Annotated in this window: 413 protein-coding genes, 3 tRNA genes and 1 riboswitch (2 of these 417 running past the window's edge); of the genes, 166 read left to right on the forward strand and 250 right to left on the reverse strand. The window is 68.7% G+C overall.

Going from position 1 to position 453,099, the window contains the following annotated elements:
• Positions 1-2,074: the 5' portion of an MFS transporter gene (locus I6I07_RS03540; protein ID WP_198485663.1), read on the reverse strand. Its footprint begins 395 nt before the window's first position; only the first 2,074 of its 2,469 coding nucleotides appear in the window; its start codon is at positions 2,072-2,074; the stop codon falls past the left edge of the window.
• 109 nt (positions 2,075-2,183) lie between these two features.
• On the opposite strand from I6I07_RS03540, the gene I6I07_RS03545 reads away from it, so the two are divergent.
• From I6I07_RS03545 to I6I07_RS03560, 4 genes are all read left to right on the forward strand, one after another.
• On the forward strand, positions 2,184-4,187 hold the full coding sequence (locus I6I07_RS03545; RefSeq protein WP_198485664.1) for a SpoIIE family protein phosphatase: 2,004 nt from the start codon (positions 2,184-2,186) through the stop codon (positions 4,185-4,187).
• On the forward strand, positions 4,184-5,371 hold the full coding sequence (locus tag I6I07_RS03550) for an ABC transporter substrate-binding protein (protein ID WP_198485665.1): 1,188 nt from the start codon (positions 4,184-4,186) through the stop codon (positions 5,369-5,371). Before I6I07_RS03545 ends, I6I07_RS03550 begins: the two co-directional genes overlap by 4 nt.
• 158 nt (positions 5,372-5,529) lie before the next feature.
• Positions 5,530-6,102 (forward strand): hypothetical protein, encoded by a 573-nt coding sequence (locus I6I07_RS03555; protein ID WP_198485666.1) that lies wholly within the window; start codon positions 5,530-5,532, stop codon positions 6,100-6,102.
• Positions 6,103-6,373: 271 nt separating this feature from the next.
• Entirely contained in the window at positions 6,374-6,937 is a 564-nt protein-coding gene (locus I6I07_RS03560) for an RNA polymerase sigma factor (protein WP_006392854.1), read from the forward strand.
• A gap of 11 nt (positions 6,938-6,948) precedes the next feature.
• Here the strand turns inward: I6I07_RS03560 and sctC are convergent, their stop codons facing one another.
• From sctC to I6I07_RS03675, 23 genes are all read right to left on the reverse strand, one after another.
• On the reverse strand, positions 6,949-8,832 hold the full coding sequence (gene sctC / locus I6I07_RS03565) for a type III secretion system outer membrane ring subunit SctC (protein WP_198487415.1): 1,884 nt from the start codon (positions 8,830-8,832) through the stop codon (positions 6,949-6,951).
• 47 nt (positions 8,833-8,879) lie between these two features.
• Entirely contained in the window at positions 8,880-9,278 is a 399-nt protein-coding gene (locus I6I07_RS03570; RefSeq protein ID WP_198485667.1) for a CesT family type III secretion system chaperone, read from the reverse strand.
• Positions 9,275-10,333 (reverse strand): type III secretion system export apparatus subunit SctU, encoded by a 1,059-nt coding sequence (gene sctU, locus I6I07_RS03575; RefSeq protein ID WP_198485668.1) that lies wholly within the window; start codon positions 10,331-10,333, stop codon positions 9,275-9,277. The genes I6I07_RS03570 and sctU overlap by 4 nt, the downstream gene beginning before the upstream one ends.
• Positions 10,330-11,130, reverse strand: coding sequence for a type III secretion system export apparatus subunit SctT (sctT, locus tag I6I07_RS03580; protein ID WP_198485669.1), 801 nt, complete (start codon positions 11,128-11,130; stop codon positions 10,330-10,332). Before sctT ends, sctU begins: the two co-directional genes overlap by 4 nt.
• A 15-nt stretch (positions 11,131-11,145) precedes the next feature.
• Positions 11,146-11,412 (reverse strand): type III secretion system export apparatus subunit SctS, encoded by a 267-nt coding sequence (sctS, locus tag I6I07_RS03585; protein WP_006392849.1) that lies wholly within the window; start codon positions 11,410-11,412, stop codon positions 11,146-11,148.
• Between the two features lie 7 nt (positions 11,413-11,419).
• Positions 11,420-12,088 (reverse strand): type III secretion system export apparatus subunit SctR, encoded by a 669-nt coding sequence (sctR, locus tag I6I07_RS03590; protein WP_116520498.1) that lies wholly within the window; start codon positions 12,086-12,088, stop codon positions 11,420-11,422.
• Positions 12,085-13,164 carry a type III secretion system cytoplasmic ring protein SctQ gene (gene sctQ / locus I6I07_RS03595; RefSeq protein WP_232625890.1) on the reverse strand — a complete coding sequence of 360 codons (1,080 nt, stop codon included), beginning with the start codon at positions 13,162-13,164 and terminating at the stop codon, positions 12,085-12,087. The genes sctR and sctQ overlap by 4 nt, the downstream gene beginning before the upstream one ends.
• A 12-nt stretch (positions 13,165-13,176) precedes the next feature.
• On the reverse strand, positions 13,177-13,737 hold the full coding sequence (locus I6I07_RS03600) for a hypothetical protein (protein WP_198485670.1): 561 nt from the start codon (positions 13,735-13,737) through the stop codon (positions 13,177-13,179).
• Positions 13,734-14,240, reverse strand: a complete 507-nt coding sequence (locus tag I6I07_RS03605) for a type III secretion protein (RefSeq protein WP_198485671.1) — start codon at positions 14,238-14,240, stop codon at positions 13,734-13,736. Before I6I07_RS03605 ends, I6I07_RS03600 begins: the two co-directional genes overlap by 4 nt.
• Positions 14,237-15,568: a type III secretion system ATPase SctN gene (gene sctN / locus I6I07_RS03610; RefSeq protein WP_198485672.1), complete on the reverse strand. Its 1,332-nt coding sequence runs from the start codon at positions 15,566-15,568 to the stop codon at positions 14,237-14,239. Before sctN ends, I6I07_RS03605 begins: the two co-directional genes overlap by 4 nt.
• 2 nt (positions 15,569-15,570) lie before the next feature.
• On the reverse strand, positions 15,571-16,209 hold the full coding sequence (locus I6I07_RS03615; RefSeq protein WP_198485673.1) for an HrpE/YscL family type III secretion apparatus protein: 639 nt from the start codon (positions 16,207-16,209) through the stop codon (positions 15,571-15,573).
• A complete protein-coding gene (locus I6I07_RS03620; protein ID WP_198485674.1) occupies positions 16,179-16,835 on the reverse strand; it encodes a SctK family type III secretion system sorting platform protein in 657 nt (218 codons plus the stop codon). The genes I6I07_RS03615 and I6I07_RS03620 overlap by 31 nt, the downstream gene beginning before the upstream one ends.
• Positions 16,836-16,837: 2 nt before the next feature.
• Entirely contained in the window at positions 16,838-17,683 is an 846-nt protein-coding gene (gene sctJ, locus I6I07_RS03625) for a type III secretion system inner membrane ring lipoprotein SctJ (RefSeq protein WP_116520502.1), read from the reverse strand.
• Positions 17,683-18,099 carry a type III secretion system inner rod subunit SctI gene (gene sctI / locus I6I07_RS03630; protein ID WP_006392840.1) on the reverse strand — a complete coding sequence of 139 codons (417 nt, stop codon included), beginning with the start codon at positions 18,097-18,099 and terminating at the stop codon, positions 17,683-17,685. The genes sctJ and sctI overlap by 1 nt, the downstream gene beginning before the upstream one ends.
• Before the next feature lie 7 nt (positions 18,100-18,106).
• Positions 18,107-18,556: a tetratricopeptide repeat protein gene (locus I6I07_RS03635; RefSeq protein ID WP_035359971.1), complete on the reverse strand. Its 450-nt coding sequence runs from the start codon at positions 18,554-18,556 to the stop codon at positions 18,107-18,109.
• A 12-nt stretch (positions 18,557-18,568) separates the two neighbouring features.
• The gene (locus tag I6I07_RS03640) at positions 18,569-19,048 is read right to left on the reverse strand and encodes a SycD/LcrH family type III secretion system chaperone (RefSeq protein ID WP_050813120.1); all 480 of its coding nucleotides are present in this window, start codon (positions 19,046-19,048) and stop codon (positions 18,569-18,571) included.
• Between the two features lie 27 nt (positions 19,049-19,075).
• Positions 19,076-20,359, reverse strand: coding sequence for a type III secretion system translocon subunit SctE (gene sctE / locus I6I07_RS03645; protein ID WP_006392837.1), 1,284 nt, complete (start codon positions 20,357-20,359; stop codon positions 19,076-19,078).
• Between the two features lie 22 nt (positions 20,360-20,381).
• Complete coding sequence (sctB, locus tag I6I07_RS03650; RefSeq protein ID WP_198485675.1) at positions 20,382-21,203, reverse strand: type III secretion system translocon subunit SctB; 822 nt, start codon at positions 21,201-21,203, stop codon at positions 20,382-20,384.
• A gap of 1 nt (position 21,204) precedes the next feature.
• A complete protein-coding gene (locus I6I07_RS03655) occupies positions 21,205-21,708 on the reverse strand; it encodes a SycD/LcrH family type III secretion system chaperone (RefSeq protein WP_006392835.1) in 504 nt (167 codons plus the stop codon).
• 23 nt (positions 21,709-21,731) lie between these two features.
• A complete protein-coding gene (locus I6I07_RS03660) occupies positions 21,732-22,043 on the reverse strand; it encodes a hypothetical protein (protein ID WP_006392834.1) in 312 nt (103 codons plus the stop codon).
• 41 nt (positions 22,044-22,084) lie between these two features.
• Complete coding sequence (locus I6I07_RS03665; RefSeq protein ID WP_232626098.1) at positions 22,085-22,675, reverse strand: hypothetical protein; 591 nt, start codon at positions 22,673-22,675, stop codon at positions 22,085-22,087.
• 88 nt (positions 22,676-22,763) lie between these two features.
• On the reverse strand, positions 22,764-23,567 hold the full coding sequence (locus I6I07_RS03670; protein WP_198485677.1) for a hypothetical protein: 804 nt from the start codon (positions 23,565-23,567) through the stop codon (positions 22,764-22,766).
• A 21-nt stretch (positions 23,568-23,588) separates the two neighbouring features.
• Positions 23,589-24,314, reverse strand: a complete 726-nt coding sequence (locus I6I07_RS03675; RefSeq protein ID WP_232625891.1) for a hypothetical protein — start codon at positions 24,312-24,314, stop codon at positions 23,589-23,591.
• Between the two features lie 227 nt (positions 24,315-24,541).
• On the opposite strand from I6I07_RS03675, the gene sctW reads away from it, so the two are divergent.
• The 8 genes from sctW to I6I07_RS03715 are packed head-to-tail and all read left to right on the forward strand — an operon-like array spanning position 24,542 to position 30,863.
• Positions 24,542-25,642, forward strand: coding sequence for a type III secretion system gatekeeper subunit SctW (gene sctW, locus I6I07_RS03680; protein WP_198485678.1), 1,101 nt, complete (start codon positions 24,542-24,544; stop codon positions 25,640-25,642).
• Complete coding sequence (locus I6I07_RS03685) at positions 25,639-26,019, forward strand: hypothetical protein (protein ID WP_198485679.1); 381 nt, start codon at positions 25,639-25,641, stop codon at positions 26,017-26,019. Before sctW ends, I6I07_RS03685 begins: the two co-directional genes overlap by 4 nt.
• Before the next feature lie 22 nt (positions 26,020-26,041).
• Positions 26,042-26,449 carry a hypothetical protein gene (locus tag I6I07_RS03690; RefSeq protein WP_006392828.1) on the forward strand — a complete coding sequence of 136 codons (408 nt, stop codon included), beginning with the start codon at positions 26,042-26,044 and terminating at the stop codon, positions 26,447-26,449.
• An 8-nt stretch (positions 26,450-26,457) separates the two neighbouring features.
• On the forward strand, positions 26,458-26,817 hold the full coding sequence (locus I6I07_RS03695; RefSeq protein ID WP_198485680.1) for a tetratricopeptide repeat protein: 360 nt from the start codon (positions 26,458-26,460) through the stop codon (positions 26,815-26,817).
• Between the two features lie 8 nt (positions 26,818-26,825).
• The gene (gene sctV, locus I6I07_RS03700) at positions 26,826-28,919 is read left to right on the forward strand and encodes a type III secretion system export apparatus subunit SctV (RefSeq protein ID WP_198485681.1); all 2,094 of its coding nucleotides are present in this window, start codon (positions 26,826-26,828) and stop codon (positions 28,917-28,919) included.
• Between the two features lie 25 nt (positions 28,920-28,944).
• Complete coding sequence (gene sctD / locus I6I07_RS03705) at positions 28,945-30,291, forward strand: type III secretion system inner membrane ring subunit SctD (protein WP_198485682.1); 1,347 nt, start codon at positions 28,945-28,947, stop codon at positions 30,289-30,291.
• A 22-nt stretch (positions 30,292-30,313) separates the two neighbouring features.
• Complete coding sequence (locus I6I07_RS03710; RefSeq protein ID WP_198485683.1) at positions 30,314-30,586, forward strand: EscE/YscE/SsaE family type III secretion system needle protein co-chaperone; 273 nt, start codon at positions 30,314-30,316, stop codon at positions 30,584-30,586.
• A 10-nt stretch (positions 30,587-30,596) separates the two neighbouring features.
• Positions 30,597-30,863, forward strand: coding sequence for an EscF/YscF/HrpA family type III secretion system needle major subunit (locus tag I6I07_RS03715; RefSeq protein ID WP_006392823.1), 267 nt, complete (start codon positions 30,597-30,599; stop codon positions 30,861-30,863).
• Between the two features lie 27 nt (positions 30,864-30,890).
• Here the strand turns inward: I6I07_RS03715 and I6I07_RS03720 are convergent, their stop codons facing one another.
• The 3 genes from I6I07_RS03720 to I6I07_RS03730 form a co-directional block, all read right to left on the reverse strand.
• The gene (locus I6I07_RS03720; protein ID WP_198485684.1) at positions 30,891-31,334 is read right to left on the reverse strand and encodes a CesT family type III secretion system chaperone; all 444 of its coding nucleotides are present in this window, start codon (positions 31,332-31,334) and stop codon (positions 30,891-30,893) included.
• A gap of 172 nt (positions 31,335-31,506) precedes the next feature.
• Complete coding sequence (locus tag I6I07_RS03725; RefSeq protein ID WP_198485685.1) at positions 31,507-32,985, reverse strand: glutamate-cysteine ligase family protein; 1,479 nt, start codon at positions 32,983-32,985, stop codon at positions 31,507-31,509.
• 158 nt (positions 32,986-33,143) lie between these two features.
• Positions 33,144-34,049 carry a LysR substrate-binding domain-containing protein gene (locus I6I07_RS03730; protein WP_198485686.1) on the reverse strand — a complete coding sequence of 302 codons (906 nt, stop codon included), beginning with the start codon at positions 34,047-34,049 and terminating at the stop codon, positions 33,144-33,146.
• Between the two features lie 143 nt (positions 34,050-34,192).
• Here I6I07_RS03730 and I6I07_RS03735 point away from each other — a divergent pair, with 143 nt between their 5' ends.
• Positions 34,193-35,185: a Bug family tripartite tricarboxylate transporter substrate binding protein gene (locus I6I07_RS03735; RefSeq protein ID WP_116520512.1), complete on the forward strand. Its 993-nt coding sequence runs from the start codon at positions 34,193-34,195 to the stop codon at positions 35,183-35,185.
• 28 nt (positions 35,186-35,213) lie between these two features.
• Positions 35,214-36,479 carry a hypothetical protein gene (locus tag I6I07_RS03740; protein ID WP_420094541.1) on the forward strand — a complete coding sequence of 422 codons (1,266 nt, stop codon included), beginning with the start codon at positions 35,214-35,216 and terminating at the stop codon, positions 36,477-36,479.
• A 6-nt stretch (positions 36,480-36,485) separates the two neighbouring features.
• Here I6I07_RS03740 and I6I07_RS03745 read toward each other — a convergent pair whose 3' ends face one another.
• From I6I07_RS03745 to I6I07_RS03755, 3 genes are all read right to left on the reverse strand, one after another.
• Positions 36,486-37,142: a DsbA family oxidoreductase gene (locus tag I6I07_RS03745; RefSeq protein WP_198485688.1), complete on the reverse strand. Its 657-nt coding sequence runs from the start codon at positions 37,140-37,142 to the stop codon at positions 36,486-36,488.
• An 85-nt stretch (positions 37,143-37,227) separates the two neighbouring features.
• Positions 37,228-38,004, reverse strand: coding sequence for a putative nucleotide-diphospho-sugar transferase (locus I6I07_RS03750; protein ID WP_232625892.1), 777 nt, complete (start codon positions 38,002-38,004; stop codon positions 37,228-37,230).
• A gap of 345 nt (positions 38,005-38,349) precedes the next feature.
• Positions 38,350-38,730: a tautomerase family protein gene (locus tag I6I07_RS03755; RefSeq protein WP_061072492.1), complete on the reverse strand. Its 381-nt coding sequence runs from the start codon at positions 38,728-38,730 to the stop codon at positions 38,350-38,352.
• An 84-nt stretch (positions 38,731-38,814) separates the two neighbouring features.
• Between I6I07_RS03755 and I6I07_RS03760 the strand changes: the two genes are divergently transcribed.
• A complete protein-coding gene (locus tag I6I07_RS03760) occupies positions 38,815-39,672 on the forward strand; it encodes a LysR substrate-binding domain-containing protein (RefSeq protein WP_198485689.1) in 858 nt (285 codons plus the stop codon).
• A gap of 163 nt (positions 39,673-39,835) precedes the next feature.
• On the opposite strand, the gene I6I07_RS03765 is transcribed toward I6I07_RS03760, so the two are convergent.
• The 4 genes from I6I07_RS03765 to I6I07_RS03780 all read right to left on the reverse strand — a co-directional run bounded on the left by I6I07_RS03765 (position 39,836) and on the right by I6I07_RS03780 (position 44,826).
• Positions 39,836-39,926 (reverse strand) — tRNA-Ser (locus I6I07_RS03765).
• Positions 39,927-40,090: 164 nt separating this feature from the next.
• A complete protein-coding gene (locus I6I07_RS03770; protein WP_198485690.1) occupies positions 40,091-41,641 on the reverse strand; it encodes a SpoVR family protein in 1,551 nt (516 codons plus the stop codon).
• Positions 41,638-42,897: a YeaH/YhbH family protein gene (locus tag I6I07_RS03775; RefSeq protein WP_198485691.1), complete on the reverse strand. Its 1,260-nt coding sequence runs from the start codon at positions 42,895-42,897 to the stop codon at positions 41,638-41,640. The genes I6I07_RS03770 and I6I07_RS03775 overlap by 4 nt, the downstream gene beginning before the upstream one ends.
• 12 nt (positions 42,898-42,909) lie before the next feature.
• Positions 42,910-44,826: a PrkA family serine protein kinase gene (locus tag I6I07_RS03780; protein ID WP_420094580.1), complete on the reverse strand. Its 1,917-nt coding sequence runs from the start codon at positions 44,824-44,826 to the stop codon at positions 42,910-42,912.
• A gap of 874 nt (positions 44,827-45,700) precedes the next feature.
• On the opposite strand from I6I07_RS03780, the gene I6I07_RS03785 reads away from it, so the two are divergent.
• Together I6I07_RS03785 and I6I07_RS03790 are read left to right on the forward strand one after the other, a co-directional pair.
• Positions 45,701-46,894, forward strand: coding sequence for a DUF3142 domain-containing protein (locus I6I07_RS03785; protein ID WP_198485692.1), 1,194 nt, complete (start codon positions 45,701-45,703; stop codon positions 46,892-46,894).
• A complete protein-coding gene (locus I6I07_RS03790) occupies positions 46,881-49,379 on the forward strand; it encodes a hypothetical protein (protein ID WP_198485693.1) in 2,499 nt (832 codons plus the stop codon). Before I6I07_RS03785 ends, I6I07_RS03790 begins: the two co-directional genes overlap by 14 nt.
• 20 nt (positions 49,380-49,399) lie before the next feature.
• On the opposite strand, the gene ribD is transcribed toward I6I07_RS03790, so the two are convergent.
• Entirely contained in the window at positions 49,400-50,569 is a 1,170-nt protein-coding gene (ribD, locus tag I6I07_RS03795) for a bifunctional diaminohydroxyphosphoribosylaminopyrimidine deaminase/5-amino-6-(5-phosphoribosylamino)uracil reductase RibD (RefSeq protein WP_198487419.1), read from the reverse strand.
• Between the two features lie 192 nt (positions 50,570-50,761).
• On the opposite strand from ribD, the gene I6I07_RS03800 reads away from it, so the two are divergent.
• Positions 50,762-51,331, forward strand: coding sequence for a cysteine hydrolase family protein (locus I6I07_RS03800; protein WP_198485694.1), 570 nt, complete (start codon positions 50,762-50,764; stop codon positions 51,329-51,331).
• Between the two features lie 11 nt (positions 51,332-51,342).
• A complete protein-coding gene (locus I6I07_RS03805) occupies positions 51,343-52,302 on the forward strand; it encodes a GlxA family transcriptional regulator (RefSeq protein ID WP_198485695.1) in 960 nt (319 codons plus the stop codon).
• Positions 52,303-52,324: 22 nt separating this feature from the next.
• Here I6I07_RS03805 and nrdR read toward each other — a convergent pair whose 3' ends face one another.
• The 3 genes from nrdR to glyA form a co-directional block, all read right to left on the reverse strand.
• Positions 52,325-52,804: a transcriptional regulator NrdR gene (nrdR, locus tag I6I07_RS03810; protein WP_006392798.1), complete on the reverse strand. Its 480-nt coding sequence runs from the start codon at positions 52,802-52,804 to the stop codon at positions 52,325-52,327.
• Positions 52,805-52,954: 150 nt separating this feature from the next.
• Positions 52,955-54,097, reverse strand: a complete 1,143-nt coding sequence (locus I6I07_RS03815; protein ID WP_198485696.1) for a hypothetical protein — start codon at positions 54,095-54,097, stop codon at positions 52,955-52,957.
• Between the two features lie 392 nt (positions 54,098-54,489).
• Entirely contained in the window at positions 54,490-55,740 is a 1,251-nt protein-coding gene (glyA, locus tag I6I07_RS03820; protein ID WP_006392797.1) for a serine hydroxymethyltransferase, read from the reverse strand.
• Positions 55,741-55,945: 205 nt separating this feature from the next.
• On the opposite strand from glyA, the gene I6I07_RS03825 reads away from it, so the two are divergent.
• A complete protein-coding gene (locus tag I6I07_RS03825; protein WP_198485697.1) occupies positions 55,946-56,584 on the forward strand; it encodes a LysE family translocator in 639 nt (212 codons plus the stop codon).
• A gap of 78 nt (positions 56,585-56,662) precedes the next feature.
• Here I6I07_RS03825 and I6I07_RS03830 read toward each other — a convergent pair whose 3' ends face one another.
• Both I6I07_RS03830 and tyrS read right to left on the reverse strand, forming a co-directional pair.
• Positions 56,663-57,319 (reverse strand): YbhB/YbcL family Raf kinase inhibitor-like protein, encoded by a 657-nt coding sequence (locus I6I07_RS03830; protein ID WP_198485698.1) that lies wholly within the window; start codon positions 57,317-57,319, stop codon positions 56,663-56,665.
• Between the two features lie 72 nt (positions 57,320-57,391).
• The gene (gene tyrS, locus I6I07_RS03835) at positions 57,392-58,621 is read right to left on the reverse strand and encodes a tyrosine--tRNA ligase (RefSeq protein ID WP_198485699.1); all 1,230 of its coding nucleotides are present in this window, start codon (positions 58,619-58,621) and stop codon (positions 57,392-57,394) included.
• Positions 58,622-58,876: 255 nt separating this feature from the next.
• Here tyrS and I6I07_RS03840 point away from each other — a divergent pair, with 255 nt between their 5' ends.
• Together I6I07_RS03840 and I6I07_RS03845 are read left to right on the forward strand one after the other, a co-directional pair.
• On the forward strand, positions 58,877-60,286 hold the full coding sequence (locus I6I07_RS03840; protein ID WP_198485700.1) for a M23 family metallopeptidase: 1,410 nt from the start codon (positions 58,877-58,879) through the stop codon (positions 60,284-60,286).
• Between the two features lie 79 nt (positions 60,287-60,365).
• On the forward strand, positions 60,366-61,475 hold the full coding sequence (locus I6I07_RS03845) for an anhydro-N-acetylmuramic acid kinase (RefSeq protein WP_198485701.1): 1,110 nt from the start codon (positions 60,366-60,368) through the stop codon (positions 61,473-61,475).
• A gap of 107 nt (positions 61,476-61,582) precedes the next feature.
• On the opposite strand, the gene erpA is transcribed toward I6I07_RS03845, so the two are convergent.
• From erpA to pmbA, 12 genes are all read right to left on the reverse strand, one after another.
• Positions 61,583-61,954 carry an iron-sulfur cluster insertion protein ErpA gene (erpA, locus tag I6I07_RS03850; protein ID WP_006388644.1) on the reverse strand — a complete coding sequence of 124 codons (372 nt, stop codon included), beginning with the start codon at positions 61,952-61,954 and terminating at the stop codon, positions 61,583-61,585.
• Positions 61,955-62,040: 86 nt separating this feature from the next.
• Positions 62,041-62,787: a DUF6776 family protein gene (locus I6I07_RS03855; RefSeq protein ID WP_198485702.1), complete on the reverse strand. Its 747-nt coding sequence runs from the start codon at positions 62,785-62,787 to the stop codon at positions 62,041-62,043.
• Between the two features lie 41 nt (positions 62,788-62,828).
• Positions 62,829-63,893, reverse strand: coding sequence for an N-acetyl-gamma-glutamyl-phosphate reductase (gene argC / locus I6I07_RS03860; protein WP_198485703.1), 1,065 nt, complete (start codon positions 63,891-63,893; stop codon positions 62,829-62,831).
• A gap of 189 nt (positions 63,894-64,082) precedes the next feature.
• Positions 64,083-64,475: a 30S ribosomal protein S9 gene (gene rpsI / locus I6I07_RS03865; RefSeq protein WP_006388641.1), complete on the reverse strand. Its 393-nt coding sequence runs from the start codon at positions 64,473-64,475 to the stop codon at positions 64,083-64,085.
• Positions 64,476-64,484: 9 nt separating this feature from the next.
• Positions 64,485-64,913, reverse strand: coding sequence for a 50S ribosomal protein L13 (gene rplM / locus I6I07_RS03870; RefSeq protein ID WP_006217309.1), 429 nt, complete (start codon positions 64,911-64,913; stop codon positions 64,485-64,487).
• A 377-nt stretch (positions 64,914-65,290) separates the two neighbouring features.
• A complete protein-coding gene (locus I6I07_RS03875; RefSeq protein WP_006392789.1) occupies positions 65,291-66,001 on the reverse strand; it encodes an ABC transporter ATP-binding protein in 711 nt (236 codons plus the stop codon).
• Positions 65,998-66,786 carry an ABC transporter ATP-binding protein gene (locus I6I07_RS03880; RefSeq protein WP_006392788.1) on the reverse strand — a complete coding sequence of 263 codons (789 nt, stop codon included), beginning with the start codon at positions 66,784-66,786 and terminating at the stop codon, positions 65,998-66,000. The genes I6I07_RS03875 and I6I07_RS03880 overlap by 4 nt, the downstream gene beginning before the upstream one ends.
• Positions 66,779-67,645: a branched-chain amino acid ABC transporter permease gene (locus I6I07_RS03885; RefSeq protein ID WP_006392787.1), complete on the reverse strand. Its 867-nt coding sequence runs from the start codon at positions 67,643-67,645 to the stop codon at positions 66,779-66,781. Before I6I07_RS03885 ends, I6I07_RS03880 begins: the two co-directional genes overlap by 8 nt.
• 2 nt (positions 67,646-67,647) lie before the next feature.
• Positions 67,648-68,529 (reverse strand): branched-chain amino acid ABC transporter permease, encoded by an 882-nt coding sequence (locus I6I07_RS03890; RefSeq protein ID WP_006388637.1) that lies wholly within the window; start codon positions 68,527-68,529, stop codon positions 67,648-67,650.
• 249 nt (positions 68,530-68,778) lie between these two features.
• Positions 68,779-69,933 carry an ABC transporter substrate-binding protein gene (locus I6I07_RS03895; RefSeq protein WP_198485704.1) on the reverse strand — a complete coding sequence of 385 codons (1,155 nt, stop codon included), beginning with the start codon at positions 69,931-69,933 and terminating at the stop codon, positions 68,779-68,781.
• 257 nt (positions 69,934-70,190) lie between these two features.
• Positions 70,191-71,459 carry a TRAP transporter substrate-binding protein gene (locus I6I07_RS03900; RefSeq protein WP_198485705.1) on the reverse strand — a complete coding sequence of 423 codons (1,269 nt, stop codon included), beginning with the start codon at positions 71,457-71,459 and terminating at the stop codon, positions 70,191-70,193.
• A gap of 186 nt (positions 71,460-71,645) precedes the next feature.
• The gene (pmbA, locus tag I6I07_RS03905) at positions 71,646-73,010 is read right to left on the reverse strand and encodes a metalloprotease PmbA (protein WP_006392784.1); all 1,365 of its coding nucleotides are present in this window, start codon (positions 73,008-73,010) and stop codon (positions 71,646-71,648) included.
• A gap of 58 nt (positions 73,011-73,068) precedes the next feature.
• Here pmbA and yjgA point away from each other — a divergent pair, with 58 nt between their 5' ends.
• The 6 genes from yjgA (at position 73,069) to I6I07_RS03935 (ending at position 77,990) form a co-directional block, all read left to right on the forward strand.
• Entirely contained in the window at positions 73,069-73,617 is a 549-nt protein-coding gene (gene yjgA / locus I6I07_RS03910; RefSeq protein WP_061072504.1) for a ribosome biogenesis factor YjgA, read from the forward strand.
• 15 nt (positions 73,618-73,632) lie between these two features.
• The gene (locus I6I07_RS03915; protein ID WP_198485706.1) at positions 73,633-74,310 is read left to right on the forward strand and encodes an alpha/beta hydrolase; all 678 of its coding nucleotides are present in this window, start codon (positions 73,633-73,635) and stop codon (positions 74,308-74,310) included.
• A 312-nt stretch (positions 74,311-74,622) separates the two neighbouring features.
• A complete protein-coding gene (locus I6I07_RS03920) occupies positions 74,623-75,636 on the forward strand; it encodes an ABC transporter substrate-binding protein (RefSeq protein WP_198485707.1) in 1,014 nt (337 codons plus the stop codon).
• Entirely contained in the window at positions 75,636-76,448 is an 813-nt protein-coding gene (locus tag I6I07_RS03925) for an ABC transporter ATP-binding protein (protein ID WP_006388630.1), read from the forward strand. The genes I6I07_RS03920 and I6I07_RS03925 overlap by 1 nt, the downstream gene beginning before the upstream one ends.
• Positions 76,449-76,451: 3 nt before the next feature.
• Positions 76,452-77,288 carry an ABC transporter permease gene (locus I6I07_RS03930; RefSeq protein WP_198485708.1) on the forward strand — a complete coding sequence of 279 codons (837 nt, stop codon included), beginning with the start codon at positions 76,452-76,454 and terminating at the stop codon, positions 77,286-77,288.
• 9 nt (positions 77,289-77,297) lie between these two features.
• On the forward strand, positions 77,298-77,990 hold the full coding sequence (locus tag I6I07_RS03935; RefSeq protein ID WP_198485709.1) for an isochorismatase family cysteine hydrolase: 693 nt from the start codon (positions 77,298-77,300) through the stop codon (positions 77,988-77,990).
• A gap of 42 nt (positions 77,991-78,032) precedes the next feature.
• Here I6I07_RS03935 and I6I07_RS03940 read toward each other — a convergent pair whose 3' ends face one another.
• Entirely contained in the window at positions 78,033-80,474 is a 2,442-nt protein-coding gene (locus I6I07_RS03940) for a GNAT family N-acetyltransferase (protein WP_198485710.1), read from the reverse strand.
• A 120-nt stretch (positions 80,475-80,594) separates the two neighbouring features.
• Between I6I07_RS03940 and gltX the strand changes: the two genes are divergently transcribed.
• Entirely contained in the window at positions 80,595-82,001 is a 1,407-nt protein-coding gene (gene gltX / locus I6I07_RS03945; protein WP_054478336.1) for a glutamate--tRNA ligase, read from the forward strand.
• A 105-nt stretch (positions 82,002-82,106) separates the two neighbouring features.
• Here gltX and I6I07_RS03950 read toward each other — a convergent pair whose 3' ends face one another.
• The 3 genes from I6I07_RS03950 to I6I07_RS03960 all read right to left on the reverse strand — a co-directional run bounded on the left by I6I07_RS03950 (position 82,107) and on the right by I6I07_RS03960 (position 85,020).
• Positions 82,107-83,300 carry an MFS transporter gene (locus I6I07_RS03950; protein ID WP_198485711.1) on the reverse strand — a complete coding sequence of 398 codons (1,194 nt, stop codon included), beginning with the start codon at positions 83,298-83,300 and terminating at the stop codon, positions 82,107-82,109.
• A 124-nt stretch (positions 83,301-83,424) separates the two neighbouring features.
• Positions 83,425-83,931, reverse strand: a complete 507-nt coding sequence (locus I6I07_RS03955; protein ID WP_198485712.1) for a hypothetical protein — start codon at positions 83,929-83,931, stop codon at positions 83,425-83,427.
• 189 nt (positions 83,932-84,120) lie between these two features.
• Positions 84,121-85,020, reverse strand: coding sequence for a LysR family transcriptional regulator (locus tag I6I07_RS03960; RefSeq protein WP_054432830.1), 900 nt, complete (start codon positions 85,018-85,020; stop codon positions 84,121-84,123).
• A gap of 74 nt (positions 85,021-85,094) precedes the next feature.
• Between I6I07_RS03960 and I6I07_RS03965 the strand changes: the two genes are divergently transcribed.
• Entirely contained in the window at positions 85,095-85,946 is an 852-nt protein-coding gene (locus tag I6I07_RS03965; RefSeq protein ID WP_198485713.1) for an alpha/beta hydrolase, read from the forward strand.
• A 153-nt stretch (positions 85,947-86,099) separates the two neighbouring features.
• Complete coding sequence (locus I6I07_RS03970; RefSeq protein ID WP_054432832.1) at positions 86,100-87,080, forward strand: Bug family tripartite tricarboxylate transporter substrate binding protein; 981 nt, start codon at positions 86,100-86,102, stop codon at positions 87,078-87,080.
• A 264-nt stretch (positions 87,081-87,344) separates the two neighbouring features.
• On the opposite strand, the gene I6I07_RS03975 is transcribed toward I6I07_RS03970, so the two are convergent.
• Entirely contained in the window at positions 87,345-87,794 is a 450-nt protein-coding gene (locus tag I6I07_RS03975) for an Lrp/AsnC family transcriptional regulator (protein ID WP_006388620.1), read from the reverse strand.
• A 138-nt stretch (positions 87,795-87,932) separates the two neighbouring features.
• Between I6I07_RS03975 and I6I07_RS03980 the strand changes: the two genes are divergently transcribed.
• The 5 genes from I6I07_RS03980 to I6I07_RS04000 all read left to right on the forward strand — a co-directional run bounded on the left by I6I07_RS03980 (position 87,933) and on the right by I6I07_RS04000 (position 97,621).
• Positions 87,933-91,439, forward strand: a complete 3,507-nt coding sequence (locus tag I6I07_RS03980) for an indolepyruvate ferredoxin oxidoreductase family protein (protein WP_198487420.1) — start codon at positions 87,933-87,935, stop codon at positions 91,437-91,439.
• Between the two features lie 303 nt (positions 91,440-91,742).
• Positions 91,743-94,673: a ribonucleoside-diphosphate reductase subunit alpha gene (locus I6I07_RS03985; RefSeq protein WP_198485714.1), complete on the forward strand. Its 2,931-nt coding sequence runs from the start codon at positions 91,743-91,745 to the stop codon at positions 94,671-94,673.
• A 21-nt stretch (positions 94,674-94,694) separates the two neighbouring features.
• On the forward strand, positions 94,695-95,894 hold the full coding sequence (locus tag I6I07_RS03990) for a ribonucleotide-diphosphate reductase subunit beta (protein WP_054432834.1): 1,200 nt from the start codon (positions 94,695-94,697) through the stop codon (positions 95,892-95,894).
• Positions 95,895-96,239: 345 nt separating this feature from the next.
• Positions 96,240-96,893 carry a histone H1-like DNA-binding protein gene (locus tag I6I07_RS03995; RefSeq protein ID WP_198485715.1) on the forward strand — a complete coding sequence of 218 codons (654 nt, stop codon included), beginning with the start codon at positions 96,240-96,242 and terminating at the stop codon, positions 96,891-96,893.
• A gap of 167 nt (positions 96,894-97,060) precedes the next feature.
• Positions 97,061-97,621: a YggT family protein gene (locus tag I6I07_RS04000; RefSeq protein WP_006392766.1), complete on the forward strand. Its 561-nt coding sequence runs from the start codon at positions 97,061-97,063 to the stop codon at positions 97,619-97,621.
• A 59-nt stretch (positions 97,622-97,680) separates the two neighbouring features.
• Here the strand turns inward: I6I07_RS04000 and I6I07_RS04005 are convergent, their stop codons facing one another.
• The 13 genes from I6I07_RS04005 to I6I07_RS04065 all read right to left on the reverse strand — a co-directional run bounded on the left by I6I07_RS04005 (position 97,681) and on the right by I6I07_RS04065 (position 109,592).
• Positions 97,681-99,129, reverse strand: coding sequence for a D-alanine--poly(phosphoribitol) ligase (locus I6I07_RS04005; protein ID WP_198485716.1), 1,449 nt, complete (start codon positions 99,127-99,129; stop codon positions 97,681-97,683).
• A gap of 16 nt (positions 99,130-99,145) precedes the next feature.
• Positions 99,146-100,273: an MBOAT family O-acyltransferase gene (locus I6I07_RS04010; protein WP_198485717.1), complete on the reverse strand. Its 1,128-nt coding sequence runs from the start codon at positions 100,271-100,273 to the stop codon at positions 99,146-99,148.
• A 7-nt stretch (positions 100,274-100,280) separates the two neighbouring features.
• Positions 100,281-100,487: a hypothetical protein gene (locus I6I07_RS04015; protein ID WP_198487734.1), complete on the reverse strand. Its 207-nt coding sequence runs from the start codon at positions 100,485-100,487 to the stop codon at positions 100,281-100,283.
• The gene (locus I6I07_RS04020) at positions 100,484-101,662 is read right to left on the reverse strand and encodes a D-alanyl-lipoteichoic acid biosynthesis protein DltD (protein ID WP_198485718.1); all 1,179 of its coding nucleotides are present in this window, start codon (positions 101,660-101,662) and stop codon (positions 100,484-100,486) included. Before I6I07_RS04020 ends, I6I07_RS04015 begins: the two co-directional genes overlap by 4 nt.
• A complete protein-coding gene (locus tag I6I07_RS04025; protein WP_006392761.1) occupies positions 101,643-101,879 on the reverse strand; it encodes an acyl carrier protein in 237 nt (78 codons plus the stop codon). Before I6I07_RS04025 ends, I6I07_RS04020 begins: the two co-directional genes overlap by 20 nt.
• Before the next feature lie 435 nt (positions 101,880-102,314).
• On the reverse strand, positions 102,315-102,818 hold the full coding sequence (locus I6I07_RS04030) for a glycine zipper 2TM domain-containing protein (protein ID WP_150101730.1): 504 nt from the start codon (positions 102,816-102,818) through the stop codon (positions 102,315-102,317).
• 218 nt (positions 102,819-103,036) lie between these two features.
• On the reverse strand, positions 103,037-103,978 hold the full coding sequence (locus I6I07_RS04035) for a carbohydrate kinase family protein (RefSeq protein ID WP_198485719.1): 942 nt from the start codon (positions 103,976-103,978) through the stop codon (positions 103,037-103,039).
• A gap of 12 nt (positions 103,979-103,990) precedes the next feature.
• A complete protein-coding gene (locus I6I07_RS04040; protein ID WP_198485720.1) occupies positions 103,991-105,586 on the reverse strand; it encodes a DUF3426 domain-containing protein in 1,596 nt (531 codons plus the stop codon).
• A 23-nt stretch (positions 105,587-105,609) separates the two neighbouring features.
• Positions 105,610-106,536 carry a 50S ribosomal protein L11 methyltransferase gene (gene prmA, locus I6I07_RS04045; RefSeq protein ID WP_198485721.1) on the reverse strand — a complete coding sequence of 309 codons (927 nt, stop codon included), beginning with the start codon at positions 106,534-106,536 and terminating at the stop codon, positions 105,610-105,612.
• A gap of 98 nt (positions 106,537-106,634) precedes the next feature.
• A complete protein-coding gene (accC, locus tag I6I07_RS04050; protein WP_198485722.1) occupies positions 106,635-107,981 on the reverse strand; it encodes an acetyl-CoA carboxylase biotin carboxylase subunit in 1,347 nt (448 codons plus the stop codon).
• A 9-nt stretch (positions 107,982-107,990) separates the two neighbouring features.
• Positions 107,991-108,443 (reverse strand): acetyl-CoA carboxylase biotin carboxyl carrier protein, encoded by a 453-nt coding sequence (gene accB, locus I6I07_RS04055; RefSeq protein ID WP_198485723.1) that lies wholly within the window; start codon positions 108,441-108,443, stop codon positions 107,991-107,993.
• Between the two features lie 88 nt (positions 108,444-108,531).
• Positions 108,532-108,966 carry a type II 3-dehydroquinate dehydratase gene (gene aroQ, locus I6I07_RS04060; protein WP_006392754.1) on the reverse strand — a complete coding sequence of 145 codons (435 nt, stop codon included), beginning with the start codon at positions 108,964-108,966 and terminating at the stop codon, positions 108,532-108,534.
• Positions 108,967-109,055: 89 nt separating this feature from the next.
• Positions 109,056-109,592: a TlpA family protein disulfide reductase gene (locus I6I07_RS04065; RefSeq protein WP_198487421.1), complete on the reverse strand. Its 537-nt coding sequence runs from the start codon at positions 109,590-109,592 to the stop codon at positions 109,056-109,058.
• Positions 109,593-109,690: 98 nt separating this feature from the next.
• On the opposite strand from I6I07_RS04065, the gene mpl reads away from it, so the two are divergent.
• The 13 genes from mpl (at position 109,691) to I6I07_RS04130 (ending at position 126,721) form a co-directional block, all read left to right on the forward strand.
• A complete protein-coding gene (gene mpl / locus I6I07_RS04070; protein WP_198485724.1) occupies positions 109,691-111,061 on the forward strand; it encodes a UDP-N-acetylmuramate:L-alanyl-gamma-D-glutamyl-meso-diaminopimelate ligase in 1,371 nt (456 codons plus the stop codon).
• Between the two features lie 47 nt (positions 111,062-111,108).
• Positions 111,109-111,711 carry a YqiA/YcfP family alpha/beta fold hydrolase gene (locus I6I07_RS04075; RefSeq protein ID WP_198485725.1) on the forward strand — a complete coding sequence of 201 codons (603 nt, stop codon included), beginning with the start codon at positions 111,109-111,111 and terminating at the stop codon, positions 111,709-111,711.
• A gap of 66 nt (positions 111,712-111,777) precedes the next feature.
• Complete coding sequence (locus I6I07_RS04080) at positions 111,778-113,685, forward strand: ribonuclease catalytic domain-containing protein (RefSeq protein WP_198485726.1); 1,908 nt, start codon at positions 111,778-111,780, stop codon at positions 113,683-113,685.
• Between the two features lie 956 nt (positions 113,686-114,641).
• Positions 114,642-115,313, forward strand: coding sequence for a response regulator transcription factor (locus tag I6I07_RS04085; protein ID WP_198485727.1), 672 nt, complete (start codon positions 114,642-114,644; stop codon positions 115,311-115,313).
• Positions 115,300-117,786: an extracellular solute-binding protein gene (locus tag I6I07_RS04090; RefSeq protein WP_198485728.1), complete on the forward strand. Its 2,487-nt coding sequence runs from the start codon at positions 115,300-115,302 to the stop codon at positions 117,784-117,786. The genes I6I07_RS04085 and I6I07_RS04090 overlap by 14 nt, the downstream gene beginning before the upstream one ends.
• Before the next feature lie 185 nt (positions 117,787-117,971).
• Positions 117,972-119,069, forward strand: coding sequence for an ABC transporter substrate-binding protein (locus tag I6I07_RS04095; protein WP_198485729.1), 1,098 nt, complete (start codon positions 117,972-117,974; stop codon positions 119,067-119,069).
• A gap of 148 nt (positions 119,070-119,217) precedes the next feature.
• A complete protein-coding gene (locus tag I6I07_RS04100; protein ID WP_006392746.1) occupies positions 119,218-120,996 on the forward strand; it encodes an ABC transporter permease in 1,779 nt (592 codons plus the stop codon).
• Positions 120,989-122,077 carry an ABC transporter ATP-binding protein gene (locus tag I6I07_RS04105; protein WP_198485730.1) on the forward strand — a complete coding sequence of 363 codons (1,089 nt, stop codon included), beginning with the start codon at positions 120,989-120,991 and terminating at the stop codon, positions 122,075-122,077. Before I6I07_RS04100 ends, I6I07_RS04105 begins: the two co-directional genes overlap by 8 nt.
• 38 nt (positions 122,078-122,115) lie before the next feature.
• Positions 122,116-123,015 (forward strand): TonB family protein, encoded by a 900-nt coding sequence (locus tag I6I07_RS04110; RefSeq protein WP_198485731.1) that lies wholly within the window; start codon positions 122,116-122,118, stop codon positions 123,013-123,015.
• Positions 123,012-123,875, forward strand: a complete 864-nt coding sequence (aroE, locus tag I6I07_RS04115; RefSeq protein WP_198485732.1) for a shikimate dehydrogenase — start codon at positions 123,012-123,014, stop codon at positions 123,873-123,875. Before I6I07_RS04110 ends, aroE begins: the two co-directional genes overlap by 4 nt.
• A gap of 4 nt (positions 123,876-123,879) precedes the next feature.
• Positions 123,880-124,614, forward strand: a complete 735-nt coding sequence (gene mtgA, locus I6I07_RS04120; RefSeq protein WP_006392742.1) for a monofunctional biosynthetic peptidoglycan transglycosylase — start codon at positions 123,880-123,882, stop codon at positions 124,612-124,614.
• Positions 124,615-124,712: 98 nt separating this feature from the next.
• Positions 124,713-125,891, forward strand: a complete 1,179-nt coding sequence (lptG, locus tag I6I07_RS04125; RefSeq protein ID WP_035359956.1) for an LPS export ABC transporter permease LptG — start codon at positions 124,713-124,715, stop codon at positions 125,889-125,891.
• On the forward strand, positions 125,888-126,721 hold the full coding sequence (locus tag I6I07_RS04130; RefSeq protein WP_198485733.1) for a symmetrical bis(5'-nucleosyl)-tetraphosphatase: 834 nt from the start codon (positions 125,888-125,890) through the stop codon (positions 126,719-126,721). The genes lptG and I6I07_RS04130 overlap by 4 nt, the downstream gene beginning before the upstream one ends.
• A gap of 728 nt (positions 126,722-127,449) precedes the next feature.
• Here I6I07_RS04130 and I6I07_RS04135 read toward each other — a convergent pair.
• The 6 genes from I6I07_RS04135 to I6I07_RS04160 all read right to left on the reverse strand — a co-directional run bounded on the left by I6I07_RS04135 (position 127,450) and on the right by I6I07_RS04160 (position 132,401).
• On the reverse strand, positions 127,450-128,175 hold the full coding sequence (locus I6I07_RS04135) for an amino acid ABC transporter ATP-binding protein (protein ID WP_198485734.1): 726 nt from the start codon (positions 128,173-128,175) through the stop codon (positions 127,450-127,452).
• Complete coding sequence (locus I6I07_RS04140) at positions 128,172-128,888, reverse strand: amino acid ABC transporter permease (protein WP_198485735.1); 717 nt, start codon at positions 128,886-128,888, stop codon at positions 128,172-128,174. Before I6I07_RS04140 ends, I6I07_RS04135 begins: the two co-directional genes overlap by 4 nt.
• A complete protein-coding gene (locus I6I07_RS04145) occupies positions 128,889-129,590 on the reverse strand; it encodes an amino acid ABC transporter permease (RefSeq protein WP_198485736.1) in 702 nt (233 codons plus the stop codon). It lies immediately after the preceding gene.
• A gap of 26 nt (positions 129,591-129,616) precedes the next feature.
• The gene (locus I6I07_RS04150; RefSeq protein WP_198485737.1) at positions 129,617-130,444 is read right to left on the reverse strand and encodes an ABC transporter substrate-binding protein; all 828 of its coding nucleotides are present in this window, start codon (positions 130,442-130,444) and stop codon (positions 129,617-129,619) included.
• Positions 130,445-130,512: 68 nt separating this feature from the next.
• Complete coding sequence (locus tag I6I07_RS04155) at positions 130,513-131,730, reverse strand: aminotransferase class I/II-fold pyridoxal phosphate-dependent enzyme (RefSeq protein ID WP_198485738.1); 1,218 nt, start codon at positions 131,728-131,730, stop codon at positions 130,513-130,515.
• Positions 131,727-132,401 carry an RraA family protein gene (locus I6I07_RS04160; RefSeq protein WP_198485739.1) on the reverse strand — a complete coding sequence of 225 codons (675 nt, stop codon included), beginning with the start codon at positions 132,399-132,401 and terminating at the stop codon, positions 131,727-131,729. Before I6I07_RS04160 ends, I6I07_RS04155 begins: the two co-directional genes overlap by 4 nt.
• 166 nt (positions 132,402-132,567) lie before the next feature.
• On the opposite strand from I6I07_RS04160, the gene I6I07_RS04165 reads away from it, so the two are divergent.
• A complete protein-coding gene (locus I6I07_RS04165) occupies positions 132,568-133,464 on the forward strand; it encodes a LysR family transcriptional regulator (RefSeq protein ID WP_006392732.1) in 897 nt (298 codons plus the stop codon).
• Between the two features lie 743 nt (positions 133,465-134,207).
• On the opposite strand, the gene I6I07_RS04170 is transcribed toward I6I07_RS04165, so the two are convergent.
• From I6I07_RS04170 to I6I07_RS04195, 6 genes are all read right to left on the reverse strand, one after another.
• Entirely contained in the window at positions 134,208-134,948 is a 741-nt protein-coding gene (locus tag I6I07_RS04170; RefSeq protein WP_006396228.1) for a lysophospholipid acyltransferase family protein, read from the reverse strand.
• A complete protein-coding gene (locus tag I6I07_RS04175; protein ID WP_198485740.1) occupies positions 134,945-136,249 on the reverse strand; it encodes a dihydroorotase in 1,305 nt (434 codons plus the stop codon). Before I6I07_RS04175 ends, I6I07_RS04170 begins: the two co-directional genes overlap by 4 nt.
• Entirely contained in the window at positions 136,246-137,232 is a 987-nt protein-coding gene (locus I6I07_RS04180; protein WP_198485741.1) for an aspartate carbamoyltransferase, read from the reverse strand. Before I6I07_RS04180 ends, I6I07_RS04175 begins: the two co-directional genes overlap by 4 nt.
• Positions 137,233-137,251: 19 nt before the next feature.
• On the reverse strand, positions 137,252-137,653 hold the full coding sequence (ruvX, locus tag I6I07_RS04185) for a Holliday junction resolvase RuvX (protein ID WP_198485742.1): 402 nt from the start codon (positions 137,651-137,653) through the stop codon (positions 137,252-137,254).
• The gene (locus I6I07_RS04190; RefSeq protein WP_198485743.1) at positions 137,646-138,236 is read right to left on the reverse strand and encodes a YqgE/AlgH family protein; all 591 of its coding nucleotides are present in this window, start codon (positions 138,234-138,236) and stop codon (positions 137,646-137,648) included. Before I6I07_RS04190 ends, ruvX begins: the two co-directional genes overlap by 8 nt.
• A 61-nt stretch (positions 138,237-138,297) precedes the next feature.
• The gene (locus I6I07_RS04195) at positions 138,298-138,462 is read right to left on the reverse strand and encodes a rubredoxin (RefSeq protein WP_003814980.1); all 165 of its coding nucleotides are present in this window, start codon (positions 138,460-138,462) and stop codon (positions 138,298-138,300) included.
• A 155-nt stretch (positions 138,463-138,617) separates the two neighbouring features.
• On the opposite strand from I6I07_RS04195, the gene I6I07_RS04200 reads away from it, so the two are divergent.
• The 3 genes from I6I07_RS04200 to hemL are packed head-to-tail and all read left to right on the forward strand — an operon-like array spanning position 138,618 to position 141,372.
• Positions 138,618-139,427, forward strand: a complete 810-nt coding sequence (locus tag I6I07_RS04200; protein ID WP_100509616.1) for a bifunctional hydroxymethylpyrimidine kinase/phosphomethylpyrimidine kinase — start codon at positions 138,618-138,620, stop codon at positions 139,425-139,427.
• Positions 139,424-140,089 (forward strand): thiamine phosphate synthase, encoded by a 666-nt coding sequence (gene thiE / locus I6I07_RS04205; RefSeq protein WP_198485744.1) that lies wholly within the window; start codon positions 139,424-139,426, stop codon positions 140,087-140,089. Before I6I07_RS04200 ends, thiE begins: the two co-directional genes overlap by 4 nt.
• A 5-nt stretch (positions 140,090-140,094) precedes the next feature.
• Entirely contained in the window at positions 140,095-141,372 is a 1,278-nt protein-coding gene (gene hemL / locus I6I07_RS04210) for a glutamate-1-semialdehyde 2,1-aminomutase (protein ID WP_198485745.1), read from the forward strand.
• Between the two features lie 98 nt (positions 141,373-141,470).
• Here the strand turns inward: hemL and I6I07_RS04215 are convergent, their stop codons facing one another.
• On the reverse strand, positions 141,471-142,211 hold the full coding sequence (locus I6I07_RS04215) for a lytic transglycosylase domain-containing protein (RefSeq protein ID WP_198485746.1): 741 nt from the start codon (positions 142,209-142,211) through the stop codon (positions 141,471-141,473).
• Between the two features lie 315 nt (positions 142,212-142,526).
• Between I6I07_RS04215 and I6I07_RS04220 the strand changes: the two genes are divergently transcribed.
• Positions 142,527-144,275, forward strand: coding sequence for a DUF342 domain-containing protein (locus tag I6I07_RS04220; protein ID WP_198485747.1), 1,749 nt, complete (start codon positions 142,527-142,529; stop codon positions 144,273-144,275).
• 31 nt (positions 144,276-144,306) lie between these two features.
• Here the strand turns inward: I6I07_RS04220 and I6I07_RS04225 are convergent, their stop codons facing one another.
• The 6 genes from I6I07_RS04225 to I6I07_RS04250 are packed head-to-tail and all read right to left on the reverse strand — an operon-like array spanning position 144,307 to position 150,075.
• Complete coding sequence (locus I6I07_RS04225) at positions 144,307-145,113, reverse strand: SDR family oxidoreductase (protein WP_198485748.1); 807 nt, start codon at positions 145,111-145,113, stop codon at positions 144,307-144,309.
• Between the two features lie 13 nt (positions 145,114-145,126).
• A complete protein-coding gene (locus tag I6I07_RS04230; protein ID WP_198485749.1) occupies positions 145,127-145,738 on the reverse strand; it encodes a cysteine hydrolase family protein in 612 nt (203 codons plus the stop codon).
• The gene (locus tag I6I07_RS04235) at positions 145,735-146,268 is read right to left on the reverse strand and encodes an aromatic-ring-hydroxylating dioxygenase subunit beta (RefSeq protein ID WP_006392721.1); all 534 of its coding nucleotides are present in this window, start codon (positions 146,266-146,268) and stop codon (positions 145,735-145,737) included. The genes I6I07_RS04230 and I6I07_RS04235 overlap by 4 nt, the downstream gene beginning before the upstream one ends.
• Entirely contained in the window at positions 146,259-147,602 is a 1,344-nt protein-coding gene (locus tag I6I07_RS04240) for an aromatic ring-hydroxylating dioxygenase subunit alpha (RefSeq protein WP_006392720.1), read from the reverse strand. Before I6I07_RS04240 ends, I6I07_RS04235 begins: the two co-directional genes overlap by 10 nt.
• A 9-nt stretch (positions 147,603-147,611) precedes the next feature.
• Complete coding sequence (locus I6I07_RS04245) at positions 147,612-148,856, reverse strand: dienelactone hydrolase family protein (RefSeq protein WP_198485750.1); 1,245 nt, start codon at positions 148,854-148,856, stop codon at positions 147,612-147,614.
• 31 nt (positions 148,857-148,887) lie between these two features.
• The gene (locus I6I07_RS04250; RefSeq protein ID WP_198485751.1) at positions 148,888-150,075 is read right to left on the reverse strand and encodes an ABC transporter substrate-binding protein; all 1,188 of its coding nucleotides are present in this window, start codon (positions 150,073-150,075) and stop codon (positions 148,888-148,890) included.
• A gap of 263 nt (positions 150,076-150,338) precedes the next feature.
• Between I6I07_RS04250 and I6I07_RS04255 the strand changes: the two genes are divergently transcribed.
• On the forward strand, positions 150,339-151,325 hold the full coding sequence (locus tag I6I07_RS04255) for an AraC family transcriptional regulator (protein WP_198485752.1): 987 nt from the start codon (positions 150,339-150,341) through the stop codon (positions 151,323-151,325).
• Between the two features lie 474 nt (positions 151,326-151,799).
• Here the strand turns inward: I6I07_RS04255 and I6I07_RS04260 are convergent, their stop codons facing one another.
• The 17 genes from I6I07_RS04260 to I6I07_RS04340 form a co-directional block, all read right to left on the reverse strand.
• The gene (locus I6I07_RS04260) at positions 151,800-152,204 is read right to left on the reverse strand and encodes a RidA family protein (RefSeq protein WP_006388562.1); all 405 of its coding nucleotides are present in this window, start codon (positions 152,202-152,204) and stop codon (positions 151,800-151,802) included.
• Between the two features lie 52 nt (positions 152,205-152,256).
• The gene (locus I6I07_RS04265; RefSeq protein WP_006392716.1) at positions 152,257-152,682 is read right to left on the reverse strand and encodes an acyl-CoA thioesterase; all 426 of its coding nucleotides are present in this window, start codon (positions 152,680-152,682) and stop codon (positions 152,257-152,259) included.
• 20 nt (positions 152,683-152,702) lie between these two features.
• Positions 152,703-154,343: an AMP-binding protein gene (locus I6I07_RS04270; protein WP_198485753.1), complete on the reverse strand. Its 1,641-nt coding sequence runs from the start codon at positions 154,341-154,343 to the stop codon at positions 152,703-152,705.
• Between the two features lie 62 nt (positions 154,344-154,405).
• Entirely contained in the window at positions 154,406-155,575 is a 1,170-nt protein-coding gene (locus I6I07_RS04275) for an acyl-CoA dehydrogenase family protein (protein ID WP_198487422.1), read from the reverse strand.
• A gap of 2 nt (positions 155,576-155,577) precedes the next feature.
• Complete coding sequence (locus I6I07_RS04280; protein ID WP_061072536.1) at positions 155,578-156,435, reverse strand: enoyl-CoA hydratase family protein; 858 nt, start codon at positions 156,433-156,435, stop codon at positions 155,578-155,580.
• Positions 156,436-156,471: 36 nt separating this feature from the next.
• Positions 156,472-157,263: an SDR family NAD(P)-dependent oxidoreductase gene (locus I6I07_RS04285; protein WP_198485754.1), complete on the reverse strand. Its 792-nt coding sequence runs from the start codon at positions 157,261-157,263 to the stop codon at positions 156,472-156,474.
• Positions 157,260-159,611, reverse strand: a complete 2,352-nt coding sequence (locus I6I07_RS04290; protein ID WP_198485755.1) for a bifunctional salicylyl-CoA 5-hydroxylase/oxidoreductase — start codon at positions 159,609-159,611, stop codon at positions 157,260-157,262. Before I6I07_RS04290 ends, I6I07_RS04285 begins: the two co-directional genes overlap by 4 nt.
• A 1,461-nt stretch (positions 159,612-161,072) precedes the next feature.
• Positions 161,073-163,649 (reverse strand): EAL and GGDEF domain-containing protein, encoded by a 2,577-nt coding sequence (locus I6I07_RS04295; protein WP_198485756.1) that lies wholly within the window; start codon positions 163,647-163,649, stop codon positions 161,073-161,075.
• A 41-nt stretch (positions 163,650-163,690) separates the two neighbouring features.
• Complete coding sequence (gene siaD / locus I6I07_RS04300) at positions 163,691-164,488, reverse strand: biofilm regulation diguanylate cyclase SiaD (protein ID WP_232625894.1); 798 nt, start codon at positions 164,486-164,488, stop codon at positions 163,691-163,693.
• Positions 164,485-164,862: a biofilm regulation phosphoprotein SiaC gene (gene siaC / locus I6I07_RS04305; RefSeq protein ID WP_006392708.1), complete on the reverse strand. Its 378-nt coding sequence runs from the start codon at positions 164,860-164,862 to the stop codon at positions 164,485-164,487. Before siaC ends, siaD begins: the two co-directional genes overlap by 4 nt.
• A 39-nt stretch (positions 164,863-164,901) precedes the next feature.
• Positions 164,902-165,441: a biofilm regulation protein kinase SiaB gene (gene siaB / locus I6I07_RS04310; protein ID WP_054477862.1), complete on the reverse strand. Its 540-nt coding sequence runs from the start codon at positions 165,439-165,441 to the stop codon at positions 164,902-164,904.
• Between the two features lie 23 nt (positions 165,442-165,464).
• Positions 165,465-167,456 (reverse strand): biofilm regulation protein phosphatase SiaA, encoded by a 1,992-nt coding sequence (gene siaA, locus I6I07_RS04315; protein WP_198485757.1) that lies wholly within the window; start codon positions 167,454-167,456, stop codon positions 165,465-165,467.
• A 217-nt stretch (positions 167,457-167,673) separates the two neighbouring features.
• Positions 167,674-168,378: an ABC transporter ATP-binding protein gene (locus tag I6I07_RS04320; protein WP_006392705.1), complete on the reverse strand. Its 705-nt coding sequence runs from the start codon at positions 168,376-168,378 to the stop codon at positions 167,674-167,676.
• Complete coding sequence (locus I6I07_RS04325) at positions 168,378-169,178, reverse strand: ABC transporter ATP-binding protein (protein ID WP_198485758.1); 801 nt, start codon at positions 169,176-169,178, stop codon at positions 168,378-168,380. Before I6I07_RS04325 ends, I6I07_RS04320 begins: the two co-directional genes overlap by 1 nt.
• Positions 169,175-170,143 (reverse strand): branched-chain amino acid ABC transporter permease, encoded by a 969-nt coding sequence (locus tag I6I07_RS04330; RefSeq protein ID WP_198485759.1) that lies wholly within the window; start codon positions 170,141-170,143, stop codon positions 169,175-169,177. Before I6I07_RS04330 ends, I6I07_RS04325 begins: the two co-directional genes overlap by 4 nt.
• A gap of 2 nt (positions 170,144-170,145) precedes the next feature.
• Positions 170,146-171,066: a branched-chain amino acid ABC transporter permease gene (locus I6I07_RS04335; protein ID WP_006392702.1), complete on the reverse strand. Its 921-nt coding sequence runs from the start codon at positions 171,064-171,066 to the stop codon at positions 170,146-170,148.
• Positions 171,067-171,218: 152 nt separating this feature from the next.
• Positions 171,219-172,382, reverse strand: coding sequence for an ABC transporter substrate-binding protein (locus I6I07_RS04340; protein ID WP_198485760.1), 1,164 nt, complete (start codon positions 172,380-172,382; stop codon positions 171,219-171,221).
• Positions 172,383-172,692: 310 nt separating this feature from the next.
• Here I6I07_RS04340 and I6I07_RS04345 point away from each other — a divergent pair, with 310 nt between their 5' ends.
• The 8 genes from I6I07_RS04345 (at position 172,693) to I6I07_RS04380 (ending at position 181,628) form a co-directional block, all read left to right on the forward strand.
• The gene (locus I6I07_RS04345; protein WP_198485761.1) at positions 172,693-173,187 is read left to right on the forward strand and encodes a MarR family winged helix-turn-helix transcriptional regulator; all 495 of its coding nucleotides are present in this window, start codon (positions 172,693-172,695) and stop codon (positions 173,185-173,187) included.
• 117 nt (positions 173,188-173,304) lie between these two features.
• Positions 173,305-174,345: a hypothetical protein gene (locus tag I6I07_RS04350; protein WP_198485762.1), complete on the forward strand. Its 1,041-nt coding sequence runs from the start codon at positions 173,305-173,307 to the stop codon at positions 174,343-174,345.
• A gap of 121 nt (positions 174,346-174,466) precedes the next feature.
• The gene (argJ, locus tag I6I07_RS04355; RefSeq protein ID WP_198485763.1) at positions 174,467-175,693 is read left to right on the forward strand and encodes a bifunctional glutamate N-acetyltransferase/amino-acid acetyltransferase ArgJ; all 1,227 of its coding nucleotides are present in this window, start codon (positions 174,467-174,469) and stop codon (positions 175,691-175,693) included.
• Positions 175,694-175,993: 300 nt separating this feature from the next.
• Entirely contained in the window at positions 175,994-176,860 is an 867-nt protein-coding gene (locus I6I07_RS04360; RefSeq protein WP_198485764.1) for an ATP-binding protein, read from the forward strand.
• Complete coding sequence (locus I6I07_RS04365) at positions 176,853-177,815, forward strand: Nudix family hydrolase (RefSeq protein ID WP_198485765.1); 963 nt, start codon at positions 176,853-176,855, stop codon at positions 177,813-177,815. Before I6I07_RS04360 ends, I6I07_RS04365 begins: the two co-directional genes overlap by 8 nt.
• 332 nt (positions 177,816-178,147) lie before the next feature.
• The gene (locus tag I6I07_RS04370) at positions 178,148-178,813 is read left to right on the forward strand and encodes a TetR/AcrR family transcriptional regulator (RefSeq protein ID WP_198485766.1); all 666 of its coding nucleotides are present in this window, start codon (positions 178,148-178,150) and stop codon (positions 178,811-178,813) included.
• 9 nt (positions 178,814-178,822) lie between these two features.
• A complete protein-coding gene (locus I6I07_RS04375) occupies positions 178,823-180,322 on the forward strand; it encodes an N-acyl-D-amino-acid deacylase family protein (RefSeq protein WP_198485767.1) in 1,500 nt (499 codons plus the stop codon).
• A 52-nt stretch (positions 180,323-180,374) separates the two neighbouring features.
• Positions 180,375-181,628 carry a D-amino acid dehydrogenase gene (locus tag I6I07_RS04380; protein WP_116522054.1) on the forward strand — a complete coding sequence of 418 codons (1,254 nt, stop codon included), beginning with the start codon at positions 180,375-180,377 and terminating at the stop codon, positions 181,626-181,628.
• Positions 181,629-181,686: 58 nt separating this feature from the next.
• Here I6I07_RS04380 and I6I07_RS04385 read toward each other — a convergent pair whose 3' ends face one another.
• From I6I07_RS04385 to I6I07_RS04420, 8 genes are all read right to left on the reverse strand, one after another.
• Entirely contained in the window at positions 181,687-182,685 is a 999-nt protein-coding gene (locus I6I07_RS04385) for a Bug family tripartite tricarboxylate transporter substrate binding protein (RefSeq protein WP_198485768.1), read from the reverse strand.
• Between the two features lie 205 nt (positions 182,686-182,890).
• Positions 182,891-184,462: an efflux transporter outer membrane subunit gene (locus I6I07_RS04390; RefSeq protein WP_198485769.1), complete on the reverse strand. Its 1,572-nt coding sequence runs from the start codon at positions 184,460-184,462 to the stop codon at positions 182,891-182,893.
• Entirely contained in the window at positions 184,459-187,569 is a 3,111-nt protein-coding gene (locus I6I07_RS04395; protein WP_198485770.1) for a multidrug efflux RND transporter permease subunit, read from the reverse strand. The genes I6I07_RS04390 and I6I07_RS04395 overlap by 4 nt, the downstream gene beginning before the upstream one ends.
• Positions 187,566-190,664, reverse strand: coding sequence for an MdtB/MuxB family multidrug efflux RND transporter permease subunit (locus I6I07_RS04400; RefSeq protein ID WP_198485771.1), 3,099 nt, complete (start codon positions 190,662-190,664; stop codon positions 187,566-187,568). The genes I6I07_RS04395 and I6I07_RS04400 overlap by 4 nt, the downstream gene beginning before the upstream one ends.
• Before the next feature lie 15 nt (positions 190,665-190,679).
• Positions 190,680-191,957 carry an MdtA/MuxA family multidrug efflux RND transporter periplasmic adaptor subunit gene (locus tag I6I07_RS04405; RefSeq protein WP_035359951.1) on the reverse strand — a complete coding sequence of 426 codons (1,278 nt, stop codon included), beginning with the start codon at positions 191,955-191,957 and terminating at the stop codon, positions 190,680-190,682.
• Positions 191,958-192,092: 135 nt separating this feature from the next.
• Positions 192,093-192,845 (reverse strand): cell division protein ZapD, encoded by a 753-nt coding sequence (zapD, locus tag I6I07_RS04410; RefSeq protein WP_035361200.1) that lies wholly within the window; start codon positions 192,843-192,845, stop codon positions 192,093-192,095.
• A gap of 42 nt (positions 192,846-192,887) precedes the next feature.
• On the reverse strand, positions 192,888-193,535 hold the full coding sequence (gene coaE / locus I6I07_RS04415; RefSeq protein ID WP_198485773.1) for a dephospho-CoA kinase: 648 nt from the start codon (positions 193,533-193,535) through the stop codon (positions 192,888-192,890).
• Between the two features lie 89 nt (positions 193,536-193,624).
• Positions 193,625-194,479, reverse strand: a complete 855-nt coding sequence (locus tag I6I07_RS04420) for a prepilin peptidase (protein WP_061072549.1) — start codon at positions 194,477-194,479, stop codon at positions 193,625-193,627.
• Between the two features lie 193 nt (positions 194,480-194,672).
• Here I6I07_RS04420 and I6I07_RS04425 point away from each other — a divergent pair, with 193 nt between their 5' ends.
• On the forward strand, positions 194,673-195,446 hold the full coding sequence (locus I6I07_RS04425) for a copper resistance protein NlpE N-terminal domain-containing protein (protein WP_006392684.1): 774 nt from the start codon (positions 194,673-194,675) through the stop codon (positions 195,444-195,446).
• A gap of 144 nt (positions 195,447-195,590) precedes the next feature.
• Here I6I07_RS04425 and I6I07_RS04430 read toward each other — a convergent pair whose 3' ends face one another.
• The 4 genes from I6I07_RS04430 to I6I07_RS04445 form a co-directional block, all read right to left on the reverse strand.
• Positions 195,591-196,016, reverse strand: a complete 426-nt coding sequence (locus tag I6I07_RS04430) for a response regulator transcription factor (protein WP_198485774.1) — start codon at positions 196,014-196,016, stop codon at positions 195,591-195,593.
• Between the two features lie 118 nt (positions 196,017-196,134).
• Positions 196,135-196,989 (reverse strand): pantoate--beta-alanine ligase, encoded by an 855-nt coding sequence (panC, locus tag I6I07_RS04435; RefSeq protein WP_006392682.1) that lies wholly within the window; start codon positions 196,987-196,989, stop codon positions 196,135-196,137.
• A gap of 43 nt (positions 196,990-197,032) precedes the next feature.
• Positions 197,033-197,923, reverse strand: a complete 891-nt coding sequence (locus tag I6I07_RS04440) for a segregation and condensation protein A (protein WP_116522061.1) — start codon at positions 197,921-197,923, stop codon at positions 197,033-197,035.
• Between the two features lie 16 nt (positions 197,924-197,939).
• Positions 197,940-198,128, reverse strand: a complete 189-nt coding sequence (locus I6I07_RS04445; RefSeq protein WP_006392680.1) for a DUF3460 family protein — start codon at positions 198,126-198,128, stop codon at positions 197,940-197,942.
• Between the two features lie 98 nt (positions 198,129-198,226).
• Here I6I07_RS04445 and I6I07_RS04450 point away from each other — a divergent pair, with 98 nt between their 5' ends.
• Both I6I07_RS04450 and glpK read left to right on the forward strand, forming a co-directional pair.
• A complete protein-coding gene (locus I6I07_RS04450; RefSeq protein WP_198485775.1) occupies positions 198,227-199,681 on the forward strand; it encodes a DHA2 family efflux MFS transporter permease subunit in 1,455 nt (484 codons plus the stop codon).
• Positions 199,668-201,191 carry a glycerol kinase GlpK gene (gene glpK / locus I6I07_RS04455; RefSeq protein ID WP_061072552.1) on the forward strand — a complete coding sequence of 508 codons (1,524 nt, stop codon included), beginning with the start codon at positions 199,668-199,670 and terminating at the stop codon, positions 201,189-201,191. The genes I6I07_RS04450 and glpK overlap by 14 nt, the downstream gene beginning before the upstream one ends.
• Positions 201,192-201,239: 48 nt before the next feature.
• Here glpK and I6I07_RS04460 read toward each other — a convergent pair whose 3' ends face one another.
• Positions 201,240-201,797 carry a hypothetical protein gene (locus I6I07_RS04460; protein ID WP_198485776.1) on the reverse strand — a complete coding sequence of 186 codons (558 nt, stop codon included), beginning with the start codon at positions 201,795-201,797 and terminating at the stop codon, positions 201,240-201,242.
• Positions 201,797-202,732 (reverse strand): LysR family transcriptional regulator, encoded by a 936-nt coding sequence (locus tag I6I07_RS04465; RefSeq protein WP_035359946.1) that lies wholly within the window; start codon positions 202,730-202,732, stop codon positions 201,797-201,799. Before I6I07_RS04465 ends, I6I07_RS04460 begins: the two co-directional genes overlap by 1 nt.
• 168 nt (positions 202,733-202,900) lie before the next feature.
• Here I6I07_RS04465 and gtdA point away from each other — a divergent pair, with 168 nt between their 5' ends.
• The 9 genes from gtdA (at position 202,901) to I6I07_RS04510 (ending at position 211,034) form a co-directional block, all read left to right on the forward strand.
• Positions 202,901-203,953 (forward strand): gentisate 1,2-dioxygenase, encoded by a 1,053-nt coding sequence (gene gtdA, locus I6I07_RS04470; protein WP_198485777.1) that lies wholly within the window; start codon positions 202,901-202,903, stop codon positions 203,951-203,953.
• A 59-nt stretch (positions 203,954-204,012) separates the two neighbouring features.
• Entirely contained in the window at positions 204,013-204,711 is a 699-nt protein-coding gene (locus tag I6I07_RS04475) for a fumarylacetoacetate hydrolase family protein (RefSeq protein WP_198485778.1), read from the forward strand.
• A gap of 12 nt (positions 204,712-204,723) precedes the next feature.
• Complete coding sequence (maiA, locus tag I6I07_RS04480; protein ID WP_198485779.1) at positions 204,724-205,362, forward strand: maleylacetoacetate isomerase; 639 nt, start codon at positions 204,724-204,726, stop codon at positions 205,360-205,362.
• Positions 205,359-205,757: a chorismate mutase gene (locus I6I07_RS04485; protein ID WP_006392672.1), complete on the forward strand. Its 399-nt coding sequence runs from the start codon at positions 205,359-205,361 to the stop codon at positions 205,755-205,757. Before maiA ends, I6I07_RS04485 begins: the two co-directional genes overlap by 4 nt.
• A complete protein-coding gene (locus tag I6I07_RS04490; RefSeq protein WP_198485780.1) occupies positions 205,750-206,754 on the forward strand; it encodes a Bug family tripartite tricarboxylate transporter substrate binding protein in 1,005 nt (334 codons plus the stop codon). The genes I6I07_RS04485 and I6I07_RS04490 overlap by 8 nt, the downstream gene beginning before the upstream one ends.
• A gap of 80 nt (positions 206,755-206,834) precedes the next feature.
• The gene (locus I6I07_RS04495; RefSeq protein WP_198485781.1) at positions 206,835-208,187 is read left to right on the forward strand and encodes an FAD-dependent oxidoreductase; all 1,353 of its coding nucleotides are present in this window, start codon (positions 206,835-206,837) and stop codon (positions 208,185-208,187) included.
• A 19-nt stretch (positions 208,188-208,206) separates the two neighbouring features.
• Positions 208,207-209,430, forward strand: coding sequence for a 3-hydroxybenzoate 6-monooxygenase (locus tag I6I07_RS04500; protein ID WP_116522067.1), 1,224 nt, complete (start codon positions 208,207-208,209; stop codon positions 209,428-209,430).
• Positions 209,431-209,457: 27 nt separating this feature from the next.
• Positions 209,458-210,633 carry an ABC transporter substrate-binding protein gene (locus I6I07_RS04505; protein WP_198485782.1) on the forward strand — a complete coding sequence of 392 codons (1,176 nt, stop codon included), beginning with the start codon at positions 209,458-209,460 and terminating at the stop codon, positions 210,631-210,633.
• Positions 210,634-210,674: 41 nt separating this feature from the next.
• Entirely contained in the window at positions 210,675-211,034 is a 360-nt protein-coding gene (locus I6I07_RS04510) for a hypothetical protein (RefSeq protein ID WP_198485783.1), read from the forward strand.
• Between the two features lie 167 nt (positions 211,035-211,201).
• Here I6I07_RS04510 and I6I07_RS04515 read toward each other — a convergent pair whose 3' ends face one another.
• The 5 genes from I6I07_RS04515 to I6I07_RS04535 all read right to left on the reverse strand — a co-directional run bounded on the left by I6I07_RS04515 (position 211,202) and on the right by I6I07_RS04535 (position 216,727).
• Positions 211,202-212,218, reverse strand: a complete 1,017-nt coding sequence (locus I6I07_RS04515) for a Bug family tripartite tricarboxylate transporter substrate binding protein (RefSeq protein ID WP_198485784.1) — start codon at positions 212,216-212,218, stop codon at positions 211,202-211,204.
• A gap of 269 nt (positions 212,219-212,487) precedes the next feature.
• On the reverse strand, positions 212,488-213,228 hold the full coding sequence (locus tag I6I07_RS04520; protein WP_006386910.1) for an amino acid ABC transporter ATP-binding protein: 741 nt from the start codon (positions 213,226-213,228) through the stop codon (positions 212,488-212,490).
• Positions 213,229-213,288: 60 nt separating this feature from the next.
• Entirely contained in the window at positions 213,289-214,392 is a 1,104-nt protein-coding gene (locus I6I07_RS04525) for an amino acid ABC transporter permease (protein WP_198485785.1), read from the reverse strand.
• A gap of 1 nt (position 214,393) precedes the next feature.
• Positions 214,394-215,584 (reverse strand): amino acid ABC transporter permease, encoded by a 1,191-nt coding sequence (locus tag I6I07_RS04530; protein WP_198485786.1) that lies wholly within the window; start codon positions 215,582-215,584, stop codon positions 214,394-214,396.
• Positions 215,585-215,710: 126 nt separating this feature from the next.
• Entirely contained in the window at positions 215,711-216,727 is a 1,017-nt protein-coding gene (locus tag I6I07_RS04535) for an amino acid ABC transporter substrate-binding protein (protein WP_116522070.1), read from the reverse strand.
• A 316-nt stretch (positions 216,728-217,043) separates the two neighbouring features.
• On the opposite strand from I6I07_RS04535, the gene I6I07_RS04540 reads away from it, so the two are divergent.
• The 3 genes from I6I07_RS04540 to cheD all read left to right on the forward strand — a co-directional run bounded on the left by I6I07_RS04540 (position 217,044) and on the right by cheD (position 219,829).
• A complete protein-coding gene (locus I6I07_RS04540) occupies positions 217,044-217,757 on the forward strand; it encodes a cell division ATP-binding protein FtsE (protein ID WP_198485787.1) in 714 nt (237 codons plus the stop codon).
• Positions 217,754-218,662, forward strand: a complete 909-nt coding sequence (locus tag I6I07_RS04545; RefSeq protein WP_198485788.1) for a cell division protein FtsX — start codon at positions 217,754-217,756, stop codon at positions 218,660-218,662. Before I6I07_RS04540 ends, I6I07_RS04545 begins: the two co-directional genes overlap by 4 nt.
• A 366-nt stretch (positions 218,663-219,028) precedes the next feature.
• A complete protein-coding gene (gene cheD / locus I6I07_RS04550) occupies positions 219,029-219,829 on the forward strand; it encodes a chemoreceptor glutamine deamidase CheD (RefSeq protein ID WP_198485789.1) in 801 nt (266 codons plus the stop codon).
• Positions 219,830-219,842: 13 nt separating this feature from the next.
• Here the strand turns inward: cheD and I6I07_RS04555 are convergent, their stop codons facing one another.
• Complete coding sequence (locus I6I07_RS04555; RefSeq protein WP_198485790.1) at positions 219,843-220,799, reverse strand: GlxA family transcriptional regulator; 957 nt, start codon at positions 220,797-220,799, stop codon at positions 219,843-219,845.
• A 305-nt stretch (positions 220,800-221,104) separates the two neighbouring features.
• On the opposite strand from I6I07_RS04555, the gene I6I07_RS04560 reads away from it, so the two are divergent.
• Positions 221,105-221,794 carry a M24 family metallopeptidase gene (locus tag I6I07_RS04560; protein ID WP_198485791.1) on the forward strand — a complete coding sequence of 230 codons (690 nt, stop codon included), beginning with the start codon at positions 221,105-221,107 and terminating at the stop codon, positions 221,792-221,794.
• Positions 221,795-221,869: 75 nt separating this feature from the next.
• On the opposite strand, the gene I6I07_RS04565 is transcribed toward I6I07_RS04560, so the two are convergent.
• A complete protein-coding gene (locus tag I6I07_RS04565) occupies positions 221,870-225,481 on the reverse strand; it encodes an indolepyruvate ferredoxin oxidoreductase family protein (RefSeq protein WP_198485792.1) in 3,612 nt (1,203 codons plus the stop codon).
• 170 nt (positions 225,482-225,651) lie between these two features.
• Here I6I07_RS04565 and mutY point away from each other — a divergent pair, with 170 nt between their 5' ends.
• A complete protein-coding gene (gene mutY / locus I6I07_RS04570; protein WP_198485793.1) occupies positions 225,652-226,719 on the forward strand; it encodes an A/G-specific adenine glycosylase in 1,068 nt (355 codons plus the stop codon).
• A gap of 64 nt (positions 226,720-226,783) precedes the next feature.
• Here the strand turns inward: mutY and I6I07_RS04575 are convergent, their stop codons facing one another.
• Positions 226,784-227,506, reverse strand: coding sequence for a TetR/AcrR family transcriptional regulator (locus I6I07_RS04575; protein WP_198485794.1), 723 nt, complete (start codon positions 227,504-227,506; stop codon positions 226,784-226,786).
• 213 nt (positions 227,507-227,719) lie between these two features.
• Here I6I07_RS04575 and I6I07_RS04580 point away from each other — a divergent pair, with 213 nt between their 5' ends.
• The 6 genes from I6I07_RS04580 to I6I07_RS04605 are packed head-to-tail and all read left to right on the forward strand — an operon-like array spanning position 227,720 to position 234,216.
• Positions 227,720-228,979, forward strand: coding sequence for an alpha/beta hydrolase (locus tag I6I07_RS04580; protein ID WP_198485795.1), 1,260 nt, complete (start codon positions 227,720-227,722; stop codon positions 228,977-228,979).
• A 23-nt stretch (positions 228,980-229,002) separates the two neighbouring features.
• Positions 229,003-229,896 carry a VOC family protein gene (locus tag I6I07_RS04585; protein WP_198485796.1) on the forward strand — a complete coding sequence of 298 codons (894 nt, stop codon included), beginning with the start codon at positions 229,003-229,005 and terminating at the stop codon, positions 229,894-229,896.
• Between the two features lie 23 nt (positions 229,897-229,919).
• Positions 229,920-231,599, forward strand: coding sequence for an AMP-binding protein (locus I6I07_RS04590; RefSeq protein WP_198485797.1), 1,680 nt, complete (start codon positions 229,920-229,922; stop codon positions 231,597-231,599).
• Positions 231,596-232,069 carry an acyl-CoA thioesterase gene (locus tag I6I07_RS04595; protein WP_198485798.1) on the forward strand — a complete coding sequence of 158 codons (474 nt, stop codon included), beginning with the start codon at positions 231,596-231,598 and terminating at the stop codon, positions 232,067-232,069. Before I6I07_RS04590 ends, I6I07_RS04595 begins: the two co-directional genes overlap by 4 nt.
• Positions 232,066-233,205, forward strand: coding sequence for an FAD-dependent monooxygenase (locus I6I07_RS04600; RefSeq protein ID WP_104021634.1), 1,140 nt, complete (start codon positions 232,066-232,068; stop codon positions 233,203-233,205). The genes I6I07_RS04595 and I6I07_RS04600 overlap by 4 nt, the downstream gene beginning before the upstream one ends.
• Before the next feature lie 24 nt (positions 233,206-233,229).
• Positions 233,230-234,216 (forward strand): Bug family tripartite tricarboxylate transporter substrate binding protein, encoded by a 987-nt coding sequence (locus tag I6I07_RS04605; RefSeq protein ID WP_198485799.1) that lies wholly within the window; start codon positions 233,230-233,232, stop codon positions 234,214-234,216.
• Positions 234,217-234,243: 27 nt separating this feature from the next.
• Here the strand turns inward: I6I07_RS04605 and I6I07_RS04610 are convergent, their stop codons facing one another.
• The gene (locus I6I07_RS04610) at positions 234,244-235,071 is read right to left on the reverse strand and encodes a helix-turn-helix transcriptional regulator (protein WP_198485800.1); all 828 of its coding nucleotides are present in this window, start codon (positions 235,069-235,071) and stop codon (positions 234,244-234,246) included.
• A 210-nt stretch (positions 235,072-235,281) separates the two neighbouring features.
• Here I6I07_RS04610 and iaaH point away from each other — a divergent pair, with 210 nt between their 5' ends.
• Entirely contained in the window at positions 235,282-236,730 is a 1,449-nt protein-coding gene (iaaH, locus tag I6I07_RS04615) for an indoleacetamide hydrolase (RefSeq protein WP_198485801.1), read from the forward strand.
• Positions 236,731-236,737: 7 nt separating this feature from the next.
• On the opposite strand, the gene I6I07_RS04620 is transcribed toward iaaH, so the two are convergent.
• The 10 genes from I6I07_RS04620 to metH form a co-directional block, all read right to left on the reverse strand.
• Positions 236,738-238,300 carry a mannitol dehydrogenase family protein gene (locus I6I07_RS04620; protein WP_198485802.1) on the reverse strand — a complete coding sequence of 521 codons (1,563 nt, stop codon included), beginning with the start codon at positions 238,298-238,300 and terminating at the stop codon, positions 236,738-236,740.
• Positions 238,288-239,499, reverse strand: coding sequence for a D-mannonate dehydratase ManD (gene manD, locus I6I07_RS04625; protein ID WP_006392650.1), 1,212 nt, complete (start codon positions 239,497-239,499; stop codon positions 238,288-238,290). The genes I6I07_RS04620 and manD overlap by 13 nt, the downstream gene beginning before the upstream one ends.
• 28 nt (positions 239,500-239,527) lie before the next feature.
• The gene (locus I6I07_RS04630) at positions 239,528-240,295 is read right to left on the reverse strand and encodes an amino acid ABC transporter ATP-binding protein (RefSeq protein ID WP_085943731.1); all 768 of its coding nucleotides are present in this window, start codon (positions 240,293-240,295) and stop codon (positions 239,528-239,530) included.
• 104 nt (positions 240,296-240,399) lie between these two features.
• Positions 240,400-241,059: an amino acid ABC transporter permease gene (locus I6I07_RS04635; RefSeq protein WP_006392648.1), complete on the reverse strand. Its 660-nt coding sequence runs from the start codon at positions 241,057-241,059 to the stop codon at positions 240,400-240,402.
• Positions 241,056-241,721, reverse strand: coding sequence for an amino acid ABC transporter permease (locus I6I07_RS04640; RefSeq protein ID WP_006392647.1), 666 nt, complete (start codon positions 241,719-241,721; stop codon positions 241,056-241,058). The genes I6I07_RS04635 and I6I07_RS04640 overlap by 4 nt, the downstream gene beginning before the upstream one ends.
• Before the next feature lie 33 nt (positions 241,722-241,754).
• Entirely contained in the window at positions 241,755-242,792 is a 1,038-nt protein-coding gene (locus I6I07_RS04645; protein WP_198485803.1) for an L-idonate 5-dehydrogenase, read from the reverse strand.
• Between the two features lie 12 nt (positions 242,793-242,804).
• On the reverse strand, positions 242,805-243,638 hold the full coding sequence (locus tag I6I07_RS04650; RefSeq protein WP_198485804.1) for a substrate-binding periplasmic protein: 834 nt from the start codon (positions 243,636-243,638) through the stop codon (positions 242,805-242,807).
• A gap of 130 nt (positions 243,639-243,768) precedes the next feature.
• On the reverse strand, positions 243,769-244,635 hold the full coding sequence (locus I6I07_RS04655; protein WP_198485805.1) for a substrate-binding periplasmic protein: 867 nt from the start codon (positions 244,633-244,635) through the stop codon (positions 243,769-243,771).
• An 83-nt stretch (positions 244,636-244,718) separates the two neighbouring features.
• A complete protein-coding gene (locus I6I07_RS04660; protein WP_180188498.1) occupies positions 244,719-245,447 on the reverse strand; it encodes a FadR/GntR family transcriptional regulator in 729 nt (242 codons plus the stop codon).
• 190 nt (positions 245,448-245,637) lie between these two features.
• Positions 245,638-249,411, reverse strand: a complete 3,774-nt coding sequence (gene metH, locus I6I07_RS04665; RefSeq protein WP_198485806.1) for a methionine synthase — start codon at positions 249,409-249,411, stop codon at positions 245,638-245,640.
• Positions 249,412-249,858: 447 nt separating this feature from the next.
• Here metH and I6I07_RS04670 point away from each other — a divergent pair, with 447 nt between their 5' ends.
• From I6I07_RS04670 to I6I07_RS04695, 6 genes are all read left to right on the forward strand, one after another.
• Positions 249,859-251,895: a TonB-dependent receptor gene (locus tag I6I07_RS04670; RefSeq protein WP_198485807.1), complete on the forward strand. Its 2,037-nt coding sequence runs from the start codon at positions 249,859-249,861 to the stop codon at positions 251,893-251,895.
• A 54-nt stretch (positions 251,896-251,949) separates the two neighbouring features.
• On the forward strand, positions 251,950-252,882 hold the full coding sequence (locus tag I6I07_RS04675; RefSeq protein ID WP_198485808.1) for a cobalamin-binding protein: 933 nt from the start codon (positions 251,950-251,952) through the stop codon (positions 252,880-252,882).
• A gap of 254 nt (positions 252,883-253,136) precedes the next feature.
• Positions 253,137-253,937 carry a thiazole synthase gene (locus tag I6I07_RS04680; protein WP_198485809.1) on the forward strand — a complete coding sequence of 267 codons (801 nt, stop codon included), beginning with the start codon at positions 253,137-253,139 and terminating at the stop codon, positions 253,935-253,937.
• Positions 253,934-254,776, forward strand: a complete 843-nt coding sequence (gene thiD, locus I6I07_RS04685; protein WP_198485810.1) for a bifunctional hydroxymethylpyrimidine kinase/phosphomethylpyrimidine kinase — start codon at positions 253,934-253,936, stop codon at positions 254,774-254,776. Before I6I07_RS04680 ends, thiD begins: the two co-directional genes overlap by 4 nt.
• Positions 254,777-254,893: 117 nt before the next feature.
• Entirely contained in the window at positions 254,894-255,574 is a 681-nt protein-coding gene (locus I6I07_RS04690; protein WP_006386870.1) for a protein-L-isoaspartate O-methyltransferase family protein, read from the forward strand.
• Positions 255,575-255,678: 104 nt separating this feature from the next.
• A complete protein-coding gene (locus tag I6I07_RS04695; RefSeq protein WP_198485811.1) occupies positions 255,679-257,010 on the forward strand; it encodes a TolC family outer membrane protein in 1,332 nt (443 codons plus the stop codon).
• Between the two features lie 12 nt (positions 257,011-257,022).
• Here the strand turns inward: I6I07_RS04695 and I6I07_RS04700 are convergent, their stop codons facing one another.
• From I6I07_RS04700 to ubiE, 6 genes are all read right to left on the reverse strand, one after another.
• Positions 257,023-257,511 carry an adenylyltransferase/cytidyltransferase family protein gene (locus tag I6I07_RS04700; protein ID WP_006392635.1) on the reverse strand — a complete coding sequence of 163 codons (489 nt, stop codon included), beginning with the start codon at positions 257,509-257,511 and terminating at the stop codon, positions 257,023-257,025.
• 89 nt (positions 257,512-257,600) lie between these two features.
• Entirely contained in the window at positions 257,601-258,479 is an 879-nt protein-coding gene (locus I6I07_RS04705; RefSeq protein WP_198485812.1) for a ferritin-like domain-containing protein, read from the reverse strand.
• A 182-nt stretch (positions 258,480-258,661) separates the two neighbouring features.
• On the reverse strand, positions 258,662-260,215 hold the full coding sequence (ubiB, locus tag I6I07_RS04710) for a ubiquinone biosynthesis regulatory protein kinase UbiB (RefSeq protein ID WP_198485813.1): 1,554 nt from the start codon (positions 260,213-260,215) through the stop codon (positions 258,662-258,664).
• A 3-nt stretch (positions 260,216-260,218) separates the two neighbouring features.
• A complete protein-coding gene (locus tag I6I07_RS04715; RefSeq protein WP_198485814.1) occupies positions 260,219-260,857 on the reverse strand; it encodes a ubiquinone biosynthesis accessory factor UbiJ in 639 nt (212 codons plus the stop codon).
• Between the two features lie 195 nt (positions 260,858-261,052).
• Positions 261,053-262,048 (reverse strand): Tim44 domain-containing protein, encoded by a 996-nt coding sequence (locus I6I07_RS04720; protein ID WP_198485815.1) that lies wholly within the window; start codon positions 262,046-262,048, stop codon positions 261,053-261,055.
• Positions 262,049-262,228: 180 nt separating this feature from the next.
• Entirely contained in the window at positions 262,229-263,005 is a 777-nt protein-coding gene (gene ubiE / locus I6I07_RS04725; RefSeq protein ID WP_006392629.1) for a bifunctional demethylmenaquinone methyltransferase/2-methoxy-6-polyprenyl-1,4-benzoquinol methylase UbiE, read from the reverse strand.
• Between the two features lie 161 nt (positions 263,006-263,166).
• Here ubiE and phoB point away from each other — a divergent pair, with 161 nt between their 5' ends.
• The 13 genes from phoB to I6I07_RS04790 all read left to right on the forward strand — a co-directional run bounded on the left by phoB (position 263,167) and on the right by I6I07_RS04790 (position 277,949).
• A complete protein-coding gene (gene phoB, locus I6I07_RS04730; RefSeq protein WP_006386862.1) occupies positions 263,167-263,865 on the forward strand; it encodes a phosphate regulon transcriptional regulator PhoB in 699 nt (232 codons plus the stop codon).
• A 12-nt stretch (positions 263,866-263,877) separates the two neighbouring features.
• A complete protein-coding gene (gene phoR / locus I6I07_RS04735; RefSeq protein ID WP_006392628.1) occupies positions 263,878-265,185 on the forward strand; it encodes a phosphate regulon sensor histidine kinase PhoR in 1,308 nt (435 codons plus the stop codon).
• A 57-nt stretch (positions 265,186-265,242) separates the two neighbouring features.
• A complete protein-coding gene (locus tag I6I07_RS04740; RefSeq protein ID WP_006392627.1) occupies positions 265,243-265,929 on the forward strand; it encodes a heavy metal response regulator transcription factor in 687 nt (228 codons plus the stop codon).
• Positions 265,926-267,326, forward strand: coding sequence for a heavy metal sensor histidine kinase (locus I6I07_RS04745; RefSeq protein ID WP_198485816.1), 1,401 nt, complete (start codon positions 265,926-265,928; stop codon positions 267,324-267,326). Before I6I07_RS04740 ends, I6I07_RS04745 begins: the two co-directional genes overlap by 4 nt.
• Before the next feature lie 73 nt (positions 267,327-267,399).
• Positions 267,400-267,894 carry a cupredoxin domain-containing protein gene (locus tag I6I07_RS04750; RefSeq protein WP_198485817.1) on the forward strand — a complete coding sequence of 165 codons (495 nt, stop codon included), beginning with the start codon at positions 267,400-267,402 and terminating at the stop codon, positions 267,892-267,894.
• Between the two features lie 18 nt (positions 267,895-267,912).
• A complete protein-coding gene (locus tag I6I07_RS04755) occupies positions 267,913-269,727 on the forward strand; it encodes a copper resistance system multicopper oxidase (protein ID WP_198485818.1) in 1,815 nt (604 codons plus the stop codon).
• Positions 269,728-269,745: 18 nt separating this feature from the next.
• Positions 269,746-270,597 carry a copper resistance protein B gene (locus I6I07_RS04760; protein ID WP_198485819.1) on the forward strand — a complete coding sequence of 284 codons (852 nt, stop codon included), beginning with the start codon at positions 269,746-269,748 and terminating at the stop codon, positions 270,595-270,597.
• An 18-nt stretch (positions 270,598-270,615) separates the two neighbouring features.
• The gene (locus I6I07_RS04765; protein ID WP_198485820.1) at positions 270,616-271,089 is read left to right on the forward strand and encodes a DUF411 domain-containing protein; all 474 of its coding nucleotides are present in this window, start codon (positions 270,616-270,618) and stop codon (positions 271,087-271,089) included.
• Positions 271,090-271,225: 136 nt separating this feature from the next.
• Positions 271,226-272,425: a phosphoglycerate dehydrogenase gene (gene serA, locus I6I07_RS04770; RefSeq protein ID WP_198485821.1), complete on the forward strand. Its 1,200-nt coding sequence runs from the start codon at positions 271,226-271,228 to the stop codon at positions 272,423-272,425.
• A 178-nt stretch (positions 272,426-272,603) separates the two neighbouring features.
• Entirely contained in the window at positions 272,604-273,128 is a 525-nt protein-coding gene (locus I6I07_RS04775; RefSeq protein ID WP_198485822.1) for a sigma-70 family RNA polymerase sigma factor, read from the forward strand.
• Between the two features lie 2 nt (positions 273,129-273,130).
• On the forward strand, positions 273,131-274,135 hold the full coding sequence (locus tag I6I07_RS04780; RefSeq protein ID WP_198485823.1) for a FecR domain-containing protein: 1,005 nt from the start codon (positions 273,131-273,133) through the stop codon (positions 274,133-274,135).
• Positions 274,136-274,389: 254 nt separating this feature from the next.
• Positions 274,390-276,774 (forward strand): TonB-dependent receptor, encoded by a 2,385-nt coding sequence (locus I6I07_RS04785; RefSeq protein WP_198485824.1) that lies wholly within the window; start codon positions 274,390-274,392, stop codon positions 276,772-276,774.
• Positions 276,774-277,949, forward strand: a complete 1,176-nt coding sequence (locus I6I07_RS04790; protein WP_198485825.1) for a PepSY-associated TM helix domain-containing protein — start codon at positions 276,774-276,776, stop codon at positions 277,947-277,949. The genes I6I07_RS04785 and I6I07_RS04790 overlap by 1 nt, the downstream gene beginning before the upstream one ends.
• A 31-nt stretch (positions 277,950-277,980) precedes the next feature.
• On the opposite strand, the gene I6I07_RS04795 is transcribed toward I6I07_RS04790, so the two are convergent.
• Positions 277,981-278,577: an HD domain-containing protein gene (locus tag I6I07_RS04795; RefSeq protein ID WP_198485826.1), complete on the reverse strand. Its 597-nt coding sequence runs from the start codon at positions 278,575-278,577 to the stop codon at positions 277,981-277,983.
• A gap of 88 nt (positions 278,578-278,665) precedes the next feature.
• Positions 278,666-279,541: a LysR substrate-binding domain-containing protein gene (locus tag I6I07_RS04800; RefSeq protein ID WP_198485827.1), complete on the reverse strand. Its 876-nt coding sequence runs from the start codon at positions 279,539-279,541 to the stop codon at positions 278,666-278,668.
• A gap of 141 nt (positions 279,542-279,682) precedes the next feature.
• On the opposite strand from I6I07_RS04800, the gene I6I07_RS04805 reads away from it, so the two are divergent.
• Genes I6I07_RS04805 through I6I07_RS04820 form a run of 4 tightly spaced genes read left to right on the forward strand, consistent with a single transcriptional unit; the run spans position 279,683 to position 282,644 of the window.
• Positions 279,683-280,114 carry a VOC family protein gene (locus I6I07_RS04805; RefSeq protein ID WP_006392614.1) on the forward strand — a complete coding sequence of 144 codons (432 nt, stop codon included), beginning with the start codon at positions 279,683-279,685 and terminating at the stop codon, positions 280,112-280,114.
• 24 nt (positions 280,115-280,138) lie between these two features.
• Positions 280,139-280,873 carry a 5-oxoprolinase subunit PxpB gene (gene pxpB / locus I6I07_RS04810; RefSeq protein WP_198485828.1) on the forward strand — a complete coding sequence of 245 codons (735 nt, stop codon included), beginning with the start codon at positions 280,139-280,141 and terminating at the stop codon, positions 280,871-280,873.
• Positions 280,870-281,877 (forward strand): biotin-dependent carboxyltransferase family protein, encoded by a 1,008-nt coding sequence (locus I6I07_RS04815; RefSeq protein ID WP_198485829.1) that lies wholly within the window; start codon positions 280,870-280,872, stop codon positions 281,875-281,877. Before pxpB ends, I6I07_RS04815 begins: the two co-directional genes overlap by 4 nt.
• Entirely contained in the window at positions 281,874-282,644 is a 771-nt protein-coding gene (locus I6I07_RS04820) for a LamB/YcsF family protein (protein ID WP_198485830.1), read from the forward strand. The genes I6I07_RS04815 and I6I07_RS04820 overlap by 4 nt, the downstream gene beginning before the upstream one ends.
• Positions 282,645-282,655: 11 nt before the next feature.
• On the opposite strand, the gene I6I07_RS04825 is transcribed toward I6I07_RS04820, so the two are convergent.
• Both I6I07_RS04825 and I6I07_RS04830 read right to left on the reverse strand, forming a co-directional pair.
• Complete coding sequence (locus I6I07_RS04825; RefSeq protein WP_198485831.1) at positions 282,656-283,357, reverse strand: GntR family transcriptional regulator; 702 nt, start codon at positions 283,355-283,357, stop codon at positions 282,656-282,658.
• A gap of 113 nt (positions 283,358-283,470) precedes the next feature.
• On the reverse strand, positions 283,471-284,109 hold the full coding sequence (locus tag I6I07_RS04830; RefSeq protein ID WP_054433137.1) for a trimeric intracellular cation channel family protein: 639 nt from the start codon (positions 284,107-284,109) through the stop codon (positions 283,471-283,473).
• A 268-nt stretch (positions 284,110-284,377) separates the two neighbouring features.
• Here I6I07_RS04830 and I6I07_RS04835 point away from each other — a divergent pair, with 268 nt between their 5' ends.
• Complete coding sequence (locus I6I07_RS04835) at positions 284,378-285,247, forward strand: universal stress protein (RefSeq protein ID WP_198485832.1); 870 nt, start codon at positions 284,378-284,380, stop codon at positions 285,245-285,247.
• A 37-nt stretch (positions 285,248-285,284) separates the two neighbouring features.
• Here I6I07_RS04835 and I6I07_RS04840 read toward each other — a convergent pair whose 3' ends face one another.
• The 4 genes from I6I07_RS04840 to I6I07_RS04855 all read right to left on the reverse strand — a co-directional run bounded on the left by I6I07_RS04840 (position 285,285) and on the right by I6I07_RS04855 (position 289,435).
• A complete protein-coding gene (locus I6I07_RS04840) occupies positions 285,285-286,565 on the reverse strand; it encodes a muropeptide transporter (protein WP_232626101.1) in 1,281 nt (426 codons plus the stop codon).
• Between the two features lie 69 nt (positions 286,566-286,634).
• Entirely contained in the window at positions 286,635-287,249 is a 615-nt protein-coding gene (metW, locus tag I6I07_RS04845; protein ID WP_006392606.1) for a methionine biosynthesis protein MetW, read from the reverse strand.
• Positions 287,246-288,517 carry a homoserine O-succinyltransferase MetX gene (gene metX / locus I6I07_RS04850; RefSeq protein WP_198485833.1) on the reverse strand — a complete coding sequence of 424 codons (1,272 nt, stop codon included), beginning with the start codon at positions 288,515-288,517 and terminating at the stop codon, positions 287,246-287,248. The genes metW and metX overlap by 4 nt, the downstream gene beginning before the upstream one ends.
• Positions 288,507-288,588, reverse strand: a riboswitch (SAM riboswitch). Its footprint overlaps the gene before it by 11 nt.
• A 91-nt stretch (positions 288,589-288,679) precedes the next feature.
• A complete protein-coding gene (locus I6I07_RS04855) occupies positions 288,680-289,435 on the reverse strand; it encodes a GntR family transcriptional regulator (protein WP_054433133.1) in 756 nt (251 codons plus the stop codon).
• A gap of 181 nt (positions 289,436-289,616) precedes the next feature.
• Between I6I07_RS04855 and I6I07_RS04860 the strand changes: the two genes are divergently transcribed.
• The 6 genes from I6I07_RS04860 (at position 289,617) to I6I07_RS04885 (ending at position 294,919) form a co-directional block, all read left to right on the forward strand.
• A complete protein-coding gene (locus I6I07_RS04860; protein WP_054433132.1) occupies positions 289,617-289,898 on the forward strand; it encodes a UxaA family hydrolase in 282 nt (93 codons plus the stop codon).
• A 32-nt stretch (positions 289,899-289,930) separates the two neighbouring features.
• A complete protein-coding gene (locus I6I07_RS04865; protein WP_054433131.1) occupies positions 289,931-291,106 on the forward strand; it encodes a UxaA family hydrolase in 1,176 nt (391 codons plus the stop codon).
• A gap of 152 nt (positions 291,107-291,258) precedes the next feature.
• Complete coding sequence (locus I6I07_RS04870) at positions 291,259-292,272, forward strand: Bug family tripartite tricarboxylate transporter substrate binding protein (RefSeq protein ID WP_198485834.1); 1,014 nt, start codon at positions 291,259-291,261, stop codon at positions 292,270-292,272.
• Positions 292,273-292,285: 13 nt separating this feature from the next.
• Positions 292,286-293,221, forward strand: coding sequence for a hydroxyacid dehydrogenase (locus I6I07_RS04875; protein ID WP_198485835.1), 936 nt, complete (start codon positions 292,286-292,288; stop codon positions 293,219-293,221).
• 30 nt (positions 293,222-293,251) lie between these two features.
• Entirely contained in the window at positions 293,252-294,259 is a 1,008-nt protein-coding gene (locus I6I07_RS04880; RefSeq protein ID WP_198485836.1) for an Ldh family oxidoreductase, read from the forward strand.
• Positions 294,260-294,313: 54 nt separating this feature from the next.
• Positions 294,314-294,919 (forward strand): hypothetical protein, encoded by a 606-nt coding sequence (locus tag I6I07_RS04885; RefSeq protein ID WP_198485837.1) that lies wholly within the window; start codon positions 294,314-294,316, stop codon positions 294,917-294,919.
• 42 nt (positions 294,920-294,961) lie between these two features.
• On the opposite strand, the gene I6I07_RS04890 is transcribed toward I6I07_RS04885, so the two are convergent.
• Positions 294,962-295,861 carry an AEC family transporter gene (locus I6I07_RS04890; protein ID WP_198485838.1) on the reverse strand — a complete coding sequence of 300 codons (900 nt, stop codon included), beginning with the start codon at positions 295,859-295,861 and terminating at the stop codon, positions 294,962-294,964.
• A gap of 117 nt (positions 295,862-295,978) precedes the next feature.
• Between I6I07_RS04890 and I6I07_RS04895 the strand changes: the two genes are divergently transcribed.
• Positions 295,979-296,230, forward strand: coding sequence for a helix-turn-helix domain-containing protein (locus I6I07_RS04895; RefSeq protein ID WP_006392596.1), 252 nt, complete (start codon positions 295,979-295,981; stop codon positions 296,228-296,230).
• On the opposite strand, the gene I6I07_RS04900 is transcribed toward I6I07_RS04895, so the two are convergent.
• Complete coding sequence (locus I6I07_RS04900; protein WP_198485839.1) at positions 296,220-296,759, reverse strand: hypothetical protein; 540 nt, start codon at positions 296,757-296,759, stop codon at positions 296,220-296,222. The genes I6I07_RS04895 and I6I07_RS04900 overlap by 11 nt on opposite strands.
• Positions 296,760-296,820: 61 nt before the next feature.
• Here I6I07_RS04900 and I6I07_RS04905 point away from each other — a divergent pair, with 61 nt between their 5' ends.
• From I6I07_RS04905 to I6I07_RS04915, 3 genes are read left to right on the forward strand one after another with little or no spacing between them, the layout of a single operon-like run.
• The gene (locus tag I6I07_RS04905) at positions 296,821-297,714 is read left to right on the forward strand and encodes an alpha/beta hydrolase (protein WP_198485840.1); all 894 of its coding nucleotides are present in this window, start codon (positions 296,821-296,823) and stop codon (positions 297,712-297,714) included.
• A 32-nt stretch (positions 297,715-297,746) separates the two neighbouring features.
• Positions 297,747-299,318, forward strand: a complete 1,572-nt coding sequence (gene gshA / locus I6I07_RS04910; protein ID WP_198485841.1) for a glutamate--cysteine ligase — start codon at positions 297,747-297,749, stop codon at positions 299,316-299,318.
• 38 nt (positions 299,319-299,356) lie between these two features.
• Positions 299,357-299,878, forward strand: coding sequence for a lipocalin family protein (locus tag I6I07_RS04915; RefSeq protein ID WP_198485842.1), 522 nt, complete (start codon positions 299,357-299,359; stop codon positions 299,876-299,878).
• 134 nt (positions 299,879-300,012) lie between these two features.
• On the opposite strand, the gene I6I07_RS04920 is transcribed toward I6I07_RS04915, so the two are convergent.
• The 13 genes from I6I07_RS04920 to I6I07_RS04980 all read right to left on the reverse strand — a co-directional run bounded on the left by I6I07_RS04920 (position 300,013) and on the right by I6I07_RS04980 (position 312,627).
• A complete protein-coding gene (locus I6I07_RS04920) occupies positions 300,013-300,957 on the reverse strand; it encodes a succinylglutamate desuccinylase/aspartoacylase domain-containing protein (protein ID WP_198485843.1) in 945 nt (314 codons plus the stop codon).
• Positions 300,958-300,959: 2 nt separating this feature from the next.
• A complete protein-coding gene (locus I6I07_RS04925) occupies positions 300,960-301,949 on the reverse strand; it encodes a Bug family tripartite tricarboxylate transporter substrate binding protein (protein ID WP_198485844.1) in 990 nt (329 codons plus the stop codon).
• 159 nt (positions 301,950-302,108) lie between these two features.
• Positions 302,109-303,023, reverse strand: a complete 915-nt coding sequence (locus I6I07_RS04930) for a LysR family transcriptional regulator (protein ID WP_006392589.1) — start codon at positions 303,021-303,023, stop codon at positions 302,109-302,111.
• 25 nt (positions 303,024-303,048) lie between these two features.
• A complete protein-coding gene (locus tag I6I07_RS04935; RefSeq protein ID WP_006392588.1) occupies positions 303,049-303,933 on the reverse strand; it encodes an alpha/beta hydrolase in 885 nt (294 codons plus the stop codon).
• Complete coding sequence (locus tag I6I07_RS04940) at positions 303,926-304,687, reverse strand: GntR family transcriptional regulator (RefSeq protein ID WP_006392587.1); 762 nt, start codon at positions 304,685-304,687, stop codon at positions 303,926-303,928. The genes I6I07_RS04935 and I6I07_RS04940 overlap by 8 nt, the downstream gene beginning before the upstream one ends.
• Before the next feature lie 88 nt (positions 304,688-304,775).
• Positions 304,776-305,813: a carbon-nitrogen hydrolase family protein gene (locus I6I07_RS04945; protein ID WP_198485845.1), complete on the reverse strand. Its 1,038-nt coding sequence runs from the start codon at positions 305,811-305,813 to the stop codon at positions 304,776-304,778.
• 20 nt (positions 305,814-305,833) lie between these two features.
• Positions 305,834-306,526 (reverse strand): ABC transporter ATP-binding protein, encoded by a 693-nt coding sequence (locus tag I6I07_RS04950; protein ID WP_198485846.1) that lies wholly within the window; start codon positions 306,524-306,526, stop codon positions 305,834-305,836.
• A complete protein-coding gene (locus tag I6I07_RS04955; RefSeq protein WP_198485847.1) occupies positions 306,513-307,268 on the reverse strand; it encodes an ABC transporter ATP-binding protein in 756 nt (251 codons plus the stop codon). The genes I6I07_RS04950 and I6I07_RS04955 overlap by 14 nt, the downstream gene beginning before the upstream one ends.
• A gap of 109 nt (positions 307,269-307,377) precedes the next feature.
• Complete coding sequence (locus I6I07_RS04960; RefSeq protein WP_198485848.1) at positions 307,378-308,364, reverse strand: branched-chain amino acid ABC transporter permease; 987 nt, start codon at positions 308,362-308,364, stop codon at positions 307,378-307,380.
• Positions 308,361-309,275 (reverse strand): branched-chain amino acid ABC transporter permease, encoded by a 915-nt coding sequence (locus I6I07_RS04965; protein ID WP_006392582.1) that lies wholly within the window; start codon positions 309,273-309,275, stop codon positions 308,361-308,363. The genes I6I07_RS04960 and I6I07_RS04965 overlap by 4 nt, the downstream gene beginning before the upstream one ends.
• On the reverse strand, positions 309,272-310,441 hold the full coding sequence (locus I6I07_RS04970; protein ID WP_198485849.1) for an ABC transporter substrate-binding protein: 1,170 nt from the start codon (positions 310,439-310,441) through the stop codon (positions 309,272-309,274). Before I6I07_RS04970 ends, I6I07_RS04965 begins: the two co-directional genes overlap by 4 nt.
• A gap of 58 nt (positions 310,442-310,499) precedes the next feature.
• Positions 310,500-311,411 carry a fumarylacetoacetate hydrolase family protein gene (locus I6I07_RS04975; RefSeq protein WP_020925409.1) on the reverse strand — a complete coding sequence of 304 codons (912 nt, stop codon included), beginning with the start codon at positions 311,409-311,411 and terminating at the stop codon, positions 310,500-310,502.
• Between the two features lie 91 nt (positions 311,412-311,502).
• Entirely contained in the window at positions 311,503-312,627 is a 1,125-nt protein-coding gene (locus tag I6I07_RS04980) for a cupin domain-containing protein (RefSeq protein WP_198485850.1), read from the reverse strand.
• Positions 312,628-312,834: 207 nt separating this feature from the next.
• Between I6I07_RS04980 and I6I07_RS04985 the strand changes: the two genes are divergently transcribed.
• Positions 312,835-313,095, forward strand: a complete 261-nt coding sequence (locus I6I07_RS04985; protein ID WP_198485851.1) for a hypothetical protein — start codon at positions 312,835-312,837, stop codon at positions 313,093-313,095.
• 229 nt (positions 313,096-313,324) lie between these two features.
• Here I6I07_RS04985 and I6I07_RS04990 read toward each other — a convergent pair whose 3' ends face one another.
• Positions 313,325-314,482, reverse strand: coding sequence for a porin (locus I6I07_RS04990; RefSeq protein WP_198485852.1), 1,158 nt, complete (start codon positions 314,480-314,482; stop codon positions 313,325-313,327).
• A gap of 502 nt (positions 314,483-314,984) precedes the next feature.
• Positions 314,985-316,142, reverse strand: a complete 1,158-nt coding sequence (locus I6I07_RS04995; protein ID WP_198485853.1) for a porin — start codon at positions 316,140-316,142, stop codon at positions 314,985-314,987.
• 461 nt (positions 316,143-316,603) lie between these two features.
• Here I6I07_RS04995 and I6I07_RS05000 point away from each other — a divergent pair, with 461 nt between their 5' ends.
• Complete coding sequence (locus tag I6I07_RS05000) at positions 316,604-318,085, forward strand: MFS transporter (protein WP_232625897.1); 1,482 nt, start codon at positions 316,604-316,606, stop codon at positions 318,083-318,085.
• Between the two features lie 131 nt (positions 318,086-318,216).
• Positions 318,217-319,098 carry a LysR substrate-binding domain-containing protein gene (locus I6I07_RS05005; protein WP_198485854.1) on the forward strand — a complete coding sequence of 294 codons (882 nt, stop codon included), beginning with the start codon at positions 318,217-318,219 and terminating at the stop codon, positions 319,096-319,098.
• Positions 319,099-319,327: 229 nt separating this feature from the next.
• Here the strand turns inward: I6I07_RS05005 and I6I07_RS05010 are convergent.
• Positions 319,328-319,402: transfer RNA gene (locus I6I07_RS05010), tRNA-Arg, on the reverse strand.
• Between the two features lie 230 nt (positions 319,403-319,632).
• Here I6I07_RS05010 and I6I07_RS05015 point away from each other — a divergent pair.
• Positions 319,633-320,574 carry a c-type cytochrome gene (locus tag I6I07_RS05015; protein ID WP_198485855.1) on the forward strand — a complete coding sequence of 314 codons (942 nt, stop codon included), beginning with the start codon at positions 319,633-319,635 and terminating at the stop codon, positions 320,572-320,574.
• Positions 320,575-320,663: 89 nt separating this feature from the next.
• Here I6I07_RS05015 and I6I07_RS05020 read toward each other — a convergent pair whose 3' ends face one another.
• From I6I07_RS05020 to I6I07_RS05035, 4 genes are all read right to left on the reverse strand, one after another.
• A complete protein-coding gene (locus I6I07_RS05020; protein ID WP_198485856.1) occupies positions 320,664-322,190 on the reverse strand; it encodes a 3-hydroxyacyl-CoA dehydrogenase in 1,527 nt (508 codons plus the stop codon).
• Positions 322,191-322,262: 72 nt separating this feature from the next.
• On the reverse strand, positions 322,263-323,492 hold the full coding sequence (locus I6I07_RS05025; RefSeq protein ID WP_104021639.1) for a CaiB/BaiF CoA transferase family protein: 1,230 nt from the start codon (positions 323,490-323,492) through the stop codon (positions 322,263-322,265).
• Positions 323,493-323,971: 479 nt separating this feature from the next.
• Entirely contained in the window at positions 323,972-325,120 is a 1,149-nt protein-coding gene (locus I6I07_RS05030) for an acyl-CoA dehydrogenase family protein (protein WP_198485857.1), read from the reverse strand.
• A gap of 34 nt (positions 325,121-325,154) precedes the next feature.
• Positions 325,155-325,778 carry a TetR/AcrR family transcriptional regulator gene (locus I6I07_RS05035; RefSeq protein WP_198485858.1) on the reverse strand — a complete coding sequence of 208 codons (624 nt, stop codon included), beginning with the start codon at positions 325,776-325,778 and terminating at the stop codon, positions 325,155-325,157.
• Between the two features lie 200 nt (positions 325,779-325,978).
• On the opposite strand from I6I07_RS05035, the gene I6I07_RS05040 reads away from it, so the two are divergent.
• Together I6I07_RS05040 and I6I07_RS05045 are read left to right on the forward strand one after the other, a co-directional pair.
• Positions 325,979-326,950, forward strand: coding sequence for an NAD(P)H-dependent flavin oxidoreductase (locus tag I6I07_RS05040; RefSeq protein WP_198485859.1), 972 nt, complete (start codon positions 325,979-325,981; stop codon positions 326,948-326,950).
• Positions 326,947-327,687: an enoyl-CoA hydratase-related protein gene (locus I6I07_RS05045; RefSeq protein ID WP_198485860.1), complete on the forward strand. Its 741-nt coding sequence runs from the start codon at positions 326,947-326,949 to the stop codon at positions 327,685-327,687. Before I6I07_RS05040 ends, I6I07_RS05045 begins: the two co-directional genes overlap by 4 nt.
• A gap of 114 nt (positions 327,688-327,801) precedes the next feature.
• On the opposite strand, the gene I6I07_RS05050 is transcribed toward I6I07_RS05045, so the two are convergent.
• Positions 327,802-328,635: an enoyl-CoA hydratase/isomerase family protein gene (locus tag I6I07_RS05050; RefSeq protein WP_006392559.1), complete on the reverse strand. Its 834-nt coding sequence runs from the start codon at positions 328,633-328,635 to the stop codon at positions 327,802-327,804.
• A gap of 99 nt (positions 328,636-328,734) precedes the next feature.
• Here I6I07_RS05050 and I6I07_RS05055 point away from each other — a divergent pair, with 99 nt between their 5' ends.
• The 3 genes from I6I07_RS05055 (at position 328,735) to I6I07_RS05065 (ending at position 332,066) form a co-directional block, all read left to right on the forward strand.
• On the forward strand, positions 328,735-329,604 hold the full coding sequence (locus tag I6I07_RS05055; RefSeq protein ID WP_198485861.1) for an NAD(P)H-hydrate dehydratase: 870 nt from the start codon (positions 328,735-328,737) through the stop codon (positions 329,602-329,604).
• 120 nt (positions 329,605-329,724) lie between these two features.
• On the forward strand, positions 329,725-329,958 hold the full coding sequence (locus tag I6I07_RS05060) for a hypothetical protein (protein WP_006392557.1): 234 nt from the start codon (positions 329,725-329,727) through the stop codon (positions 329,956-329,958).
• Positions 329,959-330,452: 494 nt separating this feature from the next.
• On the forward strand, positions 330,453-332,066 hold the full coding sequence (locus I6I07_RS05065) for an ABC transporter substrate-binding protein (protein ID WP_198485862.1): 1,614 nt from the start codon (positions 330,453-330,455) through the stop codon (positions 332,064-332,066).
• A 97-nt stretch (positions 332,067-332,163) separates the two neighbouring features.
• Here I6I07_RS05065 and I6I07_RS05070 read toward each other — a convergent pair whose 3' ends face one another.
• Positions 332,164-333,078, reverse strand: coding sequence for a LysR family transcriptional regulator (locus tag I6I07_RS05070; protein WP_198485863.1), 915 nt, complete (start codon positions 333,076-333,078; stop codon positions 332,164-332,166).
• 164 nt (positions 333,079-333,242) lie between these two features.
• Between I6I07_RS05070 and I6I07_RS05075 the strand changes: the two genes are divergently transcribed.
• The 10 genes from I6I07_RS05075 (at position 333,243) to dapD (ending at position 345,445) form a co-directional block, all read left to right on the forward strand.
• Entirely contained in the window at positions 333,243-334,679 is a 1,437-nt protein-coding gene (locus tag I6I07_RS05075) for a M20 family metallopeptidase (protein ID WP_198485864.1), read from the forward strand.
• 53 nt (positions 334,680-334,732) lie between these two features.
• Complete coding sequence (locus I6I07_RS05080) at positions 334,733-335,704, forward strand: succinylglutamate desuccinylase/aspartoacylase domain-containing protein (protein WP_198485865.1); 972 nt, start codon at positions 334,733-334,735, stop codon at positions 335,702-335,704.
• 67 nt (positions 335,705-335,771) lie between these two features.
• A complete protein-coding gene (locus I6I07_RS05085; protein WP_198485866.1) occupies positions 335,772-337,415 on the forward strand; it encodes an ABC transporter substrate-binding protein in 1,644 nt (547 codons plus the stop codon).
• A 48-nt stretch (positions 337,416-337,463) separates the two neighbouring features.
• Positions 337,464-338,441 (forward strand): ABC transporter permease, encoded by a 978-nt coding sequence (locus I6I07_RS05090; RefSeq protein WP_006392551.1) that lies wholly within the window; start codon positions 337,464-337,466, stop codon positions 338,439-338,441.
• 5 nt (positions 338,442-338,446) lie between these two features.
• Positions 338,447-339,364, forward strand: coding sequence for an ABC transporter permease (locus I6I07_RS05095; RefSeq protein ID WP_198485867.1), 918 nt, complete (start codon positions 338,447-338,449; stop codon positions 339,362-339,364).
• A 130-nt stretch (positions 339,365-339,494) separates the two neighbouring features.
• Positions 339,495-340,478 carry an ABC transporter ATP-binding protein gene (locus I6I07_RS05100; RefSeq protein WP_198485868.1) on the forward strand — a complete coding sequence of 328 codons (984 nt, stop codon included), beginning with the start codon at positions 339,495-339,497 and terminating at the stop codon, positions 340,476-340,478.
• Positions 340,475-341,485 carry an ABC transporter ATP-binding protein gene (locus I6I07_RS05105; protein WP_006392548.1) on the forward strand — a complete coding sequence of 337 codons (1,011 nt, stop codon included), beginning with the start codon at positions 340,475-340,477 and terminating at the stop codon, positions 341,483-341,485. The genes I6I07_RS05100 and I6I07_RS05105 overlap by 4 nt, the downstream gene beginning before the upstream one ends.
• A 5-nt stretch (positions 341,486-341,490) precedes the next feature.
• Entirely contained in the window at positions 341,491-342,396 is a 906-nt protein-coding gene (locus I6I07_RS05110) for a prolyl oligopeptidase family serine peptidase (RefSeq protein ID WP_006392547.1), read from the forward strand.
• Between the two features lie 33 nt (positions 342,397-342,429).
• Complete coding sequence (locus I6I07_RS05115) at positions 342,430-343,557, forward strand: M20 family metallopeptidase (protein WP_198485869.1); 1,128 nt, start codon at positions 342,430-342,432, stop codon at positions 343,555-343,557.
• A 907-nt stretch (positions 343,558-344,464) separates the two neighbouring features.
• Positions 344,465-345,445 carry a 2,3,4,5-tetrahydropyridine-2,6-dicarboxylate N-succinyltransferase gene (dapD, locus tag I6I07_RS05120; RefSeq protein ID WP_198485870.1) on the forward strand — a complete coding sequence of 327 codons (981 nt, stop codon included), beginning with the start codon at positions 344,465-344,467 and terminating at the stop codon, positions 345,443-345,445.
• Between the two features lie 51 nt (positions 345,446-345,496).
• On the opposite strand, the gene I6I07_RS05125 is transcribed toward dapD, so the two are convergent.
• Positions 345,497-346,429, reverse strand: a complete 933-nt coding sequence (locus I6I07_RS05125) for a GlxA family transcriptional regulator (protein ID WP_198485871.1) — start codon at positions 346,427-346,429, stop codon at positions 345,497-345,499.
• A gap of 126 nt (positions 346,430-346,555) precedes the next feature.
• On the opposite strand from I6I07_RS05125, the gene I6I07_RS05130 reads away from it, so the two are divergent.
• Positions 346,556-347,392: an SDR family NAD(P)-dependent oxidoreductase gene (locus I6I07_RS05130; protein ID WP_198485872.1), complete on the forward strand. Its 837-nt coding sequence runs from the start codon at positions 346,556-346,558 to the stop codon at positions 347,390-347,392.
• Here the strand turns inward: I6I07_RS05130 and I6I07_RS05135 are convergent.
• Positions 347,359-348,198, reverse strand: coding sequence for a class II glutamine amidotransferase (locus I6I07_RS05135; RefSeq protein ID WP_054479485.1), 840 nt, complete (start codon positions 348,196-348,198; stop codon positions 347,359-347,361). The genes I6I07_RS05130 and I6I07_RS05135 overlap by 34 nt on opposite strands.
• A gap of 139 nt (positions 348,199-348,337) precedes the next feature.
• On the opposite strand from I6I07_RS05135, the gene I6I07_RS05140 reads away from it, so the two are divergent.
• Entirely contained in the window at positions 348,338-349,396 is a 1,059-nt protein-coding gene (locus I6I07_RS05140; protein WP_198485873.1) for a threonine aldolase family protein, read from the forward strand.
• A gap of 31 nt (positions 349,397-349,427) precedes the next feature.
• Here the strand turns inward: I6I07_RS05140 and I6I07_RS05145 are convergent, their stop codons facing one another.
• From I6I07_RS05145 to I6I07_RS05220, 16 genes are all read right to left on the reverse strand, one after another.
• On the reverse strand, positions 349,428-350,255 hold the full coding sequence (locus tag I6I07_RS05145) for an AraC family transcriptional regulator (RefSeq protein ID WP_198485874.1): 828 nt from the start codon (positions 350,253-350,255) through the stop codon (positions 349,428-349,430).
• A gap of 71 nt (positions 350,256-350,326) precedes the next feature.
• A complete protein-coding gene (locus I6I07_RS05150) occupies positions 350,327-352,390 on the reverse strand; it encodes a UvrD-helicase domain-containing protein (protein ID WP_054490224.1) in 2,064 nt (687 codons plus the stop codon).
• A 55-nt stretch (positions 352,391-352,445) separates the two neighbouring features.
• Positions 352,446-354,551, reverse strand: coding sequence for a primosomal protein N' (locus I6I07_RS05155; RefSeq protein ID WP_198485875.1), 2,106 nt, complete (start codon positions 354,549-354,551; stop codon positions 352,446-352,448).
• Positions 354,552-354,923: 372 nt separating this feature from the next.
• On the reverse strand, positions 354,924-355,997 hold the full coding sequence (gene hemE / locus I6I07_RS05160; RefSeq protein ID WP_198485876.1) for a uroporphyrinogen decarboxylase: 1,074 nt from the start codon (positions 355,995-355,997) through the stop codon (positions 354,924-354,926).
• A 100-nt stretch (positions 355,998-356,097) separates the two neighbouring features.
• The gene (locus I6I07_RS05165) at positions 356,098-356,895 is read right to left on the reverse strand and encodes a hypothetical protein (RefSeq protein WP_198485877.1); all 798 of its coding nucleotides are present in this window, start codon (positions 356,893-356,895) and stop codon (positions 356,098-356,100) included.
• Between the two features lie 194 nt (positions 356,896-357,089).
• On the reverse strand, positions 357,090-357,515 hold the full coding sequence (locus I6I07_RS05170; RefSeq protein ID WP_006392535.1) for a F0F1 ATP synthase subunit epsilon: 426 nt from the start codon (positions 357,513-357,515) through the stop codon (positions 357,090-357,092).
• Between the two features lie 9 nt (positions 357,516-357,524).
• Positions 357,525-358,925: a F0F1 ATP synthase subunit beta gene (gene atpD / locus I6I07_RS05175; protein ID WP_198485878.1), complete on the reverse strand. Its 1,401-nt coding sequence runs from the start codon at positions 358,923-358,925 to the stop codon at positions 357,525-357,527.
• 43 nt (positions 358,926-358,968) lie between these two features.
• Positions 358,969-359,874, reverse strand: coding sequence for a F0F1 ATP synthase subunit gamma (gene atpG, locus I6I07_RS05180; RefSeq protein WP_198485879.1), 906 nt, complete (start codon positions 359,872-359,874; stop codon positions 358,969-358,971).
• 99 nt (positions 359,875-359,973) lie between these two features.
• A complete protein-coding gene (gene atpA, locus I6I07_RS05185) occupies positions 359,974-361,515 on the reverse strand; it encodes a F0F1 ATP synthase subunit alpha (protein WP_006392532.1) in 1,542 nt (513 codons plus the stop codon).
• A 31-nt stretch (positions 361,516-361,546) separates the two neighbouring features.
• On the reverse strand, positions 361,547-362,086 hold the full coding sequence (locus tag I6I07_RS05190; protein ID WP_006392531.1) for a F0F1 ATP synthase subunit delta: 540 nt from the start codon (positions 362,084-362,086) through the stop codon (positions 361,547-361,549).
• A gap of 12 nt (positions 362,087-362,098) precedes the next feature.
• Positions 362,099-362,569: a F0F1 ATP synthase subunit B gene (locus I6I07_RS05195; RefSeq protein WP_006227275.1), complete on the reverse strand. Its 471-nt coding sequence runs from the start codon at positions 362,567-362,569 to the stop codon at positions 362,099-362,101.
• Positions 362,570-362,711: 142 nt separating this feature from the next.
• The gene (gene atpE / locus I6I07_RS05200) at positions 362,712-362,954 is read right to left on the reverse strand and encodes a F0F1 ATP synthase subunit C (protein ID WP_003815363.1); all 243 of its coding nucleotides are present in this window, start codon (positions 362,952-362,954) and stop codon (positions 362,712-362,714) included.
• Positions 362,955-363,075: 121 nt separating this feature from the next.
• Positions 363,076-363,957 carry a F0F1 ATP synthase subunit A gene (gene atpB / locus I6I07_RS05205; RefSeq protein ID WP_006392530.1) on the reverse strand — a complete coding sequence of 294 codons (882 nt, stop codon included), beginning with the start codon at positions 363,955-363,957 and terminating at the stop codon, positions 363,076-363,078.
• An 87-nt stretch (positions 363,958-364,044) separates the two neighbouring features.
• Entirely contained in the window at positions 364,045-364,458 is a 414-nt protein-coding gene (locus tag I6I07_RS05210; protein ID WP_006392529.1) for an ATP synthase subunit I, read from the reverse strand.
• Positions 364,459-364,914: 456 nt separating this feature from the next.
• The gene (locus I6I07_RS05215; protein ID WP_061072626.1) at positions 364,915-366,477 is read right to left on the reverse strand and encodes a DUF1254 domain-containing protein; all 1,563 of its coding nucleotides are present in this window, start codon (positions 366,475-366,477) and stop codon (positions 364,915-364,917) included.
• Positions 366,478-366,738: 261 nt separating this feature from the next.
• Entirely contained in the window at positions 366,739-367,515 is a 777-nt protein-coding gene (locus I6I07_RS05220; RefSeq protein WP_006392527.1) for an enoyl-CoA hydratase, read from the reverse strand.
• A gap of 39 nt (positions 367,516-367,554) precedes the next feature.
• Between I6I07_RS05220 and I6I07_RS05225 the strand changes: the two genes are divergently transcribed.
• Positions 367,555-369,342, forward strand: coding sequence for a M61 family metallopeptidase (locus tag I6I07_RS05225; protein ID WP_198485880.1), 1,788 nt, complete (start codon positions 367,555-367,557; stop codon positions 369,340-369,342).
• A 517-nt stretch (positions 369,343-369,859) separates the two neighbouring features.
• On the opposite strand, the gene I6I07_RS05230 is transcribed toward I6I07_RS05225, so the two are convergent.
• The 5 genes from I6I07_RS05230 to I6I07_RS05250 form a co-directional block, all read right to left on the reverse strand.
• Complete coding sequence (locus I6I07_RS05230) at positions 369,860-370,852, reverse strand: Bug family tripartite tricarboxylate transporter substrate binding protein (RefSeq protein WP_198485881.1); 993 nt, start codon at positions 370,850-370,852, stop codon at positions 369,860-369,862.
• Between the two features lie 132 nt (positions 370,853-370,984).
• Positions 370,985-371,689: a 3-oxoacid CoA-transferase subunit B gene (locus I6I07_RS05235; protein ID WP_198485882.1), complete on the reverse strand. Its 705-nt coding sequence runs from the start codon at positions 371,687-371,689 to the stop codon at positions 370,985-370,987.
• Position 371,690: 1 nt separating this feature from the next.
• On the reverse strand, positions 371,691-372,356 hold the full coding sequence (locus tag I6I07_RS05240; protein ID WP_198485883.1) for a 3-oxoacid CoA-transferase subunit A: 666 nt from the start codon (positions 372,354-372,356) through the stop codon (positions 371,691-371,693).
• The gene (locus I6I07_RS05245; protein WP_198485884.1) at positions 372,357-373,325 is read right to left on the reverse strand and encodes a Bug family tripartite tricarboxylate transporter substrate binding protein; all 969 of its coding nucleotides are present in this window, start codon (positions 373,323-373,325) and stop codon (positions 372,357-372,359) included. It lies immediately after the preceding gene.
• Between the two features lie 133 nt (positions 373,326-373,458).
• Positions 373,459-374,340: a LysR substrate-binding domain-containing protein gene (locus I6I07_RS05250; protein WP_198485885.1), complete on the reverse strand. Its 882-nt coding sequence runs from the start codon at positions 374,338-374,340 to the stop codon at positions 373,459-373,461.
• 123 nt (positions 374,341-374,463) lie between these two features.
• Between I6I07_RS05250 and I6I07_RS05255 the strand changes: the two genes are divergently transcribed.
• Positions 374,464-375,225, forward strand: coding sequence for an aspartate/glutamate racemase family protein (locus tag I6I07_RS05255; protein WP_006392519.1), 762 nt, complete (start codon positions 374,464-374,466; stop codon positions 375,223-375,225).
• 3 nt (positions 375,226-375,228) lie between these two features.
• Here I6I07_RS05255 and I6I07_RS05260 read toward each other — a convergent pair whose 3' ends face one another.
• The 13 genes from I6I07_RS05260 to I6I07_RS05320 form a co-directional block, all read right to left on the reverse strand.
• The gene (locus I6I07_RS05260) at positions 375,229-375,828 is read right to left on the reverse strand and encodes an ANTAR domain-containing response regulator (protein ID WP_081105252.1); all 600 of its coding nucleotides are present in this window, start codon (positions 375,826-375,828) and stop codon (positions 375,229-375,231) included.
• 29 nt (positions 375,829-375,857) lie between these two features.
• Positions 375,858-377,012: a transporter substrate-binding domain-containing protein gene (locus I6I07_RS05265; RefSeq protein ID WP_061072634.1), complete on the reverse strand. Its 1,155-nt coding sequence runs from the start codon at positions 377,010-377,012 to the stop codon at positions 375,858-375,860.
• Positions 377,013-377,103: 91 nt separating this feature from the next.
• A complete protein-coding gene (locus I6I07_RS05270; protein WP_232625899.1) occupies positions 377,104-378,864 on the reverse strand; it encodes a nitric oxide reductase activation protein NorD in 1,761 nt (586 codons plus the stop codon).
• A 2-nt stretch (positions 378,865-378,866) separates the two neighbouring features.
• Positions 378,867-379,673, reverse strand: a complete 807-nt coding sequence (locus I6I07_RS05275; RefSeq protein ID WP_198485887.1) for a CbbQ/NirQ/NorQ/GpvN family protein — start codon at positions 379,671-379,673, stop codon at positions 378,867-378,869.
• A gap of 61 nt (positions 379,674-379,734) precedes the next feature.
• Complete coding sequence (locus tag I6I07_RS05280; RefSeq protein ID WP_061072635.1) at positions 379,735-380,772, reverse strand: aliphatic amidase; 1,038 nt, start codon at positions 380,770-380,772, stop codon at positions 379,735-379,737.
• Between the two features lie 25 nt (positions 380,773-380,797).
• Entirely contained in the window at positions 380,798-381,487 is a 690-nt protein-coding gene (gene urtE / locus I6I07_RS05285) for an urea ABC transporter ATP-binding subunit UrtE (protein WP_198485888.1), read from the reverse strand.
• A 14-nt stretch (positions 381,488-381,501) separates the two neighbouring features.
• Positions 381,502-382,281, reverse strand: a complete 780-nt coding sequence (urtD, locus tag I6I07_RS05290; RefSeq protein ID WP_081105253.1) for an urea ABC transporter ATP-binding protein UrtD — start codon at positions 382,279-382,281, stop codon at positions 381,502-381,504.
• 14 nt (positions 382,282-382,295) lie between these two features.
• Positions 382,296-383,342: an urea ABC transporter permease subunit UrtC gene (gene urtC, locus I6I07_RS05295; protein WP_198485889.1), complete on the reverse strand. Its 1,047-nt coding sequence runs from the start codon at positions 383,340-383,342 to the stop codon at positions 382,296-382,298.
• Positions 383,343-383,346: 4 nt separating this feature from the next.
• Positions 383,347-384,249, reverse strand: coding sequence for an urea ABC transporter permease subunit UrtB (gene urtB, locus I6I07_RS05300; RefSeq protein ID WP_198485890.1), 903 nt, complete (start codon positions 384,247-384,249; stop codon positions 383,347-383,349).
• 64 nt (positions 384,250-384,313) lie between these two features.
• A complete protein-coding gene (urtA, locus tag I6I07_RS05305; RefSeq protein ID WP_198485891.1) occupies positions 384,314-385,510 on the reverse strand; it encodes an urea ABC transporter substrate-binding protein in 1,197 nt (398 codons plus the stop codon).
• Between the two features lie 358 nt (positions 385,511-385,868).
• Complete coding sequence (locus tag I6I07_RS05310) at positions 385,869-386,414, reverse strand: hypothetical protein (protein WP_198485892.1); 546 nt, start codon at positions 386,412-386,414, stop codon at positions 385,869-385,871.
• Between the two features lie 59 nt (positions 386,415-386,473).
• Positions 386,474-388,681, reverse strand: a complete 2,208-nt coding sequence (locus tag I6I07_RS05315) for a TonB-dependent siderophore receptor (RefSeq protein WP_198485893.1) — start codon at positions 388,679-388,681, stop codon at positions 386,474-386,476.
• Between the two features lie 88 nt (positions 388,682-388,769).
• A complete protein-coding gene (locus I6I07_RS05320) occupies positions 388,770-389,696 on the reverse strand; it encodes a LysR family transcriptional regulator (protein WP_198485894.1) in 927 nt (308 codons plus the stop codon).
• 160 nt (positions 389,697-389,856) lie between these two features.
• Here I6I07_RS05320 and pcaD point away from each other — a divergent pair, with 160 nt between their 5' ends.
• Positions 389,857-390,657 (forward strand): 3-oxoadipate enol-lactonase, encoded by an 801-nt coding sequence (pcaD, locus tag I6I07_RS05325; RefSeq protein ID WP_198485895.1) that lies wholly within the window; start codon positions 389,857-389,859, stop codon positions 390,655-390,657.
• 38 nt (positions 390,658-390,695) lie between these two features.
• Here the strand turns inward: pcaD and I6I07_RS05330 are convergent, their stop codons facing one another.
• Entirely contained in the window at positions 390,696-391,592 is an 897-nt protein-coding gene (locus tag I6I07_RS05330) for a helix-turn-helix transcriptional regulator (RefSeq protein WP_198485896.1), read from the reverse strand.
• A 109-nt stretch (positions 391,593-391,701) separates the two neighbouring features.
• Positions 391,702-392,604, reverse strand: coding sequence for an NAD(P)/FAD-dependent oxidoreductase (locus I6I07_RS05335; RefSeq protein WP_198485897.1), 903 nt, complete (start codon positions 392,602-392,604; stop codon positions 391,702-391,704).
• Positions 392,605-392,726: 122 nt separating this feature from the next.
• Here I6I07_RS05335 and folB point away from each other — a divergent pair, with 122 nt between their 5' ends.
• Complete coding sequence (gene folB, locus I6I07_RS05340; RefSeq protein ID WP_006392515.1) at positions 392,727-393,086, forward strand: dihydroneopterin aldolase; 360 nt, start codon at positions 392,727-392,729, stop codon at positions 393,084-393,086.
• Positions 393,087-393,142: 56 nt separating this feature from the next.
• On the forward strand, positions 393,143-394,144 hold the full coding sequence (ttcA, locus tag I6I07_RS05345) for a tRNA 2-thiocytidine(32) synthetase TtcA (protein ID WP_420094581.1): 1,002 nt from the start codon (positions 393,143-393,145) through the stop codon (positions 394,142-394,144).
• A gap of 111 nt (positions 394,145-394,255) precedes the next feature.
• Here ttcA and I6I07_RS05350 read toward each other — a convergent pair whose 3' ends face one another.
• From I6I07_RS05350 to apaG, 5 genes are all read right to left on the reverse strand, one after another.
• Positions 394,256-395,212 carry a D-2-hydroxyacid dehydrogenase family protein gene (locus tag I6I07_RS05350; RefSeq protein WP_198485898.1) on the reverse strand — a complete coding sequence of 319 codons (957 nt, stop codon included), beginning with the start codon at positions 395,210-395,212 and terminating at the stop codon, positions 394,256-394,258.
• Positions 395,213-395,275: 63 nt separating this feature from the next.
• Positions 395,276-396,079 (reverse strand): DsbC family protein, encoded by an 804-nt coding sequence (locus I6I07_RS05355; protein WP_198485899.1) that lies wholly within the window; start codon positions 396,077-396,079, stop codon positions 395,276-395,278.
• Between the two features lie 129 nt (positions 396,080-396,208).
• On the reverse strand, positions 396,209-397,378 hold the full coding sequence (locus I6I07_RS05360; RefSeq protein ID WP_198485900.1) for a UbiH/UbiF family hydroxylase: 1,170 nt from the start codon (positions 397,376-397,378) through the stop codon (positions 396,209-396,211).
• The gene (locus I6I07_RS05365; protein WP_198485901.1) at positions 397,375-398,676 is read right to left on the reverse strand and encodes a murein transglycosylase A; all 1,302 of its coding nucleotides are present in this window, start codon (positions 398,674-398,676) and stop codon (positions 397,375-397,377) included. Before I6I07_RS05365 ends, I6I07_RS05360 begins: the two co-directional genes overlap by 4 nt.
• Positions 398,677-398,717: 41 nt before the next feature.
• Complete coding sequence (gene apaG, locus I6I07_RS05370) at positions 398,718-399,092, reverse strand: Co2+/Mg2+ efflux protein ApaG (protein WP_198485902.1); 375 nt, start codon at positions 399,090-399,092, stop codon at positions 398,718-398,720.
• A 45-nt stretch (positions 399,093-399,137) separates the two neighbouring features.
• On the opposite strand from apaG, the gene rpe reads away from it, so the two are divergent.
• From rpe to trpC, 6 genes are all read left to right on the forward strand, one after another.
• Positions 399,138-399,857 (forward strand): ribulose-phosphate 3-epimerase, encoded by a 720-nt coding sequence (rpe, locus tag I6I07_RS05375; protein ID WP_198485903.1) that lies wholly within the window; start codon positions 399,138-399,140, stop codon positions 399,855-399,857.
• A gap of 11 nt (positions 399,858-399,868) precedes the next feature.
• Entirely contained in the window at positions 399,869-400,576 is a 708-nt protein-coding gene (locus I6I07_RS05380) for a phosphoglycolate phosphatase (protein ID WP_006392507.1), read from the forward strand.
• 276 nt (positions 400,577-400,852) lie between these two features.
• Positions 400,853-402,373 carry an anthranilate synthase component I gene (gene trpE / locus I6I07_RS05385; RefSeq protein ID WP_024067527.1) on the forward strand — a complete coding sequence of 507 codons (1,521 nt, stop codon included), beginning with the start codon at positions 400,853-400,855 and terminating at the stop codon, positions 402,371-402,373.
• 59 nt (positions 402,374-402,432) lie between these two features.
• The gene (locus I6I07_RS05390) at positions 402,433-402,999 is read left to right on the forward strand and encodes an aminodeoxychorismate/anthranilate synthase component II (protein ID WP_049077392.1); all 567 of its coding nucleotides are present in this window, start codon (positions 402,433-402,435) and stop codon (positions 402,997-402,999) included.
• 12 nt (positions 403,000-403,011) lie between these two features.
• Positions 403,012-404,043: an anthranilate phosphoribosyltransferase gene (gene trpD, locus I6I07_RS05395; RefSeq protein ID WP_198485904.1), complete on the forward strand. Its 1,032-nt coding sequence runs from the start codon at positions 403,012-403,014 to the stop codon at positions 404,041-404,043.
• A complete protein-coding gene (trpC, locus tag I6I07_RS05400) occupies positions 404,040-404,828 on the forward strand; it encodes an indole-3-glycerol phosphate synthase TrpC (protein WP_006392503.1) in 789 nt (262 codons plus the stop codon). The genes trpD and trpC overlap by 4 nt, the downstream gene beginning before the upstream one ends.
• 53 nt (positions 404,829-404,881) lie before the next feature.
• Here trpC and I6I07_RS05405 read toward each other — a convergent pair whose 3' ends face one another.
• Positions 404,882-406,771, reverse strand: coding sequence for a sigma-54-dependent Fis family transcriptional regulator (locus I6I07_RS05405; protein ID WP_198485905.1), 1,890 nt, complete (start codon positions 406,769-406,771; stop codon positions 404,882-404,884).
• A gap of 228 nt (positions 406,772-406,999) precedes the next feature.
• Here I6I07_RS05405 and adh point away from each other — a divergent pair, with 228 nt between their 5' ends.
• Positions 407,000-408,529: an aldehyde dehydrogenase gene (adh, locus tag I6I07_RS05410; protein WP_198485906.1), complete on the forward strand. Its 1,530-nt coding sequence runs from the start codon at positions 407,000-407,002 to the stop codon at positions 408,527-408,529.
• Between the two features lie 84 nt (positions 408,530-408,613).
• Positions 408,614-408,991 carry a DUF779 domain-containing protein gene (locus tag I6I07_RS05415; protein ID WP_035359900.1) on the forward strand — a complete coding sequence of 126 codons (378 nt, stop codon included), beginning with the start codon at positions 408,614-408,616 and terminating at the stop codon, positions 408,989-408,991.
• Positions 408,992-409,337: 346 nt separating this feature from the next.
• Here the strand turns inward: I6I07_RS05415 and I6I07_RS05420 are convergent, their stop codons facing one another.
• Positions 409,338-409,982: a 2-hydroxychromene-2-carboxylate isomerase gene (locus I6I07_RS05420; RefSeq protein ID WP_198485907.1), complete on the reverse strand. Its 645-nt coding sequence runs from the start codon at positions 409,980-409,982 to the stop codon at positions 409,338-409,340.
• Positions 409,979-410,218 carry a DUF2917 domain-containing protein gene (locus I6I07_RS05425; RefSeq protein WP_232625903.1) on the reverse strand — a complete coding sequence of 80 codons (240 nt, stop codon included), beginning with the start codon at positions 410,216-410,218 and terminating at the stop codon, positions 409,979-409,981. Before I6I07_RS05425 ends, I6I07_RS05420 begins: the two co-directional genes overlap by 4 nt.
• Before the next feature lie 171 nt (positions 410,219-410,389).
• Between I6I07_RS05425 and I6I07_RS05430 the strand changes: the two genes are divergently transcribed.
• Together I6I07_RS05430 and I6I07_RS05435 are read left to right on the forward strand one after the other, a co-directional pair.
• Positions 410,390-411,319, forward strand: coding sequence for a LysR substrate-binding domain-containing protein (locus I6I07_RS05430; RefSeq protein WP_006392496.1), 930 nt, complete (start codon positions 410,390-410,392; stop codon positions 411,317-411,319).
• Positions 411,320-411,571: 252 nt separating this feature from the next.
• The gene (locus I6I07_RS05435) at positions 411,572-413,635 is read left to right on the forward strand and encodes an LTA synthase family protein (RefSeq protein ID WP_198485909.1); all 2,064 of its coding nucleotides are present in this window, start codon (positions 411,572-411,574) and stop codon (positions 413,633-413,635) included.
• A 39-nt stretch (positions 413,636-413,674) separates the two neighbouring features.
• Here I6I07_RS05435 and selD read toward each other — a convergent pair whose 3' ends face one another.
• Positions 413,675-414,736, reverse strand: coding sequence for a selenide, water dikinase SelD (gene selD, locus I6I07_RS05440; protein WP_198485910.1), 1,062 nt, complete (start codon positions 414,734-414,736; stop codon positions 413,675-413,677).
• A 142-nt stretch (positions 414,737-414,878) separates the two neighbouring features.
• Between selD and I6I07_RS05445 the strand changes: the two genes are divergently transcribed.
• Entirely contained in the window at positions 414,879-415,976 is a 1,098-nt protein-coding gene (locus tag I6I07_RS05445) for a transglutaminase-like domain-containing protein (protein ID WP_198485911.1), read from the forward strand.
• A gap of 14 nt (positions 415,977-415,990) precedes the next feature.
• On the forward strand, positions 415,991-416,533 hold the full coding sequence (locus I6I07_RS05450) for a TlpA disulfide reductase family protein (protein WP_198485912.1): 543 nt from the start codon (positions 415,991-415,993) through the stop codon (positions 416,531-416,533).
• A gap of 250 nt (positions 416,534-416,783) precedes the next feature.
• Here I6I07_RS05450 and I6I07_RS05455 read toward each other — a convergent pair.
• The 7 genes from I6I07_RS05455 to fdnG all read right to left on the reverse strand — a co-directional run bounded on the left by I6I07_RS05455 (position 416,784) and on the right by fdnG (position 425,939).
• Positions 416,784-416,876, reverse strand: a tRNA-Sec gene (locus I6I07_RS05455).
• Positions 416,877-416,888: 12 nt separating this feature from the next.
• Positions 416,889-418,826 carry a selenocysteine-specific translation elongation factor gene (gene selB / locus I6I07_RS05460; protein ID WP_198485913.1) on the reverse strand — a complete coding sequence of 646 codons (1,938 nt, stop codon included), beginning with the start codon at positions 418,824-418,826 and terminating at the stop codon, positions 416,889-416,891.
• Positions 418,823-420,256 (reverse strand): L-seryl-tRNA(Sec) selenium transferase, encoded by a 1,434-nt coding sequence (gene selA / locus I6I07_RS05465; protein WP_198485914.1) that lies wholly within the window; start codon positions 420,254-420,256, stop codon positions 418,823-418,825. The genes selB and selA overlap by 4 nt, the downstream gene beginning before the upstream one ends.
• Positions 420,257-420,258: 2 nt before the next feature.
• Complete coding sequence (gene fdhE, locus I6I07_RS05470) at positions 420,259-421,194, reverse strand: formate dehydrogenase accessory protein FdhE (protein ID WP_198485915.1); 936 nt, start codon at positions 421,192-421,194, stop codon at positions 420,259-420,261.
• A gap of 126 nt (positions 421,195-421,320) precedes the next feature.
• Positions 421,321-421,968 carry a formate dehydrogenase subunit gamma gene (locus I6I07_RS05475; protein ID WP_006392487.1) on the reverse strand — a complete coding sequence of 216 codons (648 nt, stop codon included), beginning with the start codon at positions 421,966-421,968 and terminating at the stop codon, positions 421,321-421,323.
• A complete protein-coding gene (fdxH, locus tag I6I07_RS05480) occupies positions 421,961-422,860 on the reverse strand; it encodes a formate dehydrogenase subunit beta (RefSeq protein ID WP_198485916.1) in 900 nt (299 codons plus the stop codon). Before fdxH ends, I6I07_RS05475 begins: the two co-directional genes overlap by 8 nt.
• A 10-nt stretch (positions 422,861-422,870) precedes the next feature.
• The gene (gene fdnG / locus I6I07_RS05485; RefSeq protein WP_198485917.1) at positions 422,871-425,939 is read right to left on the reverse strand and encodes a formate dehydrogenase-N subunit alpha; all 3,069 of its coding nucleotides are present in this window, start codon (positions 425,937-425,939) and stop codon (positions 422,871-422,873) included.
• Between the two features lie 270 nt (positions 425,940-426,209).
• Here fdnG and I6I07_RS05490 point away from each other — a divergent pair, with 270 nt between their 5' ends.
• Both I6I07_RS05490 and I6I07_RS05495 read left to right on the forward strand, forming a co-directional pair.
• Positions 426,210-427,718, forward strand: coding sequence for a DUF1254 domain-containing protein (locus I6I07_RS05490; RefSeq protein ID WP_198485918.1), 1,509 nt, complete (start codon positions 426,210-426,212; stop codon positions 427,716-427,718).
• A gap of 78 nt (positions 427,719-427,796) precedes the next feature.
• Positions 427,797-428,294, forward strand: coding sequence for an acyl-CoA thioesterase (locus I6I07_RS05495; RefSeq protein ID WP_006392482.1), 498 nt, complete (start codon positions 427,797-427,799; stop codon positions 428,292-428,294).
• A gap of 178 nt (positions 428,295-428,472) precedes the next feature.
• On the opposite strand, the gene I6I07_RS05500 is transcribed toward I6I07_RS05495, so the two are convergent.
• From I6I07_RS05500 to I6I07_RS05590, 19 genes are all read right to left on the reverse strand, one after another.
• A complete protein-coding gene (locus I6I07_RS05500; protein ID WP_198485919.1) occupies positions 428,473-429,486 on the reverse strand; it encodes a sterol desaturase family protein in 1,014 nt (337 codons plus the stop codon).
• Positions 429,487-429,488: 2 nt separating this feature from the next.
• The gene (locus tag I6I07_RS05505) at positions 429,489-430,280 is read right to left on the reverse strand and encodes a polysaccharide deacetylase family protein (RefSeq protein ID WP_006392480.1); all 792 of its coding nucleotides are present in this window, start codon (positions 430,278-430,280) and stop codon (positions 429,489-429,491) included.
• Positions 430,264-431,208: a beta-propeller fold lactonase family protein gene (locus I6I07_RS05510; RefSeq protein WP_006392479.1), complete on the reverse strand. Its 945-nt coding sequence runs from the start codon at positions 431,206-431,208 to the stop codon at positions 430,264-430,266. Before I6I07_RS05510 ends, I6I07_RS05505 begins: the two co-directional genes overlap by 17 nt.
• 210 nt (positions 431,209-431,418) lie before the next feature.
• The gene (locus tag I6I07_RS05515) at positions 431,419-432,315 is read right to left on the reverse strand and encodes a DUF2950 family protein (protein WP_232625905.1); all 897 of its coding nucleotides are present in this window, start codon (positions 432,313-432,315) and stop codon (positions 431,419-431,421) included.
• 5 nt (positions 432,316-432,320) lie between these two features.
• Positions 432,321-433,643 carry a DUF3300 domain-containing protein gene (locus I6I07_RS05520; protein ID WP_198485920.1) on the reverse strand — a complete coding sequence of 441 codons (1,323 nt, stop codon included), beginning with the start codon at positions 433,641-433,643 and terminating at the stop codon, positions 432,321-432,323.
• A 125-nt stretch (positions 433,644-433,768) separates the two neighbouring features.
• Positions 433,769-433,984: a TOBE domain-containing protein gene (locus tag I6I07_RS05525; protein WP_006227327.1), complete on the reverse strand. Its 216-nt coding sequence runs from the start codon at positions 433,982-433,984 to the stop codon at positions 433,769-433,771.
• Positions 433,985-434,070: 86 nt separating this feature from the next.
• Positions 434,071-434,976 carry an ATP-binding cassette domain-containing protein gene (locus I6I07_RS05530; RefSeq protein WP_198485921.1) on the reverse strand — a complete coding sequence of 302 codons (906 nt, stop codon included), beginning with the start codon at positions 434,974-434,976 and terminating at the stop codon, positions 434,071-434,073.
• 26 nt (positions 434,977-435,002) lie between these two features.
• Positions 435,003-435,836 carry a MetQ/NlpA family ABC transporter substrate-binding protein gene (locus I6I07_RS05535; protein ID WP_006392475.1) on the reverse strand — a complete coding sequence of 278 codons (834 nt, stop codon included), beginning with the start codon at positions 435,834-435,836 and terminating at the stop codon, positions 435,003-435,005.
• A 16-nt stretch (positions 435,837-435,852) separates the two neighbouring features.
• Complete coding sequence (locus I6I07_RS05540; protein WP_054434994.1) at positions 435,853-436,515, reverse strand: methionine ABC transporter permease; 663 nt, start codon at positions 436,513-436,515, stop codon at positions 435,853-435,855.
• Positions 436,515-437,324, reverse strand: a complete 810-nt coding sequence (locus I6I07_RS05545) for a methionine ABC transporter ATP-binding protein (RefSeq protein ID WP_198485922.1) — start codon at positions 437,322-437,324, stop codon at positions 436,515-436,517. Before I6I07_RS05545 ends, I6I07_RS05540 begins: the two co-directional genes overlap by 1 nt.
• A 28-nt stretch (positions 437,325-437,352) precedes the next feature.
• Positions 437,353-438,582, reverse strand: coding sequence for an acyl-CoA dehydrogenase family protein (locus tag I6I07_RS05550; protein WP_198485923.1), 1,230 nt, complete (start codon positions 438,580-438,582; stop codon positions 437,353-437,355).
• 25 nt (positions 438,583-438,607) lie between these two features.
• Positions 438,608-439,393: an aliphatic sulfonate ABC transporter permease SsuC gene (ssuC, locus tag I6I07_RS05555; RefSeq protein ID WP_006392472.1), complete on the reverse strand. Its 786-nt coding sequence runs from the start codon at positions 439,391-439,393 to the stop codon at positions 438,608-438,610.
• Positions 439,393-440,565, reverse strand: a complete 1,173-nt coding sequence (ssuD, locus tag I6I07_RS05560; RefSeq protein ID WP_054490989.1) for an FMNH2-dependent alkanesulfonate monooxygenase — start codon at positions 440,563-440,565, stop codon at positions 439,393-439,395. The genes ssuC and ssuD overlap by 1 nt, the downstream gene beginning before the upstream one ends.
• Positions 440,566-440,582: 17 nt before the next feature.
• Positions 440,583-441,548, reverse strand: a complete 966-nt coding sequence (locus I6I07_RS05565; RefSeq protein WP_198485924.1) for a sulfonate ABC transporter substrate-binding protein — start codon at positions 441,546-441,548, stop codon at positions 440,583-440,585.
• A gap of 19 nt (positions 441,549-441,567) precedes the next feature.
• Positions 441,568-442,161 (reverse strand): NADPH-dependent FMN reductase, encoded by a 594-nt coding sequence (gene ssuE / locus I6I07_RS05570; protein ID WP_198485925.1) that lies wholly within the window; start codon positions 442,159-442,161, stop codon positions 441,568-441,570.
• 50 nt (positions 442,162-442,211) lie between these two features.
• Entirely contained in the window at positions 442,212-443,018 is an 807-nt protein-coding gene (locus I6I07_RS05575) for a MetQ/NlpA family ABC transporter substrate-binding protein (protein WP_198485926.1), read from the reverse strand.
• Between the two features lie 1,015 nt (positions 443,019-444,033).
• Positions 444,034-445,404, reverse strand: coding sequence for an LLM class flavin-dependent oxidoreductase (locus I6I07_RS05580; RefSeq protein WP_198485927.1), 1,371 nt, complete (start codon positions 445,402-445,404; stop codon positions 444,034-444,036).
• 20 nt (positions 445,405-445,424) lie between these two features.
• Positions 445,425-446,642: an SfnB family sulfur acquisition oxidoreductase gene (locus I6I07_RS05585; RefSeq protein WP_198485928.1), complete on the reverse strand. Its 1,218-nt coding sequence runs from the start codon at positions 446,640-446,642 to the stop codon at positions 445,425-445,427.
• 4 nt (positions 446,643-446,646) lie between these two features.
• Entirely contained in the window at positions 446,647-447,888 is a 1,242-nt protein-coding gene (locus I6I07_RS05590; RefSeq protein ID WP_198485929.1) for an SfnB family sulfur acquisition oxidoreductase, read from the reverse strand.
• A 286-nt stretch (positions 447,889-448,174) separates the two neighbouring features.
• Here I6I07_RS05590 and I6I07_RS05595 point away from each other — a divergent pair, with 286 nt between their 5' ends.
• The 5 genes in view from I6I07_RS05595 to I6I07_RS05615 are tightly spaced (at most 37 nt apart) and all read left to right on the forward strand, a layout consistent with a single transcriptional unit that may run on beyond the window.
• Positions 448,175-449,002, forward strand: a complete 828-nt coding sequence (locus I6I07_RS05595) for a hypothetical protein (RefSeq protein WP_198485930.1) — start codon at positions 448,175-448,177, stop codon at positions 449,000-449,002.
• A gap of 37 nt (positions 449,003-449,039) precedes the next feature.
• On the forward strand, positions 449,040-450,728 hold the full coding sequence (locus tag I6I07_RS05600; RefSeq protein ID WP_198485931.1) for an ABC transporter substrate-binding protein: 1,689 nt from the start codon (positions 449,040-449,042) through the stop codon (positions 450,726-450,728).
• 12 nt (positions 450,729-450,740) lie between these two features.
• A complete protein-coding gene (locus I6I07_RS05605; protein WP_198485932.1) occupies positions 450,741-451,718 on the forward strand; it encodes an ABC transporter permease in 978 nt (325 codons plus the stop codon).
• Positions 451,715-452,599: an ABC transporter permease gene (locus I6I07_RS05610; protein ID WP_198485933.1), complete on the forward strand. Its 885-nt coding sequence runs from the start codon at positions 451,715-451,717 to the stop codon at positions 452,597-452,599. Before I6I07_RS05605 ends, I6I07_RS05610 begins: the two co-directional genes overlap by 4 nt.
• Positions 452,596-453,099: the 5' portion of an ABC transporter ATP-binding protein gene (locus I6I07_RS05615; protein ID WP_198485934.1), read on the forward strand. Its footprint extends 1,206 nt past the window's final position; 504 of the gene's 1,710 nt are visible here — the first part of the coding sequence; the start codon lies at positions 452,596-452,598; its stop codon lies beyond the right edge, outside the window. Before I6I07_RS05610 ends, I6I07_RS05615 begins: the two co-directional genes overlap by 4 nt.

The raw sequence follows: 453,099 nt of genomic DNA on the forward strand, positions 1-453,099 counted from the left end.
GGCCCATCAGCGGCCCGACGTAGATGACGCACAGGCCGTAGATCATCAGCACCCGGCCGATGCTGGACGCGGCCACGCCCTCGGCCTCCAGGTACAGCGGCAGCGCGAACGACAGCAGGCCGACCTGCGCGATCGAGAACGGAATCACGCTGCCCACCAGCAACAGGCCGAAGTCGCGGGTGAACAGCAGCTTCAAGGTGTCCGACAGATGCGCGCGGGCGCGCCCGGCGGCCTGCGCGGCCAGCTGGCGGCCGCGATCCATGTAGGGGCGCATCAGGATCAGCACGCCGGCCAGCGGCATCACCAGCATCACGGCGCCCACGGCGAACACCGCGCGGAAACCGACCTGCTCCATCAGCATCGCGCCCACCGCGGCGCCGGACAGGTGGCCGGCGAACAGGCCGGCGATCACGCCGGTCATGTTGCGGCCGCGATATTGCGCCGGGCTGCGCGTGACGATGAAGCCCTGCAGGCCCATCCAGGTCAGGCCGTAGCCCAGGCCCACCAGGCCGCGCGCGGCGCTGAACATCAGCAGATTGGAAGCGGCCGCGCACGCCAGCATGCCGGCGGCGGACACGCCCAGGCCGGCCAGCACCGGCACCTGCCAGCCCTTGCGGTCGGTCAGGCGGCCGGCCAGCAGCGAAGTCAGCAGGCCGCAGCCCATTTCCACGGAGATCGGCAACGCCAGCAGCAGATTGGCCGGCAGCTCGAGCCCGCCCGCGGACAGGCTGCGCGCATACAGTGGCAGGAAGCCCAGCGGCAAGGCCCACGCGAACAGGAAGCCGAACATCACCGGCCGCGCGATGCGGCCCACCTCGGAAGCGTCGTCCGGGCCAACGCGGCTGCCATCGGGCAGCGTGGCGCGCGCGGCGAAGGCGCGGTTCATCAGCAGCGCCAGCAGCAACAGCATCTCGATCGCGGCCACCAGCGCCACCGCCACCACGGTGACGGCATCGAGCGCGCGGCTGCGCACGCCCGCCGCGATGACGTCGCTCGACAGGCGCAGCACCAGGTCGCCGTGCGCCTTGGGATCGGCCAGCGCCGCGCCCAGCGGCAGCACCAGCGTCAGGTCATCGGCCTGCGGCCGGGTCGCCGGCAACGCCGACACGTCGAGCGCGCCGCGCGCGTCGGCGCCATACAGCACGCGGCCGTCGCGATCGGCCAGTTCGATCTGCGCGACCGCCGGGAACGTGCCGGCCAGGCGCGTGAACGGCGCTTCCACGCCGCGCAGCCGGTCCACCTCGAGGCCGTAGCCGAGCACCCGGTTCAGGTCGCGCTGCAGGCCCTCGGCCAGCAGCCCGACGTTGTTGCGCGTGACTTCCACCCAGCCGCTGCGGAACGTGGAAATGGTGTAGGCGGCGTACACGCCCTGCGCCAGCACCAGCGCCAGCAACGGCACCACGAAGCGCGCGCGGCCGCCCGCGGCCAGCGAGGTCAGCGGCACGATGTACTTGAAGACGGCGGCCAGGCCCAGCCCGACCAGCACCGTGACGGCCAGCAGCACCTGCAGGTTGTCGATGATGAGCCGGCGGCTGGCCTCGCCGTCCTTGGCGGCCGACAGCACCACGGCGCCGACGCTCTTGCCGCCGGCGGCGGCCAGCGGCACGGCCACCGTCACGCGGTCGTCGTGCACCGCGACCAGCGCGCCGGAGCCGCGGCGCGCCAGGCCCGCGACCAACGGCCCGCCCGCGTCGAGCGTGCGCGCCAGTTCCGCGGCGTCCTCGGGCAGCTCGCCCTCGGTGGCCACGGCCTGGCCGTCGGCCATCAGCACCGCCGCGCCCTGCACGCCGCGCGAGCGCGCGACGCCGTCATGCAAGGTGTCGCGCAGGCCGAAATACTGTTCCAGCGGCTTGCCCAGGCGCAGGCCGTTCTCGATATTGCCGGCGACGCGACGCGCCACCACTTCGACGCGGTCGGCGGTGGTGTCCACCACCAGCCGGTTCAACGCCGACAGGCTGAGCGCGCCGATAAGCGCCTGCGCCAGCAGCAGCACGGCCAGACAGGCCAGAGTGACTTCCAGTACCGGGCGACGACGCAACCCATCGAGCACTACTTGTATTGGTTCGCTACGCATGGGGCCACGCCGTCGCAAAGTATTTACACACGGGCACTAATGGTATTTACAATTAATGCAAATTGCATCCTATTTCACGCCTTCACCTCATCCGCCGCCTATCGCCCCCATGTCGTTGCGCTCGCTCCGTAGCAAGATTTTTCTACTGGTCGTAGCGCTGCTCCTGGCGGTCGCGGCATTCGTGATGCTGACCTCGCAGCGCAACGTCACCCGCACGGTGATGAACAGCGAGCGCCACGCCGTCAGCAACGTCATGGAACTGGTGCTGCGCGACGCCGAGGCCCGCTGGGGCGCGCTGCTGGCCGACAAGATCTCCACGGTGCGCAGCGGCCGGCGCCAGCTGATGCAGAGCGGCACCGTGGTGGCCGCGGCGCTCGGCGCCTATGCCGACCTGGCCGAGCGCGGCATCATGACGCCCGGCGCCGCCAAGGGCATGGCGCGCGCCTGGATCAACCACCTCAAGCTCGACGACCGCCGCTACGCCTTCGTCTACGACGCCGACTTCCAGGTGCTGGCCAGCGGCAATCCCGACATGATCGACCGCGACCTGTCGTCGCTGTCCGACTTCAAGAACCGGCCGCTGGCGCAGGCGCTGCTGGAAGAGAGCCGCACGTCCGGCTACGGTTTCGCGATCTACCGCTGGCCGCCGTCGGCGCAGCGCGGCGACGGCGAGACGCGCTACGCCTACTTCGGCTATTTCCGCCCGTGGAACTGGGTGTTCGCCATTTCCGACAGCGCCCAGGACGTGATCGAGCAGATCGAGACGCGCCGCGAGCAGCTGGAAAATTCGGTGCGCGACACGCTGTCGAAACTGACCCTGGCGCAGTCCGGCTTCATCTTCATCGCCGCCGACGACGGCCGCATGATCGTGCCGCCGCCCGAGGCCCGCGCCGGCCTGCTGGACGCCAAGGACGGCGGCGGCGAGACGCTGCGCGCGCTGCTGGCGCGCCAGGATGGCGGCGGCAAGCTGCAGAGCCTGCGCTTCGAGGGCGGCGACGGCCCCTGGCAGATCGAAAGCGCGCGCTTCGCGCCGCTGGGCTGGACCGTGGTGGCGGTGGTGCCCGAAAGCGACCTGACCGCGCCGGCGCGCGAGCTGCTCAACCGCCAGGCGCTGATCTTCGTCGGCATGATGCTGGTGGCGCTGGTGTGCGCCTGGCTGGTGGCCGCGCGCATCGTGCGGCCGCTGGAAACGCTGACCCACTACGCCCGCCTGCTGCCCGAACAGGACCTGACCGCGGAATCGGCCGTGCCCGCCCACATCGCCGCCCTGCCCGACAGGCACAAGGACGAAGTGGGCCGGCTGGCGGCGTCGTTCCTGTTCATGGACCGCAAGCTGCGCGAGAACGTCGCCCGCCTGATGCGCGAGACCACCGCGCGCGAACGCTTCGAGAGCGAACTGAACATCGCCCGCGCGATCCAGCTCGGCCTGCTGCCGGTGCCGCTGTCGCCCATCACGCGCGAGCAGATCGACCTGAACGCGGTGATGCTGCCGGCCAAGGAAGTGGGCGGCGACCTCTACGACTATTTCACGCTGCCCGACGGCCGACTGTGCCTGGCCATCGGCGACGTGTCGGACAAGGGCGTACCGGCGGCGCTGTTCATGGCGGTCACGCGCACCCTGATCCGCGCCACCGCCGAGGACGAGACCGACCCGGCGTTGATCATGCAGAAGATCAACAACCGCCTGTCCGAGAACAACCCGAACATGATGTTCGTCACGCTGCTGATCGGCGTGCTGCACATGACCACGGGCGAACTGAAGTGGGCCAACGCCGGCCACCTGCCGCCCGCGGTGGTGGGCGCGGATGGCGTGGTGCGGCTGCTGGAAGGCCGCAGCGGCCCGGCCTGCGGCGTGCAGGAAGACCTGACCTACCGCTGCCTGTCGACGGTGCTGGCGCCGGGCGAAATGCTGGTGGGCTATACCGACGGCATCACCGAGGCCGTCAATCCGCAGAATGCGCAGTATGGCGATCCACGCCTGCTGGCCGTGCTGTCCAACCCTCCCGTGCCGGCGGCCAACCTGGCCAAGCGTCTGCTGGAAGACGTGCAGGCCTTTGCCGACGGCGCGGAACAATCCGATGACATCACATTGATCGTGATCCGCCGCCCATGAAGACCTCGTTGCCCACCCTATTGCTGAGCCTGGCCCTGCTGGCGCCCGCCGCATGCCTGGCCCAGGCGGCGTCGCCCGCGGCCGGCGCCCCCACGGCGACGGCCGCCGCCGCGCCCCAGGTCTTTCCCACCAAGCCGGTGCCGCGCCCCGACGGCAAGAAATGGCGCATCGGTTATTTCGAGAGCGGCGACTACAGCGAATACCCGCGCACGCTGCGCGTCACCGTGGACGGCCTGCAGAAGCTGGGCTGGATCACCGTGCCGACCATTCCCGACGGCCTGAACGGCAAGCAGATGTGGGAATACCTGGCCGAAAACGCGCGCAGCGACACGCTCGAATTCGTGCGCGACGCCTGGTGGCAGCCCGGCAACTTCGACGCCGCGCAGCGGCCGGCGGTGCGCGCCGCGATCAAGCAGCGGCTGGAGGAAAAGAAGGACATCGACCTGATCATTGCCATGGGCACCTGGGCCGGCCAGGACATGGCGGGCATGGGCGCGCCGGTCCCGACCATCGTCGCCTCGACCAGCGACGCCGTCGGCGCCCGCATCACCCGCTCGGCGCAGGACAGCGGCCTGGACAACCTGCACGCCCGCGTGCAGCCCGAACGCTATCAGCGACAGGTCCGCCTGTTCCACGAAATCGTGCCGTTCAAGCGGCTCGGCCTGGTCTACGAAGACAGCCCCGAAGGCCGCACCTACAGCGCGGTCGACGCGGTCGAGCAGGTGGCGCGCGAGCAGGGCTTCGAGGTGCTGACCTGCAACGCGCCGTCCAACGGCATCGCGCCCGAGGCCGCGACCCGCAACGCGCTCGAATGCTATGCCAAGCTGGCGCCGAAGATCGACGCGGCCTATGTCACGGTGCACCGCGGCGTGACGCCGGTGTCGATCGACACGGTGGCCGAGATCCTGCGGCAGGCGCGCGTGCCCAGTTTCTCGATGCTGGGCTCGGAAGAGGTCAAGCACGGACTGCTGCTGAGCCTGGCCCAGGCGGACTATTCGTACGTCGGCCTGTTCTACGCCGAGACCATGGCGCGCATCTTCAACGGCGCCAAGGCCCGCGAGCTGAGCCAGGTCTGGATCGACCCGGCCAAGATCGCGCTGAACCTGCAGACCGCGCGCGTCATCGGCTTCGATCCGCCCGTGGATATCCTGCTGGCGGCCGACGAAGTCTACGAGGCCCGGTAACCCCCTGTTTCCATGGCGCGGCCCGAAATTTCGCAATGGCATAAAATCGGCACACGTGTCATGGCGATGGAACTAAAGCGCCAACCGGGTTACTCAATCACAGGGGCTGTTGAATCTCCTATGGGCCCGATCTCGGACACGCCGGATTTATTGGCTGCATGACAATTTCATCGGTTACCCCTTCATCGCCGTTCGTCTCTCTCGAAGCCTTCGCCAAGGCGGCGGAGAGCGGGCAGGACGTCTATGTCGACGTCGCGGGCGAAAAACTGCAGGTCCTGGGCATGGGCACCACGCCCGGCGGCCGCAGCGTGGCGTGGGTGGCGCCCAATGTCGACACGACCGAAATGTTCGCGCAGGCGCTGGCCCGCAGTTATGGCCAGGGCATCGCCAGCGCCGTGTCGCGCGAACTCGGCCTGGAACCCAACCCCGGCAAGCCGCTGTCCGCGCGCACCGTCGCGCAGGCGCTCGACATGGCGCAGACCTCGCGCGACGCGCTTTCCGGCGTCGACTTCCTGACGCGCCTGGCGCTGTCCGCCACCAACGGCGCGCCCGCCTTCCAGCAAGCCTGTAGCGATGCCGGCGTGGCGCCCGCCAGCCTCGATGCCGCCCGCCGCGGCGCGCTGGATCAGGCCATGCAGGCCCGCTTCGACCAGGCCGCCCAGTCCGGCCAGAGCCCGGTCTCTCTGGGCACCGCCGCCGCCTGGCTGCGCGACCTGCTCAAGGCCGGTTGAGGCCGGCCAAGGTCGGCTGGGCCCGGCGCCCAGGCCGCCGCCGATGGATTCCGGTCCGCGGAATCACGCCTCCAACGGTTTACTTGTTTTTACATTTCTGACGCTGAAAACGTGATTTTTGCCTCAATATTTCGATTTTCGAAATATTGTGACACGTGTAAGCTGCGATAATTCGCGGCATGCCGGTAGTAACTTGTAGCTTCATACACGTTTCTTTTCGCCTCCCATGACCAACCCCAGCGATTGCACAGCCGCTTCCCAGGAAGCGGATTTGCCGCCCATTCGCGCTGACGAAGGGCAGGGCTGGGACACGGGCGAGGAATACCTGCTGCGCGACCTGGTGCGGGAGCACTCCACCCGGCTGCAGCGCTTCATCATCAAGCACATCGGCAACACCACCGAGGCCGAAGACCTGGCCCAGCAGGCCTTTGTCGAAGCGGCCCGCTCGTACCGCAGCTTTCGCGGCGAATCGCAACTGTCCTCCTGGCTCTACGGCATCGCGCTCAACCTGGTGCGCAACTACCTGTCGCGCGCGCCGGAACGGCGCCACGATTTCGTCAGTGACAGCGTGCTGGCCGAACACGCCAGCGGCGACCTGTCCCCCGATCGAGCGCTCGAGCAGCGCCAGACCTTGACGCTGCTGCAGGAATCGCTGGACGAGCTGCCCGAGAACATGCGCGACATCCTGCTCATGGTCGGCATCGACGAAATCTCGTACGAAGACGCCGCCGCCCTGCTGACGGTGCCGGTCGGCACCGTGCGCAGCCGCCTGTCGCGGGCGCGCGCGGCGCTGCGCGACAAGCTGGCCCAGAAGGGCCTGCGGCTCGACGACTGAGCCGCCCGCCACTACGGCGCCCTGCCCGTTCCCGGCGCCGCCACCGGCTCGACCTGGATCACCGGCCCCTGCTGCGCGTTCGACTTGCCTTCCAGCACCGGCGCGGCCGTCGGCGTGCCATCCAGCCATTCCGAGGCGCGCACCGGTCCGCTGCTGCGGCGCAATTCCACGTTCGGCCCGAACACGATGCGGGTGCGCTGGCTCTGCGCCAGGTCGAGGTATTGGCCCGCCGTCATGCGGTCGCCGCCCCAGGTGGCGTTGAGCATCGGGCCGGTGCCGGCCGCGCCGGGCGTGGCCACCACTTCGCCGTTGATCGCGACCACCTTGGGCCGGATCAGGAACAGGCGCTCGCGCCGCTGCACGGTCTTGGACTTGTTGGAGAACAGCAGCCCCAGCCCTGGGATGTCGCCCAGGATCGGCACCTTGTCGACCTGCTCGGAATTCTGGCTGCTGTTGTAGCCGCCGATCAGCAGCGTCTGGTCGTTGCCGACGATGGCCAGCGTGCTGATGTTGCTCTTGCGCACCGTGGGCAGGTTGTCGATCTGGCGCTCTTCCTGGATGCGGCCGTCCTCGATGTCCACCGTCAGTTCGACTCGCGCGCCGTTCTTCGATTCGATATGGCGCGGCGTCACGCGCAGCGAGGTGCCGACGGTCACCGGCGTCACGGTGGCCACGCGCTCGCCGCGCGTCTGGATGTAGAACGTGTCGGACAGGTCGATCATGGCGCCCAGGTTGTCGGCCGTCAGGATCGACGGCTGCGACAGGATGTTCGCCTGGCCCTTGGTCTGCAACGCGCGCAGGCGCGCCGCCAGCGTGTTGCCGATACTCACGCCGATGGTGCCCGGCGACAGCGCGGCGCCGCTTTCCAGCGGCAGGCCGCCACTGGGGCCCAGGCCCAGGTTGCCGTAGCCGAAGGTGGTGGAGCCGGCGCGCGCGCCCCAGGTCACGCCCAGTTCGCTGACCAGGTCGGAGTTGACGTCCACGATCATCGCCTCGATCTCGACCAGCGTGCTGGGCAGGTCGAGCTGTTCGATCAGGCTGCGGTAGATGGGGATGCGGTCCGGGATGTCCTGCACGATGATGGCATTCAGGCGCGCATCGGCCTGCACCGTGGGTTCGCGCAGCCGCAGGCCGGACTTGCCGGCAACGGGCGCCGGCGCCTGGCCGCCGCCCTGCCCCGCGGCCGCGCCGGCCTCGCCGCCACCTTGCGGAAAGGCCGGCGGGTTGTCGCGCAGCGGCGCCGCGATGGCCGCCAGCGTTTCGTTGTTGGCCCCGCCGCCGCCACCCGTGATCAGGTTGCGCAGCACCGTGGACAGGCCCGGCGTCACTACCTTCTGGTCGCGGTAGCTGATGGTGCGGTCGTTGACCGAGGCGTGCTTGAGCCGGAACACCGCCACCTGCTGGCCGCCGGCGCCCATCGGCAAGGCCGCCACGGTACGCTCCACCAGGTCGACGTAGCCGGGCGGCCCCGACACCAGCGCGATGCCCTGGTCCGGCAGCTCGCCCCAGCCGAAGCGCGGATCCAGCACGCCCAGCTGCTGCAGCGCCTGGCGCAGCGCGCTGATGGAGCTGCCCATGGCGCTGACCGAACGCGTCTTCATGTCGTTGGTGCGGCTGACGAACAGCGTGCCGGCGTACACGAACCAGTTGAAGCCGTAAACGCCGCCCAGCCGGTCCATGAACTCGGTCGGCGTGTTGGCATTGAACTTGCCGTTGACCGTGCCCGAGACGTTGGGCCCGAGCTGCAATGACAGGCTGAAGCCGCCGGCGAATTCGCGCAGCAGCGTCTGCAGGTTCTCGTCGCGGGCATAGTAGCTGTAGGGCACGTTCGGCCAGTTCGGCGCGGCTTGCACGCCGGCCGCCAGGCCCAGCGACAACGCGGTCGCCAGAATCATCCGCTTCAACACTCTCTCTCCTCGGGCGACATGCCCGTCACGCGTATTCATGCCAGCCGCCGCACGGCGCCGGCCCAAAAAGACAGCGCATTGGTGAACGCGCCCATGGCTTCGTCCAGCGCAAGTTCGCCGCTGCCGGGCTGCAGCGATTGCTGCAGCCACAGCGCGCGGTCCTGCGGATCGACCACGCAGGTGGCCGCGTGCCGCGCCAGCATGCCCGCGGCCAGCTTGCCGATTTCCGTCACCAGCCGGTCGCGGTCGGCGTCGTTGGCCGGCAGCGCGCACAGGCGCGCGCTCATCGCCAGCCAGCCGTCGCGCGCCGGCTGCAGATGCACGCGGTAGGTCTGGTCGACCACCACGGTAAGGCGGCCATCCGCGCGGGTCGATGGCGGCAGGCCATGCCGCGCCGCATAGGCGGAAATCAGGGGATGCTGGGGTGCGTTCATGTCGGATCGTCCGGGGTGCCGGCCAGTTTCCTGACGAGCCGCAGGACTTCGGCGACGGGTTCGATCAGTTCGCTGGGGATGTATTGGTCGGGCTGCGCGGACGCCATCAGCGCTCGCGCCAGGGGAATGTTCTGCATCACCGGCACGCCGGCCTCGCGCGCCGCCGCCATCATCTGCTCGGCCAGCGCGCCCTCGCCCTTGGCCAGCACCACCGGCAGCGGCGTCTCGTCGGGCTCGTAATAGATCGCCACCGCCAGGTGGGTCGGGTTGGTCACCAGCACCGACGCCTTGCGCGTGCTGGCGACCGCGCCGTGCATCACCATTTCCTGGTGCAGGTGCTTGCGCTTGTGCTTGATGTGGGGGTCGCCCTCCATCTCCTTGAATTCCTGCTTGATGTCTTCCTTGCTCATCATCAGCCCCTTGCGGTACTGCATGCGCTGCCAGACAAAGTCGGCCAGGGAAATCACCACGTAGGCCACCGCGATGTTCACGATCAGCGTGCGCATCATGCCGCCCACGCCCGCCTCCAGGCCGGCCAGGCCGCTGTGCGGCACCGCCATCAGTTCGGGCAGCGCGTCGCGCACCACCAGCGTCACCAGCGCCGACAGGAAGGCGATCTTGATGACGGACTTGAGCAGCTCGACCAGGTTCTTCTTCGAGAAGATATTCTTCAGGTTGCTCATGACGTCGAGCTTCTTGGCCGAGGGCTTGAGCTTCTCGAACGCCAGCACCACGCCCACCTGCAGGAATTCGGCGAACATGCCCACGATCAGCACGATCAGCACGAACGGCAGCACCAGGTAGACGGCTTCGCGCAGCGCCGCGTCCAGCGCCACCGGCAGCGCCTGCTCGAACGGCTGCCCCACCAGCGTCGACGGGATCAGCACCAGCCGCCCCAGCGACTCGATGATGCCGTGGGCGTTGCCCAGCATGTAGCCGAACAGCGCCAGCACCAGCAGCGTCTGCGTGAAGTCCTTGCTGTGCGCGACGTCGCCCTTCTGGCGCGCGTCGCGCAGCTTCTTGTGGGTTGGCTGTTCGGTCTTTTCGCCGCTCATGGCGCCCGCCACTGGTTGTCGAGGAAGGGCAAGGCCGAGCTGATCTGTCCCGTGGCCTCGGCCGCGTACTCGAACAGCGTGTTCATGTAGAGCACCATCACCAGCAGCGCCAGCGCGCTCTTGATCGGCATCGCCAGGAAGAACACCTGCAATTGCGGCGCGAAGCGGCTCACCAGCGCCAGTCCGACCTCGGCCAGGAACATCGAGATGATGGCGGGCGCGGCGAACAGCAGCGTCAGCCGCAGGAAGCGGCCCAGCTGGTCCAGCATCAGCGGCACGCTTTCATGGCGCAGCGTCGGCGTCCAGTCCCACAGGTCCCACAGCCGGAAGCTGTCGTACAGCATGGTCAGCATCAGCATGAAGCCGCCACCCACCAGGAAGAACACCATGAAGGCCTGATTGAACAGGATGCCGAGCGGCGACGAGTCGTTGCCGGTGGCCGGATTGATGGTCGCGCCCAGGCTGGCGCCGCGCTGGTTGTCGACCACGAAGCCCACCGCCTCGAAGATCCAGAACGGGATCGCCACCAGGAAACCCATCACCAGGCCGATGAAGACTTCCTTGGCCACCAGCAGCACCAGTTCGATCGCGCCCAGGTCGATCACGGCATAGCGCGGCGCCAGCGCCGGCACCAGCACCAGGCCGATGGCGGCGCAGATGGCATAGCGCAGCATGCCGGGCAGCAGCTGGCGGTTGAACAGGGGCAGCATCGCGCACAGCGCCAGGATCCGCGGCTGCGTCAGCGCCAGCGTGCCCAGGAAGACTTTCGCTTCGATATAGGTGATGCCCGAGATCATGGTGGCCGGCCGCTCCTAGTGGATCTTGTAGAAGAGGTCGAACACGGAGATCGTGAAGTTGTACAGCTCGGCGCTGAGCCAGCGCGCCGTCAGCAGGATCGTGGCGAACACCGCGATCAGCTTGACGGCGAACGACAGCGTCTGCTCCTGGATCTGCGTCAGCGCCTGGAACAGCGAAAACAGCGTGCCCACGATCGCGGCGACGGCGATCGGCGGCAGCGACAGCCACAGCACCAGGTAGAGCGCCTGGGTCATGTAGGAGACGAGGTCGACGGTTCCCATGGCGGCCTCAGGTGTAGGACAGCACCAGGCCCTGGATCAGCCGCGTCCAGCCGTCGACCATGACGAACAGGAACAGCTTCAGGGGCATGGAGATCGTGACCGGCGACACCATCATCATGCCCATCGCCAGCAGGATGTTGGAGACGATCAGGTCGATGATGACGAACGGCAGGTACAGCAGGAAGCCGATCTGGAACGCGGCGGTCAGTTCCGACAGCAGGAACGACGGGATCAGCACCAGCAGGTCGTCTTCCTTGAGGTTGCGGGCCTGCTGCTCGCCCCACAACCCGCGCGCGGTGCGCAGGAAGAAATCGCGCTGCTCGGGGCGGCTGTTCTTGAGCATGAAGCCGCGCATCGGCTCGGCGCCGCGCGCGACCGCGTCGAGGATGCCTTCGAGCCGGTCCGGCTGCGGCGCGCCCGGCGCCACCACCGCGGGCGGCGCGCGCAGTTCGTCGCCGATCTGCATCACCACCGGCCCCATGACGTAGGCGGACAGGATCAGCGCCAGCCCGTACAACGCCATGTTGGGCGGCACCTGCTGCACGCCCAGGGCATTGCGAACCAGCGTCAGCACCACCGCGATCTTCAGGAACGAGGTGGTCATGACGGCGGCCAGCGGCACCAGCGCCAAGAGCGCCAGGACCACCGCCAGGCTGATCGGATCCGCGCCGTTCATGCGCCCGCCTTGCCCAGCCGGTGCAGCGTCACCCCGATGCGGCCGTCGATCTCGACCAGCTCGCCGCTGCCCACCAGCGCGCCGTTGGCGCGCACCAGCACCGGGCCGTCGGCCAGCGGCCGCTCCAGGTCGAAGGTCTCGCCGGGTTGCAGCTGCCGCAGCTCGCCCAGCGTGATCTGGCGCTCGCCCAGCTCGAAGGTCAGTCGGACGGGGATGGCGTCGATATCGAGCGGCGTCTGGGCGCCCGCTTCGGCATCCAACGGCGGTTGCGGCGTCTCGGTCATGAGGGAAGTCCAGCCTTGGGTAACGAGGTATGAGGAGCCCTGGCGGCGCACGCGCAGCCCCTGGCCGTCGGCGCCCAGCCACAGTTCGCCGTCGGGAGAGACCAGGCAGTGGTCCAGGAAAAGGGTGTCGCGCGGCGCCATGCCGCGCAGTTCGGCCGCGGCCAGGTGGGTCCAGCCCAGGCAGGCGCGGATGCGCACCGGCACGGCATCGAGGTCGATCTCGTTGGCCGCCGGCGCGGCGCGGCCGACCAGGCCGGCCAGCAGCATCAGGCCGAGGCCATCGGTATCCAGCGTGGCGTAGATCGAGGCGCCGTTGACGGGATGGCGCGCCGCGACGGTCCAGCCGTGCGCCAGGGCCGGCGCCGGGCCATCGCGGCCGACCACGCGCAGGGGACCGCCCGGCGATACCTCGGCCAGGCCCGCCACCACCTCGGCCAACAACGTCTCAATGGCGGTCGACACCAGCGCCGGCGGCACCGCGCCGGCATCGACATCGGGCAGGCGCGCGGCCAGCCAGGCGTCGGCCGCGCTGGCCGGCAGGCCCAGCCGCAAGCGCGCGCCGGCCCATTCCAGGTCGGCCGACAGCGTGGCCGACTGGCGCAGGGCCTCGGCCACGCCGGGCGTGAAACCCAGGCGCCATTGCGCGGGCTCGGCGTCGGCGCCGGCCAGCGGCGCGAGCGTGACCGCCAGGTCGGCGCCGTGGCGCGCGATCAGCGTGCGGGCGCGGGCCTCGTTGCCGGACAGGCGCGGCAACGGCGGCGGGGAAGAGGAAAGAAGCGTACTGGCTGTCATGGGTTCCAGGGATCAACGGACCGGCGCGTCGGCGTCGGTTTCCGTCAGGCAGGGGTCTTCCGGGTCATCGGTGCCGACACGCACGCGCGTCGGCCGCGCCAGGCTGTCGGCCAATTGTTCGGCCAGCGGCCGCGCCATGGCGGCCAGGCGTTCACGCGACGTTTCGTTGGCGCAGACGAAGTCGGCGATGACGCGACCGCCATCTTCATAGACCGACACGCTGACGCCGGGCAGCACGTCGTCCTTCAATTCGACCCGCACCTGGCGCCGGCCCTGGCTGCCATCGGCCACCAGCAACTGTTCGGCGCTGCCTTGCAGCGCCTGCGCCAGGGCCTGCGATGTCGCGTCGGCTGGCGCGGGCGCATCGGCCCGGGCCGCGCCGAACAGCGAGAACGGCGAGGGCGCGGCCGGCGGCGCGACGGGCGGCTCGTCCTTGCCGCGCGCCATGGCCTGCTCGAAGGCGTGCTTGTCGGCGTCGCTGGCCTGGCGGCCGGACGTCTGCGCATCCGATTGGGCCAGGCCCGAACCCTGGGCGATCGCGGTATCCAGGCCGATGCGGCGGTCGATGCTCATGCCGGCTCGAACTCCTCGTGCTGTTCCCAGTCTTCGCGGTCGCGCGACAGCGAGGCGGCCTCTTCCATTTCCATGTCTTCCTTGTGCTCCAGCGCCTTCAGGTGCTCGGCCAGGTGGATGCTGGCCAGTTCCACGAACTTGCCGGTCAGGCGCACCGCCTGCTGGTGCTGGGCGCGGCGGTCGGCCAGCGCCTGGTTTTCCTCGCGCAGGCGCTCGGCCGCCTGTTCCACGACCTGCTCGCGCTGGCGTTCGCCTTCGCGCAGGCCGGCCACGCCCTGCAGCACGTCCTCGATCTCGCGCACCCGCACCACGCGGCTGCACAGGTCGCTGTACATGGCCCGTTCGCGCCGCTCGGACTCATCGCGGAAGTCCGCCAGCGCCCGCTCGGAGGCCACGCGCGCGGCGTCGGCCTCGGCGTGGCGCAGCCGCTGGCGCGATACCGCGATCTCGGCCTGGCCTTCGCGAAAGCGCTTGATGGCGAGCAGTTCGTCAAAGACGCTCATGCCGTCCCCACAATGGCGGTCATCTGCGCCAGGGCATCGGGCAGCGTGGCGCGCTCGTCCGTGCGCTGGCGCAGGAACTGGTTGATCGCCGCGATCTTGTCGATGGCCTCGTCGGTGACCGCGTCGCCGCCGCGCTTGTATTCGCCGATCTTCACCAGCAGCTCGACTTCCTGATACTTGGCCATCAGCTCGCGCAGGCGGCCCGCGGCGCGCTTGTGTTCGGGCGTGATGACCGCGTTCATGACGCGGCTGGCCGAGGCCAGCACGTCGATGGCCGGATAGTGGTTGGCCGCGCCGAGCTTGCGCGACAGCACGATGTGGCCGTCGAGGATGGAGCGGGTCTCGTCGGCGATGGGCTCGGTCATGTCGTCGCCCTCCACCAGCACCGTGTACAACGCGGTGATGGAACCGTGCTCGTTCATGCCGGCGCGCTCCATCAGCTTGGGCAGCGTGGCGAACACCGACGGCGGGTAGCCGCGGCGGGTCGGCGGCTCGCCCGCGGCCAGGCCGATCTCGCGCTGGGCGCGGGCAAAGCGCGTCACCGAGTCCATCAGGAACAGCACGCGCTTGCCCTGGTCGCGGAAGTATTCAGCGATGGCCGTGGCCACATAGGCGGCCTTGGCGCGTTCCATCGACGACTTGTCGCTGGTGGCGCAGACGATCACGCTCTTGCGGCGGCCCTCGCGACCCAGTTCGTGCTCCAGGAATTCGCGCACCTCGCGGCCGCGTTCGCCGATCAGCGCCACCACCGTCACGTCCACCGCCGCGCCCTTGACCAGCATGCCCATCAGGGTCGACTTGCCGCCGCCCGCGGCGGCGAAGATGCCCATGCGCTGGCCTTCGCCGCAGGTCAGCACGCTGTCCAGCGCGCGCACGCCCAGCTCCAGCGGCTGCGAGATGATGCGGCGCTTGAGCGGGTCCGGCGCCTCGGCGAACACGGGGTAGAACTTGCTGGCCTCCAGCGGGCCCAGCTCGGCCTCGTCCAGCGGCCGGCCCAGGCCGTCCAGCACCCGGCCCAGCAGCCCCGGGCCCACGGGCACCATGTGGGCGCGGCCGGTGGGAATGACCTCGGTGGCGGTGGAGATGCCGTACATGTCGCCGATCGGCGTGAGCAGCGCGGCGTCGCGCGCGAAGCCCACCACCTCGCCCTTCATCTCGAAGTTCTCGCCCGGGTTGCGCAGGATGCAGACCTCGCCCACCTTCACCGACGGCACCACCGCCTTGATGATGGTGCCGATCACCTGGATCACGCGGCCCTTGATGCGCAGCGTCGGCGTGTCCTGCAGCGCCAGCTCCATCATTTCGGAGATGTAGTCGAACTGGCGCATGGCTAGACGCGGCTGCCCAGCGTGCGCTGGAAGGCCTGGCGCAGCGCCTGGATCTGCCCTTCCAGGCTGGCCTCGACCATGCCGATCTCGCTTTCGAGGATGCAGGCGCCGCGCGCCAGCCGGCCATCGGCCAGGATGTCGAGGTAGCCCACGCCGGGATAGGCCGCCAGCAGGTCGTTGATCTGTTCGCGCACCGTGTCGACCTCGGCCGGATTCAGCCGCAAGGTCATCTGCTTCTGGTTGCGCACCACCGCCAGGGCGTTGCGCACCACCACCATGACCTTCTCGCGGTCGTCGAAGCCATCGACCACCTTGCGCACGGCCGACATCACCAGTTCGACCATTTCGTTCTCGACGCCGGCGAAGTACTCGACCGTGCGGCCGACGGTCTCGATCATCTTCTCGGCCTGGTCCAGCAACGCCGCCTCGCGGCCCTCTTCGTAGCCGCGCTGGCGTTCGGCCTCGAACGCCGCCTGGGCGCCGCCGATGATTTCGTCGGCCCGCGCCCGCGCTTGCGCCAGCAGCTGCTCGGCATCGGCCCATGCCGCCAGCTCGGCGCCGCGCAACACGCGCGCGGCGGGGTCGATGCGGCCGGCCGCGGCGCGCGGCGTCAGCGGATCGCGGGGAATGAGGAAAGCCATGCGGGCTCCGTTTTCTTCAGTAGCGACAGGCCCAGCGCCAGCGCCTGCGGCGCGGGCAGGGGCGCCGGCGGCGCGGGCAGGTCGGGCAGTTTCAGTTCGGCGCGTTGCGCCAGCTCGGGGCCGGCGCCGCTCAGGGCCGCGCGCAACGCGCCCAGGCCCAGCGTGTCCACCGCGGCGGTGGTCTCGGCCAGGGTCCAGGCGGCGCTGTCGGCCAGGCCGTCATGCAGCCCCGCGGCCGTGCGCCGGGTGAAATCCAGCAGGTCCGCGCCCAGGTGCGCGATCAGCGCCCGCACCTCGTCGCCGGCGATGGCGCGGCGCAAGCGCGGCCCGCACAGCACCGCGCCCAGCCGGCGGGCGCACTGCGCCAACGAGTCCGGCGCCAGCAGCGCCAGCGCCAGTTCGGGGCGGGCGGGATCGGTCACGGGGCGTTGCCACAAGCCCAGCGCGTCCAGGATCTCGCGCGACCAATGCCGGTGCCACGCCGGCGCCAGTCCGGGCGCGGCGGCAATCGCCGCCAGCGCGGCCGGCGGCGCGTAGGCCGCGTGGCGGCTCGGGTGCAGCGTGCGGCTGGGCAGCTGGTTGAATTCAACCAGCCTGCGGTCCAGCGCCGCCGATGCGGGCATCATCGTCAGCGGGCCTCGGACACGGGTTCGCGGCGCTCGGGCCGGGCGCGGCCCGGCACGCCGTAGCGCCACAGCACGTAGGCCAGCGCGCCGGCCAGGGCCAGTACCAGCAGGATCAGCAGCGCCAGCCACGCCAGCAGCGTGACCGACGAGCCCTCGCCCACCTCGATGCCCAGCACCTGGCGCGTGGCGTGGCCGGCGGCCGAGGCCGCGGCGGCGGGCTGCGCCGACACCAGCGCGATCGACACGCGGTCTTCGGTCAGCCCGGGAATCGCGTGCGTGACCAGCTTGCGGATCTGCGGCTGCAACGCGTCCAGGTTGTAGCCCGCCTGGTGCTTGATGAACACCGCCGCGGTCGACGGCGTGGTGTTCTCGCCCACGCCGCCGCGCTCGGGCAGCACCACGTGCACCCGCGCGGCCAGCACGCCATCCATCTGCGACAGGGTGTTGGTGAGCTCCTGCGACAGCGCGTAGATATACCGGGCGCGCTCTTCCAGCGGCGACGACACCAGGCCTTCCTTGCGGAAGATCTGCCCCATGCCGTCGAAGCGCTCGCGCGGCAGGCCGCGGGCGCGCAGGATGTCGAGCGCGCGCGCCACCTGCTGGCCGTCCACCGACACGGCCACGCCGGTCTTGGTGGTGGCCTTCTGCGCGGAGATGCCGGCGTCCAGCAGCACCGACAGCACCTCGTTGGCCTCGCTCTCGTTAGCGGCCGAGAACAGCTCCACGCGCGATCCGCAGGCCGCCAGCAGCAACGCCAGGCCCAGCACCAGCCAGCGCAGCCGCAGCAGCGCCGAGGCCGGGCCGCGGCCGGACGCGACAGGGAAAGACAGGGATGAAACGGCTTGCATTAGGACATCCTGACGAGCGAATCGATGTTCTGCGTGGTGCGCGAGACGGCCTTGCCGACCAGCTCGTACTGCACCGACACCTGCACCAGGTCGGCCTGCAGCCGCAGCATGTCGGCGATGGCGGGCTGTGAAGACATGGCGTCCAGGCGGCCCGAGATGTTCTGCCACTTCTCCGAGTATTCGGTGGTGGTGTTGCGCAGGCTGGCCAGGATCTGGTTGCCGAGCGTGGCCGGCGCCGCGTCGGTGGCGGGCGTGAAGGCCGATTGCAGCGCGGCCTGCAGGCCGGTCAGCGCGGGCGCGTCGGCCTGCGGCGCGGCCATCAACTGCGCGAAGCGTTCGGTGACCAGCTCGGACGGCGCGGCCTTTGCCGTTTCCAGCACGGGCGCCAAGGCGGCGGAAAGTGCGGTGATCTCCATGATTCCCCTAGGGCGTGTCGCCCTTCGTTTCGGTTTCCAATCCCAGCAGCGAGCGCGCCAGCGCGACGCCTTCGTCACCCTCGCGGCCTTGCGCGCAGGTCTGCAGCAGGCGCGTGCTCTCGGCGTTGCGGCCGGCCAGTTGCAGGGCCAGCCCGCGCCAGGGCGCCAGCACGCCGCGTTCGGCGGCCGCGCTGGCCTCGCCCTGCTCCAGCAGCCGCACGGCCTCGTCGGCGCGGCCCGCGTTCAGGCGGGCCACCGCCAACCCCAGCCAGGGATAGGCCCGCCCCGGACGCAAGGCGCGCAGCGCCTGGAAGATGGCGTCGGCATGGGCCACGTCGCCGCGGCCGGCCGCCAGGAATCCCACCTCGGCGAGGATGCGCGCGTCGTCCGCATCAAGTACAAAAGCCGTCTCACCCGAGACGGCTGTTGCCGAGCCTGCATCGACCCTATCGATCATGGCGTTTCCAGTTCACGAATGGCCCTCTTTTGCCGTCAGCGCCAGCAGGCTCGCGGCGCGCGCGCCCAACGGGGCGTAGGCGCTGTCGGCCTCGGCCGCGGCCACCACCAACCGCAACGATTCGCGCGCCGCCTCGGGCTGCGCCAGGGCCAGCTGGCATTCGGCCACGCGCAGCGTGGCTTCCGGCGCCAACGGATACAGCACGCCGATCAGCGACTGGATCCGGATCGCCTCTTCGTAGCGCGCCTGCATCTGCAGGCACAAGGCCAGCCCGGCCAGGTAATGCTTGCGCGTGGGTCCGTATTGCGACAGGAAGGCGAACAGCGGCAACGCCTGGGCGTACTGGGCTTGCGCCACATGGGCGTACGCCATGGCATAGATCACCTCGAGCTGGTCGGCGGTGAGCCGCTGGCTGCCCGGCAACGCCGCCAGGCCGTCATACAGTTGCTGCCCGAAGGCGCTGCGCGGGGTCGCGGATGGGGATAGGGACACTTTGGTTCGCTCCGATATTGATGCCAGTCAGACCATGGCGCGCTTGCCGATGTTGGCGGTGACCTGGCTCATGCTTTCGGCCGTCGCATTGATCATCTTGCTGACCATCTGCATCGACTCGTCCATGGCCTGCATCACGCTCTTGATCTTTTCGCGGTCTTCTTCCATCGAGGCCTGCAGCTTGACCAGCAGGGCCTCGAGCGCCTTCTTGTCGGCCAGCACCTTGTCGGCCGCCTCCTGCGCCTGCGCCGACTTGATGGTTTCGGCCCCGGTGATGACCTGGCCCGCGCCCTTGGCCACCGCGGCCGCGCCCGACGCCACCTGGCCGGCCGTCTTGGCGGTATCGGCCACCGTGCGCGCGGTCTGCGAGCCGACATTGGCCGCCGCATTGGCCCCCGCGGACACGGCGCCCGCGCCAAACGAGGCCACCGCCATCACCACCCCCACCGTGATGGTCGCGGCCAGTCCGACCGCCATCGCGATGTAGCCGGCGGTCTGCGGGTCGGCGCCCGCCACCACCGCGATGGCGCCGGCCATCTTGCCCAGCGCGCCCGGCTCGATGAGGACGGCGCCGGTCATCAACATGGCCGCGCCGGCGACGATATTGCCGATCTTCTCGGCCAGCTCCGGTTCCACCCCGAAGGCCTGCAGCAACTTGCTCACGGCCTGGGTGATGAGATTGCTGATGCTGATTTCAGGGCCGCCGCACTCGGCGGATATCTGGTTCGCCAGCAGGCTGACCGCGCCGGCCACCGCGATGGCCGCCAGCGTCACCATGACCGGCCCGGCCGCGCCGCCCGTCACGGCCGTGGCCGCCACGGCGGCCACCACCATCAGGGCCGCCGCGATCGCCGCCACGATGGCGCCGATCCAGCCGAAGATCTTGCCCAGGATGCCGCCCTTGTCGGCCTCCTTGCTCTTCTGGATCCACTCATCGACCTTGCGCGCCTGCTCTTCGTTGTTCTTGGCCTGTTCGATGCGGTTGTTCTCGATGTTTTCCTTGGCGGAGCGCAGTTGCGCGTCCTGCGTCTTGCCCTGCAGGGCGCGCAGCAGGTCCACCATCTCGGATGCCGAGAATTCACGGGCGGGCGGGGCGATGGCGGGCTTGCCATTGGCGTTGGTGACGCCATCGCCGCCACTGTTGCGCGCCTGCGCCACGCTCGATGCCCATTGCGAGGCCAGCGCGGCCAGGTCCAGGCCGCTGGCGGCGCGCAGGGCGGCCTCGGCCGCCGCGCCCGTGGCGGCGCCGGCGCCGGACGGATCCAGCGCGGGCGTCAGCCCGGCATTGCCGGTCGAAGGGCGGATATCCATGATCGTGGCTCCCCTGGCGGACTCAGAGATTGCGGGCGATGCCGCGGTTGGTTTCGCTGCGGCTCTGCTCGATCGCACCAAGCTTGTCGCGCACGTCGCGGATGACGTCCATCATCTGCTGCATCACGTCATTGGCCTGCTGCGCGCCCGACTCGAACACCTTGGCATCGGCTTCCAGCCGCGCGCGGTCGGCGTCGGCCGCGCCGGCCTTGCGGTCATAGGCGGCCTGCACGATGCCGCCGACGCCGCCCGCCATGCCGCTCAGGCCCTGGCCGATGCCGGAGGCATTGTTGGCGAAGCCGTCGAGCCTGGCCTGCGTCACGGTCTGCTGCGCGGTCAGCGGGCTGGACGTGGTGGTCATGCGGGCCGAGGCTCCCATCGCCGCCACGCCGCCAGCGCCGACGCCGGCCTGGATGACGCCGCCGACGATCTGGCTGATGCCCTGCGCCAGCGCCCCCTTGAAGCGCTCTTCGGCGGCTTCCTTGATCTTGTCGGCCGCCCCCATCAAGGCCTGCGTCTGCGCATCCATCGACGCCGCGCGGTCGGCGCGGGCGGCGTTGCGCTGCTCCTGCGAGATCTTCTGCAACAGCGCCATCACCGCGTACATGTCGGTATCGGCGCTCGCCATCAGCTTGTTCAGCGCTTCGGCCACCCCGGCGGCATCGCCTTTCGGAGGCGGCGGCAGGCCCAGGGCCGCCAGCTTGTCGGCCGCGCCGCCCTTGCCCACGAACTGCGTGGCGTCCAGCTGGGTGAAACCGGGCGGGGTCGCCGGCGCGGCGTCGGCGCCGGCCAGAGGATCGAGCAGCGCCGGATTGATGGCGCCCGGGTTGTTGATGTTGATCATCTCAATTCTCCTTGGCGCCACGCGCCGCCAGCAGGTCGCGCAGTCCCTGCGCGCGTTCGGCCAGCACGGCGTGGCGATCCGGTTTGCACATGGCCAGCGCCAGCTCGCACGACTGCAGGGCGGCCGCCGGCTGGCCCATTTCCAGCAGGCATTGGGCGGCATGGAACACCGGCGCCGGCTCCAGCGGGTCGAGCAGCGCGGCGGCCATGTACTGCTGCAGCGCGTCGGCGTGCTTGCCCATGGCCTGGGCGGTGGCGCCCAGGGCCACCAGGTAGCGATGCTCGGTGTGATCCAGGGTCACCAGGTAGGCCAGCACCTTGAGCGCGTCGGCATAGCGCCCTTTTTCATACAGGCCGTAACCCAGGCCATAGAGCGCCTCGCACTCGTCGGCGGTCACGCCCTTGAGCTGGCCCAGGCTGCCGCCCCTGGCCATCTGCTCGACGATCTGGTCATGCAGCGCTGCGTATTCCGCGCCGGTCATCGGCGCCTGGGCGGTGGTGGTCATGGCGGGCTCCAGGATCGGCAGGGTCAGACCATCGTGCGCGGACGCTTGACCGGGGCGCCCGCGGCGCGCGGCGTGCTGCGCTGGCGGGCATAGGCCGCTTCCTGCTCGACTTCGCGGTCGACCGCCTCCATGTCCTGGCGGAACAGGGCCTCGGCCTCCTCGCGCTGGCGCTCGTCCATCGGCTGCGCCTGCAGCGTGGCACGGACCTTGTCCGGGTCCAGGCCGAGCTTGCGCAGGTTGTCGTCGGACGCTTCGATGGACTGGCGGGCATCGCGCACGGCGGCTTCGGCGCGCTCGATGATGTCCTGGATGTTCTGGTCTTGGGTGTCGGCCATTGCCGGTCTCCGGATTGCGGGCGGGAAGGAAGGGGTGGGGATCAGCGCATGTTGCCGATGATCGACGAGCGGCTGTCCTGCATTTTCTTGATGAAGTTGGTCATCGTGTCGAAGGCCTCGTTACGCTTGTTCGACAGGCTCTGCAGGCGCAGCATGTCCATCTGCTGGCTGTTGCTGGCGGCGTCGAGCTTGCTCTTGATGTCGGGAATGGCCTTTTCCAGGCCCTCGCGGGTGGGCATGCCGGTCACGTTGGCGCCGATGACGTTGCCGGCGGCATCCTTGATCGGCGTGGCCTTGACCGGCGCCGGGTCCATGCCCAGCTTGAACGCCTGCGTGGCGTAGTCCGTGGCCAGCGCCTTGTTGGTCGGCGTGCCGGCGCCTTCCTTGACCTGGTCGCCCGGCTTGGCGTCCTTGGAGTCCAGCGTGCCCTTCATGCCGTTGAGCTTGGCCTGCATGTCGTTCAGGGCGCCGGTCACTTCGTTGCGCTTCTGCACTTCCTCGATCTGGCTCTTGAGCTGGCTGTCCAGCAGCTTGGTGCGCTCGGACTGGACCATCATCAAGGCGGTCTCGATGTCCATGCCGGAGATGTTGCTCAGGTTGATGCCGTTGACGCCGGCGTTGCTCACGTTCATGTTCAAGATAAGCTCCTGGTCCGGGCGGATCGCCTGGCTTCGATGTTTCGGTTGACCGACTATGCAGCTTGAGTAACGGAACCCGGCGTCAGGTTCCACGAATCTTCTCGGAAATCGCCATCTTGCTGTCCTGCATCTTCCTGACGTAGTTGGTCAGCATGTCCGCCGACTCATTGCGGCGGTTCATCAGGGCCTGCAGGCGCAGCATCTGGTCCTGTTGCAGGTTGGAGGCCTCGTCGATGGCGCCCTGCACCCGGGTCACCGCCTTGCGCAGTTCGCCGTATTCCGAGTCGTAGCGAATGCCGCCGGGGCAGCGATTAAGGGTTTGCCCGGGGTAGTCGGGCGTCATGAAGCCTTCACTGCCGGCCATTTTCTTGACCAGGTCCACGGCCAGGAAATGGCCGCGCAGATCGCCTTTGTCGCGCCACTGGGCCAGCAGCTCGGCCTGCCCGGGCGGCAGGTAGGCGCGAGCGAATTCCTTCATGTCGCCCATGTGGCCGAACAGGCGCCAGGTATTGCCATCGGAAGAGAATCCCAGGTTGATGCCGGCCTCGGCCGCCGCCCGGTTGATGCTGTCGGCCTGGCGGAAACTCCAGCCGCCATGGGCGTCGTCCCATTCCTTGTCGTACTTGGCCCCGGCATTGAACTGCGCCTGCACCGCTTTCAGGCCGGCCTGGACCGTGTTGAGCAGCTCCAGGCGCCGGTTGAGCGCGCGCAACTCCTGGATCTGGGTCTCGATCTGCTTATCCAGCAGGCGCCCGCGCTCGCCCTGCACGCTGAGCATCGCGGTTTCCTGGTCCGCGCCCACCAGGTCGGCGCCGCGCACGCCGCTGGAGCTCTCCAGGCCCACCCCGCCCAGGCTGGGCTGGTTGCCATTGACTGGTCCGACCATCGCTTGCCCCCGTTTGTCCGGTCAACGCATGTTGCCGATGATCGACGACCGGCTTTCCTGCATCTTCTTGATGAAGTTGGTCATCACGTCGAACGCCTCGTTGCGCTTGCCGGTCAGGCCCTGCAACCGCAGCATTTCCATCTGCTGGGTATTGCCGAGGTTGTCGAGCGAGCTCTTGATCTCGTTGACCGCCTGGGTGTTGGCATCGATCGCCTTGCCGTTGCTGGCGATCTGGGCCTCCAGCGCCGCGATCTTGCCGCCAAGCTGATCGACGAACCCCTGGACCACCCGGCCCTTGGCATCCATGGTGCCGTTGCGATCGACATCGCGGGGCGCGTCGTCACCCGTCGGAATGGTCAGCCCGGCCGCCTTGATCTGGTCGAGCGTGGCGTGCGAGAGCGCCTTGTCGTCCCCCTGGCCCCAGGACAGCCCATACCAGCCCTCGGGATTGGGGCACTTGCTGGCCGCAAGCCGGCCCTGCAGATCCTTGAGTTGGTCGATCTGCCCCTGCAGCGTCACATTGGACGACTCCAGTTTCAGGCTGTCGGCCGTCTTGGCGTTCATGGCCTCGTTCAGGCCCGCCATCTGCGCATTGCGGCCATTGACCGAGTCCAGTTGCTGGCGCAGGGCGTCCTCCAGCAGCTGCGAACGCTGGGTCTGGACCGCCATCAGCGCGGTCTCGATGTCCATGCTGGACAGATCCATCCCCGCCACGCCCCCCACTCCCACTCCGGAAACCGTAGACATTCCTTTCTCCTTGATTGACCGTCCGCGCCGCCTGGCGGGCGTCTGGACGACACGGGTTAACCCTAGAATTCGGTGCGGCGGAAATGGGTTCTGTCGAATCCGTGGCCTGCTGGTGTACGTAACCGACGCCGCGCCTTGGTTCCATGAAAGAACGATGGAACTTTCCCCGCCCAACCGTTACTACCCCTGACTGTGCGCGGCCTTCGTCCGCCGTTTCTCGCGCCTTCATGAACCGTATCGACGCCGGCCTGCCCGCTTCCGCTTTCTCGTCCACGACCTCGCACGCCGACCTCCAGAACGGCCAGCAGCAGGTCGGCACGATGCTGGGCCAGGCCGCCATGACGGTGGACGGCGAGATCTCGCTGGCGGATTCGGCCGAGGAACTCAGCCTGCACATGGCCGAGAAGACCGAGGACAAGCACCACGCCGAACGCAAGATCGGCCGCGACGCCCCGCTGCAGCTGCTCAGCGCCGAGGCCATCGTGGCCTACCTGGCCGAGTCGCACGACGCCGACGCCCAGGAAAAACTGATCGAGCTGGCGCGCCACCTGCTGGCCGGCGGCGCCGACCCGCGCCAGGCCGCCGCCCGGGCGTTCGGCGACGCCACCCGCCAGTACCTCGGCCTGCAATACGCGCTGCGCCAGGGCGAGCGCGAAGGCGCTCCCGACGAAATACTGGACGGCCTGCGCGAGGCGCTGGCCGACCTGGAACTGGAAAGCGGTCCGCAGATACGCGCCAGCCTGAACACCGTCGGCGCCGCCGCCGGCTACGCCAATGACGCCCGCGGCGTGGCCGACTTCCAGCGCACCTACCAGGACGTGGTGCTGGGCGAGGCCTCGCTGGCCAAGACCCTGTCGCTGGCGCTGGAACGCTTCGGCGGCAAGGACGTGGCGCGTGGCCTGCAGCAGCTGATCCAGGCGCTCGGCCAGGACCTGGCCGCGGCCCGCCCCTCCACCAGCCAGGACCGGCTGCAGGCGCTGATGCAGGATCTCTATCAGCTGGGCGTGGCGGTCACGGTGCTCGACGGCTGCGGCGAGCTGGGCGAGAAAATGGCGCGCGAGCACGGCAAACCCCTGGCGGCCGACAAGCTGATGCTGGACCTGGTCAACGTCAGCAACGAGAAGTGGCTGTCCGAATCGCGTTTCGCGGCACTGGCGGCCACCCATGGCGCCGACAGCGTCGCCGCCCGCATCACCTTCCTGGGCGGCATCCGCGCGGTGCTCAAGGATCTGCCGCTGCCGATGTTCCCCGACCTGGACGCCCGCCAATCGGTCCTGAGCGCGACGCAACTGGCCCTGGACGCGGCCATCGACGAGGAATACGAATGAACAGCCTGGATCGCGCCCTGGCCGCCTTCGGCGAGACCATCGGCCTGGACCGGCTGGGCCTGGGGCCGCGCGGCAACCTGGCGCTGCAACTGGATTCGGGCCGCCGCGTCGCGATCGAGACGGCCGGCGACGAAGTGCTGGTCTACGTCTCCGAGCCGGTGCCCTACGACGCCGCGCCGCGCCTGCTGCAGGCCTGGCGGCGGGCCCACCATTCGCATCAGGCGGGCTACCCGGTCCAGGTGGCCCTGCGCGACCAGGACGGCATTCCCCGGCTGCTGGCGCTGACCCGCCTGCCGGCCGACCAGACCGACGCCCCCGCGCTGCGGCGCGCGGTGGACACGCTGGCGCGCTGGCTCGACGACGCGCGCGCCGACTGACCCCGGAACGGAGACCCACACCATGTCCGATATGCGCATCAGCGGCTTCGCCTTCGACCGGGGCCTGGACGGCATCAGCTACGCCGGCCGCGAAACCACCGGTCAGCACCTGCCGGAACGCCAGGAGCTGGCGCCGCCGGCCGATGGCGTCAAGGCGCAGCTGGCGCAACTGCTCGACACCCCGAACATCGACCGCTACCTCGACGGCCAGCTGCGCCCCACGGTCGCCAACCGCGACCTGCTGCTGCCCGGCAAGTTCGCCCAGGCCCTGCAGGCGACGCTGGAAGGCCTGTCCGCCGCGGCCGAACAAAGCCAGGACCGCAATCCCGAGGACGCCCGCGCGCTGAACCGCGCGGTGCGGCTGCTCAAGGACGAGGCCGGCCTGCGCGACCTGGTCGCCATGTACCGCAGCGCGCTGTACCAGGGATGAACGCCTCCATGCCCCTGACGCCCGATGCCCGCGAGCTGCTCAGCCTGCTGGCCTATGTCTACCTGGAAAACAACCGGCCCGAAAAAACCGCCGTGGTGCTGAACGCGCTGCGCACCCTGGGGCTGGCCGACACCCGCCAGCTCGCCACGCTGGCGCTGGCGCAACTGCGCGCCGGCAAGCCCGACGCGGCCCTGTCGACGCTCGACCAGCTGGCCATGCAGGGCGGCGTCGACGCGCCCTTTCACCTGATCCGCTCGCAGGCGCTGTTGGCCCTGGAGCGGCGCGACGAGGCCGCCGCGGCCATGCGCGCCTACGTTGCCCTGCGCCCCGCCGTGGCGGTCGCCCCCACCGAAGCAGAAACGACTTGAGCCGCCCCATGCAAGCCCTGAACCGCGTCGTCGCCGTCGCCACCAGCCGCAACGATATCGTCCTGGCGGTCCTGATCGTCTCGATCATTTTCATGATGATCCTGCCGCTGCCGACGACCCTGGTCGACGTGCTGATCGGCGCCAACATGACGCTGTCGGCCATCCTGCTGATGGTGGCCATGTACCTGCCGTCGCCGCTGGCGTTCTCGTCGTTCCCCTCGGTGCTGCTGGTCACCACGCTGTTCCGCCTGGGCATCTCGATCGCCACCACCCGCCTGATCCTGCTGCAGGGCGACGCCGGCCACATCATCGAGACCTTCGGCAACTTCGTGGTCGGCGGCAACCTGATCGTCGGCCTGGTGGTGTTCCTGATCCTCACCATCGTGCAGTTCGTGGTCATCACCAAGGGCGCCGAGCGCGTGGCCGAAGTGGCGGCGCGCTTCTCGCTGGACGCCATGCCCGGCAAGCAGATGTCGATCGACGCCGACCTGCGCGCCGGCACCATCGACATGGACGAGGCGCGCAAGCGCCGCTCGGTGGTCGAAAAGGAAAGCCAGCTCTACGGCGCCATGGACGGCGCCATGAAGTTCGTCAAGGGCGACGCCATCGCCGGCCTCATCATCGTCGCGGTCAACCTGCTCGGCGGCATCCTCATCGGCACCATGCAGCGCGGCCTGACCGCCGGCGAAGCCGTGCAGGTGTACTCCATCCTGACCATCGGCGACGGCCTGATCGCGCAGATCCCGGCGCTCTTCATCGCCATCTGCGCCGGCATCATCGTGACTCGGGTGCAGACCGGCGACGGCCCTTCCAACGTCGGCAAGGACATCGGCGCCCAGGTGCTGGCGCAGCCGCGCGCGCTGCTGATCGCCGCCGCCATCGCGGTCGGCATGGGCCTGATCCCCGGCATGCCCACACTGACCTTCCTGGCGCTGGCCGCGGTGGTCGGCACCATCGGCTTCGTGCTGCTGCGCGGCACGCGCAAGGTGGTGGACGAGAAAACCGGCGAGATCACCGAGATCCCGGCCCTGGCGGCCGACGGCCAGAAGCCGCAGGCCAAGCCGCGCGCCGACGGCAGCGCCGAGTTCGCGCCCACGCTGCCGCTGATGATCGACGTGGCCGCCGCGCTGCAGCGCAGCTTCGACGCCGACGAGCTCAACGAGGAACTGCTGAAGATCCGCCGCGCGCTGTACTTCGACCTGGGCGTGCCCTTCCCCGGCATCCAGCTGCGCTTCAACGACGCGCTGGCGGCGGACACCTACAACATCCTGTTGTCCGAAGTGCCGGTGTCGCAGGGCAAACTGCGGCCGGGCGCGGTGCTGGTGCGCGACACGGAACAGAACCTGCAGGCGCTGCAGGTTCCCTACGAAACCGACAAGCGCTTCCTCCCCAACATTGCCACGCTGTGGGTCGAGGCGCGCCTGGCGCAGACCCTGTCGGCCGCCGGCATTCCGTTCCTGGACCCGCACCAGGTGCTGACCTGGCACCTGGCCTTCGTGCTGAAGAAGTATTCGTCGGATTTCATCGGCATCCAGGAAACCCGCTTCCTGCTGACGGCCATGGAAGACCGCTTCCCCGACCTGGTCAAGGAAGCGCTGCGCGTGATGCCAGTGCAGAAGATCGCCGAGATCCTGCAGCGGCTGGTGTCCGAGGACATCTCGGTGCGCAACCTGCGCGCGGTGCTGGAAGCGCTGATCGAATGGGGCCAGAAGGAAAAGGACTCGGTGCTGCTGACCGAATACGTGCGGGTCTCGCTCAAGCGCCACATCAGCTACAAGTATTCCAGCGGCCAGAACATCCTGCCCGCCTACCTGTTGGCGCCCAATGTCGAAGAGACGGTGCGCGGCGCCATCCGCCAGACCTCGGCGGGCAGCTACCTGGCGCTCGACCCCAACGCCTCGCGCAAGCTGGTGGACAACATCAAGCGCGCCACCGGCGACCTGAGCGCGGCGGCGCAGAAGCCGGTGCTGCTGACCTCGATGGACATCCGCCGCTACCTGCGCAAGATGATCGAACAGGACCTGTATGAGCTGCCGGTGCTGTCCTACCAGGAGCTGACCCAGGAAATCAACGTGCAGCCGCTGGCCAGGGTGGACCTGTGAACCCGCCCGCAACCGGAGCCCCCTCATGAGCGAAGCGCTGGAACTGCGCGTGCTGTCCGGCCTGCATCGCGATGCGCGCTGCCAGGTCGCGGACGGCGCCGTGCTGGGGGCCGACCCGGCCTGCGACATCGTGCTGGCCGACGACGGCATGGGCCCGCGCGCCGCGCGCGTGCGCATCGGCGAAGGCGGCTGGGACCTGGCGCTGGACGATGGCGCGCCCAGCCAGCAACCCGGCACGCCGTTCAACCGGCCGGTGCCGCTGGGCCCGGTCTGGATCACCGTGGCTCGCCGCGGCGACCCCTGGGCCAACGCGCCCGACGCCGCCAACGACGCGCTGGCGCGCGTGGCGGCCGAACCGGACGCCGCGCCCGAAACGCTGCCCCCGATCGCGCCGGCGGCCACGCCGCCGGTCAGCGACGAAGACCGCCAGCTGGAACGGCGCCTGCCGCTGCCGCCCGCGCAGGGCCGGCGCCGCAAGCGTGACTCCTGGCCCATGGTGCTGGGCCTGGCCGCGGTGGTGCTGACCATCGTCGTCGCCATCGTCCTGACCCTGATGCCGCAATCCACCGCCAGCCGCGCGCCGCAGGTCGACCCGCGCCTGGCGGCCGCGGAAAAATCCGTGGGGCAGATCTCCGCGGTCTTCGAGCGCATGGGCCTGGCCTCGCGCCTGCACGTCTCGATGGCGCGCGACGGCGTGGTGACGGTGTCCGGCTGGGTGCGCAACGCCGCCGAACAGGATGCCGTGGCCTCGGCGCTGTCGCAGATCTGGCCGATGCCCGCCATGCGCATCAGCAACGAAGACGAGGTGGTGCGCACCGCCCGTACCGCGCTGCGCGCCTTCAACGTGCGCTACGAGCCGCGCTACGAGGGCGATGGCCGCCTGAACGTCGCCGGCATCGCCAGCAGCGCGCGCGAACGCGCCTCGGCGCTGGATGCGCTGCGCGCGCAACTGCCCGGCATGACGGTGCTGGGCAACAACATCGCGCTGACGCAGCAACTGAGCGACACCTTGTCCAGCCAGTTGGTGGACGCGGGCCTGTCCGGCGTCACGCTCGCATGGAAACCCGACCACCTGGAGATCGCCGCCGGCGCGCTCGACGACGACCAGCAGGCCCGCCTGCAGGACGTGTTGAACGAGTTCAACCAGAACCACCTCGGCGTCGCCAGGCTGGCCGCGGCCAGCGCCTCGCCGGCGGCCGACAGCGTGCCGTTCGTGATCCGCAGCGTGGTCGGCGGGCCGCAGCCCTTCATCGTGCTGGAAGACGGCAGCAAGCTGCTGGTGGGCGGCGTCTACCGCAAGTACCGCCTGGTCTCCGTGGAAAACACCCGCATCATTTTCGAAGGCCCGCGCGCCGCCATCGTGACGCGCTGACATCCCAACCGCCCCTGCCGCCATGACCGATCCGACTGCCCTGACCGAACTGGAACAACGCCTGGCCGCCCCCGGCGGCGGCGCCTTGCGCGCCGCCCTGTCGCAACGGCTCGCCGAACTGGAACACACTGCCGGCCAGCGCCTGGATTCTGGCCTGGTGCCGGTCGCGTTCCAGCAATACCAGGCGGTGGCGCAGGCCGCCGCCGCCGCGCGCGCGGTGCTGGCCGCGCTGCCGCTCGATCCCCGCGAAGGCGCCGACGCGCCGCCCGCCGCTTTTTCTCCCCTGAATCGCTAGGAGACGCATCATGGCTTTGAACGGTTTGACCGGCTCGTCCGGCCTGAATTTCAACAGCGTGAACAACACGATCTACGACAGCATCCGCTCGCAGGAAAGCAACCTGCAGACGACGCTGTCCAACCTGCGCACCAACGCCGACGGCAGCGTGTCGCAGGCGGACATGTTGAAGATGCAGCAACAGGTGCAGCAATGGACCATGCTGATCGAGATCCAGAGCACGATCACCAAGCAGATCGCGGACTCGCTCAAGGGCGTGATCCAGAAAGCCAGCTGAGCCGGCTCCGGCGCCCGCCGCGCGGGTTCAGACAGACTGCATCATGAAGGCGGGATTGCGCCACGGCGCGTCCGCGCCCGGCTCGGCGCGCGCGGCGCGCTTCTCCCAGGCCTCGACCTGGTTGAGCAGCGCATCGATCGCGGCCAGCAGCGCGTCCGCGCCGCATTGTTCGCGCGCCACGCCCAACTGCAGGTGCATGCGGCCATCCGGGGCCGCGCACGCCACCACGCCGCCGCCCGCCTGCAGGAAGTTGCCCTGCGCGGCCAAGAGCGCCAGCGCGCCGTCCATCTTGCCCCCGCCCACCGCGCACGACAGCAGGATCTGGCCGCGCGCGCCATGCGCCATCACCTGCACCAGGTGACGGCCATCGAAGGCCAGCTGGCACAGGCCGCCCTCGGCGGGCGCCAGCGCGGGAATGCCCAGGGCCTGGCCGAGTTCGGAAAGCACCTGGGCGAATTGAGGGTCTGACACGGTGACGAGTGGCGATGCCGGCGCGCCGGGCGCGGCCGCGCGAAGCGCGAGATGGACGAAGCGCCATTATGGCACCCGCGCCGCGCGAATCCCAAGCCTCGGCAGCTCGAACGCCTGGGCCGCTTGCGGCGGCTGCCGGACTTCGAGCATGGACACAAGGACAGCGGGCGATTCAGAGCGGCACCGCCGCCCTGGCCTCGCACACCTTGGCCAGGCGGCGCGGATCGCCATCGAGCTCGCGCCACAGGCGCAGCAGCCGGTCCGCGCCGCTGCTGCGCGCATCCACCGCGTAACGCGCATAGCCGAGCCAATGCCGTTCCTGCGGCGCCAGCCCGCCTTCGGCCACCGCCAGCACCTCGCCGGCCAGGGCATGCACCGCGGGATCGTGCAGCGCGTCGCGCATGGCGTCGGCGCGCATGGCCCGCAGGCGCAGCCAGCCCCATGACCGCAACAGATCCTCAGCTTGCGGCAAGTTGCGCATCAATCCCAGTTGCAGCGCCGACGGCGCCATCACCAGCGTCGTCGCCACCTCGCGTCCCGCCTCGCGCAGCAATTGCGCGTCGGCGAAGCCGGCGCCGGGCGCGCGGCCTTCGATGTAGCCGCTGGCGCCCAGCTGCGCGTACAGCTCCTCGATGCCGCCCGGCCGCCGCCAGGCTTCACGTAGCGCCTCCAGCGATGGCGGCGTCGCCAGCCGATAGCGCCAGCGCGCATCGAGGAAATGCGCGAACTGCGAATACTCGAAATGCGCGCCCTGCGGCGTGATGGTGACGCCCTCGCCGGTGTCCGACCGCCGGCCCGGCCAGCCGTCCGACGCCAGGAACGCCGACAGGCAGGGCGACCCGCGCAGGTATACGCCAGTGGCCGACTTGTAGCCATCGTCCGTCGCCAGCGGCAGGCAGCGGCTGGCGGTGCCGGGCGCGAACATCCAGCGGAAATAATCGCCCAGGTCCACGAACGGCCGTTCGGGCAGGCGTTGCAGGTGGTAGTCGCCGGCATAGCGCGAATGGCGGAACATGCGGTCCCACACCGTCAGCCGGTTTTCCTTCAGGCCGGTCGCGCGGCCGTTCTCCAGCGGACTGTTGGCGAAGATCGCGATGCTGGCCGGCGCCAGCGCCAGCACCACGTTGAGCGCGCGCGCCGCCTGCGTCACGTCCACCGACGTGCACGGGCTGTTCTGCGCCTTGGCATCGATGCCCACGCGATGCAGCCATTCACGGTGGCCCACCAGCTCGCGGTAGATCGGCCGCGGCACGTGCACCGTCGCGTACCACGACGGGTCCAGCGTGCAGTCCGGATGTTCCGACGCATTCAGCAGCACCGCGCCTTCCGCTTCCAGCGCGCGGCTGGCATCGTGCAGTTCCAGCATGGTGCGCCGCGCCAGCTCGGCCAGTCCGCCGTCGTCTTCGGACACCGGCGCGAACGCGGTCTCGAGCAGGTTGAAGCCGTTGTCCAGGCCGCTTTCGCCGGCCGCCACCGACACGCCGACGATGCGCTCGCCGATGCGCGTCAGGCCAGGCGCCTCGCCACGTGCCGCCTTGATCGCGGCCAGCGCCTCGAAGTAGCCGCCCACCGGGTGACTGGCGCCGGTATCGCGCCGCGCCACCGCCATCTCCATTTCCAGCCCCAGCGTGCGTCCCGCGCGCGGCGTCATCGCGCCGCTCCCGCGGCGCGCGGGCAGCTCCGGCGGTCCGGAACGGAAAGGGTGGCGGCGTGCATCAAGACTGTCTCCTTGTTCTGTTGGCGCAGGGCGCGCCGCAAGCTGAGTAACACCGATGGCGCCGCCGTTCCCCGGCGGCCGGCGAGATCGCCTCAGGCGGGCTCGGCCATGTCCTGGAAGCGCCGCGTGAGGATGTCGACGAAGGCCTCGGTCACCACCGACGGCGCGGTCTGCGCCGGATAGGCCATGCAGACCCGCACCGGCAGCCTGGGCATGAACGGGCGTATCGCCAGCTGCTGCGCGAAGACGTCGGCGATATACGGATTGACGATCCCCAGGCCGGTGCCGGCCGCGGCCAGCGCGCAGATCGTCGATGAATACGTGGTCTCGATTTCCGACACCGGCTGCACCTGATGCGCCAGCATCGCGCCGCGCAACTGCAGGTAGACGTCGTCGTCGGCGTTCAGCACCAGCAGCCGGCGTTCGTTCAGGTCGGCGATGCCGATGGCCGGCAGCGCCGCCAGCGGATGGTCCGGCCGCATGACGCAGACCGCGGCGCTTTCGTGCAGGCTTTGCAGCGACAGGTGCGCGCCATCCAGCGGCACCGTCGTCACCACCACGTCATAGGTGCCATGCAGCAGCCCCTCGCGCAGATACTGGCTGCCCACGGTCTGCATGTTGATGTGCACGTCGGGATAGCGCTGCGCGAATTCCTCGACCGCGCCGGGCAGCATGCCCAGGCCCAGCGCCGGCGTGCAGGCCAGCCGCAACACCCCGCTGCCGCTGCGCCGCATGGCGGCCACCCGGTCCTCGATGCGCTCCAGGCCGACGAAGTGGCGCTTGACCGTATCGAACAGGTCCTTGGCCTCGCGCGTCGGCCGCAGGCGGCCGCGCTCCATGTCGAACAATTTCAGGCCGCTGGCCTGTTGCGCCTGCGCCAGCAGGCGGCTCACCGACGGTTGCGTGGTGCGCAGCATCTGCGCCGCGCCGGTGGTGGTGCCGGCCAGCATTACCGCGTGGAAGGCTTCGATCTGACGGAAATTCAGCGGTCGGCTCATGGGGTCACAGGGTATAGCAAACTTGCATAGACTATGCCGAAAAAAGAATTTTTTCAAATACTTAGCCACTCCTACACTCGTGGCTCTTCGGGTGCTCCTGTTCCGCGCCTCAACGAAAAACCAACCGCTGTAGGGGAAATACCATGCGTTCAAGCCGTCCCTGGCGCCGCCGCGTCCTGCAAGCCCTTTGCCTGACCCTGGCGAGCGCGGCCCTGCCGTTCGCCGCCCAGGCCCAAGCCAATTATCCGGAACATCCGTTACGGATCATCGTGCCGTTCACCGCGGGCGGCAGCTCCGACATCCAGGGACGCCTGCTGGCCGAACACCTGGGCAAGCTCTACGGCCAGCCGGTCGTGGTCGAGAACCGTCCCGGCGCGGGCGGCCATATCGGCGGCAAGTACGTCGCCGACTCCGGCCCCGACGGCTACACCCTGCTGCTCGGCTCCATCGGCCTGCATGCCACCTACGGCGTCTATAAGAACCTGAACTACCGGCCCGCCGACGATCTCAAGGTCATCACCGTCGTCGCCGAAATGCCGCACGTGGTCGTGGCCAGCCCCACCCTCGAAGCCAACACCCTGGCCGAGCTGACCGCCCAGGCCAAGGCCAAGCCCGACAGCCTGCACTTCGGCTCGGCCGGCGTCGGCTCCTCGGTGCATATGGTAGGCGAACTCTACAAAATGGCCTCGCAGGCCCCGATCGTGCACATTCCCTACCGCGGCAGTTCGGCCGCCATCAACGACCTGCTCGGCGGCCAGATCCAGCTGCTGTTCGAGAACGTGCCCACCACCATCGGCTACATCCAGAGCGGCAAGCTCAAGGCGCTGGCCATCACCGGCGCCACCCGCTCGGCCGCGCTGCCCAACGTGCCCACCGCCGCCGAGGCCGGCCTGCCGGGCCTGACCGTGACGTCCTGGACCACGCTGGCCGCCAGCAAGGACGTGCCCGACGCGCTGATCGAGAAAATCAGCGCCGACCTGCGCCGCGTCTACGCCGATCCGTCGTTCCGCGCCGGCCTCGAGCGGCTGGGCATGACGCCCGTGGGCAACAGCCCGGCCGAGGCGCGCGACTTCGTCGAGCGCGAACGCGCGCGCTGGAACAAGGTCATCGAGACCGAACACATCAGCGCCGGCTGACCTTCCCATTCTTCATTTGATGAGTCGCATGACCACTCCCGCCATCGCCTGCCGCCGCCTGCAAGACGCGCCCTGGCATCACTTCTTCGGCTACTACAACAAGACCGTCTGGCACCGCGGCGGCCGCTACCTGCTGGCCAACCGCACGCCGGTCAAGGACGCCGTCCTCACGCCCGGGCTGCGCGCCGAGGTCGGCTACTTCGACCTGCAGGACGGCGACCGCTACCACGCCGTCGGCGCCACCACCGCCTGGAACTGGCAGATGGGCTGCCAGTTGCAGTGGCTGGACGGCCAGGCCGAGCCGCAGCTGATCTACAACAGCCGGCGCGACGACGATGGCGGCTTCTATCCCGGATTCCGCTCGGCGGTCCACAACCTCGTCACCGGCCAGACCCGCTACCTGCCGCTGCCGATCTACGTCGCCGCCCCCGACAGCCGCTACGCGCTGTGCGTGGACTACCGCCGGCTCTACATCACGCACCAGACCATCGGCTACAGCGAACACGCGCCCGCGCCGGTGGCCAACGCGCCGGCCGACGACGGCATCCACACGCTCGACCTGGACAGCGGCGCCCACCGCCTGCTGGTCAGCTACGCCGACCTGCGCAACTTCCATCCGCGCGCCTCGATGGAACGCGCCATCCACTGGGTCAGCCACATCGAGGTCAACCCCTCGTCGACGCGCATCCTGTTCCTGCATCGCTGGACCGAGCGCGTCGAGGACGAGACCTGCTTCCTGCACCGCCTCATCACCATGAACCCGGACGGCAGCGACATGCGCCTGCTGGAATGTTCCGACCACCCGCTGCCGCAGCTGGCCGACGATTTCGATCCGGACGCGGTCGGCACCTTCGACTACGAGAAATCGGAATACCAGATCTCGCATCCGCTGTGGCGCGACGACCGCTCGATCATTGTCTGGGGACCGCATGCCGGCCGCATCCACTACCACCTGTACGAAGACGCCGACGGCGGACAGGTGCAGGTGGTGGGCGACGGCGTTCTCACCGAGAACGGCCACATGACGTTTTCACCGGTGGACAGCCGCTGGCTGCTGAGCGACACCTATCCCGATCCCGTCACCCACGAACGCATCCTGTTCCTCTATGACATGCGCACCGGGCAACGCCACGACCTCGGCAGCTTCTACGCCGACCCGGCCCTGTCCAAGGAAAACCGCTGCGACCTGCATCCGCGCTGGAGCCGCGACGGCACGCAGGTGTGCGTGGACTCGGTGCACGAAGGCGAACGCCAGATGTACGTGCTGGACGTCGCGCCGATCGTGAAAGCCTGACGCCGCTCAGCCTTCGCGCGCGACCTGGCGCAGCGCCTGCTCGAACACGTCCGCCGGCTGGCCGCCGGACACCAGGTACTTGCCGTTCAGGATCACCGACGGCACCGAGGTGATGCCGCGGTCGCGCCATTCGGCTTCTTCCTTGCGCACCTCTTCGCTGTAGCGGCCCGAGGCCAGCACCGCGCGCGCCTCGGCCGCGTCCAGGCCGGCGTCGGCCGCCGCCTGCACCAGCACCTCGACGTCGCTGGTGTCCTGGTTGTCGAAGTGATAGGTCTCCAGCAGGCGCTTTTTCAGCGCCGTCTGGCTGCCCTGGCCCTCCAGGCCGGCCCAATGCAGCAGGCGGTGGGCATCGAAGGTATTGAACGAGCGGTTGTCGTCGCCCATGCGCATGCGCATGCGCATCCCGACCGCCGCGGCGCGCTCGCTGATCACCTTGCGATTGGCCTGCACCTGCTCGCGGCTGTAGCCATACTTGGCCATCAGGCGCTCGATGGTGTTCTGGCCGCCCTTGGGCATGTCGGGATTGAGCTCGAACGGCCGGAAATGCAACTCGACCTCGGCCTCGTCGCCCACCCGCTCGATCGCGGCCAGCAGGCCGCCCAGGCCGACCGCGCACCAGGGGCAGGCGACATCGGACACGAAATCAACAGTGATCTTGGACATGGAACTCTCCGGGAACAGTCCCCAAGCGTAGACCAAACCACGGCGCCACATTGAAGAAACCCTGGGCGCGCCAGGGCCGGGCCGCCTAGCGCGCCGCTTTCCGATCGAACAGGATCCGCTCGATCGCGCGCACGCGGTCGCGGCGCCGCCTGACCGCGCGCACCGCCCTGCCAAAAAGGCGCTTGCGCCGCCTGGCCTCGCGGCTGGCCTGCAGATGCTCGATGAACACCTCGTCGCACGCCGCATTGTCGGTCTTGTCGAAGATCCAGCAATAGGCAACGGGCAGCCGCGCCTGCCGATAACGCGGCTCGGCGGACGAGGCGTCCTCGGCCAGCAGGCGCTCCAGCACCCGCTGGTCCCACTCGTCGGGATTCTCCGCGCAGGCCCGCGCCCATGCTTGCAACAGCGCGGACGCGCCCGCCGTATGGTTGATGAAAAGCGTGCCGCTCAGCAACTGGCCGCCGGGCTCATGGTAGGCGGCGATATCGCAGTCCAACGCGGCCAGCGTCGGCCACGGATCGCGATGAAACACCGCATCCACGTCGACATACAGCAGCGGCCCCGTGTGCTTCTTGCGCATGGCAACCAGCACCGATGGCTTCATGGACGCATTGCGCACCCAGGACCCGGTGGATTCGATCGGCTCGGCGTCGACGGCAAGCCCCAGCCGTTGCGCCGAGCGCAGCAGGCGATTCTTTTCCGCCTCGTAAATGCTGTCGCGGGTGAAAAACGCCACCACCATGCCCGTGGCGCTGCCTCGTCGCCCGCCCGGCGCCACCGTTTCGGGCCCCGGAAAGCTCGGAACCCCTCGCGCCTGCTCCGCGGACCAGCCAAACCACCTGCGTCGAAACCAATCGAACATGATGCGCCACGCTTTTCAAGATCAGGCAAAGCGGGCGTACCGGCGACGTCATGTCGACAGCGGGGGCAGGCTCGCACAACGCTTCTTCCGCCGTAACGCGACGCACGAGGGTGCGGGCGGTACCGGCGCGGGAGCAAAGCGCAGGCGAAGTTTATGAATCGACGCGATGCGCGTCGACGCAATTGCAATCAGTCGAAATTCAAATCGCCACGCTGAAATAATTCTGTGCGGCGCTTCCCTCTGAAAGGCCTTTTCAGGCCCAACAGAACTTTCAACCTGCTTTCCGGGCAAGGCCCAACGCGCGCCGGGAAAATCCCGGCGACGTCGGCGCCGTGGTCGGCCGGATCAGGCGTACTGCGCGAGGCCGCCTCCCAGCGACCAGTTTTCCTTCAGCACCTCGACGAGGTTCACGAACACATCCTCGGGCCGCAGGCCGGGATCTTCGCCAAGCAATTCCGCAATCCGCCGGAACAGCGCCTTCTTCTGTTCCAACGTACGCGTGTTGTTCGCGGTGATCTGGATGAACACCAGATCGTCGCTTCGAGCGATGTCGAGGTAGGTCGCCCCGTAACGGAAATTCGCGGCCTCGTGCTCGGTCATGACCATGAACTGGTCATCTTCGGGAACATTGAATGTCTCGCGCAGCGCACGATAAACGCTGTCGAAGATCGCTTGCCTGTAGGCCTCCGGCTTTCCGGAGCGCAACGAAATATGAGCGAACGGCATGGGAAATTTCCTCCTTGGTGGTCCCGCTGCCCATTATCCATTCTGATAATGTATGCGTTCTTATTTCAACGATAAAGTTTTGAAATGACCAAGCGCGCCCTCGACCTGGAGGCGGTCAGAGCCTTCATCCGCATCGCCGAGCTGGGCAGTTTCACCCGCGCCGCCGAATCGCTGCAGACCACCCAGGCGGCGATCAGCCTGAAGCTCAAGCGGCTCGAAGAACGGCTGGATTTCAGGCTCGTCGAACGCACGCCCCGGCGCGTGGAGCTTTCGACCCATGGCGCGACCTTTCTCGAGCATGCGCGCAAGCTCATCGAGGCGCACGACCGGGCGGTCTCGGTGGTTGCAGGAACGCGGCAGCGTCTCGCCATCGGCATCAGCGACCATGTCGCGGGTCCGGAACTGCCGGCGCTGATCGCACGCATGAACGCGCAGGATCCCCGGCTGCTGATCGAAATCCGGATCGGCTCGTCGGCCGAGCTGCTGCAACGTTTCGACCACAGGGAGCTCGATACCGTGATCGTCCGCTTCCAGGCCGGCCGCGGCGATGGGGAAATCCTCGCCGAAGAACAGTTCGGCTGGTTCGCCATGCCCGGATGGCAACAGCGGGCCGGTGAGCCGCTGCCGCTGGCCACGATGGCCGAGCCCTGTGGCGTGCGGGCCCTGGCCGAGCAACTGCTCGATGCGGCCGGCATACCCTGGACCGAAGTGTTCGTCGGTGGCGGCGTGATGACGGTCGCCGCCGCCGTCATGGCCGGGCTCGGGGTGGCGGCGCTTGCCCCGCGCATGGTGCCGTTCGGCGCGGTCGACGTCGGCCCCAGGCTGGGGCTGCCGGATCTGCCGCGGCTGCCCATCCTGCTGCATACCCGGGTCAGGGACAGCCGCGCGCGGGATGCGCTGGCCGCGCTCTCGGCGGCCTTTCGCGGCGCGGTGCGAAGCTGATCGTTCGAAGCGACGCCACGGGCCGCTTGAACACCCAAGGAGGGGGAACGTCGCTTACGGCCGGTTCTCGCCAGGCAACAAAAAACCCGCAGAACCAATGTTCATGCGGGTTTTGGGGGCAAGCAGCGGGCGGATGACCGCGCGGCAACGCTTGTGAAATTCTTGGCGGACAGAGGGGGATTCGAACCCCCGATACGCTTTTGACGTATACACGCTTTCCAGGCGTGCGCCTTCAACCACTCGGCCACCTGTCCTGATCCGGTACGCATTGCGAAAAATGCGAATCCGCGATTCTAGCAGATCGGCAAGAAAGCTGCATTGGCGGCGCGGGAAAAGAAAAAAGGGGACGCCATTGCATCCCCTTTTTGCTACCGGAGCCCGCGCCGGCCAGGCCATGGCGGCTCCGAGCCTCCATCGCTCAGGCGTTAGGCGGATCCTGCTCGCGGTACGAGCCGACCGTGCCGTCAGGCTCGGTCTCCTCCAGTCGCACGCGGAACCCCCACAGGCGCGCCAGGTGTTTCATCACCTGCTCGGCATCCTCGGCCGCCAGCGGCCGGCCGCGGCTCTTCAGGTGGCGCAGCACCAGCGAACGGTCGGCGTCGCGGTTGAAACGGACCACCTGGATGTCCGGCACCTGGTTGTCGCGGTTGTGCTGCGCGGCCAGCAGGCGGCGGATGTCGCGGTAGCCGTCGTCGTCATGGATGGCGGCGACTTCCAGCTTGGGATTGGCCTGGTGGTCGGAGATCGCGAAGAAGCGGAACTCGCGGATCAGGCGCGGCGACAGGTACTGCGAGATGAAGGACTCGTCCTTGAAATTGCGCATGGCGAAGTCGAGCGTCTTCAGCCAGTCGCTGCCGGCGATGTCGGGGAACCAACGGCGGTCCTCGTCGGTGGGTTTTTCACAGATGCGGCGGATGTCCGACATCATCGCGAAGCCCAGCGCGTACGGGTTGATGCCGCCGTAGCCGCGCTCGTCGAAGCCGCGCTGGCTGACGACGTTGGTGTGGCTCTGCAGGAACTCCATCATGAAGCCGTCGTTGACCAGCCCCTTCTCGTGCAACCGGTTCAGGATGGTGTAGTGCCAGAACGTGGCCCAGCCTTCGTTCATCACCTTGGTCTGGGTCTGCGGATAGAAGTACTGGGCGACCTTGCGCACGATGCGCACCAGCTCCTTCTGCCACGGCGCCAGCTTGGGCGAGTACTTCTCGATGAAGTACAGCAGGTTCTCTTCCGGCTCGGGCGGGAACACCGACGCGGCGACCCGCTCGTCCTTGTCGGACTCCAGCCGCGGCAGCGTGCGCCACAGGTCGTTGTACTGCAGGCGCGCGTGCTCCTGGCGTTCGGCCTGGCGCGCGGCCTCTTCCTTGTACGAGATCGGCGTGGGCCGCTTGTAGCGGTCGACCCCATGGTGCGACAGCGCGTGGCAGGAATCCAGCAGCGCCTCCACCGCGTCGATGCCGTAGCGGTCCTCGCAGTCCATCACGTACTTGCGGGCGAACACCAGGTAGTCCAGCACGCCATCGGCGTCGGTCCACTGGCGGAACAGGTAATTGCCCTTGAAGAACGAGTTGTGGCCGTAGCAGGCGTGCGCGATCACCAGCGCCTGCATCGTCATGGAATTCTCTTCCATGAGATACGCGATGCAGGGGTTGGAGTTGATCACGATCTCGTAGGCCAGGCCCTGCATGCCGCGCCGATAGAACTGCTCGTTGCGGATGAACTCCTTGCCGTACGACCAGTGCGGATAGCCAATCGGCAGGCCCGCCGACGCATAGGCGTCCAGCATCTGCTCCGAGGTGATGACCTCGATCTGGTTCGGATAGGTGTCCAGCCCGTATTCGCGCGCGACCTGCGAGATCGCGTCGTCATAGGACTGGATCAGTTCGAACGTCCATTCGGAACCTTGCGACAGCGGCCGGGGGCTGCCGGCCGACTCCGGCTCCACGAGTGCGCCCAGGATGGCATTCATGCGGTTTCCTTCTTGAACAGGTCATGGAACACGGGATAGATTTCCCCGCGATCGCAAATCCGCCGCATCACGAAATGCGGCGCCAGCTTCTGTTCATATTCCGCCCACAGGCTGCTCTTGCGCGCCTCCTGCGAGTCGGGAACCTCGATATAGGCGAAGTAGCGCGTGGCCGGCAGCAGGTGCTCGGCCAGGAAGCGCGCGCTCTTGCCCGCGTCGGCGCCGAACGAGTCGCCGTCGCTGGCCTGCGCCGCGTACACGTTCCAGGCCGTGGGCGGATAGCGCTTCTCGACGATCTCGCGCATCAGCTCCAGCGCCGACAGCACGATGGTGCCGCCGCTCTTGGGATCGTAGAAGAAGGTCTGCTCGTCCACTTCCTCGGCGTTGTCCGTGTGGCGGATGAAGACCAGGTCGACGTGCTCGTACTTGCGCGACAGGAACAGGTACAGCAGCGTGAAGAAGCGCTTGGCCAGGTCCTTCTTGCCCTCGTCCATCGAGCCGGACACGTCCATCAGGCAGAACATGACCGCGCGCGCCATCGGGATCGCGACCGACACGCGGTTGCGGTAGCGCAAGTCCAGGTCGTCCAGGAACGGCACGCGCGCCAGGCGCTCGCGGCAGTCCTCGACATCCTGCTCCAGGGCCTTGATCTGGTCGGCGGGCTCGCCCGCCGCCTTGGCCTTGGCCAGGCGCTCTTCCGCGTCCTCGAGATCGGCGCGCGCCTTCACGCTCAGCGCCACCCGCCGCGCCAGCGACGACTTCAGCGTGCGGCTGATGCTGAGCATGCTGGGCGAGCCGGTGGTGGTGTAGCCGGCGCGCTGCCATTTCTTCTGACTGACCTCGCCCAGCTGGGTGCGCGCCAGGTGAGGCAGTTCCAGGTCCTCGAAGAACAGGTTCAGGAATTCGGCCCGCGACAGGCTGAAGGTGAACTGATCGACCGCCTCGCCCTCGCCGGGCTCGGACCCGCCTTGGCCGTCTCCTCCCTGAGGCCGGTCGAACGTGTCGCCCTTGGCGAACTCGCGATTGCCCGGATGCACCATTTCCCGGTCGCCACCCGCGCCGTGCCGGAACGTCGGCTCGGAAATATCGCGGGCGGGCAGGTTGATCTCGCCGCCCTGATCCATGTCCTGGATCGAGCGGTCGCGGATCATCCCGTGGACCGCCTTGCGGATCTGGTCCTTGTAACGCCGCAGAAAGCGCTCCCGGTTAACGGCGCTCTTGTTGCGCCCGTTAAGACGGCGATCGATCAGTGAATTCATGATTCACCTCGCTCAGGAAGACTTCCTCACACGGAGGTACCACTCGCACAGCAGCCTGACCTGCTTTTCCGTGTAGCCCTTTTCCACCATCCGGTCGACGAAGCTCTGGTGCTTCGACTTGTCCTCGGCCGACGCCTTGGCGTTGAACGAGATCACCGGCAACAGGTCTTCCGTGTTCGAGAACATCTTCTTCTCGATCACTTCGCGCAGCTTTTCATAGCTGGTCCAGGTCGGGTTGCGGCCGTTGTTGTTGGCGCGCGCCCGCAGCACGAAGTTCACGATCTCGTTGCGGAAGTCCTTCGGATTGGCGATGCCGGCCGGCTTCTCGATCTTCTCCAGTTCGTCGTTCAAGGCGCTGCGGTCGAAGCTCTCGCCAGTTTCAGGGTCGCGGAATTCCTCGTCCTGGATCCAGCAGTCGGCGAACGTGACGTAGCGGTCGAAGATGTTCTGGCCATACTCCGAGTACGACTCGAGGTACGCGGTCTGGATCTCCTTGCCGATGAACTCGGCATAGCGCGGCGCCAGGAAGCCCTTGATGAACTCCAGGTAGCGCCGGCGGATTTCCTCCGGATAGTCCTCGCGCCCGATGCGCTGCTCGAGCACATACATCAGGTGCACCGGATTGGCCGCCACCTCGGTCTGGTCGTAGTTGAAGACGCTGGACAGGATCTTGTACGCGAAGCGCGTCGAGACCCCGTTCATGCCTTCGTCGGTGCCGGCGTAATCCTTGTACTCCTGCAGCGCCTTGGCCTTCGGGTCGACGTCCTTCAGGCTTTCGCCGTCATAGACGCGCAGCTTCGAATAGATGCTGGAATTCTCCGGCTCCTTCAGCCGGGTCAGCACCGAGAACTGCGCCATCATGTCCAGCGTTCCCGGCGCGCACGGCGCCGTCGACAGCGAGCTGTGATGCAGCAGCTTTTCGTAGATACGGACTTCTTCCGAGACCTGCAGGCAGTAAGGCACCTTGACGATATAGATACGGTCGAGGAAAGCCTCGTTGTGCTTGTTGTTGCGGAAGGTCTGCCATTCCGACTCGTTCGAGTGCGCCAGGATGCAACCGTTGAAGGGGATCGCCGAGAAACCCTCGGTGCCCTTGAAGTTGCCTTCCTGCGTCGCCGTCAAGAGCGGATGCAGCATCTTGATCGGCGCCTTGAACATTTCCACGAACTCGAGCAGGCCCTGGTTGGCCAGGCACAAGCCGCCGGAATAGCTGTAGGCGTCCGGGTCGTCCTGCGAATGGCGGTCGAGCTTGCGGATGTCGACCTTGCCGACCAGCGACGAGATGTCCTGGTTGTTCTCGTCACCCGGTTCGGTCTTGGCGATCGCCACTTGGCGCAGCACCGACGGGTTCAGGCGCACCACGCGGAATTGCGAGATGTCGCCGTCGAACTCCTTCAGGCGCTTGACCGCCCACGGCGACATGATGCCCGTGAGGTAGCGGCGCGGAATGCCGTATTCCTTTTCGAGCGTGTCGCCGAAGCGTTCCGGATGGAACAGGCCGAGCGGCGACTCGTTCACCGGCGAGCCCTTGAGCGCGTAGATGGGGAAGCTCTCCATCAGCACCTTGAGGCGTTCGGCGATGGACGACTTGCCGCCGCCGACGGGCCCCAGCAGATAGAGGATTTGCTTGCGCTCTTCCAGTCCCTGCGCGGCGTGCTTGAAGAACGCCACGATCTGCCCGATGACGTCCTCCATGCCGTAGAACTCCTGGAACGCCGGATAGCGCCGGATGGTCCGGTTGGAAAACAAACGGGAAAGACGTGGGTCGTTGCGCGTATCCACGATTTCAGGTTCGCCAATCGCCGCCAGCATGCGCTCAGCGGGGCTGGCGTACGCCATCGGGTCGCGTTTGGCGAGGTCCAGATATTCCTCTAGGGAAAGCTCTGATTCCTGTTCTCTTGCATACTGCGACTTGAAGCCTTCGACGATGTTTTGCACGGAAACCTCCTACAACACGCGAAAAAGCCATGACGTCCCTACGTGTCCCCATTGTGTGCCTCAGTGCTTCAGCGTGACTAGTCAATCTCGCTATTAGCAATCTCGGCACGGTCGTATGTTGCTTTCGCCACACATCAACCAAGAGCACGATCGGGCCCTTTCCGTTTAGGCTGCACCCTGCAGACACAAGTTCCGTCAGGGATTGCAACCAACGTGAATAAGTTCACTCGTTCGCCTTCAGCATATCGCTGTAGAACGGGCGCATGACGCAGCCACGCACGAAATGGTCAGCAATGATTTGAAGGGATGAGATATCCCGGTGGATTCTTATGATCCGGACGCAAGTCCGGTGCGTTCGCTATGCGATGGCAGCGAACGGTCTGAACGGCGCAAGGCGACTGCGTTCAGCAACGTGTCGGTTCGGTTTGTGAAAAGCGCCGGTACGCGACACTGGAATCCGTGGTGACGAGGGCGCGTGGCGGGTCGTGGAGCAAGCCATGCGCGCGTAGCGCCAAGTCATGACCTAGCTTAAGCCCAATTGACGGTTTTGTGGCAATTCATTTGTGCACACGCGGTAAAAAAAAGCTGTCGGATGCTTCGACGCGGCCATGCAGGAATCGCTCCCAAACTTGCTGCCATCACGCCGCGAGCCGCGCGGGCAAACGCTATGCGGCCGATGGTCCACGGCTATCGCGCGGATTGTTGGCAGCCAGGCATCGAGAGTGCTAATACCCCTTGCGGCGTCAAGGATAGAATCACGCATCCCGCGACACCGCGCACGCCACCGCTTTCAAACACCGTCCGTCCGATCATGCCGCCCCGCCCGCGCCCCATCATGCAAGGGCTCCGCATTGTCCGCGCGCCGATGCGTTGGCGGCGTCTGGCGGCCGTGTGCGGCGTGCTGTTGCTGGCCGCATGCGAACGCGCCTCGCCGCCCCTGCCCAACGATGCCTATGTGTGGCAACGGCAGTGGACGCCCGCGCTGGTCAGCGCGCTGGCCGAGGGCGCGGATGCCGTGCGCTCATGGCGGGTTCTGTCGGCCGAACTGCGCGCCGACGGCGCCTGGTTCGACGCGGCGCCCGACCTGGCCGCGCTGGCCGCATCGCAACGGCCCGTGGTGCTGGTGTTGCGGCTGGATGGCCGCGTCAACGAGCTGCGCGACGCCGACATCGCCGATCGCGCCGCCGCCGCGCTGGCGGCCTGGCGCCAGGCCGGCGTCACGCTGGCCGGCCTGGAAATCGATTACGACTGCGCCACCTCGAAGCTGCCGGCCTATGCCGCCTTGCTGGCGACGCTGAAGACCCGCCTCGGCGCCAGCCTGCCGTTGTCGATCACCGCCCTGCCCACCTGGCTCGACAGCCCCGCGCTGCCGGCGTTGCTGGCGGTGCCGGACGAAACCGTGCTGCAGGTCCACGCCGTGCAGAACCCCACGCAAGGCCTGTTCGACGCCAAGCGGGCCCGCGCCTGGCTCGATGCCTACGCGCGCCATGCCGCCAAACCCTGGCGCGTGGCGCTGCCTTCGTATGGCAGCCGCGTCGCGTGGGACGAGCATGGCCGGATCGCCGCGGTCGAAAGCGAACGCCCGGCGTTGATGCCGGGCGGCCGCTCGGCCGAGCTGCTGGTCACGCCCGATGCCATGGCGGCCTTTGTCGCGACGCTCGATCGCGATCGCCCGTCGGGGCTGAGCGGCATCGTCTGGTTCCGCCTGCCGACCCAGGCCGACACGCGCGCCTGGAGCCTGCCAACCTGGCGCGCCGTGCTGGCGCGCCAGCCGCTGACGCCGAAGCTGGAGGTTACCGCCGCCGCGCCCGGCGCCGGCGGCGCGCGCGACGTGCGGCTGGCCAACCGCGGCAACGCCGACACCGCGCTCCCGTTCACCGTGCGGCTCGACGCCACTTGCAGCGCCGCCGACGGCATCAACGGCTACACCCTTGAATACGATCGCGATGGCAGGTATCTTCGCCGCGCGCAGGATGGCTTGCTGCGCGCCGGCGCCGAACGCGCCATTGGATGGATCCGCTGTGACTCCGCAACCCCGAGCTTCCATGTACAACCGTAAATCGCTTGCCGCCGCGCTGGCGCTGGCCTGCGCCGCCGGCGCCGGCATCGTCATCGCCTGCGGCCCGGACTTCCCGCCGCAGTTGCTGGACGACCGCGCCGGCACGCTGCAGGGCACGCCCGCCAACTCGTTCGCCTACGAAGCGGCGCGGCTGATGCCGGCCACGGACGCGCTGCGGGCCAACGAATCGCCGCTGCTGCCGGACGGCACATACCGCTCCGACGCCATCCCCGAAGCGTTCGACGCGACGCTGACGCCGGCGCAACGGCAACAAGCGCGGGCGATGCGCGCCCGTCCCGACGGCGACCAGGCCTACGCCGCCGGCGACGGCCTGCCGGAAGCCGCGCGCCTCTATGCCGCCGCCGCGGTGGACTACCGCAGCGCCGCCCAGGCGCCGGACGAACCGCGCCTGGAACGCGCGCGCCAGCGCCTGCTGGCCATCCTGGCGCTGCCGGCGGAACAGGCCGCAACCCGCAGCGTCTGGGCCGCCTACCTGCTGGCCGAAATCGGGGACATCGGAACCACGCCGGCGACGGATCACCCGGCGCAAGCCTATGCCCGCGTGCGCGAACTGGCGCGGCAAGGCGCGCCCGACCCCTTGGGCCTGGCCGTCGCCAGCTACGGCCAGCAAGCGCGCCTGTCGCTGTCCGGCAGCCTGGGCCAATGCGCCTACGAAGACCTGTTCAACGCCTCGCCCTGCATGGATGCGATCGCGCCGGCCGACCTGCAGCGGGCCGTGCGCCTGTATGCCGCCCAGGCCGCGCGCGATTCGATCAGCGGCCGCGAATCCTTGCGCCTGATGGCCGACTGGGCGTTGGCGTCGCCGACGCGCGCCATCCGCCTGATCGACGACCCGGTCAGCCAGCGCCTGCTGGTGGCGTACGGCCTGGCCCGGCTGGGCGACATCGTCGACGGCAAGCCCGACAGCGCGCGCGACCCCTTCGCCAACTTCGAGGCCACCGGCCGGCTGAGCCTGGCCGATGCCGCCGATGGCACGCCCAACATCACGCCCAACCCCGCGCTGCAATCGCTGGTGGCCGCGCTGCAGACGCAGGATCCGCAGCGGATCGTGGATGCCGACCGGGTCGCGGCGCTGGCCTACCGCGTCGGCCGCTACGACCTGGCGCAAGGACTGGCCGACCGGCTCGACACGGCGCTGGCCTGGTGGGTGCGCGCCAAGCTGGCGATCCGCCGCGGCGACAACGAACTGGCCGCCCAGGCCTACGCCCGCGCGGTGGATGCGTTCCCGCGCGGTGACGGCAGCGTCGAGGCGCAAGCCGGCGCGCTGCTCAAGGGCGAACAGGGCGTGCTGTCGCTGTCGCGCGGCCAATACGTCGAAGCCCTCGACCAGTTGTACCGGGCCGCCGTGGCGGGCGACGGCGCGCCCCCGCCCGAAGAAGGCTGGCCGCTCTCGCCTTATTGGAACGACGCGGCCTACGTGGCCGAACGCGTGCTGACGACCGAAGAACTCAAGGCCTATGTCGACCGACTGCCGCCGCCCCCGCCCGCGCCGTCGCGGCCGCCGGGCTTCAGCCGCTACACGACCGACCAGTTCTATGAATGGAGCCGCCTGAACCAGCCGCCCGTCCATGACCGCCTGCGCCAGCTGCTGGCGCGCCGGCTGGTGCGGGAAAGCCGGGTGGCCGAGGCCTTGCCGTACTTCCCCGCGGATTCCGATCCGCGCTTCGCCACGCTCGACTACGACGACGGCAACTGGACGATCCGGGAGTCCGATCTCCGCCAGCGCGCCGCGCAGTATGGCGACGCGCTGCAGGCCGCCGGCAACGCGTGGGGCCGCACCACGCGCGCCGAGGCCTGGTACGCCGCCGCCAAGCTCGCGCGCCGCGACGGCATGCGCATCATGGGCTACGAACAGGGACCGGACTACGCCGTCTACGAGGGCAACTATTCGGCCGGCGCCGGCCGCGACGCCAACCCCTGGTGGCGCGAGGCCCGCGCCGATGCCGGCGTGCCGATGGACACCCCGCAGCAGCGCGCCGAGGCGGACCTGCCCGGCCCCTTCGTGACCCAGGAAGAACGCGTGCGCTACGCGGCCAGCGAGGCGCGGCCCAACGTGCGCTATCACTACCGCCAGATCGCCGCCGACTACGCGATGAAGGCGGCCGACGAACTGCCGACCCGCTCGCAGGCATTCGCGGCCACGCTCTGCCGCGGCGCCCGCTACGTCATCGACGACACGCCGGAACGGGCCACCGCCATCTATCTGCGTTACGTGGACCAGGGGGCCCAGGTGCCCTTCAGCGGCAGCTTCGGCCGCGAATGCCCGGAACCGGATTTCCAGTCGGCCTCGCGCTTTCACTACATCCAGGCATGGAAGGCCTGGGAACGGGCGCGCAAGCAGCATCCGGGCATATTGCTGGCCGTCGGCCTGCTGGCGCTGGCGGCGCTCGGCGCCGGCCTGTGGGCCTGGCGCAATGGCGCGCCGGCCGGCAACGGCAAGAAGCGCCAGGATCCGTTGGCGTAAAAAGGCGCCCCGCACGGGCGCTACGGCGTCCCGGCGGCGGGCAACTCGACCCGCCGCAGCAACCCTCGCCAGTGCTCGGGCACCCGGGCGCGCAGGCGCAGGTCGGCCGCCACCCGCTCGGCCTCGATGAATTCGTAGCGCGGGGCGGCATCCAGCCGTTCCAGCATGGGCAGCTTGACCACGCCGGCGGCATCGCCCAGCAGCATTGGCGCCATATAGATAAGCAGTTCGTCGATGCAGCCGGCCGCGACCAGCGCGCCGCTCAGGCCGGCGCCGGCCTCGACGTGGACTTCGTTGAACTGCTGCGCGGCGAACCAGCGCATCATCGCCGGCAGGTCGACCCGGTCGGGCGTCTCGGCGGGCAGCGCCACCACGCGCACGTTCCTGGCCTCCAGCCGCGCCTGCTTGGCGGCGTCGGCGCGGGCCGTGAACACGATGACCTCGCCGCCGTCGAACAGGCGCGCGTCCTCGGGAATCTCGAAGCGGCCGTCGACCACCGCCCGGCGCGGCTGGCGCGGCGTCTGGACGCTGCGCACGGTCAATTGCGGATCGTCCTTGAGCACGGTGCCGATGCCGGTCAGCACCACGCAGCTGCGGGCGCGCCAGCGATGGCCGTCGGCGCGCGCCTCGGGGCCGGTGATCCATTGCGACAGGCCGTTGTGCAACGCGCTGCGGCCGTCCAGCGACGCCGCCATCTTGAGCCAGGTCCAGGGCAGCCCGCGGCTCATGCGCGAGATGAAGCCGGCGTTCAGCGCCAGCGCCTCTTCGCGGCAGATGCCGGTGGTGACGGCGATGCCGGCCTCGCGCAGCCGCGCCAGGCCCTTGCCGTTGACCAGCGGATTGGGGTCGCCGATCGCCACCACCACGCGCGCCGGCGCGGCCGCCAGCAGCGCATCCACGCAGGGCGGCGTGCGGCCGAAATGGCTGCAAGGCTCCAGCGTGACGTAGACGGTGGCGCCTGCCACCGATTCGCCGCGCGCCTGGGCATCGCGCAGCGCGCAGACTTCGGCATGCGGGCCGCCGGGCGGCTGGGTCGCGCCCTCGCCCAGCACGCGGCCATCGCGCACGATCACGCAGCCCACCCGGGGGTTGGGCGCGGTCGAATACATCACGGTCTGCGCCAGGGCCAGGGCGCGCCGCATCCAGGACAGGTCATCGGCTTGGCCGGGGGTCGGGCTGGAATTCATCATCATGGCCAAATTGTATGTCCGAGACGGGCCCACGGCACGCCGCGCCCGCTGGCGCTATGATGGCCGAGGTGGCCCGAAATGCATGTCCGTTTTGGGCCGATGCAGGTCTGGAGACGGCCTCGCCCGGGAGCCGGGGCAGGCCCACAATACGCCACGTACCTCCTGAAATCCCACGGCACGGAGCCCGCCGCCATGAAACAAGCATTGATCGTCATCGACGTCCAGGATTCCTTCCGCCAGCGTCCGTTTTGGGACGAATCGGAATACCCGGCATTCGTCTCGCAACTGCAGGGCCTGATCGACGCCGCCCGCGCCCGCGACATCCCGGTGCTGCAAGTGTTCCACATCAGCGCCGCCAACGACCCGGCCAACCCGTTTTCGCTGGCCTCCGGCCACGTCAAGACGCTGAAGGAACTGCGCATCACCCCCGACGCCGTGTTCCACAAGACCGTGCATTCCTCGCTCTACGCCAAGGACGCCGACGGCGCCACGCTGCAGGACTGGCTGCGCAAGCACGGCATCGAAGGCGTCATCGTCAGCGGCATCCGCACCGAACAGTGCTGCGAGACCACCACCCGCCACGCCAGCGACGACGGCTTCAAGGTGGTGTTCCCGACCGACGCCACGCTGACCTTCGCGATGCAGAGCCCGTCCGGCAAGCACTACACGCCGGCCGAGATCCGCGACGCCACCGAACTGGTCCTGCAGGGCCGCTTCGCCCGCATCGCCCGCGCCGCCGACGTCTTCGCCGACGCGCAATAAGGCAACCGACCATGATTCCCGTGCACTTCGTGTTGCCCCGGGGAATCGTGCTGCTCGACGTGGCCGGGCCGGCCGAGGCGTTCCGGGGCGCCAACAAGCTGTGCCCGGACGCCTTCTCGCAGCATTTCTGCGGCCCGTCGACCGAAGTCGAAAGTGGCATTCCCGGCCTGCACCTGGCCCGGATCCAGCCGCTGCCCGAGAAACTGCCGCCTGAGGCGCTGGTGATCGTGTCCGGCGTGGTCGGCAAGCACATCCGCCTGGATGAGCCCGAGGCCCGCCTCATCATCGACTGGCTGGCGGCGCGCCATCCGGCCGACGGCTTCACACTGATGACCGTCTGCGCCGGCGCCCTGTTCGCCGCCGCGGCCGGCCTGACGCGCCAGCGCGACTGCACCACGCACCACAGCTGCCTGGCGCAGCTGGCCGACCTGGATCCCAGCGCCAGGCTGCACGACAACCGCATCTTCGTGGAAGACGGCAACCTGGTCAGCAGCGCCGGCATCACCGCCGGCATCGACCTGGCGCTGCACATGGTGGCGCGCCATTGCGGCCCGCGCGTGGCCAGCGAGGTGGCGCGCGACATGGTGGTATACCAGCGCCGCGCCGGCACCGACTCGGCGCTGTCGCCCTGGCTGGAGCACCGCAACCACATGCATCCGGGCGTGCACCGGGTGCAGGACGCGGTGGTGCGCAACCCCGCGGCGCCCTGGTCGGCGCAATCGCTGGCCGAGCAGGCCCACACCAGCGCCCGCCACCTGACGCGGCTGTTCCGCGAGCATGCCGGCTGCACTCCGATGGACTACCTGTATCAGATACGCGTCGCGCTGGCGCGCGACATGCTGCGCGAAACCCGCTTGAACCTGGAGTTGGTGGCGGAGAAATCCGGCTTCGGCTCGGCCCAGCACCTGCGCCGCGTGTGGCGCCGGTTCCAGCCGCAGACGCCCAGCATGGCGCGGTCGGTGGCGCTTTAACGCGCCGGGCCGCGCCGCGGCCTCATTCCTTGCGCAGCTTGCCGGGCAGCACTGGTCCCTGCATCTCGCGGATCGCCTCGACGAATTCGCCGATGTCCTCGAAGCTCTTGTAGACCGAGGCGAAGCGCACGTAGGCCACCTTGTCGAGCTTGCGCAGCTCGTTCATGACCAGTTCGCCGATGTGCCCGGAGGCCACTTCGCGCAGGCCGCTGGCCAGCAGCTGTTCCTCGATGCGGGCCACGGCCGCGTCCACGTCCTCGGTGCTGACCGGACGCTTGCGCAGCGCCAGGCTCAGGCTGGCGCGCAGCTTGGCGGGATCGTAGTCGCTGCGGCTGCCATTGCGCTTGACCACGGAAGGCAGCGCCAGCTCCACCCGCTCGTAGGTGGTAAAGCGCTTGTCACAGGATTGGCAGCGACGCCGGCGGCGGATCGCATCGCCCTCTTCCGAGACACGGCTGTCGACGACCTGCGTTTCGGAATTGCCGCAAAATGGACACCGCATGTGTGATCCCTGAAAACACGGAAAGCAATAATTCAGCGATATTGTAACGATGTGGCAGTGTATCGGTGTCAGGAGGGGCCAAATTCGTCCCTGCGCACGCGACGGACATTTTCTCCGCAGCGCCGCGGCACATCGGAACGGAGCGCCCCCTCATTCAAACCGTACGTTCACCATGACCTGGGTGGTGAACTTGCCGAGTTTCATGCCATCGGCGCTACCCGTTGGCGACAATTCGGCGGCGTAGGTATTACGCAATGACAAGGTGCTGCCATGCAACGCGCCGAAGTTGCCTTTCGGGGGAACGACGGCCTGGTTCAGAATGACCGGCTGGCCAGCGGGATCGGTGATCTGCATTTGCAGGCCGTTTTCCTGGCCTTCCTCGTTGCGCAGGAAGATGAAGCGCCCATCGCTGGAGAGACGCTCCGTGCCCATCGGCGTGAATGTCGCCGTGAGCGGCAGGTAGAACTCTTGATCGGGTCCCTCCCCCGGTCTGGCCGTCGTGAGGCTGCCGGTCGAGCAGGAGGGATTGATCCGCGCGGTGACATTGAAGGGCCGCTGCTGCGGCAAGGTTCCCATATAGCCGGCGGTCGCGACCACGCGGTCGAACTGAACCAGATTGTCCACGCCGACGTCGCCGATGCAGGCATCGGGGATGTACTGCAGCCGCGTGGAGCTGGTGGTCAGGAAGATGCCCGGGTTGCCTGTGCCGGTGAAGTCGGAGATCAGCTTGATCATCGTGGTTCCGGGCACCGGGTAGCGCCCCGGATTGACCTTCCTGCTTTTCACGCTCAGCCGCAGGACGATTGTGGCGTGCTGCGGCCGTTGCTGATCGGCGGGCAGGGTTCTGTCAAACGGGACGCCGATCGGAAAGAATTCGGGGAAGACCTGTGCGACGGACTCCAATGCCTTGGGAGACCAGGGATTGGCCTCATTGCCGTCGACGATGATATCCAGGGCCAGGCCGGAATCCCTCAGGGCGTTTCTCAGCGGGGTAAAGTCCCCAAGCGTCGTGAGCATGGGCTGATTCTTGGCCGGGCCTGACGTATAGGTGCATAAGTAATCTACGGCGTAGGGTTGGCTTCGATAGAGGACCGTGCCTTCCGGGGGGATTTTGCTCAAGGCGAAACTCACCGAGGGCGGCAGATGGAATTGCACGGTGCCGGCAGACCCCATGACGGAATGACATTCATCGCCTAGCGCTGTCGCCGGGATCAGCAACGCGCAGGCGATGAGCAGCCCTGCCATCAGCGCGCCCGAGCGGCCTCGGCGCGCAAATCGTGTCCGTTCAGTCATGCCGTCTTCTCGGGAACATGGCCGTTGCCCGATAGGTTGGAGGTTCGTTGCCATTTCAAGAAAAGGGGCGTTGCATGCCGTGGCGAGGACTGCGGGCAAGGCAACCGACACGGCCCCTGATCCAGGGCCGTGTCGGTTGGCAGCGTCGGACGGCGCTCGGTGGAGGCGGAAAATGGATCGAGCGATGGCGCCCGAAGCGACTCTGAATATAGGTCGGCCGAGCCCGGCTTTTGCCGTTCAGCCATAGGAGGGATTACCAAATCGGGGGGGTAATGAAGGCCTGAACGGGGGTGCGAAACCGCGCCGGCGGGGGCACCGGCCCGGAAAACAAAAGGACGGCCCCTTGCGGAGCCGTCCGTGTCACATGCGGGCGGAAAGAATCCGCCGTCGCATCACTTCTTGCCGTACACCGGCAGGCGCGCGGTCAGTTCGTTGACCTTGGCGCGCACGGCGGCGATGTTGGCTTCGTCGCGCGGGTTGTCCAGCACGTCGGCGATCAGGTTGGCGGTCAGCTCGGCCTCGGCTTCGGTGAAGCCGCGGGTGGTCATGGCCGGGGTGCCCAGGCGGATGCCGCTGGTCACGAAGGGCTTTTCCGGATCGTTCGGGATGGCGTTCTTGTTGACCGTGATGTGGGCCTGGCCCAGCACGGCTTCGGCTTCCTTGCCCGTGATGCCCTTGGAGCGCAGGTCCACCAGCATGACGTGGCTTTCGGTGCGGCCCGAGACAATGCGCAGGCCACGCTTGACCAGCGTGTCGGCCAGCACCTTGGCGTTCTTGACCACTTGCTGCGCGTAGGTCTTGAATTCGGGTTCCAGCGCTTCCTTGAAGGCCACCGCCTTGCCGGCGATGACGTGCATCAGCGGACCGCCCTGGATGCCGGGGAAGATGGCCGAGTTGATGATCTTCTCGTACTCGGCCTTCATCATGATGACGCCGCCGCGCGGGCCGCGCAGCGACTTGTGCGTGGTCGAGGTGACGAAGTCGGCGTGCGGCACCGGGTTGGGGTACGCGCCACCGGCGACCAGGCCGGCGTAGTGGGCGATGTCGACCATGAACAGCGCGCCGTTGTCGTGGGCGATGCGGGCCATGCGCTCGAAGTCGATGTGCAGGGCGTAGGCCGAGGCGCCGGCGACGATCAGCTTGGGCTTGTGTTCCTTGGCCAGTTGCTCGACCTGGGCGTAGTTCAGGACTTCGTTTTCGTCCAGGCCGTACGAGATGAAGTTGTACAGCTTGCCCGAGGCGTTGACCGACGCGCCGTGCGTCAGGTGGCCGCCTTCGGCCAGGCTCATGCCCAGCACGGTGTCGCCCGGCTTCAGGACGGCCATGTACACGCCCTGGTTGGCCTGCGAACCCGAGTTGGGCTGCACGTTGGCGGCTTCGGCGCCGAAGATCTGCTTCAGGCGGTCGATGGCCAGCTGCTCGACCACGTCGACGTATTCGCAACCGCCGTAGTAGCGCTTGCCCGGGTAGCCTTCGGCGTACTTGTTCGTGAGCTGCGTGCCCTGGGCTTCCATGACGGCCGGGCTGGCATAGTTCTCCGAAGCGATCAGCTCGATGTGCTGCTCTTGGCGAACGTCTTCCTTCTGGATGGCGGCCCAGACGTCCGGGTCAGCCTTGGAGAGGGTGAGGTTGCGGTCAAACATGACGGGGGGTTCCTGAGGCGGTAAGAGAGGAGGAAACTGCGCCCGGGTGGGTAAACCCGGATAATGACGAATAGTTTACCGCGTACCGCCGCTTCCCCTGTCGCCAAAATGCCCCGAATGGCGGCAAAATTACCGCCAAGGGCGCGAAAATTCCGGCATCCCTGCGTGGCTGGAAAACGCTCTCAACCCGACTTGAGAAACTTTCATGCAAACCCAGACTTTGATTGCGTACACCCTGGTCGCCGCCGTCAGCGTCGTCACCCCCGGCCCGGCCAGCATCCTGGCCATGCGCAATGGCGCCGCCGGCGGCCTGCGCGCGGTGCTGCCGTCGTCGCTGGGCAACGTCACCGGCCTGTTCCTGCTGTCCGCCGCCGCCATGCTGGGCCTGGGCGTGGTGCTGCAATCGTCCGCCCTGCTGTTCGCCGCCCTCAAGATCGCCGGCGCCGCCTACCTGATCTACCTGGGCCTGCGCCACCTGCTGGGCCGCAGCAGCGTGGCCGCGCCGCCGCCGGACAGCCTGGGCCGCCCGCCGCGCGGCGCGCTGGCGCTGTACCTCGAAGCGGCCTTCGTGGCCGGCCTGAATCCCAAGCCCATCCTGTTCTTCACCGCGCTGTTCCCGCAGTTCCTGAACGCGGCCGAACCGCTGCTGCCGCAGTTCTTCATCCTGACCGGCATCTTCATGGGCCTGTCGCTGCCCTCGCTGCTGGCCTACGGCCTGCTGGCGCGCCGCGCCCGCCGCCTGTTCCAGCAGCCGCGCGCGGTGCGCTGGATCAACCGGGCGGTGGGCTCGGTATTCGTCGCCTTCGGCGTGGCATTGCTGCGCCTGAAGCGCGCTGGCGCCTGAGGGCGCGGCGCGTCGGGCGAATGTGCCGGAAATAAAAAAGGGCCGCATTGATGCGGCCCTTTTTGCTGATCGCGGCGATCAGGACGCCGAGGTTGCGCCGATCTGCTTGGGCGCCAGCGCCGGGTTGAGCGTGTAGGTGCCCGTCAGCGACGCCTGCGCCAACACGTGCTTCTGGATGGCGCGCAGCGCGTCCTCGCCGGTGAACGCCCCCTGCAGGTTCAGCGTGTGGACGTCCAGCGCGTACAGCGTGAAGACGTAGCGATGCACCAGCGCGTCGTTCCAGGGCGGGCACGGGCCGTCATAGCCGAAGTAGTCGCCGCTCATGTCGTGGTCGTTGGCGAACCAGGACGAGTACGAGTTGATGCCCTGGCGGGCATCCAGCGGCGCCAGCGGGCCGCCCTTGCCGCGCGGCGTGATGCCGCTGGAAAAGGCGCCTTCGTCGATGTCGCGCATGTCGGCGGCCAGGTCCACCAGCACCCAGTGGAAGAAATCCACCCGCGGCAGGTCGGCCGGCACCTCGCGGCCCTCCTGGTTGACGTCGTCGGGCTTGGAGGGAACGTCCGGGTCGTGGCAGATCAAGGCGAACGACTGCGTACCCGCCGGGACGTCGTCCCAGGAAAACTGCGGGTTGAAGTTGTCAGCCAGCGCGACGTGCGATTGCGCATCGATCTTGCCGAAGGCGTAGCGCTCCGGAATCGACTCGTGATCGGAAAAAGACAAACTCGAAAGTTTCATGTCGTGCTCCTTGAAGTGCTGCGAAGGCATTCCAGCCTTGAACGTCCCTCCAGCGTATCAAAATCTTCGCGATTATGGGTTCAACTTAACACGCGCGAACTTGCGCTTGCCCACCTGGACGACGTAAGTCCCTGCCGGCAGTTGCAACGATTTGTCTTCCACCCGGTCGCCATTGACCCGCACCCCGCCCTGTTCGACGTTGCGCTGCGCCTCGGAACCCGATGCCACCAGCCCCGCTTCGCGCAGCAGCTTGAGGATGCCGACCGGCGCGCCGCCGATGCTGACCTCGGGCATGTCTTCCGGAATCGCGCCGTCGCGGAAACGCGCCTCGAACGTGGCCAGCGCGTCGTCGGCCGCCTTGGCGGAATGGAAGCGGGCGATGATTTCCTGGGCCAGCATGACCTTGGCGTCGCGCGGATTGCGGCCGCCCTCGATCTCCTGGCGCAGCGCGGCGATGTCTTCCAGCGAGCGGAACGACAGCAGCTCGAAGTAACGCCACATCAGCGTGTCGGAAATCGACATCAGCTTGCCGAACATCGAATCGGGCGACTCCGAAATGCCGATGTAGTTGCCCTTGGACTTGGACATCTTCTCGACGCCGTCGGTGCCGACCAGCAGCGGCATCGTCAGGATGCACTGCGGCTCCTGGCCATACTCCTTCTGCAGCTCGCGGCCGACCAGCAAGTTGAACTTCTGATCGGTGCCCCCCAGCTCCAGATCGGACTTCAGCGCCACCGAGTCGTAACCCTGCATCAGCGGGTACAGGAATTCATGCACCGAGATCGGGATGCCGCCCTTGAAGCGCTTGGTGAAATCCTCGCGTTCCATCATGCGCGCCACGGTATAGCGCGACGCCAGCTGGATCATGCCGCGGGCGCCCAGCGGGTCGCACCACTCGGAGTTGTAACGGATCTCGGTGCGGGCCGGATCCAGCACCAGGCTGGCCTGCGCATAGTAGGTCTTGGCGTTGGCCTCGATCTGTTCGCGCGTCAGCGGCGGACGGGTGCTGTTGCGGCCGCTGGGGTCGCCGATGGTCGAGGTGAAGTCGCCGATCAGGAAGATGACCTCGTGGCCCAGGTCCTGCAACTGGCGCATCTTGTTGAGCACGACGGTGTGGCCCAGGTGGATGTCCGGCGCGGTCGGATCCAGCCCCAGCTTGATCCGCAGCGGCACGCCGGTGGCGCGGCTGCGGGCCAGCTTGCGGGCGAATTCGGATTCGACCAGCAGTTCATCGCATCCGCGCTTGGCAATACGCAGATCGGCTTCGACTTCGGGGGTGATGGGGGCTTCTGAAGATGACATTTTTGGGGGGGCCGCGACGGCTTCAGCCGATAAAAAGGTGTAAAAAGTGACGAAAACTATCGAAAATTCTAGCCGAATCAGCTAGGATACCGCCCTAATCATACGCAACTGTCATATATACGCAGTTGCGCACCGGTCACCCGCTGTTCACAAGTTGCGCCCCGCGCCAGCCCTTGCCCCGGAAAACGTGGCGCGCGGGGGCCGTTCGTGTCACGCACCCTGCGAGCTCAAGCCACCTGAGAGGGTATCTTCACGATGAATCGTGGCCTCCACGACATGGCGAGTAGCATCAAGCGCAAAGTTGCTGCCCTGTTTGCGCCCGTCGAGCCCAAGCCCCATCGCTCGGGACTTCTCCGTCGCACTCTTCTCGTCACCGCAATGGGTCTGTTTGCCGGCGCCGCCGCCCTGGGCATGGTGCAGCAACCCGACCGCAGCGAACTCCCCCCCACCCGCGTCATCCAGAGCATCCTGCCGCTGACCACCGAACAGGTCGAAGTCAGCACGCCCAGCGCCGCGCCGTACATCAGCGAAACCCGCATCCGCGCGGGCGACACGCTGGCCGCCGTGCTGCAGCGCCTGGAACTGGATTCGCCGGATCTGCAGACCTTCCTGACCCACGACGCCAGCGCGCGCAGCATCTACAAGCTGTACCCGGGTCGTTCGGTGCAGGCCGCGACCGACGCGGAAGGCAACCTGATCTGGCTGCGCTACATCCACACCCCCGGCAACGAGACTGACGGCCAGGTCGTCACCCGCATGCTGCACGTGGCGCGCACCGACAACGGCTACAAGGCCGAGGAAATCACCGAGAGCACCGATCGCCAGACCCGCGTCGCCGTGGGCACGATCCGCTCCTCGCTGTTCGGCGCCACCGATGCCGCCGGCATCCCGGATTCGGTCACCATGCAGATGGCCGACATCCTCAGCGCCAAGATCGACTTCCTGCGCGACCTGCGCCAGGGCGACCAGTTCCGCGTGGTCTACGAAGTGCGCTCGCACGACGGCCGCTACGCCGGCGCGGGCCGCGTGCTGGCCCTGGAATTCATCAACGGCGGCAAGACCTACTCCGCCGTCTGGTTCAGCGCCGACAACAAGACCGGCTCGTACTACGACTTCGACGGCACCAGCCTGCGCGGCGCGTTCCTGCGCACCGCCCTGAAGTTCAGCCGCATCAGCTCGACGTTCGGCATGCGCATGCATCCGATCCACAAGACCTGGACGGGCCACAAGGGCGTGGACTACGCCGCGCCCTCGGGCACGCCGATCCACTCCACGGCCGACGGCACGGTGGAGTTCTCGGGCTGGCAGAACGGCTACGGCAACGTGGTCATCATCAAGCACCACGGCAAGTACTCGACGCTGTACGCTCACCAGAGCCGCATCGCCGAAGGCATCACCAAGGGCAGCAAGATCTCGCAGGGCCAACTGATCGGCTACGTCGGCGCCACCGGCTGGGCCACCGGTCCGCACCTGCACTACGAGTTCCGCGTGGACAACCAGCCGATCGACCCGCTGTCGGTCGACCTGCCCGTCGCCCGCGCCCTGGAACCGGCCGAGATCCGTGCCTTCAACCAGGCCGTGGCGCCGTACAAGCAGCAGATCCAGCTGCTCACCGAATTCCAGCAGACCCTGCCCGACGCGCTGACCAACGTGGCCAGCCGCTAAGCCGGACCTGCATGACGCACCCGCAAGGCGGCCCGCGCATCTCGATGCCGGGCCGCTTTTTTTTCAGGCGGCATCCGATATGACGACACCCCAGCATTTCATCGGCCTGATGTCCGGCACCAGCGTGGACGGCGTCGACGGCGTCCTGGCGCGCCTGCGCGACGGCCTGCCGCCGCAGGTGCTGGCCAGCGCCAGCCTGCCGATGCCGGCCGCGCTGCGCGCCGAATTGCTGGCGCTGAACCTGGCCGGCGACGACGAACTGGCGCGCGGCGCGCTGGCCGCCAATGCGCTGGCGCGCCTGTATGCGCAGGCGGTGGCCGACCTGCTGGCCGGCGCCGGGTTGCGGGCGCAGGACGTCGCCGCCATCGGCGCACACGGCCAGACTGTGCGCCACCGCCCCGACAGCGGCTACACCGTGCAGTTGAACGCGCCCGCCCTGCTGGCCGAGCTGACCGACATCGACGTGGTGGCGGACTTCCGCAGCCGCGACGTGGCCGCCGGCGGCCAGGGCGCGCCGCTGGTGCCGCCGTTCCATGCGGCCGTGTTTGGCGCGCCGCAAGGCCGCGCCGTGCTCAACCTGGGCGGCATCGCCAACGTCACGCTGCTGGCGCCGGGGCAGGCGCCGCGCGGCTTCGACACCGGCCCGGCCAACGTCTTCCTGGACGGCTGGTGCCAGCGGCATCTGGGCCAGCCCTACGATGCCGATGGCCGCTGGGCCGCCACTGGCCAGGTGCTGGCGCCGCTGCTGGAACAACTGATCGCGAGCGAACCCTGGTTCGCGCTGCCGCCGCCCAAATCGACCGGCCGCGACCTCTTCAACCTGCGCTGGCTGGACGACCGGCTGGCCGCCTTTGACGGCCCCAGGCCGGCCCCGCAGGACGTGCAGGCCACCCTGCAGCGTCTGACGGCCCGCACCGTGGCCAATGCCATCGACGCCGCCGGCGACGACGTGCGCGAGCTCTATGTGTGCGGCGGCGGCGCCCACAACCCAGGGTTGATGCGCGAGTTGGCGTATTGCCTGCAGCGTCCGGTGCATGCCACCGACGCGCTGGGCGTCCCGGCGCAGCAGGTCGAGGCGCTGGCCTTCGCCTGGCTGGCGCAGGCCTTCCTGGCACGCCGGCCCGCCGGCCTGCCCAGCGTCACCGGCGCCCGCGGGCCGCGTATCCTGGGCGCGCTCTACCCCGCCTGACGCCCCGCTCGCGCCCAGCAAAAAGCCCTTCGGAAAACCGAAGGGCTTTTTTGTCGGTCGGACAGACGGCGGCGCGCTGTCATCGCGGCCCGACGCCGCGCGCGGAATTACACCGAGAACGACGAACCGCAGCCGCAGGTGGTGCTGGCGTTGGGATTGCGGATGACGAACTGCGCGCCTTCCAGGTCTTCCTTGTAGTCGATCTCGGCGCCGACCAGGTACTGGAAGCTCATGGGGTCGACCAGCAGTTGCACGCCAGCCTTGTCCAGCACGGTGTCGTCTTCGTTGACGACTTCATCGAACGTGAAACCGTACTGGAAACCCGAACAGCCGCCGCCCTGCACGAACACGCGCAGCTTCAGCTCGGGATTGCCTTCCTCGGCCAGCAGGTCCTTGACCTTGGCGGCTGCCGAGTCGGTGAACACCAGGGGAGCAGGCGGGGCGGCCTGCAGGTCGACGGTTTCGGTCACTGCATTCATGATTCACTCCTGGCCGCTGGGGCCGTATTCCGATGAGCGGCTGCGCCACTCGCATGTAGTCACTATAGCGCAGGCGCCGCCCGGACTCAAAGTTCGAGCTTGACACTGCGGGAGGCGCGGACCACATCGCCCTCCAGGACACTGATGGTCACGCTTTCGGGGACAAATCCCTCGGGCACCGCCAGGACGCCCTGGCTGCGCTGGTACTGGTCGAACTGCAACGCCAGGGAGGCGGCCGTCGTGGTTTCGCCGGTGGCGGGCACCGGGCCGCTTTCGGCCTTGACCAGCATCGGCGCCAGGTCGACGGTGACGGTTTCGCCCTTGAGCGTGCCGGTGGCCTGGAACCGCAGCGTGCCGGCAAACGGGGCCGCGCCATTGCGGCCGCTGCGCATCAGCAGCACCTTGTAGCGCAGGCCGCCGCCGTCGCGGTCGATCTGGGCGCCGCGGATGTCCACGGTGCCTTCCGGCCCCGGCGGCAGCAATTGTTCGTAGAACGCCAGCTGGTCGCGCACCCGGCCGACTTCGGCCTGCGCCGCGTGCAGCTGGGTTTCGAGTTCCTGGCGCGCCGAGCGCTCGATCACGAGCTCGCCGTCGGCGGTGTCGAGCTGGCCGCGGGTATAGCGCAGCTGGACCGCCTGCTGGCGCATGGCTTCGTCGCGCGCCTCGGCCTGGTCGGCGCTGAGCACCACCGCGTCCTTGGGCTGGTAGACGCCACGGGCGTAGTAATAGCCGGCCGCGGCCCCCACCAGCACGCCCGCCAGCACGCCGGCGGCAACCCGCAGGCCAAGGCCGGGGCGGGAGGTTCGAGGTGTCGGGGAAGAATCGTTGGACATGGAAAGCGGGCCGGCGGGCTGGCCGCCGGCCCGGCGCGGCATCAGGGCAGGATCGCGACCTGGTCGAGACCGACGGTCTCGGGGAAACCGAACATCAGGTTCATGTTCTGCACGGCCTGGCCGGCCGCGCCCTTCACCAGGTTGTCCTGCACCACCATGATGATGAGCTGGTCGCCGCCGCCCGGACGCGACAGCGCGATGCGCAGGTTGTTCGAGGCGCGCACCGAGCGCGTCTCGGGCAGGCTGCCGGCGGGCATGACGTCGACGAACGGCTCGTCGGCATAGCGCTGCTCGAACAGGGCCTGGAAGTCGGTGTCGCGCGCCTCGGGCTTGATGCGGGCGTAGATGGTCGAGTACATGCCGCGGATCATCGGCACCAGGTGCGGCACGAAGGTCAGGCCGACCTTGCCGCCGGCGATCTTCTCGAGCTGGGCGACGATTTCGGGATGGTGGCGGTGGCCGGCCACGCCGTAGGCCTTGAAGTTGTCCGAGGCCTCAGAAAACAGCGAACCGACTTCGGCCTTGCGGCCGGCGCCCGACACGCCCGACTTGCAGTCGGCGATCAGGGTCTGCGCATCGACCAGCTGCTTGCCGCCTTCGAGCAGCGGGGCCAGGCCCAGCAGCACGGTGGTCGGGTAGCAGCCCGGGTTGCCGATCACGCGCGCCTTGGAGATGGCTTCGCGGTTCAGCTCGACCAGGCCGTACTGGGATTCAGCCAGGATGTCCGGGCAGGTATGGGGAATCTTGTACCAGCGTTCGAAGGTGGGCACGTCCTGCAGGCGGAAGTCCGCGGCCAGGTCGATGACCTTGGTGCCGGCGGCGATCAGTTCCTGGGCCTGGGCCATGGCCACACCATGGGGCGTGGCGAAGAACACCACGTCGCAGTCGGTCAGCGTGGCCTTTTCCGGCGAGGAAAAGGCAATCTGCACGCGGCCGCGCAGGTTCGGGTACATGTCGGCCACCGGCAGCCCGTCTTCCTTGCGGGACGTGATGGCGGTCAATTCCACATGGGGATGCTGCGACAGCAAGCGCAGCAGTTCGACGCCGGTGTAACCGGTGCCGCCGACGATACCAACCTTGATGCGGGAGTTCGATGCTTGGGCCATGATGTGTGCTCTTCGTAGAACGAGGCTCGATTGTATCGCTCGGACAACCGGCCTTGCCGCCACGCCTGAAAGCGCGCGGCGACCGTTGTCCGACCGGACGAAGCCTGCGGAGTTCCGCGGGCCTGGATCGGGGCCTGGGCCCCGGGATGTAAAAAAAAGCCCGCACGAGGCGGGCTTTTTTCGCAGCGATTAACGCTTGCTGAACTGCTTGCGACGGCGCGCCTTGCGGAAGCCGACCTTCTTGCGTTCGACTTCGCGGGCATCGCGGGTCACGAAACCCGCTTGCGACAGCGCGGGCTTCAGGGTCGCGTCGTAGTCGATCAGGGCACGCGTGATGCCGTGACGGACTGCGCCGGCCTGGCCGGTTTCACCGCCGCCGTGCACGTTGACCTTGATGTCGAACGATTCCAGGTGGCCGGTCAGTTCCAGCGGCTGGCGCACGACCATGCGGCCGGTTTCACGAGCGAAGAACTCGTCGACGGGCTTGCCGTTGACGACGATCTTGCCGGTGCCCTTCTTGATGAAAACGCGAGCCACCGAAGTTTTGCGACGGCCGGTTCCGTAGTTCCAGTTACCGATCATGGCGTTTCCTTAGATATCCAGCGTCTTGGGCTGCTGGGCGGTGTGCGGGTGCTCGGCACCGGCATAGACCTTCAGCTTCTTGATCATGGCGTAGCCCAGAGGACCCTTGGGCAGCATGCCCTTGACGGCCTTCTGGATGGCGCGACCGGGAAAACGCTCTTGCATCTTCTCGAAGTTCGTTTCGCGGATACCGCCCGGGTACGTGGTGTGGCGGAAGTACTTCTTGTCCTTCGCCTTGGTACCGGTAACGACGATATCGGAAGCGTTGATGATGACGATGTAATCGCCAGTATCAACGTGCGGCGTGAATTCAGGTTTGTGCTTGCCACGCAGACGACGTGCGACTTCGCTGGCCACACGACCGAGGACTTTGCCCTTGGCGTCGATCACAAACCAGTCACGTTGGACTTCATGCGGCTTGGCCACAAAGGTCTTCATGATGGTTCCTAGATATAAAAATGGTCTCTGACTGGACGATCCAGCCAGGCTTTTTTCCTCAACTAGACAATGGAGCCGGCATCTTTCCAGCAACTGGGTTTCAGTGCCGGGTTTGAGCCGATCGGGTTTGAGCCGATCGCTTTTCAGCCGATCCATTGCCCCTATCGACGTCCCGCCTAAGCGTTATTACCCGCCCGTGCAATGGTCAAAATGAGGGAAAGCCTGAAATTCTACCACGGATGCTCAAAAAATGGGCAATCGCGGTCGGATCCAGGCAAACGAACAGCCGCTCCCTGGGCAGCGGCTGTCGCATTCTTAAAAAGGGACGCAAGTGCAGCCCTTTCGGCCCCGCCCAGTGCCCCGCCGCGCGGCGCGGATCAGGCGCCCAGGTAGGCTTCCAGCACCCGCGGATGGCCCAGCAGCCCGCGGCCGGTGCCCGACAGCGCCATGGCGCCGTTCTCCAGCACGTAGCCGTGCTGGGCGATCTTGAGCGCCTGGCGCACGTTCTGCTCCACCAGGAACAGGGTCAGGCCGTCGGCATTGATCGCCCGCAGCGAGCGGAAGATTTCCTGCACCACGATCGGCGCCAGGCCCATCGACGGCTCGTCCAGCAGCAGCAGGCGCGGCTTGGCCATCAGGGCGCGGCCGATCGCCAGCATCTGCTGTTCGCCGCCGGAGAGGTTGCCGGCGATGCCGGTGATCCGCTCTTTCAGGCGCGGGAACAGGTTGAAGACGTATTCCAGGTCCGAGTCGACGTTCTTCAGGCCACGACGGTAGGCGCCCAGCTCGAGGTTTTCGAGCACGGTCATGGTGGTGAGGATGGCCCGGCCTTCCGGCACCTGGACGATGCCGCGCGCCACCAACTGGTGCGGCGCCAGGTTGGTGACGTCCTCGCCTTCGAACAGGATCTTGCCGCGCGCCTTGGGCAGCAGGCCCGACAGGGCCAGCAGCGTGGTCGACTTGCCGGCGCCGTTGGCGCCGACCAGGGCGGTGATTTCCTTGGCTTCCAGGTCCAGGTCGATGCCGCGGACGGCTTCGATATGGCCGTAGTTGACCTCGAGTCCGCGGACTTCCAGCATTGCGCTCATTGTGCGGCCTCCGCGTTGTCGATGTCGTCGTCGTCCTCGCGGCCCAGGTAGGCCTCGATGACCTGCTCGTTGTTGCGGATCTCTTCGGGTCCGCCGCAAGCGATGATCTTGCCGAAGTTCAGCACCGCGATGCGTTCGCACAGCCCCATCACGAAGCGCATGTCGTGCTCGATCATGAGGATGGTGTAGCCGCGGTCGCGGATCGCCAGGATCTCGCGCATCAACTCGGCGCGTTCGCCGGTGTTCATGCCGGCGACCGGCTCGTCCAGCAGCAGCAGCTTGGGCTCGGTGGCCAGCGCGCGCGCCAGCTCCAGGCGGCGCTGTTCGCCGTACGACAGGTTGTCGGCCAGGTCGTTGGCCTTGTGGTCCAGGCGCATCCACGTCAGCAGCTCGTGGGCGCGCTCGCGGGCGCGCTTCTCATGCTCGCGGTAGCCCGGCAGGCCCAGCAGCAGGCTGGGGAAGCCGTAGTTCATGTGGCGATAAGCGCCCACCACCACGTTCTCCAGCAACGTCATCTCCTTGAAGAGACGGATGTTCTGGAAAGTGCGGGCGATGCCCATGCGGGTGATGGCGTGCGGCTTGCGGCGCAGCAGGCTTTCGCCCTTGAAGGCGATGCCGCCGCCGCTGGGCGGCAGCAGGCCGGTGATCAGGTTGAACACCGTGGTCTTGCCGGCGCCGTTGGGGCCGATCAGGCCGAAGATCGCGCCTTCGGGCACCGACAGGCTGACGTCATGCAGCACGTGCAGGCCGCCGAAGCTCTTGGAAACGGAGGTCAGCTCAAGCATGGCGCTTGCCTCCTTGACGCATCCAGCGCTTGAAGCGCGCCGGATCCCAGATGCCTTGCGGCAGGAACAGCACAATCACCACCAGGATCACTCCGTTGATGACCAGGCGGAAATCCGCGAAACCGCGCAGCATCTCGGGCAGCACGGTAATGATGAAGCTGCCGAGCACGGGACCGGCCAGGCCGCCGATACCGCCCAGGATGGCCATCGTCAGGATTTCAACGCCACGGTCGAAGCCGTATTCGTTGGGGCCGATGAAGAAGGTCAGATGCGCGTTGAGGGCGCCGGCCAGGCCGGCGATCATCGCGCCCGCCACGAAGGCCAGCATCTTGTTGGCGCGCACGTCGATGCCCATCAGGCCCGCCGCGGTCTCGTCGCCGCGGATGGCCTCGAAGGCGCGTCCGATCTTCGAAGCGCGCACGCGCCACAGCACGAACAGCACGATGACGACCGCCAGGATGACGTGCCACCACTGCGTCAACTGCGGAATGCCGTTCAGGCCCAGCGCGCCGCCGGTGATCGACTCGGTGTTCAGCACCGTCACCCGCACCACTTCGCCGAAGCCCAGCGTGGCCATGGCGAGGTAGACCCCTGACAGCCGCAAGGTCGGCAAGCCGATCAGCGCCGCCACCAGGGCTGGCGCCGCCATGCCGCCGGCCAGCGCGACCGGGAACGAGACGTCGTAGTTCATGGTGAGCAACGCCGCCGCGTAGGCGCCGATGCCCATGAAGGCCGCATTGGCCATGGCCAGCATGCCGCAGGCAAGCGTCAGCCAGATGGAGAGGGCCAGCAGGGCGTTGGTGCCGAGCGTCAGCACCAGGTTGCCATAGATGGCCCAGAAGTTTTCGAATCCGCTCATACTCACGCCTTGCGTTGAACCACTTTGCCGAACAGACCTTGCGGGCGCACCAGCAGGATCAGGAACAGCAGGCCGAATGCCACCGCGTCGCGCATGGTGGAGCCGATGTAGGCCACCGACAGCACTTCAGCGAAGCCCAGGAACAGCCCGCCCAGCATGGCGCCGCGAATGTCGCCCATGCCGCCGAGGATGATGACCGCGATGCCCTTGTGCAGCATCGGCTGGCCCATCAACGGGAACAGCGCATTCGAGTACAGGCCGATCAGCACGCCCGCGACCCCGCCCAGGGCGGCGGCGGCGAACGAGGTGGTGATGAAGAGCTTTTCGACGTTGATGCCCAGCAGCCAGGCGGCCTTGGGCGATTCGGCAATGGCGCGCAGGGCGCGGCCGAACTGCGTGCGACGCATCACGAACATCAGCAGGGCCATCAGCGCGAACGACAGGAAGATGATGCCCAGTTCGATCACGGTCAGGTGCAGGCCGGCGATCTCGATGACTTCCTCGGGCACGGTGCCGTGCGGGAAGCGCAGGTTGCTGGCGCCGAAGATGCCTTGCGCGCCATTGTTCAGGATGATGCCCACGCCGATCGTGGCGATCATGGGGATCAGGTGGGGTGCATTGCGTTTACGCAGCGGCTTGAGCACCAGGTAGTCGATGATGACCCCGGTGAAGCCGGCAACGAAAAATGCCACCATCAGCGCCGCCCACAGGGGCAGGCCGAAATGCTGCACCACGGAGAGCGCCGCGTAGGCCCCCACCATGAAGACGGCGCCATGCGCGAGGTTGATCACCCCGAGCACGCCGAATACCAGCGTGAAGCCCAGCGCGAACAGTGCGTACACACAGCCCAGCGACAAGGCGTTAACGAATTGTTGTTCCAACATGATGGGACATATTCCAAATCAAAAAAGAGCCTCCACGCTGCGCCCCCTGCGTGGACTTGCCGCTCGCCAGGCTCGGCTTCGGGACCCGGGGCAGGCCTGTGTAAGGCCTTCCACGCCGCGCATTGCGTGGACCTGCCGCCCTGAGAGAGCCGTTCTATTCCTGGGGAGTCCTACGATAAAAAGCGCCTTGCGGACCGCGGCCAGCCGCCGTCCGCAAGGCGCATCCCCCCGCGCGGGGATGCGGACTGCTTACTTCTCGATGACGTACTTGCCGTCCTTGGTCACGCTGACGATCGGCGCCTGGTCGGCGTCGTAGCCGGCGGGCTTGCCGGCGCGGTCGGTGGCCTGGCGGAACTTGAAGCCGCCGGTGGCGCCGGTCCATTGGACCGACGGCAGCGCGTCACGCAGGGCGGCGCGATCCTTGGCCAGTTCGCCGGAGATCTTGGTGTTCTTCAGGGCCTGGGCGACGATGTACATGGCGTCGTACGACTGCGCGGCGAACTGGTCGGGCGCGCCGTTGAACTTGGCCTTGTAGGCGTCGATGAACTTGACGTTCTCGGGGGCCTTGTTCTCGATCGACCACGGGCTGCCGATCCACAGGTTGTTCGACGCGCCGCCGGGGGCCAGGTCGAAGATCTTGACCGAGTTCATGCCGTTGCCGCCGATGACGGGCACGTTCAGGCCCAGCTGACGGGCCTGCACCATGATCGGGGCGCCTTCGGCCAGCAGCGCCGACAGCACGATGGCGTCGGGGTTGGTGCCCTTGATCTTGGTCAGCTGGGCCTTGAAGTCGACGTCGCCCTTGGCGAACGTTTCGGTCGTGGTGACCGGGATCTTCTGGTCTTCCAGGGCCTTCTTGAAGTTGTCGTAGCCGCTCTTGGTGAAAACGTCGTCGTTGCCGTACAGCACGGCCACGTTCTTCAGGCCGGTCTTGGCCTTGACGGTGGAGATGGTGGCCGGCAGCACGTCGGCTTCGGTGACCGAGTTGCGGAACACGTAGTTGCCGATCGAGGTGATGCCGTCGGCGGTGTTGGAGGTGCCGAAGGCGACCGTCTTGGCGGCCTGGGCGACCGGGTCGGCGGCCTGGGCCGAGTTCGACAGCGTCGGGCCGAAGACCATCAGGACGTTGTCCTTGAAGATCAGCTTCTTGAAGACGTTGATGGCTTCTTCTTTCTTGCCTTGCTCGTCCTCGACCACCAGCACGATCTTGTTGCCGTTGATCCCGCCCGCGGCGTTGATCTCGTCAGCCGCCAGTTGGAAACCATTGCGGATCGACACGCCGTACTGGGCGGCGCCGCCCGACAGGGCCTCGGCCACGCCCAGCTTGATGTCGGCCGCATGGGCAGCCGGGACGATACCGGCGGCGATCAGCGCGGCCAGCAGCTTCTTGGTCTTGGATTGCATGGTTGATACCACCTTAAAGTCTGTCTCGGAATGTTGGTTATCCAGGCCGGGATGTTCCCGCCGGATTGACGTCCAATGGCGCCTGAAGGCGTCACGTTTGCGCGTCAAGACCCGGGATATTACTCCTTTGTATCAGGCCGAAACTCGAATGCCGTTCAACAAAAGGAGCAAAACCGCCCATTTTTTTGTAAAAAAACCGGGGTTATCAGCGAAAACCCCACCTCCAACCGAATGCCATTCGGCATCCGGACCTGCCATCAGCTGCGCGCCGACAGCGCCACGCCCAGGTACTGGTCGTAGGCGCCGCGGGTCAGGCGGAACCAGGGCATCGCGCTGTCGCGAAAGCCCATGTAGTTGTCGTGGATCGTCTTGAACTTCGGGTCTTTCTCGCTCAAGTCCTTGTAGACCTGCAGGGACGCCTCGAACGCCGCGTCCATGACCGAGCGCGGCAAGGCGCGCACCTGCGCGCCGGCCGCGACCAGCTGGGCCAGCGCGGCGGGATTGCGGGCGGCGTAGGCCGCCGTGGTGCGGGTGTGCGCGGCCAGGGCGGCGGCCTCGAGCACGGCCTGGTAGTGCTTGGGCAACTTGGCCCAGGCCTCTTCATTGATATAGAGCGACAGCTGTTCGCTGGCGGCCCACCAGCTGGGACCGTAGTAGAACTTGGCGGTTTTGTTCAGGCCCAGCTTGCCGTCGTCGTAGGCGCCTGCGCCGGCCACGGCGTCCGGGCCCGTCTTGGCGGCCGTCTCGGCGGGCTTGGCTCCATCAGTGGGCTTGGCGCCGTCGGCGGGCTTTGCTCCATCGGCAGGCTTGGCCCCGTCAGCGGGCTTGCCGCCCTCCGCCGGCTTGGCGTCCTTGGGATCCTTGGCGGCTTCGGCCGGCTTGGCCTCCTTGGCGGCCTCGGCGCCCTTCCCTTCATCGGCCTGCGCGGCCGCTCCGGCCTGCTGCGTCGCCACGCCCAGGTGCGCCAGCACCTGCGCCGCCAGGCCGTCGACGCGCATCCTCAGGTCTTTAAGATCGGTGGCACGCTTGATCTCGCGGTTGGACCACAGGCCCATCTGCGAACCGGTGTTGCCGAGCGGAAAGTTGATGATCTTCTGCGCCTTGAACAGCTCGCGCGTCAGGCGCAGGCCGTCGCCTTCGAGCATCCAGGCATTCATCTGGCCCGCGTCGAGTCCGAACGGCACCGCCGAATCGAAGCAGAAGGCGGGGTTTTTGGCGAAGTAGATGCCTGAAGAGACGTGGGCGCACTCGACCTTGGCGGCGCCGACCGCGTCCATCAGTTCCGCCGCGGGCGCGATCTCGCCGTCCGCCAACTGGCGGATGCTGAACTTGCCGCCGGTGGCGTCGGAGACGAATTTGCGGAAGATCTCGCCGGCGCCGAAGCGCAGGTCCAGCGCGGCCTGGAAGCCCGACGCCAGGCGCCAGCTGATCGAGGGGGAATCCTGCGCCAGGGCGGGAGCGCTGATCGCCGCCCCCGTCGCCACGGCGCCCAGGCCGGCCTGCTTCAAGAATGAACGTCGTTGCATCTCTTTGCTCCTCTACAGCGATACCAGTTTGAGCAATACCCGCCGGATATTACACGTTGCAATCGTGCCTGACGGCTAGAGGAATTCCCGAGCGGTCAAGGATTGCAAAGAGCGCGCAAACGACAACGCCCGCCTGTCGGAGCCCGCGGGCCCCGCGCAGGCGGGCGTTGCCAGGGCGACGCGGAATCAGGTGCCCGCGATCGCCATCTGCTCGATCAGGATCGAGCCGGTGGTCTTGGTGCCGCGCGAGATCGTGTCGGCGCCCACCGCGACGATCTGGCGGAACATGTCCGACAGGTTGCCGGCGATGGTGATTTCCTGCACCGCGTGCTGGATCTGGCCGTTCTCGACCCAGTAGCCGAACGCGCCGCGCGAGTAGTCGCCGGTGACGTAGTTCACGCCCTGCCCGATCAGCTCGGTGACCAGGAAGCCGGTGCCCATCTTCTTGAGCATGGCCTCGAAGTCGTCGCCGCGGCGCGTCAGCGTGGAGCTGAAGACCAGGTTGTGCGAGCCGCCGGCGTTGCCGGTGGTCTGCATGCCGAGCTTGCGCGCGGTGTAGGAAGACAGGAAATAGCCTTCCAGCACGCCGGCCGACACCACGCTGCGCTTGCGGGTGCGCACGCCTTCGTCGTCGAACGGCGAGCTGCCCATGGCGCCGCGGATGTGCGGGTCTTCGGTCAGGTTGATGTGCTCGGGGAAGATCGGCTTGCCCAGGGCGTCGAGCAGGAAGCTGGCCTTGCGGTACAGCGCGCCGCCGTTGGCGGCCTGCGTCAGGGCGCCGACCAGGCCGAGCGCCAGCGGCGCCTCGAACAGGACCGGGAACTTGCCGGTGCGGATGCGGCGCGCCGACAGGCGCGACAGGGTGCGCTCGGCGGCGTAGCGGCCGACGGCCTCGGGCGTGGCCAGCTTGGCCGGATCGCGCTCGGAGGTGTACCAGTAGTCGCGCTGCATGCCGTTGCCGCGCCCGGCGATGGGCGCCACCGACAGGCTGTGGCGCGAATACGGGTAGCCGCCCAGGAATCCACGGGTGTTGCCCATGACGAACTGGCCTTCGTAGGTGCCGACCGTGGCGCCATCGGTATTGGTGATGCGCGCATCGACCTCGCGCGCGGCGCGTTCGGCGCGCAGCGCCAGCTCGGCGGCTTCCTCGGTGGACACCGTCCAGGCGCGATGCAGGTCGAGGTCGGGGAATTCGGTGGCCAGCTGGTCGGCGTCGGGCAGGCCGGCGGCCGGGTCGGCGGCGGTGTGGCGGGCGATGTGCCAGGCGGCTTCGACCGTCTGGCGCAGCGCGGCCTCGGAGAAGTCGGAGGTCGAGGCGGAGCCGCGGCTCTGGCCGGCGTAGACCGTCAGGTCGAGCGAGCGGTCACGGGTCTGTTCGACGGTCTCGATGTCGTTCTTGCGCACCGATACCGACAGGCCCAGGCTTTCGGAAACTTCGGCCGCGGCGTCCGAGGCGCCGATCTGGCGCGCGTAGGCCAGCGTTTGCTCGACGAGTTCGGAAAAACGCGCGTGATTGGCCGCCAGCGGCAAGGAGGAGGAGGATTTGACCATTGCTGTCCAATTTGCAGAGACGGTTATCATAGCCAAGTCTGTCATTGCGCAGTTTTCCATGAATTCCCATATCGAAGAAGAATCCACCGACGGCTACGACGAGAACGGCTACGATCGTCCCAGCAAGTCCCAGGTCAAGCGCGACATGCACGCGCTGCTGGACCTGGGCAAGCAGCTGATCGAACTGTCCCCCGATCGCCTCAAGCAGTTGCCCCTGGCCGAACGCCTCTACGAGGCGATCCGCGAGGCGCAGCGCACCACCAGCCGCGAAGGCCGGCGCCGCCAGACCCACTTCGTGGGCAAGCTGATGCGCGACGCCCCCGCCGACGAGATCCGCGCCCAGCTCGACGTCTGGGAAAACGGCTCGCGCGAGGAAACCGCGGCCATGCACCGCCTGGAAACCCTGCGCGACCGCCTGCTCGACGACGACGAGGCTCTGACCAAGCTGCTGAACGACAATCCGCAGGCGGATGTGCAGCAATTGCGCGCGGTGATTCGCGCCGCCCGCAAGGAAAAGGCGGCCAATTCCGCCCTGCTGCAAGGCCAGGAACCGCAGAAAAAGCACTATCGCGCGCTGTTCCAGACCCTCAAGACCCTCACCCACTGATTGCGCCCGCCGTCCATGAACGCCCCGACCGACCTGCTCGATTGCATCGAGATCGAAACCGCCCCCAACCCCACGCACGCCGTGATCTGGCTGCACGGCCTGGGCGCCGACGGCAACGACTTCGCGCCCATCGTGCCGGAACTCGACCTGCCGGCCGGCCTGGGCGTGCGCTTCGTCTTCCCCAATGCCCCGGTGCAGCGCGTCACCATCAACAATGGCATGGCGATGCGTTCCTGGTACGACATCCTGGTGATGGACCTGGTGCGGGTGGAAGACGCCAAGGGCATCCGCGCCTCGGAAGCCGCGATCCACAAGCTGATCGCGCGCGAGAACGCGCGCGGCATCCCGACCTCGAACATCGTGCTGGCGGGCTTCTCGCAAGGCTGCGCCATGACCCTGCACACGGGCCTGCGCCTGCAGGACAAGCTGGCCGGCATGATGGGCCTGTCGGGCTACCTGCCGCTGCTGGACAGCGCCGAGACCGAGCGCGCCCCGGCCAACCAGCGCACCCCGATCTTCCTGGCCCACGGCCTGTATGACCCGGTGGTGTCGCTGCCGCGCGCCGAGGCCTCGCGGGCCGAGCTGGAGCGCCTGGGCTACGACGTGCGCTGGCACACCTACCCCATGCCGCACTCGGTCTGCGCCGAGGAAGTGGCCGACATCTCGCGCTTCCTGAACCAGGTCCTGGCCTGACGCGGGCGGCGCGCGCCGCGCCGCTGCCCCCCAGGCTCGGACTCTCCGGGCCATTCCAACGGGGGATTCCCCTGCTTTGTATACCAAGTGGTATTCCAGCGCCGGATTTTCCGGCGCCGGCTGACGCTCGCCCCTAGAGAAAACGCCAATATCAAAACGCTTGTGGGCCGCGATTGTTGAATATAGTATTCAATCACGCCGTATCGGCCCGGGCAAAAAAAGTTCGGGCTTCCCTGTTGTTGCAGTCGATCCATCCCATTGGCCGTGTCGCGCCGGGTTTCGGCGAGGCATTCAGACGCAGGAGAAAGTCCCGTGAAGCCCTTGCCATTGCCCCGCCGGGCAGCGGTGGCGCTGTTTGCCGCGCTCGCCGCCATCGCCCCCTTCGCCAGCCACGGCGAAACCCTGAATCCTCCCGTGAAGGTGCGCTACGAAGAGGTGGTGCGCTCGATCCTGTACGTGCCCAAGTACGTTGCCTTGTCGCAGGGCTACTTCAAGGACGCCGGGCTGGACGTGTCCATGAAGACCTCGCAGGGTACCGACAAGGGCATGACCGCCCTGCTCTCGGGCAGCGCCGACATCGTGCTGATCGGCCCCGAGGCCTCGATCTACGTGCAGAACAGCGAATCGCCGGTCAAGCCCAAGATCTTCGCCGGGCTGACCGCCACCGACGGCTTCTTCCTGCTGGCGCGCAAACCGGTCGAGAAATTCGACTGGAGCATGCTCAAGGGCAAGGAGGTGATCGGCTTCCGGCCCGGGTCGAACCCCATCGTGTTCCTGGAGACCGCGCTGCGCAAGCACGGCCTGGATCCGCAGAAGGACGTCAAGCTGCTCAACAACATCGGCATCCCCGCGCGCGCCGGCGCCTGGATGGCCGGCCAGGGCGAGTACGGCATTTTCCTGGAACCCGAGGCCGGCGAGCTGGTGCGCAACGGCAAGGGCTACATCGTGGCCTCGGTCGGCCACGAGGTCGGCCAGGTGGACTACACGGTTTTCACCGCCACCGACAAGTACATCCGCGACAACCCCAAGGTGATCCAGGCCTGGACCAACGTGGTGGCGCGCGCGGAAAAGTACGTGAAGGACACGCCGGCGGCCACGCTGGCGCCGCAGATCATGAGCTACTTCCCCGGCATGGACGCGGGCGCGGTGACCGACGCCATCGAGCGCTACAAGCAGTACCAGATCTGGAAGACCACGCCGCTGGTGACGGCCGAGGCCATGAACCAGCTGCAGGACATGCTGATCGCCAGCGCGGTGATGAAGGACGGCGCCCGCGTCAAATACGAAGACGTGGTGGTGGCCGACTTCGCCAGGAAGGTGCCGTGATGAGCGCCGTCGTCCACAATCTCAAGCCGGACCCGGCCACGGCCAAGATCGAACTGCGCGATGTCTGTTTGAGCTACTTCACGCCGGAAGGCGAGACCGAAGCGCTGTCGCAGGTGTCGTTCGCGCTGGCGCCGGGCGAATTCGTCAGCCTGATCGGCCAGAGCGGCTGTGGCAAGAGCACGTTGCTGTCGCTGATCGCCGGCCTGCACGCGCCGACCTCGGGCACGGTGATGATCGACGGCCAGGCGGTCACCGAACCCAATCCGCGCATCGGCTACATGCTGCAGCAGGACTATCTTTTCGAGTGGCGCACCATCCTCGACAACGTCATGCTGGGCGCCGAGATCCAGGGCCGGCGCGATGCGCGCAGCGAGGCGCGGGCCGTGCACCTGCTGGAAAAGTGCGGGCTGGGCGCGTTCCTGTCGCACACGCCGCGCCAGCTGTCGGGCGGCATGCGCCAGCGCGCGGCGCTGGCGCGCACGCTGGTCACCGAGCCCGACGTGATCCTGCTGGATGAGCCATTCTCGGCGCTCGATTCGCAGACCCGGCTGGCGATCTCCGACGAGGTCGTCGACATCCTGCGGCGCGAGGGCAAGACGGTGGTGCTGGTGACCCACGACATCGGCGAGGCCATCGCCATGACCGACCGCGTCATCGTGCTGTCGCGCCGGCCCGGCCGGCTCAAGAGCCAGTACCGCATCCACTACGGCGACGGCGCCCGCCCGACGCCGTTCCAGGCCCGCTCGCGGCCGGAATTCAATGCCTACTTCAAACAGCTCTGGGACGAGCTGGACGTCCATGTGGAGGGTTGAGCCGTGAACGCACCGATTGCCAACACCGTGCCGCTGCGCGCCGTGCCCGCGCCCAGCCAGAAGTACCTGGACTACCTGCGGCGCGACCGCGCCCGCCGCCGCAACATCCGCATCGCCCAGGCGCTGCTGCTGGTGGTGTTCCTGTGCGCCTGGGAAATCCTGCCGCGCATGCACATCCTGAACCCGCTGCTGACCAGCTATCCGAGCGCGCTGTGGCCGACCTTCCTGGAGCTGTGGAGCCACGGCAACCTGGCCCAACACATCGCCACCACGCTGTCGGCCACGCTGGTCGGCTTCACGCTCAGCATGGTGATCGGCATCATCGTCGCCGCCGCGCTGTGGTGGTCGGACTTCCTGTACAAGGTGCTGGACCCGTTCCTGGTGGTGGCCAACGCCATGCCCAAGATCGCCTTCGTGCCGATCTTCTACCTGTGGCTGGGGTCGGACTACGCGGTCTACGGCATGGCCGTGGCGATCGCCGTGTTCGTGACCATCATGGTGGTGTACGCCGGCTTTCGCGCCATCGACCTGAACAAGGTCAAGCTGGCCCGCACCTTCGGCGCCAGCCGCTGGCAGGTGCTGACCAAGGTGGTGCTGCCGGGCAGCGTGCCGACCCTGATCGCCGCGGTCAAGATGAACATCGGCCTGGCGCTGGTGGGCGTCATCGTCGGCGAATTCCAGTCGGCCGACTCGGGCCTGGGCTTTCTCATCATGAACGGCAGCCAGGTCTTCAAGCTGAACATCGTCATGACCGCCATCGCCATGCTGGCGCTGATCTCCAGCGTGATGTACCTGGTGGTGTACCGCATCGAAGCCGCCGTGTCGCGGCGCTACGGATAAGGAGCCGCCATGCAGATTCCGCAATGGGTCCAGGACCGCGTCATCGCCCGCCAGGGCTGCCTGCATCCCTACGACAGCCTGCCCGGCGCCCGCACCGCGGTGGTGGTGATCGACATGCAGCAGTATTTCACGCTGCCTGGCTACCAGGGCGAATGCGCCGCGGCGCGCGACATCATCGCGCCGGTCAACCGCCTGTGCGACGCGGTGCGCGCGGCCGGCGGCAGGGTGGTCTGGGTGCAGACCGCGTCCGACAACGCCGACGCCTTCTGGTCGCACCACCATGGCGTGATGCTGACGCCGGAGCGCAGCGCGCGGCGCCTGGAAACCCTGCGGCGCGACGCGCCGGGCTACGCCCTGCATCCGGACCTGCGGCCGGCCGACAGCGACCTGCGCGTGACCAAGCGCTTCTACAGCGCCATGGCCACGGGATCGTCGGAACTGGAACCGCTGCTGCGCGGACGCGGCGTGGACACGCTGCTGATCGCCGGCACGGTCACCAACGTCTGCTGCGAATCGACCGCGCGCGACGCGATGATGCGCGACTTCCGCACCATCATGGTGGACGACGCGCTGGCCGCGGTGACGCCCGCCGAGCACGAAAACGCCCTGCATGGCTGGCTGCTGTTCTTCGGCGACGTGCTGTCGGTGGACGAGGTGTCGACGCGGCTGCGGCCGGCGCAGGCCGCCCGCAAGACGGCCTGAACGCGCGCCGCGGCGATTGGCGCGGCGCCGGCCGGCGCCGCGTCAGTCCAGGTCCAGCCAGACCCGCCGCATGGTCGGGTCTTCCGGATCCGGATCGTTGGTGAACCCCAGGCTGGTCATCAGCGACAGCATCGGCCGGTTGGTCGACAGCACCAGGCCATCGATGTATTCCAGCCCCTGCTCGCGCGCCGCGTCGATCAGCGCCGTCATCAGCTGGCGGCCCAGGCCGCGCCGCTGCCAGTCGTCGCCGATCACCAGCGCGTATTCCGCGCCGCGCCCGTCGGGGTTGCGCAGATAGTGCGCGAAACCGACCAGCACCTCGTGCGGGTGGCCGCGGTTGGCCGGGTTGGGCACCTGGGTGGCGGCCACCAGCGCCAGCTCGCGGTGGTAGTCCACCTGGGTGTAGCGCGACACCATGCGCGGCGTCAGTTCGCGCATCATCGACACGAAGCGCATGTAGCGCGAGCGTTCCGACAGGCCGCGGATGAAGTCCTGCAGCGGCTGGCCGTCCTCGGGGCGGATCGGCCGCAGCACCCACGGGATGCCGTCGGCGAAGCGGCGCACCTGCACCAGGCGCGCCGGGTACGGATGGATCGCCATGTGCGGGTAGCCGGCGGTCTGCGGCGTTTCGCAGCCCGGCGTCTCGGCCAGCATCATGCGCAGGCCGCCGGCGCGCAGGTGGGTTTCACCGGCATAGAGCGGATCGATGTCGAGCGTCTCGATGTCAGGCAGTTCCGACACCATCTCGGAGACCAGCACCAGCGCCTGCTGCAGCGCCTCGGCGGCCAGGTGGCCGACGCGCGGCGCCAGCACCCGGCGCCACAGGCGGCTGCGCTCGATCATCTGGCGCGCCAGGAAGCCGTTGAGCGGCGGCAGGTCGATGCCGCGGTCGGATTGCGACAGCACCGCGTCCGGGCCGCCGGCGCCGAAGCGGATGACCGGTCCGAACTGCGGATCGCGCCGCACCCGGATCGCCATGGGGCGGGATTCCGGCTCGGCCGCGGCCACGTCCACCGGCATGTCGCGCAGCGGCACGTAGAACAACGCCAGCAGCGCGCGGATCTCCGCGGTATTCAATTCGCGCCGGCAATCGGCCCGCACCCGCGCCAGGATCTCGCGCGCGGCGGTCAGGTCGGGCACGTGGGTCGACGGCTCGGGCGGCTGGGTCTGCAGCAGCAGTTGCTGGTTGTAGTGGTGCGTGGCCAGCACGCCGAAGGCGTCGGCCGCGGATTCGGGCGTGCGGAACGCCGAGGTGCCGGCGTCGTCCAGCATGCGCCGCAACGGCCGCATGCCGGCGTCGCCCATGAAGCAGGTGACCACCGGCTTCCTGGCCTTGGGCGCGATCAGCGCCAGTTCGCGCGCCACCGCCGGCATGTCGGCCAGCGCGTCGGGCGCCAGCAGCACCAGCACACCGTCCACGCCGGTATCGTCCAGCACCACGTCGAGGATGGCGCGGATGCGTTCGGGCGTCAGCGGCACGTAGGTGATGACCGGGTTGGTGCTGGCCGCGTCCGGCTCCAGCATCGCCGCCAGCGCGCGCTGCGTGGCCGGCGTCAGGTCGGCGCGCAGCACCGCGGCGTCGGGGCCGATCAGGTCCATGGCCAATTGGGGGGGGCCGCTGCCGTTGGAGATCAACGCCACGCGCCGGCCCTTGGGACGGCGCGTGTAACCCAGCACCTTGACCGCCGAGAACAGCTGCACGAAGTAGCGCACCCGCACCGCGCCGGCGCGCCGCAGGGCGGCGTCGAAGATGGCGTCGGCGCTGTCGCTGTCGGCGCGGCCGGCCTTGAGCACGATGACCGGCTTGACGCTGGCCGCGGCGCGCAGCGTGCTCATGAATTCGCGGGCCGGGCCGACGTCTTCCAGGTACAGCACGATGCTGTCGGTGCGCGGGTCGCTGGCCAGATAGTCAAGCACCCTGGACAGGCCCACCACCGCCTCGTCGCCCAGCGACACGGCGGTGGAAAAGCCGATGTGCACGTCCTCGGCCCAATCCATGACGGCGGCCATGATGGAGCGCGACTGCGCCAGCAGCGCCACGCGGCCGGCGCGCGCCAGCACCGGGTGCTGGCTCAGGTTCAGCCCGGCATGCGGCCGCTGGGCGCCGAACGAGCGCGGTCCCAGCAGTTCGCAGCGGTTTTCCTCGGCCCAGGCGCGGCACAGCGCCAGCGTGCCGCGCGGATACGGATCGGGCAGTTCGTGCGGCAGCAGGATGACCGCGCGCGGCGCCAGCGGCGCCAGCCGGCGCAGGGTCTCGGGCAGCACGGCGGGCGAGACGCAAACCAGGGCCAGATCGGGCCGCTCGCCGGCGGCCAGGCCCTGGAGCGTCTCCGGCAGGTCGGGCGCGGCGCCGGTTTCGCAGGCCACCACCGTGGTTTTCGCCTTGAGCGCGGGCGACAGGGAGCCCGCCGCCGGCAGCGGCCGATCGGCGACGATCACCAGCGAACCGGGTTCGAACATCGGGGCAAGAGCGTGTCGCAGCATGGCGGGAACAGGCACTAATCTAAAATAGCGTTCATCGTAACAAGACAATCCCCACGTCCGCTTGATCCAGGCCCAGCCCGCCGCCGCTTCGTGGCGCCGCAGCCGCTATCATTGCTTCCTATGACTTCCAACGCCTCCTCCCCCATCCGTACCCGCTTCGCGCCTTCGCCCACGGGCTTCCTGCACCTGGGCGGCGCCCGCACCGCGCTGTTCTCCTGGGCCTTCGCGCGTCACCACAAGGGCACTTTCGTGCTGCGCATCGAAGACACGGACGTCGAACGCTCGACGCCGGAAGCCGTGCAGGCCATCCTGGACAGCATGGACTGGCTCGGCATGCAGCCGGACGAAGGCCCGTTCTACCAGATGCAGCGCATGGACCGCTACCGCGAAGTGGTGGCGCAGATGCTGACCGCTGGCACCGCCTACCACTGCTACAGCTCGCCCGAGGAAGTCGAGGCCATGCGCGAGGCCGCCCGCGCCCGCGGCGACAAGCCGCGCTACGACGGCACCTGGCGCCCCGAGGCCGGCAAGACCCTGCCGCCGGTGCCCGAAGGCCGCAAGCCCGTGGTGCGCTTCAAGAATCCCCAGGACGGCGCCACCGCCTGGAACGACATGGTCAAGGGCCCCATCAGCTTCGACAACACCGAGCTGGACGACCTGATCATCGCGCGCCCGGACGGCACCCCCACCTACAACTTCTGCGTGGTGGTGGACGACTGGGACATGGGCATCACCCACGTGCTGCGCGGCGATGACCACGTCAACAACACCCCGCGCCAGATCAACATCCTGCGCGCGCTGGGCGCCACCCTGCCCGAATACGGCCACGTGCCCATGATCCTCGGCCCGGACGGCGAAAAGCTGTCCAAGCGCCACGGCGCGGTAAACGTCATGGAATACGACAACGAGGGCTACCTGCCCGAGGCCATGATCAACTACCTGGCACGCCTGGGCTGGAGCCACGGCGACGACGAACTCTTCAGCCGCGACCAGCTGGTGGAATGGTTCGACACCCGCCACCTGTCCAAGTCGGCCTCGCAATGGGACCCGAAGAAGCTGAACTGGGTCAACGCCCACTACATCAAGCAGATGGACAACGCCGAACTGGCCGAGCGCGTGGCGCCGCGCGTCGCCCATCGCGGCGGCTACCCGGAAAAGATCGACCTGCCGGGCGTGATGGGCCTGCTCAAGGACCGCGCCGAGACCCTGGAACAGCTGGCCGACGGCGCCATGCTGTTCTGCGGTGAATTCAAGCCGGCCGCGCCGGAGCTGGTCGAGCAGCACCTGACCGCCGCCGCGCGCGAGGCGCTGGCCGACTTCGCCCAGCGCGCCCAGGGCGCCGACTGGACCCGCGAGGCCATCTCGGCGCTGATCAAGGCCGTGCTGGCCGACCGCGGCCTGAAGATGCCGCAGCTGGCGATCCCGCTGCGCGTGGCCGTCACCGGCCAGACCCAGACGCCCGCGGTCGACGCGGTGCTGGCCCTGCTGGGCAAGGACGTGGTGATCAAGCGCCTGGCCGCGATCTGATCGGGCTCGCGCCCACGAAAAAGCCCCGTCCGGCCTGGCCGTTCGGGGCTTTTTTTCGGTCTCGCGGACCGGCCCATGCGCCAGCGCCGCACGGCGCGAGGCGTCCTAGGTGGCCTTGGGACGCGTCTTCAAGGCCCGCGAGAAGAACGCGCCCAGCAGCGGCAGCAGCACGGCCGAGCCACCGAACAGCACCGCCGCGCCGGCCTCGTCCACCACCGAGCCGGCCAGCGCCACGCCCGCCGCCTGCCCCATGAACAGGCAGGATGCGAACCAGGCCACCGCCGTGCCGCGCGCCGACGGCACCATCTGGGTGGCGTTGGTCTGCAGCGTGGCATGCAGCAGGTAGTAGCCGAAACCGGCCAGCACGCTGGCCAGCAGGCTCCACAGCCACACCGGCCCCAGCAGGTACGACAGGAAGGCCACGCCCAGCACCAGCCCGCCCGCCACCGCCAGGCCGCGTTCGCCCAGCCGCTTGAGGATGCGGCCCGCCACCACCGTGTAAAGCAGCCCGCCCACCGCGTACACCGCCACCAGCGCCCCAGCCGCGGTCAGCGAGATATCGAAGCGTTCATGCAGGTAGGACGGCGCGAACGCCAGGGCGCCGAACACCAGCAGGCCCTCGATGAACACCGTGGCCAGCACCACGCGCGCCCACGGCGTACCCAGCACCAGCCGCGCCTGCGCCACGAAGCCCTGGCGCGGCGCGTTCGGATCGACCACGCCCAGCCCCAGGGCGCGTTGGCGCCGCACTTCCAGGTGCAGCAGCGTGCCCACCACCAGATAGCCGCACACCAGCGCCGCGAAGGCCCAGCGCCAGCCCAGGGTGTCGGCGAACAGGCCGCCGGCCAGCTGGCCGGCCGCCATGCCCAGGATGGTGCCGGTCAGGAAGCGCGCCAGCGTCGCCTGGCGGCGTTCATAGGGCACGGTGTCGCCGATCCAGGCCATCGACAGCGGCACGATGCCCGCGCCCGCGGCGCCAGACAGCGCGCGGCACAACACCAGCACGTCCAGCGTCTCGGCCACGAAGGCGCCGGCGCTGCCCAGCGCGCAGGCGAACGTCGCCACGCTGACGACGCGGTACTTGCCGTAGCGGTCGCCGACCGGGCCGAAGAACATCTGCAGCACGCCATAGGCCACCGCGAACGCGGTCACCGCGCGCGCGGCCTGGCCGGTGGAGGCGCCGAACTCGGCGGCCAGCTGCGGCAGCATGGGATCACAGAGACGGAAGGCGCTGGCGCTGACGAAAGCGGCCAGGGCGAGCAACGCGATGGCGCGTGCTTCGGAAGAGAGGGCGGGCATGGAGGGCCGGCGGCGGATGGAGGACGAAGTCCGCACCTTACCGCAGCCCGGGCCGCTTGGCGACGCCGGCGGCGCGATGGCGTCCGCCCGGCATAACGGCCGGCGGCCGGACGCCCCCCGGAGATCAATACGGCAGGCGGTAGCCCTGCGGCATGCGGCGCGCGGTCACGACCTGGCCGCCGCTCTTGAGCTCGCGCAGCGTCAGCTTGGCCTGCTCGACCCTCTCGACGCGGTAGCGGTTGACGTAGATCGGATCGCCGGCATCGACGAGCTCGCCGTTCGATTGCGTGGTCTGCATCGTGTAGACGCCATCCACCACGCTCCAGCAGCCGGTCTCGCGCAGCGCCGGACGCGTCTTGCGGCCGATCTTCAGCTGCGTCTCATAGGCCATGCGGCCGTCGGGATACAGCACCGTGAGCGCCTGGAGGTCGCCGCTGACGCCCTTCGGCTTGGAATTCGAATACCAGGTGCCGACCATGGGATCGCCGCTCTTGGCGGGCACGCACGCGATCGGCTTGGGCGGCCCTTCCGGCTGGGCCTCGGTAATGGCGGCGGGCTTGCGGGTGACGCAACCGGCCAGGACCAGAAGGGCGCAAGCCACGCCCGCCGAACGCAAATACACACTGCTCATGACTTCCTCAACACGTCTGTCGACGCGCCGCGCCGCTCAGATCGGCACGCCCTTCGCGCAGCAAACACCACGCACTCTAAAGACGCGCCACGGAAGAATCAACGACGATCCGCGCCGTGTGCAATTGCGCAACAGTCCTCGCCGAAAAGCCCGTGTTTTAAGGCCCCAACACGCAAAAATGCGTTGGTTTCAAGCGACACTGCGGCCGCCGCGGGCGGCCTTGGCGCGCAGCATTTCCTCCATGCGCGCGGCGGCCGGCGACAGGCTGCGGCCGGCCAGCCGCGTGATGCCCAGCTCGCGCTCGATGCGCGGCCGGGCCAGCGGCACGAAAACCAGACCGGGTGAATCCGGCGGCACGCCCAGCCGCGCCAGCACCGTCACGCCCACGCCGCGTTCGAGCATCGCCAGCAGCGACATCATGTTGGACACGAACACCTGGCGCTCCATCATGAACGCGGCCTGCGGATAGTCCGCCAGTTGCCGGTGCGCCACCGTGCCCACCAGCGGCAGCCCGGCGATCTCGCGCCAGGTCACGGACTTGCGCCCCGCCAGCGGATGGCCGCGATGGCAGACCAGTCCGAACGCGTCGCGCAGCAGCGGCTCGAACGCCAGTCGCCGGTCGCGCAGCACCGGGCTGCACACCCCCAGCTCGACCTCGCCCGCCAGCACCATGCGCTCCACGCCCTCCGAGTTGTCGTCGAACAGGCGCAGCGCCACCGCCGGAAACCGCTCGCGGTAGGCGGCCACCAGCTCGGGCAGCCAATGCGTCGCGACCGTCGCCACCGAGGCCATGGTCAGGGTGCCGGCCTCGTTGCTGGCCAGTCCCGCCAGCGTCCCCGCCACGCGGTCATGGTGCTCGACCAGCTCGCGCGCCAGCGGCAGGCAGTCCTGGCCGAAGCGCGTCAGCGCGTTGCCGTTGCCGCGCTCGAACAGCGGCTGGCCCAGGCGCTGCTCCATTTCACGGATCGACAGCGACAGGGCCGGCTGCGAGCGGAACGCGCGCGCGGCGGCGGCGCGGAAGCTGCGCAATTCGGCCACCAGCAGGAAGTGCCGGTAGTGCGCAATGGAAAGTTCGGGCAAGGCGGGCATCGTGGCATCTGATTTGATGAACTTATCAAATCATAGGAAAAATAAAGTTTTCTCATCATAGGGCGGCACTTAACATGGCCGCAATGACTACCGCGACCCTTTCCCCCGCCGCCGCCCGCGCCGTCGATCCGCTCGACTTCAGCCTGGCCGACCGGCTGCCCGCCCACCCCGCCGGCCAGGGCCGGCTGTTGACCGCCGCCGCGCCCAACGGCAGGCCCGGCCTGCTGCTGGTGCCCGGGGCCTATCACGGCGCCTGGTGCTACGCGCATTACCTGGACCATTTCGCCCGCGCCGGCCTGGCCTGCGCCGCCCTTGACGTGCGCGGCCACGGCGCCTTGCCGCAGGATGAAGGCTTCATCGACGCCGGCATCGCCGACCTGGCCGCCGACGTCGTCAGCGCGCTCGACCTGCTGGACGCCCCCACCGTGGTGGTGGGCCACAGCATGGGCGCCCTGCCCGCGCTGCTGGCGGCCAGCCAGCGCGCCGTCGCTGGCGTCGTGCTGATGGCGCCGTCGCCGCCCGCCAACCTGCCCGGCGCGCTGGGCCTGCCGCCGGTGCCCGCCGACGCCGTGCGCGCCGCGCCCGCCGCCAGCGAGATCCGCGCCCGCTTCCTGGCCACCTCGCCGACCCGCGACGTCAGCGCCGTCACGCAACGCCTCAACCCCGAAAGCCCGCGCGTGCTCAACGACCGCTACCTGCTGCGCGTGCCCGTCGACCCCGCCGTCATCACCGCCCCCGGCCTGTGCCTGGAGGCCGGCCTGGATACCCACGACCGCCATCCGCCCGGCCAGGACCACGCCATCGCGCGCCTGTTCGGCTTTTCGCACGCCGTCCTCGCCGGACAGCCGCACTGCATGATGTACGGCGACCAATGGCAGGTCGGCGCGAACGCCATCCTCGACTGGTATCGCCAGCAGTTCGGCTGAGCCACGACGCCCTCCCACGCCAGACACCTTTCCAGCCATCGACAGCCGCCAACGAACCCCAAGACCGATCCGCCCGGCTCGCGTCCCGCGCGCCACGAAGCACACCGCAAGCCACAAAACATGACGGCGCCACCGCCGCCCCAGGAGACAAGCATGACCCTCACCGCCCTCGCGCCCCGCGCATTCCTGCGCCACGCGCTCGCCGCCGCCAGCCTGCTTCTTGCCGGCGCATCCCACGCCGCCGGCTGGCCCGAGAAGCCCATCACGCTGATCGTCCCGTCCGCCGCCGGCGGCGCCGCCGACCTCACCGCCCGCACCTTCGCCCAGTTCCTGGGCAAGCAGATCGGCCAGACCATCATCGTCGAAGACCGCCCCGGCGCCGGCGGCATCGTCGGCACCAACGCCGCCAAGAACGCCCCCGCCGACGGCTACACCTTCCTGCTGTCCACCAACTCCACCCACGCCGCCAACCAGTTCCTCTACAAGCGCCTGCCCTACGACGCCCAGAAGGACTTCGTGCAGATCGGCATGCTCGGCACCTTCGGCACCGTCGGCATCGTCGCTCCCGACAGCCCCTACCGCACCGTGCCCGAGCTGGTTGACTACGCCAAGAAGCACCCCGGCGAAGTGTTCTTCGGCTACTACAGCTCGTCCTCGCAAGTGCCGTCCGAACTCTTCAAGCAGCGCGCCGGCATCAACATCGGCGCCGCCGGCTACAAAAACATCACCCAGATCATCACCGACCTGCGCGGCAAGCAGATCGGCTTCGCCTTCGTCGACTACCTGACCGCCATGGGCCAGATCGACGGCAAGGGCCTCGCCCCCTTGGCCGTCACCGCCGCCCAGCGCCATCCCGCCTGGCCCGACGTCCCCACCATGTCGACCTACTACCCCGACTTCATCGTCGCCGGCTGGCTCGGCATCTCCGCCCCCGCCGGCACCCCGCCCGACGTCGTCGCCAAGATGAACGCCGCCACCCAGGCCGCCGTCAACGACCCCGCCACCGCCGACAAACTCCGCGCCCTGGGCCTCACCCCCGAAGCCATGGACACCGCCCGCTTCGACACCTTCGTCAAGGAAGACACCGCCCGCTGGAAGGAATGGATCAAAATCTCCGGCATCCAGCCCCAGTAAGACACTCTATATATAGAGACCATCCCAAAACCGCCCATTAAGTCTCATCGTGAGCGAGTGACGGGGCAGGCGGGGGGATGGCGGGGCGTGTAGATGCCCCCAAGGGAAACCGTAGGGAAGGCCGTAGGCCTGGACGAGGTTGACGCAGGGGAAGTCCGGAGCGAACGCTCCGGACCGCAATCGTAGCCCCGCCATCCCCCCGCCTGCCCCGGCTCCCGCGGCTAAAGAACCCAATCCGCCGCAAGAACAGCTAAAGAAGCCGCCCTACAAAGGCAACTTCAACTCATGCTTGATCTCCCGCAACGCCACAATCGTCCGCGTCTGCCGAATCCCAGGCATGTTGAACAAGAACCGATGCAGAAACCGGTCATAAGCCTCCGGGCTCTCCACCAGGATCTTCAGCAGAAAGTCCGAATCCCCCGTGACGGCATAGCACTCGAGGATCTCCGGCGCATCCCGCACCGACCGCTCGAAGTTCTCCACCGTGTTCGCCGAATGCCGCTCCAGGCTGATCTGCGCGAACATACAGCCCAACCCCACCTTGCTGCGATCCACCTGCGCGCTGTAGCCCTGGATCACGCCGCTGGCCTCCAGCGCCTTCACCCGCCGCCATACCGGCGCCGCCGATAGCCCCACCTTGTCCGAAAGCTGCTGCGCCGAGGCCCGGCCATCCTCCTGCAGGGCCTTGAGGATGCCGATATCGGTCTTGTCCATCGTTTTGTCTCCTGTTTGGGTCGAAATTCCGCGAACACGAAATGTTCATTGCGAATTATAGGGATAGCACGATCCGAAAACGCAATAAACCCGATGCCGCGCGAACCTATCATGGTGCCGACTACAGGAGCATTCATGATGGACGGTACCCCCGCCGCCGAGCCCACGCTGGACCTCGATTACCAGCTCGCCGACAACCTCACCCGCGAGACCGGCCGCATCTTCCTCACCGGCACCCAGGCCCTGGTGCGCATCATGCTGACCCAGCGCCGCGTCGACCGCGAGCGCGGCCTGAACACCGCCGGCTTCGTCTCCGGCTACCGCGGCTCGCCCCTGGGCGGCGTCGACATGGCGATGTGGAAGGCGCAGAAGGCGCTCGACGCCAACCAGATCTCGTTCCTGCCCGGCATCAACGAGGACATGGCCGCCACCGCCGTCATGGGCACGCAGCAGGCCGGCGTGCGCGCCGACCGCAACGTCGATGGCGTCTTCGCCATGTGGTACGGCAAGGGCCCCGGCGTGGACCGCGCCGGCGACGCCCTGCACCACGGCAACGCGGCCGGCGCCTCGCGCCATGGCGGGGTGCTGGTGGTGGTGGGCGATGACCACACCGCCGTCTCCTCCTCGATCCCGCACGCCAGCGAGGCCTCGCTGATCGGCTGGCAGATGCCCATCGTGCACCCGGCCTCGATCGACGAATACGAAACCTTCGCCCTGTGGGGCTGGGCCCTGTCGCGCCATTCCGGCACCTGGGTCGCCTTCAAGGCCGTGTCCGAGACCATCGAGAGCGGCCACTCGTTCACCCCCGCGCCGGTGCGCGCCTATGACATGCCGGCCGATCCGGACCTGCCGCCCGAAGCGCTGGAATATTCCGCGCGCGACTTCCTGTCGCTGGCGGTCGAAACCCGCATGAACCTGCGCATGAAGGCGGTCGCCGCCTTCGCCCGCCGCCACAGCATCGACCGCCTCACCTGTCCGGCGCCCAGGGCCACGGTCGGCATCGTCACCGTCGGCAAGGCCCACCTGGACACCATGGAAGCGCTGTCGCGCCTGGGCGTGGACACCGTCACCGCCAACGCGCCGGTGCGCATCTACAAACCCGGCCTGACCTGGCCGCTGGACGCCGAACGCATGCTCGACTTCGCGCGCGGCCTGTCGCACATCCTCGTGATCGAGGAAAAAGGCGCCGTCGTCGAGACCCAGCTCAAGGACCTGCTGTTCAACCTGCCCGAGCGCGCCACCGTGGTCGGCAAGAAGGGCTTCGACGGCGAAGCGCTGGTGCCGTCCGCCGGCCAGCTGCGCCCGTCGCTGCTGGCGCGGCCGCTGGCCATGTGGCTGTCGCGCAGCGCCGGCCTGCAGCCCGGTGTCGACCTGGCCACCTTCGACTGCCAGGACATGCTGTCCAACGACGCCGACGGCATGCGCCGCCGCCCCTACTTCTGTTCTGGCTGTCCGCACAGCACCTCGACCAAGGTGCCCGAGGGCAGCCAGGCGCTGTCGGGCGTGGGCTGCCACTACATGGCCGCCTGGATGGACCGCGACACCGGCGGCCTGACCCAGATGGGCGGCGAAGGGGTCGACTGGATCGGCCTGTCGCGCTACACCAGGATGCCGCACATCTTCCAGAACATGGGGGAAGGCACCTACTACCACTCCGGCTACCTGGCGATCCGCCAGGCCGTGGCCGCCAAGGCCAACATCACCTACAAGATCCTGTTCAACGACGCCGTCGCCATGACCGGCGGCCAGCCGGTGGACGGGCCGATCTCGGTGCCGCAGATCTGCCAGCAGCTGCGCGGCGAAAACGTCGCCCGCATCGTCGTCACCAGCGACGAGCCTGAGAAATACCAGGGCGTGGACCTGGGCGCCGGCATCAAGGTGCATCATCGCCGCGACCTCGATGCCCTGCAGCGCGAGCTGCGCGAAATCCCCGGCGTCACCGTGCTGATCCACGACCAGACCTGCGCCGCCGAAAAGCGCCGCCGCCGCAAGAAGAACCAGTTCCCCGACCCGGCCCGCCGCATGCTGATCAACAGCGCGGTGTGCGAAGGCTGCGGCGACTGCGGCGTGAAATCGAACTGCCTGTCGGTGGTGCCGCTGGAAACGCCGTATGGCCGCAAGCGCGCCATCGACCAGTCCAGCTGCAACAAGGACTACTCCTGCGCCGAGGGCTTCTGCCCCAGCTTCGTCTCGGTCATGGGCGGCAAGCCCAGGAAGAGCGCCGCGCCCAAGGCCGACCAGGAACGCCTGCAGCAGCTGATCCAGCAATTGCCGCTGCCGCAATCGCTGGCGCTGGAACGCCCCTACCGCCTGCTGGTGGCGGGCATGGGCGGCACCGGCGTCATCACCATCGGCGCCATCGTGTCGATGGCGGCCCACCTGGAAGGCCTGTCGGCCGCGGTGCTGGACCTGACCGGCCTGGCGCAGAAGGGCGGCACGGTGGTCAGCCACATCCGCCTGGCGCCCGCCGGCGCCGCCGCCGGCCCGGTGCGCCTGGACTGGCAGCAGGCCGATGCCGCCATCCTGTGCGATCCGGTCGCCGCCGTCGCGCCCGACTCGCTCGGCGCGCTGCGCCGCGGCCACACCCAGGTCACCGTCAACACCTACGTCGCGCCGGTGTCCGATTTCACCCGCAACCCGGACGCCGCCATGCGGCCGGAAGCGCTGCTGGCCAAGATCCGCCACGCAGCGGGCGACGAACACACCGCCGCCATCGACGCGCACGAAGCCGCGCTGGCCCTGTTCGGCGACAGCATCCTATCGAACATGTTCATGCTGGGCTACGCCTGGCAGCGCGGCGGCGTGCCGCTGTCGCAGGCCGCCATCAACCGCGCCATCGAACTGAACGGCGTCGCCGTGGCCGCCAACCGCGCCGCGTTCGACAGCGGCCGCCTGGCCGCGCACCAGCCCGACGCGCTGGAAGGCGCGCTGCGCCCGCGCGCCCAGGTGGTGCAACTGCATGTGCCGGAGACCTTCGAGCGCGCCGTGGCGCGCCGCGTCGACGACCTGACCGCCTACCAGGACGCCGCCTACGCGCAGGCCTACCGCGACATGGTCGAGCGCGTCGCCGCGCGCGAACGCGAGCTGGCGCCCGACGCCAGGAGTCCGCGCCTGGCCATGGCGGTGGCGCGCGGCCTGTTCAAGCTGATGGCCTACAAGGACGAATACGAAGTCGCCCGCCTCTACACCGGCGAGGCCTTCCAGGCCCAGCTCAAGGGCCAGTTCGAAGGCGACTACAGCCTGCGCTTTCACATGGCGCCGCCGATCTTCGCGCGCAAGGACCCGCGCACCGGCGTGCCGCGCAAGGTGACGCTGGGCCCGCGCACCATGACCGCGCTCAAGCTGCTGACCCGCTTCAAGCGCCTGCGCGGCACCTGGTTCGATCCGTTCGGCCACACCGCCGAGCGCAAGATGGAGCGGGCACTGGTGGGCGAGTACCGCCAGACCATAGACCAGTTGCTCGCAGGGTTGAATCGCGACAACCTGGCGCAAGCAGCTACAATCGCCGCCCTTGCAGAAACCATCCGCGGCTTCGGCCACGTGAAGGCTGCGAACGTCGAGAAGTACAGGACGGAGCTGGCCCGCTCGATGCAAAGCTATACGGCGCCTGCCCCGCGCGAAGTGCCCCTGCGGAAAACCGCATAAACACTCGCGCTGAGCCGCAATCTCCTGGGCGCGCCTTGCTAGGCGCGCCCAGTGCATTTAGTAACAATGTTTTGGGAACCTGATCCTATCTTCTTCTTGTAGCTGTCGTACTCGATCACTAGAATTAGTGTCCAACGAGGGGTGCTACACTACATGTTGTGGTCGCCTAACCGCTGATACTCGTCGGCCACGCCATACGGATTCGTCCGTCCAAGCGTTGCGACCCCCTCAATAAGATCCAATTTCGTACCTGACATGACGTCGTCATGTCGCTATCTACGCGCTTTTCGCACAGGAGCTTCCATGCAGACTACGATCGCCTCTGTGACCCGGCCCTCGGCCGTGCCGCCCTCTCAAACCGATTCCCCTGCCGACGCCAATGGCGGGCAATGGGCCAGCTACAACATCATTCGCCGCAATGGCTCGGTGGTCGGGTTCGAACCCGGCAAGATCGCCATCGCCATGACCAAGGCGTTCCTGGCCGTCAACGGCGGCCAAGGCGCGGCCTCGGCCCGCGTGCGCGAGCTGGTTGAACAGCTGACGACCCAGGCCGTCAACGCGCTGGTGCGCAACCGCCCCGGTGGCGGCACCTTCCACATCGAAGACATCCAGGACCAGGTCGAACTGGCCCTGATGCGCTCGGGCCAGCATGACGTCGCCCGCGCCTACGTGCTCTACCGCGAAAAGCGCACCCAGGAACGCGCCGCCGCCGCGGCCGCCGAAGGCCAGCAAAAGACCGACGCCCTGCCGCAGGAAAATGTGCTGCACGTCACGGACGCGGGTGTCCGCCGTCCGCTGGACATCGCCGAACTGCGCGCCACCATCGTCGCCGCCGGTGAAGGCCTGGCCGAATTCATCGACTCCGAAGCCATCCTGAAGGAAACGGTCAAGAACCTGTACGACGGCATCCCCGTCGACGAAGTGTTCAAGTCCGCCATCCTGTCGGCGCGCGCGCTGGTCGAGAAGGATCCGGCCTACAGCCAGGTCACCGCCCGCCTGCTGCTGCACACGATCCGCAAGGAAGTGCTGGGCCAGGAAGTCTCGCAGGACGGCATGACCGCCCACTACGCCGAGTACTTCCCCACCTTCATCGCCCGCGGCATCGAAGGCGGCCTGCTCTCGCCCGACCTGGCCAGCTATGACCTGACCAAGCTGGGCAAGGCCTTGAACGCCAAGCGCGACCTGCAGTTCGGCTACCTCGGCCTGCAGACCCTGTACGACCGCTACTTCCTGCACATCCGCGGCACCCGCATCGAACTGCCGCAGGTGTTCTTCATGCGCGTGGCCATGGGCCTGGCGCTGCGCGAGACCGATCGCGAAGCCCGCGCCATCGAGTTCTACGAGATCCTGTCGTCGTTCGACTTCATGAGCTCGACCCCGACGCTGTTCAACTCGGGCACCCTGCACTCGCAGCTGTCGTCGTGCTACCTGACCACCGTCTCCGACGACCTGGAAGGCATCTACGACGCCATCAAGGAAAACGCGCTGCTGGCCAAGTACGCCGGCGGCCTGGGCAACGACTGGACCCCGGTGCGCGCGCTGCGCAGCCACATCAAGGGCACCAACGGCGAAAGCCAGGGCGTGGTCCCGTTCCTGAAGGTCGTCAACGACACCGCCGTCGCGGTGAACCAGGGCGGCAAGCGCAAGGGCGCGGTCTGCACCTACCTGGAATCGTGGCACCTGGACATCGAGGAATTCCTCGAACTGCGCAAGAACACCGGCGACGAGCGTCGTCGCACCCACGATATGAACACGGCGAACTGGATTCCCGACCTGTTCATGAAGCGCGTCATGGAAGGCGGCGAATGGACCCTGTTCTCGCCGTCCGACTGCCCCGACCTGCACGACAAGTACGGCAAGGCCTTCGAAGAAGCCTACGTCGGCTATGAAGCGCGCGTTGCCAGCGGCGACCTGAAGCTGTTCAAGAAGATGCCGGCGCTGAACCTGTGGCGCAAGATGCTGTCGATGCTGTTCGAAACCGGCCACCCGTGGATCACGTTCAAGGATCCGTGCAACATCCGTTCGCCGCAGCAGCACGTCGGCGTGGTCCACAGTTCGAACCTGTGCACCGAGATCACCCTGAACACCAACGAATCGGAAATCGCGGTTTGCAACCTGGGTTCGGTGAACCTGGTCGCCCACATGAAACCCGCCGCCGGCGGCGGTTTCGAACTCGACCACGACAAGATCAAGCGCACCGTCAGCATCGCCATGCGCATGCTCGACAACGTCATCGACATCAACTACTACGCCGTCGAGAAGGCCCGCAACTCCAATGCGCGCCATCGTCCGGTGGGCATGGGCATCATGGGTTTCCAGGACTGCCTGCAGATGATGCGCGTGCCGTACGCGTCGCACGCCGCCGTCGAATTCGCCGACACCTCGATGGAAGCCGTGTGCTATCACGCCTACTGGGCCTCGAGCCTGCTGGCTGAAGAACGTGGTCGCTATCAATCGTACGAAGGCTCGCTGTGGTCGCGTGGCATCCTGCCGCAAGACACGTTGAAGATGCTGCGTGACGAACGCGGTGGTCATGTCGAGGTCGATGAATCGAGCACGCTCGATTGGGATGCGTTGCGCGCGCGCATCAATCAACACGGCATGCGCAACTCCAATTGCATCGCAATCGCCCCAACCGCGACTATTTCCAATATCATTGGTGTATCTGCGTGCATCGAACCCACTTTCCAGAACTTGTACGTCAAATCGAATCTCTCCGGCGAGTTCACGGTCGTTAACGATTACCTCGTGCGTGACCTGAAGAAACTCGGTCTCTGGGACGAAGTCATGGTCGCCGACCTCAAGTACTTCGACGGCAGCCTGTCCCGCATCGATCGCGTACCTTCCGAACTCCGCGAACTCTACGCCACCGCGTTCGAAGTCGAACCGAGCTGGCTGGTGGAATGCGCCTCGCGTCGCCAGAAGTGGATCGATCAGGCCCAGTCGCTGAACATCTACATGGCCGGCGCCTCCGGCAAGAAGCTGGACGACACCTACAAGCTGGCTTGGAAGCGTGGCCTGAAGACGACCTATTACCTGCGTACCCTCGGCGCCACCAGCGCCGAGAAGTCGACGGGACGCGGCGGCGAACTGAACGCCGTCACTGCCGGTGGCCAATCCACCGCCGCTCCCGTGTCCGCTGCACCTGTTTTGCCGGAACCCGAAGTTCTCGGGGCGGTTTGCACCATGCGGCCGGGCGACCCCGGCTTCGAAGAGTGCGAAGCCTGCCAATAAACCGCCTCCGGAGAATGAATCATGATTAATTGGGAAGACGACACCCTCGCCACGCAACCTGCACAAGCCCCCGCGCCCGCGGCGGGCGGGCAGGCTGCGCCCGAAGTCCGGGCGGCGACGGGCGTGTTCGGCGACACCGCCATGCCGACCCCGGCCGCGCCGCAGCATGCGGCCGGCCTGACGGCCAGCGGCAGCGCCACCTCGCAACGCGTGAAGGTTGCCGACAAGCGCATCATCAATGGCGAGACCGACGTCAACCAGCTGGTGCCGTTCAAGTACAAGTGGGCATGGGAGAAATACCTGGCCACGTGCGCGAACCACTGGATGCCGCAAGAAATCAACATGTCGCGCGACATCGCCCTCTGGAAGAACCCGAACGGGCTCACCGAGGACGAGCGCCGCATCGTCAAGCGCAACCTGGGTTTCTTCGTCACGGCCGACTCGCTGGCCGCGAACAACATCGTGCTGGGCACCTACCGCCACATCACGGCGCCCGAATGCCGCCAGTTCCTGCTGCGCCAGGCCTTCGAAGAAGCCATCCACACGCACGCCTATCAATACATCGTCGAAAGCCTGGACCTGGACGAAGCGGAGATCTTCAACGCTTACAACGAAGTGCCGTCCATCCGCGCCAAGGACGAGTTCCTGATCCCGTTCATCGACGCGATCGCGGACCCCAACTTCAAGACGGGCACGCCCGAAGCCGACCAGACGCTGCTGAAGTCCCTGATCGTCTTCGCTTGCCTGATGGAAGGCCTGTTCTTCTACGTTGGCTTCACGCAGATCCTGGCGCTCGGTCGCCAGAACAAGATGACCGGCGCGGCCGAGCAGTACATGTACATCCTGCGCGATGAATCCATGCACTGCAATTTCGGCATCGACCTGATCAACACCGTCAAACTGGAAAATCCGCATCTGTGGACGCCGGAATTCCGCGAAGAAATTCGAGAACTCTTCCGCAAAGCGGTCGAACTCGAATACGCTTACGCCGAAGACACGATGCCGCGTGGTGTGTTGGGCTTGAACGCTCCCATGTTCAAATCCTACCTGCGCTTCATCGCCAACCGTCGTTGCCAGCAAATCGGTATCGAACCGCTGTACCCGCAGGAAGAGAATCCCTTCCCGTGGATGGCGGAGATGATCGATCTTAAGAAGGAACGCAACTTTTTTGAAACTCGCGTGATCGAATACCAAACCGGTGGCACGCTGAGCTGGGAGTAACGTAGTTCGCCTTCGGGCCCGGCGCGGGCACGCTCTTGCAAAGAGCGTCGCGTTCGCGCCAGGCTCGAGGACGATCTCCCAGGTCAGGGTGTTTTCGAACACGTAGAACAAGCGGTAGGCGGTCTGTGATCAGACTGCCCACCGGCGCCATTTGAAATGGCTCGCGCCAAAGGAGCGGGGGCCATATCAAATGGCTGTGCCGAATTCATTAGCGCAAACCGTAGTAGCTGTTGCTCGCACAGAACAGCGGCATGCGCCGATGAATAGCCCGGGCACGGTTCGCCTTGTTGGCGGATCGGGGCACGGGTTTAAGTTCTGGGACCCCTGAACCTAAGGAGCATGACCATGGCAACAGCCAAGAAAGCCGTAAAGAAAGCGGTGAAGAAGCCCGCCGCCAAGAAGGCAGTAGCGAAGAAGGCCGCCCCGGCCAAGAAAGCTGCCGTCAAGAAGGTAGCCGTCAAGAAGGTCGCCGCCAAGAAGCCGGCGGTGAAGAAGGTTGCCGCCAAGAAGCCGGCCGCCAAGAAGGTCGCGAAGAAAGCGGTAGCCAAGAAGGCCGTCGCCAAGAAAGTCGCGGCCAAGAAGCCGGTAGCCAAGAAGGCAGCGGCCAAGAAGGTCGTCGCCAAGAAGGCGGTTGCCAAGAAGGCCGTCGCCAAGAAAGCGGTAGCCAAGAAGGTCGTCGCCAAGAAGGTCGTCGCCAAGAAAGCGGTAGCCAAGAAGGCGGTTGCCAAGAAGGCCCCCGCCAAGAAGGCGGTCGCCAAGAAAGCCGTAGCCAAGAAGGCCCCGGCTGCCAAGAAGCCCGCTGCCAAGCCTGCCGCGAAGCCTGCTGCCAAGCCGGCCGCCAAGCCTGCTGCGAAGCCTGCCGCTGCCAAGAAGCCCGCTGCGAAGAAAGCCGCTCCGAAGAAGCCCGCCACGCCGCCGTCCACGGCTGCTGCCCCGGGCGCGAAGACCGCGCTGAACCCCGCCGCGTCGTGGCCGTTCCCGACGGGTGGCCGTCCGTAATCGGACCGGTCACAACGGTAGCAGTACCTCAAACCGCCTGGCTCCGGCCAGGCGGTTTTTATTTGCCCCTTCCCCGAAGAAAGAAGCGCGTCCGCGCGGCTTGGGCGCTACCGTTGCCGCAATGCCGTGAGACAATAAAAGCCGTCATCATTAGGTAGATAGCGTCCATGCTCGGTGAAATCCTTCGCTTCCTGCTCGAAATCGCGTTCACGCTGTTCGGCGCCGCACTCATCGCCCGCGCCTGGATGCACGCGATACGGCTGCATCCCTTCAATCCGCTGGCGCGCGTCATCTATCAGGCCACCAACTGGCTGGTGCTGCCGCTGCGCAAGATCATTCCCGCCGGCAACAAGATCGACTGGACCAGCCTGGTCGCCACCTGGCTGGCGGCGCTGGTCTACCTGCTGCTGATCTGGCTGATCGCCATCGGCGCGCTGATCCCGGCCGCGCTGCTGCCCTCGGCCATGCTGTCGGCGCTGCTGATGGCGCTCAAGTGGGCGCTGAACCTGGTGGTGTGGCTGACGCTGATCCAGGCGGTGCTGTCGTGGGTCAACCCGATGGCGCCCATGATGCCGATGCTGCAGGCGCTGACCGCGCCGATGCTGGATCCCATCCGCCGGCTGCTGCCGCGCACCTCGATCGACTTCTCGCCGCTGGTGCTGCTGATCGTGGCGCAGGTCCTGCTGATGGTGCTGGCGCGCCTGAGCTACAGCATGATGGGCGTCTGAAACGACAACGGCCCGGCGAACTGCCCGGGCCGTCTCTGGCGCACGCCGCGGGCGGCGCGTTACGCCGGAATCGCGGCGTAGATATCGATCAGCTTCTTGCGATCGATCTTGTGGTTGTTCGACATCGGCAGCGCCGCGCAGGCCACCAGCTCGGACGGCACCATATAGGGCGGCAGGCGCTGCCCCAGCTTATCTTTCCACCCCGTCAACGCATCCTGGGCCAGCAGGGTGGCTTCGGCCTGCTCGGCCGCCACGCCGGCGACAAAGCCGATCAGACGCACCGCGGTGCCGTCCGGCCGCCGCAGCACCGCGCAGGCGCCGCCTTCGACGCCCGGCAGGCCATGCAGGGCCTCGTCGATCTCCGCCAGCTCGATGCGATAGCCGTTCAGCTTGATCTGGTCATCCATCCGGCCGCGGCAGAACAGCAGGCCGTCCGCATCCAGCTGCCCCAGGTCGCCGGTGCGAAAGCCGCGGCGGCCATCCTCGGCCACGAACAGCTTGACCTCGTTCAGGTCCTGGCGGTTCAGGTAGCCGCGCATGACGTGGGCGCCGATGATGCAGATCTCGCCGTCCTCGATGCGCAATTCGCTATCGGGCTTGGCATGGCCGACGGGCAGCGGATCGTGCGCCGCCAGCACCGCGTCGGTGATGGCGACCCAGGTCGTGGCCACGGTGGCCTCGGTCGGACCGTAGGTATTCAGGATGACGGCGTCCGGGAAACGCTGGCGCAGTTTCTTCGCCAGCGCCGCCGGCAACGGCTCGCCGCAGAACAGGAAGGTGCGCAGCGTCGGCAGCGTGGCCGGCGAGAAATCGCGGTTGGCCAGTTGCTGGTGGGCGAACGACGGCGTCGAGACCCAGGCCGTCACGCCGTTCTGCGCCAGCCGGCTCATCCAGGTCGCGGCCGCGCCGATCTGCTCGCGCGAATTCAGCACGCAGGTGCCGCCGGCGGCCAGCGTGGCGAACACCTCGTACATCGACAGGTCGAAGCTGAATGGCGCCTGGTTCATGAACACCGGCGCCTCGCCCAGATCGAAGCTGCCGAGCATCCAGTCGCCCAGCAGGCCGACGCTTTCGCGGCCGATCTGCACGCCCTTGGGGTCGCCGGTGCTGCCGGACGTGAACATGACGTAGGCCAGGCCGCGCTCGGCCAGCTCGGCGCCCTCGCCCGGCTCGAAGCCGCGCGCGGCCGCGTCGTAGACGGCGGCGGCGCGCACGATTTCGACGATGCGGCGCAGGCGCTCGGGCGGATAGATGGTGTCGACCGGCACGAACGGCGCGCCGACCAGCAGCGCGCCCACCATGGCGACGAAGAACGAGGCTTCCTTGTGGCCATAGATGGCGACCGGCACGTCCGGCGCCGCGCCATGCGCGCGCGCCTCGTCGGCCCAGGCCGTGGCTTCGTCGCGCAGTTGCGCCCAGGTCAGGCTGCGGTCGGCGCCGACCACCGCGAGCGCGTCGGGCGCGCGCGCGGAGTCAACGAACTGGAAGGTCTTCAGGTCGAAACGCATGCCGAAACTCCGGGCATCAGATGGGACTGCGACCGCTGAACACGTAAAGCGCCAGGGCAGCCAGAATCAAAGTGAGGACGCGCCCGAGGAAACGCATGACGGGCCGCGCCAGCGTGGCCTGCAGGGCCGGGCGGGTGCGCGCCGCGTTGATCAGCAGGTTGTGGCCCACCGAGTACGCGCCGAACATCAGGCCGCTGACGATGTAGTGCACCGACAGGCCGTTCCACACGCCCATCGCCAGCAGCGTGGCGAAGATGCCGATGTTCTGCGCCGCCATCCGGTGGCGCGAGAAGAACGAGGTCTTGCTCAGCGCCTTGTAGATCGGCATGAACACCACGTCGCGCAGCCACTCGGACAGGCTGATGTGCCAACGGCGCCAGAAGTCCTGCGGATTGAGCGTCGCCAGCGGGTTGCGGAAGTTGATCGGCAGGGTGAAGCCGAACAACATGCCGATACCGATGGCCATGGTGGAATAGCCGGCGAAATCGAAGAACAGGTAGGCGCTGTAGAGCGAGGCGTTCAGCGCCACGCCGGTGAACGAGTAGTCGTGCGCGTCCAGGGTCGACAGGCCGTAGCGCCAGATCAGCTCGGCCAGGCCGAACTTCTGGATCACGCCCAGCATGATCAGTTCCAGGCCCGCCAGCCAGGTGTTCAGGTTCACGCCTTCGTAGCCGCGCTTGAGATCGGCCTGGAAGCTGCGCCAGCGGTACATCGGACCGGCCAGCAGCGTCAGCGGGAAGAACAGGTAGATGAAGTAATCCAGCGGCGACACGCGCTCGTTGCGCGGCGCGAACAGCAGCACGTCGATGGCGCGGAAGGTGGCGAACGACAGGCCCAGCATCGCGCCCAGGTGCGAGACGCCGGTCTTCACCAGCAGCAGCGGCGTCATCGTGATGATGACGGCCAGCCAGGTCGGGATGTATTTGCGGCGCATGGCCCACAGCGCGCTGCCCGAAATGGCCAGCAGCGCGATCGGCTGATAGGGACGCGCCCAGAACACCGCCATCCACACGCCCAGGCAGATCACGCCGATGATGTGGCGATAACCGATGCGCAGGGGCATGCCGAACGAACGGTACGCCAACAGACCCAGCCCGCCGAACAGGGCGCCGCCGAAGAAGCTCAAGCTTGCGAACAATTCCATGCTGCGGTCAGAACTGTTGATATTGGAATTCGACCTTGATAGGTCCGCCGCTACCCGTGGTGGGCTGCGCCTGCAGCACGAACACCAGGATCACCCCGATATACAGGCAGAGATGCCAGAAGAAGCGGCGCCCCCAGGCCTTGACCGCCTTGCGGGCGTCCGGCCCCTGGGCGGCGCCGTCCGGCGTCGCATCGGTTTTCTGAGAGGGGTTCATCGGGAAAAGTACTCCGCAATGCCTTGGTCCGCCATCGCCCAACCGAGCTCGGCCAGATGCATGTCATCACGCACCATGCCCGGTTCGAAGGGAATGCTGTACATATCGAGGCAACCCATCTGGTAGCGCTGGCACATGCCGGTGATGGCGGCCACCACCGGGTCGAAGCGCTCGACGTCCAGGATGAGCTTGGGATTGAACGGCTGGATCACGAAGTAGGCCTTGACCTTGCGCCGTTGCAGCAAGGCCATGACACGCGACAGGTCGCCCAGCTCGGTGCGGGTGAGCGGATCGACGTTGGCGAACTCGTTGCGCGCCGGCGAATACAGCGGCGCCAGGTACTGCTTGTAGTAGTCGTCGCGCACGTCGTAGGGATTGTTGCTGCCCAACTGGTGCTCGACTTCGCGTGCTTCATGCGTCAGGCGCGACCACTGGCCGGAATTGAGCTTGGCCGACAGGGGCCACGAGACGAAGCGGTGCGCGGGCACCGACAGCTTGCTGCGCGGACGGTCGGGCGCGGGTTCCTTGCGCGCGTTCCACCACAGCGACAGCTTGTCCTTGAGCTCGGCGACCTGGCCATTGGCGATCAGCCACAGCAGGCCCCAGTTGGCGTTGTCGCTGATCCAGGTCTGCATCTGTTCGCGCGTGCTGGGCTTGTCCCAGAGGCGTTCCCAGACCGGGCCGGTCACGTGCTCGGCGAACGCGCTGCGCGGCAGCTGGCCGCCCGAGGCGAACCAGGCTGGCGACACCATGATCACCAGCCGCGTGTTCGGCGTCAGCGAATCGGCCACCGACTCGAGCACGCTGACAATGCCGTACGACTGGAACATGGCGTGGCCGTAGGCCAGCGTCGGCACCTTCAGTTCTTCGGGGAAGAAGCGGTAAGGCACGAAACGCAGGTCATGGCTGGACAATTCGGACGAACCGAGCACCACCAGCGTCCCGTCGCTGAGCGCATTGCCCAGCCGGTTCAGGTTGACGTGCTGCGTGCCCCAATCCGGCCCCAGATTGGGCAGGTAGTTGCTCTTGGACGCCGCCACCGTGGAAACCGGATTGACGATGCTGGACAGCACGTCGTCCGCGCCACAAAAGGCCCCATACGCCAGCGCCACCGCCGTGGTGGCTGCTGCAACGTGGGACAACAGGCGGGTATTGCTAAATATTGGCAGCGACATAGCCGGCGAGCGTGCGGACCGACTGCAGATGCTCCGCGATCTCGGGAGCCGGAATGCTGCAGCCGTACTCCGCCTCGACCGCCAGCGTGATATCCACGGCGGCGAGCGAGTCGACCAGGCCAGTGGCAATCAGTTGCGTATCGGGAGTGACTTTCTTCATGACGATCGACTCAACGATAGAGCCGATCTTGGTGTGGAGTTCTTGCTCGGTATGCATAGAGAGTGCGGCGTTACATTGCCTCGTCGGCAAAATATTCCCCGCCCCGAGATACAGGACGGCGAGTATACAAAAAATCGCTGAAAATCGACTGACATTCACAGCATCCTGGAGCGCCCCGCCGACGCACTTGGTTACATCAAAGTCGGGCGGCGAGATCGCTCACGGATGCAATCATGGCACTACAAACGTCGAATCGCCATGAAACTTACAGACCAAATCGCTATAAAAAGCGCGTAAACGTAACGCTTGCGGGTAAATACCGGGTGCTGCGTTGCAGCGGAACGACAGATTTCCGCGCGGCATCCGTCCCCTGCCCCATTGGCGGTCCTGTTGGTGAGCCCTTTTGGCGGCCCCCAAAGGCCCGCCATCGCAGCCACCCAAAAACAGAAAAGCCCGCTTTCGCGGGCTTTTCCATTGGCCGACGCCAACCTTTTACATCGGCGTGACGCGCGTGGGACCAGCGCCGCTGATGACCTGCACGCGCTGGCCGACGCTGATCGGCACATCGGCTTCCTGGGCCACGACGCGGGTTTCGCCGTTATCCAGGCGCACCGTGATTTCGTAGCCGGAATTCTTGCCGACCTGGTTTTCCACCGCGTTACCCGCCAGGGCACCAAGGATGGCGCCGCCGACGGTGGCGATGGTGCGGCCCGTGCCGCCACCGATGGCGTTGCCCGCCACGCCGCCCAGTGCGCCGCCAGCCAGCATGCCGACGCCGCTGGACTTGTCGTTCTGGATGACGATGGGACGCACGCCCGTTACCGTGCCCGTGCGGACGATCTGCTCGCGCTGGGCTTGATCATAGCTATACACACCGCTGGACGCGCTGCGATTGGCACAACCGCCCAGGACAGCCATCGAGGTCACGATGGCAGCCACGGCCAGCCACCGGCCAGTACGCGGCGTCAACAAGGAAAAGGTTTTGCTTTGGTTCATTTGGACTCCTCGATCGGGGACTGCCGACGCTCTGATCATACTCTGCCCAGACAGGACGGCAGCCTAACGTGCAACACACTGAAACTCACCGCCATGGGCGGAAAACCGATTTGCAAACCGGCCGCGGTGTTCTCACGCCGCGGCCGGTTTTCTTGACTGCAATTCGACCATCCCGGCCGCTACAGGTTCCCGAAGCGGCCCAGGGCTGACGACGGGGTTCAGGCCGGCAGATGGATGCCGTAGGTGGCGTGCAGCACGGCGTCGATCTCGGCGCGCGAGGGCGCGTGGTTCTGCGGACCGCGCGAGGCGATCTTGATGGCGCCCATGACGTTGCCCAGGCGGCAGCTGTCTTCCCAGTTCCAGCCGCTGGTCAGGCCATAGAGCAGGCCGCCGCGCTGCGCGTCGCCGCAACCGGTGGGGTCGACCACCTGGGTGGCGCGTACCGGGGCGATCTGGATGGTCTTGCCGTCGGTCAGCAGCGTGGCGCCTTCGGCGCCGCGGGTCACGACCACGGCCTGCAGCTTGGTGGCGATGTCGGCCATGCTGCGGCCGGTGCGTTGTTCCACCACGCCGGCTTCATAGTCGTTGACCGTCAGGGCCTGCGCCAGGCCGAGCATGCGTTCCAGGTCGGCGCCGTCGAACAGCGGCATGGCCTGGCCCAGGTCGAAGATGAAGGGGATGCCCTGCTTATGCAGGCGCTCGGCGTGGGCGAACATGCCTTCCTTGGCGTCCGGGGCGACGATGCCCCAGGCGGCCTTGGCGTCGCTCAGGTCGTTGCTGGCGGAGAAGGACATGGCGCCCGGGTGGAACGCGGTGATCTGGTTGTCGTCCAGGTCGGTGGTGATGAAGCACTGCGCGGTGAAGGTGCCGGGCACGACCTTGACTCGGCTGGTGTCGATACCGAGGCCGCCCAGGCGCTCGAGGTATTCGCCGGCGTCCTCGCCCACGGTGGCCACCGGCACGGGCTTGCCGCCCAGCAGATTCATGTTGTAGGCGATGTTGCCGGAGCAGCCGCCGTATTCCTTGCGCATGCTGGGAACCAGGAACGACACGCTCAGGGATTGGATGCGGTCGGCCAGGATGTGTTCCTTGAAGCGGCCTTCGAACACCGCGATGGTGTCGAACGCCATCGAACCGCAGACCAGAACAGGGGTTGCCATGAATGTCATCCTTCAGGGAAAGAACTTGTCGAGTTGGTAGCCGTTGACCTGGACACCGGTCACTTCAATCGGCACGGAAATCTTCAGTTCGCCCGCCGGTCCGAAGGGACCGCGCAACTGCTCGGGCGTCAGGTAATTCTCGGGCATCAGTACCCGCCGCACCACCACGGTGTCCGACAAATCAGTCAGGTCCAGCACCAGCGCGGGCCAGTGCTGCGGCTTGTCGTAGCGATTGCGCAGGACCAGGTTCAACACCAGCCGGGTGCGGCCGTCGTCGATGGCGGCGGCGCCCGTGGGCGGCTGCAGCGACGACGAGGAAATCGCGATCCGCTCGAGGCGGCGCGCGTAGCCGACCGTGCAGCCGAGCGGCTTGCAGACGGTCTCGAGCGCGGGCCGCAGGACCGGCACGGAGTTGGCGATATCGATGCGGTACACGTACAGCAGCTGCAAGCCCAACGCGATCAGGCCGAGCAGGCAGGCGTAGCCCCACAGCTTGCGCAGCAGGCCGCGGCGCTCCTGGCGGTCCTGGTCGAGGAATTCGGGCGGCGCGCGGCCGACGTCGGTGGCGCTGGAATAGCGCGTGCGCGTGTCGCCCAGGATCGGTTCCGGCGAATCCTCGTCGCGCTCGGGATCGGCATCGACGCCGTCGTGAGGGTCATCGTGATGCCTGTCGCGATCGTCGTCGTGATCCGTGTCGCGGTCATCCTCGTCATCGTCATGGCGCGAATCGGCGGCGTCGTCACGCACCACGAAGACCGGCTCGGCCGGCCGGGTGGCGCGCGGTGCGTCCCAGCGCGCGCTGTCGCGCACCGCCACGATGGGCTCGTCGCGCGGCGCGGCGGGTTCCTGCCAGCGCGGCGGCCGGGCCAGGCGCGGCTCGTCGTCGTAGCGGTCGAGGTCTTCGTTTTCGTCTTCGTCGTCATCGCCCTCTTCCGCCAGCGCGGCGTCGGGTTCGATGCGGCGGCGGATGTCGTCGCGGCCGCGCAGCACCGCCGGCGGCATCGCCGGGGGCTCGACGCGCGGCGAGGGACTGGCGGCCAAAGCCGTCGGCGCGATGGCGGGCGGCGGCGTGACGGGCCAGGCCGCATCCTCGCGCGCAGCAGGCGCCAGGAAAGGCTCGTCGGGCAGGTCGTCCCAGGGCGCCACGGCGCGCGGCTCGGCGGACGGCCGTTGCACCAAGGGCGGCGGCTCGTCGGCGGCGGCCGGCGCGGACGGCGCCAGGACCGGCGCGGCGATCACCGAGGCAGCGATGGGAGGAACGGGCCGGGTGGCGGCCGGCGACGGGACGGCCCCCGAGGCGCCCGTGGCTGGCAGGCCGGCGGGGGGAATAGCGGGAACGGGGACGTGAGCGGGCGGCGTGTCCGTCGCCGGGATGCCCGCAGCCGGTACGCCCGCAGCCGGTACGCCCGATGCCGGTACGCCCGATGCCGGTACGCCCGCAGCCGGGATGCCCGCAGCCGGTATGCCCGCCTCAGGCAGCAGGCAGGCGCGGCCGTCGAACACGGTAGCGCAGGCGCCGCAACGCACCAGGCCGTTGCGGACCCGGAGCTGGTCGGGCACCACCTTGAATGACGTGCCGCATTGCGGGCAGCGGGTGGTCAGGGCCATGGCGCGATCCAGCGAAAACGGACTCAGGCCTTCTGGCCGTGCAGGCAGACCCAGCCGTCACGGGCGCGCCAGACCGACATGGCGATCCAGGGCGCGTAGGCGGCGGCGACTTCCTCGGCCTGCCGTTCCAGCACGCCGGACAGCACCAGGTGGCCGCCCGCGGCAACGCGGCCGGCGAGCATGGGCGCCAGCACCTTCAACGGGTTGGACAGGATGTTGGCCACCACCACTTCGAAGGTGCCATCGGCCAGGCCGTCGGGCAACATGGCCTGCAGTTCGACGTGGTTGACCTCGGCGTTGAAGACCGTGCTCTGCACCGCCTGGGCGTCGATGTCGACGGCCTGGGTCGGGCCGGCGCCCAGCTTGCGCGCGGCGATGGCCAGGATGCCCGAGCCGCAGCCGTAGTCCAGCAGGGTCGCGCCCTTGGGCAGTTCGGCTTCCAGCCAGGCCAGGCACAGGTGCGTGGTCGGATGGCTGCCGGTGCCGAAGGCCAGGCCCGGATCGAGTTCGATATGGATGGCGCCGTCCGCGGCCTCGGCCGCTTCCAGGCCCGGCACGTCCGGGCTGTCGCGGTGCCAGCTGGGCACGATCCAGAGACGCTCGGCGATGTGGATCGGGCCGAACTGCGATTGCGTCAGGCGCACCCAGTCGGCGTCCGGCACGTCGCGCAGGCTCCAGCCGGCGAACAGCGCCGGGTCCAGTTCACCCGCGGCGGCGGCTTCTTCCATGATCTGCGCGGGATCGGCTCCGTCCGGCAGCAGGGCCACGACGCGATTGCGTTCCCAGGCCTGCACATCGGGCTCGGTGCCCGGCTCGCCGAACAGCGGACGCTCGTCGTCGGTGCCCAGGTCGGCGTCCTCGACGGACACCGACAGCACGCCGGCTTCCAGCAGGGCGTCGGACAGGGCCTCGGCTTGCGCCTCCTGGCAGTGGAGCACGAGTTCACGCATGATGATTCTTCCATCTGGCCAACGGGCCGCGGCAACGCCGCGGCCCGATCAGCCGGTTAAGGCAGTAAAAAAGGGGCCAAGGGCCCCTATTGTGCTGGTCAGGGGCGCTGGGCCAGCTTGTTTTCCAGATAGTGGATGCTGGTGCCGCCTTCGATGAAGCGGGCATCCTGCAGCAGTTCACGGTGCAGCGGGATATTGGTGGAAATGCCTTCCACCACCATTTCCGACAGCGCGGTGCGCATGCGGGCCAGGGCCTGGTCGCGCGTATCACCGTAGGTGATGACCTTGGCGATCATCGAATCATAGTTCGGCGGCACGAAGTAGCCGTTGAACGCGTGCGAATCGATGCGCACGCCCGGGCCGCCCGGCGTATGCCAGTTGGTGATGCGGCCAGGGCTGGGCACGAAGCGGAACGGATCCTCGGCGTTGATGCGGCACTCGAGCGCATGACCCTTGAAGGTGACGTCGCGCTGGCGCAGCGTGAACTTCTCGCCGGCGGCGATCAGGATCTGCTGCTGCACCAGGTCGATGCCGGTAATCAGCTCGGTGACCGGGTGTTCGACCTGGATGCGGGTGTTCATTTCGATGAAATAGAACTCGCCGTTCTCATACAGGAACTCGAACGTGCCGGCGCCGCGGTAGCCCATCTTGCGGCAGGCGTCGGCGCAGCGGTCGCCGATGCGCTCGATCAGGCGGCGCGCGATGCCGGGGGCCGGCGCTTCCTCGATGACCTTCTGGTGGCGGCGCTGCATGGAGCAGTCGCGTTCGCCCAGCCAGACGGCGTTGCGACCGCCGTCGGCCAGCACCTGGATTTCCACATGGCGCGGGTTCTCGAGGAACTTCTCCATATAGACTTCCGGGTTGTTGAACGCGGCGCCCGCTTCCGAACGCGTCATGGTGACGGCGTTCAGCAGCGCGGCCTCGGTGTACACCACGCGCATGCCGCGACCACCGCCGCCGCCAGCGGCCTTGATGATGACCGGATAACCGACTTCGCGCGCAACGCGGATGATTTCCTGCGGATCGTCGGGCAACGCGCCTTCGGAACCGGGCACCACCGGCACGCCGGCTTCGATCATGGCGCGCTTGGCGCTGACCTTGTCGCCCATCAGGCGGATGGTGTCGGGGCGCGGGCCGATGAAGACGAAGCCGCTCTTTTCGACGCGATCGGCGAAGTCGGCATTTTCGGACAAGAACCCGTAACCCGGGTGGATTGCCTCGGAATCCGTGACTTCGGCCGCCGAAATGATGGCCGGCATGTTGAGGTAGCTTTCACGCGACGGCGCGGGCCCGATGCACACCGATTCATCGGCCAGGCGCACGTACTTGGCTTCGCGGTCCGCCTCGGAGTGCACCACCACGGTCTTGATGCCCAGCTCGCGGCAGGCGCGCTGAATGCGCAGGGCGATTTCGCCCCGGTTGGCGATCAGGATTTTTTCGAACATTTTCAGCTATCAGCCAATGACGAACAGGGGTTGACCGTACTCGACGGGCTCGCCGTTTTCGACCAGGATTTCTTTGATGACGCCGGACTTGTCGGCTTCGATTTCATTGAGCAGCTTCATGGCTTCAATGATGCACAGCGGATCGCCTTCCTTGACCGACTGGCCGACGTCGATGAACGGCGCGGCGCCCGGGTTCGGCGAACGGTAGAAAGTGCCGACCATCGGCGCCTTGACCACGTGACCCTGGATCACCGGGGCGGCTTCGGCTGCGGCGGGGGCAGCGGCGGGCGCCGCGGCCACCGGGGCGGCGACGCCGGCTTCCGGCTGGTGGTAGGCCACCGGCTGCAGGGTCTGCGAGAACTTGACGATGCGAACCTTGCCTTCGCCTTCGGTGATTTCCAGCTCGGCGATGCCCGATTCAGCCACCAGGTCGATCAGGGTTTTGAGTTTTCGAAGGTCCATAGAAGCTGCTTCCCGAGATAGTGTGGGCAACGTCCCGGTCGTCGGGGCCGCGCCATATAAGATGTAAAAGCTGAGAGTTGGTGCGAGATCAGTGCCGCACTGCGTAACGCAGAGCCGCTTCGTAGCCGTCCGCGCCCAGGCCGCTGATGAGGCCTACCGCCAAGTCGGACAGATAAGAGTGATGCCTGAAGGGCTCTCGCTTATACAGGTTGGACAAATGTACTTCAATAAATGGGATCGCGACCCCGGCCAGCGCATCGCGGATCGCGACGCTGGTGTGCGTATATGCCGCCGCGTTGATGATGATGAAATCGGTGCCGTCTTGCCGGGCCGCCTGAATGCGGTCAACCAGCGCGCCTTCGTGATTGCCCTGCCACGCAGTCAGCGTCGCGCCCAAGTCACCGGCCAGCCGCTCCAGGCCCTCGTTGATCTGGGACAGCGTGAGGCTGCCGTAGATATGAGGTTCCCGGGTGCCGAGCAGGTTCAGATTCGGGCCATGCAATACCAGTATGTTTTGCGCCATGCGCTTGCCAAAGAGTGGATTGCCAATTGTTGGCAAAACAGCCGATAAACCAGCTTTTTACGCCAATTCCTACTATTTGTCCAACAGACTTACGCCTTCAAACCGGATAGCGTCTGGTTGAGATCATCGGGTTGGATTTCACCCAATATCTTCCGGTTAATGCTGCCATCTGCATTGAAAACGATAGTAAACGGCAGGCCGCCGCTGGGATTTCCGAGCTTGCGCAGGGTGTCGATGGCGCCGGCGCCAATGACCCACAACGGGTAGGAAACCTGTACTTTCTCGACAAATTTTTGCATGTTGGCGGCAGAATCCACGCCGATACCGACAAACTTGATTTGCGGGTATTTTTTCTGCAACGCGTCGAGTTCGGGCATTTCCTTGACGCAAGGCGCGCACCAGGTGGCCCAGAAATTCACCACGATGGGCTGGCCTTTCCAGGCGGCCAGAGACTGGGTCGCGCCGTTCAGGTCGGGCAGCTGCAACTGCATGAGGGCGGCGACAGGATCCTCGGCGGCGGGCGCCGCGGGTGCCGGCTGCGGCTTGTTGCGCCCCAGCAGGGTGAAGCCACCCGCGACCGTGGCGGCCACGGCCACGGCGGCGGAAAGGAGTAGGCGTCGATTCATGGCGCGATCATAACCGCTGCGGCCGGTTTGCGCCGCATCGCCCGCCGCGCCGGCTTGACCTGCGCCTATATATACAATGCAGGACAGGAGAGTTTTCAATGCACCTGCACATTCTTGGCATCTGCGGTACGTTCATGGGCGGCCTGGCGCTGATCGCGCGCGCCGCCGGCCACAAGGTCACCGGTTGCGACGCGGGCGTCTACCCGCCCATGAGCACCCAGCTGTCCGAACAGGGAATCGAGCTGATCGAGGGCTTCGGCCCCGAGCAGATGGCCCTCAAGCCGGACCTGTACGTGATCGGCAACGTCGTCAGCCGCGGCAACCCCTTGATGGAAGCCATTCTGGAATCCGGCGCCCGCTATGTGTCCGGCCCGCAATGGCTGGGCGACAACATCCTGCCGGGCGCCCACGTGCTGGCGGTGGCCGGCACCCACGGCAAGACCACCACCAGCTCGATGCTGGCCTGGATCCTGGAAGCCGCGGGCCTGGCGCCCAACTTCCTGATCGGCGGCGTGGCCACCGACCTGCAGGTGTCGGCGCGCTACGACCCGGCGCGCCGCCCCTTCGTGATCGAGGCGGACGAATACGACACGGCGTTCTTCGACAAGCGTTCCAAGTTCGTCCACTATCGCCCGCGCACCGCGGTGCTGAACAACCTGGAATACGATCACGCCGACATTTTCCCCGATCTGGCGGCCATCGAAACCCAATTCCATCACCTGGTCCGCACCATTCCGGCGTCCGGCCGCATCATCCGCCCGACGCATTCGGAGGCGCTGGACCGCGTGATTGCGCGCGGATGCTGGTCGGAAACCGTCACGTTCGGCGCCGATGGCGCCTGGCAGGCGGGCGCGCCCGACGATAGTGGCGCTTTCGAGGTGCGGCGCGACGGCGTCGGCATGGGCGCCGTGCGCTGGACCCTGGGCGGCGAGCACAACCGCATGAACGCGCTGGCCGCGCTGGCCGCGGCCGAGCACGCCGGCGTGCCGGCGGCCGAAGGCGTCGAGGCCCTGAGCCGCTTCGGCGGGGTCAAGCGCCGCATGGAACTGCGCGGCACGGTCAACGGCGTCAAGGTCTATGACGATTTCGCCCATCACCCCACCGCCATCGCCACCACCCTGGAAGGCCTGCGCCGCCAGGTCGGGCCGGCGCGCATCCTGGCGGTGCTGGAGCCGCGCTCCAACACCATGAAGCTGGGCGCCATGGCGGCGCGCCTGCCCGACTCCCTGCGCGACGCGGACCTGGTGTTCTGCTTCGGCGCCCGGGCGGGCAAGCACGCCCTGGGCTGGAATCCGGCAGAGGTGCTGGCGCCCCTGGGCGAGCGCGCTTCCAGTTACGATGATATCGACGCCCTGGTGGCCGCCGTGACGCGCGCCGCGCGACCCGGCGACCAGGTGCTGGTGATGAGCAACGGCGGCTTCGGCGGCATCCACGGCAAGCTGCTGGCCTCCCTGGAGGCACGCGGCTGAGGCCAGGCGCCGCCATCCGCGATCCCGCTCCACCGGAAAGGCACGAGATGATTCTTTACCTGCACGGCTTCCGTTCCTCGCCGACCTCGTTCAAGGCCCGCCTGATGGCCGACGCCATGGCCGCCCGCGGGCTGGCCGGCGCGTGGGCCTGCCCGCAACTGCCGGCCAGCCCGCGCGAGGCCGCCGAGCTGGCGCTGGGCATCGCCCGCGAGCAACTGGCCGGCGCCGCCGACCCGCGCGCGCTGACCGTGGTCGGCTCGTCGCTGGGCGGTTTCTACGCCACCTGGCTGGCCGAACAGCTGGGTTGCAAGGCGGTGCTGCTCAACCCCGCGGTCGAGGCCGCGCGCGACCTGGCGACCCAGGTGGGCGAGCACCGCATGTATCATTCCGACGCGCCATTCATGTTCCTGCCGGAGTATGTGCGGGAACTGGCCGCCCTGCACGTCAGCCGGATCACCCAGCCAGAGCGGTATTTCCTGGTGGCGGCGACGGGCGACGAGGTGCTGGACTGGCGCGAAATGCGCGATCGCTACGCGGGCTGCCGCCAGCGCATCGTGCAGGGCAGCGACCACGGCCTGTCCGATTTCGCCGACTGGATGCCCGAGGTGCTCGAATTCGCCCTTGGCTCCGCGCCGAATGGCCCCAAATAACACTGACATCAACGATAGATAGCTGCGCAAGGCGACGCATGCGCGCCGCCCAGGACGACCCTCACCATGTATGTGTTTTACGAAGACGACGGCAGCTTCAAGGCCGGCAATATCCTGTCCGAAACCGACGCCAGCCTGCAGGTGGAGTCGGAGTCGGGCAAGCGCAGCAAGATCAAGCGCGCCAATACCCTGTTCAATTTCGCCGCGCCCGAACCGGCCGCGCTGATGGCCCAGGCGACCGCGCTGGCCGACACCCTGGACCTGCAATTCCTGTGGGAATGCGCGCCCCAGGAGGAATTCGATTCGCCCGTGCTGGCGGCCGACTACTTCGGCCACGCCCCCACCCCGGTCGAACAGGCCGCGCTGCTGATGCGCCTGCACGGCGCGCCCGCCTATTTCCACCGCCGCGGCAAGGGCAGCTACCGCCCCGCCCCGCCCGACATCCTGGCCGCCGCCCTGGCCGCGCTGGAAAAGAAACAGCGCCAGGCCGAGCAGCAGCAGGAATGGGTGGACGAGATGGCCGCCGGCCGCCTGCCCGAGCCCATCGCCCAGGCCGCCGAATCGCTGCTGATCCGGCCCGACAAGAATTCGCAGCAATGGAAGGCGCTGGACGCCGCCTGCGCCAAGCTCGGCAAGAGCCCCGACCGCCTGCTGCTGGAACTGGGCGCCTGGCCGCACGCGCTGGCCCTGCACAAGCGCCGCTTCCTGGCGGTGAACTTCCCGCGCGGCCTGGCCTTCCCCGAGCTGGAACTGCCGCCGATCGACCGCGAGCTGCCGCTGTCGGACGCCGAGATCTATTCGGTCGACGACGTCACCACCACCGAGATCGACGACGCCCTGTCGGTCTCCACCCTGCCCGACGGCAACCTGCGCGTGGGCATCCACGTGGCCGCGCCCGGCCTGACCGTGACGCGCGACAGCGAATTCGACAAGCTGGCGCGCGCGCGCCTGTCGACCGTCTACATGCCGGGCGACAAGATCCCGATGCAGCCCGACAACGTCATCAAGGCGTTCTCGCTGGACGCGGGCCGCGAGGTGCCGGTGCTGTCGCTGTACGTGGTGGCCAACCCGGAAACCGGCGAGGTCATCGAATCCGACACGCGCCTGGAGCGCGTGGTGGTGCGCGAGAACCTGCGCCACAACATGCTCGACGCCCAGGTCACGGAAGACAGCCTGAACGACACCTCCACCGACATGCCCTACGGCCACTGGCTGCGCCCGCTGTGGAAGCTGGCGCAGGCGCTGTCGGCGCAGCGCGAGAACGTGCGCGGCAAGCCCGAGAACAATTCGCGGGTGGAATACAGCTTCTACCTGGACGGCAACCCCGACGATCCCGACACCCCGGTGCGCCTGGTGCCGCGCCAGCGCAACGCGCCGCTGGACCGGATGGTGGCCGAGTACATGATCCTGGCCAACAATCTGTGGGGCGGCCTGCTGAACCAGCACGGCGTGCCCGGCATCTACCGCTCGCAACAGGCCGGCCGCGTGCGCATGAGCACGCAGGCGCTGCCGCATGAAGCCATCGGCGTGCCGCAATACGCCTGGAGCACGTCGCCGCTGCGCCGCTACGTCGACCTGGTGAACCAGTGGCAGCTGATCGCCGCGGTGGAACACGGCGTCTCGGCGCGCCTGGTGGCCCCCTTCAAGCCGCGCGACGCGGACCTGTTCGCGATCATCGGCGCGTTCGACGCGCAGTACGCGGCCTGGGCCGAATTCCAGAGCGCGATGGAGCGCTACTGGTGCCTGCGCTGGCTGAAGCAGCACAACATCACCCGCACGGTGGCCCACGTGCTGCGCGAAGACCTGGTCCGCTTCGCCAACTGCCCCCTCGTCACCCGCATCGGTGGGATGCCGGAGCTGGAGCGGGGGACGGCGGTGGAGGTGGAGATTCTGGGGATGGATGAGTTGTCGCTGGAGTTGGACTGCCGGTATGTGGGGCAGGTGGGGCCGGCGGCTGAAGAGGCTGCTGCCTGAGGACGGCGTCTGGTCTGTCTGTAGGCTTTTTTGCTGGCTTCGGGACGGGCTTTCTTAGGCCGCCCGTCTGGCAGGCGGCCCGGGCGGCGGGCGCCCACGATTGCGGTCCGGAGCGTTCGCTCCGGACTGCCCCATCCTCATCCTCGTTGCCGCCTGGCGGCGGCTGCCTTCGGATTCCGTCGGGCGCATCGAGGTTGCCCGACGCCCGGGCCGCCTGCCAGACGGGCTACGTTTTTCTTGGCCTGTCGCGCTGCTGGAGCGGGGAAACTTTACGAGATTGCTGATGCCCGTTGCGGGTGGCCGCGCGGGCGGCCGCCCGCAACTTACGCGGTGTCTTGGCTTGAAGTGTTGACGTTGCGCGCGGGTGGCGGGTTGCTTGCTGGGGGGCCGTCCGATCGGGGGAGAGAGTGGGCGGCGCGCGGTGGAGGGTGGCGTGCGCGTGACGGGCTTGGCGCGCCGCCTGATTAGGGAAGAGTGGGTAACGGGGAAGACATAAGGTGATGCATCGCTGATTCTTCCGCGAGGAGCCCCCCGATGCATCCCGGACTCTTCCGCATCCCGCCCGACCTCCCCCCAAATGCCAAAGAAGGCCGCCCGCGCGGCCGGTTTTGGCGGCCCCGCCAAATCTTCCGTCCCGACGCGATCTTCCACCAAAACGCCAAGCACACGATTCGCCCCCGCGCCGGTGAAGTGATCACGGTGCAGCCCGTGGCGTCGGCGGCCGGTGGGGCGCGGGGCGTGTAGATGCGCCCGAGGGAATCCGTAGGGAGCCGAAGGCGGACGGGATGACGACGGGGCAGTCCGGAGCGGACGCTCCGGACCGCAATCGTAGCCCCGCGCCCCACCGGCCGCCGACGCCACGGGCGGTCAACAGAACACCACAACCGCCGCGACACCAATCGTGCCTCCCGTTAAACTCCCGAAAAAAATCACAAATCAAATTTCGGAGGACGGACATGCGCATTCTGCTGGTCGAGGACAACCTCGACCTGGGCGATGCCGTGGAGAGCAAACTGCGTTCGGCCGGCCATAGCGTCCAATGGGTGCGTGATGGCGTCGCCGCGCTGCGCTGGGGCCTGGACGAGACCTGGGATGCCCTGGTGCTCGACATCAATCTGCCTGGCAAGGACGGCTTCACTGTCATCCGCGAACTGCGCGCCGCCGGGCTCGAAGCGCCCGTGCTCGTCGTGACCGCGCGTTCCGAGATCGAAGACAAGATCGACATGCTCGACCTCGGCGCCGACGACTACCTCGTCAAGCCTTTCGACCTGCGCGAACTGGAAGCGCGGTTGCGCGCCCTGCTGCGCCGGCCCGCCGGGCAGACCAGCAGCGTCACCGCCTATGGCAACCTGAGCCTCGACCTGGCCAACCGCCACGTCGTGCTGGCCGGCGCGCCGCTGGAACTGGGGCGGCGCGAATTCCGGCTGCTGGAGATCCTGGTCGGCAAGCTGGGCCAGACCGTGGCCAAGGAACGGCTGATGAACCAGCTGTTCGACCTGGACGACGGCTCGCTCAACGCGCTGGAACTGCTGATCTCGCGCCTGCGCAAGAAGCTGGCGGGCGCCTCGATCGATATCGTCACCGTGCGCGGCGTCGGCTACCAGGCCCGCAGCCATGAGCCTTCCTGACAGCTTTTCCATTCGCCGCCGCGTCTTCACGCTGGGCGCGGCGCTGCTGGCCTGCGCGCTGATCGGGCTGGTGTTCTTCCTGCGCGACTATGCCCAGCGCGCCGCCGAGCAGGCCTTCGACCGGCTGCTGGCGGCCTCGGCGCTGACCATCGCCGGCTCGGTCCAGATCGAGGACAACGGCGTCACCGTCGAGCCGCCGGTGTCGTCCCTGGCCATGCTGTCGGGCAGCGAGCGCGTGTTCTACGAGGCCCGCGCCTCCAACGGCCGCCTCATCACCGGCTACGCCGATCTGGCGCCAGGGTTGCCGCTGGCGCAATCAGCCACCCCGGTCTTCACCTACCTGAGCTACCACGACGAGCCGGTGCGCGTAGCCACGGTGGGCCGGCTGGTGTCGGCCAGCCAGCATGCCGGCTGGGTCACGGTGCGGGTGGCGGAAACGCTCGGATCGCGCGAGGAGCTGGCCGACGAGATCCTGGGGCGCAGCGTGCTGCCGCTGGTCGTCGTGTCGCTGGTGGCGCTGGGCCTGCTGTGGTTCGGCGTGCAGCGCGCCTTCGCGCCGCTGGCCGTGGTCGAGCGCGAATTGCGGCGGCGGGCGCCGGACGACCTGGCGCCGCTGGTCACGCCGGTGCCGACCGAAGTGCGGCGCCTGGTCGAAGCCCTGAACGCCTTCATGCAACGCCTGTCGGGCATCATGGACACCCTCAACACCCTGGTCGCCGATGCCGCCCACCAGGTGCGCACGCCCCTGGCCTCGCTGCGGGCGCAGGCCGAAGTGGCGCTGGACGAAACCGATCCCAAGCGGCTGCACGAGCGCCTTGGCCGCATCCACCTGAACGCCACGCACGCCAGCCAGCTCATCAACCAGCTGCTGATGGACGCCACCATCACGCACCGGCTGGGCAAGGGCGCGCGCGCGCCCGTCGGCGTGGCTGAGACCATCAACGAGACCCGGCGGCGCATCGGGCCGCTGGAGGCGCAGCGGCTGCGCATCGAGATCGCGCCGCAGGTGCGCCGCGCCCGTATCGCTGGCGACCGCGTGGCGCTGCGGGAAATGCTGCGCAACCTGGTGGACAACGCCCTGCGCTATGCGCCGGACGGCACCGTCGACATCCAGGCCACGCCGGTGGCCGGCTACCGCGTGGCGCTGACCGTGTCCGACCGCGGACCGGGCATCGCCGATGACGAAAAGGACGCCGTGCAGCAGCGCTTCACCCGCGGCCGCACCGGTGAATCGCTGCCCGGCTCGGGACTGGGACTGGCCATCGTGCGCTCGGTGGCGGTGGCGCATGGCGGCTCGCTGTGGCTGCAGGACCGTGCGGGCGGCGGCCTGTCGGCGCGCGTCATCCTGCCGCTGGCGCGCCAACGCACCGGCCGTAACGTAGCCAGCTGGCTCGGCGCCATTGGCGCGGCCATGCTGCTGCTGACCACCGCGCCCGCCGAGGTGCGCGCCGCCGACATCCCCGAGATCGTCACCCGCTACCCGGCGCCACAGCCGTCGTCGCGCGTGCTGACCATCGCCGGCCCCACCGACACGCCGGTGGTGGCGCCGCTGATCCTCGGCTTCCAGGCGCAGCGGCCCGATGTCACCGTGGTGTACCGCGAGATGGGCAGCCGCGAACTGTACGAGGCCGCCATCGAGGACCGGCTCAAGGAGGTGGACGTGCTGATGAGCTCGGCCTCGGATCTGCAGATCCGCCTGGCCAACGACGGCTACGCCCAGCGCTACACCTCGCCCTACGCGGCCAAGCTGCCGTCGTGGGCGGTGTGGCGCAACGAGGTCTACGGCTTCACCTTCGAGCCGGCCGTGATTGTCTACAACCCCAAGCGCTACACCGAGGCCACCGTGCCGCGCTCGCGCCAGGACCTGCTGCGCACGCTGGAGCACGACCGCGCGCGGCTGCACGGCCGTGTCGGCACCTACGACATCTCGCGCAGCAGCGTGGGCTACCTGATGGCCGAGCAGGACGAGCTGGTGTCGTCGAACTTCTGGGGCCTGGCCAACGCCTTCGGCCAGGTCGGCGTGCGGCTGTCGGCCACCAGCGCCGAACTGCTCGACGCCATCGAGAACGACGAGATGGACCTGGGCTACAACATCCTCGGTTCCTACGCCCTGTCGCGCCAGGCCGCGGGCAGCAAGATCGGCGTGGTGTTCCCGCAGGACTACGTGCTGGTACTGGCGCGCTCGGTGCTGATCGCGCGGCGCGCGCCCAACCCGGACCTGGGCCGCGCGCTGGTCGACTGGCTGCTGTCGCCGGCCGGCCAGCAGGTGGCCTCCAGCCACGCGGCGCTGGGGTCGATCATGGAAGACACGCCCGGCCGCTGGACCTCGGAAGCGGTGCTGGCGCGCTCGCAGGGCATCGTGCAGCCGGTGGTGCTGTCGCCGGCGCTGCTGGTGGGGCTCGACCAGCGGCGTCATTCGCGCTTCGTGCAGAACTGGATCCGGCTGGTCACCGACACGCCTGAACGGCCCTAGGGCGCATTGGCCGCCCCTGCCCCGCTCGCCAGCGGGCAGGCGGTCTGCCGACAGGACGCGAACACCGGGATTACCCCTATCCCGGCTGTCGTGCCATGACAGGACGACGACAGACGCCGAATCCTAAGATGGGCGCCAAGCAGGCCCTTGCGCCTGTCGATACCAATTCCAAACGGAGACAAGACATGCTTGCCAAGTCCAGACTGGCGGCCGCCTGCGCCGCTGCATTCGCCATCGCCGCCGGCAGCGCCTACGCCCAACAGGTTCCCGCGGGCTACCCGGCCGATTACCAGAAGATCCTCGACGGCGCCAAGAAGGAAGGCAAGGTCGTGATCTATTCGACCACCGACACCAAGGCCGCCGGCCCCATCATCAAGGGCTTCGAAGCGCTGTATCCGGGCGTCAAGGTCGAATACAACGACATGAACAGCACCGAGCTGTACAACCGCTACATCAGCGAACAGGCGGCGGGCGGCAGCAGCGGCGACATCGTCTGGAGCTCGTCGATGGACTCGGCGCTCAAGCTGGCCACCGACTACGCGCTGCAGTACAAGTCGCCCGAGATCGCCAAGCTGCCGGCCTGGGCGGTGTGGAAGGATTCGGCCTACGGCACCACCTATGAACCGGCGGTGTTCATCTACAACAAGCGCCTGATCCCGGCCAACGAAGTGCCGACCACGCACGGCGCCCTGGCCAAGCTGATCTCCAGCCAGCCGGACAAGTTCAAGAACAAGGTCACCACCTACGACATCGAGAAGTCGGCCGTGGGCTTCATGCTGGCCGTGCAGGACAAGGCCAACGATCCCAAGTACTTCGAGACGCTCAAGGACATCGCCAAAGGCGGCCTGATCGTGCAATCGTCCACCGGCACCATGATGGAACGCGTGTCGTCGGGCGAGAACCTGGTCGGCTACAACATCCTGGGCTCGTACGCCGAGACCCGCGCCAAGACCGACCCGTCGCTGGGCGTGGCCTACCCGACCGACTACGCCCTGGTGCTGTCGCGCGTGGCATTCATCAGCAAGAAGGCCAAGAACCGCAACGCCGCCAAGCTGTGGATGGACTACCTGCTGTCGCAGAAGGGCCAGGAAATCATGGCCAACCAGGCCGACCTGGCCTCGGTCCGTGACGACATCGAAGGCGACAACGACGTCGACGGCATGACCAAGAAGCTGGGCGCCTCGCTCAAGCCGATCCCGGTCAACGAAACGCTGCTCGACTACCTCGAGCAGAACAAGCGCCTGCAGTTCATCAAGGACTGGCGCGCCGCCGCAGGCAAGTAAGGCTGTCGCCGGTACAGCCGGGGGCCGCGCGCCCCCGGCCGCAAGCACGCGGGAGGGCGTAGCACCGCCGCCCGCCAGGCCGCCCGCAGGCCGGGTGTTCATGGCCAACGGGCGCGACCCGCGTCTATCGAGATAACAGGATTTCCCCATGCAGTCATTGCGCAGAAAATGGCAGTCCCTGCCACGCGGCGTGGTGGTGCTGATCACAGCCTTGGCCATCTACGTGCCGCTGTCGTTCATCATCATCCAGAGCTTTCTATCCGCGCCCTTCTTTTCGCCGTCCAAGGTCTTCAGCCTGGACGCATTCCGCTTCATCTTCGCGGACCCCGATTTCTACAAGGCGCTGAAAAGCGGCTTCATCCTGGCGTTCGGGCTGGCCATCATCGCCATCCCGCTGGGCGGCATGCTGGCGTTCCTGATGATCCGCACCGACCTGCCGGGCCGGCGCTGGATCGAACCGCTGATCCTGGTGCCGATCTTCGTGTCGCCGATGGTGCTGGGCTTCGGCTACGTGGTGGCGGCGGGCCCGGTCGGCTTCTTCTCGACCTGGGTGCAGAACATCCTGGGCTTCGTGCCCTGGAACGTGTATTCGCTGACCAGCATCGTCATCATCGCCGGCCTGACGCACGTGCCGCACGCCTACCTGTACATCTCGTCGGCGCTGCGCAGCATGGGCTCGGACGTCGAGGAAGCGGCCCGCGTCAGCGGCGCCTCGCCGCTGCGCGTGATGGTCTCGGTGAGCCTGCCGATGGTGCGCCCCGCCATGCTGTACGCCACCGTGCTGCTGTTCTTCCTGGGCCTGGAAGTGTTCGGCCTGGTGCTGGTGCTGGGCGACCCTGAAGGCAACCTGGTGCTGGCGACGTACCTGTACAAGCTGACCAACAAGCTCGGCATCCCGTCGTACCACCTGATGGCCGCGGTGGCCGTGGTGCTGATCTGCATGACGATTCCGCTGGTCATGCTGCAGCGCCGCCTGATGCGCACCGCCAACCGCTTCGTCACCGTCAAGGGCAAGGCCTCGCGCGCCCGTCCGCTGCCGCTGGGCAAGTGGCGCTGGGTGGCCGGCGGCGTGGTGACGTTCTGGCTGCTGGTCACCATCGTGGTGCCGCTGCTGGGCGTGCTGCTGCGCGCATTCGTGTCCAACTGGGGCATGGGCGTGTCGCTGTTCGACGTGCTGTCGCTGGACGCGTTCCGCACCGTGTTCTCGCAACCCAACCTGATGCGCGCGATCGTCAACTCGGTGGCCATCGGCGTCTTCGGCGGCGCGCTGGCGGTGTTCTGCTACACCTTCGTCGGCCTGGCCATGCACCGCAAGCCGGACAACGTCACGCGCTTCATGGACTACAGCGTGCTGGTGCCGCGCGCCGTGCCCGGCCTGCTGGCGGGCCTGGCGTTCCTGTGGGTGTTCCTGTTCGTGCCCATGTGGCTGGACAACGCGCTCGATCCGGACCTGGGCGGCTGGCTGTCGGGCCTGCCGTTCGCGGAATGGCTGCGCGAGAACTTCGTCGAATGGCTGCGTGCCATCCGCAGCACCATCTTCAGCGTGTGGCTGGCCTACACGGTGGTCTGGATGGCCTACGGCCTGCGGCTGATCTCGTCGACGCTGCTGCAGGTCGGCCCCGAACTGGAAGAGGCCGCCCGCAGCGCCGGCGCGCGCCGCGGCCAGGTCACCCGCCACGTCACCGTGCCGCTGGCCAAGTACGGCCTGATCGGTTCGTGGCTGCTGATGTTCCTGATTTTCGAGCGTGAATACTCCACCGGCGTCTACCTGCTGTCGCCCGGCACCGAGACCATCGGTTCCATGCTGGTGTCGCTGTGGGCCTCGGGCGCCATCGACATCGTGGCCGCGCTTTCCTTCATCAATATCGTTCTGGTCGTGATCGGCCTGGGCATCGCCCTGCGATTCGGAGTCAAACTTCATGATTGAGCTTTCTGTAGAAGACCTGCACCTGGATTACGGCGACAACCCGGTGCTCAAGGGCGTGTCGATGCAGCTGCGCCAGGGCGAAGTGGTTTCGCTGCTGGGCCCCTCGGGCAGCGGCAAGACCACCCTGCTGCGCGCCGTGGCGGGCCTGGAAGGCCCCAAGCGCGGCCGCATCACCATCGGCGAGCGCACCGTCTACGACGGCGCCGCGCGCCAGGAGATCCCGGCCGAAGAGCGCAACCTGGGCCTGGTGTTCCAGTCGTACGCGCTGTGGCCGCACAAGACCGTGTTCGACAACGTCGCCTACCCGCTCAAGCTGCGCAAGGTGCCGTCGAGCGAAGTGCGCGAACGCGTGCAGGCGGTGCTGGACCAGCTCGGCCTGGGCAAGCTCGGCCAGCGCCATCCGCACGCGCTGTCCGGCGGCCAGCAGCAGCGCGTGGCCATCGGCCGCGCGCTGGTGTACAGCCCGCCCGTGATCCTGCTGGACGAGCCGCTGTCCAACCTGGACGCCAAGCTGCGCGAGGAGGCCCGCGCCTTCCTGCGCGAGCTGATCATCCGCCTGGGCCTGTCGGCGTTGATGGTGACGCATGACCAGAGCGAAGCCATGGCCATTTCGGACCGCATCCTGCTGCTGAACAACGGCAAGATCGAACAGCAGGGCACGCCGCAGGAAATGTACGGCGCGCCGTCGACGCTGTTCACCGCCGAATTCATGGGCAGCAACAACCGCCTGGACGGCAAGGTCACCGAAGTGCGCGATGGCCGCGCCCGCATCGAGGGCCGCGGCTGGGCGCTGTGGGGCAAGGCCGGCGAGGGCGTGGCCGCGGGCCAGGACGCCACCGCCGTGATCCGGGTCGAACAGGTCCGCCTGGCGGACGATCCCGACGGCAACCACATCGACATGCCGCTGCTGACCAGCATGTACCTGGGCGACCGCTGGGAATACCTGTTCCGCACCCCCGACGCGGATCCGGCCAACACCCTGGCGCTGCGCGCCTACGGTCCCGAGGGCCGCGAGCCGGGTCCCTGCCGCCTGGCGCTGCCGGCCAGCAAGGTCTGGGTGTTCCCGCGCCCGTCCAAGTAAGGTGACGGCGGCGGGCGGAGTGGCTCTACAATGCGTGCGTGCAACACGTCGCTGACTCCCCTCCCCCGCTGAGCCGTCCGCTGCGGTGGCTGGGCGCGCCCGCCCAGCACTACCTGCGCATCGGCCTCGCGATTTCGCTGTTGGTGCACGCCGGCGCCCTGGCGTGGCGCTTCGGCGCGCCCGCCCTGTCGCGGCCGCCGGCGACCAGCCTGGAAGTGGTGCTGCTCAACGCCCGCAGCGAGACGCCCCCCGATACCCCCCGCGCCCAGGCGCAGAACCAGATGAGCGGCGGCGGCAACGCCGAGCGCGGCCTGTCCACCACTCCCCTGCCCCAGACCGGCGCGTCGGCCGAGACCATCGTGCTCGAGGCCATGCGTAAGCGCCAGGTCCAGCTCGAGGCCGAACAGACCCGCCTGATGACCCAGCTGCGCGCCGCCGACAAGGCCGGCGCCGAGCGCCAGGCCGTCAACCCCTGGCCCGACGGCAACGAACGCGGCAAGGACGCCGAGGACCAGGCCAGCGTCATCCAGAACGCCCAGGTCGCCGCGCTGGCGGCCAAGGTGCAGCAATACAGCGCCGAGCCGCGCAAGCAATTCGTGGCGCCCTCGGCCGAGGCCTCGCGCTACGCCGCCTACCTGGACGCCTGGCGCGCGCGCATCGAGACCGTCGGCACCCAGCATTACCCGGACGAGGCGCGCGGCCGCATCTACGGCTCGCTGCGCATCACCGTGTCGGTGCGCGCCGACGGCAGCATCGCCGACGTCGAGATCGACCAGCCGTCGCCGCACGCGGTGCTGAACCAGGCCGCCCGCCGCATCGTGCAGCTGGCGGCGCCGTTCCCGCCGTTCCCGCCCGAGATCGCGCGCGACACCGACGTGTTGGTCATCACCCGCACCTGGCATTTCGTCAACGACACCCTGGAAACCCAAGCCCCATGACCGAGGCGTCCCCTCTTGCCCGCTATGCCGTGATCGGCAACCCCATCGCGCACAGCCGCTCGCCGCAGATCCACGCCCTGTTCTCCCGCCAGACCGGCAAGCCGCTCAGCTACGAGCGCCTGCTGGCGCCGGTGGACGGCTTCACGGCGGCGGTGGCCGCCTTTGCCACCGAGGGCGGCCTGGGCCTGAACGTGACGGTGCCGTTCAAGCAGGACGCCTACGCGCTGGCCGCGGGCCGCCTGTCCAGCCGCGCCCGCCTGGCCGGCGCGGTCAACACCCTGTCGTGGCGCGACGGCGCCTGGCACGGCTGCAATACCGACGGCGTCGGCCTGGTCTCCGACCTGCTACGCCTGGGCGTGCGCCTGACCGGCGCCTCGGTGCTGCTGGTGGGCGCCGGCGGCGCCGCCCGCGGCGTGCTGCAGCCCCTGGCGCAGGCTGGTTGCGCCCGCATCCATATCGTCAACCGCACCGCCGCCCGCGCGCTCGAGCTGGCCGAGGGCTGGCGCGAAACCGGCGCCGAGCCCCAGACCCGGGTCACCGCCGGCGGCCTGGCCGACGCCGCCCTGCCCGGCGGCTGGAACCTGGTGGTCAACGCCACCGCCAGCGGGCTGCAGGACGCTGCCCCCGACCTGCCCGCCGGCCTGTACGCCGAGGGCGCGGCCGCCTACGACATGATGTACGGCGCCCAGCCGACGGCGTTCATGCGCCAGGCCCGGGCAGACGGCGCCGCCCTCACCGCCGACGGCCTGGGCATGCTGGTGGGCCAGGCGGCCGAGAGTTTCTTCATCTGGCACGGCGTGCGGCCCGACCCCGCCCCGGTGCTGGCCGCGCTGCGCGAGGCGCTCATGGCCGGAAACTGAGGCGATGGCCGCCCGCGGCAAGAGCGGCAAGCGCCGCTCCTGGTTCCGGATCATCACCGGCACGCTGATGGCGCTGGTGTGCGCCGTGCTGCTGTACCAGTTCTGGCTGTTCGGGCTGGTGGTCTGGTACAACTACCAGAACCCGGGCAGCAGCGCCGTGATGCGCGAGGAACTGTCCCGCCTGCAGGACGGCAACCCCGATTTCCGCCTGAAATACGAGTGGGTGCCCTATGACAAGATCAACCGCAGCCTGAAGCTGGCGGTGGTGGCGTCCGAGGATTCCAACTTCACCGAGCATGACGGCGTCGAGTGGGACGCCATCCGCAAGGCCTGGGAATACAACCAGAAGCAGGAGGCGGCCGGGCGCAGCAAGATGCGCGGCGGCTCGACCATCACGCAACAATTGGCCAAGAACCTGTTCCTGTCCAGTTCCCGCAGCTACCTGCGCAAGGGCCAGGAACTGGTGCTGACCTACATGATCGAACACGTCATGAGCAAGGAGCGCATCCTGGAGCTGTACCTGAATGTGGCGGAATGGGGCGTCGGCGTGTTCGGCGCCCAGGCGGCGGCCAAGCACTATTTCAACGTGCCGGCGGCCAGCCTGGGGGCCGCCCAGTCGGCCCGGCTGGCGGCCATGCTGCCCAATCCGCGCTTCTATGACAGCCACCGCAACTCGAACTACCTGAACTCCCGCGTCTACACCCTGACCCGGCGGATGCAGATGGTCGATATTCCCTGATACGAAAACCGGCCGCTTCGACAGGTTCCCGCCCACCTTGGGCGGCGGGATTTGTTAAGCTTTCATGTTTACGCCAATTCGTCTTTTCCGCCTCATTCATGCGCACCGCACGTCGTTACCTGGCCCGCGAGATCTATCGCTCCTGCGCAGTGGTCCTCATGGCCCTGCTGGGCCTATTCACGTTCTTCGCGCTGGTGGACGACCTGGACAACGTCGGCGACAAGTTCTCGATGATGGCCCTGCTGTACATGCAGGCGCTGGCCATCCCCACCCGCCTGTACGATCTCCTGCCCATCGGCCTGCTGATCGGCGCCATCCTGGCGCTGGCCGGGCTGGCGCAGCGCAATGAGCTGGTGATCCTGCGGGTCTCCGGCGTCAGCGGCATGCGGCTGCTGCGCATGCTCTGGATCGTCACGATTCCGCTGATGATCGGCGCCGCCCTGCTGTCCGAGTACGTCACCCCCTGGGCCGAGATGAAATCGGGCGAGGCCAACCTGGTGTTCCGCGGCAAGGCCGGCGGCGACCGGCTGAACAGCGGCTACTGGTTCAAGGAACCCATGGCCAACGGCGGCACCCGCATCATCAACATCGGCGAGCTCAAGGGCGACGGCCAGGTCACCGGCATCACCCTGTACGAATTCAAGAAGGACCTGACGCTGTCGGTGCTGTCCACGGCCCCCAGCGGCCTCTTCGCCCACGGCGACCTGGTGCTGAAAGACGTCTCCGAGACCCGCCTGGACGACAACGCCTCGGAAACGCTGGCCGACGCCCGGCCGCCGAAGAATCCCCCCGCGGTGGTGGTGAAGGTGCCGGAACGCACCGTCGACACCACCCTGAGCGCCGAGCGCCTGCTGGCGCGGATCCTGACGCCCGAGAGGATGTCGATCGCGACGCTGCTGGACTATGTGGATTATTTGCGCAACAACCAGCTGCAATATGGTCGACAGGTCGTCGCCTTGTGGCGCAAACTGGCGTATCCGTTCACGCTGCTGGTGATGATCACCATCGCCGCCCCCATCGGCCTGATGCAGACGCGCCGCGGCGGCGTGGGCGCCAAGGTGTTCATCGGCATCCTGCTGGGCGTGGGTTTCTTCATGCTCAACCAGCTGGCGCTGAACGTAGGCATGCTGGGCAAGTGGCCGCCCTGGCTCACGGCCCTGGGGCCGAATATCGGCGCCATGGCCCTGGCGCTGGGCGCCATGAGCTATATGGAATACCGCCACACCATCACCCGTATCGTCCAACAACGTTGGCCCTGGAGCAAGAGTCCCGCATGAACGGCAGTATCTGGATGATCGGCGACGTGCAAGGTTGCTGCTCGCCGCTGGATCGCTTGCTGTCCCATCCCGAACTGGTCGGCGATCCGAAGTCGCGCTTCTGGTTCGCGGGGGATCTGGTCAACCGCGGCCCGCAGTCGCTTGCGACGCTGCGCCGCATCATCGACCTGGGCGACCGCGCCACGGTGGTGCTGGGCAACCACGACCTGCACCTGCTGGCCGCCGCCGCGGGCGTGCGCAAGCCGTCCAAGTCGGACACGCTGGACGACATTCTGCGCGCGCCGGATTCGGCCGACCTGATCGACTGGCTGCGCTCGCGCCCGCTGGCGCATTTCGAGCAAAATCACCTGATGGTGCATGCGGGCACGCTGGCAAAATGGGATGTGGCCAAGACGCTGTCGCTGGCGGCCGAGGTACAGGACGCGCTGCGCGGCCCGAACTGGCAAAAGGCGCTGCAGAAGATGTACGGCAACGAGCCGTCGACGTGGAAGGAAGACCACAAGGGCGGCAAGCGGATGCGGGTGATCATCAATGCGCTGACGCGCATCCGCCTGTGCACGCCGAACGGCCACATGGAGTTCGCGACGAAGGTGACGCCTGGTGCGTGGCCGGCGGGGCTGGTGCCATGGTTCGATGTGCCGAACCGCGCCACGCGCGACGTGACGACGGTCTTCGGCCACTGGTCGACGCTGGGCCTGATGATGCGTCCGGACGTGATCTGCCTGGATACGGGATGCGTATGGGGTGGGGCGTTGACGGCGTTGCGGTTGCAGGATCGGAAGCTGGTGCAGGTGAAGTGTTCGCAGTTTCAGGATCCGTTGTCTGAGTGACGGATTCTTCTTGCGATCGAGGTGATGGTCGTTGCTGCTTCTGGCTTGAACGTCTGGTTCTGGCCTTTTTTTCTTGGCGTTGTTGAGTCTTCGTAGGTCGCCCCTCGGTCGGGCGGACCCGATGGCGGGCGCCCACGATTGCGGTCCGGAGCGTTCGCTCCGGACTTCCCCTTCGTCATCCTCGTCCTCGCCTTCGGCGACTACTTCGGATTCCCTCGGGCGCATCGAGGTTGCCCGCCATCGGGTCCGCCCGCCCGAGGGGCTACGGATTTCGAGGCTTGTCGCGCTGCTAGACCTGTGTTCAGGGCATGAAACCTGCAGGGCTGCCCATCGCGGCCGCGCGGGCGGCCACGCTGGGCGTCTGTGCATTTGAAAGTGGGGCGGGTGCGCTGTGCGCGGGTGGCGAGCGGTTTTCTATTGATTCCGCGCATCAGGGGGAGGGGCGGTGGTGGTCGGCGCGATGTGCGCCGTGTTGCGCGTGGCGGACTTCGCGCGCCGACCACAAACAGTCTTGGTGCGGGCATGCGTTCAACGGCAACGGTACTTGGCGCTGGTATGTCTCGGTAGCAATGCGTCGCGGAGCGGGCATGTCTTCAATGGCGAATGCATCGCGGCGCTGGCATGCCTTCAATAGCAAAAATGCTCGGACCGCAATCGTAGCCCCGCCATCCCCCACCGACCCCACCACGCGCGCCTTAAGCCCCCCCCGCAACAGCAAAACAAGCCCCTCACCCCCGAATGTCAGCCAAAAACTTCCGCGCCCTCTCCGTCCCCGGCCGCCCGAAAAACGCCTCCGGCCCCGCCACCTCCAAAATCCTCCCCGCATCCATAAACCACACCGTATCGGCCACCTCCCGCGCAAACCCCATCTCGTGCGTCACGCACACCATGGTCATGCCGTCCTTGGCCAGGCCCTTCATCACCTGCAGCACCTCGCCCACCATCTCGGGGTCCAGCGCGCTGGTCGGTTCGTCGAACAGCATCACCGGCGGATTCATCGCCAGCGCCCGCGCGATCGCCACGCGTTGCTGCTGGCCGCCGGACAGCTGCGCGGGATAGGCCTCGGCCTTATGGGACAGGCCCACGCGTTCCAGCAACTGCATCGCGCGGTCGCGCGCCTCGGGGCGGCGGGCGCGCTTCAGTTGCAGCGGGGCCAGCATCAGGTTCTCCAGCACCGACAGGTGCGGGAACAGGTTGAACTGCTGGAACACGAAGCCGATGTGGCTGCGCAGCGTGTCCAGGTGCACCTTGCCGCCGTAGACGTCCTGGCCGTCGACCTCGATCACGCCCTTCTGGATCGGCTCCAGCCGGTTCACCGTGCGGATCAGGGTCGACTTGCCCGACCCGGACGGGCCGCACACCACCACCACCTCGCCGCGCCGCACCTGCGCGGTCACGTCGGTCAGCGCCTGATAGTCGCCGTACCACTTCTGCACTTCGGAAAATCGGATCATGTCGGAACCACCTTGGGGGCAGGCGCGCGGCCGGCGCGGCGGCTGCCGATGCGTTTCTCGGCCAGGTGCACCAGCGCGCTCAGGCCGAAATTCAGGATGAAATAGGTCAGCGCCAGCAGCGCGAACACGTCGAACGGCTTGGTCAGCAGCACGCTGTTGATCTGGTTGGCGGCGTACGTCAGTTCCTGCACGCTGATCACGTAGGCCAGCGAGGTTTCCTTCACGGTGGAGACGAACTGGCTCAGCATGCTGGGCAGCATGTTGTAGAGCGCCTGCGGCAGGATCACCCGGCGCATGGTCTGCATGTACGACAGGCCGAGCGCGCGGCCGGCTTCCTGCTGGCCGGGGGGCAGCGCCTGGATGCCGGCACGGATGATCTCGGCCAGATAGGCGCTTTCGTAGCACACCAGCGCCACCACCATCGTCGTGGTGCCGGCCACCGGCCGGCCGATGATGAGCGGCACGAAGAAGTAGGCCCAGAAGATGAACATCAGCAGCGGCAGGCCGCGCACCAGGTACACCATGGCCGAGGCCGGCCAGCGCAGCGCGCGGTACGGGCTGATGCGGCCCAGCGCCAGCAGCACGCCGCAGGGCAGCGCCAGCGCCAGGCTGATGGCGGCCAGCCCCAGCGTGGCGACCAGGCCGCCGACCGGGCCGTGCGGGTACTGGCCGATGAGCAGCAGCAGCCAGTTGTCTTTGAGGATGTCCCACATTCAATGGCCTCCCAGCGGGCGATAGCGCCGTTGCAGCAATGCGCCGCCGCCCATGATCAGGAACGACAGCAGCAGGTAGATCGCCGTCACCACCGCATAGGCCTCGAAGGTGCGGAACGTGTAGTTCTCGATCTCGCGGCCGGCGGCGGTCAGTTCGGTCACGCCGATGGCCATGGCCAGGCTGGTGTTCTTGACCAGCAGCAGGGTCTGGTTCAGCAGCGGCGGGATGGCGATGCAGAAGGCCTGCGGCAGCACCACGCAGCGCATGGTGCGCAGAAAGCCCAGGCCCAGCGCGCGCGCCGCCTCGACCTGCCCGGCCGGGATGGCGCGCACGGCGCTGCGCAGGTCTTCGCAGATGTAGGCCGACATCACCAGGCCGATGGCGATGCACGACAGGATGAACTCGCTGCCGTGGGCATTGAGCCAGTCGGTCGCCGCCTGCGGCAGCAGGGCCGGCACGCCGAAGTACCAGAACAGGATGTGCACCAGCATGGGCACGTTGCGATGGAAGGCCACGTACAGCGCGATCAGCGCGTTGGCCACGGGCGAGCCCGTCAGGCGGATGACCGCCAGCAGGCTGCCCACCAGGAACGCCAGGATCCAGGCCAGCCCGGCCAGCGCCAGGGTGGTGACGAGCCCCCTGAGCAGCCAGGCCGGGTATTCCCCCTGGAAGATGACGGAGAAGTCGAAGACGTAATGCATCGGCTAAGGCTCCAGCGCGACGCGCCTCAACCCTTGATCGCTTCGATGCGGAAGTCGCGCTTCATGTTGAACTGGGTGCCGACGCCGAACCACTTGTCGAAGATCTGCGCGGCCTTGCCCGAGGCTTCCAGTCCGTCCAGCACCGTGTTCACCTGGTTCAGCATCGCGGTATCGCCGCGGCGCACGCCCATGCCCCACGGCTCCACGAACAGCGCGGGTTCGAGGATCTTGGCCGGCACCGCGCTGGTCGCGGCCTGTTGCTTGAGCTTGACCAGCATCAGTTCGGAACCGACGAAGCCGCTGACCTTGCCCTGCTGCAACGCGAGGAAGGCGCCGCTGGGGTCCTTGAACGTGACCGGCTCGACGTTGGGGATGAACTTGCGCGCGCCCTGCTCGGACGACGAGCCTCGCACGGCGCTGACGCGCTTGCCGGCCAGGTCGGCGGGCGCCTTCAGGTCCTTGTCCGATTCACGCGCCAGCACCTTCTGCAGGCTCACGAAATGCTGGTGCGAATAGTCGATCTGCTGCGCCCGCTCGGGGCTCCAGCCCAGGTTGGCGGCGACCACGTCGACGCGGCCGGCGATCAGTTCGGGGATGCGGGCCTCGACCGCGATGAGCTTGAGCTCCAGCGGCACGCCCAGGCTGTCGGCCACCGCCTGGCACATGTCGACCTCGTAGCCGACGATGGCGCGGGTCTTCGGGTCCTGGAAGCTGAACGGCTCGGCCGTGCCCATGGTGCCGCAGATGAACTTGCCGCGCGCCTTGATGTCCTGCAACGTGTCCGCGTGGGCCGCCGGCGCCAAGGTGGCGGCCAGGCCGATGGCGGCCGCGCAAGTGATGATCCAGTGCTTCATGTCGATTCCCTTGAAATATAGGTATGGGTACTGCCAACGATGGCGGCCCCTGCGCGGGGCCGCCGGATTCAAGCCAGCCGGCCGCAGGCCTCGGCGATGCGGCGGCCGCCTTCCTCGATGTTGTCCATCGAAGTCGCGAAGCTCAGGCGCAGGTAGGGCGACAGGCCATAAGCCGCGCCGTCCAGCACCGCCACGCCGGCCTCGTCCAGCAGGAACATGACCACGTCCAGGTCGGTCTGCAGCAGACTGCCCGCCGGCGTGCGCCGTCCCAGCAGGCCTGCGACGTTGGGATAGACATAGAACGCGCCCTGCGGCCGCGGGCAGCGGATGCCCGGCACCGCGTCCAGCAGCGCCACGATGCGGTCGCGGCGCGCGTGGAACACGGCGGCCGCCTCGCCGACGCAGGCCTGGTCGGCGCTCAACGCGACCCGCGCGGCGGCCTGGCTGATGGCGCTGACGCAGCTGGTGCTTTGCGAGATCAGCGTGGCCATGGCCTTGATCAGCGCCCTGGGGCCGCCGGCGTAGCCCAGGCGCCAGCCGGTCATCGCGTAGGCCTTGGAGACGCCGTTGATCGTCAGCGTGCGGCCGGCCAGTTCCGGCGCGACGGCCGCCGGCGAGGCGTGGCGCTCGTCGCCATAGGCCAGGTGCTCGTAGATTTCGTCGGTCATCAGCCAGACCTGGGGATGCCGCGCCAGCACCTGCGCCAACGCGCCCAATTCCTGCGCGCTGTACATGGCGCCGGTGGGATTGGACGGCGTGTTCAGCACCAGCCACCGGGTGCGCGGCGTGATGGCGCGTTCCAGCGCCTCGGGCGTGAGCTTGAAGCCGTCGGCCTCCGGGCATGCCACCACCACCGGCGTGCCATCGTTGACCAGCACCATGTCCGGATACGACACCCAGTACGGCGCGGGAATGATGACCTCGTCGCCGGCCTGCACGGTGGCGGCCAGCGCTGTGTGGAGCAGTTGCTTGGCGCCCACGCCGACGATCAGTTCGTCGAGCCCGTAGTCCAGCCCGTTCTCGCGCTGGAACTTGGCGCGCACCGCTTCCAGCAGCGGCCGCGCGCCGGCCGACGCGGTGTAGCGGATGTCGCCGCTGTTGAGCGCGTCGATGCCGGCCTGCACGATGTGCGTCGGCGTCGGCAGATCGGGCTCGCCCACGGTGAAGTCGATGATGTCGCGCCCCTGCGCGCGCAGCTGGTCGACGCGAGTCTTGGCCGCCATGCTGGGCGAGGGCTTGATGGCGCGGGCGCGCGCCGCCAGCAACAAGGTGTCGGCGCCGCTCATGCCAATCCCTTGGCGGCGAATGCCGCCTGCATCCAGCTCTGCGTGCGATCGCCGCCGTCGATCTCGGCCATGATGCGCGCTTCCTTGTCGGCATGCGCGTGCGCCGCGGCGATCAGCGCCGGCGCCTCGTCGGCCGCGAAGCTCACCAGGCCGTCCTCGTCGCCCACCACGATGTCGCCCGGATGGATCACCTGGCCGCCGATGGACACCGGCACGTTGACCTCGCCCGGACCGTCCTTGTACGGGCCGCGATGGATATGGCCGCGCGCATAGCAGGGAAACGCGTCGGCCTCGAACGCGCCGACGTCGCGGATGGCGCCGTCCACCACCACGCCGACGCAGCCGTGCGCCTGCAGGTAGCGCTTCATGATCTCGCCCAGCACCGCGTTGGACAGGTCGCCGCCGGCGTCCACCACCAGCACGTGGCCAGGCTGCACCTGCATCATGGCCTTGTAGATCATCAGATTGTCGCCGGGACGGGTCTTGACGGTGAGCGCGGTGCCGACCAGCTTGCCGGCGCGGTTGTAGCGATGCAGCCCGGCGATGCCTTCGCGGCGCGCCAGGTTGTCGCTGAGATGCGGGGTGACGATGCCGGCCAGCGCCTGCAGGATGGAATCGGGGGCAACGGGTGCGGCCGGCAATATGCGCGTGCCGGTGATGAGGGTGGCCATGGCGGTCTGCGTAGTCCTGAAACGAATGAGTCAGACCGCATGGTCGGCGCTTTCGGCGATCCGAAAAAGGGATTAAATTTCCACGAAATCCATCCCTTTTAGGAATATAAGGGTTATCACTTAGCGGAAATTTTGGAATGAATCAGACTTTCCTCGGGAGCGCCCGATGCTGACTTTCAAGCAGATCGAGGCGCTTTACTGGACCGTGCGCCTGGGCACGTTCTCGGCCTCGGCGCAAAAGCTGCACACCACCCAGTCGGCCATCACCAAACGCATCCAGGAACTGGAAGCGGACTTCGACGTGGCCCTGTTCGACCGCTCCGGCCACCGCGCCGAACTGACCGCGCGCGGCCACGAGGTCTATGCCCTGGCCGAGGAAATGCTGGGCCACCGCGACCGCCTGCTGGTGCGCCTGAAGGGCCAGCACACCCTGACCGGCACGTTCCGTTTCGGCATCACCGAGATCACCGCGATGACCTGGCTGCCGGCCCTGATCCGCCTGCTGCGCGCGCACTATCCGCGCATCACGCTGGAGCCGCACATCGACCTGGGCGCGGACCTGCAGAAGCGCCTGCAGGCGGGCCAGCTGGACATGGCGTTCCTGCATGGCGAGTTCGCCGAGCCGGGCCTGGAGGTGGTGGCGCTGCAGCGCCTGGAGTTCGCCTGGATGGGCAGCCCCGACATGATCGACCCGAGCCGCGTCTACACGCCGGCGGACATCGCCACCCTGCCGCTATTGCGCCAGAGCCGGGAGTCGGGCCTGAACATGATCTACGACGGCTGGCTCAAGCCGCATACGCCGGCCAGCAACATGTTCACCATCAACAGCCTGATCGCGATGGCGGGCCTGACGGCGGCCGGCTTCGGGGTGAGTTGCCTGCCGCGGGATTATTTCGCGGAGATGGTGAGCGCGAGGCAGCTGGTGATCGCGCGGACCAGCACGGCGGCGCCGCAGTCGGTGTATTGCGCGATGTACCGGAAGGGGGCTGATGATGCTTTTTGTGAGAGTGTTGCGGAGTTGGCGCGGAGTTGTTGTGATTTTTCTTCTAATGGGCGGCATTAGAAACGGGGGGTGAAGTTGGTTCTTAAGGCGCGCGTGGTGGGGTCGGTGGGGGATGGCGGGGCTACGATTGCGGTCCGGAGCGTTCGCTCCGGACTGCCCCTTCCTCATCTTCGTCACAGCCTTCGGCTGTTCCTTCAGATTCCGTCGGGCGCATCTACACGCCCCGCCATCCCCCACCGCCCCCACCACGCGCTCGCGATGAGACTTAGCTACGGGCTTTGGGGCGAGCTGTGTGCTTGGCGTGTTGGTGCAACGTCAGGGCTGGGGGAGAGATTTGCGGGGCCCGCCCCAAAAGGCCGCGCGGGCGGCCGTTTGGGGCTTACGCGGTGTCTTGCGTCTGCCCGATGACGCTCTCGCGTGTGGCAACGACGGAACCGCTTGCGATTGAAAGCCTGTCGGCACCTCGACTGTTTGTGGTCGGCGCGAGCGGCTCGCCACGCGCAATACGCTTTCCGCCGCGCCGACCACCACCGCCCCTCCCCCACGACGTGCGGCACCATCACGTAGCCCCTCGGTCGGGCGGACCCGATGGCGGGCAACCTCGATGCGCCCGACGGAATCCGAAGGCAGCCGCCGCCAGGCGGCAACGAGGATGAGGCAGGGGCAGTCCGGAGCGAACGCTCCGGACTGCAATCGTGGGCGCCCGCCATCGGGTCCGCCCGACCGAGGGGCGACCTACGAAAATCTACGACGCCAAAAAGAAAGACCTAGAACCGAACGTTCAAGCCCACAAAGCAGCACCCTCAAAGCACCGCCTGAATCGCATCCCGAGCCTGATGCGACAGTTCCAACCGCGTCGGCAACGTCCCATCCGCATGCGTCGTCGCCAATACCGGCAAGAACAGCACTTCCACCGACAGCCCCGTCGTCCCCATCACACGCCAGAGATTCGCCACCAGCGTTTCCTCGCCAACGAACGCCGCGAAACCGCTGCGTTCGCCGTGTTGCAGGAAGCGCAGGGCCACCGGCTGGATTTCGACCGCGGCCGAGCGGGCCGGCTCGAACAGGCTTGCGTGGAACGGGCGCAGGGTGAAACCTTCGCTCGTCGTGCCTTCCGGGAACAGGCCCACCGCGTCGCCCTGCTTGAAGCGCGCCTGCATCGACTCGCCCATCGCGTGCACCGCGTGGCGCTGCCCGCGTTCGATGAACAGCGTGCCCGCGCCCGCCACCAGCCAGCCGATCACCGGCCAGCTGCGGATCTCGCTCTTGGCCACGAACGACGTCGCGCGCGCCGAATTCAGCACGAAGATATCGATCCACGACACGTGGTTCGCCACCAGCAGCACCGGACCCGTCATGCGCGGCTCGCCCTTGAAGACGACCCGCAGGCCACAGGCAGCCATCAGGCAGCGCGACCAGGTACGGTTCAGCCAGGCCCGCGACTTCGGGCGCAGCAGCGGATACACCAGGCCCACGCACAGCAGGCCGAAGACAATCAACGGCACCACCAGCATCAGGCGAAGGACAAAGCGCAGCAGCTTCAAACAGGGGTCTCCCAGGCCGGGCGGCCACTCACCAGGGTGGCGCGGACACGACCGGGCAGCATCATACCCGCGAACGGCGTATGGCGGCTGTGGCTTTGCAGCGCGCCGGGCGTCACCAGCCATTCGGCCTCCAGGTCCACCAGGCACAGGTCGGCCGGCGCCCCCGCGCCCAGTTGCCCCAGGCCCGCCAATGCCGGCGACAGGCCGCGCAGCACCGCCGCCGGCCCCGACGTCACCCGGGCCAGCGCCTGCGGCAGCGGCAGACGGGCGTCGCGGGCCCATTTCAGCGCCAGCGACAGCAGCAATTCCAGGCCCGTGGCGCCGGGCTGCGAGTGCGGGAACGGGACGGACTTGCCGGCATCGTCCACCACCGCATGGTCCGAACACAGGGCGTCCACCAGCCCCTCGCGCAGCGCCGCCTGGATCGCGTCGCGATCGCGCTGGCCGTGCAGCGGTGGGCGCAGGTGGAAATCCGTATTGAAATAACCGATGTCCACGTCCGTCAGGTGCAGGCTGTTGGCCGAGACGTCGGCGCTGACCGGCAGCCCTTCGCGGCGCGCGGCGCGCAGCAGTTCCAGGCCGCGAGCGGTGGACAGGCGCGACAGGTGCACGCGGGCGCCGGTGGCGCGCTGCAACTCGAAAATCGTCTGCAGGGCCAGCGCCTCGGCTTGCGGCGGCAGGCCTTCCAGGCCCAGGCGGTCGGCATAGGCGCCGGCGGAGACCACCGCGCCCTGCGCCAGCCAGGGATCCTGCGGCCGCAGCCACAGCGCCAGGCCCTGCCCGGCGGCATGGCCCATGGCGCCCCACAGCACCCGGGTGTCGACGATGCCGGACTCGCCCTGCGAGAACGCCACGCAGCCGGCCTGCGCCAGCAGGCCCATTTCGGCCAGCGTCTCGCCGCGCAGGCCGACCGTCAGCGCGCCAAGCGGCAGCACCCGGCCGTGCCCGGCCGGCGCCTCGCGCAGCAGCGCCTCGATCTTGGCCGGTTCGTCCAGCGGCGTGGCGGCGTCCGGCGGCAGGGCCAGCGTGGTCACGCCGCCCGCTAGCGCGGCGCGCAACTCGGCGGCGGACAGGCGGGCCTCGGCCGCCGCGCCGGCGTCCTGGCGCAGCACGCGCGCCGACAGGTCCACCAAGCCCGGCAGGACGGCCAGGCCGGCGGCGTCGATGCGGCGGTCGGCCTGGAAGCCGTCGGGCGCCTGGCCGACCGCCGCCACGCGGCCGTCGGCGATGAACAGGTCCTGCTGGCCGTCGAGATCGTGGGCCGGGTCGATCAGGCGGCCATTGGCGATGTGCAGCCTCATGCGGCGACTCCCGTCAGCACGCTCAGGGCGGCCAGGCGCAAATGACGTTCGGACCGGGCCAGGCCGGCCTCGATGTCGCCCAGGCCGGCGGCGACGTCGCCATCGACCTCGATGCCCGGCGTCAGCGCGGCGGCGGGCAGCAGCAGGGCATCGGGCCGGGCCAGCGCCAGGCGGGCCGGCGTCAGGCCATGGCTGGCGGCGTATTCGCGCGCCGACGGCAGCAGCGCGCCGCTCATGCGCTCGGCGCGCAGGGGCAGCACGATCACGACGTCGGCCTCGGCCAGGCATTCGTGCAGCGTGGCGCAGGCCCGCACGCCCAGCTGCGGCAGGCCGTCGGGCAACAGGGTGCGCGGCGCGGCGGCGCGCACTTCGGGCACGCCCAGGGTGGTCATGGCGTGAATCAGGCTGCGGGCCACGGCGCTGTGGCGGATATCGCCCACCAGCGCCACGGCCAGGTTGGTCAGGTCGTGCCTGGCCTGCAGCATCGCCTGCACGCGGGCCAGCGCCGGCAGCGGATCGGCGTGCGCGCCGTCGCCGGCGTTGAGGATGCGCAGGCCCGGCGCGCGGGCGCCGGCCGCGCTGACGGCGGCGCCGCTGGCCGGATGCCGCAGCACCAGGATGCCGGCCGGCAGGCCGGCGGCGACCGCGGCGGGAGACAGCGCGGCGTGGGCGGCGGCAAGATCGCCGGCGCCCACGCCGTGGCCGCGGTCCACCCCGGCGTCGGCGCCCGGGCCATTGGCCTGCAGCGCCACGGGCCGCAGGCCCAGGCGCGCGGCGGCGGCCTCGAAGTCCTGGCGCAGGCCGGCATCGCCGGCGGGCAGGCTCAGGAACATGGGCAGGTCGGCGTCGGCGAGGGCAGGCGTGCCGTCGGCGGCGAACTTGGTCGCCGTGTCCAACAGCCGTTCGACATGGCGTCGCGGCAGCCCTTCCGTCGTCAGCAGATGCAGCAGTTCGCCCCGGCGGTCGAGTTGCGGATTGAGCATGGCCGGGCCGGCGTCGGCGTCAGGGCGCCGGCGGCTTGTCCAGGTAGCGTTGCAGGATAACGGCGGCCGCCATCGCGTCGTCGGCCGCGTGCGTGCCCAGCAGGCGCTGGGCCTCCATGCTGGAACCGCGCTCGTCGACCAGCTCCACCGCGATGCCGAAGCGGCCGTGCAGCTGGTTGGCGAAGCGGCGGCAGCGCGCCGTGGCGGGCTGCTCGCCGCCGTCGGCGTCGAGCGCCAGGCCGACCACCACGCGATGCGGCTGCCATTCCCGCAGCAGCGCCTCGATGCGCGCGAAGCGCGCATCGCGCACCTCGCTGAAGATGATCTCCAGCGGCCGCGCATGGCCGGTCAGCGTATTGCCGATGGCCACGCCGATTTTCTTCTCGCCGAAATCGAATGCCAGCAGGGTCTCTTCAGGCATGGCCCGCGTCGCCGGCCAGCATCACAGGATCGATGCCCAGCAGCTTGAGCGCCGCGGGGTAGCGATCCTCGGGCGGCACGTCGAAGATGATGTGGTCGTCGGCGCCGACCGACAGCCAGGCGTTCTGGCCCATTTCGCTTTCGAGCTGGCCGGCGCCCCAGCCGGCGTAGCCCAGCGTGACCAGCATGCGGGCGGGCCCGTTGCCGTCCGCCACCGCTTGCAGCACGTCGCGCGAGGTGGTCAGGGCCATGGCGCCGAGCTTGATGCTGGAGCTGTAGTCGCCCGCGGGCGCGTGCAGCACGAAACCGCGGTCGGTCTGCACCGGACCGCCGAAGAACACCAGCGTGTCCTTGACGGGGCCGATCTCGAGCGTCAGGTCGATGCGCTCGAACAGCGTGCCCAGGGTCAGGTCGGTGGGCCGGTTGATGACCAGGCCCAACGCGCCGCGCTCGCTGTGTTCGCAGACATAGATGACCGAGCCGGCCAGGCTGCCCTCGACCATGCCCGGCATGGCGATCAGGAACTGGTTGGCGAAGTTGGCGGCCTGCTGCGTATTGGCCTCTTCGTGGTGTTTTTCCGTCATGGCAACCCCCTCTTGGGTAGTCAGATCGAACCGCCTTGGCGGAAGACGTCGGCGCTGCGCGTCAGATTTCCATCAGTTCGAAGTCCTCTTTGCGGGCGCCGCATTCAGGACAGACCCAGTTCGGCGGCACATCTTCCCAGCGGGTGCCGGGCGCGATGCCTTCGTCGGGCAGGCCAGCCTCTTCGTCGTAGACCCAGCCACAAATCAGACACATCCAAGTACGCATAGTTCTCTCTTACATCAATTCCCTGCCGTCGTCCCCGCAACGGGGCAAAGGCGGGAGGCATCCATTAGAATGGGGACAATCTTACCGAAACCCAATAGGGGTTCCCCTGATTCTCCGCAAATGAGTCCGGGCACCCTTACTCTAGCGCTGTCCACGTGGCCCCCGTTACTCCCCCTCTCGTTTTGGTCTTCGGTCCGCTCGATCCCTCGGGCGCCGACGGTTTGCCCGCGGACGCCGTGACCTGCGCCCGCCTGGGCTGTCATGGCTTGGCGGCCGTCACGGCGCTGACCGTGCAGGATACCGCCGGCATCGAAGAAATCCATCCCGTTTCACCCGACCTGCTGGACGACCAGGCGCGCTGCCTGCTCGAGGACATGTCCGTACAGGCGATCAAGGTGGGCGGACTATACACCGCCGAAACGGCAAGCGTCGCCGCGCAGGTTGCGGCGGATTACAGCCAGGTGCCGCTGGTGCTGCACCTGGGCCAGCGCGCCCAGGTGCCGGCCGACGCCGCCGACGAGGACGACGCCGACGACCTGCTGGCGGCCATCCTCGAACTGGTGCTGCCACAGACCGATCTGCTGATCGTCGAGCACCTGCGGCTGGCGCAATGGCACGCCGACGGCGACATCGATATCGGGGACGCACCGTCGCCGATGCACGCCCTGGTGGCCGCCGGCGCTGAATGGGTGCTGGTGCTGGGCAGCCCGCAGCGGCCCGGCCACCACGCCAACGTGCTGCTGGGCCCCAACGGCCAGACCACCACCCTGCCCTGGCAGGCGCCCCCGGACCGCAACGGCGACGCCGGCGGCCTGGCCGCCACCGCCATCACCGCCCTGCTGGCGCGCGGACTGGAGATGCCCGAGGCCGTGCGCCAGGGCCTGGCCCACGCCGACGCGGCGGTCGCCGCCAGTTTCCTGCCGGGCATGGGCCGGCGCATCCCCAACCGGATCCAGCCGCAATGAAAGCCTTGCGATTCCCCGCCGGCCTGTACGGCGTGACCCCCGAATGGGACGATACCGAGCGCCTGGTGCGCGCGGTGCGCCAGGCCGCCGAGGGCGGCATGCGCGCGCTGCAGCTGCGCCGCAAGGACGTGCCCGACGCCGTGCGCGCCGAGCAGGCGCGCGCCCTGGCGCCGCTGTGCCGCGAACTGGGCGTGGTGTTCCTCATCAATGACGACTGGCGCCTGGCGCTCGAGGTCGGCGCCGACGGCGCCCACGTCGGCCGCGACGACGACAGCCTGGCCCGCATCCGCGCCGAGGCCGGCCCCGACCTGATCCTGGGCGGTTCCAGCTACGACGACCTGGCCCGCGCCCGCGAGCTGCTGGACGCCGGCGCCGACTACATCGCCTTCGGCGCCATGTTCCCCTCGCGCGTCAAGCCCGACACCGTGCGCGCGCCGCTGTCGGTGCTGACCGAGGCCCGCGCGCTGGTCGAGGAACGCGATGCGCCGCGCCCCGCCGTGGTCGCCATCGGCGGCATCACGCCCGAGAACGTGGCGCTGGTGGCCGCCGCCGGCGCCGATTCGGTCGCCGTCATCACCGGCCTGTTCGAGGCGCCCGCGATCCGCGCCGCCGCCGCGGCCTGCGCCGCGCCCTACTCCATCAACCGCAACCTGAAGCCCTGACCGCCATGTCCCGTAACGCCCAGCTCTTCGAACGTGCCAGCCGCAGCATCCCCGGCGGCGTCAACTCGCCCGTGCGCGCCTTCCGCTCCGTGGGCGGCACGCCGCGCTTCATCAAGCGCGCGCAGGGCCCGTACGTCTGGGACGCCGAAGACAAGCAGTACATCGACTACGTCGGCTCCTGGGGCCCGGCCATCCTGGGCCACTCGCATCCCGAAGTGGTGCGCGCGGTGCAGGAAGCGGCCGTCAACGGCCTGTCGTTCGGCGCCCCCACCGAGGCCGAGATCGAACTGGCCGAAACGCTGATCGCGCGCCTGCCGTCGCTGGAACAGGTGCGCCTGGTCAGCTCCGGCACCGAGGCCACCATGACGGCCATCCGCCTGGCGCGCGGCGCCACCGGCCGCAACAAGATCGTCAAGTTCGAGGGCTGCTACCACGGCCACTCCGACAGCCTGCTGGTCAAGGCCGGCTCGGGCCTGCTGACCTTCGGCAACCCCAGTTCGGCCGGCGTGCCGCCCGAGTTCGTCTCGCACACGCTGACCCTGGAATACAACAACCTGGACGCGGTGCGCGAGGCCTTCGCCCAGCACGGCGCCGACATCGCCTGCATCATCGTCGAGCCGATCGCCGGCAACATGAACCTGATCAAGCCGGCCGCCGGCTTCCTGGAAGGGCTGCGCGAGGTCTGCACGCAGCACGGCGCGCTGCTGATCTTCGACGAAGTCATGACCGGTTTCCGCGTTGGCCCGCAGGGCGTGCAGGGCCTGTCGGGCGTCAAGCCCGACCTGACGACGCTGGCCAAGGTGATCGGCGGCGGCATGCCGGTGGGCGCCTTCGGCGGCAGCGCCGAGATCATGAAGCACATCGCGCCGCTGGGCGGCGTCTACCAGGCGGGCACGCTGTCGGGCAATCCGGTGGCCGTGGCCGCCGGCCTGGCCACGCTGCGCCTGATCGCCGCCCCCGGCTTCTACGACAAGCTGGCGGCGCAGACCGCCAAGCTGGCGCAGGGCCTGCAGGAACGCGCCCGCGCCGCCGGCCTGCCGTTCGCGGCCGACTCGGTCGGCGGCATGTTCGGCCTTTACTTCAGCGACAAGGTGCCGGCCACGTTCGCCGAGGTCTCGGCCTGCGACACGGCGCGCTTCAACCGCTTCTTCCACGCCATGCTGGACCACGGCGTGCATTTCGCGCCGTCGGCCTTCGAAGCCGGCTTCGTCTCGGCCACCCACGACGACGCCGTCATCCAGGCCACGCTGGATATCGCCGAGAAAGTCTTCGCGACGATCTGAGCGCCGCGCGGGGCGGCCGCAAGGCCACTGCCCCGTCGCCCGCGCCAACACGCCCTGGCGGCCCGACAGCGGCTTCCAGGGCGTTTTTGCGTCTGCCCCTAGGGTGTTTTGTATTGCTGGTACAGCGCCGTGACGTTGCGCACGTACTGCTGGGTCTCGGCATAGGGCGGCACCGCGTCGTACTTGCGCACCGCGCCCTCGCCCGCGTTGTAGGCGGCCAGCGCCAGGTCCAGGCGGTTGGGGTACTGGTCGATCAGGCGGCGCAGCAGGCTCGACCCCGCCTTGACGTTGGTGGCCGGGTCCACCAGCGCCCGCTCGATGTCGTCCGCGACCAGCAGGGTCGCCGCCGTCGCCGGCATCAGCTGCATCAGGCCGAGCGCCCCCTTGGGCGAGCGCGCGTCGCTGCGGAACCCCGACTCCACCGCGATGACCGCGGTCAGCAGGGCCCGGTCCACCCCTGAGTCCTTGGCCGCCTGCGCGATCAGTTCGTCATGCGCGGTGGACGGCGGCGCCGCGCCCCAGCGCGCGACGCGGTCGCCCAGGGTCAGCAGGCTGGCGCCGTCACCCGCGCGCGGCTCGCAATCCAGGCAGACCTTGAGGCGCGAGCCGCGCAACGCGGTGCGGACCTGGGCGCGCTTGTAGTACTTGGCGTAGCCGTTGGGCACCTTCATGGCGCGCCAGACGCCGAACGGGTCTTTGTAACGGTAGACCTCGGTGGCCCGCGCGGCGTCGGTGGGCAGCAGCGCGCCGGCGGCCAGCATCGCCGCCACCGCCAGGCCGGCCAGGAACGTCCGCCCGGCGCGTGGCCGTGCGGGCGGAATGGGAAAGAGTCGGAACATGGGGAAGGCGCTCCGGCGGCGTCCAGGGACGGGGAATCGAACGCCTATGCTGAGCCGGCGCGCCGGCTTTGTCGCTCGTGCCGATGCCCTAGTACCCGGTCCTGCCGGACGCCATGGGCGCCCCTGGGCCACTGCCGCCCGCGTGGCCTGGGCAAATGTGTCACTGTAATAAGGGTCTGATCTACATCTTTTATCTCCATCCTGCCGGTACTACTACGCAGTAGCTCGAGGTTCCTGGGTTAACATATGTCGCAATATTTCGTTTAATTACTAAATGAATGGAACCCGGCGCCAACCGCCGGGCGGGAGGCGGAGATGGGCGCAGACAACACGCTCCAGCTGGTGCTGGATGCCACTACCAACGTCCTGACGGCGATTTACTCGCCGCCACCAGCGCCGCAGACCGATGCCTCCCCGGTCGACGCTGCGGCCGACGGCGCCCCCGGCCAGGAGGCCGCCGCCCCGGACACCGAAACCGCCGACGCCGCGCCGGCCGTGCCGGCCGCCGACCTGCCCAGCTGGGACATCCTCGCCGCCATGGCCACCGCCCAGGGCTGGTCGACCGAGGCGCTGGACAACCACGCGGTCATCGCCTTCATCGACCTGTGCCGCCAGGCCACCGAACCCGTCCAGGTGCCGGTGGGCAAGCTGATCGACGGCTCGTTCGACCTGGAAGTGGATGCCGCCTGCATGTCGGCGTTGGTCACCCTGCATCCGCCCAAGGGCGGCAAGCCGGTGACCCTGCCCGTGCTGCGCCAGGCCATCGCCGACCAGGGCATCGTCCACGGCGTGCTGGAAAAGGAACTGGCCGAGGCCCTCGAGCGCGGCGGCGCGCAGACCGTGCTGATCGCGCAGGGCACGCCGCCCACGCGCGGCACCCCCACCCGTTTCGAAAGCCTGCTGGACCGCCTGAAGCCGCGCGCCCAGGAAATCGACGAACTGGCGCAGATCGACTACCGCGACCTGGGCAGCCTGCTGCTGGTGACGCCCGGCATGCCGCTGATGCGCCGCATCCCGCCGCTGCCCGGCATCGACGGCTGCAACGTGCTGGGCCAGCCGGTGCTGCCGGATGAGCTGCCGGACACGCCGTTCAACGCCGAGATGTCCGGCGTCGAGATCGACCCGGAAGACCCCAACCTGCTGCGCGCCGCCATCGCCGGTTCGCCCAAGCTGATCCACCAGGGCGCGCAGGTCAATCCGGTGGTCGAGGTCGACGCGGTCGACCTGTCCACCGGCAACATCAACTTCCAGGGCTCGCTGCAGGTGCGCGGCGACATCAGCGCCACCATGGAAGTGCGCGTGACCGGCGACGTGGTCGTCAACGGCACCATGGAAGCCGCGCTGGTCGAGGCCGGCGGCAACGTCACGGTCAAGGGCGGCATCATCGGCATGGCCGAGGCGATGCAGGAAGGCACCAGCGAATCGGCCAACAACGCCGCCGCGCGCACCGCCCACATCGTCTGTGGCGGCGAAGTGCGCGCCCGCTTCATCGCCAACGCCATCATCAGCGCTGGCCAGAACGTGGAAGTGGAACGCGAGATCCGCCAGAGCAGCATCGCGGCGGGCGGCAGCGTCAACGTCGGCGCGCCCAACACCCAGCAGACCGCCATCACCGGCGGCCAGACCCGCGCCCTGCAATCGGTGCGCGCCGGCACCATCGGCTCGCCGGCCGGCGTGCCGACGCTGGTGCAGGCCGGGCTGGATCCGCATGCCGACATCAAGCGCTCGGCGCTGACGCGCAAGCGCCTGAAGATGAACGAGGAAAAGGCCAAGCTCGAACAGCTGCTGCTGTTCCTGCACGCCAACCCCGGCCGGGCCGCCGGCGACGTGGTCGAGCGCGCCCGCAACACCCACACCAAGCTGGGCCGCGACCTGATCGAGCTGGACGAGGAAGAGGCCCAGCTGATCCGCGACCTGCAGCCGCTGCATACCGCCACCATCATCGCGGCGCGGCGCTTCTGCGGCGGCGCCAAGATCCAGGTGGGCAACCGGATGCAGGAGTTCCTGGAAGACCAGGTGGGCGGCAAGGCCGGCCTGGAAGAAGGCGAGATCGTCATCCGCTGACGTTTGCCCGGCGGCTGGGGCTACCGCCCGCTCAAGGCGCCAGCTGCTTGAACCACGCGCGCGGTGAAATGCCCCGGTCCGGTCCCAGGATCGAGAAGCCGCCATCCACCGGGATATCCACACCGGTCATCCACGACGCCGCGTCCGAGCAGGCGAAGCACACCGCCGCGGCGATCTCCTCGCCCGAGCCGACCCGGCCCAGCGGATGGAAATGCGCCCCCACCGCGTCGGCGGCCTCGCGCGAGCCGCCCGCCAGCTGTTCGACCGACGGCGACCAGGTCCAGGCCGGCGACACCGCCAGCACGCGGATGCCGGCCGGCGCCAGCTCCACCGCGAAGTTCTTGGTGATCTGCAGCAAGGCGGCCTTGGAGGCCGGATACAGCGCGCGTCCGGCCGCGCCGAATTTGCCGCCGGTGCTGCCCAGGTTGACCACCACCCCGCCGCGCGGCAACAGCGGCGCCGCCATCTGCGTGAAGATCGCGGCCGACACCAGGTTGGTGTCGAGCGTGGCGTGCCACTCCGCGCGGCTCGAAGCCAGGCCGCGGTCGTTGTACTGGCAGGCGTTGTTCACCAGGATATCGACCCGCCCGAAGCGCGCCACCGCGGCGTTCAGGCAGTGGCGGATCTGGTCGTCCTGGCCGATGTCGGTTTCGTGGAACAGCGCCCGCTCGCCGATCTCGCCCGCCAACGCCTGGCCGGCCGCGGCATTGCGCCCCACCAGCACCACGTTGGCGCCAGCCGCGGCCAGGCCGCGCGCGATATCGGCGCCCAGCCCCTGGGTGCTGCCGGTGACGATGGCGGTCTTGCCGGCCAAGCCGGGAAAGCCTGAGAAATCCATGAACTGTCCTTGATCAATGAGGCGCGGCGGCCCAGTGCATGGCCTGCGCCACCGAACCGGTCTGCGCGATCAGCCGCATGCTGGCCAGCGACGCATCGTGCACCGCCGGGTCCGCCGACGCGCAGGCGTCTTCGGCCACCATGACATTGAACCCGATATCGGCGGCGTGCCGCACCGTGCCCTCGACCACCGAATGCGTCGCCACGCCTGCCACCACCAGCCGGCGCGCCCCGAGCAGCCGCAGCGTCTCTTCCAGCGGCGTGCCGTAGAAGGCGCTGATGCGGGTGTGCTTGACCACGAATTCGCGCGGGCTGCCCGCCAGCGGCTGCAGGCCCTCGTAGAAGGCGCTGCCCCACTGCCCCTCGGCCACGGCGCCGATGCTGGCGACGTTGCGGAAGATGTCGCAGTTGGGCAGCAGGTCGGCGTAGTCCGGGCGGAAGGCGATGCGCACGTGCACGATCGGCAGGCCGTGGCCGCGGGCGCCGTCGAGCAGCGCCGCCGCGCCGTGCAGCACGCGCTGGCGCACCGCGCCGTCGGCATCCAGCCCGACGCGGATCTTGCCGTCGGGATGCAGCACGTCGTTCTGGTAGTGCAGCGCCAGCACCGCGGCGTCGGGCGCGCTCACACGAACACCTCGAACACGTCGTGGGCGTCGTCGCAGTTCACCAGGTCCACGCGCTTCATGCGGATGCGCCAGCCGTCGCCGTCGGCCGCCAGCTTGTGGGTGTAGCGGCCGGCCAGCTGGCGCGGCTGGCGCTTGCGCCATTCGGTCATCTGGAACGCCGAGTGCACCACCAGGTTGCCGCTGGCGTCCACGCCCTCGACCTGCACCCCGCCCACCAGCCGCACGCTGCGCGTGGGCGGCTGCTGCGACCAGTTGCGCGGGTGTTCCAGCCGGCGGATGCGCACGTCGCGCAGCATGCGGTCTTCCCAGAACAGCGAGATATGGTCGTAGGGGCTGGCCTGGCCCGGCTCGCGCGGCATCCAGTACATGCCGTCGTCGGTCCACAGCGACTGCCAGTCGTCGTAGCGGCGCTCGTCCAGCAGCCGCGCCTCGCGGTACAGGAACTGGGCGATGCGGTGATAGGCCTCGGCCGGCACGTCGGCCGGCGCCAGGTTGGCGGTGGATACGTCGAATTCCAGGTCTAGCAGCATGCGCCTTCTCCTTGGCCGTGGGCGGGCGCCACGGGGCCGGCCTCCATGTAGTGCTTCCAGGCGCGGAACTGGTTGCGCATCGGCAGCTCGCTGGTGCCGTTGACCGACACCATGCCGTCGGCATCGCTGCGGTCGGTGCCGTGGTAGCGGTGCATGCTGACCCATTCGCCGCCGCGGGTGGCGTTGCCTTCCTGGCAGCGGTTGTAGAGCTCGATGTCGTCCGGCATGACGTTGGACGACGGCGAATTGATCACGTTGGCGTACAGCATGGCGCGCTTGAACACGCCGTCCGGCGCGCCCTTGCAGCGGAACGTCTGGATCTCGATCAGGGTGCGGTCGACGGCGATCGGGCGGATCACGCGGAACTGCTGGAACACGGTGTGGGGCGAGCCGCTGCCGTAGATGACGGTGTTGTGGCGGTTCATGCCGAGGATCTCGCGGGCGCGGTCGGCGCCGTAGGCCGTGGTCAGCGCCTCGAAATGGGCGCGCGACACCGGATCGCGTTCGGCCGCGCCCGGGTTGAAGATGCCTTCCATGTAGCCGTGGCCGTTGTCGTAGGCGCGCAGCTCCAGCTTTTCCCAGAACTCGTAGGGCTCGCCGTTGCCGTCCATGATGTGCAGCTCGAACGGCATCTCGCCGATTTCCTTGGCCTCGTCGCGCGCGGCGGCAAAGGACGACTCGTGCGTCACGCGGGCATGCATGGTGTCGTGCAGGTTCTCGTAGAACACCTTCCAGTTGGAACGCTGCATCACGCGGAAGATGCCGCCGGCCACCTCGACCTCGCCCACCGGCGAGCGGTCGCACAGGTTGTCGATCGACGAACGCACGCCGCCCAGGAATTCCTCCAGGCCCTGGCCGTCGCGGGCCTGGCTGGCGAAGACAAAGCCGCGATAGCTTTCCACGCGCGGCAGGCGCCGCATCGAGAAGCTGGGATCGGTCGGATCGTAGGAGGTGCCCTCCAGCCCCTGCTTGAGCGGCACGCCGAGATGGCTGCCGTCGAGCTTGAAGGTCCAGGCGTGGTACGGGCAACGGAAGAACTTGCCGACACAGCCGTCGCCGTCCGCCACCACCTTGGCGCCCTTGTGCGGGCAGCGGTTGTACAGCACGTGCACGCGGCCGTCGCTGGCGCGCACCATCAGCACGTCCTGGTCGCCCAGGCGCGTGGTGTGATAGTCGCCCGTCTTGGGCACCTGGCTTTCGTGGCCGACGTAGACCCAGGCGCGGCCGTAGATACGCTGCATCTCCAGCTCGAAGATCGCCGGGTCGGTGTACAGGGCGCGGTGCACGCTGTCGCCGCGCACCATCTGGCCCAATTGTTGATCGCTATACGGCATGGCGGTCTCCTACTTGTTCTCGCTGTCTTTCCAGCGCGCCATCAGGGTGTTGGAAGGCAGGGTCTCGTCCAGCAGCTTCTGCGCGGTCTCGCGGCCGGCCACCGGCAGGCCCTTGGGGTCGAGCGCGCCAATCTGCACCAGCACGCTGGCCTGGTCCCAATAGATGTGTTCGTGGCAGAGCTTGTCGCCGCGGAACTTGACGATGGCCACCAGCGGAATCTCGACGTACTTGCCGGTCGGCGCGACGCCAGGCAGCAGCCAGTCGATCTCGGTGGTGTGGGTGAAGCAGAACAGCAGCTCGTCGACGATCTGCGTCGCGCCCACGGTGCGCGACAGCGGCACCAGCTTCGTGTCGGGCGGGTTGCTGTTGACGAAGTGGTGCTGGTAGAAGCGCGACAGCTCGCGGAAGCCGACCCCGCCCGTCATGGTGGGAATGTGGTTGACGTAGGGCTCGGCCACCATGGTGGCCATGGTCGCGGCCACGTCGCGGGTGCCGAATTCGTATTCGCAGTGCTTGTCCCACAGGGTCGAATAATCGAACTGCGGGCCGATCACGCGTTGCAGCGCGGCCATGCTGCGCTGGTGCGCCATCAGCGCCGACGGCTTGTCGTAGTGCGCGCCGCCGGTGCGGGCGAAGGCATGGTCCATGCCGGGATAGACGTACAGCTCGACGTTGGCCTTGCCCCCCAGCGCTTCCAGGATGCGCTGGCGCGCCGGCGGCGGACAGAAGCCGTCCTGCTCGGCGATGTGCAGCACCAGCCGGCCGCGCAGGTTGGCGGCCTCTTCCAGGCTGTCCTCGATGCCCACGCCGTAGTAGCCGATGGCCACGTCGGCATCCGTGCGGCAGGCGGCCAGGTAGGCCAGCTTGCCGCCCAGGCAATAGCCCAGCACGCCGGCGCCGCCCTGCTGCTCGGGCAGCGCGCGCAGCGCGGCCAGGGTCGAGGCGATGTCCTTGACGCCCTGCTCGACGTCGAAGCGCTGGTACAGCTCGAAGGCGCGCGGCATGTCGGCCGGGCCGTCGGTCAGCTGGATGCCGGGCTGCTGGCGCCAGAACAGGTCCGGCGCCAGCACCACATAGCCTTCCTCGGCCAGCGACTGCGCGGTGCGGCGCATGAAGTCGTTGATGCCGAAGATTTCCTGGCACAGCACCAGTCCGGGCCCGTGGCCCGAGGCGGGCACGGCCAGGTAGGCGCTGAATGATTTGCCGTCGTGCGAGGCGATGGTCACCTCGCGCGTCGTGATGGTTGCGGTCATGCGTCTCTCCTTGATGCGTGCGTCGCCCTGCCTACTTCATCTGGCAGGCGGCGGCGAAAGGGTCGTGGTACTGCGTCAGCACCGTGCCCGACAGCTTGTTGGCCAGCTTGCCGTCCGCGCCCTTGACGATGGTGCGCAGGTAGTAGTTCTGGATCGGGTACTGGTTGCGATTGAAGGTGAAGTCGCCACGCACCGACTTGAAATCGGCGCGGCGCAGGGCCGGACGCAGCGCGTCGGCGCCCAGCTTGCCGCCGGTCTGCCTGACCGCGCTGTCCAGCAGCATGGCGGCGTCGTAGCCCTGCGAGGCGTACAGCGTGGGGGTGCGGTTGTAGGTCTTCTTGAAGTCCTCGACGAACTTGCGATTGGCGGCGTTGTCCAGGTCGGCGGCCCATTGCGACGAGTTATGCAGGCCCTCGATCGGCGCGCCCACCGCGGCGATGGTGTCCTCGTCGCCCGAAAAGCCCGGCGCCAGCAGCGCGATCTCCTTGCCCAGGCCGGCGCCGTTGAACTGCTTGATGAAGTTCACGCCCATGCCGCCGGGCAGGAAGAAGAACACGGCGTCCGGCTTGCTGGCCCGCAGCCGCGTGATCTCGACGCCATAGTCGAGCTGGCCCAGCTGGGTGTAGATCTCTTCCGACAGCCCGCCCTTGTACAGGCGCTTGAAGCCGTTGAGCGATTCGCGTCCGCCCGGATAGTCCGGCGCGATCAGCGCCACCCGCTTGAAGCCCTGGTCGGCGGCGTACTTGCCCATGGCCGCGGGGATGTCCTCGTTCTGCCAGGCGACCGCGAAGAAATTCGGATTGCAGCCGGCGCCGGCATAGTTTTCGGGGCCGGTATTGGTGCTCAGGTAGATCGTGCCCGACTGCAGGATGGCCGGCATCACCGGCAGCAGCACGTTGGAAAACACGATGCCCGTCATGACGTCGACCTTGTCGCGCTTGAGCAGCCGCTCGACCGCCTGGCGTCCAGCATCGGCCTTCTGCTGGTCATCGGCCACCACCACCTCGGCCGGCAGCCCGCCCAGCGTGCCGCCGGTATGCTGCAGCGCGAGATTGAAGCCGTCGCGGATCTCGTTGCCCAGCGCCGCGCCCGGGCCCGACAGCGTGGTCAAGAGGCCGACCTTGATCTTGTCCGCGGCCGATGCGCCGGCCGCGGCCGTCATACAGGCCACCGAAACCAGCGTCGCCAGCGCGCGCCGGCCCCATCGCTTTCCATTCATGAGCCACCCCGTTTCGTGTCCGCCGGCGCCGCCGGCGCGATGCTGACAGAATCCGTCTGCCGTCGGTACACCCAGCCACCGATGAAAACTGCCAGCTTACGCGCCACGGCGCCGCCTTCCAACAACCCCCAGCTTAGGGCGGCCGGGCGCGCGGCTCTATCCGAATCGGCTCACGCCTATCCGGGATTCACTTAATTCCCAACGCTTGACGATTGCATTACGCTCGACGGCGATACGGGAGCGTTCCCGTCCCGGAGGCATCCATGCACGGCTGGTCCCGCATCGAGCTGGCGCCATTGCTCAAACGACGCGTCTTCAGTTCCACCCAGCCGGCCGAAACCCGCGAGCGCGTCTCCGAAGCGCTCAAGGACCATCGCCTGACCTGGAAGGGCGGCCGCGTCGACGCCGAGCTGAACCGCGCCCGCTTCGGCACCCTGAGCGTCTGTACGCTGCGCTACGGCGCCGAAGTCCACATCGAACCCGACCGCCTGCAGGACTTCATGCTGGTACAGGTGCCGCTGCGCGGCCGCGCCCGCATCGAATGCGGCACCGACTGCGTCGACGCCCACCCCGACTGCGCCGCCGTCATTGCCCCCAACCGCGCCCTGAAACTGCACTGGGAAGCTGGCTGCGAGCAACTGCTGCTGAAGATCCCGCGCGGCAAGCTCGAAGCCATCGGCCACCGCATCTTCGGCGACGCCGCCGCCCGCCCCCTGGACTTCAGCCCCGCGCTACGCCTGGACACCCCCGTCGGCGCCGCCTGGCGCAGCATGATGACCAGCCTGATCCACCTGCTCCCCACCCTGGACGACGGCGCGCCGAGACCGCCCGCCGCCTGGCTGGCGCACCTGGAAGACACGCTCGTCCTGCACCTGCTCTACAACCAGCCCAACACCTGGCAACGCCACGCCGGCCTGGCCCCCGCCCTGCCGCGCCGCGTCGCCCAGGCCGAAGCCTACATGCGCACCCACCTGTCGGCCCCCCTGACCCTCACCGACATCGCCCGCGGCGCCGGCGCCAGCCCCAGCGCCCTCACCCGCCTGTTCCAACAACACCGCGAGACCACCCCCATGCAGGCGCTACGCGTCCTGCGCCTGGACGCCGCCCGCGAAAAGCTGCAGCAAGGCGCCTGCGAAAGCGTGACCGAGGTCGCCGTCTCCGTAGGCATCAGCCACCTGGGCCGCTTCTCCGAGTATTACCGCGACCGCTTCGGCGAACTCCCCCGCGAAACCTTCCAAGCCGGCAAATAGCCAGCCACCTGGCGCCATGCGCCAACCCCGCAGCCACAGGCACGGAATCACTAACGTAGTTGAACCACTACATACGTGATAAATCACCCCGCAAGCGCGCAGCGTCATCCGCCCCCGCAAGACGCCACGTAAGCTTCAAAAGGCCGCCCGCGCGGCCGCCTTGAAGCGGGCCCCGCAAATCGCTCTGAACCCCCGTTGCCGACCATCAAAACGCCAAGAACCCAAATCGCCCCAGCACCCGCCATTAATTGTGATCGTGAGCGGGTGAGGGGGCAGGCGGGGGGATGGCGGGGCGTGTAGATTGCGCCCGAGGGAATACGAAGGGAGCCGAAGGCGGACGAGGATGACGAAGGGGCAGTCCGGAGCGAAGGCTCCGGACCGCAATCGTAGCCCCGCCATCCCCCCGCCTGCCCCCTCACCCGCGGCTCAAGAACCCACCTCGACGCGCATCAACACGTCAAGGCCGGCCCACCATCAAGCCGGCACAACCGCCGTAACTTCAATCTCCACCTTGGCCCGATCCTCCACCAGATCCGCCACCTCCACCGCCGTCATCGCCGGAAAATGCCTCCCGATCAACTCCCGGTAATGCTTCCCGATCTCCGGATAAGCCGCCACATAGGCATCCTTGTCCGTCACATACCACGTCATCCGAACGATATGCTCCGGCCTGGCCCCGCCCTCGGCGAGAATCGCCACGATATTGGCCAACGTCTGCCGCACCTGGTCGGCCAGGTCATCCGACTCGAACTGCTGCTGCCCGTTCCAGCCCACCTGCCCGCCCACGAACACCAGCTTGCTCCCCACCGTCATCTCGGTCAGGATCCCATTCGAATAGCCCCTCGGCGCCATCCAATCCGGCGGTTGCAGAATCTTCATAACGTCTCATCCTATTTTCAAAAAACAAACACCAGGGTGACCCCCGCCGAACTCATTCGGCGGCGACCAGATAATCCTGCATACGTTCACGCAGATCCGCCGGCAGCGGCATCGACTTCATCGTGCGCAGATCCACCGTCACGATCGTCAGCGTCGCCGACAGGCGCAACTGCCCGTCCGGGCCCTCGAACCGCACCAGCGCCTTGAACGACGCGCCGCCGATGCGCTGCACCTGCAGCGTCTGCCGCAGCTTCTCGTGCCAACGGCTCGGCGCGCTGAAGTCGCACGTCACCGACGCCATCGGCGTGCCGATGTGGCGATCCACGTGCAGCGCGTGGAATGGCAACCCCATGCCCTTGTCGAACCACTCCTCGACGAAGTCATTGATCATCTCGAAATAGCGAGGATAGAAAACGATGCCCGCCGGGTCGCAATGACGGAAGCGGACTTCAACCTGGCTGACGAATGGAGCTGCCATGGAATTTCCTTGATGCAGAATCAGGCCATCTTGCGCAGCGCGAAACGCTGCAGCTTGCCCGTCTCGGTGCGCGGCAGCGCGGCGACGAACTCGATGGCGCGGGGATACTTGTAGGGTGCGATGTTGGCCTTGACGAACTGCTGCATCGCGGCCACCAGCGCCTCGCTCGGCTCGAAGCCCGGCTTGAGCACCACGAAGGCCTTGACCAGCTGGCCGCGCTCGTCATCGGGCGCGCCGACCACACCGCACTCGGCCACGGCCTCGTGGCGCAGCAGCGCGTCCTCGACCTCCGGGCCGGCGATGTTGTACCCGGCCGAGACGATCATGTCGTCATTGCGCGCCTGGTAGAACAGATAGCCGTCGTCGTCCTGCATGAACGTGTCGCCGGGCAGGTTCCAGCCCTTCTGCACGAAACGCAGCTGGCGCTCGTCGGCCAGGTAGCGGCAGCCCGTCGGGCCCTTGATGGCCAAACGGCCCACCGTGCCATTGGGCACCGGATTCATGTCGTCATCGACGATCTGCGCGATATAACCCGGCACCACGCGGCCGATGGCGCCACGGCGCACCGACTCGGGCGGGCTGGAGACGAACACGTGGATCATCTCCGTGCCGCCGATGCCGTCGATCATCTCGATGCCGCTGGCTTCCTTCCACAGCTGGCGCGTCGCGTCGGGCAGCGCCTCGCCGGCCGACACGCTCTTCCTGAGCGAAGACAGATCGAACTTGCCCACCAGCGTCGCCATCTGGCGATAGAACGTGGGCGCCGTGAAGACGATGGTGGCGCGGAAGTCCTGGATCAGCTGCAACAGGCTTTCCGGCGTCAGGCGCTCGGCCAGCACGGTGCTGGCGCCGACCCGCAGGGGGAAGCACAGCAGGCCGCCCAGGCCGAACGTGAACGCCAGCGGCGGCGTGCCGCAGAAGATATCGTCCGGGCCTGGCTTGATGACGTGCTTGGGGAACAGGTCGCACATCGCCAGCACGTCGCGATGAAAGTGCATGCAGCCCTTGGGCGCGCCGGTGGTGCCGCTGGTGAAGGCGATCAGGCAGACGTCGTCGGCCGCGGTGTCGCAGGCGGTGAAGTCGTCCGGCTTGCCCGCGGCCAGCGCGTCCAGCGCATCGGGCGCGGTGTCATTGAAATACATGATCTGCGCCAGGCCCGGGCAATGATGCTCGTGATCCGGCTGGGCGCAGAACCGCGCCTCGTCCTTCAGGCGCACGTCGCACAGCACCGCCTGGATCTGCGCCTTGTCGATGATCTGCTTGAGTTCCTTGGCGCGCAGCAGCGGCATGGTCGGCACCGTCACCAGGCCGGCCTTGATGGCGGCCAGCCACGAGGCGGCCATCATCGGATTGTTGGGACCGCGCAGCAGCAGGCGGTTGCCCGGCACCAGTTTCATGTCCTCGACCAGCACGCGCGCCACGCGATTGGTCAGCGCGGCCAGTTCGCGGTAGGTCATGACGGCCGGCTTGCCGTCCTGCGCCCAGCGCAGCGCGACGCGCTCGCCATGGCCGCGCTCGACCATCGCGTCCACCAGTTCCACCGCGCAATTGAAGCGCTTGGGATAGGCCACGTCGGGGCCGTCCAGCAGGAATTCTGGCCATTGTTCGCCCGGGGGCAGATTGTCCCGGGTGAAGGTGTCGATGTGGGCGGATACTTCCATGGAATTCCCCTTGCTGCTGCGGTGTGGTTGACTGTGCCGAAAGCGGAAGCTCGATGGCTTCTTCAGGCTTTCAGCAGTTCGCGGGCGATGATCAACTTCTGCACTTCGGTGGCGCCTTCGTAGATACGCAGCGCTCTGATTTCCCTGTAAAGCTTCTCCACCGGCATCCCCGACACCACGCCCGCGCCGCCGAACATCTGCAGCGCGCGGTCGATCACGCTCTGCGCCGATTCGGTGGCCGTCATCTTGGCCATGGCCGCTTCGCGCGTGGTGCGTTGTTTCAGCACGTCGCGCATCCACGCGGCGCGGTAGGTCAGCAGCGCCGAGGCGTCGATGGCCGTGGCCATGTCGCCCAGCGCGGCCTGTGTCAGTTGCAGGTCGGCCAGCGTCTGGCCGAACATGCGGCGCGACTTGGCGCGCGCCAGGCCTTCGTCCAGCGCGCGGCGGGCAAAGCCCAGCGCGGCCGCGGCCACCGAGGCGCGGAAGATGTCCAGCGTCATCATGGCCAGCTTGAAGCCCTGCCCCGCCTCGCCCAGCCGCTGCGACACCGGGATGCGGCAGTTGTCGAAGGTGATGGTGGCCAGCGGATGCGGCGCGATCAGATCGATGCGCTCGGCCACCTCGAAGCCCGGGGTGTCGGCATCCACCACGAAGGCGCTGATGCCGCGCGCGCCCGGCGCCTCGCCGGTGCGGGCGAACACGCAATAGAAGTCGGCGATGCCGCCGTTGGAAATCCAGGTCTTGGCGCCGTTGAGCACGTAATGATCGCCGTCCAGCCGGGCCTCGCAGGCCAGCGCCGCCACGTCCGAGCCGGCGTCCGGCTCCGACAGCGCGAACGCGGCGATCGCCTCGCCGCTGGCCACGCGCGGCAGGTAGCGCTGGCGCAGCGCGTCCGAGCCCATCAGCGAGATCGCGCCACTGCCCAGGCCCTGCATGGCGAAGGCGAAGTCCGCCAGGCCTTCGTGCCGCGCAAGGGTCTCGCGCAGGATGCAGACCGAACGCGAGTCGACCTCGGGCAATGCGCCGCCCCAGGCGCCGCCGGGGCCGCCGGCGACCGCGTAGCGCAGCCAGCCGGCCTGGCCCATGGCCTTGACCAGCTTGCGGCAGGCCGTGTCGGCGTCGTGGTGGTCGACGTCGGCCAGGGCGCCTTCGCACCAGCCGTCGACCTCGTGCGCCAGCTTGCGGTGGGCGTCGTCGAAAAAGGGCCAGTCGAGCCAGCTTGCGTCACACATCATCAGTTCCCCTCGAAGACGGGTTTTTGCTTGGCGACGAACGCCTCGTAGGCGCGGTGGAAATCGCGCGTCTGCATGCAGATGGCCTGGGCCTCGGCTTCGGCCTCGATGGCCTCGTCCACGCCCATGTTCCATTCCTGGTGCAGCAGCTTCTTGGTCACGCCGTGGGCGAAGGTCGGGCCCGCGGCCAGTTGCGCGGCCAGCTTGGCGGCGGCCTCCATCAGCGCGCCGGACTCGTGCAGCGCGTTGAAGAAGCCCCAGCTGGCGCCTTCCTCGGCCGTCATGGCGCGGCCGGTGTACAGCAGTTCGGAGGCGCGGCCCTGGCCGATCATGCGCGGCAGCAGCGTGCAGGCGCCCATGTCGGCGCCCGCCAGGCCCACCCGCGTGAACAGGAAGGCGGTGCGCGCGGCCGGCGTGCCCAGGCGCATGTCGGAGGCCAGCGCCACCATCGCGCCGGCGCCGGCGCAGACGCCGTCCACCGCCGCCACGATGGGCTGCGGGCAGGCGCGCATGGCCTTGACCAGATCGCCCGTCATGCGGGTGAAATCCAGCAGTTCGGGCATGCTCATTTTGGTCAGCGGCCCGATGATTTCATGCACGTCGCCGCCCGAGCAGAAGTTGCCGCCGGCGCCCGCCACCACCACCACCTTGATGTCGGTCGCGTACACCAGCGCGCGGAACAGGTCGCGCAGCTCGGCGTAGGAATCGAAGGTCAGCGGGTTCTTGCGCTCGGGGCGGTTGAGCGTGATGGTCGCGACCTTGCCGTCGGCCGACACCTGCCACAGGAACGTGCGCGCCTGGTAACCGGCCAAGGGGCGCTTGTGGTGCTTCATGGTGTGCTCTTCGGGCTGCGTGCTCATGCTGTCTCCATTCTTGAATCGTGGGGTGGGGCCGGCTCAGCCGGTCATCACTTCGCCGCCGTCGACGGCGATGGCCTGGCCGTTGATGGACGACGAGGCCGGCAGCGCCAGCCAGGCGACCGTCTCGGCCACTTCCTCGGGCTGCACCAGGCGGCCCTGCGGGTTGCGCTCGGCCAGCTTGGCGCGGGCGGCTTCCGGCGTCATGCCGGTCTTCTCGACGATATTGGTGACCGCGCCGCGCACGATGTCGGTCTCGGTGTAGCCCGGGCACACGGCGTTGATGGTGACGCCCTTCTGCGCCGTCTCCAGCGCCAGCGAGCGGGTCAGGCCGATCACGCCATGCTTGGCCGCGCAGTAGGCGCTGACGTAGGCGTAGCCGATCAGGCCGGCGGTGCTGGCCACGTTGATGACGCGGCCCCACTTGGCCGCCAGCATGCCGGGCAGGGCCGCCTGGATGCAGTGGAAAGTGCCGGTCAGGTTGACCGCCAGCATCGATTGCCACAGCGCGGCATCGGTGCGGTCGAAGCGCTGGCTGACGGCCTGGCCGGCGTTGTTCACCAGCACCAGCACCGGGCCGAGCTCGGCCTCGGCCTGGGCGAAGGTCTGGCGCACCGAGGCCTCGTCGGCGATGTCGGCGCTGACCGCCTGCACCTGGCCCAGGCTGGCCAGGCTGTCGACGGCCGCCTCCAGCGCGCCGCCGTCGCGGCCCAGCAGCGTGACGCGGGCGCCGCGCTCGAGCAGCGCACGGGCGCTGGCCAGGCCGATGCCGCGGGCGCCGCCCGTCACCAGCGCGTGGCGGCCGGCCAGGGGAAGGGAGGACGTGCTCATTTGATGTCCAGTTGCGCCATGGCGGCGGCGCGTTCGAAATTGGTTTCCAGCTGGCGCTTGCCGGCGAAGTACTGGCTCGGCCAGGCCACATCACGATAGCCCACGCGGGCCGCTTCGCGCAGCGTCCAGGAGGCATCCGCCAGATGGGGACGGGCCAGCGCGCACAGGTCGGCGCGGCCCGAGGCAATGATGCCGTTGGCGTGGTCGGCCTCGAAGATGGCGCCCACCGCGATGGTGGGGATGCCGGCCTCGTTGCGCACGCGATCGGCGAACGGGGTCTGAAACATGCGGCCGTAGACCGGCTTTTCTTCCTTGCTGACCTGGCCCGACGAGCAGTCGATCATGTCGGCGCCGGCGGCCTTGAAGTGGCGCGCGATCTCGACGGCGTCATCGGGGGTGATGCCGCCCTCGACCCAGTCGCTGGCCGAGATCCGCACCGACATCGGCTTGTCCTCGGGCCAGACGGCGCGCACCGCGCGGAACACTTCCAGCGGGAAGCGCAGGCGGTTTTCCAGGCTGCCGCCGTATTCGTCGTCGCGCCGGTTGGTCAGCGGCGAGATGAAGCTGGACAGCAGGTAGCCGTGGGCGCAGTGCAGTTCGAGCCAGTCGAAGCCGGCGGCCTGGGCGCGGCGGGCCGCGGCCACGAAGTTGTCGCGCACGTCGTCCATGTCGGCGCGCGTCATGGCGCGCGGCGTCTGCGACACGCCCTCGATGTACGGCAGCGCCGAAGCCGACAACAGCGGCCAGTTGCCTTCGGCCAGCGGATGGTCGATCTTCTGCCAGCCCAGCTGGGTCGAGCCCTTGCGGCCGGCATGGCCGATCTGCACGCCGATGCGGGCATCGCTGTTGCCGTGCACGAAGCCGACGATGCGGGCAAAGGCCTGCTGCTGCTCGTCGTTCCACAGGCCCGGGCATCCCGGGGTGATGCGGCCGTCGGGCGAGACGCAGGTCATTTCCACCATCACCAGCCCGGCGCCGCCCATGGCGCGCGCGCCCAGGTGCACCAGGTGGAAGTCGCCCGGCACGCCGTCGGCGCAGGAATACATGGCCATCGGCGACACCAGGATGCGGTTCTTCAGCGTCACGCCGCGCGCCCGGTACGGCGTCAGCATCGGCAGCGCGGGCCGCTGGCCGGCCGGCGCCGGCGCGCCGGCATGTTCGGCGATCCAGCGTTCGAAGCCTTCCAGCCAGGCCGGATCACGCAGCCGCAGGTTTTCGTGCGAGATGCGCTGCGAGCGGGTCAGCAGCGAATAGGCGAATTGCTCGGGCTCGAGCTCGGCGTAGCGCGCCACGTTCTCGAACCACTCGGTGGAGTTGCGGGCGGCGTTCTGGATCTTCAGCACTTCGACGCTGCGCACTTCCTCGTAGTGCTTGAGGCCATGCTCGACGCTGCCTTCGGCGCCGCTCAGGCAGCGCGCCAGTTCGATGGCGTCTTCCAGCGCCAGCTTGGTGCCGGAGCCGATGGAGAAGTGCGCGGTGTGCGCCGCGTCGCCCATCAGCACCACCGGCACGGCGCGCTTGCCGCGGCGGGTTTCGAGCTGGTTCCAGTGGACCCAGGTGTTGCAGATGACGCGCGGGAAGCGGATCCAGATGGCCGAGCCGCGCAGGTGCGAGGCGTTGCTGATGAGCGCGTTGCCGTCGAGCCACGGCGCGAACAGCTTTTCGCAGTAGGCGATGCCCTCTTCCTGGCTCATCTGCTCGATGCCGGCGGCCTGCCAGGTCTCTTCGGGCGTTTCGACGATGAAGGTCGACATGCCGTCTTCGTAGCGGTAGGCGTGGGCCTGGAACCAGCCGTGTTCGGTCTGGACGAAGGCGAAGGTGAAAGCGTCGAAGACCTTCTTGGTGCCGAGCCAGACGAAGCGGCAGCGGCGCTGGTCGATGTCGGGGTGGAAGGTGTCGGCGTAGCGGGTGCGGATCTGGCTGTTGATGCCGTCGGAGGCGATGACCAGGTCGGCGTCGTATTCGCGGGCGATGGCCTGGTCGTCCTGGACGAAGTTCTCGAACACCAGCTTGACGCCGACGTCTTCGCAACGCGCCTGCAGGATGTTGAGCAGCTTCTTGCGGCCGATGCCGATGAAACCATGACCGCCGCTGCGGATGCTGCGGCCCTTGAAGTGGATGTCGATGTCGTCCCAGTGGTTGAAGGCGTCACCGATGGTCTGGGCGGAAACCGGATCGGCTTCGCGCAGGTTCTGCATGGTGGCATCCGAGAACACGACGCCCCAGCCGAAGGTGTCGTAGGGCCGGTTGCGTTCGATGACGGTGACTTCGTTGGCCGGGTCTTGCAGCTTCATGAGGAGCCCGAAATACAGACCGGCGGGACCACCACCAATGCATACGATTTTCATTGCCGTAACGCTCCATGAAGTGCGGCCCGGACGCGGGGTGGGTCGCTGCTATTTTTAGGCCTTGATAGTTTAGGCTTGAAATATATACCTGGATGGGGAGGATCGCAAATGGGGGAAACGTGGGGGTTCTGATTCTGGGGACGGGCTTAGGGTGGCGGGTGCGAGTTCCATGGCGGGAGGCGCATTTTCTGGCGTCGCGGTGTTGAGCTTCGTAGGTCGCCCCTCGGGCAGGCGGACCCGGTGGCGGGCGCCCACGATTGCGGTCCGGAGCGTTCGCTCCGGACTGCCCCTGCCTCATCCTCGTTGCCGCCTTGCGGCGGCTGCCTTCGGATTCCGTCGGGCGCATCGAGGTTGCCCGCCACCGGGTCCGCCTGCCCGAGGGGCTACGGATTTCGAGGCTTGTCGCGCTGCTAGATCTGTGTGCAGGGCATGGAACCTGCGGGGCTGCCCATCGCGACCGCGCGGGCGGTCACGATGGGCGTCTGGGCAGTTGAAAGTGGGGCGGGTGCGCTGCGCGCGGATGGGGATCGGGTTTCTGTTGTTTCTCCACGTTTGGGGGAGGGGCGGTGGTGGTCGGCGCGGCGGAAAGCGGGTTGCGCGTGACGAGTCGCTTGCGCCGACCACAAACAGTCTTGGTGCGGGCAGGCGTTCAATGGCAAAGGGTTTGGGTGCAGGTGTGCCTTGGTGGCAATGCGTCGCGGAGCGGGCATGTCTTCAATGGCAAGCGAGTCGCGGTGCTGGCATGCCTTCAATAGCAAATGCGTCGCGACGCTGGCACGCTTGCAATGAAAAACCATGCGAAGTGCCAGCAAACCTTCCAAAGAAAATAATCTCGCCGCCGCCATACGCGATAGCGTCATCACCAATCGCAAGACATCGCGTAAGCCTCAAAAGGCCGCCCGCGCGGCCGGCTTGAGGCGGGCCCCGCCCCAACATTCTTCACATGCGCGCAGCGGCATCCTCAATCGCAAGACGCTGCGGATGCCCCCGAGGCCGCCCGCGCGGCCGAGGAAGGGCGACCATCGCAAGATCTTCCAATCCACGCCAGCCCAACATAAGAACGCCAGCACCGTCACCCACACGCGAGAGCGCCATCGCTCAGACGCAAGACACCGCGTAAGTCCTAAAAGGCCGCCCGCGCGGCCTTTTAGGACGGGCCCCGCAAATCTCTCCCCCCAGCCTTGACGTTGCATCAGCATGCCAAGCACACCACCCGCCCCAGAGACCGGCAGTAAGTCTCATCGCGAGCGCGTGGCGGGGTCGGTGGGGGATGGCGGGGCGTGTAGATGCGCCCGAGGGAATCTGAAGGAACAGCCGAAGGCTGTGACGAAGATGACGAAGGGGAAGTCCGGAGCGAACGCTCCGGACCGCAATCGTAGCCCCGCCATCCCCCACCGACCCCGCCACGCGCGCCTTAAGAACCCACGTCACCGCAGAAGCAGCAATCAAGCAAGCCCCCGCTCACCCCCGCGCCCGCAACCAATCCTCCAAATCATTAGCCGGCAACGGAGGCGAAAACAAAAACCCCTGCCCCGCCGCACACCCCTGCTCGATCAAGAACCGCCGCTGCTCCTCATTCTCGATCCCCTCGGCCACCACCGGCAGGCTGAGACTCTCCCCGATGCGGATCACGGCGCTGGTCAGGGCCCGCGCCGCGTCGTCGTTCTCCAGGCCCTGGACGAAACTGCGGTCCAGCTTCAGTTCGTCCACGATCAGACGGCGCAAGTGGCCCAGGCTCGAATAGCCCGTGCCGAAATCGTCCATCGACAGGCGCACGCCCAGGCGGTGCAGTTCCGCGATCGTGCGCAGCGTGCCCGCCGTGGCGTCCAGCACCACGCCTTCCGTGATCTCCAGCATCAGGTCCGACGCCGCCAGCCCGAACTCGGCCAGCGTCGCGGCGATCATGCGCGGCAGGTTCAGGTTGTGGAAATTGGTGGCCGACAGGTTCACCGACACCGACGGCACGCGCAGGCCGTTGTTGCGCCAGATGGAGAGCTGCGAGCAGGCCTCGCGCACCGCCCAGTCGCCCAGGTCGCCGATCAGGCCGCATTCCTCGGCCAGCGGCACGAAGCGCGCCGGCGAGATGTCGCCCAGCGTCGGGTGGCGCCAGCGGGCCAGCGCCTCGACGCCGTACAGGCTGCCGTTCTTCAGGCCCACCTGCGGCTGGTAGTGCAGCCGCAACGCGCGACCTTCCAGCGCGTCGCGCAGCGCCGCCTCCAGCGCCAGGCGTTCCTGCGCCTGGCGGTTCATCTCGGCACTGAAGAACGAGATGCGGTTGCGGCCCGCCGTCTTGGCCTGGTACATGGCCATGTCGGCATGGCGCAGCAGCGTGTCCATGTCGCGGCCGTTCTCGGGGAACACGCTGATGCCGATGCTCACCGACGGATTGAGCGTGATGCCGCCCACCACGAACGGCTGCGCCAGCGACACCAGGATGTGCTCGGCGGCGGCGGTCAGGCGGCCATGCTCGAAATCGGGCATCAGCATCACGAACTCGTCGCCCGACAGGCGGCCGACGATGTCGGTGGCGCGCGCCAGGCGCCGCAGGCGCTGGGCGATGTCGCGCAGCAGCGCGTCGCCGATGGGGTGGCCGAGCGTGTCGTTGACCTGCTTGAAGCGGTCCAGGTCCAGGAACAGCACCGCCACGCGCTTGCGCTCGGGCTCGGCGCGGGCGATGGCCTGCTCGGCCTGGGCCAGCAGCAGGTTGCGGTTCGGCAGGCCGGTCAGCTCGTCGTAGAACGCCAGCTGGCGGATGCGGGCGCGGGCCTCTTCGCGTTCCAGCGCCAGCGCGCACAGGTACACGCAGACGTCCACCAGGCGGTGGTGGAAGTCATCCGGCAGGCGGCGTTCGCGGAAATAGAAGCCAAAGGTGCCGATGACGCGGCCGTCGCTCGACTTGATCGGCGAGGACCAGCAGGCCTTGATATCGTCCGGCAGCGGCAGATGGCGGTAGTCATCCCACAGCGGATCGGTGGCGATGTCGGGCACGATCACCGGCCGCCCGAGGAAAGCCGCAGTGCCGCAGGCGCCCACCTGCGGGCCGATGGCCATGCCGTCCAATGCTTCGTTATAGGCCGGCGGCATGCTCGGCGAAGCCAGCGTCCGCAGCTTGCCGGCCTCGTCCACCCGCAGCACCGTGGCCGCGACCTCGGGCGCCAGGCGCTCGACCTCGCGGCACACCATGTTCATCACTTCCACCACCGAGGCCTCGTTGACCATGGCCTGCAGCACGCGGCGCTGCAGCACCTCGTGCACCTTGGTGGGGGTGATGTCGGTCAGCACGTCGACGATGTTGACCAGCGAACCGCGCTCGTCGAACACCGAGTTGGCCATGACCGACACCCACAGCGGCTTGCCGCTGCGGTCGTAGACCAGCACGTCCTTGTGATAGCCCTCGCGGCAGGCGATGCGGCGGTCCAGCTCCTCGCGGGTGCCGCCGTCGTGGCGGGTGCCGGCCAGCAGCTCGCCCAGTTCCTGCTCCAGCGCGTCGGCGCGCGAGAAGCCCAGCATGCGCTGGAAGCCGTCGTTGACGTAGACGATGCGGCCGTCGCGGCCGGACACGGCCACGGCGTTGCCGGTTTCGTTGATGCCCAGCAGCAGCAGGCGGACTTCCTCCTGGCGCTCGGCGTCGGCGATCGACTTGCGCGAGATCACCGCGATGCGGCGCACTTCGCCGCTTTCGTCGCGCATCGGCAGGTAGGTCGCCTCGATCCACAGCGACGCGCCGCCCTGCTTGCGGTAGCGGCAGGTGCCGGAAAAGACCTCGCCGCGGCGCAGCCGCGCCCAGATATTCTCGGCGCTGGCGATGCCCTTGCCTTCGTCCATGCTGTCGCACAGCAGGTCGTGGCGCAGCCCGGCGATGTCGGCGCGGGCATAACCCAGCGCGGCCAGGAAGTTGTCGTTGGCGTTGATGAGAGCGCCGGCGGCATCGAAATCGAACAGCAGCAGTGCCCGGTCCATCGACGCCAGATAGTTGCTCACCTGCCACGCGGCGCCCTGCGGGGCCGCGCTCGAACCGCCTGGATGAGAATCAAGCATAAGGGGCTCCATACCGGAAGAACAACGGTTCCGGGTTCATTTCAGGGCCGGGGGAAGCCAAGTGCGACGCGGTCGCGTCCGTCCTGTTTGGCCAGGTACAACGCCTGGTCCGCCCGGCTGAGCGTTTCTGAAAAGGTTTCTCCGAGCTGGTGACAGGCCATGCCGATACTGACGGTCAGGCGCAACACATCGGCGCCGACATCAATGGCCAGGCCGCGCACCGCGCCGACCAGCCGGTCCATCACGCCCTGCGCCGTTTCCGGCGGGGTCGCGGGCAGCAGCACCAGGAATTCCTCGCCGCCCCAGCGGCCGCACAGGTCGTATTCGCGCACGCTGCGGCGCATGGCGCCGGCCAGCTCGACCAGGGCGCGGTCGCCGATCTCGTGGCCGTAGCGGTCGTTGACGGACTTGAAATGGTCGACGTCGAGCATGGCCACCACGAAAGCCTGGCCGCCGCGGGCGGCGCGCTGGACTTCCTGCTTGATCATTTCCATCAGGGCGCGGCGGTTGAGCAGGCCCGTCAGGGGATCGCGGCGCGAGGTTTCCTCCAGCGTGGCGTTCAGGTCGCGCATCATGCTCTGGTAGTGGTCGGAGATGCGCGCGATGCGCGCCAGCCGCCGCAACTGCCGGTCGAACTGCTCGCACAGGCCCATTTCGCGCTGGTGCGCCATGGTCTGGTAGGCATCCGACAAGTGCGTGACGCGTTCGATCCGCGCCATCTGTTCCGCGGTGTGCCGCCACAGGTCCTGCAACGCCTCGCGCAACGGGTGCCCGGCATACGCCGGATCCGCCAGCAAGCCGGCGATGCGGTCATCCAGCTCGGCGTTGCCGGCCTTCATTGGCGGCCGACGACGGAGAACGGGAAGGTGCAGTCTTCCTTGAATTCCTCGGCCAGCTCGCCGACGCGCTCGTTGCGCATGTCGTAGAACCAGGTGACGCTGACGCTGCGGCCTTTGCCGTGGGCGGCCTCCAGCACATCGAAGATGTCCATGACGGACTTGATGCTGCTGGTGTTCAGGTACAGCAGTTCGAGTTCCAGGTTCAGCGGCGCAGCGCTGCTGAGCAGGTAGGCCTCGACCCACTCGATCACCGGGCCGAACAGCTCGAACGAATTCTCGGGGTAGGAGTCGCCGCGCATCGCCAGCACGCCGGCGGCGGCGTCCGCGGTGATGGCGGGCGTGGACTGGGTCCCCGCGATATTCAGGTCTTTCATCAGTAACTCCGAAAAGGGTCTAAGGCTCAGGGGCGGCGGTCAGATCACGACGCTCAGGCTGAAGAACGCCTGGCCCTCGCCCGCGGCGGGCGTCAGGCTGGCCTCCAGCGGCGCGCCGGCCCGGCGCGCGATATCGATCAGGCCCAGGCCGGCGCCCGAGGCCACGCCGGGGGTGCGCGGCTTGTGCAGCTGGGTCTTGTATTCCGCCTTCAGGGCGGCCTTGTCCAGCGCGGCCAGCTGCTGGATGCGGGCCACCAGGCTGCGGCCATCCTCGGCCTTGACCAGGTTGCCGGCCGACACCACGTAGCGGCTCTCGTCGCGGCGCCCGATGACCACGGTGGCGGCGGCGTCCGTGTCGCCGTTCTGCGCGGCGTATTGGCGGATGTTCTGGATCATCTCGATGTAGACCGAGAACACGTCCATGGCCTCCGCCGGCCGGGCATGCTCGGCATTCAGGTAATTCTTCAGCGCATTGCCGATTTCCTCGATCAGGCTGCGGGAGATCGGCCCGTTGAAGCACAACAGCGTGCGATTCTGGTCGAACCGCTCGCCCAATGCGTAGAGATCGGAGGCATTCATGGGAGTTACCGCCCTGATAACGATTATTCGAAACGGAAAGACAGCAAGGTAATGTCGTCGCGCTGCGGCCGTTCGCCCTGGTAGCGAGCCAGGGCCTCGGTAAACGCGGCCGCCTGGTCAGTTAACGGCTGCCGCGCGTGTCTCTTGAGCATTTCGGCGAAACGCGTGTTGCCAAAGCCGAAACCATGCTCGCCGCCGGCCTGGTCCAGGAAGCCGTCGGTCGCCAGGTAGTAGGTCCAGCCCGGCTCCATGCGCAACTCGATATTCTGGTAGGCCCCGGCCCGCTTGTCGCCCAGCGCGCGCTTGCCCCCGGGCACTTCGCGCAGGGTTTCGCCGTCGCTGGCGTACAGGCTGATCTTGGCGCCGGCATACCGCAACATGCCGGATTGGCGGTCAATATATACCAGCCCCGCGTCCGTGTTTGTCGCGAGGGCCCGCGGCAGTTGCGCATCGGCAAGCATGGCGCGGATGGCGCCGTCGGTGCGCGTCAGGATGCCGGCGGGGTCGGCCGGGCCGGCCTCGGTGATGGCCAGATCGATGGCGGCGCGCGCCAGCATGGTCATCAGGGCGCCGGGCACGCCGTGGCCGGCGCAGTCCATGATGCCCAGCAGGCAGTTGGCGCCGTCCGAGCGGAACACGTAGAAGTCGCCGCCGACCACGTCGCGCGGCTTCCACAGCACGAAGTGATGGGCGCCGAGCGACTGGGTCAGCTGGCGGTCCGGCAGGATGGCGCGCTGGATCAGGCTGGCGTAGTCGATCGAGTCGCCGATCTTCTTGTGCGCCGCGGCCATGGCGCGGTTGGCGTCCTCCAGCGCGGAGGTGCGCTCGCGCACTTTGCTCTCGAGTTCGGCGGTGTGCTGGCGCACCTTGTCGGCCATGACGCCGAAGGCGCGGCTCAGGTCGCCGATCTCGTCCTGGCCGCCCGGCGGCAGGCGCACGTCGTAGCTGCCGTTGGCGATGGCGCGGGCCGACTGCTGCAGGCGGCGCAGCGGTCGCAGCATCAGGCGCTCGATAGCGTAGCCGAAGCACAGCAGCAGGGCCGCGAACAGCAGCACCAGGCCGATCGCGGCCGGCCACAGCCAGTCGGTGTCCAGCACCCGGGCAGCGCCCAGGTCCACCACCGTCAGCACGTGCCAGTGCAGTTCGGGCATGTAGGCCACCGACACCAGCTGGCGCACGCCGTCGATCGCGACCCAGGCGGTCTGCACCGATTGTGGGTCGGCCTGGGCGGCATGCAGCGCCGAGCGCAGCTCGTCGCGGCCGCTGCCGCTGCCGGGGTCGAGCAGGTTGAACACCATGCCGCGGCCGTTGGCGCCGCTGGCCCCCGAGTTGTAGGCGATCAGCGTCGGGTCCATGTGCGCCTGGATCGCCCCTTCCTCGTCGACGATGATGGGGGTGACGCCCGGCTGGCCGCTGTTGACGAAGTCGCGCAGGAAGCCGCCCACGTCCAGGCCGGCGCCGGTCAGGCCGATGACCTTGTCGCCGTCGCGCACCTGCACGTTGATCCAGACCCGCGTGGTCTTGAGCTTGAGGTCCGGATTGACGTTGATGTTGTAACGCGCGCTGGCCTTGAGCGAGTTGTAGAACCAGCCATCGTCCGCCGCCTCGCGGCTGAGCGTGTAGCGCGGCGTTTCCGACAGCGGCTGGTCGTCGTTGAAGTAATAGTGGCCGGTGGCGGCGCTGGCGATGAAATAGGCGCGGCCCAGCAGGTCGCGGCGGTAGCCGTCGGCCTCGCGGAAGAACAGCTCGCGGGCGGCCGGGTCGCTTTCATTGCGCAGCCAGCGGCGCGTCACCTCGCTGTCGGCCAGCCGCTGCGACAGCGCCAGCTCGCGCGACACCGGCGCCAGGATGCGCTGGCGGTTCAGCTGCGTGAAGTTGTCGGCGAAGGCGCGCCCGAAGTGGTCGCGGACCCCGTCCAGCACCTGCCAGCCGATCAACGCGGCCGGCGCCAACGCGACCAGGCACGCCAGCAACAGCGCCATCAATGATTTTTTGCGCAAACCCCATTTCGCCATGCGAAGTCTTCCCTGACAGCTTGATAAGACGTGACGCATCCACGCGGTACGCACGGCGCGCTAAGTGTAGAGAACCACGAGATGAATTGAAACAGGCGTAAACACGCGGATTTGCCAAAGGTCAGCCTATTTGAGGCCGCACCCCGCAAACCGCGTCTTTGTTGCGTTTTATATCGAAAGAAAGGCCGCGCTCCGCGCCGGGATTGCGGCTTTCACGCTACACGCCCAGGTAGCGTTCCCACAATCCGCGGTCGGCATCGAGCGCGGCGGAGTCGCCGGTCCAGACCACCTTGCCGCGTTCCAGGATGACGTGGCGATCGGCCAGGCTCAGCAGGCGCTCGACATACTTGTCGATCACCAGAATGGTCTGGCCCGCCTGGCGCAGGCGCGCCAGGCAGTTCCAGATCTCCTCGCGGATCTTGGGCGCCAGGCCCTCGGTGGCCTCGTCCAGGATCAACAGGCGCGGATTGGTGACCAGCGCGCGGCCGATCGCCAGCATCTGCTGCTCGCCGCCCGACAGCTGGTTGCCCATGTTGCGGGCGCGTTCGCCCAGCCGCGGGAACAGCTCGAACACGCGCTCGGGCGTCCACGGCTCGCCGATGGCGGGGTTGCGCGCCGCCACGAAGGCCGTCAGGTGCTCGCGCACCGTCAGGTTGGGAAAGCACTGGCGCCCTTCCGGCACGATGGCCATGCCGGTGCGGGCGATGCGGTCCGGGCTCCAGCCGCTGATGTCCTGGTCGGCGAAGCGGATCTTGCCGCCGCGCAGCGGCAGCTGGCCGAACAGCGTGCGCAGCAGCGTGGTCTTGCCCATGCCGTTGCGGCCCAGCAGCGTCACCACCTGGCCCGCGCCGATCTGCAGGTCCACGCCGAACAGAACCTGGCTGGCGCCGTAGCCGCTCTGGGCCGATTCAATGCTGAGCATCAGGCAAGCTCCTGGCGCGCGGGCGCCGTTTCATCATCGCCGAGGTAGGCCTGGCGCACCTCCGGATTGGCGCGGATCTCGTCCGGCGTGCCGGTGGCGATCACGCGGCCATAGACCAGCACCGAGATGCGGTCGGCCAGCCGGAACACCGCCTGCATGTCGTGCTCGACCAGCAGCATGGCGGCGCGGCCGCGCAGGGATTCGATCAGGTCGGTCAGGCGCAGGGTCTCGTCGGGCCCCATGCCGGCCATGGGTTCGTCCAGCAGCAGCACGCGCGGGCGCGCGGCCAGGGCCAGGGCGAATTCCACCTTGCGCTGCTCGCCGTGCGGCAAGGTGCCGGCGGCGCGCTCCAGCAGGGCGGGATCGATGGCGCATTCGCGCGCCAGCTCGCGGGCCTGCTCATACAGGGCCGACTCGGCGGCGCGCGGCTTCCAGAAGCGCAAGCTGCTGCCGGCATGGGCCTGCACCGCCAGCACCAGGTTGTCCAGCACGCTGGACTGCTTGAAGATGTTGGTGATCTGGTACGAGCGCGACAGGCCCGCCGCCACGCGCTGGTGCGCGTTCATGGCGGTGACGTCGCGGCCATCCACGGCCAGCGAACCGGAGTCGGCCGCCAGCGTGCCGGACAGCAGGTGGATCAGGGTCGACTTGCCGGCGCCGTTGGGGCCGATCAGGGCATGGATCTCGCCCGGGTTCAGCGCGATCGAGACGTTGTCGGTGGCCACCAGCGCGCCGAAGCGGCGTACCAGGTTGCTGGCCTGCAGCGCGGGAGCCTGCGTCGGGGTATGGGTCTGGTTCATGATCCCGTCTTGCCGGTTTGGGCGGCGGCGCGGCCGCCGAACAGCGGGCCGAACAGGCCCACCAGGCCGCGCGGCGCGCCGAACACCACGCACAGCAGCAGCACGCCCAGGGGCAGGTGCCAGTATTCGGTCCACTGGCGCAGCACTTCCTCCAGCACCAGCATCACCACCGCGCCGGCCACGCCGCCGTAGCGCAGGCCGATGCCGCCCACCAGCACCATGATCAGCAGGTTGGCCGACTGGGTCCAGTGCATCAGGCTGGGCGAGATGAACAGGTTGTGGTTGGCCAGCAGCGCGCCGGCCAGCCCGGCCACCGCGCCGCTGAGCGTGAAGGCGGTGAGCTTGATGCGGTAGACCGGGTAGCCCATGGATTCCATGCGCGACTCGTTTTCACGGATGCCCTGCAGCGCGGTGCCGAAGCGCGACAGCGTCACCCGCCCGAACAGCCACATCATCACGGCGAAGATCACCAGCACCAGGTAATAGAACGCCACGTCATTGGCCAGGTCGATGCCCGGCAGCGACGAGTAGCCCGGCAGGTTCAGGCCGTCCTCGCCGCCGTACTGGCGCAGCGAGATGAAGATGTAGAACAGCATCTGCGCGAACGCCAGCGTAATCATGATGAAGTACACGCCGCGGGTGCGCAGCGAGATCGCGCCGGTGATGAAGGCCAGCAGCGCCGCCAGCAGCATCGCCACCGGCCACGACACCAGCGCCGAGGTCACGCCCGCCATCGCCAGGATGCCGACCGCGTAGGCGCCGGCGCCGAAGAAGGCCGCGTGGCCCAGCGCCACCATGCCGCCGTAGCCCAGGATCAGGTTCAGGCTGGTGGCGGCCAGCGCGTAGATCAGCACGCGGCGCACGAAGGAGATATAGAAATCCAGGCCCAGGGCCGGCGCCACCAGCGGGAACGCCGCCAGCGCGGCCAGCAGGGCCAGGGTCCAGAGGATCGAAGAGGTCCGCATGCTCAGCCTCGCGCCGGAAACAGGCCGGAAGGCCGGAACACCAGGACCGCCGCCATCAGCACGTAGATGGCGATGGCCGCCAGCGTCGGGCCGACGCTGGACGCGACCGCCGGCGAGAACACCTGGCGCAGCAGCATCGGCAGGAAGGCGCGCCCGGCCGTGTCGACCATGCCCACCAGCAGCGCGCCGACGAAGGCGCCGCGGATCGAGCCGATGCCGCCGATGACGATGCACACCAGCACCAGGATCAGGATTTCCTCGCCCATGCCGACTTGCACCGAGGTGATCGGGCCCAGCAGCGCGCCGGCCACGGCGGCCAGCATGGCGCCCAGCACGAACACGCCCAGGAACAGCAGCGGCACGCGCACGCCCATCAGGGTGGCCATCTGCCGGTTCGAAGCGCCGGCCCGCACCAGCACGCCGGCGCGGGTGCGCGTCACGAACCAGTACAGCCCCACGGCCGAGGCCACGCCGAACACGATGATCATCAGGCGGTAGGCCGGATACAGCAGGTCGGGCAACAGGCGCACCGGCCCGGACAGCAGCGCCGGCATGTTCAGCATGACCGGGGCCGGGCCCCAGATCATCTTGACCAGGTCATTGGCGATGAGGATGACCGCGTAGGTGCCCAGCACCTGGGCCAGGTGGTCGCGCAGCGCCAGGCGGCGGATCAGCGTCAGTTCCAGCGCCACCCCGACCAGCCCGGTGGCGACGGCGGCCACCAGGACGGCGGCGGTGAAGGACCCCGTGCGCTGCATGGTTTCGGCGGCGACATAGGCGCCTGCCATATAGAGCGAGCCGTGCGCCAGATTCATGATGTCCATGATGCCGAACACCAGGGTCAGCCCGGCCGCGATCAGAAACAACATCAACCCAAACTGCAGACCGTTCAGCAATTGCTCGATGATGAGCGTGAACGTCATGAATGAATCCCCTGGTGGGCCCACCCCCGGAGCGCTGCGCGCTTCCCCCCCTCAAGGGGGCGTCGCGACGGACCGGCGAAGCCGGATCCGTGCGACCCCGCGGGGCCAGGCTACATCGTGTAGCCGCGACGCTTTACGCGTCCCGCCGCCTTTTATAGTTTGCAGTCGCCGACGTAGACGTCCTGGTACTTGTCGAAGACCTTGCCCACCAGCTTGTTGGTGATGCGGCCGCTGGCGTCCTTGTCGACCACGCGCAGGTAGTAGGCCTGGATCGGGTAGTGGTTCTTGCCGTAGATGTAGCTGCCGCGCACCGAGGGGTAGTCGGCCTTGGCCAGCGCCTGGACGATGGCCTCGCGGTCGGAGGCCTTGCCGCCGGCCTGCTTGACGGCGGCGTCCATGGCCATGATGACGTCATAGGCCTGGGCGGCGTACACCGACGGGTAGCGGCCGTTGTATTCCTTGCGGAAGGCCTCGACGAAGGCCTTGTTCTGCGGCACGTCCAGGTCATGCGCCCACTGCGCGGTGTTGTACATGCCCAGCATCGGCTCGCCCACGGCCTGGATCACGTCCTCGTCGGCCGAGAAGCCCGGGCCGATCAGCTTGACGCTCTGCGACAGGCCGGCCGACACGAACTGCTTGACGAAGTTGATGCCCATGCCGCCCGGCAGGAAGATATAGACCGCGTCCGGCTTGGCGGCGCGGATCTGGGCGATTTCGGCGGCGTAGTCGATCTGGCCGAGCTTGGTGTAGACCTCGTCGCCCGGGGCGGTCTTGTAGCCGCGCTTGAAGCCGGTCAGGGCGTCCTTGCCCGCCGGGTAGTCGGGGGCCATGATGAACATCTTCTTGAAGCCGCGGTCGGCCGCGACCTTGCCGGCGGCTTCGTGGAAGGCGTCGTTCTGGTAGGACGAACCAAACCAGTAGTTGTTGCACTGGGCGCCGGCGAACTGGCTGGGGCCCGGGTTGTTCGACAGGTACGGCACCTTGGCGGCGAACAGCGCGGGGCCGACGGCCAGCGCCACGTTCGAGCCGATCGGGCCGGTGAAGAAATCGACCTTGTCGCGCTGGATGTAGCGCGTGACCAGCTGGCGGGCCTGGTCCGGATTGCCGCCCATGTCGGTCTGCAGGAATTCAGCCGGCTGGCCGCCCAGCTTGCTGCCCAGCTGCTTGATCGCCAGGTTGAAGCCGTCGCGGGCTTCGGCGCCCAGGGCCGAGAACGGGCCGGAAATGTCATTCGCGATGCCGACCTTGACCGGATCGGCGTGCGCCAGTGCCGGAACCAACGCGGCGGCGGCAACGAGGGAAGTGATGAAACGCATGGTGGTGTGCTCCGTGCGCGAGCCGCGCCGAGGGTGTTTTTCTGAGATTGCGATTCGAAGGACTTCTATGCCCGGCCTGCCGGCCCGATCAGACGGCCGTCAGACCGGCGCCCGCAGCAGCCGATCCCGGGGTGCGGCATGGGGAGAACTGGCGTGGTTCATAGTTTAGGTTTAAAGTATTCGGCAAAACAAGTCTAGGGTTTTTACCAATGATCCACGGCGCGGGCCCGCCCGCGCGGACATTACCCGACATCGGCCCGATACTCAAGAATACAGACCTCTCCACGCATTCCCGGTAACCTTCCCGACCATGACAGACGCTCCCGACCTGGAATCCCGCGCCGCCCCCGACGATCACCATGCGCTGCGCCTGTGGCTGCGCATGCTGACCTGCGCCAATCTCATCGAAGGCGAGATCCGCAGCCGACTGCGCAACGAGTTCGACACCACCCTGCCGCGCTTCGACCTGATGGCGCAATTGCAGCGCGCGCCCAAGGGCATGAAGATGGGCGAGCTGTCGCGCCACATGATGGTGACCAACGGCAATATCACCGGCATCACCGACCAGCTCGAAAAAGAAGGCCTGGTGGTGCGCACCAAGGTCGAGTCCGACCGCCGCAGCTCGCTCATCAAGCTGACGCCGCAAGGCCGCAAGAGCTTCGCCAAGATGGCGCGGGCCCACGAGTCGTGGGTCAAGTCGATGTTCGGCGAGCTGCCCGAGGCCAGCCGCAACGCGCTGTTCCAGGCGCTGGGCGAACTGAAACTGCAGGTGATCGCCACCCGCTCGGCCGCCGCCGGCAACTGAGCCGCGTCCCGCGCGCCGCCCGGCCGGTCCGCCGCCGGCGCGCGCCGATGCGTTTTCACCCCTGCCGCCCCCTCGGGCCGACAAAAAACGACAACGGTTTGGCGCATAATTGCCGCCATGATTCCGGTATCTCTTCCTGGCGGTAATTACTACGTGCTGATGGCCGTCTCGCTGGCCTGCCTGTCGACGCTGCTGACTTGGCTGGCCGTCCTGGCCACCAGCCGCGGCGCCCGGCTGTGGCTGGGCGACCATCGCCGCCGCGGCACCCTCCTGATGGCGCTGCTGGCCCTGGTCGGCGGCATCTTTCCCTACCAGCAGCTGAGCCAATGGCTGGTCGCCCAGCGCGACGCCCGCCTGGGCGCCAGCCTCGACCGGGTGCTGGACCAGCCCACCCGGCTGGCCGGGGTCGACATGCCGGCCGGCACGGTGCTGCGCCTGACCGCCGCTGGCGATCCGGCCTCGTTCGACCGCGCCACCTTCCCGGAGGGCCATCCGGCCACCGTGCAGGGCATCAGCGCCACCCGCCTGTTCCATTACCCGGCCAACAGCCGGCAGCCCGAGACGCTGTCGGCCGAGATCGCCCGCGACCAGGCCCTGGACGGCTGGCTCTGCGCCCACGGCCACCGGGTCGAATTCGTCATGCTGGGCGGCCAGCCGCGCTTTGCCAGCTGCCACCTGGCGATCGGCAACACCCTCAATCAGCAGCCCATCCCGCCCGGCGCCTGGCTCAAGGTCGACGACGCGGCCCGCGCTGGCGCTCCCGACCCGGCCAGCCCGGCGCCGCGCTGGCTGCTGCGCGCCGAGGGCAGCGAGCCGCTGTCCGTGGACGGCCTGCCGTTGCTGAAAGTGGACATGACGCTGGACGCCCAGCGCCGCCTGCTGGCGTTCGAGGGCCTGCTGGGGCGCGAAAGCGCCTTCGGCGGCATCACCTATCCCACCGGCACCCGCATGCTGACGGCCGGACCGCGCGTGCCCGGCATGCAGCCCGGCGACCTGCTGTTCTCGCCCTCGCGCGGCCGCTCGGCGCGGCAGGCCGACGGCAAGGAAGTCGCCGCCGGCATGTCGGTGCTGCAGGCGCCCGACGGCACCGTGCGCCGCGTGCTGTCCAACCGCGAGGCCGGCGTGCTGGACGTGGCGGCCATGCGGACCGCTCCCTGACAACCGGCTTTCAGGCCGGCGCCGCCGGCTGTCGCAAAGCAGTGGGATAATACGAAGCTTTCCCCCGCGCGCCGCCTTGCCCTGGCGGCGATTCCGTCCTGCTCATTCATGAGACGAAGTCATGGCCGTTAACCTGCAGATCCCCTCCGAGTCCGAAATTTTCCCTGTTGCCGGCGTTGAAATCGGCGTCACCGAGGCCGGCATCCGCAAAGCCAACCGACGCGACCTGACGGTATTGCGCCTGGCCGAAGGCAGCAGCGTGGCCGGCGTGTTCACCCGCAACCGCTTCTGCGCCGCGCCGGTGCAGGTCTGCCAGGCTCATCTGGCCGACGGTGGCCCGATCCGCGCGCTGGTCATCAACACCGGCAACGCCAACGCCGGCACCGGCGCCGAGGGCCTGAAGAAGGCCCAGGACACCTGCGCCGAGCTCGGCCGCCTGCTGGGCGTGCCCGCCGCGCAGGTGCTGCCGTTCTCGACCGGCGTGATCCTGGAGCCGCTGCCGCTGGACCGCCTGTTCGCCGGCCTGCCGGGCGCCATCGCCAACCTCGGCGCCGACCACTGGTCCAGCGCCGCGCACGGCATCATGACCACCGACACGCTGCCCAAGATCTCGTCGCGCCGCGTCCAGATCGGCGGCAAGACCGTCACCTTCACCGGCATCAGCAAGGGCGCCGGCATGATCCGCCCCAACATGGCGACCATGCTAAGCTTCCTGGCCACCGACGCCGGCATCGCCCAGCCGCTCTTGCGCAAGCTGGCGGTCGAAATCGCCGACGCCTCGTTCAACCGCATCACCGTGGATGGCGACACCTCCACCAATGACTCGTTCATCATCGTCGCCACCGGCAAGTCGGGCGTCGAGGTCAACGCCGAATCGGACGCCGCCTACGCCGCCGTGCGCGAGGCCCTGACCGCCGCCGCGCTGGAACTGGCGCAGAAGATCGTGCGCGACGCCGAAGGCGCCACCAAGTTCATGACCATCCGCGTGGAAGAAGCCGGCACCACCGAGGAAGCCCTCAAGGTGGCCTACGCCGTGGCCCACTCGCCGCTGGTCAAGACCGCCTTCTTCGCCTCGGACCCCAACCTGGGCCGCATCCTGGCCGCCGTCGGCTACGCCGGCATCGACGACCTGGACGTGTCGAACATCCGCCTGTGGCTCGACGACGTGCTGGTGGCCAAGGACGGCGGCCGCAATCCGGCCTACCAGGAAGCCGACGGCCAGCGCGTCATGAAGCAGGCCGAGATCACCGTGCGCATCGCGCTGGGCCGCGGCCAGGTCAACGACACCGTCTACACCTGCGATTTCTCGCACGAGTACGTGTCGATCAACGCCGATTACCGTTCCTGATCAAGACCCGCCATCCGCCCGGCTGACCCCGGGCGCGGGACGCTGGCGCGCCATGGCGCGCCGGGCCCCGCGGGATGGCGGCAGCAATGAAATCCAGTGGCTGCGCCTTACCCATCGCCGGTCACTGCCCCCGGGGCATCCGTGGCATCACCGCGGTCCCCGGCAGGTGACAACCGTTGAGCGGCGCGCGTCCCCATGACGCCTAGCGGCGGGATACGCGCCCTCTTCTTCCGACGATGCCCGCGAATGCGACGCGGGCCCGGTGCCGGGCCCGCCCGTTCGCTCTTCCAGGATCACACCGTGACCGCGACCGAATTCACCACCCTCATCCAGCGCGCCGAGCGCGTCCTGGCCCAGCTTGAAGCCTGGCTGCCGCCCGCCCCTCCCGACATCGACTGGAACGCCCATGCGTTCCGCTGGCGCAAGCGCGGTTCGCGCGGCTGGCTCGACGCCGTGCGCCACGTGGCCCGCATCGAGCTCGAGGACTTGCAGCACATCGAACGCCAGAAAGGCATCATCGAGCGCAACACGCAGCAGTTCATCGACAAGAAGCCCGCCAACAACGTCCTCATGACCGGCGCCCGCGGCACCGGCAAGAGCTCGCTGGTCAAGGCCATGCTGGCCGCCCACGGCGACCGCGGCCTGCGCCTGATCGAAGTCGACAAGTCCGACCTGGGCGACCTGGCCGACATCGTCGAACTGGTGGCCGCGCGCCCCGAACGCTTCATCGTGTTCTGCGACGACCTGTCGTTCGAGGAAGGCGAGGCCGGCTACAAGGCGCTCAAGTCCGTGCTGGACGGCTCGGTCGCGGCCTCGGGCGACAACGTGCTGATCTACGCTACCTCCAACCGGCGCCACCTGATGCCGGAGTACATGAGCGAGAACCTGCAGGCCAAGCACCAGCCCGACGGCGAGATCCACCCCGGCGAAACCGTCGAGGAAAAGATCTCACTGTCCGAGCGCTTCGGCCTGTGGCTGTCGTTCTATCCCTTCAAGCAGGACGACTACCTCGACATCGTCTACCACTGGCTGCGCGAGCTGGGCTGCCCGGAAGACCAGATCGAGCCGTCGCGCACCGAGGCGCTGCAGTGGACGATCGAGCGCGGTTCGCGCTCGGGGCGCGTCGCTTACCAATTCGCCCGTGACTGGGCCGCCCGCCATGTCTGACAAGATCATCGATGTCGCCGCCGGCCTGATCCTGCGTCCGGACGGCATGCTGTTGCTGGGCCAGCGTCCCGAAGGCAAGCCCTGGTCGGGCTGGTGGGAGCTGCCCGGCGGCAAGCTCGAACCCGGCGAGACCGTGCTGCAGGCGCTGGCGCGCGAGCTGCAGGAAGAGATCGGCATCCGCGTGACGCAGTCGCGGCCGTGGGTGACCTACGTGCACGCCTACCCCCACACCACGGTGCGCCTGGCGTTCTGCCACGTCACCGGCTGGGAAGGCGAGCCGCGCAGCCTGGAGAACCAGCGCCTGGAATGGGTCGACCCGGCCAACGCCGCCTCGGTCGGCGACCTGCTGCCGGCCACCCTGCCGCCGCTGCGCTGGCTGCAGCTGCCGACCGCCTACGGCATCAGTTCCATCGGCTCGCGCGCCGGCCTGTCGGCGTTCCTGGGGCGGCTGGACGCGGCGCTGGCGCGCGGCGTCAGGCTGGTGCAACTGCGTGAACCGCAGTGGCCCGACGGCCCGGCCTCGGCCTCGCTGCACGAGGCGCTGCAGCAGATCGTCAAGCGCTGCCACGCCGCCGGCGCGCGGGTGCTGGTCAACAGCGCCCATCCGGCCGCCTGGTGGCGCGAGGCCGACGGCGTGCACCTGCGCGGCGCCGACGCCGCGCGCCTGGCCGCCCGCCCCGAATTGCCGGCGGGCGCATTGGTGGGCGTCTCGGCGCACGACAACGCCCAGGTGGTGCATGCGCGCGAACTGGGCGCGGACTTCGCCGTGCTCGGCCCGGTGCTGGACACCCCCAGCCACCCCGGCGCGCCGACGTTGGGCTGGGACGGCTTCGTCGAAGGCAACCGCGATGCCGGCATTCCGGTGTTCGCGCTGGGCGGGCAATCCACCCAGACCGTCTCGCAGGCCCTGCGCCATGGCGCGCACGGCATCGCCGGCATCCGCGGCCTGATCTGACGCCACGGACGCGGAACCGGCCGACCCGCGCGGTCGCGCCGGCCCGCCGCGCCACGCCCTCTCCTTCCCGCCTAGGGAAACTCCCCCCTTGCCGCGCCGGGCGCCCGCGCCCTATCTTGACCATCATTGTGACCACATAGTCACATCAAGGGATGCCATCGGGCCGGCGCATTGCCGCGCGGCCCCGCCTCCCCGCCGCCGCCTTCACACGAGGAAGCCCGCATGCCCCACTTCGATGGCCGCCCAGGCACCGCCGACGCGCTACGGCCGTCTACCCGGACGGGGAAGTCTGGCAAGATGACACTCCCTCCTCACCAAGAAGGAACCGGCCAATGTCCCGACGTGAGAATACCGAGCGCCAGATCCTGCGGGCCCTCGAAGACCAGATCAAGGAAACCGGCATGGGAGGCGTAGGCATCAACGCCATCGCCAAGCGCGCCGGCGTCAGCAAGGAACTCATCTACCGCTATTTCGACGGCATGCCCGGCCTGATGCTGGCCTGGATGCAGGAACAGGATTTCTGGACCCGCAATCCCGACCTGCTGGCGGCCGACGAATCCAGCCAGCGCAGTCCCGGCGACCTGGTGCTGTCGATGCTGCGCGCGCAGATCGACGCCCTGTCCGGCAACGAGACGCTGCGCGAAGTGCGGCGCTGGGAACTGATCGAACGCAACGAGGTGTCCGCCCCGCTGGCCGACCGCCGCGAGCGCGCCGCGCGCGGTTTCATCGACCGCGTCGACGGCCTGACCCCCGAGATGGACGTGCCCGCCGTCGTCAGCGTGATGCTGGCGGGCGTGCTGTACCTGATGCTGCGCGCCAAGACCGAAAGCCATTTCCTCGGCGTGCCGCTGCGCACGCCGGAAGGTTGGGCGCGCATCAACGACGCGCTGGAGCACCTGGTGAAACAGGGTTTCCCGGACGCGCTCAACCAGCAATCCCTGGCCCATCTGGAGGCGCGCCGCAAGAAAGCGCGGCCGCCCGCCGACCCCGAACCCTGATCCCCTCCCATGCCCGCGCAACCCGATCCGCAGGAATACGACCTCATCATCACCGGCGGCCTGATCGCCGACGGCCTGGGCGCGCCCGCCCGCCGCGCCGACCTGGCCATCTCCGGCCAGCGCATCGCGGCCATCGGCGACGGCGCGGCCTGGCATGCCCGGCATCGCATCGACGCCAGCGGCAAGGTGGTGGCGCCGGGCTTCATCGACTGCCATACCCATGACGACCGCGCGCTGCTGGCCGCGCCACTGATGCGGCCCAAGGTCAGCCAGGGCGTCACCACGGTGGTGACCGGCAACTGCGGCATCAGCCTGGCGCCGGTGCACGCGCCCGGCGACACCGTGCCGCCGCCGCTGAACCTGCTGGCGCAGCACACCGGCGAGCTGTATGCGCGCATGCAGGACTACGCCGCCGCGCTCGAAGCCAGCCCGGCCGCGGTCAACAGCCTGGCGCTGGTGGGCCATTCGAGCCTGCGGGTGTCGGCGATGGACCGCCTCGACCGGCCCGCCGACAAGAAGGAAATCGCGGTCATGCGCCACGCGCTCGACCAGGCCATGGCGGCCGGCGCCGCGGGCCTCTCGACCGGCCTGTACTACCCCACCGCCATGCACGCCAGCACCGAAGAGGTGATCGGCGTGGCCGAGCCGCTGTCGTCGTGGCAGGGCCTCTACACCACCCACCTGCGTGACGAGGCCGACCACGTCTGCGACGCCATGGAAGAAGCCTTCCTGATCGGCCGCGCCGCCGACGTGCCGGCGATCCTGTCGCACCACAAGGTCACCGGCAAGCACAACCATGGCCGCACCGCCGAAACGCTGGCGCTGTTCGACCGCGCCCGCGCCGACCAGCCGCTGGGCATGGACGTCTATCCCTACGCCGCCTCGTCCACCATTCTGGAGCCGCGCCGCGTGCCGGCCGGCGAAAGGATCATCGTCACCTGGTCGCAGACCCGCCCCGAGATCCAGGGCGTGGACCTGCGCGAACTGGCGGCGCGCGAGGGCAAGGACCCGCAGCGCCTGGCCGAGGAACTGTCGCCCGGCGGCGCCATCTATTTCTCGATGGACGAAGACGACGTCAAGCGCGTCATCGGCCACGGCAGCGTGATGATCGGCTCCGACGGCCTGCCGCACGACCAGCGGCCGCATCCGCGCCTGTGGGGCGCGTTCTCGCGGGTGCTGGGGCGCTACGTGCGCGAGATGCGCGTGCTCGGCATGGAAGAGGCGATCCGCCGCATGACCAGCCTGACCGCGGCCCAGTTCGGCCTGCGCGACCGCGGCGTGCTGCGCGCCGGCTGCTATGCCGACGTGGTGGTGTTCGACCCGACCGCGGTGGCCGACCTGGCCACCTTCGCCGAACCGCTGCAGCCGTCCGCCGGCATCCAGGCGGTGCTGGTCAACGGCGAGCTGGTGGAGGCGCATGGCGTGGCCACCGGCGCCCGCCCCGGCCGCCTGCTACGTGGCGCCGAGCGCGCCGCGCCCGGTTTCGAAACGCCGGCCTGGGCCGCCTGAATCCCCGTCACCCGGCGCCGTCCCGCGGGCGGCGCCCCGCTCCCGGAGCATCATGCACACAATCGTCATCGGCGCGGGCGTGGTCGGCATGGCCACCGCCTACTATCTGCATCGCGAAGGCCACCGCGTCAGCGTGGTGGAGGCCGGCCCCGGCCCGGGCCTGGCCACCAGCCGCGCCAACGGCGCCCAGCTCAGCTACAGCTTCGTCGCGCCGCTGGCCGACCCCGCGGTGCTGCCCAAGCTGCCCGCATGGCTGCTGGGGCGCGACACGCCGCTGCGCTGGCGGCCCAGGCTGGACCCGGCGCAATGGCGCTGGTGCCTGGACTTCCTGCAGGCCTGCACCCGCGGCCGCAGCCGCGCCACCACCCGTGAACTGCTGGCGCTGGGGCTGTACAGCCGCCATTGCATGCACCAACTGGTCGGCCACGAGCGGCCGGCGTTCGACTTCAGTTCGGACGGCAAGCTGCTGGTCTACCAGGACGCGGCGGCCTATGGCCGGGCGCTGGCGCAGATGGACTACCAGGCCTCGCTGGGTTGCGAGCAACGCGCCCTGGACCGCCAGGCCTGCCTGGCGCTGGAGCCGGCGCTGGCCGACATCGGCGCCAGCATCGCCGGCGCCATCCACACGCCGACCGAGGACGCCGGCGACTGCCTGCGCCTGTGCACGGAGCTGGAGCGCATCCTGCGGGCCGCGCCCGGCGCGGTGCGATTCCATTTCGACACGCCGGTATCGGCGCTGCGCACCGAGGGCGGCCGCATCGTGGCGCTGGCCACGCCCGCTGGCGACCTGCAGGCCGACCAGTACGTGCTGGCCGGCGGCATCGGCGCGCAGGCGCTGGCGCGCCGCATCGGGCTCGACCTGCGCATCTATCCGCTCAAGGGCTACAGCCTGACCTACGACCTGACGCCCGACAGCATCGCGCCGCGCGCCAGCATCAGCGACATCGGCCGCAAGGTGGTCTATGCGCGGCTGGGCCAGCGCCTGCGGGTGGCGGGCATGGTCGACATCGGCGCCGCCGACGGCGCCATCGACCCGCGCCGCACGCGCAGCCTGGAGCGCGACGTGGCGCGCCTGTTTCCGCGCCTGAACGCGGCCGGCGCGCCACAGCCCTGGGCCGGCCTGCGGCCGGCGCGTCCCGACGGCAAACCGTTGATCGGCGCCACGCCGTGGCGCAACCTGTGGCTCAACGCCGGCCATGGCGGCCTGGGCTTCACGCTGGCCGCGGGCAGCGCGCGCATGCTGGTCGACCTGATGCGCGGGCAGCGTCCCGCCGTGGAAGCGGCGGGCTTCGCGTTCGCCGCCTGAGGGCGCGGCGCCGAGCCGCGCACGGGTTTCAGCGACGGTCGGTCGCGCGCCCCCTGTGTCATTCCGCCTTGATACCGCGGCTCTGGATCAGCTTGCCCCACTTGTCGCGCTCCTTCACCTCGAAGGCGGCCAGGTCGGCGCCGAACAGGTTGCCGGGCGTGGCGCCGCCCTGCGCCAGCGACTGCCGCAGGGCCGGCGATTGCAGCGCCTGCTTCATCGCCGCGATCAGCTTGTCCACCACCGGCGCGGGCGTGCCGCGCGGCGCATACAGGCCGGACCAGGCCGTCACCTCGAAACCCGGCAAACCGGCCTCGGCCATGGTCGGCAGGTCCGGCGCGGCCGGACTGCGCTCGGCCGACGTGACGGCGATGCCACGCAGCCGGTCGCCGGCCTTGAGCGCCGCCATCGAGCTCGGCAGGTTGTCCATCAGGATGTCGACCTGCCCGCCGATCACCGCGGGGATCGCGGCCGACGAGCCCTTGAACGGCACGTGCAGCATCCGCAGGCCCGCCATCGACTCGAAGTAGGCGCCGGTCAGGTGCACCGACGAGCCGATGCCGGGCGAGGCATAGGAATACTTCCCCGGGTCCTTCTTCACCGCCTGCATGACGTCCTGCAGCGTGCGCCATGGCGAACCGGCCGCCACCGCCATCACGTTCGGCGTGGACGCGATCATGCCCAGCGGCACCAGGTCGGTGGCGGGATTGAAGCCGATGTTCTTGTAGAGGAACTGGTTGACGCTCTGCGTGCCCACCGAACCCAGCACGATGGTGTAGCCGTCGGGCTGGGCGCGCGCGGCCGCCGCCACGCCCAGGTTGCCGGCGGCGCCCGGTTTGTTCTCGACCACGATGGACTGGCCCAGCGCCGGCCGCATGTGTTCGGCGATGGTGCGCGCGAAAATGTCGGTGGTGCCGCCCGGCGGGAACGGCACGATCAGCGTGATGGGACGTTCCGGCCACGCGGCGCCGGCCGCCGGGGCGGTCAACGCCGCCGCCAGCGCAATGCCGCCCGCCAGGGTCGCGACGGCGCCCTTTCCTGCACGAAAAAACCTGCCCATCCTCTTTCCCCTTCGTCAGAAGTGTTCGATTGATCAAACGGAATCCGGTGCATCGGTGCTTCGCGATTCGGCGCGGCCGGTCCTGCCGTGGGCAGGGGCCGCGACCCGGGCCTGGGCCCGACGTGACCATATGGTCACTTTTGTCGCATTAGGAACCCGGGCCCCTGGCTTGTCAATCGGGCAGAGGAGGAGTTAGGCGTTATCCCTACCTGGCGGAAGCGGGGGTTGGCGCGACGGCCGGCGCGTTGGCAGGCGCGGCATCCGGCGTGCCGCCAGCGGCTGGCGCGGTGGCGGTATTGGCCGCTTGCGGCGTGGGCAGGCCATTCCAGCCGCCGCCCAACGCGACGATCAGGTTGACGCTGGCCACCAGGCGATTGCCGTACAGCGTCAGGGCGCTGCGCTCGTTGCTGAGCGCGGTGGCGTCCACCACGGCCACGCTCAGGTAATCCACCAGGCCGGCCTTGTACTGGTTCTGCATCAGCCGCAGCGATTCGCGCGCGGCCTCGAGCGCGCGGCGCTGCACGGTCTGCTCGTTCTCCATCACGCGCAGCTGGATCAGGTAGTCCTCGACTTCGCGCAGCCCGGTCAGCGCGGCCTGGCGGTAGGCCGCGGCCTGCGCGTCGTACGACGCCCGCGCCTGCTCGACCTGCGCCTGGCGCGCGCCGCCGTCGAAAATGGTCAAGGCCAGCGCCGGCCCCAGCGACCAGAAGCGCGCTGGCGCCGTCAACAGCTCGGCGAACTGGCCGTTGCGGAAACCGCCGTCGGCCGACAGGGTCAGGCTGGGGAACCAGGCGGCCTGGGCCACGCCGATCTGCGCGTTGGCGGCGGCGGCGCGGCGCTCGGCGGCGGCCACGTCTGGGCGGCGCTCCAGCAATTCGGACGGCAGGCCCACCGGGATCTGCGGCAGCTGCACGGAGAACGCCGCGGGCGGCAGGCTGAAGTGCGACGGCGCCTGGCCCATCAGCACGGCGATGGCGTGTTCGTACTGGCCGCGCTGCCAATCCAGGTCGATCGACTGGGCGCGCGTGCTCTCGACCTGGGTGCGCGCCACGGCGACGTCGGCCTGGCCGACGACGCCCACGCTGTAGCGGTTCTGCGTCAGCTGCAGCGACTTCTCGTAGGCCGCCACGGTGGCGTCCAGCAGGCGCTTCTGCTCGTCCAGCACGCGCAACTGCAGATACGCCTGCACCAGCGCGGCCTGCGCGCTCAGGCGGGTCGCGGCCAGGTCGGCCAGGCTGGCCGACGCGCTGGCTTCGGAGGACTCGACGCTGCGGCGCACGCGGCCCCACACGTCCAGCTCCCAGCTGACATTGCCGGTCAGCGAATACTGGTTGGACACGTTGCCGCCGCCCGACGACGAGGACGACGAACCGCCGTTGCTGCCGCCGCCATTGCCCGAGCGAGTCAGCCCGGCGCCCGCGCCCACCGTGGGGAAGAATCCGGCGCGCGCGCCGCGCACCAGGCCCAGCGCCTGGCGATAATTGGCCTCGGCCTGGGCGATGGTCTGGTTCGACGTGTTGAGTGCGTCCACCAGGCCGTTGAGCGTGGCGTCGTCATAGACCCGCCACCATTGCCCGCGATCGGCGTCGTCGCGCGGCTGCGCCGGCTTCCAGCCCGGCACCTCGCCCTGGCCTTCCTTGTAGGCCGTGCCCACGTCCAGGGCCGGCCGTTGGTAGTCGGGGCCGACGGCGCAGGCGGCCAGCGCGGCGCACAGCGCCAGCGTGATGCCGGCGCGCGGCAGGAATGCGGAAGGGAAAGGCTTGGCGTTACGGATCATAGTTGTTCTATCGAAGCGGCCCCGCCACGCCGGGCGCGCCCGCGCGCGGCCCAGAGGCGGAAACGGTCAAGGTAGAGATAGACCACCGGAGTGGTGTACAGCGTCAGGATCTGGCTCAGCACCAGCCCGCCCACGATGGTAATGCCCAGCGGCTGGCGCATCTCGACGCCGGCGCCGGTGGCCACCACCAGCGGCAGCGCGCCGAAGATGGCGGCCATGGTCGTCATCATGATCGGCCGGAAGCGCGTCAGGCAGGCCTGGAAGATGGCTTCCTTGGGCGCCATGCCCTGGTTGCGCTCGGCGTCCAGCGCGAAGTCCACCATCATGATGGCATTTTTCTTGACGATGCCGATCAGCAGGAACACCCCGATCAGCGCGATCAGCGTGAAGTCGGTGCGCACCAGCAGCAGCGCCAGCAGCGCGCCCAGCCCGGCGGACGGCAGCGTCGACAGAATCGTCAGCGGATGCACGAAGCTCTCGTACAGGATGCCCAGCACGATATACATGGTGACCAGCGCCGCCAGGATCAGCCAGGGCTGCTGCGCCAGCGTCTGTTGCAGCGCCGCCGCCGTACCCTGGAAGCCGGCCTGGATCTGATCCGACGGCAGGCCGATGCGCGCCACCGCGGCGTCGATGGCGGCGGTGGCCTGGCCCAGCGACACGCCCGGCGCCAGGCTGAACGACACCGTGTCGGCCACGAACAGCCCCTGGTGCTGCACGCTCAGCGGCGCGTTGGCGTTCTCGAAGCGGGCGAAGGCCGCCATCGGCACCCGCGCCCCGCTCGAGGTGATCACCTCGACCTGCTTGAGCGACTCGATGTCCTGGGCGAACTTCTGGTCCACCCCCAGCACCACGTGATATTGGTTCAGCGGCCCGTACATCACCGACACCTGGCGCTGGCTGAAGGAATTGTTCAGCACCGTGGAGATGGTCGACATGCTCACGCCCAGCCGCGTGGCGGCGTCGCGGTCGATCACCAGGTTGATCTCGCGGCCCTTGTCCTCGACGTCGGTGTCGACGTCGGTGATCTCGGGAATCTTCGACATGGCCTGCTGCACCTTGGGCATCCAGGTGCGCAGCAATTGCAGGTCGCCGGACATCAGGGTGTAGTCGTACGAGCCCTGGCTCTGGCGGCCGCCGATGCGGATGTCCTGCTGCGACACCAGGAACATGCGCGCGCCCGGCATGTTCTGCAGCCGCGCCCGCAGGCGGTTGATGACCTGGTCGGCCGACACGCCGCGCTCGGCCAGCGGCTTGAGCTGGATCTGCATGAAGCTGCTGTTGCTGCCGCCGCGCCCGCCGGCGAAGCCGGTCATGCTCTGCACCGCCGGATCGGCCAGCACCACCTTGCGCAGCGCCTCCAGCTTGGGCACCGTGGCCTGGAACGAGGTGCCCTGGTCGACCCGGAAAAAGCCCAGCAGCTGGCCGGTGTCCTGCTGCGGGAAGAAGCCCTTGGGCACGGCCGTGTACAGGTACACGTTCAGCCCCACCGCCGCCGCCAGGATCAGCATCATCAGGCGGCTGTGCGCCAGCGCCCAGGCCAGGCTGCGGCGGTAGCCGTCCTGCATCCAGGCGAAGCCGCCCTCGGCCCAGCGCGCCAGGCGGCCCGGCGGCCTGGGCTCCTTGGGTTCGGCCTTGAGCAGGCGCGCGCACATCATCGGCGTCAGCGTCAGCGACACCACCAGCGACACCATGATGGACGCCGACAGCGTCACCGCGAATTCACGGAACAGGCGCCCCACCACCCCGCCCATCAGCAGGATCGGGATGAACACCGCCACCAGCGACAGGCTCATCGACAGCACCGTGAAGCCGACTTCGCGCGAGCCGCGCAGCGCCGCCCGCATCGGCGACATGCCGTTCTCGACGTGGCGCATGATGTTCTCGAGCACCACGATGGCGTCGTCCACCACGAAGCCGGTGGCCACGATCAGCGCCATCAGCGAGATGGTGTTGAGCGTGAAGCCGCACAGATACATGATGCAGAAGGTGCCGATCAGCGACACCGGCACCGCGACGCTGGGAATGATCGCCGCGCGCCAGCGCCGCAGGAACAGCAGCACCACCAGCACCACCAGGCCCACCGCGATGACCAGCGTCAGCTCGGCCTCGTGCAGCGAGGCGCGGATGCTGGGCGTGCGGTCCTGCGCCACGGTCAGCTGCACGTCGGCCGGCATCAGCGCCAGCAGCACCGGCAGCTGGGCCCGCACCGCGTCCACGGTCTCGATGATGTTGGCGTCGGCCTGGCGCCGCACGATCATCAGGATCGCGTTGCGCTGGTTGTAGAAACCGGTCTGGTACAGGTCCTCGACCGAGTCCTCGACCTTGGCCACGTCCGACACGCGCACCGGCGCGCCGTCGCGCCAGGCCACGATCAGCGGCCGGTACTGCTCGGCGCGGCTGAGCTGGTCGTTGACCATCACCTGCCAGTGGTACTGGTCGTTTTCGAGCACGCCCTTGGGGCGGTTGGCGTTGGCGTTGGCCAGCGCCGTGCGCACGTCGTCGAGCGAGACGCCGCGGTTGGCCAGCGCGCCCGGCAGCACCGTCACGCGCACCGCCGGCAGCGAACTGCCGCCCACCGTCACTTCGCCCACCCCGTCCACCTGGGACAGCTTCTGCGCCACGATGGTCGAGGCCAGGTCGTACATCTGGCCCTGGCTGAGCGTGTCGGACGTCATCGCCAGCGTCATGATGGGCGCGTCCGACGGATTGGACTTGTGGTACGTGGGATTGCTGCGCAGGCTGGTCGGCAGCAGCGAGCGGGCGGCATTGATGGCCGCCTGCACGTCGCGCGCCGCGCCGTTGATGTCGCGCGACAGGTCGAACTGCAGCGTCACGCGGGTCGAACCCTGGGTGCTGCTGGAGGTCATCTCGGTCACGCCGGCGATGCTGCCCAGCGAGCGTTCCAGCGGCGTGGCGACGCTGGAGGCCATGGTCTCGGGGCTCGCGCCCGGCAGGCTGGCCGACACCGAAATGGTGGGGATGTCCACCTGCGGCAGCGGCGCCACCGGCAGCAGGAAGAACGACAGCATGCCCGCCAGCACGATCGCCAGCGACAGCAGCGTGGTCGCCACCGGCCGGACGATGAAGGGCGCCGACAGGATCACGTCGCGTCTCCGGCGCGCGCCTGGCGCATGCCGCGCCAGCGCCGCGACATGCGGTCGAACATCAGGTAGATCACCGGCGTGGTGAACAGCGTCAGCACCTGGCTCAGCAGCAGGCCGCCCACCATCACCAGGCCCAGCGGCTGGCGCAGCTCGGCGCCGGTGCCGGTCGACAGCATCAGCGGCAGCGCGCCGAACAGCGCCGCCAGCGTGGTCATCAGGATCGGCCTGAAGCGCAGCAGCGCGGCCTCATGGATCGCCGCGCGCGGCGACAGGCCGCGCTTGCGCTCGGCGTCGAGCGCGAAGTCGATCATCATGATGGCGTTCTTCTTGACGATGCCGATCAGCAGGATGATGCCGATGATGCCGATCATGTCGAGCTCGGTGCCGCTGATCAGCAGCGCCAGCAACGCCCCCACCCCGGCCGACGGCAGCGTCGACAGGATGGTGATCGGGTGGATGTAGCTTTCGTACAGCACGCCCAGCACGATGTACATGGTGACGATCGCCGCCAGGATCAGCCACAGCGTGCTCGACAGCGAGTTCTGGAACGCCAGCGCCGCGCCCTGGAAGCGCGTCTCGACGCTGGCCGGCATGCCGATCTCGGCCTCGGCCGCGGTGATCGCCTCGACCGCGGCCGACAGCGACGCGCCATGCGCCAGGTTGAACGACACCGTGACCATCGGGAACTGGTCCAGCCGGTTCACCGCCAGCACCGTCTTGCCCTCGGTGATGCGGGCGATGGACGACAACGGCACCTGCGCGCCGGTGGAGGTCGGCACGTGGATCTGGCCGAGCGAGGCCGGGTTCATCTGGAACTGCGGCTGCACCTCCAGCACCACGCGGTACTGGTTGGATTGGGTGAAGATGGTCGAGATCAGGCGCTGGCCGAAGGCGTCGTACAGCGCCTCGTCCACCACCGCCGCCGTGATGCCCAGGCGCGAGGCCGCGTCGCGGTCGATCTCGACCCAGGTCTGCAGGCCGTCGTCCTGCAGGTCATCGGTCACGTCCTTCAGGCCCGGCACCTGGCGCAGCCGGTCGATCAGCTTGGGCGTCCACTCGCTCAGCACCTTCAGGTCCGGGTTGGACAGCGTCATCTGGTACTGGGTGCGGCTGACGCGGTCCTCGATGGTCAGGTCCTGCACCGGCTGCATGTAGACGGTCAGGCCGTCCTGCTTGCCGAAGGCCTCCTGCAGCCGCGTCATCACGGTCGGCAGGTCACCGTTGCGCTCGGCCTGCGGCTTGAGCGCGATCTGCATGCGGCCGGCGCTGAGGGTGGCATTGCTGCCGTCCACGCCGATGAACGACGACACCGCCTGCACGTCGGGATCTTCCAGCGCCAGCCGCGCCGCGGCCTGCTGGCGCTCGGCCATGGCGGAGAAGGAAATCGATTGCGGCGCCTGCGTGATGGCCTGGATCAGCCCGGTGTCCTGCTGCGGGAAAAAGCCCTTGGGGATCAGGATGTACAGCAGCACCGTCAGCGCGAAGGTGGCCAGCGCCACCAGCAGCGTCAGCGGCTGGTGGCGCAGCACCTTCTGCAGCATGCGGTCGTAGGCGGCGATGGTGCGGTCGATGAAGGCGCCGGTCACCTGGTGGAAGCGGCCGTGCTTCTGCTCGGACTCGGCGCGCAGCAGGCGCGCGCACATCATCGGCGTCAGCGTCAACGACACCACCAGCGAGATCAGGATCGACACCGCCAGCGTGATGGCGAACTCGCGGAACAGCCGCCCCACCACCTCGGTCATGAACAGCAGCGGAATCAGCACCGCGATCAGCGAGAAGGTCAGCGAGATCAGCGTGAAGCCGATCTGCGAGGCGCCCTTGAGCGCGGCCTGCAGCGGCGTCTCGCCCTCTTCGATATGGCGGGCGATGTTCTCGATCATGACGATGGCGTCGTCCACCACGAAGCCGGTGGCGATGGTCAGCGCCATCAGCGTCAGGTTGTTGATGGAGAAACCGGCCAGGTACATGATGCCGAACGTGCCCACCAGCGACAGCGGCACCACCACGCTGGGAATCAGCGTCGCCGTGATGCTGCGCAGGAACACGAAAGTCACCATCACCACCAGCGCCACCGCCAGCAGCATCTCGAACTGTACGTCGGCCACCGAATCGCGGATGGTCTGGGTGCGGTCGGACACCACCGTCACGTCCAGCGTGGCCGGCAGCGCCGCGCGCAGCTGCGGCAGCAGCGTCTGGATGCGGTTGACCACATCGATGACGTTGGCGCCGGGCTGGCGCTGGATGTTCAGCAGGATGGCCGGCTTGTCGCCGGCCCAGGCGGCCTGGCGCGTGTCCTCGGCGCCCTCGACCGCGCGCGCCACGTCCGACAGGCGCAGCGGCGCGTTGTTCTTGTAGGCGATGATCAGGTCGTTGTAGTCGGTGGGCGACTTGAGCTGGTCATTGGCGTTGATGGTGGTCGAGCGCAGCGGCCCGTCCAGGTTGCCCTTGGGCTGGTTGACGTTGGCGCCCACCACCGCGGTGCGCAGGTCGGTCAGCCCCAGGCCGTTGGCCGCCAACGCCTGCGGATTGACCTGCACCCGCACCGCGGGACGCTGCCCGCCCGCCACGCTCACCAGGCCCACGCCCGGAATCTGCGACAGTTTCTGCGCGACCCGCGTGTCCACCAGGTCGCGCACCTGCGGCAGCGGCATGGTGGGCGAGGTGATGGCCAGCGTCAGCACCGCCGCGTCGGCCGGGTTGACCTTGTTGTAGGTCGGCGGCACCGGCAGGTCGTTGGGCAGCAGGTTCGACGCCGCGTTGATGGCGGCCTGCACCTGCTGCTCGGCCACGTCCAGCGGCAGCGTCAGGTTGAACTGCATGGTGATGACCGAGGCGCCGCCCGAACTGGTCGACGACATCTGGTTCAGGCCCGGCATCTGGCCGAACTGCCGCTCCAGCGGCGAGGTCACCAGCGACGTCATCACGTCCGGGCTGGCGCCCGGATACAGCGTGGTCACCTGGATGGTGGGGTAGTCGACTTCGGGCAGGGCCGACACCGGCAGCAGGCGGTAGGCGATGAAGCCGGCGATCAGGATGGCCACCATCGACAGCGTGGTGGCCACGGGCCGCAGGATGAACAGGCGCGACGGGCTCACGGCGCGGCCCCCTGCTTATCGCGTCGCGGGCGTGGTGCCCGCCGGCGCGCCCCCGCCCAGCGACTTGTCCTTGGCGGCCGGAATCACCTCGTCGCCGCCCACCACGTCGACCTTGGCGCCGGCGCGCAGGCGGTCGGTGCCTTCGGTGACGACGCGGTCGCCCGGCTGCAGGCCCTCGTTGACGGCCACCATGCCATTGTTGATGGCGCCCAGCTTGACCTGCCTGACCTGCACGGTGTTGTCCGGCTGCACCTGGAACACGAAGGCGCCGGCCGAGCCCTGCTGCACCGCCGCCGTCGGGATCGCCGTCACGCCCTTGCGCGTCAGCACGTGCAGGCGCACGTTGACGAACTGGTTGGGGAACAGCGCGTCGTCCTGGTTCTCGAATTTGGCCTTGAGCTTGAGGGTGCCGGTGGTGACGTCGATCTGGTTGTCCAGCGTCGCCAGCGTGCCGGACGCGATCTTGCGGGTATCGGCTCGGTCATAGGCCTCCACCGCCAGGGTGCGGCCCTGGGCCAGCTCGGCGCGCACCTCCGGCAGCTGCGTCTCGGGCAGCGTGAAGACCACCGAGATCGGCTGCGTCTGGGTGATCACCACCAGGCCATTGGTGTCCGAGCTGGACACCAGGTTGCCGCGGTCGACCTGGCGCAGGCCCAGCCGGCCGCTGATGGGCGCGGTGATGCGGGCGTAGTCCAGTTGCAGGCGGGCATTGTCGACATTCGCCTGGTCGCTCTTGATGGTGCCTTCGTATTGGCGCACCAGCGCGGCCTGGGTGTCGACCTGCTGCTTGGCGATCGAGTCCTGCTTGAACAGCGCCTGGTAGCGCTGCAGGTCGCGGCGCGCGTTGTCCAGCAGCGCCAGGTTCTGCATCTGGGTGCCGCGGGCCTGGTCCAGCGCCACCTGGAAGGCGCGCGGATCGACCTGCGCCAGCAGGTCGCCGGCCTTGACCTGCTGGCCTTCCTGGAACGGCACGTCGACCAGCTCGCCGCTGACGCGGCTGCGCACGGTGACGGTGTTGTAGGCGGTCACGGTGCCCAGGGATTTGAGGAAGATGTCGATGTCCTGCGTCACGGCGCTGGCCACCCGCACCGGCACGGCCAGGTTGGCCATCGCCGCCGCCATGTTGGGCCGTCCGCCCGCGCCCGGGCGTCCGCCGCCCGCGCCGCCCGGCTTGGCCGCCGGCCGCAGCGCCAGCCAGGCGATGCCGGCCACCACCAGCAAAAGCACCACCAACCCGATGATTCTGCGGCGGGTCCAGCGGGAGGGCGGGGAAACGGGACGGCTATCGGACATGGGGAACGGTTCCGGCACTGACGGAGAAAGCCGTATTGTGACCTAGACGACCGACATTTCAGCCATTGTCCGTTACCGCTGAAATCGGTCGCAACAGGAATCGGGGCGGGATGACCGCCGCCCGCGCCCGCCGGGCTACGAATTGCAGAGCGTGATCTGGAAGGGGATGCTGCGCGCCACCTGCTGGGGCTTGAATTCGCCGTCCTGGGTCGAAAAGCGGATCCAGATCATGTACTTATTCGCGCTGATCTCGGGAAAGACGCCCTGCTCCGGATCGACCCAGACGCGCAGCAGCTGGAACTGCTTGCCGCCCAGCATCTCCTGGTAGGCGCCCTGCTCGGCCACGATGTCGGTCTTGCGACCGGACTCGCGCAGCAGGCGCAGCGCCAGGGTCAGGCCATCGTTCAGGGCGGTGAAGGGCGCCAGCCAGGCCTGCAGGTCGGCGCAGCGCGCGGCTTCGGACTTGTGCTGCCAGGCGTAGTACGACGGCATGTCGACCTGGGTCGCGCCGCCGGGCACCGCCAGGCGGCCGCGCAGGCTGGTGAGCCATTCGTTCTCGCGCAGCGACTGGCCAGTCTTGCCGGGCGCCGCCAGGGCCGAAGCCACTTTTTCGAGTTCGCGCAGCATGCCTTCGAGCGCGTCCTGCGCCACGCCGGGGTGGTCGCGCAGCCCCACCAACGCGACGCGCTGGCGTTCGAGGTCCTGCAGCACCGAGCCTTTCACGTCGGTGCGTTCGCAGACATCGAGCAGATCGAACAACGAGGTGACGGCGACCTGGTGCTGGCGTGAATCCCCCTCGCGGGCAAAGAAGAACAACCTGTCGAACAGGTATTCGAGCCGCAGGTAGGCGCGGATGCGCTCGTTGAAGGGATATTCGTAAACAATCACGCTTGTAAGCAGGCCCATCAGAGGTCGGCCAGCAGGCCGAGATTATTCAGGGGTGCCGGCCAAGCCCGGGGCTTGCCGGCCCGTCGTGGCCGCCAGCTCGAGCCAGCGATCATGCAGGGTCTTCGCCTGCGCGCGCAATTGCTCCGGCGAGGTCGCGCCGCCATTGTCGATGACGTCGTCCGCGACGTCGAGCCGGTCCGCCCGCGCAGCCTGTGCCGCCATGATACGCCGGATGGCTGAGTCCGTCAGCCCGCTGCGCGACTGCACGCGGGCCACCTGGGTGTCGGGATCGCAATCGACCACGCAGATGCGGTCGACACGGTCGCGCCAGCGCCCGATCGACTCGACCAGCAACGGCACCACGAACACCAGATACGCGCCGCGCGCGGCCTCGGCCTGGCGTTCGGTTTCGTGGCCGATGGCCGGGTGCAGGATGGCTTCCAGGCGCAGGCGGACCTGCGGATCGGCGAACGCGCGCTCGCGCATCCAGTCGCGGTCCAGGGCGCCGGCCGGCGTCAGCGCGTCGGGCCCGAATTCGCGTTCGATGGCGGGCATCGCGGCGCCGCCGGCCGCGGTCAGCGCGCGCGCGATCTCGTCGGTATCGACCACCGACGCGCCCCATTCGCCCAGCATGTCGGCCACGCGCGATTTGCCCGAGCCGATGCCCCCTGTCAGACCGATCTTGAACATGTTCGTCCTTCGTTTGCGGCGCGGCCCAGGCCGCCCCGCCGCGCCATCCGGCACGGGCCGCCGCGGGCAGCGCGCGCGCGATCAACCATTCAATGCAGCAACCATCCCAGGCCCTGCTCGCCGCCCAGCAGCAGCACGGCCACGCCCGCCAGCGCCAGGTACGGGCCGAACGGCAGCGCCTGGCCGCGGCTGGCCCGGCCGCTGAGCGTCAGGGCGCCGCCCACCACCACGCCGACCACCGACGCGCCCAGCAGCAGCATCGGCAAGGCGCCGACGCCGAACCAGGCCCCCAGCGCCGCCAGCAGCTTGAAATCGCCGTAGCCCATGCCTTCGCGGCCGGTCAGCAGGCGGAATGCATGAAAGATAACCCACAGGAACAGGTAGCCGGCCACCGCGCCCACCACCGCCATCGACAGCGGCGTGAAGGCGTCGAACAGATTCACCAGCAGGCCGGCCCAGGCCAGCGGCAGCGTAATCGCGTCCGGCAGCAGGGTCGATTCCAGGTCGATCCAGGCCAGCGCCACCAGCGCCGCCGACAGTCCCATGGCGCACAACGCGATGGGCGTGGCGCCGAAACGCCAGGCACAGGCGGCGAACAGGATGCAGGTGATCGACTCGATGGCGGGGTAGCGCCAGCCGATCGGGGCGCCGCACGCGGCGCAGCGGCCGCGCAGCGCCAGCCAGCCCAGCAGCGGCAGGCGGCGCCAGCCAGTCACCGGCGCCTCGCAGCTCGGGCAATGCGCGGCCGGCGTCAGCAGGCCGGCGTCCGTCGCCGGCCGGGCATGGCCCGCCGCCTCCTGGCACTGCGCCTGCCACTCGCGTTCCATCATGCGCGGCAGGCGGTAGGTCACCCGCGTCAGCCAGCCGCCGACCAGCAGGCCGGCCAGCGCGGCCAGCGCGATGAACGCCGCCAGCGGCACCGGTAGGACATGCCACAGCGTCATGCGCGCCCCCGCGACGCGAGCCGCCGCGCCGGCGGACGAGCGCCAGCGGCAGGGCGGCGGGCGGGCTGGCGGGAGCCGTGTCGTAATTTGTGCATAAAGTGCCGGCAACGCCTTTCAGGATGAGGGGGAACGTATCGAATCTTCGCATAAGTGCGTAAAATCGGAGACAGACTCAACTTACGGATCAGCTGCCATGGCCGCGCGCGTCGAAATCCTTACCCGCCCCCGCAAACTCAGCATGATGGGGCTGCTGCTAGCGGGCACGGTGCTAGGTGCCGCGGGTTGCGCCCAGCAACGCACCGAAGGCTATTACGATCCCCCGGTCGAAAGCACCGTCACCGACGCCCAGTACCAGGGTTCCGGCGCCGGCTACCGCACCGTGCTGCGGGCCCCGTCGCAGGTGCAGATCGCGCTCAAGCCCGACCAGAAAAAGACCCCGACCCAGGCCGCCGCGGCCCAGGGCGCCACCACCGAGGACGGCCAGCCCGTGCCGGAAGGCGCGGACAGCGGCGCCAGCGCCGGTTCGGCCGGCGCGGCGCCCGTCCCGGCGCCCGCCGCCACGCAGAGCGCCACCGCCAACAGCCTGGTGCCGCAGCCGCAGACCTACATGGGCACCCTGCCGTGTTTCTCGCCCGCCATGCAGTGCACGGCGCAGCGCGTCACCCTGACCCTGGCGCCCAACGGTCGCTGGCGCGGCCGCACCGCCTACCTGGAAAATGATCCCCAGAAGGCCGCGCCGATCGTCGAACAAGGCTGCTGGGACGCCACCGACGAGCGCCCGCCGCGCGTCATGCTGCTCGACAGCAAGGGCAACATGCGGGTCGAATTCGTGGTTGCCGCCAACAACGTGCTGCGCGTGCGCTCCATCGGCGGCCAGACGCCCAACCTGAACTACAACCTGACCCGCCAGCCGGACCTGGATCCGATCGACGAGCTGGCCAAGGCCCAGGCGCCTCAGTGCCCCTGAGCCTGGCGGGCCGGGCATGACCCCGGCCTGACCCTCCCCCCGCAGGGCCTGCCGGATGACGCATCCGCCAGGCCCTTGTTTTTGGGGCAGCGCGCTGCGCGGCAAGACAGCCCATGCGCGGCCGATCAACACAAAAGTAAGTGCCTACTTACTCCAATACCCTTTATTGATAAGCGCCGCGCAACAATCCGCGAGGATGACATCGACCCGCTCCGCCCGCAGCGCATAGCGCGCGTCTGGCGCGGGTGTGTCCAAAGCGGGGTGGGCGGGTTCGGGCCGGGACTCGGCCGGCGCCGCCGCGCCCGGCCCGCACGGCAGCGGCGCCCCCAGCACGGGCGACACGCCCAACTGCCCGTATGCGCACAGCCGGCAGGCCAGCTGCATGGCGTTGCGAACGCCCAGCTTGGCGAAGATCCGGGCGCGATGGGCCTCGGCGGTGCGCAGGGAAATGTCCAGGTCGATGGCGATGACCTTGTTGGGACGACCGGCCGCGACATAGGCGACGATCTGGCGCTCGCGCGGCGTCAGGGTGGACAGGAGGCAATCGAGGTCGGCGCGGGGAACGTGCATGGAACGGCTCTGCAATGAAGACTTGCAGAGAGTCTGCCCCGCCCCCGGCGGCGGCATAAGCTGGCAATTTTGCCAGGGGGTGCGCGGCCCGGACGGAGCGGGCCGCGGCGCGACCGGCTCAGGCAGTGTAGGACAGTTCCAGGTTGTCGATCAGGCGCGTCGCGCCCAGCTTGGCGGCGGCCAGCACCACCACCGGCTCGCCGGCCTGCAGGTCGGCGGCTTCCGGACGCTTGAGGTCGCGCTGGCGGCGCAGGGCGATGTAGTCGACCTTCCAGCCGCGATCGGCCAGGTGCTGGGTGGCCTCGCGTTCCAGCTTGGCGGCATCGCGCTCGCCGGCCGCCAGGCGCTGGCCGACGTTATGCAGGGCGGCGTACAGGGCCGGGGCCTCGGCGCGCTCGGCGTCGCTCAGGTAGCGGTTGCGCGAGGACAGCGCCAGGCCGTCATCGGCGCGCACGGTCTCGTGCGCCAGCACTTCCACCGGCAGCTGGAACTGGCGGCACATGTTGCGCACCACCATCAGCTGCTGGTAGTCCTTCTTGCCGAACACCGCCACGCGCGGCTGCACGCAGGAGAACAGCTTGAGCACCACGGTGCTGACGCCGGCGAAGAAGCCCGGGCGGAACTCGCCTTCCAGGATGTCGCCCAGGTCGTCCGGCGGCTGCACGCGGTAGTTCTGCGGCTCCGGGTACATCTCGCGCTCGTTGGGCGCGAACAGCACATAGACGTCGCGTTCGCGCTCGAGCTTCTCGATGTCGGCGGCCAGGGTGCGCGGGTATTGGTCGAAATCCTCGTTCGGCCCGAATTGCAGGCGGTTCACGAAGATGCTGGCGACCACCGGGTCGCCGTGCTGGCGCGCCAGCTTCATCAGCGCCAGGTGGCCTTCGTGCAGGTTGCCCATGGTGGGCACGAACGAGACGCGGTTCTGGCCGCGCAGGTGGTCGCGCAGTTCCTGGATGGTGTGGACGACTTTCAAGGGGAATCTCCGGGGTTGGGCGCACAGCCCGGGGGGAATCGGATCAGGCCGCGACCGCCGCGACGCTGGTGTAGGCCAGGCGCACGTAGATGGGCGCGTAAGGCTCGGCCTGCGTGATTTCCAGCAGCGACTCGCGCGCCAGTTCCAGCATGGCGATGAAGTGCACCACCACCACCGCGGCCGGCGCGCCTTCGCGCACCCGTTCCATGAACAGGTCGCCGAACTCGATGAAACGCACGTCGTTCAGGCGCCGCAGGATGTGCGTCATGTGGTCGCGCACCGACAGCTGTTCGCGGGTGATGTGATGGTGCTGGTTGAGCTTGGCCCGCTTCATGATGTCGGCCCACGCGGCGCGCAGGTCGTCGACGCTGACCTCGGGCAGCATGCGCTCGACGCTCAGGTCGGCGACGGCGTGGCTGGTGACGAAGTCGCGGCCCAGCTGCGGCATGGCGTCGAGCTTCTGCGCGGCCAGCTTCATCTGCTCGTACTCGAGCAGGCGGCGCACCAGTTCGGCGCGCGGATCCTCGGGCTCTTCGCCGGTGTCGGTCTTCCTGACCGGCAGCAGCATGCGCGACTTGATCTCGATCAGCATGGCCGCCATCAGCAGATACTCGGCGGCCAGCTCCAGGTTGTGGATGCGGATCTGTTCCACATAGGACAGGTACTGCCGCGTGACATCCGCCATGGGGATGTCCAGAACGTTGAAGTTCTGCTTGCGGATCAGGTAGAGCAGCAGGTCCAGCGGCCCCTCGAAGGCCTCGAGGAAGATCTCGAGCGCGTCCGGCGGAATGTAAAGGTCCGTCGGCATCTGGAACAGCGGCTCGCCGTACAGCCGCGCGAACGCCACGCTGTCGATGGTGTCGGGGGTGCTGTCGACGGACGGTTCCACTAGCGCGGCCAGGGCATCGCCCGGGACGGAGGGGGGGTGGGCCATGGTTGCCGCAACAGTATCAGTCGGCCTGATACACGTACGGCTTTTGCGGCACGCGGGCGGCGCGGAAGCCTTCCAGCAGTTCCGCGTCCTGCGGTTTGTCCCAGAGACGGGCGCGGCCTTCACGCTGGCGCTCTTCGGTGCCAGGGTGCGACTGCTTGAAGTCTTTCAGGAACTGGGTGATCTCGGATTCGTAGTTGGTCGCCATGGCACCAATTTCAGTGGGTTTCGGATGCCGCCAGTTTACTGCACCCGGGGCCGGGGCCCGGCGTTACAATCTTCCGGGTCCCACCGCCCCCCTCCGCCATGTCCGCCGAATCCGCAGCCGCAGCCAATCCCGCTCCTCCCTCAACCCCGGACGCGGTACGCGCGGCACGCATGATTCCCTTCATCGTCGGCTGCGCGCTGTTCATGCAGATGCTGGACGCGACCGTGGTGGCGACCGCCCTGCCGGCCATGGCCCGGGCCCTGGGATCGACCCCGGTGCGGCTGAACGTGGCCATCACCTCCTACCTGCTGTCGGTGGCCGTGTTCGTGCCGGTCAGCGGCTGGGCCGCCGACCGCTACGGCGCCCGCCGCGTCTTCATCGCCGCCATCGGCCTGTTCACCCTCAGCTCCGTGGCCTGTGCCCTGTCGCAAGACCTGCCGCAGCTGGTCATCGCCCGCATCGTGCAGGGCATGGCCGGGGCCATGATGGTGCCGGTGGGCCGCATCATCCTGCTGCGCACCGTGCCCAAGCAGGACCTGCTCAAGGCCATGTCGTTCCTGTCGATCCCGGCGCTGCTGGGGCCGGTGATCGGGCCGCCGCTGGGCGGCTTCATGGTCACCTACATGTCGTGGCACTGGATCTTCCTGATCAACATCCCCATCGGCGTGCTCGGCATCGCGCTGGTGCTGCGCTACGTGGCCGAGATCAAGGAAGAGACGGCGCCGCGCCTGGACTGGCTGGGCTTTTTGCTCAGCGCCGTGTGCCTGGCCGCCCTGGTCAGCGGCTTCGAGGCCATCGGCCGCGACGTAATGCCGCTGCCGCTGCTGCTGGGCCTGATCGCCGTGGGCGCCCTCTGCGGCCTGCTGTACGGCTGGCACGCGCGCCGCATCGATTACGCGATCATCGACCTGTCGCTGATGCGCATCCCCACGTTCGCCATCTCGACGCTGGGCGGCAACCTGTGCCGCTTCGCGGTGGGCGCCACGCCCTTCCTGCTGGCCATGCTGCTGCAGGTGGGCTTCGGCCTGTCGCCGTTCTCGGCCGGCCTGATCACCTTCGCCAGCGCCGCCGGCGCGCTGCTGATGAAGTTCGTGGCCACCCCGATCGTCAGGCATTTCGGCTTTCGCCGCGTGCTGACCGTGAACGCGGTGCTGACCGGCGCCTTCATCATGGTCTGCGCCACCTTCACGTCGGCCACGCCGGTCTGGCTGCTGATCGCCATCCTGCTGATCGGCGGCTTCTTCCGCTCGCTGCAGTTCACCGGCGTAAATACGCTAACCTATGCCGACATTCCCCCGGCCAAGATGAGCCGCGCCAGCAGCTTCGCCGCCATGGCGCAGCAGCTCGGCATCAGCCTGGGCGTGGGCGTGGCCGCGGTGACCCTGAACATCAGCATGACCCTGCGCGGGGCCGAGACGCTGGCGGTGGGCGACGTGATCGCCGGCTTCATCGTCATCGGCCTGCTGTGCGCGGCTTCGGTCTTCTCCTTTAGACGCCTCGATCCGCTGGCCGGGGCACACCTGAACGGCGCCAAAAACAGTGACGACGAATGAATTTGTCCTAGCCCTGGACCAGGGCACGACCAGCTCCCGCGCCATCGTGTTCGATCGCGACGGCGTGGTGCGCGGCATCGGCCAACGCGAATTCCGCCAGCACTACCCGCGGCCGGGCTGGGTCGAGCACGACCCCGGCGAAATCTGGCACAGCCAGCTGGACGTGGCGCGCGAGGCCTTGCGCAACGCCGCCGCCAGCGCCGCCGACGTGGCCGCCATCGGCATCACCAACCAGCGCGAGACCACCGTGATCTGGGACCGCGCCAGCGGCCGCCCGCTGGCCCGCGCCATCGTCTGGCAGGACCGCCGCACGGCGCCCATGTGCGACCAGCTGCGCCAGGACGGCCACGCCGATTTCCTGCAATCGCGTACCGGCCTGGTGCTGGACGCCTATTTCTCGGGCACCAAGCTGGCCTGGCTGCTGGATCACGTGCCCGGCGCGCGCCAGAAGGCCGAACGCGGCGAACTGGCCTTCGGCACCATCGACACCTGGCTGATCTGGCAGCTGACCGGCGGCGCGGTGCACAGCACCGACCCCAGCAACGCCTCGCGCACCATGCTGTTCGACCTGCACACGCAGGACTGGAACGACGAGATCCTGGCGCTCCTGAACATCCCGCGCAGCGTGCTGCCGTCGATCGCGCCCAGCAGCGCGGTGGTGGGCGAATCCCTGCCCGAATGGCTGGGCGGCTCGATTCCGATCGCCGGCGTGGCCGGCGACCAGCAGGCCGCCACCTTCGGCCAGGCCTGCTTTGCGCCCGGCATGGCCAAGAACACCTACGGCACCGGCTGCTTCATGCTGATGAACGTGGGCGACAAGCCGGTGCAGTCGCACAACCACCTGCTGTCCACCGTCGGCTGGGGCCTGCCGGCCGCGGGCCAGGACCGCTGGCGCCCGGCCTACATGCTGGAAGGCGGCGTGTTCGTGGCCGGCGCCGCGGTGCAATGGCTGCGCGACGGCCTGGGCATCATCCAGCGCTCCGAGGAAATCGAATCGCTGGCCGCCAGCGTGGCCGATACCGACGACGTCTTCATGGTGCCGGCCTTCGCCGGCCTGGGCGCGCCGCACTGGGACCCCTATGCCCGCGGCACCCTGGTGGGCCTGACGCGCGGCACCACCCGCGCCCACATCGCCCGCGCCACGCTTGAATCCATCGCGCTGCAAAGCGCCGAACTGCTGACCTGCATGAACGGCGACAGCGGCATCGCGCTGACCGAGCTGCGGGTGGACGGCGGCGCGGCCCGCAACGACCTGCTGATGCAGATGCAGGCCGACCTGCTGGGCGTACCGGTGGTGCGCCCGCGGGTGCCGGAATCGACCGCGCTGGGCGCGGCCGGGCTGGCCGGCCTGGCGGTCGGCTTCTGGTCGGGCCAGGACGAATTCGCCTCCAAGTGGCAGGCCGAACGCACCTTCGAACCGGCCTGGCCGGACTCGGTGCGCGAGGCCCGCATGCGGCGCTGGCGCCAGGCGGTGGAACTCTCCAAGGGCTGGTCCAACACCGCCAAGTGATCGGCGGCCGGGCGGTCCCGCGACCGCCTCGCCCGCCTCAGTGGCGGCTCACGGCCGCCGCCCCTGCGCCTGCATCACCCGCAACGCCACGCGATAGCCGGCGAACACATAGAACGCATTGCTGTTCATCAGCAGCCACGCGCCGGCGCCGCCCAGCAGCGCGACCACCGGGCCGACCGCGCGCATGTCGCCCTGCGACCACGCGATCAACCCCAGTCCGCCCGCGGCGGCCAATGTCAGCGCGGTGCGCTTGAGCAGCACCAACCCCAGGCTGTAGCCGCCCATGAAGGCCACCACGCCGATCGCCAGCACCAGGGCCGTGACGGCGCAGGCCAGCACCAGCGCGAAGGCCGCCAGGGCCGGGCCGGCCGGGCGCAGCAGCAGGCTCAACAGGCCGATGCCGACGCCGATGCCGCCGACCATCGTCAGCACCGCCAGCGCCAGCGGCGACCACAGCCCCGGCGGCGCGGCGCGCGCATCCATCTCGGCGACGAAGCGGTGCATGGCCGCCGACGCATCCGGCGCGCCCGCCGCTTCGCGCAGCGCCGCCTCCAGCCGGCGGCATTGCGCGATCAGCGCATTCAGCCCGGGGCCGGACGGCGCCATCACAGTCTCGTCACGCCCGGGGCGTGTTCGGCCACCGTGTTGCGCAGCGCGGCCATCGCCTCCTGCACGGCGGTGGGCCGGAAGGCATCCTCGCGCCAGTACATGGCCACCGAGCCGAAGCCCGACAGCCGCACCGGGATGATGCGCATCGCCTTCATCTGCGTGAAGCGCAGCGCGGCGCGATGCGAGGCCACGCCGATCATGTCGCTGTTGTTGATCAGGGTGAGGTTGATGGTGACTGAATTGGATTCGACGTGGTCGGCCGGCGGCGCCTGGCCGGCCGCGGCCAGCGCGGCGTCGACCGCGTTGCGGATCGGCGTGCCCTTGGGCCACAGGATCCAGCGGTACGACAGCAGCTCTGGCCAGCCCGGCTGCTCCCGCGCGAACAGCGGATGGCGCGGCCGCGCCACCAGGTGGATCGGCTCCAGGTACAGCGCTTCGAAGCGGATCGCCGGGTCATGGTGCTCGGGCGCCGAGCGGCCCACCACGATGTCCAGGTCGCCCTGCGCCAGTTGCGCCAGCAGGCGGTCGGTGGTGCCTTCCACCAGTTTCACGCGGGCCTGCGGCATGCGTTCGAGCAGCTTCATCACCGCCAGCGGCACGGTGTCCGACGCCGACGCGCCCGAGGCGCCGATCACCACCCGGCCGCCGCCGCCCTCGCGCAGCGCGGCCATGTCGGCGCTGGCGCGGTCCAGCTGCGCCTCGACCCGCTGCGCGTGCGCGATCAGCACGTCGCCGTGCGGCGTCGGCCGCAGGCCGCGGGCATGGCGCTCGAACAGCGGCAGGCCGATGTCGTCTTCCAGATCCTTCAGCCATTTCGACAACCCCGGCTGGGTCGTGTTGAGCATCGCGGCCGAATGGCTGATGTTGCGGGTCTGGGCCAGGCTGAGGAGCATTTTCAGGTTGCGCAGGCGCAACCGGTGAGTCCAGTCCATGGGGCCCTCTTGTCTCTTATCCATATGGTTATTGGTATGGATAATAAGATAATTTCATTTCAAAACACATAGCTCGTTCCGCATAATCGTCTCCATATCGTGACCCGCCGCGCCCGCCGCGACGGGCCAACAGAAGCCGGCCCCGACGCCGGCCCCCAGGAGACAGACATGCCCGACGGTCCCCCCCCCGGCGCGGATCGCGCCGCCTATTACGCGCGCATCGCCCAGAAGCACATGGCCCCGCTGTGGGAGTCGCTGCACAACCTGGTGCCGCGCCAGCCCGCGCCGCGCTGCGTGCCGGCGATCTGGAGATACGACGACGTGCGCGACGACGTGCTGGCCTCTGGCTCGCTCATCACCGCCGAGGAAGCGGTGCGGCGCGTGCTGATCCTGGAGAACCCGGGCCTGCCCGGCCAGGCCAGCATCACGCAGAGCCTGTACGCCGGCCTGCAACTGATCCTGCCGGGCGAGATCGCGCCCAGCCATCGCCACACCCAGTCGGCCCTGCGCTTCATCGTCGAAGGCCGCGGCGCCTACACCGCCGTCAACGGCGAGCGCACCACCATGCATCCGGGCGACTTCATCATCACGCCGTCCTGGACCTGGCACGACCACGGCAACGCCGAGGCCGTCGATGGCGGCGAACCGGTGGTCTGGCTCGACGGCCTGGACATCCCGCTGCTGCGCTTCCTGGATGCCGGCTTCGCCGAGAACTATCCGTCCGCCACCCAGCCCGTCACGCGGCCGGAAGGCGACAGCATGGCGCGCTACGGCCACAACATGGCGCCGGTGCGCCACCGCGCCGCCAGCGGCACCTCGCCGATCTTCAACTATCCCTATGAGCGCAGCCGCGAGGCGCTGGACGCGCTCTACCGCCACGGCGAGCTAGACCCGTGGGACGGCGTCAAGCTGCGCTACCTGAATCCGGCCACCGGCGGCTACCCCATGCCGACCATGGCCACCTTCATGCAGCTGCTGCCGGCCGGCTTCCAGGGCAAGGCCTATCGCAGCACCGACTCCACCGTCTACAGCGTGGTGGAGGGCCGCGGCATCGCCCGCATCGGCGACGCCGAATTCCACTTCGGCCCGCGCGACGTGTTCGTGGCGCCGTCGTGGCTGCCGGTGCAGCTGGCGGCGCTGGAAGACGCCACCCTGTTCAGCTATTCCGACCGCCCGGTGCAGGACGCGCTGGGCCTGTGGCGCGAAGAACGCATCGCCTGACGCGGGCGGGCCGCCGCGCCCGCCCTCCCCCTTTCCGTTCCGCCTTCAAAGGTTGATTCATGTCTTACGTGTTTGCTCCCGCCGACCCCGTCGCCGTGCCCGTCGCCGGCAGCCAGGACCGCTTTCCCGTGCGCCGCGTCTATTGCGTTGGCCGCAACTACGCCGCCCACGCCCGCGAGATGGGCTTCGATCCCGACCGCGAACCGCCGTTCTTCTTCTGCAAGCCGGCCGACGCCGTGGTGCCGGTGGCGCAGGACGCCACGCTGACGCTGCCCTACCCGCCCGAGACCGCCAACTTCCACTATGAAATCGAGCTGGTGGCGGCCATCGGCAAGGGCGGCGCCAACATCGCGGTCGAGGCCGCGCTGGAACACGTGTGGGGCTACGCCGTCGGCCTGGACATGACGCGCCGCGACCTGCAGATGAAGATGCGCGAGGCCGGCCGTCCCTGGGAACTGGGCAAGGCCTTCGACCAGAGCGCGCCCATCGGCCCGCTGCTGCCCGCCGCGCAGGCCGGCGATATCCACCGCGCCGGCATCTGGCTGCAGGTCAACGGCGCCGACAAGCAGCGCAGCGACGTCGGCCAGCTGATCTGGTCGGTGGCCGAGACCATAGCCTACCTGTCGCGCTACTTCCGCCTGGAAGCCGGCGACCTGATCTATACCGGCACGCCCGAGGGCGTGGGCCCCGTGACGCGCGGCGACAAGCTGGTCGGCGGCGTCGACGGCCTGGGCACGCTCAGCGTGCAGATCGCCTGAGGAACCGCATTCATGCAACTGCACAGCTTCTTCAACAGCTCCACCTCGTACCGCGTGCGCATCGCGCTGGCGCTCAAGGGCCTGCCGTTCGATATCGTGCCGGTGAACCTGCGCAAGCAGGAACAGCGCGCCGCCGACTACGTGGCGCAGAACCCGTCGGCCGGCGTGCCGCTGCTGACGGAAGGCGATTTCCAGCTGTCGCAATCGCTCGCCATCATCGACTACCTGGACGCCACGCATCCCGAGCCGCGCCTGATCCCGGCCGCGCCCCGCGACCGCGCCCGCGTGCTGGAACTGTCCAACGCCATCGCCTGCGACATCCACCCGGTCAACAACATGCGCATCCTGCGCTACCTGCAGGAAGAACTGGCCGCCACCGAGGCGCAGAAGAACGCCTGGTACCACCACTGGATCCGCGAAGGCCTGACCGCGGTCGAGACCCTGCTGGTCCGCCACGGCCAAGGCGCCTATTGCTTCGGCGACGCGCCGACGCTGGCCGACTGCTGCCTGGTGCCGCAGGTGGCCAACGCCCAGCGCATGGGCTGCGACCTGACGGCCTACCCGCGCCTGACGGGCGTGTACGAACACTGCGTCGCGCAGCCCGCGTTCCAGCAGGCCGCGCCCAGCAACCAACCGGACTACATCAAGTGACCACGCAAGCTTCCCCGGGCCAGGAGCCCGACACCCTGGGCGCGCCGCTGCGCGAATACACCGACCCGGCCTACCGCCCGCTGTGCGCCAACCTGGCCGAGGTGCGCGCCAACATCGACCGCCTGGACGACGAGATCGTGCGCCTGATGGCCGAGCGCGCCATGTACGTGAAGGACGCCGCGCGCTTCAAGCGCGACGCCTTCCAGGTCAGCGCGCCAGCGCGCCAGGCCGAGGTGTTCGAGAAGGTGCGGCGCCTGGCCGAGCGCCACGACCAGGGCTTCGAGAACCTGGACCAGGTGGTGGACGCGGCCTACCGCGCCATGGTGGCGGCCTTCATCGCCAACGAACAGACCTATTTCAACAACATGAAGATCGCGGGAGACAAGCATGCATAAGCCCTCAACCCTGGCGCGGGCGCGCGGCATCGCGGCGCGCGCGCTGGCCTTGGGACTGGTCGCGCTGGCGCCGCTGGGCGCGGCGCAGGCCGCCGACGCCTGGCCGTCGCAGCCGCTCAAGGCGCTGGTGCCGTTCGGCCCGGGCTCCAGCCCCGACCAGGTGGCGCGCATCGTCGGCGAGAAGGCCGGCGCCATCCTCGGCCAGACCGTGGTGGTGGAAAACAAGCCGGGCGCCAGCGGCAACATCGGCACCTTCGCCATCGCCAACGCCAAGCCCGACGGCTATACCTTCGGCGTCTCGATCACCGGCCCGCTGGTGAACAACACGCTGCTGTTCGACAAGCTGCCCTACGCGCCCGCCACCGACCTGTCGCCGCTGACGCTGGCGGTGCACCAGCCCAACGTGCTGGTGGTGCCGGCCAAGGCCGGTATCGACAACATTGGCCAGTTGCTCGAAGCGCTCAAGCAGAACCCGGACAAGTACAACTTCCCCTCGCCCGGCGCCGGCACCGTCTCGCACCTGGCCGTGGAACTGCTGCTGCAACGGATCGGCGCGCGCGCCACGCACGTGCCGTATCCGTCGTCGCCGGCCGCGCTGACCTCGCTGCTGTCGGGCGACACGCAGTTCGCCGCGCTGCCGCCGATCGCCGTCATGAGCATGGTCAAGGACGGCCGCCTGAAGGCGCTGGCCGTGACCTCGTCCAAGCGTTCCACGCTGCTGCCCGAGATCCCCACGCTGGCTGAAGTCGGCGTGCCCGGCATCGAGGGTTCGGCCTGGATCGGTTTCGTGATTTCGTCCAAGGTGCCCGCCGACATCCAGAAGAAGCTGTCGGACGCGCTGATCCAGGCGATCCGCGACCCCGAGGTGGTCAAGCGCCTGCAGGCGCAGTTCATGGACCCGGTGGGCAGCACCCCGGCCGAGTTCCGCGCCTACATGGACGATGAGCTCAAGCGCTGGGAACCCCTCATCACCAAGCTCGGCATCAAGGGCCAATAAGCCGGCCCATGAACGGGCGCCCCGGCGCCCGGCATTTCGCAACACCAGACGCAGTCCGCAAGACAAGCAAGGAGACAAGCATGACCCTCACCGAACCCGCCCGCCAGGTGCCGCTCTACGGCGAATACGACGTCGTCGTGCTGGGCGGCGGCCCCGCCGGCATCCTGGCCGCGGCCAGCGCCGCCCGCAACGGCGCCAGCGTGCTGCTGGTGGAACGCTATGGCTTTCTCGGCGGCATGGGCACGGCGGCGGGCGTCTCCAACTTCTGCGGACTGCACGCCAACATCCGCGGCACCATCCGCCAGGTCGTGCATGGCATGACGGACGACCTGCTGGACCGCATGCGCGCGCTGGACGGCCTGAACGACCCGCACCTGATCCTGGGCAAGATCCACGCCCAGGCCTACGACATCGCCGCCTTCAAGTGCGCCGCCGACGGCATGGTGCAGGACAGCGGCGCGCGGATCCTGTTCCATGCGCTGGCCACCGGCCTGGCGCGCGACGCCGCCGGCAATGTCGACGCGCTGTTCCTGGAAACCAAGTCCGGCCGCTGCGCGGTGCGCGGCAAGGTCTTCATCGACTGCTCCGGCGACGCCGACATCGCGCAATGGGGCGGCCTGCCGTTCGAGAAGGGCGACGCGCACGGCCACATGCTCTATCCCACGCTGATGTTCAAGGTCGGCAATGTCGACGGCGCCCGCGCCCAGGAGGCCTGGAAGACCATTCCGCAGCTGATGGACCAGGCCGCCGCCAGCGGCGAATTCACCTTCCCGCGGCGCGGCGCCATCGTGCGGCCGCAAAAGCATGACTACGAGTGGCGCGTCAACGTCACCCAGCTGGCCAACGCCGATGGCAGCGCGGCCGACGGCACCGACGCCGCCTCGCTCTCGGCCGGCGAGCTGGAAGGCCGCCGCCAGATCACCGAATACCTGAAGTTCCTGCGCGCCAAGGTGCCGGGATTCGAGAATGCCTACGTGCTCGACATCGCGCCGCAGCTGGGCATCCGCGAGACCCGCCGCATCGTCGGCGAAGCCATGCTGACCAAGGACGACGTGCTGGGCTGCGCCGACTTCGAGGACAGCATCGGCGTCAATGGCTGGCCGCTGGAGATGCACACCGCCGGCGACGTGCAATGGATGTGGCCGCCGATTCCCGAATCGCGCGGCTACAACCAGCTGCCGTTCCGCATGATGGTGCCGCGCCGCGGCCCCGGCGTGGCCGGCAACGTGCTGGTGGCCGGACGCTGCGCCTCGATGACGCACGAGGGCCAGTCGGCCGCCCGCGTCAGCGGCAGCTGCTTCGTCATGGGCGAGGCCGCCGGCACTGCCTCGGCGCTGGCGCTGCGCGCCGGCATCGCGCCGGCCGACCTGCCGGTCGCCACCCTGCAGGCGCAGCTGCAGCGGCAAGGCGCCTTCCTCGGCGGCCACGACTGAACATGCAAGGAATCCAGGAATGAACGCAACACCGGCAGTAAAGGGCGCGCCCCAATCCGTGATCGTGGTGGGCGGCGGCATCGGCGGCCTGGCCGCGGCGCTGGCGCTGACGCGCCAGGGCATCGCGGTGCAGTTGCTGGAGCAGGCCGCGCACATCGGCGAGATCGGCGCCGGCATCCAGCTCGGCCCCAACGCCTTCGCCGCGCTCGACGCGCTGGGCGTGGGCGCCACGGCGCGCCAGCGCGCGGTCTTCACCGACCACATCATCATGATGGACGCGGTCGATGCGCGCGAAGTGGTGCGCATCGACACCGGCGCCGCCTTCCGCGAGCGTTTCGGCGGCCCCTACGCCGTGATCCACCGCGCCGACATCCACCTGTCGATCCTGGAAGCGGTGCAGCAGAACCCGCTGATCCGCTTTCGCACCTCGACGCAGATCGCCAGCGTCGCGCAGGACGGCAGGCGCGTGGAGGTCACCGACACCGAAGGCAACCGCTACCAGGCCGACGCGGTGATCGGCGCCGACGGCGTCAAGTCCGTGATCCGCGAACACCTGATCGGCGATCCGCCGCGCGTGACCGGCCACGTGGTCTACCGCGCCGTAGTCGAGCGCGACAACATGCCCGAGGAGCTGCGCATCAACGCGCCGGTGCTGTGGGCCGGCCCGCACTGCCACCTGGTGCACTACCCGCTGCGCGGCGGCCAGCAATACAACCTGGTGGTGACCTTCCACAGCCGCGAGCAGGAACAATGGGGCGTGCGCGAAGGCAGCAAGGAGGAAGTGCTGTCGTACTTCCAGGGCATCCATCCTCGCCCGCACCAGATGCTCGACCGCCCCACCTCATGGAAGCGCTGGGCCACGGCCGACCGCGAACCGGTCGAGCAGTGGGGCCAGGGCCGCCTGACCATCCTGGGCGACGCCGCCCACCCCATGACCCAGTACATGGCCCAGGGCGCCTGCATGGCGCTGGAAGACGCGGTGACGCTGGGCGAAGCGGTCAAGCGCTGCGACCACGACCTGCAAGCCGCCTTCCGCCTGTACGAATCGGTGCGCATCCCGCGCAGCGCGCGCGTGGTCTGGTCGACCCGCGAAATGGGCAGGCTCTATCACGCGCGCGGTGTCGAACGCACCGTGCGCAACATGCTGTGGACCGGCCGCGGCCAGTCCCAGTTCTACGACGCGCTGCAGTGGCTCTACGGCTGGAAGGTGGAGAACTGTCTCGCGGGACCCATCCAGCCATAAAAAAAGCAGGCACAGGAGGAGACAACCATGACGACACGCATCACCCGCGGCGGCGCCGCGCTGCTGCTGGCACTGGCCGCCGGCGGCGTCCAGGCCCAGCAGAAACCCGTGGACATCGGCTTCATCGGCACGCTGTCGACCCCCGCCGGCTACATCGGCGAGGACGAACGCGACGCCTTCATGCTGGCGGTCAAGGAAGGCGGCGGCAAGCTCGGCGGCGTGCCGGTCAATGTGCGAGTCGAGGACGACGCGCTCAAGCCGGCCAACGCCAAGCAGATCGCCGACAAGATGGTGCAGGGCGGCGTGCGCCTGTTCACGGGCGTCAATTTCTCCAACGTCATGGCGGCGGTCGGGCCGACGGTGCTCAACGCCGGCGGCTTCTACGTCAGCCTGAACGCCGGCCCCTCCAACTACGCCGGCAAGGCCTGCAACCCGAACTACTTCGCCGTTGCCTTCCAGAACGACTCGTACGCCGACACCGCCGGCATCGCCGCCAATGAGCTGGGCGCCAAGCGCGTCGTCGTCATGGCGCCCAACTACCAGGCCGGCCGCGACGCGGTCGCCGGCTTCAAGCGCACCTACAAGGGCGAGATCGCCGAAGAGATCTACACCAAGCTGGAACAGGCCGACTTCTCGGTCGAGCTGGCGCGCATCCGCTCGCTCAACCCGGACGCCATCTTCCAGTTCCACCCGGGCGGCGCCGGCATCAACCTGACCAAGCAGTACGCCAACTCCGGCCTGGCCGACAAGATCAAGATGATCACGCCCATCTACTCGATGGACGAGCGCATGCTGGCCGCCACCGGCACCGCCGGCAAGGGCTTCTACCTGAGTTCGCTGTGGAGCGCGGACCTGGACAACCCGCAGAACAGGCATTTCGTCGAGGCCTTCACCAAGGCCTACAACCGCGCGCCCACCGCCTACGCGGCGCAGGCCTATGACACCGCCAACCTGATCGCGTCGGGCCTGAAGGCGGTGGACGGCGACATCACCGGCAAGGCCGACGCCTTCCGCGACGCGCTGCGCCGCGCCGACTTCCCCAGCGTGCGCGGCAAGTTCAAGTTCGGCCCCAACCAGCATCCGGTGCAGGACTGGTACCTGCTGCACATCGAGGCCGGCGCGGACGGCAAGCTGGTCTACAAGAACCTCAAGGTCATCGCCCGCGACCACACCGACGTGCACGCGGCCGACTGCAAGATGTAGAAAGTCGCCAGACGGGCATGGGATCGGTTAAAACCCTTCCCATGCCTGACGCCCAAGCCGCATCCTGGAAACACCTGCCCGCGCCGAAGAAGCGCGCCGCGCTGCCCTTTGACGCCACCTACACAGCCGACCAGTACGCGCGGCTGCGCCAGGGGCGCATCCCCGCGGAGATGGAAGACAAGTGGTTCATCTATCTCGACGATGGCGTGCTGCGCTTTCATCGCAGCTGGACCGGCATCTGGATCTACGCGCTGCGGCTGGAAGCCGCGGGCGACCAGTGGCGCGCGCATGACGCCTGGGTCAACCGCGAGGCCGACCAGTACGGCTGCACCGACCTGGACACCGACCGCAAGCTGCTGGCGCGGCTGGTGGACGGCCTGCTGGCCGCGCCGCGCGAATGATCGAACGGCGGAAATGAAGCGGGCGGCGTATCCGTCGGGCGGCGTATCCGTCGGGCGGCGCATCCGTCGGGCGGCGCATCCGTCGGGCGCCGTGATCGCGCCGCCCGACGGATAGGGCGGCGCCGGGCCCGGTGCGTTCCAGCCGGAACACACCAGGCGCGCGAGCCTCAGTTCAGGCTGGCGCCGGAGATCTTGACGATCTCCTGGTACTTGGCCTTTTCGTTCTTGACGAACTCGGCGAAGGCTTCGGGCGTCATCGGCGCCGCTTCCGAACCCATCGTCAGCAGGCGTTGCTTGACGTCGGGCTGCTGCATCGCTTCCGAGTAGGCCTTGTTCAGCTTGGCCACGATCGGCGCGGGCGTGCCGCCGGTCGTGAAGACGCCGAACCAGGTGCCCAGGTCGAAGCCCTTGATGCCCGATTCTTCCACCGTCGGCACGTCGGCCAGCAGCGACGAGCGCTGGGCGGTGGTCACGGCCAGCGCCTTGACCTTGCCGTCCTTGATCAGCGGCGCCGAGGCCGCCAGGTTGTCGAACATGAAGTCCGACTGGCCCGACAGCAACGCCAGCTGCGCCGGCGCGGCGCCCTGGTAGGGGATGTGCTCGACGTTGATGCCGGCGCGCGCCTTGAGCAGTTCGCCCGACAGGTGGCCGGCGCTGCCGTTGCCGCCCGAACCGTAGTTCAGCTTGCCCGGGTTCTTCTTGGCGTAGTCGATCAGGTCGGCCAGCTTCTCGATCTTGTTCTTGGTGGCGAATTCGACGTTCATCACCAGCACGTTCGGCACCGACGCCACGATGGTGACCGGGGCGAAGTCCTTCACCGGGTCATAGGGCAGGTTGGCGAACAGCCAGGGGTTGATGGCGTGGGTCGCGACGGCGCCCATCACCAGCGTGTAGCCGTCGGCCGGGGCCTTGGCCACCAGATCGGCGCCGATGTTGCCGCCGGCGCCCGAGCGGTTTTCCACCACCACGGGCTGGCCGAGCGAGCCGCGCACCTTCTCGGCCAGCATGCGGGCCATGGTGTCGAGCGGGCCGCCGGGCGGGTAAGGCACCACGAAGCGCAGCGGCTTGGTGGGGAAGTCGGTGGCCTGGGCCAGCGCGGGCGCGCCGAAGGACAGCGTGGCGGCCAGGGCCGCGGCGCCGCCCAGCAGGACGCGGCGCATGGCGCCACGGGGGGTCGGTTTCATCTCGTTTGCTCCTCTCATTGCATCAATGGCGGTCGGTAGCATACCGCAGTGGCATGAACGCCGTAACAAAGGGATACCAGGAGAACCGGGCGCTTTTCCCCGGACCGGCCGCCCGTTCCCGGGCCGATGCGGGCGGCAGGAGGCCTTGCCGGGCCCGCTGGAATCGGCCGAAATCCGGGGCGCCCCGCCACGCAAGCGCCAAAGAAAAAACGCCTTCCGGGTGAAGGCGTTTTCACGCTGGGCGCATAGGCGGGCAGGCCCGCCCGGCCTCAATGCAGGATCTGGCTCAGAAACAGCTTGGTGCGCTCGTTCTGCGGGTTGTCGAAGAACTCGTCCGGGCTGTTCTGCTCGATGATCTCGCCGCGGTCCATGAAGATGACGCGGTTGGCGACCTTGCGCGCGAAGCCCATTTCGTGGGTCACGCACAGCATCGTCATGCCGCTTTCCTGGGCCAGGTTGACCATCACGTCCAGCACTTCCTTGACCATTTCCGGGTCCAGCGCCGAGGTCGGCTCATCGAACAGCATGATCTTGGGGCTCATGCACAACGAGCGGGCGATGGCCACGCGCTGCTGCTGGCCGCCCGAGAGCTGGCCGGGGAATTTCTTGGCCTGGTCCGGGATGCGCACGCGCTCCAGGTACTTCATGGCCGTGGCCTCGGCTTCGGCGCGCGGTTTTTTCAGCACCCACATCGGGCCCAGCGTCAGGTTCTCCAGCACCGTCAGGTGCGGGAACAGGTTGAAGTGCTGGAACACCATGCCGACGTCCTTGCGGATGGTCTCGATGTGCTTGAGGTCGTTGGTGAGCTCCGTGCCGTCCACGATGATGTGGCCTTTCTGGTGCTCTTCGAGCCGGTTGATGCAGCGGATCATGGTGGACTTGCCCGAGCCGGACGGCCCGCACACCACGATGCGCTCGCCCGGCGCCACGTCCAGGTTGATGTTGCGCAGCACGTGGAACTGGCCGTACCACTTGTTCACGTCCTGCAGTCGAATGATGGCATCAGACATGCCTGTACTCCCGTAAATATCGCGTTGCGGGCCCGCCCCAGGCGGACCCGCGGCAAGGTTCTATCGTGCGTGACCGGTGGCCAGGCGTTTTTCCAGCGCCTGGCTGTATTTGGACATGGAGAAGCAGAAGACGAAGTAGATCAGCGAGATGAACAGATACGCCTCCACCCCGAATCCGCGCCATGCCGCGTCGGACAAGGCCGCCTTGGCCGCCAGCGTCAGGTCGAAGATGCCGATGATCACCACCAGCGAGGTGTCCTTGAACAGCGCGATGAAGATGCTGACCAGCGGCGGGATCACGATCTTGAGCGCCTGCGGCAGGATGATCTTGCGCATCTGCTGCCAGTAGTTCAGGCCGAGCGAGTCGGCGCCTTCGTACTGGCCCTTGGGGATCGCCTGCAGGCCGCCGCGCACCGTCTCGGCGATGTACGCGGCCGCGAACATGATGATCGCGATCTGCGCGCGCAGCAGCTTGTCGATGGAGAAGCCCTCGGGCAGGAACAGCGGCAGCATCACCGACGACATGAACAGCAGGCTGATCAGCGGCACGCCGCGGATCAGCTCGATGTACACGACGCACAGCGCCTTGATGGCCGGCATCTTCGAGCGCCGGCCCAGGGCCAGCAGCACGCCGATCGGGAAGGCGAAGGCGATGCCGAACGTCGACAGGATCAGCGTCAGCGGCAGGCCGCCCCAGCGCGCGTTCTCGACGTAGGTCAGGCCGAGCACGCCGCCCCACATCAGGATCGCCACGGCGGTCAGGCCGACGGTCCAGATGATGGCGAGCTTCCAGTTCCAGAAACGGCGGATGCCGCTGCACACGATCACCGCGACCAGGATGATGGTCGCGATCAGCGGCCGCCATTGCTCGTCGAACGGATAGGTGCCGAACAGGATCAGCCGGTGCTTCTCGATGATGAAGGCCCAGCAGGCCCCGCCCACCGAGGCGCGGCATTCCTGCGCGTTGGCGGCGGTGTAGTTGGCCTTGATGAAGGCCCATTCCACCAGCGCCGGCACCGACATCAGCAGGAACCACGCCACCAGCACCGTGATCAGGATGTTCAGCGGCGAGGAGAACAGGCGCGAGCGCACCCACGCCCACGCGCCGACATGGGTCTTGGGCGGCGGCAGCCCTTCGCTGGGGATATGCGTAGTGCTGCTCATATCAACGCTCCACCAGCGCAATGCGCTTGTTGTACCAGTTCATGAAGATCGAGATCGACAGGCTGACCGTGAGGTACGCGCCCATGATGATGAGAATGCCCTCGATGGCCTGCCCGGTCTGGTTCAGCGTGGTGTTGACCACCGACACGATGTCCGGATAGCCGATGGCCACGGCCAGCGAGCTGTTCTTGGTGAGGTTGAGGAACTGGCTGGTCATCGGCGGGATGATGACGCGCAGCGCCTGCGGCAGCACCACCAGGCGCAGCACCTGCTTGCGGCGCAGGCCCAGCGCGCCGGCGGCTTCCCACTGGCCGGCATTGACCGCCTGGATGCCCGAGCGCACCACTTCGGCGATGAAGGCCGAGGTGTAGATCACCAGGCCCGCCAGCAGCGCGGCGAATTCCGGCGACAGCGTCAGGCCGCCGCTGAAGTTGAAGCCCTTCAGTTCCGGCATGTCCAGCGTCAGCGAAGCGCCGCTGACCAGCCAGCCCACTACCGGCAGGCCGATCAACAGGCCGATGGCGGCGCGGCCCAGCGGGAACACGTGGCCGGTGGCTTCCTGGCGCTTCTTGCCCCAGTGGCCCAGGAACAGGATGGCGACGATGGCCAGGCCGAGGCCGGCCAGCATCCAGTCGAGCGAGTTGCCTTCCAGCGCCGGCACCTTCAGGCCACGGTTGGAGATGAACACGCCCGGCAGCGGGTTGTGCGCCTGGCGCGGGCCCGGCATGTTCTCGGTGATGAGCGCATACCAGAAGAACAGCTGCAGCAGCAGCGGCACGTTGCGCATCACTTCGACGTAGACCGAGGTGATCTTGGCGACGAGCCAGTTCTTGGACAGCCGGCCGACGCCGATCAGCGTGCCGAGGATGGTCGCCAGCACGATGCCGAGCACGGCCACGCGCAGCGTGTTGAGCAGGCCCACCCAGATGGCGCGGCCATAGGTGTCGGCGGGGGTATAGGCGATGGGCGTTTCACCGATGGCGAAGCCGGCCTCGCGTTGAAGGAAACCGAAGCCCGTGGCGATGTTGCGCACGGACAGGTTGTGAAGCGTGTTTGAAACCAGGAACCACACCGCCGTGGCAACGGCGGCCAGTGCTATCACTTGATAGACCACGGCGCGCACGCCGGGATCGTTCCAGTTCAGACGCCGGGGGGGTGCCGAAATCGGGGCGTTTTTATTGGGAGTCGTCATGAATGAATCTACAGAAGTCGGACACCGGGCGGCTGGGCCCGAAAGACCGCGCCGCCCACTCCTGCCGCCCGCTCGAAGGCGGGCTAGGCATGGCGCCGCGAGGGCGCCATGCCGGGCAGCCGTGTGTTAGCGCACCGGCCAGCCGTACATCAAGCCACCTTGCTTATAGCTGGCGTTCAGGCCGCGGTCCAGCTTCATCGCGCTGCTCTTGCCGAGCGTGGCTTCGAAGCTTTCGCCGTAGTTGCCGACCTGCTTGATGATGTTGTAGGCCCACTTGTCGTCCACGCCCAGGTTCTTGCCCATGCCCGGGGTCACGCCCAGGATGCGCTGGATGTTGGGGTTGGTGCTCTTGGTCATTTCATCGACGTTGGCCTTGGTGATGCCGTATTCCTCGGCTTCCAGCATCGCGTTCAGCGACCAGCGGACCACGTTGAACCATTGCTCGTCGCCCTGGCGCACCATGGGGCCCAGCGGCTCCTTGGAGAAGTCTTCCGGCAGGATGATGAACTTGTCCGGATTCTCCAGCGTGGTGCGGGTCGAGGCCAGCTGCGACTTGTCGGTCGTGAAGGCGTCGCAACGGCCGGCCGAGAAGGCGCGGATGATTTCGTCGTACTTGTCGATCACGACGGGCTTGAATTCGATCTTCTGGCCACGGAACCAGTCGGCCAGGTTCAACTCGGTGGTGGTACCGGGCTGCACGCAGATGGTGGCGCCGTTCAGTTCCTTGGCGCTCTTGACGTTCAGGTCCTTCGAGACCATGACGCCCTGGCTGTCGTAGTAGTTCACGCCCACGCCGATCAGGCCCAGGGTGGTGTCGCGCGTCAGCGTGACGGTGGTGTTGCGGGTCAGCACGTCGATTTCGCCCGACTGCAGGGCGGTGAAGCGCTGCTGCGTGTTCAGCGGCGTGACCTTGAACTTGCTGGCGTCGCCGAACATGGTGGCGGCGACGGCGCGGCACAGGTCCACGTCCAGGCCCTTGTATTCACCCTTGCTGTCCGCGATCGAGAAGCCCGGGATGCCGGTCGAAACGCCGCATTGGACAAACCCTTTCTTCTTGACGTTATCGAAGGTCGCACCTGCATTGGCAGCCGCGGACGCAGCGAACAGGGCGGTGCCAATGGCAGCGAGTTTCAGTACTTTCATCGTGATCTCCGTAGGGGTGTAGCGAAGCCGAACGCAAGGCCGGGGTTGGGCTTTACGCATGGGGCGGATGGTAGCGTCCGCAAAGCGGCCTCCGCATCCGGGAATTCCCTTGAAATATAGGGACACTGGATGAAATCAAACGGGGTTTTGCGATAAAAACGGGGACACATTTTCGTTCGAAAAAACGTGTCCGCCCGGTCACTTTTGCGCGGGGCCGGCCGTCACATCAAGACACTTTTTCCCGCGAGGCCCTGGCGCGGTTTTAGGCCAGCTTACTGTCCCCGAGTTAATATTGCGGCTTCATCCGACAGCCGCCATGATCGAATTCCAGCACGTATTCAAATCGTATGGCCGCGGCCGCAATATCCTGGCCGACATCAACTTCCGCGTGAGCGCGGGAGAGTTCGTTTTCGTGTCCGGGCCATCCGGCGCCGGCAAGTCGACCCTGCTCAAGCTGATCGGCGGGCTCGAGCCCGCCAGCCGCGGCTCGATCCAGGTCAACGGCCAGCGGCTCGACAAGCTGCCCGCCCGCGCCCGGCCCTACCTGCGCCGCGCCGTCGGCGTGATCCTGCAGGACACGCACCTGCTGTTCGATCGCAGCGCGTTTGAAAACGTGATGCTGCCCCTGGCGGTCACCGGCCATCCCGGCGACTCGGCCGCTGCCCGCGCCCGCGCCGCGCTGGACAAGGTCGGCCTGTCGGGCAAGGAAGATCTCAACCCCATCGAGCTGTCGGGCGGCGAGCAGCAGCGCCTGGCGATCGCGCGCGCCATCGTCAACCGGCCCGCCATCCTGATCGCCGACGAACCCACCGCCAACCTCGACCACGACAACGCGCAGCGCATCATGAATGTGTTCCGCGACTTCAACCGCGTCGGCGTCACCACGCTGATCGCCTCGCACGACCAGGAACTCATGGCGCGCTACGCCACCCGCACCCTGCGCATCGACCCCGGCAAGTTCGCCGACTCGCACGGCGCCGCCACGCCCCCGGCCGACGCCGGCCACGGCAACGCCGGAGAACCGGCATGAACGCCTGGCTGCGGCAGCATCGCTATGCGCTCATGGTCACCCTGCGCCGGCTGGTCAAGCAGCCGTTCTCGTCGCTCGCCAACCTGCTGGTGATGGCGCTGGCGCTGGCCCTGCCGCTGCTGGGCAGCGCCATCCTGGTGTCGGTGCAGCCGGTGGCGCGGCAGATGTCGGTCACCCCCGAAGTCACCGTCTTCCTGCGGGTCGACGCGCCGGCTGGCGCCGCCGCCGACATCGCCAAGCGCATCCAGGGCGAGTACGCCAACGACGTGCGCGCGGTGCGCGTGGTCGGTCGCGACGACGCCCTGGCCGACCTGCGCGCCAACCCCGCCTGGCAGCAGGCGCTGGCCGTGCTGCCAGGCAACCCCCTGCCCGACGCGGTGGTGGTGACCCTGTCCGAAGGCGAAGACCTGGCCGGCCGCGCCGACAAGCTGGCGCAGGCCTGGAAACAATGGAACCAGGTGGACCTGGTGCAACTGGACAGCGCCTGGGTCCAGCGGCTGGAGGCCATCCTGCGCTTCGCCCGCATCGGCCTGGGCTTCCTGGCCGCCTGCGTGGCGGTGGTGGTGCTGGCCACGGTGTTCAACACCGTGCGCATGCAGGCCCTGTCGCAGCGCGAGGAAATCGCGGTGGCGCGGCTGGTGGGCGCCACCGAGTCGTTCGTGCGGCGGCCGTTCCTGTATCTGGGCGCGCTGTCCGGCGCCCTGGCCTCGCTGCTGGCCATTGGCGTGGCGGCGGTGGCGCTGTCGCCGCTGAACAACGCCCTGCTCGGCCTGGCCCGCAGCTATGGGGCGGAATTCGCCCTGCATCTGCCCGGCGCCCCCGCGTTGCTGGCAGCCATCGTCGCCTCGGCCGCCCTGGGCGCGTTGTCGGCCCGCTGGTCCGTGACCCGCAGCACGCGCTTCTAAGCCGGCGTATAGCCCCCCTTCTTCCCCGTGATCCGGGGAACGGCCCCGCCCGACCCTGGTTAGGATGGAAGCACCATCCTGGCCATGGCCGCGCGCGGACCGGCCGCCGGGGTGCGTCAGTCCCGTGTCACGGGCTGTGCCGGCGCCGCAAGACGCCCAGGAATCCAGCCGGATGGCCCCCATGCCGGGCAAACGGCCATATTTATCAGGGACATAACAAAGTTGCGGTTACACAGGTTTTCCCCCTATTACGGGCCAGATGTGCAAGAATAAAGCGACATCTTTCCTCATATTTTGAAACGTTTACCGTCCCACCGAGCGCCGCCTTCGTGTCCCAATCGTTGTTCTTGCCCTTGATTCCGTTCCATGGTCGCCCGTCTTGAAGCCCGTGCGACGCGCCATTACTTCGATAGCGCGTTCCAGTCTCAGGCGGTGAAGGTACTCCCCAACGAGTACTACGTCACCGACGAAGACATCATGATCTCGACCGTGCTCGGGTCGTGCGTGGCCGCCTGCATCCACGATCCCGTCACCGGCGTGGGCGGCATGAACCACTTCATGCTGCCCGAGGGCGACATGCAGTCGCCCGCCTCGGCCACCATGCGCTATGGCGCCTTCGCCATGGAAGTCCTGATCAACGAACTGCTCAAGGCCGGCGCGTCGCGCGACCGCCTCGAGGCCAAGGTGTTCGGCGGCGGCGCGGTGCTCTCCGCCATGCAGCAGATGAACATCGGCGAACGCAACGGCCAGTTCGTGCTGAACTACCTGCGCACGGAAGGCATTCCGGTCAAGGCGCAGGACCTGGGCGACGTGCATGCGCGCCGCATCAACTACTTCCCGCGCGATGGCCGCGTGATGGTCCGCAAGATGGCGCCGCACCACCAGCGCGCCGAAGAGATCATCGCCAAGCGCGAACAGGCCGCCGCCGAAAGCGTGCAGGCCAAGACCCACAGCCCGCCGCGGGTCGAACGCTTCGCGCGGCCCGGCGTGGAACGCTTTGACCGCCCCGCCGCCCGTCCGGGCGTGGAACGTTTCGATCGCCCCGGCGTCGAGCGTTTCGACCGGCCGGGAGTCGAACGCTTCGACCGTCCCGCCACGCGTCCCGGCGTGGAACGCTTCGACAGCGGCGTCACCCGCCGCCGCAAGCCGGAAACCGCGGGCAGCTGAGCCCGCCGCCGCGTCAGCAGCCGAAGCTGGCGCGGTACTGGCTGGGCGACACGCCCAGCCGCCGCTGGAACACCTCGCGCAGGTGCCGCGCATCACGGAAGCCGCAATCAAACGCCACGGTCTTGAGCGGCGCCGACGCGCGCTCCAGCCGCGCGCGGGCCGCATCCACCCGGACGCTTTCGACGAAATCCGCCGGCGTGACGCCCGCATCCCGCAGGAACACCCGAGAGAAGTTGCGGCGGCTCATGTTGGCCACCGCCGCCAGCGCGTCCACGCCGAGGTCGTCGGCCAGATGCCCCAGCACGTACTGCTGCACCTGCGCCACCGCCGAGGTCTCCTCGACGAAGGGCGTGAGGAACGGGCTGAACTGCGATTGCCCGCCGGCGCGCTGCATGAACACCACCAGCCGCTTGGCCACGTTCAATGCCACCTCCGGCCCGTGGTCCTGCGCCACCAGGTACAGCGCCAGGTCGATGCCGGCGGTCACCCCCGCCGACGTGTGCAGGCGGCCGTCCTGCGCGTACAGGCGGTCGGTCTCGACCCGCAGGTCCGGATAGCGCGCCGCCAGCGCCGGCGCATCGTTCCAGTGGGTGGTGACCATGGCGCCCGCGGGCAGGCCGGCGCGCGCCAGCAGGAAGACGCCATTGCAGATCGACCCATAGCGCTCGGCCCGCGCGCAGGCCGCGCGCAGCCAGGCCAGCGCCTCGTCCGATTCCCGCGCCGCCGGCAGGCCCGGGCCGCCGGCGGCCAGCAGCAGGTCGGGCGCGTCCGCGACCTCGGCGTAGTGGCGCTGCGGCGTCAGCAGCATGCCGTTGGAACAGGGCACCGCGCCGCGCGTCAGGCCGATCAGTTCCATCCGGTACTGGCGCGCGGGCAGCAGGAAGCGGTTGGCCTCGGCGAACACGTCCAGCGGTCCGCTGACGTCCAGCGACTGCACGCCGGGAAACACGAGGATGGCGACGGATTTCATGGGATCGGAGGGCGAGAGGGTGGACGCGGCGCGACCGGACGCGGCCGCCGCGGCGACGGCCGCCTAGGCAACCATGCCGCCGCCAGACGCTACCTTAGCCCAAGCCTTCCAGCCTGCCGATCCCCCGCGCCAGGCGTGGCCGCAAACCGTGCCACGGCGGCCGCAAACCGCCGCCCTCCCGGGCCTTGGCCGCCGGATGCGCCATGCTGGCCGGAATCCGTCCCGCGCGGCGCTGGCCCGTGGCCGGGCGTCCGCGCAGACTGCCTTGCATCGCCCTCCGGGCTCGCCACGCAAGGAAACGCATCATGCAAACGCCCGCCTCCGACCCCAGCGAACGCGTCGGTCCCGCCTTTTCCGTCGACGGCATGCTGCTGGCCCGCAACAAGACGCGCCAGGCCATCGAGGACATCGCCGCGCGCATCCGCCCCGGCATGATCGAGGAAGACGCCGTCGCCATGGCCAAGCAGACCCTGATCGACGCCGGCCTGGCGCTCAGCTGGCACCCCACCCGCGTGCGCTTCGGCGCCAACACCATGAAGGCCATGCGCCAGGCGTCCGCGCCCGGCGTGGCGCTGGGCGAACACGACATCTTCTTTCTCGATATCGCCCCGCGCCTGGACGCCTGGGAAGGCGATGGCGGCAAGAGCTACGTGGTGGGCGACGACCCCGGGCAGGCGCGCTGCGCGCGCGACGCCGAGGCGCTGTTCCACGACGTGCGCGGCGTCTGGCTGCGCGAACAGCTGAGCGGGCAGGCGCTATACGCCTACGCCGACCGCCAGGCGCGCGCCATGGGCTGGGAACTGAATTTCGACCTGCCCGGCCACCGCGTGTCCGACTTCCCGCACGCGGCGATCCACACCGGCTCGCTCGCCGACCTGGCGATCAGCCCGTCGGCGATGCGCTGGATCCTGGAGATCCACCTGCGCGATCCGCAGGGCCGCTACGGCGCGTTCTTCGAGGACATGCTGCTGGACGACGCGCACTATCCGGCGTGAAGGCCGCGCGGAGCGCCGGCGCGCAGGGCGGCCGGCCCCTCCAGCGGACCCGGCGGCCGCCCCGCGCCGCCCCCGCTACGCCGCCCGCACGCCCCCGATCGACACCACGTTGGCGCTGAAGTCCTTGAGCAGGGCCTCGCGCCGCGCGGCGGCCTTTTCCATGGCCGCCTCCTTCACGTGGCCATAGCCGCGGATCTCTTCCGGCACGCTGGCCAGCGCCACCGCGCGGTCGAGGTTGCCGCGGTTGAGCTTGGACAGGATCGCGGTCAGCGTTTCGCGGTACTCGCGCGCCAGCTCGCGCTCGGCGCGGCGTTCGCGGGTGTAGCCGAACGGGTCCAGCCGCGTGCCGCGCAGGCGCTTGCAGCGCGCCAGCAGGCGAAACACCCGCAGCATGCCGGGGCCGTAGGCCTTCTTGACCAGGTGGCCGTCCGGGCCGCGGCGCGCGAACAGCGGCGGCGCCAGGTGGAAGCGCAGCTTCCAGTCGCCCTCGAACTGCTCGCCGATGCGCTTGAGGAATTCGCCGTCGGTGTACAGCCGCGCCACCTCGTATTCGTCCTTGTAGGCCAGCAGCTTGAAGTAGTAGCGCGCCACCGCCAGCGCCAGGCGCTGGGTGCCGGTGGCCTCGTGCTCGGCGTGCGCCACCTTGTCCACCAGGTCGGTGTACTGCCTGGCGTAGGCCGCGTCCTGGTACTGCGTCAGGAACGCGCGGCGCGTCTCGACCAGGCGCTCCAGTTCGCCGGCCGGCTTCTTCAGTTCCACCACCGGGCTGGCCGCGCGCGGACGGCGGATCTCGATGATGCCCTCCGGGTGCGCCGGCGCGCCGCCATTGGCCAAGAGGCGCGTGACGCCGGCCAGGTCATGCGCGGCGCGGCGTCCCCAGGCGAAGGCGGCCAGGTTGTTGGGCACCTGCTGGCCGTTCAGTTCGATGGCGCGCAGCAACGACTCGCGCGACAGCGGCAGCCAGCCCTTCTGGTAGGCGTAGCCCATCATCAGCGGGTTGGAATAGATGGCGTCGCCCAGCAGGCCCACGGCCAGCGCCGACGCATCCACGGTGTGCAGGTTGTCCTTGCCACAGGCGGCCTGCAGGTCGGCCGTCAGGTTGGCGCCCGGCAGCGTCCAGTCGGGGTTGGTCACGAATGCCGCGGTGGGCGCGGTGTCGCTGTTGAGCAGCGCGCGCGAGCGGCCCGGGCGCAGCCGCGCCATGGCGTCGGCGCTGGTCGCCACCACCAGGTCGCCGGCCAGCATCAGGTCGGCCTCGCCCATCGCCACGCGCGTATTCATCAAGTGGTCCGGCGTCTGCGCCAGCACCACGTGCGAATAGACCGCGCCGCCCTTCTGCGCCAGGCCGGCCATGTCCAACACCGAACAGCCCTTGCCTTCCAGGTGCGCGGCCATGCCCAGCAGCTGGCCGATGGTGACCACGCCGGTGCCGCCCACGCCGGCGATGAACACGCCATAGGCCTGCGCCAGCGCCGGCAACGCCGGTTGCGGCACCTCGTCGTCGACCGCGCCTTCCGGCGCCAGCGCGCGCGGCTTCCTGAGCTTGCCGCCTTCCACCGTGACGAAGCTGGGGCAGAAGCCCTTCAGACAGGAGAAGTCCTTGTTGCAGCTGGACTGGTTGATGGCGCGCTTGCGGCCGAACTCGGTCTCCAGCGGCTCCACCGACAGGCAGTGCGATTTCTGCGAACAGTCGCCGCAGCCTTCGCACACGCGTTCGTTGATGACCACGCGCCGCGCCGGGTCGGGATAGGCGCCGCGCTTGCGGCGGCGGCGCTTCTCGGTGGCACAGGTCTGGTCATAGATCAGCACCGACACGCCGGGGTGTTCGCGCAATTCGCGCATCACCGCGTCCAGCTCGTCGCGGTGTTTCACCGGCACGCCCGGCGCCATGCCGGCCATGCCCTGGTACTTTTCCGGCTCGTCGGTCACCACCACGATCCTGTCGATGCCCTCGGCCGCCACCTGGCGGCTGATCATCGGCACGCTGATGGGGCCATCCACCGGCTGCCCGCCGGTCATGGCCACCGCGTCGTTGAACAGGATCTTGTAGGTGATCGGCGCCTTGGCCGCCACCGCCGCGCGGATCGCCAGCAGGCCCGAATGGAAGTAGGTGCCGTCGCCGAGGTTGGCGAACACGTGCTTCTCTTCGGTGAACGGCGCCTGCCCCAGCCACGGCACGCCCTCGCCGCCCATCTGCGTGTAGACCTGGGTATTGCGGCCCATCCAGGTCACCATGTAGTGGCAGCCGATGCCGGCCATGCCGCGCGAGCCGTCCGGCACCCGCGTCGAGGTATTGTGCGGACAGCCCGAACAGAACCACGGCTTGCGGTCCTCCACCACGCGCGGCCGCGCCAGCGCCTGTTCGCGGCCGGCAATGAAGGCCAGCCGCGCCTCGATGCCGGCGCGCACGTCCGCCGGCAGCTCGAAGCGCAGCAGGCGCGCGGCGATGGCCTTGGCCACCATCGCCGGCGAAAACTCGTAGTGCGCCGGCAGCAGCCAGTTGCCCTGCGGCACCGACCACTCGCCGCCGTCCTTGTCGTCGAACTTGCCGACCACGCGCGGGATCTTCTTGCCGCTGCCGATCCAGCTGAACAGTTCTTCCTTCAACTGGTATTCCAGCACCTGGCGCTTTTCCTCGACCACCAGGATCTCGTCCAGGCCGTCGGCGAATTGCGCCATGCCGGTGGATTCCAGCGGCCACACCATGCCGACCTTGAACAGCCGCAGGCCGATGCGCTGGCACACCGCCTCGCTCAGCCCCAGGTCGGACAGCGCCTGGCGCGTGTCCAGGTAGGCCTTGCCCGAGGTCATGATGCCGAAGCGCGCGTCGCGCGCCGGCACCTGCCACAGCTCGCGGTTCAGATTGTTGGCGCGGGCGTAGGCCAGCGCCGCGTACAGCTTGTAGTCCAGCAGCCGCGCCTCCTGCTGCAGGGGCGTGTCCGGGATGCGGATGTTCAGGCCGTCCGGCGGCAGCTGGAAATCCCCGGGCAGCACGATCCGCACGCGGTACGGATCCACGTCCACCGAGGCCGACACCTCGACGATGTCGGTGATGCATTTCATGCCGACCCAGACCCCGGCATAGCGGCTCATGGCCCAGCCGTGCAGGCCGTAGTCCAGCACCTCCTGCACGCTCGACGGGAACAGCGCCGGGATCATGCAGGCCTTGAGGATGTGGTCGCTCTGATGCGGCAGCGTCGACGACTTGGCCGGATGGTCGTCGCCGGCCACCACCAGCACGCCGCCATGCGGCGAGGTGCCGGCGGCGTTGGCATGCTTGAACACGTCGCCGCAGCGGTCCACGCCCGGCCCCTTGCCGTACCACATGCCGAACACGCCGTCGTACCTGGCGCCGGGAAACAGATTGACCTGCTGCGTGCCCCACACCGCGGTGGCCGCCAGATCCTCGTTGATGCCCGGCTGGAACTCGACGTGGTGCGCCTTCAGGTACTTGGCCGCCTTCCACATGTTCTGGTCGACCCCGCCCAGCGGCGAGCCCCGGTAGCCCGACACGAACCCGGCCGTGTTCAGCCCGGCGCGCAGGTCGCGCAGCCGCTGCATCATCGGCAGGCGCACCAGGGCATGGATGCCGCTCATCCAGGCGCGGCCGCTTTCCAGGGTGTATTTGTCGTCCAGCTGGACGGATTCGAGCGCCGCGCGCAGCGCGGGCGTGAGGGGGGCATTCATGTCTACTCCGAGGGTCGTGGAACGCCCGCGGCAGCCAACGCACCACGCCCTCTTGAAGCGCATGCGGGCAAGCGGCGGGAGGTGAATTCCGGGCGCTCGATGCGCCTCTGTCCTACGGTTGTAACCGCTCGCCCCACCCCCGGCAATAGGGCGATGCGATAATTGCGGGCATGGACTTCGCCCCTCGCATCGTCGCCTGGCAACGCCAGCACGGCCGCCACGATCTTCCCTGGCAAAACACCCGGGATCCCTACCGCATCTGGCTCTCCGAGATCATGCTGCAGCAGACGCAGGTGGCCACGGTGATCCCCTACTACGAACGCTTCCTGCAACGCTTCCCCGACGTCGCCGCGCTGGCCGCCGCCGCCCAGGAAGACGTGATGCCCTACTGGGCCGGCCTGGGTTACTACGCCCGCGCCCGCAACCTGCACCGCTGCGCCCAGGAAATCGCGCGCGACTGGAACGGCCGCTTCCCGCCCACCGCCGAAGCCATCGCCACCCTGCCCGGCATCGGCCGCTCGACCGCCGCCGCCATCGCCGCCTTCGCCTACGGCGAGCGCTCGCCGATTCTCGACGGCAACGTCAAGCGCGTCTTCACCCGCCAATTCGGCATCGCCGGCGACCCCGCCAAGCGCGAGATCGAACAGCGCCTGTGGGCCCTGGCCGACGCCCAGGTCGAGGCCGCGCCCGACCTGGACATGGCCGCCTACACGCAAGGCCTGATGGACCTGGGCGCCACCCTCTGTACCCGCGGCAAGCCGGCCTGTGAGCGCTGCCCGGTCGCCGACACCTGCGTCGCCAGGCGCGAAGGCCGCCAGGCCGAACTGCCTACGCCCAAGGCGCGCAAGGCGATTCCGGAACGCGAGACCGCGATGCTGGTGCTGCAATGGCGCGGCGCCTATCTGCTGCAGCAACGGCCCGAACCGGGCATCTGGGGCGGGCTGTGGAGCCTGCCGGAATTCGACGTGGCCGGCGACCCCGGCGCCGCGTCGCGGGCCCTGGGGCTGGAGCCGGAACGGCACAGCGCCCTGGCGGCGTTCTCGCATACCTTCACGCACTACCGGCTGCATGTCCGGCCCTGGTGGGTCGAGGTGCGCGCGGCCAGCCTGCGCGACGGCCATCCGCCCACGCGCTGGGTCGCGCCCGACGACCTGGCGGCCACGGCGCTGCCGGCGCCGGTGAAGAAGCTGCTGCTGGGACTGGCGCAGGCCAACGCGGCGCACGGCACGCTGTTCTGAGCGCCGCCCGCGCCCGCCGCGCGCTTGCCGGCCGCTGCCGGCAGGCTTTCCCGGCTGAGCAGCCCTAGCCGGGCTCGCGGTCCGCCGGCGCGTCCGGCAGGACCAGCTTCTCCAGGTAGGCCAGGTCTTCGCGCAGCAGGCGCAGCGATTCGCTCACGTCGGGGCTGCGCGGCCGCCGCGCCTCGTCGCGCAGCAGTGAACGCACCGCCATGTCCGCCATGATGGCCGACACCTCGGCGCGACTGAGCCGGCCGTCAGGCTTGTACCACCAGGCCGACCAGTTGCACATGCCGATCAGGCTGACCGCCGCGATGTGCGGATCCACCATCCGGAACTGGCCGTCCCGCACCCCTTTCTCGATGACCGCGCTGAAGTTTTCCAGCAGGCTGCGCCGCGCCGCCTGCAGCGCCGCGCGCTGCTTGGGGGTCATGTCGCCCTCGGTGCGGTCGGCCACGCGGAATTCCGCCGGACGCGACAGGATCAGGTCGGCGTGCCGGGCCACCAGGGCCCCCAGCGCCTGCACCGGATCCAGATCGTCGCGGGCCACGGTTTCGCCGGCCAGCTTGCGCGCCGTGTTCAGGACTTCCTCGGTCAAGGCCCGCAGGATCGCGTCCTTGCTCTTGAAGTAGTAATAGACCGCGGTGCGGCTCAAGCCCAGGGTCTCGGCGATGTCCTGGATGCTGGTGCCGCCGGTGCCGCGCTCGATGAACAGCGTCGCCGCGGCATCGAGTATGGCGCTGCGCAGCGCTTCGCCCTTCAGGGTTCCCTTGGTGCTTGGTTCGGTCACGGTTGCGGTTTTCCTTCAAAGGCCGCCCAACACGGCTCGGGCGAATTATGTCATCCGCGAGATCGTCGGCTCCCCGCCAGCGGGGTCCGCACGATGCGGGCATCTGCCCGATTTGACCACAGTGTCAGTTTTTCGACTTTGATTGACATCAAAGTCAAATATTTGTCTAATCTGACGAAACCAGCCCCGCAACGACTATCCAAGGAGACGGATATGACGTCCGGCACCCCATCGAGCCAGGTCACCGCCGGCTTTCTGAATACCGACTGGAACCCGCGCGACCTGCCGCCGGGCGCCACCACCCGCAATACCGTCCTGCGCACCGCCGACGGCGCGGCCACCTCCGGATCGCTCTACCTGCCCGCGGGGCCGCGCCCCGACACCGTGGTCTGCGTCATGCACCCGCGCGAATTCATGGCTTGCCACTACCTGATCCCCGACATCGTCGCGGCGGGCTGCGCGGCCTGGTCGCAAGGCGCCCGCTCGGTCGGCAACGACCTGCGGCTGGAACACGAAGCCGCCCTGCAGGACGTGGCGGCGGGCCTGCGCCACCTGCGCGAGCAAGGGTTCAGGCACATCATCCTGCTGGGCAATTCCGGCGGCGCCGGGCTGTACGCCTTCTATGCCCACCAGGCCGGCCTGCCGCCGTCGCAACGGCTGGCGCGCACGCCCGGCGGCAAGCGCAGCGGACTGGCGGACCTGGACATGCCCGCGATCCACGGCATGGTCCTGGTCGGCCCGCACCCCGGCCAGGGCGCGCTGCTGCTCAACGCCATCGACCCCTCCGTCGCCGACGAAAACGACGCGCTGTCGGTGGCGCCGGAACTGGATCCGCTGGCTCCCGCCAACGGCTATCGGCCCGGCGGCCAGGCCCGCTATGCACCCGACTTCGTCGAGCGCTACCGCGCCGCGCAGCGCCAGCGCGTGGCGCGACTGGACGCCCTGGCGCGGCGGATGATCGACGACCGCATGCAGGCGCGCGCGGCGCTCAAGGAGCAGGCCGCGCCCACCCCCGAACTGCGGCGCCAGGCGGCCCACACGCCCGTGCTGGTGGTCTGGCGCACCGATGCGGACCTGCGCTGCCTGGACCTGACGCTGGATCCTTCCGACCGCCACCCCGGGTCGCTGTGGGGCAAGGATCCCTACGCCTCGAACTACGGCGCGGTGGGCTTCGCGCGCTTCTGCACGCCGGAAAGCTGGCTGTCCACCTGGTCCGGCCTGTCGTCCAACGCCAGCCTGGCGCGCACCGCGCAGGGCATCGTCCAACCCACCCTGGTCATCGAATACACCGGCGACCAGGCCTGCTTTCCCGCCGACGTGCGCGCCATCCACGACGCGATTCCCGCGGCGGACAAGACCCACCTGCGCATCCGCGGCGACCACCATGGCCGCGCGCTCGCCGACGGCGAGGAGCCCGGCCGCTATGCCGCCGGCCGCGAGCTGGCGGCCTGGCTGCGCGCGCGCTTCCTGTAATCGAACCTTCCCCGGAGCCCACCATGACCTCCCCCGCTTCCTCTCCGCTGCGCCTGCACGGCGTGGACCACACCGCCCGGCCCACCTGGCGCCTGCGCGAAACGGTGCATTTCTACCGTGACGTCCTCGGCCTGCCGCTGGTGCACGTCATCTCGGCGCGCGGCTGGGGCCCCGCGACGCACCCCGATTTCCTGCACTTCTTTTTCGACAGCGGGCGCGGCAGCACCATCGCCTTCTTCTACTACCTGGGCGCCGAGGAACCGCCGGCCATGCAAGGCCGCGCCGCGATGCGGCCGCTGCCCGAGGACCACGTCTCCGACGCCACCCACACCGCCTGGCTGGTGGAAAGCGAGGCCGAACTGCATGCCTGGAAACAGAAGCTGCAGGACGCCGGCCTGGACGTCTCGGTCGAGACCCGCCACGAGGTGATCGAGTCGATCTACGTGCGCGACCCGAACGGCTACTTCATCGAATTCACCCGCAAGCTGCGCCCGCTGGCCGGCATCGACGCGACCGACGCCGCGCTGACGCTGCAGGCCGCCATGCAGGCCGAGGCAGAAGCCGAATCCCGCGGCGGGCGTATCGAACACGTGGACGACATCTGGGCGCGCAAGGCGGCGCTGCTGGAGGCAAGCCTGGCGCCGGTCCCGGCGCGTGACGCGGCTGGCCTGCGGATCTTCGTGCCGCGGGTCGAGGAATTCTCGCCGTTGATCGCCGACGCCTCGCGCCGCGACGACTGCGCCGTGGTGCCCTACGACGAATTCGACTGCATCGTGGCCGACGGCCCGCTGGAATTCCGCCGCAAGACGCTGGGCCTGAAGCCGGCCGTCTGGTATGGCCTGTTCACGGGCGGCGTGCGAGGCGAGATCGAGGTGTTCGACCGCGATCGCGTGCAGATCGCGCCGGCAGGCCGCTAGCGCCGCGCCAGGAGGAGACAAGCATGCGAGACATACGCAACCCCATAGAGGGCGTGACCTACCATCCCGAGGACCGTGCCCGGCGCTATTTCGCCAGCGGCGCCTGGGAGCGCCGCAGCGTCGGCGACGCGCTGCGCGCCACCGCGCGGCGCTGCCCGGCGCGCACCGCGCTGATCACCGACGAAGGCAGCCTGAGCTTCCAGGAGCTGGACGAACGCAGCGAACGGCTCGGCGCCGCCCTGTTGCGGCTGGGGCTGGCCCCCGGCGACCGCGCCATCTTCCAGATGGGCACCACGCTGGAAACCGCCGTGGCGCTGCTGGCCTGCTACAAGGCCGGCATCGTGCCCGTCTGCACGCTGCCGCAGCACCGCGAACTGGAGATCGGCCAACTGGCGCGGCAGACGCGGGCGCGCGGCTACTTCGTGCAGGCCGACTTCGGCAGTTTCGACCTGACCGCGTTCGCCGCCGCCAGGGTGGCGGCCAGCGACTCGCTGGCGCACCTGGTCATCGCCCGCGGCGCCGGCGGCGCGCACGCCGGCCTGCAGTCGCTGATCGATAGCATGCCGCTGGAGGACGCCCGCGTCCTGCTGCAACGCCGGGGCCCGGGCTGTGAAGACGTGCTGAGCTTCCAGCTGTCGGGCGGCACCACCGGCATGCCCAAGATCATTCCGCGCTTCCACGCCGAATATCTCGGGCATTCACTTGCCTGCGCAAGCCGCTACGGCATGGAGGAATCGGAGCGCATCATCTGGTCGCTGCCGCTGCTGCACAACGCCGCGCAGGTCTACGTGCTGATTCCCGTGATCGCCATGGGCGTGTCGGCCGTGCTGATGCCGCGCGTGGACGTGCCGCGCATGCTGGCGCTGATCGAGCGGCACGGCGTCACCCGCGCCATGTCGATCGGGCCCATCGCCCCGCAGATCATGGCCTACGACCGGCTGTCCGAGCATGACCTGGGTTCGCTGCGCCTGTTCATCACCATGAGCGCGGCCGAACGGCTGGAAGCGCACCTGGGCGTGCCGTGCTCCAACCTGTTCGGCATCACCGAGGGGCTGCTGCTCGGCTCGCCGGCGACCGCGTCCGCGCAGGCCCGCCATCACACCCAGGGCTGGTCCGGCTGCCCCGACGACGAGATACGGCTGCTGCGCCCCGGCACCGAAGACCCGGCCGCGGCGGGGGAAATGGGCGAGCTGTGCTTTCGCGGTCCGGCCACGCTGCCGGGATTCTTCGACGCGCCCGAGGCCAATGCCACGGCCTTCACGTCCGATGGCTTCTACCGCAGCGGCGACATGATGACCGCGCGCGTCGTCGACGGGCAGACCTGCTACACGTTCGAGGGCCGCCTGCGCGACAACATCAATCGGGGCGGCGAGAAGATCGGTTGCGAGGAAGTCGAGGCGCAGGTCGGCGCCCATCCCGCCGTCGCCGAGGCCAAGCTGGTGGCGATGCCCGATCCCTACTACGGCGAGAAAGGCTGCGTGTTCGTCATCCTGCGGCCCGGCCACGCCGCGCCCACGGTGCGGGAACTGGCGGACTTCCTGGCCGGCCGCGGACTCGCCAAATACAAGTGCCCCGAACGCATCGAGCAGATCGAGGCCTTTCCCGTCACCAAGGTGGGCAAGCTGGACAAGGCCGCCCTGCGCCGCACCGTGGCCGACCTGTTGAACCAGGAGGCCGCGCAGGCCGAAGGAGAACCGCAATGACCAGCACCGAATACGTCGTCAGCGACACCCCGTTCGTGGTGCGGCGCCGGGTCAAATGGGGCGATTGCGATCCCGCCGGCGTGGTCTACACCGTGACCTTCGGCGAGTACGTGCTTTCGGCCGCCGAACTCTTCTATGGCCGCCTGTTCGGCGGCACGCCGCAGCGCATCAAGGACGAGCACGGCTTCGGCACCCCGACCCGCGCGCTGTCGTTCGACTTCCAGGCCTCGCTGTGGCCGGATGAGGAATTCGACATGCTCGTCACGGTGCAGGAGGTGCGCACCCGCACCTACACCCTGCGCGTCCACGGCACCGCGCGCGGCGCGCCCGCCTTCGACGCCGTCCTGACCCCGATCTGCGTGGCGCGCGGCGAACGGCGCGCGATCGCCGTGCCGGGCGCGCTGCGCGACGCCTTGTTGTCTTATCAGGCCTGCACCCAGGCCGCCACCAGCGGGAGCGCTGAATCATGAAAATCGCCGTCATCGGCGCCGGCCCCGCCGGCCTGTACTTTTCCCTGCTCGCCAAGAAACACGATCCACGCCACGAGATCACGGTCTACGAACAGAACCCGCAAGGCGCCACCTACGGCTGGGGCGTGGTGTTCTCGGACATCGGCCTGGCGTTCCTGCGCGAAGCGGATCCGGACTTCTTCGGCCGCTTCGTGGCCCACCACGAACGCTGCGACTACATGGAGATCGTGCATCGCGGCACCCGGGTCCAGGTCCAGGGCAACCCCTTCTCGCGCACGTCCCGCATCGACATGCTGGCGGTGCTGGAACGCGCCTGCCTGGAGGCCGGCGTGCGGATTCGCCACCAGCAGCGCGTCGACGACGTGGCGAGGCTGGCGGCCGAGGTCGACATGCTGGTCGCGGCCGATGGCAGCAACAGCGCGGTGCGCAAGCAGTACGCCGACCAGTTCCGCCCGGCGTTCGAGCGCCGCCGCAACAAGTTCGCCTGGTACGGCACGCGCCAGCGCTTCCACCCGGTGTCCCTGATCTTCCGCGAGGCCGAGCACGGCATCTTCATCGCCCACAGCTACCAGTACAGCAAGGACCTGAGCACCTTCCTGGTGGAGGTGGATCCGGACAGCTGGCGCCGCGCCGGCCTGGACACGGCCAGCGAGGAGGACAGCCGGCGCTATTGCGCGCGGGTGTTCGGCGACGATCTCGGCGCCAACGACCTGCTGGGCAACCGCTCGCTCTGGTTCGAAGCGAACATCGTGCGCAATGAGCGCTGGTCGCACGAGAACATCGTGCTGCTGGGCGACGCGCTGCGCACGGTGCACTTTTCGCTGGGCTCGGGCACGCGCATGGCGATGCAGGACGCGATCGCGCTGCACCAGGGCCTGCTGCGCCACCCCGGCGACGCGCGCGCGGCCTTCGCGGAATTCGAGACGCTGCGGCGGCCGGCCTCGTCCAGCTTCCAGGCCGCCGCGGGACGCAGCCTGGACTGGTACGAAAACGTGGCCGCCAAGATGCACCTGGACCCCGTCGCGTTCGCCTACGACTACATGCGGCGCACCGGCCAGGTCAGCCACGACGACCTGCGCCAGCGCGATCCGGCGTTCGCCGCCGCCTACGAGACCCGCCATGCCGTAGCGGCATAGCCATCCGAGGAACCAGGAGGAGACATGAAAAACAATATCCGCTTTGCCATCACCACCGCCGTGGCCATGGCCGCATTGACCTGTGCCGCGGCCCAGGCCCAGTCCGGCGCGTTTCCCGAACGGCCGGTGCGCATGGTGCTGCCCTATTCCGTCGGCAGCGGCCCCGACGCGGTCGCCCGCATGGTCGGCGAACAACTGACGGCGGCGTGGAAGCAACCCGTCATCGTCGAGAACAAGCCCGGCGCCAACGGCTGGCTGGCCATCGGCGACGTCAAGCGCGCCGGCCGCGACGGCTACTCGCTCGCCATCGTCGACAACACCCACATGACCTTGCAGCCGCACCTGTACCGCAGCCTGCCGTTCGATCCGGTGGCCGACTTCGCCCCGGCCGCGCCGATCTATCACACCCACTTCTTCATCGTCGTCGGCGCCGGATCGCCCTGGAACAAGGTCAGCGACCTGGTCGAAGCGGCGCGGGCGCAGCCAGGCAAGCTGACCTATGGCACCTGGGGCATGGGCAGCGTGGCGCACGTCGGCACCGCCATGCTGCAGGACGCCACGCGCACCACCATGACGCACGTGCCGTTCAAGGACCTGGCCCAGCTCTACACGGCGGTCGCGAACGGCGAGGTCGACTGGGCCTTCGGCACGGCGGCGACGGTGCAGAATCTGTATCAGGCCAAACGGGTCAAGCTGCTGGCGCTGGCCGCCCCGGCGCGCCTGGCGTCGTACCCGGACGTGCCGACCGTGACCGAGAGCGGCGGGCCGGCGGACTTCGAACTGAAGACCTGGGTGGCGGCCTTCGCCCCCAAGGGCACGCCCGACGCGGTCCTGCAACGCATCAACGCCGGCATCGCCGCGGCCGTGCGCTCGCCGGCGGTGGCCAAGCGCTTCGAGACCTTCGGCTTCCAGGCCTGGCCGGCCGACGCGGCCGAACTGGTGCGGGCCCGCGAGGCGGATTCGGAACGTTTCGCCACGGTGGTCAGGAAGGCCGATATCTCGCTGGACTGACGCGCGGCGACGGCGGGCGGGGCGGCCTCAGTCCTGCCCGCCGCCGTCCAGCAGCATCACCAGTTTCAGGTCCAGGTGCGTCGCCAGGCGGAACGTGATCTGCTGGAAGGCCATGCGGCCGCGCCGCGGATGCGCGAACTCGCGCAGGCCGCCCTCGCGCTCGACCACCGCGTGCCGGTTCCACCAATGCGCGAACACCGGGCTCTGCCGGTTCAGCAGATCGATCAGCGCCAGCACCGCCGGCTCGTCCAGATGCGCGCCCGCGTCCGCCCGGAACTCGGCCACCACGCGCCGCGCCCGCTGCTCCCAGTCCACCACCAGCTCGCGCGCCGCCGAATCCAGGAAGATGTAGCGCAGCAGGTTCGGCTCGGGATCCCGGGCCGGCCAGTCGTCGAACAGCTCGCGCAGCGGTTCATTACAGGCCAGCACGTTCCAGGCCCGGTCCAGCACGTAGGCCGGCGCGGTGATGGCGTCCACGCACTCGCGCAGCGAACCCGGCGCGCCCAGCGCGTCATCGCGCGCATGCTGCGGGTCGGCGCAATCGGCCAGGTCGAACAGATAGGCCCGCTCGGCCCGCGCCAGCTGCAGCACCCCCGCGATGCGCGACCACACCGACGGCGACACCGACACCTCGCGCCCCTGCTCGATCCAGGTGTACCAGGTGACGCTGATGCCGCACAGCTGCGCCACCTCTTCGCGCCGCAGTCCGGGCGTGCGGCGGCGCATGCCTTCGGGCAGGCCGGCCATCTGCGGCGTGATGCGCGAGCGGGCGCTGCGTACGAATTCGCCCAGCGCCTGGCGGCGCAGGCGGGAGCCTTCGTGGCCGGCGGCGCCGGCTTGGGGGGAAGTGTTCATACCAGGATGAGCGTGGGACTTGTACGTGTATAAGCGTCGCCTATCTTAGCGCCTGCGCCGCGACCGCGTCGCACCGGTGGCACGACACCCGACCACGGGCCGGACCGGCGCCTCGACGAACAGCGCTCGACAGCGCTACGGTCGACCCTGTATAGAACGGGATCGAGCCCGAACGCATCGAAACCGACACCGACAAGGAGACAACCCGCCATGCCCGCGCCCCAGACGCCCTCGACCTGCCCGACCGTGACCGAAGCCGCGGCGCTGCTGCGCGCAGGCCGCGTCACCAGCGAAGCCCTCACCCGCGCCTGCCTGGACCGTATCGCCGCCCGCCAGGACCTCAACGCCTTCATCACCGTGGACGCGGACGGCGCGCTGGCCCAGGCGCGGGCGGCAGACGCCGCGCGCGCCGCGGGCCGCCCGGCGCGGCCGCTGGAGGGCGTGCCCGTGGCCATCAAGGACAACATCCACGTCGCGGGCCTGCCCAACACCGCCGGCACCCCGGCCCTGCGCCACTTCCGCCCGGCCGAGGACGCGCCGGTGGTGCAACGGCTGCGCGCGGCCGGCGCCGTCATCGTCGGCAAGACGCACATGCATGAACTGGCGTTCGGCGTGTCCGGCTACAACAGCGCCTATCCCGGCCCGCGGGGCGCGGGCACGCGCAACGCCTATGATCCCGAGCGCATCGCCGGCGGCTCGTCCTCGGGCAGCGGCGCCGCCGTGGGCGCGCGGCTGGTGCCGGCCGCGCTCGGCACCGATACGGGCGCCTCGGTGCGGCTGCCCGCCGCGGTCAACGGCGCCGTCGGCTTCCGGCCCTCGGTGGGCCGCTACGACGGCGCCGGCATCACGCCGATCTCGCATACCCGCGACACCCCCGGCCCCATCGCCAACGAGATGGCCGACATCGCGCTACTGGATGCCGTGCTGAGCGGCGACGACGCGCCGCTGCCCGTGCTGCCCGCCGCCGACCTGCGCCTGGGGCTGCCCGGCTATTTCTGGCAGGACCTGGACCCGCAGGTCGAGGCCACCATGCAGGCCGCCCTGGCGCGCCTGCGCGCGGCCGGCGTGACCCTGATCCCGCTCGACATGCCCGGCCTGGAAGCCAGCAACGCCGCCACCGGCATGCCGCTCTGCCTGTACGAGCAGAAGCCCGACCTGGTCGATTACCTGCAACGCCATCAGGTCGGCGTGAGTTTCGAGGAAGTGGTGGCGCAGATATCCAGCCCGGACGTGAAAGCCATCTTCGACGACCTGATCGTGCCCGGCGTGCTGCCCACGCCATCGGGCGAACTGCTGCCGCTGCGGCCGCTGTACGACAGCGCCATCGCCGAGCACCGCGACGCGCTCATCGATGTCTACCGCCGTGCGTTCGAGCAACACGCGTTGCACGGGCTGTTGTTCCCCACGGTGCCGGTGCCAACGCCGCTCGCCGCGCCCGAGGCCAGCAGCCTGGACAGCTTCCTGCGGCTGGCGCGCAACGTCGACCCCGGCAGCAACGCGGGCCTGCCTGGCCTGAGCCTGCCCGCCGGCCTGTCGGAAACGGGCCTGCCGCTCGGCCTGGAGGTGGATGGCCTGCCCGGCGAGGATCGCCAGATCCTCGCGGTCGGCGTGACGCTCGAACCGCTGCTGGGCCGACTGGCGCCGCCGACGCCGGCCTGACGCGCGTTCAGGCGGCGTCCACGCGCATGGCGGCCAGAGTGGCCTCCAGCGCGCCGGCCACGCCCAGCGTGCGCAGCGACTGCGCCGCCTGCGCCACCTCGCGCACGAAGCGCTCGTCCCCGCCCAGGTCGCCGAACACCGCGGCCAGGGCCGTCATCTCGCGCGCCCAGGCCAGCGCGGCGGCCGGTCCCGGCGGCGCGGCGCGAGCCGCCTCTTCGGCCTGCGCCAGCCGCTGCGCCAGGGTATCGGCTAGCGGGTCCTCTATCGGAAAGCGCCGCCCCGCCTGGTCGACGCCGCGCAGGAAATGCAGCCAGCCCGCCAGCGCCAGCGCCAGTCCGGTGATCGGCTGGTCCGCCGCCAGCCGCGCCCGCAGCGTGCCCAGCAGGCGCTGCGGCATCTTCTGCGAACCGTCCATGGCGATCTGCCGCGTCTGGTGCCGCAGCGCCGGGTTGGCGTAGCGTTGCAGCAGCCGCTCCTGGTAGGCCGCCAGGTCCAGCCCGGGCAGCGCGGGCAGGGTCGGCGCGATCTCGGTGCGCATCAGGTCGGCCAGGTAACGCCGCAGCGCTGGCTGGGCCACCGCCTGGTCCACCGTGGCCCAGCCCGCCATCACCGACAGGTACGCCAGCGCCGAATGCGCGCCATTCACCATGCGCAGCTTGAGCGTCTCGAACGGCGCCGCCTGCGTGGCGAAGCGCGCCCCGCCCGCGGCCCAGTCCGGCCGGCCGGCGGCGAAATGATCTTCCACCACCCATTCCAGGAATGGCTCGGCCTGCACCGGCCAGGCATCCGTCATGCCCAGCGCCTGCGCCACCGCCGCGCGGTCCTCGTCGGTGGTGCGCGGCACGATGCGGTCCACCATCGAGCATGGGAAGGTGCAGGCCTGGCCGATCCATTCGGCCAGCCGCGCGTCGACCTGTTCCGCGAACGCCAGCACCAGACCGCGCAGCAGATGGCCGTTGCTCGGCAGGTTGTCCAGCGACAGCAGCGTCACCGGCCCCAGTCCCGCCGCGCGGCGCCGCTGCAGGCCCCACACCAGGAAACCGATGGTGCTGCGCGGCGCCAGCGGCTGGCCCAGATCGTGAACGATATCGGGATGCGCCAGGTTCAGTGCGCCGCTGGCCGGATCGTGGCAATAGCCTTTCTCGGTCACGGTCAGACTGACGATGCGCGTGTACGGACTGGCGATGCGCGCCAGCACCGCCTGCGGATCCTCGGGCGCCACCAGCGTCTCCAGCAGGCAGCCGATCACGGCCAGCTGCTGTTGCGGCCGGCCGTCGGCGTCGGCGCTGCGCAGCGCCAGCGTATACAGCCCGTCCTGCGGCGCCAGCGCGTCGCGGGTGTCGGCCTGCCGCAGCGACACGCCGCAGATGCCCCAGCGCGGGTCGCCGCTGGCATGGAGGGCCGCTTCATTGACCGCCGCCAGGTGGCCACGCGCGAACGCGCCCAGCCCCAGGTGCACGATGCCGGCGCGCAAGGCGCCACGGTCATAGGCCGGCCGCGCCACGCCGGGAGCCAGGGCCTGCAGGCGCGCCGGATGCAGCCTGACGGCCGCGGGCGCTACCAGTTCCATAACGTGCCGTCCTGCTGCAGCCGGTTCACCGGCAGGTAGGCGCGCTTGTACGGATACTTGGCGGCCAGCTTCTCGTCGATGTCGACGCCGTGGCCCGGCACGTCGCCCGGATACAGCATGCCCTGCGAGAAGGTGTAGGCGTGCGGAAACACCGCGTCCGTCTCCTCGGTGTGGCGCATGTATTCCTGGATGCCGAAGTTCGGCACCCACAGGTCGAAGTGCAGCGCCGCGCCCATGCACACCGGCGACAGGTCGGTGGCGCCATGGCAGCCGGTGCGCACCTGGTACAGCGAGGCCAGATCGGCGATGCGGCGCAGGTGGGTGATGCCGCCGGCGTGCACCACCGTGGTTCGGATGTAGTCGATCAGCTGGTTCTGCACCAGGTCCTTGCAGTCCCAGATCGAATTGAAGATCTCGCCCACCGCCAGCGGCGTGGTGGTGTGCTGGCGGATCAGGCGGAAGGCCTCCTGGTTCTCGGCCGGCGTGGCGTCCTCCATCCAGAACAGGTTGTACGGCTCCAGCGACTTGCCCAGTCGGCCGGCCTCGATCGGCGTCAGGCGGTGGTGCACGTCGTGCAGCAGGTGATGCTCGAAGCCGAGCTTTTCGCGGATGCGCTCGAACAGCTTGGGCGTGTGCTGCAGGTACTTCTCGGTGGACCAGTCGTGCTCGCTCGGCAGGTCGGCGTCGGCGGGTTCGTAGAACAGGTTGCCGCGGCCCACGCCGTAGACCTTGTCCAGCCCCGGCACGCCGCTCTGCGCGCGAATGGCGCGGTAGCCCATGTCGGCGTAGCGCAGCACTTCGTCGACGGTGTGCTCGATGTCGCTGCCGTTGGCGTGGCCGTAGACCATGACGCCGGTGCGGCTCTTGCCGCCCAGCAGTTGGTACAGCGGCAAGCCGGCGGCCTTGGCCTTCAGGTCCCACAGCGCGGTGTCGACCGCGGCGATGGCGGTCATCGTGACCGGGCCGCGGCGCCAGTAGGCGCCCTTGTACAGGTACTGCCAGATATCCTCGATCTGGTGCGCGTCGCGGCCGATCAGGCAAGGCACCACGTGTTCGGTCAGGTAGGCCGCCACGGCCAGCTCGCGCCCGTTCAGGGTGGCGTCGCCGATGCCGGTCAGGCCCTGGTCGGTCTCGATCTTCAGGGTCACGAAATTGCGGCCCGGCGAACAAACAATGACGCGTGCGTTCGTAATTTTCATCATGGATTCCGTGAAAACGGGAGGGTGTTCAGCCTTCCCAGCCCAGGTGGCTGAGGAAGTCGCGGGTACGGGCGACCTGCGGGTTGTCGAAAATCTGCGCGGGCGGGCCCTGTTCCAGGATGGCGCCGTTCTCGAACACCACCACCCAGTTGGCCACGCGCCGCGCGAAACTCATTTCATGCGTGACGACGATCATGGTCATGCCTTCCTGCGCCAGCTTCTTCATGACGTTCAGCACTTCGCCCACGGTCTCGGGGTCGAGCGCCGAGGTCGGCTCGTCGAACAGCATCACTTCCGGCTCCATCGCCAGCGCGCGGGCAATGGCCACGCGCTGCTGCTGGCCGCCGGACAGGTTGGCGGGAAAGTTGCCGGCCTTGTTGGCCAGGCCGACCTTCTCCAGCAGCGCCATGGCGCGGGCCCGCGCCTGTTCCGGCGCCATGCCGAGCACGGTGATCGGCCCCATGGCGACGTTGTCCAGCGCCGACTTGTGCGGAAACAGCTCGAAGCTCTGGAACACCATGCCCATGCGCTGGCGCACCTTGCGCACTTCCGACTCGGCCTCCGGCACCGCCACGCCGTCCAGCAGCACGCGGCCGCCGTCGATCTTCTCCAGCGCGTTGGTGCAGCGCAGGAGCGTGGACTTGCCCGAGCCCGACGGGCCGATCAGGCACATCACCTCGCCCTTGTTGACCTGCAGCGAGACGTCGTTCAACGCCACGAAATCGCCGTAGACCTTGCGCACGTGCTCGTACAGCAGCACCGGCGGCTGATCGGCGCCCTTACGGGCGGCAGCCATTGCTGCGGCGGCCGTCGCTGCGGCAGCCGTTGCTGCGGCAGCCGTTGCTGTGGCAGCCACCGCCCCATTGGCCTTGCCGGCCACTTGTTCCAGGATCATCTCGTTCACTCCTTGACTCCGTATTTGCGGTGGATCCAGTCGACCAGCTTGGCCTGCGGATAGCCCATCAGCCAATAGATCACCGCCATCGCGGTCAGCATTTCCAGCACGCGGAAGCTCTGCGCGCGCACCTGCATCGAGGCGTAGGCCAGCTCGCTGACGGCGATCACCGACACCAGCGAGGTGTCCTTGAACAGCGAGATCCAGGTGCTGGCCAGCACCGGCAGGATGCGCCGCGCCGCCTGCGGCACCAGCACCTTGAACATGGCCTGGCGGCGCGACATGCCCATCGCCAGCGCGGCCTCCATCTGGCCCTTGCGGATCGAATTGATGCCGGCGCGGAAGGTCTCGGAGTTGTAGGCCGACACGTTCAGCACCAACGCCACCAGCGCCGTCGTCACCGCCGAGAACTGCACGTCCAGCGCCATCGGCATCACGTAGAACGCCCAATAGATCACCAGGATCAGCGGCAGGTTGCGGAAGAACTCGACGATCGCCACCGCGACGCCGTTGGCCACGCGGTTCGACGACAGCCGCATCAGCGCCAGCACCATGCCGCCCGGCACCGCCAGCGCCATCGTCACCACCGTCAGCATCACGGTCATGGCCGCGCCCTGCAGCAGCACCTGGCGCGAGTCCCAGATAATTCCCCAGTCCAGATTCATGAGCGCCCCAGGTGTGCGTAACGTTGGTACAGCCGGTCCACGCCGCGCGTCACCGGGAACAGGATCACGAAGTACGCCACGATCACCGCGGTGAACACCTCGATCGGCCGGTAGCTCTGCCCGGCGATCGTCTCGGCCTTGTGCATCAGCTCGGGCACCGCGATCACGGTGGCGATGGCGGTGTCCTTGATCGCCACCGTCAGCACCGAGCCGAAGGCCGGCAGCATGCGGATGGTGGCCTGCGGCAGGATGATCTTGCGCAGCGCCTGGGCCCGCGACATGCCGAGCGCCAGGCCGGCGCGCATCTGCCCCGGCCGCACCGACTCGATGCCGGCGCGGATCACCTCGGCCGAATAGGCCGCGATGTGCAGCGTCAACGCCACCAGCGCCGCCCAGAACGGCGCGAAGGTCACGCCGGCCAGCAGCGGGAAGGCGAAGTAGATCCACACCAGCACCACCAGCACCGGGATGGCGCGCATGCTGTCGATGTAGAACACCAGCAGCACCCGCAGCCAACGCGGCCCGTACAGGCGCAGCAGCGCGATCACCAGGCCCAGCAGGATGCTGGACACCGCCGTGACGGCACTGAGCGCCACCGTGATGCCCAGGCCGCTGGCGAAGAAACGCCAGTTATCGACGATGGGGGAAAAATCGAAATCCATGGAATCTCCGTGCCGACACGAGCCCGGGCGGGCTCAGAACGTCACCATCACTTTCATGGCCTGGCGCCGGTCGGCCGCCAGCGCGAAGGCCTCGTGCGCCTGGCGCGCCGGCACCGCCGCCGTCAGCAGCGGCGCGACGTCCACCAGGCCGCGGCCCAGGTAGTCCACCGCCCAGGCGTATTCATCGACGAAGCGGAAGCTGCCGACGACGTTCAGGCTCTTGACCATGATCTGGTTGAACGGGCACTGCTCGCTGCTGCCATTCAGCGTGCCGACCGTGACGATGGTGCCGCGCGGCCGCGTGGCGCGGATGCAGTTGGCCAGCCCGGCGTAGTTGCCGGAAGCCTCGAAGCACACATCGACCGTGCCCTTGCCCGCCGCCAGCTCGTCCAGCGCGGCCGGCTCGGCGGCGGCGTTGATGGTGCGCGTGGCGCCGACCTTGGCGCAGGTGGCCAGGGTCTGGTCGACGATGTCGACCACGATGACGTGGCTGGCGCCGGCCAGGCGCGCCGCCATCAGCACCAGCGCGCCGATCGGCCCGGCGCCCACCACCATCACCGTCTTGCCCAGCAACGATCCGGCGCTGCGCACCGCGTGCAACGCCACCGCCAGCGGCTCGCCGAAGGCGGCCAGCTCGAACGACAGGCTGTCGGGCACCGGCACGCACTGTTTTTCCTGCACCACCACCTGCTCGCGCATCGCGCCCTGCATGTGCGGATAGCGGCTGGCGCTGCCGAAGAAGAACACCGCCTCGCAGTGGTTGGAATCGCCCTGGCGGCAGTAGCGGCACACGCCGCAGGTGCGCGCCGGATCCAGCGCCACGCGGTCGCCCGGCTTGACGGCGGTGACCCCCGAACCGACCTCCAGCACCTGGCCCGAGGCCTCGTGGCCGGGCGTCAGCGGTTCGCGGATGACGAAATCGCCGACCCGGCCGTGGCGGTAGTAATGCAGGTCCGAACCGCAGATGCCGACCGCCTTGACGCCGACGCGCACTTGCGTCGGGCCCAGCGGCTCGGGCGCCTGCTCGACCAGCCGCAGGTCTTCGGCCCCATGGATTGCGCAATTGAGCATGGTGTGTCCGCCTTACTTCAGGGTCTGGGTCATGCGGCGCTCTTCGGCCACCAGTTCGGGATGCATGCGCGCTTCCACCTTGCGCAGCCACTCCAGGTACACCGGCTGGTTCTTGGCCACGCCCATGCCCGCGTCGATCGCGAAGATCTTGCTGTCCTGGCAGTCGTTTTCCTTGGGGAACACGGCCAGGCCCTTGACCTTCCTGCTGATGTTGGGCCACAGCATGCGGTTCAGCGGCGCCACGTCGGAGCGGCCCGCCAGCACTTCCTCGATCGGCGCCACCGAGCCCGAGTTGGTCACGCCGCGCAGCTTGGCCTTGGGAAAGTTCTCCAGCACCAGCGGCTCTTCGCCGGCGCCCGAGAAATACGCCATGGTGATGCCGGGCTGGTTGAAGTCCTCGACCTTGGTGGCGTTGGTGAACTTGGGGTTGGACGCCAGGCCGAACATGCAGACGCTGGTGTTCGAGAAGGTGACGAAGTCGATGATCTTGGCGCGCTCGGCGTTCTGGTTCAGCGGCCCGATCATGATGTCCATCTGGTTGGCGATCAGCGCCGGCACCTTGGTTTCGTGGCTGACCTGCACCGGCACGATCTTCACGTCCAGCAGGCGCGCGAATTCCTTGCCCAGCAGCCAGGACGAGCCCATCCAGGGTTCGCCCGAGCCGGTGGTGTTCTGCACCAGCCACGGCGGGTTGTTGACCACGCCCACGCGCAGCACGCCGGCCTTGCGGATGGCGTCGATGCGCGGGCTCTCGCCGGGCGCGGGCGGCGTCTGCGCCTGGGCGGTGGCGGCGCCGGCCAGCAGCAGGGCGGCGGCGGCGAAGCGGGAAAGGAAGGACGGTTGCATTGCGGTCTCCTTGGAGGGAAGCCCGGCGGCGGACGCCGGATGCGGACGCGCGAGGCCGCGGGCAGTCGCCCGGGCCGCGCGCCTTGCGCGTGGTCGGAAAATCCAGGGGGTGGGAAAAGGCCGGTGCGGCCTACGGGGTCTGTTCGATGATGCGCATTTCGTCGGCGTCCAGGCGCGTCTTCATGCCGGCGGCCACCTGCCGCAGCCAGGCCAGGTATTCGGGTTGGTTCTTGTCGATCGCCAGGCCCACCGGCGAGGCCTTTTCGGTGCTCTGCTGGCAGTTGGCCTCGGCGGGCAGCACGGCCAGACCGCGCACCTTGCGGCTCAGGCCGACCCAGGGCACGCGGTTGATCGGCGCCGCGTCGGCGCGCTTGGCCATGATTTCCTCGATCGGCGCGGTGGCGCCCGAGTTGGCCACGGCGCGCAGCGTCGCGTTGGGAAAGCGCTGCTTGACCCAGGCCTCCTCGGCGCCGCCGGTGAAATAGGCGATGGTGACGCCGGGCCGGTTCAGGTCATCGACCGACTTGGCCGCGGCCACCTTGGCATTCGACGCCAGGCCGAACAGGCAGACGCTGGTGGACGAATACAGCACGAAGTCGACCACTTTCAGGCGCTCCGGCGTCTCGGCCAGCGGGCTGATGGTCATGTCGACCTGATTGGCCGCCAGCACCGGCACCTTGGTCTCGTGCGAGACCTGCACCGGCGTCAGCTTCACGCCCAGCAGGCGGGCGTATTCCTTGGCCAGCAGCCAGGCCGGACCGCTCCAGCCCTCGCCGCCCTTGCCGGACACGTCCTGCAGCAGCCAAGGCGCGTTCTGCAGCACGCCGACGCGCAGCTCGCCCGCCTTGCGGATCGCATCGATGCGCGCGCTCTGGCCCGCCGCGGGCGCTTCCTGCGCTATCGCCGGCGCCGCCAGCGCATAGGCCGCCAGCGCGCACGCCGACAGCATCGCCGCCGCCCTGTGCCAGGCGCGGCTCCCCTTGTTCCTTTGCTGCATCCTGTTGTCTCCTGATGTGTGTCGCCCGGTTCCGGGGCGCGGTATCTTCCGCGCTCTGCCGGGGGCCGCCTGCCGGTACTACGTCAACGCCACCCCTGCGCGAATTCGCCGATCACGCGTTCGAGGTGATTGCGCATGGCCTGCCGCGCGCCGTCCGCATCGCGCGCCACCAGCGCGCTGAAGATGCGCTGATGGTCTTCCTGCGAAGCCTGGCGCAATTCCTGCGTATGGAAATGCTGTTCGATCTTTTCCCAGATGGGCCCTTGCGCCTGGTCCCACATCGCCGTCACGGTGCCCAGCAGCACGCTGTTGCCGGTGGACTGCGCGATGTACAGGTGGAAACGGCGGTCGGCCTCCTGGTTTTCTTCCTTGTGCATCATCTGCTCGCGCATGGTGGTCAGCGCCTCGAAGATGCGATCCAGGTCGGCATCGTTGCGGGTGCTGGCCGCCAGCGCGGCGATTTCCGATTCGACCAGGCAGCGCGCGCGCAGCAGCTCGAACGGCCCGGCGCCCGGCTCCTGCGCGGCCGGCAGCCGCGCCACGCCCGGGCGCGGTTCACAGACATAGATGCCCGAGCCGCCGCGCACTTCCACCACGCCCTGCAGTTCCAGCGCGATGATGGCCTCGCGCAGCGAGGTGCGGCTGACGTCGAAGCGCTCGGCCAGCGCGCGCTCGGCCGGCAGGCGCTTGCCCACCGCGAACTCGCCCTGCGCCACCAGCGCCTGGATCTGCGCGGCCAGCCGCAGGTAGGCGCGGTCGGCCACCGGCTTGCCGGCGGGTTCTTCGGGCTTGGGAATCAGTTGTAGTGTCATGTCGGTTGAAAGTGGTTGGACCAAATATTATGTGGTTTACCAATTTGTCGCATCATGGTTTACCACTATCCATTTGGTAAACCGTCCGAATAAAACAAAGCGCCGCGCCGGACGAGCCGGGGCGGCGCTGGGGTGGCGCTGGGGTGGCGCTGGAATGCCGGGCGGGCCCGGCGCGGCGGCGCGGGCCGCCTCAGCCCAGGTTCGGCGCCAGGGTGCGCTTGAGGTCCTCGATGCTGCGGCCGCTGCGCGCGGCGTAGTCCTGCAACTGGTCTTCGCCAATGATGCCGACGTTGAAGTACTGCGACTGCGGATGGCTGAAGTAGAAACCCGACACGCTCGAGGCCGGGAACATGGCGTAGCTGTCGGTCAGCATCATGCCGATGTCGGCGCCGTCCAGCACGCGGAACATGTCGGTCTTGACCACGTGTTCCGGGCAGGCCGGATAGCCGGGCGCCGGGCGGATGCCGACGTACTTCTCGGCGATCATGTCATCGATGGACAGCGCCTCGTCGGCCGCGTAGCCCCACAGGTCCTGGCGCACGCGGGCGTGCAGGCATTCGGCGAAGGCTTCGGCCAGGCGGTCGGCCAGCGACTTCAGCATGATGCTGGAGTAGTCGTCCAGCGCCTTCTCGAACTCGGCTTCCTTCTTCTCGATGCCCAGGCCCGCCGTCACCGCGAACATGCCGATGTAGTCCAGCTTGCCGCTGGACTTCGGCGCGATGAAGTCCGACAGCGACTTGTTGCTGACGCCCTCGCGCTTGGCGCCCTGCTGGCGCAGGTTGCGGTAGGTGAACAGCACCTCGCTGCGGCTCTCGTCCTTGTAGACCTCGATGTCCTCGTCGTTGACGCTGTTGGCCGGGTAGAAGCCGACCACGCCGTTGGCGGTCAGCCAGCGGCCCTCGACGATGCGCTTCATCATGGCCAGGCCGTCGGCGTAGACCTTGCGCGCCTGCTCGCCCACGACCTTGTCGTCCAGGATCGCCGGGAACGGGCCGAACAGGCTCCAGGTCTGGAAGAACGGGCCCCAGTCCACGTACTTGGCGATCTCGGCCAGGTCGTAGCTCTTGAAGGTGCGGCGGCCGATGAACTTGGGGCGCGGCGGCGTGTAGCTGTCCCAGTCGATCCGCGGCCGCGAGGCGCGCGCCTCGGCCAGCGGCAGGATCGGCGCGGCCTTGCGGTTGGCGTGGCGGCGGCGCACGTCCTCGTATTCCTCGGCCAGTTCCGCCAGGTAGGCGTCCGACTGGTCGGACATCAGGTTGGTGGCCACGCCCACCGAGCGGCTGGCGTCCGGCACGTAGATCACCGGCCCTTCGTAGTTCGGCGCGATCTTGACGGCGGTGTGCACGCGGCTGGTGGTGGCGCCGCCGATCATCAGCGGCACCTTGCGGCTGCGGAAATACTCGTCGCGCTGCATTTCCGAGGCGACGTAGGCCATTTCCTCCAGGCTGGGCGTGATCAGGCCCGACAGGCCGACGATGTCGGCGTTCTCTTCCTTGGCCTTCTCCAGGATCTGGGCGCAGGGCACCATCACGCCCATGTTCACCACTTCGAAGTTGTTGCACTGCAGGACCACCGACACGATGTTCTTGCCGATGTCGTGCACGTCGCCCTTGACGGTGGCGATGACGATCTTGCCCTTGGCGCGCACGTCGCCGCCCGCGGCCGCGATCTGGCGCTTTTCCTCTTCGATGAAGGGAATCAGGTGGGCCACCGCCTGCTTCATCACGCGCGCCGACTTCACCACCTGCGGCAGGAACATCTTGCCTTCGCCGAACAGGTCGCCGACCACGTTCATGCCGTCCATCAGCGGGCCTTCGATCACCTCGATCGGACGGCCGCCGCGCGCGGCGATCTTCTGGCGCACCTCTTCGGTGTCCTCGACGATGAAGGCGGTGATGCCGTGCACCAGCGCGTGCGACAGGCGCGCCTCGACTCCGGCATTGCGCCAGGCCAGGTCTTCTTCCTTCTTGGCGCCCGAGCCCTTCACCGTGTCGGCGAACTGCACCAGGCGCTCGGTCGGCGTGCGCTCATCGGCCGGGTCGGTCTTGCCGACCGGCTCGGCGCGGTCCAGCACCACGTCCTCGACCAGGTCGCGCAGCTTGGGATCGAGGTCGGCATACACGCCCAGCTGGCCGGCGTTGACGATGCCCATCGTCATGCCTTCCTTGACCGCGTAATACAGGAACACGGTGTGGATGGCCTCGCGCATCGGCTCGTTGCCGCGGAACGAGAAGCTCACGTTCGACACGCCGCCCGAGATGCGGGCATGCGGCAGGTTCTCGCGGATCCAGCGCGTGCCCTCGATGAAGTCGACGGCGTAGTGGTTGTGCTCGTCGATGCCGGTGGCGACCGCGAACACGTTGGGATCGAAAATGATGTCTTCCGGCGGGAAGCCCTCTTCCTCGACCAGGATCTTGTAGGCGCGGCCGCAGATCTCCTTGCGGCGTTCCAGCGTGTCGGCCTGGCCCAGTTCGTCGAACGCCATCACCACCACCGCCGCGCCGTAGCGGCGGCACAGGCGGGCGTGGTGGCGGAACGGCTCCAGGCCTTCCTTCATCGAGATCGAGTTGACCACCGGCTTGCCCTGCACGCATTTCAGGCCGGTCTCGATCACGTCCCACTTGGAACTGTCGATCATGACCGGCACGCGCGCGATGTCGGGCTCGGAGGCGATCAGGTTCAGGAAGCGGTGCATGCACGCCACCGAATCCAGCATGGCCTCGTCCATGTTGATGTCGATGATCTGCGCGCCGTTCTCGACCTGCTGGCGGGCCACGGCCAGCGCCTCGTCGTATTTCTCTTCGCGGATCAGGCGCGCGAACATCTTGCTGCCGGTGACGTTGGTGCGCTCGCCCACGTTCACGTACAGCGTGTCTTCGTCGATGTTGAGCGGCTCCAGGCCCGACAGGCGGGTCTTGACCGGAATGTCCGGCACCACCCGCGGCGTCAGCGCCGTGACCTTGTCGGCGATCGCGCGGATGTGGTCGGGCGTGGTGCCGCAGCAGCCGCCCGACATGTTCACCAGCCCGGCGCGGGCGAATTCCTCCAGCAGCGCCGAGGTGTCGGCCGGCGTCTCGTCGAAGCCGGTCTCGGCCATCGGGTTGGGCAGGCCGGCATTGGGGTAGACGCAGACGTAGGTATCGCAGATCTTGGACAGCTCGGCCACGTACGGACGCATCAGCGCCGCGCCCAGCGCGCAGTTCAGGCCGATGGTGACCGGGCGCGCATGGCGCACCGAGTTCCAGAAGGCCTCGACGGTCTGGCCCGACAGGATGCGGCCGGAGGCGTCGGTGACGGTGCCCGAGATCATCACCGGCAGGCGGATGCCGCGCTGCTCGAACACTTCCTCGGTGGCGAAGATCGCCGCCTTGGCGTTGAGCGTGTCGAAGATGGTCTCGATCAGGACGATGTCGATGCCGCCGTCCAGCAGGCCGTTGAGCTGTTCGATATAGGCGACGCGCAGCTCGTCGAAGGTGACGTTGCGCGCGCCCGGGTCGTTCACGTCGGGCGAGATCGACGCCGTCTTGGGCTGCGGGCCGAGCGCGCCGGCCACGAAGCGCGGCTTGTCCGGCGTGCTGTACTGGTCACAGGCCTCGCGCGCCAGCTGCGCGGACACCAGGTTCAATTCGTAGGCCAGCTCCGGCAGGTCATAGTCGCCCTGCGCGATCGAGGTGGCGCCGAAGGTGTTGGTCTCGATGACGTCGGCGCCGGCCTCCAGGTACTGGCGGTGGATCTCCGAGATCACGTCCGGCCGCACCAGCGACAGCAGCTCGTTGTCGCCCTTCAGGTCCTTGCCATGGCCGGCGAAACGTTCGCCGCGGAAATCGGCCTCGCCCAGCTTGTAGCGCTGGATCATCGTGCCCATCGCTCCGTCCAGGATCAGGATGCGCTGGCCGAGCAGCCGGGCGAAGTCGCCGCCGCGGGTGAAGCGCTCGGGCGGATAAGGCAGGCGGGGATACGACACGTTCAGGTCCGAAGGGAGGGGTTGGGCAACGAAAGCGGCCGCGCAAATGTCGCTAAAAAGCGATAAAGGCCGAAAAATCAACCCCTGATCGTAACAAAACAGGCCCTGTTTCGCCCTGCGGTGATACAGTTTCGGCCCCGAACCGGTGCTTTCGGCGCACTGGGACAGGCAAGAACGCAACACTTGCCGGTCCGCGCGCGAAAGGTAAACGGGAAACAGGAAGACATCCGCCCCGCCGCCCACAAGGCCGGCCGGCCCGGACATCCAGCCTGTGCTGCCCCCGCAACGGTCCCCATGCGCGCGATGCGCCCATGGCAGCCCGATACCGGCCAGTTCGATCGCCAGGACGCCCGTCCGGCGCCCGCTCCCAGGAGGCGCGGCGTGGCCCGGGTTTCCTCCCCATCGTGATTGACCTGCGGGGTCGCGGGTCGCATCGAGGTCTTGTAGATGAAATCCCGCTCCATCCGGCGCTACGCCGGCGCCCTGCTCTGCTCCGCCCCGGCCCTGTCCGCCGCCCAGCAAGCCGCCACCCCCGCCCCCGAACTCGACAGCATCACCGTCACCGCCCAGCGCGTGCCGACGGATGGCCGCACGCTGCCCGTGTCGATCTCGGTCATCACCGCCGAAGACATCGCCGCCAGCAGCGCCCGCACCATGCAGGACCTGCTGTCGACGCAGGCCGGCATCCACTTGATCAACAACTCAGGCTCGGCCGACGGCGCCATGGTCGACCTGCGCGGCTTCGGCGTGACCGGCGCCAGCAACACGCTGATCATGATCGACGGCGTCAAGCAGAACCCCAACGACCTGTCCGCCCCCAACTTGGGCGTGGTGCCCCTGGACCAGGTCGAGCGCGTCGAAATCGTGCGCGGCAGCGGTTCGGTGCAATACGGCGGCGGCGCCACCGGCGGCGTGATCAACATCATCACCCGCAAGGACTTCGCCAAGGAGCCGGTCACGGCCCGCGCCACCGCCACTTTCGGCAGCTACGGCCTGCGCCAGTACGACGCCGCCGTGGCGCTGAACAACCAGAAGGTCGGGGTCGACGCCTACATGCAATCGCTGCACAGCGATGGCTACCGCGACAACAACGCCGAAACCCGTGAGGGCGGCGGCGGCGGCATCACTTTCCGCCATGCCGACGGCTCGATCCGCCTGTACGGCAACACCACCACGCAGCGCCTGGAACTGCCCGGCCCGCGCCAGATCAATCCGCTCACCGGCCTGAACCAGTACCAGGACGACCGCCGCGGCGCCAAGAACGACGCCGACTTCATCAAGTCCACGTCGACCACCATCGGCCTGCAGCTCGAACAGGCGCTGGGCGTCGGCACGCTCTACGCCGACCTGGCCAGCCGCAACAAGAAACTGCACGGCCTGACCTACGCCGCGCCCAGCATGTTCGACAACGGTGGCGACACGCTGCGCGACCAGAAGCTGGTGGAAAACAGCGCCAGCCTGCGCTACCGCCTGCCGATCACCGGCGGCCACAGCGTCATCCTCGGCGCCGATGCGCTCGAATCCAGGAGCACGGTAACGCAAGACGCCTACTACGACCCGATCCAATCCAAGATGCAATCGCGCCAGCATCAATACGGGCTGTTCGCCGAAGGCCAGATCCGCGCCACCGAAAGCACCAACATCACCATGGGCGTGCGCCGCCAGTACGCCTCGGACAAGCTGGAAATCCTGTCCGGTACCGGCGGCAATCCGTCGGACAGCGGCCACCACCTGACCGCCTGGCAGTTGGGCGTGCGCCAGGACCTGAGCAGCGGTTTCGGCGTGTACGGCAAGGTCGGCCGCAGCTTCCGCCTGGCCAACAGCGACGAATTGCTGTGGGTGCAGAATCCGCTGGCGCCCCAAACCTCCACCGACAAGGAACTGGGCGTGACCTGGCAATCGGAACGCAGCAGCGCCCGCCTGTCGTGGTTCCGCTATGACCTGACCAACGAAATCCAGTACAACCCGCTGGCCGACATGTTCGGCGCCAACGTCAACCTGGATCCGACCCGCCGCCAAGGCATCGAACTGGAAGGCCATCATGAGATCGTCCGCGGCGTGACGCTGGATGCCAACCTGACCTGGATGGAAGCGCAGTTCCGCTCGGGCACCTACAACGGCGTCGACCTGGCCGGCAAGACCGTGCCGATGGCGCCGAAGTGGCTGGCCAATGCCGGCGTGACCTGGCGCCCCACCGACGCGTTCCTGTGGAACGTGGCCGCGCAATACGTCGGCAAGTCGCGCCTGGACAACGACCAGGCCAACGAGTTCGACAAGCAGCTGGACGCCTACGTGCTGTTCAACACCAAGGTCGCGTACAAGTTCACCCGCAACATCGAAGGCGCGGTGGGCGTGAACAACATCCTGGACCGCAAGTACGCCACCTACGGCATCCGCAGCGGCAGCCTGGGCGAAACGGGCCCGTACAACCTGTACCCCGCGCCCGGCCGCAACTTCTACGCATCCCTCACGGTGCGTTACTAAGCGGCGATCCGATATAGTCGGCGTTCCTCCACGCCGACCGTATCGAGCCACCGCATGACGTTCGTCCGCGCCCTTCCGTTCGCCGTCCTGGGGCTGCTGTGCGCCCCGGGGCCGGCGGCCGCCGACACCTCGGCCAAGACGCCAGCCGCGACCTCGGTCGAAACCCCGGCGGCGATCCACGCGCGCGACGATCGCGGCCGCGACGTGACCCTGGCCGCCCCGGCGCGGCGCGCGGTCACCCTGGCGCCGCACGCCACCGAGCTGGTCTACGCGGCCGGCGCCGGCGCCTACCTGGTGGCCACCATCCGCGGCAGCGACTATCCGCCCGCCGCCCGCGCCCTGCCGGTCATCGGCGACGGCACCCAACCCGATCCCGAACGCGTGGCCGCCACCCGGCCCGACCTGGTCATCGCCTGGCAACCGTCCGCCGCCGCGCCGCTGGCGCGCGTCATGGACAAGCTGGGCGTGGCGGTCTACTACAGCGATCCGCAGACGCTGGCGGCCATTCCCGACGCGGTCGAGCGCCTGGGCGTGCTGTTCGGCACCGAGGCGCAGGCCGGCCCCGCCGCCCGGGCCCTGCGCGCGCGGCTCGACGCGCTGGCCGCGCGCTACGCCGGCCGCGCGCCGGTGCGGGTCTTCGTGCAGGCGGGCCTGGACCCCATCTACACCCTGAACCACGCCAGCATCGTCAGCGACGCGCTGCGCCTGTGCGGCGGCGTCAACGTGTTCGGCGACGCCCCCGTGGTGGCGCCGCAGGTCGGCCTGGAAAGCGTGCTGGCGGCGCGCCCCGATGCGGTGCTGGCCGGCGTCTCCGCGCCCGCCGACACCGCCCGCAACCTGGCCGCCTGGCGCGCCATGGGCCTGCCCGCCGCGCAGGCCGGCCACGTCTACGGCATCGATGCCGACGCGCTCTACCGCCCGGGTCCACGCCTGGTCGACGCGGCCGAGCAGCTGTGCGCGGACCTGGACCGGCTGCGCCAGCCCTAGGCGTCCCGACAGGCGCGCTCTCGCCCCGCGCCGCCGGGGCCGTCCGGGATGCCCCTGTCCGCAACCCGGTCATTCGCGCGCCCCATGGCTGCGCGGCAAGCGCGATTTCTGGAACGCCGCGGCGGCGCCACGGGGACTGACACGCCGCCCCGTGCTTTATGATTCGGCTAACCGTGATCAACCCGTTGATCCGCCCGATGTTCAGCCAGCCCCCGCGGGTCCCGCAGCGCGCGCCCGCTCTTTGACACACCGCCATGACCACTCAAGACACTCTCACCATCGCCGGCCGCGCCTACTCGTCGCGCCTGCTCGTCGGCACCGGCAAGTACAAGGATTTCGACCAGACCCGCGCCGCGCTGGACGCCAGCGGCACGGAGATCGTCACGGTCGCCATCCGCCGCACCAACATCGGCCAGAACCCGGGCGAGCCCAACCTGCTCGACTACGTGCCGATGTCCAAGTTCACGCTGCTGCCCAACACCGCCGGCTGCTACTCGGCCGACGACGCCGTGCGCACGCTGCGCCTGGCGCGCGAGCTGCTGGACGGCCACGCCCTGGTCAAGCTGGAAGTGCTGGGCGATCCGCACACGCTGTTCCCCAACATGCCCGAAACCCTCAAGGCCACCAAGACGCTGGTCGACGAGGGCTTCCAGGTCATGGTCTATTGCACCGACGATCCCATCCAGTGCCGCATGCTCGAAGACATGGGCGCCGTGGCCGTGATGCCGCTGGCCTCGCTGATCGGCTCCGGCATGGGCATCCTGAACCCCTGGAACCTGCGCCTGATCATCGACCAGGCCCGCGTGCCGGTGGTGGTGGACGCCGGCGTGGGCACCGCCTCGGACGCCGCCATCGCCATGGAACTGGGCTGCGACGCCGTGCTGATGAACACCGCCATCGCCGCCGCGCGCGACCCGGTGCTGATGGCCAGCGCCATGAAGAAGGGCGTCGAGGCCGGCCGCGAGGCCTTCCTGGCCGGCCGCATGCCCAAGAAGCTCTACAGCGGCGCGCCCAGCTCGCCCACCGAAGGCCTGATCACCGGCGGCGCCAAATGAGCAGCCGCCAAGCGGCCGCCAGCGGCCGTCCCATCCCCAACGCGCTGACCATCGCCGGCGTCGACCCGTCCGGCGGCGCCGGCATCCTGGCCGACGTCAAGGCCATGAGCGCCCTGGGCGCCTACGGCTGCGCCGTCATCGCCGCGCTCACCGCCCAGAACACCCAGGGCGTCACCGGCATCTCGCCGGTGCCGCCGGCCTTCGTCGGCCAGCAGATCGACACCCTGTTCGCCGACGTGCGCATCGACGCCGTCAAGATCGGCATGCTGGGCCAGCAGCCGGTGATCCAGGTGGTGGCCGAGAAGCTGGCCAAGTGGAACCCGGCCCACGTGGTGCTGGACCCGGTCATGGTGGCCAAGAGCGGCGACCTGCTGCTCGAGCGCGACGCCGTCGGCGCCATGCGCGAGGCCCTGCTGCCGCAGGCCACGCTGCTGACCCCCAACCTGCCCGAGGCCGGCGTGCTGCTGGAAGAGCGCCCGGTGGAGACGGTCAAGGAAATGCGGCGCGTGGCCGAACGCCTGCGCAACAAGATGGCGCACTCGGGCCAGCGCTGGGTCATGGTCAAGGGCGGCCACCTGCCCGGCAACGACACCATCGACCTGCTGCACGACGGCGACCGCATGATCGAACTGCCCGGCCACCGCATCGAGACCGCCAACACCCACGGCACCGGCTGCACCCTGTCGGCCGCCCTGGCCGCCCTGCTGCCGCAGGTCGAGGACGTGCCCGAGGCGGCGCGCCGCGCCAAGGCCTACCTGACCGAGGCCATCCGCCACGCCGAGCGCCTGTCGGTCGGCTCCGGCCACGGCCCGGTGCACCACTTCCACGCCTGGTGGTGAGCCCGGCGGGCGGGTCCGATTTCCCGTCTGTAACCAGTCGGTCCGCCCCGCCGCGTCACAGGACGCTACGAATCGGTACAATGGTCAGCTGATTCCTCCGCTTTTTTCCTGACCGTCATGAACGCTTCGACCCTGCCCGACGTAGAACAAGCCCGCTTCAACATGGTGGAACAGCAGATCCGCCCGTGGGACGTCCTGGACGCCAACGTGCTGCAAGCGCTGTTCGATGTGCGCCGCGAACAGTTCGTTCCGCCGGCGCTGCGCGCCCTGGCGTTTTCCGACCTGGAACTGCCGCTGGAAATCAACGCGGTCAACACCCGCCAGACCATGCTCGCCCCCAAGGTCGAAGCCCGCCTGGCCCAGGAACTGCAACTGAGCAAGTCCGACTGTGTGCTGGAAATCGGCACCGGCTCCGGCTACCAGGCCGCGCTGCTGGGCTACCTGGCGCAACAGGTCACCTCGGTCGAGATCGACAGCCGCCTGGTCACGTTCGCGCAGCAGAACCTGCAGATGAACAACGTCACCAACGTCAAGGTCGAGACCGGCGACGGCCGCAACGGCTGGGGCTCCACCGAATACGACGCGATCCTGGTGACCGGCTCGGTGCCGGTCGTGCCGGACGCGCTCAAGTACCAATTGCGCGTCGGCGGCCGCCTGGTCGTCGTCGTCGGCCAGGCCCCCGTCATGACGGCCTGTCGCATCACCCGCACCACCGCCGCCAGCTTCGAGACCGTCAATCTGTTCGAAACGGTCATCAAGCCCCTGCGCGGCGCCACGGTGTCGCAGTTCAAGTTCTGAGTCCCGCCGGCGGCGGCCACGCGGCCCCGCCCTTGCGGCCCGCCTGCGCGGGCCGGCAACCGGACCCCGACTCCCTGGAGCAACACCCCACCACCTGACAGATCATGCGCGTCCGACTGCTTACGGCTTTACTGGTTTTTACCTCCGCCGCAAGTGTCGGCCCGTCTGTCGCGTGCGCGCAGAATCTGTTGCAGGTGTGGCAGTCCGCCCTCGGCAACGACCCCATCTATGCCTCGGCCCGCGCCAACTACCGCGCCGGCCTGGAAAAGGAACCGCAGGCGCGCGCCCTGCTGCTGCCCGAAGTCTCGGCCGGCGTCGGCGGCGCCTACCAGGAAACCCGCAGCACCCGCGGCCTGAACATGGCCTACAGCGGCGGCCGCGGCGTCTGGGACCTGGCGCTGACCCAGCCGCTGTTCGACTGGGGCCGCTGGCAGAACTACGAGCAGTCCAAGCTCATCGTCGCCGACGTCGAAGTGCAGTTGCAGCAGGCCTACCAGGACTTGCTGCTGCGCGTGGCCGACGCCTATTTCAACGTGCTGTACGCCCAGGACACCCTGGCCGCGACCGAGGCCGAGAAAGCCGCCGTGGCCGGCCAGCTGGAGTCCGCCAAGCGCAATTTCGAGCTGGGCAACGCCACCATCACCGACACCTACGAGGCGCAGGCGCGCTACGACCTGGTGGTGGCCCAGGAACTGCGCCTGCAGAACGACCTGGACGTGCGCCGCGACGAGCTGGCCAAGATCATCGGCGGCCCGCCCGGCGCGCTGGCCGAGCTGCCGCAGGGCGTGCAGCTGCCCGCGCCGCAGCCGGCCCGCGTGACCGACTGGAGCAACCAGGCCGAATCGTCCAGCCTGGACGTCTTGCGCGCCCAGCTGCTGACCCGCATCGCCGGACGCCAGATCCAGATCGCCAAGAGCGGCCACTACCCCACCCTGAACCTGCGCGCCACCAGCGGCAGCGCCAGCGACGCGGTGATGCGCAACGCCGCGCCGGGCAAGCCGATCGACAGCACCATCGGCGTGGTGCTGTCGATTCCGTTGTATTCGGGCGGCGGGGTGTCCTCGCAGGTCACCGAGAAGGTGCAGCTCGAACAGAAGGCCCGCTACGATTTCGAGGCGGCGCGGCGCCAGGCGGTACAGGCCGCGCGCCAGTACTACACCGGCGTCACCAGCGGCCTGGCGCGCATCCAGGCGCTCGAGGCCGGCGAGAAATCCAGCCGCGCCGCGGTCGAGGCCAACCGCACCGGCTACGAAGTGGGCGTGCGCATCAACCTGGACGTGCTCAACGCCCAGCAGCAGCTCTATGCCACCCAGCGCGACCTGGCGCTGGCGCGCTACAGCACGGTGCTGTCCGGGCTGCGTCTGAAGGCCACCAGCGGCATCCTGGCCGAGTCCGACCTGGACGCCATCAACCGGCTGCTGCGCGAGCCGCGCTGACCGCCAACGCGGTCAGTTGCCCTGGATCTTCTTGACCAGCGCCGTGGTCGAGCGCTCGAACTCGAACGGGATCGCCACCGCGCGGCCGCCCCAGGTCTTGACCAGGGCCGTCTCGGGCAGTTTTTCCATGTCGTAGTCGCCGCCCTTGACGATCAGGTCCGGCTTGAGCTGGCCGATCAGGGCCTCGGGCGTGTCCTCGTGGAAGGACGTGACCACCGTGACGAAGCCCAGCGCCGCCAGCAGCGCGGCGCGGTCTTCCATGCGGTTCAGGGGACGCTCGGCGCCCTTGCCCAGGCGCCGCACCGATTCATCGGTGTTGACCGCCACGACCAGCGTGGCGCCCAGCTGGGCGGCCTGGTCCAGGTAGGTGGCGTGGCCCCGATGCAGGATGTCGAAGACGCCGTTGGTGAACACCAGCGGCCGCGGCAGGCGGCCGGCGGCAACGGCGGCGACGCAGTCGTCGCGGGACAGGACTTTGGATTCGAAGCGGGCGGCTGGCATGCCGCGATTGTACGACGGCGGCCGCGGCCGCCGTCACCCTTCAGCGGGCGCGTCCGGCCGGGGCCGGGGCGCGCCGCCCTCCCGCCGGATCAGGCGCCGGCCAGGATGATTTCCTTTTCCTTCGGCACCACCAGCGCGGTCATTTCCTTGCGGTAGCGGTTCAGGTCCTTGACCGTCTCGAAGCTGCGATCCATCAGCTTGGACAGGATGTGCAGGATGCGGGTGGCGACCTTCTGCTCCCAGACGCCGTCGAAGCGGATCTGGCTGTCCAGCCAATGCTCCAGCCAGCCCGGCTCGGGCAGGCGCGACTGCACCGTGTCGTTGGGGAACAGGTCCTTGTTGACGTGCAGGTTGGTCGGATGCAGCGCCTGCTGGGTGCGGCCGGCCGAGGCCATCAGCACGCCGATCTTCGAGAACGCCATGCGCGCCTGGACGCTGGTGTCTTCGCCACGGTTGTGCAGCGCGCGGCGCATGTATTGCAGGTAGGCGCCGGCATGGCGGGCCTCGTCCTGCGCCACGGTCTTGTAGATCGACTTGATGACCGGCTCGGTGTGCCATTCGGCGGCGCGGCGGTACCAGTGGTTCAGGCGCACTTCGCCGCAGAAGTGCAGCATCAGCGTTTCCAGCTCGGGCGCGACGTCGAATTCGAAGCGCACGTTGTGCAGCTCTTCTTCGGTGGGCACTAGGTCGGGACGGAAGCGGCGCAGGTATTCGATCAGCACCAGGGAATGCTTCTGTTCTTCGAAGAACCACACCGACATGAACGCGCAGAAATCGCTGTCGCCGCGATTGTCGCGCAGGAACATCTCGGTGGCCGGCAGCGCGGCCCACTCGGTGATGGCGTTCATCTTGATCGTGTGCGCCTGCTCGTCCGAGAGCTTGCTGCGATCGAAATCGCCCCAGGGAATATCGTGCGCCATGTTCCAGCGCACCGCTTCCATGGTCTTGAAGAGTTCAGGATAAAGCATGTTCTGCCCTTGTTTTCGTCCCGCTAGTGGGGCTATAGAAATTGATGAATGGCGCACGCGCTTGCCGGCGTGACGCTGCATTGGCCGCCGCAGCGCTATTTTTCGCCGTCTCCCGCGAAGCTATGATGACCGTTTCATGAATGAAACATGACAGGAGGATCGCACTTACACCATCGCGCCGCCTATCGGGTCAATGCCCACAACGCCACCCCGATACCCAGGGCCAGCACGCCAACCAGCGCCGCGATCAGCCGGTTGCTCTGTTCCTTGGCCCGCCGTAACTGCACCATCTCGGCCAGCAGGGCCGGCGAGACGTTCGGGCGATTCAGATGGTCGTGGACCAGCCTGGGAAGCGCCGGCAGCATTTGCGACCACTGCGCGGCTTCTTTTTCCAGGCTCTGCCGCAGGCCCTTGAACCCGACGCGCTGACGCATCCAGCGTTCCAGGTAGGGCTTGGCGGTCTTCCAGAGATCCAGGTTGGGGTCGAGCTGCCGCCCCAGGCCTTCGACGTTCAGCAACGTCTTCTGCAGCAGCACCAGCTGCGGCTGGATCTCCACATTGAACCGGCGCGAGGTCTGGAACAGGCGCAACAGCACCTGGCCCAGCGAAATCTCGGACAACGGCCGGTCAAAATACGGTTCGCAGACGGCGCGCACCGCGCCCTCCAGCTCTTCCTCGCGGGTGTCGGGCGGTACCCAGCCCGACTCGATGTGCAACTGCGCCACGCGGCGGTAGTCGCGGTGGAAGAAGGCCAGGAAGTTCTGCGCCAGGTAGTTCTTGTCGAATTCCGACAACGAGCCGACGATGCCGAAGTCCAGGGCGATGTAGCTGCCCAGCGTCTCGGGCCGGTCGGACACGTAGATGTTGCCCGGGTGCATGTCGGCGTGGAAGAAGCCGTCCGTGAACACCTGGGTGAAGAAGATCTCGACGCCGGTGCGCGCCAGCGTCGGGATGTCGATGCCGGCGGCGCGCATGCGCTCGACCTGGCCCACCGGCACGCCGTACATGCGCTGCATGGTGAAGACCGTGGACGCGGTGTATTCCCAGATGACCTCGGGCACCATCAGCATGTCGCCGCGGCCGGACTCCGGGCCGAAGTTGCGGCGCAGCTGGCTGCAGTTGGAGGCCTCGCGCACCAGGTCCAGTTCGTCGTGCAGATACTTGTCGAACTCGGCCACCACCTCGCGCGGCTTGAGCCGGCGGCCATCGGCGCCCAGGCGCTCGATGATGCGGGCCACGATCTTGAGCAGCGACAGGTCTTTCTCGATGATGCTGAGCATGCCCGGGCGCAGCACCTTGACCGCCACCTCGCGGCCATCGTGCAGCACCGCGAAGTGCACCTGGGCGATGGAGGCCGACGCCACCGGGTCGACCTGGAACTGCGCGAACAGCTTTTCGGGCGGCGCGCCCAGCGCGGCCTCGATGCAGGCGGCGGCCTGGGCCGACGGGAACGGCGGCACGCGGTCCTGCAGCAGCGCCAGCTCGTTGGCGATGTCGGCGGGAATGAGGTCGCGGCGGGTGGACAGCACCTGGCCGAACTTCACGAAGATCGGGCCCAGCGATTCCAGCGCCAGGCGCAGCCGCTGGCCGCGCGGCTGGCGCGGCCGGGTGCCCAGGCGGATGACGCGCAGCAGGCAGGTGGCCAGCGGATGGTTCAGGCTGGACAGCACCAGCTCGTCCAGACCGTAGCGCAGCGAAACCAGGATGATGCGAAGCAGGCGCAGCAAGGGGAACATGGGTCAGGCGCCTCGCTTGCCGGCGGCCGTGGCCAGTCGCGATTGCAGGGCGGCGGCCGAGCGCGCCAGCGCGTCGGCGCGGGCGTTCAGCTCGGCCAGGTCCAGGCGCCACTGCTCCAGCGCCGGGCGGCCCAGCAGCATGCCGCTCTCTTCGGCCAGGTATTCGGACACGTTCTCGGCCATGCGCTGGCCGGCCTGGCGCGCGCCGCCGGCGGCCGCGCGCAGCCCGCCAACGATGCGCAGCGCGGGGATGTCTCCCACCAGCCGCGCCAGGCTGTCTTCCGGGTCCCAGCGCAGCTGCTTGGACAGGTCCGCCACCACCTGCGCCAGCGCGGCGTCGCCGGAGATGTGCGTGGCCTCGGCGAAATCGGGCGCCTCGCCGCCCGCGCCCAGGCGCGGCAGCGGCAGCTTCTCGGGCGCCACCGTCAGGGTCACGTCGGGCGCCACCGCCGCATCGGCCTGGGCCGCCAGGCCCTCGCTGTCGATGGTCAGGCCCAGGGTGAAGCCGCCCAGCGCGAAACGCACGGTCTTGCCGGCGTGGCGGGCCAGGCGTTCGCGCGCCCAGTCTTCACGCTTCAACAGGGTGTTGAGCGCGCCGACGGCCAGCCGTGCAGGAGTGGGCAGAAACGAAAAAGGCAACATGACGGTCCGCGGCCCCGCGAAACGGGGATGACGAAGTTGATGGGTAAATCGGGAGTGTAACGGGTTGGATGGGGGTGTGTTCCGGACGGTCTGGACGCGGTTTGCGCCCGCGCATGGAAAAACCGGCCCTGAGGGGCCGGTGGTGGCGGACGGCCGCAAGGCCGCCGCGATAGCAGGGGGATGGCGCCAGCCGGATCAGCTGGCGAATTCCACCGGGATCTGCTGGATGCCGGCCAGCAGCCAGCCGCCGTTGGCGGGTTTGAACAGGTTCCAGACCTCCTCGAAGCGGAAGGCTTCGGCGCCCGGCGCCTCGCGCAGCATGCCCGAGAAGCGCACGCTGGCCAGGTGGCCATCGGACACCGTCTCGATGCCCAGCAGCTCGGCGTTCAACAGGACCACTTCAGTCTTGTTGGGGGCCGCGCCACGCTCGGCCAGTTGCGGCTTGAGCTCGGTGATGAGGTCGTCGGTCAGGTAGTCGCGCAGGCGGTCGGTGCTGCCGCTGTCCCACACGGCCTGGATGCGCACGAACTGGTCCTTGGCCTGCTTCAGGAAGTTGGGCGTGTCGAAATCACCCGGCACGAACCAGTTGTTGTCGTCGCCCGCCTTGGGCGTTGCTGCGACCGGGGCCGCTGCGACGGCGGCGGCGACGGGCGCCGCCGCCGGCTTCAGCGTTTCACGCCACATGGGCTGCTGCTGCGGCTCGCCCGACGCGTTGTTGGCGCCGCCAAAGGCGCCCTGGGTGGCCGGACGCGGCGCGGCGCCACGCAGGCGGCGGATGATGAACATCACGCCGAACACGACCACGGCGATCAGCAGCGCGGACGACAGGAATTCGGCGAAGGCGCCCGACAGGCCCATGCTCGAGAGCAGGGCGGCGATGCCCAGGCCGGCGGCGATGCCGGCGATCGGGCCGAGCCAGCGCGACGCGCCGCTCTTGGCGGCAGCGCCCGCGGCGCCGGCCGTGGCGGCGCCGGCGGCGGCCGGCGCCGCGGTGGCGCCCGCGGTGTTGTTGGCGGCGGCCGGCGGCGTGGTGGCCTGGCGTTGCTGGGTCACATTGGAGGATTGGCGGCCGACGCTGCTGCCACCGCCGGCGCGGCGGGCTTCGGCGTCAAACGACGCCGTCACCAACGCAGCGCCGGAAATGGCGATGAGCGCCGCGGCGACAAACCGCGAGAAACAGAATTTGGTCATGGATTTGCTCCCTCGTACCCGCGCTTCCCGCTGCCCCGAGCAGCGGAAAGCCGCACGGATCGTGCGGCCGTTCAGCGCGACTTTCTTACAATAATCTGAATGACGTAAGAATAACGGACAAGCCGTCGCCCCACAAGTTCCCCCCGGGACGAAGAAAAGCCGTGTCGGACCCCGGGACGTTCAGCCCAGGCGCACACCCTCGTGCAGGGCGGCGATGCCGGCCGTCAGGTTGAAGTACTGCACCCGCTCCAGGCCGGCGGTGCGCAGCATGTCCGCCAGGGTGTCCTGGTCGGGGTGCATGCGGATGGATTCCGCCAGGTAGCGGTAGCTGGCTTCGTCCTTGGCCACGGTCTTGCCCAGCCAGGGCAGCACGTTGAAGGAATACCAGTCGTAGGCCGGCGCCAGCGGTTTGGCGATGCGGGAGAATTCCAGCACCAGCAGCTTGCCGCCCGGCTTGAGCACGCGGGTCATTTCGGCCAGCGCGCGGTCCTTGTGAGTCATGTTGCGCAGGCCGAAGGCCACGCTGACGCGGTCGAAATAACCCGTCGGGAACGGCAGGCGCTCGGCGTCACAGACGGCCGTGGGCACCAGCAGGCCGGCGTCGGCCAGGCGGTCGCGGCCGACCCGCAGCATCGAGTCGTTGATGTCGGTCAGCCAGACCTCGCCGGTGGGGCCGGCGCGCTTGGCGAACGCCTTGGCCAGGTCGCCGGTGCCGCCGGCGATGTCCAGCACCTTCATGCCGGGGCGGATGGCCGCGCGGCCGATGGTGAAGGCCTTCCAGACGCGGTGCAGGCCGGCCGACATGAAATCATTCATGATGTCGTAGCGCTGGGCCACGGAATGGAAGACTTCGGCGACTTTGCGGGCCTTGTCGTGTTCCGGCACCGATTGGAAGCCGAAATGCGTCGATTGGGAGGCGGAATCCGCGGAATGTTGCGATTCGGAGGGGTTTTGCATGGTGAATTCCCGATATATCGTCCAATGGTAGCCTATCGGGGCCGGCCAGACGCCGCCTGCGGGACCGGGAACACGCGCTTTGGTCACATACCTGAAATATTGCGGCCATACTATCGCAATGTTCGCGCCGCGCCGGCGCTCCGAAGCGTGCCCTATTCGCCATGTCCAGCACCATCCTCGTCGTCGAAGACGAACCCGCAATCCAGGAACTGATCGCCGTCAACCTGTCCTTCGCCGGCCACAAAGTGCTGCGCGCCTTCGACGCCGACCAGGCCCAGACGCTGATCCGCGCCGAACTGCCCGACCTGATCCTGCTGGACTGGATGCTGCCCGGCACCTCCGGCCTGGCCATGGCGCGCAAGCTGCGCAACGACGAGCGCACCCGCGCCGTCCCGGTCATCATGCTGACCGCCAAGGGCTCCGAGCAGGACAAGGTCGACGGCCTCGAAGCCGGCGCCGACGACTACATCACCAAGCCCTTCTCGCCCAAGGAGCTGATGGCCCGCATCAAGGCCGTGCTGCGCCGCCGCGCGCCGCAGCTGACCGACGACGTGATCGACGTCGGCGGCCTCAAGCTGGACCCCGTCACGCACCGCCTGTCGGGCAACAGCCAGTCGCTGCAGATCGGCCCCACCGAATTCCGCCTGCTGCACTTCTTCATGACCCACCCGGAACGCGTGTTCTCGCGCTCGCAGCTGCTGGACCAGGTCTGGGGCGATCACGTCTTCGTCGAGGAACGCACGGTCGACGTGCACATCCGCCGCCTGCGCAAGGCGCTGGAACCCAGCGGCCACGACGCCCACGTGGAAACGGTGCGCGGCAGCGGCTACCGGTTTACGGCACAGGTCCCGGCGCGGTAAAACTCCCGCACGATGATCTGGCTGCGCACTCTTATCCTGGTCGCCCTGTGGGCGGCGGTCGCGCTATTGGCGCAATGGCTCATTGGGGATCCGGCGGGTTGGGTGCTGTTCAGCGCCGCGCTGGTCACCATGCTGCTGTGGCGCAGCTGGCGCCTGCACCTGGTTTCCCATTGGGCCAGGCACCCGGACACCTCTCCCCCCGCCTCGGTGGGCCCGTGGGACGACATCCTCGCCCCGCTCTACCGCTACACCCGGGCCCGCGCCCGCGAGCTGACCGAGACCCGCGACACCATGCAAGGCATGCTGGCGGCCGCCCAGGCGCTGCCGGACGGCGCGGTCACGCTCAATGAAGACTTCCAGATCGACTGGTGCAACCGCATGGCGCGCCAGCACCTGGGCCTGCGCCTGCCGGCCGACCGCGGCCACAACCTGCTGAACCTGCTGCGCGCGCCGGAATTCGTCGAATACGCCCACCGCGCCTCCTGGCCGGATCCGATCCTGGTGCGCCTGGGCCAGAACGGCCAGGAACGGCTGATGATGATGCAGCTGACGGCCTACGCCAGCAACCAGCGCCTGCTCATCACCCGCGACGTCACCCAGATCGAGCGCCTGGAAACCACGCGCCGCGACTTCGTCGCCAACGTCTCGCACGAACTGCGCACGCCGCTGACGGTGCTGGCCGGCTTCCTGGAAACGCTGCGCGACATGCCCGCCGACGCCCTGCCGCCCGAGCAGCGCGCGCAGTACCTGGACATGATGCACGAGCAGGCCCAGCGCATGCAGGCCATCGTCGAGGACCTGCTGACGCTGTCGACGCTGGAATCGTCGCCGGGCAGCGACCCGCGCGCGGTCAACATGGGCGCGCTGCTGCAGAAGGCGCGCCAGCAGATCGAGGCCCTGTCGGGCGGACGCCACGTGCTCGAATGGCACATCGACGAGACCCTCGACGTGCTCGGCGCCGAGACCGAGCTGACCTCGGCCCTGTCGAACCTGCTGACCAACGCCGTGCGCTACACCCCCGACGGCGGCACCATCACCGTGCGCTGGGAACGCGAACCCGACGGCGGCGGACGCTACAGCGTGCAGGACACCGGCATCGGCATTCCGGCGCGCCACATCCCGCGCCTGACCGAACGCTTCTACCGTGTCGACCGCGGCCGCTCGCGCGCCGTCGGCGGCACCGGCCTGGGGCTGGCGATCACCAAGCACATCGCCATGCGCCACGACGCCGAACTGTTCATCACCAGCGAGCCCGGCAAGGGCAGCCTGTTCGCGCTGCGCTTCCCGCCGGACCGCATCGCCGTCGACCCGTCCGCCTGAGGCGGCGTCACGCGCCATCCGCGCCGCGATCGCGGCGCGGATGGTAAATTTCCGGCCATGCGCATCCTGGTCATCGAAGACGAACCCAAGCTGGCCGACTACCTCAAGAAAGGGTTGTCGGAACAGAGCCACGTCGTCGACCTGGCGCGCGACGGCGTCAACGGCCTGCACCTGGCGCTGGAAGGCGCCTACGACCTGATCGTGCTGGACGTGATGCTGCCCGGCGTGGACGGCTTCGGCATCCTGGCCGCCGTGCGCGCCAACAAGGACACCCCGATCCTGATGCTGACCGCGCGCGACGCCGTCGAAGACCGCGTGCGCGGGCTGGAAGGCGGCGCCGACGACTACCTGGTCAAGCCCTTCGCCTTCTCCGAGCTGCTGGCGCGCGTGCAGGCCCTGCTGCGGCGCGGCCGCTCGCAGGAACCCACCGTGTTCCGCCTGGCCGACCTGGAACTGGACCTGGCGCGCCGCAAGGTCGCGCGCGGCGGCCGCCGCCTGGACCTGACCGCCAAGGAATTCAACCTGCTGGCCCTGCTGCTGCGGCGCCAGGGCCAGGTACTGTCGCGCACCACCCTGGCCGAGCAGGTCTGGGACATGAACTTCGACAGCGACACCAACGTCATCGACGTGGCCGTGCGGCGCCTGCGCAGCAAGCTGGACGACCCGTTCGAGGCCAAGCTGCTGCACACCGTGCGCGGCATGGGCTACGTGCTCGAATCGCGGCCGGAGCCCGCGCGCGGATGAAACCGCCGCGCGTGCGCTCGATGCAGGCGCGCCTGACCCTGCTGCTGGGCGTGATCGCGCTACTGGTCTCCAGCCTGGCGGGCGCCACCCTGTTCTGGGCCCTCAAGCGCGAAGTCGAACGCCAGGAGATCACCGAGGTCAGTGGCAAGCTGGAGCTCATCAACCACCTGATCGACATGCAGAACAACGCGCGCGGCCTGCACGACCTGGCCGCCACGTTCGACGACATGCGCACCGGCCAGAGCCAGCTCGGCATCTGGATCGTCGACGCCCAGGGCCATCCCGTCTACGGCGGCGACGCGCCCGAGACGCTACAGACGCTGCCCGACCGCCAGGTGCTGCTGCAACTGGCCGACGGCAGCCGCATGCGCGGCCTGCGCGTCGCGGTCGACGACCGCATCCTGCCGGGCGCGCACCTGACGGTGGCGGTCAGCACCCGCACCAGCTCGCAGTTCCTGTACGCCTACGGCACCGCGCTGGCGCTGATCTGCGCGCTGTGGGTCGGCGCCACGGTGGTGCTGGCGGCCTGGGCCGTGCGCCGCAGCATGGCGCCCACCCGCCGGCTGTCGGAGCAGGCCGCCCGCATCCAGCCCGACAACCTGGCCGTGCGCCTGCCGCTGCGCGACACCGACCGCGAGCTGCACGAGCTGGTGCTGTCGTTCAACCGCACGCTGGAACGGCTGCAGGCCGCCTACCAGCAGATGGAAGGCTTCAACGCCGACGTCGCGCACGAGCTGCGCACCCCGCTGGCCACGCTGATCAACGGCACCCAGGTGACCCTGTCCAGCGGCCGCGACGCGGCCGAGCTGCGCGACGCGCTCGAATCCAACCTGGAAACGCTGGAAGACCTGAAGACGCTGGTCAACGACATGCTGTTCCTGGCCCGCGCCGACCGCGGCGAACGCGCCGCCGACCTGGTGCCGGTGTCGCTGGCGGCCGAGGCCCGGCGCGTCGCCGACTTCTACGAGGCGGCGCTGGAAGACAGCGGCGTCACGCTGCGCTGCGACGGCGACGCCCTCATCGCCGCCAACCCCGGCCTGGTGCGGCGCGCGCTCGCGAACCTGATCTCCAACGCCATCAAGGCCACGCCGCGCGGCGGCGAGATCGTGCTGGCCTGCCAGCCTTTGCCGGCCGGCGCGCGGGTCGAGGTGCGCAACCCCGGCGCGCCGATCCCGGCCGCCGACCTGCCGCGCATCTTCGACCGCTTCTTCCGCTCGGGCCAGGCGCGCGCCCCCCGCACCGAGGGCCACGGGCTGGGCCTGGCGATCGTGCGCGCCATCGCCCGCATGCACGGCGGCGACGTCGACGCGGCTTCCGGCGCCGCCGGCACGGTGGTCGGCATCACCCTGCGCGGCAACCTGCCCGGGGCGCCGGCCGCCAACATTACAAAGAAGTAATCCAGGCGACAGAACCGGGTCACCCCGGTTTTTCTACAGTGCCCGCATGGTCAACTCCCACGAAGGGATCAGCATGCAAGGCACTTTGCTCCGTATCACTCAAGCCGCGGCCCTGGCCGCCCTGCTCGGCGCCGGCACCGCGTTCGCGGCCGGCAGCCACGGCGAACACGCCGGCCACGCCATGCCGGCGGCCTCCGCCCCCATCGGCGCGCCCGGCGACGCCGCCCGCGTCACCCGCACCATCGACATCGACATGACCGACGCCATGCGCTTCACGCCCGCCCAGGTGCAGGTCAAGGCCGGCGAAACGGTGCGCTTCAACGTGCGCAACTCGGGCCGCATCCGCCACGAGATGGTGCTGGGCTCCGACGCCGACCTGCAGGCCCACTACGACATGATGATGAAGGACCCCGGCATGCGCCACGAAGAGGCCAACGCCGTGTCGCTGGACGGCGGCAAGAGCGGCCAGATCGTCTGGAAGTTCGACCGCGCCGGCAGCGTGTCCTTCGGCTGCCTGGAACCCGGCCACTACGCCGCCGGCATGAAGGGCGCGGTGTCGGTGCAGTAGCGCCGCCGCGGATCCGTCATGCAAGCCCTCCCCATTCCCGCCCGCCGCCGCTTCGTGCAGGGGCTGGCCGCCGGCGGCGCGCTCGCGGCGCTGGGCGGCTGGCGCGCCGCCAGCGCGAGCCAGCACGCCGCCCCCGCCCTGCCCGCCGAACTGCGCGGCACCGAATTCCACCTGGAGATCGGCGAGACGCCGGTGAACTTCACCGGCGCCGCCCGCATCGCCACCACCGTCAACGGCCAGGTCCCGGCGCCGCTGCTGCGCTGGCGCGAGGGCGACACGGTGACGCTGCACGTCACCAACCGCCTGCGCGAACAGACCTCGATCCACTGGCACGGCATCCTGCTGCCCACGGACATGGACGGCGTGCCGGGCCTGAGCTTTCCGGGCATCGATCCGGGCCAGACCTTCACCTACCGTTTCGACGTGCACCAGAGCGGCACCTACTGGTATCACAGCCACTCGGGCTTCCAGGAACAGACGGGCCTGTATGGCGCCATCGTCATCGACCCGAAGCGGCGCGATCCCATCGCCGCGGACCGTGACTACACCGTGCTGCTGTCGGACTGGACGGACGAAGACCCGATGCGGGTCTTCGACAAGCTCAAGGCCATGCCCGACTACTACAACCGCAACCAGCCCAGCGTCGAGAGCCTGATCCGCGACGCGGGCGAGAAGGGCTGGCGGGCGGCGCTGTCCGAGCGCCTGATGTGGGAACAGATGCGCATGAACCCGTCCGACCTGGCGGACGTCTCGGGCGCCACGTACACCTTCCTGACCAACGGCGCGACGCCGGCCGGCAACTGGACCGGCCTGTTCAAGCCGGGCGAGCGCGTGCGCCTGCGCTTCATCAACGGCTCGGCCATGACGTACTTCGACGTGCGCATCCCCGGCCTGAAGATGACGGTGGTGGCGGCCGACGGCCAGGACGTGCGGCCGGTCGACGTGGAGGAATTCCGCATCGCCGTGGCCGAGACCTACGACGTGATCGTCGAGCCCGCCGAAGACCGCGCCTACACCATCTTCTCGCAGGCGATGGACCGTTCCGGCTATGCCCGCGCCACCCTGGCGCCGCGCCCCGGCATGCAGGCCGAAGTGCCGGCCGTCGATCGCGCGCAACTGCTCGGCATGATGGATATGGGCATGAAGCACGACATGGGCGGAGGCGGTCACGACATGGCGGGCATGAGCGGCATGGATCACGGCGCCGCCCCGGCGGCGGCCGGCGCGATGGCCGGCATGAACCACGGCGCCATGCCCGGCATGGACCACGGCGGCGCCCACGGCAGCGGCGCGGACCAGGGTGGCATCGTCGAGGTCAGGCACCCCTATCCCGAGGAACGCGGCCCCGGCAACTCGATGCTGCCCGACGTGGTGTCCACCCGCCTGGACGATCCCGGCATCGGCCTGCGCGACAACGGCCGCCGCGTGCTGACCTACGCCGACCTGCGCTCGATCCGCGAACCCGACGACAACCGCGCGCCAACCCGCGAGATCGAACTGCACCTGACCGGCAACATGGAACGCTACATGTGGTCGTTCAACGGCGTGAAATTTTCCGACGCCAGGCCCATCGTGCTGCGCCACGGCGAGCGCGTGCGTTTCGTACTGGTCAACGACACCATGATGACCCACCCGATCCACCTGCACGGCCTGTGGAGCGACCTGGAATCGCCCGACGGCGCCTTCCAGGTCCGCAAGCACACCCTGTCGCTCAACCCGGCGCAGCGCCTGAGCTACCGCGTCAGCGCCGATGCCCGCGGCAACTGGGCCTACCACTGCCACCTGCTATACCACATGGAGGCCGGCATGTTCAGGGCGGTCGTGGTGGAGTAGGCGATGAGAAACCGGAATATGCGCACTTCCCTTCCCCCGTTCCGCCACGCCGCGCTGGCCGCCGCCCTGCTGGCGGGAATGGCCGGCCAGCCGGCCCACGGCCAGGCCATGATCCATGCCGGCATGGATCATGGCTCACCCGCCTCCGCCGCCCCGCCCGTCGGCAGCCTGCCGTCCAGTGACGGCGCCGGCCAGCGCGGCTATGACAGCTATGGCATCCATCCGCACATGATGGACAACGCGGCCTCGTCGCGGCTGCTGTTCGACAAGTTCGGCGGGTCGCGCAACCGCGACGGCCAGAACGCGCTGGAATGGGACGGCCGCTTCTGGTGGGGCACCGCCACCGACCGGCTGGTGGTCAAGAGCGAAGGCGAACGCGAAAGCGGCGGCGGCTCGGACGCCAAGGTCGAAGCATTCTGGAGCCGCGCCATCTCGCCGTTCTGGGACCTGCAACTGGGCGCGCGCCGCGACTTCGGCGCCGGCCCCAAGCGCAACTGGGCCGCGCTCGGCATCGAGGGCGTGCTGCCCTACAACATCGAGTTCGAGACCACCGCCTACGCCGGCCCGTCGGGCCACACCGCGCTGGCCATGAAGGCCGAATACGACCTGCTGCTTACCCAGCGTCTGATTTTCACGCCCGAACTCGAGGCCAGCGCCTACGGCCGCGACGACCCCGAACGCGGCATCGGCTCGGGCCTGTCCAAGGGCTCGCTGTCGCTGCGCCTGCGCTACGAGGTCACGCGTCAGTTCGCCCCCTACATCGGGGTATCCTTCGAACGTAAGTTCGGCCGCACCGCGGACTATGCGTCCGAGGCCGGCCAAGGCCGTTCGCAGGCCGCCTTGCTGGCGGGCGTGCGCTTCTGGTTCTGATCCTTCTCGCGGAGACCCATGAAAAAATCCCTCACCCCCGCCCGCCGCCTGATCCTCGCGGCCGCGCTGTCCCTGCCCCTGTATGCCCCGGTCCTGGCCCTGGCGCAGCCGGCGCCCAAGGTCCAGGTCTGGAAGACGCCCACCTGCGGCTGTTGCGAAGACTGGGTCAAGCACATGCGCGACAACGGCTTCGAGGTCACCACCCACGACGTGCAGGACACCGGCGCGGTGCGCCGCAATGCCGGCATGGCCGACTACGGCTCCTGCCACACGGCCGTGGTGGACGGCTACGCCATCGAGGGCCACGTGCCCGCCAGCGACGTGCGCCGCCTGCTGCTCGAGAAACCCGACGCCGCCGGCCTGGCCGCCCCCGGCATGCCGCTGGGCTCGCCCGGCATGGACGGCCCCGAATACGGCGGCCGCAAGACCCCGCATGATGTCCTGCTGGTGGACAAGCGCGGCGGCGCCAAGGTGTTCCAGGCGTATCGTTGAAACACAGGGCCGGGGTCCTCCCCGGCCACCCGCCTGAAACAATTCATCCCCACCATGGCTATGGGTACCTCTTGCACCGCAGCAAAAATGCGCCACAATAAATAAAACGCATTTCCCACCCCGACCCCTGGCAGTCATGGCACACATCGTCCTGTTCGAGAACATCCACCCGAGCGCCCGCGCCGTCTTCGAAGCCGCCGGCTACACCGACATCGTCACGCACGCCGCGGCCCTGCCGCCGTCGCAGCTGCAGGACGCCCTGCGCGGCGCCCACGTCGCGGGCATCCGTTCTCGTACCCACCTGGATGCCGCCCTGCTGTCCGGCAGCCCCGACCTGCGCGTCGTCGGCTGCTTCTGCATCGGCACCAACCAGGTCGACCTCGACACCGCCATGCAACGCGGCATCCCGGTGTTCAACGCGCCCTTCTCCAACACCCGCTCGGTCGCCGAGCTGGTGCTGGGCGAAGCCATCCTGCTGTTGCGCCGCATCCCCGAGAAGAACGCCCGCGTCCATCTCGGCCACTGGGACAAGAGCGCCGCCGGCGCCTTCGAGACCCGCGGCAAGACCCTCGGCATCGTCGGCTACGGCAACATCGGCTCGCAGATCAGCACCCTGGCCGAAAGCCTCGGCATGCGCGTCATCTACCACGACGTCGAAGCCAAGCTGCCGCTGGGCAACGCCCGCCCGGCCGGCTCGCTCAACGACCTGCTGGAACAGGCCGACGTCGTCACCCTGCACGTGCCCGGCGGCAAGTCCACCGAGAACATCATGAATGCGGAGACGATCGGGCGCATGCGCCGCGGCGCCATCCTCATCAACGCCTCGCGCGGCGCCGTGGTCGACATCGACGCCCTGCACGCCGCGCTCACGTCCGGCCACCTGGCGGGCGCCGCGCTCGACGTGTTCCCGACCGAACCCAAGAGCGCCGACGAACCGCTGGCCAGCCCGCTGATCGGCCTGCCCAACGTCATCCTGACCCCGCACATCGGCGGCAGCACGCAGGAATCGCAAGAGAACATCGGCCGCGAAGTGGCCGAGAAGCTGGTGCGCTTCCTGCAGGCCGGCACCACCAAGGGCGCGGTCAACTTCCCCGAGCTGCCCTACCTGGAGCAGGCCGGCGCCACCCGCATCCTGCACGTGCACCGCAACGCCCCGGGCGCGCTCGGCACGCTGGACAACCTGATGGCGCAGCACGGCCTGAACATCGTCAGCCAGACGCTGCAGACCAAGGGCCAGATCGGCTACGTGATCACCGACGTCGAAGGCCAGGTCGACGACCTGGTCATGACGACGCTGCGCGATCATCCGATCACCGTGCGCTGCGACCGGCTGTAAAAAGCGCTCAAGACAAAAGAAGGCCCGCTCGCGCGGGCCTTTTTTCCTGGGTCGGGGCGGCGGCGCCAGGCAAGCCAGGGTCTGCGGGCATTGCGCGACCTCTCGGACTTCAGTTATAAACGATAACCATTCCTATCCATCTTGAAATAGGCGTCCCTCCCGCGCCTGGGTCCGTCCGATGTCCGCCGCCGATCTCCCCGTGCAGCAAGACCTGCACGCTCTTTACAGCGATCATCACGGCTGGCTGCTGGGATGGCTGCGGCGCCGCCTCGGCAATGCGGCGGATGCCGCCGACCTGGCGCACGACGCCTTCCTGCGCCTGATCGTGCGGCCCGCGCCCGATGGTTTCGCCAGCGCCGGCGCCGCCCGCGCCTACCTGCGCACCATGGCGCAGGGCCTGTGCACCGATCTCTGGCGCCGCCGGCAGGTGGAGCAGGCCTGGCTGGACAGCCTGGCCGCGCAACCCGAAGCCTATGCGCCATCGCCGGAGCACCAGGCGCTGGTCATCGAGACCCTGCTGGAAGTCGGCAAGTGGCTCGGCCGCCTGCCGGACAAAGCCCGCATGGCCTTCATCCAGGCACAGATACACGGGCTGTCCACCCGCGAGATCGCCGACCAGATGAGCGTGTCGCCGCGGATGGTGCAGAAATACCTGGCCCAGGCCATGCTGCATCTGGCGCTGATCGACGCCGGGTTGAACTAGCCATGGCGGCAGCGATCCCGCCGGCCTCGCCTCTTCCGGCCCGGGCGGATTATGAAAGCCTGAAGGTCGCGGCCGAGTGGTACGCGCGCCTGCAGAATGCCGACGCCAGCGCGCAACAACGCCTCGCCTGGCAGCATTGGCTCGACGCGCGGCCCGAACACCGCAGCGCCTGGGCGCACGTCGAGGCCGTGAGCCGCCGCTTCGCCGTGCTGCGCGTGGACGGCGAGCGCGACGCCGCCGAGCAAGCCGTGCAGATCGCCGCCCGGCGGCCTTCCGCGCGCCGCCGGGCGGCGGGCCGCATCCTCGCCCTGGGTGGCGTCGGCGTGCTGGGCTGGCTGGGCTGGCGCTTCACGCCCCTGCCCGCGGTCGTGACCGCCTGGCGATCCGACTACGCCACCGGCATCGGCGAGCAACGCCAACTGGTCCTGGCCGACGACACCCGCGTCTGGCTCAACACCCGCAGCGCCATCAACGTGCGCCTGGACCCGACCCAGCGCCTGGTGACGCTGGCCGGCGGCGAGATCCTGATCGACACCGCCAAGGACGCGCGGCAACGCCCGTTCTTCGTCGACACCCGATTCGGCCGGCTGCAGGCCCTGGGCACCCGCTTCACCGTCAGGCAGGCCGACGACGACATCCTGCTGGCGGTGTACGAGGGCCAGGTGCGGATCCGCACCCTCTCCGGGCAGGAAACGCTGGTACGCAGCGGCGAACAGAAGCGCTACAGCGCCGACGCGATCTCCGAGGCCGTGCCGGCCGATCCGGCCCGCGAGGCCTGGTCCCGCGGCGTGATCCTGGCCGAAAACCTGTCGCTGGGCGAGCTGGTCGCGGAACTGGGGCGCTATCACGTCGGCTACACGGGCGTGGATCCCCGCATCGCCGGCCTGCGCGTGGTGGGCCGCTATCCCGCCAACGACCTGCCGCGCACGCTGGCGATGCTCGAGCGCGAATTGCCGGTCCGCGTCCAGCGCACCTTGCCATGGTGGGTGACGCTCGAACCGAAGTAAGGTCCTCGAAAAAAAATCCAGGCCGAGGTTCGCTTTTCCGCTGCTCGTCCGATTAACAGGGAAAGAGGACCACGCAAACCCGTGCCGCGTCCCGGCCGCCCGGCCCGCCCCGGACAGCCCGACGACGCCCCGCGCGCGCAAGCCGCGGCCCTCTCCTTGCCCATCCCTGCTCCAAGGAAGACCGCTCCATGCGCCGCCCGCAACTCCTCGCCCGTCCCGGGTCGTCCACTCCCTCATCGCCCCGGCCCGTTGCCATGCAGCGCGTGTTGCGCAAGACCGTGCTCGGCGCGCTCCTGATGACCGCGCTGGCCCCGGCGGCCCATGCCCAGGACGCGGCCCGCGCCGTCAGCGCCACCCATGCCTATGACGTGCCCGCGGGCCCGCTGGCGGGCGCCCTGAGCCGCTTTGCCGAGCAGGCCAACATCCTGCTCAGCGTGCCGGCCGACATGACCGCCGGCAAGACCAGCCCCGGCGTGCGCGGCGCCCACAGCGTCGACAGCGCGTTCCGCGCCCTGCTCGCCAACACCGGCCTGGAAGCCGTGCGCCGGGCCGAGGGCGGCTACGCGCTGCGGCCCGCGCCGGCGTCATCCGCCGCCACCACGCTGCCCGCCGTGGTGGTAAGCGGCGCCAGCGCCTCGGCGCTGCCCGAAGCGTACGCGGGCGGCGAAGTGGCGCGCGGCGCGCGCATCGGCCTGCTGGGCAACCGCGACTTCCTGGACACGCCGTTCAGCGCGACGTCGTACACGGCCAAGCTGATCGAAGACCAGCAGGCGCAGAACATCGGCGACGTGCTGGTCAACGATCCCTCGGTCCGCAACACCTATTCGCGCGGCGCGGGTCGCGACGAATTCAACGTGCGCGGCTTCACGCTGTTCAACTACGACGTCGCCTACAACGGCCTGTATGGCATCTCGCCGCGCAACGCCACGTCGCTGATCGGCATCGAACGCGTCGAAGTGCTGCGCGGCCCCAATGCGCTGCTCAATGGCATGGCCCCGTTCGGCTCGATCGGCGGATCCATCAACCTGGTGCCCAAGCGCGCGGGCGACGAACCGCTCAACCGCATGACGCTGTCGTACATCGAGAACAACCAGTTCGGCGCGCAGGCGGATATCGCCCGCCGCTTCGGCGAGGACGATCGCGCCGGGGTGCGGCTGAACGTGCTGCGCAGCGGCGGCGACATGAACATCTCCGGCGCCGGCGAAGACCTGGGCGCCGTCTCGCTCGGCCTGGACTATCGCGGCAACCGCTTTCGCATCGACGGCGACATCAACTACCAGAACCGCGTGACCGATGCCCGCAGCGGCCTGCTGTTCCCGCCTGGCGGCGGCCAGGAAATCGGCCGCGCGCCGGACCCGAAGCGCAACTTCTTCCCCGACTGGACCTACTGGAAGGCCAAGGAATGGAGCGGCGACGTCCGCGCCGAGTATGACCTTTCCGATGACTGGACCGTCTATGGCGCGCTGGGCGCCCGCAAGCACGACTTCGAAAGCCTGCAGACCACCTGGCTGATGCTCGACTCGGCCGGCCGCATCGGATCCGTGCCCGCCCGCCTCAACGAACGGCTGATCAGCAAGACCGGCGAGGTCGGCATCCGCGGCCGCTTCGATACCGGCCCGGTCAGGCACGAGCCGACGCTGTCCGCCAGCTTCCTCGACATCGACTATTCATCGGCGCGGGTGCGCTCGTCCACGGTGTTCTCGAACCTGTACGATCCCGTCGACCTGGCCAAGCCCAACATCGCCAAGCCCACCGACCTGGGCAAGACGAGCGAAACGCGCCTGTACAGCGTGGCGCTGGCCGATACGCTGTCCGTGATGGACGGCGCGGTGCAGTTGACCGCCGGCCTGCGCCAGCAGCGCGTCCAGTCGGTGAACTACAACCCGGCCACCGGCGACCGCACCTCGGACTACGGCAAGTCGGCCGTCACGCCGGCCATCGCGCTCGTGGTCAAGCCGACCCAGCGCCTGTCGCTGTACGGCAACTACATCGAAGGCCTGACCCAGGGCGGCACGGCGCCAGCCGAAGCCGTGAACGCCGGCGAGACCTTCAAGCCCGACGTCTCCAAGCAATACGAGATCGGCGCCAAGTACGACTTCGGCACGGTCGCGGCCACCTTGAGCGCGTTCCAGATCGAGCAGCCCAGCGCCTACGTCGACCCCGATACCCTGCGCTACCTGGCCGACGGCCGGCAGCGCAACCGCGGCGTCGAATTCCTGCTGCAGGGAGAACTGATGCCGCGCGTGCGCCTGCTGGGCGGCGTGGCGTACACCAATGGCGTGCTGACCAAGACCGAAGGCGGCCTGAACGATGGCCGCACCGCCCCGGCGGTGCCGCGCTGGCAGTTCAACGCGGCGGCGGAATGGGACACGCCGTTCGTGCAGGGCCTGACCCTGACCGCACGCATGCTGCGCACCAGCACCCAGTACGTGGACGCGGCCAATACCCAGCAACTGCCCGGCTGGACCCGTTTCGACGTGGGCGCGCGCTACGCCATGAACATCAACCGCACGCCGGTGACGTTGCGGGCGACGGTGGAAAACGTGTTCGACAAGCACTACTGGCAATCCGCCGCGCGCGAAGGGCTGACGGTTGCCGCGCCGCGCACCCTGCTGCTGTCCGTGACCGCGGAATTCTAGTGCGGCCGCAAGCCGGCGCCGCGCCGGGCGCGCGGCAGCCGGCGTCCCCATCGCGGCGCGCGCCGGCGGGGCGCGGCAAGACCTGGTACTGGCTCCACAAATGGTCCAGCCTGGTCTGTACGCTGTTCCTGCTGGTGGTCTGCGTCTCGGGCCTGCCGTTGATCTTCGACGAGGAGATCGTGGCCTGGCTCGACCCCTCGCCGCCCTGGCCGACGCTCGCGCCGGCCACGCCGGCGCCATCGCTCGACGCCATCATCGATGCGGCGCGGGCGCGCCACGGCGAGCACCGGATCGTCGACGTGGAAGTCTTGCGCGATCCGCCCCGCGTCACGCTCGGGCTGGCCCCCGGGCCACAGGCCGCCCCCGGGACGCCGTCGCTGCGCCTGGAGTTCGATGCGCGCGACGGCGCCCCGCGGGCCGCCATCGCCGACTCGGACGAAGGGCTGGGCAGGCGCATCGTGACGCTCATGACGCGCCTGCACATCGATCTCTACGGCGGCCTGCCCGGCCAGTTGTTCCTGGGCGCCATGGCCCTGCTGTTCGCGCTGGCGGTGGTATCCGGGGTCGTGCTGTATCACCCGTACATGAAAAAGCTGCCCTTCGGCACCGTCCGCGGCCACCGCGCGCGCCGCCTGAAATGGCTGGACCTGCACAACCTGCTGGGCATCGTCACCGTGACCTGGGCGCTGATGATGGGCCTGACCGGCGCGCTCCACGAGCTCGCGGTTCCCTTCTTCCGTCATTGGCTGTCGACCGATGTCCAGGCCGCGCTATCGACCGGCCGCGAGCCCTCCCCGGCCGACGTGGCGCCGTGGGTCCCGGTGCAACAGGCCTACGCCACCGCGCGGGCCGCCGTGCCGGGCAGGCAGGTCGAATCGCTGCGCTTTCCCGACGCGGGCCTGGGCCTGCCCCGCCACTATCTGCTGTGGGCCAAAGGCGACACCGCGCTCGGCGCGCACCTGTTCGACGCCGTCCTGGTCGATGCCCCCACGGGCAAGCTGACCGCGGTCCTGGACATGCCCTGGTACCTGCGCGCGCTGCAGTTCTCGCGGCCGCTGCACTATGGCGACACCGCCGGCCTGCCGCTCAAGCTGATCTGGGCGGCGCTCGACCTGGTCATGATCGTGATCCTGGGCAGCGGCCTCTATCTCTGGCGCCGGCGCGCCAGGCCCTAGCGGTCGCGCCCCGGGGCCGTTGTTGCCCGGTTCAACCTTGCGCGCCCGGGGTGGCCGGCGGGCGTCCCGCGAAATGCGCCGCCACCCATCGTTCACAGACCTCCCACAAGCGCGGCGCGCCGCGCTGGATGACCGGGCCGTAGCGGGCCAGCACCTGCTCGTGCGACACGCCGTTCTCGGTCCAGGTGCCGCCGCCCGTGAACACGTTGATCAGCAGCGGCTGGAAGCGATCGAGCGCCTTGGCGAAGCGTGCATCGTCGCTTTCGGCCTGCTCGAATTCGCGCCACAGCGCCAGGAACTCATCGCCCTGCGGCAGCAGGCCGAACAGCCGTTCGGCTGCCCTGTCCTCCTGCTCGGCCTGCCAGGCGGCCGACGAGCCGCCATGGATCGGGAAGTCGCCGACGTCGATCTCGACCACGTCGTGCAGCAGCAGCATGCGCATGACCCGCTGGGTATCGACCGCTCCGCTGGCGTATTCGCTCAGCACCAGCGCGTACAGCGCCAGGTGCCAGGAATGCTCGGCGGAATTCTCCTTGCGGCTGCGGTCCAGCAGCGGCGATTGCCGCACGACGGTCTTGAGCCGGTCGATTTCGCGGAGGAATTCCAGCTGTTTTTCCAATGGGGTCATGCGTGGGCGTCCTGCGTTGGGAGTCGGTCTCGGGCCGGCGGGCCGGCGCTCCCGGGATTTTCCGACAGAAAGCCGGATCCAGCCAGGCTCAGGGCGCCAGCGTGGTGCCCGCCGCCCGCGCCAGGCACTCGGCCATCTTGCCGCCGACGCTGCCGGCGTCGAACGGCAGGCGGCCGATGATGCCGATCTCGCGGTGGAACGCCGCTTCGCCCAGCGACACCAGCCGCAGCCCGTCCAGGTCGAGCCCGCGCAAGCGCGGCAGCAGCGCCACGCCCAGCCCGTGGCGCACCATGTTGGCGATGGCCTCGATCTCGTCGAGCTCCACCGCCTCGTGCACCGTGATGCGCTGCTTCTTCAGGAACAGGTCCACCACGCGCCCGCCGAAGGAGGCGCGGTCGTAGCGGATGAATGGCTGCGCGGCCAGCACCTCGCGCCACGGCGCCGGCGCCATCGCCGCCGGCATCGCCAGCACCACTTCCTCGCGCAGCAGCGGCTGCCAGCCCAGTTCGGGCGGCAGCGTGAACGGCGGCCGGATCAGCAGCGCCATGTCGACCTCGCCCGCGTCGACCTGCCCCAGCAGCGACAGCGACACCCCCGGCACGATCCGCACCCGCACATCGGGATAGCCGGCGCGGAACTCGCCCAATGCGCGCACCAGCAGGTCCTGCTGCACCGAGGCGATGGCGCCGATGCGCAGCGACCCGCTGACGTGCCCGGCGCCGCCCGAGGACGCCATGCGCTCGGCCATGGCCACCAGTTCCTCGGCCTGCGGCAGCATCTCGCGGCCATGGTCGTTCAGCACCGCCGCGCGCGCGCTGCGGTCGAACAGCGCCACGCCCAGGTAGTCCTCCAGGCGCTTGATCTGGGCGCTGACGGCCGACTGGGTCAGGCCCAGCTGGGCCCCCGCCCCGGTGAAGGTGCCGTCGCGCGCCACGGCGATGAAGGTCTTGAATTCTTTGATCACAATCAATATTTTCGATGCTAAGACACAAAAAATATCGTTTTTCAATCAAAAAAACAATTCATAAACTAGCAACTCAGGACACGACCCGATGGTGACGGTCCGCATTCTGAATTACCTTTTCCGCCTTATCCGGAGCTTTTCATGACCGCTCAAACCAACCTGCCGCCGTTCCACCTGGCCTTCCCGGTCCGCGACCTGGCCGAAGCCCGCGCCTTCTACGGCGAAAAGCTGGGCTGTCCGGAGGGCCGCAGCTCGCCCGACTGGATCGACTTCAACTTCTACGGCCACCAGATCGTCGCCCACCTGGCCCCCAGCGAGTGCGGCCACAAGGCCACCAGCGCGGTCGATTCGCATAATGTGCCCGTGCGCCATTTCGGCGCGGTGCTTTCCATGGAACAATGGGAAGCCATGGCCAAGCGCCTGACCGATGCCGGCACCGAGTTCGTCATCGAGCCCTACATCCGCTTCAAGGGCGAAGTCGGCGAACAGGCCACCATGTTCTTCCTGGATCCGTCGGGCAACGCGCTGGAATTCAAGGCGTTCAAGAACATGGATTCGTTGTTCGCCAAGTAATCCGTCTCTACAGGTTTCGTGCCGTTGAACGCTATATCAGACATATCTTCTCCGGCCGAAACCTCCTGGCGCATCCAGCCCCAGGGTGACCGCTGCCTGATCGTCGCTTTCGGCGACCAGATCGACGCCACGATCGGCCGCACCTGTCTGGCGGCGGCGCGCAAGCTGCGCGACGCCGGCCTGCCGGGCGTGACCGACGTGGTGCCATCGTTCGTGGCGGTGGCGGTGCATTACCGGCCCGATGGCCTGGGCAACGGCCCCACCTATGCCGACCTGGCCGAGCGCATCGAAGCGCTGCTGGCCGACGGCATCGCGGCCGACAACGCCGCCGGCCGCGAGGTCGACGTGCCCGTCTGCTACGGCGGCGAACACGGCCCCGACCTGCAGGATGTCGCCAAGGTCGCCGGCCTCACGCCCGACGAAGTCATCGCGCTGCACAGCGGCCCGCGCAGCATGGTGTTCATGCTGGGCTTCGCTCCCGGCCACGCCTACCTGGGCGTGCACGACGAAAAACTGAACCTGCCGCGGCGCGCCTCGCCGCGCACCGCCGTGCCGCCCGGCGCGGTGGCCATCGCCAACCGCCAGACCGTGATCTACCCCAACCGCCTGCCCGGCGGCTGGCACATCATCGGCGCCACGCCGCTGGTCATGTTCGACCCCGCGCGCGAACCCGCCGCGTACCTGCAGCCGGGCGATTCGGTCCGCTTCGTGCCGATCACCCCCGACGAATTCGAGCGCCTGCGGGAGGCCCGGCCGTGAGCGTTGCCGTCATCAAGCCGGGCATGCTGTCCAGCTTCCAGAACCGCGGCCGCGAAGGCTACCAGCACCAGGGCATCCCGGCCGCCGGCGCCATGGACGAACGCGCCCACCGCCTGGCCAACGCGCTCGCCGGCAACAGCGGCGACCCCGCCACGCTCGAGATGACCCTGACCGGCCCCACGCTGCGCTTCGATGCGCCGGCCTGCTTCGCGCTGGCGGGCGCCGACCTGGGCGCCACGCTCAATGGCCAGGAGATCCCGCCGCACCGCCCCCTGATCGCCCGCGCCGGCGACACGCTGGCGTTCGGCGCGCGCCCCGCCAACGGCGTGCGCGCCTACCTGGCGGTGCACGGCGGCTTCGCGCTGACGCCGGTGATGGGCAGCGAAACCACTTACCTGCGCAGCGGCTTCGGCGGCTTCGAGGGCCGCGCGCTGGCCAAGGGTGACCAGGTCGGCCTGCGCCAAACGCTCGACGGCCGCGACCTCGACGCCTTGCAAAAGGCCCTGTGGGACCTGCGCATCTACCTGCCTGGCGCGCTCGGCAACAAGCAACGCGACACCATCCGCTTCCTGCCGGGCATGCAGTGGCAGGAATTCTCCGAAGCCACCCGCCATGCCTTCGGCGGCTCGGAATTCCGCATCAGCCCGCAGTCCGACCGCATGGGCTACCGCCTGCAGGGGCCGGCGCTGTCCATGAGCCAGCCGCGCCAGATGCTGTCCGAGGCGGCCTGCTTCGGCACCGTGCAGGTGCCGTCGGGCGGCGAGGCCATCATTCTCATGGCCGACCGGCAGACCACCGGCGGCTATCCCAAGATCGCGCAGATCGCCACCGTCGACCTGCCCCTGCTGGCGCAATACGCGCCGGGGCGCACGCTGCGTTTTTCCCTGATCGAACTCGACGAGGCGCAACGCCTGGACGGCGAACGCGAACGCGCCTTCACCCAATTGCTGGACGCGCTGGCGCCGCTGCGCGCGCTGCTGGCCCAGACAGGAACCCCATCATGAGCACAAGCATCGACCTGAACTGCGACATGGGCGAAAGCTACGGCGCCTGGAGCATGGGCAACGACGCCGCCGTGCTGGCCTTCGTCAGCTCGGCCAACATCGCCTGCGGTTTTCACGGCGGCGACCCCGCCACCATGCGCAAGACCGTGGCCGCCGCCCTCAAGCAGGGCGTGGCGCTGGGCGCGCATCCCAGCCTGCAGGACCTGGTGGGCTTCGGCCGCCGCGCGATTCCGATCACGCCGGACGAGGCCTACGACATCACGGTCTACCAGATCGGCGCGCTGGCCGGCGTGGCCGCCTCGCAAGGCGCGCGGCTGCATCACGTCAAGGCGCATGGCGCGCTCTACAACATGGCCGCCAAGGACGAGAACCTGGCGCGCGCCATCTGCCAGGCGGTCAAGGACGTGGACGCCTCGCTGGTGCTGTACGGGCTGGCGGGCAGCAAGCTGGTCGACGCCGCGCGCGCCATCGGGCTGGCCGCGGCCAACGAGGTCTTCGCCGACCGCTCCTACCAGGACGACGGCTCGCTCACGCCGCGCACCCGCGCCGGCGCCATGATCGAGGACGTCGACCAGGCGGTGGCGCAGGTCGTGCGCATGGTCCAGGAAGGCAAGGTGCGCTCGGTCGACGGCAAGGACGTGCCGGTGCAGGCCGACACGCTCTGTATCCACGGCGACCAGCCCAATGCGCTGGTGTTCGCCCGCGCCATCCGCGAGGCGCTGGAACGCGCCGGCATCGCCGTGCGCACGCCGTCCGCGCACGCCTGACGGTCGCCGGCTTATGCGCGCCCGTAGCGCGGCGCGGACTCTTCGGCGTCCTGCAGCGACGCCTCGTGGTAAGCCCGCAGGATGCCCGGCAGCACGTCGATCACGTAATTGCGCGTCAGCTCGGCGGCGCGGTCGAAATCGCGCTGGTCCAGCGCCTGCGTGATGCCCTGGGTATAGGCCTGCAGGTTGTTCGAGGCCATGGTCTGCCTGGCCAGCAGGTAGCGCAGCGGCTCGACCTGCTCGTACAGCTTGGTCAGCACGTCCGCCAGCGGCGAATTGCCGGTGAAACGGGCGCCGGCCAGGTAGAACTCGCGCAGCGCCGAGATATAGGCGCGCACGTCGCGCTTGGCGATGGCCGCGGCAATCGCCTCGTCATAGCTGCGCAGTTCGGCCACCAGCGGCGAGATGTCGTCGATCTCGGCGACCTGGCGGATGCAATAGGCTTCCAGTTCCGCGCGCAACTTGTACAGGTGGCGGATCTGGGTCTCGGTGTACAGGGTGACCCGGAAGCCTTTGCGTTGGACGTGCGTCACCAGGCCGCTCAGTTCCAGCAGACGCAGCGCTTCCCGGATGGGACTGCGGCTGGTGCCGAAACGCTGCTCCAGTTCCTGTTCCCGCAATGGCTGCCCGGGCCTGATAGTGCCATCCACTATCAATTCACGAATCTGTTCCTGAAGGAAATACGGAATCGTGGCGGGCGCTTTGACGTCCAATCGGCTCCCCTTGTACTGCGTGATGCAAAGTATTGCGACAGCGACAAGATACTAGAAATTTATTGAAACACAAATAGGAAAATTGTTGCAGGAATGCGGGCTGCGAGGGGGCCTCAGTGCCAATCGTCGCGGTACACGAACTTCGGCATCTGCCAGTTGAAGCGCAGGGCCAGCAGGCGCAGCGCCAGCCCGACCGCCAGCGCGATCGGCACGGCGGCGTTGGCCGGCAGCCCCAGGGCCTGCACGCCCAGGTAGAGCGCCCCGGTCACCACCGACACGCTGGCGTACAGCTCCTTGCGGAACAGCAGCGGCACCTCGTTGCAGAGCACGTCGCGCAGCACACCGCCGGCGCAGCCGGTGATCATGCCGCTGATCAGCACCACCGTGATCGGCAATTGCATCAGCTGCGCCACCTGGCAGCCGATGACCGTGAACGCCACCAGGCCCAGGGCGTCGGCCAGCAGGAACACGCTGCGCAGGCGCCGCATCACCGGGGCGATCAGCGCGGTCAGCAGGGCCGCGCCCGCCGTCATCCACAGGTACTCGGGGTGCACCACCCAGGTCAGCGGATAGTGCCCCAGCAGCACGTCGCGCAGCGAGCCGCCGCCCAGCGCGGTGACGCAGGCGATGATGCACACCCCCATCCAGTCCATGTCGCGCCGACCGGCAGACAGCGCGGCGGTCATGGCTTCGGCCACGATGGCGACCAGGTAGAGCGTGTGCAGCAGGGCGGGCGAAAGATCGTAAAACATGGCGCGGGCGGAAAAAGGGGCGAAGGCCGCCCGGAAATCGGGGAACGGTCGCGGGGAACGGCCGGCGGCAGGCCCCATTGTATTGACGCGGGCGGCGCCCGGCGCGTTGCCGGGCGGCCGCGCTTCCCTTACGCTGGAAGCGCGTTGACATCGGTCAAGCCCCGGTCCGCGCCCTGGCGGGACAATGGGGGTGTGCCCGTAAGGGCGATATCGGCCGGACGGCGGGCTAGCGGGAGTCACCGGCCCGGCCCCATCTCGGGAGAAACGTATGTCGCAACAACCTGGCCCCATCCTTCTGGCCACGGACCTCAGCGCGCGGGGCGATCGCGCCCTGGATCGCGCGCTGCAACTGGCCAAGGAACTCGATACCAAGCTGGTCGTGCTGCACGTCATGGAAAACCACGGCGTGTCGGCGCGCCTGACCACCCCGGTCTGGCGCCGGCTGGCCGCGGACCACAAGTCGGTGGCCGAGCGCGAACTGGCCGAAGACCTGGCCAACGCCGGCATCGCCACCGAAGTCGTGGTGGTCACGGGCGATCCGCTGGTGCGCATCATGGAAACCGCCGACAGCTTCGGCTGCTCGCTGATCATCGCCGGCATCGCCCGCGACGAGACCCTGGGCCGGCTGCTGCTCGGCACCACGGTCGAGAAGCTGGCGCGGCAGGCGCGCCAACCGGTGCTGGTGGTCAAGAACCGGCCGCGCAAGCCGTATCGCGACGTGCTGGTGGCCACCGACTTCTCGGCCGGCTCGCGCCAGGCGCTGCGCGCCGCGCTGCAGCTGGTGCCCAACGCCGACCTGACGCTGTTCCATGCCTACGACGTGCCGTTCCAGGGCAAGAACGTGCCGGACGACGCCGTGACCCGCAGCTTCTATCATGCGGCCGAGCAGAGTTCGCGCGAATTCATCGCCGAGACGCCGGAACTGGCCGACGTGACGCCGCCCAAGGTGGTGCTGGAATGCGGCCAGCCGGAAACGGTGCTGTCGGAATACTCGTTCAACCACCGTTCCGACCTGGTCGTCACCGGCACCCACGGCCGCACCGGCCTGCTGCGCACCGCCATCGGCAGCGTCGCCGAGCGCCTGCTGGAAGCGCTGCCCAGCGACGTACTGATCGTGCGCCTGACCGACGAGGCTTAACGCGCCGCCCTGGCGCCGGACCCGCACGGGCCTGGCGTCAGGCGTCGCCGTCCTGCATCATGGCCTCGATGCGGCCGCGCAGCAGATACAGCAGCAACAGGCCCGGCAGCGCGATGACCACCGTCACCAGGAAGAACCCGGGCCAGCCCAGGTGTTCGACCAATGGCGGCGTCAAGGGCCCGGCCAGATAGGTCCGGCCCACGGCCGACAAGGCGGACAACAGCGCGAACTGCGTGGCCGAGAAGCGCTGGCGGCACAGGGCCATCAAGAGCCCGACGAAGGCCGCCGTGCCCAGGCCGCCGCACAGGTTTTCCAGCCCCACCGCCGCGCCCATCAGCCAGATGCTCTTGGGGCTGACGGCGATCAGCCAGTAGCCCAGGTTGGACACCGCCTGCAGCAGGCCGAACACCATCAGCGACCGGTACAGCGTCCAGCGCGACATGATGAGTCCGCCGGCGAGCGCGCCGACCACGGTCGCGGCCATGCCCATGACCTTGTTGACCGCGCCGACTTCGGTGGGCGTGTAGCCCGCGCCGCGGATCAGGAAGGTAGTCGAGAGCGCGCCGGCAAAGGCGTCGCCCAGCTTGTACAGCACGATCAGCAGCAGCACGGCCACCGCGCCGCGCCGGGTGAAGAACTCCTGCAGGGGCGCCGACACGGCCTCGCCCAGGCTGCGCGGCGGCATGGCCACGTACTCCGGCTCGGGCGCCCACAGCGTCGCCAGCGCGCACAGCAGCATCAGGCCGCCCATCACCACATAGGTATTGCCCCAGCCGATCCACTGGTCGGCCAGGATCAGCGCCAGGCCGCCCGACACGATCATCGCCACCCGGTAGCCCATGACCTTGATAGCCGCGCCCGCGCCGCGCTCTTCCTTGCGCAGCACGTCGGTGCAATAGGCGTCGAAAGCGATGTCCTGGGTCGCGGACAGGAAGGCCACCAGCACCGCCAGCAGGGCCAGCGTCTGCAGCGCCGAGGACGGCGACAGCGTGCCCATGACCATGATCGCCAGTCCCAGCAGCACCTGTGTCACCAGCATCCAGCCCCGGCGCCGGCCCAGCAGCGGCGGCGCATAGCGGTCCACCAGCGGCGCCCACAGGAACTTGAGCGTGTAGGCCGTGCCCACCAGGGTCAGGAAACCGATCTGCTGCAACGGCACGCCGGCCACGGTGGCCCAGGCCTGCAGGGTGCCGCTGGTCAGGGCCAGCGGCAATCCGCTCGCGAATCCCAGGACCAGCAGGGGCGCGACGCGGGGACTGGTGTAGACGTTGGATACAGCGGTAATGACGGTCTCCTGGAACGAGCCGGCGCCGCGCATGGTCATGCGCGGCGGGCTTGCGGCATTTTAGGCGCTGCCGCCCGGGCCGTCAGCCCGCGTTGCAGAATGTCAGGGCGAGGCGAAGCGGTACACCGCCAGGGTGCTGCGCCAGCTCGGGAAGGTCTTGATCTCGCGCCCTTCGTTGAAGGTGGCGCGCTCCAGGATGCGCAGGCCCAGCTCGCCCGCCAGCTGCTCGAAGTCGCGCAGCGTGCACAGGTGGATGTTGGGCGTGTTGTACCACTGGTAGGGCATCTGGCCCGTCACCGGCATGCGCCCGCGCAGGATGGCCCAGCCATGCGGCCAGTAGCCGAAGTTGGGAAACGACACCACGCCGTGGCGCGCCACCCGCGCCATTTCACGCAGGATGTGCTCGGTGCGGTGCATCGACTGCAGCGTCTGCGACAGCACCACGGTGTCGAACTGCTTGTCGTCGAACAGCGCCAGGCCGTCTTCCAGGTTCTGCTGGATCACCTCGACGCCGCGCCGCACGCAGGCGATGACGCAGGTGTCGTCCAGCTCGACGCCCGCGCCGCGCACCTGGCGGTGGTCGCGCAGGTGCGCCAGCAGCGCGCCGTCGCCGCAACCCAGGTCCAGCACGCGGCTGCCGGGCTCGATCCAGCTGGCGATGCGCGCCAGGTCGGGCCGCAGCGCAACGAGGGCCGGACGGGGAGTCACAGGAGTCATGCGGAGCGTCCTTCGGTCTGGGTGGCGCCGGTCAACGCCAGCTCGCGGGCGATGCGCTCGTAATAGCCGCGCACCACGGCATGGTAGCGCGCGTCTTCCAGCAGGAAGGCGTCGTGCCCGTGCGGCGCGTCGATCTCGGCGTAGGTGACCGGGCTGGCGTTCTTGAGCAGGGCGCGCACGATCTCGCGCGAGCGCTCCGGCGGGAAGCGCCAGTCGGTGGTGAACGACACCAGCAGGAAATCGGCCTTGGCCGGCGCCAGCGCGCGCGCCAGATCGCCGCCCGTCTTGCGGGCCGGATCGAAATAATCCAGCGCGCGGGTGATCAGCAGATAGGTGTTGGCGTCGAAATAGCGGGTGAATTTCTCGCCCTGGTAACGCAGGTACGACTCGACCTCGAACTCGACGTCATAGCCGTAGTGGTATGCGCCATCGGCCGCCGGCGCGCGCTGGGCGCGGCCGAATTTCTCGGCCATGTCATCGTCGGACAGATAGGTGATGTGGCCGATCATGCGCGCCACCGACAGGCCGCGGCGCGGCACGGTTTCCTGCGCGTAGTAGTCGCCGCCGTGGAAATCCGGATCGGTGATGATGGCGCGGCGTGCCACCTCGTTGAAGCCGATGTTCTGCGCCGACAGGCGCGGCGTGCTGGCGATGACCACGCAATTGGCCACGCGCTCGGGCAGCGTGATGGCCCAGCTCAGGGCCTGCATGCCGCCCAGCGAGCCGCCCATCACCGCGGCGAAGCGCTCGATGCCGAAGTGGTCCGCGACCCGGGCCTGCGCCTGCACCCAGTCTTCCACCGTCAGCACCGGGAACGCGGCGCCCCAGGGCTTGCCGGTCTCGGGATTGATGCTGGCCGGCCCGGTCGAGCCGAAGCACGAGCCCAGGTTGTTGACACCGATGACGAAGAACACGTTGGTGTCCACCGGCTTGCCGGGGCCCACCATGTTGTCCCACCAGCCGACATCGCTGGGGCTGTCCGCCGCCTGGCCGGCCACGTGATGCGAGGCGTTCAGGGCGTGGCAGATGAGCACGGCATTGCTGCGCGCGGCGTTGAGCGTGCCATAGGTCTCGACCGCCAGCTCGTACGAAGCCAGCGACTGGCCGCTGAGCAAGGCCAGCGGCTCGTCGAAACGCAGGAAGACGGGAGCGACCAGCCCGACGGAACCGGGATCAGCGGCGTCGGACTGAGTGATGGCGGCGGCGGGCAGGGTCGCGAGCGCGGCGCTGGCCGAATCACCGGCCAAATGTTGGGCAGGAGTGGTCATACGGACCTCTTTAGCTGGATTTATTGGAAGGCGCCCGCAAGCGGATCAGGCAAATCGGCGCCGAAAATTGGGTACTGCGGCAGGAATTCTAGCACTGCTTGCGGCCGGGACGGCAAGCGCCCCCGGCGTGGCCGTCGCCCGGCGCAAGCGTCCGGGCGGGCCTCAGGCGCCCGCCTCCCAGGGCTCGTGGCCCAGGTATTCGTAGCGTTCGGTGTTGACGCGCGAGATGCGCCATTCCACCGGCTGGCGGTTGTACGAATACGCCAGGCGGCGGATCTCCAGCAGCGGCCCGCCCTCGGCCACGCCGAGCCAGCGCGCATGGGAACGGTCGGCCAGGCAGGTGCGCAGGCGTTCATCGGTGGCGATGACGTTGACGCCGAACACGTCCTGGTACAGCGCGTACAGCGTGCTGGCGCGTTCGCGCAGGTGCGCCTCGGTCATGCCCGGAAAGCGCGACTCCGGCAGGCAGATGTCGTCGACCATGACCACGTCGCCGTTCAGCGACAGCATGTTGAGGAACTCGAACACGTAGGCGCCTGCGGGCAGCCCCAGCTTGTCGCGCGCCTCGGCCGACGCCTTGACGCGGCGAAAGCGCAGCAGCTCGGTGGCTGGATACGACTTGTGGCCGTCCTGGCGCAGGATGCGGAAGAACTTGAAGAAATGGTGGTTGCGGGTGTGCACCGCGACGTAGGTGCCGCGGCCCTGGTGGCGCACCAGGATGTTCTCGGCGGCCAGTTCGTCGATGGCCTTGCGCAACGTGCCGATCGACACGCCGAACCGTTCGGCCAGGTTCTTTTCCGGGGGAATCGCCTCGCCCTGCTTCCATTCGCCTTGCGCCAGCGCGGCAAGCACGGCCTGCTTGACCTGCTCGTACAAGGGACTGCCCAAAGGCACAGTCGATGACAGGCTGGTGTTCATGGGTGCATCGCAATAAATCAGGGACTCCAGTGTAGCGGCGCGGACCGCCTCGGCTCAAGTCATACAATTCATATATATGATTTAGTTGACATGCGAAAAAGCCCGCCCTAAGATTTGCCGGACGTTGTAATCCGAAGCGCCCGCGGCACTCCGCCGCACGCTCACCCTGGAGAGAAAGACGATGATTCACGCCGTATTGCACGATGCCAAGGACACGGTGGCGGTCGCCGTGGTGGAGGGCCTGACCGCCGGAACGGAACTCAATGCCTGGATCATGGACGAGGACAAGATCGTCCACGTGCGGGCTTCGCAGGACATCCCCATCGGCCACAAGGTCGCGATCAAGGACATGGCCGTGGGCGACACGGTCTTCAAGTACGGCGTGGACATCGGCCGCGTGGTCGCGCCGATCCAGGCCGGCCAGCACGCCCACGTGCACAACATCAAGACCAAGCGCTGGTAAGTCGCGTCCCCTCGCCCACACAGGAAACCATCATGTCCGTCATCAATGCTCAGACCACCTTCCAGGGCTACCGCCGCGACAACGGCCGGGTCGGCGTGCGCAACCACGTCATCGTCCTGCCCGTGGACGACATCTCCAACGCCGCGGCCGAGGCCGTCGCCAACAACATCAAGGGCACGCTGGCCCTGCCCCACCCCTACGGCCGCCTGCAATTCGGCGAAGACCTGGAGCTGCACTTCCGCACCCTCATCGGCACCGGCTGCAATCCCAACGTCGCCGCGGTGGTGGTGATCGGCATCGAGGAAGGCTGGACCAAGCGCGTGGTCGACGGCATCGCCGCCACCGGCAAGCCGGTCATGGGCTTCAGCATCGAGCTGCACGGCGACCACGACACCATCATGCGGGCCTCGCGCTGCGCCAAGGAATTCGTGCACTACGCCACCGCGCTCACCCGCAGCACGTGTCCGATCTCGGACCTGTGGGTCTCGACCAAGTGCGGCGAGTCCGACACCACCTCGGGCTGTGGCGCCAACCCGACCGTGGGCAACGCCTTCGACAAGCTCTACGCGCTGGGCTCGACCCTGGTGTTCGGCGAGACCTCGGAACTGACCGGCGGCGAACACATCGTGGCCGAGCGCTGCGCCAACGACGCCGTGCGCGAGCGTTTCATGTTCATGTTCGACCGCTACCAGGCCATGATCGACCGCTGGAAGACCAGCGACCTGTCCGAATCGCAGCCGACCAAGGGCAACATCGCCGGCGGCCTGACCACCATCGAGGAAAAGGCGCTGGGCAACATCCAGAAGATCGGCAAGCAGTGCCGCGTCGACGGCGTCATCGACAAGGCCGAGATCCCCGACGGGCCGGGCCTGTGGTTCATGGACTCGTCCTCGGCCGCGGCCGAGATGGTGACGCTGTGCGCGGCCTCCGGCTACGCGGTGCACTTCTTCCCCACCGGCCAGGGCAACGTCATCGGCAACCCGATCCTGCCGGTCATCAAGATCTGCGCCAACCCGCGCACCGTGCGGACCATGTCGGAACACATCGACGTCGACACCAGCGCCCTGCTGCAACGCGAGATCGACCTGAACCAGGCCGGCGACAAGCTGCTCGAATGCATGCTCGCCACCGCCAACGGCCGCTGGACCGCGGCCGAGGCCCTGGGCCACCGCGAGTTCGTCCTGACCCGCATCTTCGAAAGCGCCTGACGGCGCCCGGCCGGCGCGCCGCGCGCGCCGGCCGCCCCGCGCAGTTCCTCGCAGCACACACGCACAAAAGCATGCAGACCCGGGCGCAAGCCGCCACGGCAGCACAGGCGTAAGCATTCCTACCCGGGCGCCACCCCCAAGGAGGAAGACAGATGAATCGCGAGCAACATCCCCAAATCGACGACGCGCAGCGCCGGCGCGTGCTCGGCGCGCTGGGCGCCGCCGGCCTCTGTGCCCTGGCCCCCTGGCAACAGGCCCTGGCGCAGAAGCGCGTCTGGCCGGAACGGCCGATCAACTACGTCGTGCCCTTCCCGCCCGGCGGCCTGACCGACGTGGCCGCGCGCCAGGTCGGCAAGGCGCTGAGCGACGCCGAACGCTGGAACATCGTGGTCGAGAACCGCCCCGGCGGCAGCGCCAACATCGGCGCGGCCCACGTGTCGCATGCCGCGCCCGACGGCTACACCTGGCTGGCCATCACGCTCTCGCACGCGGCCAACGCCACGCTGTTCGCCGGCAAGGCCGGCTACGACCTGACCCGCGACCTGACGCCGGTGGCGGGGCTGGCGTCCTCGCCCATCATGGTGGTGGTCAACGCCAAGAGCCCCATCAAGACCATGGACGACCTGGCCCGCGCGGCCGCCGCCAGGCCGCTGGCGGCCGGCTCCAGCGGCAACGGCACGCCGCCGCACCTGACGCTGGCGCTTTACCAGAAGCTGACCGGCGCGCCGCTGATGCACGTGCCCTACAAGGGCGGCGCGCCCTCGCTGACCGATCTCATCGGTGGCCACCTGGACGTGGTGTTCTCGAACTACCCCGAGTCGCTGTCGCACGTGAAGAACGGCTCGCTGCGGGCGCTGGCCATCACCACCCGCGAGCGCAGCGCCGACCTGCCCGACGTGCCCACGGTGGCGCAGGCCGGCCTGCCCGACCTGATCGTGGAGAACTTCACCGGCGTGATGGCGCCCGCCAGCACGCCGCCGGAACTGGTGCAGCGCATCGGCGACGCCATCGTCAAGCAGGTGTCGCAGCCGGCCATGCAGCAGGCGCTGCTGCAGCTGGGCTTCGTGCCGCAGCCGCGCGGGCCGGCGGAATTCGGCGGCTACCTGCGGTCCGAGGTCGATCGCTGGGCCAAGATCATCCGCGACGCCAACATCCAGATCGCCTGAAGCCGGAGACCCCATGCACGTGCTTATCTCGGAGTTCATGGACGCCCCGGCGGTCGACGCCCTGCGGCAACGTTTCGACGTGCGCTACGCCCCCGACCTGGTCGAACAGCGCGACGACCTGCTGCGCGCCGCCGGCCAGGCCGACGCCCTCATCGTGCGCAACCGCAGCCAGGTCGACGCCGCCCTGCTGGCGGCCGCGCCGCGGCTGCGGGCGGTCGGCCGGCTGGGCGTCGGGCTGGACAACATCGACCTGCCAGGCTGCGCCGCGCGCGGCATCCAAGTGGTGCCGGCCACCGGCGCCAATGCCCGCGCGGTGGCCGAGTACGTCATCGGCGCCCTGCTCGTGCTGCTGCGCGGCGCCTATGCCGCCAGCGCCACCGTGGCGGACGGCCAATGGCCCCGCGCCGCGTTGTCGCAGGGGCTGGAGGCGCACGGCCGCACGCTGGGCGTGGTGGGATTCGGCGGCATCGGCCAGTTGACCGCGCGGCTGGCGGCCGGCCTGGGCATGCGCATCGTCGCCTGCGACGCGGCCCTGCCGGCGGCGCATCCGGCCTGGGCCGAGTGCGGCGCCACGCGGCTGGAACTGGACGACCTGCTGGCCCAGGCCGACGCCGTCACCCTGCATGTGCCGCTGACCGCCGGCACCCGCCACCTGCTGGACGCCGCCCGCATCGGCGCCATGCGGGCGGGCGCGGTGCTGGTGAATACCTCGCGCGGCGGCATCGTCGATGAGGCCGCCCTGGCGGCGGCGCTGCGCGCGGGCCATCTGCGCGGCGCCGCGCTGGACGTATTCGAACAGGAGCCGCTGCCCGCCGGCGGCGCCCTGGCCGGCGCCCCCAACCTGATCCTGACCCCACATATCGCCGGCCTGACGCAGGAAGCCAACACCCGCGTTTCCGACATGGTGGCCGCCGGTGTGACAATAGCGCTTACCGGCGGCGCCCAATGAAACGCGGCGCGCCTCGCTGACAGGAAGGATATGGCTCACATCTATCTGGACGAACTTCAACACCTGGCCGCGGCCAGCCTGGCCGCCGCGGGCGCCAACCCGGCCATGGCCGACAGCACCGCGCGCGCGCTGGTCTTCGCCGAAAGCCAGGGGCTCAGCTCCCACGGCCTGTCGCGGGTGCCGTTCTACGCCGGCCACCTGCGCGCCGGCCGCGCCCTCGGCAGCGCCGTGCCGCGCATCGTGCACGAGCGCGGCGGCGCCGCGCTGATCGATGCCGGCTCGGGCCTGGCGTTTCCGGCCTGCGCACTGGCGGTAGCCGAAGCCGGCCGCCGCGCCCGCGAACACGGCGTGGCCTTCATCGGCGTGGCCAACAGCCATCATTTCGGCGAAGCCGGCTACCACCTGGAAGCCCTGGCCGACGCCGGCCTGGTGGCGCTGGCGCTGAGCAACTCGCCCGCGGCCATGCCGGCCTGGGGCGGAAAGCGTCCGCTATTTGGCACCAACCCCATCGCCGCCGTGTTCCCGCGTCGCGGCGGCGGCCGCATCGTCATCGACCTGTCGCTGTCGCAGGTGGCGCGCGGCAAGCTCATGATCGCCGCGCGCGACAACCAGCCGATCCCGCTGGGCTGGGCGCTGGATGCCGACGGCCAGCCCACCACCGATCCCAAGGCCGGCCTGGCGGGCAGCATGCTGCCCGCCGGCGGCGTCAAGGGCGCGATGCTGGCGCTGATCATCGAACTGCTGGCCTGCGCCCTGACCGGCTCCCACTTCGGCTTCGAGACCGAATCGTTCTTCGTCGACGAAGGCGGCCCGGCGCGCCTGGGCCAGGCCTTCATGGCCATCGACCCCGGCGCGCTGGCCGGCAATGAGGCCTACCTCGAACGCGTCGAGACGCTGGTGGACGCCATGCTGGAAGACGACGGCGTGCGCCTGCCCGGCGACCGCCGCCGCAAGCTGCGCGACGAGGCGATCAAGCACGGGGTGGAAATTCCCGAGGCGCTGATGGCGCAGTTGCGCGCCATGTCGGGCGCGGCGTGATTCCCAACCCGCCCCCTGCGCACCGCGCGCGCTGACAGCGGGCGCGCCCCTGCCATGAACCAGGATGCACTGGCCGGCCTCTATGCCGGCGGCGCCACCCGGCCGACGGCCGACACCTTGGCGGGCGCGGGCCTGGATCCGCGGGCCTGCGCCTGGCTGCTCGCCCCCGGCCTTCCGGTGCGGCCCGACCCGGCCCTGGCCCTGGTCGAATTCTTGCCGCCCTTCGTGCACGCATCGGCGGATGGCACGGCGCTGGTGATCGCGCGCGAACCGTGGGCCGACGCGCTATGGCTGGCGGTCGCGCCCGACGGCCGTGTCGTGACCGCCGGCGAAGGCGCGCCGATGTTCATCAATACGCGGGTCGAGCACTTTCTGCACTTCCTCGCGGCCCTGCAACGGTTCCAGGCCGAGGCCAGCCGCCAGGATTCCAGTCCGCGCGTCTACACCCAGTCCGAGATGCAGGCCCGGCTCGACGCCCTGCGCCGCGGTGAATTCGCGCGACGAACCAAACCCGCGGCGGCGTCCGCCTCCATGGCGTTCGATCGTCCCGCCGCGCTGGGCCTGCTCACGCGGGCCTGGCAACGGCACGATGCCGCCGCCCTGCAGCCCGGTGGCTGGTGGCGCCGCATCCTCGAACAGCTCCGCGACGGGCTGCTGTAGTCGCGGCATGCGCCGCGGATCGGACGACGGCTGGCACGCGGACTACGCCCCCGCGTGGCTGAACCAGAGCATCAGCGGCGCCAGCAGCAGGAACACCACCGTCGACACCAGCACCGCGCCGGCGGCCGTGTCGCCCATCTCGGTGTAGCGCTTGGCGTACATGTAGCTGACCACCGCGCAGGGCATGGCCATCTGCAGCGTCAGCGCCCCGGCCAGCACCGGTTCCAGGTCGAGGACCCAGACGATCGCCAGGCCCGCGGCCAACCCCGTCACCAGGCGCATCGCCGCCACCTTGGCGCCATCGCGCAGGCCATTGGCCGGGATCAGCGCCAGCGCGTGCCCCAGGCTCAGCAGCATCAGCGGCACCGTCACCGCGCCCAGCATGCGGGCGGTCTCGATCAGCCAGGCCGGCACCGGGATGTGCAGCATGCGCATGGCGACGGCCACCACCGAGGCCAGCAGGATCGGGCTTTTCCAGCTGCCCTTGGTGTTGACGCCAGGCAGCAGCCGCACCGCGATGGTGTGCATGACGAAGGAGTTGACGGCGAAGAACGCCACCGCCACCGACAGGCCGGCGTCGCCGAACGCCAGTTGCGAGATCGGCAGGCCCAGGTTGCCGGCATTGGGCAGGAACGCCGTCGGCAGCAGCGTGCGCACCGGCAGCCGGCCCAGCTTGAGCAGCAGGGCGCAGACCAGCGCGCACAGCAGCAGCGCCAGCAGCGTGGCGGCCGCCACGTCGGCCAGCGCGCGGTCGTCCAGGTGGGTGGTGACGAAGGTATGGAACACCAGCGCCGGCGTGGTCACGGACGTGACCAGGGTGGTGATGAAGGCGCCGCCGAACGGCAGGTCGCGCTTGCCCCAGAAGACGCCGATGCCGACGCACGACAACAGCGGCAACATCAGCACGATGGCCGACAAATAGAACTGCGCGATGGCCAGCATCCGTTTATTCCGTCAGAGATTCAAAGGGTGATACGCAAGGGCATCGTCGCTTGTCCACGGCCGATCGCAGGCCGGAACATGGGTTGTCTTTTGCCAGGAACCCGCGTCCCCGCCGCCATGTCCGCCGACCCCATTCTCGTCGCCCCGCTTGCACCGCTCAGCGTCCGGCTGTCGCCGCGCGAATCGGCTTCGCTGCACTGGAGCGCCGCCGGCAAGACCAGCTGGGAAACCGCCCGCATTCTGGACATCAGCGAAAGCACCGTCAATTTCCATCTGCGCAACGCCTGCCGCAAGCTGCAGGTGCGCGGCCGCCGCGCCGCAGTGGCGGTGGCGATCCGGCGGGGGCTGCTGTACTCCGTCACGGCTTGACGACGACCGACCTCAGGAATTCACGGGCCCGTTCCTCGGGCAGGCTGGCTTCGGTGCCCGCCGCCACCGCCTCGATCAGCATGGTGTCGGTCACCCACACCCGCGCCCGCATCCAGCCGGGCTTGCCCATGGCCTTGCCCTGCACGTCGATGTCCTGCCCATAGGGTGGCCACTCGGTGGGCGGCGGCGCCTGCATGTTGACGTACAGCGAGCGCATCAGCGCCATGCCCAGCGCCTGCCGGGCCACGGGGTCCGCCGCGATCTCCGGCGGCAGCGGCGCCGACCCGATCGCGAATACCGCCTCGCCCACGGTGGCCGTGGCCAGGGTGAACGACAGCGTATGGGTATCCAGCCGCAGCGCGCGGGTTTCGGTCTGCACCCGGTCCGGGAACGCCGCCCGCACCCGGCCGTCCGCCACGTCCACTTCGCGCCAGTTGTAACGGGGCGAGCAGGCGCTGACCAGCAGGGCCATCACAAGAATCAGGCCGGCTTTCTTGAACATGAAACGAAACAGCGATGAAATCGTCATTACCGTAAAGACCCCACGGTCTTTTCATTTCGAGGACAGCCCCAAATTGTCGCCGATTTCGATGACCCCAGCGCCCGACGGCACGCCCCTGGCCAATTATGTGTGGTCCGCCGCCCCGAATGTGCCCCCGCCGATCATTGGCCCCGGTACGCCCGGCATCTACCTGCTGCATGGCCTGAGCGAGCATGCCGGGCGCTATGACCGGCTGGCGCGCTGGCTGACCGCCCGCGGCTGGACCGTGGGCGCCCATGACCACCGCGGCCACGGCCGCTCCGGCGGCCGGCCGGCCACCCTGGCGCACCAGGAAGACCTGGTGACCGACGCCGTGACCCGCCTGGCCGACTGGACCGCCGCCCACGGCCGCCCGCCGATCCTGCTGGGCCATAGCCTGGGCGCCCTGGTGGCCGTGCGGATCGCCCTGCAGCGGCTGGCCGCGATCGACGCCCTGGTGCTCAGTTCGCCCCCCTTCGTGGTCAACGTGCCGCTGTGGGTGCGTCGCACCCTGACCTGGATGTCCCTGCACGCGCCCGACCTGCGGGTGCCCCACGGCCTGGCGCCAGCCCGCATCTCGCACGACCGGGCGGTGGTCAAGGCCTACCGATCCGACCCCCTGGTGCGGCGCAGCATGACCGGCCGGCTGGCCCGTTTCGTCGACGACGGCGGGCGCGACTCCCTGCGGGAAGCCCATCTGCTGGCCTGTCGCACCCTGCTGATGGTGGCCGGCGACGACTCCATCGTGGCGGCCGAAGGCAGCCGCCAGTTCGCCCAGCGCGCGCCCGCCGAATTGCTGACATTGCGCTGGTACGACACGGCCTGGCACGAGATTTTCAACGAAACCGCCCCCATCGCCGACCCGGTCTACGCCGACCTGGACGAGTGGCTGGCGCGCACCGCCGCGCAATTGTCCCTGTCCCCAGTACTGGCTCCCTCGGCAGAGGAGGCCAGCACCCCGTAAAATCCGGCGACAGACCCCATCGAGAAGATTCCGTGACTGATACCGCCGCCCAACGCCTCGCCCGCCTAGAGGCCAACCGCTCGCTCCTGACCCAGACCCTGCGGGGTATCGAGAAAGAAGGCCTGCGCGTCGACGAGCAAGGCATCCTGGCCCGCACGCCGCACCCGGCCGGGCTTGGCTCCGCGCTGACCAACGCACACGTCACCACCGACTATTCGGAATCGCTGCTCGAACTGATCACCGGCACGCACGACAACGTCGACGCCCTGCTGGCCGAGCTGACCGCCACCCACCGCCACGTCTACAGCGTGCTGGACCACGAGCTGATCTGGAACCAGTCCATGCCGGCCACCCTGCCGGGCGAGGCCGACATTCCCATCGCCTGGTACGGCACCTCCAACACCGGCATGCTCAAGCACGTCTATCGCCGCGGCCTGGCCGAGCGCTACGGCAAGACCATGCAGTGCATCGCCGGCGTCCACTACAACTTCTCGCTGCCCGAGGCGCTGTGGTCGGTGCTCGACACCCAGCCCGGCACCGACCAGGATCGGCGCTCGCGCGGCTACATCGGCCTGATCCGCAATTTCACGCGCTATTCCTGGCTGCTGATGTACCTGTTCGGCGCGGCGCCGGCGCTGTCGCGCGACTTCCTGCGCGATGGCGAGCACGGCTTGCAGCACCTGGGCCAGCACACCCTGTACCTGCCCCATGCCACCAGCCTGCGCATGAGCGACCTGGGCTACCAGAACAAGGCCCAGTCGCAGCTCAAGCTCTGCTACAACGATCTCGATACCTTCCTCGGCCGCCTGTACGACGCGGTCACGCAGCCGTGGCCCGATTACCAGGAGATCGGCACGCATCGCGACGGCGAATGGATCCAGCTCAACACCAACGTGCTGCAGATCGAAAACGAGTATTACTCGAGCATCCGCCCCAAGCGCGCCACCGGCCGCTGCGAACGCCCGATCACCGCGCTGGCCGAGCGCGGGGTGCAATACGTGGAAGTGCGCTGCCTGGACATCAATCCCGAATCGCCGGTCGGCATCGACGCCGACACCAGCCGTTTCGTCGACGCCTTCCTGCTGTTCTGCGCCGCCTCCGACAGCCCCTTCTTCCCCGCCAACGGCTACTGTCAGCGCAGCGCCGACAACTTCTCCACCGTGGTCAAGGAAGGCCGCAAGCCCGGCCTGCAGCTGGACCGCGACGGCAAGGCCATCGGCCTGGCGCAGTGGGGCCAGGAACTGCTGGACCAGATCGCGCCCTACGCGGCCCTGTACGACTCGGCCCTGGGCGGCAGCGCCTACGCCGACAGCCTGGCCGCGCAGCGCGCCAAGCTGGGCCAGCCCGACGCCACCCCGTCCGCGCGCCTGCTGGCCGCGTTGACCGACAGCGGCGAATCGTTCCACGACTTTTCGCTGCGCCAGAGCCGCGAGCATGCGCAGGCCCTGCGCGCCCAGCCGCTGCCGGCGGACGTGGCGGCCGAATACCGCCAGGGCGCGCTCGACTCCAGCGCCGAACAGCTGCGCCTGGAGCAGTCCGACGACGTCGATTTCGACACCTACGTCGCCCGCTATCACGCCGCGCTGAAGGCCCCGCGCAAATAAGGCGTATCGTTAGGGTTTTGGATCAGGAGACTTTCCCCATGCGCCGCATCGCAACATTATTGCTGGCCCTGGCCGCCAGCGCGGCGGGGATCTCCCACGCCGCGCCGCCGCCCATGCAAACCGTGGAGTCGGTCGACCTGAAGCGCTATGCCGGCATGTGGTACGAGATCGCCAACTTCCCGATGTTCTTCCAGCGCAACTGCGTTGGCGACACCACCGCCGAATACACCCTGCACCCCGACGGCACCGTCGGCGTGAACAACCGCTGCCGCACCAAGGACGGCGACATCGACTCGGCCTCGGGCACCGCCACCGTGGTCGAGGGCAGCAACAACGCCAAGCTCGAGGTCTCGTTCTTCAAGCCCATCAAGGGCGACTACTGGGTGATCGGGCTGGGTCCGGACTATCGCTGGGCGGTGGTCGGCACCCCCGACCGCAAGTACCTGTGGATCCTGTCGCGCTCGCCGCAACTGCCCAAGGAAGACCTGGACCGCGCCCTGGCCGCCGCGACGGCGCAGGGTTACCAGCTCGACGAATTGCGCTACACGCCGCAGAAGTGATGGCGGCATGACCGGCCCCCGGGACGCAACGCCCGCGGGCCATGCCACGCGGCCCGCGGCCGCGCGGCCGGCGCGGCGATCACGCCGCGCCCACGATCCGCGTCACGCCGTCCGCGCCGCTCCCTCCACGACATTCAGCCCGCGTAGTCGCGCGCCAATCGCACCACCGTCACGCCCGGCTTGAGCTGGCGCAGCGACGGCATCACCAGCGTGCAGCGGTCATAGGGCGACACGATCGCCCGGCCGTCGGCCCAGCCGATCACCGATCCCGCCTTCTCCAGCGTCTCCAGGCCTTGCCAGGGCTGCGCGAAGGTCACGTCCATCGACGGCGCCACCACCGCGTCGGTCACTTCCAGCACGCGCTGCGCGGTGGCGTCGGGCCGCACCCAGCCGGCCGGGAGGTCGGCGGCATCCACCACGTCCGAGGCGATCAGCATGCGCGCCACCATGTCGCGCGCGACATCGCGCGCCGCCGGGTCGCCGTGGAAACCGCATTCGATCAGCAGCGCGCAGGCCGTGTCGCGCGCCGGATCGCCGAACTGCGCGAAGTCGCGCATGCGCACGCCATCCTTGTGGCCGGCGTCCACGATCACATGTTGCGGCGCCTTCAGGCGCCGCGCCAGGGCGATGTTGCGCGGCAGGACGCCAGTCAGCAGCAGCGGCGCGCCGGGCTCGTGCATCGAGTGCAGGTCCAGCAGCCAGTCGGCGCGCTCGACCCACGGGCGCAATTGCGCCGCGCGCTGGCGGTCGCTGCTGGTGGGCGAGTCCAAGCGCTCGGCGCTCCAGACGCGGTTCATGTCCTCGTCGACGAAACGCGACGCATCATGGCGCGCCAGGTCGAAACGGTCGAAGGCCGACAGGTTGCAGAACGCCAGCGTCAGCCCGCCGCGAAGCGGCCGCAGGCCTGACGCCAGCAGGTCCTTCAAAGCCCAGGCGCCGCACAGCTCGTTGCCGTGCACCAGCGCGGACAGCATCAGCGTGCGGCCGGGCACGCCCGAGTCGAAGTGCCAGACGCCTGGCGTGTCGGTATTGCCGAGGCGCTCGGCGGCCAGGTCGGGAACGGGAAGCGTGAAATCCATGATTACTGCGCTTCGATCTTGGCCGCCTTGACCAGCGCGCCGTACTTGCGCGTCTCGGCGGCCTGCGAGGCCACCGGATCCAGGCCCGGCTGCGCCAGCACGCCACCGGCTTCCAGCATCTTGGCGCGGAATTGTTCCGACTTGAGCGTATCCGCCAGGGCCTCGCGCAGCTTGACGGCCACCGGCTCCGGCAGGCCGGCCGGACCGTACAGCGAGAACGTGATGCTGAGGTCAACCGCCTCGAAGCCCGGGGTCTCGGCCAGCGCGGGAATGTCCGGCGCCACCGGCGAGCGCTTGGGTTGCGTCACGCCCAGCGCCACGATCTTGTCGGCGCGCACTTGCGGCAGGCCCGAGGACAGCACCAGCATGCCGAAATCCAGCTGGCCGCTCATCAGGTCGGTCACCAGCGGCGACACGCCCCGGTACGGGACATGCTCGGCGCGCGTATTGGTTTCCTGGTTGATCATCTCGCCGGCCAGGTGCAGCGTGGTGCCGACGCCCGACGAACCGTAATTGAAGCTGCCCGGCGCGGTGGCGCGCAGCTTCTGCAGATATTCGGCGGCGGTCTTCACGCCGGAATTCTTGCTGGCCGCCAGCACCATCGGTTGCGTGGCGATCACGCCGAGGGCGGTGAAGTCCTTGGCGCCGTCGTATTTGACGGCGTTGTTGATCATGCGGGCGACGACCATTTCATTGGTCGATCCCAGCAGCAGCGTGTAGCCGTCGGGCGTGGCGCGGGCCACGCGCTGCGCGCCGATGGTGCCGCCGGCGCCGCCGGCGTTCTCGACCACCACGCTCTGGCCGATGCGCTTGGCCAGCTCCTCGCCGAACAGGCGCGCGGTCAGGTCGACGCTGCCGCCGGCCGGATAGCCGACGATCAACGAGACCGGGTGGTCGGGGTAGCCGGCGGCGATGGCCGGCGAGGCGATCAACGAGGCGGCGGCACAGAGCGCGACCGACGCGCCGCGCAAGGCGTGCGGAACGAGTTTCATGAATTTCTCCCTGGGGTGCTGAGGCGGACGGCGGCGCCGTCTCGTTCGAGTTTCGGGAGACATTCTGCGCGTGGGCCGGCGGCATGACGTGCCGAATCGGCACATTGCCGTGCTAATTCAGCTCGCCTGGCCTGCCCGTGCGGGCAGCGACGCGGCGCGTCAGGCCTTGCGATTGGCGGTGGCTTCCCAGGCTGCCTCGGCCAGATCGGCCAGCCGCGCCCGCGAACGGTACAGCCGCACCTCGAAGGCGATCTCGTCGCTGCGTCCGCCCAGTGACACCAGCGTGCCGCGGCGGCAGTCGGCCGCCACCATCGACCACGGCAACCAGGCCACGCCCAATCCCTTGAGCGCCGCGCCATGCGCGGCATCGAGCGAATCGATGCGCACGAACGGCGTCAGCGCGTAGGGCGTGGATTCGAGCCGGTCGCCCAGGATGCGTTCCATCGACAGGCCGCCGGCGTAGGTGATCAGCGGCGCCGCCTGGCCGCCCTCGCTCAGCACGTAGCGCGCGCGGCCGCGGCCGTCGGCCTGGCTGACCGGCACCAGCTTGTCGGTGCCCAGGGTCATGTAGCGGTAGCGCACCGGGTTGAGCTGCATCGACAGCGCGGGGTGCTCGTAACAGCACAGCAGGTCGACCTTGCCCTGCTCCAGCCGCATCGCCATGTCTTCCATCTTGCCGGTGGAAATCTCCAGCTGCGTGCCTTCGACCAGCACCTTCGGCGCGCGGTGGCGCAGCCGCGCGATCCAGTCGCCCACCACGGTGCGCGACAGGCTGCGGCCGGTGGCGATGCGCAGCACCGCCTCGCCGCCCGCGCCGGAACTGCGGATGCGATGGCGCACCAGGCCCATCTGCTCGACCACCTGGGTGGCGGTCTTGAGCAGCGCCTCGCCCTCGGCGGTCAGCGTCACCGGCACGCGCTGGCGCTCCACCAGCGGCGCGCCGGCCCAGGCCTCGAGGGCGCGGATGCGGCGGCCGAAGGCCGGATGCGTGACGTGCCGCGCCTCGGCGGCGCGCACGAAACTGCCGCTCTGCGCCAGCGCGATCAGGTCTTCCAGCAGTTTCAGGTCGGCCATGGCGCGCCCGTATCCGTCAACCCGCTCAGGCTTGCGCCAGGCCCATCATCGCCAGGGTGGCGCGGGTCAGGTCGCTGGCCGGATCCTCCAGCTCGTTCACCAGGTCGAAGTGATTGCAATGCGGCGTCGGAATGCGCGTGGCTTGCAGGCCGGCGCCGGTCCAGGCGCGCTCGAAGGCTTCGGTCTGGTTCTTGAAACCCTGGGTCTCCAGGCCGCCGACCGCCAGCAGCATCGGGCCGGCGCGTTCGGGCAGGTTGAAGATCGGACTGTGACGCGCCGCCTGCTCCGGCGTCAGCCGCAGCCAGGTATTGGGCAGGACGTCGCACAACGGCCGCAGGTCGAACAGGCCGCTCAGCGCCAGCGTACCCTTGACCACGTCGTCCGGCACGCCGTAGCTCGCCGGCCAGGCGGGCGCGGCCAGCATCGCGGCCAGGTGGCCGCCGGCCGAACTGCCGCCGACGTAGATGCGCTCGGGATCGACGCCGTACGCCGCCGCGTTGTGATACAGCCAGGCCAGCGCCGAGCGCATCTCGCGCACGATTTCCGGCAGCGTCGCTTCGGGCGCCAGCGTGTATTCGGGCACCGCCACCGCGGCGCCGGCCGCGTTGAAGGCCTCGGCCATGACCGGCGCGTCTTCCTTGCGCTGCGCGCGCCAGTAGCCGCCGTGGATGAACACGAACAACGGCGCCGGACCGCGGTTGGCGGCGGGCAGGAACAGGTCCAGCCGCTCGTCCTGGCCCATGCCGTAGCGCAGGTTCAGCAGGCCGGGGCGGCGCGACTTCACCGCGGCGGCCGATTCGGCGTAGCGGCGCACGCAGGCGTCGAAGTCCGCCACCGACTCGCGGGCGTTGTATTGCACCTCGCGCTCGGCGATGGTGGGGAAAAAGAGATCGATGTCCGCGTCACGCATGAATGGCCTGCCTGTCGTCCTGGGAAATGATGTGTTCGATGAACTGCGCCGTCTTGCGGTAATGCGCCGCCAGCATCGCCACCGAACGCTCGACGTCGCGCGACAGCGCGGCATCGAGCAACTGGCGGTGCTCGTCGTCGACATTGCGCTCGGGGCCGTAGGCCGTGGCGCCGGCGCGCGCCGGGCGCCGATAGCGCTCGGTCTGCGCGTACAGCTGCGTGGACAGGTCCAGCAGCCAGTGCGAGCGGCAGGCGCCGATCAGCGCGTGGTGGAAATCCAGGTGGCGCGCTTCGAGCGATTCCTCCAGCTCCTGGCTGGGCGGCACGGCCTCGCCGGCGCGCTGCGCGGCCAGCGTCAGCGCGTGGTAGGCGCCGACCAGCCGCGCTTCCCAGGCATCGTCGGCATTGGCCAGCGAGCGCCGCAGCGCGTCGCAATCGATCAGGATGCGGGTTTCGCAGGCGTCCCACATTTCCTCGACCGACAGCGGCGCGATGCGAAAGCCGCGCGAGGTGGTGGTGATCACCATGCGTTCGCTGCGCAGCCGGTTCAGGGCTTCGCGGATCGGGGAAAAGCTGCTGCCGTAGCGCTGCTTGAGCAATTCCAGGCGCAGCGACTGGCCGGGCGCGAACGCGCCGCTCATGATGTCGCGCCGGAGCAGGCGGTAGACCTGCTCGGACAGCGTGATTTCCTCTACCTCGGCGTTCCCGTCGGCTCCGGGCTCGTCCTGGCGGGAAGCTTTGATTCTTGGCTTCAACGTGCTCTCCAGATGTCAGCGGCCGGCTGGCCGGCCCCGGGGCCAGCGGGCGCTCAGGCGGCCCATTCTACCCGCCGGCCGGCCGTGCTCACCCGCGCGCCTCGCGCGGCGTTTCCGGCTGCGGATCGAGGTCCCAGCCCGTCTCGTCGCCTGCCGCTCCGTCCTGGTCGTCGTAGCGCGCCGCCTGCAGCGGACGCCGGTTCACGCGCAGGTCGAACACGTCGAAACGGTTGTAGTGGCCGACGATGTCGTGCATCTGGCGCGGCTGGATGCAGCGCGACAGGTCGATGTCGGCGTAGACGATGCCCTCGTCGTCGATCAGCGGCTCGCCGATGACGCGGCCGTCCGGCCCCAATATCCCCGAAAAGGCGCTGTTGCGGCGCGCCAGCATCTCGCGCGCTTCCGGATGGCTGGCGCTGATGGCGTCCTGGATCTCGGTGGAAATGGTCGAGCACGACACCACCGTGAACACCTTCCCCTCGAACGAATGCGCCGCCGCCCGCAGGCGGATGGCCTCGGCCATGTCGTAATCGGGCGGCGCCACCGGCAGCGAGATATAGCTGGCGACGTGCACCATTTCACCCTGCGCCAGCAGCGAGAAGCGCGCCAGCGTGTTGGTGTTCTCGCCGCAGGCCAGGCCGCCGAGCTTGCCGACCGAGGTGTCGTACACGCGCAGCGATTCGCCGTCGCCATGCGCCCAGGTCAGTTTTTCGGCCCAGGTCGGCACCAGCTTGCGATGGCGGCCCAGGACGCGGCCCTCTTCGTTGATGAAGACCATGGTGTTGTAGATCGTGCCCACGCCATGGCGGCTGCGCTCGTTCACGCCCACCACCACGTTGACGCGGTGCTGGCGCGCCGCCTGGGCGATGCGGCGGATCTCCGGGCCGGGCAGTTCGATGGCGCTCTTGCAGAGTTTTTCGAACCAGGGGCTGCCCTGCACCGGGTTCATCACCCAGCTCCAGTAGGGATAGGCCGAGACGAACACCTCGGGAAAGGCCACCAGGCTGGCGCCGTTGCCGGCGGCCTCGGCGATCAGCGCGCAGGTCTTGTCGACGGTGGCGTCGGTGTCCAGGAAAACCGGGACCGCCTGGACGGCGGCGGCCTTGAAGACGGGCAGGTTCAACATGCGTGTGGCTCCTATTGCGGTCAGATGCCGAGATAACGTTGCGCCAGTTCGGGCTGCGCGGACAGTTCCGCGGGCGCGCCCGACCAGGCCACGCGGCCCTTGTCGACGATGTAGTGGCGGTCTACCAGCGTCGCCATCTCGGGCAGGTTCTTGTCGATCACCAGGATGGTCTGGCCCTCGGCCTTCAGCGCCCGCAGGCAACGCCAGATTTCCTGGCGGATCAGCGGGGCCAGCCCTTCGGTGGCCTCGTCCAGGATCAGCAGCTTGGGATTGGTCATGAGCGCGCGGCCGACCACCAGCATCTGCTGCTCGCCGCCCGACAGCGTGCGCGACGACTGCGCGCGGCGCTCTTTCAGGCGCGGGAACAGCGCGTAGACCCGCGCCAGGTCCCAGCCGCCAGGCGCGGCGCGCGAGGTCGCCACCAGGTTCTCTTCCACCGACAGCGAGCCGAACACGCGCCGCCCTTCCGGCACCAGCCCCACGCCCAGCCGCGCCACCACGCTGGGCGCGGGCCGCGACAGCGTCTGGCCGCGGAACTGGACCTGCCCGCCGGTGGCCGGCAGCATGCCCATCAGCGTCTTGATGGTGGTGGTCTTGCCCATGCCGTTGCGGCCGATCAACGAGATCACCTCGCCCTCGGCGGCCTCGAAGGCCATGCCGAACAGCACCTTGCTCGACCCGTAGCCGCCGGTCAGGCCCTCAACCTTCAACATGTTCTTCTCCCAGGTAGGCGGCGCGCACTTCCGGATGGCGCCGCACCTCGTCGGGTGCGCCGCTGAACACCACCTTGCCGTAGACCAGCACGCTGATGCGGTCGGCCAGCGCGAACACCGCATCCATGTCGTGCTCGACCAGCAGGATGCCGTAGTCGCCCTTCATGCCCAGCAGCAGGCGCGTCATGCGCGCCGATTCCTCCGGCCCCATGCCGGCCATGGGCTCGTCCAGCAGCAGCAGGCGCGGCGAGCGCGCCAGGGCCACCGCCAGTTCCAGCTGGCGCTTCTCGCCGTGCGCCAGGTCGGCGGTGCGCACGTGGCGCCGGTCCGCCAGGCCGACGTGCGTCAGCCATTGCATCGCCTGCGCCTTCAGGCCCGCGTCGCGGCGCGGGTCGGACCAGGCGCCAAAGGCGCGGCCGCCCTTGAGCATGCTGGACAGGATGACATTTTCCAGCGCGGTGTATTCCTGGCACAGCTCGGTGATCTGGAACGAACGGCCCAGCCCCAGGCGGGCGCGCTCGAAGGCGCGCAGCGCCGTCACGTCGCGCCCGTCCAGTTCGATGGTGCCCGAGTCCGGCCGAATCTCGCCGCAGATCTGCGCGATCAGCGTCGACTTGCCGGCGCCGTTCGGGCCGATGATGGCGTGGATCTCCCCGACGCGCACGTCCAGGTCCACGCCGTTGGTGGCAACGACAGCGTCGAAGGCCTTGCGCAGCCCGGATAGACGCAACAGCGTCTGCATATCAGTCGTCTCCAATGTCGATGCCTCATCGGGATGCCGCGGAGCCGGCTCCGCCGGTCCGCTGGCATGCCCCCTAGAGGGGGAAGCGCGCAGCGCGTCGGGGGTGAGCTCAATCCGCATGGCGCGTCTCCAGCAGGCGGCCGAACAGTCCCTTCTGGCCCCACAACACCACCAGCACCAATACCGGCCCCATGTACAGCAGCCAATGCTCGGTCAGCGACGACAGCACCTGCTCCAACCCCAGGAACACCGCCGCGCCCGCGATCGGCCCCAGCAGCGTGCCCACGCCGCCCAGGATGACGATGGCCATCAGCTCGCCCGACTTGGTCCAGGCCGCCATGTCGGGCGTCACCAGCCCCGCGTAGTTGGCCCACAGCACGCCCGCCAGGCCGGTGCCCACCGCCGACAGCACGAAGGCGCTCAGGCGGTACGGCGTGGGCGCCACGCCCAGGTTGATGGCGCGCCGCTCGCTCTGGCGCAGCGCCTGCAGCACCATGCCGAAGCGCGAGTTGGTGATGCGGATGCACAACAGCGTCCAGGCGGTCAGCAGCGCCAGGCAGACGTAGTAGAACGTCAGCGGGTTCTCCAGGTTCATGCCCGGCAGCACGTTGCGCTGCGAGATCATCAGGCCGTCGTCGCCGCCATAGAACTGCAGCGACACCAGGATGAAATACACCATCTGCCCGAACGCCAGCGTGATCATGATGAACTGCACGCCGCGCGTGCGCAGCGCCAGGTAGCCGAACAGCCAGCCCGCCAGCGCGCACACCGCCATGGCGATCGGCCACACCACCAGCGCGGCGTTGCTGCCGGCCCAGCCGAACAAGGGACCGGCCTCGGTGGTGTGGAAGGCGATGATGCCCACCGCATAGCCGCCCAGCCCGAAGAACATCGCATGGCCGAAGCTGACCATGGCGCCGTAGCCGATCACCAGGTCCAGGCTGACCGCGGCCAGGCCGTAGATCAGGAAGCGCGTCACCACGCCGATCAGGAAGGGCGTGTCGGTGGCCGCCGCCGCGCCCGGCAGCGCCAGCAGCAGGATCAGCCCGGCCAACCCCCAGCGCGCGCGATTCGAAAGTGTCTTTGCCATCATCATCCTCGCGCCGGGAACAGGCCGCCCGGCTTGGCGATCAGCACGATCGCCATCAACACATAGATACTGGCCGACGCCAGGCCCGCCGCCAGCGGATCCGCCGTGGCCGGCGAGAACACCGCGCCCAGCAGCTGCGGCAGGAAGGCCCGCCCCATGCTGTCGACCATGCCGACCAGCAAGGCCCCCGCCAGCGCGCCGCGCACCGAGCCCACGCCGCCGATCACGATGACCACGAAAGTGGTGATCAGGATGCGCTCGCCCATGCCGATCTCCACCGCCAGCAGCGGCGCGGCCATCACGCCCGCCAGGCCGCACAGCAGCGCGCCCAGGCCGAACACCAGGGTGTAGAGCTTCTTGATGTCCACGCCCAGCGCGTCGACCATTTCACGGTCGTCGGCGCCGGCGCGGATCAGCATGCCGATGCGGGTGCGGTTCACCAGCCACCACAGCCCCACCGCCACCAGCGCGCCGACGGCGATGAACGACAGCCGGATCAACGGATACTGGAAGCCCGGCGCCAGCGTCACCGCGCCTTCCAGGAAGGACGGGATGCCGACCAGCGGCGGTCGCCGGCCGAAGATCAGGCTGACCGCCTCATTGGAGAACAGCAGCAGGCCGAAGGTGGCCAGCACCTGGTACAGGTGGTCGCGCTTGTACAGCTTGCGGATCACCAGCACCTCGACCGACAGGCCGTACAGCCCCGCCCCCAGCAGCGCCGCCAGCACGCCCGCCAGGAACGAGCCGGTGGTGCCGATGGCGTAGGCCGCGCAGTACGCGCCCACCATGTAGAACGAGCCGTGGGTCAGGTTCACCACGCCCATGATCCCGAAGATCAGGGTCAGCCCGGCGGCGAGCAGGAACAGCATCGCGCCGAACTGCAGCCCGTTGAGCAACTGTTCGAAGAGCAATGTCATGACGGCATCTTGCAGAATTGGGCGTAGGCGTCTTTGTCATCGGACACCAGCTTGCGCACCAGGTGCGGCGACAGGCCGCCGTCGGCGTCCTTCTCGATGCGCATCAGGTACAGGTCCTGCACCGGATGCTGGTTGGTGTTCATGCTGAACTTGCCGCGCAGCGAGGCGAAGTCCGGCTTGCGCAGCGCCGCGCGGAACTCGGCCTGGCGCGACAGGTCGCCGCCGGTGGCCTTCAGGCCGACGCCGATAAGCTGCGCCGTGTCATAGGCCTGCATGGCGTAATCGGTGGGCACGCGGCCATAGGCTTCCTTGAACGCCTGCACGAAGGCTTTGGACTGCGGATTGTCGAAGTCCTGCGACCAGATGCCGGTGATGTAGGCGCCCTGCGCCGCGTCGCCGGTGGCCTTGATCATGCGCGCATCCATCGAGAAGCTCGGCATCAGCATCGGCACGGTCTTGTTCAGGCCGGCCGCGGCGTACTGCTTGACGAAGTTGATGCCGGTGCCGCCCGGATGGAACTGGTAGACGGCATCGGGCGCCAGCGACCGCACCCGCGCCAGCTCGACCGAGAAGTCCGACTGGTCCAGCTTGGTGTAGATCTCGGCCACCACCTCGCCCTTGTAGGTGCGCTTGAAACCCTCGATGGCGTCGCGCCCGGCCTGGTAGTTCGGCGCCAGCAGCGCCACGCGCTTGTAGCCCAGCTCGTTGGCGGCCACGCCGCCCGCGGTGTGGAAGGCATCGTTCTGGTACGAGGCCACGAAATAGTTCGGGTCGCACTTCTCGCCGGCGAAGCTCGACGGGCCGGGGTTCAGGCTGACGTAGAATGCGCCCGACTTGACCACGCCCGGTGCCACCGCCGCCAGCACGTTCGAAAAGTTCACGCCGGTGAACAACTTGATGCCCGACTGCAGCATGCGGTCGGCCGCCTGCTTGGCATTGGCCGGCTTGAGGCCGTCGTCCTCGATCACCAGCTGCACCGGCACCCCGCCCAGCTTGCCGCCGCCCTGCTTGATCGCCAGATTGAAGGCGTCGCGCTCGTCCTCGCCGATGTAGCCGGCAGGCGTCGACAGCGTGGCGATGAAGCCGATCCTGACCGGCTCCGCGGCGTGCGCGATGCCCCCCAGCGTCCAGGCCAGGCCCGCCGCCAACATGGTTTGCTTGATCATTGTTTTCCCCTTGGAGACCGCCGCGCCCGCCGTCTCGTGGCGGGCGCTGGAATTTCGCCTAGACCGCCACCACCGGATGCCGCAGCGTGCCGATGCCTTCGACGCACGCCACCACCACGTCGCCCGGCCACAGCCACTCCTGCGGCTTGCGGCCCGCGCCCACGCCCTCGGGCGTGCCGGTGGCGATGATGTCGCCCGGCTCCAGCGTGATGCCGGCGCTGATGTCCGAGATCAGGAACGGCACCTTGAACAGCATGTGGCGCGTGTTCGAGCCCTGCTTCTTCTCGCCGTTGACCGTCAGCCACAGGTCCAGCACCTGCGGATCGGGGATCTCGTCGGCCGTGACGATGCAGGGGCCGAACGGCGCGTAGGTGTCCTGGCCCTTCGAATAGATCCACTGGCCGGCGCGGCGGCAGTCGCGCGCGCTCATGTCCAGCATCACGCTGTAGCCGAACACGTACGACAGCGCATCGGCCTCGGCCACGCGCGTGGCGCGGCGGCCCATGATCACCGCCAGCTCCACTTCCCAGTCCAGCTGCTGGGTGATCTTGGCGTTGTGCTCGATGGCGTCGCCCGGGCCGATCACGGTGGTGGGCGGCTTGGAGAAGATCACCGGCTGCTTGGGCAGGTCGGCCGAGGTGTCGAGCGTGCGGCTCGACTCCGCCACGTGCTCGACGTAGTTCAGGCCGATGCCGAAGATGTTCTTGCGCGGACGCGGAATCGGCGCCAGCAGCTTGACGTTCTCCTGCGGCAGCGCGGTGCCCACGGGCCAGGCGCCGCGGTACGACTCCATCAGCTTCGAGGCTTGCGCCACGGCCACGGGGCCCAGGTCGATGAAGGCCAGCATGTCGTCCGGCAGCGCCACGCCGCCGGCCTGCCCCAGCAGGGCCAGGTCGATCACATAGCCTTCGGCCAGCGCGCCCAGGCGGGCGGCGGCGGTGGGATGGGCGCGAAAAGTTACCAAGCGCATAGGAACTCCAGGAAATTCAAGACGAGTTGAGACAGGCGCCCGGCTTGCGCCGGGCGGCGGATGAAAAATTCAGTGGGGTTGGCGCCAGCCGCTAGATCAGTTTCTGGTGGCCGTCGTTGTCCTTGACCGCTTCTTCGCGGTAGAGCGCCAGCGCGCGCATCACCGGCAGGTCGTTGAAGCAGAACAGGCAGGCGTCATCGTTGGACGACAGGTTGGCGTGCTCGTGCACGGCCCACGACGGCACACAGAAGATGTCGCGCTCGGTCCAGTCGTAGCGCTTGCCGTCGATGACCGAAAAGCCGCTGCCCTTGGCCACCTGGTAGAGGAAGCTGCCGGTGTGGCGGTGCGCCTTGGTGTGCTCGCCCGGACGCAGCAGCTGCATGCTGGCGCCGATGGTCGGCATGACCGGGCCGCCGGTGGCGGGGTTGACGTATTCCATCAGGATGCCGTCATAGGGGCTGCCCGCCGACACCCGCGCATGGCGGCGCAGCGCTTCGTAGGTGGGCTCCCATTCGTACTTGAACAGCGGCGAATACGGCTTGGTCCAGCCCGTCGCCTGCGGCCGCAGCGCCGCGCTGCCCCACAGGGCGCTGGTGTCGTCCACCGGGTGCGTCACGGTCTGGTTCAGGTCGGGATGCACGGCGTAGAAGCCGGCCTCGAACGCGTTGACCAGCGGAATGTCCAGGCCGTCCTGCCAGATGCAGGTGGTGCCATCCTCGGCCACGCCGTGTTCGTGCCAGGTGCCGTTGGGCGTGAGCACGAAGTCGTTCGCGCCCAGCGTCATCTTGTGGCCGTCCACCACCGTGAAGGCGCCCTTGCCTTCCATGATGAAGCGCAGCGCCGAATGCGAGTGCTTGTGCGCCGACGCCAGCTCGCCCGCCCGCATCACCTGCAGGCCCGAATACAGCCAGCCGACCGCGGCGGCGACGTCGCGCCGGCCGGGATTGTTCAGGTAGATCACGCGGCGGCCGGCCTCTTCCGGCGACACCAGCTCGGCCGAGCGCAACACATGGCCGCGCAGTTCCTGGTAGCGCCAGACCACCGGCACCGACGCCGAGCGCGGCGCCCACGGCTCGATCTTGTTGGCCACCGTCCAGAGCGCGCCGGTCTCGAGCCGCGCCAGCTCCTTGTAATAGGCGATGCGCTCCGGCGAATCCGCCACATTGGCGCGGCCGGCGGTGTCTTCCCGGTAGGCGTCGTACCTGTTCGCTTCCATCCCTTGCCTCTTTTTTATAAAAATCAGAAGATTTTCGAAAATATTAGAGGCGAGCAGGCATTTGGGCAATCTTTGCGCGCTAGGGGTTTTCCTGGGTCGGCGACCCCGTCCCGAAAATATTTGTGGGACGGCGAAAAACACTGTACAAAAACACAGTGCAACATGCTACATTTCGCTCGCCCGCACAACGTCGTCCAGGAGACTCCTGTGTCCGAAGCCGCTCAAATCGCCCAGACCCACGTCATCCAATACATCGTCATTCCCTACCGCGCCGCCGCCAATGGCGTCGCCCCCGGGGAAATCCGCCCCGCCAGCAGCGAGTTCGGCGCCATCCGCATCGCCAACTCCATGGCTTCCAAGTTCGCCGGCGTGGCCGCCTACGAGGTCATGATCGACAAGGAAACCGGCGACATGGAATCGCCGCGCATCCTCGCGCAGATCGGCACCGTGCCTTCGCTCGACGACTGACCTTCGAGCAGAAAGCAAAACGCCGCCGGCATCTGCATGCCGGCGGCGCACATGCCGCTTCGGGGGGGCTCATCCCACACAGGGTTGGGGTGAGCGGACTGAGAGTGGAGCTAGGGAGGTGGCCGCTTTTTTCACGTCTGTGGCCGGGTAAGACGCCCAGTCCGCTCAATGCAACCGCGGCGTCCGGCGACGCGCAACCCGCACGCGCCGCCGGACAGCGGGTCGCCGCTTAGAAGCGGTGACGCACGCCCACGATACCGACCGTGCTCTTCACACCGTCGATGAACGCGAAGTTCGTGGCATACGAACCCAGCGCGTACAGATTGGTGCGCTTGGAGAGGTTATAGGTGTAGCCCAGGCTGAAGATGTTCATGGTCGCATCGTCGCCGGTCAGCTTGGTGTTGTTGGCATCGGCACGCTGCCACGAGGCCAGGATGCTGCCCGCGCCGCCGACCGGAGCCGACAGGCCGACCAGGTACGAATTCGACTTGAAATCCGTCGCAACGATGTTGCTGCCGAAGCTCTTGGCGACCGGGCTGCCGCTGCCGAAGGCGTTGAGCGACCGCCCGGTCAACCAGCCGTCGCGCGTCTGGCCGTAGGCCAGCGCCAGCTTGATCACTTCGAAGTCGTACGAACCGCCAATGATCCACTGCTTCGGGTTCTGCTCCGTGCCAAGCTGGTTGGCCGGATTCAGCTGGTCGTACGTCAGGGCCACGTTCAGCGGGCCGTTGACGTAGCGCAGGCCTGCCGTGATGGCACGGGTGTTGTTGGCGGTACGGAATCCGGTCTGCGATGGGTTGCTCTTGCGCGTGCCATCGGCATTGAACTGGGCGGCGCCATTCTTGGTGTCATCGGCGCTGAACGAATAACCCAGGCCGAACTGGAAGCCGCTGAACGACGGGGTCTGGTACATGACCATGTTGTCGTGGCGGACCGTGTTGGCGGCGCTGAAGGCGGTGCCGACGCTGGCCTGGCCGTAGCTGGTGCCGAACGGATTGATCGCGGCGATGTACTTCGAGGCGACGTTGGTCTGGCGGCCAAATTCCAGCAGGCCCCAGGAATCCCCCTTCAGGCCGACGGTGGCCTGGCGACCGAACAGGCGGCCGCTCTGGCCCGACTGGCCGTTGGCCGAGTTGAAGCCGCTCTCCAGCGTGAACACGGCGCTCAGGCCGTCGCCCAGGTCTTCGGCGCCACGCAGGCCCCAGCGCGAACCGCTGGACACGCCGTTGGCCACGCCGACCTTCGATTCCTTGTAGCCGTCGTTACCCTTGATGCGCTGGAAGCCCACGCCGGTGTCGATCAGGCCGTACAGCGTCACCGCGGTTTCAGCCTGCGCCGCGCCGGACAGCACGGCGAACAGAGCAGTGACGAGCAGAGCTTTTTTCATTACAGATTCCCGTTGATTGACAAGACATGCGCATGCGGATCGGCACGCCACACGGGCGGCCATTTCCGCGCATGACTGGAACCGATTCTAGGAACGCTGCAACTCAACCATTTTGAGCGCTATCAGCATTGACCCGGCGCTCGACCGAAATCAGACGTATCCGTGTCGGGAAGCCGACAACCGCCCGGACATCGCCCTCGCGCCACGGCCAGTCATCGCAATGTGCCCAGAAAAGCGGCGCCGTTGATGGCCGCCCAACCGAGCGAAATGGCCTGCGCGCAACAAGCAAAACGCCGCCGGCATCTGCATGCCGGCGGCGCACATGCCGCTTCGGGGGGGCTCATCCCACACAGGGTTGGGGTGAGCGGACTGAGAGTGGAGCTAGGGAGGTGGCCGCTTTTTTCGCGTCTGTGGCCGGGTAAGACGCCCAGTCCGCTCAATGCAACCGCGGCGTCCGGCGACGCGCAACCCGCACGCGCCGCCGGACGAGGCGAATCGCCGCTTAGAAGCGGTGACGCACGCCCACGATACCAACGGTGCTCTTCACACCGTCGATGAACGCGAAGTTCGTGGCATACGAACCCAGCGCGTACAGGTTGGTGCGCTTGGACAGGTTGTAGGTGTAGCCCAGGCTGAAGATGTTCATGGTGGCGTCGTCGCCGGTCAGCTTGGTGTTGTTGGCGTCGGCACGCTGCCACGAGGCCAGGATGCTGCCAGCGCCGCCGACCGGGGCCGACAGGCCGACCAGGTACGAATTCGACTTGAAATCCGTCGCGACGGTGTTGCTGCCGAAGCTCTTGGCAACCGGGCTGCCGCTGCCAAAGGCATTGAGAGACTGGCCGGTGAACCAGCCGTCACGCGTCTGGCCGTAGGCCAGTGCCAGTTTGACGACTTCGAAGTCGTACGAACCACCGATGATCCACTGCTTCGGGTTCTGCTCCGTGCCAAGCTGGTTGGCCGGATTCAGTTGGTCGTACGTCAGGGCCACATTCAGCGGACCGTTGGCGTAGCGCAGACCCACGGTGATGGCGCGGGTGTTGTTGGCGGTACGGAAGCCGGTTTGCGACGGGTTGCTCTTGCGAGTGCCGTCAGCGTTGAACTGGGCGGCGCCATCCTTGGTATCGTCAGCGCTGAACGAATAGCCCAGGCCGAACTGGAAGCCGCTGAACGACGGGGTCTGGTACATGACCATGTTGTCGTAGCGGACCGTGTTGGCGGCGCCAAAGGCCGCGCCCACGTTGGCCTGGCCATAGCTGGCGCCGAACGGATCGATCGCGGCGATGTACTTCGAGGCGACGTTGGTCTGGCGACCGAATTCCAGCAGACCCCACGAATCGCTCTTCAGGCCGATGGTGGCCTGGCGGCCGAACAGGCGGCTGCTCTGGCCCGACTGGCCGGTGGCCGAGTTGAAGCCGCTTTCGAGCGTGAACACGGCGCTCAGGCCGTCGCCCAGGTCTTCGGCGCCACGCAGGCCCCAGCGCGAACCGCTGGACACGCCGTTGGCCATGCCGACCTTCGATTCCTTGTAGCCGTCGTTACCCTTGATGCGCTGGAAGCCCACGCCGGTGTCGATCAAGCCATACAGCGTCACCGAGGTTTCAGCGTGCGCGACGCCCGACAGGGCGGCGAACAGGGCGGTGACGATCAGAGTCTTTTTCATTACAGATTCCCGTTGATTGAACAGACATGCGCAAGCGAGTCGGCAAGCAGCACGAGCAGCAACTCGGCACATGACGGGACGAAGTCTAAAAAAGCTGTATGTCAGTTTTTGAGACATCGCGAAAAACAATGCCCGATTCGCGAATTCAAGCGTTTTTGTGGCGCGAGATGCACACACGACAATGCATCACGGCATGCGCGCAAGCCTGTCATGCCCGCATGCTATTTAAGAGGAATCACGCAACGACGACAGGCATGCCTCCTTCAATTTCCCAAGGATTTCCACCGACTTCGGTATTCGGAAAATCCGAATTATTCAGCGGTTTTCTCGTATTGAACCTCGCAGGCGGCAATGCTGAAATGAGCGCGGCTGGTCACCCGGCCCCACGCTTACAGGACATCATCTTGCCAACGGCACTCCCCTCCCCCGCCCTTTCCGCGTCCCCATCGCGGGACCGCGCCGTGCTGCTCGTCGCCTCCGCGGGTTGCGCGATGACGGTGCTGGACGCCAACGTCGTCGGCGTGGTCCTGCCGGCCATTGCCCGCGATTTGAACGCCTCCTTCGCCGACATCGAGTGGGTGATAAGCGCTTACGTCCTGTGCTTCGCGGCGATGCTGCTGCCTGCCGGCTCGATTGCCGACCGCTATGGCCGCAAGCGCGTGTTCAAGCTGGGCATCCTGGCATTCGCCGCGACCTCGCTGTTCTGTGGCCTGGCCCCCTCGGCCACGGTGCTGTACCTGGCGCGGGCGGGCCAGGGCCTGAGCGCCGCCTTTCTCCTGGCTCCCGCGCTGGCCGTCATCGGCAATGCGTTCCACCAGCCCGAGGCGCGCAACCGGGCCTGGGCCGCTTGGGGCGGCGTGATGGGCCTGACGATGGTGCTGGCGCCGTTGCTGGGCGGCCTGATCGGCAGCCTGCTGGGCTGGCGCTGGGCCTTCAATATCAACCTGCCGATCTGCGTCATCCTCTATCTGGCGGCTTGCGGCTGCATCGACGAATCACGCGAGCCGGACAACCGCCCACTGGACACGGTCGGCATCCTGTTCTTCACCGGCTCCATGTTTTCCGCCACCTGGCTGCTGATCGTGGGGCCGGCCATCGGCTGGCGCAGCCCGGCGGTGGCCATCGTCGCGGTCCTCGGCCTGCTGTGCCTGAGCGCGTTCCTGCGTTCGCAGTCACGCAATCCCCACCCGCTGGTGGAACTGGGACTGTTCCGCAGCAAGCCGTTCGTCGGCGCCGTCATCGCGATGTTCGCCTACGCCTCGACCGCGCAGGTGATGGCATCGGTGCTTCCCATGTACCTGCAGAACGCGCGCGGACAGACCGTACTGATGGCGGGCGCCAGCATGCTGCCCTTCGCGCTGGCGATGCTGGTGTTTCCCCACGTCGGCCGCAGACTGTCGGCGCGCCTGGATTCCCGCGGCGTGCTCAGCATCGGCCTCGCGGTGGTGGCGATCGGCAACCTGCTCATGATCCTGGCGACCCGGCAGGCCAGCGGCTATCCGCTGATCGGCAGCATGGCCATCCTGGGCATGGGTGGCGGCCTGCTCAACGGCGAGACGCAGAAGGCCATCATGAGCACCCTGCCCCATGGCCGCTCCGGCATGGCGTCGGGCATCAGCACGACGTCCCGCTTCACCGGCATCCTGCTGGGGTTCTCCGGCTTCGGCGCGGTGCTGGCAAGCAGCATCCACCACTACGCCGAGGCCGCGACGCAGCGCGCCGGCCTGCACGTGGCCGCCAGCTATTACGACCAGGTCATCGCCGGCGACCTCGACCGGGCAATGGCGGCTTACTCCCCCGCGGTGGCCGCGGTACTGATGCCCATCGCCCGCGACAGCTACGCCGTCGGCTTCGCCAGCGCCTTCGCCCTGGCGGCGGCCATGGCCGCGGCTTGCGCGTTGGCGGTCCAGCTGTTGATGCGCGACGCCCGCCCCGCGCGCTGAGCGCACGGTGTCGTGCCGTGTGGCTCGGTGTCATGCCCCCTCGTGCCATGTCGTCGTGCCAGGCCAGGTTGTGCCGGCCCCGGCTGGCGATATGATGGCGTCACTTCCACCAACGCGGCAGGGGCCAGCGCATGGAGATCCGCCATCTGAAGGCCTTTGTGACGCTCGCCGGCACGCTGCACTTCGCCCAGGCGGCGGAACAGCTCGACCTGTCCGCGCCCACGCTGACCGCCCACATCCAGGAATTGGAGCGCGCGCTGCAGGTCCGCCTGTTCAACCGCACCAAGCGGTCCGTCGCGCTGACCTCGGCCGGCGAAGTCTTCCTGATCGAAGCGCGCAACACGCTCGAACAACTCGAGCGCACCCTCAACGTCGGCCTGCGCGCCGGGCGCGGCGAGCTGGGCCGGGTCGAAATCGGCTATGTGGGCTCGGCGGTGTTCTTTGGCGTCCTGCAGGACCAATGCCGGCGTTTCCACGCGGCCTGGCCCGACGTTCTGGCGCAGACCCGCGAAATGCCCACGGACCAACTGGCGAGCGCGCTCGAGGACGGCCGCATCGACATCGCCTTCGTGCGCATGCCGATCGTCCTGCCGCCCTCGATCTCCAGCCACATGCTGATCCGCGACCGGTTCTGTGTCGCGCTGCCCGCCGACCATCCGCTCGCGTCGGCGTCGGGCGCCATCACCGCGCGTTCACTGGCCAGGGAAGCCTTCATCGTGCCCGAGCAGATCCTGGGCCTGCTGGAAGTGGCGCGGCGCGGGAAATTCACGCCCGATGTGGTGGCGGCCCCCGGTAGCCTGCTGACCGTGCTGACGCATGTCTCGCTCGGCATGGGCGTGGCCGTCGTGCCAAGCGTCCTGGTCGAGGTCATGAAACTGCCGAACGTCGTCTTCCGGGAACTGGCGGGCGCCGCCATCGATTCGGAGGTGGCCGCGCTCCACCGGCGGCATGAGCGCGCGCCAGCCGTGCGCCACTTCATCGAGCAGATCAAACGGACCACGGCCCGGGCATGACCCTGCGCGCGGCGCCGCCATGGCGAGACGCAAGCAACGGACCATACCGTCGGCACGGGGAAAAACGGGAGAAAGGAAAATCCGCCAGCAGGCGCTTGGTGACCGCATGTGCATGCGGCTGATTGGATGACCGGTTATTGAACCAGCCTGACCCGGCGCCATTCTTGACCGCGGTGCTTTTCGACGCGGCGCTTTTTTGGCGGTTTTTTGACGGGTCTTGTTTTGATATTGGCGCGCCCGACAGGAATCGAACCTGTATCAAGAGCTTCGGAAACTCTCATTCTATCCATTGAACTACGGGCGCAGCGCAAGGAGGCGGTATTGTACCTAGTTTTATGCGGTCTGCATGAAGTGGATCAATTATGGCCGCAAACTCATCGAAAACCCCTGTCCGGCCGTTGGACGAGTGTCCCTGACACCGTTATATAATCCAGCGTTTGCTTGCAAGGCGGTCTGCTTTTGCCGCCCTTTGTGCAGTACTGATTTTCTGTTGCCGCCGCCAGGCGCCCCGGTACCCGTTAGCAGGATTTGGTCATGAGCAACGAGCAGGAACACATAGAAGAGCACTCCTCCCCCATCAAGACCCCGAAGCAACTGATCGTCACGGTCATTCTGGCCTTCGTGGTGCCCATCGCCATCATCATCCTATTGGTGAACATGGTGACCTCGGGCACCAAAGTGGGCGCCGGCTCGGATACGCTGTCCAGCGAAGCCGTCACTAAACGCATTGCCCCGGTAGCAGGTTTCGCCCTCGTCGACGCCAACGCGCCCAAGGTCTTCAAGACCGGCGAGCAAGTCTTCACCGCCGTCTGTACGGCCTGTCATACCGCCGGCGTCGCCGGCGCGCCGAAGATCGGCGACAACGCCGCGTGGGCGCCCTTCATCCAGTCCGGCTTCGACGCCATGATGAACGTGGCCCTGCACGGCAAGGGCGGCATGCCGGCCAAGGGCGGCAACCCGACGCTGTCCGACTTCGAAGTCGCCCGCGCCGTGGTCTACATGGCCAACAAGTCCGGCGGCTCGCTGCCCGAACCGGCCGCGCCCGCTGAAGAAGGCGCCAAGAAGGAAGCCGACGCCACGCCGGCCGCTGCCACGCCGGCTGCTGCCGCTCCCGCGGCGGCTGCCCCGGCCGCCCCGGCTGCCCCGGCCGCCCCGGCTCCTGTCGCGGCCGCACCGGCCGCAGCAGCACCGGCGCCTGCCGCCGCGCCCGCGCCGCAGCAGACCGCCGCGGTCAATCCCGCTGGCGAGAAGCTCTACAAGAGTGTTTGCTTCGCCTGCCACGCCACCGGCGTCGCCAATGCGCCCAAGTTCGGCGACAAGGCCGCCTGGGACCCGTACATCAAGACGGGCATGGACGCGATGGTCAAGGTCGCCATGCAGGGCAAGCCGCCCATGCCGCCCAAGGGCGGCGCGGCCAACGCCTCGGAAGACGACATCCGCGCGGCCGTGCAGTACATGGTGGACGCGGCCAAGTAAGCCACGCACGCCGTTCGCACCGCGCGGCCACCGCGCAGGACGAAAAAAAGCCCCTCGATGCATCGAGGGGCTTTTCATTTGGCGTGGCCTCAATCGGCCGCGGACGTCTTCAGCAGCGACATGCCCAGCTGCACGCGGCGCTGCAGCCACAGGCTGGGGCGATAGCGCGGATCGCCCGTGACACGCTGCAGGCTCTTGAGGATCTCGAGGATGCGCTCGGCGCCCAGCGCGTCGCCCAGGGCCAGCGGCCCCACCGGATAGCCCAGGCCCAGCGTCACGGCGCGGTCGATGTCTTCCGGCGTGGCGATCTGCTGCTGTGCGATGTCGGCGGCGATGTTGACGATCATGGCCACGATGCGCTGGGCCACGAAGCCCGGCGAATCCTCGATCACCGAGACCGGCACGCCGTCACCGGCCAGCAGCGCGTGCGCGGCGTCGCGCCACTTGTCCTGCGTCGCCGGCGACACCATGAGGGTGCGGCGGGCGGCCTTGTCGAACGCGTAGAGGGTATCCAGGCCGACGCAACGCGCCGGGTCCAGGCCCTGCGCCGACGCGGTGGTGGACACGTCCTCGCCGAACGGCGTGACGATGATGAGCGTGTCGGCCGCCGGCGTGGAGCCGGACACCAGCGGCGCGCCCAGCTTTTCCAGCAGCGCGGTGGCGCGTGCGTAGCCTTCCGGGTGGCGCGGGCTGACCCAGACCTTCAGGCCTTCCGGCAGCGCCGGCACGGGCGGCTCGGCCGGCACTTGCTTCTGGCCGTCGACATACTTGTAGAAGCCCTCGCCGGCCTTGCGGCCGATCAGGCCGCCGGCCAGGCGCACGGTGGTGATGGGCGACGGACGGAAGCGCGGTTCGTCGAAGAACTGGCGGTAGATCGATTCCATCACCGGATGCGAGACATCCAGCGCGGTCAGGTCCAGCAGCTCGAACGGACCCATGCGGAAACCGGCCTGCTCGCGCATGATGGCGTCGACCTGCGCGAAGCTCGCCACCGATTCCTGCGCCACGCGCAGGCCTTCGGTGTTCATGCCACGACCGGCGTGGTTGACGATGAAGCCGGGCATGTCCTTGGCGCGCACCGGCGTGTGGCCCATGCGGCGGGCCAGCTCGGCCAGCGCATCGCCGGTCTCGGGTGCGCTACGCAGGCCGTCGATGACCTCGACCACCTTCATCAGCGCCACCGGGTTGAAGAAGTGATAGCCGGCGACGCGCTGCGGCAGCTTGCAGGCCGCGGCGATGGCGGTGATCGACAGCGACGAGGTGTTGGAAGCCAGGATGCAGTCGTCGGCCACCACGCCCTCCAGGGCGGCGAACAGGTCGCGCTTGACGTCCAGGCGCTCGACGATGGCTTCGACCACCAGCTGGCATTGCGACATGTCGGTCAGCGCGGTGGCGGACTCGACGCGCGCCAGCGCGGCCTGCGCGTCGGCGGCGGTCAGCTTGCCCTTCTGGGCCAGCTTGTCCCAGGTCTGGCGCAGCGACTCGCGCGCGGCGGCCACGGCGTCGGCGCTGGTGTCGTACAGGCGCACCCGCAGGCCGGCCTGCGCCGCGATCTGGGCGATGCCCCGCCCCATGGCCCCGGCGCCCACGACGCCGATGGTTTGAATCTCCGTCATCAACTTCTCCTGCCTGTCATTGGAATGGTGTGTGCGCCGCGCCATGCGCGGCGACCGGACGTCGCCGGCGGATCAGGACGGGCTTTGCGCCAGCGCCTGGATTTCCGCGGCCGTCAGCCCGAGCTTTTCGGCCAGCACCTGCGCGGTGTGCTCGCCCAGCATGGGCGGCGCGCGGCGGTATTCGACCGGGCTGCCCGAGAACTTCAGGGGGCTGGCCGCCATGGGCACGGTGCCCGCCGTCGGGTGCGGCAGCTCGCGCTTCATGCCGCGCGCCAGCACCTGCGGGTCTTCGTAGACCTGCTCGAGCGTGTTGATCGGACCGGCCGGCACGCCGACGGCCTCGAGCGATGCGAGCCAGTGGTCGCGCGCGCCGGTGGCCATGCGCTCGGCCAGCAGCGGCACCAGCGCCTCGCGGTTCTTGACGCGCTGCGGGTTGGTGGAAAAACGCGGATCGGCCGACAGCTCGGGCAGGCCGATGGCGCCGCAATAGTTGCGGAACTGGCTGTCGTTGCCCACGGCGACGATCAGGTGGCCGTCGCTGGCGGCGAAGACCTGGTACGGCACCAGGTTCTGGTGCGCGTTGCCGGCGCGACGCGGGGCGTTGCCGGAGGTCATGTAGTTCAGGTTCTGGTTCGCCAGCATGGCGACCTGGCAGTCCAGCAGCGCCATGTCGATGTGCTGGCCCAGGCCGCTGACCGAACGCTCGTGCAGCGCGGCCAGGATGCCGACGGTGGAGTACATGCCGGTCATCAGGTCGGCCACGGCCACGCCCGCTTTCTGCGGACCGCCGCCAGGCAGGTCGTCACGCTCGCCGGTGATACTCATCAGGCCGCCCATGCCCTGGATCATGAAGTCGTAGCCGGGGCGGCTGGCGTAGGGGCCGGTCTGGCCGAAGCCGGTGATGGAGCAGTAGATCAGGCGCGGATTCACTTCCTTGAGACTGGCGTAGTCCAGGCCGTACTTGGCCAGGCCGCCGACCTTGAAGTTCTCGACCAGGATGTCGCTCTGCAAGGCCAGCTCGCGCACCAGTTCGGCGCCGCGCGGGGAGGCGATGTCGAGGGCGACGGAGAATTTGTTGCGGTTGGCCGAGAGGTAGTAGGCGGCTTCGGTGGTGTCGTTGCCGGCCGCGTCCTTCAGGTACGGGGGGCCCCAGGCGCGGGTGTCGTCGCCCGCGCCGGGCCGTTCGATCTTGATGACTTCGGCGCCGAGGTCGGCCAGGTTCTGGGTGCACCAGGGGCCGGCGAGGACGCGGGTCAGGTCCAGGACGCGGATGCCTGTCAGGGGGGCGGGACGTTGCGACATCTTTTATCTTTTCGCCAAAGAGTATTAGGTCAGTGGGGATATTAGCCGGTGGGGGCTTGGGTGTGTTGGGGTGGTCAGGGCGGTTGGGTTCTTGAGACGCCCTTTGCGGGGTGGGATCGGGAATGGGGGGCTACGATTGCGGTCCGGAGCGTTCGCTCCGGACTCCCCCATCCTCATCCTCGTCCTCGCCTTCGGCGACTCCTTCGGATTCCGTCGGGCGCATCTACACGCCCCCCATTCCCGATCCCGCCCCGCAAAGGGCTGCATTGAAGGCTCATGACGGACGTTGGGGCCGACCGTGTGCTTGGCATTCTGAGGCGGCGAACATGAGCGGAGGTGAGAGGAGTGCGGGGCCCGCCAAAGGCGGCTGCGCGGGCAGCCTTCTTTGGCTTACGTGGGGTCTTGCGTTTCAGTGATGGCGCTGCGCGCGGGTGGAGGCGGTCTCGCTTGGGAGCGAGCGACGCGGCGCGCGGCGTGGCTTAACTGTTGGCCTTGATGACCTCGCGGGCGATGACCAGTTGCTGGATTTGCGAGGTGCCTTCGAAGATGCGGAACAGGCGGACGTCGCGGTAGAAGCGTTCGACGGCGTATTCGGACATGTAGCCGGCGCCGCCGTGGATCTGGACGGCGCGGTCGGCGACGCGGCCGACCATTTCGGTGGCGTAGAGTTTGCAGCAGGCGGCCTGCATGGTGGTGTTCTCGCCGCGGTCGCGCAGGCGGGCGGCGTCCAGGACCATGCAGCGGGCGGCGTAGAGTTCGGCCTGGCTGTCGGCGATCATGGCCTGGATCAGCTGGAACTCGGCGATGGGCTGGCCGAACTGCTTGCGTTCGGTGGCGTATTTGACGGCGTCGCGCAGCAGGCGGTCGGCGATGCCGACGCACAGGGCCGAGATGTGCAGGCGGCCCTTGTCGAGCACGCGCATCGAGGTGCGGAAACCGCTGCCCTCTTCGCCGCCCAGCAGCGCGGAGGCGGGGACGCGGCAGTTGTCGAACACCACGTCGCTGGTCAGGGCGCCGGCCTGGCCCATTTTCTTGTCGGGTTTGCCGATGATCAGGCCCGGCGTGCCGGCTTCGACCAGGAAGCACGAGATCGAGTTGGCGCGGCGCTCGGGCGCGGTGCGGGCCATCACCGAGAACAGGCCGGCGATGGGCGCGTTGGTGATGTAGCGCTTGGTGCCGTTGAGCACGTAGTGGTCGCCGTCGCGTTCGGCCGCCAGGCGCAGCGCCATGGCGTCGGAGCCGGCGTCGGGCTCGGTCAGCGCGAACGAGCCGATCAGCTCGCCGCTGGCCAGGCGCGGCAGGTAGCGGGCGCGCTGTTCGTCGGTGCCGGCCAGCACGATGGCCTGCGAGCCGATGCCGATGTTGGTGCCGGCCAGCGAACGGAACGCGGGCGAGGTCTGGCCCAGTTCGAACACCACCTTCACTTCCTCTTCCATCGTCAGGCCCAGGCCGCCGTGGTCGGGCGAGATCGACAGGCCGAACAGGCCCAGCTCGCGCATTTCGGTGACGATGTCCGGCGGCACCTGGCCGCTGGCGGCCAGTTCGTCCTCGGCGGGAATCAGGCGTTCGTGCACGAAGCGGCGCACGGCGTCCAGCAACAGGGTCAGGGTTTCGGTATCCAGGGCCATGATCAGAGTCTCTCGGGGTGCGGGGCGGCGGCGCTCAGGGGCGCATGCCGCCAACCAGTAAATCGAAATAGCCGGCGGCGATGGTCTCGGCGCTGTCGCCCTGGCCGGGCTTGTACCAGCGCACCATCCAGTTCAGCATCGACAGCACGGCGCGGCCGGTGGCGGGCACGTCCAGCTGCCGGAACGCGCCTTCGGCCACGCCTTGCGCGATCAGGTCGCGCAGGCGCTTCTCGTAGCCGTCGCGCAGGCGGGCGGCGTCCTCGCGCTCGGGCAGCGCCATGCCGGAATAGCCGATCAGCATGGTGACGAACTCGGCGTGGTGCTGCTCGAAGTAGCGGGCGTGGCCCACCATGAAGGCGCGCAGGCGGGCGGCGCCGCCCTCGGCCCGCGCCACGTCCTGGCCCACGTTCTGGGTCAGGCCATTGAGCACGGCCAGGATGATGGCGTCGTAGATGTCCTGCTTGGTGGTGAAGTAGTGATAGATGGCGGCCTTGGACACGCCGATGGCAGCGGCCAGGTCGGACACCGAACTGCCGTCGTAGCCGCTGCGCGCGAACAGCTTGGCGGCCTCGGCCAGGATGCGTTCGCGCGGCGCCACCAGGGTCGGCGGACGGCCGGCGCGGGCGCGTTTGGAGGCGGGGGCAGCGGAAGTCGCCATGGGCAGGCCTGGTTGGGGCGGCGTCGAGGGCGCCAATGCCGGACCGCGGGCGGTTCCGTTCCATTGACAGCGGTTCGACGCTTGCCGTTAAATAAAGATTAATTAATTACCGGACGGTCGGTAGGTAATTATAGGCACATCCCTTTCCGCCCTTCAAGCGCGGCCTGGGCGCTCAACCCGAAACCACACGTGACGCCGTTATGCCCCACTCCCTAGTGACAGATCTGTATGGCCAGATGTCCCTGCCGGTCATCAGCGCCCCCATGTTCATCGTGTCCAACCCGAAGCTGGTCGTCGCCCAATGCACGAGCGGCATCGTCGGTTCGTTTCCGGCGCTCAACGCGCGTCCGCAGAGCCTGCTGACCGATTGGCTGGACGAGATCCAGGCCGGCCTGGCCTCGTACCGCGAGGCCAACCCCGGCGCCGCGGTCGCGCCCTATGCCGTCAACCAGATCATCCACCAGTCCAACGACCGGCTCGAACAGGACCTGGCGGTGTGCGCCAGCCACCGCGTGCCGCTCATCATCACCAGCCTGCGCGCCCCCGGCGACCTGGTCAAAGGCGTCCACGACTGGGGCGGCAAGGTGTTCCACGACGTCACCACCATCCGCCACGCCGAAAAGGCGCTGGAAGCGGGCGTGGACGGCCTGATCCTGGTGTGCGCGGGCGCGGGCGGCCATGCCGGCACGCTCAGCCCGTTCGCGCTGGTGTCCGAAGTGCGCCGCTTCTACGACGGCCCGCTGATCCTGTCGGGCGCCATCACCTCCGGCGCCCAGGTGCTGGCCGCGCTCGCCATGGGCGTGGACTTCGCCTACATGGGCACGCGCTTCATCGCCAGCGAGGAAGCCAACGCCAGCGAGGGCTACAAGTCCGCCATCGTCGAGGCCAGCGCCTCCGACATCCTCTACACCCCGTTCTTCACCGGCATTCCCGGCAACTACCTCAAGGCCAGCATCAGCGCCGCCGGCCTCGATCCGGCCAACCTGCCGCAGCCCGACAGCGGCGCCTCCAATTTCGGCTCCGGCCGCGTCAAGCCGTGGAAAGACATCTGGGGCGCGGGCCAGGGCGTGGGCAACATCGGCAGCGTGCAACCGACGCGCCAGATCGTCGACACGCTGCGCCGCGAGTACGCCGAGGCCAAGACCCAACTGGCCGCCAGGACCTTCGCATGAGCGCCGGGCTGCGGGTCACGCGCGACGGCGCGGTGCTGACGCTGGTGATCGACCGCCAGGACCGCCGCAACGCCCTCGACACGGCCACCTACGCCGCGCTGACCGAACAGCTCTCGCTGGCCGCCGCCGACACCGGCGTGTCGGCGGTGATCCTGGCCGGCACCGGCGAACACTTCACCGCCGGCAACGACCTGCGCGATTTCCAGGCCGAGCGCGGCGCCGGCGACAGCGCCGGCCTGACCTTCCTGCGCGCGTTGACGCAGGCCGACGTGCCGGTCATCGCCGCCGTCGAGGGCTATGCCATCGGCATCGGCGTGACGCTGCTGCAGCATTGCGACTTCGTCTATGTCGGCGAGGGCGCCACCCTGCGCATGCCGTTCGTGGCGCTGGGCCTGTGTCCGGAAGGCGCGTCCAGCCTGCTGATGCCGCGCCTGGCCGGCGCCCGCCGCGCCGCCGAATGGCTGCTGCAGGGCAAGGCGTTCTCGGCGCAGGAAGCCTGCGACGCCGGCCTGGCCACCGCGGTCACCGCCAAGGGCGGCGCCCTGGCGGCCGCGCAGGCCACCGCCGCCAGCCTCGCCAGGCAGCCGCCAGCCGCGCTGCGGCTGACCAAGGCCATGCTCAAGCGGCCGGACAGGCAAGCAATCCAGGACACGCTCGATTACGAGGCGCAGCAGTTCCGCGCCCGCCTGCAGACGGACGAAGCGCAAGCCGCGTTCGCGGCGTTCTTCAAGAAGTGAATCCGGCACGGCGTGGCGCCTTGGGCGCCCGCCGCGCCGCATGCGACGCCCGGGCCGACGCGCGTCGCCCGATCGCGCCCGGCGCGGGGCCGGATGCGGTCGGCAGCCGCCCCCTCAGAACGGCGAGTCGGGCCGGAAGTTCGGCGCGCGCCGCTCGCGCAACGACTGCACGCCTTCGCGCACGTCCGGGCCGCCAAATCCCATGAACTCCAGCGCCAGCGACGTATCGAAGGTCGGGCCGGCCATGCGCAGCCAGTTGTTCAGCGAATACTTGGTCCAGCGGATCGCGGTCTGCGAACCGGCCGCCAGGCGGTTGGCCACCTCGAAGGCGCGGCCGATCAGCTCGGCCTCGTCCACGCACAGCGACACCAGGCCGATGCGCTCGGCTTCTTCGCCGCTCACGGTTTCGCACAGCATCAGGTAGTACTTGGCGCGCGCCATGCCGCACAGCAGCGGCCAGACGATGGCGGCGTGGTCGCCCGCCGTGACGCCCAGGCGGGTGTGGCCGTCGATGATGCGGGCGTCGCGCGCGGCGATCGAGATATCGGCCAGCAGGCCGGCCACCAGGCCGGCGCCCACGGCGGCGCCGTGCATCGCCGACACGATCGGCTTGCTGCAGTTGATGATGTTGTAGACCAGGTCGCGCGCCTCGCGCCAGACGCGGGTGCGCACGTCGAAGTCGTCCGCCATCTGCTGCACCAGGTCCAGGTCGCCGCCGCCCGAAAAGCCCTTGCCCTCGCCGCGGATCACCACCACGCGGGTGTCGGGGTCGGTGTCGATATCGCGCCAGATGTCGGCCAGCTCGCGGTGCATGCGGTCGTCGGCGGTGGACAGCTTGCCCGGCTTGCCGTCCTTGGACCCCATGATCAGCTCCAGCACGCCATTGGGATGGCGGCGCAGCTTGAGGGACTCGTAGGCGGAATAGTGTTCCAGCGTGATATCGGTCATCGTCGTCTCCGGAGGCGCGGGCGGAAGGCCGCGCGTTTTGGGGCACTATAGTGGATAGCCCCTGTCCCGACGCCCCCGCCGATCCCGGAGCCTCAGCCCATGAACACCCCCGCTTCCTCCTTCGCCGGCGAGATCCGCCGCGACGACCTGCCAGCCCTGTTCGCCGTGCGCGACCCGGACACCCATAAGGGCAGTTTCGGCACTGTCGGCGTGGTGGGCGGCGGGCGCGGCATGGAAGGCGCGGCGCTGCTGGCCGCGCGCGCCGCGCTCAAGACCGGCGCCGGCAAGGTGCTGGTGGGCTTCGCCCAGGAAACGGCGCCGCTGCCCTGCGATCCACTGCAACCCGAACTGATGCTGCGCGACGCGCGCTCGCTGCTGGAGGCGGACTGGGGCGTGACCGCCTGGGTCGCCGGGTGCGGCATCGGCGCCGGCGCGGCCGCCGCCAACGCCCTGTCGGAACTGTTCGTGCTGCGCGGCGGCGCGCCGCTGGTGCTGGACGCCGACGGCCTGAACCTGCTGGCCAACGGCGGCATCCAGCCCAACTGGGGCGACGGCCCGGTGGTGCTGACCCCGCACCCGGCCGAGGCCGGCCGCCTGCTCGGCCAGGACACCGCCCGCATCCAGGCCGACCGCCCGGCGGCGGCCCAGGCGCTGGCGCGGCGCTTCGGCGCCTGGGTGGTCCTGAAGGGCGCCGGCACGGTGGTCTGCGCCCCCGGCGGCGCGTGGCGCCGCAACACCAGCGGCAACCCGGGCCTGGCCACGGCCGGAACCGGGGACGTATTGGCCGGCATCCTGGGTTCGCTATTGGCTCAGCGCCTGCCACTGGAACAGGCCGTGCCCGGCGCGGTCTGGCTGCACGGGGCGGCGGCCGACGCCCTCGTGGCCCGGGGCATCGGGCCGATCGGGCTGACCGCCGGGGAGCTGGCGGACGCCGCCCGGGGGCTGCGCAATGGCGGTCCGCAGGCCTAAGTCCCCGGGGCAAATACATTTTTACAACATCCTAGGGTTTTCCCCTAAAAACGCGTTGCTTTTGATTTAGGGTTATCCCTATAATGGTTTACCCCAAGACGAAACGGACTGGAGCCAACCATGAGCGAACTGACCTTGAACCACACTGCCCGCCTGACCGACGCGCTGGAGCGTGACCTGCTCCGCGGCGCCCTCGAGAACCAACCGAATTCCCACCCGCTGACCAACCTGAAGAAGGCTGGCCAGGCGATCGCCGCCGCCGTTGCTGGCGTGTTCGCCTTCATCGACGAAGTCAACGAATCGATGAACAAGGCCCGCGCCGCCAGCTCGCGCTTCTCCGGTTCGCAGTGGTAAGACCAGCCGTGCCGGGCTGAGTCGCGACCGATCTCCCGCGATTCAGCACTGGCGCGCTGCCGATGTAACGCCCGCCGCCCATGCGGCGCCCGTTGCATCGGACCTGGCGCCCGGGGCCTCGGGCCCTCCCCCTCACCGGGCGCCATCGCGCCGCGCCGGCCCCCTTCGCGGGGCCCCCGCGACGCCCTCCACGACGCAATACCCCTGTCGCCCCAGCGCGAAGCCGTCCCGAAGCGGGACCGCCTCGCACTGGGGCGATGGTCATTTTGTGCGCGGCAACGGCGGCGTTCTCCCCTCTCGGCGTTTACCCTAGCGTCGGCCCGGCGCGCATTGACAGCGCGCGAACCCCCTACCGATAATCGGCCCCTTGCCGTCGTGCCTGGCGCCAAAAACACCGCAAGCCCCCCGGCCGACGTTGCGTTTCCCCGGTTGGCCCGCCCGCTGTTTCCCGCCGCCAGCACGATCCGGTTCGTTCCCCATCCGGAGTTGTCACCATGAAGTTGCGCACCACCCTGGCCCTCGTGGCCGCCGCCATTCCCTTGGCCGCTGCCCAGGCCCAGACGCTGAAGATCGGCCTGTCCGCCGAACCCACCTCGGCCGACCCCCACTACCACAAGATGACGCAGAACGACGCGTTCTCCGCGCACGTCTACAGTTCGCTGGTGGGGCGCAGTGCCGACATGAAGCTGGTGCCCGCGCTGGCCACGTCCTGGAAGAACCTGGACGACCTGACCTGGGAATTCAAGCTGCGCGACGACGTCAAGTTCTCCAACGGCAAGCCGTTCACGTCCGAAGACGTGCTGTTCACGATCTGCCGCACGCTGAACAACGAGACCAACGTGTCGCAGTCCTACATGGACACGACCAAGCTGATCACCGACGTGCAGACGCCGGATGCGCACACCGTCATCATCAAGACCGGCGCCCCCTTCCCGCTGATGCCCGCCGAAATGGCGCGCTCGCTGCCGATCGTCTGGAACGGCATCGTCGAGCACGGCAAGCTGACGTTCGACCCGAAGAAGGGATGCGGCGTGACCGGCCCGTGGCCCACCGTGGCCGACTTCAACAACGGCAAGGACGCCATCGGCACCGGCCCGTACACCCTGAAGTCGTACGTCAAGGGCACGGGCATCGAGCTGGTGCGCAACGAGAACTACTGGGGCCCGAAGCCCTACTGGAAGGAAGTGAAGTTCGTGCCGGTGCCGGCCGCCGGCCCGCGCCTGACGGGCCTGTTGTCGGGCGACTTCGACATGATCGAGAACCCCGCCGCGCGTGACCTGCAGCGCCTGAAGGACAACCCCAAGTTCGGTTTCGTGGCCACGCCCTCGACCCGCCTGGTGTTCTTCCAGCCCGACGTGGCGCGCAACCCGAGCCCGTTCGTCAAGAGCGCCGACGGCAAGAACCCGCTGCAGGACCTGCGCGTGCGCCGCGCCATCTCGATGGCCATCGACCGCAAGACCATCACCGCCCGCATCATGGACGGCATGGCCACCCCGGCCTACCAGTACATGCCCGACGGCATGTTCGGCGCGCTGCCCAAGGCCCCGGAAATCAAGTACGACCCGGAAGGCGCCAAGAAGCTGCTGGCCGAAGCCGGCTACCCCAACGGCTTCGAGCTGACGCTGTCGTCGACCAACGACCGCTACGTCAATGACGGCCAGGTGGCGCAGGCCGTGGCCCAGTACCTGGCCCGCGTCGGCATCAAGACCAACGTCGACGCCATGACCGCCTCGATCTACTTCCCCAAGCGCGCCAAGCGCGAGTTCAGCTTCTCGATGGGCGGCTGGCCGGCGGAAACGGGCGAAGCCTCGGCGCTGTTCCAGCTGTGGGTCGCCTCGCTCGACTCGCCCAACAGCCTGGGCACCAGCAACTACGGCGGCTTCACCAACGCCGACTTCGACAAGGTCTACAAGCAGGCCATCGTCACGGTCGACGCGCCCAAGCGTGAGAAGCTGCTGCAGGAAGCCACCCAGATCGCGCTGGACAACGTGCCGCTGATCCCGCTGCACTTCGAAAGCAGCATCTGGGCCTTCCGCAAGGGCATCACCTACGAAGGCCGCCGCGACCAGTTCACGCTGGCCACCTCGGTCAAGCCCGACGCCAAGTAATCCGGCGCGCGCGACATCAAAACGGCTGCCCGAGGGCAGCCGTTTTTCTTTGGGCGCAGGCGGCGCCGCCGAAAAGCCTGGCGGCCCGGCGGCCGCCTCAGGCGCCCGGCCCTTCCTCCAGCAGCAGGTCCAGCTCGCGCGACAGCAGGTCGATGAAGGCCTCCGTCTTGGACGGCAGCTGGCGCCCCTGCATGACGTGCAGCTGCAAGGTGCGCGACTGCAGCTGCGCGTTGGAGATCGGCACCGCCACCAGTTCGTCGCGCTTCAGGCTCCAGGCCACCGAGATGTAGCCGCTGAGCATGATGGCGTCGGAACCGAACACGAAGCCATGCAGCGGCGAGGAATCGTTGCAGGTCAGGGTGGGTTCGAGCTGCACCGACTCCAGCAGGCAGCCCATCTCGAACAGGTGCCGGGTGGTCGTGCCCGGGCCGGTCAGCGCCAGCGGATAGCGGCCCAGGTCCTGCAGGCTGACGCTCTTGCGGCCGGCCAGCGGATGGCCCGCGGCCATCACCGCGTGCACCGGCGCGCGCCGCGAATAGCGCACGCTGACGCCGCTGAGGCGCTCGACGTTGAAGGTCATGCCCAGCTCGACGCTGCCTTCGGCGACGCGGCGCGCGACGTCGGCCGGCGTGCCCACGTGCAGGTCGAAGCGCACCTCGGGCCAATCGCGGCGAAAGCGCGCCATGGCCGACGGCAGGAAAATGCGCGCCACGCCCTCGACGGCCGCCATGCGGATCTCGTTGCGTGCCATGCCCTTGAGCGCGGCGATCTCCTGCAGCACCGAATCCGATTCCAGCAGCGTGCGGCGCGCGTGGGTCAGCAGCAACCGGCCGGCCTCGCTCAGCACCATGCCGCGCGCGGCGCGCTCGAACAGCGGCGCGCCCGCTTCTTCCTCCAGCTTGGCGATCTGGCGGCTGATGGCGGACACCGCCACGTGCAGGCGTTCGGACGCCCCGCTCAGGCTGCCCGCCTGGGCCACCTCGACAAAGTATCGCAGGGCGATGCCGTGCATGTTTCCCCCTCGCTGGGGCCTGACGCCGATGATAATAGCTTTGCCTTTTTTGCAAAGCTGCCGATAAATATTCTAATTGTAGAGAAAGCTTCCCTGATCCTAGAATTTGCGCAACGATTCAGCAGGGTGTGCAATGACGCGCCCCGCCAAACAAGGGGAAGTCCGTGCCAGCAGCAGTCACGAGCGCCAGCCGCGCCGCCGCCATTGGCCGCGCGGTCGCGTATGCCGATAGCGGCGCCTTGCAGCGCGACCTGGCGGAACTGGTCGCGCACCGCACCGAAAGCCAGGACCCGGACCAGCGCCCCGCGCTCTACGACTACCTGCGCGCGGCGGTCGCCCCGCGCCTGGAGCGCCTGGGCTGTGCCTGGCGCGTCGAGGACAACCCCGTCGCCGGCGGCCCGCCGTTCCTGCTGGCCGAGCGCATCGAAGACCCCGCCCTGCCCACCGTGCTGATGTACGCCCATGGCGACGTGGTGCGCGGCTACGACGAGCAGTGGCGCGACGGCCTGGCGCCCTGGCGGCTGACCGCCGAGGGCGACCGCTGGTACGGCCGCGGCACCGCCGACAACAAGGGACAGTACTGCGTCAACATGACCGCGCTGGAACAGGTGCGGGCCGAACGCGGCGGACGCCTGGGCTTCAATCTGCGCATGCTGGTCGAATGCGGCGAGGAAGTCGGCTCGCCCGGCCTGCACCAGGCCTGTGCCGCCTGGCGCGAGTCGCTGGCGGCGGACGTCTTCATCGCCTCCGACGGACCGCGGCTGTCGGCCGACCTGCCGACCCTGTTCCTGGGCTCACGCGGCACGCTGCTGTTCGACCTGACGGTGGACCTGCGCGGCCACGCGCACCACTCCGGCAACTGGGGCGGCGTGCTGCCCAATCCCGGCATCATCCTGGCGAACGCGCTGGCCAGCCTGGTGGACGCGCGCGGCCGGCTATTGGTCGACGGCCTGCGTCCGCCGGCGATTCCGCCCGCCGTGCGCCAGGCGCTGGCGGACATCCAGGTCGGCCAGGACGAGGACGCCCCCGACATCGACCCGGACTGGGGCGAGCCCGGCCTGTCGCTGGCCGAGCGCCTGTTCGGCTGGAACACGCTGGAAGTGCTGGCCTACAAGACCGGCAATCCCGACAACCCGGTAGGCGCGATTCCGCCGCGCGCCAGCGCCACCTGCAACCTGCGCTTCGTGGTCGGCACCGACTGGCGCCAGGCCGAGGGCATCCTGCGCCGGCACCTGGACGCGCTGGGCCTGACGCAGGTCGCCGTACGCGTGCGGCGCGGCACCCCGGCCACCCGCCTGGACCCGGACGATCCGTGGGCGCGCTGGGCCGTGGCCTCGCTGGCCGCCACCACCGGCAAGACGCCCGCGCTGCTGCCCAACCTGGGCGGCACCGTGCCCAACGACGCCTTCTCGGACGTGCTGGGGCTGCCCACCGTCTGGGTGCCGCACTCGTATCCCGCCTGTTGCCAGCATGGCCCCGACGAACACCTGCTCGCCTCCGTGGCGCGCGAGGGCGCGGCGGTCATGGCCGGCCTGTTCTGGGACCTGGGCGAACAGGGCGCGGCCGTGGCCGCGCAACGCGCGCGCCTGACCGCCACCTGACCGCCTTCGGGCGCCATCCCTTATACAATCCCCCTCGCTTGATCGGAGTTCCCATGTCCTCGTCCTCTCCCGCGTCCCGTCCGCGTCCCTTCCTTCTCGCCTGTCCGGATCTGGCGGCCGAGCGCGTGGGCAACACGGATACCCCCGGCGTCTGGCATTTCGACTCCGGCGTGCCGGGCAAGCGCGTGATGCTCAGCGCCCTGGTCCACGGCAACGAGCTGTGCGGCGCCTGGGCCCTGAAGGACGCGCTGGCCGCCGGCCTGCGCCCGCGCCGCGGCTCGCTGACGCTGGCGTTCTGCAACCTGGCCGCGTTCGACCGCTTCGATCCCGCCAACTACGCGCCGGCGCGCTTCGTCGACGAAGACATGAACCGGGTCTGGAGCGACGACAAGCTGGCCCAGCCCATCAGCCAGGAACGCCGCCGCGCCGCCGCCATCCGTCCGTGGGTGGCGCAGGCCGACTGGCTGCTGGACTTCCACTCGATGAGCAATTCCGAGGTGCCGCTGCAGCTGACCGGCATGGAACAGCGCAACATCGACCTGGCCCTGTCGCTGGGCAACCCCGCCACCATCATCGCCGACGCCGGCCATGCCGCCGGCGTGCGCATGCGCGACTACGGCCGTTTCGGCGAGGCCGGCGACAACGGCACCCGTTCGCTGCTGATCGAATGCGGCTTCCATGGCGCGCCCGAGGCGCGCGGCGTGGCGGTCGACCAGATGGCGCGCTTCCTGGCGGCCGCCGGCACGGTGGACGAGGCCGACCTGCCCGCCGCCTGGTTCGCCCCCCAGGCCAGCGCCCAGCGCGCGCTGCGCGTGACCCACGCGATCGCCGCCAAGAGCCCAGATTTCCGTTTCGCCGAGCCCTGGAAGGGCCTGGAGACGCTGGCGCGCGCCGGCACCGTCATCGGCTGGTCCGAGGGCGAGGCCGTGACCACGCCCTACGATGACTGCGTCCTGATCATGCCGTCCAGCGCCAACCTGCGGGCCGGCGTCACCGTGGTGCGGCTGGCGCAACCGATCGTCTGATTCATCGCGCGGCGCGCCCTCGATGGCGCGCCGCCTCATATATAAGAAAACCGCCAAGGGAAGCCGCATGTCCGCAAACGTTTTCATTCGCAGCGCCTTATCCACCTGTACGCTGGCGGCCGCCATGGCCACCGGCGCGTCCGCCGCCATGGCCCAGCCGGCCCCGCAGACGCTGCGGATCGGCCTGTCGTCCGAACCCACGGCGATGGACCCGCACTATCACCAGGTCACGCCCAACGACGCGATGACCTCGCATATCTTCGAGACCCTGATCGGCCAGGACGCCAAGATGAACCTGGTGCCGCGGCTGGCGACCGCCTGGAAGGCGGTGGACGACACCACCTGGGAATTCACGCTGCGCGACGGCGTGAAGTTCTCCAATGGCCAGCCGTTCACACCGCAGGACGTGATCTTCACGCTGTGCCGCGCGTTCCACAACGAGCAGTCGATCGGCGGCTCGTACCTGAGCGTGGTGCAGAAGCTGGCCAGCATCGACGTGCGCGACGGCAACGTGCTGGTCATCAAGACCCACCTGCCCTACCCGCTGCTGCCCAACGACCTGACCCGCAACGCCATGCTGTGGAGCGGCATCGTCGAGCACGGCCCGATCCGCTTCGAGCCCAAGAACGGTTGCGGCGTGACCGGCCCCTGGCCCACCATCAGCGACTTCAACAGCGGCAAGTCCGCCATCGGCACCGGCCCGTACACGCTCAAGTCCTATGTCAAGGGCAGCGCCATCGAGCTGGCGCGCAACGACGCCTACTGGGGCGACAAGCCGGCCTGGCCGAACGTGCGCCTGATCCCGGTGCCGGCCGCCGGCCCGCGCTTGACCGGCCTCTTGGCCGGCGACTTCGACCTGATCGAGAACCCCGCCGCGCGCGACGTCAAGCGCATCTCGGAAACGCCGGGCTTCGGTTACGTCATCACGCCGTCGGTGCGGGTGGTGTACTTCCAGTTCGACGTGGCGCGCAGCCCCAGCCCGATGGTGCGCGCGGCCGACGGCAAGAACCCGCTGCAGGACGTGCGCGTGCGCCGCGCGATCTCGATGGCGATCGACCGCAAGGCCATCACCGCCCGCATCATGGACGGCGCCGCCACCCCGGCCAACCAGTTCCTGCCCGACGGCATGTTCGGCACGCTGCAGCCGCCGCCCGAACTGAAGTACGATCCGGCCGCCGCCAGGAAGCTGCTGGCCGAGGCCGGCTACCCGGACGGCTTCGAGCTGAACATCTCGTCCACCAATGACCGCTACATCAACGACGCGCAGATCTCGCAGGCCGTGGCCCAGTACCTGTCGCGCGTGGGCATCAAGACGACCGTGGACGCCATGACGCGCTCGGTCTACTTCCCCAAGCGCGCCAAGCGCGAGTTCAGCTTCGCCATGGGCGGCTGGTCGTCGGAAACCGGCGAGGCCTCGTCGTTCCTGCAGTACTGGGTCAGCGCCTTCGACAAGGAACACGGCCTGGGCACCAGCAACTATGGCGGCTATGACAACCCGGCCTTCGACAAGGTCTTCAAGCGCGCCCTGACCACGGTCGATCCGGCCGTGCGCGAAAAGCTGCTGCAAGAGTCCCTGACCCTGGCGCTGGCCGACCTGCCCAGCATTCCGCTGCATTTCGAAAGCAGCATCTGGGCGTTCCGCAAGGGCCTGACGTACGAAGGCCGCGCCGACCAATACACCCTGGCCATGTCGGCCAAGCCCGCCAATTAAGATCGCCGATCCGGCGCCTGCAACCCGAGCCCACCAAGGAAATATCACGTGGCCCTTTTCATCCTACGCAGACTGATCCAGAGTCTGTTCGTGCTGCTGGCCGTCTCGGTCGTGGTCTTCTTCGCGGTGTATGCCGTGGGCGACCCGATCGAACTGCTGGTCAGCCCCGAAGCCAGCCAGGCGGCGCGCGAGGCGATGATCGCCCGCCTCGGCCTGGACCTGCCCGTGTGGCAGCAATACACAGGTTTCCTGTGGCGCGCGCTGCACGGCGACCTGGGCACCTCGTTCGTGCACGGCATCCCGGCCATCGAGCTGATCGTGCAACGCATCCCCGCCACCTTCGAGCTGGTGATCGTGGCCATCGGCCTGACCTGTGTGATCGGCATTCCGCTCGGCCTGGTGGCCGGCCTATACCGCGATGAACCGCTGGGCCGCGGCATCATGGCGTCGTCGGTGCTGGGCTTCTCGCTGCCGAACTTCTGGCAGGGCATGATGCTGATCCTGCTGTTCGCGGTGTGGCTCGGCTGGCTGCCCGCCACCGGCCGCGGCGACACCGTGACGGTGCTGGGCGTGCGCCTGTCGATCCTGACGGCCGACGGCTGGTCGCACCTGATCATGCCGGCCATCAACCTGGCGCTGGCCAACATCGCACTGGTGCTGCGCCTGACCGCCTCGGGCGTGGTCGAGGCCCGCAGCCAGGACTACGTGAAATTCGCGCGCGCCAAGGGCATCAAGCCCGGCCGCATCGTGCGCCGCCACATCCTGCGCAACATCCTGATCCCGGTGGTCACCGTCATCGGCATGGAATTCGGCAGCCTGATCGCCTATTCCACCATCACCGAGACCGTGTTCGCGTGGCCCGGCATGGGCAAGCTGCTGATCGACAGCGTCTACCAGCTCGACCGGCCCGTGGTGGTCGCGTACGTGATGCTGGTCACCCTGATCTTCGTGGTCATCAACCTGGTTGTGGACATCTTGTACGCCGCGCTCGACCCGCGCGTGCAGCTCGTGACCCCCGCTCAATAATCGCCATGGCTCAATCTCCCAATACCGGCCGCACCCGTACCGTCCAGCCCCTGGCCGATACGCCCAAGCGCGCCTCGATCCTGAAGAAACTGCGGGCCCGGCCGACCGTGCGCGGCTCGGTCATCGCGCTCACCATTCTGGTGCTGCTGGTGGTGTTCGCCCCCTACTTCGCGCCGCAGAATCCCTATGACCTGGCCAACCTGTCGCTGCTGGACGGCCGCCTGGCGCCGCGCCAGGCGCTGATGGACGGCAGCATCGCCTGGCTCGGCACCGACGACCAGGGCCGCGACATGCTCAGCGCCATCCTGTACGGCCTGCGCATCAGCCTGATGGTGGGCCTGTCGGCGGTGGTGCTGGCCACCGCCGTGGGCGGCGCGGTCGGCCTGGTGGCCGCCTATATCGGCGGCTTGGTCGACACCGTGCTGATGCGCATCGTCGACTTCATCCTGGGCTTTCCGACCATCCTGGTGGCGCTGGTGCTGCTGGTGGTGCTGGGCCGCGGGGTCGACAAGGTGATCCTGGCGCTGGTGCTGGTGCAGTGGGGCCACTATGCCCGCATCATGCGCAGCCGCGCGCTGCAGGAGCGGCGCAAGGAATACGTCGAGGCCGCCGCCAACCTGGGCTTTCCGGCCTGGCGCATCATGGTGTTCCACCTGCTGCCCAACTGCCTGGGCCCCGTCATGGTGTTCGCCACCATCCAGATCGCCACCGCCATCGCGCTGGAAGCGACGCTGTCGTTCCTGGGCGTCGGCGTGCCGATCACCGAACCCTCGCTGGGCCTGCTGATCTCCAACGGCTTCCAGTACCTGCTGTCGGGCGACTACTGGATCAGCCTGTTCCCGGGTATCGCGCTGTTGCTGCTGATTCTCTCCATCAACATCGTGGGCGACCGCCTGCGCGAAAGCCTGGACCCAAGGAAATGACCCACCCCCGAAGCGCTGCGCGCTTCCCCCTCAAGGGGGCATGCCAGCGGACCGGCGGAGCCGGCTCCGCGGCATCCCGTTGGAGTGAGACTTGCCACGCACGTAGCAGTTGGCACACTGGATTACTGATATGAGTGACACTCTTCTCGAGGTGCGCGGCCTGCGCACCGCATTCCATACCGAGGCCGGCGCGTGGCTGGCGGTCGACGGCGTCGACCTGACGGTGCGCCGCGGCGAGATCGTGGGCCTGGTCGGCGAGTCCGGCTCGGGCAAGTCGGTCACCGGCTTCTCGCTGCTGGGGCTGATCGATCCGCCCGGAGAAGTCGTCGACGGCGAAGTGAAGTTCAAGGGCAACGACCTGCGCAAGCTCTCCGAAGAGCAGATGCGCCAGTTGCGCGGCAACCGCATCGCCATGATCTTCCAGGATCCGCTGATGACGCTCAACCCGGTGCTGCGCATCGGCGAGCAGATGATGGAAGCCATCCTGACGCACGAGGACGTGCCGCGCGCCGAGGCCATGGAACGCTGCCGCGAGGCGCTGGCCATGGTCGGCATCCCGTCGCCGGAAAAGCGCCTGAAGAGCTATCCGCACGAGTTCTCGGGCGGCATGCGCCAGCGCGTGGCGATCGCCATCGCCATGCTCAACAAGCCCGACCTGATCATCTGCGACGAGCCGACCACGGCGCTGGACGTCACCATCCAGGGCCAGATCCTGTACCGCATGCAGGAGATCTGCCGCGAGCACAACACGGCGCTGATCTGGATCACCCACGACCTGGGCGTGGTGGCCGAGCTGGCCGACCGCGTCGCGGTCATGTACGCCGGCCGCATCGTCGAGAGCGGCCCGGTCGAACAGGTGCTGGACGCGCCGCGCCACCCCTACACCCGCGGCCTGCTGGACTCGATGCCCGGCGCCACCCAGCCGGGCGCGCGCCTGCACCAGATCAACGGCATGGCGCCCAGCCTGGCCGGCCGCCCGTCGGGCTGTGCCTTCCGGCCGCGCTGCGGCCACGCGGTCACGCGCTGCACCGAGCAAGCCCCCACCGTCACCACCGAAGGTCCGCGCAGCTATCGCTGTTACGTCCCGATCGCCCGCGAGGCCGAGCAAGCATGAGTCAAGCCGATACCCCTGTCATCGAGCTCAGGAACGTCCACAAGCGCTTCGAACAGCGTCCCGACCTGGCCCAGCGCATCCTGGCCCTGGGCGGCCGCCCGATCGACCGCCGCACCGTGTATGCCGTCAACGGCGTCGACCTGCGCATCGGCCGCGGCGAAGTCGTCGGCCTGGTGGGCGAGTCCGGCTGCGGCAAGTCGACCCTGGGCCGCGTCGTCGCGGGCCTGCACCGCCAGACCGAAGGCGACCTGCTCTATCAGGGCCAGGATGCGCGCCGCCTGCGCGGCGCCGACAAGCTGGCCTACACGCTGGGCGTGCAGATGATCTTCCAGGATCCGCAGGCCTCGCTCAATCCGCGCCAGCGCCTGCGCCAGATCCTGGGCGAATCGCTCAAGGTGCACAAGCTCGCGCCGTCGGCCGAGATTCCCGCGCGCATCGACCAGGCGCTGACCGAAGTGGGCCTGGACACCGAATACCGCGACCGCTTCCCGCACCAGATCTCGGGCGGCCAGCGCCAGCGCATCGGCATCGCCCGCGCGCTGATGGTGGCGCCCAAGTTCCTGGTCTGCGACGAGCCGGTGGCGGCGCTGGACGTGTCGATCCAGGCGCAGGTGATCAACCTGTTCATGGACCTGCGCGAGCAGCACGGCTTCACCTACCTGTTCATCAGCCACGACCTGGGCGTGGTGCGCCACATCTCGGATCGCGTGGCCATAATGTACCTGGGCAAGATCGTCGAGATCTCGACCTCGGCCGAGATCTTCGCGCGCGCCAACCATCCGTACACCCAGGCCCTGATGGCCGAGGTGCCGGACGTGGCCCGCCGCGGCCGCAAGTTCACGCCCATCAAGGGCGAAATCCCGTCGCCGCTGAACCCGCCGTCGGGCTGTACCTTCAACCCGCGCTGCCCGCACGCCATGCCGCGCTGCCGCGAGCAGGCGCCGACGCTGAAGGAAATCTCTCCGGGCCACTGGTCGGCCTGCCATCTGAACGAAGCCACCGCCTGAACGCCATGAAACCCTCTGACATGTCCAACGTGGACCGCATCGCCATCGAAATGGGCCATGCCGGCCGCAACGCCATCGCCTATATCGACGAAGATCGCAACTCCGATCGCCCGTTCAAGCTGCAGACCTATCGCCCCTACGGCTACACCCCGGACCGCCCGGTGGTGATCGTGCAGCACGGCGTGCTGCGCAACGGCGACGAATACCGCGACTTCTGGGTCGAGGCCGCCGACAAGCACAAGCTGCTGATCGTGGCGCTGACCTTCTCCAACGAGATCTGGCCCGGCGTCGAAAGCTACAACAACGGCCGCGTGTTCTCGGCCGGCGGCAACCCGCGCCACATCGACGGCTGGACCTACGCGCTGGTGGGCAACGTGATCCGCGACATGATCGACGCCGAGATCACCGACGGCCAGAACGTCTACCTGTTCGGCCACTCGGCCGGCGGCCAGTTCGTGCACCGCCTGATGAGCAGCCAGTCGCACGCGCCGTTCAAGGCCGTGGCGGCGGGCAATCCCGGCTGGTACACGCTGCCGACCTTCGACCACCCGTTCCCCGAAGGCATGGACGGCGTCGGCCTGACCGAAGACCACCTGGTCAAGCTGCTGGCTTACCCGATGACCATCCTGGCCGGCGACCAGGACATCGCCACCGACGATCCCAACCTGCCGTCGGAACCGGCCGCCATGCGCCAGGGCCCGCACCGCTTCGCCCGCGCCCACAACTACTTCGAGGCCGGCCGCAAGGAAGCCGAACGCCGCGGCGTGCCGTTCAACTGGACGCTGCAGGTGGTGCCCGGCATCGGCCACGACGGCCGCGCCATGTCCGCGGTCTGCGCCAGCCTGTGGTTCGACGGCGCCATGCCGAGCGACGCCGAGTTGGCCCGCCTGGCCGGCCAGCAGGTCGCCTGAACGTTCCCTTTCATTCCCGCTAGCAGAATCGCCATGTCCACTTCCCGCACTGAACAACTCGTCGCCGGCATCCAGAGCTGGCTGCAATGCGAATCGCCCTCGAACTTCCCCGACGGCATCGCCGCCATGGCCCGCATCATCGCCGACTACGCGGCCGCGGCCGGCCTGACGGTGGAACTGTCGTCGCTCGGCCCCACCACCGGCCCGCTGCTGTACGCCACCAACCGCGCCCCCGGCGACACCCGCCCCGGCATCTTGATCCTGGCGCACATGGACACGGTGCACCCGGTCGGCACGCTGCTGGAGAACCCGGTGCGCATCGACGGCGACCGCCTCTACGGCCCCGGCAGCTATGACATGAAGGCCGGCATCTACCTGGCGCTGACGGCGCTGGCCGGCGTGGCCCGTCCCGGCGCGACGCAACTGCCGGTGGACTTCCTGGTGGTGCCCGACGAGGAAACCGGCAGCCACGCCTCGCGCGTGCACATCGAGCGCTTCGCCGCTAACGCCAAGTACGCGCTGGTGTGCGAACCGGCCCGCCCCAACGGCGGCAAGTGCGTGACGGCGCGCAAGGGCACCGGCATGCTGAACCTGAACGTCAAGGGCCGCCCGGCCCACGCCGGCATGCAGCACGAGAAGGGCCGCAGCGCGATCCGCGAAATGGCGCACCAGGTGCTGGCGCTGGAAGCGATGACGGACTACGAACGCGGCATCACCGTGAGCGTGGGCACGATCGCCGGCGGCACGGTGACCAACACGGTGCCGGCGCTGTGCCGCTGCGTGGTGGACTTCCGCGTGCCCGACATGGGCGCGGCCGAAGACGTGCTGCGCCGCATGCGCGAGCTGTGCGCGGTGGGCCCGGACGTGGAACTGGACATCAACGTGGAACTGAACCGCCCGCCGATGGTGAAGACCGACGAAGCCGCCGCGCTGCTGGCGCTGGTGCAAGGCTACGCGGAACGCGCCGGCTTCCTGCTGGAAGACGCGCCGATGACGGGCGGCGGCAGCGACGCCAACTTCACCTCGGCCATGGGGATTCCGACGCTGGATGGCCTTGGGGCGGATGGGGATGGGGCGCATACGTTGAATGAGTACATCCTGGTTTCTACGTTGGAGCAGCGGTTGAAGTTTTGGGAGTTGTTGTTGAAGGAACTTGCTTAGAGTTCTTTTTGCGGCGGTTTGGGTTCTTTAGCCGCGGGTGTCGGGGCAGGCGGAGGATGGCGGGGCTACGATTGCGGTCCGGAGCCTTCGCTCCGGACTGCCCCGTCGTCATCCTTGTCCTCGCCTTCGGCGACTCCTTCGGATTCCCTCGGGCGCATCTACACGCCCCGCCATCCTCCGCCTGCCCCGACACCCGCTCACGATGAGACGTCATTCCGGTCGCTGGGGGGAACGGTTTGCTTGGCGTGCAGGTGACCATCAGAGGGTGGGAGAGAGGGTCTTGCGGGGCCCGCCTCAAACGGCCGCGCGGGCGGCCTTTTGAGGCTTACGCGGCGTCTTGCGTCGTCGCGATGGCGCTGTCGCGCGTGGATGCGGCGCTGTCGAGCACAACTGAGAGATTGCGCGCACCACACCTGTTTGTGGGCGGCGCGGCAGACTCGTCACGCGCAACATGACATCCATCGCGCCGCCCACCACCGCCCCTCCCCCTGACGCGCGGCCCAATAGAAAACCACTCCACACCAGCGCACCGCGCACCCGCCTCGCCTTCAAATGCACAGCCGCCCCTTGCGGCCGCCCGCGCGGCCACAAGGGGCAACCCCGCAGATTCCATCCCCTGAACACAGGTCCAGCAACGCGACAAGCCCAGACGCACGCAGCCCCTCGGGCAGGCGGCCCTGGCGGCGGGCAACCTCGATGCGCCCGACGGAATCCGAAGGCAGCCGCCGCAGGCGGCAACGAGGATGAGGCAGGGGCAGTCCGGAGCGAACGCTCCGGACCGCAATCGTGGGCGCCCGCCGCCAGGGCCGCCTGCCCGAGGGGCGACCTACGAAAGCTCCCCGGCCTACCAGCAGAAACCCACCATCGCCTAGAATATTCCCAAGAGAAGCCCCACAAAAAAAAGCCCATGCAAGAATCCCCCACCCACAGCGCCATCGCCTACGGCCTGGCCACGATCGCCGCCGACGGCACCGTCCTGGACACCTGGTATCCCCGCCCGTCACTGGCCGACCATATGCCAGCCGGCGGCACCCGGCACCTCACGCCAGAAGAGGCCCGCGCCGCGCTTGGCGAACACGTGCCCACCTCGCTGGGGCGCGACACCCGGCGCAAAGTCGATATCGTCGCCGTGCGCACCGCCATCGCCTCGCTCGACGCGCCGCCCGCCGACGCGCACGACGCCTACCTGCGCCTGCACCTGCTCAGCCACCGGCTCATCCGGCCGCACGGCGCCAACCTGGACGGGCTGTTCAACGTCCTCGCCAATGTGGCCTGGACCTCCGCCGGCCCCTGCGCCGTCGACCAGGTCGACGCGCTGCGCTGGCAGCTGCGCGCCACCGGGCAGATCCTTGAAATTCGTGGCGTCGACAAGATTCCACGCATGACCGACTACGTCGTGCCCGCCGGCGTGCGCATCGCCGACACCGCCCGCGTGCGGCTCGGCGCGCACCTGGCGGCCGGCACCACCGTGCTGCACGAAGGCTTCTGCAACTTCAACGCCGGCACCCTCGGCGCCTCCATGGTCGAAGGCCGCATCAGCGCCGGCGTCATCGTCGATGACGGCACCGACATCGGCGGCGGCGCGTCCATCATGGGCACCATGTCCGGCGGCGGCAAACAGGTCGTGGCCATCGGCAAGCGCTGCCTGCTCGGCGCCAACTCCGGCATCGGCATCTCGCTGGGCGACGACTGCGTGGTCGAGGCGGGCTGCTACGTCACCGCCGGAACGCGCGTGCTGACGCCGGAAGGCGCGGTGGTGAAGGCGGTCGAACTGGCCGGTCAGCACGGGCTGCTGTTCCGCCGCAACTCGCAGAGCGGCGCGGTCGAGACGCTGGTGCGCACGGCGGCCTGGGGCACCTTGAACCCGGCCCTGCACACGGGCCACTGACGCCGGCGGGTCCGGCCGCCACGGTCTGGCCCGGCCGGACCGCGCCCCGCCTCAGGCGTGCAGCAGCCGCCGCATCGCCTGCGGCGACTGGCCAAACGCCCGCAGGAACGCCTTGCGCATGCGGTCGCGATCGCCAAAGCCGGTCTCGCGCGCCACCACCTCGGCCGCATGGCGGCCCGACTGCATCATGTCCTGCGCCGCTTCCAGGCGCAGGTGCTCCACCGCCTTGGCCGGCGACTGCCCGGTTTCCTGGCGGAACACGCGGCTGAACTGGCGCGGGCTCAGGTGCGCGGCGCGCGCCAGTTCGTCCACCGACAGTTCGGCCTTCAGGTTGGCCTTGGCATAGGCCAGCGCCGTCTGCACCCGGTCGGACTTCGCATCCAGCTCCAGCAACGCCGAGTACTGCGACTGCCCGCCCGCGCGGCGCTGCGTCAGCACCAGCTTGCGCGCCACCGTGCGCGCCATTTCCGCCCCCAGGTCCGCCTCCACCATGGCCAGCGCCAGGTCGACGCCGGCGCTCATGCCCGCCGACGTCCAGATGGGGCCATCGGCCACGAAGATGCGGTCCTCGTCCACCTTGACCCGCGGGTACTCGCGCTGCAGGCGGCGCGCGTAGAACCAATGTGTGGTGGCGCGGCGGCCATCGAGCAGGCCGGCCTGCGCCAGCACGAACGCGCCGGTGCACATCGAGGCGCAGCGGCGCACCCGCGTGCTGGCGCCGCGCAGCGTGCGCAACAGGCTCTCGGACGCGCCATCGCCGGTGTTGTCGCCGGCAACGATCAACGTGTCGAACGTGCGCCGGCCGAGCTTGATGGTGTCCTGCGCGAACCCCAGCGAACTGGCCACCGGACCGCCATGCTCGGACACCAGCACGACGCTATAGGCCGGCTCGCCGGTGTGGCGGTTGGCCATCTCGAAGACGGCGCTGGCCGCCAGGCTCATGAGCTGGAAGCCCGGGTGCAGCAGGATCGCGATGGTCTTCATGGTTTGCCCCTGCATTTTCGTTATATGTCCTGAAAAGACGTTTCTATGTCATTGAGGATATTCCAGCGCGACTCTACTCTGCAAGCGTACCGGCACGACCCGCCGTCCCTCTTTTCGGAGTTCACTATGAGCAACACCCCGCTTCACACCTCCCCCGGCCGCGCCCTGGTCACCGGCGCCTCGTCCGGCATCGGCGCGCGCTACGCCCACCATCTGGCCCATCGCGGCCACGACTTGACGCTGGTGGCGCGCAACGTCGAGCGCCTGGAAACCCTGGCCGCGCGCCTGCGCGCCGAAACCGGCCGCGACGTGCGCGTGCTGCCGGCCGACCTGTCGCGGGCCGACGGCGTGCAACGGGTGGCGCAAGCGCTGCGCGAAGACGATTCGCTGACCCTGCTGGTGAACAATGCCGGCATCGGCTCGGTGGCGCCGCTGCTGCAATCCGATCCCGGCCAGATGCAGGCCATGATCGACCTGAACATCAGCGCCCTCACCCACCTGACCATGGCGGCCGCGCCCGCCTTCGTGGCGCGTGGCGGCGGCACCCTCATCAATATCGCGTCGATCGTCGGACTGCACCCCGAGCTGCTCAACGGCGTCTACGGCGCCAGCAAGGCCTATGTGCTGGCCTACTCGCAATCGTTGCGCCATGAGCTGGCGGACAAAGGCCTGCGCGTCCAGGCGGTGCTGCCCGGCGCCACCGGCACCGAGTTCTGGGACCTGGCCGGCAAGCCGGCCAGCGAACTGCCGTCGGCCATGGTGATGAGCGCGGACGACATGGTGCGCAGCGCCCTGGCGGGCCTGGACCAGGGCGAATTCGTCACCATTCCGTCGTTGACCGATCCGGCGCTGCTGCAACGCCTGGAAGCGGCGCGTCAGGCCCTGGGGCCGGAGCTGTCGCGCAACGCGCCGGCGGCGCGCTACGGGCTTCAGGCCCCTGGCGGCACCGGCACGAACGGATAGTGCTCGACCTGGCCGCGGGCGGCGATGATGGCGGTGGACTCGGGCACCTCTTCCCAGGCTCCCGGCATCTCGGTCAGCGGCTCGGACAGCAGCAGGAAGGCGTCGTCATCCAGCGCCGCGACCTTCGGGTCATCGGGGTAGAGTTCGCGCAGGTGGCGCACGCAGGTGTTGTGGAACAGCGTGCGCGAATCGCGTTCGCTGGAATAGCGCACCGCGATCAGGCGCTCGCCGTCCAGCGCGCACACCGTCATGTTGATCGGCCGGGCCACGCCGTGGCGCCGGCCGGTCTCCTCGACCGCGCCGACCATGCGCGCCAGCGCCGGCAGCGCGTCCTCCTCCAGGCCGAAGGTCAGCGCCAGCAGGAACATCACCTCGGAATCGGTCGACCCTTCCAGCGAGCCGAAATAGGCGGGCGCGATCATCAGCATCAGGTCGCGCCGCAGCAGGGGATAGTCGCGGATCACGCCGTTGTGCACGAACAGCCAGTTGCCGTGGCGGAACGGATGGCAATTGGTTTCCTGGGCCGGCGTGTCGGTGGCGGCGCGGATGTGGGCCACGAACAGCGGCGAATGGATGGCGCGCGCGGCCTCGCGCAGGTTGCGGTCGTTCCAGGCCGGATGCACGCTGCGGTAGCGGAACGGCGGCTCGGGCGGCCGGCCGTACCAGCCCAGGCCGAAACCGTCGCCGTTGGTGGTGGTGGCGCCCATCCGTGCATGCAGGCTCTGGTCGATCAGCGAGTGCGTGGCCTTGAACAGCACGCTCTCCATTTGCAGGGGACTCCCGGTGTAGGCCAGCCAGCGGCACATGATGCGCTCCTTGTGAACCGACCCGACGCGGAGCCGCGGGGTCCGTCCCAGTGTAGGAGCGCGGCGCAATTTTCTACAAGCCCGGGACGGCGCCGGCGGGCATAGTGGGACCTTGTCTGCCTTTCCCGGAGCCTGCCCTTTGGACACCCCCGCCTCCCTTTCGCCCCAGCTGGGTTTCGCCAGCGACAACACCGCCGGCGCCAGCCCGCAGATCCTGGCCGCGCTGCTGCGGGCCAATGAGGGACAGGCTGCCGCCTATGGCGCCGACGACATCACCCTGCGCGTCGAACGGCGCCTGGCCGAGATCTTCGAGCGCGACGTGGACGTGCTGCTGGTGCCCACCGGCACCGCCGCCAATTCGGTGGCGCTGGCGGCGCTGACACCGCCCTGGGGCAGCGTGCTGTGCCACGCGCACAGCCACATCGCCAACGACGAATGCGGCGCCCCCCAGTTCTACAGCGGCGGCGCGCGCCTGGCGCTGCTCGATGGCGCCGCCTCCAAGCTCGACCCCGCCCAGCTCGCGGCGGAAGCGCGCCGCAAGGCCGGCGACGTGCACTCGATGCCGCCCGCCTGCGTCAGCATCACCCAGGCCACCGAGACCGGCAGCGTGTACACGCTGGACGAGATCCAGGCCATCGGCGCCGTCTGCCGCGACGCCGGCCTGCCGCTGCACATGGATGGCGCGCGCTTTGCCAATGCGCTGGTCAGCCTGGGCTGCACGCCCGCGGAAATGACCTGGAAGGCCGGCGTCGCGGCGCTGTCGTTCGGCGCCACCAAGAACGGCGTACTGGGCGCCGAGGCCATCGTGCTGTTCGAACGCGGACGCGCCACGGAACTGGCCTACCGGCGCAAGCGCGGCGGCCACCTGTTCTCGAAGATGCGGCTGCTGTCGGCGCAGATGGAGGCCTATCTGGCGGACGACCTGTGGCTGGACAACGCGCGCCAGGCCAACGCCATGGCGGCGCGGCTGGCGGCCGGCATGGCGGGCCTGCCCGGCGTGACCCTGCAGGGGCCGGTCGAGGCCAACATCCTGTTCTGCCAGTTGCCCGCCGCGGCCATCGACGGCCTGCTGGCGCAGGGCTTTCGCTTCTACCACGACCGCTGGGGCCCGGGCGTGGCGCGGCTGGTGACCTCGTTCACCACGCGCGAGCAGGATGTCGACCACTTCCTGGCGGCATTGCGCGCGCTGGTGCGATAGCGGCGCCCAGGCGACGCGGGAATCGGCGCGCTCAGGCCGCGCGCCGGTAAGCCGAAGGCGGCACGCCGTAGGCCGTGCGGAAGGCGCGGTTGAAATGGCTCTGGTCGTAGAAACCGACATCGGCCGCGACCTGCGCGATCGGCGCGCGCGCCCGCGCCAGCGCGGCGCAGGCCCGTTCCAGGCGCAGCCGCGTCAGCCACGCGTGCGGCGTCAGCCCCACCGACAGCGCGAAGCGGCGCAGGAACTGGTAGCGGCTCAGGCCGCACAGCAGCGCCAGGTCTTCAAGGCCGATCTTGTCGCCCAGATGGGCCTGGCAGTAATCCAGCACGGCCCGCTGGTGCGGCAGCGACAGGCCGCCGCGCACCGCCTGCGGCGTCACCGCGCCGGTGCGCGCGAACAGCGCCCCCATCAGGGCCAGCGAGGCGGACTCGTGCGCCAGCGGCCCGGCGGCCGCGTCCGCCATCCAGGACGCGTGCAACGCCATGAAGCGGGCCGCCAGCGCGGGTTCCTCGATCAGCGTGCCCAGGAACCGTTCGCCGGGCACGCCGCCCGAGACCTCGGCGATGAAATCGCGCATCAGGTCGGGCGACAGGCGGAAGGTCTTCAGGGTGTAGGACTGGCCATAATCGGCCACGCCGGCGCCGTCATGGACCTCGCCGGGCGGCATCAGGGCGATGCCGCCCGGCCCCAGCAGCGTGCTGCGGCCACGGAAGTTCTGGCGCTGCACCCCCTGGGTCACCAGGCCGATGTGGTAATCGACGTGGTAATGCCGGTCGAATTCGAAATCGACCAGCCGCGCCACGCCCAGCACCAGGCCCGGTGTGCCGGGCACCGGTTGATAACGCACGTCATCCTTCATCGGTAACGCCATGGTGCAAAGCGGCAGGTATAGCCTGGACGCGCCTCCCGGTCTTGTAATTTATTGCGGCGTCACTTCTTGAGCAAGGCCTTGAGCATGGCCATGCGCTCCTTGGGATTCATGGCGGCCGTGGTCTCGTCTTCCTTGATGGTCGGATCGTCCAGCCCCATTTCCTCGATGAAGCGCGACGGCTCGCGCACCAGGTCCTCGCGCGCCCGGCGGCGGCGCTTGCACCAGCTCAGGTTCAAGGTGCGCTGCGCGCGGGTGATGCCGACGTACATCAGGCGCCGCTCTTCCTGGATGCGGGTGGCCAGGTTCTCGGCGGCGCGCGCCGGATCGCCATCCTCGTCGTCCTTGCCCAGGTGCGGCAGCAACCCTTCCTCGACCCCGGCCAGGTACACGTGCGGATACTCCAGGCCCTTGGAGGCGTGCAGCGTCGACATCTTGACCGCGTCCAGTTCCTCTTCCTCGCCGCGCTCGAGCATGGTCACCAGCGCCACGTGCTGCACCAGCTCGAACAGGGTCATGTTGTCCTCTTCGGCCTTGCGCTTGAGCCAGCCGGTCAGTTCCAGCACGTTCTGCCAGCGGGTCTGCGCCGGGCGTTCCTCGAACAGCTCGAACAGGTGGCGTTCGTACTGGATCGCCTGCACCAGGTCGTCCAGGATCACGCCGGCGGGCTCGGCCGGCGCCGCGTCCTTGGCCGACGCGGCGCCACGGCCCGCGCGCCACTGCATGCGGCGGATGAATTCGGTAAAGGTGCGCAGCGGTTCCAGCTGCCGCGGCGCCAGCAGGCTCTCCAGCCCGGTCTCGTCGACCGCGGCCAGCAGCGACAGCTCGCGGCTGGCCGCGTACTGGCCCAGCGTCTGCAAGGTAGCCTGGCCGATGCCGCGCTTGGGCGTGGTGGCGGCGCGGATGAACGCGGGGTCATCCTCGTCGTTGGCCAGCAGCCGCAGATAGGCCAGGATGTCGCGCACCTCGGCCTTGTCGAAAAAGCTCTGCCCGCCCGAGATCGTGTACGGGATCTTCAGGTTGCGCAGCGCCTGTTCCAGGATGCGCGCCTGGTGATTGCCGCGATACAGGATGGCGAAGTCCTTCCACTGCGCCTGGCGCTCGAAGCGCGCGGCCGAGACCTTCATGGCGATGGACTCGGCCTCGTGTTCCTCGCCGTCCATCGGCGACACCAGGATCGGTTCGCCCACGCCCAGGTCCGACCACAGCTTCTTGTCGAACAGCTTGGGGTTTTTCTCGATCACCTGGTTGGCCGCGGCCAGGATGCGCTGCACCGAGCGGTAGTTCTGCTCCAGCTTGATGAGCTTGAGGTTCGGGTAGTCGGTGGTGAGCTTGGCCAGGTTCTCGATGGTCGCGCCGCGCCAGGCGTAGATGGCCTGGTCGTCGTCGCCCACCGCCGTGAACATGGCGCGCGGGCCGGTCAGCAGCTGCACCAGGCGGTACTGGCAGACGTTGGTGTCCTGGTATTCGTCGACCAGCAGGTAGCGCACGCGGTTCTGCCAGCGGGTGCGCACCTCTTCGTTGTTGGCCAGCAGCAGCGCCGGGATGCGGATCAGGTCGTCGAAGTCCACCGCCTGGTAGGCGGCCAGCGTGGCGGCGTAGCTGCGGTAGACGTTGGCGGCCTCGACGTCGCCCGGCGTGATGGCCTCGCGCGCGGCGTCGTCGGGTTCCATCAGCGCGTTCTTCCACAGCGAGATGATGCCCTGCACGTGGCGCAGGCGGCCCTTGTCGGTGGTGGCCAGCAGTTCCTGGATGATCGCCATGGCGTCATCGGCGTCGAGGATCGAGAAGGTCGGCTTCAAGCCGGCATTGCGCGCCTCTTCGCGCAGCAGCTTCACGCCCAGCGAGTGGAAGGTGCTGATGGTCAGGCCCTTGCCCAGCTTGCGGTCCACCAGCGTCTTGACGCGCTCGTCCATCTCGCGCGCGGCCTTGTTGGTAAAGGTCAGCGCCACCACGTTGCGGCCCATGTAGCCGCACTCGCGCAGCAGGTACGCGATCTTCTGCGTGATGACGCGCGTCTTGCCGCTGCCGGCGCCGGCCAGCACCAGGCAGGGGCCGTCCAGGTACAGCACCGCCTCTTTCTGCGCGGGATTCAGGCCGTGGCCGATGGGTTCGTGTGCGGACATGGGATTCGGGAAAAGGGGAACGACATAGAGTAATCGGACGGGCGCGCGGCGCGTGTCAGATTTCCAGCGGGTCGACCTCCAGCTGCCAGCGCACCCGGGCCTCGTTGGCCAGGTACGGCAGGTGGTGCGACCACGACGCCAGGAAGGCCTGCAGCGCCGGACGGCTGGCGCTTTCGACCAGCAGCTGGGCGCGCTCGACGTTGGCCACCCGCACCACGCGCAGCGGCACCGGGTCGTACAGCATGACCGCGTCCAGCCCCGGGAAGTCGGCGGCCCACTCGCCTTCGGGCAGGGCGCGCGCCTGTTGCAGGAAGGCCTGCGCCACCGCCAGCTCGCGCGCCTCGGCCGTCAGCAGCGCCTGGTAGGCGAACGGCGGCAGGCCGGTGCTTTCGCGTTCCTGCAGGGCGTGGCGCGCGAAGCCCGCGTAGTCGTGGCGCAGCAGCGCCTGGTACACGGGCTGTTCGGGATAGCCGGTCTGGATGATGACCTGGCCGTTTCCCTGGTGGCGCCCGGCGCGGCCGGCCACCTGCATCAGCTGGGCGAACAGCCGTTCGGGCGCGCGGAAGTCGTGCGCGAACAAGGCGGAATCGGGGTTGAGCACGCCCACCAGCCCGAGCCGGGCGAAGTCATGGCCCTTGGACACCATCTGCGTGCCGACCAGGATGTCGACCTCGCCCGCGTGCACCGACGCAAACAGCGCCTCGGCGCTGCCCTTCTTGCGGGTGCTGTCGGCGTCGATGCGCAGGATGCGCGCCTCGGGAAACAGTTCGGCCAGGTGTTCCTCGACCCGCTGCGTGCCGCGCCCCATCGGCGCCAGGTCCTGGTCGCCGCATTCGGGGCAGGCGTGCGGCACCGGCGCCTGGTAGCCGCAGTGGTGGCACTGCAGGCGGTGGCCGCGGCCAGCCGTGCGGTGCAGCACCGTGAAGGCGGTGCAACGCGGACAGTTGCTGACCCAGCCGCAGGACTGGCAGTGCAGCACCGGCGCGAAACCGCGCCGGTTCAGGAAGATCAGCGACTGTTCCTTGCGCGCCAGCCGTTCGGCCAGCGCTTCCAGCAGCTGCGGCGACATGCCGTGCTTCATCGGCAGGCGGCGCGTGTCCACCAGCTTCATGGCCGGCAGCGAGCTGGCGCGCGCGCGCGTCGGCAGCGCCAGCCGCAGGTAGCGGCCGCGCTCGGCGTGCTGCCAGGTCTCCAGCGACGGCGTGGCCGAGCCCAGCACCACCGGGATGTCCAGGTCGTGCGCGCGCCACACCGCCAGGTCGCGCGCGGAATAGCGCAGGCCGTCCTGCTGCTTGTACGAGGCGTCGTGCTCTTCGTCCACCACGATCAGGCCCAGTTCGCCCATGGGCGCGAAAATCGCCATGCGCGTGCCCAGCAGCATGCGCGCCTGGCCGCGCTGCGCGCGCGCCCAGGCCTGCAACCGTTCGCCATCGGACAGGCCGCTGTGCAGCACCGCCAGGCCATCCGTGCCCACCAGGCCTTCCAGCCGGGCGCGCAAGGCGCCCTCCAGCTGCGGCGTCAGGTTGATTTCCGGCACCAGCAGCAGCACCTGGCGGCCAGCGGCCAGCACTTTCTCGGCGGCGCGCAGGTAGACCTCGGTCTTGCCGCTGCCGGTCACGCCGTACAGCAGCACCGGCTTGAATTTGGCGAGCCCGGCGATGGTGTCCACGGCCTCGCGCTGCGCATCGTTCAGTTCAGGCGGCTGGTCGGCCTCGGCCGGGTTGCGGACCGCCTTGCGCTTGCGTCCGTCCAGCCGCGCCACCGGGCCGCCGGCCGAGCGCTTGCCCTGATAGGCGGTCGGCTTGCGCAGCGGCGGCGGCAGCGTCGGCAGCATCACCTCGCCCAGCGGCCGCTGGTAATACTCGGCGGCGAAACGCGCCAGGCGCAGCCAGGCCTCGTCGAAGGGCGGCAGGTCGCGCAGCACTTCCTCGATCGGCTTGATCTGCTTCGGTTCGTAGGACGGCTCGGCCGGGTTGTCCACCACCACGCCGATCAGCTTGCGGCGTCCGAACGGCACGATCACCCGCAGGCCCGCCTCGACGGGTTCGTGGTGACGGTAGTCGAACGGGCCGGGCAGCGGCACGTCGAGCGCGACACGCACCCAGCAGACCGCCGCCGGCGCGGCCGGCGTGGATTCGACCAGCGCGAAGTCTTCAGACATGGAGAAGCGAACGGAACATGAACGGAACTGGCCCGAAACGGGCGTGATGACGGTGCCTGGAGGAGCGGGCCGGGCCGGCGCCCGGGCCAGGAAGGATTGTCGCCGCAATCCCTGCCGGGACTCCAGCCCTGCCTGTGGATAACTTTGGGGAAAAGGCGAGAGCAACGTTAGAAATTGGAATAAGGCAAGATTGCATCAACTCTTGCAACCCTGTTGAAAACCTATTTTATTCCATTAAAAACATCGACTTAAGTAAACTTCCAAGATTGTAAACTAGCTTCTAGAGGGTTTTCCCCGAGCGCAATCTTGCTGTGCACAACTGCGCGCCGGGGGCCTCGATGCCCGGCCCTGCGGGCCGAAGCGTTCACTCACTTACCCTCTGAGCGAACGGCTGTGACGGTGGACTTCGTCGACCAATTCGGCTACCGCTTCGGGTGGCGTGAAACGCGAAATGCCATGCCCCAGGTTGAAGACATGGCCGCCCTTGCCCACCGGGCCGAAGGCGTCGAGCACGCGGCGCGCCTCGGCGCGGATGGCATCGGCGCCGCCGAACAGCGCCATGGGATCGAGGTTGCCCTGGAACGCGACCGAGTCGCCGGTGCGGCGCCGCGCCGCGGCCAGGTCCACCGTCCAGTCCAGGCCGACGGCATCGCAGCCGCAGGCGGCGATGTCCTCGAGCCACTGGCCGCCGCCCTTGGTGAAGACGATGGCCGGCACGCGGCGGCCTTCGTGTTCGCGGGTCAGGCCGGCCACGACCTTGCGGGTGTAGGCCAGCGAGAACTGCTGGAACAGGCCGTCGGCCAGCACGCCGCCCCAGCTGTCGAACAGCATCACGGCCTGCGCGCCCGCGGCGATCTGCGCGTTCAGGTACTGCAGCGTGGCCTCGGCGTTGATCTCCAGGATGCGATGCAGCAGGTCGGGCCGCGCATACAGCATGGTCTTGATCAGGCGGTAGTCGTCGCTGCCCTGCCCTTCGACCATGTAGCAGGCGATGGTCCAGGGGCTGCCGGCAAAGCCGATCAGCGGCACCTTGCCGTCCAGGTCGCGGCGGATGGTGCTGACGGCGTCGAACACATAGCGCAGCTTGTCCATGTCGGGCACGGCCAGGCGTGCCACGTCTTCCTCGGTGCGTACCGGACGGGCGAAGCGCGGGCCCTCGCCTTCGGCGAAGTCCAGGCCCAGGCCCATGGCGTGCGGCACGGTCAGGATGTCCGAGAACAGGATGGCCGCGTCCAGGTCGAAGCGCTCCAGCGGCTGCAGCGTGACTTCCGAGGCGTAGTCCGGATTCTGAGCCAGGCCCATGAAGGAACCGGCCCGGGCCCGCGTCTGGCGGTACTCGGGCAGGTAGCGGCCGGCCTGGCGCATCAGCCAGATCGGGGTGTAGGGCACGGGCTCGCGCGACAGCGCGCGCAAGAACACATCGTTCTTCAAGACGGAAGCAGACACGACTATCCTCGATGATCGGAAGCCGTGATTTTACTTCCCCAAGCTGACAGGGCATGGCAGCGGCGCCGCCGCCGTTTGCCGGCGCGCAAACCAGCCGGCTTCAGCCGGCGTCGGCCGCGTCTTCGGCATGCATGGCGGCCTGGCGCCGATACGGCGCGGCATCGATGCCATGCTTGCGCATCAACGCCCAGAACGCCCGCCGGTGCTTGCTGGAGGCGCGCGCGGCGCGCGCCACGTTGCCGTGATGGCGCGACAGCGCCAGGCGGATGTAATCGGACTCGAACCCATCGACCACCCGCGCCTTGGCCAGCCGGAAGGCCTCCTGCGCGTCGCGGCCGGGCTGGTAGCGCAGCCCGGCCAGCCCCTGCTGCAACACCTGCCGTGGTACCTGTGGCCGGCCGCCGCAAGGCTTGCCGGGCGGCCGCGCGCCGCCCGCGGCGTACGCGGCCTCGGGTTCGCGCAAGCCTTCGGCCAGCAGTGGCGCGCGCCGGGCCAGCCGCCCCAGCCGCACGCGCAGGCTTTCGAGGCAATATGGCGCGGCCAGGAAGTCCGACGCGCCCAGCCGCAGCAGATCCTCGATGGCCGGCGCGGTCATGTCGTGCACGAACAGCAGGATGGGCGTGGCAAGCGCGCCGGCGGCCTGCTGCAGCGACATGCGGGTCCAGGCCAGCGACGCCGGCGCGACCGGCAGGATGCAGTGGTCGTAGCGCCGCAGGCCGACGGCCAGGCCGGCGAGCGCGTGGACGTCGGGGCCATCCGGCGCGCCGCCCGGCGTGCGCAGCGGCACCAGGTGCAGGCGCACCCGCGCCAGCCGGGGCTGGTCGCGCGCGACCCAATGGCCCATGGTGACTTCGTGGCCCGGGGTGAGCAGCACCCCGCAATCCATGGTTTCTCGCATGCAGTTCCTCCCGGATTGCGTTCCAAAGATTGCAGGCTACCGTTGCAGAACGTGGCCAGCCATTCGTAGTGAACGCAAGCGGGGCTGCAGCGGGGCTGCGGCCGACCGAAGTGCCCGGCCAGCGAGCGGGCATGAAAAAAGCGGCCGATGGCCGCTTTTTTCGGATCCGGGGCGAACCCCGGCAGGTCGTGCGCTCAGTGCGAGCGACCGCCTTGACGCAGCTTGCGCGCGGCGATGGCTTGCGCCGCCAGCATCGCCAGCTCGGCTTCGACAACCGCGATGTCGGCCTTGTCCTTGGCGTTGGCCAGGGCCTCTTCGGCGCGCTTGCGCGCTTCCAGGGCACGGGCCTCGTCCAGGTCGGCGGCACGGATGGCGGTGTCGGCCAGGACCGTCACGCTGCCCGGCTGCACTTCCAGAATGCCCCCGGCGACGAAGATGTTTTCCTCGCCTTGGTCGGCACGAACGATCTTGACCGTCCCGGGGCGTATGCGCGAAATCAGCGGGGTGTGGCCGGGCAGAATGCCCAGTTCACCCGCTTCGCCAGGCAGCACCACGAACTTCGCCTCACCGGAGAAGATCGCTTCCTCTGCGCTGACGACATCCACATGCAGGGTAGCCATATCGGTTCCTTATTGCAGTTTCTTGGCCTTCTCGAAGGCCTCGTCGATCGAGCCGACCATGTAGAAGGCCTGTTCCGGCAGCGCATCGCACTCGCCGTTCACGATCATCTTGAAACCACGGATGGTTTCGGCCAGCGGCACGTACTTGCCGGGCGAACCGGTGAACACTTCGGCCACGTGGAACGGCTGCGACAGGAAGCGCTGGATCTTGCGGGCGCGGGCCACGGCCTGCTTGTCGTCGGGCGACAGTTCGTCCATGCCCAGAATCGCGATGATGTCGCGCAGTTCCTTGTAGCGCTGCAGCGTCTGCTGCACGCCACGGGCCACGGCGTAGTGCTCTTCGCCGACGACTTGCGGGTCGAGCTGGCGGCTGGACGAATCCAGCGGATCCACGGCCGGGTAGATACCCAGGGCGGCGATGTCACGCGACAGCACCACGGTCGAGTCCAAATGCTGGAAGGTGGTGGCGGGCGACGGGTCGGTCAAGTCATCCGCCGGCACGTACACGGCCTGGATCGAGGTGATCGAGCCGGTCTTGGTGGACGTGATGCGCTCTTGCAGCTTGCCCATTTCTTCGGCCAGCGTGGGCTGGTAGCCCACCGCCGACGGCATACGGCCCAGCAGTGCCGACACTTCGGTACCGGCCAGGGTGTAGCGGTAGATGTTGTCGACGAAGAACAGGATGTCGCGGCCTTCGTCGCGGAACTTCTCGGCCATCGTCAGGCCGGTCAGCGCCACGCGCAGACGGTTGCCGGGAGGTTCGTTCATCTGACCGAACACCATGGCGACCTTGTCCAGAACGTTCGACTCTTCCATTTCGTGGTAGAAGTCGTTGCCTTCGCGGGTACGCTCACCCACGCCGGCGAACACCGACAAGCCGCTGTGCTGCTTGGCGATGTTGTTGATCAGTTCCATCATGTTGACGGTCTTGCCCACGCCGGCGCCGCCGAACAGGCCGACCTTGCCGCCCTTGGCGAACGGGCACACCAGGTCAATAACCTTGATGCCGGTTTCCAGCAGTTCCACCGACGGCGACAGCTCGTCGAAACGGGGAGCCGGCTGGTGGATGCCACGCTTTTCTTCGTGCTGGATCGGGCCGGCTTCGTCGATGGGACGACCCAGCACGTCCATGATGCGGCCGAGCGTGCCGGTGCCGACGGGCACCGAGATCGGGGCGCCGGTGCCGGCGACCTTCATGCCGCGGCGCAGGCCGTCGCTGGAGCCCAGGGCGATGGTACGCACCACGCCGTCACCCAGCTGTTGCTGCACTTCCAGCGTCAGACCCTTTTCGGCGAACGAGGAACCCTCGTCGACCAGAGTAAGCGCTTCGTAGATCTTGGGCATGTGATCGCGGGGGAACTGAATATCCACCACGGCGCCGATGCACTGAACGATGGTTCCGTTGCTCATGTCGATTCCTTGCTTGATAGCTTTTGACGGGATGCTGCCTGCCTCAGACGGCGGCAGCGCCCCCTACGATTTCCGAAATTTCTTTGGTGATCGCGGCCTGGCGGGTCTTGTTGTAGACCAGCTGCAGTTCGCCGATGACCTTCTTGGCGTTGTCCGACGCCGCCTTCATGGCGACCATCCGGGCCGACTGCTCCGAAGCCATGTTCTCGGCCACGGCTTGGTACAGCAGGCCTTCAACGTAACGCTGCAGCAGGTCGTCGATCACGCTACGAGCGTCGGGTTCGTAGATGTAATCCCAGCTGTAATCCGATTTCACTTCCGAAGTCTTGGCCAGGCTTTCGGCGCCCGTCTGGTACGGATCTTCCAAACCGCTGGCCAGGGGCAGCAGACGCAGGAACAACGGCTCCTGCTTCATCGTATTGACGAAGCGGGTCGACGCCACGTACAGCGCGTCGATGCGGCCTTCCAGGTAGGCGTCCAGCTGCACCTTGATCGCGCCCAGCAGGCGGTCCAGTTGCGGCTTGTCGCCCAGTTGCACTTCCTGGGAAACCAGCTTGGCGCCGATACGGGACAGCACGCCCACGCCCTTGTTGCCGAAAGCGGTCGCCTGAACGGCGATGCCGTTCTTCTCGAACTCCTTCAGCTTCGTCAACACCACGCGGGTGATGTTGGTGTTCAAGCCGCCGCACAGACCCTTGTCCGTCGTCACCATGACCACGCCGACCGCCTTGACTTCGCGCTCGACCAGGTACGGGTGGCTGTACTCGGGGTTGGCCTGCATCAGGTGCGCGGCGATCTCGCGCACCTTGGTGGCGTACGGACGGCCCGCGCGCATCCGTTCCTGCGCCTTGCGCATTTTGGATGCGGCGACCATTTCCATCGCCTTGGTGATCTTGCGCGTGTTTTGCACGCTCTTGATCTTGGTTCGGATTTCCTTAATTCCGGGCATTGCGCTTTCCTGTGAAGACTGGCCGATGGGTTGTCGCTTGCGCCTCAACCATCCGATAAGGATGGGTGAGGCGCCGCAGACGCCTAACCCATCACTTTCTTAAAAAGCACCGTGCTTCTTGAATTCCTGGATGGCGGCGGCGAGTTCGCTTTCGTCATCCTTGGACAGTTCCTTGGTGTCTTCGACGCGCTGGATCAGGGCCGCGTGCTTGGCCTTGAGCTGGTCCTTGAGCGACTTCTCGAACGACAGCACCTGGGCCACGTCCACGTCGTCCAGGTAGCCGTTGTTGACCGTGTACAGCGTGACGGCCAGTTCCCACACTTGCAGCGGCTGGTATTGCGGCTGCTTGAGCAGTTCGACCACGCGCTTGCCGCGCTCGAGCTGGCGACGGGTGGCGTCGTCCAGGTCCGAGGCGAACTGCGCGAAGGCGGCCAGTTCACGGTACTGCGCCAGGTCGGTACGGATACCGCCGGACAGCTTCTTGACGACCTTGGTCTGGGCGGCACCGCCCACGCGCGACACCGAGATACCGGCGTTGATGGCGGGACGCACACCGGCGTTGAACAGGTCGGTTTCCAGGAAGATCTGGCCGTCCGTGATCGAGATCACGTTGGTCGGAACGAAGGCCGACACGTCGCCTGCCTGGGTTTCGATGATCGGCAGCGCGGTCAGCGAGCCGGTCTTGCCCTTGACGGCGCCGTCGGTGAACTTCTCGACATAGTCTTCGTTCACGCGAGCGGCACGTTCGAGCAGGCGCGAGTGCAGGTAGAACACGTCGCCCGGGTAGGCTTCGCGGCCCGGCGGACGGCGCAGCAGCAGCGAGACCTGGCGGTAGGCCCAGGCTTGCTTGGTCAGGTCGTCATAGACGATCAGGGCGTCTTCGCCGCGATCGCGGAAGTATTCGCCCATCGTGCAGCCGGCGTAGGCGGCCAGGTACTGCATGGCGGCGGAGTCCGAAGCCGAGGCAGCCACGACGATGGTGTATTCCATCGCGCCGTGCTCTTCCAGCTTGCGCACCACGTTGTTGATCGTCGAAGCCTTCTGGCCGATGGCGACGTACACGCAGGTGACGCCCTTGCCCTTCTGGCTGATGATGGTGTCGACGGCCACGGCGGTCTTGCCGGTCTGGCGGTCGCCAATGATCAGTTCGCGCTGGCCGCGGCCGATGGGAACCATCGAGTCGATAGCCTTGATGCCGGTTTGCAGCGGCTGCGACACCGAGCGGCGGGCGATAACGCCGGGGGCCACTTTTTCGATGATGTCGGTGGCCTTGGCGTTGACCGGGCCCTTGCCGTCGATCGGCTCGCCCAGCGTGTTGACCACGCGGCCTTTCAGCTCGGGGCCGACCGGCACTTCCAGAATGCGGCCGGTCGTCTTGACCGCGTCGCCTTCGGACACGCCGGTGTAGTCACCGAGAATAACGGCGCCGACGGAATCACGCTCGAGGTTGAGCGCCAGACCGAAGACGTTGTTGGGGAATTCGAGCATTTCGCCCTGCATCACGTCGGACAGGCCGTGGATGCGGGTAATACCGTCGGTCACGGACACGACGGTGCCCTGAGTACGGACATCAGCCGAAGCGCCCAGGCCCTCGATGCGGCTCTTGAGCAGTTCGCTGATCTCGGAGGGATTGAGTTGCATATTGACTCCTGGAATCCTGTTAGTGCTGCCTTTAAGCGGCGAGCGTATCGCGCATGCGGGCCAATTGGGCTTGTACGGAAGTATCGAGCACCTGGTCCCCGACGGCCACGCGCACGCCGCCGATCAACGACTGGTCGACGGTGACGACGGGCTTGAGCTTCAGGCCGAATTTCTTCTCGAGACCGGCGACCAGTTCTTGGACCTGGGCATCGCTCAGCTCGAACGCGCTGGTGATTTCCGCCTGCGCCGTGCCGTCGTGACGGTTCCGCAGCACCACGAATTGCGTGGCGATCTCGGGCAGCAGCAGCAACCGGTCGTTTTCGACCAGCAGCTCGATGAAATTGCGGGCGGCCTGGGGCAGTTCGGCCTTTACCAGGCCAGTGAACAGCTCGACGCGCTGCTTGTCGCCCAGACGCGGGTCGGCCATGGCCTCGCGCACGTCGGGGTTGGAGGCGACCTGCGACAGCTCGCTGACCAGGTCGGCCCAAGCCTGCAGGCCGGCCTTGTCGTCGCGCGCGGCGGCGAACAGGGCTTCGGCGTACGGCCTGGCAACAGTGGAAAGTTCAGCCATGACGGTCCCGGATTAAAGCTGCGCGCGGAGCTGGTTCAGCAGCTCGGCGTGGGCGCGGGCGTCAACCTCGCGCTTGAGGATCTGTTCAGCACCCTTGACGGCCAGCGCGGCGACGTCGTCGCGCAGCGAATCACGGGCGCGCTGGACTTCCTGCGCGGCATCCTGTGCAGCTTGCGCCACGATGCGGGCACGCTCGGCTTCCGCTTCACGGCGGGCCTGCTCGATCAGGGAGGCGGCTTGCTTCTCGGCCTCGATGATGCGGGCGTGGTTTTCGGACTTGGCAGAAGCCTCGATCAGACTGACGCGCGCCTGGGCCTGGGCCAGATCGGCCTTGCCCTTCTCCGCGGCGGCAAGGCCGTCGGCGATTTTTTGGCGGCGCTCGTCCATCGCCTTCGTCAGAGGAGGCCACACGAATTTCATCGTGAACCAGCCCAGAACGAAGAACACGAGCATCTGGAAAATGATCGTCGCGTTCAGATTCACGGTCGTTCCTTTAACACCTTGCGGCTCCGACGGCACCCGGGGTGGGCAACGCGGAGCACTCGATACTTTGCCGGCCGGCGACGGGGCTCAAGCCCTCATCGCCGCCAGCGTCATGACCCGCCTTTTCGCCGGCGGGCGTGCCTTAGCCGACGAACGGGTTGGCGAAGGCGAACAGCATGGCGATACCCACGCCGATCAGGAATGCCGCGTCGATCAGGCCAGCCAGCAGGAACATCTTGGTTTGCAGAGCGTTCATCAGTTCAGGCTGACGAGCCGAAGCTTCCAGGTATTTGCCGCCCATCAGTGCGATGCCGATGCAAGCGCCGATAGCGCCCAGACCGATGATAAGACCGCAAGCGAGAGCAACGAAAGCGACGTTGGTCATGACAACTCCTTGGTTAGAAATCTGAAGTCAAAAAACAAAAAAAGAATGGTGGTACTGCTCAATGCAAGATGATCTTGCTATCCAGCGCCGGCCGGGAGGCCGACGCCGGAAATTCGGGGGATCAGTGGCCTTCGTGCGCCTGGCCGAGGTACACCAGGGTCAGCATCATGAAGATGAAGGCCTGGAGCAACACGATCAGGATGTGGAAGATGGCCCAGATCGAGCCGGCCAGCACGTGGCCGATTCCCAAGCCGATGCTGGCGCCGTTGAAACCGGTCCAGGCACCGCCCAAGAGGGCGATCAGCATGAAAATCAATTCGCCGGCGAACATGTTGCCGAACAACCGCATGCCCAGCGACACGGACTTGGCGGCGTATTCGATCAGGTTCAGCAGCAGGTTGAACGGAGCCAGCACGATGGCGCCGACGCCATGGGCGTGGAACGGCGCGGTGAACAGCTCTTTGACGAAGCCGCCCGGGTGCTTGATCTTGATGCCGTAGTAGAACATCAGCAGCAGCACGCCCAGCGACATGCCCATCGGCACGTTCAGGTCGGCCGTCGGCAGCACGCGGTGGTAGTAGAGGGGGTCGCCGTGGTGCGCGCCCAGGCCGGTCCAGCGCCAGATCGACGGCAGCAGGTCGACGGGCAGCAGGTCCAGCGCGTTCATCAGGATGATCCAGAGGAACACGGTGAGCGCGAGCGGAGCGATGAAGAGACGGCTCTTGGCGTTGTGGACGATGCCCTTGGCCTGATCGTCGACCATGTCGACGATCATTTCCACGAAGGCCTGGAAGCGGCCCGGAACGCCGGCGGTCGCGCGGCTGGCGGCGCGCCACAGGAAGAAGATGACGATCAGACCCGTCAGGCCGGACCAGAACAACGAGTCGTAATTGATGATGTCGAACTGAGCAATTGCGCTCTGTTTCTCGCCCGTATTGTTCAGATGCACCAGGTGATGCTGAATATACGCGGACTGAGGCGACACGTCGCTGGCAGCAGCCATTTGAATCCTACCCTATTTGCTGTATGCCCGAGCCCTTGCGAGCCGGACGATTCCACGATTCCGTTTGCCGTAACCCACCCGGCAGCGCTATGACAACTTGCGGAACATCAAAAGCAGGAGATATCCCTTCAGGGTGAGTATCAGACCCAGCAGCGCGGCGGGCCAGACGATGCTGTCCTGCGCCACACGCGAAAGCAGCCACAACAGCAAAGCCGTTGCGAACAACTTGATCAACTCACCAGAGAGAAAGGTAAAGGGACTGGCCTTACCGGCCCGAACGCTGACAGCCAGGCGCAATGCGAACAACGCATTGGGTATGAAATACGCTCCTGCCCCCGCCAGCGCCGACCAACCTGCCGCCGCCCCTCCGACAACCCCCGCTATTACTGCTGCTGCGAGCCCCATGGCGCCTTGCGCCGCCAGTGCCAACAAGAGTCCGCGGCCAGCCTGCGCATTCAGCGCCGCGCGGTCCGCGTCGCTGAGAACCAGCACCCGGTCCACCGGATCCTGATCCGCCAGAACCTGGCGTGCTTCGCCCTGTCGTGCTGGTTGCTGATTCCCCCCACAGGATTGCTCCCGGGTTTCATTCCAACCGCGCGCAGGTTCGTGCCGCACTGTGTTCTGCTGCATCAAACTTCCCCGCTTAAAGCCTTATACCGCCAGCCTTGCCCCTGTCAGAACCCTGGCGAATCCTTGCCATGTGTTCTTATCCCGCAAGCGTCAAACCCGCAGAGTATAGCGTGATTCTTTTTACCCGAGCAAATGAACTTTCGGCGGTTTGTAAGGCGGCAACAGCGCCCGCCGGGCGACCCGTGGCGCGAGAAATTGGGGACGCGAAATCGGGAGGCCCTGCCACCCGCCACGGGTCGCGCGGCCGGCGGACCGGCAAAGAAAAACGGCCCCTCGCGGGGCCGTTGGTCGCGCGCCGGCGGCGCAGGCCGCGCGGCGTCGGATCGGTCAGTCGCGCTTGACCGGCGGCGGCGCCCACTGGCCGTCTAGCGCGACGTCCTGCGGCCAGTACAGGCGCATGCTGAGCAGGAACGGGCCGTCGGCGGCCGGCGTCGCCAACCAGTTGGCGCGCTTGCGCTCGCCCGGATCGCGGCGCTGGATGTAGATGTCCAGCGAGCCGTCGGCGTTGTACTTCAGGCCGTCGGTGCTGCGCAGCGCATAGCGGTTGGCCGGGTTGTCGGCGAAGCCGTGCTTGTCGTTATAGACATGCAGCGACCAGAACGCATTGGCCGGCGGCAGTTGGCCCTTCTCGAAATGCAGCACGTAGTCCTCGTTCGAGTTGAGCGCGCGGCCCTTGCTGTCGGCGACCGTGACCGGATAGAGCACGTCTTCCGCGGTCGGCGCGCCCAGCCCGGCATAGGCGATGGCGGCGCGGCGCGTGTAGTCGGTGCCATAGGTGCCGATGCCGGTGAGCACGGTGTTCCAGCCGTTCATCGGCGTGGCCAGGCGCGAGACGCCGTCGGCGATGCGGCGGCCGGCCAGCGGCTGCGCCTCGGTCAGCGCCTGCTGCACGGCGGGGCTCAGGCGGCCATACGAGAACGGCTGGCGGCCATCCAGGCCGATGCGGCGCATGCGGTCCAGGATCGGCGTGTCGTTGGCGTGCGGCGGATTGTTGCGCATGACGTCGAAGAACAGCGTGAAGAACGACGCCGCGTCCATGCCCGCGACCTGTTCGGCCGGCGTGCCCTCGCCCACCGTCACCGGCGTGGACATGGGCATCGGCACGTCGCTGCCGATCGGCGCGGTGCCCACGCCCGGCCCGGTCTGCGGATAGGGCGTGGTGCTGCCGGGACCGCGATGGCGGCCGGGCACGGGCGCCACCGGCGCCACCATCGGACTGGCCGACATGTTGGCCTGGATCTGGTTGACCGCGGCGTAGTCCTGCGGACCGCCGGCCTGGGTCCAGCCGATCAGCCAGCCGGTCGAGGTCGGGCTCTGGATCACGTCCACGCCCGGCGGCAGCGCGCCTTGCCAGTTGGGGCCGACGATGGCGAACGACTGCGCGCCGGGGCCGTTGGTGCGCGTGCCGCGCGAGGCGAACACGTCGCTCCACATATCGAGCGCCGACAGCACCGTGTAGCGGTTGCCGGTGTCGGGCAGGCGCACGATCAGCGGCGCCCGCGACACATCGAACCACAGGCTCGAATACAGCGCGTCGGCGCTGGGCCAGGGCGTGTCGGCCGCGCGCGGGTCGGGGAAGGCGGCCTTGTGGCCGAACTGATTGACGGGCGCCTTGCCTTCCAGCGGCGACTGCACCGCGGTGGCCTTGCGACGCGCCAGTTCCATCACCACCATCGGATAGGCGTAGACGTAGGCGTCGATCGCGATGTCGCGCAGCTCCTGCGCGCTCATCTGCGGCGCGGGCGCCGCGGCGGCGGGGTACGGCGTTTCAGACACCAGCCGCATCGACGGGCGCGGCGATTGCGCTTGCGTGGCGGCCACGAAGCAGACGCTCAAGGCGCCCGCGAGCGCGGCGGCGGAGCACCGGCGAGTAAAAGGGGAAGTACGCATGCAAGGCTCCTTGTTGCTATTGTTTGCAGGCGAGCCGCCGCGCGTGGCTTACCAGTTCGGGCAAGCCTCTCTGGCGCGGCACCTCTACTTTTTGAGTGACGCCTTTCCAGGATAGGGCCGAACACTGCAACAAGGTGCAGCCTAAAAGTTTCAAGGCGCAACGCCCGCCACCCCGTGGCGACGCCAACGAAAACGCGCCCGTGATGGGCGCGTGGGGACGTTTCATGGCCATCCGGCGGAATGACCAGGGCGTAACAAGGTTTAACGGTGTTTGAAGTCCGGTTTGCGCTTCTCGGTGAAGGCGGCCATGCCTTCCTTCTGGTCCTCGGTCGCGAACAGCGAATGGAACACGCGGCGCTCGAACAGCAGGCCTTCGTTGAGCGAGCCCTCGAAGGCGCGGTTGACGCATTCCTTGGCCATCATGACCGACGGCAGCGACATCGAGGCGATCACGGTGGCCGCTTCCAGGGCCTCGTCCATCAGCTTGTCGGCCGGCACCACGCGCGAAACCAGGCCGGCGCGCTCGGCTTCCTCGGCGCCCATCATGCGGGCGGTCAGGGCCATGTCCATGGCCTTGGCCTTGCCCACCGCGCGCGGCAGGCGCTGCGTGCCGCCGGCGCCGGGGATGACGCCCAGCTTGATTTCCGGCTGGCCGAACTTGGCGGTGTCGGCGGCGATGATGATGTCGCACATCATGGCCAGCTCGCAGCCGCCGCCCAGCGCGTAGCCGCCGACCGCGGCGATCACCGGCTTGCGGATGCGCTTGAGCGTTTCCCAGTTGCGCGTGATGTATTCGCTGCCGTAGACGTCCATGTACGACCAGTCTTTCATGGCGCCGATGTCGGCGCCGGCGGCGAAGGCCTTCTCGCTGCCCGTGATGACCACGGCGCCGATGTCGGCATCCGCCTCGAAAGCCAGCAGCGCCGCCCCGAGCTCGTTCATCAGTTGATCGTTGAGCGCATTGAGCGCCTTGGGGCGGTTCAGCGTCAGCAGACCGACGCGGCCGCGGGTTTCGACCAGCACAAACGACTCGCTCATTACCTGTCTCCAGAGGATGGGATGAAATAAGATATACGGATGGAAAAAACTGCCGCTTTCCCCGTGTCTTTCCCCGTACTTTACCGCCTTGCGCCGCATGACCCCGCCGGCCACCGCTACCGGATAACCCTAACCGTCCAGGCGCCCGCGCCGGAAGGCCAGCAACTGTCGCTGCCGGCCTGGATTCCGGGCAGCTACCTGATCCGCGATTTCTCGCGCCAGATCGAGTCGGTGGCGGCCTATTCGGGCAGCCGGCGCGTGGTTGTCGACAAAATAGACAACCACACCTGGCAGGCCGCGCCCTGCGACGGCCCGCTGCGGATCGAGTACACGGTCTATGCGTGGGACCTGTCGGTGCGCGGCGCGCACCTGGACGAAAGCCACGGCTTCTTCAACGGCACCAGCGTGTTCCTGCGCGTGCATGGCCAGGACCACCTGCCCTGCCTGGTGGACCTGGCGCCGCCGCGCGGCATCGAGGGCTGGAAGGTCTACACCAGCCTGCCCGAGGCCCGCGGCCACAAGGGCGCGGCGCGGCGCCACGGCTTCGGCCTGTACCTGGCGCCGGACTACGACGCGCTGATCGACCATCCGGTCGAGATGGGCACGCCGCAGGTGGCCAGCTTCACGGCGCATGGCGCCGAGCACGAACTGGTGTTCACGGGTGTGGCGCCCAACCTGGACCTGGCCCGCATCACGGCCGACGTGCGCAAGATCTGCGAAACCCAGATCGCCTTCTTCGAGCCGCGCAGCAAGCGCGCGCCGTTCCTGGACAGCGCCGACCGCTATGTCTTCATGACGATGGTGACGGGCGATGGCTACGGCGGCCTGGAGCACCGCGCCAGCACGGCGCTGATGACGGCGCGCAAGGACCTGCCGGTGCTGGGCCAGCAGGGCCAGGGCGAAGGCTACCGCGGCTTCCTGGGGCTGGTGAGCCACGAGTATTTCCACACCTGGAACGTCAAGCGCATCAAGCCGCAGGCGTTCGTGCCCTATAACCTGGCGCAGCCGGACCTGACGCGGCTGCTGTGGGTGTTCGAAGGCTTCACGTCCTATTACGACGATCTGCTGCTGCTGCGTTCCAACGCCATCACGCAGAACGATTACCTGCGCCTGCTGGCCAAGACCATCACCAGCGTCGCGCGCACGCCGGGGCGGCACAAGCAATCGGTGGCGGAAAGCTCGTTCGACGCGTGGACGCGCTATTACAAGCAGGACGAGAATTCGCCCAATGCGCTGGTGAGCTACTACACCAAGGGCGCGCTGGTGGCGCTGGGGCTGGACCTGCTGATCCGGCAGGAGTCGGCGGGCACGCATTCGCTGGATGACGTGATGCGCCTGCTGTGGCAGCGCTATGGCCGCGATTTCTATCGCGGCAAGCCGCAGGGGCTGGCGGAGGATGGGCTGCCGGCGCTGATCAAGGAAGCGACGGGCGTGGACGCGCGGCGCTTCATTGCGCGGCATGCCTACGGGACGGCGGATGTGCCGCTGGCGGAGTTGCTGGCCGCTCAAGGCGTCAAGCTGCAATGGAAAGCCTCGGTCAATATTCCTTCGCTGGATGTGCGCACGCGCAAGCAGGGGGATTCACTGGTGCTGGCGACCGTGCTGGAAGGCGGCGCCGGGCACAGGGGCGGGCTGTCGGCCGGGGATGTGCTGGTGGCGATCGATGGCTTGAAGGTCGAAGGGGCCGCGGGCGTCGAAGTGTTGCTGGGGCAGTATCGGGTGGGGGATCGCGTGAGCGTGCATGTGTTCAGGCGGGATGAGTTGCGGGTGTTTCAGGTTCGGTTGGGGGGGCCTGAGGCGTTGGATTGTATGTTGTCGGTTGGGTGAGTATTTTTTTGAGGGCCTTCTTTATTGGAAGGCCCGTTTTGCATTGGGGCGGTAGGGTTCTTTAGGCGCGTGTGGCGGGGCAGGCGGGGGAGGACGGGGCTACGATTGCGGTCCGGAGCCTTCGCTCCGGACTGCCCCTGCGTCAACCTCGTACGCCTTCGGCTCCCTTCGGTTTCCCTTGGGCGCATCTACACGCCCCGCCCTCCCCCGCCTGCCCCGCCACACGCTCGCGTTGAGACTTAACGGCCGTTGCTGGGGCGGGCTGTTTGCTTGGCGTTTTTGCCGTCTAGGTGTGGGGTGGGGAGGATCTTGCGGGGCCCGCCGCAAGCGGCCGCGCGGGCGGCCTTTTGCGGCTTACGTTGTGTCTTGCGATTTGTGATGACGCTCTCGCGGATGCCGGGATTTGCGTCTTGCGCGAGCGTTTTCTCGGGTATGCCGGTCTTTGGGGGGCTGTCGCGCTCGCACTTACAGTGACTTTTTCCGGTTGCACACGGTGGGCGCGAAGCGCCCTGCCGGGTCAGTTCAACTTCGCGCCGGAGACTTCGACGGCTTGTTTCCAGGTGTCGAGTTCCTTGGCGATGTGGTCGGCGAAGGCGGCGGGGGTGGAGCCTACGGTTTCGTAGCCGTAGCTGTTCAGTTGGGCCTTCAGGTCGGGGGTGTTGATGGCGGCGGCGATGGCGCTGCTGAGGGTGTCGAGGATGGCGGGCGGCGTGTTGGCGGGGGCCAGGATGCCATACCAGCCGTTGACGACGAAGCCGGGGACGGCTTCGGCGACGGTGGGGACGTTGGGCAGCAAGGGGGAGCGGTGTTCGCCGGTGACGGCCAGGGCCTTGAGCTTGCCGGACTGCACTTGGGGGAGCGAGGTGGAGATGCTGTCGAACATCAGCGAGACCTCGCCGCCCAGCAGGGCGACGACGGCGGGGCCGCTGCCTTTGTAGGGGACGTGCAGCATGTCGGTGCCGGTGCGGTGCTTGAACATTTCGGCGGCCAGGTGGCTGGTGTTGCCGTTGCCGGCGGAGGCGAAGCTGAGCTTGCCGGGATGTTGCCTGGCGTAGGCGATGAGTTCCGGGATGTCGTTGGCGGGCGTGGACAGCGGGGCCGAGACCAGCATGGGCAGCGTGGCGACCAGGGAGACCGGGGCGAAGTCGCGGCGGGTGTCGTAGGGCAGCGACGGGTAGAGGCTGGGGTTGATGGCGTGGGCGGCCAGGACCATCAGCAGGGTGTAGCCGTCGGGCCTGGCGCGCGCCAGTTGCGACGAGGCGATGGCGCCGCCGGCGCCGGGCTTGTATTCCAGCACCACGGGCTGGTTCCACTTTTTCTGCAGGGCCGCCCCGAGCGGGCGCGCCAGCATGTCGGCGCTGCCGCCGGGCGGGTACGGGATCAAGAGCGTGATGGGCTTGTCGGGATAGGCGCCGGCGTGCGTTGAAACGGCGGGTTGCGCGCGGACGGCGGGCGCCGCGGCGAACAGCAGGCTGGCAGTTGCCAGGACGGCAAGGCAAGGACGGTACATGGCAGACTCCGGGAGAGATCGGACAGGGCGGGGAATGCTGGCGGCGTCCCATGCGACCACCCGCGGCGTGGAAGAACGATGCGGCATCGCCCCGGCGATGGCCGCCAAGGATCGGAGCATGGACGGCTTGCCTCAGCCCCGGACATAGCGCGGCGCACCGGCAGCGTCCAGCGCGATGACCCATGGCATGTCGGGAAATCGCAGGGCTGCTTCGGTGGCGGCCTGCAGGTCGTCGGCGCTGACGCCTTGCAGCACGGCGTGCACGCGCAGGCCGGCGGGCGTGACGTCGATCACGGCCAGGTCGGTGTAGATGCGGGTGACCACGCCCGCGCCCGTCAACGGGTAGCGGCACTGGCGCAGGATCTTGGGCGCGCCGTCGCGGCCGCGGTGTTCCATCATGGCCAGCACCTGGCGCGCGCCGACCGCCAGGTCCATGGCGCCGCCGACGGCGGGAATGGCGTCGGCCGCGTCGGTCTTCCAGTTGGCCAGGTCGCCGCGTTCCGAGACCTGGAAGGCGCCGAGCACGGCGTAGTCGAGGTGGCCGCCGCGCATCATGGCGAACGACACGGTATGTTCGGTGATGGATGCGCCCGGCAGCAGGGTGATGGGCTGGCGGCTGGCGTTGATGAGGTCGGGATCGATGGCATCCCCGGCCGCCGCGGGCCCCATGCCGGTGATGCCGTTCTCGCTGTGCAGCAGGATGTCCTTGTCGGGCGGCAGGTAGTCGCCGACCAGGGTCGGCATGCCGATGCCGAGGTTGACCACCGAACCATCCGGGATGTCGCCGGCCAGCAACTGCGCGACCTGCTGGCGGGTCATGGGCGTGATCGTCGTCATCTCAAGTCTCCACCCGCACCACGGTTTTCACGAACAGGCCCGGCGTCATGATGTGCTCGGGCACGAAGGCGCCCAGCGGCACGACCGCGTCGACCTGGGCGATGGCGTGGCCGGCGGCCATGCACATCACGGGATTGAAATTGCGCGCGGCGTGGCGGTACATCAGGTTGCCCCAGCGGTCGCCCTGGTGCGCGCGGATCAGCGCGTAGTCGCCGCGCAGCGGCTGTTCGAGCACGTAGCCGACGCCGTCGATCACTTCCTGGCGGCGGCCTTGCGCCAGCTCGGTGCCATAGCCGGTGGGCGTGTAGAACGGCCCCAGGCCCGCGCCGGCCGCGCGCAGGCGCTCGGCCAGGGTGCCTTGCGGCACGCACTCCAGCTCCACTTCGCCGGCGCGGAAGGCGCGGGCAAACGCTTCCGAATTGGGCGGGCGCGGATGCGAGCAGATGATCTTGCGCACCTGGCGGCGGTTGAGCAGCGCGGCGATGCCGCGGTCATGGGTGCCGGCGTTGTTGGCGATGACGGTGAGGTCGCGCCGGCCCAGTTCGGCCAGGCAGTGCAGCAGTTCGTAAGGCACGCCGGCTTCGCCGAAGCCGCCGACCAGCACGCTGGCGCCGTCGGGGATGACGGCCACGGCATCCCGCATGGAGGCTTGAATCTTGTCGATCACTTATTGCTCCTGCGCGATGCCCGCGGTGTCCACGATCTGTTTCCAGCGGGCGCGTTCCTGGTCGATGAAGGCGGCGAACTCGGCCGGCGTATTGCCGCCGGCCTGCCCGCCCATGGCGCGAAAGCGCTCGGCGATGTCCGGGCTGCGCACCACGTCGCGGGTGGCGGCATACAGCGCGTCGATGACGGCGGCGGGCGTGCCGGCCGGCGCCACCAGGCCGAACCAGGCGGTGACGACCATGTCGGGCACGCCGGCCTCGACCATGGTGGGCACGTCCGGCAATTCCGCCAGGCGCCGCGCGCTGGTGACGGCCAGCGCGCGCAGCTTGCCCGACTGGATGTAGGGCATGGAACTGGGCAGGTTGTCGATCATGAAGGTGAACTGCTGGCCCAGCAGCGCCGCCACCGCGGGGCCGGCGCCCTTGTAGGGCACGTGGGTGCCGCCGATGCCGGCGCGCTGCTTGAACAGTTCGGCCGACAGGTGCGGCGACTGGCCGCTGCCCGAGCTGCCGAACGACACCTTGCCCGGGTCCCGCCGCGCCAGCGCCAGCAGGTCGGCCACGCTGCGCGCGGGCGAGGCTTCGTTGACCACCAGCACATTGGGCACGGAAATCACCAGCGTCACCGGCGCGAAGTCGGCCGGCTTGTAAGGCAGTGTCTTGTAGAGCGCGTAGTTGATGGCGTTGGGGCCGATGTTGCCCATCAACAGCGTGTAGCCGTCGGGCCTGGCGCGCGCCAGGGTCTGCGCGCCGATGATGCCGGCGGCGCCGGCGCGGTTCTCGACGATGACCTGCTGGCCAAGTTTCGCGGCCAGCTTGTCGGCGATCAGGCGCGCCGCGATGTCGGTGGTGCCGCCCGGCGAGGCCGGCACGATGAGGGTGAGGGGCCGTTCGGGCCACGCCGCCAGGGCGGGGCCTGCCATGGCGAGCCACAGCGCGCCGGCGGCCAGCCAGCGTTGCGGGTGCAGCATGCTTGTCTCCCTGCGTGATCCTGGTGCGGACCAACTTGTGCGAAGGAGTGTGGCCGCGATGCCGCGAAATGCCTATTCCGGAATCTGGAGGAGCGGCTTCGCCTGCGCAAAAGAGCGCGCCGCGCCTGCCGCGTCAGCGCGCGGCCATCTGCGCCGCCGTGCGCAGGAACGCCTGCAGCGCGCGGTTGCCGTCGTCGCGCCGCGTGACGGCGTAGACCGTGCCGCTGCCCACGCTGGCCGGCAGCGCGCATACCGCGATGCGCGCGCCGAAATGGCCGCACGCCGATTTCGGCACCAGCGCCACGCCCAGCCCGGCCGCCACCAGCGCCAGCTGCGCCGGCACTTCCGCCACGCGCTGCGCCACCGATTGCGCCAGGCCGGCGCGGGCGCAGGTGTCGGCCAATTCGCGGGCGAAGGCCGAGGTCTCGGTGCGCAGCATCACGAACGCATCCTGCGCCAGGTCCGCCAGGGCCACGCGCTTGCGGCCGGCCAGGCGGTGATCGGGCGGCAATGCCGCGACCACCGGATCGGGCCACAGCGCCTGCGATCGCAGCACGTCGTCATCGACCGCGGTGCGCGAGATGCTGACGTCGATGCGGTGGCCGCGCACCGCGTCGAGCTGCGCGGCCGGGTTCATTTCGTTGAGCAGCACCGACACCTGCGGATGGGTGCGCGCATGGCGCGCGATCAGCGCCGGCACCGGCCCCAGGAAGTGCGAGCCGGACAAGCCGATCTCGACCCGTCCCGCGCGGCCCTGGTCCACCGCGCGCACCCGCGCCGTGGCGTCCTTGATGCCGGCGAGCGTGGCGCGCACGTCGTTCAGGAACGCCGCGCCGGCGGCCGTCAGCGACACCCGGCGGTTGGTGCGGTCGAACAGCTTGACCTCGAGCTCGCGCTCGAGCTGGGCGATCTGCAGGCTTAGCGGCGGCTGCGAGATATGCAGGCGGGCGGCCGCGCGGGTGAAGTTGAGTTCTTCGGCCAGCACGGCGAAATAACGGAGTTGGCGGATTTCCATGGCGGCGAATGATTTGCAAAAGATATGAAACCAGACAAAAACTATATTGGAAACTATCGTTCGCGGCGAGCAGAATTGTTTGCGCGCCAATCCGGCGCAGACAACGCCCACCGGAGACCCGCCATGACCCAGTCGCCCCGCGTCCTGCGCATCGGCCAGATCGTTCCCAGTTCCAACACCACCATGGAAACGGAGATCCCCGCCATGCTGCGCCGGCGCGAGACCATCGCGCCCGAACGCTTCACCTTCCATTCCAGCCGCATGCGCATGAAGCAGGTGACGGCGGCCGAACTGGCCTCGATGGACCGCGAATCCGACCGCTGCGCGCAGGAACTGTCGGACGCCCGCGTCGACGTGCTGGGCTATGCCTGCCTGGTGGCCATCATGGCGCAGGGCCTGGGCTACCACCGCGCCTCGCAGGAACGGCTGCACCAGGCCACCGTGGACAATGGCGCGCCCGCGCCGATCGTCTCCAGCGCCGGCGCGCTGGTCGAAGGCCTGCACGCCATCGGCGCGCGCAAGGTGGCGATCCTGACGCCCTACATGAAGCCGCTGACCAAGCTGGTGGTGGACTACATCGAACACGAAGGCATCGAAGTGCACGACAGCCTGTCGCTGGAGATCGCCGACAACCTGAAGGTGGGCGCGCAGGACCCGATGGCGCCCGCCAGCCACGTCGAGCGCCTGGATACGCGCGGCGTCGACGCCGTGGTGCTGTCGGCCTGCGTGCAGATGCCGTCGCTGGCGTCGATCCAGCCGGTGCAGGACCGCCTGGGCCTGCCGGTGGTGACCGCCGCCGCGGCCACGGTCTATCGCATGCTCAAGGTGCTGGACCTGGAAACGCGCGTGCCCGACGCCGGCGAACTGCTGACCGGCAAGTATTGACCGCTATTTCCCGAGCGACAGGATCTCGTTGGCGTTGACGATGGCGCCGGCGATTTCCTCGGTCGTGACGCGCTTGTTCATGGCCTGTTCGCGGATCAGGTCGTAGGCCTGCCCTTCGGTCACGTTGCGCGTGCGCATCAGGATGCTCTTGGCTTCGGCGATGCGGCGCGCGCCCAGCAGCTTGCCTTCGAGCTTGCGCAGCCGGCGCGCGTGCGAGCGGATGTCGTCATCGACCTGGCGCGCCACCACCAGCGTGGACAAGAGGCCGAACGACCGCACCGGCGACGGCAGCACCGCCTTGGCGCCGATGCGCAGCACCGCTTCGACGATGGTCGGATTCTCATAGGTGACGATGGCGATGACCATCGGCCCGTCGTCGCTCTTGGCCCATTCGAAGCCCAGGTCGATGACGTCCGGCCTCACCGCCAGGAACACCGCGTCCAGCCCCTCGGGCAGGGTCGGCGCGGGCGGCCAGAAGGTCTGCACCTGACAGCCGATGCGCTGCAGCTGCTGCGTCAGCTGCCTGCCGTCGGCATCGTCCGGGTGGTAGACGGCGATGCGCAGAGTGCGCAGGTCTTTCAGCAGGGAAGGCGTCGCGCGCATCACGCGCAGGCGGCTGGCCGGCTCCACCGTCAGATCTCCAGCGAGCTCAGGGTCGCCGTCCAGTCACCCAGCGAATGGGTGACCAGGTACGGGTCGGGATGCACTGCCCGCGTGGCCTCGCGCACGATGGTGAACTGGCCCTTGCCGTTGACCCGCCCCACCCGCGGATAGAGGCAGGTGTGGTGGTTGGTGGGGTCGATGCGCACGCGGCCCTGCGGCGCCTGGAATTCGCTTTGCAGCACCCGCGGCAGGATCTGCGCGATCTCGTCGGTGCCGGTGTCGCGGTAGGCGTTGGCGAAGATGTGCATCTGGAAGTACGCGGCCTCCCAGCACAGGTTGGGCACGCAGTCCTGGCCGAAGCGCCGCCGCAGCCGTTCGAGGCAGCGGTGGTTGACCTCGGAGTCGATCGACTGGAAATACGGCGCCGACGTGAAGTGCCCGGCCGCCACCTCGGGCTCCATCTGCGAGATCTCGGCCTCGGAGGTGGTCAGGCTGGCGATCGGCATGGTCTTGGGATCGAAGCCGGCGTCTGCGTAGGCGCGGTACAGGCAGGCGGTGGAGTTGCCCACCACGGTCGAGAAGATGAAGTCCGGCCGCTTGTTGCGGATGTCGTCGAGGATTTCGCGGTAATCGCGCTCGGTCGCGGTCAGCGGCACGTAGCGCTCGCCCAGCTTGGCGCTGTCCTGGCGCTGCAGCACCAGCTCGCGCATGATGCGGTTGGATTCGTAGGGATAGATGTAGTCCGAGCCGATCAGGTAGACGCGGGCGCCGAAGTTGGCGGTCATGAATTCCGCCAGCTGCACGCTGTTCTGGTTGGGCGCGGCGCCGGTGTAGATGATGTTGTTGGAGAACTCGAAGCCTTCGTACAGCGTCGGGTAGAACAGCAGCCGGTTCCATTTCTCGACCACCGGCAGCACCGCCTTGCGGCTGCTGGACATATAGCAGCCGAAGATGACGTTGACGCGGTCCTGGGTGATCAGCCGTTCGGCCAGCACGCTGTAGGTGGCCGGGTCGGAGCGCGGGTCGTAGCGCACCGGCACGATCTCGCGCCCGTCGACGCCGCCGGCCTCGTTGATCTCGTCGATCGCCAGGAGCGTGCCCTGCAACTGAGAACGGCCTATGGTCGATGTGGCCCCCGTTTCAGAGAACAACACGCCCACGCGGATAGGATCTTTGTTTGCCATGGTCGGAGGAACCGCCGCACAGAGGTCAATCGGTCGAGGGGATCAGTTTCAGCATAGGCGCGCGTGGCGTCAACACGAGGATTCCTGGGGGTCAGCCGAGCGTCGCGCGGCTGTAGCCATGCGCCAGCGCGGCCGGCAGCGCCGCCGCGTTCAGCACGATGCGGTAGCCGCGGAATCCGAACATCGCCCGCAGCTGCGGTTCGGCGCGGGGGTCCAGCGCCACGCATTGCACCCGCAGGCCGCGGCGGCGCAGCGCCAGCACCGCCTCGCGCGCGTCGTCCACCAGGTAGCGCGGGTCGTGCACGTCGATGTCCGATGGCGCGCCGTCGGTGACGACGATGAGGGCGCGCCGCTCGCCCGGCGTGCGCAGCGCCAGCTCGCCGGCATGGCGCAGCGCGGCGCCCAGGCGCGTGGAATAACGGGCCCGGGCCGCCGCGATGCGGCCCAGCGCTGCGCCCGTGGGCGCGGCGCCGGCATCCAGCAGGCGGTAGTAGTGCACGGCGGCGCGCGTGTCCGAGCAGAAGCCATGCACCGCAATGCGGTCGCCGTGCCCGGCCACGGCGCCCACCAGCAGCGCGGCCGCGCGCTTCTCCAGATCGAGCACCGTGGCGCCATCCCGCGGCGCGGGGTCGTTGGCCGAGGCCGACAGGTCCAGCAGCACCAGCGTGCTGCAGACGCCGGGCTGGCTGCCCGGCCGCTGGAAGAAACGCGCGTCCGGCGCCAGGTCCAGGCGGCGGTCGATCATGACTTCGATGGCCGCGTTCAGGTCGATGTCATCGCCCTCCCATTGGCGCCGCAGGCGCCGCGCCCGGTCCAGGCGACGCGAGCGCGGCAGCACCAGCCGCTGCTGCCGCAGCCCCGCCAGCAGCGGCGCATCGGCGCGCCAGCCGGGCAGGCGTTCGATCACGGTGCACCAGTCCGGCCGGCTGCGCGCCAGCCGGTAGTCCCATTCGGGATAGCCGTAGCGGCCCAGTTCGACGTCTTCGTCCGACGCCGCCTGGGCATCGCCGGGCGCCGCCTCGCGCGCCTGCGGCGCCGCGCCCTGGCTGCCCAGGGCCAGCGCGAGCGGCGGCTCCGCGGCCTCGCCGTAGTCCCACAGGTAGCTGTTGTCGTCACGGTAGGCCACCGGCACCAGGTACTGCAGCGGATTGAAGCGCACCCGCATCTGCCCCAGGTCGTTGGCCAGCAACGAGGCCAGCCGGCGGAACGCGGCGATATCGGCCAGGTCGGCGGCGGCCTGCGCCTCGAACAGGTCGCGCGCCTTGTTGACCCAATGGTTGTCGTCGCGCAGCGCGGGATCCATCAGCAGGCGGCACAGGCGCTGCACCAGCGCGGTGAAGCTCAGGTCGGCCGGATCGGGCGGCGGCGGGACGAACGGACGGAACCAGCGCCGCACGCCGGGGTATAGGTTCGCCAGCACGCGCTCCACGCGCGCGTCCTCGATGGCGGACACCACCGCCAGGCCCATCGGCTTGAGGCTGGCGACCGGTTGGGCCATGGGCGAATACAGCAGGTGCGCGGCCGCGTGCGCCACGGCGGCGCGGCGCAACGCGGCGGCATCCCGCGCAACGCCGTCCGACGCATCGACGCGCGGCATGGCGGCCGCCGACGTCGCCTCGCCCGCCATTGCTTCGTCCTGCGCGCCCGCAGGCAGCAATAGATGCATGGCCGTCAGCACCGGCCGCGGCGGCGCGCCCGCCGCTTGCGCGTCCATCGACTCCACCACCATGGCGCGCCCGGTCAGGCCGCACAGCAGCCACGACAGCCCCGGCCGGGCAGGGTCCGGCGCGGCCGAACGCACCCGCGCGACCGCCGCGCCCTCTCCTTCCCCCGGCGAATGCAGGCCGCGCATCGTCATTCCAGGTTGGCGTCGATCAACGCCCGCAACGCCGCCGCCATGTCGGGGTCGTCGGTCAGGGCGCGCGTCATGGTCATGTCGCAGCTCTCGGCCGGACTGACACCGTCGCGGATCAGCACGCCGGCATAGATCAGCATGCGGGTCGACACGCCTTCGTCCAGGCCATGGTGCTTGAGCTCGCGCGAACTGTGCGCGATGCGCACCAGCCGGCGCGCCAGGTCGGCGTCGATGCCGGCCTCGTGCGCCACGATCGCGGCTTCATGCCCGGCGTCGGGATAGTCGAAATCCAGCGCGACGAAACGCTGGCGCGTGGACGGCTTGAGGTCCTTGGCGCTGCTCTGGTAGCCGGGGTTGTACGACACCACCAGCTGGAAATCGGGATGCGCATGGACCACCTCGCCCTTCTTGTCCAGCGGCAGGATGCGGCGCGCGTCGGTCAGCGGATGGATCACCACCGTGGTGTCCTGGCGCGCCTCGACCACTTCGTCCAGGTAGCAGATGCCGCCGTGGCGCACCGCCAGCGTCAGCGGGCCGTCGTGCCAGGCGGTGCCATCGGCATCCAGCAGGTAGCGGCCCACCAGGTCGGAAGCCGTCATGTCCTCGTTGCAGGCCAGCGTCACCAGCGGCCGGCCGAGCTTCCAGGCCATGTATTCCACGAAGCGCGTCTTGCCGCAGCCGGTGGGGCCCTTCAGGATCAGCGGCAGCCGGTGCGCATAGGCATGCGCGTACAGCTCGGCCTCGCGGCCGCTGGGACGGTAATAGGGTTCTTGCGCAATCCGGTAGGAGTCGAGCGGAGCGGCCACGGCGTGGATCCTGTGCAGCGGTCCGGCCGGCGCGCGGCCGGACCTGGCGAACGAAAGGGAACTAGCGGTGTTGCGGCGCCTCGTTGGGGATGCCGTCGATCGGGCATTCCGGCGTGCCCACGGTCGAGCGCGTGAACGACTCGACCTGCTTGCGCGTGCCTTCCGGATCGTTGATCCAGTTGGCGTAGAAGTTGTAGGGGCAGGCGGCGACGCCGGTGGCCTCCTCGCCGGAATTGATCTTGCCGGTGTAGCCGCGATGCACCAGCTTGAAAAGGTGGTTCTGCGACTGCATGTTCTTGCGCGCGTCGCGGATCAGGCTGGTGGAAAGCTCGGCGTACTGGATGCCCATTTCCTCCTCGCCGCATTCGCCCAGCGTGCGGCCGTCGAAGCCGATGATGGCGGAGTGGCCGAAGTAGGAATAGACGCCGTCGAAGCCGGCCGCGTTGGCCACCGCCACGTAGACGTTGTTCATCCACGCCATGGCCTTGGACACCATCACCTGCTGGTCCTTGGCCGGGTACATGTAGCCCTGGCAGCGCACGATCAGCTCGGCGCCGCGCATGGCGCAGTCGCGCCAGATCTCGGGATAGTTGCCGTCATCGCAGATGATGAGGCTGATCTTCAGTCCCTTGGGGCCGTCCGACACGTAGGTGCAGTCGCCCGGATACCAGCCCTCGATCGGCACCCACGGCATGATCTTGCGGTACTTCTGCACGATCTCGCCCTGGTTGTTCATCAGGATCAGCGTGTTGTAGGGCGCCTTGTTGGGATGCTCCTCGTGGCGCTCGCCGGTCAGCGAGAACACGCCCCAGACGTTGGCGCGGCGGCAGGCCTCGGCGAACACGGCGGTCTCCTCGCCGGGAATGGCCGAGGCGGTGTCGTACATCTCCTTGGCGTCGTACATGATGCCGTGGGTCGAGTACTCGGGGAAGATGACCAGGTCCATGCCGGGCAGGCCGCGCTTCATGCCCACCACCATGTCGGCGATCTTGCGGGCGTTGTCCATCACCTCGGCCTTGGTGTGCAGGCGCGGCATCTTGTAGTTCACGACGGCCACGCCCACGCAATCGTTGCTGCTGGAGATATCTCCGTGTCTCATGACAATGCTCCTCGTTGGTTGACGGTCATACCGTCAGGAAAGACCTGATCTTGTCCTGGTCCACGCCGGCCCGGCCGGCCTCGTGCACGATGCGGCCCCGGTCGATGACCAGGAAGCGGTCGGCCAGGTCCAGCGCGAAACCCAGCATCTGTTCGGAGACGACGATGGCGAAGCCGCGCTCTTGCCGCAGCGCGTTCAGCGCCCGCGCGATGTCCTTGATGATGGAAGGCTGGATGCCCTCGGTGGGTTCGTCCAGGATCAGCACCCGCGGATTGGAGATCAGCGCGCGGGCGATCGCCAGTTGCTGCTGTTGCCCGCCCGACAGGTTGCCGCCCTTGCGCCGGCTCATCTCCTGCAGCACCGGAAAGAAGCGGTACAGGTAGTCCGGCACCGCCTTCAGGCCGCTGCGCTCGGCGCCGGTCATGATGTTCTGCTCGACCGTCAGGAACGGGAAGATCATGCGGCCCTGCGGCACGAAGGCCAGCCCGTTGCGCACCCGCTGGTAGCTCTCCAGTCCGGCCAGCTCGGCGTCGTCGAGCCGGATGCTGCCCGAGCCGGAGCGCAGCATGCCGATGAGCGCCTTGAGCAAGGTGGTCTTGCCCATGCCGTTGCGGCCCATGATGGCCACCGATTCGCCCGGCGCCACCTCGAAGCTGACGTCGCGAATGACGTGCGATTCGCCGTAGCTCACATTCAACCTGTCGATGCGGAACATTGGGGGCCTCCCTGTCAATGGCCGAGGTATACGTCGAGCACGCGCGGATCGGCCTGCACCTCGGCCACGCTGCCCTCGCTCAGCAGGCGGCCCTGGTGCAGCACGGTGACCTTGTGGGCGATGCGCTTGACGAAGTCCATGTCATGCTCGATCACCACCACCGACTTGCCGCGCGCGATGCGCGCCAGCAGCTCGGCGGTCTGTTCGCGTTCGCGCGGGCTCATGCCGGCCACCGGTTCATCCAGCAGCAACAGGCGCGGCTCCTGCATCAGAAGCATGCCGATCTCCAGCCACTGCTTCTGGCCGTGGCTCAGGCGCCCGGCCTTTTCCGCCAGCCGGTCGGCCAGGAACACCTGCGCCGCCATCGCCTCGATGCGCGCGCGCACCTCGCCGGTGCGGCGAAAGCGCAACGACCGGATCACGCCGTGCGCGTTCGGCAGCGAGATCTCGAAGTTCTCCAGCACCGTCAGGTCTTCGTACACCGACGGCGTCTGGAACTTGCGGCCGACTCCGGCGCGCACGATGTCGAACTCGGCCATGCGCACCAGGTCGCGGCCCTCGAACATGACCCGACCGGCGGACGGCCGGGTCTTGCCGCAGATGATGTCCAGCAGCGTGGTCTTGCCGGCGCCGTTGGGGCCGATGATGACGCGCAGCTCGTCCTGCGCCACGCTCAGGCTCAGGCCGTCGACGGCGCGAAAGCCGTCGAACGACACGGTCAGATCCTCGACGCTCAGGATGGCGCCGGCGCTCGGGCGGTCGATGCGCATGTCCATGGCGGGCGACTCCGTCATATCCAGGGCGGTGCTCATCGCGCCCCTCCGGCGGCGCGGCGCGCCTGCAACTGGCTGACCACCCCGGCCAGGCCATTGGGCATCGCCACCACCACCACGATGAAGATGGCGCCCAGGAAGTACAGCCAGATCTCGGGGAACGTCTCGGACAGATAGGATTTGAGAAAGCCGATCAGCAGCGCGCCGACCACGGCGCCCGGGATCGACAGCCGGCCGCCGACCGCCGCATAGATCACCATCTCGATCGACGCCACCACGCCGATGGCCCCCGGCGAGATCAGCCCCACCTGCAAGGTGAAGAACGCGCCGCCGATGGACGACAGCACCGCCGCCACGCAGAACACGCAGGCCTTCACGTGCGCCGTGTCGTAGCCCGAGAAGCGCACTCGGTCCTCGCGGTCGCGGATGGCGATGAGGATCTTGCCGAGCCGGCTGCGCACGATCGCCAGCGCCGCCAGCATGGCCAGCGTCAGGGCCGCCGCCTCGATCAGGTACAGCACCAGCTTGCCGTCGTCGCCGACGATGTCCCAGCCCAGCAGCGTGCGGAAATCGGTGATGCCGTTGGCGCCGCCGGTGTCGCCCTGCTGGCCGATGATCAGCACCGTCAGCGTCATAGCCAGCGCCAGCGTCACGATGGCGAAGTACACGCCGCTGACCCGCTTGCGGAAGATCGCCAGCGAGAACAGGTACGCCGCCAGCCCGGGCAAGGCCACGATCAGCAGCAGCGTCCAGCCCAGCGAATGGAACGGCAGCCACCACACCGGCAGGCTGTCGACGCTGCTCCACACCATGAAATCGGGCAGGTCGGGCGCGGACGCTTCCAGCTTCAGGAACATGGCCATCATGTAGCCGCCCAGGCCGAAGAAGATGCCCTGCCCCAGGCTCAGCACGCCGCTGTAGCCCCAGGTCAGCACGATGCCGATGGCGACGAAGGCGAACGCCATGTACTTGCCGACCAGGTTGAGCCGGAACGGATCCAGCGTCAGCGGCAACACGGCCAGGATCAGCAGCGCCACCAGCGCCAGCGCGATCTCTTCGGTCCTGCGGTGCAATGCCTTCATCGCGTCATCCTCGCGTCTTGGTGGCGAACAGCCCGTTGGGGCGGAAGTACAGCACCACGATCACCAGCACCAGGATGGTGACCTTGGCCATCGAGCCGCTCATCAGGTATTCCAGCGTGGTCTGCGACTGCGCGATCGCCAGCCCCGAGAACGCCGTGCCCAGCAGGCTCTGCACGCCGCCGAACACCACCACGATGAAGGAATCGACGATGTACAGCTGACCCGTGCCGGGGTTGGTCGAGCCGATCATGGTGAAGACGCAGCCCGCGATGCCGGCCAGGCCCGAGCCCAGCGCGAACGTCAGCGCGTCGACCCGCCGCGTGTTGATGCCGACGGCCCCCGCCATGGCGCGGTTCTGCGTCACCGCGCGCACCCGCAGGCCCCAGGCGCTGCGGTACAGCAGCAGGTAGACGCCGATCGCCACCAGCAGCGTCAGGCCCAGGATGAAGATGCGGTTCAGCGGAAACTGCAGGTCGGGCGTGGGTTCCCACGCCCCGCTCAGCCACGACGCCAGCGGCACGCTGACCTCCTGCGCGCCGAAGATCGAGCGGTAGGCCTGCTGCAGGATCAGGCTCAGGCCCCAGGTCGCCAGCAGCGTGTCCAGCGGCCGGTTGTAGAACCAGCGGATGAAGCCGCGCTCCAGCAGGTAGCCGAATGCCGAGGTCACCAGGAACGCCAGCGGAATCGCCACGAACAGATAGATGTCCATCCACCCCGGCGCCCAGTGCTGGAACGCCACCGACACCAGGTAGGTGGTGTAGGCGCCCATGGCCATCAGCTCGCCGTGCGCCATGTTGATGACGCCCATCAGGCCGAACACCACGGCCAGGCCGATCGCCATCAGCAGCAGAATGCTGAACAGGCTGATCCCGTTGAAAAGCTGCATTGCGGCGATGTCGATGTTCATGATCGCGTTCCATGTCGCGTTGCCACCGCCGGCGGCGCGGCCGCCGGCGTCCTGCGGGCCCGGCCTACAGCTTCGGGAAGGGATTGGGTTCGATCAGGTCGGCCGATTCCCACACCACGTCGAACTGGCCGTCGGGCCGCGCGCGGCCCACCCGCACCTTCTTCCAGACGTGGTGGTTCTTCTCGTGCACCCGCACCGTGCCCTCGGGCGCCTCCAGCGTCAGGCCGGCCGAGGCCGCGATGACCTTGTCGGGATCGAACGAACCGGCCTTCTCCACGCCCAGCTTCCACAGGTAGACGCTGTTGTAGGCCACCTCCATCGGATCGCCGATGACGCGGTCCTGCCCGTACCTGGCCTTGAAGTCCTTGACGAATTTCTCGTTGGCCGGATTCTTCAGGCTCTGGAAATAGCCCATGCAGGCGTAGTAGCCGGCCGCGTTGTCCTTGCCGATGCCCTCGATCTCGTTCTCGGACACCACGGTGGACAGCAGCACCACGCGAGTGCCGTCCAGTCCCGCCGCGCGCAGCTGCTTGTAGAAGGCCACGTTGGAGCCGCCCACCACCGTGCTGTAGATGCACTCCGGCTTGGCGGCCTTGATCTTGTTGATGATGGACGAGAACTCGGTGTGCCCGAGCGGCGCGTATTCCTCGCCCACCACCTTGGCGCCCATGTGCGCGATGGCCGGCTTGGCGATCTTGTTGCAGGTGCGCGGATAGATGTAGTCCGAGCCCACCAGGAAGAAGGTCTTGCCCTTCTCGCGCGCCATCCACTCGACCGCCGCGATCACCGACTGCGTGGCCTCCTGCGACGGGTAGAACACGCGCGCATCCTGCTCCTGCCCTTCGTAGTAGGTCGGGTAGTACAACAGGCCCTTGCTGCGCGCCAGCACCGGCAGCAGCGCCTTGCGCGAGGCCGAGGTGTAGCAGCCGACGATGGCCGCCACCTTGTCGCGGTCCAGCAGCTTGCGCGCCTTCTCGGCGAACACGGCGTTCTCGCTGGCGCCGTCCTCGACCACCGGCTCGATCTTGCGGCCCATCACGCCGCCCGCGGCGTTGATCTCCTCGATCGCCAGTTTCTCGGCGTCCACCAGCGACGCCTCGGCGATGGCGATGGTGCCCGACAGCGAATGCAGCAGGCCAAGTTTCACGGTGGCGTCCTGCGCGAACGCGGCGCGGGGCAATGCGGCCATCCCCGACGTGGCGCCCAGCAGGACCATGGAACCACTGTGCTGCAAAAAGCGGCGGCGGTTGTATGCGCTCATCGATACGCTCCTGTGCGTTTCCGAAGGCAAGCCTGCGGCCTGGCCGCCCGGGATTGGGCGGTCACCAGAGGCAGCCACATCACGACGACAACCGTCCGACCGTCATGCACCTTGCTTCGGGCAAAGCTCCGCCCACGGCGCGTCGTTGCGCCATTCGAAAGAAGACGATGTGCAAACGGAAAACGAAAAGGCCCGAGCCGGAAACTCCGGCTCGGGCCTTTTTGCCCCACGCCTGACTGGCAACACTGGCAGTCGGCGAAAATTGGAAGACGATCTTGCGTCTGGAAGGCATTCTGAAGAAGCGCACGGCCTCATGCCATGCGTATTTTCCCTTACCGGACGCGGCCTCGCCGCCGGACTAGGGCATACGGCGGATCACGCTATTGGCGTACATCGGCCCCTGCACGTGGTGGCCGGTGACGACGTTGGTCTGGTAGCGCTGCACCACGCCTTCGAGCGATTGCGGATCGAGCAGCGCGCGCATCGTCGCGAAGCCGGCCGAGTCCACCCGCGCGGGCGCCTTGCCCTTGGGATAGAGACGGCGCTTGCCCTCGTCCATCGGCGCCTGCAGCACGCCGCCGCTGGCGATCAAGTCCAGCACCAGCTTGCCATCGCGCAAGCGCGCCGAACCGTGGGCGCCGAGTTCGGCATCGTCCAGCAGCAGGCTGCCGGTCAGGACGTAATCGCCCGACGGCAGCGGCTGCACGTACAGCCGCAAGGCGTAGGGCGGCTCGCCGTTGCGATCGTCGATGTGCCAGCGGTACTCGCCGGCGGCCCAGGCGGACGCGGCGGGCGCCAACGCCGGAGTGGCGGGCGCCGGCGCGGCGGACTGCGCCATGGCGCCCGCGCACAGCGCCAGCCCCAGGACGGCGGCGCGCAATGGCTGCGACAGGAAAGCGTGCATGGTGTTCTCCTTGTGATGCGTGCCCTGAAGGCACTTGGTTGATGCGTTCCAGGCCGGCGTCAGTACTTGACGCGCATGCTCAGCATGACGCTGCGCGGCTCGCCATAGGCGTTGCCCATGTCGGCGTTGCCCAGGCGCTGGTAATAGACCTTGTCGAACAGGTTGTTGACGTTCAGCCCCAGCGAGACGTGCTCGTTGACGCGGTAGCCGACGCGCGCGTTCCAGATCGCGTAGCCGCCTTGCGACACGCGCACGGAACTGCCGCTGACCGGCCCCTGCGCCGCGCTTTCGGTGTAGATGCCGCTCTTGACGTTGACGCCGCCGCCCACGCTCCAGCGGTTCCATTGGCCCGGCAGCTGATAGGTGGTCCACAGCTGGAAGATGTGCCGGGGCGTGAAGGTGCGGAAGACCGCGCCGCCGTTGGCGTTGTCCTTCAGGTAGCGCGTGGTGTTGAAGGTGTAGCCCCCCGCCACTTCCCAGCCCGGCGCGAGCCGCCCCGACACCTCGGTCTCGAAGCCCTGGCTGCGCACCTGGCCGCTGGCCTCGTAGCAGCAATCGCCGACCTCGGGGTAGTTCGGGTCGCGCTGCGCGCGGTTGCGTTCGGTGATGCGGAACAGCGCGAACGAGGCGTTCAGCTTGCCGTCCAGCCATTCGCTTTTCAGGCCCGCCTCGTAGTTGGAACCGACCACCGGCGGCAGCGATCCGCCGCTGGCCGAACGCAGGTCGCTCTGCACGCGGAAGATGTCGGCGTAGCTGGCGTAGGCGGTCCAGTGGCTGTCGATGTCGTAGACCAGACCGGCATACGGCGTCATGCGGCCATGCTCGCTGATGGCCGGGTCGCCGCGGCCGCTGATCAGGTTGGTGCTCTGCGTGCGCCACCAGCTCATGCGCGAGCCCAGCACCAGCGTCAGCGGGTCGGCGACCTTCAGGCGCGCCATCGCGTAGATGCCCGACTGGCGCGTCTTGACGTCGCTCTTGCTGCCCCATTGCGGATCGGCCGGCTCCGGATAGTCGTGCACGTCGTAATGGAAGACGTCCACCGGCCGCGCCGCGAAGCCCGGCAGCGAATAGGCGTTGTAGGCGCGCGCGCTGCGGTCGTACCAGTTGCCGCCGAACACCAGTTCGTGGCGGCGTCCCAGCGCCTCGAACGCGCCGGTCACCATCAGGTCCACGCCCAGCTGTTCATTGCGGTACTGGTTGCCGCCGCCGTACAGGCGCGGCCCCAGGCCGGTCTGGCGATCGACGGCGCCGCGCACGTAGGCGTACTTGAGCTTGCTGGTCTCCTCGGCCTGGTTGACGTTGAGCTTGACGGTCCAGTCCGACGAGAACTGGTGCGCCAGCTCGGCGAACACCTGCGTGTTCTCGAAGTCCCAGCGGTTCCAGTCGGCGCCCAGATACGTGCCGCGCGTCAGCCCGAGATCGCCGCCGTCCTTGTAGCGCGGCAGCTGCATCATGTAGGGCAGCCAGTCGCGCTTCTGGTAGCTGCCGCCCACGGTCAGCAGCGTGCGCTCGCCCAGGTCGGCCTCGACGATGCCGTAGTAGGCCTGCTTCCGCGAATTGGCCACGTCGTAGAAATACTTGCGGTCTTCCTGCGCGGTGGCGATGCGGCCGCGCACCGAGCCCGACGCGTTCAGCGGCGTCGACAGGTCGAGTTCGCCGCGATAGTTGTCCCACGATCCGGCGCTGGCCGAGCCGCTGAATTGCAGCTCGCGCGCGGGACGCTTGCGCACCAGGTTGATGACGCCGCCCGGCTGGCCCGCGCCGTTGAACAGGCCCGCCGCGCCGCGCAGCAGCTCGACGTGGTCGAACATGAACAGGTCGGGCTGCGCCCACGACGCGCCGCCGGTCTGCATCGGCACGCCGTCGTATTGGAAATACTCGATCTGGAAGCCGCGCGAATAGAACTGCGGGACCGCGGCGGTGCCCATCAGGTCGATGGTGATGCCCGGCGTCTGCGCCATGGCGTCCTCCAGCGACGCCAGGTTCTGGTCCTCGATGCGCTGGCGCGTGATGACGGAGACCGACTGCGGGATCTCGCGCAGCGACAGCGGCAGCTTGCCGCCGATGGTGACGCTGGGCGCGGTGTAGGACGCGCTGCCTTCGGTGACGCCGACCTGCTCGCCCCGCACCGTCACCGGCGCCAGCGTGGCCGTCCCGGCCGGCCCAGCCGTTTGCGCACCGGCGTGCGCGCCCGCCGCCAGGCCCATCATCATGGCGCCGCGCCGCAGCCATGCGGCGCGCGTTCCACCTGTCTCGATACCCACCATTGCCTCCGCTTCCAGCCCGTTCAACAAGATTGATAATCATCTTCAACGGCGCCGCGGCGGGCAATGCAAAAGGCTTTCGAATTCCGGATTAAGGCTTTCGTTTTTTCACTGGCGACACCGCCTGGCGGATGGCCGGCGCGTGCGCGCGCAGGGTGTCCCACAGGCGCGCCATGACCGGCCCCTGCGGCCGGTCGGCGCGCCGCGCGGCGGCCAGCGTCTCGGTGCTGCCAGGCAGGTGGCGGTTGGCCAGCGACAGCAGGCGGCCGTCGCGCAATTCATCCTCGACCAGGAAACGCGGCATGTGACCCCAGCCCAGGCCCTGCTGGATGATCTCCTTCTTCATCAGCTGGTCGGCCACGGTGCACTGGCGCGCCCCCTCGACCATGAAGTAGTCGCGCGCCGGCGTGTGGCGGGCGGTGTCGCGCATGACGCATTGGGTGTAGTCGCGCAGGTGCTCGGGCCGCAACGTGCGCGGAGCCGGCGCCAGATAGCCGGGCGCGGCCACCGGCACGAACGGCACGCTGCCCAGTTCCAGCCATTCGATGCGCGCGTCGCCCGGTTCCACTCGATGCAGGATGAGGTCGGCATCGCCATCCAGCAGCCGTTCCCACGGCCCGGTCACGGCCTCGAAGTGCAGGTTCAGGCGCGTGGCCGGCCACTGCGCGAAGAACTGGCCCAACAGCCCCAGCAGCAGCGGGCGCGGACAGAAGTCGCCGATCACCACGTTCAATTCGCTTTCCTGGCCCATCGCCAGTTGCTCGGCATGGGCCCGCAGGCCCGCCAGTTCGCGCAACAGCGCCTGGGCGCGCGCATGGAACGATTGCCCGGCGGCGGTGGGCCGCACCCGGTAGCCGCTGCGGTCCAGCAGCGCCAGGTCCAGTTGCCGTTCCAGCTTGGCCACGGCCGCGAACACCGCGGGGTGCGAGCGATGCAGTGTCTCGGCCGCGGCCTGGAAGCCGCCGGCCCGCACCACCGCGTCAAAGCACTGCAGGTCGTGCAGCGTGAATTCGCTCATGTCAGGTTTTCCTACAGTGACTGTGCAATCTTTGTAATTTCTTTCAGGATGGGCCGCAACTACGATCCGTCTCACGGTCGACACCGTTGCCCGGCCCGGCAGATGAGCGCGACATCGCCCCGAGCCCCGCATCCCCCTCATACATGACAGGACGCTCATCATGCCTACCGACACGACTTTCATCACCACGGGCGACGGCGCCCGCATCGCCTACCGCTGGGACGGCGACGCCGGCCTGCCGGTGCTGGCCCTGTCCAACTCCATCGGCACCACGCTGCGCATGTGGGACGGCCTGGCGCCGGCGCTGGCGCGGCACTTCCGCGTGCTGCGCTTCGACACCCGCGGCCATGGCGATTCCAGCGTGCCGGCCGGCCCCTATTCGCTGGACCGGCTCGGCCGCGACGTGCTGGAGCTGTTCGATGCGCTGGGCGTGGACCGCGCCCACTTCCTCGGCCTGTCGCTGGGCGGCATCATCGGCCAATGGCTGGGCGTGCATGCGCCGGACCGCATCGACCGCCTGATCCTGGCCAACACCTCGCCCTACCTCGGGCCCGCGCCGCAATGGGACGAGCGCATCGCCGCCACCCTGCGGGCGCCGGACATGAAGGCGTCCGCCGAGACCTTCCTGGCGAACTGGTTCCCGGCCGCGATGCTGCAGGCCGGCGGACCGGTCATCGACACGTTCCGCGACATGTTGCTGAACACCGACCGGCACGGCCTGGCGGGCGCGTTCGCGGCGGTGCGCGATGCCGACCTGCGCCGCACCATCGCGTTGATTCCGCGGCCGACGCTGGTGATCGCGGGCCGCGACGACACCGTCACCGCCGCCAGCCACGGCGAACAGATCGCCGCGACCGTGCCCGGCGCGCAATGGCGCCTGCTGGAGGCCGTGCACCTGTCCAACATCGAACGTCCGGAGGAATTCCGCGAGGCGGTGCTGGGGTTCCTGCTGGCGCATTGACGCCCGCGTCCGCCATGTCGGACGGGGCCGGCGCGGGTTCAGCGCAGGCTGCTGGGCGCGGCGCCGAAACGGCGCCGGAAGGCCACCGAGAAATGCGCGGGCGCGTAGCCCACGTGCCAGGCCGCCTCAGACACGCTCAGGCCGCCGTTCAGGATCAGCTCGCGGCCGCGCGTCAGGCGCGTTTCCTGCAGATGGCGCGCCATGCTGACGCCGAAGGCGCGCTTGAACGCCAGGTCCAGCTGACGCGCGTTGAGCCCGAGTTCGCGCGCCAGCGCCGCCGTCGACGGCGCCTCGCGCAGGTCGGCGGCAAGGCGGCGATGCGCCTCGTGCGCCGCGTCCAGTTCGCGGGCCGCGGCCACCGGCGACGCCGCGCGGCCGGCCGGCAACGCCTGCCCGGCCTGGGCCAGGGCCACCGCCGCCAGCTCCAGGCTCTTGGCCGCCAGATACAGCGCGCGCGCCGCGCCCTCGTAGCGGCAGACCCGCACCTGGGCGGCGATGCGCCGCGCCTCGCGGCCCGCCGCGCCATGCCAGACGACCGGGCCGTCGGCGCCCGCGGCGGGGTCCAGGCCGCGCAGGAAATCGGGATCGATGCCCAGCTCGTCGCGCAGTTGCGCCGCCGGCAGCGTGGCCAGCGTGAACTGCTGGTCGACGCCGGCCTCGAACGCGTCCGCGCCGCTGGCCTGCCCCGGCGTCCAGGCCAGGCACAGCACCGGGCCGCGCAGCGCCAGCGGCGGGCGGTCCTCGACCCGGCTGCTGACGCGCCCGTCGAGCAGGATGACCTTGAGGCCGGGGTACAGCGCTTCTTCGCGCCATTCGGTGCGGCCGCGGCGGAACACGCCGGCGCGCAGGCCGCGGCCGTTGGCGAGGTCGAAGGCCGCGTCGACGCGATGGAAATCGGCGGCGGCCGTGGCACGGCCGGCGCGGGAATGGAACATGGGAAACGATCCGGGAGGACCGGACAGGCTTATTTGAGAATAATTATTATTACCCGTGCGCTGCCGGAACTCAAACCGGACAGGTATCCGCCCGCCAACGCGCCCGGCGTTATTCCCCGGCGCGTTCCCAGCGCCGCTGGATCGCCTTGGCGGCCACCACGCCGTCCGCCATCGACGTGACTACGCAGGGATGCATGCGGTGGGCCACCTCGCCGATGGCGTAGATGTCCGGCACGCTGGTCTCGGCGGTGGCGAAATCGGTGCGGATGTAGCCACGCTCGTCGCGCGCCAGCTGCAGGCCGTCGGCAAACGCCGCCTGCGGCTCCCAGCCGTAGAACACCAGGATCAGGTCGTAGCGCTGGCCGTCGACGCTGCGCGTGGCCGGGTCGACCTGGTAGGGGCCGATGCGCACGCCTTCCTTGCCGGCGCGCAGCACCCATTGCTGCTGGGCCCGCACGCTGCGGGCGTACAGATGCACGGCGCGGGCGCCACGGTTGCGCACATAGACGTAGTTCTCGAAGGCGTTGTCGCCCCCGCCCAGCACGGCCACCGACAGGCCGGAGTAATCCTGCGCCACGATCGGCGAACCCGGCCCGATCAGCACCCCCGGCCATTGCGAGCCTGGCGGATGTTCCGGAAAGCCCTTGGCGCGCACGCCCGAGGCGATCACCAGGGTGCGGCCGCGCGCCTGCGATACGTCCCCATTGGCGTCGGCCAGGGTCGCCTCGATGCCGCCCTTGCACGGGCGCACCGCGGTCACCCGGGTGTCCAGGCGCAGCGGCACGCCGGCGGCGCGCACGCTGGTATCGATATTGGCGGCCACCTGCTGGCCGGTCATGCCGGGCAGCACCGCGATCCAGTCATCGGCGAACGGGTTGTCCACGCTCAGGCCGCCCAGGCGGCCGCTGGCCTCGACCAGCAGCGGCGCCAGGCCCAACCGGGCCAGCCAGAGGGCGCAGGAGGCGCCGGCCGGGCCGCCGCCTACAATGACCGCATCGTGCATCTGTTGCATTTCATCCCTTGTTCGCCGTCCCCGCCCTCGCGCGGGCGCCCGGCCATGGCCGAATTGTAGCCAGCGCGCCGGCCCGGTCCGCCGCCGCCTTACAATTCCGGGATTCCACCCAGGTTTTCATCATGCCCACACGCCGCATCATCCTTTCCGGACTCGCGCTCGACGCCCGCATCGGCATCCTCGAACACGAACGCCGCGCCACCCAGCCGCTGCACGTCGATGCCGAGTTCGATGTCGACATCCAGCGCTCGGTCGACGACCACGATATCCACAGCGTGCTGGACTATCGCCGCCTGCGCGAGGCCATCGTCGAGGAATGCACCCAGGCGCACGTGAACCTGATCGAAACCCTGGTGGAACAAGTCGCCGCGCGCCTGTTGGCCGACTTCCATGAAATCCGCTCGCTGCGCCTGCGCATCAGCAAGCCCATGGCCTTTTCCGACTGTGCGGCGGTGGGCGTGGAAATCCAGATCTCGCGTTGACCATGAACGATATCGCCACTCCCCCCGAAGTCCGCTTCCGCACCGAAGCCGAAGAAATCAAGGCCCCCACGCCGCACGCGCAAAGCGCGCTTGCTGCCCCCCAAGGGGGCGTTTTTCCCGTGGGGCGGCCCGACGAGAAAAAAGCCCGCCACGAAGGCAACAAGCTCACCAAGCGCCTGGCGCGCGAGACCACCCGCGCCCTGTCCGACTACAACATGATCGAGGCGGGCGACCGCGTGATGGTGTGCCTGTCGGGCGGCAAGGACTCCTACGCCATGCTGGACATCCTGCTCCAGCTGCAGAAGCGCGCGCCGTTCCCGTTCGAGCTGGTCGCGGTCAACCTCGACCAGAAGCAGCCCGGCTTTCCCGCCGACATCCTGCCGCGCTACCTGACCGAGCTGGGCGTGCCGTTCCACATCGAGACGCAGGACACCTACTCGATCGTCACGCGCGTGCTCGAAGAGGGCAAGACGATGTGCTCGCTCTGTTCGCGCCTGCGCCGCGGCATCCTGTACCGCGTAGCCTCGGAACTGGGCGCCACCAAGATCGCGCTGGGCCATCACCGCGACGACATCCTGGGCACGTTCTTCCTGAACCTGTTCTACGGCGGCAAGGCCAAGGGCATGCCGCCCAAGCTGGTGTCCGACGACGGCCGCCACACGGTCATCCGCCCGCTCGCCTACGTGCCGGAAACCGACCTGATCGCCTACGCCGAACTCAAGCAGTTCCCGATCATTCCCTGCAACCTGTGCGGCTCCCAGGAAAACCTGAAGCGCAAGGAAGTCGGCCGCATGATCAAGGAATGGGACAAGCAGCATCCGGGCCGCTCGTGGAACGTCTTCAACGCGCTGTCGCGCGTGGTGCCGTCGCACCTGATGGACCGCGACCTGTTCGACTTCGTCGGCCTCAAGCCGACCGGCGTGCCCGACGCCAACGGCGACACGGCGTTCGACGCGGTCGATCCGTCGGACGAAGCGGACGAGGCCTGTGGCGATACGCCCGCCACGCCCAACGCGGCCGGCATCGTCGAAAAGAAAGTGACCTTCACGCGCGGCTGACCGCCGCCCCCTCCGCGCGCGGCGCGGACGGCAAAAGGCCCCGATGTTCCGACCCGCGAGGGACGAAGCGCCGGGGCCTTTTCATTGCCGAGCCGCCTCAAGAATGGCGCTTCAGGCGTTCAGCACCCGCACCGGCTGGCCGCCGCGCCAGGCCTTCACGGCCTCCAGCGCGTTGCGGTAGAAGGCCTCGAAGTTCTCGCGGCTGACGTAGCCCAGGTGCGGCGTCAGGATCACGTTGTCCAGGTCGCGCACATTGTCGGTGGGCGACAGCGGCTCTTCCGGATAGACGTCCAGGCCGGCGCCGGCGATGCGGAACTTCACCAGCGCGTCCATCAGCGCCGCCTGGTCCACCAGGCCGGCGCGCGAGGTGTTCACCAGGTAGGCCGTCGGCTTCATCGCGGCCAGCGCCGCGGCGTCGACGATGTGGCGGCTGCGATCGGACAGGATCAGGTGCAGGCTGATGACGTCGGACGTGGCGAACAGCTCGTGCTTGTCGAGCCGCGTGACGCCCGCCTCGGCGGCGCGCTCGTCGGTCAGGTTGGGGCTCCAGGCCACCACGTCCATGCCGAACGCCTGACCGACCTTGGCCACCGCGCTGCCCAGCTTGCCCAGCCCCAGCACGCCCAGCCGCTTGCCGGCCAGCGGCTCGGGCATGGCGGTCTGCCACATGCCGCGGCGCATGGCCGCGTCTTCGGCGGGCAGGTGCTTGAACAGGCCCAGGATGTGGGCCCAGGCCAGTTCGGCGGTGGCGGTGTTGGCGTCGGCGCTGCCGGGCGCGCCGCTGACCACGATGCCCTGCGCGGCGCAGGCCGGCATGTCGATGGCGTTGTTGCGCATGCCGGTGGTGACCAGCAGGCGCAGGTTCGGCAGCGCGCGGATGCGGTCGGCGGGGAACGGCGTGCGCTCGCGCATGGCCACGATCACGTCGAAGGGCTCGAGCGTGGCCAGGACCTGGTCATCGGGAATGAAGTTGTTGAAGATCCGCACTTCGGCGTCGCCGCCCAGGGATCCCCAATCCGCGTAGCGCTTGGCGACGTCGTGGTAATCGTCGAGTATTGCGATTTTCAAGTCTGTCTCCGGGTGGCGTGGCGCTTGCCGCGCCAGCCGCCCGGCCGACGCGACCCGCGCCGGTCAGTTCAATCGGGCCTTGAGCTGGTCCAGCGGCAGCGCGCCGCTGATGCGCGTGCCGTCGGCGAAGAACAAGGTGGGCGTGCCGCGCACCATCAGTTGCTTGCCCAGCGCCAGCAGCTTGTCTTCAGGCACGCTGCAATTGGCGGTGGCCGGCTTCTGGCCGCGCAGCATCCAGTCGTCCCAGGCCTGGCCCGGGTCCTTCGCGCACCAGACGTCGCGCACCTTGACGTTGGAGTCGGGCGACAGGATCGGATACAGGAAGGTGTAGACGGTCAGGTTGTTGACGTCTTCGAGCGTCTTGCGCAACTGCTTGCAGTAGCCGCAGTTGGGGTCCTCGAAGATGGCGACCTTGCGCGAGCCGTCGCCCTTGACCTGCTTGATGGCCAGGTCCAGCGGCAACTGGTCGAACGGGATGGAGCCGAGCTTTTCCTGCGCCTCGCGGGTGACGTCGCGGCGCGTCATGGCGTCGATCAACGGCCCTTCCATGACCCAGGTCACCTTTTCGTCGGTGTACAGCAGGTCCATGCCCAGCTGCACTTCGAACAGACCATAGGGCGTGCGGCGCACGGCGGTCACGTCCATGCCGGTGAAGCGCTGCTTGAAACGGTCCTTGACCGCGTCCGCCACGGGGTCCGCCGGCGCCACCTGGGTGGTGGAATAGCTCTTGCTGCCCTTGCCCGCCTGGCCGACCGTGCTGGTGGACACGGACTTGTCGCCCGTCGCCTGCGCCTGGGCGCCGGCCGACAGGCCCAGGCCCGCGGCCATGAAGCAGGCGGCCAGCGTGGCGGAAAAACGGAAATTCATGGGGACTCCTGTATGTGACGTGTCGCCTTCGTTGGCCGAAAGCGTAACCGATCCGGCGCCATGCCCGGCCCGGCCTCCAGGGAATCAGACCGGCCCAGTGGCGGGCAGGTTCCGCCCCGGAACCGGTCCCTAATTGGTCGATGCCCCGGCGATCAGGCGGCGCTTTACCAGCGGCGCGCGCTCGACCCAGTGCATGCCGGCATTGCGCAGCCAGACCAGCGGCGTGGCGCGCGAGCCGAACAGCTTGTGCAGGCCGTCGGTGGCCAGCCGCAGCGCCAGCACCGGCTCGGCGCGGGCGCGCTGGTAGCGGTGCAGCACGCGCAGGTCGCCGGCCTGGCGGTAGGGTTCGCGTCCGGCCACGGTGCGGGCCAGCGCCTCGACGTCGCCCAGGCCCAGGTTCAGGCCCTGCCCCGCCAGCGGATGCAGGCGGTGCGCGGCGTCGCCGGCCAGCGCGATGCCGGGCGCCACCATCTGGGCGCGTTCCAGCGTCAGCGGGAAACCGTGCAGCTTGCTGCGCACCTTCAGGCGGCCCAGGCGGCCCTGCGCCGCGTGTTCCAGCATCGATTCCAGGCGCGCGGCCTGTTCCTCGGGCGGCAAGGCCAGCAATTCCCGGGCCTGCTCGTTGCGCATGGACCAGACCATCGACACCTGCGGACCATCGGCGGTGTCGGGCAGCGGCAGCAGCGCCAGCACGCCGTCGTCGCGGAACCACTGGAAGGCGGTGCCCTGGTGGGCGCGCTCGGCGTCCAGGTTCACCACCAGCCCGGTGTCGTTGTAGGAGACGGCGTCGTGCTTGAGGCCGGCGGCGGTGCGCAGCGGCGAGGCCGCGCCATCGGCGCCGACGAACAATTCGGCCTGGATGCGGGCGCCGCTCTCGGTGTCCACCGCGCCGGCCTGGTAGCCGGTGCAGCGGTCTTCCAGCCAGGGGATGCCGAACATGCGCACCGCCTGGATCAGCACCCGCTCGATCTCGCCGGACTCGACGATCCAGGCCAGTTGCGGCAGGGCCGCCTGCCAGGCGTTCAGGTGCACCAGGCCGTCGGCGTCGCCATGGATCTCCATGGCCTGCACCGGCGTCAGGCGGGCCGAGGGCATCGCGTCCCATACGCCCAGCTCGGCCAGGAAACGCTGGCTGGCGGGCGAAATGGCGTAGACGCGCGCATGGTAATGGTTGGGATCGGCCGGCGGCACGGTCACGCGCGGCGCCAGCAGGGCCACGCGCTGGCCGCGGCGGGCCAGCGCCAGGGCCGAGGACAGGCCGACGATGCCGGCCCCGCAAACCACGATCTGGTGTGTCATCTTGCGCTCGGCTCCCCGGCCTGTTTCGGCCACAGCAACCACATCTGGCCACGCTGCTTCATGCGTCCGGCCTGCTGGCCGGCCTCGTCGCCGTAGCCCCAGTAGAAGTCGGCGCGCGCCGCGCCGCGGATGGCGGTGCCGGTGTCCTGCGCGAACACCAGGCGCTGCAATGGCCGGTCGGAGGCCGGGAAGGTGGTGGCCAGGAACACCGGCGTGCCCAGCGGCACGAAGCCGGCGTCCACCGCGATGGCGCGTTTCGGCGCCAGGTTGACGCCATAGGCGCCCTTGGGGCCGAGTTCGGGGTCGATCACCGGCTCTTCGCGGAAGAACACCACGGCCGGATTGGCATTGAGCATTTCGGGCACGCGCTTGGGATTGCGCTGCGCCCAGGCGCGGATGTTCTGCATCGAGGCCTGGTCGGCCGACAGCTCGCCCCGGTCCGCCAGCCAGCGGCCGATGGACACGTAGGGCTGGCCGTTGTGGTCGGCGTAGGCCACGCGGATGGTCTTGCCGCTGTCGGGGCCGTCGGTCAGCAGCACGCGGCCCGAGCCCTGCACCTGCAGGAAGAAGTTGTCGACCGGATCATCCACCCACACCACCACCGGCGGGCGGCGGCCGGAGGACTCGATGGCCGCGCGGGTGTCGTAGGGCACCACGCGCTTGCCGTCCAGCTTGCCGCGCACGCGCTTGCCGGCCAGGTCGGGGTAGACCGAGCCCAGGTCGATGGTCAGCAGGTCGGCCGGCACCGCGTACAGCGGCCATTGGTAGTTGCCGCCCTGGCGGCGCGAGCCGCGCACCAGCGGCTCGTAGTAACCGGTGACGGTGTTGGCGGCCGGCTTGCCGTCGGCGGCATTCAGGCGCCACGGCTGCAGGTAGGTCTGCAGGAAGCGGCGCACGCCCTCGGGATCGTTGGCGGCGGGCGCCCGGGCCGAGTCCGCCGCGGCGGCACAGACCGGCTGCCAGGCGCGCGGCGCGGCGCGCGCGGGCGCGGCCAGGTTGCCGCTGGTCGGCCGCATCAGCCCCTTGCAGTTGCGCAGGAACAGGGGCCAGAACTGGGCCAGGTCATCGCTGGTCCAGCCCGGCATCTCGGCCCAGGTGCCGGGCTTGTACTTGCCGGCCAGGGCGCGCGGCGGCGTGTCGGGCAGGGCCGACAGCGACGGCACCACCAGCGGGCCGTCGACGGCCGCGGGGCGCGCGCCGGTGGCGCCGGGTTCGCCGGATTCGGGCGGAATCTCTGAGGTGGTGGTACATGCCGCCAGCAGAACCGACAGCACGGACAGGCTAAGAATGCGCTTCATGAGCAGATGGAAAACCGTACAACGTGTGGCCGCGCCCCGCGTCAGTGCAGGGTGCGCGGCATGACCAGGACGAATTCGGAAATCGGCACTTCGAACGGAATGCCGTTCTCGCCGACGCAATGGTAGGTGCCGCGCATCGTCCCGACCGGCGTGGGCAAGGGACAGCCGCTGGTGTATTCGAAGGTCTCGCCGGGCGCCAGCAGGGGCTGCTGGCCCACGACGCCCAGCCCGCGCACTTCCTGCACGCGCTGGTTGCCATCGGTGATAATCCAGTGGCGGCTGATCACCTGGGCCGGATGCTCACCGGTATTGGTGATGCGGACGGTATAGGCGAACACGAACTGCTGCTCACCCGGATCGGACTGTTCTGGCACGAAGCGCGGCGAGACGGAGACGCTCAGGTCGTAGGGTTTCACAGTCCTTTCCTGTGTGGCACGAGCAAGCTGCAATAATGGCACATTATGCCTTCACCCACCCCGAACACCATGTCTACCACCACCCGCATCACGCCCAGCATCCTGTCCGCCGACTTCGCCCGCCTGGGCGAGGAAGTGCGTGACGTCGTCGCCGCCGGCGCCGACTGGATCCATTTCGATGTGATGGACAACCACTACGTGCCCAACCTGACCATCGGCCCGATGGTCTGCGCGGCGATCCGTCCCCATGTTTCCGTGCCGATCGACGTGCACCTGATGGTCGAACCGGTGGACGCCCTGGTGCCGATGTTCGCCAAGGCCGGCGCCAATTACATCAGCTTCCACCCGGAAGCCAGCCGCCACGTCGACCGCACCCTGTCGCTGATCCGCGAGAACGGCTGTAAGGCCGGCCTGGTGTTCAACCCCGCCACGCCCCTGTCCTACCTGGACCACGTCATGGACAAGGTCGACCTGGTGCTGATCATGTCGGTCAACCCCGGCTTCGGCGGCCAGAGCTTCATCCCCGGCGCGCTGACCAAGCTGCGCGAGGCCCGCGCCCGCATCGACGCCTGGACCCAGGCCGGCGGCCAGGAAATCGTGCTGCAGGTGGACGGCGGCGTGAAGATCGACAACATCGCCGAGATCCGCCGCGCCGGCGCCGACACCTTCGTGGCCGGCTCGGCCATCTTCGGCAAGCCCGACTACCCCGGCATCATCAAGTCCATGCGCGAGCAGATCGCCATCGGCGAAACCACCGCCGTCTGAGGAACCCCGCCATGACTCCCTTTCGCGCCGCGCTGCTGGACCTGGACGGCACCCTGCTCGACTCCATCCCCGACCTGGCCTTCGCGGCCAACGCCATGCGCGTGGAACTCGGCATGATCGCGCTGCGCGAGGATGTCGTGGCCACCTTCGTCGGCAAGGGGGTGGACAACCTGGTGCGCCGCAGCCTGGCCGGCAGCCTGGACGCCGCCGATCCCTCGCCCGAGGACTTCGACCGGGCGCGCGAGGCCTTCTACCGCCACTACCACCTGGTCAACGGCGAACGCGCCCAGGTCTACCCGGGCGTCATCGAGGGCCTCAAGCACATGCGCGAACAGGGCCTGAAGCTGGCCGTGGTCACCAACAAGCCCACCGAATTCACCCTGCCGCTGCTGCAACGCACCGGCCTGGCCGGGTTTTTCGACGCGGTGGTGTGCGGCGACACCTGCGCCCGCCGCAAGCCCGACCCGGACCAGGTGCTGCACGCCTGCGAACTGCTGGGCGTGACGGTGGCCGAGGCCGTCACCATCGGCGACTCCATCAACGACGCCCAGGCCGGCCGCAGCGCCGGCACCCAGGTGCTGGTGGTGCCGTATGGCTACAACGAAGGACGTGACGTGCGCGAGCTCGATGTCGATGGTATAGTGGACACGCTCGTCAACGCCGCCCAGTGGGTGGAGCTCTGGAATCAGAACCAGAACGCCGCGAAAGCCCAGGCCTGAAGCCGGGGTCCACGCCTTTGACGGCATACCTGACTATCGAACCGATATCTCCCTGATGAACGTTTCCATCCAGAACCAAATGCTCGGCGCCTCGTGGCGCTGGTGGCGTTTGTCTTCCGGGTGGCGATGATTCCCTTCCCGGCCCTGGACGCATCCCAGCCTCCCAGCGCCGATACTGTGTAGAACACAGAGCCAAGCCCGGAACCAGTAACCTGGACCGGGCTTTTTGTTGTGTGCCTGGTCCCAAGCAGATACCCATCGCCCACGAGACCCGACATGACCGAAATCGAATTCAAAGCCCTCGCCGCCCAAGGCTACAACCGCATCCCGCTGGTGGCCGAGACCTACGCCGACCTGGACACCCCGCTGGGCATCTACCTGAAACTGGCCCATGCCGGCCCGCAGGCCGGCCGCATGACCTGCCTGATGGAATCGGTGGTGGGCGGCGAGCGCTTCGGCCGCTACTCGTTCATCGGCCTGCCGGCCCGCACCGTGATCCGCGCCAGCGGCACCCGCACCGAGGTGCTGCACGATGGCAAGGTGGTGGAAACCCATGACGGCGACCCGCTGGCCTTCATCGAGCAGTACCAGGCCCGCTTCAAGGTGGCCCTGCGCCCCGGCATGCCGCGCTTCTGCGGCGGCCTGGCCGGCTACTTCGGCTATGACACCGTGCGCCACATCGAACCGTGCCTGGGCCCCGCCGTCAAGCCGTTCCCGGCCGGCATGGAAGGCGGCACGCCCGACCTGATGCTGATGCACGTGGACGAGCTGGTCATCGTCGACAACCTGGCCGGCCGCATCTACCTGATGGTCTACGCCGACCCGGGCCAGCCCGAGAGCTACAGCCGCGCCCAGCAGCGCCTGCACGACCTGCGCGCGCGCCTGCGACGCCCGGTGGAAATCCCGTACAGCCACGCCAGCATGCAGACCGAGGAACGGCGTGACTTCAAGAAGGAAGACTACCTGGCGGCCGTGCACCGCGCCAAGGAACACATCGCCGCCGGCGACCTGATGCAGGTGCAGATCGGCCAGGTCATCGCCAAGCCGTTCCGCGACTCCCCCCTCTCGCTGTACCGCGCCCTGCGGTCGCTCAATCCCTCCCCCTACATGTACTTCTGGAACTTCGGCGACTTCCAGGTCGTGGGCGCGTCGCCCGAGATCCTGGTGCGCCAGGAGCGCGTGGTGGTAGACGGCGCGCCCAAGTCGCAAGTCACCATCCGCCCGCTGGCCGGCACCCGCAAGCGCGGCGCCACGCCCGAGGAGGACGCCGCCCTGGCCGCCGAGCTCAAGGCCGATCCGAAGGAAGTGGCCGAGCACGTGATGCTGATCGACCTGGCCCGCAACGACGTCGGCCGCGTGGCCGAGGTGGGTTCGGTCAAGGTCAGCGACACCATGGTGATCGAGCGCTATTCGCACGTGATGCACCTGGTGTCCAACGTCACCGGCAACCTCAACCCCGGCATGAGCAGCATGGATGTGCTGCGCGCCTCGTTCCCGGCCGGCACGCTGACCGGCGCGCCCAAGGTCGAGGCCATGAAGATCATCGACGAACTCGAACCGGTGCGCCGCGGCATCTACGGCGGCGCGGCCGGCTACCTCAGCTACGGCGGCGAAATGGACGTGGCGATCGCCATCCGCACCGGCGTCATCAAGGACGGCACCCTGTATGTGCAGGCCGCCGCCGGCATCGTCGCCGACTCCAATCCCGAAGCCGAATGGGCCGAGACCGAGGCCAAGGCCCGCGCCGTGCTGCGCGCCGCCGAGCAGGTCCAGCACGGCCTGGACGAGCCCATCTGAGACGCCCGACGCCCCCAATGACCGCCCCGGGCCGCGCGCCGGCCCGCCTGGAGAAAAAAATGCTGTTGATGATCGACAACTACGACTCGTTTACCTACAACCTGGTCCAGTACTTCGGTGAACTGGGCGAGGACGTGCGCGTGGCGCGCAACGACCAGATCACCCTGGAAGAGATCGCCGCGCTCAACCCCGACCGCATCTGCGTGTCGCCCGGCCCGTGCTCGCCGGCCGAGGCCGGCATCTCGGTGCCCGTCATCCAGGCCTTCGCCGGCAAGAAGCCGATCCTGGGCGTGTGCCTGGGCCACCAGGCCATCGGCGCCGCCTACGGCGGCAACATCGTCCGCGCCCAGCAGATCATGCACGGCAAGACCGTGCGCATCTCGCATACCGGGACGGACATCTTCACCGACCTGCCGACGCCGTACACTGTCATCCGCTACAACTCGCTGACCATCGATCCGGCGACCCTGCCCGAGTGCCTGGCCGTGACCGCCACGGCCCCGGATGGCGACATCATGGGCGTGCGCCACAAGACGCTGCCCCTGTACGGAGTACAGTTCCACCCCGAATCCGTGCTCAGCGAACACGGCCACGCCCTGCTGCGCAATTTCCTGAACCTCGCCTAAGAAGGACGCACCGTGACGATCTCCCCCTCCGAAGCGCTGACGCGCTGTATCGAGCACCGCGAAATTTTCCACGACGAAATGCTGCACCTGATGCGCATGCTGATGCGCGGCGAGATGTCGCCGCAGATCGCCAGCGCGCTGCTGATGGGCCTGCGCGTGAAAAAGGAAACGGTTGGTGAAATCACCGCGGCCGCGCAGGTCATGCGCGAATTCGCCACGCCGGTGGTCACGCCCAACCCCGAAGACCTGCTCGACATGTGCGGCACCGGCGGCGACGGCAGCCACACCTTCAACATTTCCACCACCGCCATGTTCGTGGCGGCGGCGGCCGGCGTGCCGATCGCCAAGCACGGCAACCGCAGCGCCTCGTCCTCCAGCGGCAGCGCCGACGTGCTGGAAGCGCTGGGCGCCAACCTGGTGCTGACGCCCGAGCAGGTGGCCGAGTGCATCCAGGCCACCGGCATCGGCTTCATGTTCGCGCCGGCGCACCACGGCGCCATGAAGAACGTGGCCGCGGTCCGCAAGGAACTGGCCGTGCGCACCATCTTCAACATCCTCGGTCCGCTGACCAACCCGGCCGGCGCCGCCAACCAGCTGATGGGCGTGTTCCACCCCGACCTGGTCGGCATCCAGGTGCGCGTGCTGGAACGCCTGGGCTCGCGCCACGTGCTGGTGGTGCACGGCAAGGACGGCATGGACGAGGCCTCGCTGGGCGGCGCCACCCTGGTGGGCGAGCTCAAGGACGGCAAGGTCAGCGAATACGAAATCCACCCCGAAGACTACGGGCTATCCATGATGTCCAATCGCAGCATCAAGGTGTCCAATCGCGAACAGTCGCGCGAGCTTGTCATAGAGGCGCTGGACAATGTCGAGGGCACCGCCCGCGACATCGTCGCGCTGAATGCGGGTCTCGCCATCTACGCAGGCAATAAAGCCGATTCCATTCCCGCAGCGTTAGCGCTAGCATTTGAACTGATGTCCACCGGCGCGGCGCGAGCCAAGCTGGAAGATTTCTGCGCATATACCCGGAAATTCCAGAAATGAACGATATTCTCGCGAAGATCCTCGCCGTCAAGGTCGAGGAAGTCGCCGCCGCGCGCCAGATGCGCAGCGAAGCCGAAGTCCTGCGCGAGGCGCAGGCGCGCCAGGACGTGCGCGGCTTCGCCCAGGCCATCGAAGACAAGATCTCGCAGGGCAAGGCCGGCGTGATCGCCGAAATCAAGAAAGCGTCGCCGTCCAAGGGCGTGCTGCGCGAGACCTTTCAACCGGCTGAAATCGCGGCCTCGTATGCCGTGCACGGCGCGGCCTGCCTGTCCGTGCTGACCGACGTGCAGTTCTTCCAGGGCTCGCACGACCACCTGCGCCAGGCGCGCGCGGCGTGTTCGCTGCCGGTGCTGCGCAAGGACTTCGTGATCGATCCGTACCAGATCATCGCCGCCCGCGCGATGGGCGCCGACTGCGTGCTGCTGATCGTGGCCGCGCTCACGCCCACGCAACTGCGCGACATGGAAACGCTGGCGATGGAGCTGGGCATGGACGTCCTGGTGGAAGTGCACGACGCCCAGGAACTGGACGTGGCGCTGACGCTGAAGACGCCGCTGCTGGGCATCAACAACCGCAACCTGCGCACCTTCGAGACCAGCCTGCAGAACACGCTGGACCTGCTGCCGCGCATTCCCGCCGGCAAGCGCGTGGTGACCGAAAGCGGCATCCTCAAGCCGGAAGACGTCAAGCTGATGCGCGAGCACAAGGTCGACGCCTTCCTGGTGGGCGAGGCTTTCATGCGCGCCTCGGACCCGGGCGCCGAACTGGCGCGCGTGGTCGGCTGAGCCGGCCCGCGTCCTTCCCTCCTCAAGCAGTGCCGGCCTGGCCCGTGGCGCGCTCAGTGCGGCCGCGCCAGGCCGAGCGCCGCCGCCCGCCGGTACAGCGTGCTGCGATGCACGCCGAGCGCGCGCGCCGCGGCGCTGACGTTGCCCGCATGCGCGGCCAGCGCGGCGCGGATCGCGTCGTCGGCCAGGGCTTGCAGGTTGGCGGTGCCCGCGGCCGCCACGGGCGCGTGCGCCGGCAGGCCGCGGATGTCCGCCGGCAGCATCTCGCGATCGACCACGCCCGACGCCCCGGCCAGCACGTGCAGCGTGCGCAGCACCGCGGCCAGCTGCCGGTAGTTGCCGGGCCAGGCGTAGTGCGCCAGCGTGTCCTCGATCTCGGTCGGCAGCACCGGCCCCGCGCCCTGCGCGGCCCATAACGAACGCAGCAGCTCGCGCAGATCGGCGCGGGCGCGCAGCGGCGCCAGCGTCACCGTGTACTCGGCAATGCGGAAATACAGGTCGGCGCGCACCGGCGCATCGGGGCCATCGTGGGCCAGCGCGCGATGCGTCGCGCACACCAGCGTGAAGTCCACCGGCACCGGCCGCGCCGCGCCCAGCGGCGACACCTCGCGCGATTGCAGCACCCGCAGCAGGCGCGACTGCAGCGCCAGCGGCATGTCGCCGATCTCGTCCAGGAACAGCACGCCGCCATGCGCCTGCCGCAGCAGTCCCTTGCTGCCCTGGCGGCGCGCGCCGGTGAAGGCGCCGTCCTCGTAGCCGAACAGCTCGGACTCGATCAGGCTCTCGGGCAGCGCCGCGCAATTGACCGCCACGAACGGGCCGGCCGCGCGCCGGCCGCGCGCATGCAACTGGCGCGCGAAGATCTCCTTGCCCGCGCCGGTCTCGCCCTGCAGCAGGATCGAGACGCCCGCGTCCGACAGGTGCACCGCGCGCGCCAGCGCGCCCAGGGTGGCGGCATCGAAACTGGCCAGGCCGCCGCGCGCCACGGGCGCCGGCGACGGCGATGCCGCGGGCAGGCGCAGGGTCGGCTGCGGCGCCACCGGCGCACGCGCGCGGGGCAGGCGCAGGCGCGCATGGTAGATCGCGCCGGAACGCGCATGCACCCGGCCGGCCGCGTCGGGGCTGTGATCGAGGTCGCCATCGAACAGGTCGCCGTAGCGATACACGCCCAGCGCCGTGGGCGCCAGCCCCAGCATCTGCAGGGCGCGGCGGTTGGCGCCCACCAGCAGGTCGCCCTGGAAGGCCAGCAGGGCCTCGCCGGGCGTGCCCAGGCCGGAGCGGTCGGCATGCAGGCGCAGCACCGCGCAGGGCTCGTGCGCCGTGTCGAACAGCTGATGCTCGATCAGGTCGACCGCCGCGCGCACCAGCGCCAGCGCGTCGGGACGGATCTCCCGCGCCGGGCTCGACAGGTCCAGCACGCCCAGCATGCGGCCCTCGCTGTCGGTGATGGGCACCGCCGCGCAGGTCAGGATGCGGTTGGGTTCGAAATAGTGTTCGGCGCCATCGACGACGATGGGCCGGCCTTCCACCAGCGCGGTGCCGATGGCGTTGGTGCCCGCGGCGGCCTCGTCCCACGGCGCGCCGGGCATCAGCGCCACGCGCGAGGCGCGCTGCGCGAAGTCGATATCGCCATCGCTGTCGAGCACCAGGCCCTGCGCGTCGGACAGGATCACCAGCCCGTCGCTGCCGCCTTCGCGCCGCAGCAGCGACATGGCGGGTTCGGACAGGCGCCGCAGGGCCTCGTTGCGTTCGCGCGCCTCGCGCAGCTCGCCGGCCGTCATGGGTTCGGCGCGGCGCGCGCCGCGCATGTCGAAGCCCAGATCGGCGCAGCGGCGCCAGGATCGCAGGATGGGCTCGGCGACCAGTCCGCCGGGCACGACGCCCTGCTGGTTGAACAGCTGGCGCGCTTGCGTCAGCGATTGCCGACGGGATTGAGTGGCCATGCATGTCTCCTTGGACGGTGTTCTGCGACACCTGTTCCGCGACAGTGTCGCGAAACGCGACACCTTGAGGCGGCGATCCGCCGCCCACGCCCTTTGCCGGCGCGTGGAAATCTACTTTCGCACGCGGCACGCGCGCTTGTCCAGCGGAGAACCCCCGGATGGCACGCGATTTGCTTGATGGAAAACAGGCACCCGACTGCCGTCATTCCCACAATACCGGAGACAAGCATGGACATCGCGACCCGCGTCACCCCCGAATCCTATGGCACGCGCCTGGACCTCAGGACGCAGTACGACAACTTCATCGACGGCAAATGGCAGAAGCCCGCCGACGGCGAGTACTTCGACAACGTCACGCCGGTCACCGGCCAGGTGCTGACCCGCAACGCCCGCTCGAAAGAGCGTGACATCGACCTGGCGCTGGATGCCGCGCATCGCGCCGCGCCCAAATGGGGTGCGACCCCAGCCGCCGAACGCGCGCAGATCCTGATGCGCATCGCCGACGTGATGGAAGCCAACCTGGAACGCCTGGCCACCGCCGAGACCTGGGACAACGGCAAGCCGATCCGCGAGGCCCGCGCCGCCGACATCCCGCTGGCCATCGACCACTTCCGCTATTTCGCCTCGTGCATCCGCAGCCAGGAAGGCGGGCTGTCCGAGATCGACCACGACACCGTGGCCTACCACTTCAACGAACCGCTGGGCGTGGTCGGCCAGATCATCCCCTGGAATTTCCCGATCCTGATGGCCGCGTGGAAGCTGGCGCCGGCGCTGGCGGCGGGCAACTGCGTGGTGCTCAAGCCGGCCGAGCAGACGCCGCTGGGCATCCTGCTGCTGATGGAACTGATCGGCGACCTGCTGCCCCCGGGCGTGCTCAACGTGGTCACCGGCTTCGGCCTGGAAGCGGGAAAACCGCTGGCCTCGAGCAAGCGCATCGCCAAGATCGCCTTCACCGGCGAGACCACCACCGGCCGCCTGATCATGCAGTACGCGTCGCAGAACATCATCCCGGTGACGCTGGAGCTGGGCGGCAAGTCGCCCAATATCTTCTTTGCCGACGTGGCCGCGCAGGACGACGACTTCCTCGACAAGGCGGTCGAGGGCTTCGTCATGTTCGCGCTGAACCAGGGCGAGGTCTGCACCTGCCCCAGCCGCGCGCTGATCCAGGAGTCGCTCTACGACAAGTTCATGGAGCGCGCGCTCAAGCGCGTGGCCGAGATCAAGCAGGGCAACCCGCTGGACGCCGACACCATGCTGGGCGCGCAGGCCTCCACCGAGCAGCTGGAGAAGATCCTGTCGTACCTGGACATCGGCAAGCAGGAAGGCGCCGCGGTGCTGGCCGGCGGCGAGCGCGCCAAGATGTCGGGCGCGCTCGAAGGCGGCTACTACGTGCAGCCGACCGTCTTCAAGGGCCACAACAAGATGCGCGTGTTCCAGGAAGAGATCTTCGGGCCGGTGGTGGCGGTGACCACGTTCAAGGACGCCGACGACGCGCTGGCGCTGGCCAACGACACGCTCTACGGCCTGGGCGCGGGGGTCTGGTCGCGCGACGCCAACACGTGCTATCGCATGGGCCGCGCCATCAAGGCCGGGCGGGTCTGGACCAACTGCTACCACGCCTATCCGGCGCACGCCGCCTTCGGTGGCTACAAGCAGTCGGGCATCGGGCGCGAGAACCACAAGATGATGCTCAACCACTACCAGCAGACCAAGAACCTGCTGGTGAGCTACTCGCCCAAGAAGCTGGGCTTCTTCTGACCGGAGGACGGTCTCGCGCCGCCGCGCCGGCCGCCCGGCAAGGGGCGGCCCGGGCGTCCGGCGCGAGACCGCGGGAGCCGCGTTATGCCAGGACCTACCCCCCGCGTGATCGCCACCGACGCGGCGCGCGCGCTCATCGACACGCTGCGCGCCAAGCACGGCCCGCTGATGTTCCACCAGTCGGGCGGCTGCTGCGACGGCAGTTCGCCCATGTGCTATGCACAAGGCGAATTCATGGTGGGCGGCTCGGACGTGCTGCTCGGCGAGCTGGAGGGCTGCCCGTTCTACATGGGCGAAGACCAGTTCACGTATTGGGAGCACACCCAGCTCATCATCGACGCCGTGCCCGGACGCGGCGGCGCATTTTCCCTGGACAGCGCCGAAGGCCAGCGCTTCCTGCTGCGCTCGCGGCTGTACTCGGACGAGGAATGGGCCCAGGTGGCCCCGGTCACGCGCGGCTGACTCTGGCGCGTCGCCGGCCAGGGCGCGCGCCGGGGCTGGACAGGACAGGCCAGCGACCGTGTCCGCCGCGGCGCCGCGAGCGCCCTTCAGGTTCGACGCGATCCGTCGCCCTTGCCGCCGGGCGCCGGCTCGGCGGCCGCCTGCCGCCATTGAAAGGACACGCGCCGGATGCGCGCGGCACGGAATTGCGTGAACGAACGGCCACCCGGCATGGGCGCGCCGCGTAGCGGACTGCTGCTGTTTTTCATTGCGGATGAAGCATCGAGGGGAAGAAACAGGGTGGCCTGGCGGCCGTCAGCACGACGGCCGCCCTGGACCGGACGGCGGCATCGAGACCGCCGGAAAATCAGCCGGCCGCGGCGCTCCAGGCGCCGACGGGCGCGCGGCGGGTCCATTCGAGCGCGTCCTCGAGGCGGTCGTTGCCCCAGAACATTTCGCCGTCCACCAGGAAGGTCGGGGCGCCGAACAGCCCCAGGTGGCGGGCTTCGTCGACCCGGCGGCGCAGCGCCTCCTTGGCCGCTTCGGACTTGCCGCGCGCGATCAGCGCGTCGGCGTCCAGCGACAGGCCAGTCAGCAGCGCGTGCACCACGTCCTCGGCCTGGATGTCCTGGTCGTGCTGGAAATTGGCGCGGAACACGGCCAGGCAGAAGTCGCGGCCCCAGGGCTCGTCCTGGCCCAGCAGGGCGATGCGGGCCGGCAGCACGCTCATGCGCGGGAACAGGCGCGGCCGGTTGTAGGGCACGCCATATTTTTCGGCCAGGCGCGCGATGTCGCGCATCATGTAGGCGCCCTTGCCGGGGAACAGGCGGAACGGCGTGTCGTTCCAGCCCTGGGCCTGGAAGATCGGGCCCAGCAGGAAGGGCCGCAAGTCGACCCGCACTTCGGCCCGCGCCGCCAGCTCACCGATGCGCTCGATCGCCAGGTAGCTGTAGGGACTGGCGAAATCGAACCACATCTCGAGGCGGGGCGTGGCGGGCAGGGGCGCATTCATGGCAAAAGCTCCAACGGCTGGGAAACCTGGGACATCAGGGCGACCTGCGCATCCGGCAGGCCGCTGAGGACGACGTCGCGATCGCTGTCCACGATGATGGACTCGCCGGCTTGCAACACGCTGTCGTCCGGATGGCGGTAGGCGGACAGCCAGACCGTGCCGGCCTGGCACTCGATCCGCAGGCCCGCGGCGCGCCTGAGCAGCATAGTCGAACCCCGCGCCAGACGGAATGACATTCCCGCAGTGCAGCATAACTGGATCATGGCGCGTCCCCCGCCGCCTCGGCGGCCAGCGTGCCGGGCGCTGGCGGCCTGGCGCCGCATCACCCGTCGTCTGAGGCATATTGGACGCCGCAGGCGTTATATTGCACAAGCGACATTTCCGCCGTCTACGCATGAGTTTCACGAATGTCATATCCGCTGGCCAAACTTCCCCCGCTTGATCTGGTCCGAGGCTTCGTCGCCGTGGGCCGGCGCATGAGCATCACGCTGGCGGCGCAGGACCTGCACGTGACGCAATCGGCCGTCAGCCGGCAGATCCGGGCGCTGGAGGCGCACCTGGGCGTGCCGCTGCTGCTGCGGGGCTTTCGCAGCGTCTCGTTCACGTCCGAGGGCGCGCAGCTGTTCCGCATGGCGGACGCGTGGCTGAGCCAGCTGGGCGACCTGACCGAGCAGTTGCGCGCGCCGGAGCGCCGCACGCCGGTCACCGTCACCACCACCATCGGCGTGGCCTCGCTCTGGCTGCTGCCGCGGCTGGGCGACTTCCAGGCCGCCTATCCGCACATCGACGTGCGCGTGGCCGCCGACAACCGCGTCATCGACATCGACCGCGAAAGCGTCGACATCGCCATCCGCTACAGCCTGCGCGACACGGTGCCGGACGGCGCCGTCTGGCTGTTCGGCGAATCGGTGGTGCCGGTGGCGCACCCGTCGCTCAAGGCCCGCGCCCTGGACGCGCGCGAGCTGCAGCGCCACGTGCTGCTGGAATTCGACGACCCCACCCGCCCCTGGCTGCAATGGTCCGAATGGCTCAACGCGCGCGGCCTGGGCCGCGTGCGGCCCAAGGGCATGCTGCGCTTCAACCAGTACGACCAGATCGTGCATGCGGCCCTGGCCGGCCACGGCATCGCGCTGGGGCGGCTGGCGCTGATCGCGCCGATGCTGGCCGATCAGCGCCTGGCCACGGTCGGCGGCCAACCCGCCGACGCCACCGAACATGCCTACTGGCTGGTGCGCAACGCGCGCCGCAGCACGCCCGACGCCGAGATCGTGACGCGCTGGCTGGTGCAGCAGGCCGCCACCACGGCAAGCCTGCTGACCCCGGAATCCGCCCGATAAACGCGGCCCACGCCCGGCCCGTCAGCAGTATCAGACTGGCGGACGGGCTTCACGTCTTGTCCGGCGCACTACAAGTTCTATACAAACCTTCATAGATTCGCTTCCCCCCTGCTGTAGATTGCGGCCTGCATAGCACGCACGGATCCAAGCTCCCCCTGCGAATGAACCCCGCGCCTCCGTCCCGACGGCGGGCTCGCGGGCCCATTGCCGCCTTTTTCCGGCGCAACGCTCCGTTTTTCTTTCCCAACGCAGATGAAGTTCTTCCGTTCGGCCAACGCCTGGCAAGCCTGGTTCCTCAATTTCCAGCGGTCCTTCCTGATCCTGCTGGCGCCCTGGCTGGTGTCGGTGCTGGTGCAAAGCGCTGGCCGCGTCTACCTGCTGGCGACCTACGCGCCGCCCGGCGCCTACGCCACGCTGGCGCAGGACGTGCATCGCACGCTGGGCATCGGCCTGCTGTTCGACATCAAGGTCGCGGCGATCGCGTTCTCGGTGCCGCTGCTGGCGGCGCTGCTGCTGGCCGCGCGGCCGGTCGCGCACGCGTTGTGGCTGCGCAGCCTGCCCTGGCTGGGCGCAATACTGGCGACCCTGTTCGCCGCCAGCACGGTGGTCAGCGTCTGCTATTTCGCCACCTTCTCGCGCTCGATCGACATCTTCGTGTTCGGCCTGATGGACGACGACACCCACGCCATCCTGGTGACGCTGTGGCACGGCTACCCGATCCTGCGCACGCTGGCGCTGCTGGCGGCCGTGCTGGGCATCACCTATTGGCTGGTGCGCCGCTGGGGCGCCAGCATCCTGCGCGCGCGGCTGGCGCGGCGCGCGTTGGCGCCGAGCACGTTGCGGCTGACGCTGATCATCGGCATCACCGTGCTGGCCTGCCGCGGCTCGCTGGGCACCTTCCCGCTCAACAAGGACGATGCCGGCATCTCGTCGCTGCGGCTGCTCAATGACATCGCGCCCAACGGCATCTCGGCGTTCTTCTGGGCGCTGTCCGAACGCGACAACGACAAGCGCTTCTCGCCCGTCGCCGACGACGAGGGCGCGGCGCTGTACCAGCGCTTCCTGGGCCAGCCGGGACACGGCCTGCAGCCCTTCATGGCCAGCACCGGCGCCAATCCGCAGGCCCGCGCCAATCCACCGCACGTGGTGCTGCAGGTGATGGAGAGCATGGGCCATCACATGAATACGTTCGACCGCCCCGGCCGCGACCTGCTGGGCGCGCTGCGTCCGCACTGGCAGCAGGACTGGCGCTTCGATCGCTTCCTGTCCGAGGGCAATGGCACCATCGATTCGCTCAGCCGGCTGCTGGTGCGCAGTCCGGTGCCGGCCATCAGCCAGTCGTCGGCGGCCAATGCCACTTTCGCCAGCAACGCCTTCACGCCCTTCCTGGCGCACGGCTACCGGGTGGTGTTCGTCACCTCGGGCACCGCCACCTGGCGCGACCTGGGACGCTTCGCCAGCCACCTGGGCGCGCACGAATTCATCGACCAGCTGGCGCTGCGGCAGCGCTATCCCGAGGCCGAGCCCGGCGTCTGGGGCGTGCCGGACGAATACATGTTCCGCTACATCGCGGCGCGCCTGGCGCAGGCGGACCGCGCGGGCGAGCGCCTGTTGATCGTGGCCCTGTCCACCACCCACCATCCGCCCTTCCTGCTGCCGGCGGGCGGCCAGCGCGGGGGCCTGGACCTGGCCGACGTGGAACGGCTGCCCTACTACCAGGCCTGGACCGGCCTGGACGAGGCCTTCGACACGCTGCGCTACGCCAACGACCAGCTGGGCCGCTTCCTGAGCGGCCTGAAGGCCTCGGCCAACGGCGCCAACACCATCGTCGCCGTCACCGGCGACCACAACATCCTGGGCGTCGACTATGCGCTCGACACCGACGCCGTGCTGGCGCGCGCGGTGCCGTTCTACCTGTATGTGCCGCCCGCCTATCGCGGGCAATCGACCTATGACCCGTCGCGCCCCGGCAGCCACAAGGACATCCTGCCCACGCTGTATCACCTGAGCCTGCCGGACACGCCCTATTTCCGCAGCGGCTGCGACCTGCTGGCCGCGCGGCCCGATCCGCAATGGTGCTTCGGCTTCAACAATCCGAACCTGCTGATCACGCGCGACGGCGCCTACCGCCGCGACCGGCCGGGCCGCCTGCTGCCCTGGGCCGGCGCCACCGGCCTGGCGGTGACGTTCGAACGCGACGCCTCGCCGGCGCAGGCGGCCGAACTGGCGCGGCTCGACGCCTACGCGCCGCTGCTGCAATGGCAGATCAACTACCAGGTGCAGGACCAGGTGCCGCCGCGTCCGGATCGGCCCTGACGGATGGAAAGCGGAAGCGGAAGCGGAAGCGGGGCCAGGCTAGTCGACGCGCACGACCGGATCCCCTGCCGTCATCTCGCCCACCACCACGGCATCCTCGAAGCCATCGCGGTGGAACAGATCCAGCACCGCTTGCGCCGCGTCGGGCGCGCAGGCCACCAGCAGGCCGCCGGAGGTCTGTGGATCGGTCAGCAGGGCGCGCTCGGTGTCGCTGACGCCCGAACCCAGGCGAATCGATTCGCCGTACGAGTTCCAGTTGCGGCCCGATGCGCCGGTGATCACGCCCTCGGCGGCAAAGGCCTGCACGCCCGGCAGCCACGGCAGCGCGTCGCGCCGCAGCCGCGCGGTCAGCCCGGCGCCGCGCGCCATCTCCAGCGTGTGGCCCAGCAACCCGAAGCCGGTGACGTCGGTGATGGCGTGCACGCCTTCCAGCGCCGCCAGGGCCGCCCCCGGCCGGTTCAGGCGCGTGGTCGTGTCGATCATCACGCGGTAACCGGCGTCGTCCAGCCGGTTCTTCTTCAGCGCCGCCGACAGGATGCCCACGCCCAGCCCCTTGCCCAGCACCAGCACGTCGCCGGCGCGCGCGTCGGCGTTGCGCTTGATGCGGCCCGGATGCACCAGCCCCATCGCCGCCAGGCCGTAGATCGGCTCGACCGAATCGATGCTGTGGCCGCCGGCCACCGGAATGCCGGCGTCCTTGCAGACCGATTCGCCGCCGCGCAGGATATCGGCGATGACGTCGTGCGGCAGCACGTTGATGGGCATGCCGACGATCGCCAGCGCCATGATCGGCGTGCCGCCCATGGCGTACACGTCGGACAGCGCGTTGGTGGCCGCAATGCGGCCGAAGTCGTACGGATCGTCGACGATCGGCATGAAGAAGTCGGTGGTCGCGATCAGCGCCTGCTCGTCGTTGAGCCGATAGACGGCCGCATCGTCGGCCGTCTCGGTGCCCACCAGCAGATTGGGATAGCTGGCGGCCGGCCCGAAACGGGCCAGCAATTGCGACAGCACGCCGGGCGCGATCTTGCAGCCGCAGCCGCCGCCGTGGGACAGCGAAGTCAAGCGCGGCACCGCCGCGGACGCAGCATCCTGGGTCATGTCAGTCTCTCCGTAAGTGATGGGAAAAGGATAGCATCGCGCCCCCGAATGGCCCTATGATGATCCGGCAGCAGGCAGCAACGGACGGCCCGCCCGCCACCGGGCGCACCGACAGCCAAACTTCACCGTGCGTGAGGGCTTTATGGATCGCCGACACTTCCTCCGTTTCTCGGGCGCCCTGTGCGCCGCCCAGGCGGCCTTGCCCCTGGCCGCGCGCGCCGAGCAGGCGCCCGTCAGCGCCGACTGGCGCGGCTTCGAACTGACCACCCATATCCAGGTGCTCGACCCCGGCGCCCATCCGCGCCTCTGGATCCCCCTGCCCTATGCCGCCGACACGTCCTACCAGCGCGGCGCGCAAAGCGCCTGGCTGGTCAGCGGCGGCGGCAGCGCGCAGCTGGCGCAGGCCCCCGGCTACGACGTGCGCATGCTGGCGGTGCAGTGGCCCGACGCCCAGACGCCGCGCGAGGTCACGGTGACCAGCCGCTTCCAGACCCGCAACCGCCGCGTCGACCTGACCCAGCCGCCTCCCGGCGCCCCGCGCGAAAGCGCCGCCACCCTGCGCGAATTCATCCAGCCCACCGAACTGCTACCCACCGACGGCATCGTCAAGGCCACCGCCGACCGCATCACCCAGGGTCACCAGGGCACGCTGGCGCAGGCCCGCGCGATCTATGACTGGGTGGTCGAGAACACCTGCCGTACCGCCGCCACCCGCGGCTGCGGCACCGGCGACGTGCGCTACATGCTCACCGCCAACGACCTGAACGGCAAATGCGCCGACATCAACGCGCTGTTCGTCGCCCTGGCGCGCACCGCCGGCATTCCCGCCCGCGACGCCTACGGCCTGCGCGTGGCCGATTCGCAGCTCGGCTTCAAGAGCCTGGGCAAGGCCGGCGACGTCACCCGCGCGCAGCACTGCCGCGCCGAGTTCTACGCCGACGGCTACGGCTGGATCCCGGTCGACCCCGCCGACGTGCGCAAGGTGATGCTGGAAGAGCCGCCCGGCGACCTGCCCGCCACGGACGCCCGCGTGCGCAGCGCCCGCGTCATGCTGTTCGGCGCCTGGGAAATGAACTGGGTCGCCTACAACCACGGCCACGACGTCGCCCTGCCCGGCTCCGCCCACGGCCCCGTGCCGTTCCTGATGTACCCCAACGGCGAAACCGCCGACGGCCGCCTGGACAGCCTCGACCCCGGCCGCTTCCGCTACACCCTGACCGCCCGCCCCCTGTCCACCTGAGCCGGCGCCGTCCCATGGTCAGCCGCCGCCTCCTCCTGCAATCCGCCCTGTCGCTGGCGGCCCTGCCCGCCTGGGCCCGCGCCGCCGCCCGCGACAGCGCCCTGAAGGCCGCCACCGGCCCCGACTGGGCCCCCTGGACCGCCCCCACCCCGCCCCTGGTCCTGCCCGACCTCTCCGGCCGCGAACAGAAACTCGCCACCTGGCGCGGCAACGTCGTCATCGTCAGCTTCTGGGCCACCTGGTGCGACCCCTGCCGCGACGAAATCCCCCTCATGTCAGCCATGGCCAAACGCCACCGCGAAGAAGGCCTGCGCCTGGTCGCCGTCAACGTCGGCGAGGCCCTCGGCAAGATCACCACCTTCCTCGCCAAGTGGCCCGTCGCCGGCACCGTCCTGCACGACCGCAACAGCACCGTCTCCAAGAAATGGGACGCCGTCGGCCTGCCCGCCAACTACCTGGTCGACCGCGGCGGCAGCATCCGCCACTGGCACCTGGGCGCGCTGGATTGGAAAGCCGATAACGTCAACAGCGTGGTCACAAAGATGCTGCGCGCCTGACAACGCCCCAACCGATCAAGCCCCTCCCACCCACCCCACTTCCGCCAGGAACCCCTAGCAAGCCGCTCTCCCCTTGCAGCGCGCCAAACCAGGACGACGCGAGCCCTGGCGTTGCGGGGCGCGGGGTGGCGGGGGCCATCTAGCTGCGCCCGACGGAATCCGAAGGAACAGCCGCAGGCTGTGACGAGGATGAGAAAGGGGGGGGCCTCCGGCGAGCAAGCAACAACCAGCCGCCCGCAAGAAAAATCGGCGGAAGGCAGCAGGAGTCGAACCTACCTGGGAACGTCTGACGCCCCCAACCGGGTTTGAAGCCCGGCCGTGCCACCGGACACGGATGCCTTCCAAAAAGACCCGCCTATGATACCGCCTGACCTGCCCCCAGATACGCGCTATCGGTGCGCAGCAGATGCGCATCCCGCAGCCGCCGCGTCAGCCCCGTCCGGTCGAAGAACTCCAGGATCTGGATCGCCCGCTTGCGCCCCAGCCCCGTCGCATCCCGGAACGCCGCCGCGTTCAACCCTGCCGGCTTGCCCGCAAGCGCGACCGCCAGCGCCACCAGCTCCGCCACCCGCTCGCGGTGATAGAACAGATCCTTCACCACCTGCGCCACCTCGCCACGCCGCAGCAGCTTGCGCAGCACCTGCCGCACCCGCTCTTCCGGCTCGCCCAGCGCACGCGCCAGGTCGCGCACCCAGGGCGGATCGTAGGCCCCCGCCGCCAGCAACGGCAGCAGGCGCTGCGCCAGCTGCTGCTCGGCCTCGGCCAGCGCCGCGGTATGCCCCGGCAGATGCAGCCACGGCCCGTTGCGCAGCACCCGGCCCTGCTTCTGCAAATCGTCCAGCAGCCCCTGCCACAACGCTTCCGGCGCCGCCGGCAGCGCCATGCGGCGCAGACGTGAACCGTCCGGCCCGGGCTCGTCCGGCGCGCCCTGGTGGAACGTCGCCAGCGCCTGTTCCACCCGCGCCCGCAGCGCCTCCCAGTGCGTGACCAGGATCAGCGTGCGCGCGCCCTGCGGCGTGCGCGGCTCGATCCAGATCGCCCCTGCTGGCGCCGCCAGGTCACGCACCGGCTTGCCGGCCAGGCGTTGCAGCGCCGTCTCGTCCAGGCCCAGCGCGGCCTGCGCCAGTAGCGGCTGCAGCCCGCCGCCCGCCAGCATGTCCGCCACGCCTTGCAGCCATTGCATCCGCGCCGGCGCGCGGCGCTTGCGGTCGGGCGCGTTCGGATCGAGCACCCGGCCGCCGCCGACCGTGCGCGTGGCCTGCGCGTTGCGCACGATGTAGCGGTCGCCCGGCATCGCGCACACCGATTCGTCGAACACCAGTTGCACCCAGCCCGACTGGCCCGGCGCCAGCGCGTCGGCCGACAGCGGCACCACGTGCGCCACGTGGCGCGCCGCGCCGATATGCACGTGCAGCGGCGTCCAGGCCCGCAATGGCGCCTCGGCCGATGGCAGCAGCGTCAGCGCCACATCGACGTGGCGCGACGGCAGGAAGCAGCGCGCATCGGCGATCCAGTCGCCGCGCGTGATCGCGCTCTTGTCGATGCCCGCCAGGTTCAGGGCGCAGCGCTGTCCGGCCGCGCCGGTCTCGCTGGGCTGGTTCTGCGCATGGATGCCGCGCACCCGCACCCGCGTGCCGGCCGGCATCAGGCGCAGGTCGGCGTCGTCATCGCCAGCGCGGGCGCGGCCGCCGTGCGCCGTGCCCGTCACCACCGTGCCGTGGCCGGCCAGCGTGAAGACGCGGTCCACCGCCAGCCGGAACAGACCGGCGCCGTCGCGCGCGCCGAGCGCCTGCGCGGCCTCGTCCAGATGCTGCTTGAGCCGCGCCACGCCGTCATCGCCGGGACGCGCCGCGCAGACCTCGAACAGCGGGGCGTCCTGAAGAAAGGTATCGGTCGCCAGCGCCGCGATCTCGGCGCGCACCGCCGCCAACCGGTCCGCGTCGGCGCGGTCGACCTTGGTCAAGGCGACGGCGCCGCGCGCCACGCCCAGCAGCGCCAGGATCGCCAGGTGCTCGCGCGTCTGCGGCATGACGCCGTCATCGGCCGCCACCACCAGCAGGCCGAAGTCGATGCCGCTGGCGCCGGCGGCCATGGTGTGCACCAGCTTCTCGTGGCCCGGCACGTCGATGAAACCCAGCACGTCGCCATTGGGCAGCGGCGTGTAGGCATAGCCCAGCTCGATGGAAATGCCGCGCGCCTTCTCTTCCTTGAGACGGTCGGTGTCGACCCCCGTCAGCGCCCGCACCAGCGTGGTCTTGCCATGGTCGATATGGCCGGCGGTGCCGACGATCATGCCGACGGCTCCGTGGCGGGCGCCGCGAGGCCGGCGAGCTGGTCGGTGAAGGCGGCCTCGTCGCGCGCCTCCAGGCAGCGCAGGTCGAGCCACAGCGCGTCATCGGCAATGCGGCCGATGACCGGCACCGGCAGGTTGCGCAGGCGCGTCTCCAGGCGGTCCAGGTGGCGCCCGGGGCGGCCCTTGCCGCGATAGCGCAGCGCCAACCCGTGGCTGGGCAGCTGGTCCACCGGCAGGGCGCCGCTGCCGATCTGGCTGAACATCGGCACCGCCTCGACCTCGTAGTCCGCGCCCGCCGCGTGCGCCAGCACGCCGCGCAGGCGCTCGGCCATAGGCTGGATCTCGCGCTGCGGCCGGGTCAACAGGCGCAGCGTGGTCAGGCGCTGCGCCAGGAATTCCGGCGCGCGGTACAGCTGCAGCACCGGTTCCAGGGCCGCCAGCGTCAGCTTGCCCACGCGCAGGGCGCGCTTGAGCGGGTTCTTCTTGATCTTGCGGATCAGGTCGGCGCGCCCCACCAGCAGGCCGGCCTGCGGGCCGCCCAGCAGCTTGTCGCCGCTGAAGGTCACCAAGTCAGCGCCGGCGGCGATGGTCTCGCGCACCGTGTCCTCGCGCGGCAGGCCGAACTGGGTCAGGTCCACCAGCGTGCCGCTGCCCAGGTCCACCGTGGCCGGCAGGCCGCGTGCATGCGCCAGCGCCGCCACCTCGGCCACGCCGACGCTCTTGGTGAAGCCGGTGACGGCGTAGTTGCTGCAATGCACCTTCATCAGCATCGCGGTGCGCGGGCCGATGGCGTTCTCGTAGTCGGCGGCATGGGTGCGGTTGGTGGTGCCGACCTCGACCAGCTTGGCGCCGGCGCGCTTCATGATGTCCGGGATGCGGAAGGCGCCGCCGATCTCGACCAGTTCGCCGCGCGACACCACCACCTCGCGGCGGTCGGCCAGCGCGTTCAGCATCAGCAGCACGGCGGCCGCGTTGTTGTTGACCACCGTGGCGGCCTCGGCCCCGGTCAGTTCGCACAGCAGGTCGTCGATCAGGTCGTCGCGATCGCCGCGGCCGCCGCTGTCCAGGTCGAATTCCAGGTTGGCCGGCGTGGTCAGCGCGCGCAGCACCGAGGCCACCGCCTCGTCGGGCAGCAGGGCGCGGCCCAGGTTGGTGTGCAGCACAGTGCCGGTCAGGTTGTAGACGGCGCGCAGGCGCGGCGCGGCGGCGCGCGCCAGGGCGCCGCCGACGGCCGCGCCCACGGCGGTCTCGGCCAGCTCGGCGCGCGGCAGTTCGCCCGCCAGGGCGCGTTGCCGCAGCCCGTCCAGGTGCTGGCGCAGGGCCGCCACCACCTGCGTGCGGCCATGCGTGTCGAGCGCCGCGGCCAGCGCCGGCGCGTTCAGCAGCCGGTCGAGCGCGGGGATGTCGGCGGCGGCGGCGAACCCGGTCATGGCTATTCCTCCTCGGCGCCGTGCCACAGCAGCGGATTGCCGCTGGCGCGCGAATAGCCGGCCTCGCCCACCAGCACGTCCAGCATCAGGCTGGCGAGGTCGTCGGCCACCGGCTCCACGTGCAGGTCCTTGTCCTGGTAGAAGATCTTGCGGTAGGTGTGGCAGTGGTCGCAGGTTTCGGCCTTGATGGCGGGCGTACGGCCTTCGATGGCCTGGTAGGCCACGGATTCGACGTCTTCGCAGTGCGAGCACTTGACCCGCACCATGTGCCACTGGGTCGCGCACAGGCTGCAACACAGGTAGCGGTAGCCTTCGAACTGGCCGCCGACCCGCACCACGCTGGCCACCGGCAGGCTGGCGCAGACCGGGCAGACGCCGAACGGCGAGGCCACCGGCAATTGCTTTTCGTCGAAGCGGCTGGCCAGGTCGGTCCAGTAGACCTGCAGCGCGGCCATCACGAACGGCGCGGCGGCGCCGTCGACGCCGCGATGCTGTTCCGACAGCACGGTCTCGGCCAGGTCCTCGAGCGATTCGGTGTCTTCATCCAGCGCGCGGCGCAGCGCCGCGCAGACTTCCAGCGCCTCGGCCGGCAGGTCCTGGCCGCCCGCCACCTCGTCGACCAGCTGGCGCAGGATGTCGCGCCACAACGGGTCGCGCGGCCAGCCCACCGCCTGCAGCGGCGGCATGCCGTGGGCCTGCGCCAGGGCGATGCGGTCTTCCGAGGCGGGCGGCGCGTCGCAGCCGCGCAAGGCGTTGTGCTGGGCGTCGACCAGCCGCGCCATCAGCAGCAGGTAGTCGGCCACCGGGCTGTCCACGGCCAGCTGCCGCAGGCGCGCCGCGCGCGTCGCGAAAACCGACTCGCGCGCCGGCAGCTGGATGCGGGGAATGGTGTTGTGATCGAGCGCCTCGATCTCGCCACGCGGAAGAATTCGCTGCAATTGCGTCTCCAGATAAACAAACACGGCTGCCGCCCCGCAAAGGGGAGGCAGCCGTGCGGTGGGATCGGGCGGAACCGGCCCGGCCTGGCCGCCACCGCAAGGTGGCGCCCGCCGGGCGGGACCCGCCTATTTCGTCGTGGACTGCTTGCCGATTTGTTCCCGGAACCACGCGCGGTGGTGCTTCCACGCCCAGCCCGCGGTCACGTAGCCGCGCAGCATCGCCGTGAGCGAGCCCTTGACCCAGATCGCCGCATAAATATGCACAATGATCGCGCAAATCAGCACCAATGCACAAACGGCATGCAGCACCGAGGCGGCGCGCACCACCCAGATCGGGAAGTAGAAGGCGAAGAACTCGCGCCAGATCACGATGCCGCTGGCGAACAGCCCCAGCATGCACAGGATCAGCACATAGAACAGCAGCTTCTGGCCGGCGTTGTACTTGCCAACCTCGGGCAGCTTCTCTTCGCGGTTCTCGACCACGTCGTTGAGCTGGCGCAGCCACTGGCGGTCGGCCTTGGTCATCATGTTGTGGCGCCACATGTGGCCGGCGAACACCACGAAGCAGAAGAACATCACCAGCCCGATGAACGGATGCAGGATGCGGGTCCAGGGACCGCCGCCGAACAGGTTGGTGAGCCAGAACATCGACGGGTGGAACAGCGCCAGCCCGGATAGCGCCAGCAGGATGAAGGTGAAGGCGATGATCCAGTGGTTGGTGCGCTCGCCGGGCGAATAGCGCTTGATCCGGCGGTGATGGCGATCGTCACTCATGGCGGATCTCCTCTTCGGCACGGCGTTCGTCTTCCTCGTTGACCTCGTTGCGGCCGACGCGGGCGTAGTGGAAGAAGCCGGCCAGCGCCGTCAGCGCCATGGCGGCCACGCCCAGCGGCTTGGCGATGCCCTTCCACAGCGACACCATCGGGCTGATCTGCGGATCCTTCGGCAGCCCGTGGTACAGCCCGGGCTGGTCGGCGTGATGCAGCACGTACATCACGTGCGTGCCGCCCACGCCTTGCGGGTCATACAGGCCGGCCTGCTCGAAGCCGCGCGACTTCAGGTCCTCGATGCGCTCGGCGGCGTGCTGCTTCATGTCGTCCTTGGTGCCGAACACGATGGCGCCGGTGGGACAGGCCTTGACGCAGGCCGGCTCCTGGCCGACGGCCACGCGGTCGGAACACAGGGTGCACTTGTACGCCTTGTGGTCCTTCTTGGAGATGCGCGGCACGTTGAACGGACAGCCGGTGATGCAGTAGCCGCAACCGATGCAGTTCTCTTCGTGGAAGTCGACGATGCCGTTGTTGTACTGGATGATGGCGCCCGGCGAGGGACAGGCCTTCAGGCAGCCCGGGTCCTCGCAGTGCATGCAGCCGTCCTTGCGGATCAGCCACTCCAGGTCGCCCTGCGGGTTCTCGTATTCCGAGAAGCGCATGACGGTCCAGGAATGCTCGGTCAGGTCGGCCGGGTTGTCGTAGACGCCGACGTTGGTGCCGATCTCGTCGCGCAGGTCGTTCCACTCCATGCACGCGCTCTGGCAGGCCTTGCAGCCGATGCACTTGGAGACGTCGATCAGCTTGGCCACGGACCCGGTGATGGGTTCGCGGATGCCGGGCGGCGGCGTGGTGGTGGCGGAGCGCCGTTTGATGTCCAGGGATTGCATTGACATGAGCGGTCTCCTAAATCTTCTCGACCTGCACCAGGAACGACTTGAATTCCGGTGTCTGGGAATTGCCGTCGCCCACGAATGGCGTGAGGGTGTTGGTCAGGAAGCCGGGCTTGGCCAGGCCCACGAAGCCCCAGTGGATCGGGATGCCGACGTGGTAGACGGTCTTGCCTTCGATGGTCAGCGGCCGCAGGCGCTTGGTGACCAGCGCCACCGCCTTGATGTAGCCGCGGTTGGACGACACCTTCACGCGCGAACCGTTGGCAATGCCCAGTTCCTTGGCCATGACCTCGCTGATCTCGACGAACTGCTCGGGCTGCAGGATCGCGTTGATGCGGACGTTCTTGGTCCAGTAGTGGAAGTGCTCGGTCAGGCGGTAGGTGGTGGCCACGTAGGGGAACTTGTCCACCGTGCCCATCGCCGCCAGGTCGTCCTTGAACACGCGCGCCGCCGGGTTGCTGGTGACGCCCTTGGCCTTCGGATACAGCGGGTTGTAGCCCAGCGGCGTCTCGAACGGCTCGTAGTGTTCCGGGAACGGCCCTTCGGCCATGCCGGCGCGCGCGAAGAAGCGCGCCACGCCCTCGGGGTTCATGATGAACGGCCCCATGCCGCCATCCGGATTCTCGTCGCCCTTGAAGTCGGGAATGTCGGCGCCGACCCAGGCCTTGCCGTTCCACGAGATCAGGTTGCGGCGCGGGTCGAACGGCTTGCCCGAGACGTCGCAGGAGGCGCGGTTGTACAGGATGCGGCGGTTGGCCGGCCAGGCCCAGGCCCAGTTCAGGGTCTGGCCGATGCCGGTCGGGTCGCTGTTGTCGCGGCGCGCCATCAGGTTGCCGGCCGGGCTCCAGGCGCCGGCGAAGATCCAGCAGCCGCTGGCCGTGGAACCGTCGTCGCGCAGCTCGGCAAAGCCGGCCAGCTGCTCGCCGCCCTTGCGCGTGACCTTGGTGGGATCCTTGGGATCGACCAGGTCCACCAGCGCCTTGCCCGAGTATTCCTTGGCCAGCTCTTCCGCGGTCGGGCTTTGCGGATTGGAATACGGCCAGGACAGGTTGACGATGGGGTCCGGGTACTTGCCGCCCTCTTCCTGGTACATCTTGCGCAGGCGCGTGAAGATCAGCGACATGATCTCGATGTCGCTCTTGGCCTCGCCCGGAGGCTCGGCGCCCTTCCAGTGCCATTGCAGCCAGCGCCCGGAGTTCACCAGCGCGCCGTCTTCCTCGGCGAAACAGGTGGTGGGCAGGCGGAACACCTCGGTCTGGATCTGCTTGGGATCGACGTCATTGGCCTCGCCGGCATTGCGCCAGAATTCCGAGGTCTCGGTGACCAGCGGATCCATGATGACCAGGAACTTGAGCTTGGCGAAACCCTGGTTCAGCTTGGCCTTGTTGGGCGCGGCCGCCAGCGGGTTGAAGCCCTGCGCCAGGTAGCCGTTCATCTTGCCCTGGCTCATCAGCTCGTAGACCTGCAGCATGTCGTAGAGCTTGTCGAGCTTGGGCAGGTAGTCGAACGCCCAGTTGTTCTCGGCGGTCGCGGCCTTGCCCCACCAGGCCTTCATCAGGCTCACGTGGAACTTGCTGTAGTTCTGCCAGTAGCTGAGCTGGTTGGGCCGCAGCGGCTTGAGCGCGCGCGTGGCGATGTACTTGCCGTAGTCCTGCTCGGGCTCGTTGGGCAGCGTCATGTAGCCGGGCAGCAGGTTCGACATCAGGCCCAGGTCGGTCAGGCCCTGGATGTTCGAGTGCCCGCGCAGCGCGTTCATGCCGCCGCCGGCGATGCCGATGTTGCCCAGCAGCAGCTGCACCATGGCGCCGGTGCGGATGATCTGCGAACCGATCGAGTGCTGCGTCCAGCCCAGCGCGTACAGGATGGTGGCGGCGCGATTGGTGGTGGCGGTGGACGCCAGCATCTCGCAGACCTTCAGGAACTTGTCGCGCGGCGTGCCGCAGACCCGTTCGACCATCTCTTCGGTGTAGCGCGAGTAGTGCTTCTTGAGCAGCTGGTAGACCGAACGCGGATGCTCCAGCGTCGGGTCGGTCTTGACGAAGCCATCATCGCCGCGCTCGTAGTCCCAACTGGCCTTGTCGTAGGTCCGCTTCTCGGCGTTGTAGCCGGAGTACAGGCCCGCGTCGAACGTGAAGTCCTCGCGCACGATGTAGGAAAAGTCGGTGTAGTTGCGCACGTACTCGTGCTGGATCTTGTCGTGATCCAACAGGTACTTGATGACGCCACCCAGGAAGATGATGTCGGTGCCGGTGCGTATGGGCGCGTAGAAGTCCGCCACGGATGCCGAGCGCGTGAAGCGCGGATCCACGACGATCAGCTTCGCCTTGTTATGGGCTTTCGCTTCCGTGACCCATTTGAACCCGCACGGGTGGGCCTCGGCGGCATTGCCGCCCATGATCAGTACTACGTCCGCGTTCTTGATGTCGACCCAATGGTTCGTCATCGCTCCACGGCCAAACGTCGGGGCAAGACCTGCCACCGTCGGGCCATGTCAGACACGGGCTTGATTGTCGAACGCCAGCATCCCCATGCTGCGCACGGTCTTGTGCGTGATGTAGCCCACCTCGTTGCTGCTTGCCGAGGCGGCCAGCATGCCGGTGGTCAGCCACCGGTTGACCGTCTTGCCGTCTTCCGTCTTTTCGACGAAGTTGGCGTCACGGTCGGCCTTCATGAGCTTGGTGATGCGCGTCAGGGCGTCGTCCCACGACATCCGCTCCCACTTGTCCGAACCGGGCGCCCGGTATTCCGGGTACTTCAGGCGGTTGGGGCTGTGGATGAAGTCGATCAGGGCCGCGCCCTTGGGACAGAGCGTGCCGCGGTTGACGGGGTGGTCGGGGTCGCCTTCGATGTGCATGATGCTGGCGCGGGCATTCTTGGCGCCATCGCCAAGGCCATACATCAGCAGACCACAGGCGACCGAACAGTAGGGACAGGTGTTGCGCGTTTCCGTCATGCGCGCAAGCTTGTACTGGCGCACTTCGGCCATGGCCGTGCCGGGAGCTACCCCCAGCAATGCCAGGCTCGAGCCAGCCAGCGTGGTACCGGTCACCTTGAAGAACTGGCGGCGGTTCATGTTGACCATGAAGCACTCCTCTCCGGGTGAATAGGGGAAGCCGCGGGCCGATCCGGGGAAAAGCCCTACGAATTCCAAGGATATGCAAGCAAGTATAGGCGCAGCGCGGACGAGTTTCCATGCCTTGCGTCCCCCGGCCTCGAAATCGGGCAATGAGAACGATTTACGGCCAGGATCGGGCTTTTTCGCGGATTTTGGATGATCGCGAGACTGCTACCATTGCCGGCGGCGAGCTCCGGCCCGCTTTTCCGCCCGTCCCGCATGCCCGTTGGAGCGCCGATGCGCCGTCTTGCCCCCCTGGCCCTGTCCCTGTCGCTGGCCGCCCCGAGCCTGGCGCCGGCCCCCGCCACCGCCGCGCCGGCGCCGAGCCCGGCCGCCGCCGCCACCGAGTCCGCCCGCGAAGCGGCGATGGAAGGCTACCTGTACTTCTATCCGCTGCTGACCCTGGACCTGACCCGGCGCCAGTTCACGCATCCCGCGCAGGGCGCCGAGGGCGCGCCCGCCAACACCTTCCAGCACACCCGCACCCTGCCCCGCCCCGGCGCGGCCCTGCCCTGGGCCAATCCCGACATGCTGCGCAGCGCCGCCTGGCTCGACCTGACGGCCGGCCCCGTGGTGCTGTCGACGCCCGACAGCCACGGCCGCCTGTACACCCTGACGCTGCTGGACATGTGGAACGACGCCTTCGCCACGCTGGGCAAGCGCAGCACCGGCACCGCGCGCGGCAACACCGCGATCGTGCCGCCGGGCTGGAGCGGTACGCTGCCCTCCGGCATGCCGCGCATCGACGCGCCCACCGCCTACGTCTGGGCCCGCGCCCTGATCCAGGCCGACGGCGCGGCCGAATACGCGGCGGTCAACGCGCTGCAGGACGGCTTCACGCTGACGCCGCTGGCGCAGTGGAACCTGCCGCCGCAATCGCAACGGATCAAGGCCGACCCGTCGCTGGATCTGAAGATCCCGGTGCGCGAGCAGGTCGACGCGATGCCGACCGAGGCCTTTTTCGTCCGCGCCGCCGAGCTGCTGCGCCGCAACCCGCCGCACGCCACCGACCAGCCGGTGCTGGCCAAGCTGCGCCGGCTCGGGCTGATCCCCGGCCGGCCGTTCGACTTCGACAAGCTCGACAACCCGATCAAGCAGGGCCTGCGCCGCGGCCTGCGCGAGGCGCGCGAACGCATGGAAGCCGCCGCCGGCGCCACCCTCAAGAGCGTCAACGGCTGGCAGCTGGAGACGGCCAGCCTGGGCGTCTACGGCAACGCCTACCTGCGCCGCGCGCTGGCCACCCAGGCGCAGCCCGGCTCGGGCTTGCCGGAGGACCTGACCGCGTTGCTGCTGGCGGCCGACAGCCAGGGCCGGCCGCTGGATGGCGCGCACCGCTACGTGCTGCATTTCGACAGCGACCAGTTGCCGCCGGCCAGCGCGCTGTGGTCGCTGGCGGCCTATGACGGCCAGGGCCTGCCGATGGCCAATCCGCTGGACCGCTACGCCCTGGGCGACCGCGATCCGCTGCAATACAACGCCGACGGTTCGCTCGACCTGGTGATCAGCCACGCCGCCCCCGAGCCGGGCGCCCAGGCCAACTGGCTGCCGCTGGCGGCCAGCGGCCCGGTCTACGTGCTGCTGCGTGCCTACGGCCCCGGCCCGGCGCTGCTGGACGGGTTGTGGACGCCGCCGCCCGCGGTGCGCGACGAGCCGGCGCCTGAACCCGAGGCGCAGCCCGAGCCGGCGCCCGCCGCCGCGGCGCCCGTCGTCACGCCCCCGGCGTCCGCGCCCGCGAAGAAACCCTGACAAACCTGGCGGCAGACGGCGATATGACAGGGTTTCGCCACTACCATAGGCGTTTTATCGCCGAGTAGAACGCCCGCCATGGACGACGCCTTTAGCCACCAACTGTCGATGACCATCCTGATGACGCCCGATATGGCGAATTTCTCAGGCAATGTGCACGGCGGAACCATCCTCAAGTACCTGGACCAGGTCGCCTACGCCTGTGCCAGCCGCTACGCCGGCCAGTACGTGGTGACGCTGTCGGTCGACCAGGTCGTGTTCCGCGAGCCGATCCACGTGGGCGAGCTGGTGACCTTCCTGGCGGCGGTGAACTACACCGGCCGCACCTCGATGGAGATCGGCATCAAGGTCGTCACCGAGGACATCCGCAAGAAGCTGGTGCGCCACACCAACAGCTGTTACTTCACGATGGTGGCGGTGGACGACAACGGCGCCCCCACCGCGGTGCCGCCGCTGGCGCCGCGCAACCTCGAGGAAAAGCAGCGCTTCGAGGCCGCCCGCCTGCGCCGCGAACTACGCCAGGAAATGGAACGGCGCCACGACGAGATCAAGCGCGAAACCACGAATGAAGGGTGAGCCCCCACGCCGCACGCGCTTCGCGCGCTAGCTGCCCCCCGAGGGGGCTGCCCGCCCTTGGGGCGGCCCGGCGGCCGGGCGGCTATTCTTGCGACGAGCTGCGTCCAGGTCACAGGTGACCGGACATGAAAAAACCGGGCCTCAAGGCCCGGTTTTTTTGACGGCGGAACGCGGCGCGTCACGCGCCTTCGGCCGCGCCCGGCGGGCGCGACGGCGGCGCCGTCACGGAGGGCTCGCGGTCGCGGCCGACCATGCGCTTGAGGCCCAGCCACTGCTGCGACCAGAAGCCCCGGCCGTAATCGCGGCCGCCCAGTTCCGGCTGCTGGTCATGGATGCCGGTGGGGCCGTAGCCGACGCCAAAGCGCGCCGAGCGGAACAGCACATCCCAGATCGGGAACAGCGCGGCGAAGTTGTAGCCGCCGGCCGGCCCCGGCGTCGAGGCGTCGTAGGCGATGGAATGGTGATGGCGGTGAAAGCGCGGGCTGACCAGCAGGCGTTCGCCGATGGCGCCGAAGTGCAGGCGCAGGTTGGCGTGCGAAAAGCTCTGCGCCAGCTGGGTGATGGCCACGATCGCCACGAACTGCGCGGGCGGCACGCCCACCAGTTGCGACACGAACACCACCACCACGTCGCGCAGCATGTCGTCCAGCAGGTGGTTGCGGTCATCGCTCCAGACGGTCATCTGGCGCTGGCTGTGGTGCACCGCGTGCAGCGCCCAGAGCCAGGCGAAACGGTGCTGGGCGCGGTGGTACAGGTAGTCCACCAGGTCGAACAGCAGCAGGTAGATGATCAGGCTGACCCAGGCCTGGTCGGTCACGCCGGGCCAATACTGGTCGAGCTGGAACGGCGCGAAGCCCCAGATGTGCAGCTGCCCGAAGATGCCGTCCCAGAACGGGTCGATGGTGAAGAACAGCGCCAGGCGGAACACGCCCAGGCGGTGGATCAACGTGTAGATCACGTCGATGCCGATCTGGCGGCGGTCGGTGACCGGCTCGACCGGGCGCAGGCGCTGCAGCGGGCCGAACACCAGCAACAGCAACGCCACCTGCAACAGGCCGACCAGCAGCCACATGGTGGCGTCGTAGCCGTCCTCGATGAAGTTGCTGAGCCCCAGGTGGAACAGCGCGGGCTGCACCAGGGTTTCGAACAGCCATTGCTGGCAGTTCCCGAACCATTGACTAAGCGTATCCATGATCAGTGATGCGTGGCGATCCAGTCGCGGTAAGCGGGATGCGTATCCAAGGTAGCAAAACAATAGCCCTTGCGCTGCAGGCCTTCAATCAGCGGCTCGAGCACGGCGGGGGCCCAGGGGTCCTGGCGCGACCAGATGCCCAGGTGCGCCAGCAGGATGTCGCCGGGCTTGATGGTGCGCAGCGCCTGCTCCAGCAGCTTGGCGTTGGGGTACTTGTCGCTGGGCAGTTCGTCGCCCAGGAAGCCGGCCGGCGCCCAGCCCACGTGCTCGAAGCCGCAGGCCTTGGCGGCGCGCAGCAGGGCCGGCGAGGTCTTGCCGCCCGGCGCGCGGTACAGCGGCAGCATCTTTTTGCCGGTCATCTGCGTGAAGCGGGTGGCGGACCGCTTGATCTCGGCGCAGTACTGCTCGGCCGTCCAGGTCTCGCGCTTGCCCGTGTCGGGGCCGGCGCTGGGCTTGACGCGGAACTTGCCGTCCGGCAGGTCGCCCTGCCAGTAGACGTGGTCGTAGGTATGCGAGCCGAACACGTGGCCCTCGGCGGCGCGCGCCTTCCACCACGGCGCCCACTGGTCGTCCAGGCTGCTGCCGTCGGTCAGGGTGCGCTCGTTGGCCAGGAAGAACGTGACCTTGACGTGGTGGCGCGCCAGCACGTCGGCGATCAGCGGCGCCACGCCCATGTGGCCGGTGTCGAAGGTCAGGTAGACCGGCTTGTCACAGGACGCCGGGGCCGCCGTGGCGGCCTGCGCCGCCAGCGCCAGGCAGACGGCGGCGGCCAGCCGTTTAGCGGGTCGGCGCATGGTTCAGCGTCCAGACGCCGTGCGGCGACTTGCCGACGGTCACCTGCTTGACGACCTTCTTCTGCTCCAGGTCCACCACGGTGAGCTTGCGGGCCCAACGCGAGGTGACCAGCAGGGTCTTGCCGTCGGCCAGCACGTCCATACAGTCGGGGCCGCCCGGCACCGGGAAGGTGTCGACCACGGCCAGCGTCTGCAGGTCGATGCGGCTGATGGAGTTGGCGGTGCGGTTGCTGACGAACAGGTGGCGCTGGTCGCCCTGGGCGCGGAAGGCGTGCGCGCCGGCGGCGGTCTTGATGCGCGAGATCAGCTTGGCCGGGCCCTTGCTGACGTCATAGGCCTCGACGTAGGAATCGCCGGTCAGCGCCACCAGCAGCGTCTTCTGGTCGGGCGTGAGGAACACGTCGGCCGGGGTCTTGCCGACCGAGACGGTCCATTTGGGCGTCTGCGTGGCCAGGTCGATGGCGATGAGCTGGTCGCTGTCCTGCAGCGTGACGTACGCCGTGGTGCTCTTGGCGTCGATCATGATGTGGCTGGGCGTCTTGCCGGCCGGGATGCGCTTGACCAGTTTCAGGTCGAAGCCCTTTTCCAGCGGTTTCCAGGCGTAGATGTCGATGTGGTCCAGGCGGTTGGCGGCCGTGACGAACCACTTCATGTCCGGCGAGAACTGCAGCTGGTAGGGATCGACGATACCGGTCAGGGTGCGCTGCACCTCGCCGGTCTTGGGGTCCATCAGCGTGATCGAGTCGCCGGTGGCGTTGGCCACCATCAGCGACTTCTTGTCAGGCGTGAGATACAGGTGGTGCGGTTCCTTGCCCGTGGGGACGCGCCGCAGTTCCGTATAGGTGGCAGGGTCGACGATGCTGACGTTGGCGTCCAGGGAGTTCAGGACGAAGATCGGGGCCGACGCCGCGGCGGCGCTGAGCGCCATCCCTGCGCCAAGAATGGCGCAGCGGACAAAATGCAAGGGATTCAATTTCCAGGTCCGACAAAAGGGGATCGGGCGCCGATCCCAGTGCTCGCCATTTTGGCATAGCCAACTGTCAAAAAACCGTAAGCCGGCGCCCGCCGGGCAAACCGCCGCGCGGTTTGCGGCACCGCTACAACGCTTGCCCGGGGCCACTGCAACAAACGTAAAAAATCATTTAGCGCCAACGGGTTGCGGCGTAATGCTGCTCCAGGTTCCGAACGAGACATCGGTGCCCTGCAGCGCGGGCGCGCGGCGTCCGGTGGCAGGCCCCAGGTCGGTCTCGCGCACCCCGCCGCCGGCGCCGATGACGAAGCTGCCGATGCCGGTCTCGCCGTAGCGCGCCGGCCAGGCCAGGATCCAGTAGCCATCGCCGCCGCCGCGCGCGGGCAGCACCTTGTAACGGTAGCCGTAATAGGCGTCCGCCACCGGCACGTCCGGCCCCATCGCCAAGGCGTCGGGACCGAACGCCTGGGGTGGATAACCGGGCAGGTCGGGCCAGTACAGGCCATCGGTGGCGCCGGGCCGGCTCACCAGCCGGCCGGCGTAGCGGCCCTGGCCGACGCCGTCGCGGTAACGGGCCTGCGCCGCCTGCAGCGCCTGCAGGGTGTCGATGGCGGTCAGTTCATTGCGCCCGATGGTGCGGCGCCGGATTTCCGCCTTGCCCGCGACGGGGTCGAAACGCCAGCCTTGCGCCACGCGCACGATCGGCACCGCCAGCGTCCAGCCGGAATCGCCCACCCCCAGCCAGGCGCGTCGGTCTCCATCGGCGACCACCTCGTGCTTGCGCGCCCAGGCGGCCAGGAACCGGTAGATCTCGTCCTGCCCCACCCCGCCCGGCACGAGCTGGCGGTAGTCCGGCCCCAGCACCCGGGCCACGGCCTCGCGGTCACTGGTGGCCAGGGCCTGGCCGAACGCGTCGGCCGCGGCCTGCGGCGTGGGGAACACCTGCTGCGCCGCGGCGGGCGCGGCCAGGGCCGCCAGCGCCAGCAGCGCAGCGGCGCCGGCCAGGCGCAGGCCGCGGCCGGCGTTACGGGCACACGCATTCATGATGGAGACTCCGCTGTTCATGGTGCCTACCTCCGGCCGCCGAAATGACCGCCGCCGCCACCGACATGGCCCGCGCCTGCGCGACCGCCATCGCCGCCGCGCGGCGCGGACGCCGCCCGTTCGCCGCGCTGCGCCTGCTGGCGCATGCGGTCGCCGTTGCCGGCGTCGCGCAGCGCGTTGTTGCCGTTGTTGGCGCGCGAACGGTCGCGCGCCGCCGCGGCATCCGCGCGCTGGCGCTGGGTCGCGGCCTGGCGGTCGGCCGAGGATGCGCGGCGGTCCGCCGACGGTTCGCGAGCGGCTCCCGGCGCCCGGGCGCCAACGCCGCCCTGCCCCGGCCGTTCGCCGCCGTCGCGCGGCGCCATGTGCCCGGGCGTGGACTGGCCCGTGCGGCCCTGGAAGGATTGCGCGGCGCGCTCGCGGGCGGCGTCACGCGCGCCGGGCGCGGATGCCGAACCGGCCGGCCCGCGGTCGCGCGGTCCGCCCTGGCGCTGGCTGTCGAAGCGCTGGCGGCTGCCCGGATCGGCGTAGGGCGTGTTGCCGCGACGCTCCGGGTTGTGCTGCCAGGCCACGCGGTTGCCATTGGCATTGCCGGCGTTGATGCGCTGGTTGACGTTGATGTTGTTGTAGCGGTTGACGTTGATGTCGACGTCGTGGCGGCCCCAGTTGAAACCGCCCCACAGGGAATCGACCGCCGCCACCCCCAGGCCGAAGCCGATGCCGGCCACCAGCGAGGTGGCGAACGCCGAGCCGGGCGGTGGCGGGTAGTAGGCGGGCGGATAGGCGGGATAGGGCCAGGTGCCGTAGACCACGGCGGGGTTGTAGCTGGGCACGTAGATCACTTGCGGATCGGCCGGCTCGATCACCACCACGGTCTTGCCGCCCGTATCGGAAGCCGTGACCTTCTGCTGCGGCGTGCTGTTCAGGTTGCCCGCCTGGCGCGCTTGCGCCCGCAGCCGCTGGACCGAGTCCATCACGTCGTCCGGCTGCGCCAGGAAGGCGTCGCCCAGCGACCGGACCCACTCCGGCTGGCGGCCCATCATGTCCATGACGGACGGAAACGCGACCAGGGATTTGACGCTCGGGTCCCAGGGCTCGGCCTGGACCGCCTGCACGGCCGGGTCGCCGGACAGGCTGGCATTCCCGGCGGACCACAGGGCCGCGGCCGCGATGTCATCGGGATAGGTCGCCCCCATCAGGATCTGCGACAGGAGGGCATCGGGATAGAGCGCCACGGGCGCCAGCAGCTGGTCCAGCTGCCCCTTGTCGAGCTTGCTCTGGGCCGTGGCGGGCAGGCACGCGGCCAACCCGAGGCACAGACAGCCGAGGAACCACGCTTGCAGTCGACGCATTTCCCGTTCTCCGTGATCGCAACGCACAAGCCACAAACCTGGAGTGAACCGCCGGATACCGCGCAGACAATATATACCGAAACCGGCGCCCGACAAGCGCCCGTTTCGGCGGTGGCGGCGGGCGCCTACAGCTTGGCGACCGAGACCTCGGTGGCCTTGACGAAGGCCAGCACCTCGGTGCCCACCTGCAGGTCCAGTTCCTTGACCGAACGGGTGGTGATGACGGACGTGACGATGCCGGCGGGCGTGTCCACGTCGACCTCCGAGACCACCGGGCCCAGGATGATTTCCTTGATCTTGCCGCGGAACTGGTTGCGGGCGTTGATGGATTGAATGCTCATGGTCCTGCTCCTGAAAAATGGAAGGATTTCCGTTGGATCCCGCTCGCGCCGGGGTGGCGCTTGCCTGGAAAACCGCACCCGTGGCCCTAGACCGCGAGCCGCAGGTGCCGTATCTGTATGACCGGCGCCAGGGGCCTGTCCCCCGCCGCCGGCGCTTCCTGCTTCATCACCACCCGCAGCACCCGCGCCTCCAGCGCCGCGAAGGCGGCCGAGCCGCGCGACCGGGGCCGCGCCAGCTCGACGCGTTCGTCCAGCACCACGCGGCCCTCGTCGATCACCAGGATGCGGTCGGCCAGCGCCACCGCCTCGCCGACGTCGTGCGTCACCAGCACCGCGGTGAAGCCGTCGCGGCGCCAGATGTCCTCGATCAGCTGCTGCATGCCGATGCGCGTGAGCGCGTCCAGCGCGCCCAGCGGCTCATCCAGCAGCAGCAGGCCGGGCCGGTGCACCAGCGCCCGGGCCAGCGCCACCCGCTGGCGCTGGCCGCCGGACAGCTGCGCCGGCCAGTCGCCGCCGCGGTCGCCCAGTCCCACCTGGCGCAGCACCGCGGCCGCCTGCGACCGGGCCTGGCCGGGCAGGCCCAGCGCCACGTTCTGCAGCACGCTCTTCCACGGCAGCAGGCGCGCGTCCTGGAACATCATCCGCACCCGGCTGTCGGCCGACCATTGCGGAAAGTTGTCGAACAGCACCGGCGAACGCGCCGGCACGCCGCCCTGCGCCGCGCTGGGCGTCTCCAGCCCGGCCAGCAGCCGCAGCAGCGTGCTCTTGCCGCAGCCGCTCTGCCCCACCACCGCCACGAACTCGCCGGGCGCGAACTCCAGGTCCAGCCCCTTGAGCACCAGGCGCTCGCCATAGCGCTTGGACAGCTGGCGCAGGGTCACGCGCAGCGCGGGGCTGGCCGGGGCGCCCTCGTCCGGCCCCGGGTCGGGCTCGACCCGCCCCGGCACGTCCAGGTGCTGCAGCAGCTCGTACTCGCTGGGGTGGATGAACATGGTCCGGCCCTCCTGGCGCGCCGCCCTCAGCGGGCCGCCGCCAGCTTCTGCTGGTAGTCGGTCTTGACGAAGCCGGCGAACGATTTCTCGGTCACCGCCAGGAACTCGGGCGAGGCATAGGCCGCGGCGATGTCCTTGACGAAGGGCTTGTCCAGGTCGGCCGTGCGCACCGCCACCAGGTTCTGGTAGGTGGGCGTGGTCTTCTCCAGCGCCAGCGCCTCGGTCAGCTTCAGGCCCGAGGCCAGCGCGAAGTTGCCGTTCACGAACGAGTAGTCGGTGTCCTCCAGCGAACGCGGCAGTTGCGCGGCCTCCAGCGGGATCAGCTTGATCTTCTTGACGTTCACGGCCACGTCCTTCTCCGACACCTGCAGCGGGTCGTAGCCTTCGCGCAGCTTGATCCAGCCCAGCTCCTGCAGCACCACCAGCGCGCGCGCCTGGTTGGTCGGATCGTTGGGCACCGCCACGCTCACGCCCTCGGGCGCGGCGTCCACACTCTTGTACTTGCGGCTGTAGATGGCGATGGGCGCGGTCGGCACCTTGACCAGCTCCGACAGTTCCAGCTTGTTCTTGGCGGCGAAGTTCTTCAGGTAGACGATGTGCTGGAACGCGTTGGCGTCCAGCGCGCCCTGCGCCAGGGCGAAGTTCGGCTGCACGTAGTCGTTGAACTCGACGATGCGCACGGTATAGCCCTGCTTTTCCAGGATCGGCTTGATGCCGAGCTTGATCTGGTCGCTGTAGGGGCCGGCGGTGGCGCCGAAGACGATTTCCTTCTTGGCCGGATCGGCCGCCTGCGCGCCGCCGGACAGCGACAGCACGGCGGCGGCCAGCGCCAGGCTCAGGAGATTGCGTTTGACGGACATGGGTTTCCTCTCGGGATCAGCGTTTGTCGATGCGTCGCGCGACGGTATTGCCGGCGAACTGGATGATCTGCACCAGCACCACGAGCAGCGCCACGGTCAGCACCATCACGTCGGTCTGGAAGCGGTAGTAGCCATAGCGGATGGCCAGGTCGCCGATGCCGCCGCCGCCCACCACGCCGGCCACCGCGGAATACGACAGGAAGCTCACCGCCAGCACGGTCAGGGCCAGCACCAGCCCGGAACGCGCTTCCACCAGCAGCACCCGGCGCACGATCTGCAGTTCGGATGCGCCGGCGGCGTGGGCGGCCTCGATGACGCCGCGCGGCACTTCGCGCAGGCATTGCTCGACCAGCCGCGCGAAGTACGGAATCGCCGCGAACGACAGCGGCACCGCCGCCGCCACCGGGCCGATCGAGGTGCCGGCGATCACGCGGGTGAACGGCACCAGCGCCACCAGCAGGATGATGAACGGGAACGAGCGCACGGTATTGACCGTCCAGCTCAACAGCCGGTGCGCCAGCGGGCGGTCGAGCGACTGGCCCGGGCCGGTCAGGAACACCAGCACGCCGAGCGGCCCGCCCAGCAGGATCGACGCGGCCAGCGCGATCGCCAGCATCAGGAAGGTCTGGCCGACCGCCACGCCCAGCTCGGGCAACAATTGCACAAAGGTGTCCAGCATCAGGCGACCTCTTCATAGGGATGGGTGGCCTCGCGGATCAGCTCGCGGCCGAGCGCCGAGGTCAGGTGCACGCCGGCGCGGGAGATCTCGGCCTGCTCCAGCACCTGGCCGTTCTCCATCACCGCCACGTGGCGGCACAATGCGCGCACCACGGCCAGCTCATGCGTGACGATGACGATGGTCACGCCCAGGCGCTTGTTGATGTCGCGCAGCACGCTCAATACCGAGCGCGTGGTCTCGGGGTCGAGCGCCGAGGTCGGCTCGTCGCACAGCAGCACCGCGGGTTCGCTGGCCAACGCGCGGGCAATCGCCACGCGCTGCTTCTGGCCGCCGGACAATTGCGCCGGATGGCTGGCGGTCTTGTCGGTCAGGCCGACGATCTCCAGGCATTCGCGCACCCGCGCCGCGATCTGCTCGCGGCCGCGGCCGCCGTGCACGCGCAGCGGAAACGCCACGTTCTCGAACACGGTTTCGTTCTGCAGCAGGTTGAACTGCTGGAAGATCATGCCGATGTTCTGGCGCGCGGCGCGCAGCGCCGGCTTGCCGAGCGCGGTCAGCTCGGTGGCGCCGACCCGCACCGTGCCCGCGTCGGGCCGTTCGAGCAGGTTGATCAGGCGCAGCAGGGTCGACTTGCCGGCGCCGCTCTTGCCGATGATGCCGAAGGTGTCGCCGGCGCGGATCGACAGCGACACGTCGCGCACCGCGTCGAAGCGGCCGGCGCGGGTGGCGAACGACTTGCTCACCGCGTCCAGCCGGATCAGCGGCTGCGGCAGCGAGGCCAGGTCGGGAAGGGAGGAAAGATCGGTCATCGGTGAATCGAGGTGAAGGTCATGCGCATCAGGAATACGCGGTGGGTTCGGGAATCTGGTCCAGCAACGCGTAGCGGCCCAGGTCGCGGATCTTGTAGGCCACGGGGTCGTGCAGCGTGTGCACGCGCGCATTGCGCCAATAGCGGTCGTAGCCGTAGCGCGCCGCGGTGGACGAGGCGCCGGTGACGTCGAACAGGCCATCGCCCACCTCCAGCGCGGCGCGGTGCGCCAGCACCTTGGCCTGGGCGCCAGCCACCGCCACCTCGCCGCGCTCGTCGGCGGTCAGCGACGGGCCGCGCGCCAGCGCCGCGTCGAGCCGCAGGCCGGCCACGTCGGCCAGCGCCTGCGCCGCCTGCACCCGCAGCCAGAACTCGCCGAAGCGCTCCTGCACATAGGGATCGTCGGCATGGCGCTGCACGCCGGACGCGAACCACGGCCGCGCGTCGTCGCGCACGTAGCGGCGCGCTTCGCGGAAGGCGCCGCGGGCGATGCCCAGGTACAGGTTGGTCATGATCAACTGGGCCACCTGCGAGCGCAGCGTGGCGCGCGGCGTGGGCTCGACGCCAGGCGCCTGCAGCACCTGCACCGGCTCCAGCCGCACGTGGTCGAAGCGCACGGTGCCGCTGTCGGTCTGGCGCTGGCCGAACGCGTCCCAGTCGGGGTTGACGGTGATGCCCTCGGCGCGCGTCGGCAGCGCCGCGATCAGCGCGGTGCCCGAGGCCTTGTGCCAGGCGGAAAAGGTCAGCAGGTCGGAGCCGACCGAGCCGGAGCTGAAGCTCTTGACGCCGTCGATGCGGTAGCCGTCCAGCTCGGCCCGCGCCACCACCCGCCGGTCGAGCGGATTGAGCGCATTGCCCCAGAACAGGTTGCGCTCGACCGTGGGCCGCAGGAAATAGTCATGCTGCGCGAGCGTTCCATAGAGCAGGACGCCGGCCACCTGCAGGTGATGGAAGCCGAACACGTGCGCCAGCGCGCTGTCGGCCTCGGCCAGCGTGCGCACCGCCGTCAGCACCGTGGACCAGCTGGCGCCCGCGCCGCCGTACTGGGTCGGCACCGACAGGCGCAGCAGGCCGCTAGCGCGGATCCGCTCGCGTTCGGCGGCGGCGTGGCCGCCCTGGCGGTCGCGCTCGACGGCGGTGGCGGCCAGTTGATCGGCCAGCGCCTGGACGGCGCGCGGAATGTCGTCGGCCGCGCGCGCCGGCGCGGCGCCGGCGGCGGGCGCGCGTGCGGTATCGGGGTCGGTCTGGATCTTGGCCATGGAATCTCGTCGTGGAAAAGGCGGGTCAGGCCGGCCGGTAGGCCGGGTTCCAGCGCAGCAGGCGGCGCTCCAGCAGCCGCGCCAGGGTGTCGGCCGCCTTGCCCAGCAGCGCGTAGAGCAGGATGCCCAGCAGCACCACGTCGGTCTGCAGGAATTCGCGCGCGTTCATGGTCATGTAGCCGATGCCCGATTGCGCCGAGATCGTCTCGGTCACGATCAGGATCACCCACACCAGCCCCAGCGCGAAGCGCAGGCCCACCAGGATCGACGGCAGCGCGCCCGGCAGGATCACGTCGCGATACAGCCGCCAGCCCGTCAGGCCGTAGGAGCGTCCCATCTCGATCAGCGCCGGGTCGACCGAGCGGATGCCGTGGAAGGTATTCAGGTAGACCGGGAAGAACACGCCCAGCGACAGCAGCGCCAGCTTGGCGGTCTCTTCGATGCCGAACCACAGAATGATCAGCGGGATCAGCGCCAGCACCGGAATGTTGCGGATCATCTGCAAGGTGGTGTCCAGCAGGGTCTCGGCGGTGCGCGAGGAACCGTTCAGCAAGCCCAGCGCCAGGCCCAGCCCGCCGCCCAGCAGCAGGCCCCACAGCGCCCGCAGCGCGCTGACGCGCACGTGCTGCCAGAGCTCGCCCGACACCGCCAGCGACCAGCCCGCGGCCGCCACCGCCGACGGCGCCGGCAGGATGCGCGACGACAGCCAGCCGGCCTGCGCCGACAGCTGCCAGAGGCCGAGGATCAGGGCGGGGACCAGCCAGGGCGCCAGCGCCGCGCGCCAGCCGCCGGGCTTGCGGGCGTCGGCCATCAGCTGGCCGCTTCCTTGGGCACCAGTTCGGTGGCCATGACTTCGCCGAAGGGTCCGGTCAGCACGGTATTGCCGACCTGCTTGCCGCCCTTGCCGGGCAGCAGCGGGAACACCAGCTCGGCAAAGCGGTACGACTCTTCCAGGTGCGGATAGCCGGAGAAGATGAAGGTCTCGATGCCCAGGTCGGCGTATTCCTGGATGCGCGCGGCCACGGTCTCGGGGTCGCCCACCAGGGCGGTGCCGGCGCCGCCGCGCACCAGGCCGACGCCGGCCCACAGGTTGGGCGATATCTCCAGGTGCTTGCGGCCGCCGTGCTCGTCGTTGAGCTTGCCGCCGTGCAAGGCCGCCATGCGGCGCTGGCCTTCGGAATCCATCTTCGAGAACGCCGTCTGCGCGGCGCGCACCGCGTCTTCGCTCAGGTGGCTGATGAGGGCGTCGGCGGCGGCCCAGGCGGCCGCCTCGGTCTCGCGCACGATGACGTGCAGGCGGATGCCGAAGCGCACCGTGCGGCCATGCCGCGCCGCGCGCGCCTTGATGTCGGCGATCTTGCGGGCCACGGCCTCGGGCGGCTCGCCCCAGGTCAGGTACACGTCGAGCTGCTCGGCGGCCAGTTCGTGCGCCGCTTCCGACGAGCCGCCGAAGTACAGCGGCGGATAGGGCTTCTGCACCGGCGGATAGATCACCTTGCCGCCCTTGGACACCAGTTGCTCGCCTTCGAAGCTGTAGCCCTCGGCCTCGTGGCTGTTTTCCAGGATGCCGCGCCAGATGCGCAGGTAGTCGGCCGTGATGGCGTAGCGCTCGTCATGGCTGACGAAGACGCCGTCGCCCTCCAGTTCGCCCGGATCGCCGCCGGTCACCACATTGACCAGCAGCCGCCCTTCGGACAGGCGGTCGAAGGTGGCGGCCATGCGCGCCGAGAACTGCGGCGAGCTGACGCCGGGGCGGATCGCCACCAGGAACTTGAGCCGGCGCGTGGCGCCGATCAGGCTGGACGCCACCACCCACGCATCCTCGCAGGAACGCCCGGTGGGCAGCAGCACGCCGTCGTAGCCAAGCGTGTCGGCGGCCACCGCCACCTGGCGGAAGTAGTCGTAGCCCGCGGCCCGCGCGCCGCGGCTGGTGCCGAGATAGCGCGAATCGCCGTGGGTGGGGATGAACCAGAAGACGTCCATGGAATGCCTGCCCTTGTCTATTTCAGGCCCGACGGCGCGGCGTCGAACACGTTGAGGGGTTTGGGAATCAGCTTGAGCGCGTGGAACGCATCGGCCACCTGCTGCTGTTCCTGCAGCACTTCCCGCGTGATCGGCTGCACGCCGTAGGCCAGGCGCTCGGCGGCCAGTTCGACCACCGCCTTGTCCAGCCCCAGCACCGGCTGCAGCAGCGCCACCGCCTCGGCGCGGTGGTCGCGGGCCCACAGGTCGCCCTTGCGGATTTCATCCAATACCGTCTGGATCACTTCGGGGTGCGCCTTCTCGTAGGCGCGCGCCGCCAGGAAGAACTGGTAGTTCTTGACCACGCCGGTGCCATCGGCCAGCACCCGCGCGCCCAGCTGCTTCTCGGCCGCGGCCTGGAACGGATCCCAGATCACCCAGGCGTCGACCGACCCGCGCTCGAACGCGGCGCGGGCATCGGCCGGCGTCAGGTAGGCCACGTTCACGTCGGCATACGGCACGCCGGCGCGCTCCAGCTGCTTGACCAGCAGGTAGTGCACGTTGGAACCCTTGTTCAGCGCGACCTTCTTGCCTTTCAGGTCGGCCACGCGCTTGATCGGCGAGTCCTTGGGCACCAGGATGGCCTCGCTGGTGGGCGACGGCGGCTCGTTGCCCACGTACACCAGCGCCGCGCCGGCGGCCTGGGCGAACACCGGCGGCGCCTCGCCGACGGTGCCGAAGTCGATGGAGCCGACATTCAGGCCTTCCAGCAGCTGCGGGCCGGCGGGAAACTCGGTCCACTTCACCGTGATGCCCTGCGCCGCCAGCCGCTTGTCCAGGTCGCCCAGCGCGCGCACGATGGTCAGCGTGCCGTACTTCTGGAAACCGATGCGCAGCGTCTTGGCGTCCTGCGCCTGCGCGGCCGGCCACAACAGCGCCGCGCACAGCAGCGCCGCCAGCCAGCGGAAGACGGAAAGACGCGATATCCAGATCATGCTGCGCATGCGAGCCCCTTTGGTTGGTTCAGACGCTGAAGCCGCCCGCGAGCGCGAGCCGGCCAAGATCGAATGCTTCGTTGACGACGACGCCGCGCGGGCGCACCTGCTCGGCCAGGCGTTCCACCGAATCCTCCAGCCGCGTCCGCACGTCGTCGTCGATCACGCTGACGCCGTCGTCATCGATGCGCACCTGCTTGTCGGTGGCGTAGACGCCGGCCAGGATGTGGCGCGCGCCCAGCGCCGACAACACCGGCTTGAGGCCGTACTCCAGCGCCAGCAGATGGGCCGGACTGCCGCCCGTGGCGATCGGCAGCACCACCTTGCCGGCCAGCGCCTTCTCGTCCAGCAGGTCCAGCACCGCCTTCAGGCCGCCCGAGAACGAGGCCTTGTAGACCGGCGTCGAGATCAGCACCGCGTCGGCCGCCGCCACGCGCGCCCGCAGCGCATGCGCGGCCGGCCCGGCGTAATGGCCTTCGACCAGGTCTTCGGCGGGCAGGTCGCGCAGCCCCAGCTCGCTGATGGCCAGCCCGCGCGTGCGCAGCAGCTGCGCGGCGTGGCGCAGCAAGGCGGAAGAACGGGAACGCTGCGACGGGCTGCCCGCCAGGGTGAGGATGCTCATGTGGGTTGGCCGGTGTTGCGTTGAAGAATCGTGCGCGGCGCCAGGCCGGCTCAGAAGGCGGGAATCAGCGAACCCTTGAATTCGCTGTCGATGAAGGTGCGTACTTCGGGCGACTGGTAGGCGGCCACCAGTTTCTTGACCCAGGGCTGGTCGCGGTCCTTGGTGCGCACCGCGATGATGTTGGCGTAGGGACCATTGGCGGCTTCGCGGCCGATGGCGTCGCGCGCCGGTTCCAGGCCGGCCTGGGTGGCGTAGTCGTTGTTGATCGAGGCGGCGGTCAGGTCGTCGAGCGAACGCGGCAACTGCGCGGCATCCAGCGGCACCAGCTTGAGCTTGCGCGGGTTGGACACCACGTCCGAGGGCGTGGCGTTGTTCTTTTCCTCGGCCTCGGGCTTGAGGGTGATGAGCTTGTAGGCGGCCAGCAGGCGCAGCGCGCGGTTGCCATTGGACGGATCGTTCTGGATGCCGACCGAGGCGCCTTCGGGCAGGTCGTTGAGCGACTTGATCTTGCGCGAGTAGAAACCCAGCGGCGCGGTGACGGTCAGGCCGACCGGCACGATGTCGAAGCCGCGCGCCTTGATCTGGTTGTCGAGGAAGGGCTTGTGCTGAAAGGCGTTGGCGTCGAGGTCGCCGGCGTTCAGGGCGGCATTGGGAAGCTGGTAGTCGTTGAACTTGACCAGCTTGATCTCCAGGCCTTCACGGGCGGCGACTTGCTTGACGACGTCGAAGATCTTCTCGGTGGAGCCGACGGAGATGCCGACGGTGATGGTCTTTTTTTCCTGCGTGTCGGCGTGGGCCGTGCCGATGAGGGTCAGGGCCAGGGTGGTGGCGGTGAGCAGGTGGCGGGTGAAGGACATCTTGTTTTTCCGGCGGGATTCGAATGGGATGAGTGGATTCTGTCATTGCGAAATCTTTGGGAAAAATACTTAGTGGGTATGAGGATATGTGGTGTGGGTTGGATTCTGGTTTTGGGCTTTGGGGTTTGGAAATATGAGGGGATTGCTGGGGGCACATTGGGTGGGTGGGTTTTTGCCGAAGGGTTGGTTCTTAAGGCGCGCGTGGTGGGGTCGGTGGGGGATGGCGGGGCTACGATTGCGGTCCGGAGCGTTCGCTCCGGACTGCCCCTTCCTCATCCTCGTTGCCGCCTGCGGCGGCTGCCTTCGGATTCCGTCGGGCGCATCTACACGCCCCGCCATCCCCCACCGACCCCACCACGCGCTCGCGATGAGGCTTAGCCTCGGGCTTTGGGGCGGGTGGTGTGCTTGGCGTGTTGGTGCAACGTCAGGGCGGGGGGAGAGATTTACGGGGCCCGCCCCAAAAGGCCGCGCGGGCGGCCGTTTGGGGCTTACGCGATGTCTTGCGATCTGTGATGCCGCTCTCGCGTGTGGAAGCCGCGGAATCGTTTGCTATTGAAAGCCTGTCGTCACCTCGACTGTTTGTGGTCGGCGCGAGCGGCTCGTCACACGCAACACGCTTTACGCCGCGCCGACCACCACCGCCCCACCTCCCGACGTGAGGAACCATTAGAAAACTGCTCGTCACCCGCGCGCAGCGCACCCGCATCACTTGCAGATACACCAACGCCAATTGCGGCCGCCCGCGCGGCCACAATTGGCGTCCCAGAAGTTCCATTCCCTGAACACAGGTCTAACAGCGCGACAAGCCAAGACGCACGTAGCCCCTCGGGCAGGCGGACCCGGTGGCGGGCAACCTCGATGCGCCCGAGGGAATCCGAAGGAGTCGCCGAAGGCGAGGACGAGGATGACGAAGGGGCAGTCCGGAGCGAACGCTCCGGACCGCAATCGTGGGCGCCCGCCACCGGGTCCGCCTGCCCGAGGGGCGACCTACGAAGACCAACGACGCCAAGAAAACCTAGGCAACCACCCGCCGATACTCCCCAGCAACATGCTCCCCAGGCAACAACGCCCTCCCCGCCCCAAACAGCTTCTCCCGCAACGCCCCCTCCGCATAAGCCGTCTTGTACACCCCGCGTTCCTGCAACTCCGGCACCACCAGATCGACGAAATCCGCATAGCACTCCGGCGTCACCGTCCTCGCCAGGTTGAAGCCGTCGATGTCTGTTTCTTCCACCCACGACGCCAGCTCATCGGCCACCTGCGATGCGCTGCCTACCAGCGCCGGGTAGCGGCCGCCCAGCGCCATGTCGGCCAGCAGGTCGCGCACCGTGCGGTCCGTGCGGGCCACCGTCAGGTTCTTTACCGCGGACTCGATCGCGTTGTTCTTCACGTAGCGGATTGGCTCGTCCGCCGCGTAGCGCGAAAAATCGATGCCGGTCGAACTGGCGTAATGCGCCAGGCCAGCCTCCGGGTTGGCGTAGCGCAGGTACTCCGCGTGCTTCTCGCGCGCCTCGGCCTCCGTGCGGCCCACCACCGCCGTCACGCCCATGAAGAACTTGATGTCGCGCGGGTCGCGGCCCTCGCGCGCCACCGACTCGCGCACGCTGGCCACCAGCTTGCGCAGGCCTTCCTTGGTCTGGCTCGACACGAACACGCATTCCGCGTGGCGCGCCGCGAAGGCCTGGCCGCGGCCTGATGAGCCGGCCTGGTACAGCACCGGCGTGCGCTGGGGCGAGGGTTCCGACAGGTGATAGCCCTGCACCTTGTAGTACCTGCCTTGGTGGTCGATGCGACGCACCCCGGCCGGATCCGCATAGACGCGCGCGCGGCGGTCGGCGCGCACCGCGTCATCGTCCCAGCTGCCCTCCCATAGCTTGTAGGCCACCTCCAGGAACTCGTCGGCGCGGTCGTAGCGTTCGTCGTGCGCGATCTGTTCCGACAGGCCCATGGCGCGCGCCGCGCTTTCCAGGTAGCCGGTCACGATGTTCCAGCCGATGCGGCCGTTGGTCAGGTGGTCCAGCGTCGAAAAGCGGCGCGCCAGCAGGTAGGGCGCCTCGTAGGTCAGGTTCACCGTCACGCCGAAGCCCAGGTGACGGGTGACCGCGGCCATGGCGGAGACCGTCAGCAGCGGGTCGTTGACCGGCAGCTGGATCGACTCGCGCAGCGTCAGGTCGGCCGAGTCCTGGTACACGTCGTAGACGCCGACGATGTCGGCCAGGAACAGCCCATCGAACAGGCCGCGCTCGAGCAAGCGCGCCAGGTCGGTCCAGTAGTCCAGCGTCTTGTATTGCGTCGAGGTATCGCGCGGATGGGTCCACAGGCCGTGGTTGATGTGGCCGACGCAATTCATGTTGAACGCGTTCAGGAGGATCTGCTTCTTCGCCATGGCGTGCCGTTCCGTAGGGATCAGGTGGTGCCGACGCGGCCGGGCGCGGCGTCGTTCAGGTAGTAATTGCCGACCGCGTGGCGCTTCCAGCGCACCGGGTCGTGCAGCGTGTGGGTGCGGGCGTTGCGCCAGTGGCGATCCAGGTTCAACTGGTCGAGCGTGGCCTGGGTGCCGGCCAGCTCGAACAGCTTGGTGCCGGCGGCCAGGGCCGATTCCGTCGTCAGCGCGCGGGCCTCGGCCACCGCGATGGCGGCGGCCGCCACCAAGTGCGGTTGCGGATCGGCGGTGGCGACATCGAGGATGCGGCCGGCGCGGGCCACCAGCGCGCGGGCCGCGTCCAGGCGGATCGACAGGCGGCCGAACTCGCTGACGGTCAATGGATCGTCGGCGGCGCGCTCGACGCCCGCGTCGATCCACGGGCGCGAGCGCTCGCGCACGAAATCCAGCGCATCGGCCAGGGCGGCCTGGCCGATGCCCAGGTCGATCGCGGCGTGGATGATCTGCGCCAGCGGCTTGATGGTGTTGGGCGGCGCCGCCGGATCGATCAGCACCATCACGTCGGCGGCCGGCACGGCCACGTCCTTGAACAGCACGGTGCCGCTGCCCGTCACGCGCTGGCCGAAGCCCGACCAGTCGTCGATCACCTCCACGCCCGGGCTGTCGCGCCGCACGAAGGCCAGCCGCTGCAGGCCGTCCTCGCCCACCGTCGCGGTGGGGATCCATTGCGCGTAGAGCGCGCCGGTGCAATAGAACTTGCTGCCGTTGATGCGCCAGCCGCCCTCGCCGTCGGCCGACAGGCGGGTGCGGCGCTCGGCGGCGGTGCGCGTGCCGATCTCGGCCAGCGCATTGCCGAAGCGTTCGCCGGCCAGGGCGCGGGCGTAGAAGCGACGCTGCTGGTCGGCGTTGCCGTTGACCCGTAATACCTCCAGCGCGTAGTAATGGTTCTGCGGGATCTGGCCCAGCGAGCCGTCGGCGCCGGAGATGATCGCGGTGACTTCGGCCAGCGTCACGCGCGACACGCCCGCGCCGCCATGCTCGCGCGGCACGGTGATGCCCCACAGGCCGGACTGCGAATAGCGCTCCAGCTCCGGCAGCGGCAAACGCCGCTCGCGGTCGCGCACGGCAGCGTCGCGGGCGAAGTCCGCCGCCAGTTCACGCGCGACGTCGAGCGCCTCTGCGTCGCTGCCGATGATCGCGGCGCGCCGCGGCGCCAGGGTCGAGATGGCGATGTCGGTCATGGCCTCAGATCCAGGAATGGCGGTTGGGGCGGCGCCCGTTCAGCAGGTAATTGCCGACCGCGTGGTATTTCCAGCGCACCGGGTCGTGCAGCGTGTGGGTGCGGGCGTTGCGCCAATGGCGGTCCAGGTTGAATTCCGCCAGCGACGCGCGCGCGCCAGACAGTTCGAACAGCGTCTCGCTGGCCGCCAGGGCGATCTCGGTGGTCAGCGCCTTGGCCCGCGCCACCGCGATCGAGGCGGCGGCGACGTCGTCGCCGTCCAGCGTGCGCGGCGTGGCCGCGTCCAGGTGCGCCGCGGCCTCGGCCAGTACCGCCTGCGCCGCGTGCAGGTCGATGAACAGCCGGCCCACGTCGCCAATCACATAGGGGTCCTGCGTGGCACGCTCGACGCCGGCCTCGGCCCACGGCCGGGCGCGTTCTCGCAGGAATTTCACGGTGTCGTTCAGGGCGGCCTCGGCAATGCCGGCGTCGATGGCAGCCTGCATCAGCTGCGCGAAGGGGCCCTGCAGCGCGGGCGTCTCCAGCAGCGTCCAGGCCGGCAGCACGGTGTCCGCCTCGACCCGCACGTTGTCCAGCAGCACCGTACCGCTGGCGGTGGTGCGCTGGCCGAAGCTGGACCAGTCGTCCACCACCGTCAGGCCGGGCGCGCCGCGCTCGAGCAGCACCGTCACCAGCCGGCCCTCGGTATCCAGCGCCTTGGTCGGGATCCAGTGCGCGTACAGCGCGCCGGTCGAATAGAACTTGCGGCCCGACAGGCGGTAGCCGTCGCCATCCGCCACCAGCCGCGCCTGCACGTCGCGCGCATGGCGCGTGTGGCGTTCGGGGCCGGCGTTGCCCAGCCGCCGGCCGGCCAGCACGCCCTCGTAGTAGCGCCGCTTCTGCTGCGGCGTGCCGACCTGGCGCAGCAGGTTGAGCGCGCCGAAATGGTTCTGCGGGATCTGGCCCAGCGATGGGTCGGCCGCGCTGATGATGCGGAACACGTCGGCCAGCGTCACGTGCGACACCTGCGCGCCGCCATACTCGCGCGGCACCGTGATGCCGCCCAGGCCGCTGGCCGAATAGCGCTCGATCTCGCGCCACGGCAGGCTGCGCGCCTGGTCACGCTGCGCCGCGCCCTGGGCGAAGTCCGCCGCCAGCGCGTGGGCGGCGTCGATGGCCTCGCTGTCGCCGCGCAGACGGGCGGCGGGCACCACGCGCGGGGGCTCGTCGGATTCGATCGGCAGGGAAGAACTCGCGGCTTGTGGCATGGGACGATGCGGACGAAGGGGGGAAAGGTGCAGCCTATCGGCCCGCCGCGGCGCGCGGAAGGACGGATTTCTCATGCGGATATTTGGAATCGGTATATGCGCCGGCGCGCGGAAGGACGGATTTCTCATGCGGATATTTGGAATCGGTATATGCGCCGGCGCGCGCCCATCCCCCCTTATTAGCAGCCCTCGCGCCGGCATATCCAAATCACGAAAGAGTGTTTGCGGCGCGCTTTGGCGCTTGCTTAGAGTCGAGCTTTTCTCCTGACCGCCTGGCGTTGCCCTCATGCCCGAACTGGATCTGCCCATTGCCCTGGACTACGACGGCACGCTGGAAACGCGCCTGTTCGACGACATCCGCCTGGCGGCCGCGCCAACCATTCCGGCCGCGCGCATCGATCCGCCGCGCGACCTGGCCAGCGCCGCCGAGCGGCACGCCGCCGGCGAATACGCCATCTGGAACACCGTGCATGACCTGTTCATCACCCAGGTGGCGGCGCACGCCATCGCCGGCCTGTTCCGCGACGACACCGATTTCCAGTTCGCGCTGGCGCGCCAGCTGGGCGATGACGCGGCCCACGCGGAATTCTCGCTGGCGCGCGCCACCCTGCTGCTGGAGCGCGATGTCCGGCCCGAGGTCGAGCAGGGCGTGCGCGACGCCTGGGACCTGGTCGGCGGCTTCGCGCTGCGCAACTGGCAGAACTTCCTGGCCTGGCAGTTCCACTACGAGCACTACATCCTGGCGCGCCTGTTCGTGAACCGCCGCACCGCGCGGGTGCTGGATTTCGGCCATCGCGAATTCGGCGAGAACCGCATCCTGCCCGACGAAGAGGCGCATCGCATCCGCATCACGCAGTGGTGGCTGCGCAAGCTGGCCGGCGCCAGCGAGACCGAACGCCACGAGTGGACCGAAGGCCTGATCCAGGCCGACGAGGACGTGCAGCGCCTCCTCGGCCCCTACCTGCGCGACTCCTGGCAGCTGAACCTGCGCGCCACCGGCCTGGATACCCGCAGCCACGTCGCGCTGTACGACGCCTGGCGGCGCGAACTGCTCGCCACCCTCCTGCGCGTGGCGCCCGACGACCTGCCCGCCCTGACCAGCCTGGCCGCCTGACGCGGCCGCACTCCCCCTCACGACCGAAGGAACCCGCATGACCCAGCCCTTGCCCCCGGCGCCCGCCACCGACGCGCCGCAGGATGACGTCAACCCCCTGCGCCGCTGGCTGATGAGCGCCGGCGCGCTGATGGGCGCCGGCGCCCTCTTCCCCAACGTGATCTTCGCGCCCGCCTACGCCGATACCCAGAGCCTGCCGAACACGGTGCAGGGCGCGGCCAAGGGCGGCGTGCTGAACGCGGTGGTGCATCCCGAGCCGCCGACGCTGGCCTTCTACCTGAACTCGTCCACCCCCACCGGCGCCGTGGCCAGCAAGATCTTCGACGGCCTGGTGGAATACGGCCCCGACCTGAAGCCGCGGCCGCAGCTGGCGGAAAGCTGGAGCGTGGCCGACGACGGCAAGACCATCACCTTCAAGCTGCGCCAGGGCGTGCAGTGGCACGACGGCAAGCCGTTCACCGCCGCCGACGTGAAATGGTCGGCCGAGGAAGTCTGGCTCAAGCACGCGCCCAGCGCGCGGCGCGTGTTCCAGTACCTGCAGCGGGTCGAGACGCCCGACGACCACACCGTGGTGCTGCACCTGTCGCAGCCCACGCCGGTGGCGCTGAACGCCATCGATTCGCTGGGCGCGCCGATCCTGCCGCGCCACCTGTTCGAGGGCACCGACATCCAGAACAACCCGTACAACAACAAGCCGGTGGGCACCGGGCCGTTCGTCTTCAAGGAATGGAACCGCGGCAACTACATCGTGCTGGAGCGCAACGAGCGCTACTGGCAGCCCGAACGCCCGTTCCTGGACCGCATCGTCTGGAAGATCGTGCCCGACGTGTCCGGCCGCGCCACCGCGCTGGAGACGGGCGCGGTCTCGTATGGCGAGCGCAACCCGGTGGCGTTCACCGACGCCACCCGCCTGTCCAGGCTGCCCAAGCTGGCCGTGGACACCGCCGGCTACAACGGCTTCGCCGCCTGGCTGTGGCTGGAAGCCAACCTGCGCGACCCGATCCTGTCCAACCTCAAGGTGCGCCAGGCCATCGCCCACGCCGTCAACAAGCAGGCGCTGGTCAAGACCGTGTGGAACGGCTATGCCGAGCCGTTCGTCAGCCCGGTGCCGTCGCTGGTCAAGCCGTACCACAACCCCAACGTGCAACAGTACGCCTACGACCCTGCCCTGGCCGAGAAGCTGCTGGACGAGGCCGGCTATCCGCGCGGCGCCGGCGGCTGGCGCTTCGCGCTGACGCACGACTACATCCCGTTCGGCGACGACTACCGCCGCACCGGCGAATTCGTGCGGCAGGCGCTGCGCAAGATCGGCATCGACGTGACCCTGCGCGGCCTGGACCTGGCCACCTGGACCCGCAACGTCTTCACCGACTACAACTTCCAGCTCATCAGTTCGTGGGGCACGGTGCTGATCGACCCGCAGCTGGGCGTCGAGACGCGCTACTGGAGCAAGGCCGAGGCCCGCGGCACCCCCTGGTACAACGTGTCCGGCTACAACAACCCGGAGATGGATCGCGTCATCGAGGCGGCCCAGGTCGAGACCGATCCCAGGAAACGCATCGAGCAGTACAACGAGCTGCAACGGCTGGCGCAGCGCGACCTGCCGCTGATCGGCCTGTTCGAATTCCGCTGGTTCGGCGTCTGGGACAAGCAGCTGCGCAACGTGACCGACGCCTCGTCGCACTCGCGCAACAACTTCGCCAACGTCTGGCTCGGCAAGGCCTGAGGGTCAGGCACCATGCTCGCGCGCCTGCCCCGCCCCGTCCGCTACCTGCTGCAGATCCTGTTCGTGGTGGCCGCCACCGGGGTGGCCAACTTCTTCCTGCTCAAGCTGGTGCCGGGCGACCTGGTGGACGTGATCGCCGCCGAGAACAGCGGCATCACCCCCGCCCACGTGGCCGAGCTGCGCCAGGCCTACGGGCTGGACCAGGGCGTGCTGTCGCAGCTGGGGTATTACCTCAAGAGCCTGGCGTCGCTGGACCTGGGCTACTCGTTCCGCTATGGCGAGCCGGTGGCCGGCCTGATCCTGGGGCGCCTGCCGGCCACGCTGGCCCTGATCGGCACCGGCCTGGCACTGTCGGTGGCGCTGGGCGTGCTGCTGGGCGTGCTGGCGGCGCGCCGGCCACACGGCCTGCTGGACACGCTGCTGTCGGGCCTGGCCACGGCGGGCTATTCGGCGCCGATGTTCTGGACCGCGCTGATGCTGATCGTCGGCTTCGGCGTGCACCTGGACTGGCTGCCGGTGGGCGGCATCCGCGACGTCGGCGCCGCCTACACCGGCTGGGCGCTGTGGCTGGACTATGCGCGCCACCTGGCGCTGCCGGTGGTCACGGTGGCGATCTACTACGTCGCCATCTACGCGCGGCTGTCGCGCGCCTCCATGATCGAGACGCTGCAGGAAGACTACATCCGCACCGCCCGCGCCCGCGGCAACGGCGAGGCCCGCGTGATCTGGCGCCACGCGCTGCGCAACGCCATCCTGCCGGTGGTTACCATGCTCGGCCTGCAGAGCAGCGCGCTGCTGGGCGGCAGCATCGTGGTCGAGACCGTGTTCGCCTGGCCCGGCCTGGGCCAGCTGTCATTCGAGGCCATCGCCAGCCGCGACGTCAACCTGCTGCTGGGCATCCTGCTGATGAGCGCGGCGCTGGTGGCGGCGATGAACATCGCCGTGGACGCCTGCTACGGCCTGCTCGACCCGCGAGTGAGAAAAGCATGAAACGTCCCCTGCTTGCCCTGACGCGCCTGCTGCGCGCACCGTCCGCCGCCATCGGCGCGGCCGTCCTGCTGTTGCTGCTGGGCGCCGCGGCCACCGCCGGCTGGCTGTATCCGGGCGACCCGCTCGAAATGGTCGGCGCCCCCTTCACCTGGCCGGGCGCCGACGCGGAGTTTCCGGCCGGCACCGACCTGATGGGCCGCGACATCCTGGCCGGCCTGTTCCATGGCGCCCGCATCTCGCTGCTGGTGGGCGGCGCGTCCGCCGCCATCGCCCTGGCGCTGGGGCTGCTGGTGGGCGCCATCGCCGGCTATGCCGGGCCGCGCGTGGACGCCGTGCTGATGCGCCTGACCGAACTGTTCCAGACGGTGCCCTCGTTCCTGCTGGCGATCGTGCTGGTGGCGATCCTGGGGCCGTCGCTGTCGACCATCATCTTCGCGCTGGGCGTGACCTCCTGGACAGGCATCGCGCGCCTGACGCGCGGCGAGTTCATCACCCTGCGCGAACGCGAATTCGTGCGCGCCGCGCAGGCGCTGGGCGCCGGCCACGCCCGCATCATCTTCCGCGAGATCCTGCCCAACGCGCTGCCGCCCATCATCGTCACCACCGCCGTGCTGGTGGCCAACGCCATCCTGTCCGAGGCCGGCCTGTCGTTCCTCGGCCTGGGCGACCCCAACGTGGTCAGCTGGGGCAGCATGGTCGGCGCCGGCCGCGAAGCGCTGCGCACCGCCTGGTACATGACCGCCCTGCCGGGCCTGACCATCATGGCGGCCGTGCTGGCCCTGAACCTGCTGAGCGATGCCGTCAACGACGCGCTCAACCCCAAGCTGCGGCGGCGCGCCGCCGCCGCGCCCGCCGCCCCGCTACCGACTTCCTCCCCATGAGCACACTGATCGACATCCAAGGGCTGAACGTCGCCTTCCCCGGCCACCAGGCCGTCAGCGGGCTGGACCTGCGCATCGCCGCCGGCGAGACCCTGGCGCTAGTGGGCGAATCCGGCTGCGGCAAGTCCACCACGGCGCTGGCGCTGCTGGGGCTGCTGCCGCGCCACGCCCGCGCCAGCGGCCGCATCCTGTTCGAGGGCCACGACCTGCTGGCGCTGACCGAGCGCCAGCGCTGCGCCCTGCGCGGCGACCGCATCGCCATGATCTTCCAGGAACCCATGACCAGCCTGAATCCGGTGCTGACGCTGGGCCAGCAGATCGGCGAGGCGTTGCGCCTGCATCGCGGCGCTTCGGCACAGGCCGCGCGGCAACGCGCGATCGAACTGCTGGACCTGGTGCGCGTGCCCGAGCCGCAGCGCCGCGTCGACGACTATCCGCACCTGCTGTCGGGCGGCCAGCGCCAGCGCGCCATGATCGCCGCCGCCATCGCCTGCGAACCC

Origin of the sequence: Achromobacter deleyi (assembly GCF_016127315.1) — a bacterium.
Classification (GTDB): domain Bacteria; phylum Pseudomonadota; class Gammaproteobacteria; order Burkholderiales; family Burkholderiaceae_B; genus Achromobacter; species Achromobacter insuavis_A.

Excerpts from the sequence above, each read along its gene's own strand:
- I6I07_RS03545 (WP_198485664.1), top strand. The coding sequence starts at position 2,184 with ATGTCGTTGCGCTCGCTCCGTAGCAAGATTTTTCTACTGGTCGTAGCG.
- I6I07_RS03550 (WP_198485665.1), top strand. The coding sequence starts at position 4,184 with ATGAAGACCTCGTTGCCCACCCTATTGCTGAGCCTGGCCCTGCTGGCG.
- I6I07_RS03555 (WP_198485666.1), top strand. The coding sequence starts at position 5,530 with ATGACAATTTCATCGGTTACCCCTTCATCGCCGTTCGTCTCTCTCGAA.
- sctC (WP_198487415.1), bottom strand. The coding sequence starts at position 8,832 with ATGATTCTGGCGACCGCGTTGTCGCTGGGCCTGGCGGCCGGCGTGCAA.
- I6I07_RS03570 (WP_198485667.1), bottom strand. The coding sequence starts at position 9,278 with ATGAACGCACCCCAGCATCCCCTGATTTCCGCCTATGCGGCGCGGCAT.
- sctU (WP_198485668.1), bottom strand. The coding sequence starts at position 10,333 with ATGAGCGGCGAAAAGACCGAACAGCCAACCCACAAGAAGCTGCGCGAC.
- sctT (WP_198485669.1), bottom strand. The coding sequence starts at position 11,130 with ATGATCTCGGGCATCACCTATATCGAAGCGAAAGTCTTCCTGGGCACG.
- sctS (WP_006392849.1), bottom strand. The coding sequence starts at position 11,412 with ATGGGAACCGTCGACCTCGTCTCCTACATGACCCAGGCGCTCTACCTG.
- sctR (WP_116520498.1), bottom strand. The coding sequence starts at position 12,088 with ATGAACGGCGCGGATCCGATCAGCCTGGCGGTGGTCCTGGCGCTCTTG.
- sctQ (WP_232625890.1), bottom strand. The coding sequence starts at position 13,164 with ATGACAGCCAGTACGCTTCTTTCCTCTTCCCCGCCGCCGTTGCCGCGC.
- I6I07_RS03600 (WP_198485670.1), bottom strand. The coding sequence starts at position 13,737 with ATGAGCATCGACCGCCGCATCGGCCTGGATACCGCGATCGCCCAGGGT.
- I6I07_RS03605 (WP_198485671.1), bottom strand. The coding sequence starts at position 14,240 with ATGAGCGTCTTTGACGAACTGCTCGCCATCAAGCGCTTTCGCGAAGGC.
- sctN (WP_198485672.1), bottom strand. The coding sequence starts at position 15,568 with ATGCGCCAGTTCGACTACATCTCCGAAATGATGGAGCTGGCGCTGCAG.
- I6I07_RS03615 (WP_198485673.1), bottom strand. The coding sequence starts at position 16,209 with ATGGCTTTCCTCATTCCCCGCGATCCGCTGACGCCGCGCGCCGCGGCC.
- I6I07_RS03620 (WP_198485674.1), bottom strand. The coding sequence starts at position 16,835 with ATGATGCCCGCATCGGCGGCGCTGGACCGCAGGCTGGTTGAATTCAAC.
- sctJ (WP_116520502.1), bottom strand. The coding sequence starts at position 17,683 with ATGCAAGCCGTTTCATCCCTGTCTTTCCCTGTCGCGTCCGGCCGCGGC.
- sctI (WP_006392840.1), bottom strand. The coding sequence starts at position 18,099 with ATGGAGATCACCGCACTTTCCGCCGCCTTGGCGCCCGTGCTGGAAACG.
- I6I07_RS03635 (WP_035359971.1), bottom strand. The coding sequence starts at position 18,556 with ATGATCGATAGGGTCGATGCAGGCTCGGCAACAGCCGTCTCGGGTGAG.
- sctE (WP_006392837.1), bottom strand. The coding sequence starts at position 20,359 with ATGGATATCCGCCCTTCGACCGGCAATGCCGGGCTGACGCCCGCGCTG.
- sctB (WP_198485675.1), bottom strand. The coding sequence starts at position 21,203 with ATGATCAACATCAACAACCCGGGCGCCATCAATCCGGCGCTGCTCGAT.
- I6I07_RS03655 (WP_006392835.1), bottom strand. The coding sequence starts at position 21,708 with ATGACCACCACCGCCCAGGCGCCGATGACCGGCGCGGAATACGCAGCG.
- I6I07_RS03660 (WP_006392834.1), bottom strand. The coding sequence starts at position 22,043 with ATGGCCGACACCCAAGACCAGAACATCCAGGACATCATCGAGCGCGCC.
- I6I07_RS03665 (WP_232626098.1), bottom strand. The coding sequence starts at position 22,675 with ATGAACGTGAGCAACGCCGGCGTCAACGGCATCAACCTGAGCAACATC.
- I6I07_RS03670 (WP_198485677.1), bottom strand. The coding sequence starts at position 23,567 with ATGGTCGGACCAGTCAATGGCAACCAGCCCAGCCTGGGCGGGGTGGGC.
- I6I07_RS03675 (WP_232625891.1), bottom strand. The coding sequence starts at position 24,314 with ATGTCTACGGTTTCCGGAGTGGGAGTGGGGGGCGTGGCGGGGATGGAT.
- sctW (WP_198485678.1), top strand. The coding sequence starts at position 24,542 with ATGAACCGTATCGACGCCGGCCTGCCCGCTTCCGCTTTCTCGTCCACG.
- I6I07_RS03685 (WP_198485679.1), top strand. The coding sequence starts at position 25,639 with ATGAACAGCCTGGATCGCGCCCTGGCCGCCTTCGGCGAGACCATCGGC.
- I6I07_RS03690 (WP_006392828.1), top strand. The coding sequence starts at position 26,042 with ATGTCCGATATGCGCATCAGCGGCTTCGCCTTCGACCGGGGCCTGGAC.
- I6I07_RS03695 (WP_198485680.1), top strand. The coding sequence starts at position 26,458 with ATGCCCCTGACGCCCGATGCCCGCGAGCTGCTCAGCCTGCTGGCCTAT.
- sctV (WP_198485681.1), top strand. The coding sequence starts at position 26,826 with ATGCAAGCCCTGAACCGCGTCGTCGCCGTCGCCACCAGCCGCAACGAT.
- sctD (WP_198485682.1), top strand. The coding sequence starts at position 28,945 with ATGAGCGAAGCGCTGGAACTGCGCGTGCTGTCCGGCCTGCATCGCGAT.
- I6I07_RS03710 (WP_198485683.1), top strand. The coding sequence starts at position 30,314 with ATGACCGATCCGACTGCCCTGACCGAACTGGAACAACGCCTGGCCGCC.
- I6I07_RS03715 (WP_006392823.1), top strand. The coding sequence starts at position 30,597 with ATGGCTTTGAACGGTTTGACCGGCTCGTCCGGCCTGAATTTCAACAGC.
- I6I07_RS03725 (WP_198485685.1), bottom strand. The coding sequence starts at position 32,985 with ATGACGCCGCGCGCGGGACGCACGCTGGGGCTGGAAATGGAGATGGCG.
- I6I07_RS03730 (WP_198485686.1), bottom strand. The coding sequence starts at position 34,049 with ATGAGCCGACCGCTGAATTTCCGTCAGATCGAAGCCTTCCACGCGGTA.
- I6I07_RS03735 (WP_116520512.1), top strand. The coding sequence starts at position 34,193 with ATGCGTTCAAGCCGTCCCTGGCGCCGCCGCGTCCTGCAAGCCCTTTGC.
- I6I07_RS03740 (WP_420094541.1), top strand. The coding sequence starts at position 35,214 with ATGACCACTCCCGCCATCGCCTGCCGCCGCCTGCAAGACGCGCCCTGG.
- I6I07_RS03745 (WP_198485688.1), bottom strand. The coding sequence starts at position 37,142 with ATGTCCAAGATCACTGTTGATTTCGTGTCCGATGTCGCCTGCCCCTGG.
- I6I07_RS03750 (WP_232625892.1), bottom strand. The coding sequence starts at position 38,004 with ATGTTCGATTGGTTTCGACGCAGGTGGTTTGGCTGGTCCGCGGAGCAG.
- I6I07_RS03755 (WP_061072492.1), bottom strand. The coding sequence starts at position 38,730 with ATGCCGTTCGCTCATATTTCGTTGCGCTCCGGAAAGCCGGAGGCCTAC.
- I6I07_RS03760 (WP_198485689.1), top strand. The coding sequence starts at position 38,815 with ATGACCAAGCGCGCCCTCGACCTGGAGGCGGTCAGAGCCTTCATCCGC.
- I6I07_RS03770 (WP_198485690.1), bottom strand. The coding sequence starts at position 41,641 with ATGAATGCCATCCTGGGCGCACTCGTGGAGCCGGAGTCGGCCGGCAGC.
- I6I07_RS03775 (WP_198485691.1), bottom strand. The coding sequence starts at position 42,897 with ATGAATTCACTGATCGATCGCCGTCTTAACGGGCGCAACAAGAGCGCC.
- I6I07_RS03785 (WP_198485692.1), top strand. The coding sequence starts at position 45,701 with ATGCGTTGGCGGCGTCTGGCGGCCGTGTGCGGCGTGCTGTTGCTGGCC.
- I6I07_RS03790 (WP_198485693.1), top strand. The coding sequence starts at position 46,881 with ATGTACAACCGTAAATCGCTTGCCGCCGCGCTGGCGCTGGCCTGCGCC.
- ribD (WP_198487419.1), bottom strand. The coding sequence starts at position 50,569 with ATGATGAATTCCAGCCCGACCCCCGGCCAAGCCGATGACCTGTCCTGG.
- I6I07_RS03800 (WP_198485694.1), top strand. The coding sequence starts at position 50,762 with ATGAAACAAGCATTGATCGTCATCGACGTCCAGGATTCCTTCCGCCAG.
- I6I07_RS03805 (WP_198485695.1), top strand. The coding sequence starts at position 51,343 with ATGATTCCCGTGCACTTCGTGTTGCCCCGGGGAATCGTGCTGCTCGAC.
- nrdR (WP_006392798.1), bottom strand. The coding sequence starts at position 52,804 with ATGCGGTGTCCATTTTGCGGCAATTCCGAAACGCAGGTCGTCGACAGC.
- I6I07_RS03815 (WP_198485696.1), bottom strand. The coding sequence starts at position 54,097 with ATGACTGAACGGACACGATTTGCGCGCCGAGGCCGCTCGGGCGCGCTG.
- glyA (WP_006392797.1), bottom strand. The coding sequence starts at position 55,740 with ATGTTTGACCGCAACCTCACCCTCTCCAAGGCTGACCCGGACGTCTGG.
- I6I07_RS03825 (WP_198485697.1), top strand. The coding sequence starts at position 55,946 with ATGCAAACCCAGACTTTGATTGCGTACACCCTGGTCGCCGCCGTCAGC.
- I6I07_RS03830 (WP_198485698.1), bottom strand. The coding sequence starts at position 57,319 with ATGAAACTTTCGAGTTTGTCTTTTTCCGATCACGAGTCGATTCCGGAG.
- tyrS (WP_198485699.1), bottom strand. The coding sequence starts at position 58,621 with ATGTCATCTTCAGAAGCCCCCATCACCCCCGAAGTCGAAGCCGATCTG.
- I6I07_RS03840 (WP_198485700.1), top strand. The coding sequence starts at position 58,877 with ATGAATCGTGGCCTCCACGACATGGCGAGTAGCATCAAGCGCAAAGTT.
- I6I07_RS03845 (WP_198485701.1), top strand. The coding sequence starts at position 60,366 with ATGACGACACCCCAGCATTTCATCGGCCTGATGTCCGGCACCAGCGTG.
- erpA (WP_006388644.1), bottom strand. The coding sequence starts at position 61,954 with ATGAATGCAGTGACCGAAACCGTCGACCTGCAGGCCGCCCCGCCTGCT.
- I6I07_RS03855 (WP_198485702.1), bottom strand. The coding sequence starts at position 62,787 with ATGTCCAACGATTCTTCCCCGACACCTCGAACCTCCCGCCCCGGCCTT.
- argC (WP_198485703.1), bottom strand. The coding sequence starts at position 63,893 with ATGGCCCAAGCATCGAACTCCCGCATCAAGGTTGGTATCGTCGGCGGC.
- rpsI (WP_006388641.1), bottom strand. The coding sequence starts at position 64,475 with ATGATCGGTAACTGGAACTACGGAACCGGCCGTCGCAAAACTTCGGTG.
- rplM (WP_006217309.1), bottom strand. The coding sequence starts at position 64,913 with ATGAAGACCTTTGTGGCCAAGCCGCATGAAGTCCAACGTGACTGGTTT.
- I6I07_RS03875 (WP_006392789.1), bottom strand. The coding sequence starts at position 66,001 with ATGAGCGCAATGCTGGAAGTCCGCGGACTCGAGGTCAACTACGGCCAT.
- I6I07_RS03880 (WP_006392788.1), bottom strand. The coding sequence starts at position 66,786 with ATGCTTGAGCTGACCTCCGTTTCCAAGAGCTTCGGCGGCCTGCACGTG.
- I6I07_RS03885 (WP_006392787.1), bottom strand. The coding sequence starts at position 67,645 with ATGAGCGGATTCGAAAACTTCTGGGCCATCTATGGCAACCTGGTGCTG.
- I6I07_RS03890 (WP_006388637.1), bottom strand. The coding sequence starts at position 68,529 with ATGTTGGAACAACAATTCGTTAACGCCTTGTCGCTGGGCTGTGTGTAC.
- I6I07_RS03895 (WP_198485704.1), bottom strand. The coding sequence starts at position 69,933 with ATGCAATCCAAGACCAAGAAGCTGCTGGCCGCGCTGATCGCCGCCGGT.
- I6I07_RS03900 (WP_198485705.1), bottom strand. The coding sequence starts at position 71,459 with ATGCAACGACGTTCATTCTTGAAGCAGGCCGGCCTGGGCGCCGTGGCG.
- pmbA (WP_006392784.1), bottom strand. The coding sequence starts at position 73,010 with ATGGTCAAATCCTCCTCCTCCTTGCCGCTGGCGGCCAATCACGCGCGT.
- yjgA (WP_061072504.1), top strand. The coding sequence starts at position 73,069 with ATGAATTCCCATATCGAAGAAGAATCCACCGACGGCTACGACGAGAAC.
- I6I07_RS03915 (WP_198485706.1), top strand. The coding sequence starts at position 73,633 with ATGAACGCCCCGACCGACCTGCTCGATTGCATCGAGATCGAAACCGCC.
- I6I07_RS03925 (WP_006388630.1), top strand. The coding sequence starts at position 75,636 with ATGAGCGCCGTCGTCCACAATCTCAAGCCGGACCCGGCCACGGCCAAG.
- I6I07_RS03935 (WP_198485709.1), top strand. The coding sequence starts at position 77,298 with ATGCAGATTCCGCAATGGGTCCAGGACCGCGTCATCGCCCGCCAGGGC.
- I6I07_RS03940 (WP_198485710.1), bottom strand. The coding sequence starts at position 80,474 with ATGCTGCGACACGCTCTTGCCCCGATGTTCGAACCCGGTTCGCTGGTG.
- gltX (WP_054478336.1), top strand. The coding sequence starts at position 80,595 with ATGACTTCCAACGCCTCCTCCCCCATCCGTACCCGCTTCGCGCCTTCG.
- I6I07_RS03950 (WP_198485711.1), bottom strand. The coding sequence starts at position 83,300 with ATGCCCGCCCTCTCTTCCGAAGCACGCGCCATCGCGTTGCTCGCCCTG.
- I6I07_RS03955 (WP_198485712.1), bottom strand. The coding sequence starts at position 83,931 with ATGAGCAGTGTGTATTTGCGTTCGGCGGGCGTGGCTTGCGCCCTTCTG.
- I6I07_RS03960 (WP_054432830.1), bottom strand. The coding sequence starts at position 85,020 with ATGCCCGCCTTGCCCGAACTTTCCATTGCGCACTACCGGCACTTCCTG.
- I6I07_RS03965 (WP_198485713.1), top strand. The coding sequence starts at position 85,095 with ATGGCCGCAATGACTACCGCGACCCTTTCCCCCGCCGCCGCCCGCGCC.
- I6I07_RS03970 (WP_054432832.1), top strand. The coding sequence starts at position 86,100 with ATGACCCTCACCGCCCTCGCGCCCCGCGCATTCCTGCGCCACGCGCTC.
- I6I07_RS03975 (WP_006388620.1), bottom strand. The coding sequence starts at position 87,794 with ATGGACAAGACCGATATCGGCATCCTCAAGGCCCTGCAGGAGGATGGC.
- I6I07_RS03980 (WP_198487420.1), top strand. The coding sequence starts at position 87,933 with ATGGACGGTACCCCCGCCGCCGAGCCCACGCTGGACCTCGATTACCAG.
- I6I07_RS03985 (WP_198485714.1), top strand. The coding sequence starts at position 91,743 with ATGCAGACTACGATCGCCTCTGTGACCCGGCCCTCGGCCGTGCCGCCC.
- I6I07_RS03990 (WP_054432834.1), top strand. The coding sequence starts at position 94,695 with ATGATTAATTGGGAAGACGACACCCTCGCCACGCAACCTGCACAAGCC.
- I6I07_RS03995 (WP_198485715.1), top strand. The coding sequence starts at position 96,240 with ATGGCAACAGCCAAGAAAGCCGTAAAGAAAGCGGTGAAGAAGCCCGCC.
- I6I07_RS04000 (WP_006392766.1), top strand. The coding sequence starts at position 97,061 with ATGCTCGGTGAAATCCTTCGCTTCCTGCTCGAAATCGCGTTCACGCTG.
- I6I07_RS04005 (WP_198485716.1), bottom strand. The coding sequence starts at position 99,129 with ATGCGTTTCGACCTGAAGACCTTCCAGTTCGTTGACTCCGCGCGCGCG.
- I6I07_RS04010 (WP_198485717.1), bottom strand. The coding sequence starts at position 100,273 with ATGGAATTGTTCGCAAGCTTGAGCTTCTTCGGCGGCGCCCTGTTCGGC.
- I6I07_RS04015 (WP_198487734.1), bottom strand. The coding sequence starts at position 100,487 with ATGAACCCCTCTCAGAAAACCGATGCGACGCCGGACGGCGCCGCCCAG.
- I6I07_RS04020 (WP_198485718.1), bottom strand. The coding sequence starts at position 101,662 with ATGTCGCTGCCAATATTTAGCAATACCCGCCTGTTGTCCCACGTTGCA.
- I6I07_RS04025 (WP_006392761.1), bottom strand. The coding sequence starts at position 101,879 with ATGCATACCGAGCAAGAACTCCACACCAAGATCGGCTCTATCGTTGAG.
- I6I07_RS04030 (WP_150101730.1), bottom strand. The coding sequence starts at position 102,818 with ATGAACCAAAGCAAAACCTTTTCCTTGTTGACGCCGCGTACTGGCCGG.
- I6I07_RS04035 (WP_198485719.1), bottom strand. The coding sequence starts at position 103,978 with ATGGCAACCCCTGTTCTGGTCTGCGGTTCGATGGCGTTCGACACCATC.
- I6I07_RS04040 (WP_198485720.1), bottom strand. The coding sequence starts at position 105,586 with ATGGCCCTGACCACCCGCTGCCCGCAATGCGGCACGTCATTCAAGGTG.
- prmA (WP_198485721.1), bottom strand. The coding sequence starts at position 106,536 with ATGCGTGAACTCGTGCTCCACTGCCAGGAGGCGCAAGCCGAGGCCCTG.
- accC (WP_198485722.1), bottom strand. The coding sequence starts at position 107,981 with ATGTTCGAAAAAATCCTGATCGCCAACCGGGGCGAAATCGCCCTGCGC.
- accB (WP_198485723.1), bottom strand. The coding sequence starts at position 108,443 with ATGGACCTTCGAAAACTCAAAACCCTGATCGACCTGGTGGCTGAATCG.
- aroQ (WP_006392754.1), bottom strand. The coding sequence starts at position 108,966 with ATGGCGCAAAACATACTGGTATTGCATGGCCCGAATCTGAACCTGCTC.
- I6I07_RS04065 (WP_198487421.1), bottom strand. The coding sequence starts at position 109,592 with ATGAATCGACGCCTACTCCTTTCCGCCGCCGTGGCCGTGGCCGCCACG.
- mpl (WP_198485724.1), top strand. The coding sequence starts at position 109,691 with ATGCACCTGCACATTCTTGGCATCTGCGGTACGTTCATGGGCGGCCTG.
- I6I07_RS04075 (WP_198485725.1), top strand. The coding sequence starts at position 111,109 with ATGATTCTTTACCTGCACGGCTTCCGTTCCTCGCCGACCTCGTTCAAG.
- I6I07_RS04080 (WP_198485726.1), top strand. The coding sequence starts at position 111,778 with ATGTATGTGTTTTACGAAGACGACGGCAGCTTCAAGGCCGGCAATATC.
- I6I07_RS04085 (WP_198485727.1), top strand. The coding sequence starts at position 114,642 with ATGCGCATTCTGCTGGTCGAGGACAACCTCGACCTGGGCGATGCCGTG.
- I6I07_RS04090 (WP_198485728.1), top strand. The coding sequence starts at position 115,300 with ATGAGCCTTCCTGACAGCTTTTCCATTCGCCGCCGCGTCTTCACGCTG.
- I6I07_RS04095 (WP_198485729.1), top strand. The coding sequence starts at position 117,972 with ATGCTTGCCAAGTCCAGACTGGCGGCCGCCTGCGCCGCTGCATTCGCC.
- I6I07_RS04100 (WP_006392746.1), top strand. The coding sequence starts at position 119,218 with ATGCAGTCATTGCGCAGAAAATGGCAGTCCCTGCCACGCGGCGTGGTG.
- I6I07_RS04105 (WP_198485730.1), top strand. The coding sequence starts at position 120,989 with ATGATTGAGCTTTCTGTAGAAGACCTGCACCTGGATTACGGCGACAAC.
- aroE (WP_198485732.1), top strand. The coding sequence starts at position 123,012 with ATGACCGAGGCGTCCCCTCTTGCCCGCTATGCCGTGATCGGCAACCCC.
- mtgA (WP_006392742.1), top strand. The coding sequence starts at position 123,880 with ATGGCCGCCCGCGGCAAGAGCGGCAAGCGCCGCTCCTGGTTCCGGATC.
- lptG (WP_035359956.1), top strand. The coding sequence starts at position 124,713 with ATGCGCACCGCACGTCGTTACCTGGCCCGCGAGATCTATCGCTCCTGC.
- I6I07_RS04130 (WP_198485733.1), top strand. The coding sequence starts at position 125,888 with ATGAACGGCAGTATCTGGATGATCGGCGACGTGCAAGGTTGCTGCTCG.
- I6I07_RS04135 (WP_198485734.1), bottom strand. The coding sequence starts at position 128,175 with ATGATCCGATTTTCCGAAGTGCAGAAGTGGTACGGCGACTATCAGGCG.
- I6I07_RS04140 (WP_198485735.1), bottom strand. The coding sequence starts at position 128,888 with ATGTGGGACATCCTCAAAGACAACTGGCTGCTGCTGCTCATCGGCCAG.
- I6I07_RS04145 (WP_198485736.1), bottom strand. The coding sequence starts at position 129,590 with ATGCATTACGTCTTCGACTTCTCCGTCATCTTCCAGGGGGAATACCCG.
- I6I07_RS04150 (WP_198485737.1), bottom strand. The coding sequence starts at position 130,444 with ATGAAGCACTGGATCATCACTTGCGCGGCCGCCATCGGCCTGGCCGCC.
- I6I07_RS04155 (WP_198485738.1), bottom strand. The coding sequence starts at position 131,730 with ATGAGCGGCGCCGACACCTTGTTGCTGGCGGCGCGCGCCCGCGCCATC.
- I6I07_RS04160 (WP_198485739.1), bottom strand. The coding sequence starts at position 132,401 with ATGGCCACCCTCATCACCGGCACGCGCATATTGCCGGCCGCACCCGTT.
- I6I07_RS04165 (WP_006392732.1), top strand. The coding sequence starts at position 132,568 with ATGCTGACTTTCAAGCAGATCGAGGCGCTTTACTGGACCGTGCGCCTG.
- I6I07_RS04175 (WP_198485740.1), bottom strand. The coding sequence starts at position 136,249 with ATGAGGCTGCACATCGCCAATGGCCGCCTGATCGACCCGGCCCACGAT.
- I6I07_RS04180 (WP_198485741.1), bottom strand. The coding sequence starts at position 137,232 with ATGCTCAATCCGCAACTCGACCGCCGGGGCGAACTGCTGCATCTGCTG.
- ruvX (WP_198485742.1), bottom strand. The coding sequence starts at position 137,653 with ATGCCTGAAGAGACCCTGCTGGCATTCGATTTCGGCGAGAAGAAAATC.
- I6I07_RS04190 (WP_198485743.1), bottom strand. The coding sequence starts at position 138,236 with ATGACGGAAAAACACCACGAAGAGGCCAATACGCAGCAGGCCGCCAAC.
- I6I07_RS04195 (WP_003814980.1), bottom strand. The coding sequence starts at position 138,462 with ATGCGTACTTGGATGTGTCTGATTTGTGGCTGGGTCTACGACGAAGAG.
- thiE (WP_198485744.1), top strand. The coding sequence starts at position 139,424 with ATGAAAGCCTTGCGATTCCCCGCCGGCCTGTACGGCGTGACCCCCGAA.
- hemL (WP_198485745.1), top strand. The coding sequence starts at position 140,095 with ATGTCCCGTAACGCCCAGCTCTTCGAACGTGCCAGCCGCAGCATCCCC.
- I6I07_RS04215 (WP_198485746.1), bottom strand. The coding sequence starts at position 142,211 with ATGTTCCGACTCTTTCCCATTCCGCCCGCACGGCCACGCGCCGGGCGG.
- I6I07_RS04220 (WP_198485747.1), top strand. The coding sequence starts at position 142,527 with ATGGGCGCAGACAACACGCTCCAGCTGGTGCTGGATGCCACTACCAAC.
- I6I07_RS04225 (WP_198485748.1), bottom strand. The coding sequence starts at position 145,113 with ATGGATTTCTCAGGCTTTCCCGGCTTGGCCGGCAAGACCGCCATCGTC.
- I6I07_RS04235 (WP_006392721.1), bottom strand. The coding sequence starts at position 146,268 with ATGCTGCTAGACCTGGAATTCGACGTATCCACCGCCAACCTGGCGCCG.
- I6I07_RS04240 (WP_006392720.1), bottom strand. The coding sequence starts at position 147,602 with ATGCCGTATAGCGATCAACAATTGGGCCAGATGGTGCGCGGCGACAGC.
- I6I07_RS04245 (WP_198485750.1), bottom strand. The coding sequence starts at position 148,856 with ATGACCGCAACCATCACGACGCGCGAGGTGACCATCGCCTCGCACGAC.
- I6I07_RS04250 (WP_198485751.1), bottom strand. The coding sequence starts at position 150,075 with ATGAATGGAAAGCGATGGGGCCGGCGCGCGCTGGCGACGCTGGTTTCG.
- I6I07_RS04255 (WP_198485752.1), top strand. The coding sequence starts at position 150,339 with ATGCACGGCTGGTCCCGCATCGAGCTGGCGCCATTGCTCAAACGACGC.
- I6I07_RS04260 (WP_006388562.1), bottom strand. The coding sequence starts at position 152,204 with ATGAAGATTCTGCAACCGCCGGATTGGATGGCGCCGAGGGGCTATTCG.
- I6I07_RS04265 (WP_006392716.1), bottom strand. The coding sequence starts at position 152,682 with ATGGCAGCTCCATTCGTCAGCCAGGTTGAAGTCCGCTTCCGTCATTGC.
- I6I07_RS04270 (WP_198485753.1), bottom strand. The coding sequence starts at position 154,343 with ATGGAAGTATCCGCCCACATCGACACCTTCACCCGGGACAATCTGCCC.
- I6I07_RS04275 (WP_198487422.1), bottom strand. The coding sequence starts at position 155,575 with ATGTGTGACGCAAGCTGGCTCGACTGGCCCTTTTTCGACGACGCCCAC.
- I6I07_RS04280 (WP_061072536.1), bottom strand. The coding sequence starts at position 156,435 with ATGAGCACGCAGCCCGAAGAGCACACCATGAAGCACCACAAGCGCCCC.
- I6I07_RS04285 (WP_198485754.1), bottom strand. The coding sequence starts at position 157,263 with ATGAGCACGTCCTCCCTTCCCCTGGCCGGCCGCCACGCGCTGGTGACG.
- I6I07_RS04290 (WP_198485755.1), bottom strand. The coding sequence starts at position 159,611 with ATGAAAATCGTATGCATTGGTGGTGGTCCCGCCGGTCTGTATTTCGGG.
- I6I07_RS04295 (WP_198485756.1), bottom strand. The coding sequence starts at position 163,649 with ATGCTTGATTCTCATCCAGGCGGTTCGAGCGCGGCCCCGCAGGGCGCC.
- siaD (WP_232625894.1), bottom strand. The coding sequence starts at position 164,488 with ATGAAGGCCGGCAACGCCGAGCTGGATGACCGCATCGCCGGCTTGCTG.
- siaC (WP_006392708.1), bottom strand. The coding sequence starts at position 164,862 with ATGAAAGACCTGAATATCGCGGGGACCCAGTCCACGCCCGCCATCACC.
- siaB (WP_054477862.1), bottom strand. The coding sequence starts at position 165,441 with ATGAATGCCTCCGATCTCTACGCATTGGGCGAGCGGTTCGACCAGAAT.
- siaA (WP_198485757.1), bottom strand. The coding sequence starts at position 167,456 with ATGGCGAAATGGGGTTTGCGCAAAAAATCATTGATGGCGCTGTTGCTG.
- I6I07_RS04320 (WP_006392705.1), bottom strand. The coding sequence starts at position 168,378 with ATGCTCAGCATTGAATCGGCCCAGAGCGGCTACGGCGCCAGCCAGGTT.
- I6I07_RS04325 (WP_198485758.1), bottom strand. The coding sequence starts at position 169,178 with ATGAACCAGACCCATACCCCGACGCAGGCTCCCGCGCTGCAGGCCAGC.
- I6I07_RS04330 (WP_198485759.1), bottom strand. The coding sequence starts at position 170,143 with ATGCGGACCTCTTCGATCCTCTGGACCCTGGCCCTGCTGGCCGCGCTG.
- I6I07_RS04335 (WP_006392702.1), bottom strand. The coding sequence starts at position 171,066 with ATGACGTTCACGCTCATCATCGAGCAATTGCTGAACGGTCTGCAGTTT.
- I6I07_RS04340 (WP_198485760.1), bottom strand. The coding sequence starts at position 172,382 with ATGCGTTTCATCACTTCCCTCGTTGCCGCCGCCGCGTTGGTTCCGGCA.
- I6I07_RS04345 (WP_198485761.1), top strand. The coding sequence starts at position 172,693 with ATGACAGACGCTCCCGACCTGGAATCCCGCGCCGCCCCCGACGATCAC.
- I6I07_RS04350 (WP_198485762.1), top strand. The coding sequence starts at position 173,305 with ATGATTCCGGTATCTCTTCCTGGCGGTAATTACTACGTGCTGATGGCC.
- argJ (WP_198485763.1), top strand. The coding sequence starts at position 174,467 with ATGGCCGTTAACCTGCAGATCCCCTCCGAGTCCGAAATTTTCCCTGTT.
- I6I07_RS04365 (WP_198485765.1), top strand. The coding sequence starts at position 176,853 with ATGTCTGACAAGATCATCGATGTCGCCGCCGGCCTGATCCTGCGTCCG.
- I6I07_RS04370 (WP_198485766.1), top strand. The coding sequence starts at position 178,148 with ATGTCCCGACGTGAGAATACCGAGCGCCAGATCCTGCGGGCCCTCGAA.
- I6I07_RS04375 (WP_198485767.1), top strand. The coding sequence starts at position 178,823 with ATGCCCGCGCAACCCGATCCGCAGGAATACGACCTCATCATCACCGGC.
- I6I07_RS04380 (WP_116522054.1), top strand. The coding sequence starts at position 180,375 with ATGCACACAATCGTCATCGGCGCGGGCGTGGTCGGCATGGCCACCGCC.
- I6I07_RS04385 (WP_198485768.1), bottom strand. The coding sequence starts at position 182,685 with ATGGGCAGGTTTTTTCGTGCAGGAAAGGGCGCCGTCGCGACCCTGGCG.
- I6I07_RS04390 (WP_198485769.1), bottom strand. The coding sequence starts at position 184,462 with ATGATCCGTAACGCCAAGCCTTTCCCTTCCGCATTCCTGCCGCGCGCC.
- I6I07_RS04405 (WP_035359951.1), bottom strand. The coding sequence starts at position 191,957 with ATGTCCGATAGCCGTCCCGTTTCCCCGCCCTCCCGCTGGACCCGCCGC.
- coaE (WP_198485773.1), bottom strand. The coding sequence starts at position 193,535 with ATGTTCAAGATCGGTCTGACAGGGGGCATCGGCTCGGGCAAATCGCGC.
- I6I07_RS04420 (WP_061072549.1), bottom strand. The coding sequence starts at position 194,479 with ATGACGCTGTGGCATGTCCTACCGGTGCCGCTGGCGGCGTTCATCGCG.
- I6I07_RS04425 (WP_006392684.1), top strand. The coding sequence starts at position 194,673 with ATGGCCGCGCGCGTCGAAATCCTTACCCGCCCCCGCAAACTCAGCATG.
- I6I07_RS04430 (WP_198485774.1), bottom strand. The coding sequence starts at position 196,016 with ATGCACGTTCCCCGCGCCGACCTCGATTGCCTCCTGTCCACCCTGACG.
- I6I07_RS04440 (WP_116522061.1), bottom strand. The coding sequence starts at position 197,923 with ATGGCCCACCCCCCCTCCGTCCCGGGCGATGCCCTGGCCGCGCTAGTG.
- I6I07_RS04445 (WP_006392680.1), bottom strand. The coding sequence starts at position 198,128 with ATGGCGACCAACTACGAATCCGAGATCACCCAGTTCCTGAAAGACTTC.
- I6I07_RS04450 (WP_198485775.1), top strand. The coding sequence starts at position 198,227 with ATGTCCGCCGAATCCGCAGCCGCAGCCAATCCCGCTCCTCCCTCAACC.
- I6I07_RS04460 (WP_198485776.1), bottom strand. The coding sequence starts at position 201,797 with ATGGCGCCGTCCGGCCCCGGGCTGAATGCGCTGATCGCGCAATGCCGC.
- I6I07_RS04465 (WP_035359946.1), bottom strand. The coding sequence starts at position 202,732 with ATGGACTGGACTCACCGGTTGCGCCTGCGCAACCTGAAAATGCTCCTC.
- gtdA (WP_198485777.1), top strand. The coding sequence starts at position 202,901 with ATGCCCGACGGTCCCCCCCCCGGCGCGGATCGCGCCGCCTATTACGCG.
- I6I07_RS04475 (WP_198485778.1), top strand. The coding sequence starts at position 204,013 with ATGTCTTACGTGTTTGCTCCCGCCGACCCCGTCGCCGTGCCCGTCGCC.
- maiA (WP_198485779.1), top strand. The coding sequence starts at position 204,724 with ATGCAACTGCACAGCTTCTTCAACAGCTCCACCTCGTACCGCGTGCGC.
- I6I07_RS04490 (WP_198485780.1), top strand. The coding sequence starts at position 205,750 with ATGCATAAGCCCTCAACCCTGGCGCGGGCGCGCGGCATCGCGGCGCGC.
- I6I07_RS04495 (WP_198485781.1), top strand. The coding sequence starts at position 206,835 with ATGACCCTCACCGAACCCGCCCGCCAGGTGCCGCTCTACGGCGAATAC.
- I6I07_RS04500 (WP_116522067.1), top strand. The coding sequence starts at position 208,207 with ATGAACGCAACACCGGCAGTAAAGGGCGCGCCCCAATCCGTGATCGTG.
- I6I07_RS04505 (WP_198485782.1), top strand. The coding sequence starts at position 209,458 with ATGACGACACGCATCACCCGCGGCGGCGCCGCGCTGCTGCTGGCACTG.
- I6I07_RS04510 (WP_198485783.1), top strand. The coding sequence starts at position 210,675 with ATGCCTGACGCCCAAGCCGCATCCTGGAAACACCTGCCCGCGCCGAAG.
- I6I07_RS04515 (WP_198485784.1), bottom strand. The coding sequence starts at position 212,218 with ATGAAACCGACCCCCCGTGGCGCCATGCGCCGCGTCCTGCTGGGCGGC.
- I6I07_RS04520 (WP_006386910.1), bottom strand. The coding sequence starts at position 213,228 with ATGTCTGATGCCATCATTCGACTGCAGGACGTGAACAAGTGGTACGGC.
- I6I07_RS04525 (WP_198485785.1), bottom strand. The coding sequence starts at position 214,392 with ATGAGCAGCACTACGCATATCCCCAGCGAAGGGCTGCCGCCGCCCAAG.
- I6I07_RS04530 (WP_198485786.1), bottom strand. The coding sequence starts at position 215,584 with ATGACGACTCCCAATAAAAACGCCCCGATTTCGGCACCCCCCCGGCGT.
- I6I07_RS04535 (WP_116522070.1), bottom strand. The coding sequence starts at position 216,727 with ATGAAAGTACTGAAACTCGCTGCCATTGGCACCGCCCTGTTCGCTGCG.
- I6I07_RS04540 (WP_198485787.1), top strand. The coding sequence starts at position 217,044 with ATGATCGAATTCCAGCACGTATTCAAATCGTATGGCCGCGGCCGCAAT.
- I6I07_RS04545 (WP_198485788.1), top strand. The coding sequence starts at position 217,754 with ATGAACGCCTGGCTGCGGCAGCATCGCTATGCGCTCATGGTCACCCTG.
- cheD (WP_198485789.1), top strand. The coding sequence starts at position 219,029 with ATGGTCGCCCGTCTTGAAGCCCGTGCGACGCGCCATTACTTCGATAGC.
- I6I07_RS04555 (WP_198485790.1), bottom strand. The coding sequence starts at position 220,799 with ATGAAATCCGTCGCCATCCTCGTGTTTCCCGGCGTGCAGTCGCTGGAC.
- I6I07_RS04560 (WP_198485791.1), top strand. The coding sequence starts at position 221,105 with ATGCAAACGCCCGCCTCCGACCCCAGCGAACGCGTCGGTCCCGCCTTT.
- I6I07_RS04565 (WP_198485792.1), bottom strand. The coding sequence starts at position 225,481 with ATGAATGCCCCCCTCACGCCCGCGCTGCGCGCGGCGCTCGAATCCGTC.
- mutY (WP_198485793.1), top strand. The coding sequence starts at position 225,652 with ATGGACTTCGCCCCTCGCATCGTCGCCTGGCAACGCCAGCACGGCCGC.
- I6I07_RS04580 (WP_198485795.1), top strand. The coding sequence starts at position 227,720 with ATGACGTCCGGCACCCCATCGAGCCAGGTCACCGCCGGCTTTCTGAAT.
- I6I07_RS04585 (WP_198485796.1), top strand. The coding sequence starts at position 229,003 with ATGACCTCCCCCGCTTCCTCTCCGCTGCGCCTGCACGGCGTGGACCAC.
- I6I07_RS04590 (WP_198485797.1), top strand. The coding sequence starts at position 229,920 with ATGCGAGACATACGCAACCCCATAGAGGGCGTGACCTACCATCCCGAG.
- I6I07_RS04595 (WP_198485798.1), top strand. The coding sequence starts at position 231,596 with ATGACCAGCACCGAATACGTCGTCAGCGACACCCCGTTCGTGGTGCGG.
- I6I07_RS04600 (WP_104021634.1), top strand. The coding sequence starts at position 232,066 with ATGAAAATCGCCGTCATCGGCGCCGGCCCCGCCGGCCTGTACTTTTCC.
- I6I07_RS04605 (WP_198485799.1), top strand. The coding sequence starts at position 233,230 with ATGAAAAACAATATCCGCTTTGCCATCACCACCGCCGTGGCCATGGCC.
- I6I07_RS04610 (WP_198485800.1), bottom strand. The coding sequence starts at position 235,071 with ATGAACACTTCCCCCCAAGCCGGCGCCGCCGGCCACGAAGGCTCCCGC.
- iaaH (WP_198485801.1), top strand. The coding sequence starts at position 235,282 with ATGCCCGCGCCCCAGACGCCCTCGACCTGCCCGACCGTGACCGAAGCC.
- I6I07_RS04620 (WP_198485802.1), bottom strand. The coding sequence starts at position 238,300 with ATGGAACTGGTAGCGCCCGCGGCCGTCAGGCTGCATCCGGCGCGCCTG.
- manD (WP_006392650.1), bottom strand. The coding sequence starts at position 239,499 with ATGAAAATTACGAACGCACGCGTCATTGTTTGTTCGCCGGGCCGCAAT.
- I6I07_RS04630 (WP_085943731.1), bottom strand. The coding sequence starts at position 240,295 with ATGGCTGCCGCCCGTAAGGGCGCCGATCAGCCGCCGGTGCTGCTGTAC.
- I6I07_RS04635 (WP_006392648.1), bottom strand. The coding sequence starts at position 241,059 with ATGAATCTGGACTGGGGAATTATCTGGGACTCGCGCCAGGTGCTGCTG.
- I6I07_RS04640 (WP_006392647.1), bottom strand. The coding sequence starts at position 241,721 with ATGGATTTCGATTTTTCCCCCATCGTCGATAACTGGCGTTTCTTCGCC.
- I6I07_RS04645 (WP_198485803.1), bottom strand. The coding sequence starts at position 242,792 with ATGCTCAATTGCGCAATCCATGGGGCCGAAGACCTGCGGCTGGTCGAG.
- I6I07_RS04650 (WP_198485804.1), bottom strand. The coding sequence starts at position 243,638 with ATGCAACCGTCCTTCCTTTCCCGCTTCGCCGCCGCCGCCCTGCTGCTG.
- I6I07_RS04655 (WP_198485805.1), bottom strand. The coding sequence starts at position 244,635 with ATGCAGCAAAGGAACAAGGGGAGCCGCGCCTGGCACAGGGCGGCGGCG.
- I6I07_RS04660 (WP_180188498.1), bottom strand. The coding sequence starts at position 245,447 with ATGACACTACAACTGATTCCCAAGCCCGAAGAACCCGCCGGCAAGCCG.
- I6I07_RS04670 (WP_198485807.1), top strand. The coding sequence starts at position 249,859 with ATGAAATCCCGCTCCATCCGGCGCTACGCCGGCGCCCTGCTCTGCTCC.
- I6I07_RS04675 (WP_198485808.1), top strand. The coding sequence starts at position 251,950 with ATGACGTTCGTCCGCGCCCTTCCGTTCGCCGTCCTGGGGCTGCTGTGC.
- I6I07_RS04680 (WP_198485809.1), top strand. The coding sequence starts at position 253,137 with ATGACCACTCAAGACACTCTCACCATCGCCGGCCGCGCCTACTCGTCG.
- thiD (WP_198485810.1), top strand. The coding sequence starts at position 253,934 with ATGAGCAGCCGCCAAGCGGCCGCCAGCGGCCGTCCCATCCCCAACGCG.
- I6I07_RS04690 (WP_006386870.1), top strand. The coding sequence starts at position 254,894 with ATGAACGCTTCGACCCTGCCCGACGTAGAACAAGCCCGCTTCAACATG.
- I6I07_RS04695 (WP_198485811.1), top strand. The coding sequence starts at position 255,679 with ATGCGCGTCCGACTGCTTACGGCTTTACTGGTTTTTACCTCCGCCGCA.
- I6I07_RS04700 (WP_006392635.1), bottom strand. The coding sequence starts at position 257,511 with ATGCCAGCCGCCCGCTTCGAATCCAAAGTCCTGTCCCGCGACGACTGC.
- I6I07_RS04705 (WP_198485812.1), bottom strand. The coding sequence starts at position 258,479 with ATGCTTTATCCTGAACTCTTCAAGACCATGGAAGCGGTGCGCTGGAAC.
- ubiB (WP_198485813.1), bottom strand. The coding sequence starts at position 260,215 with ATGTTCCCCTTGCTGCGCCTGCTTCGCATCATCCTGGTTTCGCTGCGC.
- I6I07_RS04715 (WP_198485814.1), bottom strand. The coding sequence starts at position 260,857 with ATGTTGCCTTTTTCGTTTCTGCCCACTCCTGCACGGCTGGCCGTCGGC.
- I6I07_RS04720 (WP_198485815.1), bottom strand. The coding sequence starts at position 262,048 with ATGACCAAATTCTGTTTCTCGCGGTTTGTCGCCGCGGCGCTCATCGCC.
- ubiE (WP_006392629.1), bottom strand. The coding sequence starts at position 263,005 with ATGCAAAACCCCTCCGAATCGCAACATTCCGCGGATTCCGCCTCCCAA.
- phoB (WP_006386862.1), top strand. The coding sequence starts at position 263,167 with ATGTCCAGCACCATCCTCGTCGTCGAAGACGAACCCGCAATCCAGGAA.
- phoR (WP_006392628.1), top strand. The coding sequence starts at position 263,878 with ATGATCTGGCTGCGCACTCTTATCCTGGTCGCCCTGTGGGCGGCGGTC.
- I6I07_RS04740 (WP_006392627.1), top strand. The coding sequence starts at position 265,243 with ATGCGCATCCTGGTCATCGAAGACGAACCCAAGCTGGCCGACTACCTC.
- I6I07_RS04745 (WP_198485816.1), top strand. The coding sequence starts at position 265,926 with ATGAAACCGCCGCGCGTGCGCTCGATGCAGGCGCGCCTGACCCTGCTG.
- I6I07_RS04750 (WP_198485817.1), top strand. The coding sequence starts at position 267,400 with ATGCAAGGCACTTTGCTCCGTATCACTCAAGCCGCGGCCCTGGCCGCC.
- I6I07_RS04755 (WP_198485818.1), top strand. The coding sequence starts at position 267,913 with ATGCAAGCCCTCCCCATTCCCGCCCGCCGCCGCTTCGTGCAGGGGCTG.
- I6I07_RS04760 (WP_198485819.1), top strand. The coding sequence starts at position 269,746 with ATGCGCACTTCCCTTCCCCCGTTCCGCCACGCCGCGCTGGCCGCCGCC.
- I6I07_RS04765 (WP_198485820.1), top strand. The coding sequence starts at position 270,616 with ATGAAAAAATCCCTCACCCCCGCCCGCCGCCTGATCCTCGCGGCCGCG.
- serA (WP_198485821.1), top strand. The coding sequence starts at position 271,226 with ATGGCACACATCGTCCTGTTCGAGAACATCCACCCGAGCGCCCGCGCC.
- I6I07_RS04775 (WP_198485822.1), top strand. The coding sequence starts at position 272,604 with ATGTCCGCCGCCGATCTCCCCGTGCAGCAAGACCTGCACGCTCTTTAC.
- I6I07_RS04780 (WP_198485823.1), top strand. The coding sequence starts at position 273,131 with ATGGCGGCAGCGATCCCGCCGGCCTCGCCTCTTCCGGCCCGGGCGGAT.
- I6I07_RS04785 (WP_198485824.1), top strand. The coding sequence starts at position 274,390 with ATGCAGCGCGTGTTGCGCAAGACCGTGCTCGGCGCGCTCCTGATGACC.
- I6I07_RS04795 (WP_198485826.1), bottom strand. The coding sequence starts at position 278,577 with ATGACCCCATTGGAAAAACAGCTGGAATTCCTCCGCGAAATCGACCGG.
- I6I07_RS04805 (WP_006392614.1), top strand. The coding sequence starts at position 279,683 with ATGACCGCTCAAACCAACCTGCCGCCGTTCCACCTGGCCTTCCCGGTC.
- I6I07_RS04820 (WP_198485830.1), top strand. The coding sequence starts at position 281,874 with ATGAGCACAAGCATCGACCTGAACTGCGACATGGGCGAAAGCTACGGC.
- I6I07_RS04830 (WP_054433137.1), bottom strand. The coding sequence starts at position 284,109 with ATGTTTTACGATCTTTCGCCCGCCCTGCTGCACACGCTCTACCTGGTC.
- I6I07_RS04835 (WP_198485832.1), top strand. The coding sequence starts at position 284,378 with ATGTCGCAACAACCTGGCCCCATCCTTCTGGCCACGGACCTCAGCGCG.
- I6I07_RS04840 (WP_232626101.1), bottom strand. The coding sequence starts at position 286,565 with ATGCGCGGCGCCGGCTCGTTCCAGGAGACCGTCATTACCGCTGTATCC.
- metW (WP_006392606.1), bottom strand. The coding sequence starts at position 287,249 with ATGACTCCTGTGACTCCCCGTCCGGCCCTCGTTGCGCTGCGGCCCGAC.
- metX (WP_198485833.1), bottom strand. The coding sequence starts at position 288,517 with ATGACCACTCCTGCCCAACATTTGGCCGGTGATTCGGCCAGCGCCGCG.
- I6I07_RS04855 (WP_054433133.1), bottom strand. The coding sequence starts at position 289,435 with ATGAACACCAGCCTGTCATCGACTGTGCCTTTGGGCAGTCCCTTGTAC.
- I6I07_RS04860 (WP_054433132.1), top strand. The coding sequence starts at position 289,617 with ATGATTCACGCCGTATTGCACGATGCCAAGGACACGGTGGCGGTCGCC.
- I6I07_RS04865 (WP_054433131.1), top strand. The coding sequence starts at position 289,931 with ATGTCCGTCATCAATGCTCAGACCACCTTCCAGGGCTACCGCCGCGAC.
- I6I07_RS04870 (WP_198485834.1), top strand. The coding sequence starts at position 291,259 with ATGAATCGCGAGCAACATCCCCAAATCGACGACGCGCAGCGCCGGCGC.
- I6I07_RS04875 (WP_198485835.1), top strand. The coding sequence starts at position 292,286 with ATGCACGTGCTTATCTCGGAGTTCATGGACGCCCCGGCGGTCGACGCC.
- I6I07_RS04880 (WP_198485836.1), top strand. The coding sequence starts at position 293,252 with ATGGCTCACATCTATCTGGACGAACTTCAACACCTGGCCGCGGCCAGC.
- I6I07_RS04885 (WP_198485837.1), top strand. The coding sequence starts at position 294,314 with ATGAACCAGGATGCACTGGCCGGCCTCTATGCCGGCGGCGCCACCCGG.
- I6I07_RS04890 (WP_198485838.1), bottom strand. The coding sequence starts at position 295,861 with ATGCTGGCCATCGCGCAGTTCTATTTGTCGGCCATCGTGCTGATGTTG.
- I6I07_RS04895 (WP_006392596.1), top strand. The coding sequence starts at position 295,979 with ATGTCCGCCGACCCCATTCTCGTCGCCCCGCTTGCACCGCTCAGCGTC.
- I6I07_RS04900 (WP_198485839.1), bottom strand. The coding sequence starts at position 296,759 with ATGACGATTTCATCGCTGTTTCGTTTCATGTTCAAGAAAGCCGGCCTG.
- I6I07_RS04905 (WP_198485840.1), top strand. The coding sequence starts at position 296,821 with ATGACCCCAGCGCCCGACGGCACGCCCCTGGCCAATTATGTGTGGTCC.
- I6I07_RS04915 (WP_198485842.1), top strand. The coding sequence starts at position 299,357 with ATGCGCCGCATCGCAACATTATTGCTGGCCCTGGCCGCCAGCGCGGCG.
- I6I07_RS04920 (WP_198485843.1), bottom strand. The coding sequence starts at position 300,957 with ATGGATTTCACGCTTCCCGTTCCCGACCTGGCCGCCGAGCGCCTCGGC.
- I6I07_RS04925 (WP_198485844.1), bottom strand. The coding sequence starts at position 301,949 with ATGAAACTCGTTCCGCACGCCTTGCGCGGCGCGTCGGTCGCGCTCTGT.
- I6I07_RS04930 (WP_006392589.1), bottom strand. The coding sequence starts at position 303,023 with ATGGCCGACCTGAAACTGCTGGAAGACCTGATCGCGCTGGCGCAGAGC.
- I6I07_RS04935 (WP_006392588.1), bottom strand. The coding sequence starts at position 303,933 with ATGCGTGACGCGGACATCGATCTCTTTTTCCCCACCATCGCCGAGCGC.
- I6I07_RS04945 (WP_198485845.1), bottom strand. The coding sequence starts at position 305,813 with ATGTTGAACCTGCCCGTCTTCAAGGCCGCCGCCGTCCAGGCGGTCCCG.
- I6I07_RS04950 (WP_198485846.1), bottom strand. The coding sequence starts at position 306,526 with ATGTTGAAGGTTGAGGGCCTGACCGGCGGCTACGGGTCGAGCAAGGTG.
- I6I07_RS04955 (WP_198485847.1), bottom strand. The coding sequence starts at position 307,268 with ATGCAGACGCTGTTGCGTCTATCCGGGCTGCGCAAGGCCTTCGACGCT.
- I6I07_RS04960 (WP_198485848.1), bottom strand. The coding sequence starts at position 308,364 with ATGATGATGGCAAAGACACTTTCGAATCGCGCGCGCTGGGGGTTGGCC.
- I6I07_RS04965 (WP_006392582.1), bottom strand. The coding sequence starts at position 309,275 with ATGACATTGCTCTTCGAACAGTTGCTCAACGGGCTGCAGTTCGGCGCG.
- I6I07_RS04970 (WP_198485849.1), bottom strand. The coding sequence starts at position 310,441 with ATGATCAAGCAAACCATGTTGGCGGCGGGCCTGGCCTGGACGCTGGGG.
- I6I07_RS04975 (WP_020925409.1), bottom strand. The coding sequence starts at position 311,411 with ATGCGCTTGGTAACTTTTCGCGCCCATCCCACCGCCGCCGCCCGCCTG.
- I6I07_RS04980 (WP_198485850.1), bottom strand. The coding sequence starts at position 312,627 with ATGGAAGCGAACAGGTACGACGCCTACCGGGAAGACACCGCCGGCCGC.
- I6I07_RS04990 (WP_198485852.1), bottom strand. The coding sequence starts at position 314,482 with ATGAAAAAAGCTCTGCTCGTCACTGCTCTGTTCGCCGTGCTGTCCGGC.
- I6I07_RS04995 (WP_198485853.1), bottom strand. The coding sequence starts at position 316,142 with ATGAAAAAGACTCTGATCGTCACCGCCCTGTTCGCCGCCCTGTCGGGC.
- I6I07_RS05005 (WP_198485854.1), top strand. The coding sequence starts at position 318,217 with ATGGAGATCCGCCATCTGAAGGCCTTTGTGACGCTCGCCGGCACGCTG.
- I6I07_RS05015 (WP_198485855.1), top strand. The coding sequence starts at position 319,633 with ATGAGCAACGAGCAGGAACACATAGAAGAGCACTCCTCCCCCATCAAG.
- I6I07_RS05020 (WP_198485856.1), bottom strand. The coding sequence starts at position 322,190 with ATGACGGAGATTCAAACCATCGGCGTCGTGGGCGCCGGGGCCATGGGG.
- I6I07_RS05025 (WP_104021639.1), bottom strand. The coding sequence starts at position 323,492 with ATGTCGCAACGTCCCGCCCCCCTGACAGGCATCCGCGTCCTGGACCTG.
- I6I07_RS05030 (WP_198485857.1), bottom strand. The coding sequence starts at position 325,120 with ATGGCCCTGGATACCGAAACCCTGACCCTGTTGCTGGACGCCGTGCGC.
- I6I07_RS05035 (WP_198485858.1), bottom strand. The coding sequence starts at position 325,778 with ATGGCGACTTCCGCTGCCCCCGCCTCCAAACGCGCCCGCGCCGGCCGT.
- I6I07_RS05040 (WP_198485859.1), top strand. The coding sequence starts at position 325,979 with ATGCCCCACTCCCTAGTGACAGATCTGTATGGCCAGATGTCCCTGCCG.
- I6I07_RS05045 (WP_198485860.1), top strand. The coding sequence starts at position 326,947 with ATGAGCGCCGGGCTGCGGGTCACGCGCGACGGCGCGGTGCTGACGCTG.
- I6I07_RS05050 (WP_006392559.1), bottom strand. The coding sequence starts at position 328,635 with ATGACCGATATCACGCTGGAACACTATTCCGCCTACGAGTCCCTCAAG.
- I6I07_RS05055 (WP_198485861.1), top strand. The coding sequence starts at position 328,735 with ATGAACACCCCCGCTTCCTCCTTCGCCGGCGAGATCCGCCGCGACGAC.
- I6I07_RS05060 (WP_006392557.1), top strand. The coding sequence starts at position 329,725 with ATGAGCGAACTGACCTTGAACCACACTGCCCGCCTGACCGACGCGCTG.
- I6I07_RS05065 (WP_198485862.1), top strand. The coding sequence starts at position 330,453 with ATGAAGTTGCGCACCACCCTGGCCCTCGTGGCCGCCGCCATTCCCTTG.
- I6I07_RS05070 (WP_198485863.1), bottom strand. The coding sequence starts at position 333,078 with ATGCACGGCATCGCCCTGCGATACTTTGTCGAGGTGGCCCAGGCGGGC.
- I6I07_RS05080 (WP_198485865.1), top strand. The coding sequence starts at position 334,733 with ATGTCCTCGTCCTCTCCCGCGTCCCGTCCGCGTCCCTTCCTTCTCGCC.
- I6I07_RS05085 (WP_198485866.1), top strand. The coding sequence starts at position 335,772 with ATGTCCGCAAACGTTTTCATTCGCAGCGCCTTATCCACCTGTACGCTG.
- I6I07_RS05095 (WP_198485867.1), top strand. The coding sequence starts at position 338,447 with ATGGCTCAATCTCCCAATACCGGCCGCACCCGTACCGTCCAGCCCCTG.
- I6I07_RS05100 (WP_198485868.1), top strand. The coding sequence starts at position 339,495 with ATGAGTGACACTCTTCTCGAGGTGCGCGGCCTGCGCACCGCATTCCAT.
- I6I07_RS05105 (WP_006392548.1), top strand. The coding sequence starts at position 340,475 with ATGAGTCAAGCCGATACCCCTGTCATCGAGCTCAGGAACGTCCACAAG.
- I6I07_RS05110 (WP_006392547.1), top strand. The coding sequence starts at position 341,491 with ATGAAACCCTCTGACATGTCCAACGTGGACCGCATCGCCATCGAAATG.
- I6I07_RS05115 (WP_198485869.1), top strand. The coding sequence starts at position 342,430 with ATGTCCACTTCCCGCACTGAACAACTCGTCGCCGGCATCCAGAGCTGG.
- dapD (WP_198485870.1), top strand. The coding sequence starts at position 344,465 with ATGCAAGAATCCCCCACCCACAGCGCCATCGCCTACGGCCTGGCCACG.
- I6I07_RS05125 (WP_198485871.1), bottom strand. The coding sequence starts at position 346,429 with ATGAAGACCATCGCGATCCTGCTGCACCCGGGCTTCCAGCTCATGAGC.
- I6I07_RS05130 (WP_198485872.1), top strand. The coding sequence starts at position 346,556 with ATGAGCAACACCCCGCTTCACACCTCCCCCGGCCGCGCCCTGGTCACC.
- I6I07_RS05135 (WP_054479485.1), bottom strand. The coding sequence starts at position 348,198 with ATGTGCCGCTGGCTGGCCTACACCGGGAGTCCCCTGCAAATGGAGAGC.
- I6I07_RS05145 (WP_198485874.1), bottom strand. The coding sequence starts at position 350,255 with ATGAAGGATGACGTGCGTTATCAACCGGTGCCCGGCACACCGGGCCTG.
- I6I07_RS05150 (WP_054490224.1), bottom strand. The coding sequence starts at position 352,390 with ATGTCCGCACACGAACCCATCGGCCACGGCCTGAATCCCGCGCAGAAA.
- I6I07_RS05155 (WP_198485875.1), bottom strand. The coding sequence starts at position 354,551 with ATGTCTGAAGACTTCGCGCTGGTCGAATCCACGCCGGCCGCGCCGGCG.
- I6I07_RS05165 (WP_198485877.1), bottom strand. The coding sequence starts at position 356,895 with ATGCGAGAAACCATGGATTGCGGGGTGCTGCTCACCCCGGGCCACGAA.
- I6I07_RS05170 (WP_006392535.1), bottom strand. The coding sequence starts at position 357,515 with ATGGCTACCCTGCATGTGGATGTCGTCAGCGCAGAGGAAGCGATCTTC.
- atpD (WP_198485878.1), bottom strand. The coding sequence starts at position 358,925 with ATGAGCAACGGAACCATCGTTCAGTGCATCGGCGCCGTGGTGGATATT.
- atpG (WP_198485879.1), bottom strand. The coding sequence starts at position 359,874 with ATGCCCGGAATTAAGGAAATCCGAACCAAGATCAAGAGCGTGCAAAAC.
- atpA (WP_006392532.1), bottom strand. The coding sequence starts at position 361,515 with ATGCAACTCAATCCCTCCGAGATCAGCGAACTGCTCAAGAGCCGCATC.
- I6I07_RS05190 (WP_006392531.1), bottom strand. The coding sequence starts at position 362,086 with ATGGCTGAACTTTCCACTGTTGCCAGGCCGTACGCCGAAGCCCTGTTC.
- atpE (WP_003815363.1), bottom strand. The coding sequence starts at position 362,954 with ATGACCAACGTCGCTTTCGTTGCTCTCGCTTGCGGTCTTATCATCGGT.
- atpB (WP_006392530.1), bottom strand. The coding sequence starts at position 363,957 with ATGGCTGCTGCCAGCGACGTGTCGCCTCAGTCCGCGTATATTCAGCAT.
- I6I07_RS05215 (WP_061072626.1), bottom strand. The coding sequence starts at position 366,477 with ATGCGTACTTCCCCTTTTACTCGCCGGTGCTCCGCCGCCGCGCTCGCG.
- I6I07_RS05220 (WP_006392527.1), bottom strand. The coding sequence starts at position 367,515 with ATGAGCGAGTCGTTTGTGCTGGTCGAAACCCGCGGCCGCGTCGGTCTG.
- I6I07_RS05225 (WP_198485880.1), top strand. The coding sequence starts at position 367,555 with ATGGAAAAAACTGCCGCTTTCCCCGTGTCTTTCCCCGTACTTTACCGC.
- I6I07_RS05230 (WP_198485881.1), bottom strand. The coding sequence starts at position 370,852 with ATGTACCGTCCTTGCCTTGCCGTCCTGGCAACTGCCAGCCTGCTGTTC.
- I6I07_RS05235 (WP_198485882.1), bottom strand. The coding sequence starts at position 371,689 with ATGACGACGATCACGCCCATGACCCGCCAGCAGGTCGCGCAGTTGCTG.
- I6I07_RS05245 (WP_198485884.1), bottom strand. The coding sequence starts at position 373,325 with ATGCTGCACCCGCAACGCTGGCTGGCCGCCGGCGCGCTGTGGCTCGCC.
- I6I07_RS05250 (WP_198485885.1), bottom strand. The coding sequence starts at position 374,340 with ATGGAAATCCGCCAACTCCGTTATTTCGCCGTGCTGGCCGAAGAACTC.
- I6I07_RS05255 (WP_006392519.1), top strand. The coding sequence starts at position 374,464 with ATGACCCAGTCGCCCCGCGTCCTGCGCATCGGCCAGATCGTTCCCAGT.
- I6I07_RS05260 (WP_081105252.1), bottom strand. The coding sequence starts at position 375,828 with ATGCGCGCGACGCCTTCCCTGCTGAAAGACCTGCGCACTCTGCGCATC.
- I6I07_RS05265 (WP_061072634.1), bottom strand. The coding sequence starts at position 377,012 with ATGGCAAACAAAGATCCTATCCGCGTGGGCGTGTTGTTCTCTGAAACG.
- I6I07_RS05270 (WP_232625899.1), bottom strand. The coding sequence starts at position 378,864 with ATGCGCGGCCTGCATTCGCCGGGGGAAGGAGAGGGCGCGGCGGTCGCG.
- I6I07_RS05280 (WP_061072635.1), bottom strand. The coding sequence starts at position 380,772 with ATGAGACACGGAGATATCTCCAGCAGCAACGATTGCGTGGGCGTGGCC.
- urtE (WP_198485888.1), bottom strand. The coding sequence starts at position 381,487 with ATGTTCCGCATCGACAGGTTGAATGTGAGCTACGGCGAATCGCACGTC.
- urtD (WP_081105253.1), bottom strand. The coding sequence starts at position 382,281 with ATGACGGAGTCGCCCGCCATGGACATGCGCATCGACCGCCCGAGCGCC.
- urtC (WP_198485889.1), bottom strand. The coding sequence starts at position 383,342 with ATGAAGGCATTGCACCGCAGGACCGAAGAGATCGCGCTGGCGCTGGTG.
- urtB (WP_198485890.1), bottom strand. The coding sequence starts at position 384,249 with ATGAACATCGACATCGCCGCAATGCAGCTTTTCAACGGGATCAGCCTG.
- urtA (WP_198485891.1), bottom strand. The coding sequence starts at position 385,510 with ATGAGCGCATACAACCGCCGCCGCTTTTTGCAGCACAGTGGTTCCATG.
- I6I07_RS05310 (WP_198485892.1), bottom strand. The coding sequence starts at position 386,414 with ATGCACGCTTTCCTGTCGCAGCCATTGCGCGCCGCCGTCCTGGGGCTG.
- I6I07_RS05315 (WP_198485893.1), bottom strand. The coding sequence starts at position 388,681 with ATGGTGGGTATCGAGACAGGTGGAACGCGCGCCGCATGGCTGCGGCGC.
- I6I07_RS05320 (WP_198485894.1), bottom strand. The coding sequence starts at position 389,696 with ATGAGCGAATTCACGCTGCACGACCTGCAGTGCTTTGACGCGGTGGTG.
- pcaD (WP_198485895.1), top strand. The coding sequence starts at position 389,857 with ATGCCTACCGACACGACTTTCATCACCACGGGCGACGGCGCCCGCATC.
- I6I07_RS05330 (WP_198485896.1), bottom strand. The coding sequence starts at position 391,592 with ATGTTCCATTCCCGCGCCGGCCGTGCCACGGCCGCCGCCGATTTCCAT.
- I6I07_RS05335 (WP_198485897.1), bottom strand. The coding sequence starts at position 392,604 with ATGCAACAGATGCACGATGCGGTCATTGTAGGCGGCGGCCCGGCCGGC.
- folB (WP_006392515.1), top strand. The coding sequence starts at position 392,727 with ATGCCCACACGCCGCATCATCCTTTCCGGACTCGCGCTCGACGCCCGC.
- I6I07_RS05355 (WP_198485899.1), bottom strand. The coding sequence starts at position 396,079 with ATGAATTTCCGTTTTTCCGCCACGCTGGCCGCCTGCTTCATGGCCGCG.
- I6I07_RS05360 (WP_198485900.1), bottom strand. The coding sequence starts at position 397,378 with ATGACACACCAGATCGTGGTTTGCGGGGCCGGCATCGTCGGCCTGTCC.
- I6I07_RS05365 (WP_198485901.1), bottom strand. The coding sequence starts at position 398,676 with ATGAAGCGCATTCTTAGCCTGTCCGTGCTGTCGGTTCTGCTGGCGGCA.
- rpe (WP_198485903.1), top strand. The coding sequence starts at position 399,138 with ATGCCTTCACCCACCCCGAACACCATGTCTACCACCACCCGCATCACG.
- I6I07_RS05380 (WP_006392507.1), top strand. The coding sequence starts at position 399,869 with ATGACTCCCTTTCGCGCCGCGCTGCTGGACCTGGACGGCACCCTGCTC.
- trpE (WP_024067527.1), top strand. The coding sequence starts at position 400,853 with ATGACCGAAATCGAATTCAAAGCCCTCGCCGCCCAAGGCTACAACCGC.
- I6I07_RS05390 (WP_049077392.1), top strand. The coding sequence starts at position 402,433 with ATGCTGTTGATGATCGACAACTACGACTCGTTTACCTACAACCTGGTC.
- trpC (WP_006392503.1), top strand. The coding sequence starts at position 404,040 with ATGAACGATATTCTCGCGAAGATCCTCGCCGTCAAGGTCGAGGAAGTC.
- I6I07_RS05405 (WP_198485905.1), bottom strand. The coding sequence starts at position 406,771 with ATGGCCACTCAATCCCGTCGGCAATCGCTGACGCAAGCGCGCCAGCTG.
- adh (WP_198485906.1), top strand. The coding sequence starts at position 407,000 with ATGGACATCGCGACCCGCGTCACCCCCGAATCCTATGGCACGCGCCTG.
- I6I07_RS05415 (WP_035359900.1), top strand. The coding sequence starts at position 408,614 with ATGCCAGGACCTACCCCCCGCGTGATCGCCACCGACGCGGCGCGCGCG.
- I6I07_RS05420 (WP_198485907.1), bottom strand. The coding sequence starts at position 409,982 with ATGAATGCGCCCCTGCCCGCCACGCCCCGCCTCGAGATGTGGTTCGAT.
- I6I07_RS05425 (WP_232625903.1), bottom strand. The coding sequence starts at position 410,218 with ATGTCATTCCGTCTGGCGCGGGGTTCGACTATGCTGCTCAGGCGCGCC.
- I6I07_RS05430 (WP_006392496.1), top strand. The coding sequence starts at position 410,390 with ATGTCATATCCGCTGGCCAAACTTCCCCCGCTTGATCTGGTCCGAGGC.
- I6I07_RS05435 (WP_198485909.1), top strand. The coding sequence starts at position 411,572 with ATGAAGTTCTTCCGTTCGGCCAACGCCTGGCAAGCCTGGTTCCTCAAT.
- selD (WP_198485910.1), bottom strand. The coding sequence starts at position 414,736 with ATGACCCAGGATGCTGCGTCCGCGGCGGTGCCGCGCTTGACTTCGCTG.
- I6I07_RS05445 (WP_198485911.1), top strand. The coding sequence starts at position 414,879 with ATGGATCGCCGACACTTCCTCCGTTTCTCGGGCGCCCTGTGCGCCGCC.
- I6I07_RS05450 (WP_198485912.1), top strand. The coding sequence starts at position 415,991 with ATGGTCAGCCGCCGCCTCCTCCTGCAATCCGCCCTGTCGCTGGCGGCC.
- selB (WP_198485913.1), bottom strand. The coding sequence starts at position 418,826 with ATGATCGTCGGCACCGCCGGCCATATCGACCATGGCAAGACCACGCTG.
- selA (WP_198485914.1), bottom strand. The coding sequence starts at position 420,256 with ATGACCGGGTTCGCCGCCGCCGCCGACATCCCCGCGCTCGACCGGCTG.
- I6I07_RS05475 (WP_006392487.1), bottom strand. The coding sequence starts at position 421,968 with ATGAGTGACGATCGCCATCACCGCCGGATCAAGCGCTATTCGCCCGGC.
- fdxH (WP_198485916.1), bottom strand. The coding sequence starts at position 422,860 with ATGTCAATGCAATCCCTGGACATCAAACGGCGCTCCGCCACCACCACG.
- I6I07_RS05490 (WP_198485918.1), top strand. The coding sequence starts at position 426,210 with ATGCGCCGTCTTGCCCCCCTGGCCCTGTCCCTGTCGCTGGCCGCCCCG.
- I6I07_RS05495 (WP_006392482.1), top strand. The coding sequence starts at position 427,797 with ATGGACGACGCCTTTAGCCACCAACTGTCGATGACCATCCTGATGACG.
- I6I07_RS05500 (WP_198485919.1), bottom strand. The coding sequence starts at position 429,486 with ATGGATACGCTTAGTCAATGGTTCGGGAACTGCCAGCAATGGCTGTTC.
- I6I07_RS05505 (WP_006392480.1), bottom strand. The coding sequence starts at position 430,280 with ATGCGCCGACCCGCTAAACGGCTGGCCGCCGCCGTCTGCCTGGCGCTG.
- I6I07_RS05510 (WP_006392479.1), bottom strand. The coding sequence starts at position 431,208 with ATGGCGCTCAGCGCCGCCGCGGCGTCGGCCCCGATCTTCGTCCTGAAC.
- I6I07_RS05515 (WP_232625905.1), bottom strand. The coding sequence starts at position 432,315 with ATGAACAGCGGAGTCTCCATCATGAATGCGTGTGCCCGTAACGCCGGC.
- I6I07_RS05520 (WP_198485920.1), bottom strand. The coding sequence starts at position 433,643 with ATGCGTCGACTGCAAGCGTGGTTCCTCGGCTGTCTGTGCCTCGGGTTG.
- I6I07_RS05525 (WP_006227327.1), bottom strand. The coding sequence starts at position 433,984 with ATGAGCATTCAATCCATCAACGCCCGCAACCAGTTCCGCGGCAAGATC.
- I6I07_RS05530 (WP_198485921.1), bottom strand. The coding sequence starts at position 434,976 with ATGTTCATCCACCCCAGCGAGTACGAGCTGCTGCAGCACCTGGACGTG.
- I6I07_RS05535 (WP_006392475.1), bottom strand. The coding sequence starts at position 435,836 with ATGTCCGTCAAACGCAATCTCCTGAGCCTGGCGCTGGCCGCCGCCGTG.
- I6I07_RS05540 (WP_054434994.1), bottom strand. The coding sequence starts at position 436,515 with ATGCTGGACACCTTTGTGCAATTGTTGCCCGAGCTGGGCGTGGCGGTC.
- I6I07_RS05545 (WP_198485922.1), bottom strand. The coding sequence starts at position 437,324 with ATGACCGATCTTTCCTCCCTTCCCGACCTGGCCTCGCTGCCGCAGCCG.
- I6I07_RS05550 (WP_198485923.1), bottom strand. The coding sequence starts at position 438,582 with ATGGCCAAGATCCAGACCGACCCCGATACCGCACGCGCGCCCGCCGCC.
- ssuC (WP_006392472.1), bottom strand. The coding sequence starts at position 439,393 with ATGGCCGACGCCCGCAAGCCCGGCGGCTGGCGCGCGGCGCTGGCGCCC.
- ssuD (WP_054490989.1), bottom strand. The coding sequence starts at position 440,565 with ATGGACGTCTTCTGGTTCATCCCCACCCACGGCGATTCGCGCTATCTC.
- I6I07_RS05565 (WP_198485924.1), bottom strand. The coding sequence starts at position 441,548 with ATGCGCAGCATGATCTGGATATCGCGTCTTTCCGTCTTCCGCTGGCTG.
- ssuE (WP_198485925.1), bottom strand. The coding sequence starts at position 442,161 with ATGAGCATCCTCACCCTGGCGGGCAGCCCGTCGCAGCGTTCCCGTTCT.
- I6I07_RS05575 (WP_198485926.1), bottom strand. The coding sequence starts at position 443,018 with ATGTCCTTCACCCGCCACCTGCTCACCGCCACCACCCTGGCCCTGACC.
- I6I07_RS05580 (WP_198485927.1), bottom strand. The coding sequence starts at position 445,404 with ATGGCGAAGAAGCAGATCCTCCTGAACGCGTTCAACATGAATTGCGTC.
- I6I07_RS05585 (WP_198485928.1), bottom strand. The coding sequence starts at position 446,642 with ATGACCGACATCGCCATCTCGACCCTGGCGCCGCGGCGCGCCGCGATC.
- I6I07_RS05590 (WP_198485929.1), bottom strand. The coding sequence starts at position 447,888 with ATGCCACAAGCCGCGAGTTCTTCCCTGCCGATCGAATCCGACGAGCCC.
- I6I07_RS05595 (WP_198485930.1), top strand. The coding sequence starts at position 448,175 with ATGCCCGAACTGGATCTGCCCATTGCCCTGGACTACGACGGCACGCTG.
- I6I07_RS05600 (WP_198485931.1), top strand. The coding sequence starts at position 449,040 with ATGACCCAGCCCTTGCCCCCGGCGCCCGCCACCGACGCGCCGCAGGAT.
- I6I07_RS05605 (WP_198485932.1), top strand. The coding sequence starts at position 450,741 with ATGCTCGCGCGCCTGCCCCGCCCCGTCCGCTACCTGCTGCAGATCCTG.
- I6I07_RS05610 (WP_198485933.1), top strand. The coding sequence starts at position 451,715 with ATGAAACGTCCCCTGCTTGCCCTGACGCGCCTGCTGCGCGCACCGTCC.